This is a genomic window from Zhengella sp. (genome assembly GCF_041397485.1).
In the GTDB taxonomy this organism is placed as follows: domain Bacteria; phylum Pseudomonadota; class Alphaproteobacteria; order Rhizobiales; family Rhizobiaceae; genus Zhengella.
The window spans coordinates 169,310-615,254 of sequence record NZ_JAWKWO010000002.1 but is presented as its reverse complement, the minus strand read 5'-3'; the positions used below and the strand labels follow the sequence as shown (position 1 = coordinate 615,254).

Sequence of the window (445,945 nt, the reverse complement as noted above, 5' to 3'; positions counted from 1 at the left end):
GCGTTCCGGCCATGAGCCGGTGCCGCTGAAGGCCGGCTCGCCTGTCCGTGCGAAAGAGTAACCGTTTCCGGTGCGCAAACGCTCGATTGCAACCGATGCGATTCACGCGGAATTAAGTGCTGTCTGGCAGCATCATTTCCGGGAATGAATCCTCAGTGCGGCCGGGATGCGACCGGCACGGCATCAGCACCGGCCGGGGCAAGCGGCGGCGCCTTCCGTCCTGCCCGGCTTGCATGCACGGCCGCCAGAGCGTCGACGCGAGAGCCTGGCCACGATGCCTTACCGAATAAAAAGACGACCGACAGGGGATGTCATGGAAGGGCTCAAACATACGCTGCTCACCGAGCTGGCGCGGCAGAACTCCGTTCTCGAAGTGGTCATGGCCTGCGTCGCGCAGGGCATCGCGCTCTATGACAGGAAACTCAACCTGGTCCTGCACAACGACAAATATCTCTCACTGTATGACGTGCCGCCGGAGGCTTCGCTGGTGGGTACGAACAAGCTCGATATGCTGACCATGCGTGTCGACCGCGGCATCTACAGCGAAGAACGGTTCAAGCAATACCTGGCCAGCATTCACACGATGCTGCAGCGGCGCGAGCCGATGCGCTCGACCTGCGAACTGACGAACGGCCGCGTCATCGAGGTCAATGCAGCACCGATGGAGGACGGCGGCTGGCTGTGCACGCATCACGACATCACCACCCAGCACAAGCTGCAAAAGGCCATCGAGCATGTGGCCTGCACCGACGAGTTGACCGGTCTGTACAACCGCCGTGTGCTGGAGAAGACCTGCCAGGATGCCTTCGCCGGCTGCAAGCCCGGATGCGGAACCGCGCTCGCCCTCGTCGATCTCGACGGCTTCAAGCAGGTCAATGATGTCTACGGCCATTTCGAGGGCGATCTCATTCTCAAGCAGGTGGCCGGACGCTTGCGCGCCGGGGCACGCCGGGAAGACACGGTCATCCGCCTTGGCGGCGACGAATTCGCAGTCGTGCAGCCGCGCATCGGTTCGGCACGGGATGCCGAGGACGCCGCCTATGCGCTGATGGAGCGCTTCCAGGAGGAATTCGAGGTCGACGGCCGCCAGGTCTTCGTGGGTTGCAGCGTCGGCCTTGCCTATAGCGACACCGGCGAGGGCGATCTCAAGACGATGCTCAACGAAGCCGACAGGGCCCTCTACCGGTCGAAAGACAAGGGAGATGGCTCGATCCACCTCGTGCGCTTCGACAGGAATGGCCAGCAACTCAAGACATTGACGCGGGAAGAAGCCGCCGGCCGGCTGCTCTCGGGAGCCTTCAGCCCGATGCCCGCGGAAGCGATCGTCTGGAACGGCTACACGTAAATGGTTCCCGGCGTGGCCCGGCCGGCTGCCTGGCCATCATGCGGCTGGCTGTTGCCACCGGCCCCCGTACCGCGCCCGTCCTGACGGGCGGGGGAGCCGTCACGCCCGTCGCGGGCTTCCGGCTGGCTGCCAGCAGAGAAATCCTGCGCGGGCGCGCGCTCCTGCCCGCCGCCCTGCCCCGGAGCGGGCATGGCCTGGCTCTGGTGCGCACCGGTCACGCGCAATTCGGCAACCGTGCATCCCTGATGGCGCAGCCAATCGTTAACGCTGTCGGCGTCCAGTTCCAGCAGGCGCTGACTCTCGGCGTTCTCTGCCCTGATCTCGACCACGAGCCCCTCGCTGCCCATGCGCAATGTCAGGCCGACATGGCCCAGATGCTCGGGCTTGAGCTGAATGCGCATGGTACCGGGCGTTGCATGGCTGACGGCCGCGCCTTGCGGCAGGTCCGCGCGCGCGTTGCCGGTCGCGCCCGATACCGCAACCGCTTCACCAATCGCGCTTGCGAGGGACCGGACATCAACGCCCTGGGCCACCGGTGCTGCAACGCCTGAAACCGGTGACTGGGCCGGCCCCGCGGCATTGACCCCGGCTACGGGTTTCGACACTTGCGGCGGCGTGTCCTTGTCATTCGACGTCGAGCGACCCTTGCCTTCGAAGGATGCCGCCACCGGGCCGCGATCCCTCCTGGCGACGGGTGCGGCCTCACGGTCCGGCACAATTGCTTCCGGCATGGACGGCCCGGCATTTTCCGCCGAGCCGCGACCTGTATCCGGAGGGCCGGAGACCGTCTGGACGGCTGGCCGCAGGCTCGGTGCGGCGGAGGCGGATGATGCCGCGCGGGCATCATTCCCACCCGGCAGTGGCGGCGAGGCCCGGAAGGCGGAGGCGGCTGACGCCGCGCTCGCCTGTGGCGGCGGCTGGTCGGACGGCTGGTCAGCGTCTTGCCGCGGCGCCGCCTGTGCGGTCCGGTCAGACGCGGGGTCAGGCACGGCAGCGGCCGGGGCCGGCTGGCCCGGGTTCTCGACTGGTGTCAGGTCTGCTTGCATGGCAGGTGCCCGGCCCATGCCGGCTGCCGCCGCGCTCGCTTCCGTCGGCGGCTGGTCGGCGTCTTGCCGCGGCGCCGCCTGTGCGGTCCGGGCGGATGCCGGGTCAGGGACGGCAGGTGCCGTTGCCGGCCGGTCCGGTCTGCCAGCCAGCGGTTCATCCCCGCGCCCGGCCGGGATGCCGGCCTGCTGCTGTGGTAGAGGCGTTTCCCCGGTCGACGTCGCGGCGCGGGCCGCGTCTTGCCCGGCTGCCTGTGTCACCGTGTCCCCGGTTGACGCCGGGTGCGCCTCCACCGTGCCGGGATCTGCGCCAGGGACGCGATCCCTGGCGGGCGGGTTTTCACGATCGGTGGCAGCGGTCACCGGCGCCTTGCCATCGCCGGCCGGTCGCGGAGCACCGGCGCCGGCATCCTCATCCGCTGTCGAGCCGGGTGACAGGCCATCCGCCGTGGCTGGCGCGCGCTCCAGCCAGCCTGGATGCCAGGTGCGGGCAGGCTCGTGACCGGCCTCGCCCTTGCCGTCCGGGCCGTCCGTGACTGGGGTCAGGCCGTCGCCAGCCGGCATGCCAATTGCCGTTTCGCCGGGCAGGTTCGGCGGATTGTCCCCGCCAACCGTTACCGTTTCCACCCGGAGCATTGCGGAGAAGTGACCATTCGCCGCCATGGGCCCGGCTTGCACGGCCGCGGCGCGGCGGCTGTCCTGCCGCACGAGTGCGGCGAAGGCATCGCCCTGGTCCGGCATTGCCGGTTCCGCCCGGCTGCCTCGATCCGCCGTATCGCCGGAAAGCCTGTTTCCCTCGCCTGGCGGACGGGACGGTGGAGCGAATGGGAACCCTTTCAGGGACGACATCATTTCGGCAGGTTCCTCAAGAGTTCATCCACGGCTTCAAGTTGCCGGCTTGCCTCGTCCATCAGCGGCTGCAAATCCGTCATGGCCTCGGCTTCCATGCTGCTGGCCGATTGCGCCTTCATGCCCGCATCCCCGGTCGGTTCGTCCCGTTGCGCCGGAGCGGCACTTTCGGCCGACAACCCACGCGCGGCTGCCTCTGCCGCACCTGGACCGCCGCCATCCGTTTCGCTTTCACCTGCGGCCGCTCCATCCGGGGCACCGCCGAGCGCCGAGGTGATGATGTCTGCGGATTCCGGGTCGCCATCGGTGGCTTCCCGCACCGCGTTCAGCGCTGCGTCAAGCAGTTCCCGGTCCTCTGCCGGAACGCTTTCGCGGCGAACATGCTTGAGCATGCCCCATGCCTGGAGAAGGCGGCCCTTGGCCACCTGCGTCATGCCTGCATAAAGGTGGGCCCGCTGCACGCGATCATCGGCACTGTCGGCAAGGTCGTTCAGGAGGCTCGAAGAGACGATGTCGGCGAGATCCTCGCGGCCCGCGATGACGGCCTGGCGCGACAGGCGCATCTTCAGCGCGATGCGGGCATCTTCCGGCAGCAGGTCGAGGACGGCGCGAATGCCTTCATCGGTCGGCAATTTCACGGCGCCATCCATGAAGAATTTCAGGAACTGGCCGAAATAGGGCGACGTCGCGAAGCGGTTGGCATAGGACCCGGCCACCCGGTAGAAGGCCGCCGCATCCCCATTGCCGGCATTGAGCCAGACGAGCCTGCGCAGCGCCACCTCTTCCAGCAGGGTTCCGGGTGCCAGAAGGCGAACGAGGTTGAAGTTCAGGGCCGCCACGTCGCGCCTGGTTGCCATGGCGGAATTGGCCTTGGCCATGGCGACATAGGCGCCCAGGGGTTGCGGCAGGGCGAGCGGGTCGATGGTCTCGAAGCGAACAACCGCCGAGCGTGTGTCGCGGCGCAGATAATCGACCACCGCCTGGGTAAGGCCGGCCTCGGGATGGTCTTCCGGCACGAAGGTCAGGACCTGGACAGCCGCCACCGGATCGCCGCCGGCAAGGCCGAACAGCAGGACCGGCGCGATATCGGTCGATGGCAGGATCGGGGTGCCGCGCATGGCCAGCAATTGCTCGCGCATCATCTTCAGGATGTCGGCCTGCAGCTTCAATGCCCCCCGGTCACCCTGAACGATGCTGTCCTGCACCTGGAAAAGCCCGGACAGAAGCGCCCCGGCGCCGGGAAGCGCCGATGCCCGCGGCTCGGGCAGGGGCGGCGCGGGCGGCGCCCCTGCACCAGCCTCCTCCGCCTGATGCCCGCCATGCGGCTCCTCGGCCTCAGCGCCGGAAACGAAAGCCGCACACAGGAGAGCGGCCAGCAGCCAGATGGTCCGCGGGGTCACGGCTCGACCTCCAGCAGCAACTCGATGCGGCGGTTCGAATCGTCATAGGGGTCGGATGGCACCCGAAGCTTGCGATCGGCGAATCCAGTGATCTGGGCGATCCGCGACTCCTCCAGGCCCGCCCGCTTGAGCATGAAAAAGGCGGCGCGGGCGCGATCCATCGACAGACGCCAATTGTCGTCATTGGCCGCGCGGATCGGCCGGCCGTCGGTATGGCCGAAAATGCGGATGCGGCCCGCCTGCTCGTCGAGCACCCGGGAAACGGCGTCCATCGCCTTGACCAGCGGCTCCTTGGGAACCGCCGAACCGATCTCGAACATCGGGAAACCGAGCTGATCGGTCAGCGAGATCATCACGCCATCGTCCTGGGGCTTCACCTCAAGCTGATAGAGCTGGCTTGCGGCCGGGCCAAGCGCCTTGTCCAGCGCGTCGCGGATCGCATCGGAACGCGCTGCCAAGGCGCTTTGCGGCCCCTCGCCGGCCGCCTCATCGCCCTTGCCGCTCACATCCTCGCCGCCCGACAGGCCCGGTTGCGCGTCCTTGCCGCCAGCGGCATCGACCGCTTTCTCGCCATCCTTGCCTTCGGTCCCCGCATCCGACTTGCCGGAATCGGCCTTTTCCTTCGCCTTGCGCTCTTCCTCTTCCCAACTGCCGGAGGGCGCCCAGTATTCGGCGGCCAGAGGATCGACGAAGCCGTCGGTCATGGCACCGCTCTCGCGCGAGAAGGGTTCCGGCATTGCGACGGTGGGAAAACTGTTCATCTCCGGCGGACCGGCGATGGCTTCGAGGCTCTTGACGGGATCGGCGAAGAAGGTCTCCTCGCTCATCGATTCCGTCGGCGTGTTGCCCGCCTCCTGCGGCTCTTCCGCCTTTCCCTCGCGGCCCGCATCCTCGCCGGTTGCGGGACCGCCCTCGTTTTCCTGAAGCCCCTTCTCGCTGCGGTTCCGCTCGACCAGCTTGATCGGGTTGAAATAGGAGGCAACGGACCGCTTGGTTTCCTCGTTCGCCGCATTGATCAGCCAAAGCACGAGAAACAGCGCCATCATGGCGGTCATGAAGTCGGCAAAGGCGATTTTCCAGGCGCCGCCATGGTGGCCGTCCTCGCCATCGCTGCTGCGCTTGACGATGATGATTTCCTGGGCGTTGGCGCCATCATTCATCGCCGGCAACCCCGGATCGTGCGGCAAGTCCGCTGAAGCGCGCCGCCAGCACCTGCGTATCGAGACGCAGCGTCAGGCCGTCATCCCTGCCTGCGACGATATCGATGTTGAAGCCTCTTTCCTCCATCTGCGCGCGCAGCATCTCCACGAGCGCGTGCGGGGCTTCAAGCCGGCACGGGCTTTCGGGACGCATGGCCAGCGCCTCGGTCGCCGCCTTGAGGAACCGGTCCGTCATCCTTTCGCGCACTGCCTGTGAAACGACAGGTTCGAGAATGCGGCCCACGGATGCCGACACCTGCTCGGCCAGTTCCACCGAGATGCGTTCCAGCCCGGTGGCCAACTGGTCGGCAAGAAGGCGGGCCTGGGCCTGGCGTTCAGCCCTGCTTTCGGCCGTGCCGGCGGCGGCGCTGACGAATCCGTAGCCGTCGCTTTCCTGGCCGTCGGCCGCCTCGCCATCCGCATCCTGCGGCGCGGCATCCCCATCGCCTGCTTCAACGGCGCCATCCAGCGCTGCCGGCATTGCGGCATCGGCCGGGAACGGTTCGGCCTCCGGCCCGGTGTCCGCCCGGTCGAGGGCCAAGGGCTCCTCCGCCAGGCTTTCCTCCGCAGTAAAGGCCGAGAACGCGGCAAAATCGTCGCTGCCACCGGCCATGGCCGGAAAGCCGGCCCCGGCGAAGGCAGCACCTGCGGCGCCATCGTCCTGCGGGCACAATCCAGGGCCGGGCAGTTCTGAAGGCGGTGCGAAATCGGGAAAATCCGGGGTCCCTACGGCCATGCCGGCGAACGGATCGTCCGGTGCGGCCAAGTCCTGCGTGCCGTCGTCCGCTGAGGGGAAAAGCGGCTGCCAGTCGCCGTGCTCCTCCTCTTGCGACAAGGGAACGAACGGCGCGGTCTCGGCGGCTTCCGTATCGAAAGCCACGAAGTCGTCATGGGCGCGCGACCGGGCGGGCTGGCTCATCACGCGGCCTCATTCAGCCAGCGCCTGAGGACCTGCACAGCGCGCTCCTCGTCGTAGTCGATCATGATTTCCAGGCGCTCCTTGGCGGACATGCCCTGGTTGCGCAGAACCTGAAGATAATCGCCATTCTCCGATGCGCCGAAATCGGGCAGATCCGCCTGGAAGCCGCCCGGCGCGGCACCGCTGATGTCGGGCAGGCCGCCGCCGAGTTCGGAGGCGAAGTCGGGCTCGAAGGCGTCGGCTGCGGTGTCCGCCTCGCCTTGCGGGCCGGCTATGGCGGCGCGGGCAAGCGGGCGCAGCCCGAGGAAGATGACCAGCAGCGCGACACCGAGGAAGGCGGCCGCCTTGATCGCGGTGTTGATATAGCTCTGCACATCCTCGCCCATGCCGGCCTCGACCGGCGCCATTTCCAGATCTTCGGGCAGGAACTCGATGGCGGTCACGTTGATGCTGTCGCCGCGCTCTTCCTGCAGGCCGGCGGCGACGAAGATCATGTCGCGGATCTTCTGCAGCCGTTCGTCGACATCCGTGACGCCCTCGGGCAGCGTCTTCGCCAGCATTTCGCGGTTGACCACCACGGCCACGGAGAGGCGCTTTACGGAGAAACCGTTGCTGACCACCGCCACCCGCTTGGTGTTGATCTCGTAGTTCGTCGTTTCCTCGCGCCGTTCGCTGTTTTCCTGCGTCTTCTGGGAGGAATTGCTGTCAGTGCCGCCCTCATCGGTGGGAATGTTCTGCTCGACCGTCGTGTTCTGGATGGCTTCGGCCTGGGATGAACTGTCCTGCGTGCGCACCACCTGGACCGAGCGCTCGACGCGCGAATCGGGATCGTAGATGGTTTCCTCGACCTGCTTGCGGTCGGTATCGAGTTCGGCATTGACCGAGACGCGGAAATTCTGGTTGCCGATATAGGGGCGAAGGGCATCGGAAATCTTCTGCGCCAGTTCGTTCTCGACATTCTTCTCCAGATCGAGCGACACGCTGATCGCATCGCCGAACGTGTCCTCGCCGGCGGCGAGCAGCTTGCCCGAGGCATCCAGAACCGTCACGTCCGACCGCGACAGGCCGGGCACGGCCGCGGCGACGAGGTGGCGGATACCCATGGCCTTTGAGCTGATATCGGACCCGTTGGTACGGATGAGAACGGATGCGGTGGGCCTGCGGTCGCGATCCCTGAAACCGCCGTCGTCGGGGATGACGAGATGTACCCGTGCCGCCTTGATGCCGGTCACCGACTGGATGGTCCGCGCGATCTCGCCTTCCAGCGCCCGCACCCGCGTGACCTCCTGCATGAAGGACGTGAGGCCGAGCGTGCCGAGATTGTCGAAAAGCTCGTAGCCCGCCCCGGCGCTGCCCGGCAGGCCCTTTTCGGCCAGGATCATCCGCGCGCGGCTGGTCTGGCCCGCCTCCACCAGGAAGGTGCCCCCCTTGGTGTCGATATCGTAGGAAATGCCGGCTTCCGAAAGGACGATGCCCATCCGGTTCACGTCGTCGCGATCCAGCCCGACATAGAGGGTTTCATAGGTCGGACGGCTCATGAACCAGGAGCCACCGGCGACGAGCACGACGATGGTGACCAGGGCCGCGGCCAGGGCCACAAGCCTTGCCGTTCCCAAACCCTTGAGATTGCCGATCAATGTCTGGAGTTGATCTGCCACACGCCGCTCCGCCTTATTGGCAGATAAGCTATCGTGCGAAGCTTGCGCGGAATTGGCGCGCGGGCACCGGAGATGACACCGGGATGCAAAAAGGCCGCCCGGAGGCGGCCTTCATGGAGGTCAGTCCTTGCTTGCGCTTAGCGGAACAGCGACAGGATCGACGAAGAGGAGGCGTTGGCCATCGAAAGGGCCTGGATGCCGAGCTGCTGCTGCGTCTGCAGCGCCTGCAGCCGGGTCGATTCCTCGGTCATGTCCGCATCGACCAGTTGTCCGACGCCGCGATCGATGGAGTCCATCAGGTTCGAGACGAAGTTGGTCTGGATGTTGATGCGGCTCTTGGCAGCACCGAGGTTGGCCGCGGCGGTGGTCATCGAGGACAGGGCCGAATCGACGTTAGAGATCATGTCGTCGATGTCGGTATCGTCAATGCCGGCGGCGGTGATATCCAGGTCCGACACCGAAACGGTTGCCGCGCCGGCGCCCGTGGTGGTGAAGGTGGAGTCCAGGATACCGGACTGGTCGTTGGCATCGAACAGTTCGGTGGTCGTCGTGTCGACGTTGATCAGGCCGACCGAAACGGAGCCGTCCGAAGCACGGTTGAACGAGCCGACAATCTCCTTGGTGGCGATGTAGCCGGTGGCGCTGGAGTCGACCGAAAGCCAGTTCTCACCAGAGAACGAGGCCGATTCGGCGATGGATACCAGCTGGTTCTGCAGTTCGGTGATTTCCGACTGGATCTTCGACTTGTCGACGCCCGGTTCACGGGACGCAACCAGCTTGGACTTGATTTCGTCGACGACGTCGATGGCCGAGTTCATGCCGGTATAGGCGGTGTCGACCTTCGCCGAACCCAGGCCGAGCGCGTCCTGGACCGTCGACAGCGCCTTGTTGTCGGAGCGCATCGTCGTGGCGATGGACCAGTAGGCGGCGTTGTCGGATGCCTCGGCCACGCGATAGCCGGTCGAGATCCGGTTCTGCGTCGTTTCCATGGCGTGGTTGGTCATCTGCAACGACTTGAGCGCCGTCATAGCAGCAGAGTTGGTGATAATGCTGGACATGAATTGTCCCTCCAAACTTCCAGAAAAGGGACATACCGGGCCGTCCGGTACAGCAGTCTGGCATCATGCCACGCGCCGCGGAGACGGCACCTCTGCTGTTTCATGAGCGGGTATAGGCGGATTTCGTTTCCGATCCCTAAATGCGGACGCTCAAAAGCAAACTCCGGACGAAACTGGCATGCACAGGGTTACCAAAGCGTTGCCGGACACATCCCTCGCACAAGCTTCACAGGTTATCCGGAACGACCAAAGGAAACGGGTGCGCAATCATGCTCAGACATCTGATCGTGGCCGGTTCCGGCCTCGTTTCCGTCCTGGTCGTCTCGTTCCTGATGGCGAGGACACCGGAGCCCGAACCGGCGGAAGCAAGCGACACGGCGGACCACGTGCTGGCCGTGACGCGGAAGATGAAGCCTGCCGACCTGGTCGTTCCGGTTTTCGCAGGCGGGTCCGTCACCGGCTATATCGTGGCGAATGTCACCGGGGAACTGACGCCGGAGATCGGCGACGAGGTGGCCGGCTGGTATCTGAGCGATGCGCTGCTGCAACTGCTGCACGATGAGGCGGACGTGCCGACGGTGGAGGAAAAGGTACCCGAATCACAATGGCTGCGTGCGCGGCTGGAAGAGGCCGCGAACCGGCGTCATGGTTCGCCGATGATCAAGGACCTCGACGTGACCCGCATCAAGTATCTGAAACGCATATGACTTTTTTCGCCCGAGACGCTGTTGAATATTTATTAACCATACCGAATATTCTGATAGTGTGTTTGTAGTTGCGTAGCGAGCGAAAGACGGTGGTGGGCTTTGACGGTCCAGGCATGATGCCGAATCACCGTAACCTGACGATCAGGATGTTCCCCTTGTTCCCTACAGGATCGGGACCGTGACCAGCATCAAGACAAACCCCGCCGCAATGATTGCGCTGCGGACGCTCAACGCGACCAATACAGCGCTCCAACAGACACAGAACCGGGTTTCCACCGGCTACCGGGTTTCGGAAGCTTCCGACAACGCAGCCTACTGGTCCATTGCCACGATCATGCGATCGGACAGCAAGGCATTGTCGACGGTGCAGGACGCGCTCGGCCTCGGCACCGCGAAGATCGACGTGACCTATATGAGCCTCAACTCCTCCATCGACGTGGTCGACAAGATCAAGTCGAAGCTCGTGGCCGCGCGTGAACCCGGCGTCGACAAGGCCAGCATCCAGAGCGAGATCACCGAATTGCAGGCCCAGTTGCGGGCGATCGCGGATTCGGCCTCGTTTTCCGGTGAGAACTGGCTTTCGGTCGATTCCAGCGCCGGCAACTATGTTCAGGTCAAGGAGGTGGTGTCGTCGTTCACGCGCGCCGGCGCAGGCGTCACGGTCAACACGATCCAGATCGACACGGCCAACATCGAGCTGTTCGACGATGCCGACCAGAGCGGCCTGATGGATTCGACCTTCACGACCACGGGCGCCGGGGCGCTTGTCGTTTCAGTCCATACGCTCGACATCACGGCCGCCGGTCTCGACAATACCGATCTCGACGACATGATCTCGGCGGTGGATGCGGCCCATGTCGGCCTGACATCGGCTGCCGCCGATCTTGGCGCGACCAAGAGCCGTATCTCGATGCAGACCGACTTCGTCAACACGCTGCTCGACGCGGTCGAGCGTGGCATCGGCACCCTTGTGGACGCCGACATGACGGAGGAATCGACCCGGCTGCAGGCGCTTCAGACGCAGCAACAGCTTGGCATCCAGGCCCTGTCCATCGCCAATTCCTCGGCACAGAACATCCTGCAGCTGTTCCAGTAAGGCGATACGGCTCCGGCGACCCGTCGCCGGATGGCATGACATCTCCCGCCCGAGCGCGGCGGCCCATGCACGGGCATGAACCGGTGCGCCTTCTCCAGGCTCGTTTGCGCGGCCAATACGCGCTGCGCAACTCAACCGGCCAGGCGGCCGGCACGCCTTAGCGGCGGCTTTCGAACAGTTCGCAGATCTTGTCCCGAATCGCCTGCCAGAGCGCGCCCTCCCGGTCGAACCGGGACAGTTTTTCCAGCAGGAAATGCAGCATTTCCAGTTCTTCCTTGCGGCTTTCGGGGCGGTGCGCAAGGATTTCCTCGAAAGACATCGAGGCGATCTGGTCGCAATCCTTCAAAGTGCCGAAGTCATCGTCCTGAATGGCGGTCTCGACAGCCGCCATTGCATCATCGTAGCGACGCGCAAGCATGGCAAAAGACAGACTTTCCCTCAATTGAAGCATAGTACAACTTCTTCAAATCTTGTACAAAATCAGTATAACTATAGATACTGATATGCAAATAAGGACGCTACCGCATGCCGTGCGAATATGCAATGCAGCAGCCGGCAATCGCGAAAATTTGAATTACTTTATATTACTTATATATGTCCGAGCCTGACGGCCTTCGCGACCGCCTGGATGCGGCTGACGCAGTTCAGCTTCCGGCAGGCTGTCGTGAAATAATGATTCACGGTATGTTCGGAAAGCCCGGTGATGTAAGCCATCTCGGCGCTCGTCTTGCCCTCGCCAGCCCAGTAGAGGCATTCCTTCTCGCGCGCAGTCAGCACGTCCTCGGTTTCGCGCAAGCCGCTGCGAATGAATTGCGAGGCCGATTCGAAGGTTGCCAGCGCTTCGATGACCAGGTCCGGACTGATGCGGCGAACCGGCTCTGCGGACAGGAAATGCAGCACGATGACGCCAAGTTCATCGGTCGGGATCGGAATGAGAACGCCGCCGGCAATGCCGCCATCGGCAAAGGCGCGTTCAAGTATCTTGACCGGCTTCTCTTCCGTTTCCGGTTGCCCGGGCTTGACGGTGGACGGGTCGAGCGCGACGAGGTTCCAGAGAACCGGAGCGGTATGACCGCGCAACGGCCCCATCAGGTCGCAACCGCTGCGCTGAACGGCACTGTCGAGGATCTCGATGAAATAGGAGGACATGCTGGTCATCAGCAGGGAATCAGCCAATGTCCCGCCCTGCAGGTGTTTTGGCTTGCCGACATAGATGAGGAAATCCTCGAACCCGTGCCGCTTGCAAAGCTTGAGAAGGTGGGAGAAAGCATCGTGTGGCGATGACATCAGCCAGGACAAGCTTTCAACAACGAAACGCCGGTGCAATACCTCTTCTCCAGGACTGCCTCGACCGATCAATTCTCGTTTCACTTGCCCTGCCCTCAATCTTGAATGTTTCTCTTATATTGCGGCATAAACCCAAGAAGCTTGCGAAATATCAAGTTCAACAGCTCTTCAGTGCGTTCCGCCTGCCTTGACCCCCTTCTCTTTTCCCAATCCTATGTCCAGAGTCTGGTTCTCTTCGATCAGGTTCTTGCGCAGTTCGGCGGGGGCAAACCGGTCTGCGTGAATCACGATCACATCTTGCAGGTCACTGTCCGGGAGGGCAACAGTCAAGCGTTCACTAAGATTTTTCGCGATGACCGCGGGATTAACTGCCCGGTCTATCATCTTTTCGGTGAACTCCTGATCCAGAATCAACTCCTGGTATATTTCCTGGACCAGAACCGGCAAGACCGGCGATGAAGCGAGGGGCTTGTCCGCCCCCGATTTCAGGACGACATTCAGTGTCCGGTATTCAATCACCTTGCCGTCGCGAATCACCGGCGCGACGAGAATGCCGGAATCCCAATAGTTGGGCTGCGTCCCGGCTGGCGCCACTTCCGGCACCCCGGCCGGCGCCGGACTGTTCCCCGGGAGCGTGGAAAGGAAACCGCCCGCAACGGCGGCGGCGACAGCAAGAATGCCGAAGACAAGGCCCTTGATCATGGCCGGACGGAAAGCGACGCGCTCGAATAGGTTCCGTCGTCCTCGTTGTCACGGATTTCGCTGATCACGAGATCGGCCACCGAGCGGACCGCCATCGCCTGCGCCTGGAGGCTCCGCGCATTGGCACGCAGTTTCTCGTTCAACTCGTCCAGGCGCTCGCGCAAGCCCGCGATGCCCTTCCACCCGGGATTGCCGTTGATGGCGCGCGACAGCTCATAGAGAAGGCGGCTTTTGCGGGTGTTGTAGGCCTGCAACTCGGAAAGCCGCCTGTTCCGCAAAATCTCCGTTTCACCATCAAGGCAGACAGAAATCGCGTCCAGCACCTGAAGGATGGAACTGTGGTCCTCTTCCTCCCGCGTGCGCAGCGGTCGTGTCGCTTGAACGGCCATGTCTGTTCACTCCGATGTTGCATGCCCGGCGCGAAGGCGGGCGGCGTGGTGGGAAGGGCGAGGCATCCGGTTCATCAGTCACGCGCCCCGGTCGCCCGCGCGCCCATTTGCGCAGCGATCCGCTCCGCGATGCCAAGGCCGCCCTGGCGCGCGAATTCGCCGGCGAGCTTCTCGCTCATCATCGACTTCCACATGTCGCCCGACAGGCCGGTACCGTAAACGGAGCCGGCATCCTCGGGCAGCATCGCGGCTATGAAATTCTGCAGGACCACTGCCTCGAACCGGGCAAGAACGCTCATGTCCACGCCCTTGGCCGGCGTTCCGCTCACGGGCGCTTCGCCGAGCGATGCCTTCCACGCGGCGCTGTCCGCCCGCGTCACCGCCACATCCGGCGTGGTCAGGCCGAGCGATGCCAGGGCCGGCAGCGCGGAAACGGAACCATTCATCGCCGATCAGTCCTCCTGTTGCGTTGCCATGACCGGCCTCGATCCGGTTTCATCACCTTACGCCGTCATACTTGCCGGAAACTGGTCTTGGAGCGGTTGGCGCGGGCGGCCCAGTCGCTGCCGCTTTCCTCCTGCGAGGCGACGCTCGCCTTTCCCTCGATGGCGGTCAGGCGTTCGCCGAGGCGCTCCTTCTGGCGTTCACGGCGCTTGCGCTCGCGCTCCACCTGCTCGCGCTCGGCCGTGAGGCGGGCCTTCTCCGCTTTCAGTTCCGCCTGATGGCGCACGACTAGATCGGGAAACAGATCCATGGCGAGCGATGGCCCGGCGGCAAAGGCATCCAGCGATTTCAAGTCCTCGGTGACAGCCTGAAGCCGGCCCGCCAGATGGGTGCTGCGGGCCTGGTTCAGGTTCTCAAGCTGACCGGTCAGACGCACCAGCCGGCGGATATCCCTGCTCTTGTCACCCATCGGTTATCCTCCTGGACATTCGCGGCTAGCGGAAAAATCCCATGTCCGGCACGGCGGCGGCAAACTGGCTGAGCATGGACGGGAATGCGAAATAGGCGATCAGCAGTCCGCCAAGCAGCGTATAGGGCAAGGATATGAAATAGATGGGGATCTGGGGCGTGAGCTTGTTGAGCAGGCCGACGATCAGATTGATGAGGATCCCATAGGCCAGAAACGGGCCGCCCAGCCGCAGGACCAGCAGGAAGGCATCGTTCAGTCGCTGGCCGACGCGCATGAGAAGGCGCGCCGGCTCGATGATGCCATCGGCCGGAATGATCGCGTAGGAGCGGACAAGGCCGATTATGACGGCATGATGCGCATTGACGATGAAGAAGAGGACCAGCGCGGCCATGGACAGGAAGGCGCCGAAGGCGGCCTGGGGCTCGGCCTCGGTGACCGGTGTGCCCATCATCGTTCCAAAGCCCATCGACATGGCAGCGCCGGCGGCAATGAATTCGAGGGCAGCGAAAAGCAGGCGCACCAGGAGGCCCAGAAATGCACCGACAATCGTTTCGGTCGCGATCAGGAGATAGAAGAAGGCAGGATCACCCGGCGACAGCCGGGGCAGGCTGGACCAGACGAGCGGAGCCAGGGCGACCGACAGGGCAATCGCGGTGAACAGCCGGATGCGGACGGGCACGCGCACCGAGGAAAAGCCCGGTACCACCATCAGGCATCCGCCGATCCGGCAGAAGATGATGATGAAGGGCATCAGCAGCGTGGTGACGAGATCGGTCATGCCACCGAGCCGATGACATTGACCTCGACGCCGCGGGCGATCTCGACATGGGAGAGAACGGGAAGGGAGGGGAAGAGCCGTTCGAGGATCATGCGCACGTAGGGGCGCGCCTCGGGGCTGGTCAGCACCGCGAACTGCTTGGACTGGTCCAGCAGCTTGTTGATGGCGGCGGCCGCCTCGCGGCCGAAGGTCTCAAGCTGGCGCGGATCCATGTCGAATTCGCGCACATCGCCATTGGCGTCGCGCTTGAGGCTTTCCTGGAAGACAAGGTCCCAGCGCCCGCCCAGGCGAAGGACATTGAGAACGCCGTTCTCGGCAAGGTCGCCGCAAATCTGCTGCGCCATGCGCATGCGCACATGCTCCACCAGTTTCTCGGTGCGCCGGACATGCGGCGCCACTTCGGCAATGGCCTCGATGATGAGCGGCAGGTTCCGGATCGAGACCCGGTCCGCCAGCAGCATCTTCAGCACGGCCTGGAGGCCGGGATAGGAAATATGGGTCGAGCACAGTTCATCGGTCAGTTTCCGGTATTCCGGATCAAGCTGTTCGATGAGGCGCTTGGTGTCGCGGTAGGACAGGAGCTGGGGCAGGTTGTTGCGGATGACCTCGCTGAGGTGGGTGAGCAGGACCGACAGATTGTCCACCGTCGCTATGCCCATGCGCTTGAGGTCGGCGGCGAAATTCTGCGGCACGGAGAGCGCCGGCATGCCGAAGGCCGGCTCCTTGACGGGTTCGCCCGGAATATCCGGCAAGGGCTTGTTGCCGGTCAGGGCCAGCACTTCGCCAAGGCGCAGTTCATGCAACGAGAAGGCCGTTCCGTGTATGCGGATCTGATAGGCCTTTTGCGGCAGGGCCAGATCCTCGGAGATCTTCACCTCGGGGATGACGAAGCCGTATTGCTGGGCGAATTTCTTGCGCATGCGCGCCATGCGGAAGGCCAGTTCCTCCTGCGATCCGAGGAAGGCCGTGGCGATCTGCTTGCCAAAGGCGACCTCGATCTCGGCGGTCTTCAGCGACGCCTTCATCGAGTTTTCTTCCACCTGCGCCCTGGCGCGATCCTCCTTCTCGCGCTCGCGCTCCTGCGTCAGGTGCTGGCGGAACCGCTGGCGGTTGACCGTGAAGCCCACCGTGGCAAAACCCAGCGACAGGACGAGAAACGGGAAAAGCGGCAGGCCCGGCATGGCGGCCAGAAGCAGCATCAGCGCGGCCGCCACATAAAGCGCCCGGGGATAGTGGCCAAGCTGGGCAAAGACGGCGACATCGGCAGAGCCGCGCGTGCCGCCCTTGGAGACCAGCATGCCGGCGGCCAGCGACACGATGAGCGCCGGTATTTGCGAGACGAGACCGTCGCCGACGGACAGCTTGATGAAGACGTCACCGGCTTCCGAAAGCGACATGCCGTGACGGGCATAGCCGATGATGATGCCGCCGAAGACATTGATGGCAGTGATGATGAGGCCGGCAATGGCATCGCCGCGGACGAATTTCGAGGCACCGTCCATGGAGCCGAAGAAGGCGCTTTCCTCCTCCAGTTCCTTGCGGCGGTCCTGGGCTTCCTTCTCGTTGATGATGCCGGCGGACAGATCGGCATCGATGGACATCTGCTTGCCCGGTATCGCATCGAGCGTGAAGCGCGCCCCGACCTCGGCAATGCGGGTGGAACCCTTGGTGATGACCACGAAGTTGACGATGACGAGAATGAGAAACACCACCACGCCGATCACGAAATCCCCGCTCATGACAAACTGGGAGAAGCCGGAAATGACGTAGCCGGCCGCATTCACCCCCTCGTGCCCCTCTGAAAGGATGAGGCGCGTGGTGGAAATGTTGAGCGCCAGGCGCAGCATGGTGGCGATCAGCAGGACCGTCGGGAAGGCGGAGAAATCCAGCGGGCGCGCGATCCACAGCGACACCATGAGAATGAGGACGGAAAGCGCCAGCGAGATCGCCAGTCCAAGGTCGATCAGGAATGTGGGTACGGGCAGGAACAGGATGGACAGGATGAAGACGATGCCGCCGGCCAGGGCGATATCGGTGGGGCGTCCGGGCAAGGTGGAGACGGCAGGGGCAGCCACGTCGTTCTCTCTTTCCGCTTGATTCGGATGAGAGCCTATGCCCGCTAGCTTGTGCGAAAATCACGACGGCGGCCGGGCGGCCAACAGCCCGGACTTAACGTTAATTTAATCAGTAAAAGGCTAGTCATCCTGACAAGCGAACAGTCCGTTTTGACGGATCCTGCATGATGCATCTTCGCGGCCCGGCCTGCGCCGGATGTCCTGAACCGTCATGACGCGAGGCAAGAGCGCTGCCGCTGGCAGAATTGCCAGATTCCGTTCCCGGTTCTCCTTTGACAGCATTCACTTCCTGGTTGACATGTTCAGCCTCAAGGCGGACAGCCGGGCCATTCCCTGCCACCTTATGTCCCGGTTGCCGCCTCTTTTTTTCCGGCCTCACGCTCCGCGCCCGGCGCGTCTGCAAGACCCGGCTTTTCCCCGGTCAGGCCCCATGGTCGAGACGTCATCCGGACCACCACGGGGCGCGGGCGCAGGTCATGCCATGGCGGCCAGGCCGGGCGGCTGGCGGTGGCGCCGTTCAGGTGCGCTTGCGGTAGAGGTCCAGGACCTTTTCGCGAACCCGCATGAGATGGCCATCACGCGCGCCGATTTCGCTCAGGATGGAATCGAGAAGAAAGATGAACAACCGGCGCTCCTCGGTGTCATCGGCCGGTTCGTAAGCCAGGATTTCCTGCCAGACGAGGCGAAGCTGGCGGTCGATCCCGTTGATCGCCGCGACGTCTTGGCCATCAATGGCCTGCACGAGCCTTGCCTCATGCTGCTCGAATCGCGCCAGGAGCAGGTCCAACATGAAAATCCGAAAGTGCGTTTGCGTGGCGCGGGGACATGCCACTTGGCAGGCGCCTTCATGCACCCGACCCGTCATACATAAGGCACAACGTCTTTCAGTTCAGCCTAATCCTATACAGGTGGTTAACCGGATCGTCCCGGACTGGCGTCCATCGGCACGCGCAGGGGCCGTCCGGCAAGCCGCGCAAGGCCGTAGAGCGATCCGCTTCCGTCAAAAATCGCGCTAGAATCCGGATTCAATGCGTCCGTAGAGAACGTTTGTGAGAACAAGGAGCTTGCTGCCGACGAAACCGGCGGCCAGCGTGGAGGAAAAGAAGACGATCATGATCTTCGGCACGAAGGTCAGCGTCACTTCCTGCACCTGCGTCAGCGCCTGGAACAGCGCAATGGCGATGCCCGCCACCATGGCCGGCACGACAGCCGGGGCGGAAACGACGATCACGGTCCAGACGGAAAACTGAACGAGGTCCAGCGCGTCGGTGGCGTTCATTCGCCGATCACCGTGCCTGTCGTCACCGGCAGTTCCGCGCCGCTGTCGAGAATGGCGACGAGCCCGGTGGCGCCGATCTTGACCTGCGACACCGTGCCGGAAACCGAGCCATCGGCGCTGGTGATGGTCCGGCCAACGATGCTGTCGACCTGTGACACGACCGAGGCGGCCAGCAGGACCTCCAGCTTGTTGTTGATCTGGATGCTCTGCTCGACATTGGAGAAGCTGGCCAGTTGCGACACGTACTGGCTGGCATCCATCGGCTCCGTCGGGTCCTGGTTCTTCATCTGGGTCACGAGGATCTGCAGGAACGTGTCGTAATTGACCATGTTGGAGGCGCGGGCCTGGCTGCCCTGGCTTTCCGCCGCCGCCTGCGTGTTGCCCGTAACCGCCGTGACGGACGTCATCGCATCACCATCCTGTCCGCGCCCATCAGGCCGTCACCGGCCATCGGCATTTCGGTCGAAGGTGCGCTGGCCAGAATCTGCGCTTCGAGCGGAAACAGTGCGCGGGTGGAGCGCATGGCCTCGAAATACATCTTCTGGTGAACCATCCTGTCAATGTCCTTGAGTTCGGAAAGGATGTGTTCGTTCTCGAAAGCCGCCAGCAGGCCCGGCATCTGGTTCTTGTAGACGACCATGGCCGGCTCGGTCTCGTTCGGCGCCATCAGCATGACCTGAACGATGAAATAGAGCTGCTTGAGCGGCGTCGTCGCGTCGGAAGCCTGGAGGATGTGGTTTTCCAGCAGGAAGTTGACGTCGTTGAGGATCTCGATGGCTGTCTTGCGGTCCACCCGAAGGACAGCGCCATTGATGTAGATCTTCTCGTTCGCCTTGAGCGAAATCTTGAACGTGCTTTTCATCGAATACCGTCCCGAATGATCCTTGAAATGTCGATAAGGCCGTCAAAATTCTCGGATTTTTCCTGCCTGATCTCGTCTATCGTGCGCAGCATCCAGATGCCGATGCTCAGCAGGTTCGCGCGCACCTCCTTGGGCAACTGGTTTTCCGGATCGGCCAGGTCCGACATCAGCGCCATCCAGACGCGCGCGGAATAGTGAAGCGCGTGGATCGCCTCGATCGATCGCACGCCCGCTTCCCTTGCCGCCTCCAGCATGCCGATGGACTGGTCCAGCGCCTCGCGTTCCCTGGAGCGCGCCTCCTCCAGGTCGTCGGTCTGAATCTCTTCGTATTTCGCGATATACATGTCACAGCTCCTGCGTGGGCCGGACGCCGCGCCGTCCCGTGACGGCGCAAGCCCGCATCAGGCCCCGGCCCGGCCTGACTGTTGAGAAAGGGATATCGATCCTGGCCATGTGCGCGCCCTTCCTAGAGATACCTGACGAGTGACAATGACTGGACGCGCTGGGTCAGCATGTAGGCCGTCTCCAACTGGTTCAGCAGATTGGTCATGCGCGTTGCCGCCTCGTATGGATCGACACTGCCCATTTCGGTCGAAAGGTCGGTCATGTAGTTCTTCTGCAGCGTCATCCGCTCCGTCGCATCGGCGACCTGGGTCTCGACCAGGCCGAGCCTGCCTTGGACCAGGGTGACCTGCGCCGAAGATGCGCCAAGCCCCTCGCCGCCATCGCGTATGACCTGCCGGGTCGCATCGCCGGAAATGCCCGATCCGAGGAAGGACACGGCCACGGTGAGGGAGAAGAAGGCGCTCTTGAAGGCTTCTTCGTTGGCGGAGACGGAGGTGATGGCGGTCTGGTCCTGGGCGATGCGCGAGCGAATGCCGTCATCGCTGGCCGAGGACATGCCGGGCCAGCCGGTGGCGTCGAAGAGCGGACGCGCGACATTGTCGAGGAAATCTTCCATTTGTGCCGCGGTCAGCGACGCGGCGGCCGGATCGGACTTGGCAAAGCCGAAATGGGTGGCGAAGGCGGCATCCAGATCGGCCTGCCAGCCACTGCCCTCGAACGGGGCAACCGGCTTGGCATCGGCATTCACCCCGGCAAAGAGATATTCGCCATTGGCCGAGGTATTCATCACATTCGTCAGGTCTTCCAGCGCCGTCAGCGCGTTGTCACGCACGAGATTTGCCGAACCGGTGCCGCTGAGTGCCGTGTTGAACACCTGCATCACGTCGCCCGAAACATCGGTGAAGCGCGACATGGCCGATTGCGCAGCGGTCATGCGGGCCCCGGCCATCTCATTGGTCATCAGGATGGAGTCGAGCCTTTCGCTCTCGCGTTCAAGCGACATGCGGAAACCGTTGCGCAGGCCCAGTTCGCGGGCCGGATCAGCCTTCTCGCCCGTCACGGTTTCCTGCTGGGCAGTGACGATGGCGGCCTGCGTGGCGCGAATGGACATGCGCAGCGCGCTTGCCATGGAAAGGGTCGATGCGGCCTGAAGCTTCATGGGACTACCTCGCCGCCTCCAGCAGGGCAGCCAGCATGTTGTCCACCGTCGCGATGAGACGGCTGGTCGCCTTGTAGGAATGTTCGATCTCGACGAGCGAAGCCATCTCGTCGTCGATGTTGACACCTGTCTGCGCGATCAGCTTGCTGCCCAGGGCGGCATGCATGGCGTCCTTCGTCTCGGCCGCGCCGCCGGCATCGGCCCGGTAGGCTTCGAGCCATGCCTGCGCATTGCCCGAATAGGCGACGAGGCTGACGTCGCTGGCCAGGCCCGTGGCCGTATCGAAGGCCATGGGCGCTTCCATGGCATCGGCCAGCGCGATGATCCGGTCGGAAAAGGCGACGCCGCCAGCGGCGTTGACGACATAGGCCGCGCCGTTGGCGCCGCCGTCGCGCAGCAGCGATGGATTGCCGCCGGACTGCGGATCATAAAGCGGATTGACCGCAAGTGTCGTGGCCATTCCCGGCGAAAGAACGCCATCGGGCGGAACCGCCGGGCCGCCTGACCAGGTGAACAGGCCGGTGCGGGCGGGGCCGCCACCGCCGGTCTGATCGGTTTCGGCGAACATGGAAACAAGGCCGCGCGCGATTTCGTCCAGTTGCATTTCGGTCTGGACGGTCACCTCGTCGCGGACTTGCAGCAGGGCCGCGATGGAGCCCGAGGACGACGTGTCCGCGCCGGTTCCCGCCTTGACCGGAACGCCGTCGATGCGCACCACGTTTCCGGTGTCGCCGGCCGAATAGGCCGGACGCGGCGTGAAGGTCACGTCGCGCGGCGTGGTCTCGAACAGCATGACGCCGCCGGCCGTGGTCAGCATCACATCGCCATGATCACGTTCGGTGACCGTGACGGGCACGATTTCGGCAATCCGGCCAAGCAGTGTGTCCCGGCGGTCGAGAAGCTCGTTGGGATCGCCATCGCGCAATGTGGCCTTGATGATGGCGTTGTTGACACCCTCGAATTCGGCGAGCAGGCCGTTGAGGGTCGCGACCTCTCCGGCAATCTCGCTGTCCATGCGCGCCCGCAACGAATGGACCTCGGCGGAGGAGGCATTGAGCGCGTTGGCGATCGTGCCGGCGGCGTCTACCACGCCACGGGCGAGAAGGTCGTTGTCGGGGCTTGCGCTGTAGGTCTGCAGCGCGCCATGCAGCCGGGACAGTAGCGCGGAAGCCGAGGCCGAGCCGTCGGTTCCGTTCAGGGATAGCGAGAGCTGCTTCATGTTCTCGCTGATGGTGTTCTGCGCCACCGACAGGGAAAGCGCATCGCGCGAGGAAGCCGACAGCCGGGTGTTGGCCGCGCGGTCCACCGAAGCCACGGCGGCGCCGTTTCCGGCCGTTTCCATGACCACGGTGCGCCGGGCATAGTTCGGGTCCGAGGCGCCGGAAATGTTGCGGGCGGCCACACTTGCCTTCTGGGACAAGTTGAACAGTGAACTCTGGGCGGTGGAGAGCACCGTGGAAAGTGACATGCCCTACTGCCTCCAATCGCGGCCGCCGCCTGTAGCGCGGAAGCGGCCGCCCGTTACCTCTTGAGGTTCACCACGACGTCCATGAGATCGGACCCGGTCTGGAAAACCTTCGAATTGGCGGTAAAGCCGCGCTGTGCCTGGATCATCCGCGTCAGTTCCTCAGCGATGTCGACATTGGACTGCTCGATGGCCGAGGACATGATGGCGCCGTAGCCGCCTTGCTGGGGATTGCCGACCATGATGTCGCCGGAATCGGGCGTCTGTGCGAAGACCGTGCCGGTGACGGCATTCAGCGCTGCCGGATTGGCCACCGTTCCCAAGGGGATGCGGTAGAGATCGCGATAGGTGCCGTCGTCATACTGGCCGTAGACATAGCCGTCCTTGGAGACGTGGATACCGTCAATGGTGGAGGGCGGCCGGCCGTTGATGTTGGCGTCGGAAATGCCGAATTCGGCGGCGAGCTGGGTGAAGTTCGCCATGTCCAGATCGAAGGTTTCACCATTGGGAAGCGCGATCGAGATCGATGTCGGCGAGGCGCCATCGAGCTGGCCGGTCGTCGGATCGAAGGTCAGCGTGTCGGTCGCAAAAGCCGCGGCTGCATAGGGGAAGCCACCGGTGGTCGGGTCGGCATCCGCCTTGTTGTAGGCGGTCACTTCCCAGGTGTCGGCGGCAGTCTTGGAATAGTAGACGTCGATCGTCACTTCCGCGCCCAGGTAATCATAGGCGACAACGGAGACCTTGTTGGTAAATTCTGCGTCGGCCGCATTCGTGGACGGCAGGTTACCGGCAACGATCTCGGCCTCGGCGTCCAGATTGCCCATGACATAGCCGGCCGTGGTCGGGACCGTCGTCAGCTCGAAGCCGTCCAGCGTGACGATTTCGAGATCGGCGAGCCCGTTCGTGGCGCCGGCGGCGCCATTGGCGCTGGGATAGCCCATGAGATAGAAACCGGCCTGGTTGACGAGGCGCCCCTCGTCATCCGGAAGGAACGATCCGGCCCGCGTCAGGAAGGTCTGGCCGCCGGGATCCTGAACGACGAAATAGCCGTCGCCGGATACGGCGAGATCGGTGACCGAGGATGTGTATTCCAGCGGTCCCTGCTGGTTCATCATGCGAACGGTGTGGCTGAGCACGCTGCCGGATTCGTAGTTTCCAGCAGTACCGGGACCTGCGCCTGCCAGCGACGTTCCCGCCACCAACGTCGAAAACAGGACTTGCGAACGCTTGTAGCCGTTGGTGTCCGAATTGGCGATGTTGTCGGCCACGGAGGACAGGCGGTTGGACTGGGCGTGCATCCCGGAAACACTGGTCTGCATCATGCCGTAAATGCTCATTGGGCACCTCCGCCTTCATACGGATAAATCATGTGAGCCGACCCTATGCGGCCAGGCTTGCGCCAGGCATGCCTTAACAAGTGGTTAACGCCGGCCGGCCATGGACCGCGCCGCGCCATCACGCCGCCGTCAGTTCGCGCGAGACAGGGGCGCAGTCGCCCTCTTCGGCCTCCAGCACGAGCCGGTAGCCGAGATAGCGCTTGGAATCGATGGGATCATAGCCCAGCGCATCGCGCAGCTTGCGCCGCAGTTTCGAAATGTGGCTTTCCACGACGCATTCCTCGATGGAATCATCGAACACGCCATAGGTGGCATTGAAAATCTGCGCCCGGCTGACGCGCCGGCCCTCCGCGGAAGCAAGGAATTCGAGAATGCGGCGCTCGCGCCTGGGCAAGGGGAAGATCTCGCCATCGACCTCGGGGTCGCGACCATCGAAGAAGACCTTCAGGCGCTCGGTCGTCTCGCGGACCGGCTCGGGCGCGTTGCGCTTGCGAATGACGGCGATCCGCTTGAGCAGCTCGCGAACATGCACGGGCTTGCGCACAACATCGTCATAACCGGCATCAAACAATTCAAGCGTGCGGTCGAGGTTCTGGCGATCCAGCAGCGCGATCTTGGCGATTCGCCCGGCAGCCGGCGCCGCCTGCGGCAGGATGATCTCGTCCGAAGCGTCTCCGATCAGATAAGCGATGATCGAGTCAAAATCCGACTCGCATGCCGCGTCCATCCACTCGATAAACTCGCCTGGCGTGAATCCGGCGACGGGATACCCCTCGCGCTCGAGCATGGACTTGTAACTGTCCACAACGATCCCGCGATCATCCACGACAACGATCATGTGCCTAATCCCCTCGAATCATTAATTGATTCTGGTTAACAGGGCTAACTTGCGGGGATTCTTGGTGACAATTACAAGATTTAGCACCTTATTTTCTAATAAGGACGCTAACCCTTTGTAATAATTCGTGAAGGCGCCTGTCTAAGCTTTTACAAATCCGCAAATGCTGACGTTTCGGAGGCCTTTTCGATGGACCTGGCTTCCTTTGTCCACACGCCGAATGGGAAACCTGGAAGCGAGTCAAAAGACCTTTAGACTCTTTTTAATTGCATTTCAAGATGCAACGCGCATAAATTGAATACGCGCGGCAATTGTCCTGCCTCACGCCCAATGCCGGCCATCATGACCAAGGGAGCCGGGCCGGGCCGGCATCGTCCGCAAATGGTGAGGAGCGACGCCGGAGGTCTGGCGGTGGAAGCTTTAAGGCTCTTGTCTTGCGCGGGGCTTTTGCCGCAAGCCGGGGCAGGCGCGGTTCCCTTCCCTGAACAGGAAGGGCACACTAGCGCTTCGGCATGCCCTTGGGGCGCAGGTTCCGCTTCTGCGCGGCAATGCGGAACTGGGCGTTCGCCGCGCCATAGCCGTTGTAGCCGCCGCGCCGCTCGACGATCTCGAAGAAGAAACCCTCACCGTAGACCGGGCTGTAGATCTGGAAATACTCGCCGCCGGACTCGTCGCGGTCATACAGGATGTTGCCGGCCTTGAGCCTTTCGAGAAGATCGTCATCGAGCCCGAAACGGGCGTCAAGATCGTCGTAGTAGTTCGGCGAGATTTCCAAAGCCTTGAAGCCGTTTTTCGACAATGCCGCGCGCGTGGCGAAGATGTCCCGGCTTTCGAAGGCAATGTGCTGGACCGCAGAGCCATAGCTTTCGGCGATGAAATGGCCGGCCAGGGTGCGCCGGTTCTCCGCACCGTTCAACGTGATGCGCAGGCTGCCGTCGTCATTGGCGATGGCCTGGCTGCGCACCAGGCCGGCCGGATCCACCACGTCAACCATGGGCGTCTTTCCGGTGTCGAATATGGAGGTGTAGAACAGCAGCCAGGTGAGCATTTCCTCGTAATTCATCGTCTGGGCGATATGATCGATGCGGGTCAGGCCCGCATTGACGGGCGCGGTCTCGCCGTCCACCTTGGCGAATTCCACCTCCCAGACACGGGCCAGCCCGCTCTTGTCGTCCATGAAATGCATGACGCCGCCGCCCACGCCGCGAATGGCCGGAATCTTCATCTCGCCTGGCCCCACCGCCTGCTCGAAGGGTTCGGCGCCCAGTGCCCGGGCACGCTGCACGGTGGCGGCAGCGTCCTCGACCTTCAGGCCGATGTCGCAAACCGATGTCCCGTGGACGAGATAGGAGGAATGGGCAAAGCCTTCCTGTCCGGTGTTGACGACGATATTGATTCCGCCCTGCCGCCAGAGATCCACTTCCTTGGAGACGTGCCGCCCGCATCGTTCAAAGCCCAGCGTGCGCAGCATGGCGCCCAATTGCTCGGCCTCGCCATGATCGGCTGCAAATTCCGCGAACTCGACACCGCGCACCGCGATCCGGTCCGGCATCGGCGGCACGTCGATGGCGATGTCCGGTTCCTGCCTGCGCACCTGGTCCATCAGGTAGACGAGCGAGCGATGACCGTCGACGGAAATGGATTTCGGCGATCCGCCACGGAATTGGTCGTTGAAGATTTCAAGGCTGAGCATGCCTTCATAGCCGGTCGCCGCCACGGCGCGCATGAAGCCGGTGACGTCAAGATCGCCCTCGCCGGGCATGTTGCGGAAATGGCGCGACCAGTAGAGCAGGTCCATGTCGATCAGCGGCGCATCGGCGAGCTGGACGAAAAAGATGCGGTCGCCGGGAATGGAGCGGATCGAATTGACGTCGATCTTGCGCGCCAGCGTGTGAAAGCTGTCCAGGATCAGCCCGACATTGGCATGATCGGCGCGGCGCACGATTTCCCAGGCATCGCGGTGGTCGGAAACATGCCGCCCCCATGCCAGGGCCTCGTAGCCGACACGGATGCCCTTTGCCTTCGCACGCTCGCCCAGTTCGGCGAAGTCGTCGGCCGCCCGGTCGATGCCGCCCAGCGCCAGCGGCGAGCAGTTCGAGCACACCAGAACCAGGTCGACGCCCAGTTCGTTCATCAGGTCGAACTTGCGCTCCGCCCGGTCGAAGGCACGCGCGCGCTGCGGCTCCGGCATGCCCTCGAAATCGCGAAACGGCTGGAACAGGCAAAGCTCCAGGCCATGGTCGCGCACCATCCGCCCGACATCGGCCGGGCTGCCATCGAAGGCCAGGAAGTCGTTCTCGAAAATCTCGATTCCGTCGAACCCGGCGGCCGCGATGGCCGACAGCTTCTCGCGGAAATCGCCGGATATCGAGACGGTCGCAATCGCGGTCTTCATGGAAACGGACCTTCTGTCAGCGGCCGGCCTCGATCAGGTCAGCCATGGCATTCATCGCATGGACATAGCCTTTCGGCCCGAGACCGGCAATCACCGCTGTCGCCACCTTCGAGACAAGCGAACGGTGATAGACCTCCTCGCGGCGATGAATGTTGGAGATGTGCAGTTCGATGACCGGGCCGGGAAACATCTTCAGCGCATCGTAGACCGGCACGGAGGAAAAGCTCAGGCCGGCCGGATTGATGATCAGTCCGGCGGCCTCACCGTCGATGGCTTCATGCACCCAGGTGACGATATCGCCCTCGAAATTCGACTGCCGGAACACGACGGCGCGGTCCGTCGCGGCGCGGCACCAGCCCTCGATCTCGCCCAGCGTGACCGCGCCGTAGATCTCCGGCTCGCGGGTGCCGAGCCGGTTCAGGTTGGGACCGTTGAGGATGTGGATCGCACCGGCCATGTGTGGCTCCCGTCTATCACCGGCTGCGACCGGCTTCAGGCCGTGAAGCAGGCCGGGTCCATCGTCTTGAGATCATCGGCGACCAGCGGACGGAAGTCCATCCGCTGCAGCACGTCGCGCGCCGGATCGATGCCCGGCGCCACTTCCGTGAGCATCAGCCCGTCCGCGGTCAGCCGGAAGACGCAGCGTTCGGTGACGTAAAGCGCCTCCTGGCCATCACGGACCGATTGCGCGCCCGAAAAGGTGATCTGGTCGACCGCCATCACGAATTTGCGCACATCGCCCTGACGGGTGATCGAAAGCCTGCCGTCGCCCGATGCCATGTCGGTTCCCTTGGCGTCGAACGTGCCGCAAAACACAACCTTGCGCGCGTTCTGGGCAATGTCGATGAAGCCGCCCGGCCCCACCGGCACACCGCCCAGCTTCGAGGCGTTGACATTGCCATGCCGGTCCACCTGGCCGAAGCCGAGAAAGGCGATGTCCAGCCCGCCGCCGGAATAGAAATCGAATTGCGACGGCCCGTCGAGCATGCAGGAGGCATTGCGCGCATAGCCGAACAGGGAGCCGGTCAACAGCGTGCCGCCATAGGTGCCATGCTCGATGGTCTGGTAATAGCGGTCCTGGTCTCCGCGCGCCGCGACGATACTGGCCACCTGGTCCGGGATGCCGAAGCCGTAATTGATGACAGCGCCGTCGACGAGTTCCCGGCGCGCGCGCTCCGCCACGATGCGGCGGATGGAAAATTCCGGCATGTGCGGCGCAGCCTCAGCCACCCGCTGCTGGCCTGAAATGGCCGGATCGTAGACGATCTCGTAGCCCTGGCGCTGGTCCGGATCGACGACGATGGCATCCACCAGCGCGGCGGGAATGCGCACCTGACGCGCGCCAAGCGCACCGGCCTTCACCTTCTCGCGCACCTGCACGATGACGATGCCGCCACAATTGCGAACGGCGGCCGCCATGGCATAGCTGTCGACATTGGCCGGTTCCTCGTCGAGGCTGACATTGCCTTCCTCGTCGGCGATGGAGCCTTTCAGCAGGCAGGCATCCATGTGGAACGGCAGGTAGCGCAGATATTCGCGCCCGCCGATCTCCACCACTTCGCAGAGCGTGTCCCTGGCTGCCGCGTTCATCCGCCCGCCATCGATACGCGGGTCGATGAACGTCCCCAGTCCGACATGGGTGAACAGGCCGGGCCGCTTCGCCGCGATCTCGCGCATCAGCTGCATGGCCACGCCACCGGGCAGGACATGGGCCTCGATCTCGTCCCTTGCCGCCATCTGCTGCATGCGCGGCGACCAGGGCCAATGCCCGCCGATCACCTTGCGCACCATGCCCGGATGGGCAAAGCGGTTGACGCCGGTGTCCTTGCGATTGCCGAGGCCGAGGGCATGAACCAGCGTCATGCCCTTCGGGTGGCCGGTTTCCAGGAACCGCTTCTCGATGGCCTCGTGAAGCGCCATGGCCTCGCACAGCCCGCCGCCGCCGCCGATCAGGCCGATGGTCGCCCCGTCGGGAACCAGGGCCACGGCCTCTTCGGCCGGCATGAATTTCTGACGCCTGCCGCCTGTCATCACGACGCCCACGGATCGTAGATGGACTTGCCGCCCTTCAGCATGGACTTGGCGACCACGCCGCGATGGATTTCGGACGCGCCGTCGAAGATGCGATAGATGCGGGCATCGCGGTAATAGCGCTCGATCGGCAGATCCCTGGAAAAGCCCATGCCGCCGAAGATCTGCATCGACCGGTCCACAACACGGCCCAGCGTTTCGGACGCCTGCACCTTGAGCATGGAGATCTTGGCGCGCGGATCAAGCCCGGCATCGATCTGATCGGCGCATTCCCACAGCGCGGTGCGCGCGGCGTTGATCTCGATGGCGCTGTCGGCCAGCATCTGCTGGACCATCTGGAAGTCGCCGAGCGACTGGCCGAACTGGCGCCGGTCATTGGCATGATCGACGGTCATGTTGAGGATTTTCGTCGCCTTGCCGATGGCGCGTGCCGCCACCTGGGAGAGACGGACACGCCCCAGTACGGACAGGGCCAGCTTCAGGCCCTGCCCCTCTTCGCCCAGCAGGTGCTCGTCGCCCAGTTCCACGTCATCGAAATGCAGTTCCATGTGGCTGGTGCCGCGTATGCCCATCATCGGCTGGTCGCGCCCGATGGTGAAGCCCTTCATGCCCTTGTCGACCAGGAACATGGAAATGCCGCGATGGCCCTTGTCCGGATCGGTCACGGCCGTGACGACGAAGAAGTCGGAAAAGGCGCCGTCCGAAATGTAATGTTTCATGCCCGAAAGGATCCACTTGCCGTTCTCGCGGCGCGCCCGCGTCCGGATGCCGGCGGCATCGGAGCCGGCGCCGGGCTCGGTGAAGGCGATCGAGCAGACGCGCTCGCCTGTCACCGCCGGTTTCAGCCAGCGGTCCACCTGCGGACCTTGCGCCGCGAGCAGCACCTCGTAGACATTGCCGAAGGCACGGCGGATCAGGATGTCGGTCGTGTGGCCGAACTGTTCCTCGCACAGCATGGTATCGAGGGCAGACAGGCCGCCGCCGCCATGCTCTTGCGGAATGTTCATGCCGTAGAGGCCGAGCGCCTTCGATTTCTCGAAGACGGACCTGGCGAGTTCAGGGCGCAGCACGCCGGTCTGTTCGATCTCGTCCTCGAGCGGGGCCAGTTCGCTGGCAATGAAGCCGCGAACGGTCTCGACCAGCATCCGCTGCTCGTCGGAAAACCGGAAGTCCATCGTTTTCGTTCTCCAATGGGTGTCGTGTCAGTCGGTTTCGTCCATGTGGCCGCCGAGAAAGAGCTGGCCCACCTTGGGGTCGTTCAGAAGCGTATCGGCGCGGTCATGCATGCGCGTCTGGCCCAGTTCGAGCACCAGACCGTAATCGGACATGGCCAGCGCCGCCTTGGCGTTCTGCTCGACCATGAGGATCGTCACGCCATCGTCGCGCAGACGTTGCAGCGTGCGGAACACTTCCTGCACCAGGTTTGGCGACAGGCCGATGGACGGCTCGTCGATGAGGATCAGCTTTGGATCGAGCAGCAGGGCACGGGCGACCTCAAGCTGCTTCTGCTGGCCGCCCGACAGTTCGATCGCCTTGCGGTCGCGGAACTGGCGCAGCATGGGAAACTGATCCATGACCACCTCGATGCGCGCCTTCACCTTCTCCTGGTCATCGGCGGTGATGCCGCCCAGTTCCAGGTTGTGGTAGACGGAAAGCTGCGGCACGACGTTGCGGCCCTGAGGGACATAGGTGACGCCATGGGCGATCATGTCGCGCGGTTTCTGCCGGGTGACATCCCGCCCGTCCAGAAGCACCTGGCCGGAATGGATGTCCAGCAGGCCGAAGATCGCCTTGAACACGGTCGACTTGCCGGCGCCATTCGGCCCGATCACGGTGGTGATGGAGGCCCTGGGAATCTTGAACGAAACGCCGTTCAAAATGGTGATCTTGCCGTAGCCGCCGTAAAGATCTTTCAGTTCCAGCACGGATCAGCCCCCCAGATACGCGTCGATGACCTGGCTGTTCGACCGGATCTCTTCCGGCGTCCCTTCCGCGATCACCGCACCTTCAGCCAGCACGATGATGCGGGTGCAAAGGCTCATGACGAATTCCATGTTGTGCTCGATGACGACGAAGGTCGTGCCATGCTCCCGGTTGTAGGTTTGCAGGCGCTCCTTCAAGCTCTCCAGCATGGTCAGGTTCACGCCGCCGGCCGGCTCGTCGAGCAGGACGAGATCGGGGCCGGCCATGAAGGCCATGGCAGCATCGAGCAGTTTCTGCTGGCCATAGGACAGCGACCCGGCCTTTTCGTCGCGCAGGTGCGAAAGGCGGAAAAACTCGATCATCTGCTCGGCCTCTCCGGTCAGTCCCGCGTCGGAGCGGCCAAAGAGGCGCGACAGCATCGTCCCGTGATGCTCCTGCCCGGCCAGGATGATGTTGTCGAGCACGGTCATTTCCGGGAAGACGGAAAGCTGCTGGAAGGTGCGGCCGACGCCGAGCCGGTTGAGATCGCAGGCGCGCATGCCGGAAACGCCGGTGCCCTTCACGGTCACCTCGCCGCTGTCGGGCGAAAGCTGGCCAAGCACGCAGTTGAACAGGGTCGACTTGCCCGATCCGTTGGGACCGATCAGGCCGAGCACCTCGCCCTTCGCCACCTCGAAACTGACATCGCGAACGGCATGGATGCCGCCGAAGGACTTGGAAATGTTGCGGACGGAGAGGACGGGCTGGCTCACAGCTTCGCTCCTTCCTTCATGTCGCCGCGGACGACGCGTTTCGGTCTCAGGCGCGACAGGATGCGGTCTCCCAGACCGATCAGGCCGGAGGGCGAGTAGACCATCAGGATGATGACCGCGGTGGAATAGATGATGAGGTAGTAGCCCTCGGTGAAGCGCAGGAATTCCGGCAGCAGGATGACGACGGCGGCACCGAGCATCGGCCCGAAGAAATAGCCGGCGCCGCCGACCACGACCATGAGCAGGATCTTGAGCGAATGGATGAGGCCGAAGGAACCGGGCTCGATGAACTGCACCAGCGGCGACATGATCGCACCGGCGCCGCCGCCGAAGGCCGAGCCGATGGCAAAGGCAAGCAGAGTGATGCGCCGCGTGTTCACGCCCAGGCTTTCGGCACGCACCGAGTTCTCACGCAGGGCCTTGAAGGCGCGGCCCCAGGGCGAATGCACGATCCAGAAGAAGATGCTGGCCGAGATGACGAAGAGGATCAGGACGAAATAGTAGAATTCGAGGTTCTTCATCGTCGAGATGCCGAAGAAGGACGGGCGCGGCATGCCGACAAGGCCATGCGAGCCGCCCGTCAGCCATTCCTCGTTGCGCAGCACGAGGAAGACCAGCGTGTTGAAGGCCAGCGTCACGAAGGCGAGGAAATGGTGCTGCACGCGCAGCGCCGGGTAACCGAGCACGAGCCCGATAAGGAAGGTGGCGCCCATGGCCGCCAGCCAGCCCAGCACCCAGTGATAGCCAGCCAGCGTCACCAGCGCGGTGATATAGGCGCCGATCCCCATGAAGCTTGCCTGCGCCAGCGAGATCTGGCCGGCATAGCCCAGCGTCAGGTTCAAGCCCATGGCGGCGATGGAGAACATCAGCCAGGAGGCCAGCACATAGAGGATGTAATTGCCTTGCCCGAGCGGCGCCAGAACGAGCGCTGCCAGCGCGACGAGGACGAGAAGGACGGTCTTGAGCTTCATACCGTGCGGCCCTCCGCGGTTCCAAGCAGCCCCTGCGGGCGCACCAGGATGATGAAGATGAGCAGCAGCATGGGCAGGGCCTGCCGGTACTCGGAGGAGAAATAGGTCGCCGAGAGATTGTCGATGACACCGATCAGCAGCCCGCCGACGAGCGCACCGCGGATCTGGTTGAAGCCGCCGACGATGGCCGCAATGAAGGCGACAAGGCCCAGCGTCTCTCCGTTGGAGAACTTGGCCAGGTAGATCGGCGTGATGAGGATGGAGGCGATGGCCGCCAGCGCGCCGTTGATGAGGAAGGTGTAGAGAACCATCCGCTTGATATCGACGCCAAGGATCTGCGCGACATCGGGGTTTTGCGCTGTCGCCTGCATGGCGCGGCCGGTGCGGGTGCGGGAAAGGAAGAGTTGCAGGCCGATGATGGCCCCCATGGCGATGATGAAATTGGCAATGTCGGGTATGGAAACGGCGGCGCCGAAGACCTGCATCACATCCTGCGGAAAGAGGCTCGGGAAAGGCTGGCCGAGCGGCGAGTAGAATTCCTTGACCAGTTCCTTGAGCAACAGGCCGAGCGCAATGGTGGCAATGACAAGCGGCAGCGTGCCATGCTTCATCATGGGTTCCACGATCAGGCGCTTGAAAAGGGCGCCCAGGATGAGCACCGACAGGATGATGGCCAGCGGCATGGCGAGCCAGAGGGGGAAACCGAGTTTCACCGAGAGCGCGAGCACGAAGAAGGCTGGCAGCATCACGAATTCGCCCTGGGCGAAGTTGATCGTCTGCGACGCCTGCCAGAGCAGGGTGAAGCCGACGGCGGCAAGGGCGTAGATCGACCCTGCCGACAGGCCCGATATGAGGATCTGGATGAATTCGGACATGCGCCCGCACCTCCGCGAGAAGGGATTTCAGGTGCAAAGAGGGCGGCACCGGACTAGCGCCGCCCTGCCTTGATGACGGATCAGTTGGCCGGAAGCGTCTTGGTGATCTTCTGGGCGCCGTCGACGACTTCCACAAGGAAGCTGGCGCGGCTCATCTCACCGGTGTCATCCCAGCACGCATCCATCAGGATGCCCGGATGGGTCGCGGCGTCGAGGCACAGGCCATGCAGCGTCTCGGCGAACTTCTCGCGATCGAAAGCCCCGACCTTCTCGGTCACGTATTTCACCATGTAGGCGCCAATATAGCCCTTGATCGCGTTGTGGTCGGCACCGTAGCCATATTTCTGCTGGAACTTGCCGGCCATTTCCTGGATTGCCGGAACCGGGGCTTCGGCCGTCAGGCCCACGTGGCCGAACGCACCATCGGCGGCACCGCCGGCCAGGTCGATGACCTTCTGCGAGATGAGCACCGTATCGCCGGCCATCGGCAGGCCGAGGCTCTGCTTGGAGGCCTCGATGAGGAAGCGCGCGCTCTCCTCTTCCGTCAGGTAGACGAAGACAGCGTCGGCACCCGACGACTTCACCTTGGCGACGTCGGAGGCGAAATCAACCTGCGCCTGCTCGGTCGGCACATCGGCCACGATTTCAAGGCCCATGTCGCCGGCGATCTTCATGAAAGCGTCATAGCCGCCCTTGCCGAACTCGGTATTGGCCCAGACAACGGCGATCTTTCTGGCACCGAGTCCGTCCTTGAGATAGCTTGCCAGCTTGGGAAGGCCCTTCTGCGCGCCGAAAGCAGTGCGGAAGATATAGGGATTGCCCTTTGCGGTGATGGTGGGCGATTCCGAACCGGTGATCTGCGGAACGCCGTTCTGCTGGGCAACCAGCATGTTGACCACGGTCGAGGACGAGTAGACGGTGCCGAGCAGCACGAACGCGCCCTCGTCGATCGCTTTCTGCACGAGAGCGCGGCTCACCTGCGGATCGGTCTGGCTGTCGTACTCGGACAGGTTGATCTGCTCGCCGAGAATGCCGCCGGCGGCGTTGATTTCCTCAACAGCCATCTTGACGCCATCATGCCAGACAGCGCCGGCGGCCGCGCCCGCGCCCGACAGTTCGGCCACATCGGCCAGCTTCACCTCCGCCATGGCAGCGCTCGTGGAAAGCGCGGCAATCGCTGCGGTCGTCAGAAAAAGTTTCCGGATCATCTGTTCCTCCCTTGAATTGATCAATCCGTTTCCAGTGACAGAAGGGCTTCGACCAGAAGCCCCTCCTGCGCCTTGAACATGCCGAGTCCCGGCATCGTCCGGCATCCCTTTGCCGCCGCCGCCTCGATGAAAGGCGACCGCTCCGGCCTGGTGATCGGGCAGGCGGCGAACTGGCCGGCCTGCATCCTGCCGACATCCACCGGCAACGGATCATCGGGCCGCATTCCCAGTGGCGTCGCATTGGCAATGACATCAAATCCGGCCGGATCGGCCGAGCCGACCGAGACCCTGCCGGCAAAGGCCGTCTCAAGCCGCGCGATCAGTGCATCGCGGCGGGCGTGGTTGATCTCGTGGATCGCGAGATGGTCCGCCCCGCGCGCCAGGAATTCATAGGCGATGGCGGCACCGGCGCCGCCGGCCCCGATGAGCAGGACGCGCTTTCCCTCCACCGCTCCGCCGGCGGCCAGGATGCCGTCCACATAGCCCATGCCATCGGTGTTGTCGCCGATCCAGCCGGCCTGCGTACGCCGCATCACGTTGACGGAACCGGCGAAATGGACGCGCCGCGTGACACGGGCACAAAAGCCCATCGCGGCCTGCTTGTGCGGAACCGTGATGACGAGGCCCGCCACGTTGCGCATCGTTTCAAGGCCGGCCATGAAGCCGTCGAAATCGTCGGGGACCACGTGGGCCGGCACGACAATGGCGTTCTCGCCCATGTCCGCGAGGCGACGGGACAGCAGACCCGGCGATTTCACCTGGGCGATGGGATCGCCGACAATCGGGAAGACGCGCGTCTCGCCGTTCAATGTGAACGTCATTGCCACGCCCTCCCTGTGCCGACCGGGAACAGATTGGACATTTCGCATACCATGCCCTGTGCCTCCCGACTTGCCGGCTCCGCTTGCGCCACCATCGCAAACCGCCACCCCGTTGCCCTTTTGCCCACCATGATGGAGCCTGAACAGGCGCCGGAAGGAAATGGATGAACGCGCGCATTCATTGGACAATTCGACAAGTTCGCATTTGTCCTCATGTCGCCCTCCCAGCCGTGGCGCCACGATAGAAGTCGAGCGTTCGGGCAATGCCCTCCTCAAGGCCGGTGGCCGCAAGTCCGCCCAGGGGTTCCGGCATTTCGCTGGAGGCAAGATCGGCGGGAATGCGAAGCGGTGGCCCTTCCACCGTGATGTCCGCATGCGGGGCCTGCGCCTTCAGGGCCGAGACGAAAGCGGCCATGTCTGCCGTTTCGCCGCAAAGCGTATAGGCCTCCGCGCCCTGCATGGGCGATGAAACCGCTTCCACCATGAGGCGCGCGACATCGAAGACGTGGACGAAGCCGACACGGCCGGAAAAGCGGATCGTGGCAGGTTCGCCGCGCGCCGCCGCGCCAATGGCGATGGACGGCCCGGCGGCGATCCCGGAACTTTGCCCCGGACCATAGACGATGAAGGGGCGGAAGCCGACTGACGGCACGCCATGATCGGCATGAAAAGCCCGGGCTGATCCCTCGATGGCCAGTTTCTGGGCGCCGTAATGGGTCATCGGGCGCGGGTTCACCGCGTCGCCGGGGCCGAAGACACCGGCAGTGGAGACATAGACCAGCCGTTCGACCGCGTTTCTGCGCGCCGCCTCGAAAACATGCAGGCTGCCGACGAGATTGATCGCAGCGGCACGCAAGGGATCGGCGGCGGCATCCACTGTCATGACGCCGGCCAGATGGACAATTCCATCGCAGCCCGTCACGGCGCCGGCGACCGAACCGTCGGCAATGTCGCCGGTCACGAATGTCACGCGCCGCGACAGTCCCGGCCGGATTTCGTCCAGCGCCGCCGGATTGGGTCGGGCATCGAAGACGACCACTTCGTCACCGCGCGCAAGAAGCCCGTCGATGACCCAGCGGCCGATGAACCCCGTTCCGCCCGTGACAAGAACCCGGCTCATGCGGCGTTCTCCCGCGACGCGAGGGCCCGGGCGCTGGCATCGCGCGCGGCAATGAATCCGAAGGTCATGCCCGGTCCGATGGTGATGCCCGGCCCCGGATAGACACCGCCCATGATCGACTGCATGTCGTTGCCGCAGGCATAGAGCCCGTCAATGGGCCGGCCGTCGGCATCCAGCACTCGGGCATGGGTGTCGCAGACCAGGCCGGTCGCGGCACCGATATCGCCCGGCTCCAGCCGCACAGCATAAAAGGGCGCGGTCTTGACCGGCCCCAGGGTCGGGTTCGGCCCATGCGCCGCATCGCCATTGGCGCGTTCATAGACCGTTTCGCCGCGCCGGAAGTCCTCATCCCTGCCGGTATCGGCGAACCGGTTCATGCGTCCGGCCGTCTCCGCCAGCCCGCCGGGGTCCACCCCCAGCTTGCCGGCCAGTTCCTCCAGCGTTTCTCCCTGAACGAGATAGCCGTCGTCCAGATAGGGCTGCAGCCCCTTGCCGCCGGGCCTGACCATGCCCAGCCCGTATTTCGTCAGCGTCTGCGCGTCGGCGATCAGGAAGACCGGCATGTGGCTGCCGTCCCGGTTTGCCGCATACATGGCGAGCGTGAATTCGTGATAGGACCGGCTCTCATTGGTGAAGCGCCGGCCATCCCGGCCCACGGCGAATGTGCCGGGCTTGGAGCGGTCGAGCACGAAATGCGGGAATACGGCGGTCGTGCCATCGGCGCGCTTGCGCACCGAACAGGGCGCCCAATAGACATTGGACGCGGCATCCCTGCCGTAGACCGCGCCCTTGGCCAGCGCCAGATCGTGCAGCGCACCGGTGTGACCGGGTGCGGACGGGCTGTTGGCGGCCAGCGGGGCGGGCAGCATTTCGCCACGCCGCGAGGGATGGCGCGTGAAACCGCCACTTGCCATGACCACGCCGCCGGCGACCGCGATCATGCGCTCGACGCCATCCTGGCGTACGACAATGCCGTTGACCGCACCCTCCGGGCCAGCAAACTCGGTCACCTCGGCCTGCGTGGCGATGGTCACGCCGAGCCGGCGTGCCGCAGCCAGCAATTGCCCGATCAGCGCGTTGCCCATGACAAGGCGCGTGCCACGCCCGTGACGCATCTTCTGGACATAGTAGGAGCCGATCAGCCGCATCGAATAGGCCAGCGACTTCAGCGAACTCGTCATCTTCAGGAGGTGGGCGATGTCATCCCTGTCGATCAGCAAACCGCCGAGGATGGTGAATTCCGGGATGGTCGGCCGGATCAGCTTCAGGTCGCCGCCCAGGCCGCCGGCATCGAAGGGGAGCGGCTCCAGCGCCCGGCCGAAAGAGGTCGAACCTTCGATTTCGTGCAAATAATCGGGATGAAACGGGCGCGCACGGAAATGCACACCGGCCCGGTCCTCCAGCGCGTCGATGGCGGCCGGCCCGGCCTTCAGGAAGGCCTCGCGCATTGCCGCCGACGAGCGGTTGCCGACAGCACGATCGAGAAAGGCGCGCGCCTCGTCGACGCTGTCCTCAGCGCCGATGGCGCGAGCATGCCGGGTGTTGGGAATCCATGCCGTTGCCGCGGAATAGGCCGAGGTCCCGCCCAGATATTCCGTCCGCTCGACCAGGATAACCCGCGCCCCTTCCAGCGCCGCGAACACGGCGGCCGCCATTCCGGCCGCACCCGCGCCAAGTACCGCCACATCGAAGGCGGCATTGCGCGGCAGCCCGGCAATGACCTTGCCCGGCGCCGTCATGTCGCGGCGCTTTCAGGCGGCAGGACGAGTTTGCAAGCAACGGAACCTGTCACGAGCCCCTCCCAAGGCACATCGGAGCCGCTTCTGCGGACCCGTTCACAAAGCAACTAAAGGATTTTGGAAACTCTTTCAATAACAAAAAATCTTTTCACAAATCTGGAAAAGCCTGCTAAGCGGAAAGGGCACCGCAGCCCGACCAGGCGCGGAAGGCCGGGAGGATCATGAAGTGGCTGACAAGAAGATCGCCGTTGTCGGCGCCGGAATCATCGGGCGAACCCATCTCCAGGCCATTGCCGCGGCCGATGGATTCACCATTGCAGGCATTGTCGATCCGGGACCGGGCGCGGCGGAAGCAGCGGCCCGATACGGGGCGCCGCTTTTCCAGGACTTCAATGCCATGCTGGAGGAGAAGCCGGACGGGATCGTCATCGCCACGCCGAATGAAAGTCATGTCGATCTGGCCGTTCGCGCCGTCGAGGCGGGCATACCGGCGCTGGTCGAGAAGCCCGTGGCCACCCGTGTCAGCGAAGCCCGATCCCTGCTTGCCGCCATCGACCGGCATGGCGTCCCCGTGATGACCGGCCACCACCGCCGCTTCAATCCGATCATCCTCAAGGCCCGGGATCTGGTGGGCAGTCAGCGCTTCGGCCACCTCGTGCAGGGCTCGGTGCTGTGCTCGCTGAAGAAGGAAGACGGCTATTTCGATGTGGAATGGCGCCGCACGCCCGGCGTCGGCGGTCCGCTGCTGATCAACATGATTCACGAGATCGATCTGCTGCGCTTCCTTTTCGGCGAGATCGCCAGCGTCTCGGGGGTCGCATCCACGATGGAGCGCGGGCTGCCGGTCGAAGACACGGCCGGGGCCATCCTCACCTTTCGCGAGGGCGGAATGATCACGCTCAGCGTCTCCGACGCGGCCTGCGGCCCATGGGCCTGGGACATTGCCGCCGGCGAAAATCCGGGGCGGTTTCCCGCGCACAGGGTGCAGTCGCATTTCTTCGCGGGATCGGCTGGCGGCCTCTCCCTGCCGGACCTGGCATTCTGGTCGCATCCGGGCGAGAAGACCTGGTATGAGGAAATGCAGTCGTCGGTCGAACCGGTTGACGCCGCCGATTCCTATATCGGCCAGATCAGCCATTTCGGCGCCGTCATCGACGGCAGGGCCGAACCGCGCTGCTCGGCCCTCGACGGGGCGCGCAATCTCGCCATCATCGATGCCATCAAGGCCTCCTCGCAAGCCGGCATGCAGCTTTTCATGGCGGCGGACGGCCTGACGGCGAAAGCGATGGGGCCGGCAGCATGAGCGGTGTGCTGGAACGGTCGCTTGCCATCATCGAGATGCTGGCGCGCAATCCGGCGGGGCTGACCGTCAGCGCGCTTTCGGCAGAGCTTGACATGCCGGTCAGCGCCGCGCACCGGCTGCTCAACGAACTGGCGAAATTCGGCTACGTGCGCCAGGTGCGGGCACAAGGCGAATACATGCTGACAATCAAGCTGGCCGCGCTCGGCCTGGGCTTTCTGGGGCAGATGGGCGTGACCGACATCGCCCAGCCGATCCTCGACCGCATGGCCCGGCTCTCGGGCGAGTTGATCCGGCTCTCGGTCATCGACGGCAACAACCTGATCTGGGTCGGCGTCTCGCAGGGCGCGACGGGCGGGCTTCGCTACGATCCGAATGCGGAGCAGGGGCAGGTCGTCCATCTCGCCAGCTCGGCCGGTGGCCACGCCTGGCTTTCGGCGGTCAGCGACGACGAGGCGCTGCGCATGGTGGCCGAACAGGGGCTGCACCCGCCATTCGAGCCGGGACCGAAGGCTCCCGCCACCCTTTCCCAATTGCTGGAGCAACTGGCCGAGGACCGGGCGCGCGGCTACGCGGTGGCAGTCGATTCCTACACCGTGGGCATGGCCGCCATGGCGGTTCCCATCCGCCATCCGGACGACGGACGCGTGATCGGCTGCCTGTCCATTGCCGGTCCGGCGGTGCGCGTCACGCCGGCCTACATGGCGCGCATGGCCCCTGCCCTGCAGGAGGCCGCCGACGAGATCGCCACGGCCACCCGCGCCTCGCATTTCTTCGACAGGCCGGATACGGCCCCGGCATCCGCGCAGACGGCAGGCCGCAAACGATGACGGCAGACCCGTCCGGGCGGATCGACTGCGACGTGCTCGTCGCCGGTTCCGGCGCCGGCGGACTGGCCTGCGCCGTCGTCGCGGCCTTTCATGGCCTGTCGGTCGTCGTTGCCGAAAAGGAACCCGTCTTCGGCGGAACGACAGCCTGGTCCGGTGGCTGGCTGTGGATCCCGCGCAACCCGCTGGCGCGCCGTGCCGGCATCATCGAAGAGGCCGATGAACCGCTCGCCTATCTGCGCAGCGAGATCGGCAACCGGATCGCCGATCCGCGCATTGCCGCCTTCCTGGCCAATGGCCCGGACATGGTCGCCTTTTTCGAGGCGAACACGGCTGTCGAATGGATCGACGGCAACCGCATTCCCGATTTCCACGATACGCCCGGCAGCCGTGACGGCGGACGGTCGGTCTGCGCCAAACCCTATGACGGGCGCGCGCTCGGGGCCGACATTGCCCGGCTCAAGCCGCCGCTCGACCTTGTCAGCCTGGCCGGCATGGGGATTTCGGCCGGGGCAGACATGGCCCATTTCTTCAACGCCACGCGCTCGCCGCGCTCGGCCCTTCATGTGGCGGGACGGCTCGCCCGCCATGCCCGCGACCTGGCACTGCATGGCCGTGGGCTGCAACTGGTCAACGGCAATGCGCTGGTGGCACGGCTGATGAAAAGTGCGCTCGATCTCGGCGTCACGCTGATCGAGGGCGCACCGGTGCGGGCGTTGCACCGGGATGGCGCGCGGGTCTGCGGTGCCACGATCGAACGCGAGGGACGGCCGGTCGACGTGATCGCGCGGCGCGGGGTGGTGCTTGCCACGGGCGGCTTCCCGCATGACCGGGAGCGGATCGCCGCGTTGTTCGATCATGCGCCAGAGGGCGATGGCCACCATTCCGCTGCTCCGCGCGCCAATACGGGCGACGGGTTGCGGCTGGGCGAAGCGGCGGGCGGCCGCATCGCCGGCGACCATATCCATGCCGGTGCCTGGTGTCCGGTCTCGCTGGTGCCGCTGAAGCATGGCGGGCAGGCGCATTTCCCGCATCTGGTGGACCGCGCCAAGCCCGGATTCATCGCCGTGCTGCCGGATGGCCGCCGCTTCGTCAATGAGGCTGACAGCTACCACGATTTCATGAAGGCGCTGTTTGCCGCCACACCGGCCGGCGCGGCGGCGCAATGCTGGCTGATCGCCGACCACCGGGCGCAGCGCCGTTTCGGGCTCGGCTGGGCGAAACCCTTTCCGTTTCCGCTGCGGCGCTACGAAAGCTGCGGCTATCTGAAGAGTGCCCCGACGCTTGTTAGCCTCGCTGCGGCCTGCGGCCTGCCCGCCGATGTCCTCGCCGGGACGGTCGACCGCTTCAATGCCCATGCAAGAGCGGGCGAGGATCCCGATTTCGGACGCGGGCGCTCGCCCTATAACGGCATGCAGGGCGATGCGGCGCACGGGCCGAACCCGTCGCTGGGCGCCCTGGAAACCGGGCCGTTTCATGCCGTGCGGCTGGTGCCCGGCAGTCTCGGCACATTCGCCGGCCTGACGACCGATGAATTGGCGCGGGTGCTGGACGGCGATGGCGTGCCGGTTCAAGGCCTTTATGCGGCCGGCAATGACATGGCCTCCATTTTCGGCGGGAATTATCCGTCGGGCGGCATCACGCTCGGGCCGGCCATGACCTTCGGCTATATCGCGGCCCGCCAGATGGCCGGCCTTCCGGTTTGCGGCGCAGACAGGACACAGAACAGGGAGAGGACCGATGAAATTCTACGAACTGGCCACGCTTGACACGGTGATCTTCGGGGGAGCGAAGGCGGCGCCCGCCATCGAGGCCTTCGTCAGCGCCCCGGAAGCGAAGGGCCGCCTGCTGGGCGCATGGGGCAATGATATCGGCGCGCTGAACAAGGTCCTGCTGCTGCGCGGCTTCGACAGCCATGACGACCTGCTTGCCGAACGCGACCGGGTGCTGCGCTCGTCCAATCCGTTCGGCTGTGCGGACCTTCTGACCGGCATGAGCCTGGACAGCTACAAGCCGCTGGATTTCCTGCCACCTGTCGAGACCGGAAATTTCGGCCCCGTCTACGAGATTCGCACCTACCGGATGAAGGTGAACGGGCTCACCCCGACCATGGAGAAATGGGAAGCCGCCATTCCCGGCCGGCTCGGCTATTCGAAGATGACAATCGCCATGTACTCGCTCGATGGCGCGCCGAGGCTGACCCAGATATGGCCGTATGCGAGCCTCGAACAGCGGGCACAGGCGCGCGCGCAATCGGTCGCCGACGGCAAGTGGCCGCCGAAGGGCGGGCCCGACTGGCTGACCCCGGACATGACATCCACGGTGGCCATGCCGCTGGCCATCTCCCCGCTGAAGTGAGGCTGTCATGCAGCGCCTCTATTCGATGGCCTACCTGACCGGCAATGGCGCCGATCCCGTTTCAGCGGTCAAGCTGGCGGCATCCTGCGGTTATGACCTGGTCAGTTTCCGGCTGCTTCCGGCCGGTGACGAGCCGCTGGCCGACCTGATGGGCGACGACCGATTGCTGCGCGACGTCAAGGCCGCGATGGCCGATTCCGGTGTTTCGATGGCCGATGCGGAGATGATCCGCCTGAAGCCGGAAACCGACCTCGCGCGATTCGATCCGTTTCTCGACCGGATCGCGGAACTGGCCGCGAAACATATCCTCGTCGCGGTGGACGACCCGGACGAAGCGCGCGCCACCGACACCTATGGACGCCTGTGCCAGCGCGTGGCACCCTACGGGTTCAGCGCCGACCTGGAATTCATGCCCTGGACCGGCGTGAAGACCATCCAGGATGCGCGGCGAATGGTGGAGGCCGCAGCCAGTCCGGCGGCCGCCATCCTGTTCGACACGCTGCATTTCGACCGTTCGGCTTCGACGCTGGACGATCTGGCCGCACTGCCGCCCACGATGATGAACTATGTGCAGATTTGCGATGGCCCCGTGCCCTATGACGCCAGCGATGCGGAACTGGTCCGCGTGGCGCGTCAGGCCCGCCTCATCCCCGGCGAGGGCGGGATCGACTTCGCGCCGATCGTCGCCCGGCTGCCGGCGGGCATCACGGTGAGCGTCGAGGTGCCGAACCGGCCGCAGGCCGAGGCCATGGGGCTGGAGCGCTTCATCCGCACCGCGCTGGAAAGGACGAAAGCTGTGCTGGGCGAAGCCTGACCGGACAGACCGCGCCTGGATCACCCGGTCGCGGCCTCCATCCGTGCCCTTCAATCGTTCGAATAGCCGGGGCGGGGAATGTGGCTCATCAGCGTCTGGGAAAAACCGCCGTCGACGATGATTTCCTGTCCCGTGACATAGCCCGCCCGGTCGGATGACAGGAAAAGAGCCATGTCGGCAATGTCCCTGACATGGCCGATGCGGCCCAGCGGGACAACAGCCTCGCGGGCGATCCGGGTCGGCTCATGGGCATAAAAGGCCTCCGACAGCGGCGTGCGCACAAGGCCGGGCGCAACGACATTGGAGCGAACGCCGCGCGGCCCCCATTCATAGGCAAGCTGGCGCGAGAGCATCGAAACCGCCGCCTTGGTCGCCGAATAGGCATTGGAAAACGCCTGCTGGTGATGGCCGGAAATCGAGCCCACATGCACCACGGCGCCAGAGCCGCGTTCCAGCATGGCGGCGCCGAAGCGCTGGGCGCAGCGCAGATAGCCGGTCAGGTTCACATCCAGCATGCGCTGCCAGTCGGCGATCGCAACGGTGTCGAGACTGCCTGGTGTCACATAGGCCGCGTTATTGACCAGGATATCGGCCGTACCATAAGCGGCCTCGACCTCGGCGACCGCCCTGGCCACGCTGTCGTCGCTCGTCACGTCGCAGACGATGGCCTTGCCGCCGGTCTCCCGCGCGGCCGCCGCAACCGTCTCGCCATTGAGATCGAGCAGCGCCACCCGCGCCCCCGCCTCGCCAAAGGCCGCCGCGATCGCCTTGCCGATGCCGCCGCCTGCACCCGTGACGACCGCGACCTTGCCCTCCAGACCAAGCCAGTTCATGATTCCACTCCTGCCAGATGCCGGCCCGTGATGTAGCCGAATGTCATTGCCGGGCCGAGCGTGATGCCCGCGCCGGGATAGTTGCCGCCCATGATCGATGCCCGATCGTTGCCGACGGCATAAAGCCCGTCGATCGTGGAACCGTCGGCGCGCAGCACCTGCCCGGTCACGGTGGTGCGCAAGCCATCGAAGGTGCCGAGGTCGCCCATGATGATCTTCAGGGCATAGAACGGTCCTTTGACGATCGGGCCGACACAGGGGTTCGGCTTGTGCTCGGGATCGGCCAGATAGCGGTTGAAGCTTGTCCGTCCGCGACCGAACGCCGGATCCTCGCCCTTGCCCGCGTGGCTGTTGTATTCGGCGACCGTGGCCTCCAGGCCTGCCCGGTCAATGCCCGCTGCCTCGGCCAGTTCGGCCAGCGACCGGCCCTTCTTCACATAGCCATTGGCGATATGCGGAGCGAGCGGCACCGGGGCCGGCTTGGCGAAGCCCAGCCCGTATTTGCGGATCGTGGGATGATCGCAGATGAGCCAGGCCGCGGTTTCGGCCTGCCCTTCGCAGGCGCGCATCAGCGCCGCACCGACATCGTGATAGCTCTCGCTCTCATTGGTGAAGCGCCTGCCATTCTTCAGCACGGCGATAATGCCCGGCTTGTAGCGGTCAAGCAGGTGGGGGAAGGCCCGGAAACCGCCGCCGCGCTGGGGCACTTTCGAGACCGGCATCCATGCGGAGGTATCGTTGAACTCGATCGGTGCATGGCCGCCGACCGCCTCGGCGAGGCGGATACCGTCGCCCGTATTGGCTTCCGGCACGGGCGAGAAATGCTCGCCGCCGCGCGCCAGATGCGGATAGGCCTTTTTCAGCTTCTCGATGTCATGGGCAAAGCCGCCGGTGGCAATGACAACGCCCTTGCGCGCCGTCAGCCGCGCGCCAGGCACCCGCACGCCGCACACGCGGCCGTCCTCGACGATCAGTTCCTCGGCCGGGGTTTCCGTGTAGAGCGGGATGTCGAGGTCGAAGACCGACTTGGCAAGACGGGCCGCCAGCGCATTGCCGCTCGTCACCTGCACACCGCGCCCGTAGCGCGCCACTTCGGAGAAATGCTTGACCATGCGCCTGGCCACATAGGCGAAGCTGGCGGGATTCTTCGTGGCGTTGAAGAAGTGCTTGATGTCGGCATTGGATGAATTGAACATCATGCCCATGAAGGTAATGGTGGACAGCGGCGGGCGCAGGCGCCCGAGATTGCGGCCGAGCGCCGACGTGTCGAACGGCGCGGCCAGTATGGAGCGGCCGACATCGACCCCGCCGGGCACATCCGGGTGATAATCGGGATAGAGCGTGGGGACGAATTGCACCGCTGTCTCGCGCTCGAAGAAATCGACCATTTCCGGCCCGGCATCGATGAAGGCCTCGACGGCCTCTGCCGAATAGTAATTGCCGGTCTCCTGCTTCATGTAGGTGATGGCGTCGTCACGGCTGTCGGCAATGCCTGCATCGCGCGCGTGGCGATTGAGCGGAATCCACAAGACGCCGCCGGAAAAAGCCGTGGTGCCGCCGAAGACCGGTTCCTTCTCGACGATGGCCACCGACAGCCCGTTCTTCTTCGCGGTGATCGCCGTGGACATGCCGCCCGCGCCGGATCCGACCACGACGACATCAAATGCCTCATCCCTTTCAGGCTGCATCGTCGGCACCTCCTCCTCGCCTCTCATGCGCCAGATAACGCCCCATGCGCAGGCCCGCCGCCAATGGACAGGACCGGTTTTTTATTGGACAATTCATCACGAGGCGCGAAAGCGGGACGAAGGCGGGGGAGGACCGGGCGAAACAGTGAGCAAGCAAGCCAAAGGCCCCATTCCAAGCTTCTTCCTCTATGGCGACGAGCAACGCGACCAGGATCTCGATACGCTTCATGTCGAGCCGATTCGCGAGCGGTCCATGCGCCATGATTGGATTATTCATCCCCATGTGCATCCCGACCACGTGCAGTTCCTGTGGATTGCGGACGGGCATGGCGCCTTCACCATGGAGGGCGAAACCTACCATGCCGAGCCGCGTTCGCTGGTTGTCCAGCCAGCCGGTTCCCTGCACGAGATCCGCTTCCAGCCAGGCACGGAAGGCCGTGTCATCACTGCCGCGGTCAGCTTCGTCGAGGCGGTGGCTGGCGGCGACCAGCGCCTTGTCGACGTGACGTTGCGCCCGGGCGCCTACACCATCCCGGCGGGCAGCCCGATGGCGGACAAGCTCGGCGCCGCGTTCGAGGAAATCCAGAACGAGGCACGCTGGGAGAAGGTGGGCCGGCGCATGGCGATCCGCGGGCATATGCTGCTCGTCCTGGTGGCGCTGCTGCGCCTCAACGAAACCAGGCTATCAGGCGCAGAAGCACGCCGGGACCGGGATTTCGAGATCGTCACCCGCTATCGCGGCGCCCTGGAAGCGCATTTCCGCAATCAGAAGGGCCTTGCCTTCTATGCACGAACCCTCGGCATATCGACGCAGCGGCTCAACATGGCGTGCAAGTCGCGGGCCGGACGAACCGCTTCGGAACTGCTGCATGACCGGATCATCGTGGAAGCCAAGCGAAACCTGCTCTATACCGAAATGACCGTCGCCGAGATCGGTCACGCCATCGGCTATGACGATCCGGCCTATTTCAACCGCTTCTTCTCGCAGAGGGTCGGTGTTCCACCGGGCACCTTCCGCGCCGACGCGGCCACCACACACCGCGTCTGATCTTGCCAATCGTGCAAGAGAAAACCGCTATCGTCCATTTCCCCGCAGCTTCGCATCGGCACGATGGCGATGAAAAAGGGAGATGCGGCACGGCATGATCTTCGAACTGAGAACCTACGACCTGAAGCCGGGAAAGGCGCCGGTCTACCTGGATTTCTTTCGCACGTTCGGCGTTGGCCTGGTGACGCGGCATCTGCCCATGGGCGGGTACTGGATGGTGGAGACGGGCCGACTGAACCGGATCGAACATCTCTGGATTTACGCGGATATGGAAGAACGCGACGCCTGCCGCGCCTCGCTGGTCAAGGACCGGGCATGGATGGAGGATTTCATCCCCAGGGCCTTTGCCGACGTCACCGGCCAGTCGAACCGCTTCATGGCGCTGGAACGCTCATCGGACAGGCTCGACGCGGTGATCGGAACACGGCGCGAAGCCCGGCAAAACGAAGATGCCGCTTCGCCGCTGTTCGCCGGCGGCCTCAATTCGCTTTCCCTGTCAGGCATGCCCCTTGCCGGCGATGGCATTCTCGGGGCGTTCCGCATCGTGTCGGGGCAGGAACCGGGCAAGCATGTCACGCTTCGTTCCGGTGATTTCCGGACGCTGACCACGCAGGGCGGGGATCTCGCGTGGCACGAAATCATTCGCCCGCTGGCCTTGTCGCCATTGGCCTGACGGTGCGGGTCACGCAAAGCGGCAGCGGACCCAAGCCCCCGCACGTGCAGCCAACTGACATACCATTGAAATAAATGGCGCACCCGAAAGGATTCGAACCTCTGACCCCCAGATTCGTAGTCTGGTGCTCTATCCAGCTGAGCTACGGGTGCGCACTTGCCTGTCCGGCAAGAATGGCGGGACCGGTCTGTGCCGACCGCCGTGGGCAGGTACCTAGCGGCTGTCGGCGACAATTGCAAGCACCCCGCATGACAAAAATGCGAAAGCGGAAAGCGAAGGCTTCAGCCGGCCTGACGGCGCTGCTGGCCGCGCAGGCTTTGCAGATCGACGGGCTGATCCGGGATCGTGATGGCGAATTCCGTATGCCCGCCACGGCTTTCCACCAGTTCAAGCGTGCCGCCATGGGCGCGCACCAGTTCCAGGGCGATGGCGAGGCCAAGGCCCGTGCCACCGCTGCGCGCCGACCCCTTGAAGGCGGCGAACAGGTTGTCGCGCGCCTTCTTCGGCAGGCCGGGACCGGTATCGATGATCGAGATGACGGCGACGGAGCCTTCGCGGCAGGCGGTGACACTGAGCCGCTTGACGATCGCCGCGTCCGCGTCGCCGGCAAGCGCCTGAACGGCGTTGCGGCAGAGGTTGGCCAGCACGCGAAACATCTGCTCGGCGTCGCAATCGACCTCCAGCAGCTCGTTCACCCGGTTCTCGAAACGGATGGCCGCTCCACCCTCGATGGGCAGGATCGCGTGGACATCCTCGACCAGCTGACGCAGCAGGACCTTGCGCCGTACCGGCGGCGCTTTCCTGCGCGCGCCCATATTCCAGCACGGACTGGGAATAGTTGACCGCGCGGTCGAGCGTTCGCACCAGACGCGGGGCGAACGTCTGGATCTTGGGGTCCGTCGCCGTGGTCAGGCGATCGGACATGAGCTGGGCCGCGCCCAGAATGTTGCGCATGTCGTGGTTGATCTTGGACACCGCCAGACCGAGATCGGCCAGCCGCTTGCGTTCGCCCAGCGTCTTCTGCAATTCCGACTGCATCGCCGCCAGTTCTCGCGTCGCGATGCCCAGTTCGTCGCTGCGCGGTTCGGGGCGAATGATACGGGCCGGATTGTCGGGCTCGGCCGCGAAAGCCAGCATGGAGCGCGTCATGGAGCGAACCGGGCGGATCATGACCCGGTTGATCACGGCGAAGACGAGGACCGCCGTCAGGACGGAGATGAACAGGGAAAGCAGAACGATGTTGCGCGTGTAGACCAGCAATTCATTGCGCAGGCCGGCATCGGGAATGACGATCTCGAAGTCCTGCGCGCTCGCTCCGACGCGGCCATGAATGCGCAGCATGCGGTCACCACCTGCAACCAGTGTGGAAAGCGCAGCCACGATCGAGCCGAGCGGATCGATGGCGGCCGAGACATCGACATGCTCGTCCACCATCGGCACATGGCCGGCCGAAACGAGCATGCGCGACATGCCGTCCTCGCGAACCGCGATCTGCAGGACACCGGTGGCGGACAGAATGTCCTCGCGCAGGGCTTCGGCGGTTTCTTCGGAATGCTCTCCCATCAGGAACAGGCCGGCCACTGCGGCCGTGTTCAACTTGTCCTGCGCCCAGCGCAGCCGGAAATTCGCAGCCGAAGGCGGAAAGATGAGCGATTCCGCTATCAGCACGAACACGGCGGTGAGCACGAGAAGCTTGGACGACAAGCCGCTGACCAAAGGCACCCTGCCGACAGGATCGGCGATCCCTTCGGCTTCCTGCCGGGCCTTGTTCCCTGCGCTCATCGCGTCTCCGATTCCCGATCAGCCGAATTTTCGCAGGAAGCCGATCAGCCGGCGAACCCACGGATTGCGCGTCGAAGCAGCATAATAGGAAACCGCGGCGCGTTTTCCAATTTCGCTCATGGTCGGATAGGGCGGCACATAGCCGGCGATGTCGCGCACCGTCATGCCCTTCGATACGGCGAGGCCCCAGAGATTTATCATCTCGCCGGCATGGGCGCCGGCAATGGTGGCGCCAAGGATGCGGCCCCTGCGATCCGTCACGACCTTGATGAGACCATCGGTCCTGTGCTCGGCCTGGGCGCGGTCGTTTTCCGCGTAGGGCCAGCGCAGGACGGAAATGTTGCGGTGCTTCTGCCGTGCCGCGTCCTCGGTCAGTCCGACATGGGCCAGTTCCGGGTCGGTATAGGTCACCCACGGAATGATGGTCTCGTTGACACGGGCCGGCAGGCGGAACAGAAGCGGACGCAGCACCAGGCCGCCATGGTAGCCGGCAACATGGGTGAATTGCAGGCCGCCAGCCACATCGCCCACGGCATAGACGCGGCGGTTGGTGGTGCGCAGCTTGTCGGTGACCTTGATGCCGCGGCGGTCATGGGCAATGCCGGCCTTGTCGAGATCAAGTCCGTCCACGTTGACCGCCCTGCCCACGGCGACCAGAAGATGCGTGCCATCCACGACGATGTCTCCATCCGGCGTTGCGGCATGGACGCGGACGCCGGCCTTGCCGCGCGGCTCGACCCCAGTCACCTTTGCCTGCTCGCGGATATCCACGCCTTCGGCGCAGAGCCGGCGCAGCACCACGGCGGCCAGTTCGGGATCGTCCTTGCCGAGGGCACGGGCCGCTTCCAGCACGGTCACGTCGGAGCCGAGCCGGCGATGGGCCTGCGCCATTTCCATGCCGATGGGGCCGCCACCGATGATGACGAGATGGCCGGGCTTGCGGGTCTGTTCAAACAGGGTTTCGTTGGTCAGGTAGCCGACCGAATCAAGGCCCGGAATGGGCGGCACCAGCGGTGAGGAACCGGTGGCGATGACGAAACGCCGTGCCCGGATTTCCACATCTCCTGCCAGCAGGGTGCGCTTGCCGGTGAAACGGCCGTGGGCCTGGATGACACGGACGCCAAGCGCGGTGAACCGTTCCACGCTGTCATTGGGCGCAATCGCATCGATGACACCTTGCACATGCCGGTTGACCTGCCCGAAATTCACCTGGGGCTCGACATCGGCAATGCCGAAGCGCGATGCATGGCGCATCGCCTCGGCCTGCTTGCCGGCCGCCAGCAGTGCCTTGGACGGCACGCAGCCATAGTTCAGGCAATCGCCGCCCATACGGCCCTTTTCGACCAGAACGACCTCGACCCCGAAGGCCGCGGCGGCAGCGGCGACGGTCAAACCGCCCGATCCGCCGCCGATGACGCAGATATCCGGCGTAAGCACCTCGTTCATGGCATTTCCCTCCTGTGCCGGTCAGTCGCGGCGCATGCGTGCATGGCTACCCCGCCATTTACGGACAATGGTAGGGATGATCGCGACCACGGCCAGGGCGATGAAGGCAATGGTGATTTCCGGGGTCACGAGATCCTTCAGCGCAACGGCTCCGCCTTCGCTGTCCGCCGCCACCAGCACGGACCCGATGCCCTGCCCCAGCCAGGCATAGGCAAAGCAGCCGGGCAGGATGCCAAGGAAGGTGGCAGCGACATAGGTGCGCAGCTTCACACCGAACAGCGCGGGCGCGATGTTGATGACGAAAAAGGGGAAGAAGGGGGCAAGGCGGAGGACGAGCAGATAGCTGAAGGCATCCTCGCGAAACCCGTCGGCCAGACGCGCGGCCAGCCCGCCGACCCGCTCGCGCAGGAAATCGCCGAAGGCACTGCGCGCAGCCAGGAACAGGACGGTTGCGCCAGCCGTGGCGCCGAAGGCGACCGCGATGCCCGCCACCCACCAGCCGAACAGGAAGCCGCCGAAGATCGTCAGCACCGAGGCCGCCGGAAATGAGAAGGCGACAGCAAGCGCATAGAGCAGGACGAAACCTGCCAGCGACAGCGGATAATGGGCCGCGACGTGGGCCGTCAGCGTCTCACGCTGCTCCGCCAGGTATTCGAGGGACAGGAAGCGGTGCCAGTCCATCAGGTATCCGAATGCCAGACCGGCCGCGATGATGGCGATGGGGCCATACCTCTTCAGGAGATCAGCCCTGCCCGGTTGCGGTTCGCTCTTGGCCATTTCTTCCCCGATCGCGCGTGCTTCGTTCATGCCTGGTCCGGTCGTTCCGTTTGCCTGGTGCCACGTGCCCGCGGCGCTTCATCTGCAACACATGACCGTCCCTGGCCCGGGATGCAACCGCATGACCCGGCCTCTCACCGGCAATTGAGGCGCTCAAGCGGCCTTCTCACCACAGCGTGACCGCGGCGTGACACGCCCGAAGCGGCCTGCGGCGGCCAAGCCGGATTGACATTTGACGCCGCATGTCCCTATAAGCCGCGCGATGTCCGGCAGTCATGCGCAGGTGCGGCCAGTTCCTATCCTGCATGCCCGGTCCAATCGCTCCTGAACCCGTTCAGAACCAAGAAGGGCCGCACTCCGCGGTATTGAAAACAAATGAAGCGCACCTATCAGCCCTCCAAACTCGTCCGCAAGCGCCGTCATGGCTTCCGCGCCCGCATGGCCACCAAGGGTGGACGCAAGGTTATCGCCGCCCGCCGCGCCCGCGGCCGCGCGCGCCTCAGCGCCTGACCGGGCGCCGGGGGCCGGGCCGGTGGTTGACCGGCAAGACGATCCCAGGCCCGGGCGACTGACCAAACGGGCCGAATTCCTGGCCGTCCGCCGTGGCGAGAAGCGACGCGGGCGGTTTTTCCTGCTTGAAGTGGCCGACCGCGGCGACGGCGGTCTGCCGCGCGCCGGTTTCACGGTGACGACGAAGCAGGGCAATGCGGTCGAACGCAACCGCATCCGGCGGCGCCTCAAGGAGGCGCTGCGTCTGAAAGGCCGCATGGCAATGCAGCCTGGACATGACTATGTGATCGTCGGGCGCAGGGATTGCCTGAATGCCCCTTTCACAGACCTGAGCGACGAGCTCGTGCGGCGAATAGGCGGAAAACGTTTTCATGGAAAATAATCGCAACTTCTTCCTGACGATCGCCCTCTCGGTGGTCATCCTCACCTTGTGGCAGGTGTTCTACATGAACCCGCGCATCGAGGCCCAGCGCGAGACGGCTCGCATCCAGGCGGAAGAACAGGCCAGCCAGCAAGCCGCGCAGACGCCAGCCCCCGATATGGCGGGCGGCGGGGACGCGACCATGCCGCAGGCGGGCACGGCCGGCACCGTTCCGGGGGCTCAAGCCGCTGCGCAGGCCGAGCAGGCCGTGCGCGTGTCCATCGACACGCCGTCGCTTTCCGGCTCCATCAACACGATTGGCGCACGGCTCGACGAACTGGTCCTGAAGGACTACCGCGTATCGGTGAATCCGGACTCTGACCGGATCCAGTTGCTCTACCCGTCCTCTGCCAATCCCGGCTATTTCGCCGAGCTCGGCTATGCCGGCTCCGATGCCACCGGCGCCGTTCCCGGCCCGGACACGGTCTGGACGGTCGAGGGTGAGCCGGTGCTTTCGCCCGGCAATCCCGTCATGCTGACCTTCACCAATGACAAGGGCCTGACCTTCCAGCGAAGCTTCGCGGTGGATGAACATTACATGTTCACTGTGGAGGACACGATCACCAACGCCTCCGGTGCTGCGGTTTCCCTGCCGGCCTATGGCCGCGTCACGCGTTTCAACAAGCCCGATACCCGCTCGGTCTACGTGCTGCACGAAGGCCTGATCGGGGTGACGGGCGAGGAAGGGCTGCAGGAAATCGGTTATTCCTCCATCGAGGAAGACAAGCGTGTCGTACCGGGCAAGTCCACCAACGGGTGGCTCGGCATGACAGACAAGTACTGGGCTGTGACGATGATCCCGCAGTCGGGGCTGACCTTCCAGCCGCGTTTTGCCTATTTCGACGACGGCCGGACGCGCTACCAGGCCGACTTCCTGACCGACCCGGTGGAGATCGCCGACGGCGCGAGCGCCAATGTGAAGACACAGATTTTCGCCGGCGCCAAGGAAGTCAACGAAATCAACGCCTACAAGGACAAGTTCCAGATCCGGGAATTCGACCTGATGATCGACTGGGGCTGGTTCTACTTCATCACAAAGCCGATGTTCTGGCTGATCGACCACCTCTACAAGCTGCTCGGCAATTTCGGCCTCGCCATCCTGGCCACGACCGTCATCGTCAAGCTGATCTTCTTCCCGCTGGCCAACAAGTCCTATGTCTCGATGGCCAAGATGAAGACGGTGCAGCCGAAGATGATGGAAATCCGCGACACGTACGCGGATGACAAGATGCGCCAGCAGCAGGAGATGATGGAGCTCTACAAGCGCGAGAAGATCAATCCGATTGCCGGCTGCTGGCCCATCCTGCTGCAAATCCCTGTCTTCTTCTCGCTCTACAAGGTGCTCTATGTCACCATCGAGATGCGGCACGCCCCTTTCTACGGCTGGATCAACGACCTTTCCGCTCCCGATCCGACATCGCTGTTCAACCTGTTCGGCCTGCTGCCCTATGATGTTCCGTCCTTCCTGATGATCGGCGTCTGGCCACTCATCATGGGTGTGACCATGTTCCTGCAGATGCGGATGAACCCGACGCCGCCGGACCCGACGCAGGCAATGATCTTCACCTGGATGCCGGTGGTCTTCACCTTCATGATGGCCGCGTTCCCGGCCGGCCTGATCATCTACTGGGCCTGGAACAACACGCTCTCGATCATCCAGCAGGCGGTGATCATGAAGCGGCAGGGTGCCAAGATCGAGCTTTGGGACAATCTCAAGGGCGTCTTCACCCGGAACAAACCGGCCGAGTAGCCGGAACCGGAACAGGACGACAAACGGCCGGGCAACCCCGGCCGTTTTGCTTTCGGGACCTGGCCGGGTTAGTCTGAAGGCCTGTGCAGCACATCGCTGTTTCGAAAAAGGAGAATGCCGGCATGGCCATCTGAATCACGGGTCCCGGCGCGGCGGACCGCGCCAGCGAACCGGCTCCCGCCACCGTTCCTCCCGGCTGCCAAGGATCTCAGACATGCACGGCCCGTCCCCTGACACCCCCTACCCGCTTTCCGGGTTTTCACGCACGGTCTTCCTGAAGAACTTCATCACCCGGCCCAACATCATCGTGGGCGACTACACCTATTTCGACGATCCTTCCGGTGCCGAGCGGTTCGAGGAGCGCAACGTCCTGCATCACTACGACTTTCTCGGCGACCGCCTTGTCATCGGACGGTTCACTGCCATTGCCAGCGGCGTGCGCTTCATCATGAACGGCGCCAACCACGCCATGGGCGGGTTTTCGACCTATCCGTTCAACATCTTCGGTCATGGCTGGGAAAAGGGTTTTGACACCGCCACCTGGTCGGAGCAATCCAGGGGCGACACGGTTGTCGGCAACGATGTCTGGATCGGCATGGACTGCCTCGTCATGCCGGGCGTCTCCATCGGAGACGGCGCGATCATCGCCACGGGGTCAGTGGTCGCATCCGACGTGGCCGCCTACACCGTTGCCGGCGGCAATCCGGCCCGGCCGATCCGGGCACGGTTCGACGCGGCGACGATCGCCGCCCTGCTCGATATCGCATGGTGGGATTGGGACGCGGACAGGATCAGCCGGAACATCGACGCCATTCGCGGCGCGGACCTGGAGGCATTGCAGCAGGCAGCCCGCGCGATCGCGCGCTGATCAAGCCTGGCGCGGCGCTGCCTGTCCGTGCTTTGTTTACCCTTGCGACGGCATGATTGCCGCGTCACCATGACCCGACAGGTCACCATCCCCCGTTGATCGATGGAGAAGCCGCCTTGCCGTTTCGCCTGCCCCTTCTTTCCGCCCTCGCCTGCATGATCCTCGCCTTGCCGCCCGCAGCCCATGCCGCCAGCAGCATCGTGACGATGGGCGCCGGCGGGCAGACGCAAGCGGCCAGCGTGGAAACCGCCGGTTCCGTCACCGGCGGGGAAACAGCAGAGGCGGGCGAGGCGGACCACAGCGTGCTCGACGTCCTGGCGTCGGACCCGCGCCTCTCGCTCTTCAACACGCTGGTCGAAATGGCGGGACCGCCCGCGATCTTCACCGAAGGCGGGCCGCTCACGGTCTTCGCGCCGACGGACGACGTCCTCGGCCCGGCCTTCGAGGCCTTCATGGCGGGTGCGGAAGGCGAGGCCTACCAGGAGAGGCTGCGCAAGCTGGTGCTTGCCCATGTGCTCGATGCGCAGTTCACGCTGGACGACATGGCCGCCAACATCACCAATACGCGGCGGCGGCGCGAAAACCTTGCCACGGCCAGCCGCGACAACATCACGCTCATGATCGTGGATGAGCGGATCCATATCTATGACGAAAGCGCACAGGTGACACCGTTTTCGCTGGTGGCAACGGCCCGAGACGGGATCGTCTACGTCCTGGAGGGCGCGATGCTGCGCCCGCGCTGAGCCGCGGCGCACGGTTCGTGCTTGACTTCCCGACGGCAAACCCCGATGCGAAGGCCATGACAGAGACAATCCCAGACGAGACCCGCACCCTGTTCGCCCGACCCTGGGTTTTCATCCGGGGCGTACCGGCGATGAAGTTCCTGCCGCCGGAGGGGCCGCCGGAGATCGCCTTTGCGGGGCGCTCCAACGTGGGCAAGTCCTCGCTGATCAACGCGCTGATCGGGCAGAAGGGGCTGGCGCGCACATCCAACACGCCGGGCCGCACCCAGGAGCTGAACTATTTCGTCCCGGACGGCTTTTCTGGCGCGAAGGACGACCTGCCGCCGCTGGCGCTGGTCGACATGCCCGGCTACGGTTTCGCGCAGGCGCCCAAGGACATGGTGGACCGCTGGACCAAACTGGTCTTCGACTATCTGCGCGGGCGCGTCACCCTGAAGCGCGTCTATGTGCTGATCGATGGGCGCCACGGCATCAAGAAGATCGACGACGAGGTTCTCGACCTGCTCGACAAAGCCGCCGTCTCCTACCAGATCGTGCTGACCAAGACAGACAAGATCGGCGAGAAGGCTGTGCCGCACCTGATGGCGGACACGCTGGCGAAGATATCGAAACGGCCGGCCGCATTTCCGGTGGTGCTCGCCACGTCTTCGGAAAAGAATCGCGGCCTCGACGACCTGCGGCAGGCCATCGTCACGGCGACTGCCGGCTGACGTCAGGCGCGGCCGCGGGAAGGCGGACGGTCACTTCAAGGCCGCCGCGCGCTCCCCTGGCGAATTCCGGCTGACGGCCATAGGCCGCCATGATGTCGGAGACGATGGCAAGACCCAGGCCTGCCGCGCCGCCGCGTTCATCGTCCCGCATGCCTCGCCCGGCAAGCCCGGACAGCGCGGCGTCGTCGACGCCCGGACCATCGTCGCCGATCGTCACGGCTGCCTGCCCATCCTTGGCCGTAACGCGAACGGTCACTTCCGTGCGGGCGTGCCGGGCCGCGTTCTCCAGCAGGTTTCCCAGTATATCGTTGAGGTCGTCGGTCTCCATCGCCGCCGTCGCGGCTTCATCACCATCAAGGCGAAAACGCACCTTCCCGCCATGGGGCGTTCGCGCGAGGATCCGGACGATGGCGGCGGTGGCGGGAAGAATGGCGACGGGACGCGCCGTGCCCGGCCGGTTGCGCAGGCGTGAACGGGCGAGTTCGCGTTCGACGGTGCGGCGCATGCGCTGGGCCACATCCTCCACCGAGGCCGCGATTTCGCCCTGCCCGGCCGCGCGCAATGCGGCCACATCGGCCGCCAGCGCCGTCAGGGGCGTCTTCAGCCCATGCGCCAGGTCGGCGGCACGGTCGCGCGCGCGGCGCATGTCATCCTCCTGGCGCTCCAGCAGCGCGTTCATTTCCTCGACAAGCGGCAAGACCTCCAGCGGCACCTGGGCCTCGACCCGGCCCGCCCGGCCCTGGCGGATGTTCTGGACGGCCGCACGGACGGCTGCAAGCGGCTTCAATCCGGCGCTCACCTGGGCCCAGGCTCCGGCCAGCAGCACCAGTGCCAGCAGGCCCAGCGCCGGCAGCAGGTCGCGGTTGAAGCCCGCCGTCAGGGCCATCGCGCTGGCGCGGTCGATGGCGGCCGAGATGCGCAGCCGCCGCGCGGGGCCGTCGCCGCTTTCGATGCGATAAAGCGCCTCGCGCAGCATCAGGTCCGCGCCGTCCGGGCCGGTGATCGAATGCTGATGGGTTTCGCCCTGGACCAGATTGTCTTCCGGCAAGTCCAGCATGGTGTCCCACAGCGAGGGCGAGCGCATCACCGTCTCGCCCGTCGCGCCACTGACCTGCCAGTATAGGCCGGAGAAGATGTCGGCAAAGCGCGGGTCCTGCGGTGGCTGGCGCAGAACGACACGGCCATCGGGACTGTTGGACAGGTTGCCGGCGATTTCGGCAATGACCGCGTCCAGTTCCTGGGCATTGCCGCGCTCGACATGACGGGTGAAGAGGGCGGAAAGGCCGAGACCGGCCAGCGCCAGCGCCGCCAGAATGCCCGCAATGGCGAGGGCGAACAGCCTCAGCCGGATCGAGCGGGCAGCCCTCATGCGCTTTCCACGATATATCCGAAGCCACGCCGCGTTTCGATGAGGCCCGGACCGAGCTTGCGACGCACGCGGCCGACAAGCACCTCGACCGCGTTGGATTCGCGCTCGTAGTGTTCGGCCTGAAGATGCTCGGCCAGTTCCTGCTGACCGACGACGCGGCCGGCATGATGCATGAGATAGGAAACGAGCCGGTATTCCTGCGGCGTAAGCGATACGGGGATGCCAGCCCTCGTCACCCGCATCTGGCGGGTGTCGAGGATCACGTCACCGGCGGCGATCACCGGGTTTGCCTGCCCGGCCGACCGGCGCAGGATGGCGCGCAGGCGGGCCGACATTTCGTCCATCTCGAACGGCTTGGGCAGATAGTCGTCGGCGCCGGCATCGATTCCCTCTACCCGTTCGGTCCAGCCTCCACGGGCCGTGAGCACCAGAACCGGCATGGTACGGCCGGCGGCACGCCAGCGCTTGAGGACCGACAGCCCATCCATGGTGGGCAGGCCGAGGTCGAGAATGACGGCGGCGTAGTCTTCCGTGTCACCCAGGAACCAGGCTTCCTCGCCATCGCGTTCGACATCGACGATATAGCCCTGCGCCTCCAGCACAGCCCTGACCGCAGAAGCGATCCGCGTATCGTCCTCGGCAAGAAGAATTCGCATGTCAGTCCTTCTCTTCCCGTCCGAGGATCCGGCCCGTCCGCGCGTCCAGTTCGATCTCGATCACCCGGCCGGAGGGTTGCAGCACATAGAATTCATAGACAGGCGGGTCGTCGTCGTCGAATTCGATTTCGAGAATCTTGCCGGGAATCTCCTTGCGAAGGCGCTTGAGGAGGTCGGCCAGGGGGAGAAGTTCGCCCACCTGCCTGCGCTTAGCGGCGCGTTCGTGCTTTTCGTAGCGTTCCTCGTCGCCATTGCGGCCGTTTCTGTCGGCAAGGGCAGGCGAGGCAGCCACGACAAGCGCGCCGGTCAATATGGGCAGTATTTTCAGGAATCCACGCATGAGCCCTTCATGCAACCGGGTGAATGACAATTTGCTGAATACTCCCCTCAGCGGCTTGTCACCAGCATCCTGCGAAAACGGCATCACCGCAACAACGGTGCAACCAAACAGACGAAAGGAACTGTCCCATGCGCATTCTCCTCACCGCCCTCGCCCTTTCCGCCACCGCCGCCGCCGTGCAGCCGGCGCTTGCTTCCGACAACGACAAGAGCTGTGGCAATGCCCCGCGCAACGAATGGATGAGCGAAGATGCCGTCAAGGCCAAGGCTTCCGAGATGGGCTACGAGGTCCGCTCCGTGAAGGTCGAGGACGGCTGCTTCGAAGTCTATGCCATGAATTCCAAGGGCGAACGCGCCGAAGTCTACATGAACCCTGTAACCGGCGACGTCGTCCGCACCAAGATGGACGACTGACGCCGCAAGGGGCAGCGCGGATCTCCGCCGCGTTCCGCGCTGCCCGCTCCTGACCCGCGGCATTCCTGGCGAGAACCATGACCTCCACCCTGACAACCGACAGCATGAACAAGACGCCGCCGGCAGGCACCAGCACCGTCAAGGTCTGGGACCCGTTCGTGCGCATTTTCCACTGGTCCCTGGTCGCCGGCTTCACCGCCGCCTGGATTACCGGCGACGAATTCGGCAAGCTTCACGAGCAGATCGGTTATGCCATTATCGGCCTGATCGCTGCACGGGTCGTCTGGGGCTTCATCGGCACCCGGCACGCCCGTTTTTCAAGCTTCGCCTTCGGGCCCTCGAAGGTCCTCACCTTCCTGCGCCAGAGCATGAGCCTGAGCGCGCCGCGCCATCTCGGGCACAACCCGGCGGGCGGCGCCATGGTGTTCGCGCTGCTGGCGGCGATCGCGGCCATCTGTGCATCCGGTTATGCCATGACCACGGATGCCTATTGGGGCGTGAAATGGGTGGAAGAGGTCCATGAGACAGCCGTCTGGATCGCGACCGGCCTGGTCGTCCTGCATGTGGCCGGCGTGATCCTGGCCTCGGTCGAGCATGGCGAGAACCTCGTGCGCGCCATGATCACGGGGCGCAAGCGCGCGGAACAGTGAACCCCCATTTGCGACCGCGCGCCCGCAGCCGGCCGTCATCCGCCTCATGGCGGGTGGCGGCCGGTCTTCTTTCAGGGCAGGGAAACGAAAAAGGCCACGCGATCAGGCAGCCTTGTCATCGGGCACGAAATCGAGCGCGATACCGTTGATGCAATAGCGCAGGCCGGTCGGCTGCGGCCCGTCCTCGAAAACGTGGCCCTGGTGTCCGCCGCAGCGCCGGCAATGCACCTCGGTGCGCGGCAGGAACAGCTTGTAGTCCGTTCTGGTTCCGATGGCATCGTCCAGCGGCTGCCAGAAACTCGGCCATCCGGTGCCGCTGTCGAACTTGGTATCGGAGGAAAACAGCGGCAGGTCGCAGCCGGCGCAGGTGTAGGTGCCCTTGCGCTTTTCCCCCAGCAGATCGGAGGTGAAGGCGCGTTCGGTGGCCTCCTCACGCAGCACGGCAAATTCCTGTTCGCTCAGGCGCTCGCGCCACTCGGCCTCGGTGAGCGTGATCTCGAATTTTTCGGCCGCATTGGCGTTCTCGCGGCGGCCAAGGAGAGCCGCGCCGCCAAGGGCCGCGACGGCGGCTGCTCCGGTCAGAAGTTTGCGGCGGTTCGTCATGGTCGAATCTCCCGGTTCAGACATGCAATGCCGATAATGTAAGGCTGTTGCCCGCCCATGACCAATCAATCGGCTGCGATCAACGGTCACGGGACGGGCAACACTTCGTGATCGCGCGGTCCCTACGGGATGGGCGCAAACCGACCGCACGTCACGAGAGCCTCCTGGATCAGGAGGCGGGCAGGAGAACGGTGTCGATCACGTGGATGACACCGTTGGACTGGCGGACATCGGCCGTCGTCACGGTGGCGACATTGCCCTGGCCGTCCTTGATCATGAGCTTGCCGTCCTTCTCCATGGCCGTGAACTCGCACCCGCCAACGGTCTTGACCGGATGCATGCCGCCATCGTCGGCCACCATCTTTTCGATGGCGTCGGACATGGCATTGGCGGCGACCACGTGGCAGGTGAGGATCTTGGCCAACTGGTCCTTGTTTTCCGGCTTCAGCAGCGTGTCCACCGTGCCGTCGGGCAGCTTCTCAAAGGCCGCATTGGTGGGCGCGAAGACGGTGAAAGGGCCCTCGCCCTGCAGGGTCTCGACGAGGCCGGCCGCCTTGACCGCGGCCACCAGCGTGGTGTGATCCTTCGAATTGACCGCATTCTCCACGATGTTCTTGCTCTCGTACATCGGCGCGCCGCCCACCATGGGGTTGGCCGCCCATGCGGCCGTGGCCAGCGCGACGGTTCCGGCGAGGGCAATTGCGGTTGTCTTGATGTTCATGTCGGTTCTCCCACTGAGGTGATTGTTGATGACACCCGATCTTGCGAGGTCGAAAACAGTCACGGCAGGCAGGGGAAAGAAGTTTCAGCTGGGGGCAGAAAAAATCAGATGCCGCGCAACGCGCCCAGCGCGACCACGGCGCCGGTGGGTGCGCCGGTGGGCGATCCGCCATCGGGTTCGTCGGATATGGCCAGCGTCGCACCATCCGAGATGCGTGACGCGAGCTCCGGCGCAAGCGCGAGGCGGGCGGTCTCGCCTTCCGGCAGAAGGCCCAGCGAGCGCGGCGCATTGCCGCCCTCGATCAGCCACAGTTCGAAGTCACGGCCCGCTTCCGGTTCTCCGGCAAGGCGGGTGAGGCCTATACTGCCGGTTCCCGCCTCGTAAAGCGCCACATAGCGCACCGGCGAAGCGTCGGCCTGCATGGCGGCGACAAAGCGGGCCGGCGCAGGCGGCGGGTCCAGCGAGAACGGCAGGATGAAGATGACCGCCAGCCCGGCCAGCGCCGCGACGGCCAGGCCGCGCCAGAAAGCAAGGCTCTGCCAGAGATTGGGCTTTTGCGCAGGCGCGGTTGCGGCGGCGAACAGGCGCCGGTCGATCGCAGCCTTGGCCGTGGCCGGCGGCGGCACCTGCGCGTAGTCCGCGTTGAGCGGCGAAAGCCTTTCCTCCCATTCCTCGACCAGCGCCCGGAACCCGGCATCGGCTTCAATCCGCGCGGCAACATCCCGTCGCGTCCCGGCTGGCAGGACGCCGAGCACATATTCGGCGGCCAGCAGCGCATCGCCGCCTTCATCCATCCCGTGCTCGTTTTCGCCGTTCATCGTTCCAGGCACTCTTTCAGTTTCATCAGGCTGCGCCGCAGCCAGGTTCGCATCGTGTTGAGCGGCACGCCATGGCGTTGCGACAGCTCCTCGTAGGAATGGCCCATAACATAGGCCGACCGCACGGCATCTGCCCGGGCGCTTTCCAGTTCCTCCATGCAGGCATCGATCCGCCTTCCTTCGCTGGATGACACGGCCAGTCTCTCCGGGCCAGGTGCGTCATCGGCCAGGTCGAAGGCTTCCTCCACGGGCCGGGCCGGCGCCTTGCGGGCGCGCAGCCTGTCGATACAATGATTGCGGGCGATAGCCGCAAGCCAGGAAACGGGGCTGTGAGCGGATACGGCAAACCGGTCGGCCTTCGTCCAGATCCGGACATAGACGTCCTGCAGCGCATCCTCCGCCTCTCCCCTGTCGTGCAAGACACGCAGACAGATGCCGAAAAGTTTCGCGCTTGTCGCGGCATAAAGGCGGTCGAAGGCACTCCGGTCCTTCAGGCCGGTCCTGACGATGAGTTCGGAAATGTCATCTTCCAGACCGCCCATCGCAACAAGATAGCGCGCCACGGCAAAGGCGACAATGGCCGCCCGATTGCGGGCGCTGTGCAATCGCGCTATCAGGCTTGCGCAACCTTTCCACGCGCCGCAAGGACCACGAACGACATGGCCGACGAACTCGACCTCACACCCGCCGAAACCCAGGCCCGCCTGCTCTCCCAGGCCCTGCCCTTCATGCAGCGCTACGAGAACAAGACGGTGGTTGTGAAATATGGCGGTCATGCCATGGGCAATGCAGCGCTTGGCCAGGCGTTTGCCCGTGACATCGCGTTGCTCAAGCAGTCGGGCGTCAATCCCATCGTGGTGCATGGCGGCGGGCCGCAGATCGGTGCCATGCTGACCAGGATGGGCATCGAGTCCAAGTTCGAGGGCGGCCTGCGCGTGACCGACGAGAAGACGGTCGAGATCGTGGAAATGGTGCTGGCCGGCTCCATCAACAAGGACATCGTGCGCATGATCAATGCCGAGGGCGAATGGGCCATCGGCCTGTGCGGCAAGGACGGCAACATGGTGTTCGCCGAAAAGGCGGCCAAGACTATCCGCGATCCCGACAGCAATATCGAGCGCATTCTCGATCTCGGCTTTGTCGGCGAACCGGCCGAGGTGGACCGCACCCTGCTGGACCTGCTGGCGCGCTCGGAGATGATTCCCGTCATCGCGCCGGTTGCGCCCGGCCGCGACGGCCATACCTACAACATCAATGCCGACACATTTGCCGGGGCCATTGCCGGCGCGGTGGAAGCCACGCGCCTCCTGTTCCTGACCGATGTGCCGGGCGTCCTCGACAGATCCGGCAAGCTGATCGACGAACTGACGGTGGCGGATGCGCGCGCGCTCATCGCCGACGGCACGATTTCCGGCGGCATGATTCCCAAGGTGGAAACCTGTATCGAAGCCATCGAACGCGGTGTCCAGGGCGTCGTCATCCTCAATGGCAAGACGGCGCATGCGGTGCTGCTGGAACTGTTCACCGAACATGGAGCGGGCACGCTCATCGTACCGTGATGCCGGGCAAGGCATTCTTTCACGAAGGCCGGGGCGACCCGGCCTTTTTTCTTGCCGAACGAAAATAGTTTGCTACCATAACAATTACACGGACGCAGGGAGAGCGTCCGTTCCGCCGCAACGGCGGGGCCGATGACCGGCAGACCGGTCCGGCACATTTCGGGAGGAAACAGATGAACACCATTCGCCTGGCCGCGCTGGCGGCTGCCACTGCCTTGACCACATGGACCGCGGCGCAGGCCGCCGAGGTGGAATTGCGGCTTTCGCACTGGGTGCCCGCCACGCATCCGATCCAGACGCTGGGTATCGAGCCCTGGGCCAAGTCCATCGAGGAAGCGTCCGAAGGGCGCATCAAGATCACCATCTTCCCGGCCCAGCAGCTGGGCGCGGCGCCGGACCACTACGACATGGCCCGCGACGGCATCGTCGACCTGTCCTACACCAATCCGGGTTACCAGGCCGGGCGCTTCCCGCTCTACAGCCTTGTCGAGATCCCGTTCCACATGAACAATGCCCAGCGCGGTGCCGTGGCCATGCATGAATGGTATGCGCCCATCGCCAAGACGGAGATGTCGGACGTCTTCTTCTGCCTGGCCAATCCGCACGATCCCGGCACCATCCATTCCAAGGCGCCGATCAAGCTGCCCGGCGACATCAAGGGCCTGAACGTTCGCCCGGCCCATGCAACGATGGCGCGGTTCATTTCCACGCTGGGCGGCGCACCGGTGCAGGTGCCGGCTCCGGAAGCGCGTGAAGCCATCGCCAAGGGCGCGGCGGATGCCATCACCTTCCCGTGGAACTCGATCAACATTTTCGGCATCGATTCGGAGACCAAATACCACCTCGACATGCCGTTCTACATCTCCGCGCAGCTCATGCTGATGAACAAGGACAGCTACGCGGCGCTGAGTGAGGAGAACCGCAAGGTCATCGACGATCACTGCACGCCGGAATGGTCGGGCAAGTTCTCTCAGGGCTGGGCCGAAAACGAGGCATCAGGCCGGCAGAAGATGATCGATGCCGGTGGCCACACCATCTACGCGCCGACGGCCGAAGAGGTGCAGCAGTGGCGCGATGCCGCCGCACCGCTGATCGACACCTGGAAGGAAGAGGCCAAGGCCAAGGGCGCCGATGCTGACAAGATGTACCAGGATTACCTGGACGCGCTGAACCGCCACGACGCGAAGTTCTGAGCCTACCGTCCCGTATCGCGAGCCGCCGGAACCTTGCCGGCGGCTCATGACCCCCAGCTTTCCGGAGCCAGCGATGACCAAGCCGCCAGCCGGCCTGCTGGAACGCATGTCGCTTGCCATCGAGAACGTGGCGGGCGTCCTTCTGGCGCTCGTCACCATCCTGATCGTCGTCTCGGCCATCGGCCGCTACCTGCTGGCATGGCCGGTGCCCGATGCGTTCGATCTTTCGCGTTTCCTGATCGGCGCCGCCATCATGTGGGGCTTCGCTTCCGTCGGCTTTCGCGGCTCGCATATCAAGGTGGATATCGTCGCCGAGTTGCTGCCTGCCGGCGCCAGGCGCTGGATCGACAGTTTTGCCTGGGCCGTGCTGCTGCTGTTCTCGGTGCTGCTGACCTGGAAGATGTTCGGCCGGGTTACCAGCGCCTTCCACAGCGGCGAGGCGACATTCGACCTGCGCATGCCGGCATGGATCTTCCTCGCCTTCATCTGGCTTGGCGTGGCCTTCGCCAATGTCGCCATCCTGGCGCGGCTCATCCTGGTGGCGAGCGGGCGGGCCACGCTCGAGCATTTCGAAAGCACCGAGATCGCGGACATGGATGAAACGGAGACCCGGCCATGAGCAGCGCTGATTTCATCGCCGTCTCCGGCTTCGTCGTCCTCTTCGCGCTGATGCTGCTGCGCGTGCCGATCGGCATTGCCATGGGCCTTGTCGGCGTGGGCGGGTTCGCCGCGATCACCGGGTGGAAACCGGCGCTGAACCTGCTGGCACAGTCACCGGTGCGCACGATCACCGATTTCAACCTCAGTCTCATTCCCTTCTTCATCCTGATGGGTGTGCTGGCCACCAATTCCGGCATGTCACGCGAACTGTTCCGTACCGGGCAAGCCTGGTTCGGCTCTTTCAAGGGCGGCATGGCGCTGTCGACCGTGGGCGCCTGTGCCGGCTTTGCCGCGATCTGCGGCTCGTCGGTGGCCACAGCCGCCACCATGACCAAGATCGCCCTGCCGGAAATGCAGCGCGTGGGCTATCGCGACGATGTCGCGGCCGGCGTGATCGCCGCCGGCGGCACGCTCGGCATCCTCATTCCGCCTTCGGTGGTGCTGGCCGTCTATGCCTTCATCACCGAACAGGACGTGGGCAAGCTGTTCATCGCCGGCGTGGTGCCGGGCCTGCTGGCCATTCTCATGTACATGGCCACGGTTCGCATCGCCTATGCCCGGTCGCTGCCCGCCGGCGAGCCCTTTCGCCTCGGCGCGGCAATCCGTTCGCTCAGCGGCGTCTGGGCCGTGCTGCTGCTGTTCATCGCCATCATCGGGTCGATCTATTTCGGCGTGGTGACGGCGACGGAAGCCGCCGCCGTGGGCTCGCTGCTGACCGCGCTGATCGGCATCGCCCGCGGCCGGCTCGGGCCGCGTCTCATCCTCGAAAGCCTTGTCGAAGCATTGCGCACCTCGGTCGCCATCTACACGATCCTGATCGGCGCGATCCTGTTCGGCTATTTCCTGGCGATCACCCAGACGCCGCAAAAGATCACCGCTTTCCTCGTGGCGCTCGACCTCGGCGCCTATGGCACGCTGGCCATCATCCTTGGCTTCTTCCTGCTGATGGGCTGCATCCTGGATGCCATGGCGATGATCATCCTGCTGGTGCCGATCGTCTTCCCCGTCATCATCCAGCTCGGCTTCGATCCCATCTGGTTCGGCGTCATCATCGTCATGACGGTGGAACTGGGGCTCATCACGCCGCCGGTCGGCATGAACGTCTTCGTCATCAACACGATCGCGCGGGAAGTGAAACTGCCGACGATCTTCCGCGGCGTCCTGCCCTTCGTGGCGGTGGACGTGCTGCGGCTGATCCTGCTTGTCGTCTTCCCCGGCCTGGTGCTGTTCCTGCCGATGACGATGAATTGAGCGCGCGAGCGCCGGAATGACGAGGGAGAGAAACGATGGACGTAGCCACTCCGGAACTGAGGCACCTGTGCGACCTGAAAGTCGAACTGGCCCCGATCATGGAACTGGGGGACGCGCCGCGCGGAAAACGCCGGATCATTCCGATCACCGGCGGCACGGTGACGGGCGAACGGCTCAACGGGACGATCCTGAACCTGGGTGCGGACTGGCAGACGATCCTTGCCGACGGCACGGCGGAACTGGACACGCGCTATTCCATGGAAACGCATGACGGCGCGTTGATCGACATCCGCAATTTCGGGTTCCGGCACGGTCCGGCCGAGGTGATCGCGGCGCTGGCGCGCGGCGAGGCCGTCGATCCGTCGCGCTACTACATGCGCACGCATCCGCGTTTCGAGACGGGCGACGAGCGCTACGCCTGGCTCAACCGGATAATCTGTGTCGGCACCGGCTCAAGGCAGGCTGATCACGTTCGCATCACCTTCTTCGAAGTGCTCTGAACCGCCTGATGGTCTTTTCACGCAATTTCACGAGCGCGAAAGTCTGCAACTTTCGCTGAAATTGCCCCCTCTCACGCAATTTCACGAGCGCGAAAGTCTGCAACTTTCGCTGAAATTGCCCCCTCTCACGCAATTTCACGAGCGCGAAAGTCTGCAACTTTCGCTGAAATTGCTTGTCCTCACGCCTTCGTCTGCCTGTTCGTAACCAGCACGTGGTCCACCGGCTGGTCGGCATAGATGTTCTCGATGAGATGGGCGCGGGCGGCCATGACCGCGCGCTGGTTGATCGAGCCCTTGTCGGTCACCTCGTGATCGTCGAGCGAGGGCGGACTGTCGACGATGATCGCGCGGGCAACGAAATTGGAACTGCCGGTCGACGTGGCGCCCAGCGCATCCAGCCGCTCCTGGAAGATGCGGCGCACCTGCGGATGGGCGGCGACGGCCGCATCGTCGGCATCGGCCAGTTCGGGCGCGATCCGCCGCACGGCATCATGATCGGTGAAGAGCAGCGCGCCGATGAAATTGCGGTTGAGACCCGTCAGCACGGCATCGCGCACATAGGGGGCGAAGGTCTTGACGATCTTCGCCCGCACCCCGGCGAAATCGACCCAAGTGCCGGTGGACAGCTTGAAATCCTCGGTCACGCGGCCATCGAAGATCAGGCCCTTGTTCGGATCCTGCGGATCGACGAATTTCAGCGCATCGCCCATGAGATAGAAGCCCTCCTCGTCGAAGGCTTCCTTCGTCTTGTCGGGCTGGCGCCAGTAGCCAGGCGTGATGGACGGCCCGCGCAGGCGCACTTCCGTCTTCTCGGCGTTTTGCACCAGCTTCAGTTCGAGGCCCGGCGCCGGCAGGCCCACCTCTCCGGGCCGCTCCACCGCCCAGGTGGTGGTCAGCGCAAAGGGCGCGGTTTCGGTCGACCCGTAACCGGTCACGATGATGATCTTCTCGCCCACGGTCTGTTCGGCGAAGCTCTCCAGCGCATCCCAGACATGCTGCGCCAGACCCGCGCCGGCATATTGCATCAGCTTCAGGCGCGAATAGAAATTGCGGCGCAGCGCCTCGTTTTCCGCAAACTGGGCGGTGAGCATCTCATAGCCCTTGGGCACATTGAAATAGAGGGTCGGCGCGATCTCGGTGAGGTTGCGCACCGTTGCCGCGATGCCCCTGGGCGTCGGCGCGCCATCGTCGATGTAGAGCGAGCCGCCATTGTAGAGCACAAGCCCGAAATTGTGGTTGCCGCCAGCGGTGTGGTTCCACGGCAGCCAGTCGACCAGAACCGGCGGCTCTTCCTTCAGGAAGGCCATGGCATTGGCGATCATCTCCTGGTTGCAGGCCATCATGCCATGGGTGTTGATGACCGCCTTGGGCATGCCGGTGGAGCCGGAGGTGAAAAGGAACTTGGCCACCGTGTCCGGCGTGATCGCGGCATGGGCAGCATCGACAGCCTGGCGCGCCGGGGTTGCCGCCAGTTCCTCGAAGGAATGGGTCTCGTAGCCCTCCACGGGCTCGCGGGCGACGACCAGTGTCATGCCCGGCTTCATCACCGCTGCAAGCGCCTTTTCGAATGGCTTGCCCTCGGCGGTGAAAATCATGCCCGGCGTCAGCAGGTTACAGACATGTTTCAGCTTGGCGTGATCCTGCGAGACCAGCGAATAGGCAGTCGAGACCGGCGCGTAGGGAATGCCGGCATACATGGCGCCAAGCGCCATCAATCCGTGCTCGATACTGTTCCCCGAAAGGATGACAAGGGGTTTCTCGGCGGAAAGGCCATGGGCCAGCATGTATTCACCGATGGAACGAACCTGCGCCAGCGCCCCGGCATAGGTGACAGTGCGCCACATCCCCTCGAAACGGTCTGCCAGGAAGATGCGGTCCGGCGCTTTTTCCGCCCAGTCCTCCAACCGGTCGGTGACGGAGCGTGCCGATTGCGCCAATGGAAAGGGCGAGCGCAGGATCACCGCGCCGTCATCCCGGCGCTCCGCCTCGACCGCGAGATCGCCTAGCAGGACCGGCCGCATGCCGGGAACATTCAGAAGCGCCATCGGTTCCTCCCTCACGCATTTTGTTATCTTGTATAACAATCAAGAGGAAACCTGTCTACTGGCAAGGCGCCCGTCAGGGCAGCAGTACCAGCAGCACGATGCCGGCAACGATCATGCTGCAACCGGCGACTTCCAGCCGGTTCATGTGTTCCCTGAACACGAAGACCGTGGAGGCGAAGATGAACAGCATCTCGATCTGGCCCAGCGCCTTGACCACCGCGGCCTGTTCCAGCGTCATGGCGGCAAACCAAAGGAAGGATGCCGTCGCACCGGCCAGCCCGGTCAGGGCCGACATGCGCCAGGCAGCGCGGATGCGTCCGAGTTCGGCGCGGTCGCGCCACAGCATCCAGCCCAGCATCAGGGCGGTCTGAAGAAGAATGGCGACGACCAGGACGCAAGCGGCCTGCACGAAGAAATCCGGCACCGCCATGGTTTCACCCAGCGAAAGCGACGCCGCGCGATAGGCCACCGCCGCTATGCCGAAGATCGTGCCCGATGCCAGCCCGATGGCCGCGGTGCGGGTGAAAACGGAGGCGACAAGCGCGCGGGCATTGACCGGTCCGCGCGCCACCGAAATCAGCATCACGCCGGCCACGGATACGCAGATGGCGACCAAAGCGCCGGGCGACACCCGGTCACCCAGGAAGATCAGGCCGAAAATGGCCGCCTGGGCGGGCTCCGTGCGGGAATAGGCGCTGCCGACGGCGAAATTGCGCAGCGAGAACATTTGCACCAGCAGCGCCTGGGCCGCGATCTGGGAGACCGCGCCGACCGTAACCCAGAGCATGAATCCGCGATTGGGCGCAGGCAAGGCCAGACCGGACGCATGAAGGGAGCCCAGCAGGAACAGAAGGGCGAAGGGCGCACCGAATCCGAAACGCACGAAGGTGGCGCCCGTGGTTCCCATGGCGCCCTTCAGATGCTTCTGAAGGCTGGAACGGATGTTCTGGATGAAGGCGGCGGCGATCGTGATGACGATCCAGGCTTCCATGGGGGGACTCCGGGCGGGGGAACGGCCCGAAGCGTTTAGCCTTCAAACGGACCTGCGATCAAGCGGCCCGCGTCGGTGCGTCGTCGATCACCACCAGGTTGCGGCCGCGATGCTTGGCGGCATAGAGCGAGGTATCGGCCCGGCGCAGCGCCTCGGGCAGCGGCAGGTCCTGGGCTTCGACCACGCCGCCGATGGACACTGTCAGGGCATGGCGCTTGCCGGCTTCCGGTTCGAAGACGATCTCCTCGACGGCGATACGCACCCGTTCGGCAACGATGCGGGCCTCGTCACGGCCGGCGCCGCGCAGATAGATGCCGAACTCCTCGCCGCCGATCCTGCCAAGGATGTCCTGTTCGCGGACATTCTCACGGATGCGCCGGGTGATGACGATCAGCGCTTCGTCGCCGGTCAAATGTCCATAGCGGTCATTGATCGACTTGAAATGATCGGCATCGAGAATCAGCAAGGTGCCGCGATCGGTCTTGCGGCGCAGGGTCGAGAGTTTCGTCATGAAGTATTCGCGGTTCAGGAACCCGGTCATCGGATCGATCTCGACCCGGCGGCGCAGGTCGGCGTTCGAGCGCTCCAGGTCCTCGCGCGCGGCATCGAGTTCGGCGATGGCCTTGCGGTGCTTCTCCGACTGGTACAGAAGGTAGCCGACGAGCGGCATGGAGATGGCATAGGGCGCCAGCGAAGCCATGATCACACTGGCCGTGTCGAATCCGGCAAGGGACATCCTGTCAACAAGGACGACAAGGCCCGATGTCACCATCAGGGCGCCTGTGCAAACCAGGAAGGCTTTCCACATGATGAATTTCATGTCACGAACTCCTGCTGCGTGACGTGTACCCTAACCGCCTTCGTTTAAGATATTTCTGATGTGCTTATGAGAATTTTCGACAAATCCCGGCAAGTCCTCACCCTCGCAGAAATGGATGCAGCATGACGAAGCCGCCTTCCCCGCGTGAAACCTTCGCGCATGTGCGCAACTGGGTTTTCGACCTCGACAACACCCTCTACCCCCATCATGCCAACCTGTTCGCGCAGATCGACGTGCGCATGACGCAGTATGTTTCAGACCTGCTGCAATTGCCGCGCGAAGCGGCGCGCAAGGTGCAGAAGGATTTCTACCGCGACTACGGCACGACCCTGAAAGGTCTGATGGAGGTCCATGGGATCGACCCGGACGATTTTTTGGAAAAGGTGCATGACATCGATTATTCGTGGCTCACGCCCGACCCGGACCTGGGCGAAGCCATTGCCGCCCTGCCCGGGCGCAAGTTCATCTTCACCAATGGCGACCGGGGCCATGCCGAGCGCACCGCGCGGCAATTGGGCATTCTCGACCATTTCGACGAGATTTTCGATATCGTGGCCGCCGGCCTGGTGCCGAAGCCGGCACAGGAGACCTATGACAAGTTCACTGCGCTGCATCGCGTGGCGGGTGAACAATCGGCGATGTTCGAGGACCTGGCGCGCAATCTCACCGTGCCCAAGGCGCTGGGCATGAAGACGGTGCTGATCGTGCCACGCAATTTCGAACCGGATTTCGCCGAGGTCTGGGAACGCGACGAGGCCGAAACGGGGGTCGTCGATCATGTGACCGACGACCTCAAATCCTTTCTTGCGGCCATCCTGACCTGAGGACGGGTCAGCCGCCCTGCTTCATCATGCCGCCATGGCCGCCGCCATGCATCATGCCCTTGCCGTCGCCCTGGTTCATCTTCATGCGGCCGTGGTCGAAGGGCATGACGGTCAGTTCCGCTTCGACCGTGCCGGCCTTTTCGAAGGTCAGCGTGACGGGCACCGTGCCGCCCTCCCTGAAGGGCTCCTTCACCTCCAGAAACATCATGTGGAAGCTGCCCGGCTTGAGTTCGACCGTTTCACCGGCGGGGATCGGAAGGCCGTCGGCCAGTTCGCGCATGCGCATGACGCCGTCGACGACGGCCATCTCGTGAACCTCGCCGCGGGCCAGAGGCGTTTCCACCTTCAGGAGGCGGTCGTCCGCCGACCCTGAATTGCGGATGGTGACAAAGCCGCCGCCGGCCGGCTGGTTGGGCAGCATGGCGCGGGTCCAGAAACCGGTGAGCTCCAGGTCGCCGGCCTTGAGCGGGGCCTGCATGGCCGCCTTTTCCTCCGCCATGGCGGGATGAACGGCCGCAAGGCCCGGCAGCGCGAGCGCGGCGGCAAGCGTGATGATCTTGAGGGTGTGTTTCATGTCTTTGCTCCTGGCGGCATGGGCTATTCCGGCGCCATCCGCCGCACGGTGGTCGTCCGTGAAAAAGAAGGGATTCGTTCAGTTTAGGCGTTTCAGCGCCCGCAACCAAAGCAGGTGCGGGACATGGCGTCCTTGCTCAAACGCAAACCGGCGGGCCACGGATGGTCGGCGGCAGCGTGCGGGACGGCTCGCCGCCACGGTCCCGGCCAAGGGTCCAGCGCAAGGGTGAGGCCATGCGCGTGAGGACCGGCAGGGCGGGCGGAACGGCGGCAAGAACCGGCTGGACATGCGCGCCGGCAAGGCAGAAGGGACAATCGTCGGCGCCCGGCGGCGTTTCCGGCGTCTGGCCGGGATCGGGCTGCACGGCGCCGAAGGATGAGCAGATCATGCCGGCAAAGGGGGAGCCTGCCGCCTTCGCCTCGGCAAGCGGCTTTGCATGCACGATCAGGATCACCACCGCCGCGAGAATGGCGAATGCCAGCCCGTCGCGGCGCAGCGAAGCCAGGAATGTGCGCGGCTGCCTGCTCATGGCCTTCATCTATGCCAAACCGCGCCGGATGCAAAGAGGCGGTGGACGATCTGCCGCAGCCCCCGGCAGTCAGGTCAGGGCGTAGAATTCGGCCACCGCGGCCCAGGCCTCATCGGCGGTGTCAACAAAGGTGATGAGATCCGGGTCGTCGGGCGAGATCGTGCCCTGGGCAGCAAGGAAATCGAGGTCGATGGCGTTGTGCCAGAAATCCTTGCCAAACAGCAGGACGGGCACACGCTCCATGCGGCCGGTCTGGATGAGCGTCAGCGTCTCGAACAGTTCGTCCATGGTGCCGAAGCCGCCCGGAAAGACGGATACCGCCTTGGCGCGCATGATGAAATGCATCTTGCGAATGGCGAAATAGTGGAAATTGAAGCACAGTTCCGGCGTCACATACTCGTTCGGCGCCTGTTCGTGCGGCAGCACGATGTTCAGGCCGATGGAGGGCGCGCCGACATCCTGCGCCCCGCGATTGCCGGCCTCCATGACGCCCGGTCCGCCGCCGGTGACGACCACGAATTCGCGGTAGCGCGACTTGGCCGATTCCTCGGAGCAAAGGCGGGCGAACTTGCGGGCTTCCTCGTAATAGCGCGCATTGGCTTCCAGGTTCTGCTTCTGCACGTCGTTCTTGGCCGCCCAGGCCGCGCCGCCCGGCTCGGGAATGCGCGCCCCGCCGAAGAGAATGACGGTGGAGCGGATGCCGCGCTCGGCCAGCATCATTTCCGGCTTGAGCAATTCCAGTTGCAGGCGAACGGCGCGCAGGTCGCGCTGGGTCATGAAATCCTGGTCGGTCCAGGCGAGACGGTAAGCGGGCGCGCGCGTCTGCGGCGTGTCGGGTACCGACCGGGCACGGGCGGCATCCTCGCCGGAATGCGGCAGCGGCGTCCAGCTCGACTTGTCTTCAGGATTCATGCTCGATCGTCCCCGATTCGCAATGTTGTCGCGGGGGGCCGTGCGCAATTGACCCCGTCTGGTCCTTCGCATACTTTCCGCGCGATTTTTACCCCCCGGGAAGCCTATTTCCCAATCCCTTAACACGACGTGTAGCGGAGCCTGCCGATGTCCAAGCCCGACCTTGCCGCCCTGGAAGCCGTGATCGAGAAGGCGTTCGACGAACGCGACGGCATTTCCACTTCCACACGCGGCGACGTGCGCGATGCAGTGGAAACCGCGCTCAACCTGCTCGACCGGGGCGAGGCACGCGTCGCCAGCCGCGGCGATGACGGCAACTGGGTGGTTCACCAGTGGCTGAAAAAGGCGGTGCTGCTCTCCTTCCGGCTAAACCCGATGGAGATCATCAAGGGCGGGCCGGGTGAAGCGACCTGGTGGGACAAGGTGCCGTCCAAGTTCGACGCCTGGGGCGCGAAGGATTTCGAAAATGGCGGCTTCCGCGCCGTTCCCAATTGCGTCGTGCGCCGTTCCGCCTTCATCGGCAAGGGCGTGGTGCTGATGCCCTCCTTCGTCAATCTCGGCGCCTATGTGGACGAGGGCACGATGGTGGATACCTGGGCGACTGTCGGATCCTGCGCGCAGATCGGCAAGAACGTCCACCTGTCCGGCGGCGTCGGCATCGGCGGCGTGCTGGAGCCGCTGCAGGCCGGCCCGACCATCATCGAGGACAATTGCTTCATCGGCGCGCGTTCGGAAGTGGTGGAAGGCTGCATCGTGCGCGAAGGCGCGGTGCTCGGCATGGGCGTCTATATCGGCAAGTCGACCAAGATCGTGGACCGTGAGACCGGCGAGATCCACATGGGCGAAGTGCCGCCCTATTCCGTCGTGGTTTCCGGTTCGATGCCGGGCAAGAACCTGCCGGGCCAGAATTACGGCCCCAGCCTCTATTGCGCCGTCATCGTCAAGAAGGTGGACGAGCGCACGCGCTCCAAGACCTCGATCAACGAATTGCTGCGCGCCTGACCGGCCAATCCCTGCCCGCGCCGCCGGCTGCGGCGGCGCGGCACGCTGCATGAGGCATGGCGGCAAGCCTTTTTTCAGGCTTTGCTGATAACACCGCTCCATGCCCTATTCGAAGCTGGATGCCGACAAGATCATCGCCACGGCCGAGCGGCTGGAACGCCGCATCGCGGAGCGGTTTGCGCAATCGGGTCTGTGCAGCGTGGCGCGGGAGCTGACGGCAACCGGGCGCGGTATCAGCGCCGAAGCGGCGACCATCGAGAAGAACGACTGGTTCTGGCGCGCCCTGTCTCTGGCCGGCATCGCGGCCGGCGCCATCGTTCTCTTCCTCGCCTTTCGCTTCCTGCGCTTCGACCGGATCGAAACCGGCACGTTCGACATTCTCCAGGGTATCGACGCGCTGTTCAACACCGCCGTCCTGACAGGCGCGGGTCTCGTCGCGCTGATGGGGCTGGAAAAGCGCCAGAAGCGGCGGGCCGTGCTTGAAGGCCTGCACAAGCTTCGTTCGCTCATCCACGTCATCGACATGCACCAGTTGACCAAGGATCCGGCGGCGCTGTCGCGCGATTTCATCATGACCGAGAGCTCGCCGTTGCGCAGCATGACGGCCGCGGAGCTGAAGCGCTATCTCGACTATTGCTCCGAACCGCTGTCGCTGACGGGCAAGTTCGCCGCACTCTATGCGCAGACATTGCCGGACATGGAGGTGGTCAATGCGGTCAACGACGTGGAGGCGCTGGGAACGAACCTGTCGCGCAAGATCTGGCAGAAGATCATGCTGATCGGCGACCCTTCACGCCAGGGCGAAGGCAAAACGCAGCCCGCTGCCACCGGGATGGCGGGTGCCTGATGACAGGCGTTCGCGGTTTCGCTAATCAGGCACCATGACTCGCTCAACCGATCCTGCCGCCATCCTGGCGGACCTCATCCGCTGCCCCTCGGTCACGCCGGCCGAGGGCGGTGCCCTTTCGGTGCTGGAAAACCTGCTCAAGCCGCAGGGCTTCTCGGTGCAGCGTCCGGTCTTTTCCGAAGACGGATCGCCGGATATCGAAAACCTCTATGCGCGCATCGGCACATCCGGCCCGCATCTCATGTTCGCCGGCCATACCGATGTCGTCCCGGTGGGCGACGAGGCCGCGTGGAGCGCCGGGCCCTTTGCCGCGGAGATCCGCGACGGGATGATGTACGGGCGCGGCGCGGTGGACATGAAGGGCGGCATTGCCTGTTTCGCCGCCGCCTTCGCCCGCCACGTGGAAGACCATGGCCTGCCGCACGGATCGGTTTCCTTCCTCATCACCGGTGACGAGGAAGGGCCCGCGGTCAACGGCACGGTCAAGCTGCTGGACTGGGCGGCGCAGAAGGGCGAGGCATGGGATGCCTGCCTGGTTGGCGAGCCGACCAATCCGGGCCAGCTTGGCGACATGGTGAAGATCGGCCGGCGTGGCTCGGTGTCCGGGCGCGTTGTCGTCCACGGTGTTCAGGGGCACGCGGCCTATCCGCATCTGGCGGACAATCCCGTGCGCTCGGTCATCATGCTGGCGGAAGCGCTGATGACGCCGCCCTTCGACGAAGGCTCGCACGACTTCCAGCCGTCGAACCTCGAAGTGACCTCCATCGACGTCGGCAATACGGCGACGAACGTGATCCCGGCCAGGGCCGAAGCCCGGTTCAACATCCGCTTCAACGACCATTGGACGGCGGAAAGCGTGATGGCCGAAATCCACAACCGGCTGGACCAGGCGGCACAGGATACGCGGCTGCGGCCCGGAGGGCGGGAACCGGTGAATTTCGAGCTGATCTGGGCGGACCGGCCGAGCCATGTCTTCCTGACGCGCGACGAGGATCTCGTCGCCACGCTATCGGGCGCGGTGGAGGCGGTGACCGGCCGGGTGCCGGCGCTTTCCACCTCCGGCGGCACCTCCGATGCCCGGTTCATCAAGGACTATTGCCCGGTGGTGGAGTTTGGCCTTGTCGGCCAGACCATGCACATGGTCGACGAGCGCGTGGCCGTGGCCGACCTGGAAGGACTGACGCAGATCTACCAGCATTTCATTGCCTACTGGTTCACCGCCAAGGCGGCCGGAGCCTGAGGGCCATGCTCGATGCGGACTATGTGCAGGCCCATCTGACCGCCGCCTGGCGCATCATGGTCACCGCGAAGGGCGATGCACTGGCCCGCATGGACATCACGGCGGAAGGGTTCTGGCGTTCGTTCTGGTCGATCCTGCTTGCCCTGCCGCCGATGCTGCTGTCCTGGGTGGCGGCGGCACCGGATTTCCTAGCCGGGGATGGCAGCCTGTCGCTGACCGTCCTGCGGTTGGGCATAGCCGATCTGGCAGCATGGATCGTGCCGATCGCCGGACTTGGCGCGGTGTCTGGGGCGGTCGGCATGCGCAGATCCTTCGCGGCCTATGTGATCGCGACCAATTGGGGCAGCGCGATCCTCGTCTGGCTGGCCGTGCCGCCGGCGCTGGTCCGGCTGCTGGCTTCTGGCGAACCGGATCCTTCCGGCTTCCTGTCGCTGATGGTCTTCGTGCTTTCGCTTGTGCTCGGCTGGCGCATCACGCATGGCGCCATCGGACGTGAGGCCATGTATTCGGCCGGTGTGTTCATTGCCATGGCGGTCGCGTCGATCCTGGTGCTGGTCGCCATGCATGGCATGCTGGGCCTGTCGGCTCAGCCGTAATCCACCTTGGTGAGATAGAGCCCATGGGGCGGGGCCAGCGCGCCGCAGGCCTGATGATCGCGGGCTTCCAGAGCGCGGCGAAGGTCGTCCTTCGTCCAGCGGCCCTCGCCCACCAGCTTGAGCGACCCGACCATGGAACGGACCTGGTTGTGCAGGAAGGAGCGGGCCGAGCAGCGCACCTCGATCATGTCGCCGCCGCGCGTCACATCGATGCGCTCCATTGTCTTCACAGGGCTCCTGGCCTGGCACTGGGCGGCGCGGAATGTCGTGAAGTCATGGGTGCCGATCAGTATCTCGGCCGCGTCGGCCATCGCCGCTTCGTCGATCACCCCCTTCTTGACCCACCAGGCGCGGTCGCGCTCAAGCGCCAGCGGCGGGCGGCGATTGATGATGCGATAGAGGTAGTGGCGGCGCGTTGCGGAAAAACGGGCATGGAATCCCTCCTCCGCCCTTTCCACCGACAGCACCGAGACGGCTTCGCCGGCCTCGCGCAGCATGGCGTTGACTGCCTCGTGAAACTTGAAGGGCGCCCAGTCGCGCGCCAGATCGGCATGGCTGACCTGCCCGGTCGCATGCACGCCGGCATCGGTGCGCCCGGCCACCTGCAAGGTCACGGTCTCGCGCGCGAAGCGGGCGATCGCCGCCTCGATGGCGGCCTGCACGCTGTGGCCGTTCTTCTGGCGCTGCCAGCCCTTGTAGGGCGTGCCGTCATACTCGACCGTCATGCGATAGCGCGGCATGGCTTCAATCCAGCACGACGCCGGCGGAAACGGGATTGCCGCGCAGGAAGCCGGCCGCATCCAGCGTCTTGCCGCCCGCCTTTTGCAGCCGGGTAAGGCGGACCGCGCCGGTGCCGCAGGCAATCGTCAGCGCTTCGTCCAGCACGGATCCGGGCTTGCCGCTCCCTTCGGCAAGCGTGGAACCGAGCAGCTTGACCCGCTCAGGCTTGCCTGCGCCGAGCGTCATCTCGCACCAGGCGCCCGGAAAGGGGGCGAGACCGCGAATGCGATCATGGACCTCGCGCGCAGGGCGCGACCAGTCGATGCGGGTCTCCGCCTTGTCGATCTTGCGGGCATAGGTGACGCCGTCCTCCGGCTGCGGCGTCAGCGTCAGCTTTCCTGCCTCCAGCGCAGCCATGGCCTCCACCATCAGGGCGGCGCCGGTTTCCATCATCACGTCATGCAATTGACCGGCCGTCATGTCCGGGCCGATGGCAACGGGCGCGGCCTTGGCGACGGGGCCGGTATCCAGCCCCTCGTCCATCTTCATCACCATCATCGCCGTTTCCCTGTCGCCGGCCATGATGGCGCGCTGAATGGGCGCGGCACCGCGCCAGCGCGGCAGCGCCGAAGCGTGGCCGTTGAAGCAGCCGAGCCGCGTTCCCTCCAGGATGGGCCGGGGCAGCAGGAGGCCATAGGCGACAACGACCGCGGCATCGGCCTCCAGCGCACGAAAGGCGGCCTGTTCGGATTGACCTTTCAGGGAAACCGGCGTTCGCACGTCGATCCCCAGCGCTTCGGCGGCCTTGTGAACCGGAGACGGGGTGAGTTCGAGCCCGCGGCGGCCTGCCTTGCGCGGCGGCTGCGCGTAGACCGCCACGATGTCATGGCCGGCCGCGTGAAGTGCGCGCAGTGTCGGCACGGAGAAATCGGGCGTTCCCATGAAAATGATGCGCACGATCAGGCTCTCCCGGCGATTCGCAAGCGGCGCGGGCGCGTCAGCCCACCATGGTGCGGGTGCCGCCGCGATCCTTCGCCAGCTTCTTGAATTTCTTGATGACCATGTCGCGTTTCAGGCGCGAAATGTGATCGATGAACAGAACGCCGTTGAGGTGGTCGATCTCGTGTTGCAGGCAGGTGGCCATGAGACCGTCGGCCTCCATCGTGCGCTGCCTTCCGTCCAGATCGAGATAGTTGACCGTGACGCTGGCGGGCCGTTCCACCTCCGCATAATAGTCCGGGATGGAAAGGCAGCCCTCCTCATAGACCGAACGGTCATCGCTGGAGGCGACGATTTCCGGGTTGATGAAGATGTGCGGGGCCGGCGCCTCGCCCTCCTTGGCCAGATCAATGGTCAGCATCCGGATCGGCTCGGCCACCTGGATGGCGGCAAGGCCGATGCCCGGTGCATCATACATGGTGTCCAGCATGTCCCGCGCGAAAGCACGCAGGGCATCGTCCACGCGCTCGACAGGCCTGGAAACCTCGCGCAGGACAGGATCGGGCAAAAGGACAAGCGGCTTGATCGTCATGGCTTGCACATAAGCGCTCGCGCGCGAGGCGTCAACGCGCCAAACGGCATTTGTTCGCGTTTTGATCTCGCTTCAGGCGTGCAAACCTGCTAGCCTCGCCGGCATGGAATCGTTGATCATGCTGCTTTCGGAGCCCGCCGGCGCGTTTGGACGCACCGTCGTCATCTTCGGCCACGTCCTGCTGGCGGGAGCGGTGGCGCTGCTCGGCGCCGTCCTGCTCGCCTGGCGGCGCGGGGCGCGGCAGAGCGCGGAAGCCGCCGCGCGGGAGGCCGAGCAACAGCGCCTTCTGGCCGACCTGATGAAGGCGCAGGGCGAGATGCAGGGGCGCATGGCCACGCTGGCCGATGTGTTCGGCGCACGCCAGGCCGAACTCAACCAGTCGATCCGCGAACGTCTCGACGGCATGACCAGCCGGATCGGCCAGACCATGAGCGAACAGACGAAATCCACCCATGAGAACCTGGCGAAACTGCAAGAGCGGCTGGCTGTCATCGACACGGCGCAGAGCAATATCCAGTCGCTGGCGGGACAGGTGGTGGAGTTGCAGGCGATCCTTTCCAACAAGCAGACGCGCGGCGCCTTCGGGCAGGCCCGCATGGAAGCCATCATCGCCGATGCACTGCCGGCGGGCGCCTACGAATTCCAGGCCACGCTGGCGAACGGATCACGGCCGGATTGCCTGATCCTGATGCCGAACGGGGCGCCGCCGCTGGCCATCGATGCGAAGTTTCCGCTGGAAGGCTGGAACGCGGTGCGCGCGGCGGAGCATGCCGAAGCGGAAAAACAGGCACGGCAGCGTTTCCGCCGCGACATGGAGGTTCACATCGCAGCCGTTGCCGGGAAATATCTCGTTCCCGGCGAGACACAGGACACGGCCTTCCTTTTCGTGCCATCCGAATCGATCTTCGCCGACATCCACGAGCAATTCGAGACGCTGGTGCAGAAGGCCCACCGCGCCCGGGTGGTGATCGTGTCGCCATCGCTGCTCATGCTCTCGGTGCAGGTGGTGCAATCCGTGCTGAAGGATGCGCGCATGCGTGAGCAGGCGCATCTGATCCAGGGCGAGGTGGCGCATCTGATGAACGACCTGGGCCGGCTGAGTGACCGGGTCATGAAGCTGCAGACCCATTTCGGCCAGGCATCGCGCGACATCGAGCAGATCGTCACGTCCACACAGAAACTGTCGCAGCGCGGCGAGAAGATCGAGGCCCTGGAGTTCGGCCCGTCCGAGCCGGACCGGCGGCAGACGGACCACGGGCGGCTGGCCGGAAGCCGTCCCTCCTCTCCGCACGACGTGCCGCACGAGGACACGCCGAGGCGGCTGCGCCTGCACGTGGTGGACGAGGATTGACCCGGCGCGTCGTGTTGAGCCAAATCAAGAAAAAACCGGCAGGTGCGGTTATTGTGCCGGATAAAGGGCCGTGCAACGGTGTGCGGCATTCAGGAGGTAAGAAGATCCATGGTCGATGTCGCCTATTTCAAGAACAAGCTGCTTGCCCGCCAGGCTGAACTCCGCGAACGTCTTGAGGAAATCGAGCACGATCTGGACGAGCCGGCCAGCGCCGACACGGAAGAACGCGCGACGGAACGCGAAGGCGACGAAGTGCTTGAAAGCCTCGGCAACCAGGGCATGGAGGAACTGCGCCGGATCGAAGCCGCGCTCAATCGCGTCGACAACGGGACCTATGGCGACTGCGTGAAATGCGGCGAGGAAATCTCGCCGGACCGGCTCGAATTGCTGCCGGCCACGCCTTTCTGCCGCAATTGCGCCTGACCGGTCAGCGCCGGACGCGAATCCTGACCGGCTGCATCGCCAGCCGGTCATAGCTGCGCAGGGCGAGGGCCCGGCGCGCCAGTTCGCGCGCTTCTGCCACGAGACCGCTGTGCTTCAACAGCTTGGCCTGCTTGATCATCATGGTTGCAAGTTCATTCAGGCGGCTCGGTCTTTGCATCTTTCATCTCCCTGTGCCCCCGTCCTGTTACGGTGGGTCTTGAAGGGCGGTTTTCCAATTCACGTTCTGTTTACCGTGGTGCACCGGCGAACAGCCGCTTGCCCTGACGGCCCTTGCGCCTATAGTCCCGGTCCAGACGATCGCCAGCACGGGAGGAAAGCATGGGCGCGAACGGTCAACGGATCATCCTGACGGCTTATCCGAAAGGGATGCCCGGTCATGACGAACTGAAACTTCAAGCCCATGACTATCCATCTCCGGGCCAGGGCGAGGTTCTCGTCAAGGTCATCTATCTTTCGCTCGACCCCTACATGCGCGGGCGGATGAGCCCGGCAAAATCCTATGCCGTATCGACAGAGATCGGCGGCGTCGTGACGGCGGAGGCCGTCTGCTCTGTGCTGGAAAGCGGCGATGCCTCGCTTTCGGCCGGCGATATCGTGCTGGCGCGCACCGGCTGGCAGAGCCATGCGGTGATGCCGGCGGATGCCTGCCGCAAGCTCGATCCGTCGGCCGCGCCGATTTCCACCGCGCTCGGCTGCCTCGGCATGCCGGGCTTTACCGCCTATGCCGGGCTCATCGAGCATGGCAAGCCGAAGGCCGGCGAAACCGTTCTCGTCTCGGCGGCCAATGGCGCTGTCGGCCAGCTTGTCGGCCAGATCGCGAAGATCAAGGGCTGCCGGGCCGTCGGCATTGCCGGTTCGGACGAGAAATGCGCCCAGGTGGTGGACGAATTCGGCTTTGACGCCTGCGTGAACTACAAGGAAGCCGACTTTCCCCAGAAGCTGAAAGCCGCCTGTCCGGATGGCGTGGATGTCTATTTCGAGAACGTGGCCGGCGATGTGCTTAAGGCCGTCATCCCGCTGTTCAACCCGTTCGCGCGCATGCCGGTCTGCGGTACCATCGCCTATTACAACCTTTCCGGCCTGCCGGAAGGGGGCGACTACCTGCCCATGTTCATGCGGGCGATTCTCGTCAACCGGCTGACCGTGCGCGGCTTCATCAATTACGATCACGAGGCCGAACATCGCGGTTCCTTCGAGCGCGAGATGGCCGCGTGGGTGCGCGAAGGCCGGATCCGCTACACCGAAGACATCGTGGACGGGCTGGAAAACACCGTCGAGGCCTTCCAGGGCTTGCTGACCGGGCGCAACAAGGGCAAGCTGATCATCCGCGTATCGGAAGATCCGACAGCCTGAGCGCTCAGCGGATTGCGCGGATCAATTCCGCATCGGGAAAGCAGGTCGGCTGGCGTCCGTTCTTCGCCTGCCATGCGCCGATGGATCGCCGGGTCTTGAAACCCGGCAGGCCGTCGGCGCCGCCCACATCGTGGCCCTGGCGTTCGAGCACGCGCTGCATGGCGGCGATGTCGGAGCGCCAGAGCTTGTCGATCTTCCCCCAGCCTTGCGTAAAATCGCCGACATTCCACTCGATGCGGTCGCCGACATGGCCGACGAAAAGGGCGTAGAGGTCGCTCTCGTTGTAGTCCTTCAGGACATAGAAATTCGGCGTGACGATGAAGGCCGGGCCGAGGCGGCCAGCCGGCATCATCAGATAGCCCTCGCCCTTCAGTTCGTGGGCCGGGAAGGGTTTTCCGTTCACGCGGCGGATTCCCATCGCTTCCCATTGCGCAATCGTGCGGCCCTGATCCGGCCCTTCAAGCGTACAGGCCACGGATTGCGGAACCACCACCTCGAAACCCCAGTCGCGGCCTGTCTGCCAGCCATGGTGGCGCAGGTAGCTGGCGATGGATGCCAGCGTGTCGGCCTGCGATCCCCAGATGTCTGCGCGGCCGTCACCGTCGCCGTCGGCGGCGTGTTTCAGGTAGGAGGACGGCATGAATTGCGGCTGGCCGAGCGCGCCGGCCCAGGACGATTTCATGTTGCGCGGCGGCACGCCGTTCTGCGCCATCTGCAGGGCGGCCAGCAATTCGTTGCGGAACATCTCCTTGCGCGTGGACATGAAGGCCTTGGTACCAAGCACCTCGAACGCGTCATGGGGGATCTTCGCCCGCCCGAAGCCGCTCTCGCGCGCCCATATGGCCAGCAGGATGCGGCCGGGCACGCCATAGGCGCTCTCGACACGCTTCAAGGTGGCCGCAAGGCGGGCCTTGTGGTCACGCCCGCCGGCAGCCGCGCCCTGCACTGTCCCGGGATTGAAATATCTCGCCGGAGCGCCGAACTCCGCCTGGCGCTGTTTCCGCGGCGTTTCCGGCCTGGTGCCCGGCGGCACCAGATCGGGCAGTTTCCAGTTCAGCGTCACGCCATCGAAGGCCGCATTGAACGTCGCCGCGCTGACGCCGCGCTGGCGGGCCTGCGGCCACAGGTCATTGGCCAGCCAGTCGCGGAACTGGCGCTCGACAGCCTGCGAGCGGGCCAGCGCCGGGGCCGAAACAAGCAGGACGAGGGCGAATGCGGTGAGAAGATGGCGCATGGAGAGACGGCTCCGGCGTTCAACGGACGATTCGCAACCATCCTACCAGCCGTTGTGGCTTGCGTAAGGCGGGGCGCAAGGCGTTTTCAGAAATTGGTGCGGGCGCGCAAGGCCGCCGCCAGCGTGCCGTCGTCCAGATAGTCCAGCTCGCCGCCCACGGGCACGCCATGGGCCAGCCGCGTCACCTTCACGTCGAAACCGGCCAGGCGGTCGGTGACATAGTGGGCCGTTGTCTGGCCCTCCACCGTGGCATTCACGGCAAGGATGATTTCCGACACGCCGCCAGCCGCCACGCGGTCGACCAGGCCGGCAATGTTGAGATCGTCCGGGCCGATGCCATCGAGCGGCGAGAGCGTGCCGCCCAGCACATGGTAGCGCGCCGCGGTCATGGCACCGGCGCGTTCCAGCGCCCAGAGGTCGGCCACGTCCTCCACCACGATGATGACGGTTCCCTCGCGGCGGGGATCGGTACAGATGTTGCACGGGTCCACCGTGTCGACATTGCCGCAGACCGAGCAGGTGCCGACCTTCGCGTAGGCCTCGGCCATGGCACCGGCAAGAGGCCCCATCAACTGGTCCTTCTTCTTGATCAGATGCAGTGCGGCACGGCGGGCCGAACGCGGCCCCAGGCCCGGCACCTTGGACAGAAGCTGGATCAGTTTCTCGATTTCGGGACCGGCGATTCGCTTGGACATGGGCGAGAGATAGACCGAAAGGGGCGTCTGGACCAGTGCCGATCAGCCGCCATGGGCAGCCAGAAGCGCCTTCAGGTCGGCCAGCGTGTTGATCTCGGAAACCGGCTTGTCGGTGCGCCAGCGGGCCATGCGCGGGAAACGCAGCGCGATACCGGACTTGTGCCTGCTGGAGGCCTGGAGGCCCTCGAAGGCGATTTCAAAAACATGCACCGGTGGCACGGAACGCACGGGGCCGAAGCGCTCCAGCGTGTTGGCGCGCACCCAGCGGCTGATCTCGCGGAACTCCGCATCCGTCAGCCCGGAATAGGCCTTGGTGAAGGGCACCAGATTGCCCTCGTCGTCGGGCACGGCGAAGGTGAAATCGGTGAACAGGTTGGCGCGGCGGCCATGGCCGGCCTGGGCGTAGATCATCACGGCGTCCACGGTGAGCGGGTCGACCTTCCATTTCCACCAGTCGCCCCGCTTGCGCCCGACGTGATAGGGGCTGTCCAGCCGCTTAAGCATCAGCCCCTCGGCGCCACGTTCGCGCGATGTGGCGCGGGCATCGGCAAGCCCGGCCCAGGTGGTGGCCGGCACCGTTGGCGAAAGGCGAAGCGGCGCGGTCGGCGGCAGGTTTCCGATCAGCCGTTCAAGCCGGGCGCGGCGTTCGGCGAAGGGCGTCTGGCGCAGGTCCTGCCCGTCCTGTTCCAGGAGGTCGTAGGCGGTCATGACGACCGGCGTTTCCGCCAGCAGCTTCTTCGAGACGGTCTTGCGGCCGATGCGCGTCTGGAGCGCCTGAAACGGCAGGACCGCATCGTCGCGCCAGGCCATGATCTCGCCGTCGATCACCGTGCCGTCGGGCAGGCAATCCAGTGTGGCGGCAAGTTCGGGAAAGCGGTCTGTCACCAGTTCCTCGCCGCGTGACCAGACGAAAAGCTGTCCCTCTCGGCGCACCAGTTGCCCGCGGATGCCGTCCCATTTCCATTCTGCCAGCCAGTCGGAGACAGGGCCGAGACTGCCCGGTTCTGCCTCCAGCGGATGAGCCAGGCAGAACGGATAGGGCCGGGAGGTGGCGACCTCGTTGTCGCCGGACAGGACGAGACGGTCGAACGTGGTGGTGTCGGGCGACCAGTCGCCCATGATGCGATGGGCAAGCGCGGTCTCCTCGATGCCGGTGGCCGCGGCGAGCGCGCGGGTCATCAGCTTCTGCGAGACGCCCATGCGGAAGCCGCCGGTTATCAGCTTGTTGAACAGGAAGCGGCCGGTCCGGTCGAGCCGGTTCCAGGCCGACAGAATGGCGGCCTTGCGGGTTTCGTCATCGGCGTCGCGCAGTGCCCGCGTCTCGTTGATCCAGAAGGTCAGGCTTTCGTCGCTGGTCTCTTGCGGCTCGGGCAGGACGAGGGCGATGGTCTCGGCCAGGTCGCCGACAACCGGATAGGCCTCCTCGAACAGCCAGAGCGGGATGCCGGCGCGCCCGGCGGCCCATTCACGCAGATTGGTCGCGGTGACCGCGCGACGCGGGCGGCGGCCCGAGAGAAGGGCGATGGTCCACAGCCGGTCGTCCTCCGGTGCCTCGCGGAAGTACGCCGCCAGCGCGGCAACCCTGGCATTGGTGCCGGTGGTCTGGTCGAGCGCGGTGAAAAGGGCGGCGAAGCGGTTCATGCGCCCTCCCCCGCCTCGTCACCGCCCGGTGCGGTGTCCAGGCTCTCGCCCTCATATTCGGTGGAGACGACATGGGCATCATAGCCGCGTGATTGCAGCCATTTGCGGAACGGTCCGGTATAGCCATGGGTGACGAAGACGCGTTCGGCGCCCGTCGCGGCAACGGCTTCGTTGAGGCCGTGCCAGTCGGCATGATCGCTCATCACGAAGCCACGGTCGGCGGCCCGCCTGCGGCGCACGCCGCGCAGCGCCATCCAGCCCGACGCATAGCTGCGCGAGACAGGCCCGAAGCGGCGCATCCAGTTTCCCTCCATGGCCGAGGGTGGAGCGATGACAAGGCCACCAGCGAAGGCGGCGCGGGCAACGTCCGGTGTCACTTGCGTCGTGGGCGGCAGGTCCACGCCCTGTTCGCGCAGGACCGAATTCATGTTCTCGACCGCGCCATGGGTGAAAACCGGGCCGATGGACAGGTCGAGGCTCGTCAGCACGCGCTGCGCCTTTCCCAGCGAATAGGCGCCGATGACCGCCACCTTGCCGGCGTCCCGGCAGGCGCGCCACCAGGCGTTGAGTTCGCCGGCCAGTTCGGCCTGGCTGGTCCAGTTGAAGACGGGCAGGCCGAAGGTGCATTCGGTGATGAAGGCGTGGCAGGGCACCGGCTCGAAAGGCTCCGACAGGCCGTCCTCTTCGACCTTGTAATCGCCAGAGACGACCCAGATCTGGCCACCGACCTCGACCCGGATCTGTGCCGATCCCGGCACATGGCCTGCCGGATGGAAGCTGACTGAGGCATCGCCGATCGTCAGGGTCCTGCCATAGTCCACGGTTTGCGGCGTGACGCCGAGGCGCCGTTCAATGACGGGCGCGGCGGGCGCGGTACACAGATAGCTTTCATGGCCCCAGCGGGCATGGTCGGCATGGCCATGGGTGATGAGCGCGCGCTTCACCGGACGCCACGGGTCAATGAAGAAATCGCCGGCAGGGCAATAGATGCCCTTGTCGGTAAAGGTCAGCACATCGCGCATTCGGTCCTCGTCATCGACGATCATATAGGCAATTGGCAGAGGTTTTCATCCATTGGGAGGATGGCGAATCGCGCTTCAGCCATTAAGAAATGAGACAAGTTGGAAGCATCGGTAAGCCGGGAGACGAGACCATGAACGATATCGTGATACGGCGAGCCGGTGCCGATGACCGGGAAGCGCTCGAAGCATTGATCGCGGATTGTTATTCGGCGGTCTATCCGGGCTGGTACAGCGACGACATCCTGACCGACGCCCTGCCGGCCATGCTGCGCATCGATCCGGCGCTGCTCGCATCCGGCCATTACTTCGCGGCCCATATCGGCGGACGCGTGGCCGGTTGCGGCGGCTGGAGCAAGGCGACACCGGGAACCGGGCGGCTGGACGATGCCAGCGGCCATATCCGCCATTTCGCCACCCATCCCGATCTCATGCGCAGCGGCGTGGGCGGCGCCATCCTGTCGACATGTCTCGCGGAGGCCAGGCGCGACGGCTTGCGCAAGCTGATGTGCTTTTCCTCGCGGCCGGCGGAGAAATTCTACGCCCGCCACGGCTTTCACCGGCTGGAAGACGTGGCGGTGATGCTGGCAAGCGACACCGCCTTTCCCGCCGTTCTCATGGAAAAGCAGCTCGGCTAGCGGGCCGGAAACACGATCTACATCGCCGCGAAAGGCTCCCGGCGCGGCCGGCGCAAAAGCGTGTAGAGCCCGGAAGCGAGGATCAGCACTGCGCCCGCAAGGGTGATCCGGTCAAAGCTTTCGCCGAACACGGCGATGCCGAGCGCGATGCCGAACAGCAGGCGCGTGTAGCGGAATGGCGTGACCACCGACACCTCGCCCATGCGCATGGCGGCAGTCAGGCTCCAATATGCGGTGACACCAAACAGGGACGCGGCGGCGAGAAAGCCGATGACCGGCGGGGACGGCCGGACCGGCGCACCGGTGAACGGAAGAAGGATGAGGCCTGCCACGGTGAGGGCTGCAAAGCCATGGGCACCCAGTTGCGGATTGGACAACACCTTTGGCGCGGCGCGCGAGGCAAGGTCGCGGCCGGCAAAGCCGAACATGCCGATCACTGTCCACAATGCGGCCGGCACAAAGCCCTCCATGCCGGGACGCAGCACGATCAGCACGCCCATGAAGCCGATGCCGACGGCCAGCCAGCGGCGCAGGCCCACCTTTTCGCCAAAGAGAACAGCGGCGCCCGCCACGACGACCAGCGGCGTTGCCTGAAGAATGGCCGAGGCATTGGACAACGGCGTCAGCGCGATTCCGAGCGTATAGCCAAGACGCCCGACCACCTCGAGCACCGCCTTGAGGAGAAGCGTGCGACCCAGCATGGCCCCGTGCCACGGGCGCTGGCCGCGCATGGCGGCAATCGCGGAAAACGCGATCATGCCCGCCAGACCGAACAGGATGAGGATTTGCCCGACGGGCAAGGACTGCGCGGCGCGCTTGATGAACATGTCCTCGACGGCGAAGCACGCCATCGCGAAAACCATCAGCATCGCACCGCGCAGATTTTCCTGCGCAAGCGTCATGATCCACGCCTCCGGAAGAGGCCGGGTTCAACCGGCGAGTGATTGCAACAAGGCGCAGCCCGTGGGCCGGCCCGGATCAGAACGGCAGTTTCATGCCGGGCGGGATCGGCAGGCCGGCGGTCAGTTCCTGGGTTTTTTCGGCCATCACCTGCTCCACCTTGGCCTTGGCCTCGTTGTGGGCCGCCAGGATCAGGTCCTCAAGGATTTCCACATCGTCTTCCCTGAAAAGCGAGGGGTCGATCTTCAGACCGCGCATCTCACCCTTGCCGCTCAGCGTCACGGTGACAAGACCGCCACCGGACTGGCCGTCAGCGGTGATGCTGGCCATTTCCTCCTGCAGCGCCTGCATCCTGGCCTGCATTTCCTTGGCCTTGCTCATCAGGCCCATCAGATCTTTCATCGTCTCTCTCCCGCGTTCGGGTCCGTGTCAAAGAATGTCGTCGTCATCGTCGTCGGGCAAGGCCTCGACCGGCATGCCCTCAGCGCCGGGCACCTCTTCGGGTGCGGCCGGCAGGCGGACATCGATGACCCTGGCGCCCGGGAACTTCTGCAGGATCGCGGCCACGGCCGGATCCTTGCTTGCATCGGAAAACAGCGTTTCGCGCGTTTCCTCCTCGATCTCGGCAATGGTGCGTCCGCCCTCTTCCTGACTGAGCGAGACCATCCAGTTGCGCCCGGTCCACAGTTTCAGGCGCTGGGCCAGATCGGTGAGAATCGACCGGTCGGCATTGGGTGTCAGCGAGACGGACAGGTGGCCCGGCGCCAGCGAGACGAGACGAATGCTGTTGCGTACGCCGATCTTGATGCGCAGGTCGCGATGCTGGTCGGCCAGCGCGACGATGTCCTCCAGCGATCGCACCGGGACGGCATCGGCGGCCGCCGTCTCCGCTTCGGGCGCCGGTGCAGCGCGCATGGCCGGCGTCTCGGCCGGCCGGCTTTCCACCAGACGCATGGCAGGGCCGGAAACCGGCTGCGCGGACCGTGCGGAGCGGCCATAGGCCGTCGCGGCCTGGCCCTGGCGTGACGCAGGCGCACCCTGCCCGCCCGCGCCACCGCCTGCCGAAGGCGCGCCGGCCGGTGGGGCACCCGCGCCGGCATCGCCGCCGCTCCGCTCGCCGAGCGCGCGGATGGCCTCGTCCAGCGTGGGAAGGTCGGCGGCATGGGCGATGCGGATCAGCACCATCTCGGCGGCCGCATAGGGCCGGGCCGCGCCCTGAACCTCGTGGATACCCTTGAGCAGCATCTGCCAGGTGCGCGAGAGCACCCGCACCGAGAGATTCTGCGAAAAATCAAGCCCGCGCGTGCGTTCGTCCTGGCTGAGCGAGGCATCGTCGGCGGCTTCCGGCACGAAACGAAGCCGGGTGACCAGATGGGTGAAGGCCGCCAGATCCGTCAGCACGACGGCAGGATCGGCACCGGCGTCATACTGGTTCTTCAACTCTCCCAGCGCGCCGGGCAGGTCGCCCCTCATCAGCATCTCGAACAGGTCGATGACGCGGGCATTGTCGGCAAGGCCGAGCATGGAACGCACGGCCTGCGCGGTGACATGGCCGGAGCCATGGGCAATGGCCTGATCGAGAATGGACAGCGAATCGCGCACCGAGCCTTCCGCCGCGCGCGCCATCATGGACAGGGCGTCGGCCTCGACCGACACCTCCTCCAGCTCGGCAATGCGGGCGAGATGGCGCGTCAGCGCCTCGGCGTCGACACGGCGCAGGTCGAAGCGCTGGCAGCGCGAAAGAACGGTGACCGGCACCTTGCGGATCTCCGTGGTGGCGAAGATGAACTTCACATGCGGCGGCGGCTCTTCCAGCGTCTTCAGCAGGCCGTTGAAAGCCTGGTTCGACAGCATGTGAACCTCGTCGATGATGAAGACCTTGTAGCGGGCCACCGAGGGCATGTAGCGCACCTGCTCGATGATCTCGCGGATGTCGCCGATACCGGTATGGGAGGCTGCGTCCATCTCGATCACGTCGACATGGCGGCCTTCCATGATCGCCTGGCAATGCTCGCCGGGCACCGACAGGTCGATGGAGGGCCGGTCGACACTCTCCGTATGGTAATTCAGGGCACGGGCCAGGATGCGTGCCGTCGTCGTCTTGCCGACCCCGCGCACGCCGGTCAGCATCCATGCCTGGGCGATGCGGCCCGAATGGAACGCGTTGGTGAGCGTGCGCACCATCGGCTCCTGACCGATCAGGTCGGTGAAATCGCGCGGGCGGTATTTGCGGGCGAGCACCCGGTAGGGTGTCTGCTGTCCGCCGGACTGGTCGCTCATGGTTCGGGTCTGGTCTCCGTTCCCGGCGATACTTGCAGGGGGGCGCGGCGCGGTCAATGCGAAGACGGCACAGCGACGGGGAAAGGCGGGAGGCTGGCGCGGTGACCCGCGCCATGGCTCGTTAGGGCTGCTTCCTTCCGGACCTGACCCGGTTGGCGAGTGGCTCGTCCACCACCAGCCTCCCGCTGCCCATATCGGTTCTTTTGACCGCGAATGCAAGCGCCATGGACGTGATTTCGGACGAAGGCACAGGATGAAAGGGTAAAAATGACAAGACATCCGCGAAAACTTGAGTCAGGATTGTTCTTTCATGACAGTCGGAACGCCAGGAACGGACGGAAGAGGGATGTTGCCACGGGTGAAAGCCGGATTTGAGCTCGACAGACGACTGGAAGCCGACACGCATCCGATCCTGTGGCTGGGCCTTTGCGAATTGCGTCTGATGAATGACAGCCGCTGGCCCTGGCTGATCCTCATTCCGCAACGGCCGGACATCCACGAATTGCACGAGCTGACGCCGCTGGACCAGGCCATGCTGACCTTCGAGACCAATCTCGTGGCCGGCGCACTCAAGGACATCACCGGCTGCGACAAGATCAATGCCGGGGCGCTTGGCAATATCGTGAGGCAACTCCACTGGCATATCGTGGCCCGCAACGAGGGCGACGCGAACTGGCCCGGCCCGGTCTGGGGCCATGGCGAACGCCAGCCGTGGCGAAAGGAAGATCGCCACCAGTTCGTTTCACGGCTGAAAGAAGCCGTCTCGGCGGCCTGATCGCATCCACATGACGCACGGGCCGCTGCGCCCTTCCCGAAGGATACCCAAACATGCCCTTTCCGTTTTTCGACGCGCCAGCCGAAGAACCGTCCATGCGCGTCGGCTTCGCCGGCAACCGGCTCGACCGGCAGTCGGAGCACCGCTCCGAAGATTGCGTGGAGAAGGCGCTCGACGACCCCTCCGCCCGGCTGTTCGTCGCCCGCGCAGGACGGCTCTACATGACCGCGGAAGGGGAAGGCCTTCGCGGCCTGCACGATGTGGGCGGGGCGCAGGGCCTGGGTGCCCGGCTCGGACAGGCCATCCTGCTGGGATATGACGAGGGACACCCGGTGCTGGCCGCGCCGTCATCACTCGATCCGGACTCACTTCCCGCTTCGGTCAAGGCCATCGACTACCGCTCGCTCTACATGCAGCAATTGCTGACCCGGGAAACGGAAGCCGCGCTGGCCCAGGGCGCGGCTTTGCTGGCCTGGCACGCGGCCAACCGGTTCTGCGGACGGTGCGGCGAGAAGACCGCCATGGGCGGCGGCGGCGTCAAGCGCGTCTGCCCGGGATGCAAGGCGGAGGTGTTTCCGCGCACCGATCCGGTGGCGATCATGCTCGCCCTCGATGGCGAGCGGTGCGTTCTTGGGCGCAGCCCGCATTTCCCGCCCGGCATGTATTCATGCCTGGCCGGGTTCATCGAGCCGGGCGAGAGCATCGAGGAGGCGGTGCGCCGCGAGACGCTGGAGGAATCGGGAATTTCGATCGGCCGCGTGGCCTATCACGCCAGCCAGCCCTGGCCGTTTCCCCATTCGCTGATGATCGGCTGCTATGGCGAGGCCACGAGCTTCGAGATCGATCCCGACAGAACCGAACTGGAGGATTGCCGGTGGTTCTCGCGCGACGAGGTGCGCGAGATGCTGAAGCGGGCGCCGGGCAACCCGGACCTGCCGGCCATTCCGCCCTCACGCGCCATCGCCCACCGGCTGATTTCCGACTGGGTGGCGGCCGGCTGACAGGGCCGCTTCATGCCGACGGCATGTCGACCTCACGCCATGCGGCCTCGGCAAAGCTGTAGAGACAGAACAGGATCAGCCCGACGCCCAGGCCGGCCAGAACGGGGCCGCCCCAGGGCAGGCTGCCAGTCCACGAAAGCACGGTCTCGGTGTCGGGGATCGAGGCGGAGCCATAGTCGAGCCGGCGCGCCCAGAGCAGAAAGGCAATGGTTGCGAAGACGGCGCCGCGCGCGGTCAATCCGCCAATGGCAACCAGGTCAACCAAATTGCTGTAGCGCGGCGGCGGATGCACGTATTTCGCATGGCCCGCGGTGACCGCCTTCCAGACATGCGCGACGGCAATCCCGGCGAAGACAAGCGACAGAATGATCGTTCCGCCCCAGGAACCGGTGAGGGCGACCAACCAGGCGACGGCCGGGTTGCGGTCGCCTTCCCCCGATCCCGCTTCCGCCAGACCGGCCAGACCCAGCGCAGAGAGCGCCAGCGCACCATAGCTGAGCGCACTGGCAAACAGGCCGGCGCGAACCACGAGCCCGCGCCATGCCAGGCCCAGATCATCGGCATCGAGCACCGATTGCATCAGCCGCCAGCCGGCATGCGACATCAGCCCGGCAGCCAGGACAAGCAGAAGAAGGGGACCGGCGCTCCCGGTCATCAGCGTGAGCAAGGCGCCACGGGTTCCGGTTTCCTCGGCCGCGCCGAAGGAGGCCAGCAGCGCAAGGCCGCCGATCAGGAGATAGACCACGCCCCGGGACGCATAGCCCCAGCGGGCGAGGAGCCGCAGCCATTTGCGCGGTTTCGGCCGAGCCATCATGGCGTCACCCCACCCGTCCGCCAGCCTGCCGGCGTCGTGCCTCGCGCATGCCGGCGATGCCGAAGACAACGCACAGCCAGGCAAAGCCCAAGGCCCACCCGGCCAGGACATCGCTGGGCCAATGCACACCGAGATAGATGCGGCTGAGGCCGACAAGGGCGGCCAGCAGCAGCGACACGGCGACAAGATAGATGCGCACGGCACGGACCGGAACACGGGCAGCCAGCACCAGCGCCAGCGTGAGCCAGGTGGCAAGCGATACGGTGGCATGGGAACTGGGGAAACTCACGGCCACGATGGTGGGGTCGAGATGGGCGACAATATCGGGTCGCGGCCGCGCGAAGACCTGTTTCAGCCCCGAACTGAGAACCGATGCCCCGGAAACCGAAGCGGCCACGAGGGTGGCTGAAGTCCGGTCCTCCATGATGACGAGGACCACGATGACATTGAGGACCGCGAAGACGATGACGGGATATCCGCCCAGCACGGTCATGGAGCGGACGGTGTCCTCGAACCAGGCCGGGCCGAGCGCATCGGTCAGATCATCGGCCGAGCGCAGGCTTTCCAGGACCAGGATATCGAGGCCGGCGGTGAGATCCAGTTCGACCAGCACGGCAAGGATGCAGAACAGGGTGGCGCCGGCAACGAAACCGGTGCTCCAGAATGCCCTCCGGCCGGCAAGCCGTCCATCCATCGCGTGCTCCATGGATGATGAACGGCGCGGCCTGCGCATGGTTCCTGCCGATGCCTCAGCGTCCGTCCGCTTCTTCCGCCTGGGTGGCGCGGAAGGGATGGGCCTCATAGACACCGAGCACGCGGACATCGCGGGAGAAGAAGGCCAGTTCCTCAAGCGCCAGCTTGACGTTGGCGTCATCGGGATGGCCCTCGATGTCGGCATAGAACTGGGTGGCGAAGAACTTGCCGCCGGTCTGGTAGCTTTCCAGCTTGGTCATGTTGACGCCGTTGGTGGCGAAACCGCCCATGGCCTTGTAGAGCGCGGCGGGAATGTTGCGCACCCGGAAGACGAAGGTGGTCATCATCGCCTCGTCGCCGACGCGCGCCGGTATCACCTTGTCGCGTGACAGAACGACAAAGCGGGTGACGTTGTTCTCCTGGTCCTCGACATCGGATGCAATGATCTTCAGGCCGTAGAGATCGGCCGCCAGGCGCGGCGCGAGCGCGGCCTGCGCCTTGTCGCCCAGATCGCGCACGAGACGGGCAGCGCCTGCAGTATCGCCCGCCACGAGCGGTTTCCAGCGATGCTTGCGGATGATCTTGCGGCACTGGCCGAGCGCATGGATGTGGCTGTGCACGGCCTTGATGTCGGCGATGTCGGCATCCGGCAGCACCATGAGCTGGAAGTGGATCGGCAGGAAATACTCGCCGACGACATGCAGCCGGCTTTCAGGCAGAAGATGATGGATGTCCGCGACGCGCCCCGCGATCGTGTTCTCGATCGGGATCATGGCGAGATCGGCCTTGCCGCTTTCCACGGCCACGAAGGCATCCTCGAAGGTGGGGCACGGCATGGGCTCCATGGCGGGGAACATGTCGCGGCAGGCGGTATCCGAGTTCGCGCCGGGTTCGCCCTGGAAGGCGATGTTGTTTGTCTTGGCGGCCATGGTGTCTTCCTTCAGCCCAGCATCCGGCGGGCGCGTTCGAGATCCTCGGGCGTATCCACGCCCAAAGGCACGGTGTCAACGATTTCGGCGTCAATGCGCATGCCCGCCTCCAGCGCACGCAACTGCTCAAGCCTCTCGCGCTGTTCAAGAACCGAAGCGGCAAGCGAGACGAAGCGCGCCAAGGCCGCACGGCGGTAGGCGTAAAGACCGATATGGTGGTAGAGCGGTCCCTCGCCCCAGGGCGCGGTGGCGCGGGTGAAATAAAGCGCGCGCAATCGTGTCGGCGAGACCGGCGTGCCGACCACCTTGACCACATTGGGATTGCCGCGCTCTTCCGCCCGCGTGATTTCCGCGGTGAGCGTGGCGATGTCCACCGCCGCATCGTCCAGCGGCTTCAGCGCGGCGCGCACGGTTTGCGGATCGATCGTGGGAAGGTCGCCCTGGAGATTGACGACGACGTCATGCCCCCCTTGCGGGTCGAGCGTTTGCAGCGCCTCGAAAATGCGGTCCGAGCCGGACTGGTGATGCATGCCGGTCATCACCGCCTCGAAGCCTGCATCGCGCACGCCCTCGAAGACATCGGCACTGTCGGTCGCCACCACGACACGGCCGCAATCGGCCTCGGCGGCCCGCCTGGCGACCTGGACGATCATCGGAGCGCCAGCGATATCGGCAAGCGGTTTGCCCGGCAGGCGCGTGGAGGCCATGCGGGCGGGAATCAGGACAATGGGGTTCATGAAGGCGTCACCCGCGAAAAGTGGCAAAAAGTCTCAGTGGGAGGCTCTTTATATGTGTTGCAACGAAGGTGCAAAAGACATAGGTTCCGCGCGACCAAAAACCGGCCCGCCGGTCGAGGGATAGGTGTGCCCGCACGTCATGGTGAATTCCGCGGCAGGAGGGCAATGCGGCGGGAAAGCATGCAGGAGCCTCTGGGACATGGACTCGTTTGAACTCAACAAATTCATCGGCGCGACGCTGGGCACCGTTTTCGTGGTGTTCTCGCTGGCCATCGCCTCGGATGCGATCTTCGCGACTCACGCGCCGGAAACGCCGGGTTTCGCGATCGAGGTTGCCGAAGGCGCCGGCGGCGCAGCGCCCGAAGCCCCGGCCGATACCGGACCGGAACCGGTTGCACCGCTGCTGGCGAGCGCGGACACGGGCGCTGGCGAAAGCGTGTTCAAGAAGTGCGCAGCCTGCCACACCGTGGAACAGGGCGGCGCCAACAAGGTCGGCCCGAATCTGTGGGACATCGTCGGCCGCCCGGTGGCCAGCCATGAGGGCTTCTCCTATTCAGCCGCCATGCAGGAATATTCCCAGGGCCAGTCGGTCAACTGGGAATACAAGAACCTCAACGCCTTTCTGGCCGCGCCGAAGAAGTATATCAGCGGCACCGCAATGGGCTTTGCCGGCCTGAAGAAGGTGGAGGACCGCGCCAACCTGATCGCCTGGCTGCGCGAGCAGGCCGACAACCCGCTGCCGCTTCCCGCCGAGGGTGACGCCGCAGCGGCCGAAGGTGACGCCGCAGCAGCTCCGGCCGAAGGCGAAACCGCAGCCGCGCCGGCGGAGGGCGAAGCAGCCCAGACCGAAGGTCAGGCCCAGTAAGCCTGTCTCACGACGATTTGAAGAAAGCCGGCCTTCGCGCCGGCTTTTTTTAATGCTCCTGTCATGTTGCTGGCCGCCAGCGCCCTTTCATTCGCCACAAAAAGCCATAGGTTACAAATCGTGAGCGGCACGGCTCGCAGCGGTGCCGCCTGGCCGGTTCGTAGCGTTTGCCTGGTCGCGATCTGCACGCGCAACCGGTTTCCACTTTCGCCGGACCTGCTCTGGCCATGGCATGAAAGGACACTCTCAACGATGGCGCTTCCCGATCTCGTCCTGACCCGTCGAAGCCTTCTCCTTTCCGCGGCCCTGTCGCCATTGGTGTTCGGCCGGGCGGCAGCCGTGGAAGTTCCCATCGAAAACCCGTCACTGCCCGATGCCACGGCGCGCGAGGCCGAGGCCTGGCACCATGCAACGTCGTTGACCGGAACGCCCCGCTATCCTGCCGGCTTTGCCCATTTCGACTACGTCAACCCGGATGCACCCAAGGGCGGGCGGGCGCGGCTGGCCTCGCTCGGGTCCTTCGACAGTTTCAATCCCGTTCCGCCGAAGGGCGAGGTGGCCACAGGTCTCGGACTTGTGTTCGAGACATTGATGACGACCAGCCTGGACGAGCTGAACATCTCGGCCGAATATGGACTGCTGGCCGAAGCCATCCGCTATCCGGCCGATTTCTCCTGGGTTTCCTTCCGCATGAATCCGAAGGCGCGCTGGCATGACGGCGAGCCGGTGACGGCGGAAGACGCGATCTGGAGTTTCGAGAAACAGGTGGAATTGAACCCGCAGGTCCGCTTCTACTACCGCAACGTGGTGGGGGCGCAGAAGACCGGCGACAACGAGGTGACCTTCTTCTTCAATGTGAGCGGCAACCGCGAATTGCCGCACATCATGGGCCAGCTCATGGTGGTCGCGAAACACTGGTGGGAGGGTACAGGGCCGGACGGAACCGCCCGCGACATTTCACGCAGCACGATCGAGCCGCCGCTTGGTTCCGGTCCCTACCGGATCGGCCGGGTGGATCCGGGACGCTCGGTCACCTTCGAGCGCGTCGAGGACTATTGGGGCGCCGATATCCCCACCAATGTCGGCCAGAACAATTTCGACGCGGTGGAATACGAGTACTACCGGGACGGCGCGGTCATCGTGGAGGCGCTGAAGGCGGACGCCTATGACTTCCGGCTGGAGAATTCCGCCAAGAACTGGGTGACGGCCTATGATCCTTCGATCTTTCCCGGCCGCGCGGCCGGCCATGTGAAGCTGCTCGCCTATCCCGACAGGGCGTCGGGGTCGATGCAGGCTTTCGTGCCGAACCAGCGCCGGAAGCAGTTCCAGGACTGGCGGGTGCGGCGCGCGCTGAATTATGCCTTCGACTTCGAAACCACGAACCGGACGGTTCTTTTCGATCTCTACCTGCGCAATGACAGCTATTTCGCCGGCACCGAACTGGCCTCCAGCGGGCTTCCGGAGGGCCGGGAACTGGAAATCCTCGAAAAGTACCGCGACCTGCTGCCCGAAACCGTCTTCACCGAGCCCTATGTCAATCCGGAGGCCGGCAGCGACGCAAAGCTGCGCGCCAACCTGCGCGAAGCGGTGCGCCTGCTGCGCGAGGCCGGCTACGAATTGCGGGATCGCAAGATGGTTCATTCCGAAACCGGCGCGCCCTTCACCTTCGAAATCCTCGACATTTCCGGGCGCGATTTCGGTAAGATCGTGCTGCCTTATGTGGAAAACCTGCGCAAGATCGGCATCGAGGCCACCTATCGGGAAATCGAAACCTCGGCCTTCATCAACCGGTGGCGCAGTTTCGACTATGACATGATCATATCGAACTGGGGGCAGAGCCTTTCGCCGGGCAACGAGCAACGCAACTACTGGGGTTCTGAATCGAAGGACCGGACCGGTTCGCGCAATTATGCCGGCATTGCCGACGAGGGGATCGACCGGCTGATCGACGAGATCATCTTCTCCAGGAACCGCGACGACCTGGTGGCCGCCACGCGGGCGCTGGACCGGGCGCTGCTGCACCATCACTACGTCGTGCCGCAATGGTATTACCCGTTCGACAGGATCGTCTACTGGGACCGTTTCGGCCATCCCGATCCGCTGCCGGAATACAATCACGGCTTCCCGACCGTCTGGTGGTGGGACGAGGAAAAGGCTGCACGCACCGGCAAGCAGGGCTGACCCCATGATGCAGGACCAGACCCGCCGGCAATTCCTGACGCTTGCCGGATCCGCCGCGCTTCTGCCGCTGACCGGGCTTCCCGGCCTTGCAGCCCTGCCCGCCGAAACGCCGCTGCACGGGCTCTCGGCATTCGGCGAACTGAAATACGGCCCGGCTTTCACCCATTTCGCCTATGCAAACCTCGCGGCGCCGAAGGGCGGCACGTTCAATTTCTCGCCCCCCAACTGGGCCTTCAACCAGGGTGCCCAGACCTTCGACACGCTGAACAGCTTTACCTTTCGCGGCAATGCGCCGATGCGGATGGAATTGTGCTTCGATGCACTGATGACGCGCGCGCTGGACGAACCGGACGCAATCTACGGGCTGCTGGCCGAAAGCGTGACGATTTCCCCGGATCGCAAGACCTACCGCTTCCTTCTGCGCGAGAACGCGCGGTTCCATGACGGTTCGCCGGTCACGGCGCAGGACGTCGCCTTCTCTTACCAAACGTTCAAGACACCTCAGGCGCATCCGTCACTCAGCCAGCCGCTGCGCGAACTCAACGACGCCGTGGCGGTGGACGAGCGCACGGTCGATCTCGTCTTCTCCGGCCAGCATTCCGACCGCACCATCCTGACAGCGGCCACCTTTCCCATTCTCCAGAAAGCGTTCCTCGAGGGTTTCGCCTTCGACCAGACGAAGATGACGCCGCTGATGTCATCCGGCCCGTTCCGTGTGGCCGAGGCGCAGGCCGGACTGTTCATCGAATATAAGCGGATGGCGGACTACTGGGGCCGTGACCTGCCCGTCATGCGCGGGCAATTCCATTTCGACCGGATCCGCATCGACTACTACCGTGACCGGCAGGCCGGGTTCGAGGCCTTCAAGAAGGGAATCACCCTGTTCCGGCAGGAATTCACGTCCAAGACCTGGGCCACGGAATATGATTTCCCGGCCATCACGGAAGGCAAGGTCATCAAACGCACCTTCCCGCGCGAGAAATACGCCACGATGCAGGGCTGGGCGATCAACCGGCGGCGGCCGCACCTGGCAGACCGCCGCATGTCACAGGCCATCAACCTGTGTTTCGATTTCCAGTGGACCCGCGAAAAGCTGTTCTACGGCTCCTACGAGCGGTCGCAGTCGTTGTTTTCCGGCTCCGATTTCGTGGCCAGCGGGCCGCCCTCGCCGGAAGAACTGGAATTGCTGGAGCCATGGCGCGGCAGCCTGCCGGACACGGTGTTCGGCGAACCGGTGACCATGCCGGTTTCGGATGGCTCGGGACGCGACCGGCGGCTGTTGTCACAGGCTGCCCGCCTGCTCAACGAGATGGGATACCGCCGCGGCGGCAACGGCATGCTGGCCGATGACAAGGGCGTGGCGCTGACCCTGGAAATCCTGGTGCGTGACGCGACCTTCGTGCGCGTCCTGCAGCCTTTCATCGAAAACCTTCGCGCCGTGGGCATCGACGCGTCCTCGCGGCTGGTGGATGCCTCGCAATTCGAGACGCGGCTGCGCGACTATGAATTCGACATGGTGGGCATCGCGCTCAACCACGGCGCCACGCCGACCCGCGAAGGCCTGGCGCTGATCTTCTCTTCGGAAGCGGCGGCAGCAGCGGGCACGCGCAATCTGCCGGGAACGGCGGACCCGGCCGTCGATGCGCTGATCGACACGGTCGGCAGGGCGGAAACGCGCGAGGCCATGACGATTGCCATGCGCGCGCTCGACCGGGTCTTGCGCGCGCGGCTAGACTGGATTCCAAATTGGCATGCGGCGAATCACCGGGCAGCCTTCTGGGACATGTTCGGTTACGCCGAACCGAAGCCCGACTACGGCTTTTCGCCGGAACGGCTCTGGTGGGTGGATGAAGAAAAGGCAAGGGCGATTGGCAAGGCCTGACGATGCAAAACCGGCCGTGACGAAGCGGGGACCGGCCTGATGGGTGCCTATATCCTCAGGCGCCTGCTGCTGATGATCCCGACGCTGCTCGGGATCATGGCGGTGTCTTTCGCTGTCATCCAGTTCGCGCCCGGCGGGCCGGTGGAGCAGGTGATCGCGCAACTGACCGGCCAGGGCGGCAGCGCGACCGACCGCATTTCCGGCGGCGGCGGCGATTTCGGCGGGCAGAACCAGGGCTTCGATTCGGGCGGCGGCGACGTATCGTCCAAGTATCGCGGCGCGCAGGGGCTCGATCCGGAGTTCATCCGCCAGCTCGAACAGCAATTCGGATTCGACAAGCCATGGTATGAGCGCTTCGGCCTGATGCTGTGGGATTATGCCCGGTTCGATTTCGGCGAAAGCTATTTCCGCTCCACTTCAGTGATCGACCTGATCCTGGAGAAGATGCCGGTCTCGATCTCGCTCGGGCTGTGGCTGACGCTGATCTCCTATTCCATCTCCATACCGCTGGGCATCCGGAAGGCGGTCAAGGACGGTTCGGCCTTCGACGTCTGGACATCGGCCGTCATCATCGTGGGCTATGCCATTCCAGGCTTCCTGTTCGCGGTGCTGCTGATCGTGCTGTTTGCCGGCGGTTCCTTCTGGGATCTGTTCCCGCTGCGCGGCCTGACATCGGAAAACTGGAGCGAATTGTCCTGGCCAGAGCGCATCGTGGACTATTTCTGGCACCTGACACTGCCGCTCACGGCCATGGTGCTGTCGCAATTCGCCACGCTGACGCTGTTGACGAAGAATTCCTTTCTCGACGAGATCAAGAAGCAGTATGTGGTGACCGCTAGGGCGAAGGGACTCACCGAACGCCAGGTGCTCTACGGGCATGTCTTCCGCAATGCCATGCTCATCATCATCGCCGGTTTTCCCGGCGCCTTCATCGGCGCCTTCTTCACCGGGTCGCTGCTGATCGAACAGATCTTCTCGCTCGACGGGCTTGGCCTGCTCGGTTTCAAGTCGGTCATCGACCGTGACTATCCCGTGGTCTTCGCCACGCTCTACATCTTTTCGCTGATGGGCCTGCTGATCGGGCTGATCTCCGATCTGACCTATACGTGGATCGATCCGCGCATCGATTTCGAGCGGAGGGACGTGTGATGGACAAGACCGTCCACGACCGCACCGCCACGGCGCAAGCGCGCAGGCGCAAGCCCTTCATGTCGCCGCTCAACCAGCGGCGCTGGCAGAACTTCAAGGCCAACCGGCGCGGCTACTGGTCGCTGTGGATCTTTCTCGTCCTGTTCGTCGTGACGCTGATGGCGGAGTTCGTGGCGAACGACAAGCCGGTGCTCGTTTCCTACAAGGGCGAGATCCTGTCGCCGGTCCTCGTCGACTATCCGGAGGAAAAGTTCGGCGGCTTCCTGGCCATCACGGACTATCGAGACCCGGTGATCCAGGAGGAAATCGAGGCCAATGGCTGGATGCTGTGGCCACCGATCCGCTATAATTACCGTACGGTCAACCGCGAAATCCCGGAAGCAGCGCCCGCCAAGCCGTCCTGGATGTACACGCCGGAGGAACGGTGCAGCCAGTTCGTCGACGGGGTCGACGATCCCAATTGCAACATGGGCAACTGGAACTGGCTGGGCACAGACGACCAGGCGCGCGACGTGCTCGCCCGTGTCATCTACGGTTTCCGCATCTCGGTCCTGTTCGGCCTGACGCTGACACTGTTCTCGGCGGTCATCGGCGTCAGCGCAGGCGCAGTGCAGGGCTATTTCGGCGGCTGGGTGGATCTCATCTTCCAGCGCTTCATCGAGATCTGGTCCTCGATTCCGGTCCTGTTCCTGATCCTCATCATCGCGTCGGTGCTGCCGCCGGGGTTCTGGATCCTGCTCGGCATCATGCTGCTGTTCTCCTGGGTCTCCTTCGTCGGCGTGGTGCGGGCGGAGTTCCTGCGGGCGCGCAATTTCGAATATGTCAACGCGGCGCGGGCGCTCGGCGTGTCCAACCGCACGATCATGTTCCGCCACCTGCTGCCCAATGCCATGGTGGCCACGCTGACCTTCCTGCCCTTCATCCTGAACGGGTCGATCACCTCGCTGACCTCGCTCGACTTCCTCGGCCTCGGGCTGCCGCCCGGCTCCGCCTCGCTGGGCGAATTGCTGGCGCAGGGCAAGAAGAACCTGCAGGCGCCCTGGCTCGGCATTGCCGGCTTCGTCGTCATCTCGCTGATGCTGTCGCTGCTGATCTTCATCGGCGAGGCGACACGAGACGCCTTCGATCCGAGAAAGACGTTCCGATGAGCCAAGCCCCCCTGCTCTCAGTCCGGGATCTGTCGGTCGCCTTCAAGATGGGCGGAAACGACGTGACGGCTGTGGACCATGTGTCGTTCGACATCATGCCGGGCGAGACCGTGGCACTGGTGGGCGAGTCCGGTTCGGGCAAGTCGGTCTCGGCCCTGTCGGTGCTCAAGCTCCTGCCCTATCCGGCCGCCAGCCATCCTTCCGGCCAGATCCTGTTCGATGGCGACGACCTGCTCGACCACGACGAACGCGACCTGATGCGTGTGCGCGGCAATGCCATCTCGATGATCTTCCAGGAGCCGATGACCTCGCTCAATCCGCTTCACACGATCGAAAAGCAGATCGCGGAAGTGCTCAGGCTGCACCAGGGCATGGATGACCGAAGCGCCCGTGCGCGCGTGCTGGAACTGCTGAACCAGGTCGGCATCCGCGAACCGGAAAAGCGGCTCGGCTCCTATCCGCACCAGTTGTCAGGCGGGCAGCGGCAGCGCGTGATGATCGCCATGGCGCTGGCCAACGAGCCGCGCCTGCTGATCGCCGACGAGCCGACGACAGCGCTGGACGTGACCGTGCAGGCGCAGATCCTCGAACTGCTGGGCCGGCTGAAAACGCAACACAAGATGTCCATGCTGTTCATCACCCATGATCTCGGCATCGTGCGCAAGATAGCCGACCGGGTCTGCGTGATGACCAGGGGAAAGATCGTGGAAAGCGGGCCGACTCGCGCCATTTTCGAGAACCCGCAACACGACTATACCCGCCATCTCCTGGCCGCGGAGCCGAAGGGGCACCCGCCGGCGGCCGATCCTTCAGCGGCGACGGTCATGAAGGGGGACCAGGTCAAGGTCTGGTTCCCGGTGCGTCAGGGTTTCTTCCGCAAGGTGGTGGATCACGTGAAGGCGGTCGACGGCATCGATGTGACCGTGAAGGCCGGCCAGACGCTGGGCGTGGTGGGCGAATCCGGCTCCGGCAAGACCACGCTGGGGCTGGCACTGTCGCGCATGATCCAGTCGGAAGGCGCCATCACGTTCGAGGGCAAGCGCATCGATTCGCATTCCTTCAAGGACATGCGGCCGCTGCGCTCGCACATGCAGATCGTCTTCCAGGATCCTTTCGGCTCGCTCAGCCCGCGCATGTCGGTCTCCGAGATCATCGAGGAGGGCATGGCGATCCATTTCCCGGACCTGAGCCGGGCCGAGCGCGACGCGCGCGTGGTCGCGGTGCTGGAGGAAGTGGGGCTCGACCCCTCCAGCCGCCATCGCTATCCGCATGAATTTTCCGGTGGCCAGCGCCAGCGAATCGCCATTGCCCGGGCCATGGTGCTCAATCCGCGCTTCGTCATGCTGGACGAGCCGACGTCGGCGCTGGATATGAGCGTTCAGGCACAGGTGGTGGACCTGCTGCGCGACCTGCAGAAGCGGCACGACCTGGCCTATCTCTTCATCAGCCATGACCTGAAAGTGGTGCGGGCGCTGGCCAATGAGGTCATCGTCATGCGTGGCGGGCGCGTGGTGGAATACGGCACCGCCGACCAGATTTTCGAAAACCCGCAAACCGACTACACGCGGGCCCTGATCGCGGCGGCCTTCGACATCGAGACGGCACCGTCCGGCGTGGTAAGCCAGTGACGCGGACGGCGCTGGCAGACCGGCCGGTCGAGACCGAGATCACCGGCCGCTCGGTGCTGTCGGAGGGGTTTCGGCGGATGGTGCGCTTCATGCTGCGCCACCGCCGGCACGACGGCGGATGGAGCGGCATGATGACCCGCGACATCCATGAGGGCGCGAAGGTGGCTGCCGTGATCGCCTGGGATCCGGAGCGCGACCGGCTGGTGCTGATCCGGCAGTTCCGGCCGGCGGCGCATCTGGCGACCGGCTGCGGCTCGCTGGTCGAAATCGTCGCCGGCGGCGTGGAGGATGGCGAGACGCCGGAAACGGCGGCGCTGCGCGAATTGAAGGAAGAGACGGGACTGGTCGCGCAGGCCATCGTCCCGTGCCTCGAATTCCTGCCCTCGCCCGGCATCACCACCGAACATGCCTTCCTTTTCCTGGCGCTGGTCGACAGTTCCGCGCTTCCCGCGACGGCCGGCGAGGACGATGACGAGGACATAGAGCCGCTTGCCGTGCCTGTCCTGACAACGCTGGATGCGGCCGGGCGCGGGGTCTTCCGCAACGGGTTCGCGCTCCTGGCGCTCAACTGGTTTGCCGGCCAGGATCGCGCAGAACTGAGGCAAAGACTGACGGAGGCGATGACATGACGGGCGAGGCGATCCTTGTCGCCGTGGGCGATGACAGGCCGGAGGACTGGCTGCCGGTTTTCGCCGAGCGCCATCGCGGCCAAACCGTGTACTGGTACGAACCGGGCATGGACGAGGCGGCGCTGCGGGACTGCGCCTATGCCATCGTCTGGGCGCCGGATTCCGCATTGCTCGACAGGATCGGCCACATGAAGGCCCTGTTCTCGCTGGGTGCGGGCGTGGACCACATCACACGTTCAGGGGTGGCGCTGCCCCCCATCCCGGTGGTTCGCTATGTCGGCGACGACCTCACAAACCGCATGAGCGAATGGGTCGTGCTGCAATGCCTGCATCACCTGCGCCAGCAGGGACGCTATGCGTTGCAGCAGCGCGGCCATGTCTGGCGGGCGCTGGAGCAGCCGGGGGCGGAAGATGTGCGCGTCGGGATCATGGGTCTCGGCGTGCTGGGCCAGGATGCGGCGGCAAGGCTGAAGCCGTTCGGCTTCCGGCTTTCCGGCTGGAGCCGGAGCCGCAAGTCCATCGACGGGATGACATGCTTCGCCGGGCAGGACGAACTGGATGCCTTTCTCGGGCAGACGGATTTCCTCGTTTCCCTCCTTCCGCGCACGGCGGAGACGGAAGGTCTCGTCAACCGCGCCTTCCTGGAGAAGCTCGCACGGGACGGTGCCTTCGGCGCGCCGGTCTACATCAATGCCGGACGGGGCAAGACCCAGGTGGATGCCGATATCGTGGCAGCGCTGCATGACGGCACACTGGCCGGCGCCTCGCTCGACGTGTTCGAGACCGAACCATTGCCGGAAGGGCATCCTGCCTGGGATGCGCCGAATCTCGTCATCACGCCGCATGCGGCGGCCTGGTCGAAGCGCAGCGCCGTCGTGGAATACGTGATGGGCCAGATCGCCCGCCTGAGGCAGGGAAAGCCGCTGGAAAACGTGATCGACCCGCAGGCCGGCTACTGAACCCGCCTGAACGCGGTTGGCTGGCCGTAGAGGTAGCCGATGCGGGCAATGGCGGCATCGAGGTTTTCCAGCGCCACGGTCATCGTATGGCCATTGGCGTGAATGAGTGTGTCCGCATCGGTCATGATGCCCACATGACCGGTCCAGAAGACCAGATCGCCGCGGCGCAGGTCTTCCCGCGCGATCATGTCTCCCAGGTTCGCCGCCTGCATGTCGGTATCGCGCACCACATCGCGGCCGGCCATCCGGAAGGCAAGCTGCACCAGGCCCGAACAGTCGATCCCGAAGGCCGATGTGCCGCCCCACAGATAGGGCGTATGCAGCAGTTGCTCGGCCACGGCCGCGTGATCGGCTGTCAGCGGCTGACCGTCAAGCGGGCCGAGATGGCCCATGACAACCCAGTCGCCCGCTTCCGTCTGCCCATAGGCAAGGCCGCGCGTCTGCGCCCGCGCCTCGATGGCCACCCTGCCGCCAAGCGACAGATGCCGTGTGACCGGACGCTTCATGTCCGGTTCGGGATAGGCGAAGCTGCGCGGTACGGCCACCTGGTGAGTGGCGCCGGGGCCGCAGGGTGCAAGCGCGTCTTCGGCGACATAGCCGACATACATGTCACGCCTGCCCTGCACCCAGGCCCATCCGCCCCGGCGCTCGAATACGCCCACCTCGTCACCCAGCAGGAATTGCGTATCCATTCCCGCAGCGGCATCGGGAGCGGATTTCACATCGGCGACGGGAACAGCGATACACGCCGGCTTGGCAGACACGAAGTGTCGTGCATCGACCCGGCCTTGCAAGTGAATATCGGCCAGATCAGGACGAAAGGCATGGAGGCGGCGGTCAAGGGTGGTCATGATTTCCTGCTTCCGCAACGGATCGGGATCGAGTTTCGCTTCAGCCAAACCGCTCGCGGATCACCTTTTCCAGCGCCCGGATGGCTTGCGCCTCGCCGCCGGCGGGTCCGTGCGGGCGGGCAGCCGGGTTCCATGCGAAAATGTCGAAATGCGCCCAGCTTTTCGCGCCTGCGGCAAAGCGCTGAAGGAAAAGCGCGGCGGTGACGGAACCGGCAAAGCCGCCGCTGGTGACATTGTTGACATCGGCCACCTTGGAGGCAAGGTCAGCGTCATAGGGCGCCCAGAGCGGCATGCGCCAGAGCGGGTCGGCGCGGTCGCGCGCGGCATCGGAAAGGGCGGCGGCGAGGCTCTCGTCGGCGGTGTAGAAGGGCGGCAGGTCGGGGCCCAGCGCCACGCGGGCGGCGCCAGTCAGGGTCGCCATGTCGACGAGAAGATCCGGCGCTTCCTCTCCGGCGAACGTCAGGGCATCGGCCAGGACCAGCCGGCCCTCGGCGTCCGTGTTTCCGATCTCCACGGTCAGTCCCTGACGGCTTGCCAGGATGTCGCCGGGGCGGAAGGCATTGCCGGCAATCGCGTTTTCCACCGCCGGGATGAGCACGCGCAGCCTGATCCTTGCGCCGGCTCCCATCAGCATGTCGGCAAGCCCGAGGACATTGGCCGCGCCGCCCATGTCCTTCTTCATGTTGAGCATGGAACTGGGCGGCTTGATGTCGAGACCTCCGGTGTCGAAGCACACGCCCTTGCCGACCAGCGTCACTTTCGGCGCATCGTCAGGGCCCCATTGCAGGTCGATCAGGCGGGGCGCATCGGCGGCGGCGCGGCCGACTGCGTGGATCATCGGAAAATTGTTTTCCAGCAGGTCATCGCCGGCAATCACCTTGACCGATGCCGCGTGGCGCGCCGCCAGGTCGCGCGCGGCCGCTTCCAGCGCCGATGGCCCCATGTCGCAGGCGGGGGTGTTGACAAGATCACGGGTCAGGCCATGCGCCTGCGCCTGCCGGGTGACCGCTGCCACATCGACGCCCGCGGGCGCCTGGAATGTCAGGGCACGGCCCTGCTTCTTGCCGTAGCGCGTGAAGGCATAGCCGCCAAGCAGCAGGCCCAGGCAGGCGAGCTCGGCCTGTTGCGGTGGCGTGGCGAAGGCCCATGCCCCTTCCGGCAGCTTGCCGGCCAGGGCGCCGAAACCGAGCGCGCCGTAGCCGCCGGCCATGCCGTCACCGGTGCCGAAAAGCGCGCCGGCGATCGCGCCGCCGTCGCCCGGCAGGACCAGCACGTCGCCCGCCGCCCCCTCGAAGCGGTTCGCCCTTGCCCATTCGAGCGCAGGCGCATCCAGGCCGGCAGCCTCCAGCGCGCCCCTGGCGACACAATGCACGGGACGGGCGTCGGAAACAGGACCGGTTTCGAGCGTGACAGGCATGGCAATTCCTCAAGAACAGCAGGGATTAACGAACTGTTAGGGTTAACAGATTATTGCTCACAGGGAAGAGGACCGGCGGGTCCGCCATCATTTCCGCAGGTGAGCCGCATGAATTCCAAGCGCCGTCCATCCCGCTTCCGCCTTGCCAGCCTGGCCACGACAAGCATGCTCGTGCTGGCTCTCGGCATTTCAGGCTGCGCCAGCAAGCGCCTGACCACGGGTTCCGTCGGGCCGCGAACATCCAAGCCCATCGAACAGATGAATGAACGCGAGCTTGGCGCGGCCAGCGCCGGTTTCGGCAAGGCTTATGCGGGCGATCCGAAGAACAAGCAGACCGCCATGGCCTATGCCAAGGTGCTGATGATGACCAACCGGACCGACCAGGCGCTTGCTGTGATGCGCAAGACGGCGATCTATCATCCCAACGATCGCGACGTGCTGGCTGCCTATGGAAAATCGCTTGCGGCGGCCGGGCAACTGGAGCCGGCGCTTGACGCCGTGCGGCGCGCCCAGACACCGGAATATCCCGACTGGCGCCTCGTTTCTGCCGAAGCGGCCATTCTGGACCAACTGGGCCAGGCCGATGCGGCGCGCGCGCTTTATCAGAAGGCCCTGACCCTGCAGCCGAACGAGCCATCCATCCTGTCCAATCTCGGCATGTCGCACGTTCTCTCCGGCGATCTGACGACAGCCGAGACCTACATGCGCCAGGCCGCGACTGCCCCGGGCGCCGACAGCCGGGTCCGTCAGAACCTCGCCCTCGTTGTCGGTCTTCAGGGCCGTTTCCAGGAAGCCGAACAGATCGCTGCGCAGGAACTCGACCCGGAACAGGCGCGGGCCAATGTGGCCTATCTGCGTTCGATCCTGGCGCAGCAGAACAGCTGGGCCAAGCTTTCCGACAAGGACAAGAAGACCAACTGATCCTGCCCGCTCGCGCGTTTTCCGGTGACGCCGGATCGTACGCGGCGGGCGAACCGGCCTGGCGTGTCCGGTCCTCTCCGATGATTCTCCCTGCATGACAGGACGGCGCTTCCCTTTCGCCTGAAAGGCGCCATCCGCAATAGCGCAGTTTACCACGAAGACGCCTTGCAGCGCCGGCGCCAAGGCGGCCTGCGCTGCCCTTCGGCCAGAAGCCGCTTGCCGGAAAGTGCCCGGACTGCGCCGCGGCGTCAGTCCAGCAGGCCCTTTTGCGAGATGTTGATGCCGGCCGGGCCGAGAATGACGATGAAGAGCACCGGAATGAAGAACACGATCATGGGCACGGTCAGCTTGGGCGGCAGGGCTGCGGCCTTCTTTTCCGCCTCGTTCATGCGCTGGTCACGGCTTTCGCTGGCCAGTACACGAAGCGCATGGGCGACAGGCGTGCCGTAACGCTCAGCCTGGATCAACGCCTGCGACACGCTCTTGACGCTGTCCAGGCCCGTGCGGATGGCAAGGTTCTCATAAGCCTGACGGCGTTCCGACAGGAATGACAGTTCCGCATTGGTGAGAACGAATTCCTCGGCCAGATCGAGCGACTGTGTGCCGATCTCATCGGCAACACGGCGGAACGCGGCTTCCACCGACATGCCGGATTCCACGCAGATGAGAAGCAGGTCAAGGGCATTGGGCCATGCCTTGCGGATGGAATCCCTGCGCTTTGACGCCAGGTTCTTGACGTAGAGAACAGGCGCATAGAACCCGGCATAGGCACCCAGAACGCAGACGAAGAAGCGGATGAAAGGCGGGCGGTCCGCCAATCCGCCCGTGCCATAGACATAGAGCGCGGCAAGAGCGAAGCCGACCGGCGGCAGCACAACACGGAAAAACAGCAGCTTCGTCAGCGGATTCTGTCCGCGGAAGCCCGCCATGCGCAAGGAATCCACCGTTTTCTCGTCGGCAAGGATCTTGCGCAGGTCCAGCTTGTCGACAAAGGCCTTCATGCCGCCGACTTCCTTTTCGCGCAGGCCGCGGCGCTGGCTTTCGGCAGCCAGTTGCGCCCTCTGGCGGGCGCGCAATTCATCGCGCTCCAGCGCGACCGCCTTCATGCGGCCCTTCAGCGGATCGCCGCCGAAAGACGGGATGATCGTGAAGATCGTGGCAAACACGGCCACGCCCACGAGGAGCGCGATCAGGAATGAGGAACTGAATATCTGCGATGCGATCTGATCAGCGGCCATGACGTCAAACCTCGAAGTCCATCATCTTTTTCATCATGAAGATGCCGATCGACATCCAGACACCCGCGCCGGCCAGGAGCATGTGACCCTGCGAGGTCGTAAACAGCGGCTTGATGTAGTTCGGGCTGGTCAAATAGACGAGGAAGGCAACGATGAAGGGCAAGGCACCAATGATCATGGCCGAGGCCTTGGCCTCCATGGCCAGCGCCTGGACGCGATCCTTCATCTTCTTGCGATCACGCAGCACGCGCGAAAGGTTGCCCAGCGCTTCGGACAGGTTGCCGCCCGTCTGCTGCTGGATCTGAATGACGACACCGAAAAAGGCGGCTTCCGGGCAAGGCATGGTCTGCGGCATGCGAAGCGCGGCTTCCGGAACGGACATGCCCAGTTGCTGCGCCTCGACGATGCGGCGGAACTCCGTCTTGACCGGTTCCTGGGCTTCCGTGGCGATCAGGCGGATGCCGTCATTGAGCGGCAGGCCCGACTTCACCGCGCGGACGATGACATCGAGAGCATTGGGAAATTCGATGAGGAAAGCCTTGACGCGGCGCCCGCGACGAAAACCGACAAACCATCGCGGAAGTCCGAAGGCTGTAATCACGAAGATGCCGGGAAGCGTGAACAGCGGCGCGGGCGTCATGCCGCTCAGGAGGGCGAAGAGAACGGCCACGAAACCGGCGCCGACCGAAAACATGTAGAAACGCTGCACGGTAATATCCATGCCGGCCTGTTTGATCTGGACCTTCAGCGGCGGCCGCTTGATAATCGTCGATGCGCTTTTCTGACGGCTTTCCAGGTCCTTGATCGTGTCCTGGATGTTCTTCTTGCGCCGTGCCGCCTCCTGGTTGCGGTCGCGGGCCGCCTGCACGACCGTCCGGTCTGTCTCGGCCTTCTTGACGTTCTCCAGGCGGCGACCGCTCTGCCGTTCGGTCTCGATGCGATTGAACAGGAAGGCATAGGCAACGGCGCCCGCCGACAGGCCGGCCAGCGCGATTATCGCCAGGATGGTGGTATCAATGCCGAACATGCCCTACCCTTTTCACCTGTTGCGCCCGGCTCAGGCGCGTTGCTTGTCTTCCATGGCGGACAAGGCGTTTGCCAGGCGTGCCTCCTCGCCGAAATAGCGGGCGCGTTCCCAGAAATGCGGCCGGCCGATGCCGGTGGAGCGGTGTTCGCCGATGATCTTGCCGTTCGCATCCTCGCCCTTGATGTCGTAGAGCATGAGATCCTGGGTGGTGATCATGTCGCCCTCCATGCCGATCACCTCGGTTATGTGGGTGATCCTGCGGGAACCGTCGCGCAGACGGGCGGCCTGGATGATCACGTCGACCGATCCGACGATGATCTCGCGCACGGTGCGTTGCGGCAGCGTGAAGCCTCCCATGGCAATCATGGATTCCATGCGGTTGAGGCATTCGCGCGGCGTGTTGGCGTGGATCGTGCCCATGGACCCGTCGTGGCCCGTGTTCATGGCCTGAAGCAGGTCGAAGACTTCCGATCCGCGGACCTCGCCGACGATGATGCGTTCAGGGCGCATGCGCAGGCAGTTCTTCACCAGGTCGCGCATGGTGATTTCGCCTTCGCCCTCAAGGTTCGGTGGCCGCGTCTCCAGACGCACGACATGCGGCTGCTGAAGCTGAAGCTCGGCGGAGTCCTCGCAGGTGATGACCCGCTCGTCGCGGTCGACATAGTTCGTCAGGCAATTGAGAAGCGTCGTCTTGCCCGACCCCGTGCCGCCGGAAATGATGACGTTGCAGCGCACGCGGCCGATGATCTTGAGCACTTCCGCGCCTTCCGCCGAAATCGCGCCGAACTTGACGAGCTGATCGAGGGTCAGCTTGTCCTTCTTGAACTTGCGGATGGTCAGCGCGGTGCCGTCAATGGCCAGCGGCGGCGCGATGACGTTGACGCGCGAGCCGTCGATGAGGCGGGCGTCACAGATGGGGCTCGATTCATCGACGCGGCGGCCAACCTGGCTGACGATGCGCTGGCAGATGTTGAGAAGCTGCTGGTTGTCGCGGAACCGGACCGCTGTCTTCTCCGTCTTGCCGTTCACTTCAATAAAGACGTTCTGCGCACCATTGACCATGATGTCGGCAATGTCGTCGCGTGCCAGCAGGGGTTCCAGCGGACCGAAGCCGAGGACATCGTTGCAGATGTCCTCCAGGAGTTCCTCCTGTTCGGCGATCGACATCGCGAAATTCTTGATCGCGATGATGTCGTTGACGATATCGCGGATTTCCTCGCGCGCGGCCTCGGGATCAAGCTTGGCGAGCTGCGACAGATCGATGGTGTCGATGAGCGCGGAAAAGACCTGGCTCTTGGTGTCGTAATAGCTGTCGGAGCGTTCACGCTGCTGGCGCCGGGGAGCGGGCGGCTCAGGCGGCGGGGCAGCCTTCTGCGGCGTCCTTGCCGGGGCCGGCTGACGGCCGCCGGCCTGATCGGGCCGGGAAGGCGAAGGCGCCGTGTCGCCGGGCACCGCCGCGGATGCGGGAGCACGGAACTCCGGCACACCACGGCCTGCACTGTCATTGCCTTTTCGTCCAAACATCGTGTCCACCAATACCTGGTCAGGTCGCGTTACTTCTTCTTGCCGAGCTTGCCGAGAATGCCGGCCAGGCCCTTTGTCTCCTTCTTCCGGATCTCCATCCGGCCCGTGAGGACATGGGCGATATCGTTGACCGTCTGCGCGATCACGTGGCTGGCATCCATCTCGCCGAGCATGCGGCCATTGTTGGAAGCGGTTCCGAAAAGCTGCGGCTCGAACGGAATGATGGCGAGCGGCTCCAGCCCGAGCGGATCGGAGAAATCCGCCGGCTCGATCTCGGGGCGCTTGGGAACGGCAACCTGGTTGAGTACAAGCCTCGGCGGCGCATCGTTCGGGCGAAGCCGCTTGAGCGTGTCGACCAGATTCTTCGTGTTGCGCAGGTTGGCCAGTTCGGGCGTGGCCACCAGCACGACTTCGTCGGCATGGGCCAGCGTGTCGCGCGTCCAGGCATTCCAGGTGTGCGGCACGTCCAGGACGATGAGCGGGGCGGTGCGCTGGACGACCTCGACGACAGACGAGAAGGCATCGGCATCGAAATCGTAGACGCGGTCGAGCGTGGACGGGGCGGCGAGCAGCGACAGGTGCTCGGAGCATTTCGCCAGGAGGCGGTCGAGATAGACCTCGTCAACGCGCTCGGGCGAGAACACCGCCTCGGCGATGCCCTGGGTCGGATCCTGGTCGAAATTGATGTTGGCGGTGCCGAAAGGCAGGTCCATGTCGGCGATGACCGTCTCCGACTGGAACAGGTGCGATATCGCCCAGGCAACATTGTGGGCGATGGTTGACGAGCCGACGCCCCCCTTCGCGCCGACGAAGGCGAGTGTCCGGCCAAGCGGTTCTGCCTCGGGATTGACGAACAGGCTCGAAATCACGGTCATCAGGTCGGCCAGCGTGACCGGGGCGACCATGTATTCGGAAATGCCGTTGCGGATCAGTTCACGATAGAGGCTGACGTCATTGTAGTGACCGACAATCACCACCCGGGTGGACGGGTCGCAGACTTCGGCCAGTTGCTCCAGTTCCACCATCATGTCCGCCGGCGAGCGGCGGCTCTCGACAAGAACGAGGTTCGGTGTCGGATTGGCGGCGTAGAACTCGGCGGCAGCGGCAACGCCGCCACGCATCACCCGGACATGGGCGCGCGCCATGCGCCGGTCTTCCGCGGCCCGCTCCACGGGCTTTGCCACGCCTTCGGTTTCGCAGAAGGCGTGAATCGACACCCTTGGCACCGGCCGCAGGGCATTCAACTCCGCAACGTCGCGGGCGGTAGCGCCATAGTCGTCCGCCGGTTCATGCTCATATGCCAGATTGTCCATCGTCTTCACCCGTTCCTGGCTCAGTAGCTGATGTTGGGAGTGAACCCGGAGTTTCCGGTTTCGTATTTGTCGATCACGTCGGCCCGGCGTGGTCCGTCGATTTCCCCGACCGGACGGGGGCCGAGGAGATCGGCGGGATTGGCCACCTGCGCGGCCAGATTGTTCTGGTAGGAGCAGCCGAAATCGGCGTAGTTGCGGTTTTCCGGCGAGCTGGCCAGATCTTCCGTCCAGCGGCCGCATTTCGAGGTGGAGGCCGTCAGCCGCGTGTAGGTGATGCGCACCGGCGCCGAAGCGGCCTCGGCGCCGCCCTCGTAGGAGTAGGTCGTGATGCGGTTGGCCGGCACCCCATGGCGGGTGAGAAGGTTGACCAGATCACCGGCAACCCTGGCCGCACCGGCGGCATTCGGCGTGCCGACCGGAACGATGACCTGGACATCGGACCCGCTGGACCGCTCATAGCCGGCCATGAAGCCCCGCACCGCCTCGGTCTGGGCGCGCGACAGTCCCCTGGCATCCTGGGCGACCGGCAGGTCATAGACCGCTTCGCGCTCGGCAATGGTGATCGGGTGGTTCGTGCGGTAGTCCTGCGGAACGGAACCGACGGTGACGTGGTCACGCTTCAGGGCGCCGCAACCGCCAAGGGCGGTGGCCGCCGCGAGCGCGATAACCGGCAACAGGGCGCGAAGCGCAGGGTGGAGCCTGGCAGGCACTGGGTTCTTCATGGTTTGCTGCGACATGGCACTCGTTCCCCGATCACTTGTAGATGTAGCCGACAACGCCGTGGTAGCGGCCCTTGGGACGGTCGGTCTTCATGGTTCCGTAGACGCGGTTGACCCGGCCGAGGAACATGCCGGCGCCATCGCTCGGCGGGTTGAAATTGTCATCCGGCTTGGCCAGCGCGGTGCGCGCGGCCGGCCGTGACAGATACGGGGTCACCAGAACCACCAGTTCGGTCTCGTTGCGCTCGAAGGACCGGCTGCGGAACAGCGTTCCAAGGACGGGCAACTTCATGAGGCCCGGCATGCCGTTCACCGTCTGGCGGACATCGTCCTGGATCAGGCCGGCGATCATCATCGAACCGCCGGAGGGCAGTTCGACGGTCGTGTCGGCCAGGCGCTTGCGAATGGAGATGATGTTCGTTTCAGCCAAGGAAACCGACCCCTGGGCCGTGGGCTCGGAAACGGTTGTCCGGATCTTGAGGCTGATACGCCCGGGCGACAGGACAACAGGCAGAAACTCCAGGCCGATGCCGTATTCGACCTTCGAAATGGTATAGGTGACGCCGTTCTCGTCGGAGTTGCGGCCTGTCACGAGGTTGAACTCGCCGCCGACGCGGAACTGGGCCTGTTCGCCGGAAACCGCGGTCAGGGTCGGTTCGGCGAGCGTCTTCATGACGCCGGTCTGCTCCATGGCATTGAGGTAGGACTGGATCGACACGGCGCCTATCGAACCGGCGAGGCTGCTGCTCACGTTGGTCAGCGGCTTGCCGAGGCCGGTGAAGCTATCGGCAACCGCACTGAAGGAGATGCCGTCTGATGTCGAACCGCTGGCAAACGCCTTCACCCCGAGCTGTTTCATTACGGTCCGGCTGATCTCGGCCACCGTGACCTTCAGCGTGACCTGGTCCTCGCCGACGATCTTCAGGAGGTTCACGATCCTGGAGGAACGGCGCTCGCCGTCCGGATTGGATATGGCGACATCCGCGCCGCCGCCGCTGGCCGTCTGGCCGGTTGCCGTGGTCGCATACTGGCCGGTGGTGGCTTCACCGCCGGAGACGAAGATCGTTGCCAGCTGCTGGGCGCGCTGCGCATCCAGGGGCGAAGCAACCTCGCCGGTCAGCACCACGTTGTCGTTGATCAGTTCGACCTTGATCGAGGAGTCCGGCAGGAAACGCCGCAAGTAGTCCTCCAGCCCGGAGACGTCGCGCTCGATCTGCAGGTCGAGCGATGCGATCTGTTCTCCATTGGCGCCGAAGACGAAGATGTTGGTTTCGCCGACCTGCTTGCCGAACAGGTAGATGCGGCGCGCGGTGCGGGTCACAGCGTCGGCGACCGCGGGATTGGCGACCAGGATGTCATAGGCATCGGTCGGCAGGTCGATGACCAGCGACTTGTTGAGCCCCAGCTTGATGCGCTGGCTCGCTTTCGAGGCTGTCACGCGCGTGTTTGCCGCCTGCGCCGTCTGCTGCACCGCCACCGGCGTGAGAGCTGTCGCGGCGAGCGCGAGCGCCAGCGACGCCGCAAGGCCGGCGCCGGACGAAAAGGCGAATCGGGGAAAGCGGGTCTGGCGTGTCATTTCTTCGTAGCCTCTTCGGAAAGTTCACCGCCCTTGATCATCCGGACGACGCCGCTGCGGTCGCCATCGGACGAAACGAGATAATCCGCGCTGCCTTCGACGATCTCGTCGGCATCCTCGACGGAACGCAGCGCCAGCGTGAGCCGGTCGGCCATCTGCTGAGCCACCGTGATGATCTCCGCCTGTTGCGGGGTCAATTCGAGCGTAGCGGTCTCGCCCACCTTGACCTTGCGGCCTTCCTCGTCCTCCTGGATCGTCTGGTCGATGGCCAGGACGCGGATGTTGCGCAGGATCGTTTCGGTCTTGAAGCCTTCGCCGACGGTGCCGGAATTGGAGCGGCGGGTCATGATCACGTCGACGAAATCATTGGGGAGAATGAACCCGCCCGCCGATGTGTCAGCCGAGATTTGCGTCGCGATCGCGCGCTTTCCGGACGGCAGGATCGAGGACATGAAGCTCTTGCCGAAGCCGACAAGGCGCGTCTTGCGCAGCGGCTCGCCCGCGGACATGGAGGTGCGGACGGCAACGCCCGCCAGCTTGTCGATCGCATCGGGCTCTTCCGATCGGGTGATATATTCAGGGTTCATCGCATCGACCGGCCATTCCTGCCAGCGCAACTGCCCCTCGATCGGCGCGCCGACAGGCATGTCCTCTGTCACGACCAGGATCTCGGCCAGCGCGATGGCAGGCTCGGCGGGAACCGGCGCCATCACGGCCGGCTCCGGCGGCGGAGCGGAGACCATGTTCTTGGCGATCATGCCGGCACCGCCCGCGGCTGCCACGGCGACACCCAGAACAATGAGCTGGGAGGATTTCATTTCTCTGCACCCCTTACCCGGTGAACCTCAACTTGCAGGGAGAGTGCAGGTGCAATCGTCAAATTATGGTTAACGGGACCCTTAAAGTCATACTTAATAGTTCGTTACCGTAATTCCGGCAGGCAGGACACCGCCGTTTCATGGCACGGACCCGCGAATGAACCCGCGACCGAAGCCACCATACGGGATGGCCTCCAAGGGTCGAACCAGGCCTCATCCGCCGACAATGGCAGCCAGGGCCCAGGCACCGAGCGGACTCTCGGGGAAAACCAGCAGGCCGGCACAACCAAGCGCAATGCCATAAGGAATTCCGCTTTGCGGGTCGGCAATGCGACGCAGGAAATCGACTCGCCAGGCGAAGACGGCGACCGGCGATCCGCGCAAGGAGAGGATTGCAAGCGTCAGGAAGCCGCCCAGGATGGCCGCGATGAGAAGATAATGGAGCGTGATCGGGTTGAACCCGAACCAGAGGGCGGTCGCGGTCATCAGTTTCGCATCACCACCGCCCATCTGACCTATCGAGAAAAGGAAGAAGGTTACGGCCAATACCGTCACGGCCACCGCGAAATGGGTGCCGTAAGTGCTCCAATCCATGCCCGTGAGCGGCGCGATGACCGCAAAGCCGCCGATCAGCAGCAAGGATACCCGGTTGGCAATGGTCATCGACAGCAGATCGGAGATCGCGGCAAACACCATGCAGAACGGAAAGATCACAAGGATTGCAGCTTCAAGCATCGGTTCACCCTGCCCTGTTCCCGGACCTGCCCGCTACCGGGCCAGACCCGTCTGTATCAAACATCGTTTCTTCCGCCCGTTCTCATGCCGACATTAGCGGACCGGGCTTAAACAATGGTGAAGCGCGGTGGATCGCCCTGGAGTCCGGCGGCCGGACGCCCGGGCGATCCTTTCCGTCAGGCTGTCCTGTCAGACGCCAGTGCCGGCCAAGACGTTCGACACGCGGTTGAACTTCTCGTTCAGATTGGTGCCAAGCGTGGTGAGCGTGCCCATGATGGCAACCGAAATAAGCGCGGCAAGCAGACCGTATTCGATGGCCGTTGCGCCGGATTCATCCATGATGAAGGTTTTCAACTTTTCCATTTGCGTTTCCCTGTGTTGCCAACGCCCTGTTTTCGGGGTCGTCGTTGTCTTTTCACATCATTTCCATGCACCGGGGCGAATTCCGGCCCCGGGACACCTGGCATTCGCCGGACGGGCGGCGCCATGCCGCGGAAAAACCGGTGCAGACCGCATCCGGCAGAGCAGCGACCGGCCGCAGTCAAACGGTCGGAGCGCAACTGATTCCGGCGAGAGAGCATCAGATCTTCGTGACCGGATCGGCGACGCTATCGCCCAACCGGAACAGCGCCCCCATGATCGCGACCGAAATGAGCGCTGCGAAATGCCCATGTTCGATGGCGGTGACGCCGATCATGTTGCGGGGAAAAGGTGAAAGCCTTCGCACCATCCAGCCCTCGTGCCTGCGGATCAGCGACGCGGCCCTGAAGCACGCACACGCGGCGAAAGCGGCATTGGCATGGCCGTTCAGACCATGGGAAGGGAGGATGCAACCCTGGAAAGGAAGCCATCATTTCGCCCCTGGCCGGGTGGCACACCGGCCTTGCCATCTCTCGTCCCCGCACACGGGACATCAAGACATGCATCTGTAAAAAAAGGGCCGCCCCGGATCGAGACGGCCCCTGTCTTAGGCTACGGTCAAGACCGTCCTGCGATCAGCTGCCGAGCTTGGTGGCGACCGAAGAGAACTTCGTGGTCAGGTTGGTGCCCAGCGTGCTGAGGGTGCCCATGATGGCAACGGAAATCAGTGCAGCGAGCAGGCCGTATTCGATAGCCGTGGCGCCAGATTCGTCCTTCATGAAAGCGGTGAATTTCGACATGGTAGAGCTCCTTTTATTTGCCTTGGTTGACAGCCATTCCGTGAGTTCTTGTCTGCTCATCGGATGGGGGCACTCTACGGGGAACCTCTTGCGGTTCGGTTAGGAAACACGGTTTCCAAACGATGAACGGTTTTCGCGATCCATCTTGGTAAACAAATGCTGTGAGGAAGCTCTCCCGAACGGGAGCATGCATGCCTTTAATATGCAAATCAGCGGAGGCAGCGTTTCCGGGTCCTTATATAGCTTTGGCGCGTGCGGTCTCATGCAACCGGCCATGGTCCGCCCGGCATTGAGAGGGCTGACGGTTTGCCCAGCCTGCCCCCGGGCTTAACCGCCGGTTTACCATTCACGGGCATTTTCCTAGCGAGAGTTCACGCAATCCGACCGGAGCCTGCCTCATGATCCGCTACATCGCCTTTACCGCCGCTCTCGCCGCGGGACTTGCAGCAGGCGCTGCCGCGTCGGCCACGGAAGCCGGCATCGAAGTGGCCATGAATCAGGCTAAGATCATCAAGCTGACACGCGCCGCCGACACGGTGGTCGTGGGCGAACCGAAGATCGCGGACGTGACCGTGAAGGATTCCACGACGATCGTTCTCACGGGCAAGGGTTTTGGCGTGACCAACCTCGTCATCCTCGACCAGGAGGGCGCGCCCATCGTCGACGAGCAGGTCTATGTCCGCCGTTCGCAGCAGCAGTCGGTGCGGGTCTATCGCCGTTCGCAGGTCCAGACGCTGTCCTGCACACCCTATTGCGAAGCGGAATTCCGCAACGAGGCGGTGATGGCTTCCGACGCCGCGATGGCCGCCGCCAACTGACCTGCCCGCGCGGCGTTTTTCATGGTTTAGCCCGGGTAAATCCGGGCTCAACTTTTGTATGCAATCGCGGAACCGGATTTCAACCCATTCCAGCTAGGCTCTGTCCCATACCAAAGCGTTGTCAGTAGGTAGGGACATGGCACACAAGATCAACGGCGTGATCCCGGCGGGAGAGATCACCAATCAAGACAAGCCCCGCCGTACCCGTCTTTTCAGGCGCTTCGCAAAAAACACGAAGGGCGCAACGGCAATCGAATTCGCCATTCTCGCCTTTCCGTTCTGCCTGCTCGTCTTCGCGATCCTCGAAAGCACGATTTCCTTCGCCACACAGCAGGTCATGGCCAATGCCGGCGACAGCATCGCGCGTGAATTGCGAACCGGCCAGCTCCGGGCGGGGGATGTCAACGAGGCGAAGCTCAAGGATCTCGTCTGCGGCAAGCTCGAAGTGATCGTGGCCGACGGATGTCCGGGGCTGGAGGTCGATCTGCGCGAGTTTCCGACATTCGACGCCGCCGCCAAGGTGCGCGTGAAGCTGACATCCGACAAGGATATCGACACATCCGACTTCGCCGTGACCCCCGGCGACGCGCTGAGCATCAACATGCTGCGCGTGTTCTATCGCTGGCCGGTCATGACGGACCTGATGCGTTCGTCCATGTCGAACCTGAAGGACGGCAAGACGCTGCTCTTCTCGACAATCACCTGGCGCAACGAACCCTATAGCTGAGGCACGGGCGAGTGATGAAAGGTCCAAAGGGGAAAGACATGATGTCCGGGGCGAAAACACACACAGAAAACGCATTCGCGCGCATCCGCCGGTTTCATCGCGACCACAGGGGCATCGCAGCCGTGGAATTCGCCATGATCGCGCCGATTCTCATCGCCATGTATTTCATGACGCTGGAACTCGGCCTGGGCATCGAGGCGAGCAAGAAGGTCGGGCGCACGGCCAGCATCGTGGCGGACCTGGTCACCCAGAACCAGTCGGTGACAAAGAACGACCTCGATGCCATCATGCGCATCGGCGAAGGCACGCTTCAGCCCTACAACCGCTCGAAGCCGGAAATCCGGATCACCGCGATCCAGTTCGATGACAAGTCGCCGCCGGTCGGGCGCGTCGCCTGGTCGCGCAAGGCGGTGGGCACGGCAACGTCGGCCTATCTGGCGAAGGACATGAACGTGACAAGCCTGGTGCCGGACAAGCTGCGGCTCAAGGATACATTCCTGATCCGGGTCGAAACCCTGCTGACCTACAAGCCGGTGATGGCATGGTCGAGCGACGACAAGGAGGCACTCGGCCTCACGGCCGCCTTCGATTCGATCGAGATGGACGAGACCTATCACTTGCGCCCGCGCATGAGCGCGACGATCGGCTGCGGCGATTGCTGATTCGCCGCCCCTGACGGCACAGGACATGACAGGCCCGCCGGTCAATCGCCGGCGGGTTCTTTCGTTTCTGCGGAGAGCAGGCGGTCGAGCAGTTCGGCGGCACCGGTATAGTCGATCGGCCGCACCGGACGGAATCCGCCGGTGAACCGGGGCGAAAGGGCTTCCAGCACATCGGGCCGCCCGGCCAGTCCGGTCAGGACGTCCCGCAAGATGGACTTGGCCTCGCCGGAAAGCGTGGTCCGCACCGTGTGCGGACCGAAGCCGATGACCGGTCCGCGCCAGGCAATGGCCAGGCCAGACGGCGCAAGGCCGCGGGCTTGCAGGAGCGCCACGGTGCCCGTTGCTTCCATGTCGCCGCCGGGTCCGGTCAGAACGTGGCCGGCCATCGCCTCCACGTCGCCCTGGAGAAACGCGGAAAGCGCCTCTTCCGGCGTCTGGAATTGCACGATCCGCCCCTGCAATCCGGCTTCGCGGATATCGAAGGCCGCCAATGGCCCGAGTGACCCGCCCGCCGCCATGGCGATGCGTCCGGCTTCGCCTGAGCCGGGGGCAGCGTCGGCGCGGCTGAGGACGACAGCCCGAAGCCCGGTCGCGCCGCCTTGCGAAACCGGCGCGGCCAGCGGTTCGACACATCCACAATAACGGACCGCGGCAATGAAGGCGACCGCGCTGTAGACGGCATAATCGACATGGCCGGCCGCCTGGGCGTCGATGAGCGCAGGGAAATTGCGGGCCTGAAAGATATCGACGGGCATGCCGAGCGCCGACGAGAAGGCCTCGCGGACCAGCGCCCTGTCGCGGGCGGACATGCGGCCATCGGGCGCCACCAGCCCGATGCGGAATGTGCCCATGTCCCCGCGCCAGCCGGTTTGCGCGGCATGGGCCGGGAAAACCGCCAGGGCGCAGATGCCGGCTATGCAAAGAACGGCCAAATGTTTCATCGCTGTCTCCGGCGTCGCCTCCCATTGTGCCACGGCCCGGCAAAGGATGCACCGGCACGGTTTGCGAATTGCCAAGCGGGCGCGGCGTGCCTATCTCTGGTGAACCGACATTCCTGCAAGTGAGCGGATCAAAGCCATGGCGCGTGCCTTCCTCTTCGTCCTTGATTCAGCCGGCATAGGCGGTGCAGCCGATGCGGCCCGGTTCGGGGACGAGGGCGCCGACACCATCGGCCATATCGCCGAACAATGCGCGCGCGGCCGTGGCGACCGGGAGGGTTTGCGAACGGGACCGCTCCGGCTGCCGCACATGACGGCGCTGGGTCTTGGTGCTGCCGCTGCCATCGCCACGGGACACGTGCCGCCGGGCCTGGAAGGCAAGCCGGCCGGCTTCCACGCGGCGGCGCAGGAGGTTTCCAGCGGCAAGGACACACCGTCGGGCCATTGGGAAATGGCCGGCCTGCCGGTGACTTTCGACTGGGGCTACTTCCCCGACACCGATCCCTCCATCCCGGAATCGCTGCTGCGCGCCGCGGTCGAAGAGGCCGGGCTCGACGGCTGGCTGTGCAACCGCCACTATTCGGGCACCGCCGTCATCGACGACTACGGGCCGGAGCATATCGCCACCGGCAAGCCCATCATCTACACATCGGCAGATTCGGTCATCCAGATCGCTGCCCATGAGACCCATTTCGGTCTGGAGGCGCTCTACCGGCTGTGCACGATCATGCGCGTTCACGCCGATGCCTTCAAGGTGGGCCGCGTCATCGCCCGCCCCTTCACCGGCGAAGCGCCCGGGCAGTTCGTGCGCAATTCGGCCAACCGGCGCGACTATGCCGTGCCGCCGCACGAACCGACATTGCTCGACCGGCTGACGGATGCGGGCCGCACCGTCTTCGCGGTCGGCAAGATCGGCGACATCTTCGCCCATCGCGGCATTTCCGACCTGCGCAAGGCATCCGGCAACATGGCCATGTTCGACGCGGCCCTGACCGCCATGGACGAGGCCGGCGACGGAGACTTCATCTTCGCCAATTTCGTCGATTTCGATTCCGAATACGGCCATCGCCGCGACGTGCCCGGCTACGCGGCCGCGCTGGAGGCCTTCGATGCCCGGCTGCCGGAAGCATTCGCGAAGCTCAGACCGGGCGACATGCTCATCCTGACCGCCGACCATGGCAACGATCCGACATGGCGCGGCACGGACCACACGCGGGAGCGGATTCCCGTCATCGGAACCGGCCCCGGTTTCAGGCCGGCGGCGGCCGGGTTGCGTTCCACATTCGCCGATATCGGCGAGACGATCGCGGAACATCTGGGCATTGCGCCCGGCGCACATGGCACGTCCTTCCATTGCGCGATCCGGCCCGATGCCTGAACTACCCGAGGTTGAAACGGTGCGCCGCGGGCTTGCGCCGGTCATGGAGGGCGCCACGATCACGCGGGCCGAAATCCGCCGGCCGGATCTGCGCTTTCCCTTCCCCGACCGGTTCGCCGAGACGCTGGAAGCCCGGCGGATCACGGCGCTGGCGCGGCGGGCCAAATATCTGCTGATCCATCTCGATGACGGGGCCGTTGTCATTTCCCATCTTGGCATGTCCGGCTCCTACCGGATCGAGGGCGGGGACGGCGCGCACATGCCCGGCGAATTCCATCATGCCCGCGCCCGCGACAGCGCCCATGACCATGTGGTGTTTCACCTGACAACCGGCGATGGCACGCCGGCACGCGTGATCTACAATGACCCGCGCCGGTTCGGTTTCATGCTGCTGACGCAGGAAAGCGGCCTTGCCGACCATCCTGCCCTGCGCGGACTGGGCCTGGAGCCGACGGGCAATGCGCTGGATGGGGCCGCGCTGGCGGCGCTGTTGCGCGACAGGCGCACACCGCTCAAGGCGGCGCTTCTCGACCAGCGGCTGATCGCGGGGCTTGGCAATATCTATGTCTGCGAAGCGCTGTGGCGCGCCCGGCTTTCGCCGCTCAGGGCGGCCGGCACACTGGCCAACAGGGCTGGCGGTCCGGGCGTCAGGGCCGGCCGGCTGGCCGACGCCATCCGCGCGGTAATTGCCGAGGCCATCGCGGCGGGCGGCTCGTCGCTGCGCGACCACATGCAGACAGACGGCACACTCGGCTATTTCCAGCACTCCTTTTCCGTCTACGACCGAGAGGGCGAGCCCTGCCCCGCGCCCGGCTGCCGCCAGACGGTGCAGCGCATCGCGCAATCGGGGCGCTCCACATTCTATTGCCCGGCGTGCCAACGGTGATTAACCTGCCTCTACTCAATGCCCAGCGAGGGGAGATCCATGGCATATGAAACCATCCTGACCGATACGCGCGGGCGCGTCGGCATCATCACGCTCAACCGTCCCAAGGCGCTCAACGCACTCAACCTGACGGTCATGGCCGAGGTCTGCGAGGCGCTTTCCGCCTTCGACAAGGACGAGAAGATCGGCTGCATCGTTCTCACCGGCTCGGAGAAGGCCTTCGCCGCGGGCGCCGACATCAAGCAGATGCAGCCGCTCTCCTACCAGGACACCTATGCGCAGGACCTTTTTGCCGGCTGGGACGAGGCCACGCGGACGCGCAAGCCCATGATTGCCGCCGTGGCCGGCTACGCGCTGGGCGGGGGGTGCGAACTGGCCATGATGTGCGATTTCATCATCGCGGCCGACAATGCCCGCTTCGGCCAGCCCGAGATCACGCTCGCCGTCATTCCCGGCATGGGCGGGTCGCAACGGCTGACCCGGCTCGTCGGCAAGTCGAAGGCCATGGACATGTGCCTGACGGGCCGGATGATGGATGCAGAGGAAGCCGAGCGCTCGGGCCTGGCAGCGCGGGTGGTCCCGCTGGCCGACCTGATGGAAACGGCCATGGATGCGGCGGACAAGATCGCGTCCTATTCGCTGCCCGCCGTGATGATGGCCAAGGAGGCGGTGAACCGAGCGCTGGAGACCACCCTCGCCGAGGGCCTGCGGTTCGAGCGCCGCCTCTTCCACTCGACCTTCGCCTTCGAGGACCAGAAGGAGGGCATGTCCGCCTTTACCGAGAAGCGCAAACCCAATTTCAAGCATCGCTGAGACGATCGACACCAAAGCGCGCGATGCTCTGCGGGAAAGCGTTGACGCACGCGCAAAGCTGAACTATAAGCCCGCAACAACCGCGGCGGCCATCTGGCCGCCCGTCATGTTTTCGCGTCTGACAGGCCGCAAGGCCAGGCGCCACCAAGTTGAGACAAAGAGAGAGGCACCATGGCCAATACTCCTTCGGCCAAGAAGGCTACGCGCAAGATCGCCGCGCGCACCGCAGTGAACAAGACGCGCCGCTCGCGCGTCCGCACCTTCATCCGCAAGGTCGAGGAAGCGATCGCTTCCGGCAACAAGGACGAAGCCCGTACGGCGCTTCAGGCCGTTCAGCCGGAGCTGATGCGGGCCGCCTCCAAGGGCGTGATGCACAAGAACACCGCCTCGCGCAAGGTCTCGCGCCTGGCCTCGCGTGTGAAGGCCCTTGGCTGATTAGCCAGCGCACATTACGCTTGACGAATTCAAGGTCCGTGGCCCTGCGCCTCGGGCCTTTTCTTGTTGCACTTGCGGCAAGTCGTTAACTTTGTTTTCCTTTTGCCGGCGCAGCTTGGAAAGCGCCACCCGCGTGACCCATCACAAATCCGGCGCCATATTTTACGGGCACAAATTTTCATTGCATATCAATAACTTGTCATAGGTTATCCACACACCATCCCCAATCACGGGGCCGTGATCACGCAGGATGTGAGTCAAGCAAAATCTTTGAAAATTTTTCTTTGCCGCGTCCCCGGTCCGGGCCCTCAGGGAAAAGATATGAATCCAAACGATTTATCAGGTGAGGTCAAAACAGGGCGGCAGAGTCAAGAGGCCATCCCGGACCAGATTCGTTAAAAAACGGTAAGTGGAAGCCTTGCCCTTTCCACAGTGTTTTTTGTAATCTCCAGACATCGAGAGGGACGGGCCACGGGGGTCCGAAACACCGCAAAAGGCAACATTACCATTCCGGGCCATTCGCCCGGAAATGGGGCAGTGTGCCCTCTCGCCCGGCCAATCCGGCCGGGGCAAGGACCAGTAGCGGCAGTGCCGTTCCGGGTCCGGCCTTTTTGCCAATTGCCGGCACTGCCGGTCGGGTGGGGCGACCTGCAGGCAAGGGGGTTTCACATCATGGTCGAGGCGTACCGACTGGCGGAACACCGTTTCGCAAGGCAGGGAAGCCTTGTCTGAAAGAGGGGGGCGGCCTTCCCAAGGCCATCCCGGGAACGGTCTTCGGGGTAGCGGGCGTAGCGGCGGCGATCCGGAGAAGAAAAAGGAACGAGGACAGATGCAGGGTGCAATGCAGACTGCAATTGCCGGGCAGAACACTCTTGTCTGCGCGGATACGAGGAACCAGGGGATGTCGAAGAATGGAATGAACGCGGAAGCGTCGTTCGACCGGGTGCGGGCACAGATCAAGGCGAAACTGGGAAGCGAGGTTTACCAGAGCTGGTTCGGACGCATGAAACTGGTCGAGGCATCGCGTTCGGTCGTTCGCCTCTCGGTTCCTACCGCCTTCCTTCGCTCGTGGATCAACGGCCATTACGTGGAACTGCTGACCGAGCTCTGGCAGGCCGAGAACCCGGACATCCTGCGCATCGAACTGATCGTGCGTTCGGCCACGCGCAGCCGAAAGCAGGACATGGAGCCGGCAACGGAGGCCGCTGTCCGCCCGAACGTGAAGGCCGGGATGCAATCGACGGCGGCGATCGCGCAGTTTCCGGCCCAGGCGCAGCGCGCCCCGGCGCGGCCGCGCCATGAGGAGGGCGGCCGCAACAGCGTGCTCGGCTCGCCGCTGGATCCGCGCTACACGTTCGACACGTTCGTCGAAGGGTCGGCGAACCGGATGGCGCTTGCCGCCGCCCGGACCGTGGCCGAATTCGGCTCGGCATCGCTGCGCTTCAACCCGCTTTTCATCCATGCCTCGGTCGGCCTCGGCAAGACGCATCTGCTGCAGGCCATCGCGGCGGAAGCGCTGAAGCGCCAAAGCCAGGCTCGCGTGGTCTATCTGACGGCGGAATATTTCATGTGGCGGTTCGCCACCGCGATCCGTGACAATTCCGCCCTGACGCTCAAGGACCAGTTGCGCGACATCGACCTGCTGATCATCGACGACATGCAGTTCCTCCAGGGCAAGACCATCCAGAACGAGTTCTGCCACCTGATCAACATGCTGCTGGACAGCGCCAAGCAGGTGGTGGTGGCGGCCGACCGGCCGGCCGGCGAGCTGGAATCGCTGGAGCCGCGGGTGCGCTCCCGGCTGCTGGGCGGCGTTGCACTGGAGATGGGCCAGCCCGACTACGAGATGCGGCTCAGCATGTTGCGCAACAAGCTGAGCGAAGCGCAATCGGAGGACGAGAGCCTGGATATCGGCGAGGACATCCTCGACCACGTGGCCCGCACGGTGAGCGGTTCCGGCCGTGAACTGGAAGGCGCGTTCAACCAGCTTCTCTTCCGGCGCACCTTCGAGCCGCAGTTGACCGTGGACCGGGTCGAGGATCTGCTGTCGCACATCTACCGGTCAGGCGAGCCGAAGCGGGTGCGCATCGAGGACATCCAGCGCATCGTGGCACGCCACTACAACGTGTCGAAGTCGGAACTGCTGTCCAACCGGCGCACGCGCACCATCGTCAAGCCGCGCCAGGTGGCCATGTACCTGTCCAAGGTGATGACACCGCGCTCGCTACCGGAAATCGGCAGGCGTTTCGGCGGACGGGATCACACGACGGTCCTGCATGCGGTGCGCAAGATCGAGGACCTGACGACGGGCGACCAGACGCTTGCGCAGGAAATCGAGCTGCTCAAGCGGCTGATCAACGAACAGGCCTGACGGGCGAGCCCCGGCAGGCCCGTAACAGGACTTGCGCCGTTGACGCGGCGGACCGGACTGGCGGCAGGGGCCATTTCCGCCGGTCCAGCCTGGGTGGGGAGCGCGGACGGCGCCGTGCTCCCCGTCGCCGCCTCGCTTCCCCCGTGGGGCCCGAAGCCGGCAAATGGCGTGGATAGGCACTGCCAGCACCCCATGCGCCCTTGCCTTCGCGGCTGTTTTCCTGTTGTTTTGCACGCAACTTCCGGCCGTCCGGCCGGGCAGCCCGCTCTCGCGGCCGGGCTTGTGTTCATTTCGCTCATTCCTTTCGGGTTTCTCCCATGCGCGTCACGCTTGAACGGTCCAACCTCCTGAAGTCGCTGAACCACGTGCATCGCGTGGTGGAACGCCGCAACACGATCCCGATCCTGTCGAACGTGCTGCTGAAGGCGGACGGGCAGAGCCTCGAACTGAAGGCAACCGACCTGGATCTGGAAATCACGGAGGCCACGGGCGCGGAGGTGCAGCAGGCCGGCGCGACCACGGTGCCCGCCCATCTTCTCTACGACATCGTTCGCAAGCTGCCGGACGGCGCGGAGGTCATGCTCAAGGTGGAGGAGGACGGCGGCTCGATGAGCGTGGTGTCCGGCCGCTCCAGCTTCCGGCTGCAATGCCTGCCGCAGGCCGACTTCCCGGAACTGACCGCCGGTGCGTTCAGCCATATCTTCCGGATGGACTCCGAGGACCTCAAGGGCCTCATCGAGAAGACGCAGTTCGCCATCTCGACGGAAGAGACGCGCTATTACCTCAACGGAATCTTCTTCCACACGCTGGAAGACGCCGGCAAGCTGAAGCTCAGGGCCGTTGCGACCGACGGTCACCGCCTCGCCCGCGCCGAGATGGAAGCGCCGGCGGGTTCGGAGGGCATGCCGGGCATCATCATTCCGCGCAAGACCGTCAGCGAATTGCAGAAACTGGTCGATGTGCCCGACATGAAGGCCACCGTGGAACTGTCGGACACCAAGATCCGCTTCACGCTCGGCTCGGTGATCCTCACCTCCAAGCTGATCGACGGCACCTTCCCCGACTACCAGCGCGTCATTCCCACCGGCAATGACAAGGAACTGATGATCGAACGCCAGAGCTTCGGCCAGGCCGTCGACCGCGTCTCGACGATTTCCTCGGAACGCGGCCGCGCGGTGAAGCTGTCCATCGGCGACGGACAGGTGGTGCTGACGGTCAACAATCCCGATTCCGGCTCCGCGACGGAGGAAATCGCCGCCGGCTACGATGCCGACCCGCTGGAAATCGGCTTCAACGCCAAGTACCTGCTGGACGTCACTTCGCAGATCGGCGGGTCGCAGGCCCGCTTCCTGCTGGCCGATGCCGGATCGCCGACGCTGATTTCCGACCCGGAGGATCCGGACGCGCTCTACGTGCTCATGCCCATGCGCGTGTGACCGGAGCCCCAGCGGCCATGAACGGGACGGGCGGCACCCCGCCACGCGTCTGGCTTTCGCGCATCCGGCTGACCGATTTCCGCAACTATGCCAGCCTGTCGCTGCCGCTTGCCGAAAGCCATGTGGTGCTGACCGGTGAGAACGGCGCCGGCAAGACCAACCTGCTGGAAGCGGTGTCGCTGCTTTCGCCCGGACGGGGCATGCGGCGCGCGCCCTACGAGACCGTTGCGCGCGAAGGCGCGGGCGGCTTCGCCATTCATGCGGTCATCAACGGCCCGGAGGGCGAGGCGGAGATCGGCACCGGCACGGCCGGCCTTTCACCCGGCGAAGCGGGCCGGCGTATCCGCATCAACGGAGCGGCCGCCCGCTCTGCCGAAGATCTGCTGGATCACTTGCGCGTGGTCTGGCTGATCCCGGCCATGGACGGGCTGTTCACCGGTCCTGCCGGCGACCGGCGCCGCTTCCTGGACCGCATGGTGCTGGCCATCGACCCGGCGCACGGCCGCCGGGCACTGGATTTCGAGAAGGCCATGCGGGCGCGCAACCGGCTGCTGGCCGACGACCGGCAGGATGATCGCTGGTTCGAGGCCATCGAGGCGCAGATGGCGGAAACCGGCACGGCCATAGCCGCCGCGCGCGGCGAATTGATGAACCTGCTGAAGGCCATGAACGAGCGCCTGCCGGCGGACAGCCCGTTTCCGCGCGCAGACCTGGCACTGACCGGCGATCTGGAGGCGGCGTGCGCCCATGCAGCGGCCGTCGATGTGGAAGAGGACTATCGCGCGGCGCTGCGCCGCGGACGGGCGCGCGACCGGGCCGCGGGGCGCACGCTGGAAGGGCCGCACCGCTCCGACCTGGCGGTTCGCCATCGCCCCAAGGACATGCCCGCGGCCCTTTGCTCGACCGGCGAGCAGAAGGCGCTGCTGACCGGACTGGTGCTCTCCCATGCCCGGTTGACGGGCGAGATGTCAGGCATGGCGCCCATCCTGCTGCTGGATGAAATCGCGGCGCATCTGGATGCCGGGCGGCGCGCCGCCCTGTTCGAGATCATCGACGGGCTGAATGCCCAGGCGATCATGACCGGCACGGATGCCGAACTGTTCTCCGCCCTCGATGGCCGCGCGCAGTTCTTGCGTGTCGCGGGCGGCACGATTGCACCGGAAAGCCCGCCTGACAGCGGCACCGGAAAGGAATAGGCTCCCTTCATGGACACGAAACTGACAGACAGCGAACTGGAACGCTATGCCCGCCACATCGTGCTGCCGGAAGTGGGCGGCGCGGGCCAGCAGCGGCTGAAGGCGGCACGCGTGCTGGTGATCGGCGCTGGCGGCCTTGGCGCACCGGTGCTGGCCTATCTGGCGGCGGCGGGCGTGGGCACCCTCGGCATTGCCGACGACGACACGGTGGCGCTGTCCAACCTGCAACGCCAGGTGATCCACGGAACGGACGATGTCGGCGTCCGCAAGGTGGACAGTGCGGCACGGGCGATCGGACGACTCAACCCGCATGTGGCCATCGAGCCCCACGCATTGCGGCTGACAGCGGACAATGCCGCCGGACTCGTCGCCCGGTATGACCTGGTCATCGACGGGTCGGACAATTTCGCCACGCGCTACCTTGCCGCCGATACCTGCGCCACACTGGAAAAGCCGCTCGTGACGGGGGCTGTCGGCCGGTTCGACGGGTCGGTCACCGTGCTCACGCCGTTTGACCACCTTGCCGACGGCACGCCCTGCCCCGGATACCGCGACCTGTTTCCCGAGCCGCCGCCTGCCGGCGTGGTGCCTTCCTGCGCCGAAGCGGGCATCCTCGGCGCATTGACCGGCGTCATCGGCACGTTGCAGGCCATGGAGGCGATCAAGGTCATCACCGGGGCCGGTGAACCGCTGGTCGGGCGGCTGCTGCTCTACGATGCGCTCGCCGCGCGGTTCGAAACGATCCGCTACCGCGCGCGGCGGAGCGGCTGACATGACCGTTCACCTGAGCGACGAGGAAAAGGCGGTTGCAGCCGGACGCGACGGCGACGGCGCGGCCATGGCGATGCGGCTGGTGGCCGAGACGGCCAGACTGATGGGTGCGCCACGCCTTCTGCCGATTGCCTCGGCGCATATCGACGGCGCGCTCTATCACGGCGATTCCGGCACGCTTTTCGCCGAGAAACTGGTGGAAGGCGGTGCGCGGGTCGCCGTCCGCTCCACGCTGAATGTCGGCGCGCTGGACCTGACCGGCTGCTCGCGCCAGAGGCTCGGCGACCATGAGCGCGCCATGGCGCGGCGCATGATGCAGGCCTATCTGCAACTTGGCTGCCAGCCGACATGGACCTGCGCGCCCTACCAGGCGGGACACAGGCCGGCGGCGGGCACGGATGTCGCCTGGGGCGAATCCAATGCGGTTGCCTTCTGCAATTCCGTGCTGGGCGCGCGCACCAACCGCTATGGCGACTTCCTTGACATCGCCTGCGCGATTTCCGGGCGCGCGCCGGCCTATGGACTGCACCTGCCGGAGAACCGGCATGCACGTCTTGTCTTCGATCTTTCGGCAGCACCCGAGGCCTTTCTCGCCGATCCGTCGAACTGGCCGGTCCTGGGTTCACTCTACGGCAGCCTTGCCGGGGATGCCGTGGGCGTCCTGACCGGCACAGGCGCGCATCCGGGGGAAGACCAGCTCAAGGCGTTTGCCGCGGCGGCCGCCTCGTCGGGGGCGGTGGGCCTGTTCCACGTGGCGGGCATCACGCCGGAAGCACCCGACCTGGAAACCGCGCTGGGCGGACACGTGCCCGAAGAGACGATCCGCGTGACGGCCGCCATGGCCGCGCAGGCACGCCAGCGGCTTTCCACAGCCGCCGGGGAACGACTGGACGCGGTGGCGATTGGCAGTCCGCACCTGTCGGAGGAGGAATTCCTCGAACTCGACCGGCTGATCGGCGCGCGACGCCTTGCCCTGCCCTTCCATGCCTGCACGGGCCGGCATGTGCTGGACGCACTCATCCGGAACGGATTGAAGAACGTATTGGAAGCCCGGGGGGTAACCATCGTGGCCGATACATGCGTGGTCGTTACGCCGATCATGGAAGCCGTCACAGGAGGCGTGCTGATGACCAATTCCGGCAAGTTCGCTCACTACGCGCCGGGAAATACCGGCTATGCGACGCTGTTCGGCTCGCTTGCCGATTGCGTGGAAAGCGCGGTCGCGGGGCGGCCGGTCTTCACGGAGCGGCCGGAATGGAACTGAAGGCGGAAATCCTGTGCGCGGGCAGGCCCGGCCATGGCAGGAGCCTGGTGCTGGACGCGCCGATCAGCTTCTGGGGCGGGGTCGATCCGAAAACCGGGCGCATCGCCGATGTGCGCCATCCGCAGCACGGCGCCTCGATCGCCGGCACCATGCTGTTCCTGCCGGGGACGATCGGCTCCTCTTCCGCATCGGCGGTGATGATGGAACTGGTTCATGCCGGGCGCGCGCCGGCAGGGCTGGTCATGCACCAGCCGGATGCGATCCTGCTGCTGGGCTTCCTGACGGCGGCTGAAATGGGATGGCGTCCGCCCATGGCCGTGAAGCTGGACAAGGCGCACCATGGCCGTTTCGACGGCCACACCGTGACGCTGCACGAAGACGGAACGCTGGTCAGCGGGCCGGCCATCTGAGCGTCAGCCCGGCGCCGCGCCCCTTGTCAGGCCTGGGACGGCAGTACGCGATCGGGCGGACGATGGCCGTCCGCCATGGTGCGGATGTTGATGATGACCTTCTCGCCCATGTCGATGCGGCCCTCGATGGTGGCCGAGCCCATATGCGGCAGAACAACCACCTTGCCGGCCTCGGCAAGCTTGAGGAAACGCTTGTCGAGCGCCGGCTCATGCTCGAACACGTCCAGGCCAGCGCCGGCCAGGTGGCCGCTTTCCAGGCAATCCGCCAGCGCCGTGCCGTCGACAATCTCGCCGCGCGCGGTGTTGACCAGATAGGCGCCCGGCTTCATCAACTGGAGGCGACGGGCCGACAGGAGATGGAAGGTCGCTGGCGTGGACGGGCAATTGACCGAAATGATGTCCATGCGCGCCAGCATCTGGTCGAGGCTGTCCCACCAGGTGGCTTCCAGTTCCTCCTCGATGGCCGGCGCGACGCGGCTGCGGTTGTGATAGTGGATCGCCAGGCCGAATGCCTTGGCGCGGCGGGCCACGGCCGTGCCGATGCGGCCCATGCCGACAATGCCGAGCCGCTTGCCGTGAATGCGGTGGCCGAGCATCCAGGTCGGCGACCAGCCGGCCCATGTTCCGTCACCCTTGAGGAGATCGGCGCCCTCCACCAGCCGGCGCGGCACGGCCAGCATCAGCGCCATGGTCATGTCGGCGGTATCCTCGTTGAGGACGTTGGGCGTGTTGGTGACGTGAATGCCGCGCTTTGACGCAGCCGCGACGTCGATGTTGTCGACGCCATTGCCGTAATTGGCGATCAGCTTCAATCGCTCGCCCGCCTGCGCGATGAGGGCGGCGTCGATGCGGTCGGTGATCGTCGGCACCAGCACGTCGGCCTCCTTCATGGCAGCGACAAGCCGGGGCTGGCTCATCGGCGTGTCGTCGACGTTGAGCCGCGTATCGAAGAGCTCGCGCATGCGCGTTTCAACCTGGTCCGGCAGCTTGCGCGTGACGATGACGAGCGGCTTCTTTTTTCCCGGCATGTGCGACCTCTGATCCCGATCCGTTGAGACCTCTTTAACCAAGACCGTTCACAGTGCAACGGGTCTCGGCGGAGGACTCCAATCACGGGGCTGCGGCAGCACCCCCGGCAGTGCGAAACCTGTCTAACAAGCGCCGTGACGGATGACAAAGAAAATCAGGCCGGGCAGGCGCATGCGCGCTGACCCGGCAAGCAGGTCAGATACACGATGCGCAATACGGTTCTTTCCGCTCTCGCCCTTGCCGCCGCCCTTCTTTCGCCGATCCTGCTTTCACCTACCGCACATGGCGGCGAGGCCAGGGCCGCCACTGTGGGCCCCAGCGGGCTGCCGCTGCCGCGATTCGTTTCGTTGAAGGCAAGCCAGGCGAACCTGCGGATAGGCCCGGGCACGACCTATCCGGTGGAATGGACCTATGTGAAACGCGGCCTGCCGCTCGAGATCATCCAGGAATATGACAACTGGCGGCGCGTGCGCGATGCCGACGGAACGGAAGGCTGGGTCTCGCAAGCACTGCTGTCCGGGCGCCGGACGGCGATGGTGGCCCCATGGGATGCCGGGCAAGGCACGCTGCTGGATCTCAGGGCCGACGCATCGGATGCGGCCCCTGCCATCGCGCGGGTGGAGCCGGGCGCCATGGGCGAAGTGATCGCCTGCAGCGGACAATGGTGCCGTGTCGATTTCTCGGGCACGAAGGGCTGGATGGAACAGTCCAGGCTGTGGGGCGTCTATCCCGGAGAAAAAGTCGAGAACTGAACGCCGGTCCCCCGGCGTTCACCGGGAACCTGTACGAAAAAACCTGCTCATGTCCGCATTCGGCTTTGCCCCGGCGCGCGCTTTCCTGTAATCGCGGGACCTGAAAGGTGCTGGGCGCTCCCTGACGATGCGCGGCGGTTTCCGCCGACGCGGCGCACAGGGCAGCAGCCGCGCCGGGAACAAGGAAGACGGGACGAAGCAAGATGGCCGAACGGAAGAACGCTTACGACTATGACGATCTGCTGGCCTGCGGGCGCGGAGAGCTTTTCGGCCCCGGCAATGCGCAATTGCCCGCACCGCCCATGCTGATGTTCGACCGCATCACCGACATTTCGGAAGAGGGTGGCGCCCATGGCAAGGGCTATATCCGCGCCGAACTCGACGTGAAGCCGGACCTCTGGTTCTTTCCCTGCCATTTCATCGGCAACGAGATCATGCCGGGCTGCCTCGGCCTCGATGCCATGTGGCAGCTCACGGGCTTCTATCTCGGCTGGCTCGGCGAGCCGGGCTATGGCATGGCGCTTTCCACCGGCGAAGTGAAGTTCAAGGGCATGGTCACGCCGAAGACGAAACTCGTGGAATACGGCGTCGATTTCAAACGCGTCATGCGCGGCCGTCTCGTGCTCGGCATTGCCGACGGCTGGCTGAAGGCCGACGGCGAAACCATCTACACGGCCAGCGACCTGAAGGTTGGACTGTCCAAGGAAAAAGCCGGCGCATGATGCGCCCGGCCCTGCCATGCAAGGAGAACCCATGAGACGAGTGGTCGTAACCGGCATCGGGATCGTATCTTCCATCGGCAACAACCCGGCCGAAGTCACGGATTCCCTGCGCGAGGCCAGATCGGGGATCACCTTTTCCGACTCCTTCGCCGAACACGGTTTCCGCAGCCAGGTCTGGGGACGTCCGACCATTGACGGCACCGACATGGTGGATCGCCGGGCCATGCGCTTTCTCGGCCAGGGCGGTATCTGGAACCATATCGCCATGCAGCAGGCGATCGACGATTCGGGGCTTGAAGAGGGTGACATCACCCATGAGCGCACCGGCATCGTGATGGGGTCGGGCGGACCTTCAACCCGCACCATCGTGGAAGCGGCCCTGACGACGGAAAAGAACGGCAGCCCGAAACGGGTCGGTCCGTTCGCCGTGCCCAAGGCGATGAGTTCCACCGCCTCGGCCACGCTGGCGACCTGGTTCAAGATTCACGGCGTCAACTATTCCATCTCCTCGGCCTGCTCCACCTCGGCCCATTGCATCGGCAATGCAGCCGAACTGATCCAGATGGGCAAGCAGGACGTGATGTTCGCGGGCGGCCACGAGGATCTCGACTGGACCATGTCGAACCTGTTCGACGCGATGGGCGCCATGTCCTCCAAGTACAACGACACGCCCGCTTCCGCGTCGCGCGCCTATGATGCGGACCGCGACGGCTTCGTCATCGCGGGCGGTTCAGGCGTCGTCGTGCTGGAAGAACTGGAGCGGGCAAAGGCTCGCGGCGCGAAGATCTATGCCGAACTCGTCGGCTATGGCGCCACGTCCGACGGCTATGACATGGTGGCGCCCTCCGGCGAGGGAGCCGTTCGCTGCATGCGCCAGGCCCTGGCAACGGTGGATGCCAAGGTGGACTACATCAACACGCATGGCACCTCCACGCCCGTGGGGGACAGCCGTGAAGTCGCGGCCATCCAGGAGGTTTTCGGCGACGAGATGCCCTGGATCGGCTCCACGAAATCGCTGACCGGCCATTCGCTGGGCGGTGCCGGCGCGCAGGAAGCGATCTATTCGATCCTGATGATGCAGAACGGCTTCATGGCCGAAAGCGCGCATATCCAGACGCTCGATCCGGAATTCGAGGGTGCGCGCATTCTCACCGCGCGCCATGACGGCGCCTTCGACGTTGCCCTGTCAAATTCGTTCGGCTTCGGTGGCACGAATGCCACGCTCGTCTTCCAGCGTTACAACGGTTGAGGTTCGGACCATGACAGCGTTGATGGCGGGCAAGCGCGGCCTCATCATGGGCGTGGCCAACGATCACTCGATCGCCTGGGGCATTGCCCGGGCGGTGGCCGGACAGGGAGCGGAACTCGCTTTCACCTATCAGGGCGAGGCTTTCGGCAAGCGGGTCAAACCGCTGGCCGAGCAGGTTGGCGCGAAGCACCTGCTGCCCTGCGACGTGGAAGATCCTGACACTGTCGATGCAGTTTTCGAGACACTGGAAAAGGACTGGGGCTCGCTCGATTTCGTCGTGCATGCGATCGGCTTTTCCGACCGCAACGAACTGAAGGGGCTCTATGCGGAGACCAGCCGCGAAAATTTCGTGCGCACCATGGTCATTTCCTGCTTCTCCTTCACCGAGATCGCCCGCAAGGCGGCGGCGCTGATGCCCGATGGCGGATCGCTGGTGACGCTGACCTATGCCGGCTCCACCCGTGTCATGCCGAATTACAACGTGATGGGCGTGGCGAAGGCGGGACTGGAAGCGTCGGTGCGCTACCTGGCCAGCGATTACGGTCCGCGTGGCATCCGCGTGAACGCCATCTCGGCGGGTCCGGTGCGGACGCTGGCCGGCGCCGGCATCGCCGATGCACGCTACATGTTCGCCTACCAGCAGCGCAATTCGCCGCTGCGCAGAACCGTCACGATCGACGATGTGGGCAAGTCGGCGCTGTATCTGCTCTCGGACATGGCGTCGGGGGTCACGGGCGAAATCCACTATGTCGATTCCGGCTATAACACGGTTTCCATGCCCTCCATCGGGACGTTGAAGAAGCTGGATCAAGTTTCGGAATAGAATCAACGCGGCAGCACTTTGTTGACTCTTCTTCTTGGGTCAAGTGTTAACGGCTTGTCTGATAGCTTTCCCTTTCAAAGGGGAACATCATGCCTGCGAAGGACAACCCGAAGAGAAGCCGCCGCTTCAAACTGATCACGATCGCAGTGTCAGGGCTGGGCAGCCTTCAGCTTGGCCTCTGGGCCATGAGTTCGGGACTGCTCTCCCGGATCGAGAACATTTCGCCTTCCGTGCTGGTGGCGATCATCGCCTGCCTGTGCACGGTGTCGGCGGGCCTGGCGGCCATGTCCTTCTTTGCCGGTGTGGATGAATCCGAGCAATATGTCTTCCAGGAAACCCATGTCGACAAGCTGACGGGCTTCCATACCCGGGTGGCGATGATCGAGAAGATCGCGGAGGCCGTGACATCGGTCCTTCGGTCGGGCAAGCCCGTCTTCATGGTCGACATCGACATCGACCGGTTCAAGCAGATCAACGAAGCCATCGGCTATCAGCAGGGCGACCAGCTCATCCGCGCCTTTGGCGAACGGCTGAAGGCCCAGTTTCCGCGCGAAGTCCAGATCGGCCGCATGGGCGCGGGGGAATTCGTGATCCTGATTCCCGATGAACTGATGACGGATTCCGTCGAGGACATGGTCGAGACGCTGCTTGCGGACATGATGCTGCCGTATCAGCTCACCCACAACCCGCAGTCGGTCAACCTGTCGGCGGGGATCGTCGCCCTCCCAAAGGACGGACAGGATCCGATCGTGCTGTTGCGCCGCTCCAACCTCGCGCTTCAGCGGGCGCGGGCAAGCGGCATCGGCACCTGGTCCGTGTTCCACCCCGAAATGAGCCGCGTGGCCGACTACCGCCACTGGATCGAAAGCGAGTTGCCGCTTGCCATGCGGCGGGGCGACTTCGACCTGCACTACCAGCCGCAACTCGATCTCGCCTCCGGCCGGATCGTCGGCTACGAGGCGCTTCTGCGGTGGCGGCATCCCGAACGCGGGATGATTCCGCCCGCCGAGTTCATTCCGGTGGCCGAGGAATCGGGCATGATTCTCCCCATCGGCGAATGGGTGCTCAATCGCGGCTGTCACGATGCGCTTTCGCTGCCGGACGACACCTATGTCGCGATCAATCTCTCGGCCATGCAATTCATGGCGGGCGACCTGGTGGACATCGTGCGCTCGGCGCTGAGCCATGCAGGACTGGCGCCACACCGGCTTGAACTCGAAATCACAGAGACAGCCATGACGCGCGATCGCGAAAAGGCCGCGAAGATCCTGAAGGCGCTGGGCGAAATGGGCGTCTCGATCGCCATCGACGATTTCGGTACCGGCTATTCGAATCTCAGCTACCTGATGGATTTCCATTTCAAGAAGCTCAAGATCGACCGCTCCTTCGTGCAAAGGCTGGACAGCGAGGACAGTTCCGGGGCCGTGGTCTCGACCATCGTCGGCCTGTCGCGGGCGCTGGGTGCCCACACGCTGGCCGAAGGCGTGGAAAACGAGCGCCAGGCAGTGCTTCTGCGCGCGGCAGGATGCGATGCCGTCCAGGGCTTCTATTACGGCAAACCGGCACCGCTGAACTACAACCGCGCCCATGCCCAGGACACGGTTCCGGACGTGCCGGGCGACCTGACCATCCTGCCGGTGCGCGCGGCCACCATTCACTGAGGCCATTGCAACGGCAGGACCACAGCGGTCAGCGCCGGGCGAACAGGACCTTGAAACCGCCCTCGACGGCGCGGGTTTCCAGCTTGCCGAACGAGGCGGAAAGCACCTCCTCATAGGGAAGCTGCCGGTTGGCGACCATCAGAAGGCTGCCGCCGGGCCTGAGCGCCTCGGCGGCGCGGCGGATCATGGCGCGGCCGAGATCCGGCTCCGCCCTGCGGCCGGTGTGGAAAGGCGGGTTCATGACAACGGCATCATAGCCGCGTTCCACCTTTCCGGCGGCAAGATCATGCCAGTGAAAGGCGACCGGCACGGCCAGCCACGCGAGATTGCCGCGGGCGGCTTCAAGGGCGTCATGGTCTGCCTCATAGAGATCGAGCGCGGTGACGCGGGGGCAATGCATTGCGACTTCCGCCGCCAGATAGCCCCAGCCCGCGCAGAAATCCGCCACGCGGCCGGCAAGCGCCGCAGGCAAGTGACCGGCCAGCAGGCGTGATCCGGCATCCACCCGGTCATGGGAAAACATGCCCGGCGCGGTGCGGAACCGCCCTTCCACGAGGGGCGGTGCCGGAGGCGCAGCAAATTCGAGCGAAACGGTCGCGTCGTCCGGGCGGCGGAACCACATGGCCAGACCATGATGCTTCGAAACGCTTTCCACCGCACCCGGCAGGGCCGCCTTCAACCGTTTCGCGAAGCTCTGCGCGCCTTCCGTCTTGCCGCCGGCCACGATCACGCAAGCGCCGGGCTTCAGCCGGACCAGCGCCTGGCGCAGCCATTCCTCGTTCTGGCCACGGTGGCGGCCAAGCAGGACCAGCGCGCCGTCAAAACGTGCTCCGCCGGCCTCCGGCCAGTCCGGCTGGACCGTGAAGCCGGCCCGCGCAAGCGCATCGTGGTCGGGCCTGAAGCCCTGCAGGAGGGTCAGGTCCGCACCGAAGCCATCTGGCAGGACCAGGCCTGCCCCGATGCCGGCGGCGATCCAGCGGCCGCTGCCGGGCGTGGCGACAAGGCCCGTCGCGAAAGGATGAAACAGGATCTTCAGCCGGTCGTCATTCATCGTCCTACCCCCTCAACGGAATGAAGGCGCGGATGGAAACCACCCGCGCCTTCGTGTTCATCTCGGCAAGCCGGCGCCTCAGTCGGCGTCGTCGTCCTTGCGTTCCTTCTTCTCGCGCACGATCTCCTGACCGGTCTCCTGGTCGACAACCTTCATGGACAGGCGGACCTTGCCGCGCTCGTCGAAGCCCATCAGCTTGACGAAGACCTTGTCGCCTTCCTTGACCACGTCGGTGGTCTTGGCGACGCGCTCGGGCGCGAGCTGGGAGATGTGGACGAGGCCGTCACGCGGACCGAAGAAGTTCACGAAGGCACCGAAATCGGCGGTCTTGACGACCGTGCCCTGGTAGATCTCGCCCACTTCGGGCTCGGCCACGATGGAATGAATCCACTTCTTCGCAGCCTCGATCTCCTTGGCATTGGACGAGGCGATCTTGATCGTGCCGTCATCCTCGATGTTCACCTTGGCGCCGGTCTTCTCCACGATCTCGCGAATGACCTTGCCGCCGGTGCCGATCACGTCGCGGATCTTGTCGGTCGGGATGGTCATGACCTCGATGCGCGGTGCGAACTCGCCCACTTCGCCGCGGCTCTCGGAAATGGCCTTGGCCATCTCGTCGAGAATGTGCAGGCGGCCGTCGCGGGCCTGGTTCAGCGCGACATCCATGATCTCCTCGGTGATGCCGGCGATCTTGATGTCCATCTGCAGCGAGGTGACGCCATTGGCCGTGCCGGCCACCTTGAAATCCATGTCGCCGAGATGGTCCTCGTCACCAAGGATATCCGACAGAACCGCGAAACGGTCTTCTTCCTTGATCAGGCCCATGGCGATGCCGGCCACGGGCGCGGCCAGCGGAACGCCGGCATCCATCAGCGCCAGCGAGGTGCCGCAGACGGTGGCCATGGAGGACGAGCCATTGGACTCGGTGATCTCGGAGACCACGCGCAGCGTGTAGGGGAACTGGTCGGCGACGGGCAGCATCGGGCGGATGGCGCGCCAGGCGAGTTTGCCGTGGCCGATCTCGCGGCGACCGGGCGAGCCCATGCGGCCCGTCTCGCCCACCGAATAGGGCGGGAAGTTGTAGTGGAGCATGAAACGCTCCTTGTAGGTGCCCGTCAGGCTGTCGACATACTGCTCGTCCTCGCCGGTGCCGAGCGTGGCAACGACAATGGCCTGGGTCTCGCCACGGGTGAACAGGGCCGAACCGTGGGTGCGCGGCAGGATGCCGACTTCCGACACGATCTGGCGCACGGTCGAGAGGTCGCGGCCATCGATGCGGCTCTTGGTGTCGAGGATGTTCCAGCGCACGATCTTGGCCTGGAGCGACTTGAAGACCGTGCCGATCTGCTCGCCGGTCCACTTCGCGTCCTCGCCTTCGGCCGGAGCGAAGGCTTCCTTCACCTTGGCCTTGGCGGCGTCGACCGCCTCATAGCGCTTCTGCTTGTCGACGATCTTGTAGGCCGCGCGCAGGTCGTCCTCGGCGATCTTCAGCATCTCGCCTTCCAGTTCCGACAGATCCTCGGGCTGGAAATCGCGCGGGTCCTTGGCAGCGACCTCGGCCAGCTTGATGATCGCCTCGATGACCGGCTGGAACGCCTTGTGGCCGAACATGACGGCGCCGAGCATGACGTCCTCGGAGAGTTCCTGGGCTTCCGATTCCACCATGAGCACGGCGTCGGACGTGCCCGCGACGATGAGGTCGAGCTTGCTCTCCGGCATTTCGTCGACATGCGGGTTGAGCACGTATTCGCCGCCGATATAGCCGACGCGCGCGCCGCCGATCGGGCCCATGAAGGGCACGCCGGAAAGCGTCAGCGCGGCCGATGCGGCCACCATGGACAGCACGTCCGGATTGTTTTCCAGGTCATGCTGCACGACGGTGATGATGACCTGCGTGTCGTTCTTGTAGCCGTCGGCGAAGAGCGGACGGATCGGACGGTCGATCAGGCGGGAAACCAGCGTCTCGTTCTCGGAAGGACGGCCCTCGCGCTTGAAATAGCCGCCCGGAATCTTGCCGGCGGCGAACGCCTTTTCCTGATAGTTGACGGTCAGCGGAAAGAAGTCCTGGCCCGGCTTGGGTTCCCTGGCGGAAACGACCGTGGCAAGCACGACGGTCTCGCCATAGGTGGCGAGCACGGCGCCATCAGCCTGGCGGGCAACCTTGCCCGTTTCAAGCACGAGCGGGCGGCCGCCCCACTCGATCTCGACCTTGTGGTGGGAAAACATGTCTTGTCCTTTTCATCGGCGGAACGGGCGCGCCCCCATGTTGCCGGCGCGCCGTGCGTTCCTCATCTGTCGTATCGGACGAGCCACGGGCAAGACAGCGGGAGGCTCGATCCGATGAAGGCCCGATCCCGGCGCCTTCCAAGCATCCTGCAATCCTGCCCCATGACCTGTCCCATGGGCGGCAATCCCCTTCCGCGCGGCTTGTCTTCTGCCGCCTGCGGAACCGGGAAGCCGGCCGGGCCACCATGGCCCGAAAAGGGAAACGCAGCCGGACAAGGCCGGCTGCGTCTCCGAAGCTTAGCGGCGAATGCCCAGCTTGCCGATCAGCGTCTTGTAGCGCGCTTCGTCCTTGGCCTTCAGATAGTCCAGGAGACGGCGGCGCTGCGAGACGAGCATCAGGAGACCACGGCGGGAATGATTGTCCTTCTTGTGGCCCTTGAAATGTTCGGTCAGATTGGTGATCCGCTCGGTCAGGATGGCCACCTGCACTTCCGGCGAACCGGTGTCATTGGCAGCGGTGGCGTATTCACGAATGAGTTCCTGCTTGCGCTCAGGCGTAATCGACATCGGATTTTCCTTTCGAAAAGAGGATAAGGACGCCTAGAGCCGGGATGCCGTCCAGCACGGGCCATGAAACATCACGGCCGAAACGGCCGCGATGTGACGCTGCCTATAATGCAATTGCGGCGGAAATGAAAGCCCGCCGGTCGCGGGCGCCGCAAGGGCATGTCATTTGCCGCTTGTTCAAGCTTCACCATGGGCTAATGTCAAGCGACACAAAGGCATGATGGCAGAAAGGGATGATACCCATGACTTCGAAGACAGTGACCCGCCGCAACTTCATGGCCGCAGCCGCGGCCGTATCCATGCTCGGCCTGATGGCGGGCGGCGCCGAAGCCGCGGACAAGATCAAGGTCGGCATCCTGTCGCTCACCTCCCATGCCGGCGCCTATGTCGCCCATGAACGCGGCTATTTCGCCGACGAGGACCTCGATGCGGAACTGGTGATGTTCCAGGCGGCCGGGCCGATGGCCGTGGCGATCGCCTCCGGCGACATCGACTATGGCGTCACCGCCATGACCGGCGCCCTCATCAACCTGGCCGAAAAGGGCGCGGTGAAGGTGATCGGCGGCGCGCTGACCGAGGAGAAGGGCATTGACGGGCAGAAGATCCTTGCCTCCAACGCCGCCTACGAGGCGGGCCTCAAGTCGCCTGCCGACCTGAAGGGCAAGCGCTTCGGCATTACCGGAACAGGCTCGTCCTTCCACTACATGGCCTCCAAGATCGCCATGCAGGAAGGCTTTTCCACCGCCGACATGGAACTGGTGCCGCTGCAAAAGGTGCCGGCGGTGATCGCGGCCCTGAAATCGGGCCAGATCGACGCATGGTCCATCGTGCCGCATATCGCCAGGGGGCTCGATGGCTCCGGCGGGGCGAAGATCATCGGCGACGTGGCCGACTATATCGACGGCTACCAGGTGACCACCGTCTTCACCTCCACGGCGAACACGAGTGACAACCGCGCGGTCACCGAGCGCTTCCTGAAAGCCTATTCAAAGGGCATTGCCGATTACAACGCGGCGCTGGTGGACAAGACAGCCGGCGACGACGCCGCCAATGCCATGGTCGAACTGATCCACAAATATGTCTATACTGACCGGCCGCTGGAAAAGGCTGCCGGACCGATCAAGGCCGGCGCGATGCGGCTGCAGCCCGGCTGCAAGCTCAACATGGCCTCGGTGACAGACCAGTTCGAGTGGTTCAAGGCCGAGAAACTGGTGCCGGAGACGGCGACGCTGGAAAACCTGGTGGACACGTCCTTCGTCGAAACCTACTGACAGACGGACGCGGGGGCGGCGGACCGGCTATCGCCGCCGCCCTGCCATCTCCGGGAAGAGGATCGACGGTTGGAACTCTCGCTGCGCTCGGTCGCCAAGTCCTATGGCGGCCTGACCGTTCTGGACGGCATTTCGCTCGATATCGCATCGGGCGAAATCCTTTGCCTCGTCGGCCCGTCGGGCTGCGGCAAGTCCACCCTGCTGCGCATGATCGGCGGGCTGGAAATGCCCGACAGCGGCGCGGTGCTGCAATTGAGCGAGCCGCCGGCCAATTCGCTCAACCCGCTGACCTACATCTTCCAGGATTTCGCCCTGCTGCCCTGGCGCAGCGTGCAGGACAATGTGGCCCTTGTGCTGGAAGGCCAGCCTTCGGTTTCGCGATCCGAGCGGGCGGCGATCATTGCCGACGTGCTGGCGCGCACCAAGCTGACCGGCTTCGAGAAAGCCTGGCCGCGGCAGCTTTCCGGCGGCATGAAACAGCGCGTGGCCATTGCCCGGGCGCTGGCGGTGCGGCCTGCGGTGTTCCTGATGGACGAGCCGCTTTCGGCGCTGGACGCGCAGACGCGCGACCTGCTGATGGACGACCTCGTGCAGCTCTGGCTGCGCGAGCGTTTCACGGCGGTCTATGTCACGCACAACCTTCAGGAAGCCGTCCGGCTCGGCCACCGGGTCGCGATCCTGTCGCGCCGGCCCGGCCGGTTGCGCGACGTGGTGACCATCGACACGCCCATCGAGACGCGGCGCCACGACGATCCGGCCCTGATCGCCATCCAGCAACGGCTGTGGGATGCCATGCGCGAAGAGGCCGAAGCCGCCGACAAGGAACTGGCCGATGCCTGACAGGGACAAGGAACGCGGCCGGCCTGTGGCCTATCGCGGCGGCGGGTTCGACTACCGGCCGTCGAAACTGACCGGCGTGCTGACCTTCGTGGCGCTGGTCGCGGTCTGGGAGACGGGCAGCCGCACCGGTTTCATCTCCAATCTCGTGCTGCCGGCCCCTTCCGAGGTGCTTGCCGCCTTCGTGCAATTGTGGCGCAGCGGAGAATTGTGGGCGCATCTGGGGGCCTCGCTCTCGCGCCTCATCATGGGCTGGACGCTGGGCACGGTGCTGGGCGTGGCCTTCGGCTTCGCCATCGCGCTGTTCGCGCCGGTGCGCGCCAGCCTGACGCCGCTGGTGGCCGCGATCTTTCCCGTGCCCAAGATCGCGCTGCTTCCGCTGTTCATCATCTGGTTCGGTATCGGCGAATCCTCGAAGGTGGGACTGATCCTGTTCGGCACGTTCTTTCCCACCGTCATCGCCACCTATGGCGGGGTGGACAATGTGGACCGCTCGCTGATCCGCATGGGCCAGAGCTTCGGGCTGTCTCGGCTGGAGATTGCGCGCAAGATCCTGCTGCCGGGCGCCATGCCGGCCATCCTGTCAGGCATGCGCATCACGTCGGCCATCGCCATCATCCTGATCGTGGCGGCCGAACTGATCGCGGCGCAGAAGGGCATCGGGGCCTATATCCAGATGGCCGGATCGCTGTTCGCCACCGACCAGCTCATCGCTGGCGTGCTGGTGCTGTCTGCGCTCGGGCTCACGGTGAGCTGGCTGATCACGCTGGCGGAGCGCTGGCTCCTGCGCTGGCGGGGGTAAGGCGGCCCGTGCCGTTGTCGCTGCACCTGCGTCAAAGCGCCAGGGTCATGAAGAACGAATGCGGGTCGGGGCCGTAGTCGGCGAAGGGTCCGGTCTGGCTGAAACCGAATGAGCGGTAGAGGCGTTGCGCGGGCAGGAATTGCCCTGTCTTGCCGGTTTCCAGCGACAGGCGCGTGAGCCTGCGGCTGCGTGCCTGCGACAGGAGATGCGCCAGAAGCGCGCGTCCGACGCCTCTTCCGCGCAATTCAGCGACGGTGTGCATGGACTTGATCTCGCCCAGCCCGCCGCCATGATCCTTGAGGGCGATACATCCGGCCAGCCTTTCGCCGGCCCATGCGCTCCAGAACGTGATCGCGGGGACACGCAGCCGTTCAAGGTCGAGCGCATGGACGCTGCCTGCGGGCGTAACCGCGTGCATGTGTTCGAGATGGCGGGTCAGGAGTGCGGCGATTTCCGGCCCGCGCAAATCGTCCACGCGGATCGACAGTTCCTTCACATCAGCACCCTCGCTTCACATAGGCTCCGGGCACCATGTCCGGCCAATGGACATTCTCGCCCTGCGCCTGCGACTCAAACGGCCCGTCCACGACACAGAAGAGGCCCGGATTGAAATCAGGATAGGCGTCGGTCTCCACGACATGCGCGCCGGCACTGCCCGGCAGGACCACCCCGCGCACCGATTCCAGCGTCTTCTCGGCGCCATAGGCATCGGGCGAGCAACCGAGGATCACGTACCAGCCGCATTGCCGCTCCTGTGCGCCGGCGGGTGACACCAGCCCTGCAAGGACCGGGAAAACCGTAGCCACCGTCTTCATCCAAACCATGTTCCTGCCCCCTTTTGCGAGCCGCAAGCGGCTACAGCCATTTTTTCCAGCGAAACCAGACGAGCAAACCGGCGGCGACAACCGCCATGACGCCCAGCGCCAGCGGATAGCCCCAGGCCCAGTGCAGTTCCGGCATGTGATCGAAGTTCATGCCCCAGACACCGGCCAGGAAACTGAGCGGGATGAAAATCGTGGCGATGACGGTCAGCACCTTCATCACCTCGTTCATGCGGTTCGACATGCCGGAGAGATAGAGATCGTGCAGGCCGGTGGCGATCTCGCGGCAGGTCTCGATGATGTCGATCAGTTGCAGCACGTGGTCGTGGACGTCACGAAGATAGCGGCGCGTATCCTGCTCGATGATATCATTGCCCTCGGTACGCAACTGGCTCATCACGTCGCGGGTCGGCCAGAGCGAGCGCTTCAGCGACACCAGATCGCGCTTGAGTTCATGGAGCGCGTCGATGTCCGCGGGCTCCGGATCGAAGGTGACGACGTCCTCGATCTCCTCCAGTTGCTCGCCAAGGCTTTCGACCACCGGGAAATAGGCGTCGACGACGGCATCCATGATCGCATAGGCGAGATAGTCGCCACGGGCGGCGCGGATGCGCGGCTTGCCACGGCGCATGCGCTCGCGCACCGGATCGAGGCAGTCGTCGTCCCGCTCCTGCACCGTGATGACGAAATCGCGGCCGAAGATCAGGGATAGCTGTTCGCGTGAATTGGCCCACTGGTTGGTGACCATGTGAAGCACGACATAGGCGTAGCCGGGATAGTCTTCCGCCTTGGGGCGCTGCTGGAGGTCCACCACGTCTTCCAGGACAAGGGGATCAATGCCGAAGAGATGGCCGAGCGTCTCGAAGAACAGGGTGTCGCCGGTGCCAACGATATCCAGCCAGACGCGGCCGCCCCTGGAACGCAAGGCGGCCACATCCTCCAGGCGGATATTCTCACGCTCCTCGAATGTCTCTTCGCTCCAGGCGATGACGCGCATCACCGGTTGGGCTGCGGCCGGATCGGCTACCAGCGTGCCGGGCGGCGCACCGACGGGCGCCCGGCTGCGGGTGATGATGGATTTACGCCGGCGACGGCTCTTGCGGGCGCCGATCATCGGCCCGTCCCCGCCAAATAAAAGGGAGGGCGGGTGCGGCGTCCGGAAAAGAGATCCCTGGCCTGCACGGTTCGCCTCCCCGCTTCATCCATCGCCAGCGCTTGCCATGCCCGCATTCTCGCAGGCCGGCCGGTCTTTTGCCAGCGCCAAAAGCCGCGCAGACGCCCCGGTTCAGGCGAAGACGCGGCGCGGATGGAACTGGCCGGCCGAAACGGCGCCGATGGCGACGAGCCGGCCGCGCGCCGTCACATAGGCCTCCTCGGCTTCCACAGGCGCGTCGCGCCCGCGCAGGATGACCGGATTGCCCAGGCGCACACGGGTGGCCGCATCATCGGTCAGCGCGACATGGGGCAGATCCTCAAGCGCTGCCTGGGTGTCGATCATCAGCGCGTCAAGGGCAGCGAAACGCTCCTTGGCCGACGCCTCCTCGCCAAGCGCATCGCCTGCCGCGCGGGCTGCCTCCAGTTCCTCGACGGTGACGAGATCCTCGGCGGTGAACGGGGCGACCTCCTCGCGGCGCAGCGAGGCCACGTGACCATGGCAGCCGAGCTGGCGGCCCATGTCACGGGCGAGGCTGCGCACATAGGTGCCCTTGCCGCAGGCCACCTCGAATGTCGTGGTATTTTCGTCCATGGCCGTGATGTCGATGGAAAAGATCTCGACCTCGCGGGCGGGGATATCCACGTCCTCGCCGTCGCGGGCCATGTCATAGGCGCGCTCACCGTCGATCTTGATGGCGGAGAATTGCGGCGGCACCTGCATGATGATGCCGAGATAGCCGGGCAGGATTGCCTCCACCTCGGCGCGCGTGGGGCGGTTGTCCGACGTGGCGGTCACCGCGCCTTCCAGATCGTCGGTGGACCGTTCCTCGCCCCAGGCGACGATGAAAGTGTAGACCTTCTCGCCTTCCATGACATAGGGCACGGTCTTGGTGGCATCGCCCAGCGCGATGGGCAACATGCCCGAGGCCAGCGGATCGAGCGTGCCGGCATGGCCGGCCTTCTGGGCGTTGAACAGCCATTTCACCTTGGACACCGCCTGGGTCGAACCCATGCCCGCCGGCTTGTCGAGGATGATCCAGCCGGAAATGTCCCGGCCCTTCTTCTTGCGTTGCCGCGCCATGCCTAGTCTTCTTCGTTGTCGTTGTCGTTGTCGTCGTCGTGGCCGAGATCGCGCGCCACTTCCGGCGAGTGCAGCAATTCGTCGATCTTGCGGAAATTGTCGAAAGACGTGTCCAGCCGGAAGCGGAAATCCGGCATGTATTTCATCTGCCGTAGCGCCCCGGATACGCGGCCGCGGATGAATTTCGCGTTGGCCGCCAGCGCCTTGATGACCGGCTGACCGTCTTCCATGCCAAGCGGTGTCACATAGGCGGTGGCGATCTTCAGGTCCGGCGACATGCGCACCTCATTGACCGAGATCACCGCGGTTTCAAGCAGCGGATCGCGTACCTCGCCACGCTGCAAGACTTCGGCCAACGCGTGGCGCACCTGTTCGCCCACCCGCAGCTGGCGCTGCGACGGGCCCCTGGAACTTTCTGATCGTGCCATGGTCCTGTCCCTGATTCACGGGCGCGGAATGGAACCGCGGCCCGTGCGTCAATAGGCCGAACCGGCTCGAGACCGGTCCGGCATGCGTTTTCCGTGCTTACGCTCAGAGCGTGCGCGCCACCTGCTCCACGCGGAAGCATTCGATGACATCGCCCTGGCGGATGTCGTCGTAGTTCTCGAAGGCCATGCCGCATTCCTGGCCGCCATTGACCTCGGAAACCTCGTCCTTGAAGCGCTTGAGCGTCTTGAGCTTGCCTTCGTGGATGACGACGTTGTCGCGCAGCAGGCGCACACCGACGCCACGCTCGACCTTGCCCTCGGTCACACGGCAACCCGCGACCTTGCCGACCTTGGTGATGTTGAACACCTCCAGAATCTCGGCATAACCGAGGAAGGTTTCGCGGCGCTCCGGCGAGAGCAGGCCCGACATGGCCGCCTTCACGTCATCCACGAGATTGTAGATGATGTTGTAGTAGCGGATCTCGATGCCCGCCTGTTCGGCGGCGTCGCGTGCCTGCTTGTTGGCACGCACGTTGAAGCCGATGATGGCGGCATTGGACGCTTCGGCGAGCGAGATGTCGGATTCGGTGATCGCGCCGGCACCGGAGTGGATGATGCGGGCACGCACCTCGTCGGTGCCAAGCTTTTCCAGCGCTGCGGCAATGGCCTCGACAGAACCCTGCACGTCGCCCTTGATGAGCAGCGGGAATTCCGCCGTGTCGGAAGCCCTGGCCTGCGCCATCATCTGTTCCAGCGAACCGCGCGAACCGGCCTGGCGGGCCACGGCCATCTCGCGCGCCTTGCGCTGGCGGTATTCCGAGATCTCGCGCGCCTTTGCCTCGTTCTCGACCACATGGAAGGTGTCGCCGGCCTGCGGCGTTCCCTGGAGACCAAGGATTTCCACCGGCATGGCGGGACCTGCCTCCTTGATCTGGTCGCCACGATCATTGACCAGTGCGCGGACACGGCCCCATTCGTTGCCGGCCACGAGGATGTCGCCGGTGCGCAGCGTGCCGGCCTGCACCAGAACCGTGGCGACGGAGCCGCGGCCCTTGTCGAGCTTGGCTTCCACAACCGCGCCCTCGGCGGGCCGGTCCGGATTGGCGGTCAGTTCCAGCACCTCGGCCTGCAGCAGGATGGCCTCCAGCAGCCCGTCAAGATTGGTACCCTTGAGCGCGGAGACCTCCACGTCCATCGTCTCGCCACCCATGGTTTCGACGAACACCTCGTGCTGAAGCAGTTCGGTGCGCACCTTCTGGGCGTCGGCGGCGGGCTTGTCGATCTTGTTGATCGCCACGATGATCGGCACGCCGGCAGCCTTGGCGTGATTGATGGATTCGATCGTCTGCGGCATGACGCTGTCATCGGCCGCCACCACCAGAATGGCAATGTCGGTGATGTTGGCGCCGCGCGCGCGCATGGCGGTAAAGGCCGCGTGGCCGGGCGTATCGATGAAGGTGATCTTCTGCCCGTTCTTTTCCACCTGATAGGCGCCGATATGCTGGGTGATGCCGCCCGCCTCGCCGGAGACGACGTTGGCATTGCGGATCGCGTCGAGCAGCGAGGTCTTGCCGTGGTCGACGTGGCCCATGATGGTAACCACGGGCGGACGCGCCTTCAGATCCTCGGCCTTGTCCTCGACGTTGAGGATGGCGTCCTCGACATCGGATTCCGATACGCGCTTGACGGTATGGCCGAAGTCGTTGGCGATCAGTTCCGCCGTGTCGGCGTCGATAATGTCGCCGGGCTTTATCATCTGGCCCTGCTTCATCATGTATTTCACGACATCGACGGCGCGCTCGGCCATGCGGTTGGCCAGTTCCTGAACGGAAATCGTTTCCGGCAGGATGACCTCGCGCACGATCTTCTCGCGCGGCTCCTGCTGCATGGAGCGCTTGAACTTCTCCTGCCTGCGGCGCATGGAGGACAGCGAACGGCCACGGCCCTCGCCATCGTCATTGAGCGCGCGGTTGAGCGTCAGCTTGCCAGAGCGGCGGCCTTCATCGCCACGCGGGCGGGCCGGAGCACGCGGCGCGGCTTCGGGCTTGGCGGGGGCGCCGCGCTTGACGCCACCACGGGCCTTTTCCCCGGTCTCTTCCTCATCGGCAGGAGCCGGAGCCGGCTTGGCGGCCTTGGCGGGTTCGGCATCGCGCTTGCGCTGCTTTTCTTCCGACATGGCCTGGGCCTCGGCCTCGGCGCGCTGGCGGGCGGCCTCCTCGGCCTCCTGGCGTTCGCGCTCGGCGCGTTCGCGGGCGCGGCGCTCGTCTTCCTCGGCACGGCGGCGCGCTTCTTCCTCGGCGCGGGCGCGTTCCTCGGTTTCGCGGGCCTTCGCCTCCTCAAGGGCACGGCGGCGCGCATCCATTTCGCCGCTGGACAGACCGGAACCGCGCGAGGGCGACTGGACCGGGCGCGGCGCAGGCTTGGGCCGCGCCGGCGCCTGGGGGCGCGCAGCAGCGGGAGCCGAGGGCGCCGCGGGCGCTGCCGGTGCGGCAGGCTTGGCCGTTTCCGCAGCCGGCTTCTCGTCCGGGCGGGTGAACTTGCGCTTCTTGGTCTCGACAACGACCGCCTTGGTGCGCCCGTGGCTGAAATTCTGCCGCACCACGCCCTGCTCGTTCCCGCCACGCTTGATCGTGAGGGTCTTCTTGGAGGCTACGTGGAGGGTCTTGTCGTCGCCCGATTTGCTATCGCTCATCTATCATCCTTTGCGGCTTTGGCCGCATCCGTCTCGTTGCCGGGACCTTCCCGGTATTCCTGCAACGCAACTATGCGTCTGACCGCTGCCCGACCGGCCTGTCCGTCGAGCACGGCTGCATGTATCACATTTGCGCCCCCGATTGCCAAACCCAATTCGGCCTCGGGAAAGAGTTTGAACGCCGGTATAACCGGACCATCCATATATTCAACCGCCCGGCGCGCCTGATCGAGCTTGCGCACCCCGTCGGGTGCGGCTTCATGGGCGTGAAGAACGGCGACCGCCTGGCCGGAGCGCACCGCCGCATCGCACTTGGACGCGCCAGTGACAAACTGACCGGCCTTTCTTGCCATCAATATGGCCCCGAGCGCCGATTTTGCCAACAATTGGTCAACAAGCGAACCCAGATCGGGATCGGCGAGGACCTCCGCCTTCAAGGCACGACGGAAGAGCTTCTTGCGGACCGCCTGGTCCACATGGCTCCGGCTTGCAGTCACCCAGCAGCCCCGGCCCGGCAGGTTGCGCTTGAGATCGGGAACGACGGACAGATCCGGCCCGGCGACGAAACGGATCAGCCGATCCGGCTCGCCCACCTGACGCGTAACGATGCAAGTCCGTTCGGCCATCGTCTCCAATCAGCGCTCCTCGCCCTGCCCGACGCTGCCCGGGCCATCAGGCCCCGGCCTCCGGCTGGATTTCCTCGCCGCCGGCAGCGGCGTCCCCGGTCATTTCCTCTTCGCCCTCGTCACCGGCATCGGCGGCGAGATCCTCCTCGCTGACCCAGCCGGCCATGACGCGCGCGGCCATGACCATTTCCTCGGCTTCGGCATGTGTCGTCCCGAATGGCGTGAAGACGCCATCGTGAACGGTGGTCTCGCCATCCTTGCGCTCACGCCAGCCGACGAGATCGTCGGCGGCATAGCCGGCGAAGTCCTCGATCGTCTTGACGCCATCCTCACCGCAGGCCGCCATCATGGCGGTGGTCATGCCGGGCACCTGCCGCAACTCATCCTCGACGCCCAGCGAACGGCGCTTCTCGTCCAGCTCCGCCTCGATGGCTTCCAGGAAGTCGCGGGCACGGTTCTGGATTTCCTGGGCCGTGTCCTCGTCGAAGCCGTCGATGGACGAAATCTCGTCGAGATCGACATAGGCCACTTCCTCGACGGAGGTGAAGCCTTCCGACGCCAGCACCTGGCCGACCATCTCGTCGACGTTCAGCGCATCCATGAACAGGTTGGAGCGCTCCAGGAACTCCTTCTGGCGGCGCGAGGATTCCTCTTCCTCGGTCAGGATGTCGATGTCCCAGCCGGTGAGCTGCGACGCCAGGCGCACGTTCTGGCCGCGCCGGCCGATGGCAAGGCTCAACTGCTCGTCGGGAACCACGACCTCGATGCGCTCGGCATCCTCGTCAAGCACCACCTTGGCCACTTCGGCGGGCTGAAGCGCATTGACGATGAACGAGGCGGCATCCGGCGACCAGGGGATGATGTCGATCTTCTCGCCCTGCAATTCGCCGACGACGGCCTGCACGCGGCTGCCGCGCATGCCGACGCAAGCGCCAACGGGATCGATGGAGGAGTCGCGGCTGACAACGGCGATCTTGGCGCGCGAGCCCGGGTCACGGGCCACGGACTTGATCTCGATGATGCCGTCGTAGATTTCCGGCACTTCCATCTGGAAGAGCTTGGCCATGAATTGCGGATGGGTGCGCGACAGGAAGATCTGCGGCCCACGCGGCTCACGGCGCACATCGTGGACATAGGCGCGCACGCGGTCGCCATATTTGAAGATCTCGCGCGGGATCAGTTCATCGCGACGGATGATGGCCTCGCCGCGGCCCAGATCGACGATCACATTGCCATATTCGACGCGCTTGACGGTGCCGTTGACGATTTCGCCGACGCGGTTCTTGTATTCCTCGAACTGGCGGTCGCGCTCGGCCTCGCGCACCTTCTGCACGATCACCTGCTTGGCCGACTGCGCGGCGATGCGGCCGAAATCGAGCGGGGGAAGCTGCTCGGCGATCTGGTCGCCGATTTCGGCATCGGCATTGCGCGAGCGGGCCTCTTCGAGCGAAATCTGGGTGGAGAAATCCTCCACCGCCTCGACCACGTCCATGATGCGCTGCAGCTTCATCTCGCCGGTGTTGGGATTGATGTCGACGCGGATGTTCGTCTCCTGACCGTAGCGCGAGCGCGCGGCCTTGCCGATGGCGTCCGCCATCGCCTGGATGACAATGCTCTTGTCGATCGATTTCTCGCGCGCCACCGCATCGGCGATCTGGATGAGTTCAAGCCTGTTTGCACTGATGGCCATGTTCGGTCTCCCTTGTGGAAATCCCGCCCGGCCCTGCCTGGTCGCGGGATTTCAAGCCGTCAATCCTCGTTGTCCGTTTCGTCGGCGTCCGCCTCGTCGGCCACGCCGCCCTTCTTCTTGCGCGCCTTGCGCGCCGCCTTGTCCTTCTTCAGCGCGTCGCGGATCAGGTCATCGGTCAGGACGAGCCTGGCATCGGCGACCGTGTCGAAGGGGATTTCCACCACCGGCTCGTCGCCATAGCTCATCTGGTCGCGCTCCAGCGTGAAGCCATCCTCCGACACGGCGGCGATCCTGCCCTTGAAGCGCTTGCGCCCGTCCACCAGAACCGCCGTTTCCAGCTTCACCAGATGGCCCTGCCAGTCGGAAAAATCCGATTTGCGCACCATGGGCCGGTCGATGCCGGGCGAAGACATTTCCAGGTGATAGGCGCCGTCCACCGGGTCATCCACGTCGAGGGCCGGCGAAATGGCGCGCGACAGTTCCTCGCAGTCCTCCACGGTGATCGTTCCGTCCGGGCGCTCGGCCATGATCTGCAGCGTCAGCCCGTTCTGGCCGGACAGGCGCACACGCACCAGGCGAAAGCCCATGGACACGATCACCGGCTCCACGATGGCCGCGATCCGCGCATCGATACCCGTTTCCCTGATGATCCGATCGTCCGTGTTGTCCAATGGTTTCCCTATTCGTCTATCGCCGGCCGCCAACGACCTTCCGCCCTGCCCGGGTAATAAAAAAGAGCGGGACCGGCGGGACCCACTCTCCGTCATGCGACCAAGAATTCGCGCCTCATATAGGCCTGTTCGGCGCAAAACGCAAGCGGCCTGCGGGAACGGCCGGCTTCCGGCCCAATCATGGCCTCAACGGCGCACTTTCCGGCACGCTGCCACGCCCGCGCGCGCGCTTGCAGCGGTCGGAGCAATAGCGGACATTTTCCCAGTCGCGGGCCCATTTGCGCCGCCACGCAAAGGGCCGCCCGCAGGCCGCGCAGATCTTCTGCGGCAGCCCGTTGCGCTTGAGATGCCTCTTTGCGGGTTTGTCATCCATGACCCGGACTTGGTGCGGGGCGAACCGCCTGCAAGCGGTCAGGCGCGAAAAAACGTGAGATAGGCCGGCGTCCGGCCTTCGCGGATCGCCTTGGCTTCGTAGCGGGTGCCCGGCCAACCCTCGTAGGGCGTATGCCAATCGGCAGCGGTTTCCGCATGCCAGCGGAAGGACGGGTGGGCGCGGCAATGCTGAAGCGTCCAGTTGACATAGGTATCGATGTCGGAGGCGAAGCGGAACCGCCCGCCAGGCGCCAGGACGCGGGCAAAGCGTTCGAGATTGGTGCCGTTGACGAAGCGGCGCTTCCAGTGACGCTTCTTGGGCCAGGGATCCGGATAGAAAAGGTCTATGCCGGCGATGGATGCGTCCGGCAGCCAGTCGAGCACACGCGTGGCGTCGTCGTCATAGAGGCGCAGGTTGGCGCGCGGCTCGATGTCGAGCTGGCGGCACATCTTCGCCATGCCGTTGACGAAGGGTTCGATGCCGATGAAGCCGGTTTGCGGCCAGCGTCCGCTTTCATGATGCAGATGCTCGCCACCGCCAAAGCCGATCTCGAGGCGCACGGCCGAAACCGGTGCCTCGAAGAGCGTTTCCAGCCTTGCCGGCGCAGGCATGGTCAGGTCGACACGCAGGCGCGCGAGCGTGTCCTCCAGGGTTTCGGCCTGGAGAGGACGCAGCGTCTTGCCGTGGCGACGGCCGAAGAACGCCTCGCTCGCCCTGCTCTTGCGTCCTTCAGCGCCCATGCCTGTCGATCCCGCGTCCGCTCACACGTCCTTGACCGCGGCCTTGATCGCCTTGACGAGATCCGTCTTCTCCCAGGAAAACGAGCCGTCGCGGCCAGCCTTGCGCCCGAAATGGCCATAGGCGGCGGTGCGGGCATAAATCGGCTTGTTGAGATCGAGATGCTTGCGGATGCCGCGCGGCGTCAGGTCCATGACCCTGGCCACCGCCTTTTCCAGCACCGCATCATCCACCTCGCCGGTGTCGTGGGTGTTCACGTAGATCGACAGCGGACGAGCCACGCCGATGGCATAGGAAAGCTGGATCGTGCAGCGCTCGGCAAGACCGGCAGCGACGATGTTCTTGGCCAGGTAGCGGGCGGCATAGGCGGCCGAGCGGTCGACCTTGGTCGTGTCCTTGCCGGAGAAGGCGCCGCCGCCATGGGGCGCCGCGCCGCCATAGGTGTCAACGATGATCTTGCGGCCGGTCAGGCCGGCATCGCCATCCGGGCCGCCGATGACAAAGGCGCCGGTCGGGTTGATATACCACTTGCAGTCGTCCGCGATCGGCAGATCGCCAAGGGCTTCACGCACATAAGGTTCCACCACGGAGCGCACCCTGGCCGAGTCCCAGCTTTCGTCCATGTGCTGGGTGGAGACGACGATGGACGTCACCTCGACCGGCCTTCCGCCTTCATAGCGCACCGTCACCTGGCTCTTGGCGTCGGGGCCGAGCTGGCCGGCGTCACCTTCCCCGGCATGGCGCGCGGCAGCGAGCCGCTCCAGGATCTTGTGAGCGTAGTAGATCGGCGCAGGCATGAGCTCGGGTGTCTCGTTGCAGGCATAGCCGAACATGATGCCCTGGTCGCCGGCACCTTCCGAGCCCTGCTCGTCGGCGGCACTGTCCACGCCCTGGGCGATATGGGCCGACTGGCTGTGCAGAAGCACTTCGATCCTGGCCGTCTTCCAGTGGAAATCGTCCTGTTCGTAGCCGATGGACCGGATGGCCTTGCGCGCGGCGGACTTGAACTTGGCGGGGTTGATGACCGGCTCGCCGCGCTTGTTGATGACGATGTTGCCGTCCTTGTCCTTCTTCATGAGGGAATCGGGAACACGGACTTCGCCCGCAATGACCACACGGTTCGTCGTCGCCAGCGTCTCGCAGGCCACGCGCACCGACCAGGGATCGGTTCCGGTCTTTTTCGCCTCACGGTAAACGAGGTCCACGATCTCGTCGGAAATACGGTCGCACACCTTGTCCGGGTGGCCTTCGGAAACGGATTCGCTAGTGAAGATGTAGTCTGCACGCGCCATGGGAGGTCCCCTCAAGAAAAAAGCGGCGCACCATCGCGGTCACGCCGGGCGGACGCCTTGTGCCAACAGGGCTCATGCGCGTCAACCGTCTGCGGATTTCAAAATCCACAAACGTCCGCCCGTTGCGTCCCCGCAACATGAATCGACTGGTTATGGGCTGAGTCCGTCCGCAGACAGGAGGCCTATTCGGCCTCGACATCTCCCAATGTGCGGACGAGATCAATGACCTTGCGGCGAACCTTCGGGTCGGTGATTCGCACGAATGCGCGGTTGAGCTGGAGCCCTTCGGTCGAATTCAGGAAGTCGACCACGTAGGAGGTCGAATTGTCTTCAGCCAGACCCTCTGACGATCCGGACTGGCCCGGCGCGTCCTCGAAGAAAAAGGCGACGGGGACCTGCAGCACGTCCGAGATCGCCTGGAGCCGGCTGGCGCCGACACGGTTGGTGCCCTTTTCGTATTTCTGAATCTGCTGGAACGTGATGCCGAGGCTTTCGCCCAGCTTCTCCTGGCTCATGCCAAGCATGTTCCTGCGCAACCTGATCCGGCTTCCAACGTGGATGTCGATCGGGTTCGGTTTCTTCTTGTTTTCTGCCATTTTTTCCTCGCCGTGTGCCACGGACGTTTGTTTGCGGTTCTTGCCCAGCTCGAAAACCCTTGCGCCGCATGCCCCCACGTGCATCGATCTTGCGGTCGGCCGTCCTATGCCGGAAGTTGCACTATGTGCCTGCTCTCACCACCGTGTCAATTCGGCCGCACTCTTGCCACAAAGGTAAAAATCAAGGCGACAAGGAAGCTTATAACATTAGTGAACACGCTGTTCACTAAAATATTCCATCCGGCCGCGTCAACCGGTGCCAGCAAAACGTGCGCATCCAGCGTTGCCACGGAATCGAGCGCAAGGGCATCCACGACCCGGCCGCGCGCATCGACATGGGCGCTGATCCCGTTGTTGGCGGCCCTGACCAGCGGCAGACCCAGTTCCACCGCGCGTATCTGTGCCTGGCGGAAATGCTGCCAGGGCCCGGGCGTGTGTCCGTACCAGGCATCGTTGGTGACATTGACGATCAGGTTCGCCGGATTGCCGGCCGCCTTGCCGGCCTCAAGGGGAAAAATGATCTCGTAGCAGACGAGGGGAAGCGCGGTGACGCCGCCGGGCAAATCCAGCGTGCGGCGGGTCGCGGCAGGGGTGAACTGCCCCGGCGCGGTGGCAATCTGGCTCAGGCCCAGCGATGCCAGCAGGCCCGGCAAGGGCAGGTATTCTCCGAACGGCACCAGATGCATCTTGTCGGCGGCGTCGATGATCTCGCCCTTGTCGTTGATCGCGGTGATGGCGTTGTAGAACCGTGCCGACGGCGTGGAGACGTCGCCTTCGGCCCGGACAGCGCCGGCAAGCAGGATCTGCCCCGGCTGCAAGGCCGCGGCAATGGCCGAGAGGACTTCGGGGCGCTCGGTGAGAAGCCAGGGCACCGAGGTTTCCGGCCAGATGACGAGCTGCGGCAGCGGATCGCCTTCGGCCGGCGGACGGCGGGTCATCTCCAGATAGGTCTCGAAAATCGTGTTGCGCGTGTCCGGGTTCCATTTCATCGCCTGGTCGATGGACGGCTGGACCAGGCGAACATCGATCGAGGGCGCGCCGGCGGGATCGGGCTGTGACAGCCGCCAGTACCCGAAGCCGGCATGGGCGGCGGCGAGCGCGAAAGCGACGGCAAGTCCGGCCCTGCGCCACGCGATGCCGGCAAGCAATGCCGGCGCGGCGAAGACGTAGACGGCGGCCACGTTCATGCCCAGAACGCCGATGACGGCGGCGCTCTGCATGAGCACGGGCACCGGCATGGCCGCCTGGCCCACCGGGTTCCACGGAAAGCCGGTGAACAGGAACGAACGCGCCCATTCGGCGGCGCCGAACCCGAAGGCGAGCGCGAAGATGCGGCCGAGATCGTGGCGCCAGAGCGGACGGGCCAGCGCGCAGGCGAGGCCGAAGAAGAGTGCGAGCACGGCAGGAAGGCCGAGGACGGCAAAGGGCATGGCCCAGGCATGGGCGTCGGCTTCCACCAGCAGGGCGGCGCCGATCCACCAGAGGCCGGCCAGGAAATAGCCGAAGCCGAACCACCAGCCGGTGGCGAAGAAGGCGGTCAGGCGGGCCGGAAAGCCGCGCCCGCCATCCCCTGCCGCGCCATCGAGCAGCCAGACCAGCACGGGAAAGGAAATGAAGCAGGCGGCGAAGAAATCGAAAGGCGGCTGGGCCAGAACGGCAAGGGCACCGGCGGCAAATGCCGCGGCGCGTCGCCTCCAGCCCCACAAGAGGACAATCCTGCCTGCCAGCCGCTCCATCGCGCTCCCGCGTCGTTGAGCCGCGATGTCACGAATCACGGCCCTCCAGACTTAGAATATCCGTGTTGGTCAAGGAAGGGCCGGCAACCATCCGGAGGCGGATGGAGCCTGGAACGCCCCGCCGGCGGGCCGGCGGGGGGCACAGTCAGCCTGTCTGTGAGCGGGCTGGTGTATCGGCCATGTCCGGCAGGGCTTCGGCGCCCTGTTCCGCCGGTGCCTGCTGTTCCGTCGGCAAGGTCGCCGCGCCGGCGGTGTTGGCAGGCTTTTGCGGCGCACGGCGCCTGCCATGGCCGGCGCGCACCTGCACGATCCGGACGCGCTTGACGCGGCGCGGATCGGCATCGAGCACATGGAATTCGAAGCCCGGAATGGCCTGCACCACTTCGCCGCGCACGGGCACACGGCCGAGCGTGTTGAAGATCATGCCGCCGACCGTATCGACATCCTCCTCGTGCTCGCCCGCCGAGAAGCCGCTGCCGATCATGCGCGCCACCTGATCGATTTCGGCACGGGCATCCACCACGAAGACCCCGTCCTCGGTGCGCGTGACCATCGGCTCGTCGTCGTCATGCTCGTCCTCGATGTCGCCGACCACCATTTCGACGATGTCTTCCAGCGAGACCAGCCCGTCCGTGCCGCCATATTCGTCGATCACCAGCGCCATCTGGATACGCGCGGCGCGCATGCGCGCCATCAGGTCCGAGGCGAACATCGAAGGCGGCACGAAAAGCACAGGCCGGATGACCGAAAGGTCGGAGACTGGACGGGAGAGTTCCACGACCGACAGGTCGAGGTCCGCCGGGCGCTGCTGGCCGGCATCCTTGCGCGGGCGCCCGCGCCGCTTGCCGCGGGCCACCCGGGCAATGTGGTTCAGCACGTCGCGGATATGGATCATGCCGCGCGGGTCGTCGAGCGTCTCGTGATAGACCGGCAGGCGCGAATGGCCGGAATTTTCCAGCGCCACCAGCAATTCGCCCAGCGTGGTGGACAGGTCCACGGCGTCGATCTCGGCGCGCGGCACCATGACATCCTCCACCCGCAATTCGCGCAGGGTGAGAATGTTGTTCAGCATGGCGCGCTCCTCGGGCGAGAAGGCGTCCTTGTGATGGTTTTCCTCCGACAGCGCGTCGGTCAGATCCTCACGCAGGCTGGATGTGTTGCGCGCGCGCAAGACATCTGCAATCCGGCGGAGAAACGGCCGGTTGCGGGAGGAATCCGGTTGGGCACCCGGACTGGGGGGCTCCTGTTGAGAATCGGCTGTTTTCGGCGCGCCGGCCGCCGCTTGTGGGTCGTTCATCGTTCCTTTGCCGGTCCGCCTTCCCGGTCCGCATAGGGATCGGGAATGCCAAGACCCTCCAGAATGGCGGTCTCGAGACCTTCCATCAATTCGGCCTCTTCATCATCCAGGTGATCATATCCCAAAAGATGAAGAAAACCATGAATCACCAGATGCGTGAGATGGTGATCGAAAGGCTTGTTGTCCAGTGCTGCCTCGCGCTCCACGGTCTGGCGGGCGATCACGATATCGCCAAGCACCGGCGGAAAAGGATCGCCGGGCGCCAGGTCGAAGGCAGGAAAGGACAGCACGTTGGTCGGTTTGTCCTGGCCGCGCCACTCGCCATTGAGTGCGCGGATGCGGTCGTCTCCGGTGAAAACCAGGCTCAGTTCGCAGCCTGCCGCATCGCGGTCGAGACGGTTGAGCACGGCGGCGACAGCGCGGCGTGACAGGGACGCAAGCTGCTCTTCCGGCAGCCAGCCGTCTTCCTCGACCATGATATCCAGTTGCGGCGATGCGGCCGTCATGATTGCCCTCAGTCCGCTCCCCGGGGTGGCCGGACCGGTTGCTGCCCCGCGGTATCCGCATCATAGGCCTTGACGATTTCGGCGACGAGCGGATGACGGACCACGTCCTTGTCATTGAAACGCACCGTGACGATGCCAGGCACATCGGAAAGAACCCGCAGGGCTTCCACAAGCCCGGACTTGACGTTGGGCGGCAGGTCGATCTGGCTCGGGTCGCCTGTCACGATCATGCGCGCGCCCTCGCCGAGGCGGGTCAGGAACATCTTCATCTGCATGGAGGTTGTGTTCTGCGCCTCGTCCAGGATCACGGCGCAATGGGCCAGCGTGCGGCCGCGCATGAAGGCCAGCGGCGCGATCTCGATGACGCCGGCGGCCAGCGCCCGCTCCACCTTGTCGGCAGGCATCATGTCGTAGAGCGCGTCGTAAAGCGGGCGCAGATAGGGATCGACCTTTTCCTTCATGTCGCCGGGCAGGAAGCCCAGCCGCTCGCCGGCCTCCACGGCCGGACGCGACAGGATGACCCGTTCCACCTGGCCGCGCTCCAGCAGCATGGCCGCATGGGCCACCGCCAGATAGGTCTTGCCCGTGCCGGCGGGCCCGATGCCGAAGACGAGTTCGGCGCGGTCGAGCGCGCGCATGTAGGCGTCCTGGTTGGGCGTGCGGGCATGGATGGTGCGCTTGCGCGTGGATATCTGCGCGGCGGCCAGCTTGCCGCCGGTTTCCATCGTTGGCAGTTGCAGCTGATCATCGGCGGCGATGGCCATGCGGATGGCGCCATCGACATCGGAGGCTTCCACCTCCGCGCCCTTCTGCAAGAGGCCGTAGAGATAATCGAGCGCGCGGCGCGCCTGTTCGGAGGCGGACGGCTCGCCCTTGATGGAGACCTGGTTGCCCTTCGAGCGGATGTCGACGCCCAGCTTCTGCTCGACGCGGGCCAGGTTCTGGTCGAACGGGCCGTAGAGCGCGGAAGCCAGACGGTTGTTGTCAAAGGTCAGGACGATGTGCGCCATGTCGGAGGCGCCGGCGGGAATCTGCTTCAGTTCGCTTGAAGCGGTCAACGATGTCTCCTCGTCACCTGGCCCCGATCCTCGACCCGAAAAGGCTGTTGGATCCGGCCTTCGTGATTCGCACATTCACAATGTCGCCGATTTCGATGTCAGTTTCATCAAGAATCACAGGCTGGAGCCAAGGGCTGCGGCCGACCTTCTGGCCGTCATGCCGGCCCGGCTTCTCCACCAGCACATCCATGGCGCGGCCGACCAGCGACTGCGCGAAGGCGCCCTGCTGCTCCACCAGAAGCGCCTGCAAGGCCTGCAGCCGCGCATCCTTGACGCCCGCCGGCACCTGGTCCTCCAGCTCGGCGCCCGGCGTTCCCGGCCGCGGCGAATACTTGAAGGAAAAGGCCTGGGCGTAGGTCACATCGCGGATCAGGCGCATGGTGTCTTCGAAATCCGCGTCGGTCTCGCCCGGAAAGCCGACGATGAAATCGCCCGACAGCGCAATGTCGGGGCGGGCGGCGCGGATACGGTCGACCAGCCGGCGATAGTCGTCGGCGGTGTGCTTGCGGTTCATCGCCTTGAGGATGCGATCGGAGCCGGCCTGAACGGGCAGGTGCAGGTAGGGCATCAGCGCGGCCAGGTCGCGATGGGCGGCGATCAGCGCGTCATCCATGTCGCGCGGATGGCTGGTCGTGTAGCGCAGGCGCTCCAGACCGTCGATTTCGGCCAGCGCGAAAAGCAGTTGTCCCAGGCCCCATTCACGGCCATCCGGGCCTTCGCCATGCCAGGCATTGACGTTCTGTCCGAGCAGGGTGATCTCACGCACACCGGCTTCGGCCAATTGCCGGGCCTCGGCGACGATCTGCGAAACGGGCCGGGAAATCTCGGCGCCGCGCGTATAGGGCACAACGCAGAAGGTGCAGAACTTGTCGCAGCCTTCCTGCACGGTGAGAAATGCGGTGACGCCGCGCGCCTGAACGCGCCTGCGGTCGGCGGCGGGCAGGTGCTCGAACTTGTCCTCGGCGGGAAAATCCGTCTCGACCGAACGCTGGCCGGCCTTCGCCTGGCGCACGAATTCGGGAATGCGGTGATAGGTCTGCGGGCCCGCCACAAGGTCGACGGCGGGCTGGCGGCGCATGATCTCGGCGCCTTCGGCCTGTGCCACGCATCCGGTGACACCGATGAGAAGCTCCGCGCCGGCGGCCTTGCGCGCATCCTTCATCTGGCGCAGCCGGCCCAGTTCCGAATAGACCTTCTCAGCCGCCTTCTCGCGAATGTGGCAGGTGTTGAGCAGGACGAGATCGGCCTCCTCCGGGGAGGCGGCTTCGCCATAGCCTTCGGCGGCCAGGGCATCGGCCATGCGCTGGCTGTCGTAGACATTCATCTGGCAGCCGTAGGTCTTCACGAAGACCTTCTTCTGCGGGGCTGTGGCATCCGGCCGGTCAGCGGCGGCCGTTTCCTGCGTGTCGGTCGTCTGGATCGTCATACGGCCTCCTTAGTGCAAAAGGGCGGCGAAATACAGGCATTTCGGAAGGGCGCGGATCATGGACGCAACGGCAGTCCGGCGTCGCGGCGCCGCTCCACCATCATGGCGCGCACCCTCGCCTCCAGTTCCCGGGTCACGGCCTTGCGGTCGGATCCGGCGGTGAAGGCGATGGCTTCGCCGACGATGACCTCCGCATCGACACCGCCATCGCCGGCAATACGCATCAGGTGGGGCGCCAGATCCTCGTCGCCGATCCACGACAGGGCGGCCTGATCCTTGCGCCCCGCCGGCAGGCCGTGATGCCTGGCATAGACCAGCGCCACCGGCTGCACAAAGACCTCGTCCACACCGGTCCGGGCGATGGTGCGGCTTGCGGCCGACAGAAGCGCGCTCTTGAAGGGCAGAAGATAGTTGCCGTCGCCCGTCGTGCCCTCTGCGAACAGCGCCACAGGGTCGCCGCCAGCCAGCCGCAGGGCCATTTCACCAGCCTGTTCGGCGGATTTGTGGCGGCGCTCACGCTCCACGAAGATCGTGCGCGCCAGCCGGGCCAGATGCTTGACGACAGGCCAGTGCCGCATGTCCGCCTTGGCGACGAATGAAACAGGCACAGCCGAGCCGAGGACCAGGATGTCGGTCCATGACACGTGATTGGCGACAACCAGCAAGGGCCTTGCCTTCAGGAACGTGCCGCGCACGGAAACGCGAATGCCGAGAAATGGCAGCACCAGGCGGTACCAGAGCCGGGGGATGCGCTGGGCCACTGGCCAGCGGAAGGCCATGGCGGGCAATTGCACGGGCAGCAGGACGAGCGTCACCACCAGCGCGGCGAAGACCGCGGCCAGCAGGCGCGCGCGGGCGATCATCACCGGCGTGCCGGCCTCTTCTCCCGGAAAAACGCTCACCGGAAATCCACCCGCATGACGATGGCGCTGTTGCGGCGGCCGTTGCCGGCATCATAATAGGCCTTGCGTTCGCCCACCTTGCGGAAACCGAAGCGGCGATAGAGCGCGATGGCGGCAGCATTGGTCTCGTCGACTTCCAGGAACAGGCTTTCGGCGCGGTCGGCGTGAAGCTTTCGCATCACCGCATCCATCAACAGCCGGCCGAGGCCACGGCGGCGGCAGGCGCGCGAAACCGCTATGGTGAGGATCTCCGCCTCGCCGGCGGCAAGACGCGCCAGAACGAAGCCGGCCGGTTCGCGGCCGCCAGCGCCCTCGCGGCAGGCCAGGAAGCCGAAAACCGTGTCCTGCTTGAGCAATTGCAGGAATTCCCCGTCGGTCCAGGGCCGGATGAAATCCTCCTGGTGGAGGCGCGCCATGGCCTGCGCCGAGTCCGGTCCGGCCGCGACAACGACATAATTCCTCGTGAAGAAGGCGGGCCAGCCCCACATGGTCAGGCGGGCCTCCGGGGAAGGGCAAAACCTTCCTGCGGCCTTGCATCGGCGGCGCGCAGATAGAGCGGTTTCGGCTTCTCCTGCGTCGGCGGACGCGCGGCGGCCAGCGCCGCCACGACCGCGATATCGGGAGCGGCTGCGCGCGGGCCGAAGGCAAGCCCGGCTTCTCCCGACATCTCGGCAACCATGGCAGCGGCCGATCCGCACAGGGCCATGCCGGAACGCACCCGCGCGGCAGCGTCTGCGACCTTCATCGCCACGGGCGGCCCTTCGGCTTCGCCGGAAGTGCCGAAAACCTGCGCGTAGATCTCGCCACGGCGGGCATCGAGGGCCGCCAGAACCGGCCGGTCCGGCTGCGCCGCCCGCGTTTCGGCGGCCAGTGCCTCCAGGGTGGTGATGCCGGTCAGCGGCAGGTCCAGCGCCAGCGCAAGTCCGCGGGCGGCCGCGACACCGACGCGAATGCCGGTGAACGATCCCGGCCCGACGGTCACGGCAAGGCGCGTCAGGTCGGGCCACTGCGCCCCGGCTTCGGCCATGGCCTGCGCGATCACGTCCATCAACTGCTCCGCATGACCCTTGCCGATATCGAGAACCTCGGCGCCCAGAATCGCGCCCGTTTCGGCATCGGACAGGCAGGCGGCGCACAGGTTTGCGGCGGTATCGATGGCAAGCAGCGTCATGTGAAAGCCGGTAGCCCAAAGCGGGGCGCGCGGCAAGCACCACGCTGCACGCTTGCCAGCCGCGCGCTTTCCTGTATCGTCACATTCGTAAAAAACTATGTTTCATGGGAGGACAGAATGATGAAAAGAACAGCCATGCTCGGCCTTGCAACGGCGCTGGCGCTGGGCGCTTCGGCCGCAGCCTTTGCCGAAGCCGCGCGCAAGGTCGCCATCCAGGTCAATGCGAACGATCCGGCGGTGATGAACATCGCGTTGAACAATGCCAAGAACCTTCAGGCCTACTATGCGGGCAAGGGGGAAACGGTCGACGTGGAAATCGTCACCTACGGACCCGGGCTCCACATGTTCATGGCCGACAGCCCTGTGAAAGACCGCATTTCGGCCATGGCGATGGAAGCGGACGGGACGATGCATTTTTCCGCCTGTGCCAACACCATTGCCGGCATGGAGCGCAAGACGGGCACCAAGCCCTCGCTGCTTTCCGAGGCCACGGTGGTGCCCTCCGGCGTGGTCCGGCTGATGGAACTGCAGGAACAGGGCTACAGTTACATCAAGCCCTGATAGCGGCGGCGGACCTGAGCGAAAAGAGAGGGGCCGGGCGCCACGCGCCCGGCCTTGTCCGTCCGGAAATCGCAATCGCGTCACAAGATCGACATGGCGGCACCGTAGCCGCCGGTTCTACATTCAACCCGAATCATCAACGGAGCATTTCATGAGCGAAGTGGAAAACTGGACGCCGGAACAGGTGAAGACCGCGCTGGATGCCGGCGAGATCGTGCTGATCGATGTGCGCACGGCGCCGGAATTCATGATGGAGCATATCGAGGGCGCGCTCCTGATGCCCATGTCCTTCTTCACGCCGCAAAGCCTGCCGACGCAGGACGGCAAGCGCATCGTTCTGCATTGCGGCTCGGGCGTGCGCTCGGGCAAGATGTGCGAGAAGATGGGCGCGGCGGGGCTTTCGCCACTGGCCCATATGGAAGGCGGATTTGCCGCGTGGAAAGCCGCCAAACTGCCCTATATCGGCATCGAGATGTCCAGCGGCGCACCTGTCAGGGTGAACGGTTGACCGCCCTTGCGGCAACCCGCCCGTCGGCGTGGACGTTTCGCCCGCGCCGGCAGTTGACAATGGCCTTGTCGTCCGGTCTGCATGCAGCATGCGCCCAACCCGTGAACAAGACCTCGCCCATATCCTGACGCTTCTGCGCATCGTGCCTGCCGATCTGGCCACGGCCTACCAGAGCCTGCACGAGAGCGCGGGCGTCAACCGGTCGGAACTGACGGTTCTGGAGCGGCTGGCCGATGACGGGGCGGCGACCGTGCCGGATCTGGCGCGGGCGCAAGGGGTCAGCCGGCAGCATGTGCAGCAGGTCTGCAACGGGCTGGCGCAGAAGGGCCTCATCGCGTGGGGCCGCAATCCGGCGCACAAACGCTCCCGGCTCGCCGCCGTCACCAATGAGGGCTACAAGACGGTGGACCAGGCGCGCATGCGCGAAAGCCGGTTCATGATGACCCTTGCCGGGCAGTTTTCGGCCAGCGCGCTCGACATCACGCGCCGCACGCTGGAAAGCCTGCGCACGATGCTGTGACCCGCCCTGCCCGGCGTCATGCGGGAAGGGCGCGCAGAAAGCCCGCGCCCTGGCCCATCCCGTCGAACCCGCAGCGGATCACCCGGCCGCGCGGCTGGCCTTCAATTCCAGGCGGCGGCGGTGCAGCACCGGTTCGGTGTAGCCGTTTGGCTGGGCCAGACCTTCAAAGACCAGATCGCAGGCGGCCTTGAAGGCGATGCCGTCATAGCCCGGCGCCATCGGCACATAGGCGGGGTCGCCGGCATTCTGGCGATCGACGACGACCGCCATTTCCTTCATCACGTCCATCACCTGGTCCCTGGTCACCACGCCGTGATGCAGCCAGTTGGCGATATGCTGGGAGGAAATGCGCAGGGTGGCGCGGTCTTCCATCAGGCCGACATCGTTGATGTCGGGCACCTTGGAGCAGCCGACGCCCTGATCGACCCAGCGCACCACATAGCCGAGAATGCCCTGGGCATTGTTGCGCAGTTCGGCCAGCTTGTCCTCTTCCGACCAGTTCGGGCGCACGGCGACGGGCACGGACAGGATGTCGTCCAGCTTCGCGCGGCCGCGGCTTTTCAGCCTCTCCTGCACCACGGCCACATTGACCTTGTGGTAATGGGTGGCGTGCAGCGTGGCAGCGGTGGGGCTCGGCACCCATGCGGTGTTGGCGCCGGCTTTCGGATGGCCGATCTTCTGCTCCAGCATGGCGTGCATCAGGTCCGGCATGGCCCACATGCCCTTGCCGATCTGGGCGTGGCCGTTGAGCCCGCATTCCAGGCCCACATCGACATTCCAGTTCTCATAGGCCTGGATCCATGCGGCCGTCTTCATGTCGCCCTTGCGGATCATCGGGCCGGCTTCCATGGAGGTGTGCATCTCGTCGCCGGTGCGGTCGAGGAAGCCGGTATTGATGAAGACGACGCGTGATTTCGCGGCACGAATGCATTCCTTGAGATTGACCGTGGTACGGCGTTCCTCGTCCATGATGCCCATCTTCATGGTGTCTGGCGCCATGCCGACGGCCTTCTCGACGCGGCCGAACAGGTCCACCGCGAACGCCACTTCCTCCGGCCCGTGCATCTTCGGCTTGACGACATACATGGAGCCTTCGGCGCTGTTGGCGCGGCGCCCCTGCGGGCCGACATCGTGCAGGGCGATGAGGCCGGTCACGAAAGCATCCATGATGCCCTCGGGTATTTCCGAGCCGTCTTCCAGCAGGATGGCCGGGTTGGTCATCAGGTGGCCGACATTGCGGATGAGCATCAGCGAGCGGCCCTTGAGGGATGCAGGCGAGCCATCCGGTGCCGTGTAATCGACGTCCGGGTTCATGCGGCGCGTCATGGTCCTGCCGCCCTTCTCGAAGGTCTCCTCCAGGTTGCCCTGCATGAGGCCGAGCCAGTTGGAATAGACCAGAACCTTGTCTTCGGCATCGACGGCGGCGACCGAATCCTCGCAGTCCATGATGGTGGTCAGCGCCGATTCCAGCACCACGTCGGCGACATGGGCCGGATCGGTCCTGCCGATGGCATGGCCGGCATCGATGATCACGCGGGCGTGCATGCCGTTGCGCACGGTGATGACTTCGGACGGGTTGGCCGGATCGCCGACATGGCCGGCGAACTGGCCGGCAGCGGCAAGGCCGGTCGCGCCATTGGCCGTCTTGACCACAAGCCTGCCACCCTCGACGGCAAAGCCGGTGGCATCGGTCCAGCTCGCTCCATCCAGCGGCGCGCTCTCATCGAGGAAGGCCTTGGCCCAGGCGATGACCCGTGCGCCGCGCTCCGGATCATAACCGCCGGCCTGCGGCTTGTCGCCCAGCGCGTCCGTGCCATAGAGCGCGTCATAGAGCGAACCCCAGCGCGCATTGGCCGCATTCAGCGCGAAGCGGGCATTCATGATCGGCACGACGAGCTGCGGACCGGCGACCGAGGCGATCTCGGGATCGACATTGGCCGTCTCGACCTGGAAGGCCGAACCTTCGGGCAGCAGGTAGCCGATCTCGCGCAGGAAATCCTTGTAGGCTTCCATGTCGGAGGGCGCGCCGTTTTCGCGGTACCAGGCATCGAGCTTTTCCTGCAGGGCATCGCGCCTGGCCAGAAGCGCCCGGTTCTCCGGGGCGAGTTCCGCGACAGCCGCACCAAAGGCGGAGAAGAAGGCGTCCGCCTCCACACCGGTCCCAGGCATGGCCTGGTCGACAATGAAATCGTGCAGGCGCTTGTCGATCTGCAAGCCGTTGCGGGTGACGCGTTCGGTCATGGAGGCCTCCTTGATTGATCCGGCGGATGCGGCGCGCAGCCGTTGCCGTCCATGAACACGGCAGCGGCTTTTCCGTCAATCGGCGAAAGTCGAAAGCACTTTCTCTCAGAAGGAAAAAGTGCTTTTCACAACGCCATGGCTGGGCCGGCCTTCTGCAATTCAGCGTTTTGTCAGGCAGAGCCTGCAATTCTTCTGGAATGACGAGACCGACGACACCATCCCGAGACCAGGCCCCGAACGGCAAGACCGGCCGCATCGCCGTCTGGGACCCGTTTGTCCGCATCTTCCACTGGTCGCTGGTGACCGCGGTCGGAACAGCGGCGCTGACCGGCCTGTTCGCTTCGGCAACCTGGATCAATGTCCACGTCTGGGCCGGTGCGGTGATCACGGGCCTTGTCGCGATGCGGATCGTCTGGGGGTTCCTGGGTGGGCGCAACGCGCGATTCTCAGGCTTCGTGACCTCACCGGCAAAGGTCCTTGCGCACCTGGCGGCCCTGCGTGGCGGGGGCGGCGAACGCCATCTCGGCCACAATCCAGCCGGGGCGGTCATGATCGTGGCACTGATGACCATCCTCCTCGCCCTTGCCATGACGGGCCTGGCCGTGTTCGGCGGGGTTCTGAAACGTGGGCCCCTTGCCTCCGTCCTGCCGTTCGGCACAGCCTGGAGCCTGCGTGAACTTCATGAAGTGCTAGCCTATGGGCTGTTGATGCTGGTCGGCCTGCACCTGGCCGGCCTGCTGTACGAAAGTCTGCGGACGCGGGAAAACCTCGCCCGTGCCATGGTGTCCGGCAGCAAGGAAGCGCGCCCCGGCGATCACGTCGCCCCGCCGGCCAGGGCACGGCCGGTCATTGCCGGAGTGATTGCAATCGGGATGATCGGAGCGGCGGCTGCCGGCATGTCCGCGCTGTCCCGGCAGCCCGCTTTCAACATACCGACCGGTGGCCTCGACCCGGTCTATGCCGACGAATGCGGCGCCTGCCACATGGCTTACCATCCCAGCCTTCTGCCACGCCGTTCATGGCAATCGCTGCTGACCGGCCTCGCGGATCACTTCGGTGAAGATGCCAGCCTGCCGGACACGACGCTGGAAGGCATCCGCACCTACGTGATGGCGAATGCGGCGGAAGCCTTCGACACCAAGCCGGCGCACATGCTCGCCCGCGTCAACCCGGACATGCCGTTCACGCTGACCGAAACGCCGTTCTGGAAACGCGTTCACGGCGATCTTCCGGCCGCTGTCTTCGAGCGGGCGACGATCGGGGCCAAGGGAAACTGCCAGGCCTGCCACCGCGACGCGGACAGTGGCCTCTTCTACCCCGGCAACATCAACATACCGAAGGAGTGACCCGATGATGAAACTGCTTTCCCGGCCCATCGGCATCGCACTGGCGATCACGCTTTGCACCGGCACCGCCAGCCTGGCCGATCCGGCACGCGATGCCCTTCTCGCCGGCTACGAAAAGGCCGCGGGCCAACCACTTTCGGCAGACCGGGGGGAGGCCTTTTTCCGCGCCAGTCACCAAGGCGGAAAGGCTGCGACGCCAGCCTGCACGACCTGCCATACCACCGATCCGAAATCCGCGGGCAGGACGCGTGCCGGCAAGGTGATCGAACCGATGGCCGTCTCGGTCAATCCGAAGCGGTTCGTTGATCCGGCCTTCGTGGAGAAATGGTTCGGCCGCAATTGCAACTCGGTTCTTGGCCGCGACTGCACCGCCCTGGAGAAAGGCGACGTGATTACCTGGCTTTCCAGCCTCTGAATCCTGACGGGAGACAAAGACAATGACCAACACAACCATGCAAGCGCACGGACTGACAGTGCCGGAGCCGGTTTCAGGCCAGCGCAGCAACCGCCATGCTGCCGCGGCGGTTGCGGCGCTCGCGACGGCATTGGCCTGGAGCGCGCCGGCGGCGGCAGACAGCGATGAGTATTTCCGGCCCGTCACGGACGAGACCGTCAAGACCGAATGCTCCGCATGCCACATGGCTTACCCTGCCGGGATGCTGCCGGCCCGGTCCTGGCGCGCGCTGATGGGCGATCTGTCAAACCATTTTGGCGAGGATGCAAGCCTTCCCGAGGAGACCCGGGCGGCGATCGAGACATGGCTGACAGCCAATGCGGCTTCGGATGGTTCGCGGATCGGACGCTCCATGCGGGACGGCGATCCGGTGCTGAGGATCAGCGAGACGCCGTGGTGGGTGCGCGCCCACAGGGGCGAGGTCAGTCCCGCAGCCTTCGACAGCCCGAAGGTCGGCTCGAAGGCCAATTGCTCTGCCTGCCACAGGGGCGCGGAGCAAGGGTATTTCGAGGACGATTGACCCGGAGCGCCGGTCAGCCCGTCGCGAGGCGCGGACGGCCGGAGGCGGTGGCGGTCACCGTGGCCGCCACCAGGAAGCGCTGGCCGTCCAGATCGCTGGCCCTGATGTCACGGGTCACGACGGCATGGGCCTCGGCGGCGCCAGCCGACAGGGCAAGGTCAACCGCCATGGCCGCCGCCCGCTCGCCGGCATGGGCGAGCGCTTGCGACTCGGTGTCGAAATCGGCCACCTGGTCGCCCACCATCACCCTGAACCGGCCATTGTCCAGCGGCGCGACTTCCGCGCTGGCCGACAGGCGCACTTGCCCGGCCACCGCACCCACGGCGTTGGCGACGCCGGCATCGTCCGGCACGATCACGCCGGCGCCCGTGTGGTGCTCGAGGTCGGCATAGTGAAGGCCGGCGGAAGCACCCAGGCCGATCACCGGGCGGTCCAGCGCAAGGCTGGCGCGCACGAATCCCCCGGTGCCATCCAGCGCCCGCTGGGCCAGCGGATGCGCCATCATGGCGGGACCGTCGAGACCGTCCTCCACCAGCGCCGTTTCCAGAATGACCTCGGCCGACCGGCGGGTGACCGCCGCGAGCACGCGGTTTGCCATATCCTCGATCGAGGTGGCGAGCGGGCGCCCGCGGCCGTCCTTCCTGCGCATGAAGAGCGCCGTGGCCAGCCGTGCGGCATCCCGGTTCCAGTTTTCCTGCCGGCCCGCCGCATGGGCGGCATCGGAGGGCGTGAAACCGGCCACGTGGGCTAGTCCGCGCGCCACCAGGCGGGACAGCGCGCCGGCCATTGGCAGGGCCGTCAGCAGGCGGTCAAGCGGCTGCGGCTGTGCCGTCAGCAGGCCGAGGAGCTTCTGCTCGGACTTGCCCAGCCCCTCGGCCTTGCCGAGACCGGAGGCCCAGGCGAAGCGGCCTTCCTGGCGTGACGGGCGGTCGGCGGCGAGCTGGCGTTCAAGCACGGGCGCGATCTTGCCCGGGAACAGGGTCTCGGCCAGCGAGAGCGGGATCACCCGACGCGGACCGAGCAGCAGCGCCGCCTCCAGGGCGCCATCGGCCAGCGAAACCTCGGAATCGCCTCCAAGGCCGAAGGTGCGCATGGCCACGGCCTCGACCATGGTGCGCCAGCCGCCGACCATGGCGCCTTCGGGATCGAGGCGCGGCAGGCCCTTGTCGAGCACGGCGACGTCGGTCGTGGTGCCACCGATATCGGAAACGAAGGCGTCGCCAAGGCCGGTCAGCGCGCGTGCGCCGGCAAGGCTTGCCGCCGGGCCGGACAGGATGGTCTCGATGGGCCGCTGGCGGGCAAAGGCAGCGGACACCAACGCTCCGTCGCCGCGCACCACCATGAGGGGAGCCGTGATGCCCTCTTCGGCCAGGAACCGTTCCATGGCGTCGAGCAGTGCGCCGATCATCGGAACGAGACGGGCATTGAGCAAGGTTGTCAAGGCGCGGCGCGGGCCGCCGAGCTTCGAGGTGAGGTGATGCGAGCACGTGACCGGCAGGCCGGTGCGTTCGGCGATCAGCCGGGCAGCCGCCTCCTCATGGGCGGAATTGCGCACGGCGAAAAGGCCGGCCACCGCCACGCCCGCGCGGGTCACCGACCAGTCGTCCAGAGCGGCTTCCAGGGGCGCAAGTTCCAGCGGGCGCGGCCGGGCGTGAATGTCGTGGCCGCCGGGGCAGAAGACCACCGGATCGCCGCCCAGCGCGCGCGCAAGCCCGTCACGCTCCAGATCGCCGGGCTCGAAGCCGATCATGACAAGGGCCGCCGGCGCCCCCTGCCCTTCCACCAGCGCATTGGTGGCCAGCGTCGTCGACAGCGATGCCAGCGCGATGGCCCCGGGCGCGATGCCGCTGTCGGCGATCACCGCGCGCGCCGCCCCCGCTATGCCGATGGCAAGATCGTGGCGCGTGGTCAGCGCCTTGGCGCGGGCAATGACACCTGTGCCTTCACGCCAGAGAACCGCATCGGTATAGGTGCCGCCGGTATCGATACCCAGAAAGACCGGCTGGCCGGACGCGCTTGCTGTCATGGTTTCCCCTCTCCCGGAACCGGCAAATGGATAGGGCCGCGACGGGGAAAAGCAAGTGGGTTTCTTCACCGGTCCCGGCGCCGGGATGGCGCCGGTCCGTCCGTGTCAGGTGCCGCAATCGGCCTCACCGACCTCCAGGTCGAAGCGGCGCGGGCCCATGACATCCTCGCCGCCTTCCACATCGACAACGATCACCATCACGGCGCAATCGCCGGCATAGACGCGGTACTCGTCCTCGTCCGTACGCTCGATGGCATCGATGGGTTCGGCATCCAGCGCCTCCATGACCTGCTGATCGGTGATGATGCGCTCCAGTTCCTTCTGGCGCTGGTACCAGGGCGAAAGCGCGGCCAGCGCGGGAACGGCAAACAGGCATGCGGCGATGGCGATGGCGACACGTGAGGGCTTGGGCATGGCAGTTTCCCTTGTCTATTCGTGGTGCAGGGCCTCGATCGGGTCCAGACGGGCGGCGCGGCGGGCCGGAAAATAGCCGAAGATGATGCCGATGAAGGCGGAGAAGACGAAGGCCAGCGCGGCCACGCCCCAATCCGGCGAAAACGGAACCCGCATGAAGACCGAACCGGCATAGCCCAGGCCCAGCCCCAGCGCGATGCCGATCAGTCCGCCGATGAGCGACAGCACCACGGCCTCGACGAGGAACTGCATGAGGACCTGGCCCTCGGTGGCGCCGATGGCCAGCCGGATGCCGATCTCGCGGGTGCGCTCGGTGACGCTGACCAGCATGATGTTCATGATGCCGATGCCTCCGACCAGCAGGCTGACGGCGGCAACCGCCGAGAGCAGCCCCGTCATCACGCCGGTGATGCCGGTGAGCATGGACGACAGTTCCTTGGTGTCCATGACCATGAAATTGTCCTCGTCACCGGCGCGCACACGCCGGCGCTCACGCATGAGCACCTCGATGGCGCGCTGGACGCGGGCGGTGGAGAGGCCCTGCTCCACGCCCACGAAAATGGTGGTCACGTCCTGCTTGCCGGAGACGCGTCGCATGAAGGTGCGCACCGGCATGAGCAGGATGTCGTCCTGATCCGAGCCGAAGGCGGATGCACCCTTCGCGTTCAACACCCCTATGACACGGCAGGCGATCTGTTCGATGCGCACCTTGTCGCCGACCGGATTGCCGGCGCCGAACAGTTCCTTGCGCACGGTTTGACCCAGGATGCAGACGGCGGCGCCGGACCGGACCTCGCTTTCGAAGAATTCGCGGCCCTCCGCCAGCCCCCAGTCGCGGGTGGTGAAGAAGGCATTGTCGGTGCCGGTCACCTGGCCGGTATGGTTCTCGTTGCCGGCCACGATGGTCATGGACTGGACATTCATGGGCGCGGCGGCCTCGACTCCCGGCACCTGCTCAGCAATGGCCTCGACATCCTTCATGGTGAAGGGCGTTGCCGGCCGGCCCGTGCCGGGCGGGCCGCGGCTCAGGCCGGGACGGACCATCAGCAGGTTGGTGCCGAGCTTGGAAACGTCGGATTCGATCTGCACCGTCGACCCGCGCCCGATGGTGACCATGGCGATGACCGCCGCCACGCCGATAATGACGCCGAGTACCGTGAGGAAGGAGCGCATGGCATTGCGCATGATGGCGGCGAGCGCCTGAAGCACGGTTTCACGAAACATGGTCTGCCGCCCCCAGTCGCATGCGTTCCTGTTCGGGGCGCGTGACATCGCTTTCGATCAGGCCGTCGACGAAACGCACCACGCGGTCGGCATAGGCGGCCATGTCCGGCTCGTGGGTTACCATGACGACCGTCAGCCCCTCATCGCGGTTCAGCCGCGTGATCAGTTCCATGATCTCCACCGAACGGGCGGTATCGAGATTGCCGGTCGGCTCGTCGGCGAGCAGGATTTCCGGCCGGGTGACGATGGCGCGGGCGATGGCGACCCGCTGCTGCTCGCCGCCCGACAGCTTGGATGGCTCGCGGTCCATGCGGTGCTGCAGGCCGACCTTTTCCAGCATGGCCGCGGCGCGGGCGCGGCGCTCGGCACGCGGCATGCCCTTGTAGATGAGCGGCAGGACCACATTGTCGATGGCCCGGGTACGGGCCAGGAGATTGTAACGCTGGAACACGAAGCCGAGATAATCGCGGCGCAGGAGGGCCCTCTGATGGCGGTCGAAGCGGGCGACATCGGCGCCGGCGAACAGGTATTGCCCGGCGGTCGGCTTGTCGAGGCAGCCGAGAATGTTCATGGCGGTGGACTTGCCCGATCCCGACGGCCCCATGATGGCGACGAATTCGCCGGAGGCTATGTCGAGATCGATGCCGCACAATGCCCGAACCGCGCCCTCGCCCTCGCCATAGGTGCGGGTGATGCCGCGAAACGAGATCAGCGGCGGCGCGCTCGCCTTGCTCTTGGCCGGAGACGTGTTCATCGGGCCTGCGTGATGTCGGTGATGACGGAATCGCCGGGTTCCAGATCGCCATCCACGATTTCGGTGACGATACCGTCGGTGGCGCCGGTCCTGACACGCATCTCGGCAGCACTTCCGTCCTTCAACACCCAGAGCGGGCGCATGCCGTCCTCGCCGGCGGCGGCGGGCGGCTGGCTGCCACCGCGCGGGCGCCGCGGCATGAGCATGCCCAGAAGACCCGAGCCGCCCGTGCTTTCCTGTTCTTCGGGCGGGGCGAAGCGCAGCGCCGTGTTGGGCACAGTCAGCACACGGTTCTTCTCGGCGACCGTGATTTCGGCCGTCGCCGTCATGCCGGGGCGAAGCAACAGGCCGGAATTGTCGACATCGAGTATGGCCTCATAGGTGACGACGCCATTGACCGTCTCGGGTGCGAAGCGCAGCCCGGTAATGGCGGCGCTGAACGTGCGGTCCTGATAGGCCTCGACCGTGAATGTGGCTTCGTTGCCGATCACCACCTGGCCGATATCCGCCTCGTCTATGGCCACCGTCAGCTCCATCGCGGTCAGGTTTTCGGCCAGCGTGAACAGAACCGGCGCCTGCAGCGTGGCGGCGACGATCTGGCCTGGCTCGACGGAGCGCTTGAGCACGATGCCGTCGATGGGTGCGCAGATGCAGGCCTTGGCGAGGTTCGTTTCCTGCAATTTCAGGTCGGCCTCGGCCACGCGCACCGTTGCCTGCGCGGTCTTCAGCGCCGCCTCGGCACGCTGCCAGGCGGATTTCGCCGTCAGCAGGCTTTCTCCGGACGCGATGCCGCGCTCGTTCAGCCGCACCGCACGGTCATAGGCATCGCGCCGCTCGTCCATCGTGACGCGGGCTTCTTCCAGCGCCGCCTGACGGGCGGTGAGCTGGGCGCGGGCAGAGGCGACCGCCGCCTCAAGCTTGTCGGTATCGAGGCTGGCCAGCACATCGCCCTTCTTCACCACGTCGTTGAAATCGGCCTCCACGGTGCGCACGGTGCCCGACAGTTCCGACGAAATGTCGACCTGGCTGATCGGCTCGATGGTGCCGGTGGCGGTAACCGTGACCGTGATGTCCTTCACCGCGGCCGGAACGGTGGCATAGGCCACCGCCTCGCCGGCGCCGCGGCCCTGCCACCACCACACGGCCGCGCCGGCTGCCGCAAGGAGGATGAAAAGCGCCAGCCAGCGCGGCCAGCGGCGTCGGCCCTTGCGCCCCAGTGCTTCGATTTCCGCTGTCGTCGGCATGGTGCAATCCCGTCCTCGTTGTCGGCAGCAGTCTGGCTGCCCGCCATGCGTTTTCCTTGACGCGTATCAAGCACAGCACACAACGCTACGTGATATTGCGGCGCAAGACGAGTTACAAATCGGAAAGGCGCCTTGTCCTGCTTGGCGCTTGCGTTTCCTTGGCCTCATGATAAATGCGCGAGCATGACCGATACGCCACGCTCCCATATCCGCAACTTTTCCATCGTCGCCCATATCGACCATGGAAAGTCGACGCTTGCCGACCGGCTGATCCAGATGACCGGGTCCATCGAGGACCGGGAGATGAAGGACCAGATCCTCGACGCCATGGATATCGAGCGCGAGCGCGGCATCACCATCAAGGCGAACACGGTGCGCCTCGAATACGACGCCAAGGACGGCCAGCACTATGTGCTGAACCTGATCGACACGCCGGGGCATGTGGACTTCGCCTACGAGGTCTCGCGCTCGCTGGCGGCCTGCGAGGGATCGCTGCTGGTCGTCGATGCCAGCCAGGGCGTGGAAGCCCAGACGCTGGCCAATGTCTACCAGGCGCTCGACAACGACCACGAGATCGTCACCGTCCTCAACAAGATCGACCTGCCGGCCGCCGAGCCGGACCGCATCAAGGCGCAGATCGAGGACGTGATCGGGCTGGACGCCTCTGATGCCTGCATGATCTCGGCCAAGACCGGGGTTGGCATCGACACGGTTCTGGAAGCCATCGTCACCAAGCTGCCGCCGCCCGGGGAAGGCGAGCGCGACAAGCCGCTGAAAGCCATGCTGGTGGACAGCTGGTACGATTCCTATCTTGGCGTCATCGTGCTCGTGCGCATCATCGATGGCGTGCTGAAGAAGGGCCAGACCATCCGCATGATGGGCACGGATGCGAAATATCCGGTCGAGCGCGTGGGCGTGATGACACCCAAGATGGTGATGGTGGACAGCCTCGGCCCCGGCGAGATCGGTTTCATCACCGCCTCGATCAAGGAAGTGGCGGATACGCGCGTCGGCGACACGATCACCGAGGACAAGAAGCCGTGCGCGACCGCGCTGCCGGGCTTCAAGCCGGCGCAGCCGGTGGTGTTCTGCGGCCTTTTCCCGGTGGATGCGGCCGATTTCGAGGATCTGCGCGCGGCCATGGGCAAGCTCCGGCTCAATGACGCCTCGTTCTCGTTCGAGATGGAAACGTCCGCCGCGCTCGGCTTCGGCTTCCGCTGCGGCTTTCTCGGCCTGCTGCATCTGGAGATCATCCAGGAGCGGCTGGAGCGCGAGTTCAATCTCGACCTGATCGCCACCGCGCCGTCCGTCGTCTATCACCTGAACATGACCGACGGCTCGGTGATGGAGCTTCACAATCCGGCCGACATGCCCGACGTGGTGAAGATCGCGACCGTCGAGGAGCCGTGGATCCGCGCCACCATCCTGACGCCGGACGACTATCTCGGCTCGATCCTGAAGCTGTGCCAGGAGCGGCGCGGCGTGCAGATCGACCTCAACTATGTCGGCAAGCGGGCGATGGTCACCTATGACCTGCCGCTCAACGAGGTGGTGTTCGACTTCTACGACCGGCTGAAGTCGATCTCCAAGGGCTATGCCAGCTTCGATTACCAGCTCAAGGACTACCGCGAGGGCGACCTCGTGAAGATGTCCATCCTCGTCAATGACGAGCCGGTGGACGCGCTGTCCATGCTCGTGCACCGCTCCCAGGCGGACCGGCGCGGGCGCGCCATGTGCGAAAAGCTGAAGGAACTGATCCCCCGCCACCTGTTCAAGATCCCGGTGCAGGCGGCGATCGGCGGGAAGGTGATCGCCCGCGAGACCATCTCGGCCATGCGCAAGGACGTGACCGCCAAGTGCTATGGCGGCGACGCCACGCGCAAGCGCAAGCTGCTGGAGAAGCAGAAAGAGGGCAAGAAGAAGATGCGCCAGTTCGGCCGCGTCGAGATCCCCCAGGAAGCCTTCATCCAGGCCCTGAAGATGGGTGACAACTGAGGGCGCGCCTATTCCTCCCCTTGCGGGAGGGAAAGCGATTTCGATGGCTTGGCCGAGCGCATGCGAAGGCCAAACGTCAGAAATCGCCAGGGAGGGGTTTTCCGGATCAGCGCCTGACGCCAGCCGCATCCATGATATGGGTGCAAACCCCGTCGAGACTGGTCAGCACGTCGTCATTCCAGACCCTCAAGGTCTGAAATCCCGCTTCGGCCAGCGCAGCGTCTCTTCGCGCATCGCGTGCGGACCCGGAATGCTGTCCGCCATCGACCTCGATGATGAGCCGCGCTTCGAAACACACGAAATCGAGGATATAGCCTTCCAAAGGAATCTGGCGCCTGAATTTCAAACCGCCGAGTTTCCGTCCGCGCAGTGCCTGCCAAAGAATGTTTTCCGCCTTGGTCGCATCGGCGCGCATGTCCTTTGCAAAGCTGCGGTGCCGGTCCGGCGTCGGTCGATGCGGCATCGCTCCCTCCTTGAGCCCCTCCCTTGCAAAATCCAACATTTAGCCTGCGGCTAAGCTGTTGATTTTGCTTTCCCTCCCGCAAGGGGAGGGATAAACCGCCGCGCCCTCAACGTCCCTCCGGCTTCTCCGGCGGCACATAGCTGGCCCTGTCCGCCTGCCATTTCTTCCATTGTTTCCGATAGTCCATCTCGTGGTGACCGCCTGTCTTCCCTGGTCTCGCCATTCATGCAGGCGAGTGTTCTTTTCCATCAATGGCCAGACGCAAAAGCGGGCGTGGCAGTGGCAAGCCGTGCCCGCATTTGCGCATGATCTCGATCAATGCGCGATCGCCGCGGACGCTTTAAACGTTCATTCTGGATGAATGTTTTGCCCGGGAGGCGCGCCATGCGGCTGACGACACGAACGAATCTCGCCATGCGCACGCTCATGTTCTGCGCGGTGAATGACAGGCGCACGGTGCGCAAGGTGGAAATCGCCGAGGCCTGCAACGCTTCGGAAAACCATCTGGCGCAGGTGATCCGGCTGCTCGGCCAGCACGGGTTCATCCATGCCGTGCGCGGGCGCAATGGCGGCATGCAGCTTGCCCGGCCGGCCGGCGAGATCAATGTCGGCGCCGTGTTCCGCGTCTTCGAAAGCGAATTGCCGTTTGCCGAGTGTTTCTCGGGAGCGGAGAACCATTGCCCGCTGACCGACTATTGCTGGCTGCGCCCGGCCTTGAAAAAAGCGCTCGACGCCTTCTACACCACGCTCGACGCCATGACGCTGGCGGATCTGACCGCCGGAAACGACAGTCTTGAACGGCTGTTGCTGCTGCCAGCCCTGCCGCGCGGTTCCACCCGCTCCGTTTGCGGCATGGCCGCGCATGCCTGAACGGCGGCGGTTCAGACCGTCAGGTGGGCACGCACCTCCGCGCGGTCCAGTGACGGCGCGTCGCCCGCATGGACCACTTCGCCGCGATCCATGATGTAGACATCGTCGGCCAGTTCGCGGCAGAATTCCAGATACTGCTCCACCAGCAGCACCGCGATGCCCTGCGTGTCGCGCAGGAAGCGGATGGCGCGGCCGATATCCTTGATGATGGACGGCTGGATACCCTCGGTCGGTTCGTCAAGGACGAGCAGGCGGGGCCGGGTAACGAGCGCGCGGCCGATGGCAAGCTGCTGCTGTTGGCCGCCGGAGAGATCGCCGCCGCGCCGGTTCAGCATGTCCTTCAGCACCGGGAACAGTTCGAAGACGTAATCCGGGATGGAGCGGTCGCGGCGCTTCACGGGTGCGAAACCGGTCTCCAGGTTCTCGCGCACGGTCAGCAGCGGAAAGATCTCGCGGCCCTGCGGCACGAAGCCGATGCCGGCGCGGGCGCGGTCATAGGCCGGCGCGCGGCCGAACACCTTGCCGTCCAGCGCGATCTCGCCAGCGCTCAGGCGGTGATGGCCGACAATGGCGCGCATGAGCGAGGTCTTGCCGACGCCGTTGCGCCCCAGGACGCAGGTGATGCGCGCGGGCTTCGCCTCGATGGACACGCCGCGCAGGGCCTGGGCGGCGCCGTAGTGAAGGGAAGCATTGGTAACGGTCAGCATGATCAGCGCCCCAGATAGACTTCGATGACACGGGGATCGGCGGAGACGTGGTCGAGCGAGCCTTCCGACAGCACGGAGCCTTCATGCAGGCAGGTGACGCGGACCCCCAGATCGCGCACGAAATGCATGTCGTGTTCCACGACGATCACCGAATGGGTCCGGGCGATGTCCCTGAGCAGCCGCGCAGTCTCCTCTGTTTCGGCATCGGTCATGCCGGCAACCGGTTCATCGACAAGCAGGAGCTTGGGGTCCTGGGCCAGCAGCATGCCGATTTCCAGCCATTGCTTTTGCCCGTGCGAGAGGTTGGCGGCCAGATCGGCGCGGCGCGCAGACAGGCGCGTGATGTCCAGGATTTCGGCAATGCGCCCTTCCCCGCTGGCTGCCGGGTCCGAGAACAAGGTGCCGAAGACGGAGCGCGTGCCGGCCAGGGCGAGCGCAAGGTTGTCCTCCACCGTATGGCTTTCGAAAACCGTCGGCTTCTGGAACTTGCGGCCGATGCCCATGGTGGCGATGTCGGCCTCGTCATGCTTCGTCAGGTCGATATCGCCGCGGAAAAAGACCTGGCCGGTATCGGGCCGGGTCTTGCCGGTGATGATGTCCATCATGGTGGTCTTGCCGGCGCCATTGGGGCCGATGATGGCGCGCATCTCGCCTTCCTGGAGGACAAGGGAGAGGTTGTTGATCGCCCTGAACCCGTCGAAGGACACCGAGACGCCGTCGAGATAGAGCAGCGTCTCGCGACGGCGCGAGACCTCGGCGCTTTCCTGTTCGGCCTGCGCTGCATCCTCAATGTCGCGCGCCGCGTAGGGATGGGGCAGGATGACCGGTTCGTCCGGGTGGCGGATCAGTGTTTCAGCGCTCATCGTTCACTCTCCTGCCGCCGGCTGCGCCAGCGCGGCATCGGTTCCGGTTTCGGCCGTGGCGCTTTCGCGCCGCGCCTTCCATGCCGCCCAGCCGTGGGTGATCGTGCCGACGATGCCGCGCGGCAGGAACAGGGTGACGGCAATGAAAAGGCCGCCCAGCGCGAACAGCCAGAATTCGGGCAGCGCGCCGGTGAACCAGCTCTTGCCGGCATTGACGGTGAGCGCACCGACGATGGGGCCGACAATCGTGCCGCGCCCGCCGACAGCGGTCCACACGACGACCTCGATGGAATTGGCCGGGGCGAATTCCCCGGGATTGATGATGCCGACCTGCGGCACATAAAGCGCTCCGGCAATGCCGGCCATGATGGCGGACACGGTGAAAGCGAAGAGTTTCACGTTTTCAGGCCGGTAGCCAAGGAAGCGGGTGCGCGGCTCGGCATCGCGCACGGCGACCAGCAGCTTGCCGAAATGCGAGCCGACAATGGCAGCGGTGAACGCAACACCGGCAGCCAGAGCCAGCGCGGATGCGGCAAACAGGGCGGCTCGGGTGGTGTCGGCCTGAATGTTGAAGCCGAGGATGTCCTTGAAGTCGGTCAGGCCGTTGTTGCCGCCGAAACCCATGTCGTTGCGGAAGAAGGCGAGCAGCAGAGCATAGGTCATGGCCTGGGTGATGATCGACAGGTAGACGCCGGTAACCCGCGAGCGGAAGGCGAACCAGCCGAAGACGAAGGCCAGCAGGCCGGGCACCGCGACGACCATGAGCGCGGCGAACCAGAACTGGTCGAAGCCATGCCAGTACCAGGGCAGTTCCTTCCAGTTCAGGAAGACCATGAAATCAGGCAATTCGGGATGGCCATAGACGCCGCGCGTGCCGATCTGGCGCATCAGGTACATGCCCATGGCATAGCCGCCGAGCGCGAAGAAGGCGCCGTGGCCGAGCGACAGGATGCCGGCGAAACCCCAGACGAGATCGAGCGCCAGCGCCAGCAGCGCATAGCAGAGATACTTGCCGGTCAGTGCCACGATATAGGTGGGCACATGAATGGGGCTGGCCGGATCTGTCGCAAGGTTGAGCACCGGCACGAGAACGGCGATGGCGACAAGCAGGCACAGCGTGATGACGATGCCGGGCGTGAAGCCACGGGCAAACAGGCGGTTGGTGATCATGCCTCGACCGACCTTCCTTTCAGGGCGAACAGGCCGCGCGGGCGTTTCTGGATGAAGATGATGATGAAGACGAGGACGAGGATCTTGCCGAGAACCGCCCCGGCATAGGGTTCGAGGAACTTGTTGACGATGCCCAGCGAGAAAGCACCGACCAGCGTGCCCCAGAGATTGCCGACGCCGCCGAAGACGACCACCATGAAACTGTCGATGATGTAGCCCTGGCCGAGATTGGGCGAGACATTGTCGATCTGCGACAGGGCGACGCCGGCAAGGCCAGCCACGCCGGAGCCCAGCGCGAAGGTCATCGCGTCGACCCAGGGCGTGCGGATACCCATGGCGGCGGCCATGCGCCGGTTCTGCGTCACCGCGCGCATCTTCAGGCCGAGCGAGGTGCGGTTCATGGCCCAGAGCAGCACCGCGAAGACGACAAGCGCGAAGGCGACGATGAAGAGGCGGTTCCAGGTGATCGACATCTCCCCAAGCTGGAACGCGCCGGACATGAAGGACGGATTGGCCACCTCGCGGTTGGTCGGACCGAAAATCGTGCGCACCGCCTGTTGCAGGATGAGCGAGACGCCCCAGGTGGCCAGCAGCGTTTCCAGCGGCCGGCCGTAGAGGAAGCGGATGATGCCGCGCTCCATGGCCAGCCCGACGGCGCCGGCGGTGACGAAGGCCAGCGGCAGGGCGATGAGCAGCGACCAGTCGAGCAGCCAGGGCGCGCCATTGCGGATCACCTCCTGCACGGTGAAGGTGACATAGGCGCCGATCATGACCATTTCGCCATGGGCCATGTTGATGACGCCCATGACGCCAAAGGTGATGGCCAGACCGATGGCGGCCAGCAAGAGGACCGAACCGAGCGAGATGCCGTACCAGACGTTCTGCCCCACGCCCCACAGTGCCAGCCGGTCCTCGATACGGGTCATGGCCGCCTCGGCGGCGGCCTTCACCTCGCCATCGGCACCGGAGGCGAACTGGCTCAGCAGCCCAAGGGCATCGCGGTTGCCGACACGTTCGACAGCGGCGATGGCTTCCAGCTTGGCGGCATCGCCGCGGTCGGACAGCAGCAGCACGGCGGCGCGGGCGGTTTCCATGCGCGCGCGAACAGCGGCGTCGGTCTCGTTCCGGATGGCAGCCTCGACGGCTTCGAGGGCTTCCGGGTCCGGATTGGCAATGAGCGTTGCGGCGGCCTGCATGCGCACCGCCGGATCCCTGGCGGCAAGTGTCAAGGCGCCGACGGTATCGCGGATGTCACGGCGCAGCGAATTCTTCACGCGCACCTTCTTGAGCGCGCTGGCCGGCGCCGTGCCCATCGTTTCACCGGTCACGGGATCGAGCAGCGTTGCCGGATCGCCCGCGCCACGCACGACGAAGACCGCGCCATCGGACTGGCGCACCTGAAGCTCGCCATCCGACAGCGCATTGAGCGCAAACGCTGCACGCGGGTCGCCAAGGGCGGCAAGCGCGCCGATCACCTTTTCGGTGTCGTTGAAGCTCTTCGACAGGGCAAAGGTGGCAATGGTCCGCCGCAGGGCGGCCTCATCCTGCGCGAAAACTGGCGGAACGGCCGAAACGAGCAGGAGCAGAAGCGGAAGAAAAAGGCGGCAAAGGCGCATGGCGTTTCCGATCGCACGGGTTTCTCGATTCTGCCCGCGTCAATGACTTTGGGGAGCATGCGGGACGGACAGCAGCCCGCCCCGCATCGTTCTTCAGATTGCGTCAGTTGGCGACCGTGCCGAGGCAGGTGCCCGTTTCGGTGTTGTAGTTGCCGCATTTCAGCTCGACCCAATCGGCCTTGAGCGGCTTGGAATCGGGCAGGTAATCCGACCAGGCGTCACCCGGCACGAGGCCTTCGGTCTGCCAGACGGTCTCGAACTGGCCGTCATCCTGGATTTCACCCACCAGCACCGGCTTGGTGATGTGGTGGTTGGCGAGCATGACGGACGTCCCGCCGGTCAGATTCTCGGCTTCGGTGCCCGGCAGCGCCTCGATGACAGCATCGGCATCGGTGGTGCCGGCCTTCTCGACCGCCTTCACCCACATGTTGAAGCCGATGTAATGAGCTTCCATGGGATCGTTGGTCACGCGCTCCGGATTGCCGGTGAAGGCCTTCCATTCCTCGATGAACCTGGCATTGGCCGGGGCCTCGACGGACTGGAAATAATTCCAGGCGGCGAGATGGCCGACCAGCGGCGCGGTATCGAGACCGGCCAGTTCCTCTTCACCCACCGAGAAGGCGACGACCGGGATGTCCTCGGCCTTGACGCCCTGGTTGCCCAGTTCCTTGTAGAAGGGCACGTTGGCGTCGCCATTGATGGTCGATACAACCGCGGTCTTCTTGCCGGCCGAGCCGAAGGCCTTGATGTCGGACACGATCGTCTGCCAATCGGAATGACCGAAGGGCGTGTAGTTGATCATGATGTCCTCTTCGGCCACGCCCTTGGATTTGAGGTAGGCTTCGAGGATCTTGTTGGTCGTGCGCGGATAGACATAGTCGGTGCCGGCCAGAACCCAGCGCTCCACGCCTTCCTCGTTCATCAGGTAGTCGACGGCGGGGATGGCCTGCTGGTTCGGTGCGGCACCGGTGTAGAAGACGTTGCGCTCGCTTTCCTCCCCCTCGTACTGGACGGGATAGAACAGGATCGAATTGAGTTCCTTGAAGACCGGGAGGACCGACTTGCGCGACACGGACGTCCAGCAGCCGAAGACAGCCGCGACCTGGTCCTTCTCGATGAGTTCACGCGCCTTCTCGGCAAAAAGCGGCCAGTCGGACGCCGGATCGACGACCACGGCTTCCAGTTTCTTGCCCAGCAGGCCGCCCTTGGCATTCTGCTGTTCGATCAGCATGAGCATGGCGTCTTTCAGCGTCGTCTCCGAAATCGCCATCGTACCGGACAGCGAATGCAGGATACCGACCTTGATGGTGTCCTCGGCATGGGCGGAAAAGGCCATGCCCGACATGGCGAGCATGGCGGCGAGACCGGCGACGAGGGACTTGCGGGAACCAGTCATGTGAATACCTCCGACAGGTTTGTTTGCACCGCAACATTGACTGCAACACCCGTGCCAAGTCCGGTTTCATCCCCGCCGGACACGGAAACCACGTGGAATCAACGGGTTGATGCGCGAATGAAGAAAAGACGGCGACCGGGGCGATGTGCATATTTATTAGGCATGTATTATTTTTTGCCCAATCAATGCACATTATCCGGGGTTGGGCTGGCGCCGCGAATGCCTATATTCAACGGGCTGCATTCACTGCGGCAGGTTGTTTGCACCACAAGCGGCCTGGCCCTCCTTCCGGAGACGGGAGGAGGGCTTTCATTGTCCCCATGATGCATGTTTTTTGGCCGGCTTGAGCGAGATCAAGGAGACGGTCGCACACTATGACAAAAAGTAGCAGCGTGAAGGGGTTGGCGCAGCCTGCGGGATCGCCGATTATTGACCCTTCCAACCCTCGGGGTGCGGGGTTGCCGAATTTGTCGGCAGGCGGTATGGCCAAACTTCGCCATTTGCGATAAGACACATGCAAAAAATAGCATGTGACGATGGGAGTAGACGGCATGGATTTCGAGCAGCATTTCAAGGACCGGCTTGCCGACCTGAAGAACGAGGGCAATTACCGGGTCTTTGCCGATCTTGAACGCCAGGCCGGTTCCTTTCCACGCGCGGTGCGCCACAATGGCGGCGACGTGCGGGATGTCACCGTGTGGTGCTCGAACGATTATCTCGGCATGGGCCAGCACCCAAAGGTCGTGGCGGCGATGAAGGACGCGGTGGACCGCTGCGGCGCAGGCGCCGGCGGAACCCGCAACATTTCCGGCACCAATCATTTCCACGTTCTTCTCGAACAGGAACTGGCCGACCTGCATGGCAAGGAAGCCGCGCTGCTGTTCACCTCGGGCTATGTGTCCAACTGGGCGGCCCTTGGCACGCTGCTTTCCAAGATTCCGGGCATCATCTGTTTCTCCGACGAGATGAACCATGCCTCGATGATCGAAGGCATCCGGCACTCACGCTGCCAGAAGGTGCTGTTCAAGCACAATGACGTGGCCGATCTGCGCGCGAAGCTGGAAGCCGCCGATCCCGCCGCGCCGAAGCTGATCGCCTTTGAAAGCGTCTATTCGATGGATGGCGACATCGCGCCGATCCGGGAGATCTGCGATCTGGCCGACGAATTCGGTGCCATGACCTATCTCGACGAGGTGCATGCCGTCGGCCTTTACGGCCCGCGCGGCGGCGGCGTTGCCGAACGTGAAGGCCTCATGGACCGGCTGACAGTGATCGAGGGCACGCTGGGCAAGGCCTTCGGCGTGATGGGCGGTTTCATCACCGGCTCGGCCGCGCTCGTCGATTTCGTTCGCTCCTTCGCCTCGGGCTTCATCTTCACGACGGCCCTGCCGCCGGCTCTGGCAGCGGGTGCGCGCGCATCGATCCAGCACCTGAAGGTCAGCCAGATGGAACGTGCCCGGCACCAGGAGCGCGTGGCCAAGGTGCGCGCCGCGCTGGATGCGCGCGGTATTCCGCACCTGATGAATCCGAGCCATATCGTTCCGGTGATGGTGAAGGATCCCGTCAAGTGCAAATGGCTGTCGGACATCCTGCTCGACAGTTACGGCATCTATGTCCAGCCGATCAACTATCCGACCGTTGCGAAGGGCACCGAACGGCTGCGCATCACGCCGTCGCCCTACCATTCCGATGCGGATATCGAGCACCTGGCCGGGGCACTCAGCGACCTTTGGAGCCAATGCGCGCTGGCACGGGCTGTCGCCTGACGCCACCGCACGCCAGACCCCAACCGTGAAGATCCGAAAGCGCCTCCAGGGGCGCTTTTCTGCTTCAGGCCGCCGGTGTGTGCCGGAATGCCTCAAATTCGTTTCAAATCCTGCTCCCGGCACAAAAGATTTGGTGAGGGCCACCTGCGATCATCGGTTGGCAAAGAGGGGGTGCCTGAACCGACTGACCGGGATGGACGCCATGAAGCTTGAACCGATCGAAACACATTTCACCGATGTTCTGGACGGTGTGGCCTTTTCCATGGGCTGCGCCGGAATGCGGGTGATCGTCATCGTCACCAATGGGACCCTGGTGCGCATGGGACTGCCCGAGAAGGAAGAACTGCGCGCCGGATTCCTGGCGGAGCATCGGTCGCTCTGGCAGGAGGTGGCCAGCAGCAAGTTCGAACGCGGCGACTACGAGAACCGGGGCTCGCGGGTGCGCATCATGCCACGCGACATGGCGATCGTGCATTTCAGCCAGGCAAGCTGAGCGGAGCGGCCGGCTCAGGCCTTCACGCCCAGTTCGCTGCGCCAGGGCGGATTGGCGCCGGCGCGCGAAACCGTGACGGCGGCGGCGGCCATGCCAAGTTCGAGCGCGCGGCCAAGCAATTCCCGGCCCGGTGCGCGCAGCGCATCGAAGGTCAGGGCACCATCAGCCTGAAGGCTGGCGAGAAAGCCGGCATTGAACGTGTCGCCCGCTCCGACCGTATCGACAACCGCAACCTTCCTGGCGGGCAGCCAGATTTCACCACCAGAAAAGACCGCGCCGGCGCCCTGGCCGCCACGGGTCACAAGAACGACGGAGGGACCGCGCTGCAGAATGGCGCGGGCAAGGTCGCCTTCCTCGCCCGGTCCTTCCAGCCAATGCAGATCCTCGTCCGACAGCTTGACGATGGTTGCCGCGCCGATCATGCGGGCCATGCGGGCGCGGTAGGCTGCCTCGTCGCGAATGAAGCCGGGGCGGATGTTCGGGTCGATCATGACGGGCCGACGCGAAGCCTCGCGCAGCATCAGCGCCTCGTAAGCCGCGCCGCATGGCTCCACGGCGAGGCTGATGCCGCCGAAGAACATGGCCGCGACATCCTGATCGATGACCGGCATGTCCGCTGGCGCAAGCATGCGCCCGGCCGTGTTCTCGTCATGAAAGGCATAGGCTGCCTGACCGTCGACAAGGCGCACGAAAGCCAGGGTGGTGGGCCGGCCGGACAGGATGACGCCGCCGGTTTCGACCCGCGCGTCCTCAAGGCCGGCGAGCAGCATGCTGCCGAAAAAATCCGTCGAAATGCCCGAAACGAAACCGGTTGGCGCGCCCAGACGGCCAAGCGCGATTGCCGTGTTATAGACCGCGCCACCGCAATGGGGAGCAAACAGCACTTCGCCGTCAGCGCTCTCACGCGGCAGCATGTCGATCAGGGCTTCACCGCAACACAGGATCATGGTCTTGCCTGAAAGAACGCGAGAACTGCGGTACGAAGCATGTCAGTTGTCCTTCAGGAACGCATCCTGACCGACGAGAAAGCGCTCAAGCAGCGGCAGCGCGGCAGCGCCGAGGGCGCGGGCATTCGGGCCGACGGTTCCCTCTCCCACTCGCGGCGCCTCGATGCCGGCCAGATTGAGCCCGGCCAGCTTGTCCGCCGTGGCCGCCACGATGCGCGCCCGCACCGCTTCGGGCATGGATCCGTCTATGAGCGCCGCCTCGAAATCGATCACGCTGGCGGCGGCGAGAATGGCATGGGCCAGCCCGCGTGCCGCTTCCTCGATCCAGGGATCGAGGATCCCCGGCTCGACTTCCCAGTGGTTTGGCGAATCCCAAAGGATGGCGGAGCCGCGGCCATGCTCCTCCATGGCCCGTTCCAGCGTGGCCACGGAGGCAACGTCGATCAGCTGGCGGGTGCCGCCGCCGGGACCGGGCACGGGCATGGAGCCCAGCGCGCCGGCATTGCCGGTGCGGCCCGAATAAAGATTGCCGTTGAGCACGACGCCGCCGCCAACAAAGAAGCCGATATAGAAATAGACGAAATCGCGCGGCCGGCCTGTCTGGCCGAAGACAAGTTCGGCGCTGCATGCGGCGGTGGCGTCATTCTCCAGGAAGACCGGCAGGTCGCAGCAGGCGGCGATCTCGGCACGCATGTCCACCCGGCGCCAGGCTTCCGCCGTCTCGGCCGGCGCCCCGATCGATTCCGCCCAGTCCCACATCTTGAATGGCATGGCGATGCCGAGGCCGGCCAGACGCTGGCGGGCCGCATCGCTCAACGTGGCATCGATGCGCGCCATCGCCTCGCGGACAAAACCGACCATGCCGTCGGGCGTGGGATAGCGATAGGCATGATGGACCTGTTGCACGACATTGCCGAGGAAATCGGTCAGCACGAGGTCGGCGCTGCGCCGGCCCAGCTTGAGGCCATAGAACCAGGCGCCGTCCGGGGCGAGCGACATGGGAACCGAGGGCTGGCCGACACGGCCTCGGACCGGCTCGCCGCGCAGAAGCAGGCCATCGGCCTCCAGTTCGCGCATGATCACCGAGACGGTCTGCGCCGACAGGCCGGTCATGCGGGCGATATCGGATTTCGCCAACGCACCATGACGGCGCACCAGCGAGAGGACAAGCCGCTCGTTATAGGCCCGCATTCCGCTCTGGTTCGATCCGCGATTGAAGCGCTCCGGGGAACCCTCCCCCTCCTGCCTGCGCGTGGTGCCGCTGTCCAACTGTTCCTCCCCGCCCGTCCGGCGCGCAGATTCGCACGCCAGCCTCCATTAGCGTTTTGCCAGAGAATGCCCAAGCAGGCCATGCCTGTCAATTATTAAATCACTTTGATTTATCTATTGACAGCATGGTCGCAATGCGTTTTCATGGAAACAAGGCAGGTGCGGGAGGACCTCGGCCTGCCGGCGGGGCATCTGCCCCGGCATTCACATTTCCAAGGGAGGATGATCCTTGAAAACGTTCGCACCATTCAAGAAAGCGATGCTCGGAGCCGCGGCGCTGTGTGCCATTGCTGCAACCCCGGCCGCCGCGCAGGACATCAGCGCCTGCCTCATCACCAAGACCGATACCAATCCGTTCTTCGTCAAGATGCGCGAAGGCGCGGAAGCAAAGGCCAAGGACCTCGGCATCACGCTCAATTCCTATGCCGGCAAGGTGGATGGCGACAACGAGACGCAGGTTGCGGCCATCGAAACCTGCATTGCCAACGGCGCGAAGGGCATCCTGCTGACGCCATCCAGCACCTCGGCCATCGTGCCTTCCGTGCAGCAGGCGCGCGACGCCGGCCTGCTGGTGATCGCGCTCGACACGCCGCTCGATCCGATCGACGCGGCCGACATGACCTTCGCCACCGACAATTTCAAGGCCGGCGAACTGATCGGCCAATGGGCCCGGGCTACGCTCGGCGACGAGGCGGCGAATGCGAAGATCGGCATGCTCGATCTCGATGTATCGCAGCCCACCGTCGGCGTCTTGCGCGACCAGGGCTTCATGCAGGGCTTCGGCATCGACATCGCCGATCCGAACCAATGGGGCGACGAAAGCGACCCGCGGATCGTCGGTCACGACGTGACGGCGGGCAACGAGGAAGGTGGGCGCAAGGCGATGGAAAACCTGCTCGCCACCGACCCGTCGATCAATGTCGTCTATACGATCAACGAGCCGGCCGCAGCCGGCGCCTACCAGGCGCTGAAGGCCATCGGCCGTGAGAATGACGTGCTCATCGTTTCCGTCGATGGCGGCTGCCCGGGCGTCGCCAACGTCGAGGCCGGCGTGATCGGCGCGACATCGCAGCAATATCCGCTTCTCATGGCCTCCAAGGGCATCGAGGCGATTGCGGCCTGGGCAAACGACGGCGTCAAGCCGCAGGCCACCGAAGGCAAGGACTTCTTTGACACCGGCGTTGCGCTGGTGACCGACAAGCCGGCCGAGGGCGTGCCGTCGATTTCGGTCGAGGAAGGCAAAAACCTCTGCTGGGGCTGATCCCGGTCACCGGTCAGGCGGGTCTGCCCGCCTGACCTTTACGCCCATTTGCAAAACCCGCACACTGGCAAGACGCAGGACGCGGCGGCAGGACATGCGCCGCGCGCCCGAGCCTTGGGAGGACGTTGCCATGACCGATAGCGACCGTTTCGAGGACGTGGTCAAGACACGCCGCGAGGAGAAGTTCGCGGAATTCCAGCAGGCCGATCGCGGCTTCATGAGCCAGGTTCACCACGCGCTGCACACAACGCCGGCGCTGGTGCCGCTGATCGTTCTGCTGACAGCCATCCTCGTCTTCGGCCTCGTCCTCGGCTCGAAATTCTTTTCCCCCTTCGCGATGACACTGATCCTGCAACAGGTGCAGATCGTGGGTGTGCTGGCCGCCGCGCAGAGCCTCATCATCCTGACCGCCGGCATCGACCTCTCGGTCGGCGCGCTGGCCGTGCTGTGCTCGGTCATCATGGGACAATTCACATTCCGCTATGGCATCCCGCCCTTTCTCGCCGTCCTGGCGGGGCTGGCCTTCGGAACGACTGTCGGCGCGGTGAACGGCTGGCTGGTCAGCCGCGTCAAGCTGCCTCCCTTCATCGTGACGCTGGGCATGTGGCAGATCGTGCTGGCGGCGAACTATCTCTACTCGGCCAACGAGACGATCCGCGCACAGGATATCGAGGCGCAGGCTCCGTTCCTGCAGTTCCTCGGTGCGAAATTCCAGTTCGGCGGCGCCACGTTCACGCTGGGCGTGCTGCTGATGGTCGCGCTGGTGGTCGTGCTGGCCTATGCGCTGCGCTCCACCGCGTGGGGCCGCCACGTCTATGCGGTGGGCGACGATCCCGAGGCGGCGGGACTTTCCGGTGTCAACGTGCACAGGACACTGATGAGCGTCTACATGCTGGTCGGCTTCATCTGCGGCCTGGCGGGATGGGTGATGATCGGCCGCTACGGCTCCGTTTCGCCCTCGGCAACGACAGGCGTGATCGGCAATATCCAGTCGATCACGGCCGTGGTGATCGGCGGCATTTCGCTGTTTGGCGGGCGCGGCTCCATTCTCGGCGCCTTTTTTGGCGCGCTGATCGTGGGCGTGTTCGAACTCGGCCTGCGCATGGCGGGCGCGGACCCGCAATGGACCTACCTGCTGATCGGCACGCTCATCATCGGCGCCGTGACGGTGGACCAGTGGATCAGAAAGGTGACGGCATGACGGGCGAACCCATCCTCAAGGCACGCGGCCTTTCCAAGCGCTACGGCAAGGTGACCGCACTGGACAATTGCGACTTCGACCTGATGCCGGGCGAAATCCTGGCGGTCATCGGCGACAACGGCGCCGGCAAGTCAACGCTCATCAAGGCGCTTTCGGGTGCCGTGATTCCCGATGGTGGCGAGATCCGGCTGGACGGGAAGGCCGTCCGTTTCGAATCGCCCAATGACGCACGGGCCCATGGTATCGAAACGGTCTACCAGACGCTGGCCATGAGTCCGGCGCTTTCCATCGCCGACAACATGTTCATGGGGCGCGAATTGCGCGCGCCGGGCCTGATGGGCAAATGGTTCCGCAAGCTGGACCGCCGGGCGATGGAGGCGTTTTCCCGACAGAAGCTCGCCGATCTCGGCCTGATGACCATCCAGAACATCAACCAGCCGGTGGAAACGCTGTCGGGCGGCCAGCGGCAGGGCGTCGCGGTGGCGCGTGCGGCGGCCTTCGGCTCGAAGGTCATCATCCTGGACGAGCCCACGGCGGCGCTGGGCGTCAAGGAATCGCGGCGCGTCTTGGAACTGATCCTCGACGTGCGTGCGCGCGGCATCCCGATCATCCTGATCAGCCACAACATGCCACACGTGTTCGAGGTGGCGGACCGCATTCATGTCCACCGGCTCGGGCGGCGGCTGTGCGTGGTCGATCCGAAGCAACACACGATGGCCGACGCGGTGGCGCTGATGACGGGCGCCAAGGAACCGACGCCGGAAGAAATGGCGACGTGATGAAACGCAGCCGCATCAACGCGATCATTGCCGAGGCCGGCGCCTTCATCCGGTCGCATGGCTATGTCCTGCCGCCTTTCGCGCACTGGAGCGCCGAGGAGATGAAGGCGCGCCGGCCAGGCGGCATCGTCGATGCCCGCCTCGGCTGGGATATCACGGACTACGGCAAGGGCCGCTTCGACGATCTCGGCCTGTTCCTTTTCACCGTCCGCAACGGACGAACCGCCGACCTGACCGCCGGGCGCGGCATGCTTTATGCCGAGAAGATCATGATCTCGCGCAAGAACCAGTATTCGCCCATGCACCGGCATGTGATCAAGGCGGAGGACATCATCAACCGGGGCGGCGGGACGCTGGCGATCAAGCTGTTCATGAGCGCGCCGGACGGTTCCATCGACCATGAAGCACCGGTGCGCGTGCCCTGCGACGGCGTCGGGCGGGTGCTTGAGGCCGGCGGCATCCTGACGCTCTCGCCCGGCGAAAGCGTGACGCTGATGCCAGGCGTCTGGCATGCCTTCTGGGCCGAGGGCGCCGACGTGCTGATCGGCGAGGTATCCACGGTCAATGATGACGAGACCGACAACATCTTCGCCGAACCGATCGACCGCTTCTCCACCATCGAGGAGGATTGCGCGCCGACGCATCTGCTGGTTTCGGATTACGGAACCTGGCTGGCATGACGCCGCTCCGGATACCGGCCGACGACCTGGCCAGCCTGATCGCGGAGCGGGCGGCGGGGAAAGAACGCTTCACCGTGGCCATTGCGGGGGCGCCGGGCGCGGGGAAATCGACGCTGGCCGCCACGCTTGCCACGGCGCTCGGCAGCGTTGCCATGGTCGTTCCGATGGACGGCTTCCACTTCGACAATGCGATTCTGGAGGCGCGCGGCCAGATGGCGGTCAAGGGTGCGCCGGAAACCTTCGACGTGGCGGGGTTTTCCGCGTTGCTTGCGCGCCTTGCCACGGAAGACGCGGTCGCGATCCCGGTTTTCGACAGGGCCGCCGATCTTGCCCGCGCGGGCGCTGCCATCATTTCGGGCGATACGCCGCTGCGCATCGTCGAAGGCAATTACCTGCTCCTCAAGCGCCCGGGCTGGCGCGATCTGCGGCGGCATTTCGACCTGACGGTCTTTCTCGACGTGGCTGAGGCGGACCTGGAACGGCGGTTGGTGCAGCGCTGGCTGGACCACGGCCTCGACGGGGCGGAGGCGCGGGCACGGGCGCTCTCAAACGACATTCCCAACGCGCGGCTCGTCGTTGCCGAGTCCGCCAGCGCCGACATCGTCATCGCATAATCCGCTCGACAAATGGCATATGGCTTGCTTCGCTTGGCGGGTCAGTCAGGAGCAGGAGCCGGATGAACCAGGTCACCCCCATTGCGCCCGCCATGCAGCGCACATCCGGGCGCGGCGGCATCGCCGCCAAGGCGGCGGGCGGACGCACACGGCTCGACCGGCTGTACCAGGAGGGCGCGGCGCGAATCCGCATCCCGCGCCTGCCGGGACAGGCGGTCATGGAAGCCGTGATCATCAATACCGCTGGCGGGCTGACGGGCGGCGACCGCCTCTCGTGGGACGCCCATGCCGGTGCCGGCGCCTCTCTCACCCTCACCACGCAGGCCTGCGAAAAAGTCTACAAGGCAACGGACGGCACGGCACAGGTCGACGTTTCGCTGCGCGCGGAGACGGGTGCCAGCCTGGCCTGGCTGCCGCAGGAGACCATTCTTTTCGACAAGGCGCGGCTCGAGCGCCGGCTTGAGGCCGATCTTGCGCCGGACGCGCGGCTGCTGGCCGTCGAAGCCACGATTTTCGGGCGCCAGGCGCATGGCGAAACCGTGCGCGCGGCGCTGTTTGCAGACCGCTGGCGCATCCGTCGCGACGGCTCCCTGATCCATGCCGAAAACCTGCGGCTTTCCGGGGATGTGGCGCAGGCCCTGGACCTTCCGGCCGTGACCGGCGGCGGCATTGCCGTGGCCACGGTTCTGCTCGCCTGCGCAGAGGCAGAAGCCCTCGTCACGCCGCTGCGCCGCCTGCTGGCGGCTTGTCCGCAGGTCCATTCCGGCGCATCCTTCTGGCAGGTTGGCGGGTCTGGCAAGCTTCTTGCCAGACTGGTGGCAAACGACGGCATCAGCCTGCGCAAGGCGCTCTCCCCAGCGCTGGCGCTGCTCAATCGAGGGGCAGTCCTGCCCAAAATGTGGTCATTGTGACGGAGTGAAAAACGCATGATCCTGACACCGCGCGAAAAGGACAAGCTGCTGATTTCCATGGCGGCCATGGTGGCGCGGCGGCGGCTCGAACGGGGCGTGAAGCTGAACCATCCGGAAGCGGTGGCCCTGATCACCGATTTCGTGGTGGAGGGCGCGCGCGACGGGCGGGCGGTCGCAGACCTGATGGAAGCGGGCGCGCATGTCATCAGCCGCGAGCAGGTGATGGAGGGCGTGGCCGAAATGATCCACGATGTCCAGGTCGAAGCGACCTTTCCGGACGGCACCAAGCTCGTCACCGTGCACGAGCCGATCCGATAGGCGCGCATGACCCTCAATCCCGAACCCGGCGATGACACGAGTCGCGACACCGTCGCGGCCGCCGATGCGCGCATGATCGCGGACGCGGCCCTGTTTGCCGCGCGCGCCCATGCCGGCCAGATCCGCGAGGATTCGCGCGAACCCTATATCAACCATCTTGCCGAGGTCGCAGCCTTCCTGGCGGCGCTGGAACCGTTCGATCCGGTGCTCGTCACTGCCGGCTGGCTGCATGATGTGGTGGAGGACACGTCCTTCACGCTGGAGGATATCCGCACACTTTTCGGCGCGGACGTGGCAGAACTCGTGAACGACGTCTCCGATCCGCCCGACCTGAAGGGCAAGGTCCGGCGCGACAGGCAGGTGACGCACACGATGGAAAGCGGGCCGCGCGTCAAGCTGCTGAAGCTGGCCGACAAGACTTCCAATGTGGAGGAGCTGACCGGGCTTCCGGCGGCGCGGTTCGATCGCAAGGGCAATGAACGCTACCTGAAATGGGCCCGGCGCGTGGTTGCCGTCTGCCGCGGCCTGGCGCCGGAGCTGGAAGCCCGCTTCGACAGGGCGGCCGAACGGCTGGAGGGCGAGATCGCCGAGGCAAAGGCACGAGAAAAGCCGGGGAAGCACGGGAAATCGAAAACATCGCGCCGCAAAGGCTCACCGAAGAAGGAGAAGAAGAAGTGAAACGCATCATCCCGGCCCTGGCGGCCGTTCTCACGTCGTCCGCACCTGCCTTCGCGCATCTGAACCCGGCAGAGCACGGCTCGCTGGCCGCGGGGCTGACGCATCCGCTGTTCGGCCTGGACCATGTCTTGGCAATGCTGGCCGTCGGCCTGTTCGGAGCATCGCTTGGCGGGCGGGCGGTCTGGGCGCTTCCGGCCGCCTTCGTGAGCGCGATGGTAGCCGGGTTTTCCCTGTCGCTGAGTGGCATGGTGCTTCCTTTCGTGGAGCCAGTCATCCTTGCCTCGGTCGTTGCGCTCGGTCTCGTTGTCGCCATGGCAATGCCGGTTTCAGCCGGCTGGGGGATGGCACTTGCCGGTTTCTTCGCGCTCTTCCATGGCAATGCCCATGGCGCGGAAATCGGCATGGCAGGCATCCTGCCCTATGCGGCGGGGTTTGCCATTGCCACCGCCTTCCTGCATGCCTCGGGCGCAGCGCTTGGCCTCGGACTGCAGCGACAGGCCGGCGATCGCGCGGGACGGGTGGCGATGCGGGCGGCAGGTGGCGCAACGATGCTCGGCGGCCTCGCGCTCGCCTTCGCGGGCTGAGGGGGCGTACATGATCCCGGGCGAAATCATCACCGCCGATGGCGACATTGAACTCAATGCCGGCCAGCCGATCGTCACACTGGAGGTCGCCAATACGGGCGACCGGCCCGTGCAGGTGGGCTCGCACTACCATTTCTTCGAAACCAATCCGGCGCTCTCCTTCGACCGTGACAGGGCGCGCGGAATGCGTCTCGACATCGCGGCGGGTACCGCCGTCCGCTTCGAGCCCGGACAGGCACGCGAGGTGACGCTGGTCCCGCTTTCGGGAAAGCGCGCGGTCTACGGGTTCCGCCAAGCCGTGATGGGGGACCTGTGAAGAGCAAGCTGATCGCAATCATCACGCTGCTGGCCGCCGCGTGGCCGGCCATGGCGCAGGACGTGGACTGCGCCAATGCACAGACACAGATGGAAATGACCTATTGCGCCGAACAGGCATGGATGGCCGCCGACGAGGATCTGAACCTGGCCTATGGCATGGCTCAGGACGCCATGAAGCGGCTGGACAGCTATCTGGGCGAACAGAAAGGTGCATCGGCCATATTGCGGGACGCCCAGCGCGCCTGGATCGACTTCCGCGACAAGGCCTGCGCGGCGGAAGGCTATCAGGCGCATGGCGGCTCGATGGAACCGATGCTCATCTATTCCTGCCGCGAACGGCTGACCCGCCAGCGCACCGAAGACCTGCGCCTGATCGGCGAAGAGAACTGACCGGAGAGAGACCATGCCCGCCAGAATTCCGCGTGCCGCCTATGCCGCCATGTACGGCCCGACCACCGGCGACAAGGTGCGCCTTGCCGACACCGAACTTTTCATCGAGGTCGAGCGCGACCTCACCACCCATGGCGAGGAGGTGAAGTTCGGCGGTGGCAAGGTGATCCGCGACGGCATGGGCCAGAGCCAGGTCACCCGCGCGGGCGGCGCCGTCGACACGGTCATCACCAATGCGCTGATCGTCGATCATACCGGCATCATCAAGGCCGATGTGGGGCTGAAGGACGGGCGCATCGCCGCCATCGGCAAGGCGGGCAATCCCGACACGCAGCCCGGCGTCGACATCATTGTCGGCCCAGGTACCGAGGCGATCGCGGGCGAAGGCAAGATCCTGACGGCCGGCGGCTTCGACGCGCATATCCACTTCATCTGTCCGCAGCAGATCGAGGAGGCGCTGATGAGCGGCCTGACCTGCATGCTGGGCGGCGGCACCGGCCCTGCCCACGGCACGCTGGCCACCACCTGCACGCCGGGACCGTGGCACATTGCGCGCATGATCGAGGCGGCGGACGCTTTCCCGATGAACCTCGCCTTTGCCGGAAAGGGCAATGCCTCCCTGCCCGGCGCGCTGGAGGAAATGATTCTCGGCGGCGCGGCGGCGCTGAAACTGCACGAGGACTGGGGCACGACGCCAGCCGCCATCGACTGCTGCCTTTCGGTCGCGGACGAACACGACGTGCAGGTGATGATCCATACCGACACGCTCAACGAAAGCGGCTTCGTGGAATCGACCATCGACGCCATCAAGGGCCGCACGATTCATGCCTTCCACACGGAAGGAGCCGGTGGCGGCCATGCGCCCGACATCATCAAGGTGGTCGGCGAGACGAATGTCATTCCCTCATCGACCAATCCGACGCGCCCTTATACGGTGAACACGATTGCCGAGCATCTGGACATGCTCATGGTCTGCCACCATCTCGACGCATCGATTCCCGAGGACATTGCCTTCGCCGAGAGCCGCATCCGCAAGGAAACCATCGCGGCGGAAGACATCCTGCATGACATGGGCGCCTTCTCCATCATTTCCTCCGACAGCCAGGCCATGGGGCGGGTGGGCGAGGTCATCATCCGCACATGGCAGACGGCCGACAAGATGAAGCGCCAGCGCGGGGCATTGAAGGAGGAAACCGGCGACAACGACAATTTCCGGGTGCGCCGCTACATCGCCAAATACACGATCAATCCGGCCATCGCGCATGGCCTGTCGCGTGAGATCGGCTCGGTGGAGGTGGGCAAGCGGGCCGATCTCGTGGTCTGGAACCCGGCCTTCTTCGGCGTGAAGCCCGACATGGTGCTGATTGGCGGCTCCATCGCAGCAGCACCCATGGGAGACCCCAACGCCTCCATTCCCACGCCGCAGCCGGTCCACATGCGCCCCATGTTCGGCGCCTATGGCAAGGCGCTGACCAATTCCTCCGTCACCTTCGTCTCCAGGGCCGCGCTCGATGGCGGGCTGCGCGAACGGCTCGGCACGGCCAAGCAGATGCTGGCGGTGGAGAACACGCGTGGCGGCATCGGCAAGAAGGCCATGGTGCTGAACGACTTCACCCCGGAAATGGAGGTGGACCCGGAAACCTACGAGGTGCGGGCCAATGGCGAATTGCTGACCTGCGAACCGGCGACCGTCGTGCCCATGGCACAGCGCTATTTCCTGTTCTGAAGCCCTCGATCCGGCGGCCATGCGGGGCTATCCTCGGGCCGGTACAAGCGCATCACGGGAGGAAATGTCATGATCCATGTCATCGCAACCATCACGCTGAAACCGGGATCGTTCGATGCCTTTCGCGAGGCCGCCATGCCGTGCATCGAGGCAACGCGGGCGGAACCGGGTTGCGTCGTCTACGATCTCAATACCAGCGTGACCAATTCGAACCGCGTGGTTTTCGTGGAACAATGGAAAAGCCGTGACGACCTGGAAGCCCATTTCAACCGGCCGCACATGAAGGTGTTTCGCAACGCGACCGCCACACTCGTGCAAAGCCGCACGGTCGAGGTCATTCATCCCGAGCGCATCGAAACGCTCTGATCCACCCCAGCAACGGAAGCGGCCGTGAACGAACCTGTCTGCACCACCATCACACGCGATTTCAGCGCCCCGGCCGGGACGGTGACACTGGACGAAACGGCGCGGCACCGGCGGCGCATGCGCATGGTCTGTGACACGGGCGACATTGCTTTCCTGCTCGACCTGCCGCAGGCACGCCTGCTGCGCCATGGCGACGGGCTGGTGCTGTCGGACGGCCGCATCATCCGGGTCGTGGCCGAACCGGAGCCGTTGATGGAGGTGACGGCACGCGACGCCCGCCACCTGCTTGCGCTGGCGTGGCAAATCGGCAACCGCCATCTGGCGGCGCAAATCGAGGCGGACCGGATTCTCATTCGCCAGGACCATGTGATCCGGGGCATGCTGGAGGGGCTCGGGGCCATGGTCCGGGATGTCCTGGCACCCTTCGACCCCGAAGGCGGGGCCTATGGCGGAGACCATGCCGGGCATCACCATGATCACGGGCACGGCCATCACGACCATGGACAACATCACGACCATGGGCATGGTCACCAACATGAGAGGCAGGACCATGAACACCATCACGACTGAACAGGGCGCCGGCCCGGCCGGCGGGATGGACTGTTGAAACTCTTTGCACCTGGCAACCGCAATCTTTCGCCCCGTCACAAGGCACTTTACGCGGCCTATGAGATCGCTTTCACCACGGTGGACTTCCTTGCCGCATTCCTGTTCGTCATCGGCTCGGTGATGTTCTTCTACAAGAGCATGGAGACGCCGGCGATCTGGTGCTTTCTCGTCGGTTCGGTCTGTTTCGCGCTGAAACCGACGCTGCGGCTGGCGCGCGAGTTGCACTATCTGGCCCTGGGCGATGTCGACGACATTGCCGGACGGTTTTCCGCCGAACCATGAGCCAGTCCGCCCTCCTCCGCCTCATGTCCTGGCTTTCACCGGTTTTCCCCACAGGCGGATTTGCCTATTCGGCCGGCCTCGAACAGGCGGTCGCCGACGGTCTCGTCGCCAAAGCGGGTTCGCTGGAAGCCTGGATCGAGGCACAGCTCGTCCACGGCGCCGCGCGCAACGATGCCATCGTGATGGCGCAGGCCTGGCATTTTGAGCAAAGGGGCGAGGATCCGCGCCCGCTGGCCGATCTGGCCGTGGCGTTGGCCGGTTCCGCGGAGCGGCATCGCGAGACGCTGGACCAGGGAGAAGCCTTCCTCGCGGCCGCGGCGCACTGGTTTGCGGACATCCTGCCACGCGGCTTGCCGCTTCCCATCGCCGTGGGGCTTGCCTGCGGCAGGGGTGCCGTGCCGGTGCGGCCAGCTCTTGCCGCCTATCTCAACACGCTGGTTTCAAACCAGTTGCAATGCGCCATCCGACTGTCCGTCACCGGCCAGGATGGCGCGGCGCGCCTGCTGGCCGTGCTCGAACCGGTCATCGATTCCGTGGCCGAGGCAGCCGCCGGCGCCACGCTCGACGATCTCGGGAGCTTCGCGCTGAATGCCGAAATCGCTTCCATGAACCACGAAACCCTGCAACCGAGGCTGTTCCTGTCATGACCTCCACCCATGGACCCCTTCGCGTCGGCATTGGCGGGCCAGTCGGCTCCGGCAAGACGACATTGACCGAAAAGCTGTGCAAGGCCATGCGCGAGCGATGGTCTGTCGGTGTCGTGACCAATGACATCTACACGCGCGAGGATGCCGAGGCGCTGATGCGGATGCAGGCGCTGCCCTCAGACCGGGTGATCGGCGTGGAAACCGGCGGATGCCCGCACACCGCCATTCGCGAAGACGCGTCGATCAACCTGCGCGCCATCGCGGAACTGACAGCGCGGCATCCGGCTCTCGACATCATCTTCATCGAATCGGGCGGGGACAACCTGGCCGCCACGTTCTCGCCGGACCTCGCCGACCTGTCGATCTACGTCATATCCGTGTGCCAGGGGGAGGACATTCCGCGCAAGGGCGGGCCGGCGATCACGCGCTCGGACCTGCTGCTCATCAACAAGGCGGATCTGGCGCCGCATGTGGGCGCGGACCTCTCGCGCATGGAGGCGGATGCCGGCAAGGCGCGGGGCGCACGGCCATACCTGTTCACCGATCTGCGGCATGGTGAGGGCGTCGAGGCGATCGTCGAATGGCTGGTGGCGACCGGCGGACTGGCGCGTCAGCCGGCGGCGGAGTAGCCGGCCCGCCTTGCAGGAGGCCGCTGAGCTGTCCACAAACGGTCCCCACTGTTCGCGAGAGCCTTCCACAGCTTGTCCACTGCCTGCCCACAGGCAGACGCAACGAAGCATGCAAGGCAAGCGAGCCGATTCTTCGTTTCGACCGAAGAGAGGTATCAGCGAACGGAGGCGACGGCGGAACTGTCGCCGGTGCGCAGCGAGACCCAGCGCCCGGTATCGGTGCTCGACTGGCGCTTGAGGAAACGATAGCCGGTCTCGCTCCAGAGACGAACGTGATCCGACAGGTTGTCGAGGATGTAGTCGCCCCTGTCCGTGCGCACGGTGAGCACGGCATGTCCCTCGCCGTCCGGCTTGCGCACGACGGTGATCAGGAGATTGGAAAGCGGAATGCCGGCGCGGGCCAGTTCCCGGCGCTTTTCCAGGACGTAATCCTCGCAGTCGCCCATGGCGCCGGGATAGGTCCAGACCTCGTCCTTGCCGTAGATGTCGAAGTCATTCATCGGCTCAACCGCGCGGTTGACCGAAGCATTGACGGTGTTGATGCGTTTCCAGAGTCGCGTCGTCAGGCGCGACGGGCCGGCATCGGCGCTGCGGATGGAGCATTCGGAGGGATAGGCGCGGCAGAACTCGTAATGCCCTATGGGCTGTGAGGTCAGCCCGCCCGTGATCATGTTGGCGCCGGCGGCATTGCCCGCACCGCCCGTGCTCAAAAGCAGGCAGGCCGCCATGGCAAGCGCCGCCTGTGCGGAGATCCGTACCGTCATGAAGCGCCCACCCCGTGTCTGCCCGTCCGAACTCTTAACAAATTGTTAACGGGCGCAGCGTGGCGGAGTCAATTGCGGCTGGGGGATATGGTAAACAGCGGTCGTTCACGGACACGAAAAAAGGCCATCCCATTGCGGGATGGCCACAGTCGCGACTCGCAATACGTGCGCGATCAGGCGGATTTGCGGGTCTTCGGCGTCGCGGGAGCCTCCGCGCGCGCCATGAAGGCGGTGATTCGCGGCACGATTTCCTTGCGGAAACGGGACCCATTGAACACGCCGTAGTGGCCCACCTTCGGTTGCGTGTAGTGCAGGCGGCGATCATCCGGAATGTTGGGTGTCAGCGCATGGGCCGCTTCGGTCTGGCCGCCGCCGGTGATGTCGTCGTTCTCGCCCTCGACCGTCATCAGCGCCACCTTGCGAATGGCTTTCGGGTCCACGGCCTCCCCTCGGTGCAGCATGGTGCCGGTGGGAATGGCGTGCTCGATGAACACGGTCTCCACGGTCTGGAGGTAGAATTCCGCGGTCAGGTCCATGACGGCAAGATATTCGTCATAGAAATCACGGTGCTTCTCGGCGCTGTCGCCGTCATCCTTCACGAGGTGCAGGAAGAAATCCTTGTGCGCGATGATGTGGCGATCGAGGTTCATGCTCATGAAGCCGGAAAGCTGCAGGAATCCGGGATAGACGTCGCGGCCGAAGCCGGGATGGGGCCACGGCACGGTCATGACCGCATTGTCCCGGAACCACTGGATGCCCTTTTCCTGCGCCAGGTCGTTGACCGCCGTGGGTGAACGGGTGGTGTCGATCGGACCGCCCATCAGGATCATGGAGGCCGGCGCGAACGGATCGCCGCGCTTCTCCATCACCGATACGGCGGCAAAGACGGGGACGGAGGGCTGGCAGACCGCCATGACATGCGTGCCCTCGCCCAGGTAATGCAGCATCTCGATGACATAGTCGATGTAATCGTCGAGATCGAAACGGCCGTCCGACAGCGGCACCATGCGCGCGTCGGCCCAGTCGGTGATATAGACGTCGTTGTGCTGCATCATGGCTTCCACCGTGCCGCGCAGCAGCGTGGCATAGTGGCCGGACATGGGCGCGACGATGAGAAGCTTGGAATCCTCCTTGCGCCCCTTGGGCAGATCGCGCTTGAAATGCAGCAGGTCGCAGAAAGGTTTCGACCAGACGACTTCCTCGGTCACCCGGACCGCCTGGCCGTCCACAACCGTTTCCGGCAGGCCGAAAGGCGGCTTGGAATAACGCCGCGTCATGCGTTCGAACAGTTCCGCCGAGGCGGCCATCGACCGGCCGAAGGAGGAATGCGACAACGGATTCAACGGATTGGAGTAGAAAAGCTTGGCGGCATCCGCCACGGCACGGAACGGCTGCAAGGCAGCGTGGTTCATTTCATAGAGATGGTAGAACATGAAAAGTGCGTATCCCTTCATGAATATGAGATCCGCCGGCCGGACCCGCGCACGCCGCATCAAAGCTGAACATACTCTGCAGTATGTAAACGATCCGTACCGGCTGGCAATTGGACATTAGGCCATCAAACCCCACTCGGCTCCCGGCGAAACAAGTTGCCCGGGTCAACTGTTAGAGCACCAATCATAATGCTTGAACAGGGGTATCAAAGTTCCGTTTTCATGTTTTGCGCCGCTTTTCTGGTGGTTTCCCGCCGGCGGTGGCGCGTCTTTCCCCTAGGGAAAGCAAAAAGGGCGGCCATTCCGACCGCCCTTCCCCGATCCGTTCCTGCACAGGAATCAGCGGCGCAGGACGCCACCGGTCTGCTTGGCGACATTGGCGACGATGGCCGCCGAAAGCTTCTCGAAATCCTCGTCGGTCAGGGTCTTGTCGGTCGGCTGGATGGTGACGGCAATGGCCACCGACTTCCTGTCCTCGCCGATGGAGGCACCCTCGAACAGGTCGAAGACGGTCACGCCGGCGATCAGTTTCTTGTCGGCGGCCGCCGCGGCGCGGGTGATGTCACCGGCCGCAACTGTCCTGTCAACCACGAAGGCGAAGTCGCGGGTGACCGCCTGGAAGCTCGAAAGGTCGAGGCGCGGCTTGGTACGGGTGGCCTTGGCCTTGGGTTCGGGAATCGTGTCGAGGAAGACCTCGAAGCCGCAGACCGGACCGGAGACGTCGAGGGCTTCCAGCACCCTGGGGTGGAATTCGCCGAACCAGCCGAAGACCATTTTCGGGCCGAGGCGGATGACACCGGAGCGGCCGGGGTGGAACCAGTCCGGCGCGCCGCGGGCGATCTGGAGGTTGGCGACAGGCGCACCGGCGGCCTCGAGCGCGGCCAACGCATCGGCCTTGGCATCGGCCCAGCCGACCGGCGCGGCATTGCCGGACCAATGGCGGCCCTCATGGCTCATGTGCGCGGTGCCGCGGCGCACGCCCGAGGCGGCACGGCGCTGGCCTTCGGGCGTATCGCCCTGGTAGAGGCCCGACACTTCAAACAGGGCCACATCGGCAAAACCGCGCTGGGCATTGCGCTGCGCCGCAGTCAGCAGGCCCGGCAGCAGCGAGGGGCGCATGTCCGACATGTCGGCGGCAATCGGGTTTGCCAGCTTCAGCGCCTCGCCGCCACCGCCGAACAAGGCGGCATGTTCAGCCGGAATGAAGGACCAGTTGACGGCCTCCATCATGCCACGGGCGGCCAGCGCCCGGCGGGCGGAGCGGGTGCGCAACTGCAACGGGGTCAGGATGCGGCCGGCAACCGATTCCTCGCCCTCCAGCGGCACCGGAACGATGTTGTTGACACCATGGATGCGCATGACCTCCTCGACGAGATCCGCCTTGCCGTCCACATCGGGGCGCCAGGTCGGCACGGCCACATCCACAACCTCGGCGGTCCCGTTCGGCTCGAAACCCAAACGTTCGAGGATGCCGAGCGCCTCGGTTGCGTCCACGGCAATGCCCGTCAGGCGCTTCACTTCGGAAACCGGGAAGGTGACGGTCTTGCGCTCGGGCGCCCTGTAACCCTCGACGACCAGTTCGCTTGGCGTGCCGCCGCACAGGTCCATGACCAGATGGGTGGCCAGTTCGGCGCCCGGCACCATGAATTCAGGGTCGACACCACGCTCGAACCGGTAGCGGGCATCGGTGATGATGCCGAGGTCGCGGCCGGTGCGGGCGATGTTCATCGGTTCCCAGAGCGCCGATTCGATCAGCACGTCGGTGGTGCTTTCGTCGCAGCCGGAATGTTCGCCACCCATCACGCCGGCGATGGATTCGACGCCGTTGTCATCGGCGATGATGCAATTGTCCGGGCCCAGCTTGTACGTGCGTTCGTCCAGCGCCAGCACGGTTTCGCCATCGCGGGCGCGGCGCACGACCAGGTTGCCCTTCACCTTGGCGGCATCGAACACGTGCAGCGGGCGTCCGCGGTCGAAGGTGACGTAGTTGGTGATGTCGACCAGCGCGTTGATCGGCCGCAGGCCGATGGCCATGAGGCGCTGCTGCATCCATTTCGGCGACGGCCCGTTCTTCACGCCCCTGACCATGCGCAAGGCGAAGCCGGGGCACAGGTCCGGTGCCTCGATCGTCACCTTGACCGGGCATTCTCCCTGGCCTGCGACAGGCATGATCGCCGCCGCCTTCAGGCGGCCGAGGCCAGCGGCGGCGAGATCGCGGGCGATGCCGTGCACGCCGGTGCAATCCGGGCGGTTGGGCGTCAGGCCGATCTCGATGACCGGATCGTCAAGGCCTGCATAGGCGGCGAACGAGGTGCCGACCGGCGCATCCTCCGGCAGGTCGATGATGCCCGAGTGCTCGTCGGACAGTTCCAGCTCGCGTTCCGAACACATCATGCCGTGGGATTCGACGCCGCGGATCTTGCCGACGCCAAGTGTCACGTCGATGCCCGGCACATAGGTGCCTGGCAGGGCCAGCGCACCGACGAGCCCGGCGCGGGCATTGGGCGCGCCACAGACGACCTGGAGCGGCTTGCCGCCATTCACGTCCGGTCCGCCATCGACGGAAAGCACCTGAAGCTTGTCGGCATCGGGATGGCGCTCGGCGGTGAGGACACGGGCGATCACGAAGGGCCTGAAGGCCGCCTTGTCATCGACGCTCTCGACCTCGAGGCCAATCATGGTGAGCCTTTCGACGATCTCGTCGAGTGTGGCTTCGGTTTCAAGGTGGTCCTTGAGCCAGGACAGTGTGAATTTCATGATCCCGTTCCTCCTTATGCGCTCAGGCCGCCGAACAGGGTCGGCATGTCGAGCGGGCGGAAGCCGTAATGGTTGAGCCAGCGCACATCGGCGTCGAAAAAGGCGCGCAGATCCGGCATGCCGTATTTCAGCATGGCGATGCGGTCGATCCCCATGCCCCAGGCAAAGCCCTGGTATTCGTCGGGATCGAGGCCGCCCATGCGCAGCACGTTGGGATGGACCATGCCGCAGCCGAGAATCTCCATCCAGTCGGAGCCCTGGCCGAACAGCACCTCGCCGGGACGCGAGCGGTCGCACTGGATATCAACCTCCAGGCTCGGTTCGGTGAACGGGAAGAAGGACGGGCGGAAGCGCATGTTCAAGCTGGGCACTTCGAAGAAGGCCTTGCAGAACTCCTCAAGCACCCACTTCATGTTGGCCACGTTTGCGGTCCTGTCGATGACGAGGCCTTCGAGCTGGTGGAACATGGGCGAATGGGTGGCATCGGAATCGCAGCGATAGGTCTTGCCGGGGATGACGATGCGGATCGGCGGCTTCTGGGTTTCCATCGTTCGGATCTGGACCGGCGAGGTGTGGGTGCGCAGCAGCTTCCGCTCGCCGTCGGCGCCCGGCTGGAAGAAGAAGGTGTCGTGCATCTCGCGGGCCGGGTGGCCTTCGGGAAAGTTCAGTGCCGTGAAATTGTAATAGTCGGTCTCGATGTCCGGCCCTTCGGCGATGGAAAAGCCCAGATCGCCGAAAATGGCGGCGATCTCGTCGATGACCTGCGAAATGGGATGGATGCGGCCACGCTCCACCGGTGCGCCATGGACAGGAAGGGTGACATCCACCGTCTCGCGCGCCAGGCGCGCGTCGATGGCCGCGTCACGCAGTTCCTGCCGGCGGGAGGCCAGCGCCTCGGCGACCCGGTCGCGCAGGCCGTTGATCCTCGGTCCCATTTCCTTGCGCTCGTACGGCGTCATCCTGCCCAGCGTCTTGAGCAGTTCCGATACCGAGCCCTTCTTGCCGATCGCCCCGACGCGCACGGCCTCGATGGCCTGCTCGTCGGAAGCCGCGGCAATGTCGGCCATGATGGAGGTTTCAAGCGTGTCGAGGTCGCTCATTGCTGGTCGCCCATGTATCCGTTGTCCGGCGGCGCTTGTAGCGCCTGTTTGCTGCGGTTTGAACAAGAAAAACCCGCGCCAGCCCAGCCAGCGCGGGTTTCCCAAATTCACGATGTCAAGCTTGGGAAAGCGCTGGTCAGGAAACCGCGCTCTCAAACTCGTTCGGGGTCTTGTCCTTGAGATATTCAAGGGCGGACTTCGCCTGGCCCACCAGCGCGGCGAATGCCTGCGGCTCGTGGATGGCGAGGTCGGAGAGAACCTTGCGGTCAACCTCGATGCCGGCCTTGTTCAGACCGTCGATGAAGCGGCCGTAGGTCAGGCCATGCTCGCGGACGGCGGCGTTGATGCGCTGGATCCACAGCGCACGGAAATTGCGCTTGCGGGCCTTCCGGTCGCGCGTCGCATACTGCATCGATTTCTCGACGGCCTGCTTGGCGATGCGGATGGTATTCTTGCGACGGCCATAAAAGCCCTTGGCGGCCTTCATAACCTTCTTGTGCTTGGCGTGGGCGGTAACGCCGCGTTTTACACGTGCCATGTCATGATCTCCTGAATATCAGCTGAAGCGTTTGCCGGGGCCGGGGCTCAGAGGCCGCCGCCATTGGGCAGGTAGTTCTTGATGACCTTCCTGGCGTCCGCCTCGGGAAGGACCATCATGCCGCGTGCATCGCGGATGAACTTGTTGGAACGCTTGATCATGCCGTGGCGCTTGCCGGCGGCTGCCACTTTCACCTTGCCGGTGCCGGTGATCTTGAACCGCTTCTTGGCGGCCGATTTGGTCTTCATCTTGGGCATTTTGCTCTACTCTCCTTTTGCCGGCCCCGAAGAGCCGCTCTTTTTTCGTCTTTCCGCAGACCAGAGCGGAAAAACAGCATGAAAACCGCCACGGCATGCCCTGCCGGGCGGCTTCGAACGGCGCGTCATTACAGGATGGACCGGCAATGTGCAAGCCCCGCAGCGCCGAATCGGGTGGCTTTCGCTGCCCGCAAAACAGCCCGGCGCCAAAAACAGAACCGGCGTCCGTAGGGGCGCCGGCTCAAACCCGAAGAACCAGTGCGCGCGCTCAGCGCGGCGCCAGGACCATCATCATCTGGCGGCCTTCCAGCTTCGGCTCGGCCTCGACCTTGGCGATTTCCTCGACCTCGGCGCGCACCTTGTTCAGAAGCTGCATGCCCAGTTCCTGGTGCGCCATCTCGCGGCCGCGGAAGCGCAGCGTGACCTTGACCTTGTCGCCGTCCTCGAAAAAGCGCCGCACGGCCTTCATCTTCACCTCGTAGTCGTGGGTGTCGATGTTGGGACGCATCTTGATCTCCTTGATCTCGATGGTCTTCTGCTTCTTGCGCGCCTCGGCGGCCTTCTTCTGCTTCTCGTATTTCAGCTTGCCGAGATCGAGGATCTTGCATACGGGCGGAGAGGCGTTCGGCGAGATCTCGACAAGGTCGAGCCCGGCATCCTCGGCGCGCGAGAGCGCCTCCTGAATCGAAACATCCCCGAGATTGCTTCCGTCCTCACCGATGAGCTGGACACGGGGGACACGGATTTCCTGGTTGGCGCGCGGGCCTTCCTTGACAGGAGGCGGCGCTCTGAACGGTCTGCGAATGGTCGTGGTCTCCTCAACTGTTTCGCCAATGTAATTCGCTGCCGGGCCGCTTGTTCCCGGCATTCGTGCGGCACTTTTTCCAGCCGCGCTGCAAAGTCAATAGCACAGATTGTTGCATGAATCACCTGCTGCGTTGCAAACAGGCAGGAAACCGGGAAAAAGGTGCAGATCATGACGGAACAGGACGGCCGGATCATCGTCGATGGCAATTCCATCGCCTTTCGGCGCATCCCCGGCGCGGCACCGGGGCTTGTCTGGCTCGGCGGCTTCAGGTCAACCATGCGCGGCACGAAGGCCGATGCGCTCGCCGCCTTCGCGTGCGCGAGCGGGCTGGCCTTCCTGCGCCACGACTATTCCGGGCACGGGGAGTCCGGCGGGGCGTTCACCGACGGCACGATTTCGCGCTGGCTGAACGAATCCCTGGCGGTGTTCGAGGCGCATTCACAGGGTCCGCAAATTCTCTTCGGCTCTTCCATGGGCGCATGGATCGCGCTGCGCATGGTGCAGGAACTGGCCCGTCGCGGGGAAAAGGGGCGGATCGCCGGCCTTGTTCTGATCGCCCCGGCACCGGATTTCACCAGCGACCTGCATGCCCCGCGGCTGACCGACGAACACAAGGCCGCGCTGGACCATGACGGCTTCTTCACCGTGCCATCGGCCTATGACGATGAGCCCTATGTCTTCACCCGCGCCCTGTTCGAGGATGGCGAGGTCAACCGGGTCCTGACCGGCCCGCTCGACACCTGGTGCCCGGTCCACATCATCCAGGGCCTCGACGACCCGGATGTGCCCCATGCCCATGCCCTGAAACTGGTGGAACACCTGCCCGCCGACGACGTGACGCTGACGCTCGTCAGGGGCGGCGATCACCGCCTTTCGCGGCTGCAAGATCTGGACCTGCTGACACGCGCAGCCGCCACCATGGTCGAGCACAGCCGAAGCAACAGCACCTGAAAAGGGCGATATTCACTTTTATTTTCAATTGCTTTGACGATTCCGTTTTTTACAGAGCTTGAATCGCCGTTTTTCTCTTCCCATCTCGATTCCAGGCGGTCGCTGTTGGCCGCTTTCGACCGAGAGGAATGGCTGACCATGACCCAAACTGCATTGATCAGACCTGCCTGGACCCCGGCCACGATCGGCCTGATGGTCCTCGGCTTCGTCGTCTTCTGGCCTCTTGGCCTCGCCATGCTCGCCTACATCATCTGGGGCGACCGGCTGGACGGCTTCAAGCGCGACGTGAACCGCGCAACCGACGACATGGCGCGCCAGTTTCGTGGCTGCGGCCGCCATCGCGGCCATGCCCGTACCGGCAATGTCGCCTTCGACGACTGGCGGGAAGCAGAAATCGAGCGGCTGGCCGAGGAGCGCCGCAAGCTCGACGCCATGCGCGAGGAGTTCGAGATGTACATGCGCGAACTGCGCCGCGCCAAGGACAAGGAAGAATTCGACCGCTTCATGCGTGATCGCGAGGCTTCCAAGGCCTCCGAAGCGAAGCGCTCCGGTAGCGTTCCGGACTTCCCCGCGTCCGACGCGTAACGCATCTCCCTGCCCCTGATGCCAGTGGCCGGACCCGTTTCACCGGGCCCGGCCTTTTTCTTGCGCGAAAAGCGGATTCACCGAGGCCGGGAATCAGATAGGGTTCACGGCCATGCTGCCGGATTTCCTGACCCGAAAGACCCGACCGAAACCACCCGCCGCGTCCACCCGCGAGCGCATGCATTGCGTGGCGGGGCGTGAATTGCCGTTGCGGATCGTGGAAAGCGCGCGGGCCAAGCGGCTGACGCTGCGGATCGGCGCGGGCGGGCAAAGCCTGCGTGTCACCGTGCCGCCGGGTCACCCGCAGCGCGACATCGACCGTTTCCTGGACCGGCATCGCGGATGGCTGGAATCGCGGCTGGCGGCGCTGCCCGACCGGCCGGATCTCAGGCCCGGCGTCAAGCTGCCGGTGCTTGGCGTGCCACATCGCATCATCCACGAACCGGGCAAGCGCGGGACGGTGCGGCAGACCGTGCTCGATGGGGAACCGGTGCTGATCGTGCATGGAGACAGGGCGCATCTGAAGCGCCGGCTGGCCGATTTCATGAAGAAGCTGGCGCGCGCCGAAATCGAACCCCTGGTCGCCAGACACGCAGCCGCAGCGGGCGGGCGCAGCGTCACCGCCGTGCGCTACAAGGACACGGTGAGCCGCTGGGGCTCGTGTTCCTCCACGGGCGGACTGTCCTTCTCCTGGCGAATCGCCATGGCACCGCGCCCGGTGATCGACTACCTCGTGGCGCATGAATGCGCGCATCTGAAGCACATGGACCACAGCGCGCGCTTCTGGAAACTGTGCGGGGCATTGTGCCCGCGCATGGACGAATCCAAGGCCTGGCTGAAGCGCAACGGGCAGGCCCTGCAAGCCATCGGGTTCAAGTGATGCGTTCTTTCCCGCCCCTTCTCCCGGCGCTCCTGCCGGCACTTGCGCTGTGCCTCGGCCTGCTCGCAGCCTGCCAGACGCTCGCGCCGCCGCCCGAAGCGCCCGTGCCGGCTGAAGACGGCTATCTGCCGGGCGAAGCACCGATCCGCCCGCTTGCAGCCGATTGAGCGACGCGGTAAGCGAGTGCGCATGGACATCAAGATCTGCGGTCTGAAGACGGAAGAGGCGGTACGCGCGGCGATTGCCGGCGGGGCCAGCCATGCCGGCTTCATCTTCTTCGAAAAAAGTCCCCGCCATACGGACCCGGAAACCGCGGGCAAACTCGCCGCGCTGGCAGGGGCTGCGGGCCTCCGTTCCGTCGCCGTCACGGTCGATGCCGACGATGCCACGCTGGACAGGATCGTCTCCGTGATGAAGCCGGACATGCTGCAATTGCACGGCAAGGAAAGCCCGGAGCGGGTGACAGCGGTCAAGGCCCGTTTCGGCCTGCCCGTGATGAAGGCGCTGGCCATTTCCGAGGCCGCCGATTTCGAAAAGATCGGACCCTACAAGGGCGTGGCAGACCGTTTCCTGTTCGACGCCAAGCCGCCCAGGGGTTCGCAATTGCCTGGCGGCAATGCGGTTTCGTTCGACTGGTCGCTGCTCAACGGTCTCGACCCGGACATCGATTACCTGCTGGCCGGCGGCATCCATGCGGGCAATGTGGCCGACGCCATCGCAATCGCCCATCCGCCGGGACTCGACATCTCGTCGGGTGTGGAAAGCGCGCCGGGCATCAAGGATACGGCGCTCATCGCCAATTTCCTGCAAGCGGCGGGTAACGCCGGGGCCTGAGGGTCAGAGGGGAATCTCGCCGCGTGCTATGCCATCCAGGACTGCATTGATGAACAACGCCTTGGCGGCGCGATAATCGGCCATGGCCTGACCATCGAACAGGCGCTTGATCTCGTTGAAACCGTCGACCAGCGCCGGATGTGCCGAAAGCGCGGCGGCAAACAGGTGGAAATGGTCGAACGCGCCGCCCGTGGCTGCCAACTGGATGCCCACGGGCATGGATGTTCCGGTCATTTCGAAGGCGGCGAAATCGCCGGTGCGGATCGAGCCCGTGTTGCGCGCGAAGGCGCCCGCCAGTGCGGCTTCCGCCTCGGGGAAGCGATCCGGCGGGACACGCACCAGAATATCCAGATCGCCTCTGGTTTCCAGTCCGGGACAGGCCGTGGAGCCGACATGGGTGATTTCCGCCGATCGCGGAAGCATGGCGGCGAGACCTGGCATGACGGACCGGAAGAGCGCGGTGGCCAGGGCGCGCGCGGCCTCGGGGTCGGCGTGAAGGTGAAACCGTTCCATTGCCGTCAGGTGGGCGGTGTGCCGTTCTCGGCGAGAACGGAGCCGGCCAGATAGAGCGACCCGCAGACCAGGATGCGCGGCGGACGCTCGTCCTCGCTCCAGGTTTCGCGCATGAGGTTGATCGCATTGGCAACGGAGCTGACCGGCTCGGCTGAGAGTCCGGCCTCGCGGGCGCGTGCGGCCAGCACTTCCGGGCTTTCGCCATCATCGCTTCCGGGCACCGGCACACAGTAACAATGGCGCGCCAGCCCCTGAAAGGCGCGGAAGAAACCGGCATGGTTCTTGGTCTTCAGCATGCCGGCGATCAGAAAGAGCGGGCGGTCGTCGCGCTCGCCGCGCCCGGCCAGTTCTTCCGCGACAACCAGCGCACCGGCGGGATTGTGCCCGCCATCGAGCCACACTTCCGAACCTTCGGGCGCTTGCTCCACCAGGTCGCCGGACATGAGCCGGTGCAGGCGGGCCGGCCATTCGGCCGCCTCCATCGCCGTGTCCGCGGCACGGTGGCCGATATCGAAACCGGCCATGCGCACGGCGGCGATGGCCGTGGCCGCGTTGGCCAATTGGAAACGGCCCGGCATGGCGGGCAGCGTGAGATCGAACAGGACGTCATTGTCCTGGTAGACCAGGCGTCCGTTTTCCTCATAGGCCCAGAAATCCTGGCCGTAGGCGATATAGTCGCATTCGAGACGCAGTGCTGTTTCCTCCAGCACGGCGCGCGCCATGTCGTTTTCCTGAAAGCCGATCACGACCGGACATTCGGGCTTGATGATGCCCGCCTTTTCGGCTGCGATCAGTTCCACCTTGTCACCAAGCCAGGCCTCGTGATCGAGCGAGATGGGCGTGATGACGGATACGGCGGGTTCGCGAATGACATTGGTGGCGTCGAACCGGCCGCCCATGCCGACTTCGAGAATGCAGACATCGGCGGGATGCTCGGAAAACAGCAGGAAGGCGGCGGCCGTCGTCAGTTCGAAAACGGTGGCCGGCTCGTCGCCATTGGCATCGCCGACCCGCCTCAGGGCGTCGGCCAGAACCGCGTCTTCCACCAGTTCGCCGCCGCCGGGCTTGCCGAGGCGAAAGCGCTCGTGCCAGCGCACAAGATGCGGCGATGTATGGACATGGACGGACGCGCCGGCGGCTTCCAGCATGGCGCGGGCGAAGGCTATCACCGATCCCTTGCCGTTCGTGCCGGCGACATGGATGACCGGCGGCAGGCGGTCCTGCGGGTTGCCGAGCTTTTCCAGCAGCACGCGCACGCGCTCCAGTGACAGGTTGTATCCCTGCGGGTGAAGTGCGGACAGCCGCTCGATCTCGACTTGCGCAAGGCTTTCGGCGGGACGGATCGTCATCGGGTTTCCACATGCAGGGGGCGGCGCCTGCCGGCCGCCCGTTCGGTGATCGCATGGCTGCGGACGATCAGGCGTCCGCCTTTTCCTCTTCGGCCGGTGTTTCAGGCTCGGAGTCCTGCACGTCCGGCGGCGGGGCGGCCTCATCGACCAGCGCCGGCTGCCCGGTCAGCATGCGCAGCACCCTGGCGATGGTGCCTTTCAGTTCCTGGCGCGGCACGACCATGTCGACCATGCCATGGTCACGCAGGTATTCCGCCGTCTGGAAGCCCTCGGGCAGCTTCTCGCGAATGGTCTGCTCGATGACACGCTTGCCGGCAAAGCCGATGACCGCGCCCGGCTCGGCAATGTGGATGTCGCCGAGCATGGCATAGGACGCGGATACGCCGCCCGTCGTCGGATTGGTCAGCACGACGATATAGGGAAGGCCCGCCTCTTTCAGCATCTCCACCGCAACGGTCGTGCGGGGCAATTGCATGAGGGAAAGGATGCCCTCCTGCATGCGCGCGCCGCCGGAAGCGGCAAACAGCACCAGCGGGCGGTTCAGCTCGATCGCCTTGAGGAAGCCGTCGATGATGGCCTCGCCGGCCGCCATGCCCAGCGAGCCGCCCATGAAGGAGAAGTCATGCGCCGTGACGACGACGGGCAGCCCGTCGATCTCGCCGGTGGCGTTGACGATGGAATCGTCGAGCCCGGTCTTCGAGCGGCTTTCCTTCAGACGGTCCGTGTACCGCTTCACATCGCGGAATTTGAGCGGATCCTGCGGCACCTTCGGCGCAGGCAGAAGCTCATACTTGCCCTCGTCGAAGAAGCGCTTCAGCCGCTCCCTGACGGGCATCTTCATGTGATAGCCGGACGTGGGGATGACCCAGAGGTTTTCCTCCAGTTCCTTGTGGAAGATCATCTCGCCGGTCTCGGGACACTTGATCCAGAGATTTTCCGGCATGTCGCGCCGGCCCAGCATGGAGTTGATCTTGGGGCGGACGTAGTTGGTGATCCAGTTCATCTGTTCTCAAGGCCGCGTCTGGCGCACGGCCTTCCCTGTGATGGATTCCAATGTGGGCGCTTCAGCCAGCCTGTGCAAGCCGCGCCTCTGCGATGCCGTCGGCAAGGCCGCGCACCAGCGTGGCCACGGCCTCGGCCGGGTCGGCGACCGCGTTGCCGTCCGCATCGAGCACGTTGGCGATGGCATTGACCACGGCCGTGCCCACGACGACACCGTCGGCGGAGGCGCCGATCGCCTTGGCCTGGCTGGAGGTCTTCACACCGAAGCCGACGCAGACCGGCAGGTCCGTATGGCCCTTGATGCGGCGCACCGCATCGGCAACCTTGCTCGTGTCGGGCAGGGCGGAGCCGGTGATGCCGGTCATGGAAACGTAGTAGACGAAGCCGGACGTGTTGGCGAGGACAACCGGCAGGCGCTTGTCATCGGTGGTCGGCGTGGCAAGGCGGATGAAATTGATCCCGGCCTTCAGTGCCGGCACGCAAAGTTCGTCATCCATTTCCGGCGGCAGGTCGACCACGATCAGACCGTCGATGCCGGCTTCCTTCGCGTCGGCCAGAAAACGGTCGACGCCGTAGATGTAGATCGGGTTGTAGTAGCCCATCATGACGATCGGCGTGTCGTCATCCTCCTGCCGGAACTCGCGCGCCATCTGCAGGGTCCTGACGAGCGTCTGGCCATTGTCCAGCGCGCGGCGGCCGGCCATCTGGATCGCCGGGCCGTCGGCCATCGGATCGGAAAAGGGCATGCCCAGCTCGATGACGTCGGCGCCGGCCTTGGGCAAGGCCTTCATCACGCGCAGCGAACTGTCGTAATCCGGATCGCCGCCCATGAAATAGGTGACCAGGGCGGGGCGGTTGATCTGCTTGAGGGCAGCGAACTTGCGGTCGATACGGGTGGTCATGTCAGAGATCGTGTCCCAGCATTTTGCCGACGGTGAAGACGTCCTTGTCGCCACGGCCGCAGAGATTCATGACGATGATCTGGTCCTTGCCCATGGCGGGCGCGCGCTTGATCACCTCGGCCAGCGCATGGGACGGCTCCAGCGCAGGGATGATGCCCTCCAGCCGGGTGAGAAGCTGGAAGGCTTCCAGTGCTTCCGCGTCCATGACGGGCACATATTGGACGCGGCCGGAATCCTTAAGCCAGGAGTGCTCCGGGCCGATGCCCGGATAGTCCAGCCCGGCGGAAATGGAATGGCCTTCCTTGATCTGGCCGTCGCCATCCTGCAGCAGGTAGGTGCGGTTGCCGTGCAGGACGCCGGGCGATCCGGCAGTCAGCGAGGCGCAATGTTCCTCGCCCTGAAGACCCTTGCCGCCGGCTTCCACGCCGACGATCTGCACGCTCTCGTCATCAAGGAAGGGATGGAACAGGCCGATGGCGTTGGACCCGCCACCCACGGCAGCGACCAGCATGTCCGGCAGGCGGCCCTCGACGGCCAGCATCTGCTCGCGCGTTTCCTTGCCGATGACCGACTGGAACTCGCGCACCAGTTCCGGATAGGGGTGCGGCCCGGCGGCCGTGCCGATCAGGTAATAGGTGTCCTCGACATTGGTGACCCAGTCGCGCAGCGCCTCGTTCATGGCGTCCTTGAGCGTGCCATGGCCCGCGGTGACGGGATGAACCTTCGCGCCAAGCAGCTTCATGCGGAAGACGTTGGGCGCCTGGCGCTCCACGTCGGTCGCGCCCATGTAGACCTCGCAGGGGAAACCGAAGCGCGCCGCGACGGTGGCCGAGGCCACGCCATGCTGGCCGGCGCCCGTCTCGGCGATGATGCGGGTCTTGCCCATGCGCTTGGCCAGCAGGATCTGGCCAAGGCAATTGTTGATCTTGTGGGAACCGGTATGGTTCAGCTCGTCGCGCTTGAAGTAGATCTTCGCGCCGCCCAGATGTTCCGTCAGCCGCTCGGCGAAGTAGAGCGGCGAGGGACGCCCGGTATAATGCGTGTTGAGATGTTCCAGCTCTGCCCTGAATTCCGGGTCGTTCTTGGCCTTGTCCCACTCCTCTTCGAGGTGAAGGATCAACGGCATCAGCGTCTCGGCGACGAAACGCCCCCCGAAAATGCCGAACATGCCCTGTTCGTCGGGTCCGGTGCGGAAGGAATTGGGTTTGGCTGACTGGTTCAAGGCATACTCCCAGACTTGGATCGGCCCTCCCATAAACCATGCGGCATTGCGGGGCAATGCAGGCAGGCGACGCCCGGGGTCGCAAAAAGGCGCGGAAGCGCCCTCCCCGCCCCGGTTGCCATTCCGGCCCGCAAGCCGCGCCTCATTCGCGCGGCGGAATGTTGAGCGCGGCCTGGCTGGCCGGGCGGGCAAGGCAGCGGTCGAGCCATGCCAGCACGTTGCGGCATTCCGGCAGCTTCACCAGGTCGCCGGCCTCGTAGAAATCGCGGACGGTGCGCACCCAGGGCCAGGTGGCGATGTCGGCAATCGTATAATCCCGGCCCATGATGTAATCACGGCCGCCCAGGCGCTGGTCCAGCACCTTGAGCAGGCGTTCGGTCTCGCCGGCATAGCGCTCCAGCGGACGCTTGTCGGCGACATCCTTGCCGGCGAACTTGCAGAAGTAGCCGAGCTGGCCGAACATCGGGCCGATACCGCCCATCTGGAACATGAGCCACTGCATCGTCCGGTAGCGCGCCGCCGGATCGGCGGACATGAATTTCCCCGACTTTTCCGCCAGGTAAATCAGGATGGCGCCGGATTCGAACAGCGGCAGCGGCGCGCCGCCCGGACCGTCCGGATCGATGATGGCGGGGATCTTGTTGTTCGGGTTGAGCGACAGGAATTCCGGGGTCGTCTGGTCGTTGCGCCCGAAGGAAACCGTGTGCGCCTCATAGGGAAGGCCCGTTTCCTCCAGCATGGCCGAGGCCTTGATGCCGTTGGGCGTGGGGAAGGAATAGAGCTGGATGCGGTCCGGATGGGCTGCGGGCCAGCGGCGCGTGATCTCGAAGCCGGACAAATCGGTCATGGGAAGACGTCCTCTCGCATTGTTGCCTGCCACAGAGGTAACCCGCCCGCGCCAAACCACAAGGGCAAAACAGCCAGGCCCGTGTGCAACGGTATGTCACCGCGGGGAAACACGCGCCTTGCAAGCCGTGGGCGCAGGTGTATCGTCATCTGGCCGCGGGAAAACAGAAGAAGAGACCCGGCGGACCAACAGAGGGAGAGACGACATGTGCCATGCCTGTGTGATGGAAACCGTGAAGAGCCGGATGCTGAACCGGCGCGACTTCTTCAAGGCGGCAAGCCTGCCGGCCGCGGCCACGGGGTTTGCGCCGCCCGCCCTGGCGCAGGGCGCGACGAAGGTGGCCGACATGACCCACACGATGGGAGAGGACTTCCCCACCTTCTTCGGCGAGCAGCAGCTCTTCGTCGAGCAGAAATTCAACTATGCCGAACACAAGTTCAACCTGAAGGAATTGCGCGTCAACGAGCATACCGGCACGCATATGGATGCGCCGCTCCACTTCTCGGAAAACGGCATGTCGGTGGACGAGATCCCGGTCGAGAGCCTGGTCGTGCCGCTTGTCGTCATCGACATCAAGGCCAAGGCCGCCGAGAACGCGGATGCGCAGGTGACGCCAGACGACATCAAGGCCTGGATCAGCGCCCATGGCGACCTGCCGGCCAAATGCTGCGTGGCGATGAATTCCGGTTGGGGGGCGCATGTCGCGGGTGAAAAGTTCCGCAATGTCGGCGATGACGGCAAGACCATGCATTTCCCCGGCTTCCATGTCGAGGCAGCGAAGATGCTGGCAGAAGAGGCCGACGTGGCCGGCATCGCCGTGGACACGCTGTCGCTTGACCATGGCCCGTCGCCCGATTTCGCGGTTCACTACGCATGGCTGCCGACCGGGCGCTGGGGCATCGAATGCCTGGCCAACCTTGACGCGGTTCCGGCCAGTGGCGCCACGCTCGTGGTCGGTGCGCCCAAGCACAAGGGCGGCACGGGCGGGCCGGCGCGTATCTTCACGCTGATGTAATCGAACAGGAAAGGGAAACGGCGGCATGTCGACAGTCAGGCTTGTGAGCTATGAGGAAGCCGATGCAGCGGTGCGCGTGGTCTATGACGACATAAGGGCCACGCGCGGCTCCGACTTCATCAACAATTTCTGGCTGGCGCTTGCCGCCGATCCGGCGCTGCTGAAAAGCACCTGGGAAGAAGTGAAGGCGGTCATGACCGCGCCCGGACCGCTGGATCCGCTGACCCGCGAGATGATCTACATTGCCGTGTCGGCGGCGAACGGCTGTACCTATTGCGCCCATTCGCACACGGCTTCGGCCAAGGCAAAGGGCATGACGGACGCGCAATATGGCGACCTGCTGAAGGTGATCGCTCTGGCCGGAAAGACCAATCACCTGGCCAATGCGCTCCAGGTGCCGGTGGACGCGGCCTTCGAAAAATCGGGCGCCTGACCCGGAAACCAGCTTGGCAAGCGGGGCAGGCAATGCAAGCCTGCGCCGCCATCACATAATCCTGGAGGAACTTGATGTATACGGTGATCGGGTCGCCCGGCTCGCGCATGACGCGGGTTGTCTGGATGCTTGAGGAACTGGGCGAGGCCTACGCGATCGAGACCGCCAAGCCGCAATCGGAGACGGCGCGGGTCCACAATCCCTCCGGCCGCATTCCCGCCCTCATCGACGGGGAGATGCGGCTGACGGATTCGGCTGCGATCTGCGTCTATCTGGGCGAGAAACATGGCGACAAGGGCTTCGGCTCCCGCTCGCTGGCGGAACGGGCGCAGATCGACAGCTGGGTGCATTTCGCTCAGTCGGAGCTGGAGGCGCCACTGTGGAACAAGCTGAAGCACCGCATGCTGATCCCTGAACACCTGCGGGTGGATGTGGGGCCGTGGTGCGCGTGGGAATTCAGCCGCGACACGAAGGCGCTGGCGCGAAGGCTCGGTGACAATGAATTCGCGCTGGGCGACCGCTTTTCCGCCGTCGATGTCATCCTCGGTCATATCGGCACCTGGGCGCGCGGCGCCAGGTTCGAGATCGCGTCCGACTCCGTCAATGCCTATCTCGACCGGGTTCTGGCCCGCCCGGCGCTGGCCAGGGCAAGGGAGCGTGAAGCGGCAGCGTGATCCGCCTTGCCCGCATCAACACAGGGATGAACACGAAGAAGCCCGGGTACGCTGCACCCGGGCTTCCTGTTGTTACACATGTCTGCGCCGGTTATTCAGCGGCGTACTTGTCCAGCAGGGCGCGGGCGTCGTTGATCATTTCCGTGCCCGGACGGCCACCGGCATTCATCTCCTCGGCCCAGGCATCGACCAGCGGCGTGGCGATATCCTTCCAGCGCTGCGTCTCGGCCTCGTCCAGGGTGATGATGCGGGCGCCCGACTTTTCGGCAACCTCGCGGCCGCGCACGTCGCCGGCGTCCATGGCAGCACCGAACATGCCAGCCGTCTCGACGCCGGAATTGTCGTCGATGACCTTCTTCAGGTCGTCCGGCAGCCTGTCATAGGCATCCTTGTTCATGGCAAAGACGAAGGTGGCCGTGTAGAGGCCGTTCTTGCCGGCAAAGCCCGTGACGTTGGACACGATCTCGTCAACCTTGAAGGCGGGCGCCACCTCGAAGGGAATGGTCGTTCCGTTGATGACGCCCTTGGACAGCGCCTCGGCAACGGCGGTGACCGGCATGCCGACCGGGACGGCGCCGAGCTTTTCCAGCATCTGGTTGACCACGCGCGTGCCGCCGCGCAGCTTCATGCCGTTCATGTCCTCGACGCTCTCGACCGGCTCCTTGGAATGGATCAGGCCGGGGCCGTGCGTGTGCCAGGCGATGACGTGATAGTCCTTGAAGTCGTCCATGCAGTATTTTTCGCAATACTCATGGAAGGCCTTGGAGGTCTGCTCGCCATTCGTCATCATGAACGGCAGTTCGAAGGCCTCGGTCGAGGGAAAGCGGCCGGGCGTGTAGCCGATGACGGTCCAGGTCAGGTCGATGACGCCGTCACGGAGCTGGTCGACCAGTTCCGGCGGCTTGCCGCCGAGCTGCATGGCGGGGAAGAGGTTGATCTGGATGCGGCCGTCGGATTCCTTCATCACCTTCTCGGCCCAGGGCGCCAGCGCCTTGGCCGGAATGGTGGCCTGGGCAGGCAGCATCTGGTGCAGCTTGAGCGTGACATCCTGCGCATGGGCGGCAGCCGATGCGACGAGTCCGGCGGCAGCGGCCGCCAGCAGCGTGGTCCATTTCTTCATGCCGGGTTCCTCCCTTGGCGTGTGCCGGGCAAGGGTTCCTGCCCGGGAATGGGGACCATAGAAAGTTATATACCATATCAATGTCAAGCATGCTTACGTCGCATGATTGCCAGAACGGACATACTACCCGGTATGTTGCTGTTGACAGGCAGGCCGCACGCTCCCTACCATCCGCCGTCAGGGCCGGCCTTTCATCCGGCCGTTCTTTCCCCGGAGGAACCCGCATGCCGGCATTCGATCGCAGGACAATCGACTTCCTTGTCCACGACTGGCTCGATGCAGAAAGCCTGACAGCGCATGCGCGCCATGGCGACCATTCACGCGAAACCTTCGACGCGCTGCTCGACCTGGCGGAACGGATCGCGGAAAACGAGTTCCTGCCATCCTTCAAGCCCGGAGACCGTGACGAACCGGAGCTGAAGCAGGACGGCACGGTGACGGTGAACCCGCTGATCAAGCGCGCGGTGCAAGCCTATCTCGACGCCGGCTTCCAGCTTGCCAGCTTTCCCGCAGAACATGGCGGCATGCAGATGCCGCATCTCGTGGCGAGTGCGGCCAAGGTCTTCTTCCAGGCCGCGAACGTGGCCGCGGGCGCCTATCCCATGCTCTCTACCGGCAATACGCGTGTGTTGCTGACACGGGGATCGCAGCCGCTGATCGACCATTTCGCGATGCCGCAACTGGAAGGCCGGGCGCTGGGCACGATGTGCCTTTCGGAGCCGCAGGCCGGTTCCTCCCTGGGCGACATCACCACGCGCGCCGAGTTCGAATGCGAAGACGGGCTCGGAAAACGCTACCGGCTGACGGGGCGCAAGATGTGGATTTCGGGCGGCGATCACGACATTACCGATAATATCTGCCACCTCGTGCTGGCCAAGATTCCGGGTCCCGACGGCAAACTGCCGGCAGGCACGAAAGGCATCTCCATTTTCGCGGTGCCAAAGCGCATTCCGGCGGCGGTGGCCGGCGAGATCACGCGCAATGACGTCGTGGTGGCCGGGCTCAATCACAAGATGGGCTATCGCGGCACCACCAATTGCCTGCTCAACTTCGGCGAAGGCGCACAGTACAGGCCGATGGGGCGGGCCGGCGCCGCCGGATGGCTGATCGGCGAGGCCGGCGAAGGGCTGGCCATCATGTTCCTGATGATGAACGAGGCGCGCATCGGCGTGGGGCTTGGCGCGGCGGCGCAGGCCTGGCGCGGCTACCTGCTGTCGGCCCGATATGCCCGCGAGCGCCGGCAGGGCCGCCTGATGGAAGATCGGAACGCCGCAGAGCAGGTGCCGCTCATCGCCCATGCCGACATCCGCCGCATGCTGCTGGCACAGAAGGCCTATGCCGAGGGCGCGCTGGCGTTGTGCCTCTTTTCGGCACGGCTGGTGGACGAGATCCATTGCAACGAAGACCCGTCAGCGCGGGCGCAAGCAGAGAGCCTTCTGGCGCTGCTGACACCCGTGAACAAGACCTTCCCTTCCGAGTTCGGGCCGGTCGCCAATTCGCTGGCGATCCAATGTCATGGCGGCTACGGCTATACGCGCGATTTCGACGTGGAGCAGCTTTACCGCGACAACCGGCTGAACCCGATTCACGAGGGAACAACAGGCATCCAGGCGATGGACCTGCTCGGCCGCAAGATCATGGCCGACAAGGGCGAAGGGCTGAAGCTGCTGGCCGCGCGCATGGCTGAGACGATGGACGCGGCAGGCAAGGAAGGCGGACTGGACAGCCAGGCAAAGGCGCTTGGCGAGGCCATGGCCGCCGTGTCAAACGCCATCGGCGCGCAGGCGACGAGCCCCGAAACGGCCTTCGCCAATGCCACGCCGCTGCTGTTCGCCTTCGGCCATACGGTGATTGCATGGCTTTGGCTGGACCAGGCGGTGGCCGCAAGGCGGGCGCTTGGCGCGGGCACCGCCGACGAAGCCTTCGTGCGCGGCAAGCTGGCGGCGATGAATTACTTCATCGACTTCGAACTGCCGCAGGTGGGTGCCTGGCTGGCGCCCTTCACACGCGGAAGCCGCGCCGCGCTGGATGCGGGCGAAGACATCTTCTGATCCCGAACGGGCGGAGATTGCAGGACGAAGCGCCTGAAGATGCATTTGTAAAGGGAAACAGCCGCCAAGCAGCCTTGCGCGGCAAAATCGCCCTTCTTATATACGCCGCAACACCGGCCCCGGCGGAAGAATCATCTGTTCGCCGGAACCGGCGCACTTCAACGGGGGCCGCCACCGGAACGCCTGATGAATGGGTCCCGGCGGCCTGCTAAACGGAGAGAAGACATGGCTAAAGTTATTGGTATCGACCTGGGCACGACAAACTCCTGCGTCGCCGTCATGGACGGCAAGGACGCCAAGGTCATCGAGAATTCCGAGGGCGCGCGCACCACGCCTTCCATCGTCGCCTTTTCGGGCGAAGGCGAGCGCCTCGTCGGCCAGCCGGCCAAGCGCCAGGCGGTCACCAACCCGGAAGGCACGGTCTTTGCCGTCAAGCGCCTGATCGGCCGGCGCTATTCCGACCCGACGGTGGAGAAGGACAAGAAGCTCGTTCCCTACAAGATCGTCGAAGGCAGCAATGGCGACGCCTGGGTGGAAGTCTCCGGCGAGAAGTATTCGCCGTCGCAGATCTCCGCCATGACCCTCCAGAAGATGAAGGAAACGGCGGAGTCCTATCTCGGCGAAAAGGTCGAGCAGGCCGTCATCACCGTTCCGGCCTATTTCAATGACGCCCAGCGCCAGGCGACCAAGGATGCCGGCAAGATCGCCGGCCTGGAAGTGCTGCGCATCATCAACGAGCCGACGGCGGCCGCGCTGGCCTACGGCCTCGACAAGCGCGACGGCAAGACCATCGCCGTCTATGACCTTGGCGGCGGCACGTTCGACATTTCCATCCTGGAGATCGGCGACGGCGTGTTCGAGGTGAAGTCGACCAATGGCGACACGTTCCTGGGCGGCGAGGACTTCGACATGCGGCTGGTGGAATACCTGGCCGAGGAGTTCAGGAAGGACCAGGGCATCGACCTGAAGAACGACAAGCTGGCCCTGCAGCGCCTCAAGGAGGCCGCCGAGAAAGCCAAGATCGAGCTGTCGTCTTCGTCACAGACCGAAATCAACCTGCCCTACATCACCGCCGACGCCTCCGGGCCGAAGCATCTGGCCATCAAGCTGACGCGCGCCAAGTTCGAAAGCCTGGTCGATGACTTCGTGCAGCGCACCATCGCGCCGTGCAAGGCGGCACTCAAGGATGCCGGCATGTCGGCCGCCGAGATCGATGAAGTGGTTCTGGTCGGCGGCATGACGCGCATGCCGAAAATCCAGGAGGTGGTGAAGCAGTTCTTCGGCAAGGAGCCGCACAAGGGCGTGAACCCGGATGAGGTGGTTGCCATGGGCGCGGCCATCCAGGGCGGCGTGCTGCAGGGCGACGTGAAGGACGTGCTGCTGCTCGACGTGACCCCACTGTCGCTGGGCATCGAAACGCTGGGCGGCGTGTTCACCCGCCTCATCGAGCGCAACACCACGATCCCGACCAAGAAGGGCCAGACCTTCTCCACGGCCGAGGACAACCAGAATGCCGTGACGATCCGGGTCTTCCAGGGCGAGCGCGAAATGGCGGCCGACAACAAGCTGCTCGGCCAGTTCGACCTGGTCGGCATTCCGCCCGCACCGCGCGGCGTGCCGCAGATCGAGGTCACCTTCGACATCGACGCCAACGGCATCGTCAACGTCTCGGCCAAGGACAAGGGCACCGGCAAGGAGCACCAGATCCGCATCCAGGCATCGGGCGGCCTGTCCGACGACGACATCGAGAAGATGGTCAAGGATGCCGAAGCCAATGCCGAGGCCGACAAGAAGCGCCGCGAGAACGTGGAAGCAAAGAACCAGGGCGAAGCGCTGGTCCATTCCGCCGAGAAGTCGCTCAAGGATTATGGCGACAAGGTTTCCGAGGAGGACCGCAAGGCCATCGAGGACGCCATTGCCGACCTGAAGACCGCGCTTGAAGGCGATGATGGCGAGGCCATCAAGGCCAAGAGCCAGGCGCTGGCGGAAGCCTCCATGAAACTTGGTCAGGCCATGTACGAGGCCCAGCAGGCCGAAAGCGCCGAAGCGGACGCCAAGGCCGACGCTGCCAAGGACGAGGACGTTGTCGACGCCGATTTCGAGGAAATCGAAGAGGACAACAACAAGAAGTCCGCCTGAGGCGGCTGCAAGACACAAGGGCCGGCGGACACACCGCCGGCCTCTTGCTTCATGGCAGGACACCACCCGAGCGAACCGGGCACGCAACCGCAGGCCGGCATGGAACAGGTGGAGCCTGCATGTGACGGACCTTACCAACGGGAACGCCTGACGCATGGCCAAGGCTGATTTCTACGAAACACTGGGCGTGGCGCGCGGCGCCGACGAGAAGGAGCTGAAAAGCGCCTTCCGCAAGCTCGCCATGAAATACCATCCGGACCGCAATCCGGGCGACGCCGAGGCGGAGAAGAAGTTCAAGGAAGTCGGCGAGGCCTACGAGGTTCTCAAGGACCCGCAGAAACGCGCCGCCTATGACCGCTTCGGCCATTCGGCCTTCGAGAACGGCATGGGCGGCGGCGGTGCCGGCGGCTTCGGCGGCGGCGGGGGCGGTTTTGCCGACATCTTCGAGGACATCTTCGGCGAGATGATGGGCGGTGGACGCCGCCGCTCGGGCGGGCGCGAACGCGGCGCCGATCTTCGCTACAACATGGAAATCACGCTGGAGGAAGCCTACGAGGGCAAGACGGCGCAGATTCGCGTGCCGACCTCCATCTCCTGCGACGAGTGCTCGGGTTCCGGCGCCAAGCCCGGCACCCAGCCCGAAACCTGCGCGACCTGCGGCGGCGCGGGCCGTGTGCGCGCCAGCCAGGGCTTCTTCTCCATCGAACGCACCTGCCCGACCTGCCAGGGACGCGGCCAGACCATCAAGGAGCCTTGCCCGAAATGTTCAGGCGCGGGTCGTGTCACCGAAGACCGTTCGCTGTCGGTCAACATCCCGGCCGGCATCGAGGATGGCACGCGCATACGCCTTGCCGGCGAAGGCGAGGCGGGCATGCGTGGCGGACCGGCGGGCGACCTCTACATCTTCCTCTCCGTCAAGCCGCATGAATTCTTCCAGCGCGACGGCGCGGACCTGTTCTGCTCGGTGCCGATTTCCATGACGACGGCGGCGCTCGGCGGCCAGTTCGACGTCAACACGCTCGACGGCAGCCAGGCCCGGGTGAAAGTGACCGAGGGCACCCAGAACGGCAAGCGCTTCCGCCTGAAGGGCAAGGGCATGCCGGTGCTGCGCCAGCCGTCCCTGGGCGACCTGTATATCCAGGTGGTCGTGGAAACGCCCCAGAACCTGTCGAAACGGCAGCGCGAACTTCTTGAGGAATTCGAGAAGATTTCCTCCAAGGACAACAGCCCGCAGTCGAGCGGGTTCTTCACGCGGATGAAGGACTTCTTCGATTCGCTGGGCGATTGAACGTGTAGCGGGAACAGGCCGCACGCGGCCTGCCCCTTGGATTTCCGGCCGCACGGCGCCATAGTGCGCACAGAACAAGCAAGGGCGGAGGCGCCCGCAACCAGAGGGAAGACGGATGACGTTTCTGCCGGGATTCCGCAGGTTCCTCAGCCAGTTCGATGAAGACTTCAGGTTTTTCAGGGGCTGGATGGACAATGCGAAAGCAGTTGGCTCCGTCACGCCGACAAGCCGGTTCTGCGCCCGGTCCATGGCCTCGGTCATCAACCCGCAAAGCGGCTTGCCGGTGCTGGAACTGGGACCGGGTACGGGACCGATCACGCGCGCCATCCTGGAACGCGGAATCGCGCCCGGAAACCTTTACTCCGTCGAATATTCGGAAGATTTCTACGAGCATCTGAAAGCCGAGATTCCCGGCGTGAATTTCATCCATGGCGATGCCTTCGATCTCGACAAGACGCTGGGAGAGAACCGTTCGCTTGTCTTCGACAGTGTCGTTTCCGCCGTACCCATGCTGAATTTCGCGATGGCCACGCGCGTGGCGCTGGTGGAGGATCTGCTCAACCGCATTCCCGCCGGACGCCCGGTGGTACAGATCACCTATGGCCCGAAATCCCCGGTGCCGCCGGGCAGGGGCAATTTCTCGGTGCGCCATCACGATTTCGTGCTGCGCAACGTGCCGCCCGCCAATCTCTGGGTCTATCGCCGCGGCGACTGACCGCGGCCTTGCAGCGGGGGCGGCCCGCCCCATATTGCCGGTGCAACGACACTGACTTTCAACCTGCAGACAGGCTACCCATGATCCCGAAAATTCTCGTTTTCGCCGGCTCGATCCGTACGGGATCGTTCAACGGGCAACTGGCCGACGCAGCCATGAAGACATTTGCGGAAATGGGCGCGGAAGTGACGCGCATTTCGCTGGCCGACTATCCGCTGCCGATCATGGACGAGGACCTGGAGAAGGAGGGCGGCATCCCGGCCAATGCCATGAAACTTGGCCGCCTGATCGCCGCCCATGACGGCGTGTTCATCGCCTGTCCCGAATACAATGCCTCGATCCCGCCGCTGCTGAAAAACACGATCGACTGGGTGAGCCGCATTTCCAAGGATGGCGAGCGGGCCTTGAAGCCGTGGAAGGGCAAGCCGGTGGCGCTGGGCGCGGCATCGAACGGCATGCTTGGCGGCATAAGAGGCCTTTATCATGTGCGCGCCGTGCTGATGAATTGCGGCTGCCATATCCTGACCGAGCAGACCGCGGTGCGCCAGGCCTCGAAGGCTTTCGATGAAATGGGCATGCTGAAGGACGACATGGGCCGGCCCCTGCTTGATGCAGGCTGCAAGGCGCTCATGGAATATTGCAGCGCTTTTTCGCAACGGTGACGCAACGGCTTGCCTCGGGGCGCCGGCAATGACAAAAGGCGCCAGCGCGCAGCCAGCCGGAGCCACTATCCCATGCACTTGAGCGATACCATGCAAGACCGCCTGATCGTGGCGCTCGATGTCGCCTCGACGGATGAAGCCGAAACCATTGTCGCGGATGTCGCGGGCGTCGCAGGCGTTTTCAAGATCGGCTATCAGCTCGCCTTTGCCGGCGGGCTGGAACTGGCCCGCGACCTGTCAGACGACGGGCACAAGGTCTTTCTGGACATGAAACTGCTCGACATCGACAACACGGTGGCCAAGGGCGTGGAGAACGTGGCGCGGATGGGCGTTCACATGCTCACCCTTCACGCCTACCCGAAAGCCATGCGCGCCGCGGTGGCCGCGGCGGCCGGTTCGCCGCTCTGCCTGCTTGGCGTCACGGTGCTGACCTCGATGGACGATGGCGACCTGGCCGAGGCCGGCTTTGCGGACGGCGCGCGTTCGCTGGTGGAAAGACGCGCACGCCAGGCAGCGGACGCAGGCATGGGCGGCATCGTCTGTTCGGCACAGGAAGCGGCACTGGTGCGCCCGCTGCTTGGCGACAGCATGGCCGTGGTCACGCCCGGCATCCGGCCTTCAGGCGCCGCGCATGGCGACCAGAAGCGCGTCGTCACGCCAGCCGACGCGATCCGCGCGGGGGCGAGTCATCTGGTCGTGGGCAGGCCGATCACCGGCGCGGTTGACAGAAAGGCCGCCGCCGAGGCTATCCTTGCGGAAATGATAAACGCATAACGTTGAAAAAGGGGGAACACTCTCATGCCAAAGGGCTACTGGATCGCACGCGTCACGGTTCGTGAACCGGAGCGTTATCAGGACTATGTCGCCACCGCCCGCCCTGCTTTCGAGCAGTATGGCGCGCGCTTCCTGGCACGCGGCGGCACCTATGAGACGCTGGAGGGCGGCGAACGCCCGCGCAACGTGATCATCGAGTTTCCGAGCCTGTCGGCGGCGCGGGAGTGCTACTATTCCGAACAGTACCAGAAGGCCAAGGCCATCCGGCAGACCGTCGCGGATGCCGACATGGTGATCGTCGAGGGTTTCGAACCCTGATGACGCAGAGGGCACGGGCGCCTTTCACCTCGTGCCCGTTCATCACCACCAGACGCCACCGCGCCGGATGCGAATGCGCGGCGGATGCCCGCATTCCGGCGATTCCAGCCTTGCCGCGTCGTCGTTCCACGGCCCCGGTTCGGCCCTGTGCAGCCGGTAGCGGCCACTGTCGGCGGGAATGCTGGGAACCATCGGCCCCTTGCGCTGGCGCATGGGGGGCACCGGGATGGCAAGGCCCTCCGGCGTCTTGAGCGCGGAGAGGCGGGCGACGCGCTCTTCCGTCTTCGGGTGACTGCGCAGGATGGAGGGGGCCGGCATGCGCCCGCCGGGCAGCATCATGCCTTCCCATTGCCTGATCTGGTACCGCTCCAGCTTCCAGAGAGCCGAGGACAGGCCGTCGGGATCGCCCGTCAGCATGGCCGCGCCGAGATCGGCGTCGAACTCGCGGGTCCTGGACAGCGCAAGCTGGAGCAGCGAACCGATCGTGGGCGCGCCCAGAAGCAGAAGGATGGCGAGCCAAGGCAGGCTGCCGCCGAAAAGATTGAAGAAAAGCAGGAAGAAACCCGCGGTGGACATGGCCGACGTATAGCGCGTGACGATGTCGGCGAGGGCCATGACCTTGAGATCCTCATGGGCGATATGGCTGACCTCGTGGGCCAGCACCCCGGCCAGTTCCCGCTCGGTCAGCGCCCGTGCAAGTCCGTCGGTGATGGCCACGGCGCTGTCTTCCGGCCGACCGACGGCGAAGGCGTTCATGGTGCGCGACGGCACGACATAGAGCCTGGGCACAGCGGGCAGGCCGGCGCGGCGGGCCAGTTCCGCCATGATCCTGTTGCCGGCGGGAAACAGGCCCGGACCGGCAGGTTGCGCCTTGTACATGGTCAGGACCAGCTTCGGGCTGACCCCTTGCATGGCGGAAAGCGCCACCGCGCCGAAGACCGTTGCCATGACGACGCCGGTGACGCCGGCAAAGATCCATGCCGTGAGCCCCAGCAGGCCGAGCGAGCCGGCGACCAGCAGCCAGGTATGGAAGCGGTTGAGCGAACGGTGCCGCTCCTGTTCGAGAAGATCGAGGCGAGGTTGTGCGTTCATCATCCGCATATGGGTGCTTCTCCGGCATTTAGCGAGAAGTGCTAACTCAAGCGTAAGGAAAATATGTCAGGGTCAAGGCTGATCGGGGGACTGAACCGCCTTGTTTTTCAAGAACAGCCGACAACGCTGGATCGCGTGGTGCTCACGCCTGCCCGCGCCAGAGCCGGAAACGGCCGATATCGCCGCGCGTGCCCGCGCCGCGCAACTTGGCACGATCCTGCAATTGTCGCCCCACATGATGTCGGTCAACATCATCAATGCGTCCATGGCGGTCGTCTTTCTCTATCCGCATGTGCATCCGGTGCCCCTGCTCGGCTGGTTTGCGCTCGTCTGCGCAATGGGTGTTTTCGGCCTCTTGGAATGGTGGCGGCGGCGCAATGCCGCGCCGCGCCTGCGGGCTTCACGCAAGAGCCTGACCGTGCTGACGCGCAATGCCGGCCTTCTCGGGCTTCTGTGGGGATGCCTCGGGCTGATCGGCTGGGCCGACGCTCCCAGTGAGACGCGGATCATCATCGTCGCACTGATGGCGGGGATGGCGGGCGGCGGCTGCCTGACGCTCTACGTGACGCCATCAGCCATGACCCTGTGGGTGGGGGGCATCACGGCCGGTTCGCTTGCGGCACTCGCACTGGAAGGCAAAGCGAATGACTGGGCCCTGGCCACCCTGCTGTTCATCTACAGCCTGGCGCTGCTCAAGGCCGGGAGAACGGCCTCGGTTTCCTTCGTCGGCAAGCATATCGCTTCGGAAAAGATCCGCGAGCAATCCGAAACCATCGCCATGCTGCTGAGCGATTTTTCCGAGGGCGCCCGCGACTGGCTGTGGGAAACCGACAGGACCGGCACGCTCATTCGTGGCGGGAAACCGCTTCTCCACCATATCGGATTGACCCCTGTTACCGCGGACGGACCGGTTCCGCCACAGGCGCTCCGGGCAAGTCCGCGCGCCCTTGCCCGGCTGCGATGGCTGTTTCGCAGGCGCAAGCCCTTCCGCAACCTGATCACCAGCTTCGGGGGACCGGACGGACCGGTCTGGATCAGCATTTCAGGAAAGCCGATCCATGACGAGGAAGGCGTCTTCAAGGGCTATCGCGGTGTGGCGTCGGATGTCACCAATATCCAGAAGGCAGAGGAGCAAATCGCCTATCTGGCCTGGCACGATCCGCTGACCGGCCTTGGCAACCGGGCCAGCTTCTCGCGGCATCTGGAAGCCAGTCTGGCGGAGCGGCAGAATGCCAGCCTCTTCTATCTCGACCTCGACGGATTCAAGGCCGTCAACGACCAGTTCGGCCACGGGATGGGCGACCGCCTGCTTGCCGAGGTGGCTACGCGGCTGCGCAAATCGGTCGGCCGGGCCGATGTGGTCGCGCGGCTTGGCGGCGACGAGTTCTCAATCCTCTCGTCGGGCATGCGCACGCGGCAGCAGGCGGCACGTCTGGCGCAACGGCTGGTGGAGCGCATCAGCAAGCCCTATGCGATCGACGGTGCCGTGCTGCGCATCTCGGTTTCCATTGGCATCGCGTTCGGCGACGCCGGCAACCGCGATACCGCCGAATGGCTCAATCGGGCCGATCTCGCTCTTTACCGGGCAAAGCACGAAGGCAAGGCCGGGTTCCGCTTCTACGAGGCGGCCATGGACGAATTGCTGCGCCGGCGCCGTTTCATCGAACGGGAATTGCGCCATGCGGTGGCGCGAAACGAGATCTCCGTCGCGTTCCAGCCCTACCGGAACGCCCGGACCGGCCGGATCAGCGGTTTCGAGGCGCTGGCACGCTGGGCGCATCCGGACCTTGGCGAAATCCCGCCGGCGGAATTCATCCCCGTGGCGGAACGGATCGGCATGATCGGGCAGATCGGCAACACCGTGCTACGCCAGGCCTGCGCCTTTGCCGTCAACTGGCCGTCCGACATACAGCTTGCCGCCAACCTGTCGCCGCAGCAATTGCAGGCCGGCACGCTCGCCGGCTTCGTGTCGGACGCGCTGCGCGAGACCGGGCTTTGCGCGCAGCGGCTGGAACTGGAGATCACCGAAAGCACGTTCATCAACAATACGGCGCCTGTGCTCTCGCAACTTGGCGACCTGAAGGCGCTCGGCGTCTCCATCGCGCTGGACGATTTCGGCACCGGCTATTCCGCCCTTTCCTATCTGCTGCAATTCCCGTTCGACAAGCTGAAGATCGACCAGTCGCTGGTTGCCCCGGCGGCGACGGATCCGGCCGCGCGGGACATGCTGGACACCGTTCTCAAGCTGGCGCGCGTGCTGGGACTGAGCACGACGGCCGAGGGCGTGGAAACCGAGAAGCAGGCGCAAATCCTGATCGAGCTCGGCTGCGACTTCCTGCAGGGGTACGGCATCTCGCGCCCGCTGACCGCTGGCAAGCTGCCGCTTTTCCTGATGGAAAACGCGGGCGAGAACGGCAAGGACGACGCAGCTAGAGCATTTCCGGCGAATATTGAATCGTTTGAGCGCCGGGAGCTTGTGCGCTGACGAGACGCGTACGGCGACGCGGTGCAAGCACCGCCAGCCCGTGCGCAACGCTGTCAGCGTGCAAGAAACCAAGCTCAGATGATTGCAGTTTCTGATTTGATTTCATTTGCTTACCTCTTCGGCTTGGGAGTCTTTTCCGCTCTGGCTGCGTCGAAATCCTCGCCCGATGCTCGGCATCGTGCTGCGGTGTTCTCCTTGCCAGTTCGAAAAATCCATCCCATCAAACTGCTCCAATATCCGCCGGAAATGCTCTAGCGCCCGGCGGGCCGGGTGACCCTTCGAAGGGTCAGATTGATCCGGCCGCCATTGGCAAGCAGCGCCGAGGTATCCGGGTAGATGCGGTCGACACCGTGGAAACAGAGCCGGCCCTCGCCGCCCAGCACCACGACATCTCCGGTTTCGAGCCGGAAGGACACGGTGCGATCACCGCGCCGCGTTCCGCCAACGCGAAAAAGGCAGGCATCGCCCAGCGAAAGCGACACGACTGGGGCAGTCAGGTCCTGCTCGTCCCGGTCCTGGTGCAGGCCCATCTTCGCCTCAGGACCGTAGAAATTGACGAGGCAGGCCTGCGGCGGAAACTCGCAACCGGAAACCGCCTGCCATAGCGACAGCAGCCGTTCGGGCATGGGCGGCCAGGGCCTTCCCGTGACCGGATGCACGGCCTGGTAGCGATAGCCGCCCTCCCGGTCGGTCACCCAGCCCAATTCGCCGCAATTTGTCATGCGCACACTCATCGGCCGCCCCGAGCGGGGCATGACCGGGACGAAGAGCGGTGCGGCGCGGACGACATCGCGGACCTCCTCCAGCAGGGCACGCTGGCCCTCGCCATCAAGGTATCCGGGGATGTGGCGCACGCCTTTCGGCAAGACCAGCATGACGACATTCCTTGCGCCGGTTCGCTTCCATGACATTATGGAGCGGGGCCATGAGCAGGCAATGGAGGACATCATGCGTTTTTTCCGACCGGACATGATGCCGGCCGCCGTTCTGGCGCTGGCAACCATTTCAAGCGGGCAGGCGACGGCCCAGGTATCGGTGGCCAGCGCCCTTGCGGGCAGCGCCGATCCTGAAATCTGTGCCTTCGCGACATCGCTGGGCAAGGGTACTGACGGCGTGATCGAGCAGTTGGGCGTCATGGCGGCGCCATGGAGCGAATCGGACCGGGCCAAGCTCGGCCCGATCATGCGGCCCGAACTGGAAAAGTTCGACATGGAAGCCGGCGTTGTCTACCGCATCGCCGATCTGGCGCCCTTCGCGCAGGAATTCATGGTGGTGACGGCGGATCGCAAGGACGGCCAGACGATCTATTTCCGCATCATCTACGAGACCGGACCGGACGGCTATTACTTCAAGAACGTGAACTTCAACTCGGATTTCTACGACATTCTTCGCGACCGGGTGCTGCAGAAGCCCGAACGCGTGGCTTGTCCGTAGCGATCCGGACGCTTTGCGGATGGCGGTCCTCAGACGCGCCGCCATCCGCTTGTTGCGTTCCCTTGAGCGGCTTCAGGCCGATTGAAGTTCGGGAATGCGCAGCACCTGGCCGGGATAGATCTTGTCCGGGTCGGACAGCATGGGCTTGTTGGCCTCGAAAATGACCGTGTATTTCGCGCCCTTGCCCTTGCCATAATGCGCCTCGGCGATCTTCCAGAGGTTCTCGCCCTTCTTCACCTCATGGAAGACCGGCTGGCTGGCCGGGATGGAGGCCTTGACCAGTTCGGTCATGTCCACGTGCGGATTGAGCTTGAGGCCGGAGTCGGGTGCGACGACCTTGAGTTCGGAGGCCTCCACCTTCGAAATGCCGAGCGTATTGCCGACCGCGACGATTGCCTTCTCGAAGATCGACTGGTCCTGCACCGCACCCTTGAGAATGACCTTGTCGCCCTCGACCTCCACATCCACCTTCTCGGTGCCGAGGCCGTAGGAATCCAGTTCCTTCTTCACAGCTTCGGCCTCCGGCGCCTCTTCATCGTCGCCGATGCCCAGTTTCTTTCCCACGTTCTTGACGAAATCGAAAATACCCATGCCGCACGCTCTCCCTGACAAGGTTGATGACCGGAGAAGACCTTTGCATTCCGGCGTCACAATTGGAAGACAGCAGCGAATATTTCCGGGTCAGCAGGATTGCATGCCATCAATACTGGCGCGGCATGCCGCGGGCGCCTCAGTCGGTGCCCGGCTTTCCGCGCATCTTCTTGATGCCCGCGCGGCCGGCCTTGGCCTTCAGCCGCCGCTCGACAGCGCCCCTGGAGGGCTTGGTCTTCTTGCGCGGCGGCGGCGGCGGTTCGGCGGCCTTCGCCAGCAATGCGGCAAGACGTTCGCGCGCATCGGCCCGGTTGCGCTCCTGGGTGCGATGGCGGTTCGCCTCGATGACAATGACGCCATCCTTCGTCGCGCGGCTGCCGGCGAAGCGGATCATCCGGTCGCGTACGCGCTCCTCCAGCGCGGAGCCCCGCGCATCGAAGCGCAATTGCACGGCCGTGGACACCTTGTTGACGTTCTGCCCGCCCGGCCCCGCCGCACGGATGAAGCTTTCCTGCAGGTCATCCTCGCGAATGACATGACGCCCGCTGCGGATATCGCCGTCGCTCACGGCTCCATCCAGACGATGACCTCGTCCGGCTCCTTCTTGCCGATGTCCGGAACGGTCGCGCCGGCAGCCGGATGGCCGGCGACCAGAAGGATGACCGGCTTCTCGTTTTCCGGACGCCCGCATATCTGCGACAGGAAGCCCATCGGCGACGGCGTGTGGGTGAGTGTGGCCAGACCCGCATCGTGCAGAGCTGCAACAAGGAATCCGGTGGCAATGCCGACCGATTCCGGCACGTAATAATGCTTGATGCGCTCGCCTTGCGGCCCGATGCCGTGGCGCTGGGCAAAGATGACGATCAGCCAGGGCGCGGTCTCCAGGAACGGCTTGTCGGCATCGGTGCCGAGCGGGGCCAGCGCATCCAGCCATTCCTCCGGGGCGCGGCCATTGTAGAAGGCGCGCTCCTCCTCTTCCGCAGCCGCGCGGATGGCAGCCTTGGTGGCGGGATCGGATATGCAGACAAAGGTCCAGGGCTGCTGGTTGGCGCCCGATGGCGCGCTGGCCGCGGCCATGACGCAATCCTCGATGACCGCCCTCGGCACGGGTGTCGCGGCAAAATCGCGCACGGTGCGGCGCCTGGCGATGGCCTTGCGAAAGGCGGCGGCGGCGCGGGCCATCTCATCGGCGCTGCGGCCGGCGAATTCGAACGGGATGTGCTTTCCGGACTTCATGGCGCGACATGACCATGACCGGGGCAAAAAGAAAAGCCCGGCGCGGGGATTGCGCCGGGCCGTGATGCGGGGATTTCCGGCCGTTATTCCGCGGCCACCTGGACGCGCGGCGCAGCATCGCGCACCGAACCGTCGACATGGGCCTCGAACTTGGCGAAGTTCTCGATGAACATGCTCACCAGGCGGGCGGCCTGCACGTCATAGGCGGCCTTGTCGGCCCACGTGCCGCGCGGATCGAGGATCGCGGTGTCGACACCGGTGACGGCGACCGGCACTTCGAAGCCGAAATTCGGGTCCACGCGGAATTCCGCCTCGTTGAGCGACCCGTCCAGCGCGGCGGCCAAAAGGGCGCGTGTCGCCTTGATCGGCATGCGCGATCCCGTCCCGTAGGCGCCACCGGTCCAGCCGGTATTGACCAGCCAGCAGGTGACACCGTGCCGGGCGATCAGCTCGCGCAGCAGGTTGCCGTATTCGGACGGGTGGCGCGGCATGAAGGGCGCGCCGAAACAGGTGGAGAATGTGGCTTCCGGCTCGGTCACGCCCTTTTCCGTGCCAGCCACCTTGGCGGTGTAGCCGGACAGGAAGTGATACATGGCCTGGGCCGGCGACATGCGGGCAATGGGCGGCATGACGCCGAAGGCATCGGCGGTGAGCATGATGATGTTCTTCGGGTGGGCGGCCTGGCCGGTCTGCGATGCATTCGGGATGAAATGCAGCGGATAGGCGCAGCGGGTGTTCTCGGTCAGCGAGCCGTCGTCGAAGTCGGGCACGCGGTTTTCATCCAGCACCACGTTTTCCAGAACCGTTCCGAAACGCTGTGTGGTGGCGAAAATCTCCGGCTCTGCCTCGGCCGACAGGCGGATGGTCTTGGCGTAGCAGCCGCCCTCGAAGTTGAAGACGCCGTTCTCGCTCCAACCATGTTCGTCATCGCCAATGAGCGTGCGCGACGGATCGGCCGAGAGCGTGGTCTTGCCGGTGCCCGACAGGCCGAAGAAGACCGCCGTGTCACCCTGCGGCCCCACATTCGCCGAGCAGTGCATCGGCATGACACCGCTTTCGGGCAGCAGGTAGTTCAGCGCCGTGAAGACGGATTTCTTCATCTCGCCGGCATAGGACGTGCCGCCGATCAGCACGATCATGCGCGTCAGGTCGACGGCGATCACCGTTTCGGTGCGGCAGCGATGACGGCCAGGGTCGGCCTTGAACGACGGCAGGTCGATGATCGTCATCTTGGGCAGGAAATCTTCCAGCGCAGAGCGCTCCGGACGGATCAGCAGGTTGCGGATGAAGAGATTGTGCCAGGCATACTCGGTGATCACGCGCGTGGGCAGGGCATTGTCCTCGTCGGCGCCACCGACGAGATCCTGGACGAAGAGGTCCATGCCCTCGGCATGGGCGATGAAGTCCTGCAGCAGGCGGTCGAAGTCCTCGCCATCCATCGGCTTGTTGTTGTCCCACCAGACCTTGTCGGCCGTGCCGGCATCGCGGACCACGAACTTGTCCTTGGGCGAGCGGCCGGTGTGCTGGCCGGTCACGGCAACAAAGGCGCCCTTGTCGGTCAGGCGCCCCTCGCCGCGGCGAACGGCTTCCTCATAGAGTTCGGCCTCCCCGAGATTGTAGTAGACCGTGCCGAGATTCTTCAGTCCCGACGTTCCGATCCCGTTGTCGGGATTGCACAAACCGATCTCTTTCATGCCTGCCACCTGTTTCCTCTCGCAGATGCGTGCCTTCGCCTGAAGGCAATGACTGACCCTGCAATGCCGCTGCGGCACCACCCGAAACCGGGGAGAAACAGAAAAGAAAAGCAAATTCAAATCATTAATCGATTTAAAGATTTGAAATTCGTTTAAATCGGTTATAGCGGGGTAAACTGTGCACAGTCCTTCGGCAGCCGCACGGCGCCCGTTGCAAGCCGTTTGGGCACTTCCTACCTGAGGCTGTGGAACAGGGCGCCATGCCAACCCGTTCGACAGGGACTGGCGGATGTGCCACAATTTGTACCCAATTTGTCCGCCAGAACCGCGCCGGCAAAACGGCAAGGGACAGGTCTGATGAGGGAGAACCCCGGCATGGCAACCATCGCGCTCGTCGATGACGATCGTAATATCCTGACCTCGGTCTCGATCGCGCTGGAATCGGAAGGCTACAAGGTCGAGACCTATACCGACGGCGCATCGGCGCTGGAGGGGTTGCAGGTGCGCCCGCCCAACCTTGCGATCTTCGACATCAAGATGCCGCGCATGGACGGTATGGAACTGTTGCGCCGGCTGCGGCAGAAATCCGACCTGCCGGTGATCTTCCTGACCTCCAAGGACGACGAGATCGACGAATTGTTCGGCCTGAAGATGGGCGCGGACGATTTCATCAAGAAGCCGTTCTCGCAGCGTCTCCTGGTCGAGCGCGTCAAGGCGGTGCTGCGGCGCGCGGGCGCCCGCGAGGCCGCGGCAGGCGCCAAGCCAGGCGTTGAGAGCGCCGCCCAGCAATTGCAGCGCGGGCACCTGCTGATGGACCAGGAGCGCCATACCTGCACATGGAAGGGCGAGCCGGTGACGCTCACGGTGACGGAATTTCTCATCCTGCAGGCGCTGGCACAGCGGCCGGGCGTGGTGAAGAGCCGCGATGCGCTGATGGATGCGGCCTATGACGAGCAGGTCTATGTGGACGACCGCACCATCGACAGCCACATCAAGCGCCTGCGCAAGAAGTTCAAGGTGGTCGACACCGATTTCGACATGATCGAAACGCTGTACGGCGTGGGCTACCGTTTCCGCGAGGCATGAGGGCCCGTGCCGCGTGACACGCGGCCGGATGGCTCATCCAGAGGACAGGAATGGACGGCGCAAGCAGGAGCAAGAGCGGGGAAAAGGCAGGCAGGCGCCAGACCGGGGCGCCCGGTTCGCGCCGCCCGCTGCGCTCGTTCCGGCGCCTTGTCGGCGCCCTGGTCTTCTCCAGCCTGACGCAACGCATCCTCGTGCTCAACCTTGCCGGGCTCGGCGTGCTCGTGTCCGGCATCCTCTATGTCAACCAGTATCGCGAAGGCCTGATCGACGCGCGGGTGGAAAGCCTGCGCACGCAGGGCGAGATCATCGCCGGCGCCATCGCCGCCTCGGCCTCGGTGGAGACGGATTCGCTGCGCATCGATCCGGAGAAACTGCTCGAATTGCAGGCCGGCCAGAGCGTCGGGCCCAGCGGCGACGGGCTCGACAGCCTCGACTTCCCGATCAATCCGGAACGGGTGGCGCCGGTGCTGCGCCGGCTCATTTCCCCGACACGCACCCGCGCGCGCATCTATGACCGCGACGCCAACCTGCTGCTCGACTCCCGCCATCTCTATTCGGGGGGGCAGATCCTGCGCTATGGCCTGCCCGGGCTCGACGCGGCCGAGGACACATCGCTGCTCGACCGGATCGGCGACTGGCTCAAGCGCTTCATGCAACGCACCGACCTGCCGGTGGACCGCGAGGAGCCCGGCGGCTCCGGCGCGGCCTATCCGGAAGTCATGACAGCACTGACCGGGACGGGCGACCGCCAGGTGCGGGTATCGGAAAAAGGCGAGATGATCGTCTCGGTGGCCGTCCCGATCCAGCGTTTCCGCGCCGTGCTCGGCGTGCTGCAACTGTCGACGCAGGGCGGCGACATCGACGCCATCATCGCGTCCGAACGCAAGGCCATCCTCGCGGTTTTCGGCGTGGCCGCGGTCGTCACCATGCTCCTGTCGCTGCTGCTCGCCTCCACCATCGCCAATCCGCTGCGCCGCCTTGCCGCAGCGGCCGTCCGGGTCAAGCGGGGCGTGAAGAGCCGCGAGGAGATCCCCGATTTCTCCGAACGGCAGGACGAGATCGGCAATCTGTCCACGGCGCTGCGCGACATGACCAATGCGCTCTATGACCGGATCGACGCCATCGAGCGCTTCGCGGCCGATGTCAGCCATGAACTCAAGAACCCCCTGACCTCGCTGCGCAGCGCGGTGGAAACGCTGCCGCTGGCGCGCAACGAGGTGTCGCGCGACCGGCTGCTGGAGATCATCCAGCACGATGTGCGCCGCCTCGACCGGCTGATCACCGACATTTCGGACGCCTCGCGGCTGGACGCGGAACTGGCCCGCGCCGACAATCGCAGCGTCGACATGCAAAAGCTGCTTTCCGACCTGGTGGCGGCGAGCCGCGAGACGACGCGGGCCGGCCGCGAGGCGCGCATCGACCTGCGCATCGTGCCGGCAAGCGGCAACCGCAGGGATTTCCTCGTCCAGGGCCACGACCTGAGGCTCGGCCAGGTCATCGCCAACCTGATTTCCAATGCGCGCTCCTTCGTGCCTGCCGAAAACGGGCACATTCTCGTCACGCTGGCGCGCAGCCAGCGCCGTGTCATCGTCACGGTGGAGGACAATGGCCCCGGCATCCGGGCCGAGAACATCGAGCGCATCTTCGAACGCTTCTACACCGACAGGCCGGCAAGCGAGGCTTTCGGGCAGAATTCCGGCCTCGGCCTGTCGATCTCGCGGCAGATCGTGGAAGCCCATGGCGGCCGGCTGACGGCTGAGAACATAGCCGGCGCGAAACCGGGCGACATCCGTGGCGCGCGCTTCGTCGTGGCCCTGCCGGCGGAGAACTGATCAAAAGACGACGTCCGGCGGGATTTTCGGCGCAAGAGAATCCTTCGCAGTGCAAAAAAGGGCTTGTCAACGCGCTTCACACTGACAAGATAGCGGCCCGCGAAGAAGCGGCACCGTGACAATAAGAACGGACGGTGACATGGCAATGACGGGAGCCAGGCATTCATGATCGGACTCGTGCTCGTGACGCACGGTCAGTTGGCCGAGGAGTTTCGCCACGCGGTTGAGCATGTGGTCGGCCCGCAGGAGCATTTCGAAACGGTTTCCATCGGCGCCGAGGACGACATGGAGCAGCGGCGGCAGGATATCGTCGACGCGGTCGCCAGTGCCGATGCAGGCCATGGCGTGATCATCGTGACCGACATGTTTGGCGGAACGCCGTCCAATCTGGCCATCTCGGTGATGGATGCCGGCCGGGTGGAAGTGGTGGCCGGCATGAACCTGCCCATGCTCATCAAGCTCTCCAGCATTCGCGCCGGCAATGACATGGCGGATTCGCTGTCCGAAGCGCAGAATGCCGGGCGCAAGTATATCAACGTGGCCAGCCAGATCCTGAGCGCCAAATGAGCGAAACCATGCCGGACGCCATCACGCGCACGCTGGACATCGTCAACAAGCGCGGACTGCATGCCCGCGCCTCGGCACGGTTCGTCGAGATGGCCAACGGCTTCAATGCACGCGTAAGCGTGGAAAAGGATGGCCTGGACGTCGACGGGACCTCCATCCTGGACCTGATGATGCTGGCCGCCTCGCCCGGTTGCCGCATCACCGTCACAACCTCCGGGCCACAGGCCGAGGAGGCGATGGACGCCCTCGCCGCGCTTGTCGCCGACCGTTTCGGCGAGGAGTGCTGAGCGGCGCCTCCCCGAAACACATGGAGGCATAAAGATTTCTTTATGTCTTGTTGCCCGGCTTGCGCAACTCTGCTATGGAGGCGCCAGTTCGCGGGCCTGCCGTACTGCGCATGCCCAAGGCCTTCCCATTCAACGGAGTGACCTTTCATGGCACAAGACTATGTCGTCGCCGATATCGGCCTGGCCGAATTCGGGCGCAAGGAAATCGACATTGCCGAGACCGAAATGCCGGGCCTGATGGCCTGCCGTGAGGAATTCGGCACGGCGCAGCCGCTCAAGGGCGCGCGCATCACCGGCTCGCTGCACATGACGATCCAGACCGCCGTCCTGATCGAGACGCTGAAGGCGCTGGGCGCGGACGTGCGCTGGGCATCCTGCAACATCTTCTCGACGCAGGACCATGCCGCCGCGGCGATCGCGGCCACGGGCACGCCGGTCTATGCCGTGAAGGGCGAGACGCTGGAGGATTACTGGCGCTACACGGATGCCATCTTCCAGTGGCCGGACGGCGGCCATTCCAACATGATCCTGGACGATGGCGGCGATGCCACGATGTACATCCTTCTGGGCGCGCGCGCCGAGGAAGGCGAGGACGTGCTGTCCAATCCGGGATCGGAAGAGGAAGAGGTGCTGTTTGCACAGATCCGCAAGCGCATGGCGGCCACGCCGGGCTGGTTCGTCAAGCAGCGCCATGCCATCAAGGGCGTGACCGAGGAAACGACCACCGGTGTCAACCGGCTCTACCAATTGCAGAAGAAGGGCCTGCTGCCCTTCCCGGCGATCAACGTCAACGATTCGGTGACCAAGTCGAAATTCGACAACAAGTATGGCTGCAAGGAATCGCTGGTCGACGGCATCCGCCGGGCAACCGATGTGATGATGGCCGGCAAGGTCGCGGTGGTGTGCGGCTATGGCGACGTGGGCAAGGGCTCTGCCGCATCGCTGCGCGGCGCGGGTGCGCGCGTCAAGGTGACCGAGATCGACCCGATCTGCGCGCTGCAGGCCGCCATGGACGGCTTTGAAGTCGTGCGCCTTGAGGACGTGGTCTCGACCGGCGACATCTTCATCACGACCACCGGCAACAAGGACGTCATCCGCATCGAGCACATGCGCGAGATGAAGGACATGGCGATCGTCGGCAATATCGGCCACTTCGACAACGAGATCCAGGTCGCCGCCCTGCGCAATCTCAAGTGGACCAATATCAAGCCGCAGGTGGACATGATCGAGTTCCCGAAGGGCAACCGCATGATCCTGCTGTCGGAAGGCCGGCTGCTCAATCTCGGCAATGCCACGGGCCATCCCTCCTTCGTCATGTCGGCCTCGTTCACCAACCAGGTGCTGGCACAGATCGAACTCTACACCAAGGGCGGGACCTACAGCCACGAGGTCTATGTGCTGCCCAAGCATCTGGACGAGAAGGTGGCGCGGCTGCATCTGGCCAAGCTCGGCGCCAACCTGACCGACCTTTCGGAAGAACAGGCCGCCTATATCGGTGTCGGCACCGAAGGCCCGTTCAAGCCGGAACACTACAGATACTGATCTTCACCTGAAGAGACACAAGATATGGATGCCGGGCGAAAAGAGCTTTCGCCCGGCATTATTTTTGTCCAGCGGGCTTCTTCACGGGGATTCCCGCTTTGGGTATGGTGTGATTCGTCAAGCTTCCGGGCGGGGACACGCACACAGGCAGAGAAGCTGGCAAACAGGGCGGTCTTGGGCTTCATCGTGGAGACGACAAGGCATGCCGACATGCGGGCCGGAAACGGCAAGGGCCCCGTTTTCAGCGGCGAAAGCGGGACCATGTGACAGAAAAGCGAGGGTTCCTGTGACAGGGGACGACGGGCAACGGTGTGCGCCACGGCGAACGCCGACGGGGACATATCGGCCGATGAAGCGCAGCGGGTTCCTGCACGTCATCAGGCGCAGGCTGGCCGGGGTCACCGCCTTGGTTCCGGCATGGCTGGCCGCCGGTCCTGCCCATGGCGCGGAAGCGGCAAGCGGCTTTCTGAACTTCGGCGTCACGGATGTCATCCAGTATTCCATCTTCACCGGCATGCTCGGCGCGGCCATGGTCCTGGCGGTGTGGGTGATCCTCGAACGCGCCCGCGTCTCCGACCAGAATCGCGCGCTGCGCCAGCGTATCTCCGATCTCAATGCGGCGCTGCAGCGCAACGAGAGCCTGCTCAACCTGAAGGACCAGCGCCTGATCGTCTGGAGCGACCCGCAGGCGCAAGCCGACTTGGTGGGTAGCCTGCCCGCCGAATGCGGGGCACCGGACGACCGGGCAGCCTTCCTGGCCTTCGGACGGTGGCTCACGGCTGCCTCGGCGCAGGCACTGGAACGGGCCATCATCGCCCTGCGCGACAAGGACGAACCGTTCTCCATGGTCTGCCAGACGCGCACCGGCACCATGCTGGAAGCCGATGGCCGGATCGCGCCGCATCATACCGTCGTGCGGTTCAATTCGCTCTCGGAAGCGCGTGCGGACCACGCCCGCCTGAAGGCCGAACACCAGGCCATGCTTGCCGAATTCGCCACGATGCGCCATCTGGCCGCGGTCGCGCAGATGCCGATCTGGCTGCGGGGCAGCGACGGCCGGCTGAGCTGGGTCAACGAGGCCTATGCGAAAGCCGTGGAGGCCGCCGATCCGGCCCAGGCCATCGCCGAGCAGCGTGAATTGCTGCCCACGGCGGCGCGCGAGCAGATTGCCAGGCACCAGCAGGGCGAACCGACATTCGCCTCGCGCCTCTCCGCGGTGATCGGCAAGGAGCGCCACCAGTTTCTCGTCACCGACTGGCGCGGGGAGTCCACGTCTGCGGGCATTGCCGTCGACGTGACGGCGCAGGCCTTGCTGCGCGAGGAATACGACCATGCGCAGCGCAGCCACGCCGACACGCTGGACCAGCTCAACACGGCGGTGGCCATTTTCGATGCCGGGCAGAAGCTGCGGTTCTACAACCTGGCATTCCAGAAGCTCTGGGACCTCGATACCGGCTTCCTGTCGTCAGCGCCTTCGCATGAATTGCTGCTGGACCGGCTGCGCAGCGACGGCGTGCTGGCCGAACAGCCCGAATGGCGGCGCTGGAAGGAGCAATTGCTGGGCGCCTACCGGGCCGTGGACAGCCAGGAGCACTGGTGGCACCTGCCTGACGGGCGCACCATCCGCGTGGTCGCCAATCCGCAGCACAAGGGCGGCGTGACCTGGGTGTTCGAGAACCTGACGGAAAAGATCGATCTGGAAAGCCGCTACAAGACGGCCATTCGCGTACAGGGCGAGACCCTGGACAACCTGGCCGAGGGCGTGGCCGTGTTCGGGCCGGACGGGCGCGTGCGCCTGTGCAATCCCGCCTTTGCGGAGCTATGGGGCCTGCCGGACGAACTGGCGCAGGAAAACGTCCATATCTCCGCCATACGCGGCGCCTGCGACGTTCTCGCCAAGGACAGCCCCTGGCCTGACTTCGTTTCGCTGGCCACCGGCTTCGACGAGACGCGCGACGAGCGCCAGGGCCGCGCCGAACTTTCCGACGGCACGATCCTGTCCTGGGCGGCGATGCCGCTGCCCAACGGGCAGTTGATGACCACCTTCGTCGACATGACCGACAGCTTCAACGTGGAACGGGCGCTGAAGGACAAGAACGAGGCCTTGCAGAAGGCCGACCAGCTCAAGGACGAATTCGTCCAGCACGTTTCCTACGAATTGCGCTCGCCGCTGACCAATATCATCGGCTTCACCGAACTTCTTTCCATGCAGACGCCCGGTCCGCTGACCGAGAAGCAGCGCGACTATGTCGACCATATCGCCACATCATCGGCGGCGCTGCTGACCATCGTCAATGACATCCTGGACCTTGCCACCGTCGATGCGGGCATCATGCAGCTCGACATCGTGGACATGGACGTGGCCGAAACCGTACAGGCGGCAACGGACCTGGCGGCCGACCGGTTCGCGGAACAGGCAATCGAACTTTCCGTCATGCTCGACCGTGCGCCCGCCACCCTTGCGGCCGATGCCAACCGGGTGCGGCAGGTGCTGTTCAACCTTTTGGCCAATGCCGCCAACTATGCGCCCGAAGGCAGCACGGTCTCGCTCACGGTCGAGGCGCGGGGCGACCGCGTGGCCTTCACCGTGCATGACGACGGGCCGGGCATGAGCCGCGAAATTCTCGACACCGTCTTCCGGCGCTTCTCCTCGGCGGGGGGCGGGCGCCGGCGCGGTGCCGGCCTCGGCCTTTCCATCGTCAAGAGCTTCGTGGAACTGCATGGCGGAACGGTGGACCTGACGAGCGGGCCGGACGAGGGCACCACGGTAACATGCCTGTTTCCGATCCGCCGTGATGGCCTGCAGGCCGCGGCGGAATAGGCCGCCCGCATGGAGCCGTTCTCATTCTCCATCTTCCTTGCGGACGAGGCGGCGACCGGACGGCTGGGCGAAGACATCGCCATGGCCCTGAAACCGGGCGACATGCTGGCGCTTCATGGCGACCTCGGAGCGGGCAAGACCAGCCTTGCGCGCGCCCTCATCCGTGCCATTGGCGACGACGGGACCATGGATGTTCCCTCGCCCACCTTCACCCTCGTGCAGAGCTACGACCTGCGCCTTCCCGTGGCGCATTTCGATCTCTACCGGCTTTCAGGGCCTGACGAACTTGAGGAACTGGGGCTCGATGAAGCGCTTGCCAACGGGGCCGCGCTGGTGGAATGGCCTGAACGGGCCGGAGATCTGCTTCCCGGCGATGCCATCGCGCTGACGCTTCTGCATGAAGGCGAAGGCCGGCGCGCGGACATCCGTTGCGCCGGGAAAGCCGGCGCGCGCCTTGCCCGCAGCTTCGCCATCCGCGCCTTTCTCGATGCCCATGGCTGGGGCGCGGCGGCGCGGCGGTTCCTGACCGGCGATGCCTCGGCGCGGGCCTATGAGACGGCGACCCTTGGCGGCGAGACCCGCATCCTGATGAACGCACCGCGCATGCCCGACGGGACGCCCATCCTGGACGGATTGCCCTACAGCCGGATCGCGCATCTGGCCGAGGACGTGGCGCCCTTCGTGGCCATCGCCCGGGCCTTGCGGGAAAGGGGCTTCGCGGCGCCCGCCATCCATGCCGCCGATTACGATCACGGCTTCTTGCTCATGGAGCATCTCGGCCCTCCGGGTTTCCTGGATGCGGCGGGAAACCCGGTGCGGGAGCATTACGAGGGGGCGGCCCGCGCGCTTGCCGCCTTGCATGCGGTGGCGTGGCCGCGGGACATGCCGGTTGCCGGAGACATGGTGCATCAGGTTCCGGACTATGACCGGCGAGCCATGCTCATCGAACTCGACCTCATGCCGTCCTGGTACTGGGAGTTCGCCACCGGGCAAGCACCGGACGCAGCGGCACGGGCGGCGTTTGCGGCAGGCTGGAATGCGGTTCTTGACGAACTGGCGGACGCCGAGACCAGCCTTGTGCTGCGCGACTATCACTCGCCCAACATCATCTGGCGGGAAAGCCGCGACGGGCTCGACCGGGTCGGGCTGATCGATTTCCAGGATGCCATGATGGGGCCCGCGGCCTATGACGTGGCCTCGCTTGCCCAGGATGCGCGGGTAACCGTCGACCCGGCGCTGGAAAAGGCGGTCATCGAAGCCTATTGCACGGCGCGCGAAGCGGATGGCCCGTTCGACCGCGCCCGTTTCGACAAGGCCTATGCGGTGATGGCGGCGCAGCGAAATTCCAAGATCCTCGGCATTTTCGTGAGGCTCGACAGGCGTGACGGCAAGCCGGGCTACCTCAAGCACCTGCCGCGCATCCGGGACTATCTTTCACGCGTTCTGGGCCATGAGGCGCTGGCGCCGTTGCGTGCACACTATGCGATGCTCGGCATCACCCGGGCCGGCACCTGATGGCGGTTCATCCAGACAGCGCCTTCGTGCTGGCGGCCGGGCTTGGCACCCGCATGCGGCCCCTGACCGACACCTGCCCGAAGCCGCTGATAGAAATCGCCGGGCGCAGCCTGCTCGACCGCGGCCTCGATCTGCTGGCTGCGGCCGGCGTACGGCATGCGGTCGTCAATGTTCATTGGCTGGGCGAACAGATCATCGCCCATGCGCGCACCCGCCACGACATTGCCATCACCATATCGGACGAGCGGGAGCGCCTGCTGGACAGCGCCGGCGGCATCGTCAAGGCACTGCCGCTTCTTGGCAGCAAGCCGTTCTACATCCTGAACGCCGACACCTTCTGGCTGGACGGGGCAAGTGCGGCCTTGCCAGCCATGGCGAAGGCATGGAACGATGCAACCATGGATATGATTCTGCTGCTGGCCGACCCTGCCCATGCCACCGGCCATACCGGGGGAACCGACTTCCTGACCGATGCGGACGGCCGCCTGACGCGCGCCCGTGGCGCTGCCGGCGGCCATGTCTATGCCGGGGCCGCGATCATCCACCCGCGCGTGCTGGCGGGCGCGCCGGCGGAGCCGCATTCGCTCAACATCCATTTCGACCGGCTGATCGCCGAAGGCCGCCTGTTCGGCCATGTCATGGACGGGCACTGGATCACCGTCGGCACGCCCGATGCGATCGCACCGGCAGAGAAGGCGATCCGGCGCCACGGACAGGCGTGACGCCATGGGCGAGCGGACTGCGCGCGTCTGCACCATAGAGCCGGGGGTTCCGTTCCTTCCGGCGCTGGCGCATGCGCTGGCCGAAGGGCGGCTCATTCCCGGCTATCCCGACGGGGCCGGGCCGATGGCGCTGGCCGATGCCACCATCTATGTTCCCACCCGGCGCGCGGCACGGCGCCTGCGGGCCATTTTCACCGAACGAACGGCATCCGGCGTGGCCATCCTGCCGGCCATCCGGCCACTGGGCGAGTTCGACGAGGACGCTCCCTTCTTCATGGAGGACGCGCCGCCCCTGCCCGATCTCGACCCGCCGATCGGGGCAATGGAACGGCTGATGGCCCTGGCCCCGCTGGTGCAGGCCTGGAAGGGCAAGGTGACGGACGAGATCGCGCGCCTGCTGGATGAACCGGTGACCGTGCCGAACAGCTTCGCCGATGCGCTCTGGCTGGCCCGCGACCTGATCGCCCTCATGGACGAGATGGAAACCGAAGGTGCCGGCTGGGACAAGCTCAACCTTCTGGCCGAGGGCGACCTGGCGCAATGGTGGCAGGTGACGGTGAAATTCCTCGAAATCGTCACCACGCTGTGGCCCGAGCATCTGGCGGCCATCCGGCGGTCAAATCCCGCCGCCCATCGCAATGCGCTGATTGCGGCCGAGGCGGCGCGGCTTCAGGCCCGGCCGCCGGCCGGTCCGGTGATCGCCGCCGGTTCAACCGGCTCCATTCCCGCGACAGCCCATCTGCTGGGCGTCATCGCCCGGCTGGAAAAGGGCGCCGTCGTCCTGCCTGGCCTCGACCGCGAACTGGACGAGGAAAGCTGGGCGCTGATCGGCAACCCGGATGCCGCGCCTTCCGTCTTCGGCCATCCGCAATACGCGTTGAAGAAACTGCTTGCGCGGCTGGGCATCGACCGGCGCGACGTCGTGACACTGGCCGAGGCCTCTCCCGCGCTTGCCAGCCGCCGGCAACTGGTGTCGCAAGCACTGCGCCCGGCCGAAACCACGGATCAATGGGCCGAAAGCGCCGACCGGACAAAAGCAGCCCTGACCAACGGCGCGCTGGACGGCATCGCGCTGGCGGAGGCGCGGCACGAGCGCGAAGAGGCCATGACCATTGCCGTGGCGCTGCGCAAGGCCATCGAGGACGGGCATGAACCGGCCGCGCTGGTCACCGGGGACAGGATGCTGGCGCGGCGCGTCTCATCGGAACTGCTGCGGTTCGGCATCGCAGCCGACGATTCGGCCGGCACGCCGCTCGCCGCAACGCCACCGGCAACGTTGCTTGCCCTGCTCGTCACGGCTGCGCTCAGGCCCGGCGATCCGCTGGCGCTGCTGGCGCTGGCCAAGCATCCGCTGACGCATCTCGGCCTTGAACGCGGCCAGCTTCGCGAAACGGCGGAATTCTTCGACCTGGCGGTTTTGCGTGGCGGCGCGGCGCGGCCCGACATCGCCACCTTGCCCAGCCTTGCCAACGAGCGGCTGGCGGGGCTGGCGGACCGGCATCCGCCGCACTGGATCGAACGGCTGACGCCGGGCCGCATCGAAGCCATTGTGGACCTTTCGCGACGCATGGCGGAGGCCGCCGCGCCACTGACGGCGATGCGTGACATCGCGAATGCCGGCATCACGGAGCTCACGCGCGCGACCGTGCTGTCGCTGGAGGGAATGGGGCGCGAGGCCGATGGCGGACTGGCCGAGCTTTATCGCGGCGATGCAGGTGAAGCACTGGCCGCGCTCCTGCGCGATCTGCTGACCGCCGGCGAGGATACGATGCTGACGCCCGCCGAATGGCCCGATGCACTCGGCACGATCATTGCCGGCGAATCGGTGAAGCCGCGCGCGGGTGCCGAAAGCCGTGTTCATATCCTGGGCCAACTGGAAGCCCGGCTGCAGGATTTCGGCTTTCTGGTGCTGGGTGGCCTGAACGAGGGAAGCTGGCCTGGCAAGGCGCAGGCCGACCGCTTCATGTCCCGGCTGATGAAATCCATGATGGCGCTGGAGCCCCCGGAGCGGCGCATCGGCCAGGCGGCGCATGACTTCGAAACGGCGCTGGGGGCGCCGCGGCTGCTCATCACACGCGCTCTGCGGCAGGACAATGCGCCGGCCACGCGCTCACGCTGGCTGCAACGCCTGCTGACGCTTGCCGGCAACGCGGCCGAAGCGGACCTGCTGGCGCGCGGGCAGGCCCATATCGAATGGGCGCGCATGCTGGATCAGTCGGAGCGGGTCGATTTCGCCGCCCGGCCGGCGCCCAAACCGCCATTGGAGAAGCGCCCGAAGCATTTCTCGGTCACCGAGGTGGAGACGCTGCGCCGCGACCCCTATGCGATCTTCGCCCGCAAGATCCTGAAGCTGAAGCCGCTCGAACCGCTGGTCGGCGACCCGGGCGCGGCCGAACGCGGCACGCTGTTTCACGAAATCCTGCACCGCTTCACCAAGGCCGGCATCGATCCACAGGCTGGCGACGCCGTCGAGCGCCTCACGGCCATCGGGCGCATCTGCTTTGCCGAACTGGCGCTGCCGGCCGATATCGAAGCTGTCTGGTGGCCGCGTTTCGAAGCCATGATTCCGGAATTGCTGGATTGGGAAACAGGCCGCAAACGGCCGGGCACACATGCCCTGGCCGAGGTCGGCGCACGGGCGACGCCGGTGGACGGCACAGGTGTCACGCTTTCCGCGCGGGCCGACCGTATCGACCTGAACGCCGACGGTCATGCCGACATTCTCGACTACAAGACCGGCGCGCCACCTTCCGCCAGGCAGGTGCAGGCCTTGCTGGCGCCGCAATTGCCGCTGGAGGCGGCGCTGGTGCTGCGCGGCGCCTTCGATGGCATCGCGTCCGGCACGCAGCCCGGCGACCTGGCCTACATCCAGCTTGGCGCGCGCGGCAAGGTCGAGCACAAAAGCGTGCTGGGCAAGGGCGACAAGGCGGTCACGGGCGCAGCCCTGGCAGAGGCCGGCTGGGCAAAGCTGGCGGCGATGCTGGTTTACTACAACGACCCGCAGACCGGCTATGTCTCGCGCCTGCTGCCGCTGGCCGAAGGCGCCATGGAGGGCGATTACGACCACCTGGCGCGGGTGCTGGAATGGTCCGCCGGCAGCGATGGCGAGGGCGGAGCGGAAAGCGAATGAGCGGCGCGCTGAACATTCCCGCCGATGTTGTCGAGAGCCAGACGCGGGCGGCCAATCCGGCGATTTCGGCCTGGGTGTCGGCCAATGCCGGCTCTGGCAAGACCCATGTCCTGGCATCGCGCGTCATCCGCCTGCTGCTGGAAGGCAACGAACCGCAGCGCATTCTCTGCCTGACCTATACGAAGGCGGCCGCCGCCAACATGGCGCACCGCATCTTCAAGACGCTGGGCGGCTGGGCGATGGCAGACGATGCGGCGCTTGCTGGCGCCATCCAAGACCTGACCGGCGCGGCGCCCGGGCGCGGGCAGATGCGCGATGCCCGCACGCTGTTTGCACGGGCGCTGGAAACGCCGGGCGGCCTGAAAATCCAGACGATCCACGCATTTTGCGAGGCGATCCTGCACCAGTTCCCGCTGGAAGCGAACATTGCCGGACATTTCGAAATGCTGGACGGGCGCATGGAAGCCGCACTGGTCGGCGAGGCCAGGCGCATGCTGCTGACGGCCGCTTCCAAGGACGAGGCAGGACTGGCGGATGCCTTCGCAACCGTCCTGGCAAAGGCCGGAGAGACCGGGCTGGACGGGCTGATGCAGGATATCGTGGCCCGGCGGGACGAGTTGACCACGTGGCTGGGCGAGGAAGGCGGGGCCGAAGCGTGCCGCGCGGACCTTCTGGCGCTTTTCGGTCTGGGGGCGGCCGCAAGCGCGGACGACATCGCGCGGGCGGCATGGCCCCTGCCCGGCTGCGACCCGGACTTCCTGCGCGCCATCGATGCATGGGCGCTGAACCATGGTGCAACGCGCGCCCGCGATGCCTGCACCCATGCCGCCGTGCAGGCATGCGGCGAAAGCGGCGCCGTGGCACGCCTGCAGGCGGTGGCGGCAGCGCTGCTCAGCGGCAAGGGCGAACCGTATTCGGTGACCTGGCTCTTTCCCGCTGCCATGCGCAAGGCGATGCCCGATCTCGCCGAGCGCTACCTCGCAGGGGCGCAGGCCGCCGCAGGCGCGCTGGACCGTATCGCCACGCTCGACATGGTGGACAACACAGCGGCCGCACTGACCATTGCCGACCGGCTGATCGCCCGATACGAGGCGCTGAAACGGGCGCGCGGCTTTCTCGATTTCAACGACCTGATCCGGCGTACGGCCAATCTTCTGCAACGCCAGGATGCCGGTGCGTGGGTCCACTACAAGCTCGACAGGGGAATCGACCACATTCTCGTGGACGAGGCGCAGGATACGAGCCCGGTTCAATGGGACGTCATCAAGGGACTGGCCGCGGAATTTTTCGCCGGACAGGGCGCGCGGGACAACGTGACGCGCACCGTTTTCGCCGTGGGCGACGAGAAACAGTCGATCTATTCCTTCCAGGGCGCCGAACCCGACGCCTTCGATGCCTCGCAACACCATTTCCGCACGCTGACACGGGCGATCGACAAGCCGCTGGTCGAGGTGGAACTGAAATATTCGTTCCGTTCCACGCCCGATGTGCTGCATGCGGTCGATACCGTCTTCAAGGCCGAAGCCGTGCGCAAGGGCCTGACACGCTATGGCGAGGTGATCGAGCACAAGGCCGTGCGCGCCGACCATCCCGGCCATGTCGAGGTGTGGCCATCCATCCAGGCGCAGAAAAGCGACGAGGAAGAGGATTGGACCAAGGGCATCGACCATGCAACGGCACCGGCGGTGGAACTGGCCAACCGCATTGCGGCGACGGTGGACCACTGGCTGAAGACCGGAGAGACCCTGCCGGGCAAGGGCCGCGCGATCACGGCCGGCGACGTGCTGGTGCTGGTGCGCAAGCGCGACCGCTTCATCCACGCGCTTTCACGCGCGCTGAAGAATCTCGGCATCCCCGTGGCGGGTGCGGACCGGCTGAGCCTGCCGGCCCATATCGCCGTCAAGGACATGATCGCCATCGGCCGCTTCGTGATGCAGCCGGAGGACGACCTGTCGCTTGCCGCCGTGCTCAAGAGCCCGGTCTTCGGGCTCGACGATGACGACCTGATGCAGCTGGGGCTGGAGCGGCCGGCGGCACGCAGCCTTTGGCGCGCCTTGCGCATGACGGCGGCAACCGAACCGCGCTACCAGGCCGCAGAGACGCTGCTGCTGACATGGCGGGCAGAGGCCGGCTTCCGCCGACCGGCGGACTTCTTCGCCAGCCTGCTGGCCCGCGACGGCGTGCGCCGGCGCATGGTGGCGCGGCTTGGCGCCGAAGCGGACGAAATCCTCGATGAGTTCCTCGCCTTCGCGCTGGCGCAGGAGCGGACGGGGGTCTGCGACATGGAGAGCCTGCTCGACACGCTGGAAACAAGCGCGCCGGAGATCAAGCGCGAGATGGACCAGAACCGGTCGGAACTGCGCATCATGACGGCCCATGCGGCAAAGGGACTGGAAGCGCCGGTCGTCTTCCTCGTCGATAGCGGTTCGGCACCCGTCATCGCGCAGAACCGGCCGCTTCTCACCCCGTTCAAACCCGATGGCGAGGCGATCAGGCGCTTCATATGGCGCGCCGGGGCAGGCAGGAACACGGCGCTTGCGGCCATGGACGAGGCCAATGACGCGCGGGCTGCGGACGAGTACCGGCGGCTGCTCTATGTCGGCATGACGCGGGCCGAAGACCGGCTGGTGATCTGCGGCTATCATGGGGTGCGCGGCCAGAACGAGGGAACCTGGCAACGGCTTGCCAGAGACGGCCTGAGCACCTCCTCCTTCACGCGCGAGGAGGTGCATCCGGTGACCGGTGAGTCCGTGCTCGTTTACCGGGAGACCGAAGGGCCGGGCTTGCCGCCTTGCGCGCCACCGGCCGCTGCCGCGCAAGCGCAGGCCAGACCCTTGCCGTTCGACCCGACGGCCCGGCCCGTACCCGCCGAGCCCCTGCCGAGGCCGCTGTCTCCGTCCGGGGCGGCGCTGCTGATCGACCCGGTGGCCGGCGATGCCCCACCCGCCGGCTCGCCCGTTCTCGACACGCCCGACATGGCGCCCCTGGCGATTCGCCGGGGCATTGCCTTGCATACCCTGTTCCAGATGCTGCCGGATGTGGAGCCCGGCCGCCGGGAGGCAACGGCGCGCGCATGGCTCGCCCGCGCCGCAACCGACTGGCCGGATGGCGAGGCGGAACGCGCGCTGGAGACCGTGCTCGCGATTCTTGCCGATCCGGGCTTCGGGGAAGCTTTCGGGCCAGGATCGCGGGCCGAAGTGCCGGTTTCCGGGCATGTCGACATCGCCGGGCGGCGCCACCCTGTCTCCGGTGTCATCGACCGGCTGTGCGTGACCGGCAAGGGCGTGCTGGCGCTGGACTACAAGACCAACCGGCCGCCGCCGGCATCGCTGGCGCAGGTTCCGTCCGCCTATGTCGTACAGATGGCGCTCTACAAGGCGCTGCTCGAACAGCTCTGGCCAGACAGGCCCGTCGCTTGCGCGCTGCTGTTCACCGAAGCCGCACGTCTGATCATGCTTCCTGACGCGGCAATGGAAGAGGCCTTGACCCGATTGCGGCTGCGTCGGGCGTGACAAAGTTGTGACTTGAACAGCGACACGCGAAGGACCACATTGGCGCCAACACGAATCTCGCAAGGAGAAATGACAATGGCGACCGTCAAGATCGACAAATCCAATTTCCAGTCCGACGTGCTTGGCGCCGCCGAGCCGGTGGTGGTGGATTTCTGGGCCGAATGGTGCGGTCCGTGCAAGATGATCGCACCGGCGCTCGACGAGATCGCCGGTGAAATGGCCGGCAAGATCAAGATCGCGAAGATCAATATCGACGAAAATCCGGAACTGGCGGCGCAGTATGGCGTTCGCTCGATCCCGACGCTGATGATCTTCAAGGGCGGCGAAGTGGCCGACATGAAGGTGGGCGCTGCGCCGAAGACGGCCCTGTCGTCCTGGATTTCCGGCGCGGTGGCCTGAGTCCGGTCGTATCGGCCAACCGGCCAACCGGCAGGTGCTGCCGGTCAGGGTCAGACAACAGAACCCCGGCGCCTGGCGCCGGGGTTTTTCATGTTTTTGAGCTTGATGTTTCCCTGCCGACCATCGCCCTCCCTTGCCAGCCACCCTGACGGGCAAGCGGATGCGTACCGCTTCCGGGGGCGCGCGATCCCGCTTTGCGCGCGTGATGCAACGGGTGCCGGGCCAGTGGCCGGCATGTCTGACCGCGGTCCTTCCGCAGGCAGGGCGCGAAGCCGGCGCTCAGGCGGCCGAGGCCATCCGCTCTCCCGCCATCCGGTATGAAATGGACTCGGCCAAGTGGATGCGTCCGACCGTGTCGGCGCCATCGAGATCGGCGAGTGTGCGCGCAACCTTCAGGATTCGATGATAGGCGCGGGCCGAGAAACCGGCCTTCTCAGCGGCATCGTGAAGCAGTTGCAGTCCGGCGGAATCCGGGCTTGCCACCTGCTCGACCAGCGCCGTCGGGCAATGGGCGTTGACGGTGGATGGCGGCAGGCCAAGCGCCGCGTAACGCGCCGCCTGCATGGCGCGGGCTGCCTCGACGCGCCGCGCAACCGCCGCCGAGGTCTCGGCCGTGCCGGGGCGGATCAGGTCGGCCGCCGAAACGGCGGGCACTTCCACGCGCAAGTCGATGCGGTCCAGCAGCGGGCCGGAAATGCGCGCCTGATATTCGCTCTGGCAGCGCGGACCGCGGGCACACCGGTGGCCCGGCTCCCCCGCCATGCCGCAGCGGCAGGGATTCATGGCCGCAACCAGCTGGATGCGGGCCGGATAGGAGACACGGTGATTGGCGCGCGCGATGAAGCATTCGCCGGTTTCCAGCGGCTGCCGCAGCGAATCCAGCACGGCGGGGGCGAATTCGGGAAACTCGTCGAGAAAGAGTACGCCGTTATGCGCCATGGAGACCTCGCCCGGACGGGCGCGAAATCCGCCGCCCACCATGGCCGCCATGGACGCGGAATGATGCGGGGCACGGAAAGGCCGGCGGTCGGACAGCTTGCCTCCGGCCAGTTCGCCGGCGATCGACGCGATCATCGAGACATCCAGCAATTCGCGCGGCGTCAGGCGCGGCAGAATGGATGGCAGGCGCTGGGCAAGCATCGACTTGCCCGATCCTGGCGGTCCGACCATGAGCAGGTTGTGGCCGCCGGCGGCAGCCAGTTCGAGCGCGCGCTTGGCCGTTTCCTGGCCCTTTATGTCAGCGAGATCGGGCAGGTTGGCCGGCGCCTGCCGGATCATCGGCTCGGGCCGGGTGAGAACCTGCGTGCCGCGGAAGTGATTGGCTATGGCGATGAGGCTGCGCGGGGCGAGAATGTCGATGCCGGCGCCGGCCCAGGCGGCCTCGGCGCCGGAGCCGTGCGGACAGATCAGGCCGAGGCCCTCGGCATTGGCCCCCATGGCCGCAGGCAAGGCGCCTGCCACAGGTGCAATCGTTCCGTCCAGCGCCAGTTCGCCCAGAACCACATGGGAGGCCAGCGCATCGGGCGGAATCGCGCCCAAAGCAGCCATCAGGCCGAGCGCGATCGGCAAGTCATAGTGGCTGCCCTCCTTGGGCAGGTCCGCCGGCGCCAGGTTCACCGTCACCTTCTTGACGGGCATGGAAAGGCCGGAGGCATGCAGTGCCGCCTGCACCCGCTCACGGCTTTCCGCCACGGCCTTGTCCGGCAGGCCGACGATATGCATGTTCATCTTGCCGGGCGCGACCATGACCTGGACGTCGACAGGAACAGCCTCGATCCCCTGGAAAGCAACCGTGCGGACACGTGACACCATGTGTCATCCCCCTTGCAGGCCGCATCCCCAGAACGGCCCGCGGACGAATTGTCAGCACGCAGGACAGTGAAACCACAACTGCCGGAAGAAATCAAGAACAATTCAGGAACAATGCACCCGCGACGGTGGAAAGCGGTTGCATCGGGTTGTGCAGACGGAACAGCGCGTACCGCGCCGGGCGGTCAGCCCGCCGCGCGGCGTTCAACGGCATCCCAGAAAAGGGCGGCGATATCTGCGCCGCCGAACTTCTTCACTTCGCGCACGCCGGTCGGCGAGGTCACGTTGATCTCGGTGAGCCAGTCGCCGATCACGTCAATGCCGACGAGGATGAAGCCACGCTCGCGCAGGGCGGGACCGATGCGTGCGCAGATCTCGCGTTCCCGTTCGGTCAGGTCGGAATGTTCCGCCCGGCCGCCCACATGCATGTTGGAGCGGCTGTCATGGTCGGCCGGCACCCGGTTGATGGCGCCAACCGGTTCGCCATCGATGAGGATGATGCGCTTGTCGCCCTTGCGCACGGCAGGCAGGTATTGCTGCACGATGTAGGGCTCGCGGAAAATCTGCTCGAACATTTCCAGCAACGACGCCAGGTTGCGGTCATCCTCGCGCATGTGGAAAATGCCGGCGCCACCATTGCCATAAAGCGGCTTGATGATGACATCGCCATGCTTCTCGCGGAAAGCGGCCACGTCGGCCCGATTGCGGGTGATGAGCGTGGCCGGCATCAGGTCGGCGAACTCCGTGACGAAAATCTTCTCCGGCGAATTGCGCACCCATGCCGGATCATTGACCACCAAAGTTCCGGGGTGGATGCGTTCGAGCATGTGGGTGGTGGTGATGTAGTTCATGTCGAATGGCGGGTCCTGGCGCAGCAGCACCACATCCATGTCCGAAAGGTCGGTGCGCACCGGCGCGCCCAGCGTGAAGTGGTTGTCCCTGACATCCCGCACTTCCAGCGGTTCCAGCCAGGCATGGATGCGATCCTCTTCCTGGGACAGGCTGTCCGGCGTGTAGTGATGAAGGCGATGCCCGCGCGCCTGCGCCTCCAGGCACAGGGCGAAGGTGGTGTCGCCGGCAATCTGGATCGAGGAGACGTGGTCCATCTGGACCGCGATGTTGAGTGCCATGCCCGCTTGCTCCCTGGTATCCGGCCAAGGCCGGCTTCGCTGCATTCTGTCCTGCCCATGTATCGCCCGCGCGCGGGTTTGCCAATTCCAAACGCGCGCGGCCACCATGCCGCGGGGCCGTGGTCGCGAAGACGGACGGCAGGTCTGATCTTATAGTTCGAATATCACGAAATATTCAGACTTCCCCTTGAGACTCGTCCGGATCGAGGTGACGAAACAGGGGCGTCATGCATACGTCCGGAAAAACAGGCTTCCGACCGCAGGCCAGTAAAGAACTCGTCCTGACGGATCCGCTGACGGGGCTTGGCAACCGCCAGCGCTTTTCGGAAAAGGTTGCACGCCAGATCGCCGATACGGCGGACGATCCGGTTCCGTTCACCATCTGCATCATCGACCTCGACGGCTTCAAGCCCATCAACGACCTGTTCGGCCGCATGGCCGGCGACGACATCCTGCTGCAGGTGGCGCTGCGCCTTCGCAACGCTCTGGACGAAGGCGCCTTCGTGGCGCGGATCGGCGGCGACGAATTCGCCATCCTCTATCCCTCGGTCTTCACCGAAAAGGCGGCACGCGATCATGCCGAGATGCTGCTGGAGGTGATTTCAGCGCCTTACGACCTCGGCGACCGCACGGCACGGCTGGGCGCCTCCATTGGCGGGGCGCTCTACTACAATGCCGATGACGATGCCGATGCGCTTTTCCACAAGGCGGAGACGGCGCTTTACCACGCCAAGCGCTCGGCCCGCTCGAAGGCGAAGATCTTCAGCCGCGCGATGGAAGAGGCTGCGCGGCGGGTCACGCATATCGAGCAGGCGCTGCGGCGCGCGATCTCGGCGGGCGAGGTGGAGCCGCATTTCCAGCCGATCGTGGATCTGAAGTCGCGGGCGACCATCGGCTTCGAATGCCTCGCGCGCTGGAACGACCGCGATCTCGGCCCGGTGCCGCCATCCGCCTTCATTCCGATTGCCGAAGAACGCGGCATTATCGGCGAGCTGTCGCGATTGCTGCTGCACAAGGCCACGCAAGCGGCGCGCACATGGCCGGACCACCTGTTCCTTTCCTTCAACCTGTCGCCGTCGCAACTCGTCGATCCCAATACGGGCCTGACCATCCTGTCGATCCTCGACCGGAACGGATTCGACGCCTGGCGGCTGGAGATCGAGATCACGGAAACCGGCGTGATGAGCCATCCGGCTTCGGCCAAGTAGATCATCGACGACCTGCGCAGCGTGGGCATCCGCGTTTCGCTCGACGATTTCGGCACCGGGCAATCGTCGCTCGGCCGGTTGCGGGAGATCCCGTTCGACAAGCTGAAGATCGACCGCGCCTTCATCTCCGAAATCCTGCGCGACCGACCTTCCGAACACATTGTCAAGGCGATCCTGGCAATGTGCGACGGACTCGGCATGGACGTCGTGGCGGAGGGCATCGAGGAAGAAGCCCAGGCGGAAATGCTGGTCGACTTCGGCTGTGCCGGCGGACAGGGCTATTTCTTCGGCCGGCCCGTCGACGCGCTGTCCACGCTGGGCTATCTGCGCGACGCCTTTCCCGCAGACGCCAAACGCCGGCCAGGCTGACGCGCCGCTGTAGCGGGCAAGACCTTTCAGCCCTTTACGAAGCAGACATTGGTATGGCCGCGGGAAATGAAGCCGAGCTTGCCGGCCGCAGCCTTGGAAAGGTCAATGATCCGGCCCTTCACGAAGGGGCCGCGGTCATTGATGCGAACGATCACCGAGCGGCCATTGTGCTGGTTCGTGACCTTGACGCGCGTGCCGAAGGGCAAGGTGCGATGGGCGGCGGTCATGGCAGCCGGGTTCATCCGTTCGCCCGAAGCGGTTCTGGAGGTGAGGGCATACCAGGAGGCGCCGCCACACTGGGCCGATGCCGTTTCCAGCGCGAGAGGGGTGGCGGCCACGGCAAGCGCGGCGGCAAGAAGAGTGTGCTTTTTCATGATCTACCCGCGGTTTTTCCTTGTGTTGCCGGCGCGGGTAGGAACGAAACAGGGCGAGACCGTGGCAAGCGACCGGTCCCGCCGGTCACATGGGATGAACGGCTGTAACATCCCTGCGGCTGATCGAAGGCCTATTCGTCGAGGCTGACGGCATCGGGGCGAACGCCGGCCGCAGCCAGATGTCCCTTCACCGCTTCCATCATCGGCGGCGGGCCGCAGACATAGAATTGCCGGTCAAGGTCGCCGCCGGTCACCTCGCCCAGCAGGTCTTCATCGACCAAGCCGTGATGCATGCCGCTCCTTCTTTCCTCCGACAGGACATGAACAACCTTCAGACCGGGCATCTTGTCCAGTTCGTCGCGGCAGATGATGTCCTGTTCGGTCTTGTTGGCGAAGACAAGTGTATTGCCGGCCAGTTCGTTGCGGGATTTCAGATCGCGCAGGATTGCCAGGAAAGGCGTCAGGCCGGCGCCGCCGGCAATGAAGACGCCCCTGCCCTTGTAGCGGAAGGTCCTGAAGGGTTCGGCGATGCAGATCGCCTCGCCCACCAGCAATTCATGAATGCGGCAGGTGACGCCATCGTGGTCCGGGTAGCGCTTGATGGTGAATTCGAGCGTTTCCTGGGCGGGAAGCGACGTCATGGTGAACGGCCGGGTCTCGTCGCGCCAGCCTTCGCGGTCCAAGGCCAGTTCGGTCGCATCGCCAGGCTGATAGTCGAACCCTTGCGGGCGCGTCATGCGGAAGCGATGCACGTCGCGCGTCAGGGGTTCGATGGCCAGTATCTCGGCTTTCTGCATCCGTCATCTCCCTTCATCTGCTTGAGGAAGAACGGGATTGCAGGCGCGGGGTTCCGGGGCCGCAAAAGAGCAAAGGTGACAGAAATCTTCCACGTCCGGGAACAAGGCGCGCAATCGTTCATTGACAGTGCGTCGACAGAGCGCCGCGCAGCGCAAGCGTCTGGAAAACGTCTTCTTGCGCCACGCGGCCATATGCCACCCGGACATACAGAGGAAACGTAACATGCTCACCAAGCTTTTCGCCACCACTGCAATGGTTGCCCTGATGACATCGGGAGCCATGGCAGCCGATCATGAAGCATCCAAGGACATGACGCAGGGCGGTCAGCCCGTCTTTTCACAGGATGCCGGCCAGGACATGACGTCCGAGACCGGTTATTTCGAAGCGTCCAACAAGCAGATCCTGGCGTCGAACCTGCTTGGCGCGACGGTCTATACCGAGCGTTCGGGCGAACGCGGTGCGGCCATGAACCAGGATGACCAGTCCAGCGGCTATGGCACCAACGGCACGACGGCCGCACAGGATGGCCGTGTTGACGGCCAGGCCGCCAATGGCCAGCAGGCCGCCGGTGCGATGAACGACAACCAGGATGCCGGCATGGCCGATGGCGACCGTACGGCGGAAGCCCTTGACGGCAACGAGGCCGCGACGGACCAGGCCGCACGGCAGACCGCGATGATGGACAATTACGACAATGTCGGCGACGTCAATGACGTTGTCATGGGCCAGGATGGCCAGGCCGAAGCCGTTGTGATCGGCGTTGGCGGCTTTCTCGGCATCGGCGAGAAAAACGTCGCCGTGGATTTCGACAAGCTGAGCTGGGTCGATCGCGACGGCGAGCGCTGGCTGATGATTTCGGCCACCCGCGAGGAACTGGAAGCCGCACCGTCCTTTGACACCGCCAGCGTGGAAAACAACGGCCAGCGTCAGGACCGCATGGCCTCCGACGAGCAGATGGACCAGACCAACCGTCAGGACCGCGTGGCCTCCGACGAACAGATGGACCAGACCAACCGTCAGGACCGCATGGCCTCCGACGAGCAGATGGACCAGACCGACCGTCAGGACAACATGGCGGCCACGGACGACCGCAACGCGGTGGACCGGGAAACGACAGCGGCGGTGAACCGTGACGGCTGGACAGCCACGCAGCAGGGCGAGATGAGTGCCGAAAACCTGCTTGGCACCTCGGTCTATGGCGCCAATGACGAGGATCTTGGCGAGATCGGCGATGTCATCCTGACCGCTGACGGCCAGATCGAAGCCTATGTGGTCGATGTCGGCGGCTTCCTGGGGCTTGGCGAGAAGCCTGTCGCCCTGGACGCCAGGGAACTGCAGATCATGCGCAATGGCAACGGCGAACACCGCATCTTCACGCGGTTCACGGAGGAGCAGCTGGAACAGCAGCCCTCCTATGACGAGGCCACCTATGCCACCAACCGGGATCAGATGCTGCTTCGCTAAGCATCGCTGACCCCTGTTTTACGGAAACCGGCCGCATCACGCGGCCGGTTTCTGGCGTTCAGCGGCCCGGAGACGGAACTTCGTTTTGCCGAACACGTTCTTCAACTGATCGAACGAAAGGAGACATCGATGGCGACTGCCACGCAACGTGCTGCTTCCGAAAAGAGCAACGGAACCACGACCGCGGCCGACATCCAGGCGCAGGTCGAGGAGCTGAAGAGCGACATTTCCAGGCTGACGCGGACGATCGGCGACTTCGGCGCCTCGAAGGCCGGGGAAGCCAAATCGAACGCCACGGCCCGCGCGGACGAAGCGATGAATGCGTCCCGCGAAGTCCTCGCCAATGCGCGTGGCGAACTGGACCGGCTGGAGGTGATGCTGCGCGAGGAAGTGCGCCGCAAACCGGTGCAGACGCTCGGCATAGCGGCAGGCATCGGCTTTCTGGTCGCGCTGCTCATGCGCCGCTGACAGCAATGCTGAAACTGCTGCCCCTGGCCTTTTCGCTGATCTCCAGCGACGTGGAGGCTGCCGTTGCACGGCGCAAGCGCAACGGCCTGCTGATGGCGCTGGCCTGTTTCCTGCTGTTGAGCGCATGGGCGGTCGGCCTTGCCGCCGCTGTCGCCCTGGCGGCGCGGGCCTGGGGTGTTCCCGCAGCCGCAGGCGTCGGATCGGCCCTGCTGGCCGCGCTCGCGCTATGCATCCTGGCCGTTCTCTCGTTTCTGAAATGGCGAGACCGCAAGCGTGCCGAACAGGACGACACCGGACGCCGCATTGCCGCCTATGCCGCATTGGGCGCTGCCCCCCTTCTGCAAAGAAAGGCGGGCTTGCTCGGCCTCGGGCTCGCTGCCGTCGTGGCGCTCGCGGCCGCCCAGGCCGGCACATCGGATCCGGACAATGCATGACCATGAACGCCACCACCAGAAAGGAGACGTCATGAACCGCCCGCTGAAGCCAAAGGAAGCCCGCCAGGGAGAGCGGGGACGCCCCGTTCTCGTGATCCTCGCCGCCGGCCTGCTTGTCGCCATGATCGCCTGGGCCGGAATCGCCATCTACGGCGAAGCGATCGATACCGCCGTCGACCAGAGCGAGACGGGCCTGGGCGAAGGCTGAACCCTGTCCGCTCCCCCAACCCTGACCGAAGGAGACCGATTCCATGTCGAATGTTACCGCAGTCCTGAAACCGGAAGCCCACGCGGAAAAGATCAATATCGGCCTGTCAGCCGACTACTGCAAGGAGATGTCCGGCCTTCTGACCGGGATTCTCGAAGACACATACCGGCTGACCGTCAAGAGCCATGTCTATCACTGGAACGTGGTCGGCCCGTTGTTCAAGCCACTGCATGAACTGACAGAGGACCATTACGAGGAACTGTTCGCCGCGGCCGACACGATCGCCGAGCGCATTCGTGCGCTGGGTCATCTCGCGCCGGTGTCGTTTGCCGAAACATCCCATTTCGCGCCGGGGGAAAAATCGGTCGATCACTCCAGCGCCAAGGCGATGGTGGAGGATCTGATCGAGACCCATGAAAAGGCCGTCCGGACCATGCGCGAGGCAGCCGGCAAGGCTGGCGATGCCGGCGATGTCGTGACCGAGGACATGCTGACGCAGCGCCTGACATTCCATGAGAAAGCCTTGTGGATGATGCGCGCGATCGTCGCCGACTGAACCACGCCAGAAGCGCCGCAACCTGCTGCACGGCGCAGCGCGAAGGCCTCCGCGTCACCCGTCGCGGAGGCCTTATTTCGATGGGTTGCGAACGGGTGGCATCCGCGCCCGTCAAAGCAGGACGGGCTGGCCGGGCATTTCCTGCCGGCCCGACGCGGCGGCGCCGGTCCCTGCCGCCAGTGGGCTCAAGACGCGAAGGGCCTTGCGTTCCAGACGGATCGCGACGCGCGCCTCCAGTTCCACCAGTTCGCCGTCGACGAGGGCCATGGAACCGGGCTTGAGCCGGGGGAATTCAAGCACCACTTCGCTCGCCGTGGCCGTCTCCAGGTCCGGATTTCCATCCCAGCTTCCCAATGTCAGATCGGCGGCCAACTGCACGCTGGCACGGGGTTCGAGCGGGCGGGCCAGATACATGCCGAGGCGGCCGAGATCCCAGGTATCGGGATAGGGCAGATGCCCGTGCCCATGGGGATTGGCGGAAACCACCAGGAGGCTTAGCCGGCGCCGCGAGTGGTTGCCGTCGGCGGTTATCCGGGCGCGAAAGGAGGGTGGCCGGATCAGCGGTGAGAGCGCGGCGCGCGCGCTGGCCAGTATCTTGCCCAGCCGCGATGCGTTGTACTCCCGGCGCTCCCTTTCGATCACCATGCGCGGCTGCATGCCAACCGAGTACTGGTGGATGAAGGGGCGGTCATTGGCAATGGCAATATCGGCGTGTGCCTCGGGCGCGCCGGCCAGGGCCGCGATGGCATCGGGCATGTTCAGGGGTATGCCGAGCGTGCGCGCAAAGAAGTTCATCGTGCCGGCAGGCAGGATGCCAAGCGCCTTGCCCGATTTCCAGCATTCAGCGGCGGCGGCGGATACCGTGCCGTCGCCTCCGCCGGCGACAATGCAGTCGATGTCGTGGCGGCCTGCCTGCTCGCGCAGCGCGCCGATCAGGTTGGCGCCGTCCGTGACGTGGCACTCGAAGGCCCGTCCGGCATGGCTGAAGGCCGCACCAAGATCGGTGCAGAGGCGGTCGACATCGACGGTTCGGATCGTGCCTCCCTCCCGGTTCAGAACGGCAGCAACGCGCATGGCGGCATTCCTCAGATGAAGGGGCGTTTACGGGTATCGTCCGGCGTCCATCCCGCCGTTCGTTCGAGCGCATCGCGGTCGGCCACGACACAGCCGTGGTCGGTCCAGCGGATCATCTGGCGGCGCGCCAGCTTGCGTAACGTCTTGTTGGTGTGGACGAGCGAAAGGCCGAGCGTATCGGCCATGTGCTGCTGGGTGACGGGCAGGCGCTGCGCGCTTGCGTCGTTTGCACCGGACTGGCGGCTGCGGTGGTCCAGGAAGGCGAGGAGGTAGGCCGCGCGCTCAAGCGCCGTGCGCCGGCCGATGGACAGGAGATGTTCGTCGAGAATGCGCTCCTCCTGCGCGGCGATCCAGGTGATGTCAAAGGCCAGATCGGGATGCGCCTCGAACAGGGATGACAGGCGGTTCCGCTCGAAGACACAGAGCTGCACGTCGGTCAGCGCTTCCACCGTGTGCTGCATTTCGCCCATCAGAGTACCTTGCAGGCCGACGAGATCGCCGGGCATCGCGTAATTGAGGATCTGCCGGCGGCCATCGGGCAGAACCTTGTAGCGAAAGGCGATGCCTTCGAGGACGGTGAAGAGATGCGCGCTATGGGCGCCCTCGACCAGAATGGTCGCGCCCTTGTCCACCGCCAGTTCGCCCTTCTTGAAGCCGCTCACGAATGCCAGTTCCGGTTCGGAGAATTCACGATAGCAGTCATTGGCCCGCAGCGGACAATGCGAGCAGTGGGTCTTTCCACGTTGAACCGAGAATTTCGCCGTCATGGAACCTCCAGCCATGCCGCAACGCCTTGCGGCCCGGAAGGTTCCGCTGCGCAAGCGTCCGCCATGTCATAGTTAAATGACACGGCCGGGAAAAAGTTCATTCTAAGTTTTTCCATGAAGGGATCATCCATGTCCGGAGAATGCCTGCGGCTGCTCATCGTCGAGCCCGAACCGCTCATCGCGATCGATATCGAGCGCATCGTCGGCGACATCTACCAATGCGAGGCGATGATCGTGACGGACCTCGCCAAGGCGCCTTCGGACGCCTGGGATCTGGTGATCTGCGACTGTCCCGAACTCACCACCTGTTTCGTGACCCGGCTGACCGGCTTTCTTCCGGAAGGCGCGGGCGTTGTCCTCGTCAGCGCATCCGACGGGGTGGTGAACGCGCAAAGCCCCTGGCCGCATGTCGGCAAACCGTTTGCCAACAGCCTCCTGCTCAAGGCCGTTGAACGGGCACTGGCCACCCGTCCCATGCCGGACGAGCCGGCCTGAGCGGAGCGCTTGCGTCATCCGGGCGATCCACCGCCAGCGCGGTCTCAGCCGGCGAAAGCGCGCTTGGTGACGGTGGCGGAAATCTCGTCCGGCCCGTAGTCACCCTCGCCGGAGACCGAAAGCAGTTCGGCAAGCCGGTTTCGCGCGCGATTGACGCGGCTCTTAATCGTGCCGATGGCGCAGCCGCAAATCTCGGCGGCTTCCTCATAGGCGAAGCCGGATGCACCGACGAGAATGATCGCCTCGCGCTGGTCGGCCGGAAGCTGGTCGAGCGCGGCGCGGAAGTCCTGCAGGTCGAGCGCGCCATATTGCGCCGGGTGAACCGACATGCGCTCGGTGAACAGGCCATCGGAATCCTGTATTTCGCGCCCACGCTTGCGCATCTGGCTGTAAAACTCGTTGCGCAGAATGGTGAAGAGCCAGGCGTTCATGTTCGAGCCCGGCTGGAACAGGTGCTGCTTCGACCAGGCCTTCATGATCGTTTCCTGGACGAGGTCATCGGCTTTGTCATGCTTGCCGGTGAGCGAAACGGCAAAGGCGCGCAGGTTCGGCAAGGCCGCCAGCATCGATCGCTTGAACGCCCTGTCATCGGCGGACGGAGCGTCTGTCCGGTCGCCAGCCTCACTCACGGCCATTCTCCGCGGATGCCTTCTCACGCGGCGCGGACTGGCTGTCGACCGCGTCGAGCCGCTCCAGAAGGTCAAGAAAACGATCGGGAATGCCCTCTTCCTTGACTGAATCATAATAATCGCGCAGGCGGCGCGACACGGCGTCTCCCGTGGCTCTTGCCGATGAGGAACGGGTTGAATTCACTTTGTTTTTCACGCGATACCTTTCCATCCTGCCCGGTACGATCTGGTTCGAAAATGCACTGGCCGGAAAAAAGTTCCGGCTTTGGCGGAACTTTTTTCGCGCTCACGCGTCTCGACCTTTACCGAAACGTCCAACCGGACATGGGGAGATACTTTAGCATGTCATTATCCACCCGTATTGCCGCCCATCTGCCTTACCTGCGCCGTTACGCGCGCGCGGTGACCGGTTCGCAGACATCCGGCGACGCTTATGTTGCCGCGGCGCTGGAGGCACTGATCGCCGATCTGTCTCTTTTTCCGGCAGCAAGCTCGGACCGGGTGTCCCTGTTCAAACTCTTCTCCCACCTGTTGCGTTCCACGAATGTCGAAATTCCGGAACCGGACTCTCCCTTTGCATGGGAGCAGCGCGCGGCGGCCAACCTGGCGCGGGTGCGGCCCATCGCGCGGCAGGCTTTCCTGCTGACATCGGTGGAATCCTTCTCATCGGCCGAAGCGGCCGAGATCCTCGGAATCGACGAAGCCATGGTGGAGGCGCATCTGGAAGAGGCGGCGGAAGACATTTCACGGCAGGTGGCCACCGACATCCTCATCATCGAGGACGAGCCGCTGATCGCCATGGATATCGAGGCGCTGGTGGAAGATCTGGGCCATACCGCGACGGGCATCGCAAGAACCCATGCAGAGGCCGTTGACCTGTTCAACCGGACGAACCCGAAAATGGTGCTTGCCGACATCCAGCTCGCCGACGGCAGTTCCGGCATTGACGCGGTCAACGACATCCTCAAGACCGCACAGGTGCCGGTGATCTTCATTACCGCCTTTCCGGAGCGGCTGCTCACCGGCGAACGGCCGGAGCCGGCCTTCCTGGTCACCAAGCCGTTCAACCCGCAAATGGTGAAGGCGCTGATCAGCCAGGCGCTGTTCTTCAACGAAGCCGTGGCCGAAAACGCCGCCTGACCCGCGCGCCTGCGGGAACCAACCGGAGCGGGGCACGTTGATCGCCATATCGGAAAACAGGAGACGACCGATGCTTTACTACGCGCTGATCTTTCTTGTGGTGGCAATCATTGCCGGCGTGCTCGGCTTCGGCGGCATTGCCGGAGCATCCGCCTGGATTGCCCAGGTCCTATTCTTCATCTTCCTCGCCGCATTGGTGATTTCGCTGATCGCCGGCTTTTTCCGCCGGGCGTGACGTGGCGGACATTGTTTCCCCAAGTGACGATGACAGGCGCCCCAAGCGGGCGCCTGTTGCCGTCTGAGAGGCCCCGTGTAGATTACCGCCATGCCGCATCGCCTGACGTGGGAGAGCAAGAAAAGCAAGGACAGCGCATTCCGGGACTTCATCGTCCGGGCGCTGAACCAGTCCTATGTGGGTGCGACGCTGCAATCCCTGGACGGACGCTACATCTACATCGCGAACCTGCCGGACTGCTGGCACGTGAAGGCCGATGCGGAGCCCGACGAAATGCAGATGTTCGGCGAGAAGCTCGGCGCAGCGCTCGGCGAAATCCGCAACCGCGTGGAGACGGGCGGCGAAGTGGAACACCTGCTGACAACCGGACCGGAGGAGCGCCGGTTCGAATTCATCATCACGCGCACCGGCAACGGCGCCGATTCGCTCATCCACACGACAATCATCGAGCTGACGGAAGAGCACCGCCGCGAACAGATGCTGCGGGCGCTTCTGCGCGAGGTCAGCCACCGGTCGAAGAACCTGCTGGCCATCATCCTGAGCATCGTTTCGCAAACCGCGCGTGGCGCCTCGACCCTTTCCACCTTCCTGCCGGTGTTTCGCGGACGGATCTATTCGCTGGCCCAATCGCAGGATCTGGTGACCGATTCGAGCTGGCGCGGCGCCCAGTTTCGCGAACTGCTGCGGGCACAGGCCGCCAAATATCTTGACCATGCCGATGCCGTGATGACCGTGAACGGCGCCGATCCGTTGCTGTCGCCCAACGAGGCGCTGCATGTGGGGCTGGCCCTGCATGAATTGCTCGTCGATGCCATCGCAGCGGCCGCGGCGCTGGGCGCGCGCCCGGAAATCACGGTCACATGCGAAGTCAGCGGCACCGACCCCCGGCAGATCGAGATCACCTGGAGCCACACCACGAGCGGGCCGGACTTCCTTTCCGAAGCCGGGCAGGCCGACGCCTTCGCAAGCGTGGTTCTCGACCGGATCGCGCCGGCGGCGGTTGGCGGAACGGGAACGATCGAGCGGCAGGACAACCATTTCATCTACCGGCTCACCTTCGAACAGGCGCCGCAAGGCTGAGCCACGCCACCGGCTGCTTGCCGGCACGGAAAAAAAGCCCTGACCCTCTTCCCACCCGTTTGGGGAACCGGCCGCGGGCCTTGTGTATTGAGCTTCCGAAAGGAGGCAACATGAGCGACCATGACACCGAAAGCGCAGACAGCAGCGCCCGTACGCGGCCTCCTGTTTCAAGCGGCTGGCTGTTCGCCCTGTCCATGACGGCAGCCCTGGCAACCGGTGCCTGGCTCATCCTGAGTGAAGCGCCCGGCGACGCACATGGCTATTCCACATTCATGACAACCAGTCAGGCCGAGCACCAGCGGCCATGAAAAAAGCCCCCGGTTCATTCGCTGACCGGGGGCTTTTCCATCGTCTCTGGCATGGGAAGATCAGTGGCGAGCGAGCCAGTCATCAATCTCGCGCTCGGCTTCCTCTTCCTGCTTGCCGTAGCGCTCCTGCAACTTGCCGGAGAGCTGCTTGCGATTGCCGGCGATGACATCGAGATCGTCACCGGTCAGCTTGCCCCAGTTCTCCTGCACGTTGCCTTTCATCTTTTCCCAGTTTCCTTCGATCTGATTCCAGTTCATGTCGTTTGTCCTCTCGTCAAATGGGGGTTTGCGGCACTGCCGCGGGGGCGCATGAAAAACGGTCTTGCCCGGTCAAGAGTTCCCTCGATCATGGCCGCGTCCGGAAAATCCGGTTCGCGGAACCGTGTGGCGTGTCACGGCGTTTTCCGACTGCCAACGAGAGACCGGAGCCATGGAACATCTTGCTGCACTCATGCTTGTCATCGCCTGCGGGAACACGCCGGAAAGCTGCGCGGTGCATCCGGCGCCCGTGACGGGCTACGAAACCCTTGAAGCCTGCCAGCATGCCATCGCACCCGCTCTGGGGCGCGCCGGCACGCGGAGCGGCGTTCTGGTCGCGCGCTGCCTGCCGGTCGATCCGATGGATGAACGGGAAATGGAGATCGTGTGGGACGTCACCACGCAGGACGGACTTCAGGCTTCCGTCCGGCCCGTCGACGAGCCGGCACCCGAGACCCCTGCCAATGCACTGGTGGCCCAGGCCGCAACCGGAGAAGAAACCCGTGCCTTGCGGTGATTCCGCAAGGTGAACCGATCCAACAGCGTTTCCTGAAACTTGCCCTTCCCCGCAGCGGAAAAAGCGGCATACTGTCTTGAAAACACTTTCAAGAGTCAGGCCAGTTGCAGAGATACGGACCAGCCCTCGTCTTCTTGCTTGTCGGCCTTATCGGCCTTGGAATCACGGCAGCCGTGCATCGCACGGAGAGCCAGGCCATTCATGCGCGCTTCGAGCTTGCCGCTGACGAGGCTGTCAGCCGCGTGGAGGAACGGGTACAGCAGCACATCGCGCTGCTGGTGGCCACGGCGGCCTATTTCCGTGCCGTCGACGGACGCCTGACGCGGCCTTCCTTCGCCGCTTTCGTGGAGGGTCTCGATCTCGACAGCCGGTTCAGGGGAATCCAGGGCATCGGCTATTCGGCCATTCTCCAGCCAGGCGAAGAGGAACAGGTTCGCGCGGCGCTGCGGGAAGCCTACGGCCTCGACCGGGCCGTGTGGCCCGAAAGCACGGAGGCGGTGCGAACCGCCATCCTGCTTCTCGAACCGATGAACGAGCGCAACCGCGCCGCGCTCGGCTTCGACATGTTTTCCGGCGAGGATCGCCAGGAGGCCATGTGGCGCGCGCTGCAAACGGGCGAAGTGTCCGCCACGCCGCCGGTGACGCTGGTGCAGGAGATCACGAGCATCAAGCAGGCGGGATTTCTCGTCTACCTGCCGGTGTCCGAACCGGGCGGAAACGTCCCGGCCGGTTTCATCTACGCGCCCTTCCGGGCCGGCGACCTGCACGAGGCAGCGCTGCAAGGGCGGCCGCTGCCGGTGGAACTGATGACGCGGGACATCAACGCCCCGGCCGCGCAGCAGGCGCTCTATGCCACGCCCGCCTACCGGGAGACCGGCAATTCCGTTTCCTACCGCACCACGCGGGAATTCGACATCGCGGGCCGGCGCTGGGAGGTGCGGGTTCACGAGGGGGCCGGCTTCGCCAGCGACTTGCCCGGCATTTACACGTTGCTGACGGGCCTGATCTCCTTCCTGCTGGCAACGGCGCTGTCCGCGGCCACGCGCTGGCAGCAGCAGGCCGTTGCCAACGCGCAGGCCCTGGCGGAACTGTCGCAGAGCGCTTCGGCGGAAAAAGACCTTCTGCTCAAGGAAATGAAGCACCGCATCAAGAATTCCATCGCGCGCATCCAGGCCATGGCGCGGCAAACGGCGTCGGCCAGCAATGACCTGATGGACTTTTCCGACAGCTTCTCGGCGCGGCTGCAGTCCATGGCCAATGCGCAGGACCTGCTGACCCGGTCCACCGGCAGCGGCGCCGAGCTGGGCGAGCTGATCGACACCGAATTGCAGCAGATCTACGGCTCGCAATTCGACGGCACCGAAATCGGCGGCCCGCAGGTCTTCCTCGACGCCCGGCAGACGCAGGCCATGGCCCTGACCATTCATGAACTGGCCACCAACGCCCTCAAATATGGCGCCGGCTCGCAAACCGATGGCAAGCTCGCCATCCGCTGGACCCTCTCGGGAAACGGCAGCCGGATGCTTTCGCTGACCTGGGACGAGCGCTTTCCGGCCCGGCCCGGTGAGGGCGAACCGGAGCGCCGGGGTTTCGGCTCACGCCTTATCGACGCGAATATTCGCGGCGAGTTGCGCGGCACGATCGAGCGGACCTACCATGACCAGGGCCTGACGATCGCCATCGGCATTCCGCTCAACGCGGAAAACGGCTGAGGAACCGAAACGGCGCACGGACGTTTTTCCGTGGAACCGGAGAAAGCCGCCCATGCGCCACTTCCCTCCCGGACGCGGCGCCAGGCAGACGGCGCAGTCCGGTACAATGGACGCGTTCATTTCGCTCGCGGCGCGCTTCAGCGCCATTGCCGTGGGATTGCTCGCTGTCACGGTAATCGTCGATCACGGGCAGGTGCTGATCGCGCCGGTGACGCTGGCCATGGTTATCGGGCTGATGTTCGGCCCCCTGGCCGACCGGATCGAGAATGCCGGCATTCCGGCGCCCATTTCCGCCGCGGCCATCGTGCTGGCGTTCCTGGCGCTGATCTCGGCGGTGGTCGCGACGATCGTGATCCCGCTGACCGCGTGGACGGAGAGGCTGCCTGTCATCTGGGCGCGGGCACAGACCATCCTGGCCGACTGGAAGGACCTGCTGACGACGCTGGACAGCATGAGCGCAAGCCTGCAAACGGCGCTCGGGCAGGAGCGTGTGACGCAGGAAGTGAAGGTGGATGATGGCTCGACGGCGGAAAACGTCGCCTGGCTGGCGCCGGCGCTGGCAACGCAGATCGTGCTGTTCCTCGCCAGCCTCTACTTCTTCATGGCCACGCGCCATCAATTGCGCCATTCGGTGCTCAGCCTGTGCTTCGACAGGCGGCTTCGCTGGCGCATGGCCCATGTCTTCCGCGACGTGGAAACGCTGGTCTCGCGCTACCTGATGTCCATCACGGCGATCAATATCGCCATGGGGGCGTGTGTCAGCGTCGCGATGGCGCTCCTCGGCGTGCCGTCCCCGCTGCTGTGGGGCGTGCTGGCCGGCCTCTTGAACTATGCCATCTATATCGGGCCGGCCATCATGTCGCTGATCATGCTCGGCGTCGGCCTTGCCACCGGATCCTCGACCTCGGGCTATCTGGCACCCATGCTCGCCTATCTGGCCGTCAACATGACGGAAGCCCAGTTCGTGACCCCGCATGTGCTTGGCCGAACGCTGACGCTGAACCCGTTCATCGTGCTTCTGGCCCTGGCATTCTGGATCTGGGCATGGGGCCCGGTGGGCGGATTCATCGCCGTGCCCCTGCTGCTCGTGGCGGCCGCCGCGATCCGTCACGTCTCGCCGGCCAACCACCGCCGCCATGCGCTTCAAGCCAATGCGGAAAAAAACTGATACCGGCAGCGGAACAATATGCCACGCCCAGGCATTCTAGGGGCGTGACAGGCTCGAGATACCCCTCCCCGCACCAAAGCTGTCACTCTTGTCCGCTTCTCCTGCCCCCCGGAAGCGGGCTCCAAGAGGGAAGCGCCTTCTGCCCGCGGCGCTTCCCTCTTTTCATCGGGCCGGTGTTCCGGCCGGTCATTCTCAGGCCCACGATTCCCATTCCAGATCACCGGAATAGCGCCAGCCCGGCTTCCCGCTGTCATCAAGCGCGATCAGGTGAAGCCAGCGATTGTCAAACAGTGCGCGCACTGCCTCATGCTTGCGCAGTACCTGCGACATCGCTTCGCGCGGCGCCTCGATCATCACGGACAGGCGCAGCGGCTCATGGACGAAGCGCTCACCGTCATGCACGGATTGCCAGGGCAGGCCGCCGCGCAGCAGACCGCCATTGCCCTCCACCACGCCTATGCCCCCGACGACATTGTGCAACAGCTTGTTGCCGGCGCCGAAGACCTGCGGGGCGACCGTGGAACCGTAATATTGCAGGCTGATCCAGCTCGCGACGACCACCGGCGCGGTCATGATCAGTTCAAGCACGGCAAAGCCGTTGGCGCTGTCGCGCCGCCAGTCATAATCATGGAGGAAGGCCTGGCCTGCCAGGTCGCGTCCGGCCGTGCGTGTCCGTGGCGCCGCGATGAACGCCCGGCATCCGGCCAGACCCCATTCAGGACGCGTCTGCGACCAGTCGCGCGCGCGGGCCGGAAGACCGGCTTCGCCATCGGCGCGCGGAAGGCGCAACGCACGCTCGGCGCGGGCGATCCGCCCGGCGCGCTGAAGCCAGCCGGCCACCTTTTCCAGGTCGCCTGCATGTCTGGCCGTATCGCTGTCGCCATCGTAGAGCGTGACGGCATCGGTCGTCGTGTCATGCAGGGCTGCGACGAAAAGCGTATCGGCGGGAATGGCGATCCCCGTGTGCGCAAGCCCTTCACGTACGGCCGGATCGTTGAGCAGGCCGGCAAGCAGGCGCGCATTCACTTCGCCGGAATGGCCGCCGCAAGCGCCACATTGCAGGCCGCTCGCATGGGGATTGTTCACGACACTTGCGCCGTGGCCTGCAAGCAGGACAATGCGCGCAAAACCGCGCGTCAGGCCCATGGCCCGCAGAACGTTTCCGGCCGCCTCGATCCGCGCGGCCAGATCGGGTTCCGGGAAAAAGCGCGGCTTCGGCTCCCGCTTCCCTGCGGCGCCTTTCAGCCGCAGCGCATCGCGCAGCAGCCTTGCCACATAGGCCGGCCCCATGGCCTCGACGAAGGCGAAGGATGATACCGCAGCCAGCTTGAAGCGGCCCCATGCCCGGCTGGCGCGGGCCCGGAAGCGGGCCTGCCGGTCCGCCATCCCGTCATGATGACCTGTCGCGCAAGACCGGTGGGCGGGATTCAGAAGCACGGGCAGGCGCAGTTCCTCTGCATCGGAGGCAAAGCCGCGATGTGAGACGGCGATGCCGAAGAAGCCGGCAAAGCCGAGGGTGCGGATGGACGGATCGACGCTTTCGAGCGCCCGCCGGAAGACTTCCGAGCGAACATCGATGCAGAAGGCGGCCTGAAGCACGGGGCGCCCTTCGCGCTGGCCCGGCGCCGGCGCGGCAATCCTTTCGACAAGCTGGCGCTGGGCAGACCGCTCGAAGGCCTCCTGAAGGATTTCATCGGCGATATCGGCCCGGTTCAGGCATACAGGTTCGGCAAGCGCCTGCTTCACATTCGACCATTCGGCTGCGATGGCATCCCGGTAGCGTTCGAGCAGCGCTTCTTCCCATGCCAGCCGTATGGCCAGCAAGGCGGCCGGCGCGCTGTCCGTGGCGCCGGCCATCCCGGCCTGCCAGAGCCGCTGGCGCGCAAGCTGCGCCCAGCCGCCGAGCGAAAGCAGAAGCCGGTGGAAAAAGGTTTCAAGCGCAGCTTCATCCAGCCCAAGCCGTGCGACCGAACGGGCAATGGAGGCTTCCGGCGTCTCCGGCATGCCCGCCACGAAGGCGGCGAAGCCCGCAAGGCCCATGATCTCCGGGGTGATGTCATGCATCGCATGGGTGCGCCAGGCCAGCCAGGCGTCCGTTTCCTGCGGGGCCGCCCAGAGCGCCTGTCCCGCATCGAAATGGCTTGCCGCCCATTGGCCGAACCTGTCGGCAAGGATACCGGGCCAGTCGGTGCCGCTGTGCCTGGCAGCCAGGTCGGCAACCGTCGGCAGGACATCGGCCGCGGGCCGTTCCTCGGCGGCAAGCGCCTTCAGCCCGGCAAGGGATGCGGGCCTGGAAGCGTGGGGCGAGGCGGCCAGCGCGGCGGCAAGGTCGCCGTCGCTGATCTCGCCCCTTTCGATACGCTCCAGGTACCAGGCCCGCGTCATGGTGACCGGGCCAGCGCCCAGACGGCCCAGCCGGGCGCCGGTTTCTGCAAGCCCGAGCCGGCTCTGGCCGAGCCAGGGATTGACCGCGACATGGGCGGCCAGCGGCCACAGCGGCGGGATTTGCCGGATGGATGCATCCACCGCCCGTTCAAGGGCGTCTGCCGTGGGGGCGAAGGTCTGTGTCTGGAAGGTCATGATCCTGAATTCCCTTGCAGGTTTCATTATGGCCGCGTGACGGACCAGTTGCCCGTCAGCCTGTCGAAAAGGGCGTTGGCATAGAGGCCGTTGGCCAGATGCACGCGCAGGCCGGCGGCCGCCGGATGCGCGGACCACAGCGGGAAGGACGCCTGTGCGACCGCGACGAGGCCGAAACTGAGCAGCGCCAGCGCCAGCAGCGCCCATTCCAGCGGGCCGGGCGCCGGCGTGGCAGGCAAGGTGCCCGCCGCAAGCCATTCGGCACCGGAATGGAGCGCGAAATAGCTGATCGTTGCGGCCAGTGCTGAAAGCAGGGTGCGGCGTGTCAGGGCACGGGGCGCCGCGTCGGCCAGGCCCTGCGCAATCAGATAGGCGACCCCGAAGATGAGAATGGCGCCGAGCGCCAGCGCCTGGGGCGACTTGCCGTCAAGGCCGAAGACGAGCCCGAAGGCCAGACCGATGGCCGCATAGACAGCCAGCGCAAGCGCGAAGGCCCGGAGGACCGCCCCCGCGCCGGGCACGGCCACGGGCCCCGGGCGCCGGATGGAGGCGACCTGTTCCACCGCGCCGCCCGAGGCGAGAAAGGCATGGGCCTTGTACAGCGAATGGGCGACGATATGCAGCAAGGCCAGCGGAAACAGCGCCAGGCCGCATTGCATGATCATGAAACCCATCTGGGCGATGGTCGACCAGGCAAGCGAGGTCTTGACCGCCGGCTGTGCCAGCATGGCGAGCCCGCCGAGCAGGGCGGTAAACCCGCCGACCATGACAAGAGCAGCCAGGACACCCGGCGCCAGCAGCATGACATCGGCGAAGCGGATCAGAAGGAAACCACCGGCATTGATGACGCCGGCATGAAGCAGGGCGGAAACCGGTGTGGGAGCCTCCATGACTTCCGTCAGCCAGCCATGCATCGGAAACTGCGCGGACTTCAGCAGCGCTGCCAGAGCCAGAAGACCGGCGGCAGCGACGGTTCCGGCCGGCATCTCACCGCCAGCCGCGGCTGCTGCGATGGCGGCGATGTCCGTCGTGCCGAAGCCGATGCCCAGGACAAGCACTGCCGCGAGCAGGGACGCATCCCCCATGCGCGCCACGATGAATTTCTTTCGGGCGGCACGCCGTGCCTGGGCACGGTCGCCATAGAAGAGCAGCAGCTTGTGCAACCCGACGCCAGTGGCGATCCACGCGGCGGCAAATGTTGCAAGATCGCCGGCCTGGACGAGAAGCATGACCGCGGCCAATGTGACCGCGAGCCAGCCCATGAAGGCCCCCTGGCGCGCCTCCCCGTCCAGATAGGTGGCCGCATAGCGGATCACCACCCAACCGATGAAGGTGACGAGCAGCAGCATGGTGACGCTGAGCATGTCGAGGCGGACAAGCAGATGCAAAGCCCCTGCGCCGGGAAGCGGTGCGCTTTGCGCACCGGAAAGAACGAGGTGCAGCACGGCGGCCAGTGCGGCGGCAAGCGCCGCCAGTGCCAGGAACTGGAGTGCGGCCATGGCCCTGACCGGACGTCGACCGGGACCGGCGAAACAGAATGCCGAACCGGCCAGAAGCGCCAGGGGTGCAAGCAGGGTCAATGAAAAGGAAGGCATGGGAACCGTCTCCTGAAGGCTGTGAAATGCAGGCGGACCCTAGTCGTGCGATCTTCACAGTAAAAATAGATTGTTTCGCTTCTTTCGTTCGTTTAATTAGAACGATATGGCGGAGCTCAACTATCACCACCTGCGCTACTTCCATGTCGTCGCGCATGAGGGCCACCTCACCCGGGCGGCGGAGCGGCTCAATGTCTCGCAGTCGGCCCTGTCGTCGCAGATCCGGCAGCTCGAGGAGCGCCTCGGCCAGCCCCTGTTCGAACGCCGGGGCCGCGCCCTGCACCTGACCGAGGCCGGGCGGATCGCGCTCGACCATGCCGATGCCATCTTCGCCGCCGGCCAGGAGCTGGTTTCCGTCCTCAAGCAGGGAGCGCAAACGCGGGTTCCGCTGCGCATCGGCGCCATTGCCACGCTGTCGCGCAATTTCCAGCTCGCCTTTCTCGATCCCGTGCTGGCGCGCGATGACGTCGCGGTGATCCTGCGTTCGGGAAGCCGGACGGAACTTTTCGAGGCGCTGGCCCTGCTTCAGCTCGATCTCGTCCTCACCAACCAGCCGCCGGACACCGATGCGCTGACACCCTTCATCACCCACCGCATTGCCGAGCAGCCGGTCGGGCTGATCGGCATTCCCGCGCTGTGCCCGCCCGCGCTTTCGCTGGCGGACCGTCTCGCCGGCGTGCCACTCATCCTGCCGGCGACCTCCAGCGGCCCGCGGGCCGATTTCGACGCGCTGGCCAGCCGGCTTGGCGTTACACCGCGGATCGCCGCGGAAGTGGACGACATGGCCATGGTGCGCCTGCTTGCGCGCGAGGGGGTCGGGCTGGCGGTCATTCCCCCCATCGTGGTGAAGGACGAGCTGGCCAGCGGGGTTCTGGTCAACGCAGACCACCTGCCGGGAATAAGGGAAACCTTCTTCGCGGTCACCACGCGGCGCAAATATCCCAATCCGCTGCTTGCTTCGCTTCTGGAGCCGATGAAGCAGCCCTGACGCACAACGGGCGTTTGTCCGTGTTTTCGGCGCGGGAAAATCATGCTAGCGATCAGGAAAGAGCCCGGGCAAGGTTTGGTCATGCCCATTCAAAACAAGGAGATCGCCATGTTCCGCAGGACATTTCTGACAACCGCCTTCGCCCTGGCCGGCCTGGCCGCAGCCGGCGTGACCGGCGCCTCGGCCGAACCCAGGACGATCGCCATCGCCAATTTCGGCGAACATCCGCAGTTGAATGCGGTCGCCGAAGGCTTCAAGGCCGAGTTGCTCGCCTCCGGGCTCAAGGAAGGCAGCGACGTGGTTTTCACGCTCGACCATGTGAATTTCGACACGACGCTGCTGCCGCAGATGATCTCGAAGATCGAGGCCACCGGACCGGCGCTGATCCTGTCGATCACCACGCCCGTTTCGCAGAACATCAAGAACCAGCTCGGCGGCACGGGCGTGCCGATCGTCTTTTCGGCCGTGACCGATCCGGTTGCCGCCGGCCTCGTGCCTTCCTGGCAAGCAGGCGACCCGAACATGACCGGCGCCACCGATGCGCTCGACATCAATGCGACCTTGGCGTTCGCGCGAAAGCTGCTGCCCGATGCCAAGGTGTTCGGCGTGCCTTACAATCCGGGCGAAGCCAACGATGTGGCAACGCTCGACCTGTTCAAGAAGCACGGCCCGGACAACGGCTTCGAGATCGTCGAGATCGGCATCGACAACACGAACGACATCCAGGCCCGGATCACCGCGGTGGCCGGCAAGGTCGACGTGCTCTACGGCCCTGCATCGAACATGATCCAGCCGGCCATTTCAGCCGTCGCGGCCGCAGCCAACGAAGCGAAAATCCCGCTGATCAATTCCCATGAGGGTCCGGTCGAAGAGGGCATCATTCCGGCTGCCTTCGCCGTTTCCTTCGACAAGATCGGCCATATCGCGGGCACCATCGCCTTGCGTGCGCTCAACGGGGAAGATCTCGCCGCCATCGCGCCTGTGAGCCCGGCCTACGAGGACCACACGATCACGATTTCGCGCAAGGCCATGGAGTCGATCGGCCTGTCCATTCCGTCCAGCTTCGACGGCTGCGGCTGCATCGTCGACTGATCCCGGCCCCAGATGCCGCGGCGGCCCGCATGACGGCGCGCCGCGGTTCCGGAGAAGCAACATGCTGGAAGTCAGGAACGCCAGGTGCGTGTTCTTCCGCGGCCTGCCCGACGAGAAGGTCGCGCTTGACGGCTTGAACCTCAGCCTTGCGAGCGGCGACTTCGCCATCGTCATCGGCAGCAACGGCGCGGGCAAGAGCACGCTGCTCAATGCGATTTCCGGGGCATTGATGCTCGACGAGGGCCGCATCGAGATCAATGGCGACGATGTGACGGCCATGCCCGTCCACCGGCGCGCTTTCCATGTCGCGCGGGTGTTCCAGGATCCGATGAAGGGCACGGCATCGAGCATGACCATTGCCGAGAACATGCTCCTGGCGGAAATGCGGCAATCCCGGCCACGGTTGCGCAAGGGGCTGACGGCGGCGCGGCGCGCGCGGTATCGCGAGGAATTGTCCTATCTTGGGCTGGGACTCGAAAACCGGCTCGACACGGAAGTCTCGCTGCTTTCGGGCGGGCAGCGGCAATCGCTGTCGCTGGTCATGGCGGTGTCCGCCAGGCCGGACATCCTGCTGCTCGACGAGCATACGGCGGCACTGGATCCGCGCACGGCCGACCTTGTGCTCGATGCCACGCTGCGCGCGGTCACGGCGCTGAAGCTGACCACGCTGATGGTGACACACAACATGCAGCACGCGCTCGACTACGGCAATCGCCTCGTCATGCTCGATGGCGGCCGCGTCGTTCTGGAACTGGACAGCGAAGCCAAGGCGAGAACCACGGTGCCCGAACTTGTGGGCCATTTCTCGGTCAAGTCCGACCGCATGCTGCTGGGGGGCTGACGATGGCGGATGTGCTTTCGGCCTATATCGCGCTCATACCGGTGACATTGGCGCAAAGCCTCATTCTCAGCTTCGTCGTGCTGGCCGTGATGATTCCCTTCCGCATCCTCAGCTTTCCGGACCTGACCTCGGAAGGCGCCTATCCGCTGGGAGGCTGCGTCTGCGCCGTTGCGCTGCTGAACGGCGTGCCGCCCTTTCCGGCCCTTCTCCTGTCGGCGGCAGCGGGTTTCCTGGCCGGCTGCACCACGGCCTTCATCCATCTGCGTTTTCGCATTCACACGCTGCTGGCGGGCATTCTCGTCACCACCATGCTCTACAGCATCAACCTGCGCGTCATGGGCAAGGCCAACCAGCCGGTCTTTCGCGAAGACAAGATCTACGACATGGTCACCGCCCTCGGCCTTTCGGGCACGTATGCGAAAATGCTCATCGCGGGCGCCCTTGCGGGACTGGTTCTGCTGCTGCTGAACCTGTGGTTCGCAACGGAGCGCGGAACGGCGATGCGGGCGGTGGGTGCCAATGCGGACATGGCGGAGGCCCAGGGCATCAATGTCTGGCGCGCAACCATTGGCGGCATCGGCCTGGCCGGCGCCTTCGCCGCCTTTGGCGGTGGCCTGATGATCCAGTCGCAAGGATTTGCCGACGTCAACGTGGGGCTCGGCATCCTCATCAACGCGCTTGCCGCGCTGATGATCGGCGAGGCCGTGGTCGGCAAGCAGACGGTCGCGCGGCAGATGCTTGCGCCCTTCGCCGGTGCCGTCATCTATTACCAGCTCATTTCGATGTGCCTTGCCATCGGCCTGCCGCCGGGCGACCTCAAGATCGCCACCGGGATCTTCGTCCTGATCATGCTGGCCGGCCCGGCCCTTCGCAATCGCAAGACGGCACCAGCCCGGCGCGAGGCGACGCGGCTGTGACACCGGCGAGGGCGAGCCAGGGCCAGCTCGCCAGCCGGCCCCGGCGCAGCGGGATCAGCCCGCCGCCGCAAGGCCGGCATCGATCGCGGCAAGAATTTTCCCGGCATCCTGCGCCGTGATGACCAGCGGGGGCGAGAGGATCAGATTGGGACCCGAGATGCGGACCATGACGCCGGCCGCATAGGCTGTCTCGAACACTTTCGCCAGCGTCTCCTTGTCCGCCGGCGTCTTCCTGGCGCGATCCGAAACGAGTTCGAGCGCCAGCATCAGGCCCTTGCCGCGGACATCGCCCACCAGCTCATGCCTTTCCTTGAGCGCCTGGAGGCCGGACAGAAGCTCGGTGCCACGCTCAGCGGCATTGCGCGCCACATCCGCCTTCATGATCTCGGGAATGCAGGCCAGGGCGGCGGCGGCCCCCACCGGGTGGGCCGAATAGGTATAGCCATGCCCGATCGCGCCGAATGAGGTCTTGTCCGCCTCGAAGACGTCGGCCACCCGGCTGTGGATCATGACCGCGCCAAAGGGGAAATAGCCGTTGGTGATCGCCTTGGCGGTGCACATCAGATCGGGCTGAACGCCCCAAAGGCGTGACCCTGTCCATGCCCCGGTCCGCCCGAAGGCGGTGATGACCTCATCGGCGATCAGCAGGATTCCGTGCCGGTCGCAAATCGCGCGAACCATCGGCATGAAGCTTTCATGGGGTGGAATGACGCCGCCGGCGCCAAGCACCGGCTCCATGATGAAGGCGGCGACCGTGTCCGGCCCCTGGAAAGCGATCTCGTCTTCCAGGGCCTGCGCGCAAAGCTGCGCAAGACGTGCCGGATCGGTTTCGCCGAAGGGATTGCGGTAAACGTATGGTGCGGGAACATGGAAGCAGCCGGGCAGCAGCGGCTCGTAATTGCGGCGGAAATTGGCATTGCCGTTGACCGACGCGCCGCCGAAATGCGTGCCGTGATATCCCTTCTTGAGCGAGATGAACTTGGTGCGGTCGCGGTCGCCACGGATCTTGTGGTACTGGCGGGCGAGGCGCAGCGCGGTCTCCACGCTGTCGGAGCCGCCCGAGGTGAAGAACGAGCGCGTCAGCCCGTCCGGCGCGAACCACTCGGCCAGCATGTAGGACAATTCGATCGCCGGCCCCGTCGCGGTGCCACGAAAGGCGGAATAATAGGCGAGCTGGTCCAGTTGATCGGCAATCGCCTTCTTCACCGGCTCGCAGGAATAGCCAAGGTTCACGTTCCAGAGCCCGCCGACAGCATCCAGCGTCGTGTGACCATCCACGTCGGTCAGGGTGACGCCCGTGGCGCCGGTGATGATCCTGGGCGGATGAGCCCGCATCTCGGCAGGGTGCGCCATCGGATGCCACATGTGCCGGGCGTTGTTCTCCTTGAGGAAATTGTTGTCGTGCAGCATCATGATCCTGTCTCCATCAGGCGGTTGTTCCCAAGAGCGCAAGCGCCCGGCGATAGCTGGCTTCGGGATCGGTCACATCGAAATGGACGGCCAGCATTCCGGCCTGCCTGGCGCCAGCGACATTCCTGGCCTGGTCGTCAACGAAGACGCAGTCGCCCGCTTCAAGCCCCAGACCCCCGGTGACGAAAGCATAGGCACGCGGATCCGGCTTCAGGATCCCGGTATGGGTGGCATCGACGATCAGGTCGAAGCGATCGAGCAAAGGCAATCTGGCGCGCAAACCGGCGCCGTAGAAGAGGTCGAGTTCGTTTGAAAGGATCGCAAGCCGCCGGCCCGCGGCGGCCGCTGCCATGATGGCATTGCGCGCCTCAGGCCGGATGATCGCGGCAGGGTCGTCGCCGCGCGCGGCGGCGACAAAGTCCTCCATGCGCGTCCATTCCCGCCCGATGCGCCGGCCGGTCTCGACCGTCCGCGCCATCCAGTAGTCCCGCTCGGAAATCTCGCCCCTCTGCATCGACAGCCAAAGCGGATCGCTTGCCGGCTCGAAAGGACCGCGCCAGGTCAGGCTGCCGGGCTCAAGACCGAGCGCGGCCTCGCTCAGGTGATGGGTCTCGAACATGGTGCGCGAGATCACGCCGCCGAAATCCAGAACCAGCGCCTTCGCCGTGCTCACCGGTATTCCTCCGCAATGGCCGCGAAGCCGGCCGGAAGCGTGCTGCCAAGGCTGACGGCAAGTTCAAGGGAGGTGCGCATGAGGCATGTGCGGATCTTCTGCTGCAAGGCGGGCGTCAGCCGCATCGTCGGCGTGGCAACGGCAATGGCGCCCTGGGCCAGGCCGCTGCCGTCGAAGAAGGGGACCGCAATGCCGGTTACCTCGTCCTCGAAGGTCTGTTCGCCGGTGGCGTATCCGCTTTGCCTGACCTGCTCCAGCCGCGCCCGGACCCTGCCCGGATCCGTCTCCGTCATCGCCGCATGGCGGTGCAGCCCGCCCCCGGAAAGCACGGCCTCGCGGCGCCTTTCCGGCCCGAAGGCCAGACAGGCGAGCCCGGAGTCGGTGGCGTGGAAGGGAAGCGGCTGGGACGGATCGACGTGAACCCGCGCAGACCGCTTCGGCTCCGAGATGCCGATGGTCGTCATGGCGCGCTCCGTGGCAAGCGAGGCATGGGCCGTCTCGCCGGTTTCCAGCGCCAGCTGCCCAAGCCATTTCGACACGATGCTTGCCAGCGGAAAACTCTGTTCCCGGACCCGGGCCAGGGTCAGGAAGGCCTTGCCCAGCCGGAACCGCCTGGTTTCCGGATCCTGCTCGATCAATTCATGGCGCTGCATCGAGCGTAGCAGCCGGAGCGCGGTTGCCTTGTCGAGCGCGGCGTTACGCGCAAGATCGCTCAGCCCCCATTCCGGACGGCTCAGGGAGAAAAATCCCAAAAGGTTCAGTGCCTTGTCGACCGTTGTCATGATGCTCCGGTTCACCGGCCGCGGTTGCTGGCGGCAGCCACTGTTTTCGTTTGACACAGTCGGAAGGGCCGTGCAAACATTTTTCAACCACCGGTTCATATATTGAACCGAAAATCTGAAGCCACGGCTGCTGCCTTGAGGCACAGCGGGGCTGGCGCGGCGAGCGGAGGGGGACGGGCGTGACGGACAGGGCAAAGACGATCCTCGTTATCGGCACCTACGACACCAAGGATCCGGAACTTCGTTTCGTATGCGACTGCATCGGAAAGCTCGGCGGCCATGTCATTTCGATGGATGTCAGCGTCCTGGGCGACCCGTCGCAACCGGCCGACATTTCAAAACACGAGGTGGCAGCGGCGGCGGGAAAGACGATCCGGGATGCGATCGACGCGGGCGACGAAAACCTTGCCATGCAGATCATGGCCGATGGTGCCTCGAAACTGACCGCGCGGCTTCATGCCGATGGCAGGATCGACGGAATGATCGCGCTTGGCGGGTCGATGGGAACGGACCTTGCGCTCGATTGCGCCCGGGCACTGCCGGTCGGCGTGCCCAAATACGTGGTTTCGACAATCGCCTTTTCCGCCATCATTCCGCCCGAGCGCCTGACCGCCGATATCCAGATGATCCTCTGGGCGGGCGGGCTTTACGGGCTGAACGAAATCTGCATGGCCACGCTTTCGCAAGCCGCGGGAGCCGTTTACGGCGCTGCCCGGGCTGCCGTCATGCCCCATCCGGACCGGCCGGTCATCGGCATGATGAGCTTCGGCTCGTCGGCTTTGAAATACATGGTCCATTTGCGCGAACCGCTGCGCGAGCGCGGCTTCTCGGTTGCCGTGTTCCACGGTACCGGCATGGGCGGCATGGCGATGGAGGAATTGACCCGGCAGGGCTACTTCGCCTGCGTCCTGGAGCTGGCCGCGGCGGAAATCGGCAACCTCATGACCGGATCCGTGCTCAATGCCGGCAAGAACCGGATGACCGCCGCGGCGGAACTGGGCATTCCCATCATCGCGGCGCCCGGTTTCGGCGACATGATCGATTTCGCGACATGGGCACCCGTGCCGGAGCGTTTCCGCGACCGGCCATACCATGCCCACAACCGCCTGATCGCGTCGGCATCCCTCACCGGCGACGAACGCAAGGAACTTGCCCGCGAATTCGCCCGGCGGCTCAAGGCATCGAAAGGACCGGTGGAGTTCATCCTGCCGACCGGTGGCGTCCATGCCTGGGACACGGAGGGCATGCCCGCACATGATCCCGAAGGGCTCGCGGCCATGGTCGAGGGATACAGGCAGGCCATGACCGATCCGGTGAACCTGACCGTTCTGGATTGCCATATCAATGACGAGGCGTTCTCGCACAAGGTGCTGGAGATCATCGACCGCTGGATCGACGACGGGACGATCAGGATGGAGGGCTGACGGCGTGGCAGCGCGGGCAGCGCACGGAACCGGCTGACGGCGAAGACGTGACGTGCGGACGGCCTGAAAGCGCTGCCGGTCAAGGCACCCGCATGCACGCATTCATGCCAATCGCCGGCCTCAAGCCGTCAGTGACAAAATCGTGGAAAACGTGGTTCCCGAAGAAATTGGTGGAGCCAAGCGGGATCGAACCGCTGACCTCCTGCATGCCATGCAGGCGCTCTCCCAGCTGAGCTATGGCCCCACGGGGAACCGGCAACCGGTTCCGGGATGAAGGCGGAGCAGTGCGCTCCGCTTCGGTGACGGGCTTCTAGCCAAGCCCCGCGGCAAGATCAAGTGCCTTTCGACACCGGCGCCGCTTTTTTTCGCGAACGCAGCGGCAGGCCCGCCGCGTTCGCGGATTCTCATTCGTCGTCGTCGCTGTTCACGCCGCCGATAATGCCCGACACGTCGTCGTCATCGTCCTCTTCCTCGTCATCGCCGAGGAACGGATCGTCGTCATCGTCACCCAGGTCGATGTCGTCATCGTCGTCGTCGTCATCATCGACATCCACCTTCTCGGATGCCGGACCCTTGGCGCCACCGGTCGTATCGTCGTCATCGGCGTCCTGGAGCGAAACCATTTCGGTCTCCGCCTCGTCGTCCTCATCCAGTTCCTTCTCGTCGGCGGTCTCGTCCTCGTCATCCTTGATGGAGGAGACATTGTCCTGGAAATAGGACAGCGGATAGGAAACACCGGTATAGGGGGAGACAACCGGATCCTTGTTCAGGTCATAGAATTTGCGGCCCGTCTCGGGACAGACCCGCTTGGTGCCAAGTTCAGGTTTCGCCACGGTTCGTCCTCGTCATGTCTTGGGGCGCGCGCACATCCCGCGCCGGATGTCAGACCGGCGCTGCCGGCCCCTGCCGAAAGGGGTTCATGAAATCGCGGACCCCTTATCGTCAAGAGGCCATTCTGTCAAAAGCTATTTCGGTACTTTCCCGATAGCGGCAAGGGATGACCCGGTGGCGGCGAAGTGCTAGACAGCCCGCGTTTCGCCGGCCAATCCAGCGCCGGCGCCCCGTCATGCCTATTGAGATGGACAGAACCATGTCGCATTCCGGCGCACCACGTCCCGCCCTCGCCCGCAAGAGCAACGCGCTTTCCGGCACAGCCCGCGTACCCGGCGACAAGTCGATTTCCCATCGCTCTTTCATGTTCGGCGGCCTGGCCGCCGGCGAAACCCGCATCACCGGCCTGCTGGAGGGCGAGGATGTGCTGGCCACCGGCCGCGCGATGAGCGCCATGGGCGCGCAGATTTCCAAACTGGGTGACACCTGGATCATCCAGGGTGCGGGCAACGGCGCGCTTCTGGAGCCGCAGGGACCGCTCGATTTCGGCAATGCCGGAACCGGCTGCCGGCTGACCATGGGTCTTGCCGGCGTCTATGACATGCAGACCGTCTTCACCGGCGATGCCTCGCTGTCGCGCCGCCCGATGGGCCGCGTTCTCGATCCGCTGCGCCTGATGGGCGTCCAGGTCCAGTCCCAGGACGGCGACCGGCTGCCCGTGACGCTGCATGGCCCGAAAACCCCGGCGCCGATCACCTACCGGGTGCCGATGGCCTCGGCGCAGGTGAAATCCGCCGTGCTGCTGGCCGGACTCAACACGCCGGGCGTGACCACGGTCATCGAGCCGGTGATGACACGCGACCATACCGAAAAGATGCTGGCCGGTTTCGGCGCGCATCTGGAAGTGGAGGAAGACGGCGACGGCGTGCGCACGATCCGCCTGCAGGGACAGCCGAAGCTCACGGGCCGGGTGATCGACGTGCCGGGCGATCCGTCCTCGGCGGCCTTCCCGCTGGTCGCCGCGCTCATCGTGCCGGGATCCGACATCACCATCGAGAACGTGCTGATGAACCCGACGCGCAACGGCATCGTCACCACGTTGCAGGAAATGGGCGGGCAGATCGACATCATCAACTGGCGCGACGCCGGCGGCGAGGACGTGGCGGATCTGCGCGTGCGCTCGTCCGATCTCAAGGGCGTCACCGTGCCGGCCGAGCGCGCGCCATCGATGATCGACGAATATCCGGTGCTGGCCATGGCAGCCGCGCTTGCCGAGGGCGAGACGGTGATGGAGGGTCTGGAAGAACTGCGCGTGAAGGAAAGCGACCGGCTCGCGGCTGTCGCGGCCGGCCTGAAGGCCAATGGCGTGGACTGCACGGAAGGCGAGGCGGCGCTCTCGGTACGCGGCCGGCCGGACGGCAAGGGGCTGGGCGGCGGCACCGTGGAAACCCATCTCGACCACCGCATCGCCATGAGTTTCCTGGTGCTGGGTCTGGCAACGGAGAAGCCGGTCACCGTGGACGACGCGACCATGATCGCCACGTCCTTCCCGGAATTCTTCACGCTGATGGGCGGGCTGGGGGCCGAACTGGAGGAGACTGCAAATGACTGAAACAAAGGTCGCCCTGATCGTCGGCGGCGGTTCGGGCATGGGCGCGGCAGCGGCCCGCAAGCTCGCGGAAGACGGCTTTTACGTCGCGGTGATGTCGTCGTCGGGAAAGGGCGAGGCGCTGGGCCGGGACCTGGGCGGGCTGGGCTTCACCGGCTCCAACCTCGAACCCGATGACCTGAAACGGTTCGTGGACCTGGCCCTGGAACGGTTCGGACGCATCGACGCGGTGGTGAACTCGACCGGTCATGGACCCAAGGGGCCGGTCCTCGACATTTCCGACGCCGACTGGATGAAGGGCATGGAGTATTATCTGCTCAACGTCATCCGCATGACCCGCCTTGTCACGCCTGTCATGCAGGCGCAAGGCGCGGGCTCCATCGTCAACATTTCCACCTATGCCGTGTTCGAACCGGAAGAGATGTTCCCGACATCGGGCGTCTTCCGAGCCGGGCTCGCCGCCTTCACCAAGCTCTTTTGCGACAAGTATGCGGGCGACAACCTGCGCATGAACAACGTGTTGCCGGGCTTCATCGATTCCCTGCCGGAGAAGGAAGACCGCCGCGCGCGCATCCCGATGGGCCGCTACGGAACCGCAAAGGAAGTGGCCGAACTGATCGCCTTCCTGGCATCGGACAGGTCGTCCTACATCACCGGGCAGAACATCCGCGTGGATGGCGGGATCACGCGCAGTGTCTGACGGCATGAAAACCGGCCCCCTGACCATCGCCATCGACGGGCCGGCGGCATCCGGCAAGGGTACGCTGGCGCGCATGCTCGCGGCCCATTACGGCCTTCGCCATCTTGACACCGGCCTGACCTATCGCGCTGTCGCCAAGGCGCTGATGGACGCCGGGGCGCCGCTCACCGACGAAGCCCGCGCGGAGGCGGCGGCGCGCGCGCTCGATCTCGGGGCGATGGACCGCGCCGTGCTGTCCGACCACGCCGTCGGGGACGCGGCCTCGCGGGTTGCCGTCATGCCGGCGGTGCGCCGCGCGCTGGTGGACAAGCAGCGCGAATTCGCCGCCCGCCCGCCCGGCGCCATTCTCGACGGGCGCGACATCGGCACGGTTGTCTGCCCCGACGCGCCGGTGAAGCTCTACGTGACAGCCTCGGCGCCAGTGCGCGCAACGCGGCGCTATCACGAGATCCTGTCGAAGGGCGGCGAGGCCGACGAGGCGCGGATTCTCGCCGATATCGAGCAGCGTGACGCCCGCGACATGGGGCGCGCCGATTCGCCGCTGAAGCCGGCCGACGACGCCTACTTGCTAGATACGTCCAACATGGATATAGAGACCGCGTTCGCGCACGCCCGGGACCTCATCGACGAGGCACGGGGCAAAGCGCGGGCATAACCCGCCTGCCGGCATTCTCCGACGCGCCGGTCCGGCATTGTACGTTTCCTTGACGCGCAGTGCCATGAGGGTTCGCCAGAGGCGGCCCGGGATGCTCGATGCAGGCAAACGCAACGCAAACCCCCGGCGCATGCAGCCCGCGCTCCGTAAACCGTCATCCCGCGGGCTCCCAGGAGAAAACATGTCAGATATGAACCCGTCGCGCGACGATTTCGCGGCATTGCTCGATGAATCCCTGCACGACAGCCCGCTCGCGGAAGGCTCCGTCGTCAAGGGCAAGATCACGGCCATCGAAAAGGACATGGCCATCATCGACGTCGGCCTGAAGGTCGAGGGCCGTGTCGCGCTCAAGGAATTCGGCGCCAGGGCCAAGGACGGCGCGCTCAAGGTGGGCGACGAAGTCGAGGTCTATGTCGAGCGCGTGGAAAACGCGCTGGGCGAAGCCATGCTCAGCCGCGAAAAGGCCCGCCGCGAAGAGGCCTGGGTCAAGCTGGAAGAGAAGTTCAACAATGGCGAGAAGGTTGAAGGCGTCATCTTCAACCAGGTCAAGGGCGGCTTCACGGTCGACCTCGACGGCGCCGTGGCCTTCCTGCCGCGCAGCCAGGTGGACATCCGCCCGATCCGCGACGTCACCCCGCTGATGCACAACCCGCAGCCGTTCGAAATCCTGAAGATGGACAAGCGCCGCGGCAATATCGTCGTGTCGCGCCGCACCGTGCTGGAAGAGAGCCGCGCCGAGCAGCGCTCCGAGATCGTCCAGAACCTCGAAGAGGGCCAGGTGGTCGAAGGCGTGGTCAAGAACATCACCGATTACGGTGCGTTCGTGGATCTGGGCGGCATCGACGGCCTGCTGCACGTCACCGACATGGCATGGCGCCGTGTCAACCATCCGACCGAAATCCTCAACATCGGTCAGACGGTCAAGGTGCAGATCATCCGCATCAACCAGGAAACCCACCGCATCTCGCTGGGCATGAAGCAGCTCGAAGCCGATCCGTGGGACGGCATCGGCGGCCGCTACCCGCTTGGCAAGAAGGTCACCGGCACGGTCACCAACATCACCGACTACGGCGCCTTCGTGGAGCTGGAGCCGGGCATCGAGGGCCTCATCCACGTGTCGGAAATGTCCTGGACGAAGAAGAACGTCCATCCGGGCAAGATCCTTTCGACCACGCAGGAAGTCGATGTCGTCATCCTGGAAGTCGATCCGGTCAAGCGCCGCATCTCGCTCGGCCTCAAGCAGACGCTGGAAAATCCGTGGGAAGCCTTTGCCCGCAACCATCCCGTCGGCTCCATGGTCGAGGGCGAGGTCAAGAACAAGACCGAATTCGGCCTGTTCATCGGCCTCGACGGCGATGTGGACGGCATGGTTCACCTGTCCGACCTCGACTGGAACCGTCCGGGCGAGCAGGTCATCGAGGAATACGAGAAGGGCATGGTCGTCCAGGCCCAGGTCCTCGACGTGGACATCGAGAAGGAGCGCATTTCGCTCGGCATCAAGCAGCTTTCGCGTGATGCCATCGGCGAGGCCGCCGCTTCGGGCGAACTGCGCAAGAACGCGATCGTCACCTGCGAAGTGACCGATGTGAAGGACGGCGGCATCGAGGTTCGCCTCGTCGATCACGACATCGACGCCTTCATCCGCCGCTCGGACCTGTCGCGCGACCGCGACGAGCAGCGCCCCGAGCGCTTCCAGGCCGGCCAGAAGGTGGACGCCCGCGTCACACAGTTCGACAAGAAGACGCGCCGCATCCAGGTTTCCATCAAGGCGCTGGAAATCGCCGAGGAAAAGGAAGCCGTGGCGCAGTACGGCTCCTCGGACTCCGGCGCTTCGCTGGGCGACATCCTGGGCGCCGCCCTGAAGAAGCAGGGCGAATAAACCGCCCGGCCTTCAAGGCGATCGAAAACGAAAAGGCCCGGCGGAGACGATCCGCCGGGCCTTTTTCATGCCTCAGAAGCGCGAAGGCCTATAGCGAGATGCGGAAACGGGCGAAGCCGTTGTCGCCGTCGCCGGCCTCCTCGATGGTGACACCCTTGACGTCGGCCGCATACTGGCGGCCTTTCGGCCCGGTGTCGAAGATGACCGTCGCGCCTTCCACCGGTGCAAAGGTCCAGTTGGCATCGGCGGACGGATTGATGGTGCCCTGTTCGACGATATAGCGCACGATCACATCGCGGTTGGTATCCGGCGCGACGAGAACCACGACATCTTCCGTTATACCGGGGAAATTGCCGCCACCGCCCGCGCGGTAGTTGTTGGTCGCGACGACGAATTCCTGCGCCGGATCGACCGGCTTGCCGTCAAACATCAGATCGATGATGCGGCTGGCACCGGGATGGGCGACCTCGCCCTTGGAGGTGTATTTTGCCGGCTGGGTCAGGTCGATGCGATAGGTGACGCCGTCGATCACATCGAAATTGTAGGAAGGGAAATCCGGATTGATCAGCGGCTGGTCAGTCTTGCCGGGTTCGACCTGGTTGAAGATGCCGGCTGACATTTCCAGCCATTCCTTCACCGTCGCGCCATCGACCCGCACCGCGCGCACGGTGTTGGGATAGAGGTAGAGATCGGCGACATTCCTGATGGCAATGGAACCGGCCGGCACGTCGGTGTAATAGTCGGGACCGCCGCGGCCGCCGGCCTTGAAGGGGGCAGCGGCGGAGAGGACCGGCAGGTCCTTGTGCTCGCCTTCCTTGAGCAGGTCCTTCACGTACCAGGTCTGCGCCTTCGAAACGATCTGCACGGACGGATCGTCGGCAACGAGCGCGAAATAGGAGTAGAGTGGCGCGGAGGTTTCGCCCACCGGCGTGCGCACATAGGCGAGCGTCGCCTCGTGCTCGGTCTTCACCGATGCCTCGACATCCGCGCTGCTTTCGACCAGCGGATTGACCTTGCGCTCCACGCGCTCATAGATCGGGCGCGTCTCGACCATGGAATCGATGACTCTTCACGTGTTGCCGTCCCGTTCGATCATCAGGTCGATCAGGCCCATATGCGAGCCCCAGAACCCGGCCTGCACCGCCGGCTTGCCGAACAGGCGCCCCTTGACGGCATCGACGCCCTCCAGACCCTCGAAGCTCTTGCCCGGGAAGACGAGATGCTGGTGCCCGGTAAAGATGGCGTCGATTCCTTCGACCTGGCCCAGGAAAAGCGAGGCATTCTCCATGCCTTTGGCGCGATTGGCGTCAATGCCGGAATGCGACAGGGCGACGACGATGTCCGCGCCCTCCTCCTTCATCTGCGGCACCCAGGCGGCGGCGGCCTCGACGATGTCGCGGGTCATGACGTTGCCGGAAAGATGGCGGGAATCCCAGACCATGATCTGTGGTGGCACGAAGCCGATGAACCCGACGCGAATGGCGTACTCCCTGCCCTCGCCGTCGGTCACCATGCGGTCGAGGATCACATAGGGCCTGAGATAGAGATCATCGTCGCGCGGATTGTCCGCGAGCGCCGTGCCGCGCACGAGATTGGCGCAGACCAGCGGATATCCGGCACCGGCATTGACCTTGTCCATGAAGGACAGGCCGTAGTTGAATTCGTGATTGCCAAGCGTGCCGCAATCGTAGCCAAGCAGGTTCATCGCCTGGATGACCGGGTGCATGTCGCCTTCCTTCATGCCCCGCTCATAGGCGATCCAGTCACCCATCGGATTGCCCTGAAGATAATCGCCATTGTCGACAAGCAGGGAATTGCCGGCTTCCTTGCGGAAACCGTCGATCACGCTGGCGGTGCGCGCCAGGCCCATCGTGTCGTTCGGCTTGTCGGCGTAATAGTCGTAGGGCATGACCGCCACGTGGATGTCGGTCGTCTCCATGATCCGCAGATGCGCCTGGCCGGCGGATGCGCGCGCGGCGAAGGGATGGAGAGCGATGAAGGCAGATGACGCAGCGGCACCGGCCATGAAGGACCGGCGGCTCAGTGAGACAGATAATCCGTGCATGCGAGGGAACTCCCGGTTTCTTGCGACTTCGGCCGACATGCACCCCACCTGTCTTTTGCCGGCGTAGAAGTGTGCGTGTGAATCGGCCCGGAGTCCAGCAGCCGCATGCGACAGGGCGATGACAAAAAAAGCTGCCCGCTTTCGCGGACAGCCTTCTGCATTTCCCGCCGGATCGGTCCGGCCGCTCTTCCCTAGCGGCCTCCGACATCCCTTTCACGGACATTGGGACCGTAGTTCAACTCGGTATCCGTTCCGCTGCCCAGCATCCTGTCGTCGTCATCATCCGGAATGGACGCTGTCGGCATGGTGTCGAGCGGCATGGGCTCGTAAATCGTGCCGTAGTCATACTGGCGTTCTGCAGGACCCTTGTTGTAGCGCTCCTGAACGGCGCTCGAATAGTCGCCATAGAGCTGCGGGGGCTCCTGCGCAAAGGCGACGGGCGAAAAGGCGGCGGACGCGGCAAAGGCTGCCAGAATCAAGCGTTTCATCATTCGACTCCTGTTCTGCTGGTTATTCGATTTCTTCACCGGCCCGTTCGAGCCGGATACAGGGAAGAAACGGGGGCGCCGGGGCCAAGGTTTCAGCCGGGGACGTAAACAGTCGGTCACGAAATGTTTGACGACCCAGGTGTGAACCGGGCCGGCGTGCATGCGTAGGCGGATCATTTTCCCGGCCACGCCCTTGCCGCAACGGTGCATGGCGGCTATAACATTTCGAAATTTCTGGAATCTTCGAATAATGGACAAGTCAGACGCCCTCTCCGCGCTATCCGCCCTGTCGCAGGACATGCGTCTCGACGTGTTCCGGCTGCTGGTGAAATCCGGCAGCGACGGGCTTTCGGCGGGCGATATCGCGCGGCACCTCGATGCCCTGCCCAACACGCTTTCGACGAATCTCAAGGTTCTTGCCCAGGCCGGGCTCGTGCGCGCCGAGCGGCATGGGCGGACCATCGTCTATCGCGCCGATTTCACCGGCATGCGCGACCTGCTCGCCTTCCTGATGGAAGATTGCTGCAACGGGGCGCCGGAGCTTTGCGCGCCTGTCATCGAAGCCGTGACCTGCGGCTGCCCGGAGCAAATGACGTGACATCCAGCCCGATCAACATTCTCATCCTGTGCACGGCCAATTCCGCCCGCTCGATCCTCGGCGAAGCCCTGATCCAGCGGCTCGGAAAGGGCCGCTTCCAGGCCCATTCGGCCGGTTCGCAGCCGCGCGGGATTCCCAATCCGGCCGGTCTGAAGCTGCTGGAAAGCCTCGGCTACGACGTGTCCGGCTTCCGCTCGAAGAGCTGGGACGAATTCGCCGGGGCGGACGCGCCGCGAATGGACATCGTGATCACGGTCTGCGATTCGGCAGCCGGCGAATCCTGTCCGCTATGGCCCGGCGCACCGGTCAAGGCGCATTGGGGCATTCCCGACCCCGCCGGCAAGGGCGAGACGGAGGAAGCGCAACTGGCCGCCTTCCGTGAGGCCTACGACCTGCTGGAAGCGCGGGTTGCGGCGCTGGCCGCGCTGCCCGTCGAAACCATGACCGCAGGCGATCTTTCCGCCGCGCTGGCGCGGATCGGCGCGATGGACGGCGCGACCGCCCTGGCGCGCGCCGGCGGGGAGGGCTGACCATTCGCTCGCAATTCAACCTATTCTTCCCCACCCCGGCTGGAGAAACCAGATCATGACAGATTCAAGCCAGGCGGCACCGTCGCGCGCCATGCCCTTCTTCGAACGCAACCTGTCGCTGTGGATCGCGCTTGCCATCGGCGGCGGCATTGCCCTTGGCGAGATGGCGCCGGACCTGTTCCAGTTTCTGGTGCGGCTGGAATATGCGCATATCAACCTGCCCGTCGCGGTGCTGATCTGGGCCATGATCTACCCGATGATGATCGGCGTGGAGCCATCCAGCCTGCTGCGCGTGGCCGAACAGCCCAAGGGGCTGGTGATAACGCTCCTCGTCAACTGGCTCATCAAGCCATTCACCATGGCCTTCCTCGGCATTGCCTTCTTCAAGGGGGTGTATGCCGGGCTGATCGATGGATCTGCGGCGGACCAGTACATTGCCGGACTGATCCTGCTCGGCGCGGCGCCATGCACGGCCATGGTCTTCGTCTGGTCCAGGCTCACCAACGGCGATCCGAACTACACACTGGTCCAGGTGACGGTGAACGATATCATCATGATCTTCGCCTATGCACCGATCGTTGCCTTTCTGCTTGGCGTCACCGCGATACCGATTCCCTGGGATACGCTGGTCCTCTCCGTCGTCCTCTACGTGGTGATTCCGCTGGCAGCAGGCATCCTGACCCGGCGCCACCTGCTGCGAACCGGGCCGGAGGCGCTCGACCGCTTCGTCGGCCACCTGAAGCCCTGGTCCGTGATCGGCCTTCTGGCAACCGTGGTCCTGCTGTTCGGCTTCCAGGGTGAAACCATCATCGCCCAGCCCATGCTCATCGTGCTGATTGCAATACCGCTGGTTGTCCAGTCCTACGCGATCTTCGCCATGGCCTATGCGGGCGCCTACCTGTGGAAGGTGCCGTTCCGGATTGCCGCGCCCTGCGCACTGATCGGCACATCGAACTTCTTCGAGCTGGCCGTGGCTGTGGCGATCGCCGTGTTCGGACTGTCATCGGGGGCGGCACTGGCAACCGTCGTCGGCGTCCTCGTGGAGGTCCCTGTCATGCTGTCGCTTGTCGCGATTGCGAACCGGACGCGCCACCGGTTTCCCGAAAGCGACGGCAGCGGCACCTGACAACCTGCCGCGCCGCACAAATTGGCCGAATTGCGGCTTTGCCTGCCGGGCAAAAAGGGCTAAACAGCGGGAAAAGGACGCGGCCGCACCGGCCCCGCCCGCCCGCGTTTCGAGCCAGACGGACAGGTCATGACCCAGATCACCCCCACCCCGAAACTCGTCACCATTTTCGGCGGATCCGGTTTTGTCGGCAGGCATACCGTGCGCGCGCTGGCCAAGCGCGGCTATCGCATCCGCGTGGCCTGCCGCCGGCCGAACCTGGCCGGCCATTTGCAGCCACTGGGAAATGTCGGGCAGATCCAGGCGGTGCAGGCCAACCTGCGCAACCGTGCCTCCATCGACCGGGTGATCCAGGGCTCGGACCATGTCATCAATCTCGTCGGCATCCTGCATGAAGGCGGCAAGCAGACGTTCCAGTCGGTGCAGGCCTTCGGCGCACGCGCCGTAGCGGAAGCCGCGCGCGCCATCGGTGCGAGCCTGACGCATGTCTCGGCCATCGGCGCGGACGAGAATTCGCCCGCCGCCTATGCCCGCACCAAGGCAGCCGGCGAGAAGGCCGTGCTTGAAACGGTGCCCGATGCCGTCATCCTTCGCCCGTCCATCGTGTTCGGACCCGAGGACGATTTCTTCAACCGGTTCGCCGAAATGTCGCGCTTCTCGCCCTTCCTGCCGCTGATCGGCGGGGGCGAGACGAAGTTCCAGCCGGTCTTCGTCGGCGACGTCGCGGAAGCCATCGCGCGGACGGTGGAAGGCAAGGTCGAAGGCGGGCGCATCTACGAGCTTGGCGGACCTGAAGTGATGACGTTCCGCGAATGCATGGAGGAAATGCTCTCCGCCATCGATCGCAAGCGCGCCTTCATCTCGGTTCCGTGGTTCGCGGCCCGCCTGCAGGGCAAGCTGCTCGGCCTGCTTCCGAACCCGATGCTGACCGTCGACCAGGTGGAAATGCTCAAGGCCGACAACGTGGTTTCGGAAGCGGCCAGGTCGGAAGGCCGTACGCTGCAGGCTTTCGGCATCGAGCCGCGTGCCGCCGATGCCATCCTTCCGGGCTATCTGTGGCGTTACCGTCCGGCCGGACAGTTCACCCGCAAGGGCGCGGCATAGGGCTTGGACGGACTCGTTTCCCTCCTTCCCGAGACGCTTTCGGGCGGGGCGGCGCTGCTGCTGGTCGCCGCCAGCTTCTTCACGTCCGCCCTGACGGCTGCCTTCGGTGTCGGCGGCGGGCTGTTCATGCTGGCGCTGATGGGGGTGATGATTCCCGTCGCCGCGCTCATCCCCGTCCATGGCGCGGTACAGCTCGGCTCGAACACGGGCCGGGCCTGGCGGCAGCGCGCCCATGTCAACACTGCCATCCTCCTGCCGTTTCTTGCCGGCGCGATCCTGGGGTCGCTGGGCGGGGGCTATTTCGTGACGGAAATTCCCGATGCGGCCATGAAGCTGACGCTGGGGCTTTTCATCATCGCCGTCACCTGGGCGAAGATCCCCGGTTTCGACCGGTTGTCGGGCGCCGGGCTGGCCGCGGGCGGCGGGGTTCTGGGTTTCGTGACCATGCTGGTCGGCGCGACCGGCCCCATGATGGCGGCGTTCCTGTCGAAAATCCTGCCCTCCGACCGCAAGGCCCTTGTGGCAACGCATGCCTTGCTGATGAGCGTGCTGCATGCACTCAAGATCGCGGTGTTCGGGGCGCTCGGCTTCGTCTTCGCCGCATGGGTGCCGCTGATCGCGGCGATGATCGTCACGGGCTATGCCGGCACCCTTTGGGGCACAACGCTGCTGGAGAAAATGCCCGAGGCGCTTTTTCGCAAGGGCTTCCGCATCCTGCTGACGCTGCTGGCCATCGACATGGTCCGCCGCGGCGCCCTGGCCTGGCTGGCATGACGAAGCGGCTTGGCGCCTGGCGCGTCAGCCCCAGACCAGCAAGGCAGCCATGCCGACGCCGCCAACGATGAGGCGCCACCAGCCGAACAGCGCATAGCCGTGCTTCGACACGTAGTCGAGCAGGTAGCGGACCACGACAACGGCGACGAAAAAGGCGGAAACGAAGCCGACGGTGATGATCGGCAGGTCGGCCATGGTGAGAATGTCGCGGTTCTTGTAGAGATCATAGGCGAAGGCGCCGACCATGGTCGGCATGGCAAGGAAGAAGGAGAATTCCGCCGCCGAGCGCTTGTCCGCGCCCAGCAGCAGCGCGCCGACAATGGTCGATCCGGAGCGCGACGTACCCGGAATCATGGCCAGGCACTGGAACAGGCCGATGGCCAGGCACACATGCAGCGGGTAGTCCATCACGTCGGTGTATTTCGGCGTCAGCGCCCAGCGGTCGACCCAGAGCAGGATGACGCCACCGATGATGAGCGTGGTGCAGATCAGCATGGGCGATTCGAACAGCACTGTCTTGATGAAGTCATGCGCCAGCGCCCCGATGACAGCTGCGGGCAGGAAGGCGATCAGGATGCCGGCCACGAAATGCTGCGTGGCGCGGTCGCGCGGCAGATTTTTCAGCATCGTCCAGAGCCGGGCGAAATAGACCGACAGGATGGCCAGGATGGCGCCAAGCTGGATCAGCACCTCGAAGGCCTTGCCGGTCGATTCGAAGCCCAGGAAGTGGCCGGCCAGAAGGATATGGCCGGTCGACGAGACCGGAATGAACTCGGTCAGTCCCTCCAGCAGGCCGAGTGCGAGAGCATCGGCGATTGTCTGGTCGGCCATGGTGGAGGTCTCCGTCTTGCGATCCTTGGCGGCGGACCGGCTCGCTTGTCAGCCGCCCGTGCAGCCCCTATACCCGGAAACGGTTCACAGATCGTATCGCGAATCGTGCGGCGGAGACGAGCCTTATCGCCGAACGCAGAGCAATGCCAGAGCCTCCGGAGCCTGAATGCTGACCCTCTTCCACCATTCCATGATCGCCGGCTGCCGGTATGTCCGACTGATTCTGGGCGAATATGGCGAGGAGATTTCACTGATCGAGGAAAAGCCGTGGGTAAGGCGCAAGGAATTCCTGCAACTCGATCCCGCAGGCACGCTGCCGCTGCTGCTGGCCGAGCATGACGCGCCCATTCCCGGCGCCATGGTGATTTCGGAATATCTGGACGAAACCCGCGGGGCCCTGATGCGCGGCAGGCGACTGTTCGCGGATGACCCGTTCGAGCGGGCCGAAATCCGCCGCGTGTGCGACTGGTATCTCGTCAAGTGCGAGGCGGAGGTCACCCGCCATATGGTGCGCGAACGCGTGTTCAAGCCGATGATGCCGGCCGACCGGGGCGGCGGATCACCGGAGGCGGCGGCGCTGCGCGCGGCGCGCGCCAATGTGCGCCAGCACATGAAGTACACCAATTGGCTGGCCGGCAACCGCAACTGGCTGGCGGGACCGTCGATCACCTATGCCGACATGGCCGCCGGCGCGGCGCTGTCCATCCTCGACTATCTCGGCGAGATCGAATGGAACGACTATCCGGCGGCCCGCGACTGGTATGCGCGGCTGAAATCGCGCCCGGCCTTCCGGCCGCTGCTCGCCGAGCGGGTGCAGGGCCTGCCTCCGGTGTCGCATTACCCTGATCCGGATTTCTGATGACGCGTGACCAGCGCGACGCCGCCGTCCGGCTGACCGCCTTCATCCGCCGCGAGGCGCTGGCCGCCGGTTTCGACGCTGTCGCGATCACCGCGCCCGACAGCATTCCCCAGGCGGGAGCGCGGCTCGACGCGTGGCTGGAGGAGGGCCGCCACGGCTCGATGGCCTGGATGGCGGAGACCGCCGAACGTCGCGCCGCGCCCAGGGCGCTGTGGCCCGATGTGCGCTCGGTCATCGTGCTGGCCATGAATTACGGGCCGGAGCACGATCCGCTGGCCGTGCTATCGCAACGGGACCGCGCCGCGATCTCGGTCTATGCGCAGAACCGGGACTATCACGACATCATCAAGGGCCGTCTGAAGACGATCGCCGGCAAGCTGGCCGCGCGGGCCGGATCGGACGTCAAGGTGTTCGTCGACACCGCGCCGGTGATGGAAAAACCGCTGGCGGAGGCTGCCGGCCTTGGCTGGCAGGGTAAGCATACCAATCTCGTCAGCCGCGCCTTCGGCTCCTGGCTGTTTCTCGGCTCCATCTTCACGACGGCCGACCTGGAACATGACACGCCGGAGGCCGATCATTGCGGCTCCTGCCGGGCCTGCCTGGACATCTGCCCGACGGATGCCTTTCCCGCGCCCTACCAGCTGGATGCACGGCGCTGCATCTCCTATCTGACCATCGAGCACAAGGGCGCAATTCCGCGGGCGCTGCGCCCTGCCATGGGCAACCGCATCTACGGCTGCGACGACTGCCTGGCGGTGTGCCCGTGGAACAAGTTTGCCCGCGCCGCGCATGAGGCGAAACTGAAGGCGCGCGAAGACCTGACCGCGCCACGCCTTGCCGACCTGCTGACGCTTGACGACGCCGCCTTCCGGTCCATGTTTTCCGGGTCACCGGTCAAGCGCATCGGACGCAACCGTTTCATCCGAAACGTGCTGATTGCCGCCGGGAACAGCGGCGATGCCTCGCTCGTGCCTGCCGTGGAGAAACTGCTTCACAACGATGCGGCGCAGGTGCGCGCCATGGCGATCTGGGCACTCGCCCGGCTTGGCGGGCGGGACCGGCTTCAGGCGATGGCCGAAAGGCTGGCCGGGGACACGGATGAAGACGTGCGGGCGGAATGGGCGCTCGCGATGGAGGGCGAAGGGTAATGCGGCTTTTCCTGTTCGGCGCCGGCTATTCCGGCAAGGCGATTGCCCGTGCCTTCGCGGGCGGCGCACGCTGGATCGTCGGCACGACACGCTCTGAAGACAATTTCCCCGATCTCGAAGCAGCACATGTCGAACCCTATGTCTTTGCCGGTTCGGCAGACGATGTGGGCCTGCTGCCGCTGGAATACATGACGCATGTGGCCGTCACGATCCCCCCGGACGAGGACGGCTGCCCGGTGCTGCGGACGGCCGGCAAGCTGCTCGAAGAACACATGCCGGCGCTTTCCTGGGTGGGCTACCTGTCGACCGTCGGTGTCTATGGCGACCATGGCGGCGCGTGGATCGACGAGACGGCGCAATGCCGGCCATCAGCGGCGCGATCCCATCGGCGGCTGAAGGCGGAGGAACAATGGCGTGCCTTCGGCGCGCGCACCGGCATACCCGTCTCGATCATGCGTCTGCCCGGCATTTACGGGCCGGGGCGCAATGCTTTGGCGACCGTGGCCGAGGGCAAGGCGCGCCGGCTGGTCAAGCCCGGCCAGGTGTTCAACCGGGTGCATGTGGACGATATCGGACGGGCCGCGCTGTTCCTGGCGCGCAACAGGGCCGGCGGTATCTTCAACGTCACCGATGACATGCCGGCACCGCCGCAGGACGTGATCACCCATGCCTGCGGCCTGATGGGCGTGACGCCCCCGCCGGAACAGGATTTCGAGACAGCGCAGCTTACCCCCATGGCGCGCTCCTTCTATGGCGAGAACAAGCGCGTTTCCAATGCGAAGCTGAAAGGCATGGGCTTCGAGCTTGCCTATCCCGATTACCGCGCCGCGCTGGATGCGATGTGGGCGGACGGGAGCTGGCGCGGCTGAAGCGCGCGACTTCGTCGTGGAAGCGGATCGTGATAGGCTTGCGATCACTTTCGCGCGAATGGCAGGAACGGCAAGGAAGCGTTAACCATCGCGCCCCAAGTCTGGTATGAACGCCAAACCGGCCGGGATGCCCCATGATGACCAGAACCGTTTTCAGACTTGCCGCCTGCCTCGCGATTGCCTGCATGGCGACAACCGCCGCCAGGGCCGAGCCGCTGGCAAAAACCCTGTTCGGCAACAAGGCGCTGCCAGCGGCCACGGAGCCGGCAGCGTACGGTTTCTATTCCAAGGGCTGCTTTTCGGGCGGCGTGGCCATTGCCGCAGACGGGCCGCACTGGCAGGCCATGCGGCTTTCACGCAACCGCCGCTGGGGCCATCCCGACATGATCGCGCTCCTGGAAAAGCTGTCGCGCGAGGGCCATGCCGACGGCTGGAACGGCTTGCTGGTCGGCGACATCTCGCAGCCGCGCGGCGGGCCGATGCTGTCGGGCCACGCGTCGCACCAGATCGGGCTGGATACCGACATCTGGTTCACGCCCATGCCGGACAGGAGGCTTTCCAGGCAGGAACGCGAAAAGGTCAGCGCGGTCTCGATGCTCAAGGGTGATTCGCTCCATGTCGACGACAGCAAGTGGACCCGCGCGCATGAGGCAATCCTGCGCCGGGCCGCCAGCTATCCGGAGGTGGAGCGCATTCTGGTCCATCCCGGCATCAAGAAAAAGCTTTGCGACACGGTAACAGGCAACCGCGCGTGGCTTTCGAAGATCCGGCCGTTCTGGGGGCACCACTACCATTTCCATGTCCGGATCGGCTGCCCCGCCGGGTCGCCGGGCTGCAAGCCGCAGGCCGCGCCGCCGCGCACGGACGGTTGCGACAAATCGCTTGCCTGGTGGTTCACCGACGAGCCCTGGCGGCCGGCCAAGCCGGGCGCGAAAAAGAAGCCGAAGGCGCGCGACATCATGACCATGGCAAACCTGCCGGCAGCCTGCCGGGCGGTGCTGGCCGCACCCTCGCCGGTCTCGGAAGCAGCCGTCACGGTGACCGGCACCGGCAGCGTGGCCATGGCGGGCGCGAGCAGCGGCCTGCCGTCGCTTGCCCGCAGCCTTGCGCCCCTGCCCACCGGCCCGGCCGCACCGGTGCCCTCGCCGCGCCCGCTACGCTGAGCAGGTCTGGTCTTGACGGCCGCTTGCGGGTATGAAGGCGCGCCGGCGCGGGAGCCGGCAGCTTGAAAGGGTCGCGCGGCAGGCATGGCGAAGCAGAACTCACCGCAACAGCGGCTCAACGCCGATGACGTGATCGCGGTCATCCGCCGGGTCCTGAGCGAGAACGGGCGGGCCTATCTCGGCTCCTACATCGTCGCCGTCGCCTGCCTCGTCATGGTCGCGGGCGCAACGGCCTATCTGGCCTGGATCATCCGCGACGTGGTGGACAAGATCTTCTACCAGGACCGGAAGGACCTGATCGCGCTGCTGTCGGCCTCGATCTTCACCGCGTTCCTCATTCGCGGGCTTGCCTCCTACGGCGCCGCAGTGCTTCTGGCGCGGGTCGGCAACAACATCATCGCACGCTACCAGGACCGCATCTTCGACAAGCTGATGGCGCTTGGCATGGGCTTCTTTGCCAGCCAGCGCTCCGGCCAGCTCGTCGCACAGGTGAACCAGAACACGACCGGCGTGCGCGATCTGATGACGATCACGCTGACATCGCTGGCCCGCGACGCAATGACGCTGATCGGCCTTGTCGCCGTGATGTTCTACCAGGATCCGCTGCTCTCGTCGGTCATCTTCGTGATCGGTCCGCCCCTGGGATTCGGCGTCAACTACCTGATGAAGAAACTCCGGCGCGTGACCCGCCAGTCGGTCGAAATCAATTCGCGCCTGCTCGGCGCCATGCAGGAGGCGGTGCAGGGCATTTCCATCGTCAAGGCCTTCACGATGGAAGAGCAGTTGCGGGCCAAGCTTTCCGAGCTCATCCAGCAATCCGAGCATCGCTCCAACCGGATCGCCGAGGTTTCCGAACGCGTTTCCCCGGTTGCCGAGATCCTGGCCGGAATCCTGGTTTCGCTGGCGATCGCCTATACCGGTTTCCGCACGCTCGACACGGGCGAACTACCGGGCTCCATGGTGGCCTTCGTCACGGCCATGATGCTGGCCTACGATCCGGCGCGCCGGCTTGCGCGGGTGCAGGTGGGGCTGGAGCGCGCGCTGGTCAATGCGCGCATGATCTACGAGATCATCGACCTGGAACCGCACCAGCCCGATCGGGCGGACGCGGTGGCGCTCGCCGTCGGCAGGGGCGAAATCCGCTTCGAGAACGTGACCTTCGGCTATGGTCCGGACGTGCCGGTGATCCGGAGCATCGACCTGACCGCCAAGGCGGGGGAGACCACGGCCATTGTCGGCAGTTCGGGCGCCGGCAAGACCACGCTGATCGCGCTCGTGCAGCGGTTCTGGGACCCGGAAGAAGGCCGTGTGCTGATCGACGGGCAGGACATCGCGGCCGTCACGAAGTCCTCGCTGCGCCAGGCCATCGCCTATGTCTCGCAGCAACCCTACCTTTTCGAGGGTACGATTCGCGACAACATCCGCTACGGGCGCGCCGACGCGACGGATGGGGAGATCGAAGCGGCGGCGCGCGCGGCCCATGCGGAGGACTTCATCCTCGCCCAGCCGCAGGGCTATGACACGCCGGTGGGCGAAAGCGGCTCCACGCTTTCAGGGGGGCAGCGCCAGCGGCTCTCCATCGCCCGGGCAATCGTGCGCAATGCGCCGATCCTGCTGCTCGACGAGGCAACCTCCGCTCTGGACAACGAATCGGAAAAGAAGGTGCAACTGGCGCTGGAAGAGGTGATGAAGGGACGCACCACCATCGTCATCGCGCACCGGCTTTCCACCGTCGTCAATGCCGACCGCATCGTTGTCATGGATCAGGGCGTGGTTGTCGAAGAAGGCACCCATGACGAACTGGTTCGGCGCGAGGGCGGGCTTTACAAGCGTTTTCACGACGCGCAAATGGCCAAGCCGGTCGATCTCGACATCGACGAGGCCGGAACCGGCGAGGCGGAGGGAGGAAAGCGATGAAGGACATGAAACTGGTCGTCGCCGGCGCAGGCGGCCGCATGGGGCAGGCGCTCATCCGCGCGGTGGCCGAAACCCGGGGCGCGGTACTCCACGCGGCCATCGAGCGGGCCGATTCGCCGCATATCGGCAAGGATGCGGGCGAGCTGGCGGGCGCCGGCCATTCGGGTATCGCGATCAACGCCGATCCGCTGGCAGCCATGGCCGCAGCCGATGGCGTTCTGGATTTCACGACGCCAGCCGTCTCCGCCGAACTGGCCGGCTATGCCGCGCAGGCACGGATCGCGCATGTGATCGGAACCACCGGCTGCGGGCCGGAAGACGAGGCGAAGATCGCGGCGGCCGCGCGCCATGCCACCATCGTCAAGTCAGGCAACATGAGCCTTGGCGTCAACCTGCTCGCGGTGCTTGTGCGACAGGCGGCCAAGGCGCTCGATTCGGCGGATTTCGACATCGAGGTGCTGGAAATGCATCACCGGCACAAGGTCGATGCGCCCTCGGGCACCGCCCTGCTGCTGGGCGAGGCGGCGGCAGAGGGCCGCGACATCGCGCTCGCCGGCCACTCGGTGCGCGTGCGCGACGGCCATACGGGGCCGCGGGAGGCAGGGACGATCGGCTTTGCCACGCTGCGCGGCGGCTCGGTCGTGGGCGACCATTCGGTGATTCTCGCCGGTCCGGGCGAACGGATCACCCTGTCGCACCATGCCGAAGACCGTTCCATCTTCGCGCGCGGGGCCGTGAAGGCCGCGCTGTGGGCGCATGGGCGCAAGCCGGGGCTCTATTCCATGCTCGACGTGCTCGGCCTTTCCGACGGCTGAGCGGGGGAAACATCACACAGGAGATTTGCAGACATGGCTGGCACGCTGGTTCTCGTCCGTCACGGACAGAGCGAATGGAACCTGAAGAACCTCTTTACCGGCTGGAAGGATCCCGACCTGACCGACAAGGGCATTGAAGAGGCCAAGGCGGCCGGCAAGGCGCTGAAGGCGCGCGGCCTGACCTTCGACATCGCCTTCACCTCGCATTTGTGCCGTGCGCAGAACACGCTCAAGCTGATGCTGGCGGAACTGGGCCAGGAAGACCTGGAGACGAAGCGCGACGAGGCCTTGAACGAGCGCGACTATGGCGATCTTTCCGGCCTCAACAAGGACGATGCGCGCGCCAAATGGGGCGAGGAACAGGTTCATGTCTGGCGCCGCTCCTACGATGTACCGCCGCCCGGAGGCGAAAGCCTGAAGGACACGCTGGCCCGCACCCTGCCCTATTTCGTCACCGACATCCTGCCCGCCGTCATGCAGGGCAAGACCGTTCTGGTCGCCGCGCATGGCAATTCGCTGCGCTCCATCTGCATGGTTCTGGAACGGCTCGGCAAGGACGAAATCGTCGGTTTCGAGATCGCAACCGGCGAACCGATGATCTACGAATTGGGGTCCGATACGCTGGTCACGGAAAAAACGGTGCTGGCGAAATAATTTCCTTCAAACCGCGTTGACACCGGCGGTCAATCCGCCTACATCGGCGCGGCACCTGCCCAGGTGGCGGAATTGGTAGACGCGCACGGTTCAGGTCCGTGTGCCGCGAGGCGTGGAGGTTCGAGTCCTCTCCTGGGCACCAAATTCTCGGCACGTCCGGACACAAGCTCCGGCCCATGCCGGCTCCGGAATGCTGATAAACCCCGTCGATCCTTCGATGGGGTTTTTTGCTTTCCGAGCCGGACGACAAGCAGCCTGGCGCCATGTCCCTGGCGGCGCACGCAGCCAAATGCGCAGAGAGCCGGCCTGAAAATGCACGGGTTTCCAAAATCCGACCTGCCGAAACAAAAAACCTCCGGCGGAAGCCAGAGATCTTGTTACCAGACCTGAGCGAAAGCCTGCCGCGGACAGCCTTTCGCACGATCTTCCGGAGCATGTGGCGGATGCGCCTGACGGCCATCGCGGCAGCCGCCGGCCTGCATCGGAGAATGTCCGTTCCGGCTCAGGCGTCGCGTTCGGCCTGCGGATTGACCGGGCCGGGCTCGGCCGTCTGCTGCTGGCCCTTCGGCCCGCCGGTCGAGACGCCCACCATGGCCGGACGCAGCACCCGGTCGCCAATGACGTAGCCGGCCTGCACGACCTGCACCACCGTCTGGTGCGGAACCTCCGGGTTGGGCACCTCGAACATGGCCTGATGGTAGTTCGGGTCGAAGCGCTCGCCGTCGGGGTCAAGCTTCTTCACACCATGGCGTTCCAGCGCGCCGCCCATGTCGCGGGCGGTCATCTCGACGCCTTCGATGAGGGCGATGAAGCCCTTGTCCTCGGACCGGCGGGCATGCTCCGGCAGCGCCTCGATGGCGCGGGACAGGTTGTCGGCGACGCCGAGCATGTCGCGGGCGAAATTGGCGATGGCATAGGAGCGCGCATCGGCCACGTCCCGCTGCGAGCGCTTGCGGAGATTTTCCATTTCGGCGGCCACGCGCAGCAGCCGGTCGCGCAATTCCGCGTTTTCTGCTTCCAGCGCGGCAAACGGATCGGTTTGCACCGTCTCTTCCGCCATTGCCTGGGTTTCCATCTCCGGGTTTTCGTCGGTCATGGCGTGTTCATTGGCCATTCCGGTCTCCTTGGAGCCTTGGGTCATGTCGATTGTCCTGTTTCTTCAGGGCTTTTGTCTTGCGTTGCGCCGCATATCGAGCTTTGGCAGTGAAAAATCAAGACGCAGGCCGTCCCTGATGTCGCTCAGCGGATCATCCGGCTGATCACCTGGGCGGTATAATCGACCACGGGAACAATGCGCGCGTAGTTCAGCCGCGTCGGGCCGATCACGCCCAGCGCGCCGACGACGCGCGATTCCGCATCGCGATAGGGCGCGACCACCAGCGACGAGCCGGACAGCGAGAAAAGCTTGTTCTCCGAACCGATGAAGATGCGCACGCCGGAGCCTTCCTCCGCCATGTCGAGCAATTGCACCAGCGCTTCCTTGGTTTCAAGGTCGTCGAACAGATGGCGCAGGAGGTCGAGTTCCGCCTGGGCGGAAATGTTCTCCAGCAGGTTGGCGCGGCCGCGCACGATCAGCCGGGCCGGCATGCCCGATCCGTCGTCGGACCAAACCGCAATGCCGCGCTCGACCAGGTCGGCCGACAGCGAATCGAGCGCCTGCCGGGTCTTCTCCATCACGCGGGCGATCTCGCCGCGCGCCTCGGGCAAAGTGCGGCCGCGAATATTGGCGTTGAGGAAGTTGGAGGCCTCGACCAGCTGGCTTTGCGTCACGCCGGCAGGCAGCTCCAGGATCCGGTTTTCCACATCGCCGGATTGCGAAACCAGCACGGCCAGCGCCTTGCCCGGTTCAAGCTGGATGAACTCGATATGCTTGAGCGGCGCCTCGCTCTTGGCCGCCAGCACCAGCCCGGCGCCGCGCGTCAGGCCGGACAGCATCTGGCTGGCTTCCGTCAGCATGTGTTCCAGTGTATGCCCGGCGCCGGAGGCCGTCACCTGCGCGTCGATCATGCGCCGCTCGTCTTCCGAAAGCGCGCCAACTTCCATGAACGCATCGACGAAGAAACGCAGGCCGGCCTGCGTCGGCAGCCTGCCGGCGGAGACATGGGGCGAGTAGACCAGGCCCAAATGTTCCAGATCCGACATGACATTGCGGATGGTGGCGGGCGAAAGCGATTGTGGCAGCAGGCGCGAGAGGTTGCGCGATCCGACAGGTTCGCCGTCCTTCAGATAGCTGTCGACGATCAGCCGGAAGATGTCGCGCGCCCGCGCATCCAACATTTGCAGGGCGTTGTCCGTCACGTGCTGTGTCATGGGTCAACCTTTGCCATAACCGGAACTATATAATCGGAAGTCCGGCGAACTCAATGTTTGCCAGCGCTGCGGCGGACGGTTAGAAGGCGAGCCAGATCCGACCAAGCCATTCCCCGAGGTTTTCCATGCGTCCTTCGAAACGCCAGCTTGACGAAATGCGCCCCGTCCTGTTCGAGCGCGGAGTCTCCAAACATGCCGAGGGCTCGTGCCTGGTGAAGTTCGGCGATACCCATGTCCTGTGCACAGCCAGTCTTGAAGAGCGGGTGCCCGGCTGGATGCGCAATACCGGACGCGGCTGGGTGACGGCGGAATATGGCATGCTGCCGCGCGCCACCGGCGACCGCATGCGCCGCGAGGCCTCGGCCGGCAAGCAGGGTGGCCGCACGCTGGAGATCCAGCGCCTGATCGGCCGGTCGTTGCGTACCGTGGTCAATCTCGACGCGCTCGGCGAACGCCAGATCACGGTGGATTGCGATGTCATCCAGGCGGATGGCGGCACCCGCACCGCCTCCATCACCGGCGGTTTCGTGGCCTTGCACGATTGCCTGAGCTGGATGGAGGCTCGCTCCATGATCCGCACGGCCGACGTGCTGAAGGATCATGTCGCGGCCATTTCCTGCGGCCTATACAACGGTGCGCCGGTGCTTGACCTCGACTACATCGAGGATTCCTCGGCGCAGGCCGATGCCAATTTCGTCATGACCGGCAAGGGCGGCATCGTCGAGATCCAGGGCACGGCCGAGGGCGAGGCCTTTTCCGAAGAGGAATTCAACCAGTTGATGGGCCTTGCCAGAAAGGGCATCAACAGGCTCGTGGACCTTCAGAAAATGGCGATCGGCTGAACGATGCAGGCCAGGGGCATCCTCGAAACGGCGATCTATGCCGGCGACCTCGACGCCGCCGAGGCCTTCTGGCGCGACGTGATCGGCCTTGAGCGCATTCTCAAGGTGGATGGCCGCCACGTATTCTTCCGCTGCGGCGACGGCGTCCTTCTGGTCTTCAACCCGGATGCCACGGCATTGCCGCCCTCAGATCCCGCCATGCCCGTGCCGCCCCATGGCGCCCATGGTCCGGGCCATGTCTGCTTCCGGGCGTCCGGCGACGAGATCGAGGCCTGGCGGGCACATCTGCAAGACCACGGCATCGGCATCGAAGCGGATTTCCGCTGGCCGAACGGCGCCCGTTCCATCTACTTCCGCGATCCGGCGGGCAATTCCATCGAATTCGCCGAACCTTCCATCTGGGGTCTTGAATGAGCACCGCAACTGCCCGTCCGCTGCAAAACCGCGAGATTGTCGTCGCCACCCACAATGCCGGCAAGCTGGCCGAGATCCGCGATCTGATCGGCCCGTTCGGATTCGCGGCGAAATCGGCCGGTGAACTGGGCCTGCCCGAACCGGAGGAGACGGGCACCACGTTTGAGGAAAATGCCGCCATCAAGGCGCTGGCCGCAGCCAGGGCAACGGGCATGCCGGCCCTGTCGGACGATTCCGGCCTCTGCGTCGATGCGCTCGATGGCCAACCCGGCGTTTATACCGCCGACTGGGCGCAGAAGGCCGACGGCAGCCGCGATTTCGCCATGGCCATGCGTAATGTCGAGGAGCGCATGCAGGCCGCCGGCGCGGTGAGCGAGGACAGGCGCACCGGCCGCTTCGTTGCCGTGCTCTGCCTGGCCTGGCCGGATGGCCATACCGAGTTCTTTCGCGGCGAGGTGGAGGGCACGCTGGTCTGGCCGCCCCGCGGTGAGCAGGGTTTCGGCTACGATCCGGTTTTCCGACCGGAAGGCCACGAGAGGACGTTCGGTGAAATGCCCGCCACCGAGAAACACGGCTGGGAGGCCGGCCGTGGCGATCTCGGCCTGTCGCACCGCGCCCGTGCCTTCGCGCTCTTCGCCCGCGAGAAACTGGGCGCTGAATGAACCCCAACCGCGACGACGGTACGCCGGGTTTCGGCGTCTATGTCCATTGGCCGTTCTGCGCGGCCAAGTGCCCCTATTGCGACTTCAATTCCCACGTTCGGCACAAGCCCGTGGACCAGGCACGCTTCGCCGCCGCCTTCCGCCGCGAACTGGCGACCATGCGCAGCCGTACAGGGCCCAAAGAGGTCAGTTCCATCTTCATCGGCGGCGGCACGCCTTCGCTGATGAAGCCCGAAACGGTGGGGGCGATCCTGGAAGCCGTCGCGGAACTGTGGACCGTGCCGGACGGCATCGAGATCACCATGGAGGCCAATCCGCAAAGCGCCGATGCCGGCCGTTTTGCCGGCTACCGGGCGGCAGGGGTCAATCGCCTGTCGCTGGGCGTGCAGGCGCTGAATGATGCGGATCTGAAATTCCTCGGCCGCCTGCATGACGCAGGCGAGGCATTGCAGGCCATCGAGCTGGCGCGGCGCACCTTTCCGCGCCTGTCCTTCGACCTGATCTATGCCCGTCCGGGCCAGACGCTTGCAGGATGGAAGGCAGAACTGGAATCGGCCATCGCCCATGCCGCCGATCATCTCTCGCTCTACCAGTTGACCATCGAGGAAGGCACGCCCTTCTTCGCGCTCCATGCCGCCGGCAAGATCAATCCGCCCGACTCGGACATGGGCGCGGCACTGTACGAATTGACGCAGGACGTGACGCAGACGCATGGCCTGCCTGCCTACGAGATTTCCAATCACGCCGCGCCGGGCGCGGCGAGCCGGCACAACCTGACCTATTGGCGCTATGGCGAATATGCCGGCGCCGGCCCCGGCGCCCACGGCCGCTTTGTCGAGAATGGCCGGCGCGTCGTCACCATGGCCGCTCGCGGGCCGGAAAGCTGGCTGGCGCAAGTGGAAGCGCAAGGCCACGGCATCGCCGATGGCGAGGTTCTGACCCGCGACCAGGAAGCCGACGAAATGCTGCTGATGGGCCTGCGCCTTCGCGAAGGCCTGGATCTGGCCCGCTATGAAATGCTTGCCGGCCGTGGCCTTCAGCCTGACCGCATTGCCATGCTTCAGAATGAAGGCCTGGTCGAGCCGCTCGGCAATTCACGCCTGCGGGTCACGCCCGCCGGCATGATCGTGCTTGATGCCGTGGTGGCCGATCTGGCGCGCTGATCGGGCTGGCCGTCAGGTTCAAGCCCGCGAGGGAGGCGTGACGGCCATTGCCTCTTCCATGCCAAGCGCCGCGAGCGCCTGTGCCACGATATGCGGTGCATTGAGACCGGCCTCGTCATACATTTTCGACGGGCTGTCATGCTGGATGAAACTGTCCGGCAGAACCATGGAGCGGATGCGCAGGCCATGGTCGAGATGACCTGACTGGGCCAGGAAGTGCAGCACATGGCTGCCGAATCCGCCCACCGCGCCCTCCTCGATCGTGATCAGCACTTCATGTTCGCGCGCCAGCCGCGCGATCATGTCCTCGTCCAGCGGCTTGGCAAAGCGCGCATCGGCAACGGTGGTCGAAAGGCCGCGCGTCTCCAGATCCTCGGCAGCCCTGATGCACTCGGCCAGCCGGGCGCCGAAGGAAAGCAGTGCGATCTTCGTGCCTTCGCGCACCACGCGGCCCTTGCCCAGCGCCAGCACCTGCCCGCGTTCCGGCATGTCCACGCCGACGCCCTCGCCACGCGGAAACCGGAAGGCGGATGGCCGGTCCTCGATGGCCAGCGACGTGGCCACCATGTGCTTGAGTTCCGCCTCGTCCGCCGCGGCCATGACGACGAAGCCGGGCAGGTTCGCCAGATAGGCGATGTCGAAGGAGCCGGCATGCGTCGGGCCGTCGGCCCCCACCAACCCGGCCCGGTCAATGGCAAAACGCACCGGAAGCCCCTGAATCGCCACGTCATGGACCACCTGGTCATAGCCGCGTTGCAGGAAGGTGGAATAGATCGCGCAGACCGGCTTCATGCCCGCCCCCGCCAGTCCGGCGGCAAAGGTCACGGCATGCTGCTCGGCGATGCCCACATCGAAGGTACGGGCCGGAAAGCGCTTGCCGAACAGGTCGAGCCCGGTGCCGGATGGCATGGCCGCGGTGATCGCCACCACGCGGTCATCCTCCTCGGCCTCACGGATCAGGCTCTCGGCGAAGACCCTGGTGTAGGAAGGCGCGTTGGATTTCGCCTTCTTCTGCTCACCCGTCACCACGTCGAACCGGGCGACGCCATGATACTTGTCGGCGGCCTGTTCGGCCGGCGCATAGCCCTTGCCCTTGCGGGTCAGCGTGTGGATCAGGACCGGCCCTGTCGCGCGCGCCTTCACGGTGCGCAGCACCGACAGAAGCTGCTCCATGTCATGCCCGTCGATCGGGCCGACATAGGAAAAGCCCAGTTCCTCGAACAGCGTGCCGCCGACCACCATGCCCTTGACCAGATGCTTGGCCCGCTCCGCGCCTTCCCGGAAGGGTGGCGGCAGGAATTCCAGCGCACTCCTGGCTATGGACTTGAAATCCTGCAGCGGTTTTTCCGTGTAGAGCCGCGAGAGATAACGCGACATGGCGCCCACCGGCGGGGCAATGGACATCTCGTTGTCGTTGAGGATGACGAACAGACGCTTGCCCAGGTGCCCGGCATTGTTCAGGGCCTCGTAGGCCATGCCGGCAGACATGGCGCCATCGCCGATGACGGCGATGGCATCGCCCGTATCCATGCCGAAATCGCGCGCAGCGGCAAAGCCCAGCGCAGCGGAGATGGAGGTGGAGGAATGGGCCGTGCCGAACGGGTCGTATTCGCTTTCGGTGCGCTTGGTGAAGCCGGACAGCCCGCCGCCCTGGCGCAGGGTGCGGATCCGGTCGCGCCGGCCGGTCAGGATCTTGTGCGGATAGGCCTGGTGCCCGACATCCCACACGATCTTGTCGCGCGGGGCATCGAACACCGCATGCAGCGCCACCGTCATCTCGATGACGCCGAGCGAAGCGCCAAGGTGGCCGCCGGTGACGGAGACCGCCGAAATGGTCTCGGCGCGCAATTCCTGGGCCAGCCGCGCAAGCTCGCCATCCGACAGGCGCTTGAGGTCGGCCGGGCTCTTTACCTGGTCGAGAAGCGGCGTATGCGGCCTGTCCTGGGTCACGGGCTCGGCCCTCCGGAAGGTTCTTCGGCGCCGCGGGTCGCGGCAATGCAATTTCCTGCGGTCTCAACTAGTTCAGCCGCCCTGTCTTTGCAACGGGCGTCAAAACACACCTTTGGCCAAAGATGCGGCGGCAGGAAGGCGGAACCGGTCAGCGCTTTCATCCGCGCGGGACCGCCACCATCCGCAACCCGCCCTCCGGCTGGGTCGTCAGTTTCTGGACCGGCCAGGGTTCAGGCGCCCCCGGCGCCATGGCGAAGCGGTAGCGCCGCATCAGCACACCCAATGCGATGACGGCTTCCTGCAAGGCAAAGGCCGCACCGATGCAGATGCGCGGACCCGCGCCGAAGGGCAGGTACTGGAACCGGTCGATGGCCTCGCGGTTCCCGGGCCAGAAACGTTCGGGCATGAAGGCTTCCGGATCGTCCCAGAGGCGGCGATGGCGGTGCAGCGTCCAGGGCATGATGAGCACCTGCGTGCCGGCCCTGATCGTGTCGCCCTGCCATTGGAAGTCCTGCAACGCCTCGCGATTGATCGAGGGGGCCGGCGGATAGAGACGCAGCGCCTCCTCGAAAGCGGCGCGCGTGAACGGCATGGCAGCGAGCCAATCATAGGGATCGGCCACGCTTGCGGTCACGCGGTCCACCTCTTCCTCGATGCGCTCGCGCTGCTCCGGCGCATGCGCCAGCAGGTAGAAGGTCCAGCCAAGCGCCCGTGCCGTGGTCTCGTGGCCGGCGCCGATGAAGGTGATGATGTTGTCTTCCACCTCGTCGCGGGTCAGCCCGTACGGTCCTTCGGCCTTGAGAAGCAGGGTGAGGAAATCCTCCGGCGCGTCCTCGCCGCGCTCCAGCCGCTTGCGCCGCATGTCCATGGTCTCGCGCACGATCTGGCGGAAGAAGGCCAGCGCCTTGCGCCCCCTGAGCCGCGTGATGCGCGGCAGCCAGTCCGGCGCGGCCAGAAGGTCCAGCGGATCGACCCGCCCCATGGTCTCCAGCAAGCGTTCCACCCGGTCGCCGAATTGCTCCGGCTCGCCGGCGATCTCGTTGGAGAACAGCGTTTCTGCCAGGATTTCATAGGTCAGTTGCGTCATGTCATGGGCCATGTCGAACGGCCCGTCGCGCGTCTCGTAGAGCGCGGCGAAGCGCTCGGCCCGCGCCAGCATGGGGCCTGCGAAACCACGGATATGGCGTGGCGTGAAGACCGGCGCCATGGCCTTGCGCCCGCGCTTCCAGGTCTCGCCTTCGGCCGTCAGCAAGCCGTCGCGCAGGATGGGACGCAGGATCTTCTGGCGCACCCGCGCCATGCGGAAATCGCGTGCGTTTTCCACCAGCACGTGGCGCACCAGCGCCGGGTCGTTGACGATCAGGAGCGGCCCGCCGACGCCGCCGCGAATGTGGATGACCGGCTCGTTGTAGGAAGGCTCGCCCCACAGTTCCAGTGGATTGCGGTAGACGATGCGGACCATCTGCAGGAAGGATGGCGGCGTCGTGCGCGGCTTGGGCGCAGGCGGCAGGAAGGGCTGCGGTCGGGTATCCATGGGCGTGTCACTCCGGCTCGCCTTCAAGATAGGTCAGCCGGTGCCGATGCGCCAGTGACGGCGCCCCGAAGCGCATGCCCGGAACCGCCCCCGGCCACAGGTCGAAATCCCCAGCCGGACAGGGGTTCGGATTTGGAAAAAACCCTTGGGTCGCCTATATGTTGACCATGTGCAAATGCGTGATTCGCCTGCCGTCTGGCGCATTTCGAGACCCGAGAAGAAGAAACGGACTTCCATGAGCGAAACGCCCGAGACGACGCCCGGCGGCAACCCGGAATATGGCGCCGAATCCATCAAGGTTCTCAAGGGTCTGGATGCCGTGCGCAAGCGCCCCGGCATGTATATCGGCGACACTGACGACGGCTCGGGCCTGCACCACATGGTCTACGAGGTGGTCGACAACGCCATCGACGAGGCGCTTGCCGGCCATGCCGACCGCGTCACCGTGACGCTGAATGCCGACGGCTCTGTCACCGTCACCGACAACGGGCGCGGCATTCCCACCGACATACATGCGGGCGAAGGCGTTTCCGCCGCCGAGGTCATCATGACCCAGCTTCATGCGGGCGGAAAGTTCGACCAGAATTCCTACAAGGTTTCCGGCGGCCTGCATGGCGTCGGCGTGTCCGTGGTCAATGCCCTGTCGGTCATGCTGCGACTGAAGATCGCCCGCAAGGGCAAGTGGCACGAGATGACCTTCACCCATGGCGTGGCTGACGCGCCGCTGGCGGTGACGGGAGATGCCGGCGACCATACCGGCACCGAGGTCACCTTCCTGCCCTCGCCCGAAACCTTCACGAAGACCGAATTCGATTATGGCACGCTGGAGCACCGCCTGCGCGAGCTGGCCTTCCTGAATTCCGGCGTCCGCATCGTCCTGACCGACAACCGCCATGCCGACGTGAAGCAGGTGGAATTGCACTATGATGGCGGGTTGGAAGCGTTCGTTCGCTATCTCGACCGCGCCAAGAAGCCGCTGGTGGAAGCGCCCATCGCCATCCTCGGCGAGAAGGACGGCATCACCGTGGAAGTGGCGCTGTGGTGGAATGACAGCTACCACGAAAACGTGCTTTGCTTCACCAACAACATACCCCAGCGCGATGGCGGCACGCATCTGGCAGGCTTCCGTGGCGCGCTGACGCGCCAGATCACCGGCTATGCCGATTCCTCCGGCATGATGAAGAAGGAGAAGGTGACACTGACCGGCGACGACTGCCGCGAGGGGCTCACCGCTGTCCTTTCGGTGAAGGTGCCGGATCCGAAATTCTCCTCGCAGACCAAGGACAAGCTGGTATCCTCGGAGGTTCGTCCGGTCGTCGAAAGCCTGATGAACGAGAAGCTGTCGGAGTGGCTGGAGGAGCATCCCGCGGAGGCCAGGGCGCTGGTCGGCAAGGTCGTGGAGGCTGCCGCGGCCCGCGAGGCCGCCCGCAAGGCGCGCGAACTGACGCGCCGCAAGGGCGTGCTCGACATCACCTCGCTTCCCGGCAAGCTGGCCGATTGCCAGGAGAAGGATCCGGCCAAGTCGGAAATCTTCATCGTGGAGGGCGATTCCGCCGGCGGTTCCGCCAAGTCGGGCCGCTCGCGCCAGAACCAGGCCATCCTTCCACTGCGCGGCAAGGTGCTCAATGTCGAGCGCGCGCGCTTCGACCGGATGATCTCGTCCGACCAGATCGGCACGCTGATCACGGCGCTCGGCACAGGCATCGGCAAGGACGAGTTCAACCCGGAAAAGCTGCGCTACCACAAGATCATCATCATGACGGACGCCGACGTCGACGGCGCCCATATCCGCACCCTGCTGCTCACCTTCTTCTTCCGCCAGATGCCGGAACTGATCGAGCGCGGCCACCTCTATATCGCCCAGCCACCGCTCTACAAGGTAACGCGCGGCAAGTCTTCCGTTTACTTGAAGGACGAGGCGGCGTTCGAGAACTATCTGATTGAAAGCGGCCTGGACGAAGCGTCGCTGGAACTTGGTTCCGGCGAGGTGCGTTCGGCGCAGGATCTGCGCGCCGTCATCGACGATGCGCTGTCCGTGCGCACGCTCATCCAGGGACTGCATTCGCGCTATGACCGTTCGGCTGTCGAACAGGCCGCGATTGCCGGCGCGCTCGATCCCGCCATCCTTGCCGATCCCGCTCGCGCCGCCGACATGGCGTCCCGCGTGGCTGCGCGCCTCGACATGATCGCCGAGGAAACCGAGCGGGGCTGGGAAGGCCGTGTCAGCCCGGCCAACGATCCCGACGCGCCCGGCTCCGGCGGCTATGTGCTGGAGCGCACGGTGCGCGGCGTGAAGGAAGCCGTGCATCTCGATGGCGCCCTGATCGGCTCGGCCGATGCCCGCGCGCTGAACCGCCATGCGGCGCGCCTGGAAGAGATCTACGGCACGCTTCCCACGCTGCGCCGCAAGGACAAGGCGGAGAGCATTTCCGGCCCGTTGCAATTGCTTGAGGGTGTCTTCGCCACCGGGCGCAAGGGCATCCAGATGCAGCGCTACAAGGGCCTGGGCGAAATGAATTCCGAGCAGCTCTGGGAAACGACGCTCGATCCCGCCGCCCGTTCGCTGCTGCAGGTCAAGGTGAATGACGCGACGGACGCCGATTCGCTGTTTGCCCGCCTGATGGGTGACGAGGTGGAGCCGCGCCGTGAATTCATTCAGGACAATGCGCTCTCGGTGGCCAACCTGGACGTATGACCTTGGACGCATTGCAATCCGTGCATCCGCTCGATGCCGCCGTGGCGCTTGAGGGACTGGCGCCCGGCCGCCATGCCGGCCGCACATCGCCGGTCTATGCCAACATGACCGGGCCTTTCGGCGGGGTGACGGCGGCAACCTTCCTCAACGCGGTCATGCAGCACCCGGAAAAGGCTGGCGATCCGGTCGCCCAGACGGTGAATTTCTGCGGCGCGATCGCCGATGGCGATTTCGAGATCACCTGCCGGCTGGTGCGTGGCGGAAAATACACCCAGCACTGGTTGCTGGACCTGAGCCAGCAGGGCGAGACGCGCGGCACCGCCACCATCGTCACCGGCGCGCGCGGAGACGTGTTTTCGCATCACGACACTGCGATGCCGGATGCACCATTGCCGGAGGCCGTTGACCCGCTGCCCATGCCCGGCCCGCTCAAGTGGTTGAACGCCTATGAATTCCGCTTCATCGAGGGCAGGCCGGAAATCGTCAACCAGCCCTTCGCGCCACTGCGCGATTCGCGCTCGCTGCTGTGGATCGCCGACCGGCCGCGCCGTCCGCTCGATCACCTGTCGCTGGCGGCCATGGCCGACGCCTTCCTTCTGCGCCTTTTGAAGGTACGCGGCACCTGGGCGCCGATGGGCACGGTTTCGCTGACCACCTATTTTCACGCCACGGCTGAAGAAATCAGCCGCCACGGTGACGGTCCGGTGCTCGGCAAGGCCATCTCCAAGCGCATGCATGCGCAATTCTTCGACCAGCACATGGAACTCTGGGCCGCCGACGGCACACTTCTGGCCACCGGCGCGCAGGTCGCCTGGTACAAGGCCTGACACGCGATTTCCGGGCAAGTGACAGGGCCGGAGGCGCTGCCACCGCCGGCCCGGATTACATCACCGGCCTGCCGCTTCCATCAGGCGGCGCTTTCCAGAACCATCGTGCCAGCGCCGGTGTTGGAAATCGGGATATGGTAGTTCTCGGTGACCTTGGTCACCTTGTCGCCCAGCGCCCCGCGCATCATCATCCACATCAGGAATTCCGTGCCCTGCGCACCGGCCTTCTCGACCAGTTCGTGGCGCGTGATCTTCGTCAGCGCGACCGGGTCATCGACAATCTTTTCCATGCACATCTCGTCGAAGTCGCGGTTGATGAAGCCGGCACGCTCTCCGTCGAGCTGATGCGACAACCCGCCGGTTCCCAGCACCACCACCTTGATGTCCTCCGGCCAGGCGCGGATGGCGTCGCCCATCGCGCGGCCGAAATCATAAGCCCGTTTCAGCGTCGGGATCGGATGCTGCACGGTGTTGGCCGAGACGGGAATGACGCGCGGCATGTCCGGCCCGCGATCCGGCCAGAAAAGCTGCATCGGCACGGTGAAGCCGTGGTCGACGGGCAGTTCCTGGCAGGAGGTCACGTCGAACTCGTGCTCCACCATGTGCTCGATGATGTGCCAGGAGAGTTCGGGATAGCCCGGATAGGGGGCCATGACCGGAAGCCCCCAGCCTTCGTCGGCATTCTGGTATTCATGTGCCGCGCCGATGGCGAAGGTGGGCATCTGGTCCAGGAAGAAGGCCAGGCCATGGTCGTTGTAGATGACCACGGCCACATCCGGCTTGTGGTCGGCCAGCCATTGATGAACCGCCGGATAGCCGTCGAAGAAGGGCTTCCAGTATGGGTCGTCGTAAAGCTTCTTCGCGATCGCATTGCCGACAGCGGGAATGTGGGATGTCGTCAGTCCGCCGATGATCGTGGCCATGGTCATTTCCTCCCCGCAGCGAGCAGTTTTTCCTTGAAGGCTTCCGTGGTCATGCCGGTCTGCTGCGCGCCGACATCCTGCACGGAAAGGCCGAATATGCCGGCCAGCTTGGCGAGGTAGTAGATGTTTCCGCCCGCCTCGATCATCCGGAGGACATTGAGCGAGCGCACCGCCTCCTTCTGGGTGTCGGTGAGCTTGTATTTCGTCATGTAGGCTTCCGGGTCCGCCTTGAAGGCCGCCCGGTTTTCCGCCTCGTTGAACGAGTAGCACATCTTGTTGAGCTGGTAGCCCTTCATGGCCTGCCGGCCGTCAAAGAGCGTCGTCCCCGGGATGGAGACGTGATGGTCGAATGGCGCCTGTTCCATGGCCCTTCCTTTCTCGTCGTTTCTCCTGTCCCTCCGGGCTTTCGGCCCTTCGTTATCGACCCCAGTAAAGGCGCATCGGGTTGTCCACCAGAAGCGCTTTCCGGAGTTCTTCATTGACGGCGATCTTCGGAATGAAGTCGGTCAGCTTGCCGTCGTCGGGCATGTGCGACTTCATGTTCGGGTGCGGCCAGTCGGTGCCCCACAGCACGCGGTCGGGGAAGGTCTCCACGATCCGCTTCGCAAACGGCACCACGTCGTCATAGCCGTCCGGCCCGGTGACAGACAGGCGCTCCGGGCAGGAAACCTTGGACCAGATGTTGTCATTCTCGGCCATCAGGTCGACGAAGCGCTGGAAGCCGGGGCTGTCGACGCCGGCGGCAATATCGGGCCGGCCCATGTGATCGACGACGATGGTCGTCGGCAACTGCTTCAGGAAGGGCGTCAGCTCTTCCAGGTCCTGCGCCTCGAAATAGACGACGATGTGCCAGCCAAGCGTGGCGATCTTTTCGGCAATGCCGAGGAAAACCGCCTTCGGCGTGGCATCCACCAGCCGCTTGACGAAGTTGAAGCGCACGCCGCGCACGCCGGCCTCGTCCATGGCCTTCAATTCGTCCATGGTGATGTCAGGCCCGACGGAGGCCACGCCGCGTGCCTTGTCGCCCGCCGCCCGGCAGGCGTCGACCAGTGCCCGGTTGTCCTTGCCGTGGCAGGTGGCCTGCACGATCACGTTGCGCGAGAAGCCCAGGAAATCGCGCAGCTCGAACAGTTTCTCCTTGGGCGCATCGCAGGGTGTGTATTTGCGCTCCGGCGCGTAAGGGAACACGTCGCCCGGTCCGAAGACGTGGCAATGGGCATCCACCGCGCCCGGCGGCGGCGTGAAGGCCGGCTTCGACGGGTTGGGATGAAACGGCAGCCAGTCCGCGTCCATTGTGAATGTGCTCATCGTCTTTCCTCGTTCCTCAGGCGCCGAAGACGGTGCCGTCAAAAAGCTTGCGCGCGGTCCGCAGGATGCCGGCGCTTTCCATCGTCCCGTCCTTGTTCATGTCCGCGATCACCGTCATTTCGCCGGTCGGATGCTCGATGGCCAACGCCTTGCGGCTGCCCTCCGGGATGGACGCCATGGCTGCCGCCGGCGAGCCGGGAAGCAGGCAGGCGGTCGCCACCGACACCGCGCCCAGCACGCCGATGGAGGCATGGCAGCGGTGCGGAATGAAGGTGCGCGTCGAGATCGCGCCGCCATTGCGGGCCGGGCTGACCATGGTCATCTTCGGCACGGATTTCCTTTCCACGTCGCCGAGATTCATCATCGGCCCGCATTTCAGCCGGATCGCCTCCAGCCTGGCACGCAGGTCGCCATTGGCTTCCAGTTCCTCGCGCGTTTCCGTGCCGGAAATACCCATGTCTTCGGCCCGCAGCACGACGCATGGCATGCCATTGTCGATCATGGTCACTTCCACGCCGTCCACCACGTCGACCGCGTTGCCGGTGGGCAGAAGCGCACCGCAGGACGAGCCCGCCGTGTCACGGAAGGTCAGGGGAATGGCCGCCGCCGTGCCCGGCACGCCATCGATGCGCGCTTCGCCGCGATAGGCCACGCGCCCGCCCGGTGTCTGTACCCGGGCCACGGCGATCTGGCCGGTATTCTCCATGTAGATGGAGACCTCCGTCTCTTCATCCCGCGCCGCCACAAGGCCGCGTTCGATGGCGAAGGGCCCGATTCCGGCAAGGATGTTGCCGCAGTTCTGCGCGTCGGTGACGATGGCCTGGTCAACGAAGACCTGAAGGAAGAGGTAGTCGACGTCCACGCCGTCGCGATCCGACTTCCTGACCACCGCGACCTTGGAGGTCAGCGGATCGGCGCCGCCCATGCCGTCGATCTGGCGGCTGTCGGGCGAACCCATCATCGACAGCAGGAAGGCGTCGCGTGCGGCCGTGTCGCCCGGCAGGTCATCGGCCAGGAAGTAGCCGCCCTTGGACGTGCCGCCACGCATCCACATGCAGCGGATGCCGTCACCGGCGTCCTCAGACATATTTCAGGCCCTTTTCCTTGAGCCGGTCGCGCATGTTGTAGATGTCGAGGCCGAGTTCGCCGGCGGCCAGCCGCTTGCGCTTCTCCTCTTCGGCATCCATCCGCTTGCGCGCCTTGGCGAGCACCTCTTCGGCCTCCTCGCGGCGCACCACGCACACGCCATCGTCATCGGCCACGATCACATCGCCGGGTCGGACATATTCACCGGCGCAGACGATCGGCACGTTCACCGATCCGAGCGTTTCCTTGACCGTGCCCTGCGCGAAAACCGCCTTCGACCAGACCGGGAATTTCATCTGGGTGAGGTCGCGCGTGTCGCGCACGCCGGCATCGATGATGAGGCCGACGCCGCCGCGCGCCTGCATGGAGGTCGCCAGCAGGTCGCCGAAATAGCCGTCCTCGCAGGGGCTGGTCGGCGCCAGCACGAGAATGTCGCCGGCCTGAACCTGCTCGATGGCCACGTGGACCATCCAGTTGTCGCCGGGCGGCGCGGATATGGTGACCGCCGAGGCCGCCACCTGGGCGCCCGGATAGATCGGCCGCATGTGGGAGGCCAGCAGGCCCTTGCGGCCCTGTGCCTCGTGAACCGTGGCGACACCGGCCTCGGCCAGACCCTTGATGACCTCCGGGTCGGCGCGCTCGATGGTCTGGACGACGACGCCCGCCTGCGTGGTGGAACCGGCCATGGCCCTGCCTCCTTCGTTAAGCGATCAGAGTTCGTCGACGGTGCGCGGGAAGACCGACTGGAAGCCCTCGGCATAGCGCGCATTGCGCCCGCCCGACTGGCCGCCGGAATTTCGGCGGAAATGGTTGCCGCGATTTTCCGCGACATTGGTGTAGAAGTGCCAGAGATGCTCCTGACCCTGCATGCATTCGATGGCCGCCTTCTTCTTCTCCCACACCGGCGTGATGTCGAGGAACACGTCGGGCTTCCAGCCCATCTGCTCGGTCTGGTGCGGTTCGAAGAGATAGAGCTGCGGCGCGCCGAGCACCTTCTGACCCGGATTGTGCCCCCAGGCCTGGGCAATCATGCGGCACTCCAGCACGAACCTGGTCGTGTTCATGTGGTCGGTATTGTACGGATCCCACATCGAATGGCTCATCATGAAGGCCGGCTGGACGTCGCGGATGAGGTCGACCGTCCTTTCACGGGCTTCCGGCCCGAAGTCGAGCGGATAGTCGCCCAGATCGAAGAACCGGATGTCGTGGACGCCAAGCGCCTTGGCGGCGTTCTCGGCTTCCTTGCGGCGCGCGTCCTTGACCACGTCCAGCGTCATGCCCTCCTGCTTCCACAGCTTGGCGCTTTCGCCGCGCTCGCCATAGGACAGGCAGCAGACGGTGACATTGTAGCCGAGTTCCTGGTGCAGGGCGATGGCGCCGCCTGCCCGCCAGACGAAATCGGCGGCATGGGCGGAGATGACGAGAGCGGTCTTGCTGGACATGAACGTTTCCTTCCCGGGGCAGACGGCGGACTGCCGTGATGGCATTTGACCCAATCTAGCGCCGACAAGCCCCATGCCGCCAATCCGAAGACAAGCCATGGCATAAGCTTTTGCTATAGGCTACGATCCAGCGCAAGAAACCGGAACGCCGCGCATGAATGACGCCCTGCCGAATTTCCGCCATTTGCGGGTTTTCCGCGAAGTGGCCCGGCTCCGTTCGGTCAGCGCTGCCGCCGAACAGGTTCACCTGTCGCAGCCGGCGGTCACACAGGCCATTTGCAAGCTGGAGGGGGAACTTGGCGCGGACCTTTTCGAGCGGCGCAGCGACGGCATGTACCTGACCGGTATCGGCGCCACGTTCCTGACGCGTGTGGCGGCTGCACTGGACCATGTCGAGGCCGGCGCGCGCGAGGCCAGCCGCGTGGGCCTGCGCCAGGCCGGGCGCGGGTTCACCCGCTTCGACCGGCTGATCACCTCGGCCCAGTTGCGGGCATTGGCGGCGCTGTCGGATTCGTCGAACTTTTCCATGGCGGCGCGCGCGCTGGGGGTCTCCCAGCCCTCGGTTCATCGCGCGGCGCGCAACCTGGAAAAGGTCTCCGGGATCGAACTGTTCAAGAGCGCGCCGGAAGGCGTCTCGCTGACCCATGCCGCCCAGGCCCTGGCCCAGAGGACCAAGCTGGCCTTCGCGGAACTGAAACAGGGGTTCGAGGAGATCGGCGAGCATCTTGGCCGCGATTCCTCGGTCATTACCGTCGGATCGCTGCCGCTTGCTCGCAGTTCCATCATGCCGCGCGCCATCAATGCCATGGTCGCTGCGCGGCCCCATGTGCAAATCCGTGTGATCGACGGCGTCTACGAAACCCTTCTGGCCCGCCTTCGCTCCGGCGAGATCGATTTCCTGATCGGCGCCTTGCGCCATCCGCCGCCCGCCGACGACGTGGCACAGGAACGCCTGTTCGACGATCCGCTGACCATTGTCGCCGGCGCCCACCATCCCCTGGCCGGCCGACGCAATGTATCCATTGCCGAAACGCTGGATTGGCCATGGGTGGCGCCGCCGCGCCCGACACCGGCGGGAAGCTACCTCTTCGACACGCTGAAGATCCAGGAGCGTGAACAAACGCCCGTGCGCGTCGTTTCCTCGTCGCTGGCGCTTCTGCGCGGCCTGCTGACGAGCGGCGACTACATTACCATTATATCGGCCCATCAGGTCCGCCACGAAATGGAGCAGGGCCTCGTGGCGGCGCTCGACATCGCGCTGGAGGCCAGCAGCCGCGCCATCGGCCTGACTTTCCGAGAGGGATGGCGCCCGACTCCCGCCCAATCGCTGTTTCTCGATCTCGTGCGCGAGGCGGCAAGCGAGGCAATGCGCGAACCGGGCTGATGCGGCACCTATACGGAAAATCAATACGGCCCGTGGCGTTCCAATGTGCGCGGCAGCAGCCTTGCTGCTATGGTCACGTCAATCAGGGAAATGACCGAGGGAAACGCCATGCAGGATCAGGGCGGGCAGGAAGAGGCCCGAAAGCCGGATGCCGCGCGCCGGGGCGCCGTCGCGCTGATCGGCTTCGGCGAGGCCGCACAGGCCTTCACGGCCGGATGGCAGTCGGCGCTACCCGGGTTTGCCCCGCGCGCCTTTGACATCAAGACGGACGATCCGCTTCTGCGCGATGCCAAGCGGGCCGACTATGCGCGATGCGGGGCCGACGGCTCTGCAACCCTGGCCGAGGGGCTGGAAGGCGTGGATGCCATCTTTTCGCTGGTGACGGCCGATCAGGCCAATGCCGCTGCGCAAGCCGCCGCCGCCTGCCTGCCGGCAGGCGCGCTGTTCTTCGATTGCAATTCCTGTTCACCGGGCGCCAAGCGCCGCTCGCAAGCGGCCATCGAGGGGGCTGGCGGGCGCTATGTCGACACCGCCGTGATGGCGCCGGTCCACCCGAAGCTGCACCGCACGCCGCTGCTGGTCGCCGGTTCCCATGTCGATGAAGCGCTGGCGCTGCTGTCGGTTCTCGACATGCAGGCGAAGCCTGTCGAGGGTGGCGTCGGCGCCGCGTCGGCCATCAAGATGACGCGCTCGGTCATGATCAAGGGGCTGGAAGCCCTTGTGCTGGAATGCGTGCTAACCGGCCGTGCCAATGGCGTGGAGGATGCCGTGCTGGATTCGCTCGATGCATCCTTCCCCGGATTCGACTGGCGCAGCCGCGCCGCCTACATGATGGAGCGGGCGATGACGCATGGCATCCGCCGCGCCGCCGAGATGCGCGAGGTGGCGCTGACCGTGGACGAGGCCGGGCTTGAGGGCCGCATGGCGCGGGCCACGGCCACCTGGCAGGACGAGGTTGGCGGGATGAAGCTTGACGCCGCGGCGCTTGGCACGGATGCCGGACGCATGGCCGACGCCATTCTGGAGCGGATCGGCGCGGCGGTCGAAAAGAAGCGCGCCTGAGGGCGCCGGAAACAGGGAAGAGGCCCATGGAAAAGGAATACGAGGACATTCCGGGCACGTTCGTGTTCGATGCCGACCGGTCGCGCGAGGGCTACTGGCTCAACCAGTTCTGCATTTCGCTTCGGCTGGAGAAGAACCGGCAGCAATTGCGCGACGATCCGGAAGCCTACATGGCCAGGTTCGCCATGACGGAAGAACAGAAACAGGCCGTTCGCGACCGCGCCTGGAACCGGCTGCTCGAACTGGGCGGCAACATCTACTACACCTCCAAGCTGGCCGCCTTCGACGGCATCACCTTCCAGGATCTCGCCGCCAAGATGACCGGCATGAGCCGCGAGGACTATCGCGACATGATGCTGCATGGCGGCCGCTCCATCGAAGGCAACCGCTTCAAGAGCGAGTGGGAAGAAAAAGGGAAAGAATAATGGCCAAGATCACCGCAGGCGTGGGCTGCTCCCACGTGCCCGCCATCGGCGTGGCGATGGATACGGGCATCACCGGCCAGCCCTATTGGCAGCCGGTCTTCAAGGGTTTCGAGTTTTCACGCGACTGGATGAAGAAGAACAAGCCCGATGTCATCTTCCTCGTCTACAACGACCACTGCACGGCCTTCGACGCCTCCTGCATCCCCACCTTCGCGCTGGGTTGCGCGGCCGAATTCCAGCCCGCCGACGAGGGCTGGGGCCCGCGCCCGGTTCCAGTGGTCAAGGGACACCAGAAACTGGCCAGCCACATTGCCCAGTCGGTCATCCTCGACGAGTTCGACCTGACCATCATGAACGAGATGGAGGTGGATCACGGCCTGACCGTGCCGCTTTCCGTGATGTTCGGCGAGCACGGGCCGGAAGATGAATGGCCCTGCCAGGTCATTCCGCTGGCCGTCAACGTGGTGCAGTATCCTGCACCGCTGGGGCGGCGCTGCTATGCGCTCGGCAAGGCGATCCGCAAGGCCATCGAAAGCTATCCGGAGGACCTCAACGTCATGGTCTTCGGAACGGGCGGCATGAGCCACCAGTTGCAGGCCGGCCGCGCCGGCCTCATCAATGCGGACTTCGACAAGCGCTTCCTCGACCTGCTGACGGAGGACCCGGAGGCCGGCGCCAATATCAGCCATGTCGAATACCTGCGCGAAGCCGGCTCGGAGGGCATCGAAATGGTCATGTGGTATGTCATGCGCGGCGCGCTGAACGACGATGTGCGCGAGGTGCACCGCCACTACCACGTGCCGGCCTCCAACACCGCCGTCGGCCATATCATTCTGGAAAACGTCTAAGGGAGCAGTTTCATGCGGATCTGTGTCGCCGGCGCCTATGGCGCATTCGGCATCAAGCATCTCGACGCGCTGGCCAACATTGACGACGTGCAGGTCACGTCGGTCATGGGCCCGACAAAGGACAAGATCGAGGCGCTGGCGAAGGAGCGCGGCATCGGCCATGCCGCCACCACGCTGGAGGAATGCCTGGAGCGCGACGATGTCGACGCGGTCATCCTGTCCACGCCGACCCAGCTTCACGCCAGCCAGGCCATTGCCTGCATGGATGCCGGCAAGCATGTGCTGGTGGAGATTCCGATGGCCGACAGCCTGGCCGATTCCATCGCCGTGGTGAACAAGCAGAAGGAAACCGGGCTCGTGGCCATGGCCGGCCAGGTGCGCCGCTTCAATCCCTCCCACCAATGGATCCACAACAGGATCAAGGCGGGTGAGCTGAAGGTCCAGCAGATGGACGTGCAGACCTATTTCTTCCGCCGCTCCAACATGAACGCCAAGGGCGAACCGCGCTCCTGGACCGATCACCTGCTCTGGCATCATGCATGCCACACGGTCGACCTGTTCCAGTACCAGACGGGCGAGACCTGCTCGCAGGCCTTCGGCCTTCAGGGCCCCATCCATCCCGACCTGGGCATCGCCATGGACATGTCCATCGGCATGAAGGTGCCTTCGGGCGCCATCTGCACGCTGTCGCTGTCCTTCAACAACAACGGGCCGCTCGGCACGTTCTTCCGCTATATCTGCGACAACGGCACCTATATCGCCCGCTATGACGACCTTTATGACGGCTATGACAAGCCGGTCGACCTGTCGGGCGTGGCCGTCTCGAACAATGGCATCGAGCTGATCGACCGCGAATTCGTTTCCGCCATCAGGGAAGGCCGCGAGCCGAATGGCGCGGTCGGACAGGTGCTTGGCGCCATGGAAACGCTGGACACCATCGAGAAGTGCTTCTGACCGCTACCGGCGGCTTGCCGGTTACGGAAAGGGCGTGCGGGAAACCGCGCGCCCTTCCTGCTGTCAGGAAAGAACCGAACGCGGAAAGTGCAGGCTGACCATCATGTTCGGCGCGTTGACGATCTCGCTGATGCGCAAGTCCGCGCAGACCGAACACAGCATGTAGGCCTCCTCCGGCCGCATGGCGTGTTCGCCGGCAAGGATGTCGATCATGCGGGTCACGGCATCGCGGGCTGCCTGCATCAGGTCGGGTCCGATCCCGGTGCTGACCTCGTAGCCGTCCCGCCCGATATCGTCCGGCGCCCTGCCCGGAATGGCGAAACGCGGTGATGGCGGGGCTCCGCCCTTGATGACGTCGAATGTCACGACCGCCTCCATCGCGCTTTCGATGGCCGTGCCGCACACTTCGCCATCGCCCTGCGCGGCATGGGTGTCGCGGATGGAGAAAAGCGCGCCCTCGACTTCCACCGGCAGCCAAAGCGTCGCCCCGGCGGTCAGATGCCGCATGTCCATGTTGCCGCCCACGCGGCGCGGCGGGATGATGCCATGGACGCCGGGCTCGCGCGGTGCCACGCCCAGCGTTCCGGCGAACGGCCGCACCGGAACCCGCGCAAAAGCGGAGAACAATGCTTCCTGCCGTCCGTCCGGATCATAGTGCCACAGATGCAGGTGCGGCGCGCGAAACTGGTCCGCCAGCAGGCCGAAACCGGGGATGATGCCCGTCCAGCCAAATCCCGAAGGCCGGAAGGTTTCGATGGTCACCTTCAAGGCATCGCCCGGTTCCGCACCGTCGACATGGACCGGGCCGGTGACGGGATTGACCTTTTGCGGCGGCATGGTGGCGATGTCGGCCGCCGTGCTGCCGGCATGGTAATGGCCGCAGCCGGCATCCAGGCAATCGAAGGCGACAGTTTCGCCCGGCGCCACCGTCATCACGGGCGCATTGGCGCGGTCCCAGCCGAAATGATGGTGCGCGCTGTGAATGGTATGGCGGGGGTGCATTGCCATGGCGACCTCCTTGCCGGAAGGCTGCCATCCGGCCATGCCCGGTTCAAGACCTTACGTAACGGAAAAAAACTTCCTCACTTTAGATAAATTGTTAAGAAGCCCACGCTAAATCTTGCAAGGAAGACAGGTTGCTGGGGCATGACGCCTTTTCCTTTCCGGCAGTTGGGGCCGGATGTCCTTTTTTTCGTTAGGCGGCGCTGAGCCCGTCATCGGCCCTCTGTGCCGGTGAGCGAGGCGGGTGACGGCTGCCGGTGAAACCTCGAATGCTGCGGCGGCGCGCGACAACGGTTCTGCAAGACGGGACGATGCTGTGATGAAGGCAAATCCGATTGAACATGATGGGGACGACGTTGCGGGCCAGCCTGTGCAGGCGGGCGCGGCAAGGTCGCCGATGAACGAGTTTGACCGCATCGTTGCCATCGGCGACGAGGCCATGTCGAAGGCAAGACGCCACCTCACCGCCCCCCTGCCGCCGATCTATGATGTCTGGTACAATTATGTCGAAGGCACAAACGAGGACATCCGCCAGCGGGTCGATGGCCTTCTGGCCGGCTCCTCGACGATCAGCACCTACGACCTGCTGCAGATCCACAACGAGTTCCTTGCCACCGATCCGGCGCGCCAGGGCGAACTGGACCAGGCAAAGGAGCAGCTCGATTCCGAGATCAACGACATCCTGAACATGATCCGCCTGCATGTGCTGTCCAGCGACCGCTATTGCGATGACCTCTCGACCAAGTCGAGCCGGATCCAGGACAGCAGCACGCTGGACCTCATCCGCGAGACGATCGCCGAGCTGATCAGCGAAAACGAGAAGATGCGCGACGACACGATGGCCTTGTCGCGCGGGCTTGAGCAGTCGCGCACGCAGATCGAGAAACTGCACGATGCGCTGCAGGAATCGCAGCGCAACGAGATGACCGACCCGTTGACGGGACTGGCCAATCGCCGCGCCTTCCAGATCTGGCTCAACCGCGAAATGGAAGAGGCGGCGAAGACGAACCGTCCCTTGAGCATGGTGTTTGCCGATATCGACCACTTCAAACATATCAACGACACGTTCGGTCACGTGATCGGCGACGAGGTGCTGAAATATTTCGGCCGTCTCCTGAAGACCCAGACCGATGATTGCGACATCGCCTCGCGCTATGGCGGAGAAGAGTTCGCCATTCTCCTGCCGGGTGCCCGATCGGGCGAGGCCTGGAAGAAGGCCAACGAGATCCGCGAGCTTCTGGCCAAGACGAAACTGGTCGTCACGAAGACCAATGTGCCCATCGGCACGGTCACGGCATCCTTCGGCATTGCCGAGTTCGTGTCCAACGACGACTATGTGTCCTTCATCGAACGGGCCGACCGCCAGCTTTACCTGGCCAAGCAGAACGGACGTAACCGCGTCGAGGCCTGAGCCGCCGGCGCGCTATGGACGCATCGGCACGAGGTTGCGGGCGAACTGGCCCGTGCAGGCCGACCATGAGAAGCGCAGCGCGAAATCGCGGCAGGCCTGGCGGTCGATGGCAAGCGCATCCAGTGCCGCCTGGCGCAGGTCCTGCGAAAGCACGCCGCAGGATGCATCGCCGAGAATGTCGGCCGGCCCGTGTACGGGATAGGCAGCGACCGGCGTGCCGCAGGCAAGCGATTCAAGCACCACCATCCCGAAGGTCTCGAACCGGGACGGCATGACGAAGACATCGGCCGCCGACAGGTGCCGGGCAATGTCCTCGCCCGTGCGATAGCCCAGGAACCGGACCTGGGGCCAGGCCGACCTGTAGGCTTTCAGGCTCGGTCCGTCGCCGACCACCACCTTCGATCCGGGAAGGTCAAGCCGGAAGAAATCCTCCAGGCTCTTTTCCTTCGCCACGCGGCCCAGATACATGAAGACCGGCCTCGGCAGGTCCAGGAAGTCGGGATCGTATCCGGGCTCGCCGCGCCACGGCCGGAACAGGTCCGTATCCACGCCCCGGCCCCATTGGGTGATGTTTCGGTAGCCGCGGCCGCCCAGTTCGTCCTCCAGGCTCTTCGTCTGCACCATCAGCCGCGCGCCGGCATTGTGAAACCAGCGCTGGAACAGGTGGGCGTGATCCGGGTTCATGCCCGTGCGGTGATGCAGGTAGTCGCCATAGCGCGTATGAAAGGACGTGGTGAAGCGCCAGCCCTCCTTGCGGCAGATGCGCCGCATGGCCAGCCCGATGGGGCCTTCCACCGGAATGTGGATCGCATCGGGCCGGAACTCCTCCACGATCGCGCGCAGCCTGCCTGCCGGGCGCCATGCCAGCCGGACCTCCGGATAACCGGGTGCGGCCAGCGACCGGAACCGGTCCGGCCCGGCAACGGTCACGTCGTGCCCCTCGGCCAGAAGGTGCTGGCGCGTCGTCTCGAAAACGCGGACGATACCGTTGATCTGCGGGTGCCAGGCGTCGCTGGCGATCAGGATGCGCATCTCTCTTCTCCGGCTGTCGCACGAATTTCATGTGTCTGGGGTCTTGTGCGCCGCGAAAGGCGGCCCCGTGGCCGATTCGGCATTGGCATCGAGTGGAGAGGGATCATGAAAGTCCTCATTCTTGGCGGAGACGGATTCTGCGGATGGCCGACATCCCTGCACTTCGCGGCGCGCGACCATGAGGTCACGATTGCCGACAACCTCGTGCGCCGCGAAACGGATCGCGAACTGGGCTGTGGAAGCCTGACACCGATTGCATCCATCAATGATCGTCTTTCCGCCTGGGCTGCGACGGGGAATCGCCCGGTCAACGCTATCCGGCTGGATGTGGCACGGGACTATGACGGGCTTGTTACGCTGCTGCGGCGTCAGCAGCCCGACGTGATCGTCCATTTCGCCGAACAGCGCGCCGCGCCCTATTCGATGAAATCGCCCCGCCACAAGCGCTACACGGTGGACAACAACGTCTCCGCCACCCATGGCGTGCTTTGCGCCATGGTCGAGGCGGCGCCCGATGCACATCTCGTGCATCTGGGCACGATGGGCGTCTATGGCTATGGCAAGACCAGGGGGCTGGAAATTCCCGAGGGCTATATCGACGCGACACTGCGCTCCGGCGGCCAGAGCGCCGACGTGGACATCCTCTATCCGACCGATCCGGGCAGCGTCTATCACATGACGAAATCGCTCGACCAGATCCTCTTTCAATTCTATGCCAAGAACGACCGCCTGGCGATCACCGACCTTCACCAGGGCATTGTCTGGGGCACCAATACGCCGGAGACAGACCTCGTCGACGAACTGGTCAACCGTTTCGACTATGACGGCGATTACGGCACGGTGCTGAACCGCTTCCTGATGCAGGCGGCCATCGGCCATCCGCTGACGGTCCATGGCACCGGCGGCCAGACACGCGCCTTCATCCACGTTCGCGATACGGTGCGCTGCATCGAACTGGCCGCACACAATCCTCCGCCGCGCGGCGCGCGCGTGAGGATCATGAACCAGATGACCGAGACGCATCGCGTACGCGATCTGGCGGACATGATTTCCGGCATGACGGGCGTCCCCGTCCAGGCGATGGACAATCCGCGCAAGGAAGCCGCAGAGAACGATCTGCGGGTTGCCAATGACACGCTGGTCAATCTCGGCCTGAAGCCGACACGGCTGTCGGATGGCCTGATGCAGGAAGTCTTCGACGTCGCCATGCGCCACGCCAACCGCTGCGACCGCTCCAAGATCGTGGCCACGGCGCGCTGGTAGGTCCGGTTCAGCCGGGTGCGTCATGGGCAACGCTGAGCGTCACCCGGTCGGCGGCAAAGCGCGTGAGCGAATACTGGACCGGAAAGCCCGCACGGTCGACATTGACCGCCCGGGCGGTGAGGACGATGGCACCCGGCGCAAGCCCGAGCGCCGACCGGTCGCGCGCCGAGGCATGTTCGGCCTCGACCACTGTTTCGGCGCGCAGGTAATCGTCCACACCACAGGCTGAAAGCCCTGCCGTGACCGATCCGCTGGCCCGGACCGCATCCGGCAAGGCGGCGAACCGTTCGGCGGGGAACCAGTGCGTGGCGGCCGAGACCGGCAGGCCGTCGGCCAGCGAAACCGTCTCAAGGCGCACAAGGCGCGCACCAGGCGCAAGCCGGAGCCTGCCGGCCTGTTCGGCATTCGCGCTTTCGCTTGACGAAGCGGTGACAATGCTGCTGCGCGTGCCCGCCTGGCCGGCCAGTCCCTCGGCGAACCGGGTTCGCTGGCGGATCGGATAGGTGACGCGCTGGCGGCGCACGATGAAGGTTCCGCGCCCCTGCTCGCTGCGCAACACGCCTTCCCGGACCAGCGCCGCAATGGCCGCGCGCACCGTATGGCGGTTGACGCCGAAGCGCGTGGCCAGTTCAGTTTCCGGCGGCAGCCGGTCATCCGGTGCGCCCTGCGCAATGACGGAAGCACGCATGCGGTCGGCGATCTGGCGCCAGAGCGTGACGCCGCTGCGCCGCTCGATGGCTGGCGGGCCTGTATCGGTCATGCCGTCTGTTCCTGTCACAGGTCTGTCATTCGAAAACGCTAAACAAGGCTATCTTGTATGGTTGTCTAAAACAATAGACAAATTGGGGATCGGATGGTGGATTTCAAGGAAACGCGCGAGGACGCACCGGAAGCTGAGCGGGCGCGCCGCATGGCGGTTCTGGCACAGGCTGATGGCCGGGAACTGGCGCGGCTCATGAGCGGTCTCGGGCTGGATCCGGTGTTTTCCATGGTGCGCGGACCGGAAACCGGACTGGTGACGCTGCGCGGCCGGATCGGCGGTGGCGGATCGCCGTTCAATTTCGGAGAGGCGACGGTCACGCGGGCCACCGTCCGGCTTGAGGACGGCGCCGTGGGCCATGCCTGGATGCTGGGCCGCGACCACGCCAAGTCGCGCCTTGCCGCGGTCGTCGACGCGCTGGCCAGCGATCCGGCCAGAACGGCTGACATCGAGAAATGCATCATCGCACCGCTTCAGGAAGCGGCCCGGACCGCCGACGCCCGCAAGCGCGGCGAGACGGCCGCAACCCGCGTCGATTTCTTCACCATGGTGCGCGGAGAGGACTGATGCCCATAGCCGATCATCTTGCCGGCGGCCTTGCCGATCCGGTCTTCGACGCCCAGTCGGCCTTTCGCGCTGTCATGGCGGCCATGGCGGAACCGGGCACCGTGCAGGCCGTTGGACGGCCGGCGGCGCCCCCGGCGCCGCTGTCGCCCGTGGCCGGCGCACTGTTATGCACGCTTTGCGATGCCGATACGCCGGTCTGGCTCGACGCCGCGCTGGCCGGTCATGAGGGCGTGAAAGCCTGGATCGCCTTTCATGCCGGCGCGCCTGTCACGGCCAATCCGGTCGAGGCCCATTTCGCCTTCGTCACCGATCCGTCGGTCATGCCCGCCTGCGAGAGCTTTTCGCTCGGCACGCATGAATATCCCGACCGCTCCACCACCATCGTCCTGCAGGTCTCGGGTTTCGAGGATGGTGATCGCCTGACCCTGGCCGGCCCCGGAATCCGCGACACGCGAACCCTCGCGCCCGCGCCGATGCTTCGTAATTTCGACACGCAATGGCGCGCCAACCGCGCCCGCTTTCCGCGCGGGGTCGACCTGATTCTGGCCGGACCGCAAGCGGTGGCCTGCCTGCCGCGTTCCACCCGCCTCGCGACCCTGGAGGGCTGAGCCGATGTATGTCGCCGTGAAGGGTGGCGAAACCGCCATCGAAAACGCCCACCGCCTGCTGGATGCCCGCAGACGTGGAAACCCCGACATTCCGGCACTGACACTGGAGCAGATTGCAGGTCAGTTGGCGCTCGCCGTCGACCGCGTCATGGCGGAAGGGTCTCTCTACGACCGGGGCCTGGCCGCGCTTGCCGTCAAGCAGGCGCGCGGGGATCTCATCGAGGCCATCTTCCTGCTGCGCGCCTATCGCACCACCCTGCCGCGTTTCGGCTATGCCTTGCCGGTCGATACCGGTGCCATGCTGGTCGAGCGGCGTATCTCCGCCTGCTACAAGGATCTTCCCGGCGGCCAGGTGCTTGGCCCCACCTTCGATTACACGCATCGCCTGCTGGATCCCTCGCTGTCGGGCGATGAAGCCCCTGTTGAGCCCGCATGCCGCGACGCCGATCCGGTGCCGGCCATGCGTGTCTGCGAAATTCTCGCCGAGGAAGGCCTGATCGAGGCGGATGGCGCGGTTCCCGGCGAAAAGGGGGTCGGCGACATCACGCGTACGCCGATGGAATTCCCCATGGACCGGGACACCCGGCTTCAGGCGCTGTCGCGCGGCGACGAGGGCTTCCTGCTTGCGCTTGGCTATTCCACCCAGCGCGGCTACGCCCGGTCCCATCCCTTTGCCGGCGAAATAAGGATCGGTGAGGTCGAAGTCAGCATCGAGGTGGCCGAACTGGGCTTTGCCGTGACGCTCGGCCGGATCCAGGTCACGGAATGCCAGATGGTCAACCAGTTCAAGGGCTCGGCCAAGGCGCCGCCGCAATTCACGCGCGGTTATGGTCTCGTCTTCGGCCAGTCGGAACGCAAGGCCATGGCCATGGCATTGGTGGACCGTTCGCTTCGCGCCCGTGAACTGGGCGAGGACATCACGGCGGCCGCCCAGGATGAGGAATTCGTCATTTCCCATACCGACAACGTGCAGGCGACGGGCTTCGTCGAACATCTCAAACTGCCCCACTATGTCGACTTCCAGGCAGAGCTCGACCTAGTGCGCCGCATGCGCGCCGAGTACGACGCCGCGCACGGCTCCGACGGCGGGGACGAACTGGAGGCAGCGGAATGAGCACGCCCGCCGAGGCCATCGCGGCCTACAATTTCGCCTATCTGGACGAACAGACCAAGCGGATGATCCGCCGTGCCATTCTCAAGGGCATCGCCATTCCCGGCTATCAGGTGCCCTTCGCCTCGCGCGAAATGCCCATGCCCTATGGCTGGGGAACGGGCGGCGTGCAGGTGACGGCCTCGATCATCGGGCCGGACGACACGCTCAAGGTGATCGACCAGGGCGCCGACGACACCACCAATGCCATCTCGATCCGCAAGTTCTTCGAGAAGACGGCCGGTGTGAAAACGACAACCCGCACCGCCGCGGCGACTCTCATCCAGACCCGTCACCGCATTCCGGAGACGCCGCTTGAAAGCGGGCAGGTGCTTGTCTTCCAGGTGCCGATCCCCGAGCCGCTGCGTTTCCTGGAGCCCCGCGAGACCGAGACCCGCAAGATGCATGCGCTGGAGGAATACGGCCTCATGCATGTGAAGCTGTACGAGGACATCGCCCGCAACGGCCACATCGCCACAACCTATGCCTATCCCGTCAAGGTCGAGGGGCGATATGTCATGGACCCCTCGCCCACGCCCAAGTTCGACAATCCGAAAATGCACATGAGCCCGGCGCTCCAGCTCTTCGGTGCCGGCCGGGAAAAGCGCATCTATGCCATTCCGCCTTTCACGCAGGTGGAAAGCCTGGATTTCGAGGATCATCCCTTCACCGTCCAGGACTTCGGCAAGCCCTGCGCCCTGTGCGGCGCAGAAGGCGTCTATCTCGACGAGGTCATCCTCGATGATGCCGGCGGGCGGATGTTCATCTGTTCCGACACCGACCATTGCGAGGAACGCCGCGCGGCCGGGCATTGCGGGGAAATGCTGGCCGGGGAGGCTGCGCAATGAACGTGATCGATCAGCAACCGGTCGAGACGAGCGTGGAGCAGCCCGATGACGCCGCACTCCTGTCGGTCCGTTCGGTTTCGAAATTCTACGGCGCACGCATCGGCTGCCAGGACGTCTCCTTCGATCTCTGGCCCGGCGAAGTGCTCGCCATCGTCGGTGAATCCGGTTCCGGAAAGACGACGCTGCTCAATTGCATTTCCACGCGCCTGCCGCCTTCGGCCGGGACGGTGAACTACCGGATGCGCAGCGGCGAGATGCGCGAGCTTTACCGCATGAGCGAAGCGGAGCGCCGCCTGCTGATGCGCACAGACTGGGGCTTTGTCCACCAGAATCCGGCCGACGGCCTGCGGATGACGGTCTCGGCCGGCGCCAATGTGGGCGAGCGGCTGATGGCCGTTGGCGATCGCCACTACGGCCGCATCCGGGAGACGGCGATCGACTGGCTCGGCCGCGTCGAGATCGGGCAGGACCGGGTCGACGACCAGCCGCGCGCCTTTTCCGGGGGGATGCGCCAGCGCCTTCAGATCGCGCGCAATCTGGTCACCGGGCCGCGCCTTGTCTTCATGGACGAGCCGACCGGCGGGCTGGATGTCTCGGTTCAGGCGCGCCTGCTGGACCTTCTGCGCGGACTTGTCGCCGATCTCGGGCTGGCGGCCGTGGTGGTCACGCACGACCTGGCCGTCGCCCGCCTGCTGTCCCACCGCATGATGGTGATGAAGGAGGGCAAGGTGGTTGAAACAGGCCTGACCGACCGCGTGCTGGACGACCCCCAGGCGCCCTATACCCAGCTTCTCGTTTCCTCCATCCTGCAGGTGTGACCATGCCGACACCACTCGTCGTTTCCGATGTCGCCAAGACCTTCACCATGCATCTGCGAGACGGCATCCGCCTCAATGTGGTGGAGCATGTGTCCTTTTCGCTCAAGGCCGGTTCCTGCGCCGTGCTCGGCGGCCCGTCCGGGTCGGGCAAGAGTTCCATCCTGAAAATGCTCTACGGCAACTATGGTGCCGATGAGGGCCAGATCATCGTCAATCACAGGGGCCGCCTGATCGACATTACCCGGGCCAGCCCGCGCGGCATGCTGGCGATCCGCCGGGAAACCATCGGCTATGTCAGCCAGTTCCTGCGTGCGGTGCCGCGTGTGCCGGCCATTGATGTCGCCGCCGAACCTCTGCTGGCGCGTGGCGCCGATCCCGAGCGGGCGCGCCATCGCGCCGCGCAACTGCTGGCCCGGCTGAACCTGCCCGAACACCTGTGGCACCTGCCGCCGGCCACCTTTTCCGGTGGCGAGCAACAGCGCGTCAACATCGCCCGCGGCTTCATCACCGATCATCCGGTCCTGTTGCTGGACGAGCCGACGGCATCGCTCGATGCGGCAAACCGCGACGTTGTCATCGCCATGATCGAGGAGAAGAAGACGAAGGGCGTGGCCCTGCTCGGCATCTTTCATGACGCGGATGTGCGCGAGGCGGTTGCCGACACGGTCATCGACGTCACCGCCTTCACGCCGAAGGGAGATGCGGCATGACCCGTCTTTCCGAAGCGCCGCTGATCCACGCCACAGCGCTGGTCACCGACAGCGAGATCGGGCGCTACACCGAAATCGCCGAGCGCTGCCATGTCAGCGAAACCACGCTTGGCGACTATTCCTACATGATGCGCGAATGCGAGGCCTGGGCGGCCCGCATCGGCAAGTTCGTCAACATTGCCAGCCATGTCCGCATCAATGCCACGAACCACCCGGTCTGGCGCGCCACGCTGCACCATTTCACCTATCGCGCCGGCGACTATTTCGATGACGCGGCAAACGAAAGCGCGTTCTTCGAGTGGCGCCGGTCCAATACGGTGACCATCGGCCACGATGTCTGGATCGGCCATGGCGCCACCATCCTGCCTGGCGTGACCGTCGGCAATGGCGCGGTGATCGGCGCCGGTGCGGTCGTCTCGAAGGATGTGGCGCCCTACACGGTCGTCGGCGGCGTGCCGGCCCGACCGATCCGCCAACGCTTCGAGGACGGCCTCGGTCCCCGGATGGATCGCCTTGCCTGGTGGGACTGGGACCATGACCGCCTGCGCGCTGCGCTGGAGGATTTCCGCACGCTCGACGCTGCGGGCTTCCTCGAAAAATACGCCGCCGGCGCGTGATCCGGTGCGCCGGTGTGCACTGTCACCGAACTGTCACGGCATCGACACGTACGCTTCACATGCCCGGGGTAGCGGAAACGCGAAAGTCTTAAACAGCCGCCACCGATGAACGGAACGGACCATGCTCGAACTTGCCAATGTCACCCGCCGTTTCGGGGCCAACACCGCGGTCGATTCCGTCACGCTTTCGATCCCGCAGGGTCAGATGGTCGGCGTCATCGGCCGTTCGGGCGCCGGCAAGTCCACGCTTCTGCGCATGATCAACCGGCTCATCGGCGTGTCGGATGGCGTCATTCGCTTCGAGGGCACGGAGGTTTCGGCCCTTCGCGGAACCGCGCTGCGCAACTGGCAGCGCGACTGCGCCATGATCTTCCAGCAATTCAATCTCGTGCCGCGCCTCGATGTGCTCACCAATGTCCTGCTGGGCCGGCTCAATCACCGTTCCACGCTCCTGAACCTGCTGAACATCTTCTCGGATGAAGAGCGCGCGCAGGCGCTGATGGCGCTGGAGCGTCTTGGCATCGCACAGACCGCCCTGCAACGCGCCGGCACGCTGTCGGGCGGCCAGCAGCAGCGCGTGGCGATTGCCCGGGCGCTGCTGCAGTCGCCGAAAATGATCCTGGCCGACGAGCCGATCGCCTCGCTCGATCCGCTCAACGCGCAGGTGGTGATGGATTCGCTGGCCGACATCAACCGCCGCGAAGGCATGACCGTCATCACCAACCTGCACACGCTCGATACAGCCCGCGCCTATTGCGAGCGGGTCATCGGCATGTCGGCCGGCAAGGTCGTGTTCGACGGCCCTGCCCGCGACCTGACCCCGGAAGCCGTCAAGATGATCTACGGCGTTTCCGAAGGAGAACTGTCCGAGGAAGTCACCTCGACGGCGCTCGGTACCCCGAAAGCCGCGAGAGCGGCCAGCCAATCCACCGGGCATCCGGCTGGCGTGACCCGCCAGCACGAGGTCGCCGGGATCGCCTCGCCCGCGTAACGGGCGCCTTTCTGCTTCAAGCGGACCGGATGGCCCGGTCGAAACAAGGAGAACTCCCATGTTCAAGAAAGTCCTTCTCGCTGCGGCCTCGCTTGCCGCTCTCGTCGCTGCCGCGCCGGCCGGCGCCGAAGACCTCAAGGAATTCCGCATCGGCATTCTGGGCGGTGAAAACGAAGCCGACCGCCTGCGCAACTTCCAGTGCATGGTCGAAAAACTTCCCGAGGTTCTCGGTGTCGAAAAGGTCTCGCTCTTTCCGGCGGCCGACTATGACGGCGTCATTCAGGGCCTGCTGGGAGGAACGCTGGACTATGCCGAACTGGGCGCGTCCGGCTATGCCAAGGTCTATCTCTCCGACCCGAACGCTGTCGAGCCGATCCTGACCACGGTGCAGACCGATGGTTCCACCGGCTACTATTCCGTCATGGTCGCCCGCAAGGATTCCGGCCTGACCAGGCTGGAAGACATGAAGGGCAAGAAGCTCGGCTTCGCCGATCCGGATTCCACCTCCGGCTTCCTGGTCCCCTCCGTCACGCTGCCGGAAGCCATCGGCACTTCGATCAAGGAATACTTCTCCGAGACCGGTTTTGGCGGCGGCCATGAGAACCTCGTTCTCGAAGTCGTCAAGGGCACGTTCGATGCCGGCACGACCTGGGCGTCGGGCGTCGGTGAGTTCAAGGACGGCTACACCTCCGGCAACCTGCGCAAGATGGTCGACAAGGGCATCCTGAACATGGACGACCTCGTTCAGCTCTGGCAGTCGCCGCTGATCCCGAACGGGCCGATCGTCGTGCGCAGTTCGATGGATGCCGACATGAAGACCAGGTTCAAGGACTTCATGATGGGGCTGCCGGAAGGCGATCCGGAGTGCTTCTCCGCCATCCAGGGCGGCGATTACAAGGGCTTCACCGAGGTCAATGCCGACTTCTACAAGGCCATCATCGCGGCCCGCAAGGCCAAGATCGGCTCCTAAGCTTCATCCGACACTTCCATGTGTGCCGCGGACCGCAAGGCCCGCGGCACCATGACGCCAGGGACCAGACACGACATGGCAACCGTTGATAACGTGACACCGCTGTCCGAATCGGCACGCCTCATCGAGGGCCATTGGCGCGAACTGACCGGCCGCCGGCGTCTCTACACCTGGGGCGGACTTGTGGTGGTCCTGGTGGCCCTTTCGGGCTCGCTCTGGTTCGCCAACGAGACCAATGCCGGCAAGTTTTTCGACCGGCTGCCCTATTTCTTCGATTTCTTCATCGACCTGGCGCCGCGCGATGCATTCGAGCCGGTGCGCGCGCTCTTCGATCTTCCCTCGCCCTATGACGACGGCAGTTTCAAATACAATTACCCGGAAGGCCGTGTCGTCCTGACCGACTGGTTCTACATTCCCGAATATTTCTACAAGATGCTCGAGACGCTCAATATCGCGTTGCTCTCGACCCTGATCGGCCTGACGTTCGGTTTCCTGCTTTCCTTTCTCGCGGCGAAGAATCTCAATCCCAACCCCTGGACGCGCGGCGCGGTGCGCCGGCTGATGGAATTCCTGCGCGCCTTTCCGGAAATCGTCATCGCCGGCTTCTTCGTCGCCATCCTGTCCATCGGTCCGATCCCGGCCATCATCGCCGTCTCGATCCATACCATCGGCGCGCTCGGAAAGATGTTCTTCGAGGTGGTCGAGAATGCCGACATGCGCCCGGAAGAGGGTTTGCGCGCCGTCGGCGGCAACTGGGTCGAGCGCGTCGCCTATGGCATCGTTCCGCAGGTCATGCCGAACTTCATGAGCTATTTCCTGCTGCGCCTCGAGATCAACGTGCGCGCATCCACCATCATCGGCGCGGTCGGCGGCGGCGGCATCGGCGAGGCGCTGCGCCTCTCCATCAGCCGCGGCCATGAGGCCAAGACCATCGCCATCATCTTCCTCCTGTTCACCACGATTGTCGCGGTCGACCAGTTTTCCGCCTGGTTGCGCCGCCGCCTCGTGGGCGACCAGGCCTTCGATTTCGGACGCTGAACCCATGACCATGCTCGACGCCACCGACAGGGCGACCGTCATCCGGCGCCATCCGGACGTGTTCCGCACCCGCCCATGGAAACGCTATGGCCCGGCGCTGATGGTGCTGGCCATCGTCCTCTACAGCTTCTATTGCTGGTGGTTCTTCTCCATCGGCGATGCCTTTCGCAAGGCCAATACCGATATCGCCGGCGCCTATCTGGCCGACTGGATTTCATGGGAAGCACGCCCCGTCATCGACATCGAAACCGATGGCGCCATGACGGTGAAATTCCCCCGCTTCTCTCCACTGGGTTCCGATCCGCGGCCCGACTGGCTGGAAGCGGATCGCGAAACGCGGACGCGCACGATCACGAAACAGGCGCCGGCCGCCCGCGCCGGCGCGCTCCACAACAAGATCGCCAACAGTTTCATGGTTCCCGATGCGAAGGGCACAAGGCCTTCGGAGGAACCGGCCATCGGCTTCATGGCGCCTGGCGCCGCGACCGGCAATGCCGGGGTTGCCGAAACCGTGACGGTCACCGAAACGGTGCGCGAGGAAGTGCTCACACGCGCCGTCGTCACCTTCGATGCGGCCGACAAGGTCGAGATCCTGCCCGAGCGCGTCACGGTCAGCCGTGGCGGCAAGACCCTCGTCGTGCGGCTTGGGCCGGGGGACAAGGTATCAGCCGAAGGCCCGCTGCCGGAGTGGGCCGAGCAGAAATACGAGGGCCGCAAGGTCATCGTGCGCTTCGGATTTGCCGGGCGGGCAGAGATCGACCATGACGGGGTCAAGGTCTACAAGCGCTTCCTGGGCTGGGAAAATTTCGTGTTCGATACGCGGTCGGCCTTCTGGGGCAAGTCCTTCGGCGAGGTGATGTCCATGCTCGCATCGGGCGAGCGGGTGAACCCGGATCGCTCCAATCTGGCGCAGGCCTGGAACGACATCCTCTACAATGCCGAATGGCAGCATCTCGATGTCTGGACAAAGCTCCTGCAAACCATTGTCATGGCCTTTGTCGGAACACTGTTCGCGACGGTCCTCGCCTTCCCGCTGGCCTTCGTGGCCGCGCGGAACATCACGCCGAACCGGATCGTGAACCAGGTCATCAAGCGGTTCTTCGATTTCCAGCGCTCCGTCGACATGCTGATCTGGGCGCTCTTCTTCACGCGCGCCTTCGGCCCCGGCCCGCTGGCCGGCATTTCGGCGATCTTCTTCACCGATACCGGCACGCTGGGCAAGCTCTACGCCGAGGCCCTGGAGAACATCGACGACAAGCAGCGCGAGGGCGTGCGCTCGGTCGGCGCCGCGCCGCTGCTGGTGCAGCGCTTCGGCGTCATGCCTCAGGTTCTCCCGGTTTTCCTGTCGCAATCGCTCTACTTCTGGGAGTCGAACACACGTTCGGCGACGATCATCGGCGCCGTCGGGGCCGGCGGCATCGGTCTGAAGCTCTGGGAGGCCATGCGCACGAACCAGGATTGGGAAAACGTGGCCTATATGGTCATCCTCATTCTGGCCGTGGTCTATGTCTTCGACAGCGTCTCCAACGCCCTGCGCTCGCGCCTGATCGGGGAAAACGCGCGATGACGGTGACGCTTCGTCAAGCTGTCATGCAAATCACCTATCCGGGCGCAAACCCGGAAGGAGCATGACCATGATGCGCTATGCGATCTATTTCACGCCGCCGCACGACGACCCGCTCACCCGTGTCGCCGTCAACTGGCTGGGCCGCGACGCCTTTACCGGCCAGCCGGTCGCAGTGCCGTCTATCGGCTCGATGGAGCAGGCCGAGATCGCATTCCATACCGCTGCACCCCGCCGCTACGGCTTTCACGCCACGCTGAAAGCGCCGTTCCGGCTTGCCGCCGACACCAGCGAGGCGCAGCTTGTCGCCGCATTCGACGCCTTTTGCGCCAGCCGTGCCGCCTTCTTCGTGCCGAAGCTGGAAATCCGGCAGCTTGACGGCTTCTTCGCCCTGGTGCCGGCAGAGCCGCATGGCGACCTCAATGCCCTTGCCGCCGATTGCGTGCGTGCGTTCGACCGCTTCCGCGCGCCGCTCGGCGAGGACGAGGCGGCACGCCGGCAGACCGAGCGAATGCAACCCCGCGAGCTGCGCTATCTGCAGCAATGGGGCTACCCCTATGTGTTCGACGCCTTCCGCTTCCACATGACCCTCACCGGGCGCGTTCCGCCCGGGGAAGCCGACCGCATGCGCCGGACGCTGGCCGAATTCCTCGGCCCGATCCTCCAGGAGCCCGTCGAGGTCGCCAACCTTGCCCTTTTCGTCGAGCCGGAGCCCGGCGCGCCCTTCATCGTTCACCGCATGCGCGCGTTTGGCGCCGCGCAGGAAAGAAAGTCTGCCTGACATGGCCAGAGAATTCGTCCTCACCAATGCCCGCATCGTTCTGGAAAACGACATCCTGAGCGGCTCCGTTCTCATCCGCGACGGCCTGATTGCCGATGTCAGCGAAGGTGCCGTGGCGGGTGGCGAGGACATGGATGGCGACTATCTGTTGCCCGGCCTGGTCGAATTGCACACCGACCATCTCGAAGCGCATTATTCGCCGCGTCCGGGCGTGCGCTGGAACGTGACCTCGGCCATTCAGGCCCATGATGCGCAGGTCGCGGCCTCGGGCATTACCACCGTGTTCGATTGCCTGCGCATGGGGGCCGATGAAGACAGCGGCTTTGCCCGGGGCGAAATGCGGACCCTGGCCGATTCGCTCGCGCAGGCCACCGCGCAGGACCGTCTGCGCGCGGACCATCGCATTCATCTGCGCTGCGAGGTTTCGGCCGCCGATGTCCTCGATCACTTCGAGGATTTCCGCACCGATCCCATGGTTGGCCTGGCCTCGCTCATGGATCATGCGCCCGGGCAGCGGCAGTTCCGGACCATGGATCAATACGTGCTCTACTACAAGGAGAAGCGCGGCCTTTCCGACGCGGCCTTCGCCGATTTCGTCAAGCGCCGCCAGGAGCAGTCCGCGCGCTATTCCGGACCGCATCGCGAGGCAATCGCACAAGCCTGCCGCGAGCGGTCCATCGCGCTGGCCAGCCATGACGATGCCACGCTGGACCACGTGGCCGAGGCATGCGAGGCGGGAGCCAGGGTGGCCGAATTCCCCACCAGCCTGGAAGCCGCGCGGGCCAGTCACGAAGCCGGTCTCGGCGTGCTCATGGGCGCGCCCAATGTGGTGCGCGGCAAATCCCATTCGGGCAACATTTCCGCCCGCGATCTTGCCAGGGAAGGCGTCCTTGATATCCTGTCGTCCGATTATGTGCCGTTCAGCCTCATCCATGCACCGTTCACGCTGGCTGACGAGATGGAAGCGGTTTCGCTGCCGAGTGCCATCGCCATGGTGACGGCAAATCCGGCCCGTCAGGTCGGCCTCGAAGACCGCGGACGGATCGCGACGGGGCTGCGCGCCGATCTCGTCCGCCTGCGGCGGAACGACGAGGTACCGGTCGTGCGTACCGTGTGGCGCGAAGGCCGAAGGGTGGCGTGAGGGCGAAAGCGGAAGGCGCGGCGATGCAGGGACGTCTCGTCGTCATTGCCGGCCCGAGCGGTTCGGGCAAGGACACGCTGATCGACTGGCTGCGCGGCCATGTCGATCCGGCTTCGCGCATCCTTTTCGTTCGCCGGGCGATCACCCGCCCCGCCGATGCCGGCGGCGAGGCCCATGAAGCCATGACGCCGGAGCAGTTTTCCGTGGCCGAACGCAGCGGCGCGTTCTGCGTGACCTGGGAAGCGCATGGCCTGTCCTACGGCATACCGGCGGGCACGCTGGATCATGTGCGCAAGGGCGGAACCGCGGTCGTCAACGGGTCGCGGCAGGCATTGCCCCGCATCCGGGCCATTTTTGACAATGTACTTGTCATTCTTCTGACCGTCGATCCGGCAGAACTCCTCCGCCGGCTCGGTGAACGGGGCCGCGAAAGCGAGGCGGAAATCCGCGAACGCATGGCGCGCGCGCGCCTCGAAACCGCCGCAGACGGCGAGGCCGTGGAGATCGACAACAGCGGCCCGGTCGAGGCGGCCGGACGCCGCGTCCTGGCCCTCGTGGAACAATCTGCCGGCCTGCCCGGCTAGAAAACGCAACCCACCGCACCGTCGGCGGGCGTTTGGCCGGAACCGTCACATGGCTGCAACGCAAATCGGCTCTAAGGCTGCCAGCACAGCCAGAGACCGAGCCATGACCATGACCAAGCCGGCAAAATATCGCACCCTCTTCCTTTCGGACGTTCATCTGGGAACGCCCGACTGCCAGGCGCCGATGCTTCTGGATTTCCTTCGAGAGCATGACGCCGAAACCATCTACCTGGTCGGCGACATCGTCGATTGCTGGCGCATGAAACGCAAGGGCTTCTACTGGCCGCAAAGCCACAATGACGTTGTCCAGAAACTGTTGCGCAAGGGGCGGGCCGGCGCGCGCATCGTCTATGTGCCGGGCAATCATGACGAGGTGCTGCGGGAGTACCAGGGCGTCCATTTCGGCGGCATCGAGGTGCGCGACCGCGATATCCACGTGACGGCCGACGGAAAGCGCCTTCTCGTCATCCACGGTGACCAGTTCGACATGGTCGTCCTGAACCACAAGTGGCTGGCGCATCTGGGCGACTGGGCCTATGGCGCGGCTATGTGGGCCAACAAGTGGCTCAACCGCGGCAGGCGCCTTCTGGGCATGGAATACTGGTCGATCTCCAAATGGGCCAAGCTGAAGGTCAAGCGCGCCGTCAACTATATCGGCGACTTCGAGACGGTGCTGGCAGAGGAAGCCCGCAAGGACGGTGCCGACGGCATCGTCTGCGGCCACATCCACCATGCGGCCAGCGAGATGATCGGCGACGTCCACTACCTCAACACCGGTGACTGGGTGGAAAGCTGCACGGCCATCGTGGAGCACAATGACGGCCGGCTGGAGATCATCGACTGGGCACGCATCGCCGCCGGACGGGCAAGGGCCGCCGGTGCCGGTCAGACGCATGATGGCGAGCCCGCCACCGCCGCCACGGCCGCCCGCCGCGCGGCCTGACCAGACATTTCCGGGAAAGGGACATGCCATGACCGACGCCACCGCACTGACCGTAGGCAAGCGGCTGGGTGAAGCCGTTCACCAGAATCCTGCGCTGTCGCTGGACGGCCTGCTGGAGCGGATCTTTTCCCGCGCCTTTCGCGGGCTCGTCTACCCGCAGATCTGGGAAGACCCGGTCGTGGACATGGAAGCCCTCGACATCCGGCCGCATCACGAGATGGTCTGCATCGCCTCGGGTTCGTGCAACGTCCTGTCCTATGTGACAGCCGGTCCCCGCTCGATCACCGCCGTCGATCTGTCGCCCGCCCATGTGGCGCTCGGCCGCCTCAAGATTGCCGCCGCACTCCATCTGCCCGGTCCGGGCGATTTCATGCGCTTTTTCGGCCATGGCGACGACCCGGTGAACGTCATCGCCTATGAACGCTTCATTGCCGACAACCTGGATCGCCAGACCCGTGACTGGTGGGAACGGCGCGGGCTGGATGGCCGCCGCCGCATTTCCATGTTCGCCCGCGGCTTCCATCGGCAGGGCCTTCTTGGCCGCTTCATCTTCGCAGGGCACATGCTGGCCCGGCTGCATGGCGTCGACCCGCGCGACCTGACCGCATGCACGACGCTGGAAGAACAGGCGCGCTTCTTCGAGGAGAAGCTGTCGCCGCTCTTCGACCGCCCATTCGTGCGTTTCCTGACCTCGCGCCGCGCCTCGCTGTTCGGCCTGGGCATACCTCCGGCGCAGTACGAGGCGCTGGCCGGCCCGGATGGCGACATGGCCGAAGTGCTGCGGGAACGCACACGCAAGCTGGCCTGCGGCTTTCCGCTGTCAGACAACTACTTCGCCTGGCAGGGCTTCGCCCGTGGCTATGACCGGGGCGCCGGCGCTTCTTTGCCGCCCTATCTGGAACGTGCGAAATTCCGCGCCCTGCGCGCCAATGCCCGCTGTGTCAGGGTGCTGAACGAGAGCGTGACCGACCACCTGCGCGCCCTTCCGGCTGCCTCGCGCCACGCCTATGTGCTGCTGGACGCACAGGACTGGATGACGGATCGCCAGCTCAACGACCTCTGGAGCGAAATCACGCGGACCGCGGCGACCGGCGCGCGGGTGATCTTCCGGACTGCCGCCGAACCGACGCTGCTGCCTGGCCGCGTCGACGATGCGATCCTGTCGCAATGGACTTACCGGGAATCGCAATCGGAAGACCTGACCCGGCGCGACCGCTCGGCCATCTATGGCGGCTTTCATCTCTATGTGAAGGAGCGCTGACATGGAAAACGCGGTTGCCGGCCACGCCGCGCTCATGGATGGCGTCTATCGCTACCAGCGCCACGTCTATGACGTGACGCGCAAGTTCTATCTGCTGGGCCGCGATCACCTGATCGGCAAACTGCAACCGCCGGCCGGCGGAAGCGTGCTCGAAATCGGCTGCGGAACGGGGCGCAACCTGGCGGCGGCGGCCGCGCGCTACCCTTGCGCCCAACTCTACGGCATCGACATTTCCGCCGAAATGCTCAAGTCGGCCGGCCGCACACTGGCGCGAAGCGGCGCCATGGCGCGCACACGGCTGGCGCTTGGCGATGCCACCGCGCTCGATCCGCAACGCCATTTCGGTGTCGACCTCTTCGACCGTGTGTTCATTTCCTATTCCCTGTCCATGATACCGGATTGGGAGAGCGCGCTTGGACAGGCCGCCCTCGTTCTCAAGCCGGGTGGCAGCCTGCATGTGGTCGATTTCGGTCAGCAGGAAGAACTGCCGGCCTGGTTCAAGATGGCATTGCATGCCTGGCTGGCACGCTTCCACGTGACGCCGAGGGCCACGCTGCACCAGGAAATCCGGCGCGCGGCACGCGCGATTGGCGGAACCCAGCACTTCCAGCCGCTTTACCGGGACTATGCCCGCTACGGCATGATCCGCCGCGCGACCTGAGACAGCCGCCGTGCGCGATTGGCATGGATCTGCCAAGACGTTCCATGGCTGGCAGCGAGCATCCGCCGCCGGATGCAATGCTGTAGAAAATACCGGCGATCAAGCGACCGGTGCGAGCACGGGATGCCTCCACGCCAAGTCAAAACGGGCAAGGACGTCGGTTGAATCCACGTCCCTTCCTGATAATCAGGCAAAAACAATGATTGACCGGAAGGAATGGCGGTGAGAGAGGGATTCGAACCCTCGATACGGTTTCCCGTATACACGCGTTCCAGGCGTGCGCCTTCAACCACTCGGCCACCTCACCCTGTTGATCGTCACCCCGGCGGTTGAACCCGGGCGGGGGCTTTGTGCCGCCCCCCCTGACCGGCGCGGACTATAGCCAGAAAGTGCCGCCGTTCAACCGTTAAATGAAGGCTGGATGACGAATTTTCAACCGCCTGTCGCCACTGCACCCTTGCCGCGCCTTGCGGACCGGCATGACGGTTGCCGCGCCCCGCAATCGCACCAGTCCATCGCCTTTGCTGCCCGCATCGGCCGGGCGGACAATTGCCCCACAGGCCGCCTTGCACTATGGCTCTTGCCAAGGCGCCTCTGGCGGCGCGAACCTGCAGGGAGCTTCCATGCTTCGATTCCTGAACCGTCTTGTCGCCCTGTTGTGCCTGGCCGTGGCCTGCATCATGGGCATTCTCGACCTTGCCCGTTCGCTGGCCGCAAACCGGGCCGTTCTCACGCCGCTCATGCACAGCTGGACCGAGACGTCACCCGGCACCCTGGCAGGCTTGCGGGAAACAGTGCTGGCCCATGCACCGGCCGGGGTCTGGGATCCCGGCATCGTCACCATTTTGAACCTGCCGGGTTTCGTCGTCTTCGCCGCCCTTGCGCTCGTCTTCCATGCCCTGGGCTACCGCCCGCCGCGCCGTGTCGGCGGCCGCTTCGCCCGCGACGTCTGAGCGCGCAGCCCCTACGGAGAAGAACCGGACATGCATTTCCTGGGAAACATGCTCAACAAGCAGCTTCACATGCCCAAGCCGGAAGACGCGCTGAAGGGGCGCGCCGAACCGCAGGCAACCGCGGCATCGCATTTCGTCAACGGGCGCGACCTGCACGCACCGGCCCCGGAAGGCCTTGAAACGGTCTTCTTCGCCATGGGCGCCTATTGGGCCGTGGAGCGGCTGTTCTGGCAGCAACCCGGCGTCTGGATCACCGCGGCGGGATACATGGGCGGCTACACACCGAACCCGACCCAACAGGAAGTCGCCACCGGCATGACCGGCCATGCCGAGACGGTCAAGGTGGTCCACGACCCCGAGGCCATGCCCCTGGCCGGCCTCCTGCGGCTGTTCTGGGAGAACCACGATCCCACCCAACTCAACCGGCAGGGCCGGGATATCGGCACGCGGTACCGTTCGGCAATCTTCACGACGACCGACGCCCAGCAGGACGCGGCGCTCGCCTCACGCGAGACCTATGCACAAGCCCTGGCGCCGGTCCACTCGGGAAAAATCGTAACGGAAATCCGCCCGGCCGCGCCGTTCTATTTCGCCGGGGAGGAGCACCAGCAATATCTGGCGCGCAACCCTTCCGGCACCGCGACGCTGCGCGGGACCGGTGTGCCCTACCCTGCCGCCGTGGGGGCGTGACGCCGCTCAAGCCTTGTTCTGGCTCGATTTTTTCTACCGTCTGGTCAACATTGTAGGTGTCAAGGCGTGGTTTCCGTGCAAGGATGCTTATCCAGGCGCGGCAAGACCCGCCTTCCGGGCGTGGCCGCTTGTCCGGGCGGCCCGGCTTGAACAAGAACCAACCGACAGGGTGCGAACACATGAAGCGTATGATTATGGGCCTTCTGGCCGCCACAGCGATGACTGCCTCGGCCTATGCCGCGGAAATCGATCCGGCGATCATCTACGATCTGGGAGGAAAATTCGACAAGTCCTTCAATGAATCGGCCTATAACGGCGCCGAGAAGTTCAAGGAAGAAACCGGCATCGCCTATCGCGAATTCGAGATCCAGAACGATGCCCAGCGCGAGCAGGCCCTGCGCAAGTTCGCCGAGGATGGCAACAATCCCATCGTGATGGCCGGCTTCTCCTGGGCCGCGGCACTCGAAAAGGTGGCTGCGGAATTTCCCGATACCCAGTTCACCATCATCGACATGGTCGTGGATGCGCCGAACGTCCGCTCCGTCGTCTACAAGGAACATGAAGGCTCCTATCTGGTCGGTGTCATGGGCGCCATGAAATCGGAGACCAAGAAGGTCGGCTTCATCGGCGGCATGGATATTCCGCTGATCCGCAAGTTCGGCTGCGGCTATGTCGGCGGCGCCAAGGCGGCCGGCGCCACCGAGGTGATCCAGAACATGACAGGCGACACGCCGGCTGCCTGGAACGATCCCACCAAGGGCGGCGAGATCGCCAAGAGCCAGATTGCCCAGGGCGCGGACGTCATCTACGCCGCCGCCGGCGGCACGGGCATCGGCGTGCTTCAGGCGGCTGCCGACGAAGGCAAGTACGGCATCGGTGTCGATTCCAACCAGAACGGCCTGCAGCCCGGCCATGTGCTGACCTCCATGCTCAAGCGCGTCGATGTCGCCGTCTACAATGCCTTCATGGATTCCAAGAACGATGCCTTCTCCACCGGCGTCAATGTTCTCGGGCTGGCGGAAGGCGGCGTCGACTATGCGATGGACGAGAACAACAAGGATCTCGTTACCGAGGACATGCTCAAGGCCGTGGAAGATGCCAAGGCGAAGATCATCGCCGGCGAAATCCAGGTCCACGACTACATGTCGGATGAATCCTGCCCCTATTGATGATCGGCTCTGCTGCCGTTTCGCTTGAACGCAGACGCCCGGCTTCGAGAGCCGGGCGTTTTCCTTTCCTCAGTCGTGCCGAAAGGGCGGGGCGCGGGTCCGGGGCGACCGGCCGTCACCAGTGCGGCGGCTTGTCCACCGGAATCTCCGGCTGAACGGCCTGTTCCACGGTCAGGAAGCGGCGGATCAGTTCATCCATCTTGGCCCGCTGGCTTTCCACCACCTTCCATTGTTCGGCCAATTGCGCGGAAAGTTCCTCGTTGGCCCGCTCCAGTTCGGCCACGCGCATTTCCAGTTCGGTGATGCGGTCCTCGGGTGTGGTCATGCCGGGGTGTCCGCCAGCGCAGTTTCCAGCAGCGCGCGCAGGGGCGCGTTGAGCGGCATTGGCCGGCGGCTCGCCTTGTCCACATAGACATGCACGAAACGGCCTTCGGCAGCAGCCGCGACCTCGTCATTGCGAAACAGGCCGATCTCGTAGGTCACTGCGGATGTGCCAAGCTGTGCAATCCGGATGCCGGCGGTCACCACGTCGGGAAAGGCCATTTCGGCAAAGTAGCGGCAGCCGGTTTCCACGACGAGACCGACCTGGTCGCCGTGATGGATGTCCAGCACGCCGGCCTCGATCAGCCAGCCGTTCACCGCCGTGTCGAACAGCGCGTAGTGCACCACGTTGTTCATATGGCCGTAGACGTCATTGTCCGACCAGCGCGTGGTGATCGTGCGGAATGCCTTGTAGGCGTCGCGGGAGGAAGGCGCGGGCTTGCTCATCTCACCACGCCGCCCGGTAGATTGCCAGGGCATCGGCTTCCAGCACATCGCGCGGATTGTTGACCAGAAGGCGCGTCTGCTTCATCGCATCCGCCGCCATCTGCTCCAGGTGCTCCTCGCCGATCCCCACCTCGCGCAGTTTCGTCTGCAGGCCGAGTTTCTGCGAAAGACCCGCCAGCCGCTCGATGAAGGCGGCACAGGTCGCCTGGCTGCCTCCTTCCTGGCCAAGGTCCGGAAAGGCGCAGGGCGCCAGTTCCGCATAGAGCCGCTCCGATCCGTTCACCGTGTCGGCCGCATTGAAGCGCAGCACATGCGGCAGCACCAGGGCGTTGGACAGGCCGTGCGGGACATGGAATATGCCGCCGATGGGATAGGCCAGCGCATGCACCGCCGCCACCGGCGAATTGGCGAAGGCCTGCCCCGCGAGCATGGACCCGAGCAGCATGGCGGAACGCGCTTCCATGTTGCGCCCGTTGAAGACCGCTTCCTCGATATTGGCGCCCAGGAGTTCCAGCGCCTGGCGGGCGATCATGCGCGACAGCGGATTGTTGTTGGCGTTTCTCGAGGCATAGGCCTCGATGGCGTGAACCATGGCGTCCACCCCGGTTGCGGCGGTGATGTGGGCCGGCAGGCCCGCTGTCAGTTCCGCATCCAGAATGGCGATGTCGGGCAGGATGACAGGCGAGGAAACGCCGCGCTTCTCGTCATTCTCCACCGTGATGATGGAAACCGGCGTGACCTCCGAACCCGTTCCGGCGGTGGTGGGAACGAGGACCAGCGGCAGGCGCGGCCCCTTCGCATTGCCCACGCCCCAGGCTTCGTCGATGTCTTCGCCCGAACCGGCCAGCAGTGCGGCCAGCTTGGCAATATCGAGCGACGAACCGCCGCCGAAGCCGACAACGCCGGTGACGCCGGCTTCGCGGGCGGCCTGCGCCGCCGCCATCAGGGTGGCGCGGGAGGGATCGGCCTCGACCTTGTCGTAGACCGTCACGGCATGGCCCGACCGCTTGAGCGATTCGATGGCCGGATCGCACAGGCCGAGCGCCCGAAGCCCCGGATCGGTGACCAGCAGCACGCTGGTTCCGAGCAGCCCGCCGGCGATGTCGGCCAGATCGGCAGCGGCACCATTGCGGAAAACGATGCTCCTGGTGGTGTTGAAAGTGAACGGGTTCATGGGCCTCCTCCTTCGCGCAAGGGAAATTGACAAGGGCGCGAATAAATGTCGAGACTAAAGGGAAAGGACCGGCCCCTTGTCCCGTCGATTCACATGGGTAAAGGCCGGCGCAAGGAAGGGGATCGGGGCGAAATGTCTGCGCCAGCCATCGAACTGACCGGCATCAACAAGAGTTTCGGCCCCGTCAAGGCCAATCGCGACATCAACCTGACGGTCGAGAAGGGAACCATTCACGGCATCATCGGCGAGAACGGCGCGGGAAAATCCACGCTGATGTCGATCCTTTACGGGTTCTACCAGGCCGATTCGGGTTCCATCCGCGTCAATGGCGCGCCGGCAGCCATCAACACTCCCAACGATGCCATCGCCACCGGCATCGGCATGGTGCATCAGCATTTCATGCTGGTGCAGAATTTCACCGTTCTGGAAAACGTGATGCTCGGCGCGGAAGGCCGGCAGATGCTGACCGGCGCCATAGCCGACGCGCGTGCCGAATTGCGCCGCCTTGAAGAGACCTATGCGCTGGAAGTCGATACCGAGGCCGTCATCGAGGAATTGCCCGTCGGCCTGCAACAGCGCGTGGAAATCCTCAAGGCGCTGTATCGCGGCGCCGAGATCCTCATTCTCGACGAGCCGACAGGCGTGCTGACGCCGGCGGAGGCCGACCACCTGTTCCGGGTGCTCGCGCAATTGAAGGAGCAGGGCAAGACGATCGTGCTCATCACGCACAAGCTGCGCGAGATCATGGCCATTACCGACAATGTCTCGGTGATGCGCCAGGGCACCATGGTCGCAACCCGCAAGACCGCAGAGACGAGCGTGGAGGAACTGGCCGAGCTGATGGTGGGCCGGCGTGTCCTGCTGCGCGTGGAAAAGGGCCCGGCCAGGCCGGGCGCGGTCAAGCTGGCGGTCGAGGGACTGACCGTGCGCGACAGGCGCGGCGTCACCATGGTCGATGACGTCTCCTTCGAGGTAAGGGCCGGCGAGATCGTCGGCATTGCGGGCGTGGCCGGCAACGGCCAGTCGGAACTGATCGAGGCCATAGCCGGCATGCGCCGGGCGGTGTCGGGGCGCGTCCTTCTCGATGGCCTGCCGATCCATGTCACCGGCGCCGCCGATCCGGCGGAACTGCGCCGCCGGGGCCTCGCCCATGTGCCGGAAGACCGCCACTATACGGGCCTTGTCCTGCCCTTCGAGGAGGCGGAGAACTCGATCCTTGGCTATCACGGCCAGGCGAAATACCTGAAGGGTCCGTTTCTCGACATCGACGCCATCCGCAAGGATGCCGCCGCCAAGATCGAGGCCTATGACATCCGCCCGCCGAACTGCCGCCTGAAATCGGCGAATTTTTCCGGCGGCAACCAGCAGAAGATCGTGCTGGCGCGCGAGATGGAGCAGGATCCGGCAGTGCTCGTCGTCGCCCAGCCGACGCGCGGCGTTGATGTGGGGGCCATCGAGTTCATCCACCGGCGCATCATCGAAATGCGCGATGCGGGCAAGGCGGTGCTGCTCGTCTCCGTGGAACTGGACGAGATCCGCTCGCTTTCGGACCGTATCCTGGTCATGTTCGCCGGGCGGATTGCCGGCGAGCGCGGGCCGGACGCCACCGAAGGCGAACTCGGCCTGCTGATGGCCGGCGTGACCGAGGGGCAGGAGGCCGCCGAATGAAGGGGGCGGACGAACTGCCCGCGGACATCCTGACGAAATACGAGGTCCTCGACTGGCGCAATGCCATCGCCATCCTGTCCACCGTGCATGAAGAGGCGTTCGGGGAAGTCCTCGACGTGCTTGCGCGTTTCCAGTTGCGTTTCAGTTCGATAGCCACGGGCGGCGGCAACAAGTCGCCGGTCTCCCGCTTCATCGACAGCGAACTCTATGCCCGCGGCTGGACGGAAAAATCCTTCGACACCGCCATCGTGGTCGATGGCGAGATCGCGCCCTCGCCAACGCACAGCGTGGATTGCGTCAAGGGGCGGTGGCGCTGGAGGTGGAATGGAACAACAAGGATCCGTTCTTCGACCGCGATCTCAACAATTTCCGGTTGCTCTACGACTTGCGAATCATCGATGCCGGGCTGATCGTCACGCGGGCGACCAGTCTTGAAACGGTGCTCAAGACGGCCGGCCGCTCGGCCACGACCTATGGAAAAGCCACCACGCACACCGAAAAACTGTTTCCCAAGATCATCGGCGGCGGCGCGGGCGGATGTCCTGTGCTAGTGTTCGGCATCAAACCGGAAGCCTATATCGATGACAGATGAGACCCTTGACACAATCGTTGATTTCGCGAGCAAGCTGCGGGGTCAGAAATTCCGGACCATCCTGGCCGATCCGCCTTGGCGGTTCCTGAACCGGACCGGAAAAGTGGCGCCAGAACACCGCCGGCTGAACCGCTACGGCACGATGAGCACGCATGAGATCTGCGAATTGCCGGTGGCCGAGATCCTCGAACCGACGGCCCATCTCTACCTCTGGACGCCGAACGCGCTGCTGCCGGAGGCGCTGCAGGTCATGCAGGCATGGGGCTTCGAGTACAAGTCCAACATCGTCTGGCACAAGGTGCGCAAGGACGGCGGCTCGGACGGCCGCGGCGTCGGCTTCTATTTCCGCAACGTGACCGAGCTGATCCTGTTCGGCGTGCGCGGCAAGAACGCCCGCACACTTGCCCCCGGCCGCAGCCAGGTCAACTACATGGCATCGCGCAAGCGCGAGCATTCGCGCAAGCCGGATGAGCAATACAGCCTGATCGAAAGCTGTTCGCCCGGGCCGTATCTGGAACTGTTTGCGCGCGGGACGCGCCCCGGCTGGACCTATTGGGGCAATCAGGCGGACGAGGACTACGAGCCTTCGTGGAAAACCTACAGCTACAACTCGGCCACGGATGAGGATGAGAAAAACCATCTCTACCGGCGCCGGACAGCAGCGGAATGACCTATGGCGACACCTTACGCGAAACTGCCGGCATGGGCGGATTACGGCCTCATCCCGCTGATCAACCTGACAGTCGCCTTCCTCGTTTCGGGCCTTGTCGTGCTGCTGGCGGGCGAAAACCCGTTCAAGGCGGCGAGCATCCTGGTTTCCGGCGCCTTCGGATCGGGCTCGGGCATCGGCTATACGCTGTTCTACGCAACCAATTTCATCTTTACCGGCCTCGCCGTCGCCGTGGCGTTCCATTGCGGCCTGTTCAATATCGGCGGTGAAGGCCAGGCCTATATCGCGGGTCTCGGGGTGGCGCTGGTCTGCCTGGCTTTCGATACGGTCTTTCCCTGGTGGATCAACTTCCCGCTGGCCATCCTGGCCTCGGCGGCCATTGGCGGGCTTTGGGCCTTCATTCCAGCCGTGCTGCAGGCCCGGCGCGGCAGCCATATCGTCATCACGACGATCATGTTCAATTTCATCGCGGCCTCGGTGATGGTCTACCTTCTGGTCGGGCCGCTGAAGCCGCTGGGTTCCATGGCACCGCAGACGCGCACCTTCGAGGCGGCCGCCCACCTGCCCAAGCTCGACTGGCTGATCACCATGTTCGGCTTCAAGCTGCGTTCCACGCCGCTCAACCTGTCCTTCGTCCTGGCGCTGGTGATGAGTTTCGTGGTCTGGCTGGTGATCTGGCGCACCAGGCTGGGCTACGAGATCCGCACCCAGGGTTTCTCGCCGCGCGCCGCGCGCTATGCCGGCGTCTCCGAAACGCGCATCATCGTCATTACCATGATGATCTCCGGCGCCCTGGCGGGCATGATGGCGCTCAACCCGGTCATGGGCGACCAGCACCGCCTGCAACTGGATTTCGTCACCGGCGCCGGCTTTGTCGGCATCGCGGTGGCGCTGATGGGACGCTCGCATCCCGCAGGGATCATTCCGGCCGCCATTCTCTTCGGCATGCTCTACCAGGGCGGGGCGGAACTGGCCTTCGAGATGCCCAATATCAGCCGTGACATGATCGTCATCATCCAGGGCCTTGTGATCCTGTTTGCCGGTGCGCTGGAAAACCTGTTCCGCCCCGCGGTCCAGGCGTTTTTCGGGCGTGTGATGCAGGAGGATGTGCGCGCCGCGCCGATCGCCAGCGGGGAGAGCCACTGATGGACTGGCACCTTTATCTCGGTCTCAACGTCCTCGACTCGACCATCCGCATTTCCGCCCCGCTGCTGCTGGCCTGCCTCGCCGGCCTTTATTCCGAGCGCTCCGGCGTTTTCGACATCGGCCTGGAGGGCAAGATGCTGGCCGGCGCCTTTGCCGGCGCGGCAGCGGCCACTGCCTTCGGTTCGGCATGGATCGGCCTGCTCTTCGCCATTGTCGTGTCGGTCTGTTTCGCCCTGATCCACGGCTTTGCCTCGATCACCGCGCGCGGCAACCAGATCGTTTCCGGCGTGGCCATCAACTTCATCGCCGCCGGCGGCGCCGTCATCCTGGGCCAGGCGTGGTTCAAGCAGGGCGGACGCACGCCGTCGCTGGTCGGTGAGGAGCGCTTCGCCTCCTGGACCCTGCCCTTTGCCGACAGCCTCGCCGGCGTTCCGGTGCTCGGCCCCGTCTATCGCGAGCTCGTTTCCGGGCATTACCTGCTGGTCTATGTCGCCTTCCTGATGGTGCCGGTGACCTGGTGGGTTCTCTTCCGCACCCGATTCGGCCTGCGCCTTCGCGCCGTCGGCGAGAACCCGGCCGCCGTGGACACGGCCGGCATTTCCGTCACCTTCCTGCGCTACCGCGCCGTGATGATCACCGGCGTGCTTTGCGGGCTTTCCGGCGCCTATCTCTCGGTCGCGCAGAATGCCGGCTTCGTGAAGGACATGACGGCGGGCAAGGGCTTCATCGCGCTGGCCGCGCTGATCTTTGCCAAGTGGCGGCCGGTCAATGCCATGTTCGCCTGCCTCCTGTTCGGCTATCTCGAAGCGCTGGGCATCTCGCTTCAAGGCAAGCCGCTGCCGCTCATCGGCACCGTGCCGGTGCAGTTCATGCAGGCGCTGCCCTACATCCTGACGGTGATCCTGCTGGCCGGCTTCATCGGCAAGGCCATTCCGCCGCGCGCCGGCGGTGTGCCCTATGTCAAGGAGCGCTGACATGGCCACCGACCTCTTCGCCGCGGCGCGCAATGCGATGGCGCGGGCGCATGTGCCCTATTCGAAATTCCCCGTCGGCGCGGCCCTGCGCACCGCCGACGGCAACATTCATGCCGGCGCCAATATCGAGAATGTCTCCTTTCCGGAAGGCTGGTGCGCCGAAACCACAATGCTCGGGCATTACGTCATGGCCGGAGGCGGCGAGATCGCGGAAATCTGCGTCGTGGCGGAAAAGATGGATCGCATCACGCCCTGCGGCGGCTGCCGCCAGCGCCTGGCCGAGTTTGCCGGACCGCAGACACGGATCTACCTGTGCGACCAGTCCGGCATTGTCGAGGAAATGACCATGGCGGACATGCTTCCGCGTGCTTTCGATACCGAGGCGGTGCGATGAACCATTCCGTCGACATCCTTGTGGAACGCCTGAACGGCCTGACGCCGCGCATCGCCTTCGTGCTCGGCTCCGGCCTCGGCACGCTTGTCGAGGGCGTGGAGAATGCCATTCGCATCCCCTATGGCGACCTGCCGGGCTTTCCCAAAAGCGGGGTGACCGGCCATGCCGGGGAAGTGGTGGCGGGTCATCTGGGCGGCGTCCCGGTGCTCATGCTGTCGGGCCGCAGCCACTATTACGAACACGCCAATGCCGCGGCCATGCGGCCCGCGCTGGAAGCGCTGCAGGGCCTTGGCATCAAGCGCATCGTCCTCACAAATGCCGCCGGATCACTGGAAGAGAGCCTGCCGCCGGGCTCGGTCATGCTGATCGAGGATCACATCAACTTTTCCGGCTCCAATCCGCTTTTTCACGAGCCGACCGACCGTCGTTTCGTCGGCATGACGGAGGCCTATGACAAGACCATGCGCGCAGCCATCGAAACGGCGGCGCAGGCCGAAGGCATCGCGCTTGGCAAGGGCGTCTACATGTGGTTTTCCGGCCCGTCTTTCGAGACGCCGGCGGAAATCCGCATGGCCCGAATCCTGGGCGCCACTGCCGTCGGCATGTCCACCGTGCCGGAAGTCATCCTTGCCCGCTTCCTGGGCCTGCGTGTCGCCGCCTGTTCGGTGATCACCAATCATGCCGCCGGCATGACGGGCGCGGAACTGTCGCACCAGGAAACCAAGGACATGGCGCCGGAAGGTGGCCGCAAGCTTGCCGCGATCCTCACCCGCGCCCTGGCGCAAGGAGACCTGAATGGCTGAAGACACGGATGCGGCCCTTGCCGCCCGGCTGATATCCTGCCTCGATCTTACCGAACTCGGTGATGCCTGCACCGGCGCCGATGTCGACCGGCTGCTGGATCGCGCGGTGACGCCGGCAGGCCCGGTGGCCGCGGTCTGCGTCTGGCCGCGCTTCGTCGCCCGATGCCGCGACCGTCTGGCCGGCACCGGCATCCGCATCGCCACCGTCGTCAATTTTCCGCATGGCAGCGAGCACTTCGAAGACGCGCTGGAAGAGACCCGCCGTGCGATCGCCGATGGCGCGGACGAGATCGACATGGTGATCAGCCGGTCGAGGATCCCCGGCGAGCCGGATTTCGTGAGCCGACAGGTGGCCGCCTTCGTCGCGGCTGCTGGCGCCCACCCGGTCAAGGCGATCCTGGAGAGCGGGGAAATGAAGGACGACGGCGACGTCCGCGCCGCTGCCCGTGCGGCCATTGCCGGCGGCGCGCGATTCATCAAGACATCGACCGGCAAGACCCCGCACGGCGCCTCGCTCGATGCGGCCCGTGTCATGCTGGAGGAAATCCGCGCATCCGGCAGGCCGGTCGGCCTGAAGCCCTCGGGCGGCGTGCGGACACTGGCCGACGGCAAGGCCTATCTCGATCTGGCGGCCGGGATCATGGGGCCGGACTGGGCGACGCCGCAGACCTTCCGAATCGGCGCCTCGGGCATCCTTTCCGATCTTCTGGCCCATGCCGGGGCGGGCGGCGAGGCCGGCGCCGGCGAAGGCTACTGATGCTCACCCGCGAGATCATCCGCAAGAAACGCGATGGCGGCAGGCTCCCGGCCGACGAGATCCGCCATCTCGTTGCCGGAATGACATCCGGGGCTGTTTCCGAAGGCCAGGTGGCGGCCTTTGCCATGGCCGTGTTCTTCCGTGGCCTCGAGCCGGAGGAAGGCGTCGCGCTGACGCTGGCCATGCGCGATTCCGGCACCGTGCTCGACTGGTCGGACCTGCCCGGCCCGGTGACCGACAAGCATTCGACCGGCGGCGTCGGCGACAATGTCTCGCTCATGCTCGCGCCCATCGTGGCGGCCTGCGGTGCCTATGTGCCGATGATTTCCGGCCGGGGACTGGGCCATACCGGCGGCACGCTGGACAAGATGGATTCCATACCCGGCTATCGAAGCCAGCCGGACAACGCGCTCTTCCGCGCCTGCGTGAAGGAGACCGGCTGCGCCATCATCGGCCAGACCGGTGACCTGGCGCCGGCCGACAAGCGCTTCTACGCCATTCGCGACGTGACCGCGACGGTGGAATCGATCCCGCTCATCACGGCATCCATCCTGTCGAAAAAACTGGCCGCCGGGCTTCAGTCGCTGGTGCTCGACGTCAAATGCGGCAATGGCGCCTTCATGGAAACCGGCCGCGAGGCGGGCAAACTGGCCCGCCGCCTTGTCGAGGTTGCCAATGGCGCCGGCCTGAAGACCCATGCGCTGGTGACAGGCATGAACGAGCCGCTGGCTTCGGCGGCTGGCAATGCGCTGGAAGTGATGAATGCGGTGGATTTCCTGACCGGCAGGCACCGTGACGCGCGGCTGGAGAAGGTGGTGCTGGCCCTTGCCGCCGAAATGCTGCAATTGAGCGGAATCGCCGCATCGAACCACGAGGGTGCCCAGCGTGCCATCGAGGCGCTTGACGGCGGGCGTGCCGCGGAGGTTTTCGCGCGCATGGTGTCGCGTCTCGGCGGCCCGTCCGACTTCATGGAAAAGGCTGGCGCCCATCTCGGTTCGGCGCCGGTTCAGGTGGACGTGCCTGCACCGGCGGCAGGCTTCGTGGCCGGCATCGATACGCGCGCCATCGGAGTCGCGGTCGTTGCCCTCGGCGGCGGGCGGCAAACGGTGGATGACGCGATCGACCCGCAGGTCGGCCTGTCCGGGCTCCTTCCTGTGGGCACCCATGTCTCCAGGGGCGATCCGCTGGCCCGCGTCCATGCCCGCGACCGGGCGGCCGCCGAGCGGGCGACTGCCGACGTGGTCCGCGCTTGCCAAATCGTGCAGGACAAGCAGCGGCCCGCACCGGCTGTGCTCCGCCGTATCACTGCATGACAGGCAGGGCCGCTATCGTTCCAGAAGCAAGGTGTTGCCCCGGACCTGGAAACTGTCCAGACGCTTGAGAAAGCTCATGCCGATCAGCGTTCCCGCCAGCGCCTTGTCGTCCAGGACCACGGCCTTCACATGGTCGATTTCGATCCGCCCGACCTGGACACGGTCGATCACCGCGGCGGCCGCCTTGGTCTTGCCGTTGGCGGTATTGACCTCATAGATGAAATCGGCGTTCGAAAGCCTGATGCCGATCCGCCGCGCCGTCGACCGGTTGATGGCCACCAGCGTTGCGCCCGTATCGACCATGGCGGTCGTTCGGCGCCCGTTCAGCCGGAATTCGTCGCGGAAATGGCCAAGTTCATCGATGCGGATATGGTGCCTGCGGCCGGAGAGCGGGCCGGCGGCGGTCTTTTCCGGCGCTGTTTCGACCCTGGAGAGCTGAAGCGCGTCATCCTCATGCACCCTTTTGGCAATGGTGCGCAAAAGGTCCGGATTGGACTGGATGAGCACAGGCACAGAGGCGGAAAGGCCTACGAAAACGCTCAGCAGGATCAGATTCTTCATGGCGCGCTCCCTCGGCACGCCATGAAACCGCAAGAATGTGTGGGACCGCTTAACGCGGCCATGGCGGGCGCGGCTTTCGCGCGCTTGCGTTAATGCAGGCTTACCGGCGCGCAACCTTCCTGCCAGAGGCAAGCCGGCCTATTTCGTGCCGTACATACGGTCGCCCGCATCGCCAAGGCCGGGCACGATATAGCCCTTCTCGTTGAGATGGCTGTCGATGGCGGCAGTATAGATGGGCACGTCGGGATGGGCCCTGGAGAAATTCTCCACGCCTTCGGGGGCGGCCAGAAGGCAGACGAACCGCAGGTTGTTGGCGCCGCGTTCCTTGAGCTTGTGCACGGCGGAGATGGCCGAATTGGCGGTCGCCAGCATCGGATCGACCACGATGACAAGACGGTTGCCGAGTTCGCCCGGTGCCTTGAAATAGTATTCGACAGCCTCCAGCGTGTCATGGTCGCGGTAAAGGCCGATATGGGCGACGCGGGCTGCGGGAACGAGATCGAGCATGCCTTCCAGCAAGCCGTTTCCAGCCCGCAGAACCGAGGCAAAGACCAGCTTCTTGCCTTCCAGTGTCGGCGCATCCATGCCCATCAGCGGCGTCTCGATATGCTTGGTCGTGAGTTCCAGGTTGCGGGTGACCTCATAGCAAAGCAGATGGGAAATCTCCTTCAGCAGGCGGCGGAAGCCAGCCGTCGAGGTTTCCTTGTCGCGCATGATCGTCAGTTTGTGCTGGACGAGCGGGTGATCGACGACGGTGACGTTCGCCATGTTGGGTCTCCGATACGTTTTTCCGGCCGCAAGAGTAACGGGGCCGCACCCCATGTGCCACAGGTCACAGCCGGACTGTCACAGTTTTTGTATGAAATTTCACCGGGGGTCGTCGCACAGATCCTGTGCCGGGGACAAGTGATGGACCTGACATTCGAATCGGCCTTTTCCGCCGGCGGCATGCTTGGTCATGCCTCCTATCTTCTGCTGGTCATTTCCATGACCATGCGCCGCATGGTGCTGTTGCGCCTGTTCGTCATCGCATCGGCAATCGTCGGCATCACCTATGCCGCCGCAATCCTGCGCGACCCGGTCTCCACCTTCTGGGAAAGCCTGCTGATCACGACCAACCTGCTGCAGCTGTCGTGGACATGGTGGGTCAACCGGCGGACGGTGTTCACGGCCGAGGAAAAGGCGCTGGCCGAAAACCTCCTGCCCGGATTGCCCCCGGGCGCGGCCCTGCGGTTCATCGGCCAGGGCGCATGGGTGGATCTCATGCCCGGAACCGTTCTGGCGGCGCAGGGGCAAGCGGTGGGAAACCTCGTCTGGCTTGCCACCGGCCAGACCGCCATCATGATCGACGGAACCGATTTCGGCCATTGCGGCGCAGGCGAGATCATTGGCGAATTCTCGGCGATGAGCGGTGCGCCGGCCACGGCGACCGTTGTGGTGTCGCACCCCGTCCGCGCCTGGATGATGGATGCGGAGCGGCTGCGCTTGATCGTGGCGCACAAGGACGCGACCGCGCAGGCACTGGAAGCCGGCCTCTCGAAAGACATGCGCCGGAAACTGGAGCGCGCGAACGGCCGGGTAAAGGCGTTGTCCGGCCGGACCGGCCGGACCGCCCTCCCCGTATCGGTCAGCGATCTGCCAGCCGCGCCATGAGCGTGGCCCGCGTCTCCTCGTCCACGAACGCCGCCTCGATGGCGGTGCGGGTCAAGGCAAGGAGCGCCGTGTCGTCGAGGCCGAAATGCGTCCGCGCGATGTCATATTCATGCCCGATGGTGGAATGGAAATGCGGCGGATCGTCGGAATTGAGTGTCACCCGGCAGCCCGCCTGCATCAGCGCCGGCAGGGGATGGTCGGCGAAGGAGGCAAAGACGCCAAGCGCGATGTTGGAGCCGGGGCAGCATTCCAGCACCACGCCCTCGTCGGCAATGCGGCGCACCAGGTCGGGGTTCTCGATGGCGCGAACGCCATGGCCGATGCGCGAAGGCCGGATGTGGTCCAGCGCGCCGGCCACGCTTTCCCAGCCGCACAATTCGCCGGCATGAACCGTGATGCCAAGACCGGCCTCGCGCGCAAGATCAAAGGCCTGCACGAAATCGGCCAGTGCGCCCATGCGCTCGTCTCCGGCCATGCCGAAGCCCGACACGATGGCCCGGTCGCAACGGGTGGCGAACCGCGCCGCGTCGATGACCGAATCGACGCCGAAATGGCGAACGCCGGTCACGATCTGACGCGATTCGATGCCTGTCTTCTCCCTTGCCCGCGCCATGCCCTCGGCCAGTCCTTCCGTATAGGCCTCCGGCGAAAGCCCGGCATGGCGGGCATGATCGGGCGAGGTGAAGAACTCGGCATAGATGGCGCCTTCGGCGGCGATCGAAACGAGGTAATCCTCCGCCAGAAGCGCATAGTCCTCCGGCGTGCGGAACAGGGCGGCGGCGGCGTCATAGGCGGCGAGGAAACTGGTGAAGTCCTGCCACACATAGGCATTGTCGCGGATGAAGACGGCCATGTCGGCATGGTATTTCTCTGCCTGCCCGAGCACGAGCGCGGGGGCGGCAGCGCCTTCGATATGGCAGTGGATCTCGGCCTTCGGCAATCGGGACACGTGGAATTTCCTTCTTTTCAACGGTGCGGGCAAAGGGCACGCAGGGCCTGCGCCGCTTCATCGCGGTTTTCACGATAGCGCGCCCGGGAATTATCTTCTATGGTCCCGCGCGACTTGCGACAGGTGGATTTGATGTCAGGCAACCGGACAACCGCTTCAGGCGGCATGGAGACGAGTTACGGCTTCCGCACGGTGGAAAGCGGCGAGAAACAGGGCCTTGTCAACGACGTCTTCCACAAGGTCGCCGAGCGCTACGACATCATGAACGACCTCATGTCCGCCGGCCTGCACCGGGCGTGGAAGGATGCCATGGTGGCGTGGCTGAACCCGCCGAAGCGTGCCGGCTGGCATGTGCTCGACGTGGCTGGCGGCACGGGCGACATCGCGTTCCGCATCGTGGAGGCTTCCGGCCGCAATGCCGAGGCCACGGTGCTCGACATCAACGGTTCCATGCTGGCGGTGGGCCAGGACCGCGCCGTCAAGCGCGGCCTCGATGACCGGATCACCTTCGTCGAGGCCAATGCGGAGGAACTGCCCTTCGCCGACGATACGTTCGACGCCTATACGATCGCCTTCGGCATCCGCAACGTGCCGCGCATCGACGTTGCGCTTTCGGAGGCCTTCCGTGTGCTCAAGACCGGCGGGCGCCTGATGGTGCTGGAGTTTTCCGAGGTCGGCATGCCCTTCCTCGACCGTGTCTACGAGGCATGGTCGTTCAATGCCATTCCGCGCATCGGGCAGGCGGTGACCGGCGATGGCGAGCCTTATCGCTATCTCGTCGAATCGATTCGCAAATTTCCCAACCAGCGCGATTTCGCCACCATGATCGGCCGCGCCGGCTTCGACCGCGTGACCTGGCGCGATTATTCCGGCGGCATTTGCGCATTGCATTCCGGCTGGAAACTGTAAGGCCAAGATGAGCACGATCGGCGCATATTTCCGGCTGGCCCGCGCGGGCTGGATCATGGTTCGCGAAGGTGTGATCGCCGCCGCGCCCGGGGAGCATCTGGAAGGCCTGCCGCGCCTTGGCTGGCAGGTGGCGCGGCTTCTGGCACGCCGCCGCGTGCGCGAGCGCGACCGCTCCGAACGCATGTCGCGGGCGCTCAATCGCCTCGGCCCCTCCTATGTCAAGCTCGGCCAGTTCATGGCCACGCGGCCGGATGTGGTGGGCCGGGAGATCGCGCTCGACCTGGCCCATTTGCAGGACCGGATGGACTTCTTCTCCGGGGCAGCGGCCCGCAAGGCCGTCGAAACCTCGCTCGGACGCGCAGTGGAGGATGTATTCTCGCGCTTCGATCCGCCCATCGCGGCGGCTTCCATCGCCCAGGTTCACCCGGCCGAAATCGACGATGTGAACGGGCTGCGCAAGGTCGCCGTCAAGGTCATCCGCCCGGGCGTGCGCGAGCGCTTCGCCCACGACAACGAAGCCTTCCTGCTTCTGTCGCAGTTGCAGGAGCGCTTCATTCCGGCCACGCGGCGGCTGCGCCCGGTGGAGGTGACGCGAACGCTGGAGCGGTCCACCCGCATAGAGATGGACCTGCGCCTGGAGGCAGCCGCCCTTTCGGAAATGGCGGCGAACACGCAGGACGATCCCGGATTCCGCCTGCCGCAGGTGGACTGGGAACGCACCGGCCGCGACGTGCTGACGATGGAGTGGATCGACGGCATCAAGATGTCGAACATCGAGGCGCTGCGCGCTTCCGGCCACGACCTGGAAAAGCTGGCCGCAACCATCATCCAGTCCTTCCTTCGCCATGCCCTTCGCGACGGGTTCTTCCATGCCGACATGCATCCCGGCAACCTGTTTGTCGACGATGCCGGCCATATCGTTGCCGTGGACCTCGGCATTGCCGGCCGCATCGGCAAGAAGGAGCGCCGCTTCCTCGCCGAGATCCTCTACGGCTTCATCACCCGCGACTACCGCCGCGTGGCCGAGGTGCATTTCGAGGCCGGCTACGTGCCCGAACACCACGACGTGGCGAGCTTTGCCCAGGCGATCCGCGCCATTGGCGAGCCGATTCACGGGCAGTCGGCCGAAACCATTTCCATGGCCAAGCTGCTGACGCTGCTGTTCGAGGTGACCGAACTGTTCGACATGCAGACGCGGCCTGAATTGCTGCTGCTGCAAAAGACCATGGTGGTGGTCGAAGGGGTTGCCCGCGAACTCGATCCGGCCTTCAACATGTGGAAGACAGCCGAACCGGTGGTGGGCGAATGGATCCGCGCCAATCTCGGCCCGCGCGGCATGGCCGAGGATGCTCGCGAGGGGCTGGGGGCGCTGGTCAACCTGGCGCGCCAGGCGCCCGAATTCTCCCGCCGTGCCGAGCGGCTGTCGCGCGAGCTCGATACCATGGCCGAAAACGGCCTGCGTTTCGACGAGGAAACGGCGCGTGCCATCGGCAAGGCGGAAGCCCGCCATACCCGTTCCGGGCAGATCGCGCTCTGGGTCATTGCCGCCTGCGCGCTCTGGATCGCCATCCAGGTGACGTGACGACCGGATTGCCTTGCGCCAAACATTGTGATTGCATTGCAATCACTGGAATTGACGGAACGCAATCATGGCCTCGATCACCATTCGGAATCTGGATCCTGCCGTCAAGGACGCGCTGCGCCGCCGTGCCGCCGCCAATGGCAGGTCCATGGAGGAGGAAGCGCGCATCCATTTCGCCGAACTCGCCGCGGCCACCGATATTCCTCCGGCGATCGCCCCGGCCGATGTGGCGGTGGATCGTGCGTCGGGCATCCGCCAGACACTCGCCGGCAAGCGTATCCTGCTCGTCATCGGCGGCGGCATCGCGGCCTACAAGTGCCTTGACCTGATCCGCCGCCTGCGCGAGCGCGGGGCTTCCATACGCTGCGTGATGACGGCAGCCGCGCAGCAGTTCATCACGGAAATGGCCGTGGGCGCCCTCACGGCGGATCGCGTCTTCACCAACCTTTTCGACAGGGCGGACGAGCACGATGTCGGCCATATCCGCCTTTCCCGGGAAGCCGACCTGATCGTCGTCGCCCCGGCCACCGCCGACCTGATGGCGAAAATGGCCCATGGCCTGGCAAATGACCTGGCATCCACCGTGCTGCTGGCGACCAACCGGCCTGTCCTGATCGCGCCGGCCATGAACCCGGCCATGTGGACCCATGCCGCCACGCGGCGCAACCGCGAGACGCTGGCGCGCGACGGCATCGCCTTTGCCGGCCCCGGGCGCGGCGAAATGGCCGAGAGCGGCGAGGCTGGCGAGGGACGCATGGCCGAGCCGATGGAGATCGTGGCGCGCGTCGAAGCCGTGCTCGACACCAGACCCAAGCCGCTCAACGGCAGGCGCATCATCGTCACCTCCGGGCCGACGCACGAACCGATCGACCCGGTGCGCTACATCGCCAACCGCTCGTCGGGCAAGCAGGGCCATGCCATTGCCGCCGCGCTGGCCCGGCTGGGCGCCGATGTGCGCCTTGTCTCCGGACCCGTGGCAATCCCCGACCCCGCCGGTGTGACCGTGACGCATGTCGAGAGCGCACGCGAGATGATGCAGGCGGTGCAAGGCCTGCTGCCCGCCGATGCCGGCATATTCGTTGCCGCGGTGGCGGATTACCGGGTGGAGAACGCCGCGGCGCAGAAGATCAAGAAGGAAGGCTCCGCCGGTGCGCCGGACCTGAAGCTGACGGAGAACCCGGACATCCTGAAGACTGTTGGCCACCATGAAGACCGGCCGCGCCTCGTCATCGGCTTCGCCGCCGAGACTCACGGCGTGGTGGAGCACGCACGCGGCAAGCTGAAGCGCAAGGGCGCCGATCTGATCGTCGCCAACGATGTCTCCGCCGGCACGGGCATCGGCGAGACCGGGGTCATGGGGGCAGACCGCAACCGCGTCGTCGTCGTATCGGCGTCGGGCGAGGATGCCTGGCCGGAAATGGGTAAGGATGAGGTTGCCAACCGCCTGGCCGCGCTCGTTGCGGAGCGGCTGACACAGTCATAACAACTTATAATATATTTTTTCTTATTAAACAACCATGAGTGACTTCCGTCACTGACATTGGCCCCTCGTTGACCGATCAGTGGGTCGGGGCTGAAAAAGCGGTGTGGCGACCTGGCAGCGTTATCCGCATCGCTCGAATGATGGAGCATGCACATGGACTATAGTGGTTTTCTCGTCCTTTATTCTGGCGGTGCCGATTCCACGCTCATTCTCGCCAGGCACAAGTCGGCGCGGCACCTGTTGCACTACACGGGCATGAACGCCTTCAAGACCAAGATCGCGGTTGCAAATGCGATGGCGCTCGACCGGCCGATCAATCTGAGGACAATTGGCGAACATCCCACGCGGGATGGAGAGGTCGGACTTTTTCACAGCCTGGAGGACAGCCTCATGGTTGCCGATGCCGCGATCTACGCGGTCAAGCATGGCATGAAGGGTCTCGTCCTGGGGTTCAACAAGGACGATATCGGCGTTCCGGTGAAGGCCATCCGGGAGATCGTCGCGCCGGTGGCGCCAGATTTCCGGATCGTGGAGCCGCTTCGCGACATGCCGGCGAAAGATGTGCGGATGCACCTTGCGGAGATCGCTCCGGACATTCCGACGGTCAGTTGCATGATCGACAGGGAATGCGGCGTCTGCCCGAAATGCCGGCGTGGCTATTGATATCCAAAGCGGCCGGCGCGGGATGGACATGCCCGCGCCGCTCAATTTACCGAAGACCGGGTCCGGACCGGTGGCAGGGCGTAAAGCGCTTGGACTCCAGCAAGCCGCCGGCAGCCTGCCGCTTCAGCCTGGCATCCGTGCGCTGCACGGCAATCCGGCAGCGCTGCTGCGTGCGTTCGACCACCCGCCATTGGCTCTGCTGAAGGCTCCCGTCTGCCGCGCGGTAAACGAAAACGCGTTCTGCCATCCAGACCTGGCCTTCATCCTGGTGGCGTCGCCGGCCGTCGGCAAGGGCAGGTGTGGCGAGGAGAGCGGACAGCGCGGCGGATATGACAAGGCGGCTCAGCATGGTTTCCGGTTCCCTTCCGATTTTCGTGGCGCAACGCCGCCGGGCAGAAAGACGCGCGATCATGGCGGCAGCATGGCCCTGCCCGTTGAACCATTGCTAGAGTATTTCGCCCTGCCACAAGCCTTGCCTGCGACCGTTGAACAATCCGTTGCCTGACCGCACATTGCGCCCGCCATCCGCGTGCATATCTTTGGCGCAATCGTCACAAGGAGGACAAGGCCATGTCCATTCGCCCGATCCGTCAGTTTTCCGGCACACGTCCGACGCTTGAAGGCGCCGGCGTCCATCTCCACCGCGTCTTCGGTTTCGGCGATCCGTCGCTGACCGATCCGTTTCTCATGATGGACGATTTCCGCAACGACCGCCCGGAAGATTATGCCGCGGGCTTCCCCTGGCACCCGCATCGCGGCATCGAGACCATCACCTACGTCCTGTCGGGCACGGTGGACCATGCCGACAGCCTGGGCAATGCCGGAACGCTGGGCGCCGGCTCCGTGCAGTGGATGACCGCCGGCTCCGGCATCCTGCACCAGGAAATGCCGAGGGGCGATGCCTTCGGCCGGATGCACGGATTCCAGCTCTGGGCCAACCTGCCGTCCGACCGCAAGATGACCAGCCCGCGCTACCAGGATATCCAGGCAAGGGACATTCCGGAAATCATCGATGATGACGGGACGAAGGTGCGCGTGATCGTCGGGGAGTTCTGGGGCAAGTCCGGCCCCGTGGACGGCATTGCCGCCGACCCCCAATATCTCGATATCACCGTGCCCGCCGGCATGCGCAAGACCTTCAAGGTCGACACCTACCGCAATGCCTTCGCCTATATCTTCGAGGGCTCGGCGACCTTCCGCGATGCGTCGAACCCGTTTGGCGTTCTGGTGGAAAAGGAAGTGAATGGCGAGGAGGTGCATGTGCGCGACATGTCGGGCAACCGCACGCTGGTCATTTTCGACACCGGCGACGAGGTGACCGTGCAGGCCGGCGAGAAGGGCGTGCGCTTCCTTCTGGTCTCCGGCAAGCCGATCCGCGAGCCGGTCGCATGGCACGGGCCGATCGTCATGAACACGCAGGAAGAACTGGCGCAGGCCTTCAAGGAACTGCGCAACGGATCCTTCATCCGCGAGGGCGCCCGCTTCGAATGAAGCCCGGCGGAAGCAGCGGAGTGCACAGGCGCCGGGCACCGGTTTCCGTGGCCTGGCGCTCCCATCCTTGCCGGCAACCGGGCTCCGCGCGTCTCACAACAGGTTGAAGAAGATCGCCTTTGCGGCCGCCGCCGTCGTGTTGGGCGCGTGCATTTTCCGGCGCGCCGAATTCAGGTAGGCCTCCACCGTCTTGCGCGACAGGGCAAGACGGTGCGCCATCTGGTCGCTTGTCAGACCGCCGGCTGCCAGTGACAGGACGGCTTGCTCCCGCGGTGACAGCGGAAAGGTCAAGTGTGCCAATGCAAGGCGGTAGTCCCGGTCGAAGGCGGTCACCAGTGCGCACATGTTTTGCGAATTCCGTGTCCAGATCGCTTCGAACGCATCGGGACCGGTATCGCCGGCGCAAAGCCCGAACCCGCCACAAGGACGCTTGCCATGGGCAAACACGGGAATGCTGACACCCGTGGAGAAGCCGAGAAGGTCATCCCTTCGCCACCGTCTTCTTTCCTCGGGCCTCATCTGGTCGAACAGGGTGGCGTCCGACCACAGAACCGGTTTGCCGGTCTCGAACAGGCGGCGCACCGAGTAGTCCTCGGCCAGAAGGCCCTTGTGTGAAATGAACCCGAGATAGCTTTCGGGATAGCTTGTCTTCCACATCGCAATGCGGCTCAGACCTTCCGGGGGGTCGAACAATGACCCGACATGGACGATCCCGTAGAACATGCTGGAAATGCCGAAGGGCGACAGGTCAAAGGCCAGCCTGTCCCAGGCAGCCTCCAGTTGAGATCCGGCGTCCCCTCCGGCTCTCCTGCTTACACCGCCCCCACTTGTGATCACCAAATAACCCTGACCCTCGCACACACGTTCAATTTATACGAGAATAGACGACCCAATCAATAGCGTAAAATTCCCGTATTGAGCGACAAATGCAACTTGCAGACAAGAAGGCTCAAGTTTTCGATCTTACGGAGAGGGAAATGCAGGATTCGAAATTCATTCATGCGCTGATTGTCTGTGCGGGCGTTCTGGCTCTGCCGGCCTGTTCGACCACGTCGCCCGTCACGACCGGGTCCACCGATCCCGCGGCAGGCGACGGCGACCCGAAGCCGACCGAAACCGTGTCGACGCCAACCGGGCTTTCCACGTCAGTGGCCGACAAGCTGGGCGACAGCACGACGCTCAGTTTCGCTGCGGACGGGAAGGAGATCAAGATTCCGGTTCACGCGTCCCGCCTGGGGGGCGAAGGGGCGCCTAGCCTTGTCGTGGACGGGCAGGACGAAAACCTCGTCATTGACGGTGTCAGCTACAAGCTGACCCATGAATCGGAATCCGACTCGATCGTGCAGGGTTCGGCCTTTGCGCTGGTCATGGCCGGTGTGGGAAATGACAACCAGGGCGCCGCCTTCATTGGCACCGGCCCGGCCTATGGCGACACGAGCGAGGGTGCCGACGTCAAGCGGTTCGATATCCTGCTTCGCGGTACGCCGACCGATCCGGCCAAGCTGCCCACTGCCAAAGCTGATTACGTGGGCGAATACGCGGCCACTTTCCTGCGCCTGGACGGAGGCGGCGTGGACCAAGGGACATTCAACGCGACGGCCGACTTCGGCGCGGCGCAGAGCGTGACCGGATCGTTTGTCAGCGATGCCACCGGAAATGAAGTTGGCACGTTGAGTGCCGCCATTTCCGGAAACGGTTTCACCGGCACCGGAACCATGACCGAAGATCCCGACGGACTAGGCGACTTTGCGGCAGCCGGCATGTTTACCGGCGACGGGGCGACGGGGATCGTCGGTGCCGGTCAGCGCGGCACTGCCTCGACATATGATGTCGTGGTCTTCGAGGGCACCAAGCAGTAACGGCCTTTCGCACTTGCCCTCATGGGCCGCCGATGCGCGGCCCATGTCCTGCCGGAGACCGACACGGTGCGCAAAATCACTGGAATCCTGTGTGCAGCACTTGTCCTGGGGGCGGTCTCCGCCAAAGCCGGAGAGGCTGATGCGTCTTCGGCTGCTTCAAGCGGCTTCGGTGCCCTTCACGAGGCGCTTGCCGCCGGCCGTTGGAGCGAGGCGGACGCCCACGCCCGCGCCCTCGATGCGGCCCTTGGCAAGGGCGATGTCTTTCGCGCCTATGCCTCAGCCACGCGCTTTGCCCGCAACGGCGAGTGCGACAAGGCGGTGCCGCTGGCGCGGCTGGCCGCAGGCGCCGTTCCAGAATTTGTCCATGCCTATGAGCCATGGGCGCGCTGCCTTCTGCGCGACGGCAACCGGCAGGGCGCCATCGATCTCTATGCCGGGGCAGCGCGGCGCCTCCCGCCCGGCCCGATGAAGGACTTGGCGCTGCGCAATGCCGCGGCCCTCGAACCGGATCGCGACTGGCGTTTCTCCGTCAGCGGAACATTGACGCCATCGACGAACACGGTCCGCCAGACATCGCAGGACAGGATCGGCTTCCTGTCCATCAGCGAGGAGTCTCAGGCAAAACCGGGCGTCATGTTCGGAGGCGATGCCTTCGCGACCAAACCGCTGTTTTTTCGCGGACGTCTTTCGGCCCTGGTACGATTGAGGATCGGTTTCCGCCATGAAACGGCAGAAAACCTCTTCCACCCGGTCGCCGGCGCCGAGATGGATTTCGTCTATTCCGCCAGCGCCCGCACGAGCGTTTCGCTGACCCCGTTCTACGAGCACATGTGGACCGGAACCAGCTCCTACCGCCATGCCGCGGGAACACGCCTTGCCGTGGTCCATGCCCTCGATTCGCAACGCCTGCTTCGCCTCACCGGCAGCCTGGCCTGGCACGACTATGCCAATGATGCGCGTGACGGGCTGCAAGCCGCGCTGTCATTGACCCATGAGCGCATGATCGGCGCCGATGACCGCGTGACGCTATCGGTGTCGGCAGCCCGCAACGGCGCGCGCATCCCGGTTCTACAATCGTATCAGGCCAGTGTCAGCGCCGAATGGGAACATGCCTTTGCCAACGGCTTCGTGCCAAGCATCGGAGCCACCGCCTTGCTGCGGCGCTACGATGGCAATGCGCCACTGTCATCGCAAAAGCAGTTGGACACGTATTTGTCGGCGCAGATCGGTATCAGCCATCGCAATATCCGCCTTGGCCGGTTGCGCCCGGAAGCAGTCTTCTCGGCAACGCGCCAGTTCTCGAACAACCCGTTCTATGATTACACGGCGTTCGATGGCGGCCTTCGCCTGAAGGCGGCGTTCTGAGACCCCCGGGAAACAGGAACCCGGCGGGTGTGCCGCCGGGTTCTTCGTCAGGTTGAAGAATGGCTGCCTCAGGCCGCCGGATCCTTGATCGTGCGCAGATAGGGCAGCACGACATTCACGTCGCCGAATTTCTCCCTGGCCTGCTCGGTGGTCAGTGACAGCGCCACGATCACGTCTTCGCCCGGTGTCCAGTTGGCCGGCGTGGCGATCGGCACGCCATCGGTCGCCATAACGGCGTCCAGCGCGCGCAGCACTTCCGCGAAATTCCGGCCCACCGACATCGGGTAGGTCATCATCAGGCGCACCTTCTTGTCCGGGCCGATGATGAAGACGGAACGCACCGTGGCCGTGTCGGCCGGGGTGCGGCCATCCGGCAGATAGGCTTCCGCCGGCAGCATGTCGAAGGCCTTCGACAGTTCAAGGCCGGTATCCGCGACGATGGGGAAGAAGGCGTCGGCCTTGGCGACCTGTTCGATGTCGCCCTTCCACTTCCTGTGTTCCTCGACATTGTCGACCGAAACGCCGAGCACCTTCGTGCCGCGCTTTTCCCACTCGGCCTTGAGCTGTGCGACGGCACCGAACTCTGTGGTGCAGACCGGGGTGAAATCCTTCGGGTGGGAAAACACGATGGCGTAGCTGTCGCCGATGAAGTCATGCAGGGCAAAGGAACCCTGGTCGGTCTCGACGGTGATGTTCGGGACGGTGTCGTTGATACGAAGCGCCATGGAAGCACGTCTCCTTGTCTGGTTCGGGGAAAATGGTTCTTGAGTGATATATTGAAAATGCGCAGCGATTTTGACTGCGGCGGTGCGACGCAGCATCGACGGCACGGGTAGAAGGCCGCGAACCGGTCTTGCAAGCTCTGCGCGGCTGCGATCAGACCATCTGGAAGAAGACAGCCTTGGCCACCGCCTCCGCCGTGCTGCGCGAACGGGTCTTGCGTCTTGCGGCGGCGAGATAGGCTTCCGCCGTCTTCGGCGACAGCTTCATTTCGTAGCCGCACTGCGCCACGGTCATGCCGCTGGCGATCAGCGCAAGCACCCGGATTTCCTGGCGCGACAGACCAAAGAACGTCTTGGCGAAGGGATGCCGGAAATGCGCGTCGAAGCAGGCCAGTTGTTCAGCAAGATCGTCGCAACGCCCGTCCAGAAGCCGGTCGAAGGCTGCCGCATCCTGGGCACTGTGCCGCAAGCCGAAGCCGCCGCAGATCTGCCCGGAACCGGAAAAGAGCGGCACGGAGACCCCGACATCCATGCCGTGACGCCGGTTGATCGCGCGCCGCTCCTTCTGGACAGGCGTCGCATCCACCCAGACCTTTTCGTCATGCCAGAAGCAGATACGCCGATGATGCAGGCAGCATTGGGCCAGGCGGTCATGCGTCAACGGGTCGCCGGCCAGGACCTCCAGAAAGCTCTCGGGAAAGGTCGACTTCCAGACACACTTTTCGTGCAGGTTGGCAAGCGCCTTTATCGTGACGCCCACGGCATAGACGCCATAGAAAATGCCATCCACCTGATATTCCCGCGCCAGCCATGATTCCAGCGCCGACCATAGCCGGTCCGGGTCATGTCCATCGGCTTGAGCCAGACCGAGCCAGCCTTCAAATTGTCTTGACAGTCGCATCTGCGCCCCATCCCCGCATGCTTATTAGCAGCACGGATCAGGCGTGAGAAACCTAGGGAAATGCCTATATTGTTGATATCGCAATCATTGGGCTATTTCAGCGCAACCTGATGCGGAGAGGGGTGACCCGCCCCGCTTTCAGGGGGAAGCCACGCGCCAATTTGTCCCGGCGCGTGGCTTCTCTCTTTTTGGAAAACGCGGTTCAGGCAGCCGCGCGCACCTGGTAGTCCTTGACCGCCTTGAATGTCACGGCCTTCCAGCGTTCCGCCTCATAGTTCAGCGAAAAGGCGTTCTGCGCCAGGAAGACCGGATCGCCATCCAGATCGCGGGCGATGTCGCCGCGATGGGCATCCATGAAACGCTGCAGTTCGCCCTTCTCCGCCTCCATCCAGCGGCAGACCGAGAAGCGGGCCGGCTCGAAATCCACCGGCAACTGGTATTCCTGTTTCAGCCGTTCACGCAGCACGTCGATCTGCAGCGCGCCGACGACGCCGACGATGGAGGGCGAGCCGTCTTCGGGATTGAAAAGCTGCACCACGCCTTCCTCGGCCATCTGTTGCAGCGCCTCGTTCAGCTTCTTGCCCTTCATGGCGTCCATCAGGCGCACGCGGCGCAGGATTTCCGGCGCGAAGTTCGGCACGCCATGGAACAGCAAATCCTCGCCTTCCGTCAGCGTGTCGCCGATGCGCAACGTGCCGTGGTTGGGAATGCCGACCACGTCGCCTGCCTTTGCCTCGTCGGCCAGCTGGCGCTGCGAGGCAAAGAAGAACTGCGGTGCCGACAGCGTGATCGGCTTGCCCGTGCGCACCAGCTTGGCCTTCATGCCACGCGACAGCGTGCCGGAGCAGACGCGCGCGAAGGCGATGCGGTCGCGGTGGTTGGGGTCCATGTTGGCCTGGATCTTGAACACGAAGGCGGTCATCCTGTCTTCGGTCGCCTCTACGCGGCGGATATCGGCCTCCTGGGCGCGCGGCGCAGGGCCGTAATCCACCAGCGCGTCGATCAGGTCGCGAACGCCGAAGTTCTTCAGCGCCGAGCCGAAATAGACCGGCGTCAGATGCCCTTCCCGAAAGGCCTGCCGGTCGAAGGGCTTGCAGGCCTCGCGGGCGAGATCCACTTCCTCGATGAAGGCATCGCGCTCGTTTTCCGGCAGCTTGCCGCTGGCGGCTTCGGCCTGCGGGCCGTTCACCGGCGTGCGCTCGACCTCGTCATCGGAGCCGCGCACGGCATTGCTGGCCAGTTCATAGGTTCCGCAAAAGGTCTTGGAGCGGCCGATCGGCCAGTTCACCGGCGCCGTGTCCAGCGCCAGTTTCTGTTCCACCTCGTCGAGGATCTCGAACGGGTCGCGGCTTTCCCGGTCCATCTTGTTGACGAAAGTGACGATGGGAATATCGCGCAGCCGGCAGACCTCGAACAGTTTCAGCGTGCGCGGCTCGATGCCCTTGGCCGCGTCGATGACCATGACGGCCGAATCCACCGCCGAGAGCGTGCGGTAGGTATCGTCGGCGAAGTCCTCGTGGCCCGGCGTGTCGAGAAGGTTGAAGACGCAATCCTTGTATTCAAAGGTCATCACCGAGGTGACGACGGAAATGCCGCGCTCACGCTCGATCTTCATCCAGTCGGAGCGGCTTTGCACGCGGTTCTTCTTCGCCTTGACCTCGCCGGCAAGCTGGATGGCGCCACCGAAAAGCAGCAGCTTTTCCGTCAGCGTGGTCTTGCCCGCGTCCGGGTGGGCGATGATCGCAAAGGTGCGGCGGCGTGCCACCGCCTGTTGGTTTGTCTCGGCCATGGGTGGGGATTATCCGGTCTCTCGATTGGCCGGGCTTTTAGCAATTCGAAGGCGCCATGCCAAATGCCAAATCGGACAAGGGGCCGAACGCTCTTGACATGGATACCAAATCCCGGCGTCTGACTTGAGGTGACGGAAGCCGGCGACTGGCCATGACCGATGCCTTCATGCCGGACGCGGCCAGACGCCAGCACGAGGAGATGGGCTTTCACGCCGGCTGGAACGCCGCCACCGATCAACTTGAGACGCGGGCGAATTACCCGCCGGCCGTTATGTCATGGCGACACTTACCGGCCCGTATGACCGGCTTTACGATGCTTTCTGCATGGTGTCGGGCTGGCTGCGCGGCCGCGGGCTGAGCGTGGACGAGGTTTGCAGCTCCGGAAGCCGGTTTCCCGCTGCGCAGGCTGAAATCTACCGCATTACGGCGGTCGATTGCGATGACCCTGCTTTCTGGAAAACGGATCTCCTGCTGAAACTCACCGATTGAGCGCGCCCCCCTTGGCTTGCGCCCCGCCCTCGCCTAAGACTTCACGCTTGGCTCGGAGGAAGGGGCGCCATGACTGGTACGACGACCGATATCGCCAAACGCGTCTATGACCACACGTGGAAGCTGGACCCCATCGTTCGCTCCCTGCTGGATACGGACTTCTACAAGCTGCTGATGCTGCAGATGATCTGGAAGATGCATCGTGACGTCCAGGTGCGGTTCTCGCTCATCAACCGCAAGCAGTCCGTGCGGCTGGCCGACGAGATCGACGTCAACGAATTGCGCGAACAACTCGACCACGCCCGCTCCCTGACCCTGACGAAGAAGGAGATGATCTGGCTGGCTGGCAACACCTTCTATGGCCGCAAGCAGATCTTCGAGCCGGAATTCCTGTCGTGGTTCGAGCATTTCCGGTTGCCGCCTTACGAGCTTGCCGTGCGTGACGGCCAGTTCGAGCTGGAATTCACCGGTTCCTGGGCCGAGACGACCATGTGGGAGATCCCGGCGCTCGCGATCATCAACGAGTTGCGCTCGCGAGCTGCGATGCGCGGCATGGGGCCCTTCGCGCTGGATGTGCTCTATGCCCGCGCCAAGGCCAAGATGTGGGAAAAGACGGAGCAACTGAAGCGCCTCCCGAACCTGCGCATATCCGATTTCGGCACGCGCCGCCGTCACTCCTTCCTGTGGCAGCGCTGGTGCGTGCAGGCGCTTAAGGAAGGCATCGGCGACGCCTTCTCCGGCACCTCAAACGTGCTCCTTGCCATGGACAGCGATCTCGAAGCCGTCGGCACCAATGCCCATGAACTGCCCATGGTCTATGCCGCCCTGGCCGACACGGACGCGGAAAAACGCACCGCGCCCTATCGCGTCCTGGCAGACTGGAACAAGCTTTATGGCGGCAACCTGCTCATCGTCCTGCCCGACGCCTTCGGCACTGCCGCCTTCCTGCGGGATGCGCCAGACTGGGTGGCCGACTGGACCGGGTTTCGTCCGGACAGCGCCCCGCCGATCGAGGGCGGCGAGCGCATCGTCGAATGGTGGCGTGCGCATGGCCGTGACCCGAAGGAAAAAATCCTGATCTTTTCCGACGGGCTGGACACCGACACGATCATCAAGACCCATCGCCATTTCCATGGCCGCGTCCGCATGGCTTTCGGCTGGGGCACCAACCTGACCAATGATTTCAAGGATTGCGCGCCGCAGCGCAACGAACAGCTCAAGGCCATTTCGCTGGTCTGCAAGATCACCGAGGCGAATGGCAAGCCGGCTGTCAAACTGTCCGACAACCCGGAAAAGGCCACCGGCGACCGGCAGGTCATCAATGACTATATCCGCATTTTCGGCAGCGCCGAGCGCGTGTCCCACAAGGTCGAGGTGTGAAAGCGATGGTGCATCCCGTTGTCGGCGTGGTCCGCCTCCCGCATGGTCAAGGCATCGATTTGCCGGCTTATGAAACCGATGGCGCTGCCGGAATGGATCTGCGCGCCGCCGTGCCGGCCGATACCCCGCTGACGCTTTCGCCGGGCGCGCGCGCGCTTGTGCCCACCGGGCTGGCGCTGGAAATTCCCGCCGGCTTCGAGGCGCAGGTGCGTCCCCGCTCCGGGCTTGCATTTCGCCATGGGGTCACCTGCCTCAACACACCGGGGACGATCGACAGCGACTATCGTGGCGAGGTGAAGGTGCTGCTCGTCAATCTCGGCCAGGATCCCTTCACCATCGAGCGGAACATGCGCATCGCCCAGATGGTCGTCACACCGGTCACGCGCGCGGTGCTTGAGGAACGCACCCATCTTGGAGACACGGCGCGCGGCGCCGGGGGCTTCGGCTCCACGGGCACGAACTGACATGGCGGCCGCGCTTGCCGTTACCGACATGCATACCGGCGGCGAGCCGGTTCGCATCATCACCGGCGGCTGGCCGGATGTGCCGGGTGCAACCATCCTCGACAAGCGCGCCCATGCCATGGCGCAGCAGGATCATCTGCGCAGGCAACTGATGTGGGAGCCGCGCGGCCATTTCGACATGTATGGCGTGCTGCCCGTGAAACCCTCCGTGCCGGGCGCGGTTCTGGGCGTCCTGTTCATGCACAATGCCGGCTGGTCCACCATGTGCGGCCATGCAACGATTGCGCTGGGCCGCTGGTGCATCGATCAGGGCATGGTTGCCATCAGCGCGCCGGTCACGCGCTTCGTCATCGAGTGCCCCTGCGGCCCGGTGGCCGTCTCTGTCGCCATCGAGGACGGCCGGCCCGGCGCCGTCGCCTTCGAAAGCGTGCCGGCCTTCGCCGCAGCACTGGACCAGACCGTCGAAATCGATTGGCCCGGCGGCGAACGCTTCTCCGCACGCTATGATCTTGCCTATGGCGGGGCTTTCTACGCGGTCGCCGATGCCGCGCAGTTCGGCCTTGCATTCGGCCGCGATCCGGCCGCACGTTTCATCGATACGGCTGCCCGCGTCACGGATGCGCTGCGCGCCTCTGCCGCGATCAGCCATCCGGACGACCCGCGCCTCGGCTTTCTCTATGGCACGATCCTGACCGATGGCCACGATGCGTGGTCGCCGGAACCGACGCGCAACATCTGCGTCTTTGCCGAACGCCAGGTGGACCGCTCGCCCACGGGCTCAGGCGTCACCGCGCGTCTTGCGCTCATGCATGCCCGCGGCCTGATACGACCCGGCCAACAGCGCATCTTCGAAAGCGTGACCGGCTCCCGCTTCACCGGCGAAATAGCTGCACTGGAGCGCAATGCCGCCGGCGAAACCATCATTGCCCGCGTCTCCGGCCGCGCGCACTATACGGGCAAGGCGGAATTCATCGTGGAAGAGGATGATCCCCTGCGCGGCGGATTTCTCGTCCGGTAGAAGAGATTTCCTGAAATTCCCCATATTCGGGAATGGATTTTCCTTCACTGGACAAGCCATGCGTGCCGGGCACTCGCCTTTGCCGCGCCATGCGCCTAGGCTGGCAATGAATGCATCCGGAGGAAACCCATGTCAGACAGGACGCAAGGCCGCGGCCGCATCTACGATTCGATCACCCAGACCATCGGCAATACGCCGCTGGTCCGCCTGCCGAAATTCGCCGCCGAGACGGGCATCAAGGCCGATCTCCTGGCCAAGCTCGAATTCTTCAATCCGATCGCCTCTGTGAAGGACCGGATCGGCGTCGCCATGATCGAGGCGATGGAAGCAGACGGCCGCATCGCCCCGGGCAAGACGGTTCTGGTCGAACCGACCTCGGGCAATACCGGCATTGCGCTGGCCTTCGCCGCCGCCGCCAAGGGGTACCGGCTGATCCTGACCATGCCGGAAACGATGAGCATCGAACGGCGCAAGATGCTCGCCCTTTTCGGTGCGGAACTGGTGCTGACCGAAGGGCCGAAAGGCATGAAGGGCGCCATTGCCAAGGCAGAGGAACTGGCCGCTGCCCTGCCGGATGCGGTCATTCCGCAGCAGTTCGAAAACCCGGCCAACCCGGACATCCATCGCCGCACCACCGCCGAGGAAATCTGGAACGACACCGCCGGCGGCGTGGATATCTTCATCTCCGGCATCGGCACCGGCGGTACCATTACCGGGGCCGGCCAGGTCCTGAAGAGCCGCAAGCCGGGGCTGAAGGTTGTCGCTGTCGAACCGGTGGACTCGCCCGTCCTGTCGGGCGGCCAGCCCGGCCCGCACAAGATCCAGGGCATTGGCGCCGGTTTCGCGCCCGGCGTGCTGGACCGCGACGTCTATGATGAAGTGGTCACGGTCTCCAATGACAAGGCGTTCGAGAATGCCCGCCTCGTCGCTCGGCTGGAAGGCGTGCCGGTCGGCATTTCCTCAGGCGCCGCGCTCACCGCCGCCATCGAGGTCGGATCACGCCCGGAGAACGCAGGCAAGCAGATGGTCGTGATCATTCCATCCTTCGCCGAGCGCTACCTGTCGACCGCATTGTTCGAGGGGCTTGCCTGATCCCTGGCCGAGAGCCGGAACAAAAAACGGCCCGCTGCCTTGGCGGGGCCGTTCCCGATCCTCTTCAAGCACAGGCCTGACGGCCCGTTGGCTCAGAACTGCATCGTGCCGTGCAACTCGCCCGTCTTCTGGCGGCGCTTGGCACAGGCCGGACCGGGGCCGCGCATGTAGTGGCGTTCCGGCTGATAGCTGGGCCAGACAAATTCGAACAAGGCCGCGCTTGAGCGGCGGATGGCGCGTGGCAGGTCCATCGCCTCGTCTCCGGGATGCAAGGCGCGTGGCACCTGATGCCTCTCGCGCCGGGAAAATCGTGATTGTCAGAAGGATTGCACAAAGAAGTGAATCCTTGCTGAACGAATCCCGGTTCACGCACGAATTTTCCTAGCCCAGCACCAGCCGCGGCAACCAGAGCACGATCTGCGGGAAGGCGATGAGCACACCCACCGTCACCACGTCGGCGATGAAGAAGGGCGAGGCCCCGCGAAACACGTCCTGAACCGAGATGTCAGGCCGAACGCCGGCCACCACGAAACAATTGAGCCCGATGGGCGGCGTGATCAGGCACAATTCCGCCATCTTGACCACGATGATGCCGAACCAGACGGCGCATTCCGGCCCGCTCATGCCCAGGGCCGAAGCTGCCGCAGTGACGCTTTCACCGCCATTGAGCGCCATGACCGCCGGAAAGGTGACCGGCAGGGTGAGGATCAGCATGCCGATCGCATCCATGAACATGCCCAGGATGACATAGGCCAGCAGGATGAACATCAGCGTCAGCATGGGTGGCTGATGCAGCGATGCGATCCAGTCGGCAAAGGCTTCCGGCAGGTTGGCGAAGCCCAGATAGCGCACGTAGATAAGAACGCCCCAGATCATGGTGAAGATCATCGCCGTCAGCTTGGCGGTTTCCGCCAGCGCGCTTTTCAGGTTGCCCCAGCGCATGCCCTTGTAGAGCGCCATCACGAGCACGATGAAGGCCCCCAGCGCGCCTGCTTCGGTGGGGGTGCCCCAGCCGAAATAGATGCAGTAGATGATGATGGCCACCACGGCGAAGATGGGCAGCGCGCCCGGCACCGTCTCGAAGCGCTGCTTCCAGGTATAGCCGCGCACGGGTGGCCCCAGCGTCTTGCGCCATTTGGCAAGGCCAACGATCAGCGCGGCATAGATGATTGCCGAGACGAGGCCCGGCAGGAAGCCCGCCATCAGCAATTGCCCGACGCTGGATTCGGTGATGATGGCATAGATGACCAGGATGGCGGAGGGCGGGATCAGGGAGGCCAGCGTGCCGCCAGCCGCCACGACGCCCGCCGCGAAACGCCGGTCGTAATTCAGCTTCAGCATTTCCGGGATGGCAATGCGCGCGAACACGGCAGAGGTGGCGACCGACGCGCCGGACACGGCGGCGAAACCGGCCGTGGCGAACACCGTGGCCACGCCAAGGCCGCCCGGCAGCCAGCCTACCCAGCGCTTGGCCGCCTCGAACAGCGCCCGCGTGAGCCCCGCATAATAGGCAAGATAGCCGATCAGGATGAAGGTCGGGATGAGCGCCAGCACGTGGCTGGCCGTCTTGGAATGGGGAATCTGGCCGGAAATCTTGACCGCGGTCATGAAGCCGCGCGCAAGCCCCTGGTTCTTGTCGATGGCGAAGATGACGAACAGGCCGAGAAAGCCGATCAGGGCCGTGGCGAAAGCCACGCGCATGCCCATCAGCACGAGGATGATGAGAAGACCGGAAAGGGCGATGGCAACTTCGATGGTCGTGGTCATCGCTGCGCCTCGTCTTCCAGGCCGGAGACCGTCTCCGCCTCATGCGCGGCCTGGCTGGCCGCATCCTCGATCAGCGGCACGGCCACGGGCTCGTCCTCGCCCGTGCGCACCGCCCGCCCATAGGCCCATAACTGCAACCCGAGCCGCACCGCCAGAATGGCAAGGCAAATGGGCACGACGATCTTCACCGGCCAGGTGGGCAGACGGATGTCGCCGGTGGAATCGCCGAAATTGAGCGCCCGCATGGCATGATCCCAGGAGCCGTAGATCAGCACGAGCGTAATCAGCATGATGCCGAGAATGCCGATGAACTCGGCGATCCACAGGGCCCGGCCTTTCAGCCTGGAAACCAGCAGATCCATTCGAATATGGCCGCCGAGCCGCTGCGTGAAGGAAATGCCGAGAAACGCCATCAGCGGCACGGCCGAGATCATCCAGTCGATATAGCCCGGTACCGGCCAGTTGAAGAACTTGCGCAACAGGATATTGGCCACCGACAGCAGCATCACCGTCAGGATGACGAGACCGGCCACCAGATTGAGTCCGCTTTCCAGCTTGAACAGCGCGCGGTCAGCCCGGCTGGCCGCCGAACCATCCTCGCGCACATTGCCCGTCGACATGCGGCACCCCTCCTTGCGAGTCGAATACGAACCGCGGCGCCCGGCCAGGCGCCGCGATGGAGTGACAGGCCTTGCGGCCGTTTACATGTCCTTCGTTTCCTCGACGGTCTTCAGCGTGAAGTCGTAAAGCTCCTGCGCGGGCAGGCCGGCCCCGGCATTGGCCTTGATCCACTCGTCACGCACCGGCGCTGCCGCCTCCTTGATCGCCCCGATCACATCGTCGGAAAGGGTGATTTCCTCGATTCCCTTTTCCTTCAGCAGCGGTCCCCACTTCTCGTAGACCACGTCATAGGCGTCGTAATAGGCTTCCATCGCTTCGGGAACCGACGACATCAGCGCCTCGCGTTCCTCATCCGATAGGGCCGCCAGCGCATCGTTGTTGACGACAACCGGACAGTTCACCGAACCGGGATTGAGGTTGGTCGTCCACCATTTCGCGATATCGGTCGTGCGGAAGGACATGTGCGCGTGCGGCGCGAAGGCCACCGCGTCCACGACGCCCGATTCCAGCGCATTGTAGGCTTCTGCCGACGTAACCGAAGTGGGAACCGAGCCGATCTTCTCGAAGGCATTGCCCATGCCGCCCGTGGCACGCACGCGCAGGCCATCGAAGTCCTCCAGCGTTTTCGGCGGCTCGCCCACGCCGGCCAGATTGTATTGCGGCAGCGGCGAGGCCATCAGGATGGTTGCGTTCCAGCGCGCCAGATCCTGGACAACAGCCGGGTGCTTGTACAGCGCCTCGTCCAGCGCCCCTTCCTGGCGCAGCGTCTGGACACCGATGAACGGCAGGTCGAGGACCATCAGCGTGGGATTCTTGTCCGGATGATAGGCGGCGCAGAATTGCGCCATCTCGAAGGCGCCAATGGAAATGCCGTCGAGGTTTTCGCGGTTCTTCGACAAGCCGCCATAGGAGATGTTCATGGTGAAGCCGCCGCCGGTCTTTTCCGAAACCAGATCGGCCAGCTTGTGGATGTGTTCGGTAAAGGCGCGGCGCTTGCCCCAGACAGAGACGTTCCATTCCGTTGCCATCGCCTCGGCGGCGAAACCGAATGCCACCGTTGAAAGCAGGGCTGTCGCCAGTATCCTCTTCATGCTGATCTCCTCCCGTGTCACAGCTTCTTCTTCTGGAGGGGCAAGCGTAACCGCCTGACCCGAAAGGGCAAGTCTTTTGTCCTTCAGCGTAGCGAAAGCAACCAGAGCGCAGCCAGGCAGATCAGGAACGCCATGGCGCCGTAGCGTCCGTTCCATGCGAAGGCGAGGCGCGTGGCCGGCACATCGGTGATCCGCGAGAGGATGAGATTGGTTGCGCCGAAGGGCGAGGACGTCAGGTTCAGGCACCAGCCCATGACCAGTGTCAGCGCCAGCAGGTCAGGCTCGATGATGCCGGCCAGCGCCTGGGACAGGAAGGCGCCGAGGAAGGTGACGGTGAGCATGGGAGGCAGCGCCGCCATCGAGGCCAGCGGCACCAGCGCCAGCACGAAAGCCTGGATGAGGAGGGGCGGGAGGCCCGACAGCCCTGCCGTTTCCGCCAGCCATTGCGACGGCAGCACCCGTGCCATCACCAGCCCGACAAAGCCGGCCAGTGCCAGCGTCACCGCCTCCGGGCTGCCATCGGGCATGGCGCGCAGGAAAAGCCCGCGCACTGCCTCGCCTGGCGGGGTTCCGTCTCCGCGCCCGGTGAGTGCCTGAACGGCCAGCCAGCCGATCGTCGCCGGTACGGCGGTGAGCATGATGGCGGTGACTGCCGGCACGGCGAAAGCGAGAACCAGCATGCCGGCAAGCAGGGCAAGCGCCGCATAGACGCCGGCCAGCCGCCAGGCGTCATCTGCAGGCAGCGATGGCACGGTGGCGGCGGCAAGCGGATTGGCCAGCCGCCGGCGCGCCGCGCGGCCTGTCATCCGGTCTTCCATCCAGCCCGCGAATGCCAGAACGACAGCCGTCGCCGCGCCCCAGCCCGCCAGATGCGTTGCCGTCGCGCCCGGCACGACCGAGACGCAGACATATTGCGAGATGGCGGTCGGCGACCAGAGGATGAACAGCGAGAAACCACGCGACAGCGCCGACAATTGCCGCTGTTCACGGATCGCGACGACCGCGGGATCCATACCCCGCCCGCCGGCCCTCGCGCCGCGCTGCACCAGCGGGCCCAGCAGGCTGAGCGCGCCGAAATTCATGATCACGCCCATCAGGTGCCCGCCGGACGCGATGGCCAGAAAGCGGCGCCCGGGCGGTTGCAGCGTCAGCCACGTGCCAACCGACAAGACAGATTGCGAAACCGAGGCACCGGCCTTCAGCACCGCCAGCAGCGTGATGAAGGCGAAGAGATAGGCCGAGCGCGTCGCCGCCGTCACAAGCACCGCCCCGGCATCAGGCAGAAGGGCGAGCGCCAGGGCCGCCGCTACCGCTGCAAGAGCCGCGAGGTAACGCTCCCTGAGCCGCAGGATGCGGTGGCCGGAGACCATGAACACAAGCAGGGTGAGCGCCGAGGCCGGTCCGAACCAGTGGCCGGGGCTGACGGCTTCCATGCAGGCCAGAAGACAGGTTCCGGCAAGGGCGGCATTGGCCAGCGGATTGCTGACCGCGCTGGGCCGGAATGCCGGTTCATCCTCCTGCGCGATCACACCTGCCCTGTTCAACGCCCTGTCCTGCCGACGCCTCGCCGGTACCCAGTCTAGAGTATTTCCGGCGAATATTGAATCGTTTGAACGCCGGGAGCTTGTGCGCTGACGAGACGCGTACGGCGACGCGGTGCAAGCACCGCCAGCCCGTGCGCAACGCTGTCAGCGTGCAAGAAACCAAGCTCAGATGATTGCAGTTTCTGATTTGATTTCATTTGCTTGCCTCTTCGGCTTGGGTGTCTTTTCCGCTCTGGCTGCGCCGAAATCCTCGCCCGATGCCCGGCATCGCGACGGCGCAAGCCGCCGCCGGTTCAGGCATTGCCGATCAGCATGCCCGCCGCGAAGACCAGCGCCCCGCCGAGCACCACCTGGAAGATCGCCCGGCTCCAAGGCGTCTCCATCCAGTGATTCTGAATCCAGGCAATGACCCACAATTCAAGGAACACGATCGCCGATGCCGTGATCGTCGCCGTCCAGAATTCCGGAATGAGATAGGGCAGGGCATGGCCCAGCCCGCCAATGGCGGTCATGATGCCAGAGGCAAAGCCCCGCTTGATCGGCGAACCCCGCCCGGAAATCTTGCCGTCGTCATGGGCGGCTTCGGTAAAGCCCATGGAAATGCCCGCCCCGACCGAGGCTGAAAGGCCGACAAGAAATGTCGTCCATGTGTCCTGCGTCGCGAAAGCGGTTGCAAAGATCGGCGCCAGCGTGGAGACGGAACCGTCCATCAGGCCGGCAAGGCCCGGCTGGACATAGGTGAGGATGAACTGCCGCCGCTCGGTATCGTCCTCCTGCGCCTTCGCATCTTCGTCGAGATGCTTGAGCCCCAGCCGCTGCGCCAGGCTTTCATGCGCCTTTTCCGCCGCCGCAAGGTCACCCAGCAGTTTGCGCGTGGAGGCGTCGGATGTGCGTTTTGCCGCCTCCAGATAGAAGCGGTGGGCCTGTGCCTCCATCTGCTCGGCCATCTCGCGCACCTTCTCGATGCCCAGCGGACGCACCAGCCAGTCCGGCTTGCGCTCGTAATAGCCGCGCACATGCTCGCGCCGGATCAGCGGAATGGTTTCGCCGAAGCGCTTGCGATGGGTCTCGATGAGACGGCGGCGGTGCTCGTCCTCTTCCTCGGCCATCTCGTCAAAGACCTTCGCCGATGCCGGATAATCATCCCGCAACCCGTCCGCATAGGCGCGGTAGATGCGCCCGTCATCTTCTTCCGATGAAATGGCGAGCGCGAGGATTTCCTGTTCGCTCAAGCTGTCGAAGGAGCGCTTCGACGCCCCGAAAAAACGCGAAATCATGGATGGCTCCAGTTTGGAATCATTCTAAACTAGGCAGGTCCGCATGCCCGGTCAAGCGGCAAGGCGGCGCGCCACAATGCCGCCCCGGCGTTGCAGGCCAGGCCTTTTTCCCGCCACGGGTCTTGACGCCTGCTGCCCCTTGGCCGACCTTGGGCGCGATGCCGACCGGACGGGAAACCGGAGATGATCGAGATCGAGCGGAAGTTTCTTGTTGCTGACCAGGGTTGGCAGGCGTCGGCGGATTCGGGGACTCTTCTTCTCCAGGGCTATATCGCCATCAGCAACGGCAATTCCGTGCGTGTCCGCATCAAGGGAGACGGATCGGCGTGGCTGACCGTCAAGGCCGGGTCGGGTCTGGTGCGCGAGGAATATGAATATTCGGTTCCCGTGGCCCATGCCCGGCGCCTGCTCGACCGCTGCATTGGCAACCTGATCGAGAAGACCCGCTATCTGGTCCCCCATGAAGGCTTTGTCTGGGAGGTCGATGTCTTTCATGGTGCCCTGGAAGGCGCCATGGTCTGCGAGGTCGAGATGGAGAGCGAGGCGGACGATCCGCCCTTGCCGGCATGGTGCGGCCCGGAGGTGACGGGCGACCCGCGCTGGTCGAACACGCAGCTTGCCATGCACGGCCTGCCGGAGGATGCCGTGTGAGCTACCGGATCGATCCGGGCAAACCGCTGGGCAATGAAACCCGCCGCATCGTGGCCGCTGCCGCCGCATCGGCCAAGGCGGTGCTGGCCGTGGACACAACCAGCGCGTCTGCCGCATGGGAGGCGCGAAAGGCCGTCAAGCGGGCGCGCTCCGCATTGCGCCTGGTGCGGGCGGCGGATCGCGCGGCCTGCGGCATCTGCAACGGGGAACTGAGGGCTGTCCAGGCAGCGCTGGCGATGCCGCGCGAGGAGGAAGCGCATCGCGAAGCCGCCATCAGCATGCGCCAATGGTGCGCCGGTCAGGGCAACAGGACCGCCGCCGACCTTTTCGACAGGCTGCGCGCTGCGCTCGACCGGCCGGCCTGTGTCCGAACTGCGTCCCGTGCATGGGCTGAAAGCCCGGACAGGCTCGGGGAACGGCTGGACCAGGCTGTACGGGCGCTCGACGGCTTTGCCGATGGCCTGTCGCCCCGGCGGCAATGCCGTGTCATCGAGACGGGTCTGTCGGCGGCGATGCGCAAGGCCGCTGTCACTCTCGACATTGCCGTGGAAACGGGAACGCCGGACGCCTGGCACGAATTCCGCAAGCATGTGAAGCACCACCGCATGCACATGCGACTGTTGAAACCGGCCTGGCCGGGCATGTTGCGGCTGCGTGCCGATGTCGCCCGGCTGATCCAGGTCGACCTGGGCGAGGACCACGACATCTGGCTTCTGCAAGCCCTTGCAGAAAACGAGCCGGGCCTTGCCGAATGGCCGGACGGCATTGCCGAGTTGACGGCCTGCGTGGATGCGCGTTCGCGCCTGCTCAGGCGCAATGCCAGGCGCGGTGCGCGTTACCTGTTCCGGGACAACCCGTCCGTGCTTGCCGGCATGATTGGCGGGCTCTGGAGACGGGCGCAGAAGGATGCCTGAGCGGCCGGCGTGAGCGGGGGCGCTTCACTTTTCCGCCATCGCGCGGCTGGCTGCTTGCGCGACGGCCCCGCAGTCTGTTCCCATGGGCGCCGTGCAACGGGAGGTCCGCATGGCAAACCTGACTGACCGCATCGGCCGGCGGCTCGCGCAATTCCTGCAGACCGAATCTTCCGGCTACGAGCCCTACACCCCTTCGGACCCCGAAACCCTCAAGGCTGTCCTTCAGCCCGGCGACATCCTTCTGGTGGAGGGAAACCAACGTGTCTCCGCGGTCATAAAATATCTCACCCAGTCCACCTGGAGCCACGCGGCGGTCTATGTCGGCGATGCGCTCGATCCGCCCGGTGACGGCAGCGAGCGGCACCGCCTCGTCGAGGTGGTGCTGGGAGAAGGCTGCATCTCGGTGCCGCTGTCGAAATACCGGACCTACAATACCCGCATCTGCCGCGCCCATGCCCTGTCGCAGGCCGACCGCAACCGCGTTGTCGCCTTCATGGTCGACAGCCTCGGCCTGCAATACGACATGCGCCACATCCTGGACATGCTGCGCTATTTCTTCCCGTTTCCGCCGGTTCCTGTGCGCTGGCGACGCCGCATGATCGCCTTCGGTTCGGGCGATCCGACCCGCGCCATCTGCTCCTCGCTGATCGCCCAGGCGTTCCAGTCCGTTCCCTACCCCATCCTGCCTGAGGTGACGCGTGCGCCCGGCCGGGCGGCGGCGGCCTCCACCTATTCCCGCTCCGAGATCCTGCATATCCGCAATCACACGCTGTTCACGCCGCGCGACTTCGATCTTTCGCCCTATTTCGCCGTGGTCAAGCCGACGCTGGAAAGCGATTTCGACTATCGCAAGATCGTCTGGGGCAGCGGCGCTGATGCAAACAGTGCGGCGTCAGGCTGATGCGGCTTCTCCCGCCATCGCGCGTGCGGTGGCGATGTCAGGGGCATAGCGGACCCGCGGCGCGGCCACGCCCTGGCTTTCCAGCATATGACGCACGGGACCGGAGGCGCCGGAAATGATCATCGAGACCTGCGCGCGCTCCGCCTTGCGCAGGCTGCCCTCGATCACGTTTGCGGCGGTGGAATCGAGAAACGGCACGGCCGAGCAATCGAGGATGAAGACCCGGTGCTTGTCGGCGATCCGGTCCAGGACGGAGCCGACGGTCGAGGCCGCACCGAAGAAGAAGGCGCCCGAAATGCGATAGACGACGATGCCGGGATCGTCTCCCGCCTCGTCCTGTTCCGGTTCGCCGATCCGGTCTGCCCGGTCGGTCACGGCGAAGGGCTTGTCCGGCTCCACCGCGATGATCTTGCCCATGCGGTCGATGAACAGGATGGCGCCCAGCGCGAAACCGACCACGATGCCTTCGGTCAGATCGCGGAAGACGACGAGCAGAAATGTGACGGCCAGGACCAGGGTGTCGCCTCGCGATGCCCGCACCAGCGCGGCGATGGCGTGTTTCTCGACCATGTTCCAGGCGACGATGGCGAGTACGCCGGCCAGCGCGGCCAGCGGGATATAGGCGGCCAACGGCGCGGCCACCGCCATGAAGACCAGCAGGAAGACGGCATGCAGCATGCCGGAAACCGGGCTGCGCGCGCCAGAGCGGACATTCGTCGCCGTGCGCGCGATCGTGCCGGTCACGCAGAAACCGCCGAACAGGGCCGACCCCATATTGGCGAAGCCCTGCCCGACGAGTTCGCAATTGGAGCGGTGGCGGCGACCGGTCATGCCGTCGGCCACCACCGCCGACAGCAGGGATTCGATGGCGCCAAGGAGCGTGAAGGAGATGGCCGCCGGAAGGATGTCGACGACACGCGACAGCGACAGGTCCGGCAGGGCCGGTGCCGGCAGCGTCCTGGGAATTCCGCCGAATTTCGTGCCGATGGTTTCCACCGGCAGGGCCAGCGCCCAGGCGCCCAGCGAGGCGACTGCGATGGCCAGGATCATGCCCGGCCAGCCGGGGCGAAACCGTTTCAGGCCCAGAATCAGGGCAATCGTGCCGACGGAAAGGGCAATGGCGGCCGGGCTTGCCGTGCCGGCGGCGGCCGCCAGCGCCTGCAGTTTTTCAGGCAGGGGGCCGGGTTCCCCGCCGGGCAGTTGGAGGCCGAACAGATCGCGCAACTGGCTGGCCAGGATGATGACCCCGATGCCGGCGGTAAAGCCGACCGTCACGGGATAGGGGATGAACTTGATGTAGGAGCCCAGCCGCAGCCAGCCCGCGCCGGCCAGCATCATGCCGGAAAGGAAGGTCGCCAGAATGAGTCCGTCCACCCCATGGACGGCAACGGTGGCGGCGACCAGCACGATGAAGGCCCCGGCCGGACCGCCGATCTGGTAGCGGCTGCCGCCAAGCAGCGAGACCAGAAAACCGCCGGCGATTGCGGTGTAGAGGCCGCGTTCGGGCCCGACACCCGAAGCGATGGCAATCGCCATGGACAGCGGCAGCGCCACGATGGCAACGGTGAGGCCGGCCAGCGCATCGGCGCGCAGCCAGTCCGCCGTATAGCCTTCGCGCAGGACGGTGACGAGCTTCGGTGTGAACAGCCCGCCGGTCGTGGCTGCGTCTGGATTGGTTTTCAGCATGATGTCATGTTCGTCGAGATAGAAAGACAGGGTACGGATGTTTGCACATGGCCGCGTTTGACGTTAAGACCCGCCGCGCGGTCGGGCAAGAGGCGGGCCGGAAACAAGCTCGAACGGACGGGAAAGCAGCGCGTATGGCCATTGAATTCAGCAGGGAAAAACTCGACCGGATCCAGAGCTTGCGCCGGCTGGCGCTGTTCGTGGTCTTGCTGATCGCCTTCCTGGCCCTCGCCTTTGTCTCCTCGCCCGGCGATGGCGAAATGCACGAGTTCGTCGAGGCGACGGGAATCGGCTTCATCGTGATCGGCATCATGGGCAGGCTCTGGTCGACCCTGTATATCGGCGGACGCAAGGCGCAGGTGCTTGTGCAGTCCGGTCCCTATTCGGTGACCCGCAATCCGCTCTATGTGTTTTCCACCATCGCCGCTGCCGGTGTCGGCGCACAAACCGGCTCGATCTCCATAGCCGTCATCTTCCTGTTTGGCTGCTGGCTGGCCTTCCACATCCTCATCCTCAAGGAAGAGGCCTTCCTTTCGGGCGCCTTGGGCCAGCCTTATGCGGACTATTGTGACCGGGTGCCCCGCTTCCTGCCCAATCCGTTCCTCTATCGCGACGAGGCCGAACTGCTGATCGTTCCGCGCCGGCTTTACTCGACACTCATGGACGGCCTTGTCTTCTTTGCCGCCCTGCCGCTCTTCGAAGTGATCGAATACCTGCAGGACGCGGGTTACCTGACCGTCATGCTCCGGCTGCCCTGATGCATCAGCGGCGCTTCAGCCGCGTCACATGGCCCATCTTGCGGCCGGGCCGGGCCTCGGCCTTGCCATAGAGATGCAAGACGGCGTCCGCTTCCTGCGCGATGGCCGGCACCCGGTCGATGTCGTTTCCGATCAGGTTTTCCATCACGCAGTCGGAATGGCGGTCGCCAAGGCCAAGCGGCAGGCCGGCCACGGCACGGATGTGCTGTTCGAACTGCGAGATGGCGCAGGCGGCTTCCGTCCAGTGGCCGGAATTGTGAACCCGCGGCGCCATTTCGTTGGCAACGAGCGTGCCATCGGCCATGACGAAGAATTCCACGCCGATCACACCGACATATCCAAGCGCTTCCAGGATCGCCGAGGCAGCGGCGATGGCCGCCGTGGCCGTCTGCGCGGATATGGCGGCAGGAACGGTCGAGCTATGCAGGATCCCGTCACGATGGACATTCTCCGCCGGCGCATAGGCGCGGATCGTTCCATCCTGGCTGCGCGCCGCGATGACCGAGATCTCGCGCTCGAACGCCACGAAGCCTTCCAGGATGAGCGGCACCGCACCCATGCCCTCGAAGACGCCGGCGGCATCCTCGCCGGAGGCATTGCGGAACACGCGCTGGCCCTTGCCGTCATAGCCCAGCCTGCGGGTCTTGAGCACGCCATTGCCGCCGAACGCTTCAAGCCCGGCAGCCAGATCCGCGTCGCCGTCAACCGCGCGGAAGGGCGCGGTGGCGATACCGGCTCCGTTCAGGAACGTCTTTTCCGCAAGCCTGTCCTGTGCCGTCTCAAGGGCCGCCGGGGCGGGATGAACCGCCACGCGCGGCAGAAGCGAACGCGCAGCCATCACCGGCACGTTCTCGAATTCGTAGGTCACGACATCGCAGGCGGCCGCCAATTCCTCCAGCGCGTCGGCATCGTCATAGGCCGCCGCGATCTGTCCGTTGGCCACCTGCGACGCCGGACAGCCGGGCTGGGGTTCGAGGATCACGGTGCGGTAGCCAAGGCGCGCGGCCGCCATTGCCAGCATGCGGCCAAGCTGGCCGCCACCGATGATGCCGATCGTGGAATTGGGGGGAAGCGGGCTCATGCGTCATCCACCGGTTCTTCGCCAACGGCAGCGCTGCGGGCCGCGCGCAGGCTATCGAGCCGGCCGGCGAGCGCCTCATCGGAAAGTGCGAGCACGGCTGCGGCCAGCAGGCCCGCATTGGTTGCCCCCGCCTTGCCGATGGCCAGCGTGCCGACAGGAATGCCGCCCGGCATCTGCACGATCGAAAGCAGCGAATCCTGCCCCGAAAGGGCGGCAGACTGCACCGGAACGCCGAAAACCGGCAGGGGCGTCAGCGCCGCGACCATGCCGGGCAGATGCGCCGCGCCGCCGGCGCCGGCAATGATCACCTTGAAGCCGTTGGCCCTGGCGGAGCGGGCGAAGTCGTACATACGCTCGGGCGTACGGTGGGCCGAGACGATCCGCGCGCTGTAGGCGACGCCGAGTTCGTCGAGCACGTCCGCGGCATGTTTCATGGTCGGCCAGTCGGACTGGCTGCCCATGATGATGGCGACGTCTGCGGCTGCGGACATGGCTAAATCTCCTGCTCGGACCTGGCGCCCGCCGGGTCAGGCGATGATGTCGGGAATGATGGAATCCTCGAGCGCCTGGAGCCTGTCCTTGATGGCAAGCTTCTTCTTCTTCATGCGCTGGATGCGCAGCGGATCGCAGCCCGTGGCGATCATGGCGTCTATGGCGGCGTCGAAGTCGGCATGGTCCTGTTTCAGTCGCGCAAATTCAAGGCGGATATCCGCCTGTTCCTGTTCGGACATGCCGGTCATCGGTCTCGTTTCCATCTGGGTACCGGCCACCCTGAAAAGGGTGCAGCCGGCTGCTTCGTGGCCCGGCCCATAGCATATCTTCGACTGTAACGGAATTCTACCAGAACGCATTCGACAGCGCCTTTCATCTCTGGCAGAGTGTCATCGTAATGTCATGTCACCGGGCTTCTCGCCCGCGGCGGTGCGGGCCCGGCGACCCTGTTCAAACAGCGGAAGGAGAGCTGGCCATGTCCCTTGAATCGCATCTTGCGGAACTGCATCGCAAACACGGCGAGCTGGAGCGGAAAATCGACGAGATGACGCTTCATCCCTCCGTGGACGATCTCGAACTTGTCGAGCTCAAGCGCCGCAAGCTGAAACTCAAGGATGAAATCAGCAAGCTGGAGACAGAGACCCGCCATTGACGGCAATGTGACGGAAACGGCAAGCCTTGTCCGTTCCGCATGAAACCCGCGTCCCGACCGGCGCGGGTTTTTCATTTTTTCAGGTGTCGGCCGGATCCTCCTCGCCGCGCGGATCGAGGTTGTAGGCTTCCGGCGTGGTCGCCCGCTCCACCGGCAACGTCTGGAACGTGTCCTTTTCCGCCTGCGGCACGGCAGCACGCTGGCGCATCCGCCAGGCGGTGTAGGGCACGATGAGGCCGTGTGCCAATGCGGTGGCGAGGAAGATGCCCTCAGGGCGAAGGCCTTCCATCAGGGTCGCGCCCAGCAGCGGCCCGGCCATGGTTCCGGCGCCGTAGATCAGCAGCAGGCCACCGGACACCTTCACGAAATCCTCCGGCCCGGCATGGTCGTTGGCATGCGCCACGGCGATCGAATAGAGCGTGTAGGCCATGGCCCCATACACGGCGGCCAGCGAAATGACCGGCACCGCGCCGCGCAGCTCAAGGAAGAAGGCGCTCAACGCGACGGCACTGGCAATGCCTGCCATGGCGAGAAGGACGATGCGCCGGTCGGTCCTGTCGGACATGCGGCCTGCCGGCCACTGCATCAGCGCCCCGGCCACCACGGTCACGCTCATCATCACGGCGATGCCGGCGGTTCCCACGCCGGCCTGTGCGCCATAGACGGCGCCGAGCGTACCCCAGGCGCCATTGGCGACGCCGATCAGGAAACAGCCCGCAAAGGCCACCGGCGAGGTGCGGTAGAGCGTCTTCAGGTCCAGCGAGACACCGGTTGGCGGGCGCGGGCTGGCCACTGTCGACATGGCGATCGGGATCAGGGCCAGGCAGAACAGCGCGCCGGCAGCCATGAAGGGCGTCTGCCGCGTGACATCGCCCGCGGCCAGCCCCATCTGGCCGGCCATGATCGAGGCATAGGTCACCATCATGTAGAGACCGAAGATCGAGCCGCGCGATTCGTTGGTCGCCTTTTCGTTGAGCCAGCTTTCGATCACCATGAAGGCGCCGGCCATGATGAAGCCGGTGCAGACCCGCAGCGCGATCCACACGGCCGGTTCGATGACGATCCCGGTCATCAGCGCCAGGACGGCACCGCTGGAGGCAAAGGCGGCGAAGGCGCGCACATGGCCCACACTGCGCACCAGCCGCGGCGCATAGAGGCAGCCGGCCACGAAGCCGGCCGCCCAGCCGGTGCCAAGCAGGCCGAGCGAGAAGGCGGAAAAGCCTTCCGCCTGGCCGCGCAGCGGCAGCAGCAGCCCGTGCAGCCCGCTTCCAGCCAGCAGGAAGGCGGTTCCGAGCAGGAGGGCGGCAATGGGGGCAATGCGGGCGAACATGGATTACCTTGCGAATCGGAACGGTTCCGGGACAGCGCGCGCCTTCGGCACGGCAAACAGGGCGATTTCGCGGCCACTTCCCGGCAATGCCGGGGATGGCGGACTCAACTCTTGCGGAAGAGCGATTCCGCGGCGCTCTTCGTGGACGATTTCGCCTCCATTTCGTTCCGCAGGCGCATGATTTCGCTTTCCAGAAGGCTTATGCGGTGGCCCAGTTCGTCGACCGACAGGTCGGACAGATCCTGGCCAATGGCATGGGTGACGGGCTTGCGCACCGGATCGTCATCGAAAAGAGCCATGCCGGACCTCCCTTGCCTTGGCATTCACCGCCATGACAATACATGCATCAGTGCTGCGCAATCAATTCCGAGACAGAGACAGGCAAGCCCATGACACTGCCCGCAAACATGACCGCAATCGCCATCACGTCACCCGGCGGCCCGATGGTGCTGAAGCCGGAACGGCGCCCGGTTCCCGCTCCGAAGGAAGGCGAGGTGCTGATCCGGGTCGCCGCAGCCGGCGTCAACCGCCCCGATGTCCTGCAACGCATGGGCGCCTATCCGCCGCCGCCAGGCGCTTCCGAACTGCCCGGCCTCGAGGTGGCCGGCGAAGTCGCGGCCGTTGGCGCGGGCGTGACCCGCTGGCGCGAAGGCGATCGCATCTGCGCGCTGACGCCGGGCGGCGGCTATGCCGAATATTGCATCGCCCCGGCCTCCAATTGCCTTCCTGTTCCCTCGGGTTTCACCTTCACGGAGGCTGCGGCCATTCCCGAGACCTATTTCACCGTCTGGCACAATGTCTTCCAGCGCGGCGGCCTGCAGGACGGCGAGACCCTTCTTGTCCATGGCGGCACGTCCGGCATCGGAACGACGGCGATCCAGCTCGCGGCAAAGGCCGGCGCCTATGTCATCGTCACCGCCGGGTCGAAGGAGAAATGCGACGCCTGCCTGTCGCTCGGCGCCGACCGGGCGATCAACTATCGCGAGGAGGACTTCGTCGACGCAGTGCGCGAGGCGACCGGCGGCAAGGGCGCCAACGTCATTCTCGACATGGTCGGCGGCGATTACGTGGAGCGCAACTATCGCGCTGCCGCCGAGGAAGGGCGAATCGTCCAGATCGCGGTGCTGCACGGCGCAAAGGCCACGGCAGACGTCTCCCTGATCATGCGCAAGCGACTGGTCCATACCGGTTCGACGCTGCGTCCGCGCCCGGTCCATTTCAAGGCCACCATCGCGGCGGAACTGGAGGCGCGCGTCTGGCCGCTGCTCGCCAAGCGCGATGTCGCGCCGGTCATGGACATGATCTTCCCGCTCGCCGAGGCCTGGCGGGCCCATGAGCGCATGGAAGAGGGCAACCATATCGGCAAGATCGTGCTCGACGTGGCGTGACCGGCGCTCACGCCTGCCAGGCATTGGCCACGTGGCGCGGCCAATGCCCCGGAACCACGGCCACAATGTCAAAGCGCAGCGACAGGCGCGCCGCATCCGGCTGGCGCGACAGCCAGAGATCGGCGGCGTTTGCGATGCGCCGCTGCGATTCGCGGCCCACGGCGTCATGGGCGGCGTCTTCGCTGGACCGCGCCTTGACCTCGACAATCGCGACAACATCGCCGCGCCGGGCGATCAGGTCGATTTCGCCAAGCCGTGTGCGATAATTTCGCGCGACGATGCGGTAGCCCTTGAGCATCAGCGCCAGCGCTGCCAGCCACTCGCCGCGCTGCCCGCGTCTGAGTGCGATGTGCCGGCCGTTTCGCGCGTCAGCCATCGCCGTTGCGATCCTTCAGGGCCACGATGCGGGCGAACAGATCCTGCTTGGGCAATCCGGTCTGCCTGGCCGCCTGTGCCGCGGCCCGTGAGGCCGGCATGACGGCAGAAAGCTCGACCAGAAGCGCATCGACGTCTTCGGCCGCCGGCACGGCCGCTTCGCCGGGCGGCGCCACGCAAATCACGATTTCGCCTTTCGGCGCGCCGGTCTCTCCATAATGGGCGGCCAGCGCCGGAAGGCTGTCGCGGCGCACTTCCTCGAACGCCTTGGTCATCTCCCGCGCCACAGCGGCGGGCCGGTCGCCGAAGATCTCCGCCATGGCGGCGAGGGTGGCGGCCAGCCGGCGCGGCGATTCGTAGAAGACGAGCGTGCCGGGAACGGCATCCAGCGATTCCAGTCGGGTGCGTTTCTGCCCGGCCTTCACCGGCAGGAAGCCGGCAAAGAAAAACGCGTCGGTCGGCAGGCCCGACGCGGTGAGCGCGGCCAGCAGCGCCGAAGGACCCGGCAGCGGCGTCACGGGCAGTCCCGCGGCCAGCGTTTCTTCCACCAGCCGGTAGCCGGGATCGGACAGCAGAGGCGTGCCGGCATCGCTGACGAGGGCCACGGACCGCCCGGACGCCATCGCCTCGATCAGTTTCGGCCCGGCGACGGCGGCGTTGTGTTCGTGATAGGCGGTGGTGCGTGCGCGAATGCCATAGCGATCGAGCAGCACCCGGCTCGTGCGCGTGTCTTCGCAGGCCACGATATCCGCGCCTGCCAGCGCCTGGAGCGCACGGATCGTGATGTCGGCCAGGTTGCCGATCGGCGTCGCGACAAGATGAAGGCCGGCCGGAAGCGCACTGGCCTCGAACGCGGCCTGGCCGATCATGTAGCGTGTGTCGCGCTCCCGCGAACCTGTTGCGCCTGCTGGTGGCCTGTTCATGACCTGTTATTAACCTTGACGAATGCTTGCCAATCGCGTTTTGCGGTTGCGACAATGAAAACAAGGGACGTGAAAGCGCTTCTAACACGGCGCGGCAGACAGGTGCAGGCATGATGACAGGGTTTTTCCGCGCGGTCCGCCGCATATCCGGGCTGGCAGCGCTCGCGCTGCTGGCCGGCTGCCAGGGCGTGCAGATGGGCCTGCCCATGCCCGACGGCGGCGAGCCGGTCATGCAACAGTCCGAACCGGTGCCAGCCAACCTGCCACCCGCCACGGGCGAGGTGATCGGCAGCGGTCCGGTTCGCGTGGCGATGCTGCTGCCAATGAGCGCGCCAGGCAATGCGGGCAAGGTGGCGCAGGGCTTCCGCAATGCCGCCGCGCTGGCCGTGGAGGACTTTCCCGGCACCGTGGAACTCGTGATCAAGGATACCGCCGGCATAGCCACAACGGCCACCGACGCGGCCGCCGAAGCCTATACGGAAGGCGCGTCCATCGTTCTGGGGCCGTTGTTCTCGGGCAATGTCTCGGCTGTCAGCGGTGTGCTGGAGCCGCGCGGGCGCACCATGATCGCCTTTTCCTCCGATGCCGGCGTGGCGCGGCGCGGGGTGTATCTCAATTCCTTCCTGCCCGGAGACATCGTCCGGCGCACGCTGGATCATGCCATGGCGCAGGGTGTGCGCCGCGTGACGGCCATCGTTCCGGAGGGTGCGTTCGGCCTGCTCGTCGAGCGCGAGGCACGCCAGGCGCTGGCCGCCGGCGGCGGGGAACTCGTCGGCACGGTGCGCTATGCCTATGACGACGCTTCCGTGGCGCAAGCCGTGGCCGATGCCATGCCGCTGGTCGGCAAGTCCGACGCCATCCTTCTGCCCGATGGCGGCAACACGCCCGGTGTCTTCGCGCGGCAATTGCGCGAGACCGGCGCGGACCTTTCTGGCAAGCGCTTCCTCGGTTCGGGCCAGTGGGCCAACGCCAAACTGACCGATCCCGCCTTCAATGGCGCATGGTATGCCGATATCGACCAGACGCGCATGGGCAGTTTCAATACCCGCTATGAGCAGCGCTTTGGCGAAAAACCGGCGCCCAACATGGTGCTGGGCTACGATTCGCTTGCCCTCGTCGCGGGGCTCGTGCGCAGTGGCGGGCCGCAGGCGCTCACCGTGGCCAATCTCGAATCGGCGGGCGGTTACAATGGCTATACCGGGCTCTTCCGGCTGCGTCCCGACGGGCGCAACGAGCGCGGCTATGCGGTCTACGAGATCCGCAACGGCCAGCCGCAGGTTGTCAGCCCGGCACCGGCCAGTTTCCGGCCGGGCTTCTGACACCGGGCAGCCGGTCGGCGCAGCCGGTCAGGGTTGACGTTCAGGCCAGCATATGCGCCATGAGCGCGCGCAATTGCGCAGGCTTGACGGGCTTGCGCATGACTTCCATGTGCGCCGAACGGGCCACCTGAGCCAGATCCTCGGAAAAATCGGCGGTCGTGATCAGCGCGGGGATGGCCTTGCGGGTGACGCGGCGCGTCTCCGTGATCGCCTCGGTGCCAAGATCACCATGGTCGAGATGCTGATCGGCGATGATGATGTCGGGATCGAAGCCGTCCCGTTCGACATGGGCCAGGATTTCCTCCAGGCAGGCGCCGTCGCGCACCTCGCAGCCCCAGCGCTGCAAGAGGAGAAGCATGGCGCGGCGCACGCCGGCGTCGTTTTCCACCAGCAGCACGCGCGCCCCGTCCAGACCATAGGCACGCGGCCGCTCCGGCTCGCCGGACACAGCCTGCGCGGCCGGTTCGGCCTGCGGACGCATGCCCATGGGCGCCGTCAGCCGGAAGACCGTGCCCTTGCCCACCACGGATGTGAAATGCAGCGGATGATCGAGTGCGGCCACCATGCGCTTGACGATGGACAGGCCCAGGCCTAGGCCGCCCGTCCCGTCGTCGGAGAGGTCCGGGCCGCGGTGGAACTCCTCGAAGACCGCGTCGAACTCCTCTTCAGGAATGCCGGTGCCGGTGTCGATCACGTCCACGCGGACCTGCTGGCCGCGCGGCCGCGCGGCGACGAAGACGCCACCGGTGCGGGTGTAGCGGATGGCATTGGAAACGATGTTCTGCAGGATGCGCCGGTACATGCCCTGGTCCGACAATACGGCCAGCCGGGTCGGGCGGAAGCGCAGGCGCAAGCCCTTGCGCGCCGCCAGCGGGGCGAAATCCGATTGCAGCGACTGGAACAGCGTATCGAGCTGGACGAGCGAAACCTCCGGCCGCACCACGCCGGCATCCAGCTTGGAAATGTCGAGCAGGGTGCGCAACAGCTCTTCCATCGTCTCCAGCGAACGCTCCACCTGCCGGGCAAGCGTCTGGCCCTCGTCGCTGGTCTGGATGTCGGAAAGCGCCGAAATGGAAAGCCGCGCGGCGTTGAGCGGCTGCAAAACGTCATGGCTGGCGGCGGCCAGGAACCGCGTTTTCGACAGGTTGGCGATCTCGGCGGCCTCCTTGGCCTGCACGAGATCCTGGTTGGTCTTTTCCAGCCGCCGCAGCGTGGCGCGCAGTTCCTCGGTGCGCGCACGGATGCGCCCTTCCAGGTTGATGGCCGTCTGGAACAGCGAAAAGGCATTGCCCTGCTGATCCATCGACTGCTCGACGCGCGACATCAGCGCCTGGTTGATGCGGCGAAGCCGTTCGATATCGTCGATCTCGTCGATGTTCATTGCCGCGCCGGCCCTATCCGGCGGCTTCGCGCATCGCACCGAATGCCACACCCGTGAAGGTCTGGTTCAGGTGCATGGAGCGGAACTGCTCGCCGTAGGTGGCGAAGCCGATGACATTGTTCGTGCGGTAAAGCTCGGAGACATCGCGAATGATCTGGCGGTTCTGCGCGTCCAGGCGGCGGTGGGTGCATTCGAAGCCGAGCACGACATCAATGCCCTTGAGCTGTGCCGCGACATCGTTCAAGGCCTGGCGCGTGGTTTCCACCATGCCGGTCGGTTCCGCGACGGTCAGCACAACGCCGTCATCGATGGCGCAGAAGAAGGACAGCGAGCCGTCCTCGTTCACCTTTTGGATCGACCGGCAGTAATATTCGCCGCCGACGCGCACGACGACCGGGTGCGTGGCGAATGACAGCGGCGACAGCGATTGCGGATCCATGCCGATGGCCTGGGCATATTCCGCTGCCGCGGGCGCGGCGTTGAGTTCATGCACGATCCGGTGGTCCGGATCGGAGGCGGTGACGACAAGCTTCTTCTGTGTCGGCACGAAATTGTCGGTCTTGAAGATGTGGAAGGGCACGTCCGTGGCAACCAGGGCGATGACCGCGGCGCCGGTGTGGACATGGCCGTCGTGTATGATGGGCGTTTCGTGAAAGTTCAGGTCGTCGCCCGCCGAACCGCCGATCAGCGGAATGTCATCCAGTCCCCAGTGTATGGCCGAGGTGACCGCCTCTTCCGAATAGCACATGCCGTCGATGAGACAGACGGCGAAGGTGCGGGCCCCCTCCGGCTTGCAGGCCTGCGCCAGGGCGTGGCGCGCCATCTCCACCCGGGCGGTGATGCTCTCCATTCCGGCGTTGGTCACGTCCTCGATCAGCGTGGTGACCACGGTGAAGTGGCGGGCGGGCAGGATCATGGCGATCGCCTGGCCGTCCTGGAGGCCTTCCGGCGTGATTTCGCCGGCGGTCGTGCAGCAGGCATGGGCCACCGACGGGGCATGACGCCGCAAGGCGGCCGCCAGTTCCCCGGGCGAATAGAGCCGTGGCGAATGGAAGATGAAGGCGAAACCGCCACCCATGGCCTCGGCCTCGGTGGCGATCGCCTTGCAGAAGGCTTCCGGATGGCCGCCTGTCCCGGCAAGCGCCACCATTCCGCATGAATAGGGGCTGCGTGTCAGCGTCAGGGTCTTCTCCTCCCGCGCAGCAACCCTCCTCTGCCGGTGCCGCACTCGGCGCATATTATGATCGTGGAATTCCCACAGCGCAACAGCGCCGCTCGCGCCGTGCCCGCGATGGCAAATGCGACCGAAAGTACAATACCTTCCGGCGGACCGGGGCGGCATTGTTTTCGCGAAGGGTTTGGAGGGACCTTGCGGGGAATTGCCGTGCATGCGCGCGGGCCCGGCATCCGGTCCGGGCCATTCACCCGATCGATGGCGCGGGCTTGAAAGCCCGTCGTTTTCCGTAAATCCTAGCCATGTCCAACATGGTGCCTTTGGGAGGAGGACTTGATGTCTGAAGTAACGATGACCGTGAATGGCCGGAAGGTGTCCGGCCAGTGCGAGGACCGCACGCTGCTGGTGCATTTCCTGCGCGACAACCTGGGCCTGACGGGTACGCATGTCGGCTGCGACACGTCCCAGTGCGGCGCCTGCGTCGTCCATGTCGACGGCAAGGCCGTCAAATCCTGCACCATGCTTGCCGCCCAGGCCTCGGGTTCGGATGTGGTGACGATCGAGGGGCTGGCCGGCGCCGGCGATCTTTCACCCGTGCAGGCGGCCTTCAAGGAACATCATGGCCTGCAGTGCGGATTCTGCACGCCGGGCATGATCATGGCGGCCACCGACATGATCAACCGTTACGGTGCCGGCAATCTCGACGAGAAGACCGTGCGTGCCGAGCTGGAAGGCAATATCTGCCGCTGCACCGGCTATCACAACATCGTCAAGGCCATTCTGGCGGCCTCCGATGAAATGGCCAAGGGCGCTGCGGCGGCCTGAAGCGAGCCAATAGCGAAACATTAAGCAGCGAATAGCGGGGTACGGGCGACAGCGACCTGGTCACAGACGGCAAATCCGGTTGATTGCCCCTGGTCGCCATGTGCCAGCCCGCGTTCGCTCCCGACAGGCGGAGGAGCTTGAAAATGGGTATGGAAGGCGTTGGCGCACGCGTTGCGCGCAAGGAAGACAAGCGGTTCATCACGGGATCGGGCCGCTATACCGACGACATGAGCGTTCCGGGCATGAAGTATGCGGCTTTCGTCCGCAGCCCGCACGCCCATGCAAAGATCGCATCGATCGACACGGCGGCGGCGGAAGGCATGCCGGGCGTGATCGGCGTGCTGACCGGCAAGCAGCTCAAGGCCGATGGCATCGGAAACCTGATCTGCGGCTGGATGATCCATTCCAAGGACGGCACGCCGATGAAGATGGGCGCATGGGAGCCGATGGCCACCTCGACGGTGCGCTATGTCGGCGATGCGGTTGCCATCGTCGTGGCGGAGACGCGCGGCCAGGCCCGTGACGCGGCCGAAGCGGTCAATGTCGAATACGAGGAACTGCCTGCCGTCATCCATGCGGTCGATGCGCTCAAGCCGGGCGCCCCGCAAATCCATCCGGAAGCCGAGGGCAACCTGATCTATGACTGGGAGATCGGCGACGAGAGCGCGGCCGACAAGGCGATTGCCGAGGCCGCTCACGTCACCGAGATCGAGATCGTCAACAACCGCCTGTCGCCCAACCCGATGGAGCCGCGCGCCACGCTCGGCGTCTATGACAAGGCCGAGGATCACTACACCTGCTGGACGACCTCGCAGAACCCGCATGTCGCGCGCCTGGTGATGAGCGCCTTCTACAACGTCGCGCCGGAGAACAAGCTGCGCGTCATCGCGCCGGATGTCGGCGGCGGATTCGGCGCCAAGATCTACATCTATCCCGAGGAGATCATCTGCCTTTGGGCTTCCAAGCGCACCGGCGTCCCGGTCAAGTGGACGGCCGACCGCACGGAAGCCTTCATGACGGATGCCCATGGCCGCGACCATGTCTCCAAGGTCAAGATGGCCTTCGACAAGGACAACCGCATCACCGGCCTGAAAGTCGAGACGGTGGCCAATCTGGGCGCCTACATGTCGCTCTTCTCGTCCTCGGTTCCGACCTATCTCTATGCCACGCTGCTGTCGGGCCAGTACGCGATCCCGGCCATCCACTGCAACGTCAAGACGGCCTATACCAACACCGTGCCGGTGGATGCCTATCGCGGTGCCGGACGCCCCGAGGCGACCTACCTGCTGGAGCGCACGGTGGAGACGGCGGCGCGTGAACTGGGCGTCGATCCGGCCGAGCTTCGCCGCACCAACTTCATCCGTGAGTTCCCGTACCAGACGCCGGTCATCATGTGCTATGACACGGGCGATTTCGATGCCACGCTTGATGCCGCCATGGAAGCCATCGACTACAAGGGTTTCGAGGCCCGCAAGGCGGAAAGTGCGAAGAACGGCAAGCTGCGCGGCATCGGCATGAGCTGCTACATCGAGGCCTGCGGCATCGCGCCGTCGGCGGCGGTCGGCTCGCTCGGCGCCGGCGTCGGCCTGTGGGAATCGGCGGAAGTGCGTGTCAATGCCGTCGGCACGATCGAGGTGCTGACCGGCTCGCACAGCCACGGCCAGGGCCACGAGACGACCTTCGCCCAGCTCGTCAACGAGCGCCTCGGCGTTCCGCTCGACAGCGTTTCCATCGTCCATGGCGACACCGACAAGGTGCAGATGGGCATGGGCACCTACGGGTCGCGCTCCGGTGCCGTCGGCATGTCCGCCATCGTCAAGGCGCTCGACAAGGTCGAGAGCAAGGCCAAGAAGATCGCAGCCCACCTGCTGGAGGCGGACGAGGGCGACATCGTCATCGAGAACGGCGAATTGAAGGTCGCCGGAACGGACAAGTCCGTGCCGTGGTTCCAGATGGCGCTGGCCGCCTACACCGCGCACAACCTGCCGGAAGGGATGGAACCGGGCCTCAAGGAAACCGCCTTCTACGATCCGACCAACTTCACCTTCCCCGGCGGCTGCTACATCGCCGAGGTCGAGGTCGATCCGGAAACCGGCAAGACCGATGTCCTGCGCTTCGTCGCCGCCGACGACTTCGGCAACATCATCAATCCGATGATCGTCGAGGGGCAGGTGCATGGCGGGCTTACCCAGGGCATCGGACAGGCATTGCTGGAAGGCGTGGTCTATGACGAGAGCGGCCAGCTTCTGACCGCCTCCTACCAGGACTACTGCATGCCGCGCGCCGATGACGTGCCCTCCTTCGAGGTCTCGCACCACATCACCCCGTGCCCGGGCAATCCGCTCGGCATCAAGGGCTGTGGCGAGGCGGGCGCCATCGGTTCGCCGCCGGCCATCATGAACGCGATCACCAATGCGATCGGCAACAACAACCTGACCATGCCGGCAACGCCGCAAAAGGTCTGGGCCGCGAACAACGCCAAGTGATCGGAGCGGGAAGGAGCCTCCGCGCCGGCCTGGCCGGGCGCGGGGGCGGCCGCCCGCATGATGCAGTCAGAAGGACAAGACATCCATGTACAACACCACCTATCATCGCGCCTCATCGGCTGACGAAGCCGCAAAACTGGCCGGTTCCGCAGCCGAAGCAAAATATGTCGCCGGCGGACAGACGCTCATCCCGGCCATGAAGACGCGCCTCGCCGCGCCGGAAAACCTCATCGACCTGCGCCATGCGGGCATGGCGGGCATTTCGCAGGACGGGGACACGCTGACCATCGGCGCCACCACCACGCATGCGGAAGTGGCCGGCTCCGAGACCGTGAAAAAGGCCTGCCCCGGCCTTGCCAGCCTCGCCTCCCACATCGGCGATCCGCATGTGCGCCACATGGGCACGATCGGCGGTTCCATTGCCAACAACGATCCGGCCGCGGACTATCCCTCGGCCATGGTGGCGCTCGGCGCGACCATCGTCACCGACAAGCGCGAGATCGCCGCTGACGACTTCTTCACCGGCCTCTTCGAGACGGCGCTGGAAGAGGGCGAACTCGTCAAGGCGGTCAAGGTGCCGGCCTGTGCCGCCTCCAGCTATGCCAAGTTCCCGAACCCGGCTTCGCGCTACGCCATGACCGGCGTTTTCGTCGCACGGCATGGCGACGGCGTTCGCGTCGCGGTCACCGGCGCCGGCTCCGACGGCGTCTTCCGCTGGAGCGAGGCCGAACAGGCGCTGTCGTCGAATTTCTCGGCCGACGCCGTCTCCGGCCTCAAGGCCGATGCCGCGGGGCTGATGAGCGACATCCATGCTTCGGCCGACTATCGCGCCAATCTCGTGGCGGTCATGACGGCCCGTGCGGTGCGCGCCATCGCCTGAACCGGGACCAGGCTGACTGAAGCGGAGCGGCGGTGCCATCGGGCGCCGCCGCTTTTCTTTTGCATGAACGAATCCCCCTGCCCGGCGTTGATCCGGTGATCCCACCAACGGCAGATGGAGGTTGAAGTCATGCCGCTGTTCGACAAGGGGCCTGCGCTGGCCGAGAATGCCGCTGTCGGCGGCGATGGCGACACGCCGGGCATCGCCCAGGACATCACGCTGGACGATATCCGCGCCGTTGCCTTTTCCGACGAACCGCTCGAAACGCGCCGCGAGGAACTGAAACGGATTCGCGAAGCCCTGCAAGCGCGCGAACCCGGCGACCGCGGTCACGAGTTCGATGTGCTTCTGTCGGAGCTGGACCGGATCGCGGCCGAACTGGATCCTGGCCTGCCGGGCGTGGCCGGCGATGGCGAAACCGGCATGGACCCGCAGGAGCGCTTCGACGCGATGGCGCCTGACGAGGTGGAAGACTTTGCCCGCCGCAAGAGCGGTGAGGGGTGACAGGATGGTAAAAGATCACGGACCCGCCGTCAAGGACGACAAGGCCTATGAAGACCTTCGCGGCAAGGGCTATTCGAAATCGAAGGCCGCCGCCATCGCCAATGCCAAGGCAAACCCTTCCATGCATCCCTCGAGGAAGGGCGGCAAGGCGCCGCCCTACGAGGACTGGACGAAAGACGATCTTTACGCCCGGGCGCGGGAACTGGACATCGCGGGCCGGTCTTCCATGAGCAAGGCTCAATTGATCGACGCCCTGCGCGGATAGCGTGGTTGCGCCGGTTCTCCATGCTCTGCGTCAGGAGCAGCCTGGCGCTGCGGACATCGCCTCAGTGCGCCTCGTCCCAGTTCCTTGCCGCGCGCGCGTCGACCTGCAGCGGCACGGACAGATCGACTGCGGGGAAGGCAGCGTTTTCCATCACGTCGCGGACGATGGCGATGGTGTCACCGGCGGCCGCTTCCTCGACCTCGAAAATCAGTTCGTCATGCACCTGAAGCAGCATGCGCGCCGGTGATCCGGCCTTCTCCAGTGCCGGCTCCATGCGCACCATGGCGCGGCGGATGATGTCGGCGGCCGACCCCTGGATCGGCGCGTTGATCGCCGCGCGCTCGTTGAAGGCGCGCATGGAGGGGTTGGAAGCCTTGATGTCGGGATAATGCGCCCGCCGCCCGAAGATCGTTTCCACATAGCCGTGTTCGCGCGCAAAGGCCTTGGTCGCCTCCATGTAGTCGCGAATGCCGGGAAAGCGCGTGAAATAGGTCTTGATGTAGTCGGATGCCTCGCCGCGCTCGATGCCAAGCTGGTTGGCCAGACCGAAGGCCGAAATGCCGTAGATGATGCCGAAATTGATCGCCTTGGCACGCCGGCGTACCTCGCCCGGCATCCCTTCCACGGGCACGCCGAACATTTCGGACGCCGTCATGGCATGGATGTCCATGCCCTCGGCGAAGGCTTTCTTCAGTTGCGGAATGTCGGCAACGTGGGCCAGCACGCGCAGTTCGATCTGGCTGTAATCGGCAGAGACCAGCACATTGCCCTTTTCGGGAATGAAGGCGGTGCGAATTTTCCGTCCCTCGGCGGTGCGTACCGGGATGTTCTGCAGGTTCGGCTCCGAGGAGGACAGCCGCCCCGTCGTGGTCGATGCAAGGGCATAGGAGGTATGAACCCGCCCGGTCTCCGGATGGATGTAGCCGGGCAGGGCGTCGGTATAGGTGGATTTCAGCTTGGTGAGCTGGCGCCAGTCAACGATCTTGCGGGGCAGTTCATGGCCTTCCGCCGCCAGGTCCTCCAGCACCTGCGCCGTGGTCGACCACTGGCCGGATTTCGTCTTCTTGCCGCCGGGCAGGCCCATCTTGCCGAACAGGATGTCGCCAAGCTGTTTGGGCGAACCGGGGTTGAAATCCTCGCCAGCCAGCGCGCCGATCTCGGCTTCCAGCGCCGCGGCCGATTGCGCCAGTTCGCCGGAAAGCCGGGACAGGATCTGCCGGTCCACCGAGACGCCGCGCTGTTCCATGCGCGCCAGCACATGCACCAGTGGCCGCTCCAGCCGCTCGTAGACCGATACCAGGCCTTCGGCCGCAAGGCGCGGCTTGAGCACCTGCCACAGCCTGAGCGTGACGTCGGCATCCTCGGCCGCATAGGCCGTGGCCTTGTCGATGGCGACCAGGTCGAAGGTGACGGCGGATTTGCCCGAACCGGCAACGTCCTTGTAGGCGATGGGCGTATGGCCGAGCCAGCGTTCGGCCAGCGCATCCATGCCGTGCCCGCCCTTGCCGGCATCCAGCACATAGGAGATCAGCATCGTGTCGTCGAGGCTGACCACGTCGATGCCGAGCCGGTGCAGCACAACGAGATCGTATTTGAGATTCTGCGCGATCTTGAGGACGGAGGCGTCCTCCATCAGCCCTTTCAATGCCGCCAGCGCCTGCATTGCGTCGATCTGGCCTTCGGCAAGCCCGCCTCCCAGCAGGTCGTCATTGCCGGTGCGATGCTTCAGTGGCACATAAGCCGCCTTGCCGGGCGCCAGTGCCAGCGAGAAGCCGACAAGTTCCGCCAGCATCGGATCGAGCGCGGTTGTCTCGGTATCGACGGCCACAAGCCCCTGTTCGCGCGCAGCGGCGATCCAGGCATCGAGCGTGGCCATGTCGCGGATCGTCTCATAGGCCGTCGTGTCGATGCCGGCTGCCGCGAAGCCTTCCGCCCGCATCGCCGCGAGCGCTGCCGGCGTTGCATTGCCACCGCCCGGCCCGCTTGCGGAACCGTCTGTCCCGGCGCCGGCAGCATTCGTGGCCGGAACGCCCGGCTCCAGATCGGGGCCGTGCGCGTCGGCGCCCCATTCCGCATCCACATGGGCGGGATCCACGGCAGCGGCATCCGCGCCGGTCTCCTCCGCCACGCGCCGCGTCAGCGAGGTGAACTCCATGGCCTTGAGAAAGGCGATCAGCTTCGGTCCGTCCGGGTCATCCAATGCCAGCGTATCAAGCGGATTGAGATCCGGCACATCGTTCTTCAGCCGCACCAATTCGCGCGACAGCCGCGCCTTGTCGGCATGGGCGATGATGTTTTCACGCCGCTTGGCCTGCTTGATCTCGCCCGCACGCGCCAGCAGCGTATCGAGATCGCCATAGGTATCGAGCAATTGCGCGGCGGTCTTGGGTCCGATACCCGGCACGCCGGGGATGTTGTCAACGGAATCCCCGGTCAGCGCCTGCAGGTCGACCATCTTTTCCGGACCGACACCCCATTTCTCGATCACCTCCGGCACACCGATCTGGCGGTCCTTCATCGGGTCGTACATCGACACCCGGCCATTGACGAGCTGCATCAGGTCCTTGTCCGACGAGATGATGGTGGCGTCGCCGCCGGCTTCCGCCGCGAGCCTGGCGTAGGTGGCGATGATGTCGTCGGCCTCGTAGCCCTCCCTCTCGATGCAGGGCAGGCCGAAGGCCCGCGTCGCCTGGCGGATCAGCCCGAATTGCGGCACCAGGTCCTCCGGCGGGGCGGAGCGGTTGGCCTTGTATTCGTCGTAAAGGTCATTGCGGAAGGTCTTGGACGAATAGTCGAAGATCACCGCGAAATGCGTCGGCGTGACGCCCACATCGGTGTCGCGCGCCTGTTTCAGCAGCTTCCACAGCATGTTGCAGAAGCCGGACACCGCGCCCACCGGCAGCCCGTCGGACTTGCGGGTCAGCGGCGGCAGGGCATGATAGGCGCGGAAGATGTAGGCCGAGCCGTCGACGAGGAAGAGATGATCACCGTTTTTCATGGCTCACACGATTAAGCGCAAACGCCGCCGAGGTCCATTGGCAAGACCGGGTTCAGGGCGCGCCGGCGGGGGTATTGTCAGCCTTTTGTCATCTTGCCGGGAGCACCCTGGTCGCGATTTTCGACGCCGGTCAGGACCCGGGCCTCCCATGCCCCTGTTTTTCCGGCATCTTACCTGATTGACAAGGGGGTTCCATGCTACCGATCCAGCACATTCATCCTATCGTCGTGCATTTTCCCATCGTCTTCTTCCTCACGCTGGCGTTTGTCGACATCGTGGCCCTTGCCATGGGGTATTCGGTGACGGGCCGCTCGGCGACAGGCAATCTCGCCACCGGACTGGCCGTCGCTGCGGGAACCTTTGCGATTCTGGCCGCCATGTTCGGCGACGCGGCCCTTGAATTCGCCGAGGCGAATGGATTTTCCAGCCAGATTGCCGAGATCCACGAAGGGTTGGGCGAGACGACCGCTGCTGTCCTCGCCGTCTGGGCGCTGATCCGCCTGTTCGTCTGGTGGCGCGACAAGCGCTTGGCCGGCGGGATCGGCTGGGGATTTGCAGCCCTGGAAGTCGCCGGCTGCGCGCTTGTTGTTGCGACGGCCTATTATGGCGGGCAACTGGTCTACACGCTTGGTGTCAACGTGGCGCACGCCGCGCAATAGAACCCCTCTCTCCCGCCGGATCGGCTTGCAAGGGCCGGTCCGGAAAGCAAGCCTTGCCAGGCCCTGGTGGCGGCCTGTGCAAGGCTTTTTCTTTCGCCGGTCACCCGCCCTTTCGTCAGCGGCGATTGCCTGCGCGAGCCTTGCCTTTGCCTGCTTCATGCTCATTCTGTTCATCGTGCCGGACAAGTCGGTTTCGGACATGCAGGTTCATTTCTGATCGAGCCTGCTCATCATGGCCGCCATGCGGGGCGTGATCGATCTCGTCACGCGCGGGCGCTGGATGGAAAGGTGGCGTGTCATCGGCGTGGATGAATGGCCCGTCCCCCGCCTGATCCGGATGAACGGGTGGCAGTCCCAATCCCCCTCTCCGGGCTGCCGCTGTTTTCAAAAGGCCGCCGTGGTTCCCCCCTCCACCACGGCGGCCAGTTTGTTTCCGGTAACCTGTTTTTCCGGCGCATCTTTCCCAGCGCATTCGCAACGTCTAACCTGCATCCCTGTGCAGAATGATTTGCGAGGACCTGATGAGTGACATTGCCCCCGTGCTCGATGCGATCGACGCCCGGCTTGACGATTCCGTCGAACACCTGTTCGACCTGATCCGCATTCCCTCCATTTCCACCGACCCGGCATACAGGGACGAATGCCGCCGCGCCGCCGAATGGCTGGCCGGCGACCTGCGCTCCATCGGTTTCGACGCCTCAGTACGCGATACCAGCGGGCATCCCATGGTCGTCGCGCATCATGACGGCGCCACGCCGGATGCCCCGCATGTGCTGTTCTACGGCCACTACGATGTGCAGCCGGTCGACCCGCTCGAACTGTGGGAAAGCGGCCCCTTCGAGCCGTCCATCGCGGCACGCAACGGGCGCAGGGTCATCACCGGGCGTGGCGCCGCCGACGACAAGGGCCAGCTCATGACGTTCGTGGAAGCCTGCCGTGCCTACAAGGCCGTTCATGGCGCCCTGCCCTGCCGCGTTTCCATCCTGTTCGAGGGCGAGGAGGAATCCGGGTCGCCCTCGCTCAAACCGTTTCTCGAAGCCAATGCGGACGAGTTGAAAGCCGATTTCGCCCTCGTCTGCGACACCAACATGTGGGATCCGCAGACGCCGGCCATTTCCGCCGGGCTGCGCGGGCTGGTCGGCGAACAGATCACGGTGAAGGCGGCCAGCCGCGACCTGCATTCCGGCTACTACGGTGGCGCGGCCGCAAACCCGATCCACATCCTCACCCGTATCCTGGCGGATCTGCACGATGCGGCGGGCCGAATCACCATTCCGGGCTTCTATGACGGTGTGAACGAGACACCGCCCGACATTCTGGACATGTGGAACGGGCTGAACCGGACCCCGGAGAGCTTCCTCGGCGAGGTGGGCCTTTCTGAACCGGCCGGCGAGACCGGCCGCACCCTGCTGGAGATGATCTGGGCGCGCCCGACGGCGGAGGTCAACGGTATCTGGGGCGGCTATACGGGCGAGGGCTTCAAGACCGTGATCCCGGCCGAGGCCTCGGCCAAGGTTTCCTTCCGGCTGGTGCACGAACAGGACCCTGTTGCCATCCGCACCGCCTTCCGCGATTTCGTGCGCGCGCGCATTCCCGCCGACTGCTCGGTGGAATTCGAGGAGCATGGCGGCTCCCCGGCCATCCAGTTGCCTTACGATTCGCCGCTTCTGAACACGGCGCGCGGCGCCCTGTCGGACGAATGGGAGACAAATGCGCTGATGATCGCCATGGGTGGTTCCATTCCCATCGTCGGCGATTTCCAGCGCATGCTTGGTATGGAATCGCTGCTCGTCGGCTTCGGCCTCGGCGACGACCAGATCCACTCGCCCAACGAGAAATACGAACTGACCTCGTTCCACAAGGGCCAGCGCTCCTGGGCACGCATTCTCGACGCGCTGGCGCAAGGCAGGTGATGCAATGAGCGCGTCCGACAGGAAGGTCCATGTGCGCCTTGCCCGCGACGGGGATGCGCAAGCAGTGCTGGAATTGCAGGACGCGCTTTTCCCTGACGACCCGAACAGGCTGTCACCCGGACAGCTTGCCCGGCCTGGCGGCGACAGGCGCATTCTCGTGCTGGTCGCGGAGCTGGAGGACCGTGTGGCGGGTTTCCTGGTGTTGCGGGACCGCTCCGCCCGGCTGTGGACCAGCGTGGATTTCGTCGGGACGGCCGCCTGGGCAGCAGGCAAGGGCGTGGGCGGCGCGCTGGTGCGCGCAGCCTGCCGCTTCGCGCCCCGCCCCGTGCTCCGCCTGTTCGTGCGCCCTTCCAACGCACCCGCACGCGCCCTTTACGCGCGCCAGGGTTTCCGCCATACCGCGACACGCAAGAGAAACTATGCCGATGGCGAGGACGCGATGGTCATGATGAAATGGCTCGGGCCGCGCTTCCTGCGCCGAAAGGGCAAGTGAACGGGATAATCACGCCATGACCATCCGCGCCCACAAGGGAGACCTGCCGGACCTGTCCAATTACCAGGTGGAGGCCGTCGCCATCGACACCGAGACGCTGGGCCTGAAGCCCCATCGCGACCGGCTTTGCGTCGTCCAGCTCTCTCCCGGCGACGGCACCGCCGACGTGGTGCAGATCGCCAAAGGCCAGACATCGGCGCCGAATATCGAAAGGCTGCTGGCCGATCCGAAGGTCGAGAAGATCTTCCATTTCGGCCGTTTCGACATCGCGGTGCTCGAACATGCCTTCGGCGTGCGCGCCAATCCGGTTTTCTGCACCAAGATCGCCTCGCGCCTGACGCGCACCTATACCGACCGCCACGGGCTGAAGGACCTCTGTGCGGAACTGCTCGACGTGCCGCTTTCCAAGCAGCAGCAATCCTCCGACTGGGCCGCGGAAACCCTGTCGCAGGCCCAGCTCGACTATGCCGCCTCCGATGTCCTCTACCTGCATCGCCTGCGCGACGCGATCACCATGCGCCTTGTGCGGGAAAACCGGTTGGACATGGCCCGCCAGTGTTTCGATTTCCTGCCCATGCGCGCGCATCTCGACCTGGCCGGCTGGGAAGAAACCGACATTTTCGCCCATAGCTGAGCGGCGGAACCGGCGAATGGGCTGCGGCCGGAGCATCTTGTCCGGCCCTGGAAGGACGCGGTGAACGCAATGGACACGGGCCAGACCCGCACACAAAACGGGGTGACGGCGGGCATCATGCTGATGTGCGCCGGCGTCGCCTTTCTCAGCGTCAACGATGCCCTCGCCAAGACCCTGGCTGCCCACTACACCGCGATCCAGATCCTCTTCATCCGCAATCTCATCGCCTTTCCCGTCGCCGTGCTGATCGCGCTGCGCCTCGGCGGGCGCAAGGCGCTGCATTCGGCCCGGCCCTTTGCGCATGTGCTGCGTGGGCTCATCTGGCTTTGCGCCGCGACGCTGTTCTTCACGGGCCTGGGCTATCTTGGCCTGGCCGAGGCCACGGCGCTGATCTTCGTCGCCCCGGTCTTCGTCACCGCGCTGTCGGCACTGGTGCTGCGCGAGCAGGTGGGCTGGCGGCGCTGGTCGGCGGTGCTGGTTGGCTTTGCCGGGGTTCTCGTCGTCGTGCGCCCGGGCACGGCCGCCTTCGAACCCGTCTCGCTCTTTCCCGTCGCAACGGCCTTTTTCTACGCCCTGATGATGATCGGCGCGCGCTGGGTCGACCCGCGCGAGAGCATGTGGACGCTGATGGTCTGGCTGACCGGGGTGGGCGTCGTGCTCAGCGCGCTGCTGCAACCCCTTGTCTGGGTGACGCCGCGCATGGAGGACCTCTGGCTGTTCGCCGCCATTGCCCTGTTCGGCACGGTGGGCGTGACCATGATGACCCAGGCTTTCCGCTTCGCGCCCGCCGCCGTCGTCGCGCCCTTCGACTATACCGCGCTGCTCTGGGCGACGCTGATCGGCTGGCAGGTCTGGGGCGAAATCCCAGACGCGCTGACTTATGTGGGCGCCGCCATCATCGTCGCCTCCGGCATCTACATCGTCATCCGCGAGCGCCATGCGCAGGGTTAAAAACGCCCGGACCGGATAAAATCCCGCCTTTCGCGTTAATCGTTTTCTGACCATGGACTTAACCGCCCCTTAAATCGCCCGATTTAGGGTGTTGTCCATGACCCGCTGACAAGGACGGGACGTGCAGGGCAAGGCGGGAGATTCATGGCCAGACGCAGGACGGGCAAGCGCATAGAGCCTGAATTCGAGAAGGCAACCGGGCGCAAGCGCGCCCTGTCGGTCTCCCAGGATGATCGCGTGCTGCCGGCGCGAAGCCGCAAACCGGCTTCGGGCAAGGGCCGCAGGAAGGCAGGGGGAGCGCGCAAGTCCCGCAGCGCGGGCAAGCGGCGCGGCCTTTTCGGCCTGCTGCGCGGCGCGATCTACTGGTCGCTCATCCTGGCCATCTGGGGCGGTATCGGGCTGGCCGGCATCGTCGCCTGGTACGGCGCCAAGATGCCGTCCGCCACCACCTGGGAAGTTCCCGCACGACCGCCCAACGTCAAGATCGTCTCCGTCGACGGCCGGCTGATCGCCAATCGCGGCATGACTGGCGGCGAGGCCGTCGGCCTGCACGAGATGTCGCCCTATATTCCGCAGGCCGTCATCGCCATCGAGGACCGGCGCTTCTATTCCCATTTCGGTATCGACCCGCTGGGGCTGGCCCGCGCCATGGCTTCCAATATTGCCTCTGGCAAGCTGCGCCAGGGTGGCTCCACGCTGACCCAGCAGCTTGCCAAGAACATGTTCCTGTCGCCGGCCCGCACCATCGAGCGCAAGGTGCAGGAAGTCCTGCTGGCGCTGTGGCTGGAGCATGAGCATACCAAGGACCAGATCCTCACCATGTATCTCAACCGGGTCTATTTCGGGTCCGGCGCCTATGGTGTGGAGGCGGCATCGCGGCGCTATTTCGGCAAGCCCGCGCGCGATGTCTCCCTGGCCGAAGCGGCGCTTCTGGCCGGCCTTCTGAAGGCCCCGTCGCGCCTTTCGCCGGCCCGTGATCCGAAGGCGGCGGAAGAGCGCGCGAGACTGGTCATCGCGGCCATGCGCGAACAGGGCATGATCGGCGAGACGGAATATGCGGTGGCCATGAAAGCGCCGGCCACCCGTGCCGCCGCCTATTGGACAGGATCGGAGAACTATGTCGCCGACCGCGTGATGGAGGAATTGCCGGGGCTGATCGGCGACGTGAACCAGGACGTGGTGGTCGATACCACGCTCGACCTGACGCTGCAGAAACTGGCCGAAAACTCCATTCGCGAGCTGATCGCCAGGAACGGCAAGGCGCGCCGCGTCAGCCAGGGCGCGCTGGTCTCCATCGACGGTTCGGGCGCCGTGCGCGCCATGGTCGGCGGCTATGACTACGCCAATTCGCAGTTCGACCGCGCCACGGAAGCGCGCCGCCAGCCGGGCTCGACCTTCAAGCCCTTTGTCTATCTCGCCGCACTGGAAAACGGCCGCAGACCGGACAGCGTGCGCACCGACGCACCAGTGCGGATCGGCAAGTGGACGCCGGAAAATTACGGCGGCAAGTATTTCGGCAAGGTGACGCTGGCCACCGCGCTGAAGAAGTCGCTGAACTCGGTGGCCGCCCAGCTCGCCCAGGAGGTGGGGCCGAAGACGGTGGCGGAAGTGGCCCACCGCATGGGTATCGAATCGGACCTCGCGGCCAATGCCTCCATCGCGCTCGGCACGTCGGAAGTCACGCCGCTGGAACTGACGGCGGCCTATGTGCCCTTCGTCAATGGCGGCTACCGGCCCGACATCCATGTCATCCGCCGCGTGACCACCATGGACGGCAAGGTGATCTACGAACAGAAGGGCGCGGCGCCGCGCGTGGTCCGGCCCGAATATGTCGCGATGATGAATACCATGATGCATGGCACCGTGGAGGACGGGACAGCGCGCAGCGCCGATTTCGGCTGGCCGGCCGCCGGCAAGACCGGCACGACGCAGAACTCCCGGGATGCGTGGTTTGTCGGCTATACATCCAACCTCGTCACCGGTGTCTGGTTCGGCAATGACGATGGTACGCCGATGAAGGGTGTGACCGGCGGTTCACTGCCGGCAAAGGCGTGGAAGACCTTCATGCAGGCCGCCCATGAGGGCCTGCCGAAGGCCCCGCTGCGCGGCATGTGGACACCGGATCCCGCAGCCGGCGACGACATCCGCCCTGTGGCGCCCGTCGGGGGCCGCGAGAACCTGCCCATGGCCGGCGCGCCGAGGCCACCCGCCGCTGTGGGCGGCCGCAACGGGACCGCGGACGACCGCACCGCTTCCGTCAATCGCCCCGTGCCGAAGGTCGGCGTGGGCGAAGAACCCCGCAACGTGGGCTCGATCCTCGACGTGATCCTCGGACGGTAACGGGGGCCATGGAGGCCGGGCCGGCAGGCCGGCCCGGGCCGTGGCGGGTTCACGTTTGCCGTGCCTGTCGTGCAGCAGGCCTGCCGTCTACCAGGACAGCGTTTTCATGGCAGGATCGAACAGGTAGCCTTCGATCACAGGCCAGGAGCCCATCTGGACGCCGTCGATGTAATCGTCGCGGGTCAATCCGGCGGCTGCCGAACACGCCTGGCACATCAGCACAATGCCGCCGTCCTCCATGAAGGCGGTCAACATGTCCTGGATCGACGCATTCTGTTCCCGCATCAACCCGTGCACGTGGGAGGCACGTTTCTTGTCTGCCAGATAGACGCCTCGTACATTCAGCCAGATGACGACAGGCTTGTGATCGTTTTTCAACGCTTTCTGATGGGCAAACATGATCGCCTTGGCGGCTGCCCAGGTATCATCGGTGGTGAGATTGACGAAAAGGCCGGGCCTGGCGTCCTGCGCCTGTACGCCAACAGCGGGCATGAAGCTTGCCAACACGAAAACGGCGGCAGCAATTACGGTTTTGAGGAAGTTCATCTTATGGTCCTTGCGATGGAATCCGTCGTCGGAACGCGTCATGCACCAGCTTGGTGGCAAGCCATTCGTCCCGATGGTGATCTCGCGGGCTTGCGCTGCGAAACCGGTTCAGATCGCAATCGAAGGAGGACCTTGGCTGGGTGGCAGCAGCCTTCGGGGCAAGGAGGTGCGATGCGTTGTTTCGACCGGAAACAACGGCACGGCAACCGGAACAAGCGGAGGATTTCCGTACCGGCAGGGCAATGCGAGTGCGATTGATCCGGCGATCCGACAGAACTCGCAGGCCTCGGCCCGGCCCGCCTTTCCACCCGGGGCACCATTGCCGGTCCCGAAGCAGATGACCGGCAGCGAGCCATCCGGCAATTCATAGGCGGAGAGATCGAAAGGCTGCCAAGCCGACAGAGCGACAGGCTTGTGGGCGAAGGAGACCAGCAGGAGCGAAACAACAATTGCTGCCCGCAAAAACAACCCGAATGCAATGTCCCCAAGCCGCATGACGCCTCCCCTGCCGAGGCCTAGCAAGCACGCTTCGACATTGAAAGCGCCAAGATGCCGCATCGGGAAAGCCGGCTCCCGACGCGGGCGCTCCATCAACCGCCCGGCATGCCGCCGACATGGCTGAGAAGCTCCGCCACATTGGCCGCCTGGAACTTCTTCAGGAGCTTGGCCCGGTAGGTCTCCACCGTGCGCGGCGAGATGTCGATCAGCCGGGCGATCTCCTTGGAAGTGCGGCCCTCGCCCAGATGCATGATGATCTGCCGCTCGCGGGTTGTCAGGCGCACCACCGGGCGCTCGTGCGACAGGTCGGCGAAACTCCACACCGCCTTGGCCAGCGGGTCGCCGGCTTCCGTCAGCGTGCGCCCGCGCACCCGGCACCAGAACAGCGAACCGTCGGTGCGCGCCATGATGCGCTCGTCGGAATAGCGGTTCATTTCGCGCAACGGGCCCACGCCCACCTCGCGAATGGCCACGAATTCCTCGAAGGAGGGATAGAGTATGGCGAAGGACTGGTCGAGCAAGGTCTCGCGCCTGTGCCCGAACATCTCTGCAAAGGCCGGATTGCAAGCGCGGATGATCCGGTTTTCGGTCATCACGATGCCGATCGGTGCCATTTCATAGGCGATCCGATCCAGCTCTCTTGCGTGGTTTTGCGCCTCTGTCATGCGTGTTTCTACGGTCTTGCGCGATTGCCCTGCTCCATCTGATAGTATGCTTATACGGTGAACGGCAAAGAAGAAATGCGGGTCCAGCCCGCCAAACGCGCCGTCAGGGAGGAAATTCGGCATGAACCTGGCCCATTGGCTGGTCAGAAGCGCTTGCGTGTCGCCACGCAGCCCCGCCCTGCTGAAGGGCACGGACGTGATCGCGGACTATGCCGCCTTCGCGCGCTCGGCAGGCAGCATCGCCGCTGTTTTGGCCGCCGATCATGGCGTGCAACCCGGCGACCGCGTGGCGATCTTCGCGAAGAACTGCACCGAATATCTCGAACTCATGTGGGGCGTCTGGTTCGCCGGCGCGGCTGTCGTGCCGGTCAATGCCAAGCTGCACCCGAAGGAAGCGGCCTGGATCATGGCCGATTCCGGTGCGCGCATCGCCTTCGTCACGGCGGCCCTCGGGGCGGAGCTGGATGCCGTGCGCCCGGAAAGCCTGCAAACGCTGGTCGACATGGACACGCATGCCTTCGATGCCATGCGAACCCATGAGCCGGTGGCCGCTCCGGCGGACCGCGCGCCGGACGATCTGGCCTGGCTGTTCTACACGTCCGGCACCACCGGCAAGCCCAAGGGCGTGATGATCACCCACGCCAATATCCAGGCCATGGTGCTGGGCTATTTCGCCAATATCGACGAGGTCTATGCCGCCGATTGCGCGCTGTATGCCGCGCCCATCAGCCACGGCGCGGGGCTCTATTGCGTGCAGCACGTCCTCAAAGGCGCACGCCATTGCGTGCCGCCATCGGCCGGTTTCGAGCCGGCGGAAATCCTCGATCTCGCCCGAAGGCTGGACCATGTCCACATGTTCGCCGCACCCACCATGGTCAAGCGGCTCGTGGACCATGCCAGGCGTGCCGGAGAGACCGGCCGGGGCATCCGCACCATCGTCTATGGCGGCGGACCGATGTATCTGGCCGACATCATCGACGCCGTGGATGTGCTGGGGCCGCGCTTCGCGCAGCTCTACGGGCAGGGCGAAAGCCCCATGTGCATCACCGGGATGACGCGCGCCATGGTGGCCGATCGCGCCCATCCGCGCTGGCGCGAGCGCCTCGCCTCCACCGGCATCGCGCAGGCCTGCGTGGAAGTGCGCATTGCCGATGACGATGGCCGGACCCTGCCTGTTGGCGAGACCGGCGAAGTTCTGGTGCGCGGCGCGTCGGTGATGAAGGGATACTGGAACAATCCGGATGCCAACGCGAAGACGCTGCGCGACGGCTGGCTGTGGACCGGCGACATGGGGGCGGTGGACGAGGACGGTTTCCTGACGCTCAAGGACCGCTCCAAGGATCTCATCATCTCCGGCGGCACGAATATCTATCCGCGCGAGGTGGAAGAGGCGCTGCTCACCCATCCGGCCGTTTCGGAGGTCTCCGTTGTGGGCGCGCCGCATCCCGAATGGGGCGAGGAGGTCGTGGCCTTCGTCGTGCTGGCGGAAGGGACGGTGGCGGACGAAAAGGCGCTCGACGCCCATTGCCTCGACCAGATCGCACGGTTCAAGCGGCCCAAGTGCTACCGCTTCGTCGAGGCGCTGCCCAAGAACAACTATGGCAAGGTGCTGAAGACGGAACTGCGCACCTGGCTCACCAAGGAACATGAAGGAGCCTGAGAATGGGTCATCTTTCAGGACGCACCGCGCTCGTCACCGGCTCGGTCCAGGGCATCGGCCTCGCCATCGCGAAGGCGCTGGCCGGCGAAGGCGTGCGCATCGCGCTGCACGGGCTGGCCAGCCCGGAAGAGGCTGCCGCCGCCGAACAGGCCTGCCGTGGCGCCGGGGCGCCGGAAACACGATTCTTCGATGCCGACATGCGTGACGTGGCCGCCATCGACGCCATGATGGAAGCCGCCGCGGCCTGGGGGCCGATCGACATTCTCGTCAACAATGCCGGTATCCAGAAGACGGTGCCGATCGGTGAGGCGACCGCGGAAATCTGGGATGCCATCATCGCGGTCAACCTGTCCGGGGCCTTCCACACCATGCGCCACGCGCTGCCGGGCATGGGCGAACGCGGCTTTGGCCGGGTCGTCAACATCGCCTCGGTGCATGGCCTGGTCGCCTCGAAGGACAAGGCGCCCTACGTGGCGTCGAAGTTCGGGCTGGTCGGCATGAGCAAGGTCGCCGCGCTCGAATATGCCGCCTGCGGCAACCGTGAGACCGGCGGCGTCACGGTCAACTGCATATGCCCCGGCTGGACGGAAACCGCCATCATCGAGCCGCAGGTGGCCGCCCGCGCCGCCGAACATGGCGGCGACAGGGCTGCCGGCATTGCCAGCCTTCTGGCCGAGAAACAGCCGAGCCAGCGCACGTCCGATCCGTCCGAGATCGGCGCGCTGGCGGCCTGGCTGTGCCATGCCCAGGCACACAATATCACTGGCGCATCCTTCCCCGTGGACGGGGGCTGGACCGCCCAATGATGAGCGCGCCGGAGGTCCGGCGTGCTCCGCGCTTCTGACAGGAGGAGACATCGCATGAAGAAATGGATGACTGCAATGGCCATGGCCTCGGCGCTTGCCGCCGGCGGGCTTGGCTCCGCAACCGCGCAGGATGGCGACCCGGTGAAGATCGCCCTGGTCCACGGCCTGTCCGGCTCGCCGCTGGAGGCCTTTTCCAAGCAGACCTCGACCGGTTTCCAGCTCGGCCTGGAATACGCCACCAACGGCACGATGGAAATCAAGGGCCGCAAGATCGAGGTGATCGAGAAGGACACCCAGTTCAAGCCAGACGTGGCCCGCTCTGCCCTGGCGGAGGCCTATGGCGACGACGAGGCGCTGATCGCGGTCGGCGGCACGTCCTCCGGCGTGACCACGGCCATGCTTCCGGTGGCCGCCGAATACGAGAAGATTCTCGTCGTTGAGCCGGCCGTCGCCGATTCGCTCACCGGACCGGATTCCAACCGCTACGTCTTCAAGACCTCGCGTAATTCGTCCATGGACATGCAGGCCCAGGCCAAGGCGCTCAAGCCGGACGGCAACCTCTTCGTCGCCACGCTCGCCCAGGACTACGCCTTCGGCAAGGACGGCATCGCGGCCTTCAAGAAGGCGCTGGAAGGCACCGGCGCCACCGTGGTGGCCGAGGAATACGTGCCGCTCAAGACCACGGATTTCACCGCCACCATCGAGCGCATGTTCAACGCGCTCAAGGACAAGGACGGCCGCAAGGTCATTGTCATCTATGTCGCCGGCATTGACGCCATGACGCCCATTACGGCTGCCGATCCGGGCCGCTACGGCATCGAGATTTCCACCGGCGGCAACATCCTGCCTGCCATGGCTTCCTACAAGCAGGTGCCGGGCATGGAAGGCGCCATCTACTATTACTACGAACTGCCGAAGAACGAGATCAACGACTGGCTTGTCGCCGAACACCAGAAGCGCTTCGGCTCGCCCCCGGACTTCTTCACCGCCGGCGGCATGGCGGCTGCGCTCGCCATCACCAAGGCGCTGGAAACGGCCGATGAATGGGACACGGAGACGCTGATTTCCACCATGGAAGGCATGAGCTGGGAAACGCCCAAGGGGTCCATGACCTTCCGTCCGGAAGACCATCAGGCCCTCCAGTCCATGTACCACTTCAAGATCAGGGTCGATGACAACGTGGCCTGGGCCATCCCGGAACTGGTGCGCGAAATCACCGCTGACGAGATGGATATCCCCGTCGGCCGCAACAACCAGTAACCACGCAAACGGGACGCCGGCTGCCTGCCGGCCGGCGCCCCGCCCGCTGACAACCGCAACAGACAAGGCGGATCATTGGCGTCATGTCCAAGCCATCGCTTCAATCCCGCGACCTGACCATCCGCTTCGGCGGCCATGTCGCCGTCAATGCCGTGACCTGCGACTTCACACCCGGCGAACTGACCGTGATCGTCGGCCCGAACGGCGCCGGCAAGACGACATGGTTCAACCTCATGTCTGGCCAGTTGAAACCGTCGGCCGGCACCATCCTCAAGGATGGCCGCGACATCACCGCGCTTTCGCCCTCGGCCCGCGCCAAGGCCGGCATGGGCCGCGCGTTCCAGTTGACCAATCTCTTTCCCAAGCTTTCCGTGCTGGAAAACATCCGCCTGGCCGTGCAGGCGCGCCACGGCATCGGCCCGCGCCTGTTCCGCCCGGTCTCCGCCTTTCGCAACCTGGTCGAGACGGCCGAACGGCATCTTGCGAGCGCCCGGCTGGAGCGCGTGGCGCACATGCCCGCCGCCGCCCTGCCGCATGGCGACCAGCGCAAGCTGGAAGTGGCGCTTCTGCTGGCCATGGAGCCGGACATCTTCATGTTCGACGAACCGACCGCCGGCATGAGCGTCGACGAAGCACCCGTGATTCTCGAACTCATTGCCGACATCAAGCAGGACAAAACGAAAACCATCCTTCTGGTGGAGCACAAGATGGACGTGGTACGCGCGCTGGCCGACCGGATCGTCGTCCTGCACAATGGCGAGCTTGTCGCCGACGGCCCCCCCGACGCGGTGATCGCGCTGCCCATCGTGCGCGAAATCTACCTCGGCATTCCGGCGGAGGACGCGGCATGAGCGCGCCCGTGCTTTCGATGGAGGGCGTGCATACCGACATCGCGCAGTATCAGATCCTGCATGGCATCGATCTCGCCGTGCCCGAGGGCGGCGTCTATGTCCTGCTTGGCCGCAATGGCGCGGGCAAGACGACGACCCTGCGCACCATCATGGGCCTGTGGAAGGCGCGCGCCGGCGCTGTCCGTTTCCGCGGGCAGGACATCACAAGTCTGCATACCTCTGACATCGCCCGCCTGGGCATCGCCTTCGTTCCGGAGAACATGGGCATTTTCGGCGGCCTGACGGTGGAGGAGAACATGCGGCTTGCCGCGCGGGACGGCACGTTCGACGCCCGGCGGCTGGCATGGATCCAGGACCTGTTCCCCGCCATGCGAACATTCTGGCAAAAGCCGGCCTGGGCGCTGTCGGGCGGGCAGAAACAGATGCTCGCCATCTCGCGCGCCATCATCGAGCCGCGCGAGCTGATCCTCATCGACGAACCGACAAAGGGCCTCGCGCCGGCCATCATCCGCGCCATGGTGGATGCCTTCCGCGAAGTGGCGGCCGACACGACCATTCTCCTCGTCGAGCAGAATTTCATGTTCGCCTCGGCGCTGGGCAGCGGCGTGTCCGTCATCGACGACGGGCGCATCGTCCATTCCGGCGCCATGGCCGACCTCGTTGCCGACAAGGCGCTTCAGACGAAGCTGCTGAGCCTGTCGCTCGACGCGCACCAGTAGGGGAACCGCGACATGAACGCTTCGGATGTCATCAACCGTTTCGGCGGCGTCAACCTCCTGCCGCTGGTCCTCATGGTCCTCGCCCTGCCGCTGATCGGCTCGGTCTCGTCCTGGGTGACGCTGACGGTGGCGGGGCTGGCCATGGGCATGATGATCTTTCTCATGGCCTCGGGCCTGAGCCTCGTCTTCGGGCTGATGGACGTGTTGAACTTCGGCCACTCGGCCTTCATCTCCTTTGGCGCCTTCATCGCCGCCAGCGTCCTGGCCGGCCTGGCCGCATGGGTCGGTGCGGACTCTGCCGTGCTCAACCTGCTGGCGCTCTTTGCAGCCATTGCCGCCGCTGCCCTGTTCGGCCTTGCCGCCGGCTGGTTCTTCGAGCGCGTCATCGTCAAGCCGGTCTATCGCGACCACCTGCGCCAGATTCTCATCACCATCGGCGCGCTGATCGTGGCCGAACAACTGATTCTCGCCATCTGGGGCGGCGCGCCCATTCCGGTGCCGCGCCCGGCCATTCTCGAAGGCTCGGTCATCATCGGCGATGTCGCCATCGAGACCTATCGCATCTTCGCCTGCCTGCTCGGCCTCGTCGCCTTCGTGGCGCTCTACCTCGTTCTCAACCGGACGCGTATCGGCCTGCTCATCCGCGCCGGGGTCGAAAATCGCGAAATGGTGGAGGCGCTCGGCTTCCGCATCGACCGGATCTTCGTTGGCGTCTTCATGGCCGGTTCGGCGCTGGCCGCCATGGGCGGGGCGATGTGGGCGGGCTATCAGGGCCTCATCTCCGGCACGCTGGGCGCGGAGATGATGATCCTCGTCTTCATCGTCGTCATCATCGGCGGGCTGGGCTCCATCGAGGGCTCGCTGCTGGGCGCGCTGCTCGTCGGCCTGCTCGGCAATTACGTCGCCTTCCTGTTTCCGAAACTGTCGCTGGCGTCGAACATGCTGCTGATGATGGCTGTCCTGCTCTGGCGGCCCTGGGGCCTGCGCCCGGCCGTCAAGCCGTAAGGAGGACGCAATGACAACCGCCACCGCCGCCACCCTTTCCGCCTCCGCCGCATCCCATGCCCGCGCCGTGCGCAATGGCCGCATCATCGTCTGGTCCGCGGCGGCCCTGATCGCCTTCTGCCTCGCCTTCGCGCCCTTCCTGTTTCCGGATGTGCGGGCACAGCAGGTGGCGGCGCGCATCTGCGTCTTCATCGTTCTGGCCGCCAGCTACGACCTGCTGATCGGCTATACCGGCATCGTCTCCTTCGCCCACACCATGTTCTTCGGCCTTGGCGCCTATGGCGCGGCCATGGCGCTGAAATCCATGGGTGCGGGCTTCGACGCCATTTTCCTGGGCGGTGCGGCGGGCGTGGCGCTGGCCGCGCTGCTGGCCGTGGCCATCGGCGTGCTCAGCCTGCGCGTCAAGGCCATCTTCTTCGCCATGGTCACGCTGGCCGCAGCGTCGGTGATGATGGTGCTCGCCTCGCAACTGTCCGATTTCACCGGCGGCGAGGACGGCATCGTCTATTCCGCCCCGAAGATCTTCTCGCCCGCCACCAGGCTGCTCACCGACGACAACGGCAAGGTGCTCAAAATCGCGGGCGTCTCCATGAACGGCAAGATCGCCGCCTACTACTTCGTTTTCCTCACCTGCCTCGTGCTGTTCTACGCGCTTGTGCGCATCGTGCGTTCGCCACTCGGCACCGTTCTGGAGGCAATCCGCGAGAACGAATTGCGCGCCGAGGCCATCGGCTACCGGGTCGTGGCCTATCGCACGGCGGTCTTCGTCATCGCGGCCGTGATCGCGGCGCTGGCCGGCGTGGTCTGGGCGGTCTGGCTGAAATATACGGGGCCGGAATCCACCCTTTCCTTCGCCATCATGATCGACATCCTGCTCATGGTCGTCATCGGCGGCATGGGCACCATGGTCGGCGCGGTCATCGGCGTGGTCATCATGACGCTGGCGCAGTTCTATCTCAAGGATGTCATGGCAAGCGCCGCGGAAGCGACCGCCAGCCTGCCGCTCGTCCCCCATCTCGTCGATCCGGACCGCTGGCTGCTCTGGCTCGGCATCCTGTTCATCCTGCTCGTCTATTTCTTCCCCGCCGGAATCGCTGGCACGCTCATGAAGAAGGGAGGCCACTGATGCCGGTTTCACCCGTTCCCCGCTCGTCCTATATCCGTTGCGGCGCGCATGAACTCCATGTCACCGAATGGGGCGACCCGGCCAGTCCGCCGCTGGTCATGTGGCATGGCCTGGCGCGGACCGGCCGCGATTTCGATGAAGCCGCCGCCGCCCTCTCGGACCGCTATTTCGTCGTCTGCCCCGACACATTGGGACGCGGCCTGTCATCATGGGCGCATGACGAGGCGGTCGACTATTCCTATGCCGCCTTCGGCGACCATGCCGTCGCCATCCTGGACAATTACGGCATCGGCGAAACCCGCTGGGTCGGCACCTCGATGGGTGGCCTGATCGGCGTGACGCTGGCGGGCGGCCGCCTCAAGGGGCGGATCACGCATCTCGTTATCAACGATATCGGACCGGCCATACCGGAGGCCGCCTCGGGGCGCATTGCCGCCTATGTCGGCGCGCCGCCGGTCTTCGACACGGTGGCCGAACTGGAGGACTGGCTGCGCACCAACTACGCGCCGTTCGGGGAGAACACCGCCGCCTTCTGGCGCCGCATGGCCGACACATCCAGCCGCCGCACCGATTCCGGCAAGGTGACCGTGCATTACGATCCGCACATCGTCACGCAATTCACCCTGCACAAGGGCGACCTGGATTGCTGGCCCTCCTATGACGCGGTGTCCGCCAGGACGCTGTTGCTGCGGGGCGAAACGTCCGATGTCCTGCCGCGCGCGGTCGCCGAAGAGATGACGCGGCGCGGTCCGCAGCCGGAACTGGTGGAATTCAACAATGTCGGCCATGCGCCGACACTGGCCAGCGACAGCGAGATTTCCCTGCTGCGCGAATTCCTCGCCGATTGACCGCTCAGGGCGGCGGGATCTTGCCCACCACCTCCAGTGCATCATCGCCATCGGGCCTGGCCACCACGATCTCGCCGGAGCGCGGAATGACACCGGTCAGTGCGGTGATGTTGACCTGATGCGTCACCAGCATGGCCGGCTTGTCCAGCGCCATGGCCTTGACGGCCTCGATGGTTTCCCGTGTTTGCTGCTCGGCCCGCTTCGGTTCGGAGAAGAAGGAATTGAGCGAGGGCATGTCCTCGACCGGGCCGAGATCGAGCAATTGCGCCGTCTCGCGCGTCCGGCACCATTGCGACGTGCCGACGCGTGAAAATTCCACGCCCGCTTCACGCAAGCGCCGCCCTGTTTCGCGGGCCTGCGCGCGGCCTTCGTCGGAAAGGTTGCGCTGGGTGGAACAATCGCCAATGACAAGGCCGAACGGATCGCCGGTTCCCGGCGCCGTGGCATGACGCATCAGCGCCACCACCCCGCCCTGCCTGAGAATCGAGAGGTCTGCCGCCGCAGCCGGCATCACGCCGGCGGCCAGCAGCATGGCAAGCACTGTCAACAGTCGAAACATGACTTCTTTCCGCATTCCATCCCTGTTTGCCCCGGTCGGGTCAGTCCTGATGGTGAAAGTGCTTTTCGATCGCGTCAACCGGGTGATTGGTCAGGTCCTTGTCGATCTCGCCGGCAAGCCGGTCGCGCACCTCCTTGTGATATTCCTTGCGCATTTCCCCAAGGATCATCGGTGCCGCTATGACGAACAACCGCGTGTAGTCGCCGCGATGCGCCATCTTGTAGAGCCGGTCGGCAATGTCCTTGGCAAAGCGCTCCTTCTCCAGCCGGTGCCAGTCGGTGTCCTCGACCGCGCTGCGGTGCTGCGGGCCGGCATCGTGCAGGCGTCCGGGGCGGTTCGCGCCCTGTTCACGGGTCGGCGGGTTCTCCTGGGTTACCTCGCGCTTCACCTTGAGAAACGGAAATGCCTCATCCCCGTCATTGACGAGAAACAGGGCCTTTTCGCCATCGGCCACGACCACCAGGTCGCCATGCCCGATCTTGGGTGCAGTCATGTCTTCCTCCTGTAGCGTTCATTAATTTCAGCGGTTGCTGATTTATGCATGGCACCTGCGGCTTAGCCAGCGGTTCCGGAATGATTTTCTGTCGCACCCTGCCGCCGCGCAAAAGCGATTTGCGCGGTCTGTGCGCCGCGATGGCGCTGTTCCTTCATCTGCGCGGTCCTTTCCCCGACAATCGGGATCATTGAAAAGGATGATATCCATGACTGCCAACACAATTGCACCATCGCAGGTTCCCGAAACCGGCCATGTGGCGCTTGTCGGCGCAGGTCCGGGCGCTGCCGACCTGCTGACCCTGCGTGCCATGCGCCTGATCGCGGCCGCCGATATCGTCGTTCACGATGCGCTCGTTCCCTCAGAGGTGCTCGAACTGGTGCCACACGGCATTGCGCGCATCGCCGCCGGCAAGCGCAAGGGCTGCCACTCGAAATCGCAGGATGAGATCAACGCGCTTCTTGTCAGCCTTGCCCGTGCCGGCAAGCGGATCGTGCGCCTGAAATGCGGCGATCCGCTGATCTTCGGCCGGGCCGGTGAGGAACTTTCGGCACTGCGTGCGGCGGGCATCGCGCATGACGTCGTGCCCGGCGTCACCGCAGCCTTCGCCGCCGCGGCCGATTTCGCTTTGCCGCTCACGTTGCGCGGCGTGGCCTCCTCGCTGGTCTTCACCACCGGCCATGACCTCAAGGGCGAGGCCCTGCCCGACTGGGCGCGTCTGGCCGTCGCCGGTTCCACGGTCGCCGTCTACATGGGCCGCACGATCGCCGCCAGCGTGGCCACCAGGCTGATGCAGGCCGGTCTGCCGGCGGAAACGCCCGTTGCCGTGGTCGAAAACGCCAGCCATGCCAACGCCCGGCTTTTCCATGGCACGCTCGCCGACCTCCCGGCGCTGGAAAGGCGCACCGAACTGACCGGTCCGGTCATGACCATCATCGGCGAGGCGGTCGCCGGCGCGGATTTCTGCCGCTCACAGCCGCTCGCCAAGCACGCCCGAAATGCAATTGCCCTTTCAGAGGAAGTGTCCGCATGAAGATCCTGACCGCCAACCGCCTCTCCGACGGAATTGCCGTCTGGCTGCGGGCAGACCATTCCTGGTCGGCCGACATCGCCGACGCGGAACTCGCCCGGGACAGCCTTTGCGAAGAGAAACTGACGCGCGCAGCACATGCCGCCTTTCTCAAGAACGAGGTCGTGGACGTGAACCTGATCGATGTCGACCTCACCGATGGCTGCATCGTGCCGCGGCGCCTGCGCGAGCGTATCCGTGCTGCCGGCCCCACCATTGCCGTGAAGGCCGACACACCCCAATCGCCCACCCGCCGCGCGGCCTGACAGGCTGCCGGAAACAGGAACGGGACTTCGAGCCATGTATCGCTATGACGAGTTCGACCACGCCTTCGTGAAGGCGCGTGTCGCCGAATTCACCGATCAGGTGCGCCGCCGCCTTGATGGCGCCATCACCGAGGACCAGTTCAAGCCGCTCCGGCTGATGAACGGCGTCTACCTGCAACTGCACGCCTACATGCTGCGCGTCGCCATTCCCTATGGCACACTGTCATCGCGCCAGATGCGCAAGCTGGCCCATATCGCGCGCACCTATGATCGCGGCTTCGGCCATTTCACCACGCGCCAGAACATCCAGTTCAACTGGCCGGCACTGGCCGACACGCCGAAGATCCTGGAAGAGCTTGCCGAGGTGGAGATGCACGCCATCCAGACCTCGGGCAATTGCATTCGCAATGTCACCGCCGACCATTTCGCCGGCGCTGCCGCCGACGAGGTGGCCGACCCGCGCCCCCATGCCGAGATCCTCCGGCAATGGTCGACGGTTCACCCGGAATTTTCCTATCTGCCGCGCAAGTTCAAGATCGCTGTGACCGGCGCCGACGCCGACCGCGCGGCCATCCAGACCCACGACATCGGCCTGCACCTGAAGCGGGACGCGGAAGGCGGCCTGGGCTTTACCGTCTGGGTGGGTGGCGGCCAGGGGCGCACGCCCATGCTGGCGAAGAAGATCCGTGATTTCCTGCCCGAGGCGCATCTCCTGTCCTATGTCACCGCGATCCTGCGCGTCTACAACCTGCATGGCCGGCGCGACAACAAGTACAAGGCGCGCATCAAGATCCTCGTTCACGAGACCGGAACGGAAGCGTTCGCCGCCCAGGTGGAAGCCGAATGGGCAGCGCTGAAGGATGGCGACCTGACCTTGCCGCAGAGCGATATCGACGCCATCGCCGCCTATTTCGCGCCGCCCCCGCTGGCCGATCGCGCGGAAGGCGTGGTGGCCGAGATCGCCGCCAGGCAGGCCGACCCCGGCTTCGCCGCCTGGCTGCGCCGCAACGTGACGCCGCACCGCCATCCCGATCATGCCGTCGTGACGATTTCGCTGAAGGGCATTGGCGAGGTGCCGGGCGATGCGTCGGCCTCGCAGATGGACGCGGTCGCCGATATCGCGGAAGCCTACGCCTTCGGCGAAATTCGTGTCAGCCACGAGCAGAACCTCGTTCTGCCCCATGTGGCGCGCGCCGACCTCAAGGCGGTCTATGACCGGCTGGTGGAGGCGGAACTGGCCACGGCCAATGCCGGCCTCGTCACCGACATCATCGCCTGCCCCGGGCTCGATTACTGCGCGCTCGCCAATGCCCGTTCCATTCCGGTGGCGCAGGAAATCTCCACGCGCCTGGCCGCGCGGCAGGAGGAGATCGGCGATCTGAAGATCAAGATCTCCGGCTGCATCAACGCCTGCGGTCATCATCATGTCGGCCATATCGGCATCCTGGGCGTCGAGAAGAAGGGCGCGGAGCTTTACCAGGTCACGCTTGGCGGCTCCGGCGCCGAGGACGCCTCCATCGGCGAGATCATCGGCCGCGGCTTCGAGCCGGACCGGATCACGGGCGCCATCGAAACCATCATCGACACCTACCTGTCCCTGCGCGCCGGAAAGGAAGAGACCTTCCTCGCGGTCTACCGGCGCGTCGGACCGGCACCCTTCAAGGAGGCGCTCTATGCTGACGAAGCAAAGGCAGCCTGACGCCCATGCAGATGTGGCGGCTCGCGCCGCCGACTACGAGGCGCGCTACGCGGACTTGCCGCCGGCGCTGATTGTCGAGATCGCGGCCCGCACCCTGTTTCCGGACACGGTGACCGCGGTTTCGTCCTTCGGCGCGGATTCCGCGGTGCTGCTGCACATGATCGCAAAGGCGAAGCCGGACCTGCCCGTCGCCTTTCTCGACACCGGACATCACTTCGGCGAGACCATCGGCTACCGCGATGACCTCGCGGCCGATCTCGGACTGACCAACCTGCAGGTCATCCACCCCAATGCCAGCCAGCTTGCGCTGCGCGACCCGGCAAATGACCTGCATGGACGCGATACCGAGGCCTGCTGCGCGATCCGCAAGGTGGAACCAATGGCCCGCGCGGTGGCGCCCTACGAGGCCTGGTTCACCGGGCGCAAGCGCTTCCAGGCGCAGACGCGGGCCGCGCTTGCGGTGTTCGAGGCCGTCGGCGGGCGCATCCGCATCAATCCGCTCGCGCATATGGATGCCGATGCGATCCGCGCCTATGCCGAGCGCCACCGCCTGCGGGAGAATCCGCTCGTCGCCTTCGGATACCTGTCCATTGGTTGCTTTCCCTGCACAAGGCCCGTCCAGCCGGGCGAGGAGGCGCGCGCCGGGCGGTGGGCCGGCCAGTCGAAGACCGAGTGCGGCATTCACCTCGACGGGCTTGAACAATCCCTTTCGTCGTCCAAGTTGTGAGCGAGACCATGCCTGATACCAATGACAATGGCGGTCCGCGCCTGTGGACCCGGACAAGCGGTTTTGCCGAGGATGCCTGGATGCGCGCCGACGGCGTGGAGGATCGCACGGACAACGCGCGCCTGATCCTGCCGCTCGCAGCCTTTCTTGCGCTCGACGGCAGAGCGCGCGGCAGGCGCGCCGGCTGCCTGGCCGTGGAGCTTCAGCCGGGCGAGCACCTGGAGCCGCTGCTGCCGCATCTGGATGGGTTGGAGCTCATCGTGCTGGCCTTCCCGGCCTTCAATGACGGGCGCTCCTATTCGAAGGCAGCGCTGCTGCGCTCGCGGCACGGGTTTTCCGGCGCGCTGCGAGCGTCGGGCGATGTGCTGCCGGACCAGTTGGCCCACATGCTGCGCACGGGATTTGATGAACTGGAAGTCTCGCACCCCGTGGCGATTGCCCGCCTGGAAACGGGCAATGCGGATGCTTTCGCCGCCCATTACCAACCGGCGGCGCGCGCTGCGCGCCCGGCCGGCGGTTTCTCGTGGCGGCGGATCGCAGGCTGAGCCTGCGATCGGGAAAGCTGACGAACCGGCCTAGCCGATCTCGACCATCTCCACGGCGAAGGTCAGGTCATGGCCGGCCAGCGGATGGTTGGCATCGACCGTGATGGTATCTTCGGCGACCTCGATGACAATGAGCTGAACCGGCACGCCATTCGGCGTCTGGGCCTGGAGCTGCATGCCGACCTGCGGTTCGAGATCCGGCGGCAGGGCATTGCGAGGCACCTGCTGCACCTGCTGCGGGTCCCGCTGACCATAGGCGTCGGCGGCGGCAACCGTCACCGTCTTCTGGTCGCCCACAGCCATGCCGGCGATTTCCTTTTCCAGTCCCGGAATGATCTGCCCGGCGCCAAGCTGGAAGCTCAGCGGATCGCGGCCGTCGGAACTGTCGAATTTCGTGCCGTCGGAAAGCGTGCCGGTATAGTGGATCTTGACGGTATCGCCGTTCTTCGCCGTGGTCACGTGGGTGTCTCCTTCGTGGTCTGGCAAAACTGAAAGCCAGAACACAGGGGAACGACCAGTCAGCATTGCGCGGGTTTGGGTCAACGCCGCTTGGCGCAAGGTGTTCGTCCGAATCTTGCATGACGAGCCCGGCGATGCAACCGCACCACCCCGGCGCAAGGGCGTTTTCAGCCGTTTGGCGCCGGTTTCTTCAGGTTCAGCAGGTTGCCGGTCAGAATCAGCGCCGCCCCTGCCACGGTCCAGACATCGATCAGTTCGGCATAGACCAGCCAGCCGACCAGCGCGGTGAGGGGAACGCGCAGGAAATCCATCGGCACCACCACGGTGGCGTCGGCATGGGTCATCGCCTTTGCCATGCAGAAATGGGAAAACGTGCCGCAGAAGGCGACCAGCACGATCCATGGCCAGAGATCGGCCGGCACCGGCTGCCAGACGAGGAAGGATGGAACGAGGCCGATGGCGGCCTGGATGATGAGCATCCAGAAGATGATGGCCACCGGGCTGTCGGTGCGCGTCAGCGACTTGACCAGCACCACCGAGATGGCGAAGCCGACCGCGGCGGACAATGAAACGAACTGGCCGAGGCTGACATCGCCCGTGACGGGGCGTACGATCATGACCACGCCGACAAGCCCCAGCGCGATGGCGGCGGCCTTGAAGCGGTTCATGCTTTCGCCGAGGAAGAAATAGGCCAGGACCGCGGTCCAGATCGGCATGGTGAATTCGATGGAGATGACCTGCGCCAGCGGGATCAGCGTGACCGCCAGCAACCAGGCATATTGCGCGGCATAGTGGACCATGTTGCGCGACAGGTGGCGCAGGGGCCTTGAGGAACGCATGGCGCGCCAGCCGCCGGCCTTCATCACCAGCGGCTGCAGCAGCGCAAAGCCGATGAAGGCGCGCAGTTCCATGACCTGGAAGACGTCCAGCCGGCTTGCCGTCTCGCGTCCGGCGACGGCCATGGTCAGCATCAGCGCCAGCCAGCCGCCCATCCACAGCGCGGCCCGGAACACGGAGGCCTGCGGCGGCGATGGCTGGGTGGCGATGCGCATCGTCATGGCTGGCTCACTGCGGCTTGACGCGCGGGCCGGTCTTGTTGGCGAAGGCTTCCAGCCGTTCCTTCGACGCCGGCTGCGTGTTGACGATGCCGGCGACCACCGATTCGGCATAGGAGGCGTCGAGCGGCGACATGTTCTGCATGTGCGAGATGGCAGAGCAGATGGCGAAATTGGACAGGGGCGGATTTTCCGCAGCCCGCCGCGCGATCTCGAAGGCGCGCGCCTCGCTGTCCTCGACCAGATACTGCGCCAGGCCGACGTCCACCGCTTCCCGGTCCTTGTAGATTCGTCCGGTCAGCATCATGTCGATCATCCGGGCCTTGCCGACGAGGCCGGCGACGCGAATCGTCGCGCCCCCGCCCGTGAACAGGCCACGCTGGCCCTCCGGCAGTGCAAAATAGGTGGACGGATCCGCCACGCGGATATGCGCGGAGGAGGCCAGTTCCAGCCCGCCGCCCACAACCGCGCCCTTCAGCGCCGCAATGACCGGGATGCCGGAATACTCGATCTTGTTGAAGGCCTCATGCCAGCGCAGGCACACATGCATGAAGTCGGCGGCCGTGCGGTCCTGCCGGTGATGCTCGACCAGGTCGAGGCCGGCGGAGAAATGGTCGCCGGAGGCGCACAACACCACGGCACGCACACCCTCGCGCGGCAAGGCATTGAAGATGGAGACGAACTGCTCGATGGTCGAGAGGTCCAGCGCATTGCGCTTGTCCGGCCGGTTCAGCCGCACCGTGGCAATACCGGCGTCGTCCACATCGACCGTGATCGTTTCCAGCGTCAGATCGGCAAGCCGCTGCATTCCATGTCCTCCCGCAAATATCAGCCGGACATGGCTATGCCGGAAGAATGCGTGGCGCAAGTCCCGGTGCATGCACAAGCGCCGTGCGCGATTTGGGGTCTATCGCTGCACCAAGGCGGCGGACAAAGGCGAAGCCCGCCGTCTAGGCCGCTTTTTTCGTTGAGCGGGCGCCATGCCCATGGCAAGCCTTGCAGCATGAACGCCCTGACCCTTCTCGATCTCGCCGGCGTGGCGGTGTTTGCAGCCACGGGCGCGCTGGCGGCCTCGCGCCGGCAACTCGACATGATCGGCTTCCTGTTCTTCGCCGTCGTCACCGGCATCGGCGGCGGCACGCTGCGCGACCTGATCCTCGGCCAGGCACCGGTCTTCTGGGTGCGCGATCCGTCCTACATCCTCACATGCGCGGCCATCGCGGTCGTCGTCTATTTCACCGCCCATCTGGTGGAAAGCCGGTATCGCTGGCTGCTGTGGCTGGATGCCGTGGGCCTTGCCGCCTACGGCGTGATGGGCGCGGCCAAGGGCCTGGCGGCGACCGGATCGGCAACCATTGCCATCGTCACCGGCATGCTGACCGCCACGTTCGGCGGTGTGGCGCGCGACACTTTGGCCGGCGAACCGTCGGTTCTGATGCGCCCGGAAATCTATGTGACTGCCGCCATGGCGGGCGCGGCCGTCTTCACGGCGCTCGGCCTTTCCGGAGCGCCGGTCTGGCTGTCGGCAGGCTGCGGCTTCACCACTGCGCTGGCGGTGCGCGGCGGCGCGCTCATCTTCGGCTGGCGCATTCCCGGCTACCGCCCAAGGCCGGGCCGCTCGGAAGCGGAGTTGAAGCGCGAAGGCGTGTTGCGGGACGACAGCGGAAGCGACGAGCGCTGAACCGGCAACCGGCCACCCTTTCAGATCAACCCGTGCTGATGCGCCTTTTCCCGCAGGTTCACCTGCGGACGCGGCCCGATCTGCTGGATGACGATGCCTGCGGCCAGCGACCCCAGTTCGCCGCAAATGGAAAGCGGCAGGCCCGCCGTGTAGCCATGGAGAAAACCGGCGGCGTAGAGATCGCCTGCGCCGGTGGTATCGGTGACCTCGTCCACGCGAAGCGGCTCGACGGTCACGGTTTCTTCACCCTTGAGGATCAGCGAGCCCTTTTCCGAGCGCGTCACCGCAGCCAGGCGGCAATCGGCGCGCAGGGCGGCCACCGCGGTGTCGAAATCGGCCGTCTGGTAGAGCGACTTCACCTCATGCTCATTGGCAAAGACGATATCGACCGTGCCCGAGCGCATCAGATCCAGGAATTCCTCGCGGTAGCGGTCGACACAGAAGGGGTCCGACAGGGTCATGGACACTTCGCGGCCGGCGGAATGGGCCAGGGCCGCCGTTTGGCGAATCGCCTCCTTTGCGCGCGGGGGATCCCACAGGTAGCCTTCGAAATAGGTGACCTTCGCGCCCTTTGCCTTGTCTTCCTCCACGTCTTCCGGCCCCAGTTCCACACAGGCGCCGAGATAGGTGTTCATCGAGCGCTCGCCATCGGGCGTCACGAAGATCATCGAGCGGGCCGTGGGCGGGTTGCCGGTCAGGGGGCGGGTGTCGAAGGCGACGCCCTGGGCACGGATGTCATGGGCGAAGATACGGCCGAGGCTGTCATTGGAGACCTTGCCGAAATAGGCGGCGCTGCCGCCCAGCGACGCGATGCCTGCCGCCGTGTTGCCGGCACTGCCGCCCGACATTTCGACCGCCGGCCCCATGGCGGCATAAAGCGCCTCGGCGCGCTCCGCGTCGATCAGGTTCATGGCGCCCTTGTGGATGCCGTTGGCGACCAGGAAATCGTCCTCGCAGCGCGCAATGATGTCGACAATCGCATTGCCGATGCACAGAACGTCAAACTGGCTCATGGAACACCTTCCCCCTTTCGGCCGCTGGCAGCCGTGCCTTTGTCGGGAACTGTCTAGCGCATGGATGCTGCATTGCAAGAGAAACCGGACTTGCAGCACCCGCGGGCAATGCCCATGTGACACTCTGTCCGACATGGAGACGATGATGATACTCGACGCCGCCCGGCTCGCTGCCAGCCGCCTGTTCACACCGGAGTTCCGCTCGGTGCTGTTCAAGTCGATCGGGCTGACCGTGCTGCTGCTGATCGCCACCTGGTTCGGACTGAAAGGGGTTTTCGAATGGCTGGCCCTGCCCTGGCTCGACACGCTGATGCCGGGCCTGCCGTCCTGGGCAGGCTGGATCGGTTTCGTGGCGGCGCTGTTTGCCGGACTCGGACTGGCGCTGGGACTGGCGCTGCTGATCGCCCCGGTGACCGCCATCATCGCCGGCATTTTCCTGGACGATGTCGCCGAGGTGGTGGAGCGCGAGGACTATCCCGCCGACAGGCCCGGCGAGGCGGTGCCGGTGGTCCGCGGCATCATCCTGTCGGCCAAGTTCCTTGGCGTCGTCATCGCGGGCAATATCGTGGCGCTGCTGCTGCTGCTGGTGCCAGGCGTCAACGTGATCGCCTTTTTCCTCGTCAATGGCTATCTGCTCGGACGGGAATTCTTCGAATTCGCCGCCATGCGCTTCCGCCCGGAAGCCGAGGCAAAACTGTTCCGGCGCAAGCATTCCACGACCGTGTTCATGGCCGGTCTGGTCATCGCCGCATTCCTGGCCGTGCCGGTGCTCAACCTGATGACGCCGCTGTTTGCCGCCGCCATGATGGTACACCTGCACAAGCTGCTCTCACGCGCCGATCCGCAATTCGCCAGCCGCGAAGCAACGCGGGCGGCCTGAGCGACCACCCGGTTCATCCGATCTGCTGGGCCGGCAGTTGCACGAGCGCGGCGGGCACATCGCAGGTCTTTTCGGGCGACTTGCAAAGGTCGGCGATGACGCAGCGCTCGCATTCGGGCTTGCGCGCCTTGCAGACATAGCGGCCGTGCAGGATCAGCCAGTGATGAGCGTGGAAGAGATAGTCCTTAGGGATCACCCGCATCAGGTGCTCCTCCACCGCATCGGGCGTCTTGCCGGGCGCCAGGCCGATACGGTTGGCGATGCGGAAGATATGCGTGTCCACCGCGATGGTGGGAATGCCGAAGGCCATGGACATGACCACATTGGCCGTCTTGCGGCCGACGCCGGGCAGCGTGACCAGCGCCTCGCGGGTTTGCGGCACTTCTCCGCCGAAATCGTCGACCAGCTTGCGCGACAGGGCGATCACGTTCTTCGCCTTGTTGCGCCACAGTCCGATGGTGCGAATGTACTCGCCCACCCTTTCCTCACCCAGCGCCAGCATCTTTTGCGGGGTGTCGGCCACCCTGAACAGGTCTTTCGTGGCCTTGTTGACACCGACATCGGTGGCCTGTGCGGACAGCGCGACGGCGACCACCAGGGTGAACGGGTTCACATGGGCCAGTTCGCCTTTCGGCTCCGGCCGCTGGATGGAAAAGCGGCGGAAGATCTCGCGCACTTCATCTTTCGTGTAACGGCTGCGCCTGCGCACCGGCTTTCCTTTCCCGGCAGGCGAAACGGATGCGACTTTTTTGATCTTTGGCTTGTCCATTTTTCCCCTATAATATGGAGCCATGAACCACGCTACCGCCGTTGACAGCGAAGAGCCGGTTTTCGATGCACTCCTGACGCCCCACCGCTCGATGGGACGTACGGGGTTCTACATCGTCATGGCCATCTTCGGGATAACATGGTTTTCCACCGGGCTCCTGTTCTGGTCGATCGGGGCATGGCCGGTGCTTGGCTTTTTCGGACTCGACCTGTTCCTGCTGTGGCTGGCCTTCCGGTTGAACTACCGCGATGCGCGGGCACGCGAGGAAGTGCGCGTCTGGCGCCATGCCATGCTGATTCGCAAGATCGCGCCCTCCGGCAAGATCGCCGAGCACCGCTTCAACCCGTTCTGGGCAAAGTTCCATGTCAGCCGTCACGAGGAAATCGGCGTGACGGGCATGGCCGTGACCGAACGCGGGCTTTCAGTGCCGGTCGGCGCGTTCCTCAACCCGGACGACCGCGAGAGCTTCTCGCAGGCCTTCGCCGGCGCGCTGGCGACGGTGAAGCGCGGCTGACACGTCCGGCATCAGCAAGAATCGGGTGGCGCGCGGCCATTCCATTGGCCATTGTCACGGTCATGGAGGAACGCACATGACCGTTCAGACAGCCATCCTGACCCGGGACATCACGCCACAGGGCACGGAATACGAGACCGTGCGCCGGGTGATCGAGACGCTTTCACTGGACTATCGCGACCAGCCTTCGCTGGAGGCGCTGGCGGCGCAGGTGGGCGAGACGCCGACCGGCCTGCAGAAGCTGTTCACCCGCTGGGCAGGGCTGTCACCGAAAGCCTTCCTGCAGGCGGTCACGCTGGACCATGCGCGCCGCCTGCTGGACGAGGGCGCTCCGCTGCTCGATGCCGCGCTGGAACTGGGACTGTCCGGGCCGGGCCGCCTGCACGACCTTTTCGTTTCCCATGAAGCGCTGACGCCGGGCGATTACAAGGCGCGCGGGGCGGGGCTGACCATCCGCCACGGCTTCCACCCCTCGCCTTTCGGGCCGGCGCTGATCATGGCGACGGAACGGGGGCTGTGCGGGCTGGCCTTCGCCGATCCGGGCGGCGAGGCGGCGGCCTTTGAAGACATGGCGCGCCGCTGGCCGAATGCGCGGTTCATCGAAGACGCGGCGGCGATCGCCCCCTATGCGGCCCGCATCTTCGATCCCGCGCGCTGGCGGGCGGAGGAACCCCTGCGCGTGGTGATGATCGGGACCGACTTCCAGGTTCGGGTGTGGGAAGCGCTGCTGCGCATTCCGATGAACCGGGCGGCCTCCTATTCCGACATCGCGGCAGCCATCGGCAAACCGAAGGCCAGCCGGGCGGTGGGCGCGGCGGTCGGGGCCAACCCGGTTTCCTTCGTCATTCCCTGCCACCGGGCGCTCGGCAAGGCCGGGCAACTGACCGGCTATCACTGGGGGCTGACGCGCAAGCGCGCCATGCTCGGCTGGGAGGCGGGACAGGCCTGATTCGGGGGCCGAAAGTTCACCGGCGCGAAGGCGTATCGCATTGTGATCGACCTCCCGGCACGATAGCTTCTCCCGTCACTTCCTTTACCGGGGCTTTCCATGATCACCGTCATCGGTTCCATCAATCTCGACCTGATCGCCAGCGTGGAGCGCCTGCCCGGGCGCGGCGAAACCGTTCCGGGCGACGGCTTTTCCACCGCGCCGGGCGGCAAGGGCGCAAACCAGGCGCTGGCGGCGGCGCGCGCCGGCGCGCCGACACGCATGATCGGAGCTGTCGGCAACGATGCCTTTGCCGGCGAGGCGCTTGCGCTTCTCGACAATGGCGGCGTGGACCTTTCCGGCGTGACACGGGCGGACGGCCCGACCGGCACGGCGCTCATTCTCGTGGGTCACGACGGCGAGAACATGATCGCGGTGGTTCCGGGCGCGAACGGCACCGTCACCCCGGCCATGGCGCAGGCGGCCGCCGCAGGCGGCGGCCATGTGCTGTTGCAGCACGAAATCCCGCTGGAAGCGGTGGAGGCGGCGCTGGACTCGGTGCGCGCGGCCCGTGGAGTCAGCGTCCTCAACACCGCGCCCTACCAGGCGGCGGCGGCCAGGTTGCTGACAAAGGCAGA

The 445,945-nt window shown here is 64.9% G+C and carries 452 protein-coding genes, 4 tRNA genes, 1 other RNA gene and 5 pseudogenes (2 of these 462 cut by a window edge); 248 read left to right on the top strand and 214 right to left on the bottom strand.

Features of this window, described 5'->3' with window-relative positions; genetic code table 11:
- Both R3D65_RS09095 and R3D65_RS09090 read left to right on the top strand, forming a co-directional pair.
- Positions 1-29, top strand: partial view of a hypothetical protein gene (locus R3D65_RS09095; RefSeq protein WP_371274895.1) — the end only. The gene continues 406 nt to the left of window position 1, outside the view; the window shows 29 of its 435 coding nt (coding positions 407-435); the start codon falls outside the window, past its left edge; its stop codon occupies positions 27-29.
- Positions 30-313: 284 nt separating this feature from the next.
- Positions 314-1,345, top strand: coding sequence for a diguanylate cyclase domain-containing protein (locus R3D65_RS09090; RefSeq protein ID WP_371274894.1), 1,032 nt, complete (start codon positions 314-316; stop codon positions 1,343-1,345).
- Here the strand turns inward: R3D65_RS09090 and R3D65_RS09085 are convergent.
- The 6 genes from R3D65_RS09085 to R3D65_RS09060 all read right to left on the bottom strand — a co-directional run bounded on the left by R3D65_RS09085 (position 1,336) and on the right by R3D65_RS09060 (position 9,471).
- Positions 1,336-3,129 (bottom strand): flagellar hook-length control protein FliK, encoded by a 1,794-nt coding sequence (locus tag R3D65_RS09085; RefSeq protein WP_371274893.1) that lies wholly within the window; start codon positions 3,127-3,129, stop codon positions 1,336-1,338. The genes R3D65_RS09090 and R3D65_RS09085 overlap by 10 nt on opposite strands.
- Positions 3,130-3,236: 107 nt before the next feature.
- Positions 3,237-4,637, bottom strand: a complete 1,401-nt coding sequence (locus R3D65_RS09080; protein WP_371274892.1) for a hypothetical protein — start codon at positions 4,635-4,637, stop codon at positions 3,237-3,239.
- Positions 4,634-5,797 (bottom strand): MotB family protein, encoded by a 1,164-nt coding sequence (locus R3D65_RS09075; RefSeq protein WP_371274891.1) that lies wholly within the window; start codon positions 5,795-5,797, stop codon positions 4,634-4,636. The genes R3D65_RS09080 and R3D65_RS09075 overlap by 4 nt, the downstream gene beginning before the upstream one ends.
- Positions 5,790-6,755: a hypothetical protein gene (locus tag R3D65_RS09070; protein WP_371274890.1), complete on the bottom strand. Its 966-nt coding sequence runs from the start codon at positions 6,753-6,755 to the stop codon at positions 5,790-5,792. The genes R3D65_RS09075 and R3D65_RS09070 overlap by 8 nt, the downstream gene beginning before the upstream one ends.
- Positions 6,755-8,413: a flagellar basal-body MS-ring/collar protein FliF gene (gene fliF, locus R3D65_RS09065; RefSeq protein ID WP_371274889.1), complete on the bottom strand. Its 1,659-nt coding sequence runs from the start codon at positions 8,411-8,413 to the stop codon at positions 6,755-6,757. The genes R3D65_RS09070 and fliF overlap by 1 nt, the downstream gene beginning before the upstream one ends.
- Before the next feature lie 137 nt (positions 8,414-8,550).
- Positions 8,551-9,471, bottom strand: a complete 921-nt coding sequence (locus R3D65_RS09060) for a flagellin (protein ID WP_371274888.1) — start codon at positions 9,469-9,471, stop codon at positions 8,551-8,553.
- A 269-nt stretch (positions 9,472-9,740) separates the two neighbouring features.
- Between R3D65_RS09060 and R3D65_RS09055 the strand changes: the two genes are divergently transcribed.
- Positions 9,741-10,178 carry a hypothetical protein gene (locus tag R3D65_RS09055; protein WP_371274887.1) on the top strand — a complete coding sequence of 146 codons (438 nt, stop codon included), beginning with the start codon at positions 9,741-9,743 and terminating at the stop codon, positions 10,176-10,178.
- A 178-nt stretch (positions 10,179-10,356) separates the two neighbouring features.
- Positions 10,357-11,274 (top strand): flagellin, encoded by a 918-nt coding sequence (locus R3D65_RS09050; RefSeq protein WP_371274886.1) that lies wholly within the window; start codon positions 10,357-10,359, stop codon positions 11,272-11,274.
- A 157-nt stretch (positions 11,275-11,431) separates the two neighbouring features.
- Here the strand turns inward: R3D65_RS09050 and R3D65_RS09045 are convergent, their stop codons facing one another.
- The 29 genes from R3D65_RS09045 to R3D65_RS08905 form a co-directional block, all read right to left on the bottom strand.
- Positions 11,432-11,692 carry a hypothetical protein gene (locus tag R3D65_RS09045; RefSeq protein WP_371274885.1) on the bottom strand — a complete coding sequence of 87 codons (261 nt, stop codon included), beginning with the start codon at positions 11,690-11,692 and terminating at the stop codon, positions 11,432-11,434.
- A gap of 170 nt (positions 11,693-11,862) precedes the next feature.
- On the bottom strand, positions 11,863-12,051 hold the full coding sequence (locus R3D65_RS09040; RefSeq protein WP_371275018.1) for a response regulator transcription factor: 189 nt from the start codon (positions 12,049-12,051) through the stop codon (positions 11,863-11,865).
- Between the two features lie 678 nt (positions 12,052-12,729).
- The gene (locus tag R3D65_RS09035) at positions 12,730-13,263 is read right to left on the bottom strand and encodes a hypothetical protein (RefSeq protein ID WP_371274884.1); all 534 of its coding nucleotides are present in this window, start codon (positions 13,261-13,263) and stop codon (positions 12,730-12,732) included.
- A complete protein-coding gene (locus tag R3D65_RS09030) occupies positions 13,260-13,652 on the bottom strand; it encodes a hypothetical protein (protein ID WP_371274883.1) in 393 nt (130 codons plus the stop codon). Before R3D65_RS09030 ends, R3D65_RS09035 begins: the two co-directional genes overlap by 4 nt.
- 74 nt (positions 13,653-13,726) lie before the next feature.
- The gene (locus R3D65_RS09025) at positions 13,727-14,098 is read right to left on the bottom strand and encodes a rod-binding protein (protein WP_371274882.1); all 372 of its coding nucleotides are present in this window, start codon (positions 14,096-14,098) and stop codon (positions 13,727-13,729) included.
- A gap of 65 nt (positions 14,099-14,163) precedes the next feature.
- The gene (locus R3D65_RS09020; RefSeq protein ID WP_371274881.1) at positions 14,164-14,565 is read right to left on the bottom strand and encodes a hypothetical protein; all 402 of its coding nucleotides are present in this window, start codon (positions 14,563-14,565) and stop codon (positions 14,164-14,166) included.
- Between the two features lie 25 nt (positions 14,566-14,590).
- On the bottom strand, positions 14,591-15,343 hold the full coding sequence (gene fliR / locus R3D65_RS09015) for a flagellar biosynthetic protein FliR (RefSeq protein WP_371274880.1): 753 nt from the start codon (positions 15,341-15,343) through the stop codon (positions 14,591-14,593).
- Entirely contained in the window at positions 15,340-17,418 is a 2,079-nt protein-coding gene (flhA, locus tag R3D65_RS09010) for a flagellar biosynthesis protein FlhA (RefSeq protein WP_371274879.1), read from the bottom strand. The genes fliR and flhA overlap by 4 nt, the downstream gene beginning before the upstream one ends.
- A gap of 517 nt (positions 17,419-17,935) precedes the next feature.
- Positions 17,936-18,208 (bottom strand): hypothetical protein, encoded by a 273-nt coding sequence (locus R3D65_RS09005; protein WP_371274878.1) that lies wholly within the window; start codon positions 18,206-18,208, stop codon positions 17,936-17,938.
- Between the two features lie 222 nt (positions 18,209-18,430).
- On the bottom strand, positions 18,431-18,697 hold the full coding sequence (locus tag R3D65_RS09000) for a flagellar biosynthetic protein FliQ (RefSeq protein ID WP_371274877.1): 267 nt from the start codon (positions 18,695-18,697) through the stop codon (positions 18,431-18,433).
- Positions 18,694-19,104, bottom strand: coding sequence for a flagellar hook assembly protein FlgD (gene flgD, locus R3D65_RS08995; RefSeq protein WP_371274876.1), 411 nt, complete (start codon positions 19,102-19,104; stop codon positions 18,694-18,696). The genes R3D65_RS09000 and flgD overlap by 4 nt, the downstream gene beginning before the upstream one ends.
- The gene (gene flbT, locus R3D65_RS08990) at positions 19,101-19,559 is read right to left on the bottom strand and encodes a flagellar biosynthesis repressor FlbT (protein WP_371274875.1); all 459 of its coding nucleotides are present in this window, start codon (positions 19,557-19,559) and stop codon (positions 19,101-19,103) included. Before flbT ends, flgD begins: the two co-directional genes overlap by 4 nt.
- Complete coding sequence (flaF, locus tag R3D65_RS08985) at positions 19,556-19,903, bottom strand: flagellar biosynthesis regulator FlaF (RefSeq protein ID WP_371274874.1); 348 nt, start codon at positions 19,901-19,903, stop codon at positions 19,556-19,558. Before flaF ends, flbT begins: the two co-directional genes overlap by 4 nt.
- A 122-nt stretch (positions 19,904-20,025) precedes the next feature.
- Positions 20,026-21,063 (bottom strand): flagellar hook-associated family protein, encoded by a 1,038-nt coding sequence (locus R3D65_RS08980; protein ID WP_371274873.1) that lies wholly within the window; start codon positions 21,061-21,063, stop codon positions 20,026-20,028.
- 4 nt (positions 21,064-21,067) lie between these two features.
- The gene (gene flgK / locus R3D65_RS08975; protein ID WP_371274872.1) at positions 21,068-22,531 is read right to left on the bottom strand and encodes a flagellar hook-associated protein FlgK; all 1,464 of its coding nucleotides are present in this window, start codon (positions 22,529-22,531) and stop codon (positions 21,068-21,070) included.
- Positions 22,532-22,584: 53 nt separating this feature from the next.
- Positions 22,585-23,865, bottom strand: coding sequence for a flagellar hook protein FlgE (locus R3D65_RS08970; RefSeq protein WP_371274871.1), 1,281 nt, complete (start codon positions 23,863-23,865; stop codon positions 22,585-22,587).
- Positions 23,866-23,983: 118 nt separating this feature from the next.
- A complete protein-coding gene (locus R3D65_RS08965) occupies positions 23,984-24,703 on the bottom strand; it encodes a response regulator transcription factor (RefSeq protein WP_371274870.1) in 720 nt (239 codons plus the stop codon).
- Positions 24,704-25,202: 499 nt separating this feature from the next.
- Complete coding sequence (locus R3D65_RS08960; RefSeq protein WP_371274869.1) at positions 25,203-27,098, bottom strand: bifunctional sugar phosphate isomerase/epimerase/4-hydroxyphenylpyruvate dioxygenase family protein; 1,896 nt, start codon at positions 27,096-27,098, stop codon at positions 25,203-25,205.
- Positions 27,099-27,114: 16 nt separating this feature from the next.
- Positions 27,115-27,555, bottom strand: coding sequence for a type II 3-dehydroquinate dehydratase (locus tag R3D65_RS08955; RefSeq protein ID WP_371274868.1), 441 nt, complete (start codon positions 27,553-27,555; stop codon positions 27,115-27,117).
- 35 nt (positions 27,556-27,590) lie between these two features.
- Entirely contained in the window at positions 27,591-29,129 is a 1,539-nt protein-coding gene (locus R3D65_RS08950; RefSeq protein WP_371274867.1) for an acyl CoA:acetate/3-ketoacid CoA transferase, read from the bottom strand.
- Entirely contained in the window at positions 29,129-30,304 is a 1,176-nt protein-coding gene (locus tag R3D65_RS08945) for an acyl-CoA dehydrogenase family protein (protein WP_371274866.1), read from the bottom strand. The genes R3D65_RS08950 and R3D65_RS08945 overlap by 1 nt, the downstream gene beginning before the upstream one ends.
- 27 nt (positions 30,305-30,331) lie before the next feature.
- Complete coding sequence (locus R3D65_RS08940; RefSeq protein WP_371274865.1) at positions 30,332-31,054, bottom strand: ABC transporter ATP-binding protein; 723 nt, start codon at positions 31,052-31,054, stop codon at positions 30,332-30,334.
- A 3-nt stretch (positions 31,055-31,057) separates the two neighbouring features.
- Positions 31,058-31,804: an ABC transporter ATP-binding protein gene (locus R3D65_RS08935; RefSeq protein WP_371274864.1), complete on the bottom strand. Its 747-nt coding sequence runs from the start codon at positions 31,802-31,804 to the stop codon at positions 31,058-31,060.
- A complete protein-coding gene (locus tag R3D65_RS08930; RefSeq protein WP_371274863.1) occupies positions 31,801-32,775 on the bottom strand; it encodes a branched-chain amino acid ABC transporter permease in 975 nt (324 codons plus the stop codon). The genes R3D65_RS08935 and R3D65_RS08930 overlap by 4 nt, the downstream gene beginning before the upstream one ends.
- The gene (locus R3D65_RS08925) at positions 32,772-33,650 is read right to left on the bottom strand and encodes a branched-chain amino acid ABC transporter permease (protein WP_371274862.1); all 879 of its coding nucleotides are present in this window, start codon (positions 33,648-33,650) and stop codon (positions 32,772-32,774) included. The genes R3D65_RS08930 and R3D65_RS08925 overlap by 4 nt, the downstream gene beginning before the upstream one ends.
- An 80-nt stretch (positions 33,651-33,730) precedes the next feature.
- Positions 33,731-34,858, bottom strand: coding sequence for an ABC transporter substrate-binding protein (locus R3D65_RS08920; RefSeq protein WP_371274861.1), 1,128 nt, complete (start codon positions 34,856-34,858; stop codon positions 33,731-33,733).
- A gap of 20 nt (positions 34,859-34,878) precedes the next feature.
- The gene (locus R3D65_RS08915; RefSeq protein ID WP_371274860.1) at positions 34,879-35,679 is read right to left on the bottom strand and encodes a shikimate dehydrogenase; all 801 of its coding nucleotides are present in this window, start codon (positions 35,677-35,679) and stop codon (positions 34,879-34,881) included.
- Positions 35,680-35,890: 211 nt separating this feature from the next.
- Positions 35,891-36,799: an NAD-dependent epimerase/dehydratase family protein gene (locus R3D65_RS08910; protein ID WP_371274859.1), complete on the bottom strand. Its 909-nt coding sequence runs from the start codon at positions 36,797-36,799 to the stop codon at positions 35,891-35,893.
- On the bottom strand, positions 36,796-38,538 hold the full coding sequence (locus tag R3D65_RS08905; protein ID WP_371274858.1) for an FAD-dependent oxidoreductase: 1,743 nt from the start codon (positions 38,536-38,538) through the stop codon (positions 36,796-36,798). Before R3D65_RS08905 ends, R3D65_RS08910 begins: the two co-directional genes overlap by 4 nt.
- A gap of 226 nt (positions 38,539-38,764) precedes the next feature.
- Between R3D65_RS08905 and R3D65_RS08900 the strand changes: the two genes are divergently transcribed.
- Genes R3D65_RS08900 through R3D65_RS08880 form a run of 5 tightly spaced genes read left to right on the top strand, consistent with a single transcriptional unit; the run spans position 38,765 to position 43,837 of the window.
- Positions 38,765-39,841 carry a Gfo/Idh/MocA family protein gene (locus R3D65_RS08900; RefSeq protein ID WP_371274857.1) on the top strand — a complete coding sequence of 359 codons (1,077 nt, stop codon included), beginning with the start codon at positions 38,765-38,767 and terminating at the stop codon, positions 39,839-39,841.
- On the top strand, positions 39,838-40,668 hold the full coding sequence (locus R3D65_RS08895; RefSeq protein WP_371274856.1) for an IclR family transcriptional regulator: 831 nt from the start codon (positions 39,838-39,840) through the stop codon (positions 40,666-40,668). The genes R3D65_RS08900 and R3D65_RS08895 overlap by 4 nt, the downstream gene beginning before the upstream one ends.
- Positions 40,665-42,434 carry an FAD-dependent oxidoreductase gene (locus R3D65_RS08890; protein ID WP_371274855.1) on the top strand — a complete coding sequence of 590 codons (1,770 nt, stop codon included), beginning with the start codon at positions 40,665-40,667 and terminating at the stop codon, positions 42,432-42,434. Before R3D65_RS08895 ends, R3D65_RS08890 begins: the two co-directional genes overlap by 4 nt.
- Positions 42,406-43,023 carry an NIPSNAP family protein gene (locus R3D65_RS08885; protein ID WP_371274854.1) on the top strand — a complete coding sequence of 206 codons (618 nt, stop codon included), beginning with the start codon at positions 42,406-42,408 and terminating at the stop codon, positions 43,021-43,023. The genes R3D65_RS08890 and R3D65_RS08885 overlap by 29 nt, the downstream gene beginning before the upstream one ends.
- Positions 43,024-43,030: 7 nt before the next feature.
- Entirely contained in the window at positions 43,031-43,837 is an 807-nt protein-coding gene (locus tag R3D65_RS08880; protein WP_371274853.1) for a sugar phosphate isomerase/epimerase family protein, read from the top strand.
- A gap of 50 nt (positions 43,838-43,887) precedes the next feature.
- Here the strand turns inward: R3D65_RS08880 and R3D65_RS08875 are convergent, their stop codons facing one another.
- Positions 43,888-44,670, bottom strand: a complete 783-nt coding sequence (locus tag R3D65_RS08875; protein WP_371274852.1) for an SDR family NAD(P)-dependent oxidoreductase — start codon at positions 44,668-44,670, stop codon at positions 43,888-43,890.
- Positions 44,667-46,358 carry an FAD-dependent oxidoreductase gene (locus R3D65_RS08870; protein WP_371274851.1) on the bottom strand — a complete coding sequence of 564 codons (1,692 nt, stop codon included), beginning with the start codon at positions 46,356-46,358 and terminating at the stop codon, positions 44,667-44,669. Before R3D65_RS08870 ends, R3D65_RS08875 begins: the two co-directional genes overlap by 4 nt.
- Positions 46,359-46,503: 145 nt before the next feature.
- Between R3D65_RS08870 and R3D65_RS08865 the strand changes: the two genes are divergently transcribed.
- Both R3D65_RS08865 and R3D65_RS08860 read left to right on the top strand, forming a co-directional pair.
- Complete coding sequence (locus R3D65_RS08865) at positions 46,504-47,406, top strand: helix-turn-helix domain-containing protein (protein ID WP_371274850.1); 903 nt, start codon at positions 46,504-46,506, stop codon at positions 47,404-47,406.
- Positions 47,407-47,500: 94 nt separating this feature from the next.
- A complete protein-coding gene (locus R3D65_RS08860) occupies positions 47,501-48,079 on the top strand; it encodes an NIPSNAP family protein (protein WP_371274849.1) in 579 nt (192 codons plus the stop codon).
- A gap of 75 nt (positions 48,080-48,154) precedes the next feature.
- Here the strand turns inward: R3D65_RS08860 and R3D65_RS08855 are convergent.
- The 4 genes and pseudogenes from R3D65_RS08855 to R3D65_RS08840 all read right to left on the bottom strand — a co-directional run bounded on the left by R3D65_RS08855 (position 48,155) and on the right by R3D65_RS08840 (position 52,114).
- A tRNA-Arg gene (locus tag R3D65_RS08855) sits at positions 48,155-48,231 on the bottom strand.
- A 129-nt stretch (positions 48,232-48,360) separates the two neighbouring features.
- Positions 48,361-49,861: pseudogene (locus R3D65_RS08850) on the bottom strand (ATP-binding protein).
- Between the two features lie 18 nt (positions 49,862-49,879).
- On the bottom strand, positions 49,880-51,307 hold the full coding sequence (locus R3D65_RS08845; RefSeq protein ID WP_371274848.1) for an NAD(P)/FAD-dependent oxidoreductase: 1,428 nt from the start codon (positions 51,305-51,307) through the stop codon (positions 49,880-49,882).
- A 21-nt stretch (positions 51,308-51,328) separates the two neighbouring features.
- Complete coding sequence (locus tag R3D65_RS08840) at positions 51,329-52,114, bottom strand: TVP38/TMEM64 family protein (RefSeq protein WP_371274847.1); 786 nt, start codon at positions 52,112-52,114, stop codon at positions 51,329-51,331.
- Between the two features lie 345 nt (positions 52,115-52,459).
- On the opposite strand from R3D65_RS08840, the gene rpmH reads away from it, so the two are divergent.
- From rpmH to yihA, 6 genes are all read left to right on the top strand, one after another.
- The gene (gene rpmH / locus R3D65_RS08835; protein ID WP_208548348.1) at positions 52,460-52,594 is read left to right on the top strand and encodes a 50S ribosomal protein L34; all 135 of its coding nucleotides are present in this window, start codon (positions 52,460-52,462) and stop codon (positions 52,592-52,594) included.
- A 22-nt stretch (positions 52,595-52,616) separates the two neighbouring features.
- Positions 52,617-52,976 (top strand): ribonuclease P protein component, encoded by a 360-nt coding sequence (gene rnpA / locus R3D65_RS08830; protein ID WP_371274846.1) that lies wholly within the window; start codon positions 52,617-52,619, stop codon positions 52,974-52,976.
- On the top strand, positions 52,966-54,765 hold the full coding sequence (yidC, locus tag R3D65_RS08825; RefSeq protein ID WP_371274845.1) for a membrane protein insertase YidC: 1,800 nt from the start codon (positions 52,966-52,968) through the stop codon (positions 54,763-54,765). The genes rnpA and yidC overlap by 11 nt, the downstream gene beginning before the upstream one ends.
- Before the next feature lie 214 nt (positions 54,766-54,979).
- Entirely contained in the window at positions 54,980-55,633 is a 654-nt protein-coding gene (locus R3D65_RS08820; RefSeq protein ID WP_371274844.1) for a CatB-related O-acetyltransferase, read from the top strand.
- Between the two features lie 116 nt (positions 55,634-55,749).
- Positions 55,750-56,376 carry a fasciclin domain-containing protein gene (locus R3D65_RS08815; RefSeq protein ID WP_371274843.1) on the top strand — a complete coding sequence of 209 codons (627 nt, stop codon included), beginning with the start codon at positions 55,750-55,752 and terminating at the stop codon, positions 56,374-56,376.
- Positions 56,377-56,432: 56 nt separating this feature from the next.
- Positions 56,433-57,086, top strand: a complete 654-nt coding sequence (gene yihA, locus R3D65_RS08810) for a ribosome biogenesis GTP-binding protein YihA/YsxC (RefSeq protein ID WP_371274842.1) — start codon at positions 56,433-56,435, stop codon at positions 57,084-57,086.
- On the opposite strand, the gene R3D65_RS08805 is transcribed toward yihA, so the two are convergent.
- The 3 genes from R3D65_RS08805 to R3D65_RS08795 are packed head-to-tail and all read right to left on the bottom strand — an operon-like array spanning position 57,067 to position 59,451.
- On the bottom strand, positions 57,067-58,455 hold the full coding sequence (locus R3D65_RS08805) for a sensor histidine kinase (protein WP_371274841.1): 1,389 nt from the start codon (positions 58,453-58,455) through the stop codon (positions 57,067-57,069). The genes yihA and R3D65_RS08805 overlap by 20 nt on opposite strands.
- A complete protein-coding gene (locus R3D65_RS08800) occupies positions 58,452-59,111 on the bottom strand; it encodes a response regulator transcription factor (protein ID WP_371274840.1) in 660 nt (219 codons plus the stop codon). Before R3D65_RS08800 ends, R3D65_RS08805 begins: the two co-directional genes overlap by 4 nt.
- A 1-nt stretch (position 59,112) precedes the next feature.
- Positions 59,113-59,451: a PepSY domain-containing protein gene (locus R3D65_RS08795; RefSeq protein WP_371274839.1), complete on the bottom strand. Its 339-nt coding sequence runs from the start codon at positions 59,449-59,451 to the stop codon at positions 59,113-59,115.
- A gap of 128 nt (positions 59,452-59,579) precedes the next feature.
- On the opposite strand from R3D65_RS08795, the gene R3D65_RS08790 reads away from it, so the two are divergent.
- Positions 59,580-59,864 carry a PepSY domain-containing protein gene (locus tag R3D65_RS08790; protein ID WP_371274838.1) on the top strand — a complete coding sequence of 95 codons (285 nt, stop codon included), beginning with the start codon at positions 59,580-59,582 and terminating at the stop codon, positions 59,862-59,864.
- Positions 59,865-59,941: 77 nt separating this feature from the next.
- Positions 59,942-60,514: a cytochrome b/b6 domain-containing protein gene (locus tag R3D65_RS08785; RefSeq protein ID WP_371274837.1), complete on the top strand. Its 573-nt coding sequence runs from the start codon at positions 59,942-59,944 to the stop codon at positions 60,512-60,514.
- Between the two features lie 102 nt (positions 60,515-60,616).
- Here the strand turns inward: R3D65_RS08785 and msrB are convergent, their stop codons facing one another.
- The 4 genes from msrB to R3D65_RS08765 all read right to left on the bottom strand — a co-directional run bounded on the left by msrB (position 60,617) and on the right by R3D65_RS08765 (position 63,198).
- Positions 60,617-61,117 carry a peptide-methionine (R)-S-oxide reductase MsrB gene (msrB, locus tag R3D65_RS08780; RefSeq protein ID WP_371274836.1) on the bottom strand — a complete coding sequence of 167 codons (501 nt, stop codon included), beginning with the start codon at positions 61,115-61,117 and terminating at the stop codon, positions 60,617-60,619.
- A 169-nt stretch (positions 61,118-61,286) separates the two neighbouring features.
- On the bottom strand, positions 61,287-61,838 hold the full coding sequence (locus tag R3D65_RS08775; protein ID WP_371274835.1) for a fasciclin domain-containing protein: 552 nt from the start codon (positions 61,836-61,838) through the stop codon (positions 61,287-61,289).
- A gap of 104 nt (positions 61,839-61,942) precedes the next feature.
- Complete coding sequence (locus R3D65_RS08770; RefSeq protein ID WP_371274834.1) at positions 61,943-62,656, bottom strand: anti-sigma factor domain-containing protein; 714 nt, start codon at positions 62,654-62,656, stop codon at positions 61,943-61,945.
- Entirely contained in the window at positions 62,653-63,198 is a 546-nt protein-coding gene (locus R3D65_RS08765) for a sigma-70 family RNA polymerase sigma factor (protein ID WP_371275017.1), read from the bottom strand. Before R3D65_RS08765 ends, R3D65_RS08770 begins: the two co-directional genes overlap by 4 nt.
- 117 nt (positions 63,199-63,315) lie before the next feature.
- Here R3D65_RS08765 and argB point away from each other — a divergent pair, with 117 nt between their 5' ends.
- From argB to R3D65_RS08740, 5 genes are all read left to right on the top strand, one after another.
- Positions 63,316-64,215 carry an acetylglutamate kinase gene (argB, locus tag R3D65_RS08760; RefSeq protein ID WP_371274833.1) on the top strand — a complete coding sequence of 300 codons (900 nt, stop codon included), beginning with the start codon at positions 63,316-63,318 and terminating at the stop codon, positions 64,213-64,215.
- A gap of 173 nt (positions 64,216-64,388) precedes the next feature.
- A complete protein-coding gene (locus tag R3D65_RS08755) occupies positions 64,389-65,408 on the top strand; it encodes a TRAP transporter substrate-binding protein (protein WP_371274832.1) in 1,020 nt (339 codons plus the stop codon).
- 73 nt (positions 65,409-65,481) lie between these two features.
- Positions 65,482-66,027: a TRAP transporter small permease gene (locus R3D65_RS08750; protein ID WP_371274831.1), complete on the top strand. Its 546-nt coding sequence runs from the start codon at positions 65,482-65,484 to the stop codon at positions 66,025-66,027.
- On the top strand, positions 66,024-67,319 hold the full coding sequence (locus R3D65_RS08745; protein ID WP_371274830.1) for a TRAP transporter large permease: 1,296 nt from the start codon (positions 66,024-66,026) through the stop codon (positions 67,317-67,319). The genes R3D65_RS08750 and R3D65_RS08745 overlap by 4 nt, the downstream gene beginning before the upstream one ends.
- Positions 67,320-67,354: 35 nt before the next feature.
- Positions 67,355-67,819: a DUF3237 domain-containing protein gene (locus R3D65_RS08740; RefSeq protein ID WP_371274829.1), complete on the top strand. Its 465-nt coding sequence runs from the start codon at positions 67,355-67,357 to the stop codon at positions 67,817-67,819.
- Between the two features lie 179 nt (positions 67,820-67,998).
- Here the strand turns inward: R3D65_RS08740 and R3D65_RS08735 are convergent, their stop codons facing one another.
- The 3 genes from R3D65_RS08735 to R3D65_RS08725 form a co-directional block, all read right to left on the bottom strand.
- Positions 67,999-69,864 (bottom strand): feruloyl-CoA synthase, encoded by a 1,866-nt coding sequence (locus R3D65_RS08735; RefSeq protein WP_371274828.1) that lies wholly within the window; start codon positions 69,862-69,864, stop codon positions 67,999-68,001.
- Between the two features lie 73 nt (positions 69,865-69,937).
- The gene (locus tag R3D65_RS08730) at positions 69,938-70,855 is read right to left on the bottom strand and encodes an EamA family transporter (protein ID WP_371274827.1); all 918 of its coding nucleotides are present in this window, start codon (positions 70,853-70,855) and stop codon (positions 69,938-69,940) included.
- A gap of 58 nt (positions 70,856-70,913) precedes the next feature.
- On the bottom strand, positions 70,914-71,675 hold the full coding sequence (locus R3D65_RS08725) for a GGDEF domain-containing protein (protein ID WP_371274826.1): 762 nt from the start codon (positions 71,673-71,675) through the stop codon (positions 70,914-70,916).
- A gap of 122 nt (positions 71,676-71,797) precedes the next feature.
- On the opposite strand from R3D65_RS08725, the gene R3D65_RS08720 reads away from it, so the two are divergent.
- A complete protein-coding gene (locus tag R3D65_RS08720) occupies positions 71,798-72,499 on the top strand; it encodes a pyrimidine 5'-nucleotidase (protein ID WP_371274825.1) in 702 nt (233 codons plus the stop codon).
- A gap of 7 nt (positions 72,500-72,506) precedes the next feature.
- Here R3D65_RS08720 and R3D65_RS08715 read toward each other — a convergent pair whose 3' ends face one another.
- The 3 genes from R3D65_RS08715 to R3D65_RS08705 form a co-directional block, all read right to left on the bottom strand.
- Positions 72,507-73,073 carry a copper chaperone PCu(A)C gene (locus tag R3D65_RS08715; protein WP_371274824.1) on the bottom strand — a complete coding sequence of 189 codons (567 nt, stop codon included), beginning with the start codon at positions 73,071-73,073 and terminating at the stop codon, positions 72,507-72,509.
- Between the two features lie 136 nt (positions 73,074-73,209).
- Complete coding sequence (locus R3D65_RS08710; RefSeq protein WP_371274823.1) at positions 73,210-73,602, bottom strand: DUF2946 family protein; 393 nt, start codon at positions 73,600-73,602, stop codon at positions 73,210-73,212.
- Positions 73,603-73,671: 69 nt separating this feature from the next.
- Positions 73,672-74,514, bottom strand: a complete 843-nt coding sequence (locus R3D65_RS08705) for an LOG family protein (RefSeq protein WP_371274822.1) — start codon at positions 74,512-74,514, stop codon at positions 73,672-73,674.
- A 147-nt stretch (positions 74,515-74,661) separates the two neighbouring features.
- Here R3D65_RS08705 and dapD point away from each other — a divergent pair, with 147 nt between their 5' ends.
- From dapD to R3D65_RS08685, 4 genes are all read left to right on the top strand, one after another.
- Complete coding sequence (gene dapD, locus R3D65_RS08700) at positions 74,662-75,516, top strand: 2,3,4,5-tetrahydropyridine-2,6-dicarboxylate N-succinyltransferase (RefSeq protein WP_371274821.1); 855 nt, start codon at positions 74,662-74,664, stop codon at positions 75,514-75,516.
- A gap of 100 nt (positions 75,517-75,616) precedes the next feature.
- The gene (locus R3D65_RS08695; protein ID WP_371274820.1) at positions 75,617-76,363 is read left to right on the top strand and encodes a hypothetical protein; all 747 of its coding nucleotides are present in this window, start codon (positions 75,617-75,619) and stop codon (positions 76,361-76,363) included.
- A gap of 34 nt (positions 76,364-76,397) precedes the next feature.
- Positions 76,398-77,603, top strand: coding sequence for a succinyl-diaminopimelate desuccinylase (gene dapE, locus R3D65_RS08690; protein WP_371274819.1), 1,206 nt, complete (start codon positions 76,398-76,400; stop codon positions 77,601-77,603).
- Positions 77,604-77,608: 5 nt separating this feature from the next.
- Complete coding sequence (locus R3D65_RS08685) at positions 77,609-78,199, top strand: transporter (RefSeq protein WP_371274818.1); 591 nt, start codon at positions 77,609-77,611, stop codon at positions 78,197-78,199.
- Here the strand turns inward: R3D65_RS08685 and truA are convergent.
- Genes truA through def form a run of 3 tightly spaced genes read right to left on the bottom strand, consistent with a single transcriptional unit; the run spans position 78,190 to position 80,450 of the window.
- On the bottom strand, positions 78,190-78,939 hold the full coding sequence (gene truA / locus R3D65_RS08680; protein ID WP_371274817.1) for a tRNA pseudouridine(38-40) synthase TruA: 750 nt from the start codon (positions 78,937-78,939) through the stop codon (positions 78,190-78,192). The two genes, R3D65_RS08685 and truA, sit on opposite strands and share 10 nt — an antisense overlap.
- A 4-nt stretch (positions 78,940-78,943) precedes the next feature.
- Entirely contained in the window at positions 78,944-79,861 is a 918-nt protein-coding gene (fmt, locus tag R3D65_RS08675) for a methionyl-tRNA formyltransferase (RefSeq protein WP_371275016.1), read from the bottom strand.
- Between the two features lie 55 nt (positions 79,862-79,916).
- Positions 79,917-80,450 (bottom strand): peptide deformylase, encoded by a 534-nt coding sequence (def, locus tag R3D65_RS08670; protein WP_371274816.1) that lies wholly within the window; start codon positions 80,448-80,450, stop codon positions 79,917-79,919.
- A 103-nt stretch (positions 80,451-80,553) separates the two neighbouring features.
- Here def and R3D65_RS08665 point away from each other — a divergent pair, with 103 nt between their 5' ends.
- Positions 80,554-81,801: a DNA recombination protein RmuC gene (locus R3D65_RS08665; RefSeq protein ID WP_371274815.1), complete on the top strand. Its 1,248-nt coding sequence runs from the start codon at positions 80,554-80,556 to the stop codon at positions 81,799-81,801.
- A gap of 108 nt (positions 81,802-81,909) precedes the next feature.
- Positions 81,910-82,224 carry a TraR/DksA family transcriptional regulator gene (locus R3D65_RS08660; RefSeq protein WP_371274814.1) on the top strand — a complete coding sequence of 105 codons (315 nt, stop codon included), beginning with the start codon at positions 81,910-81,912 and terminating at the stop codon, positions 82,222-82,224.
- A gap of 4 nt (positions 82,225-82,228) precedes the next feature.
- Here the strand turns inward: R3D65_RS08660 and R3D65_RS08655 are convergent, their stop codons facing one another.
- Positions 82,229-82,402 (bottom strand): hypothetical protein, encoded by a 174-nt coding sequence (locus R3D65_RS08655; RefSeq protein ID WP_371274813.1) that lies wholly within the window; start codon positions 82,400-82,402, stop codon positions 82,229-82,231.
- A 161-nt stretch (positions 82,403-82,563) separates the two neighbouring features.
- On the opposite strand from R3D65_RS08655, the gene R3D65_RS08650 reads away from it, so the two are divergent.
- On the top strand, positions 82,564-83,598 hold the full coding sequence (locus R3D65_RS08650; protein WP_371274812.1) for an NADP-dependent oxidoreductase: 1,035 nt from the start codon (positions 82,564-82,566) through the stop codon (positions 83,596-83,598).
- Between the two features lie 4 nt (positions 83,599-83,602).
- On the opposite strand, the gene R3D65_RS08645 is transcribed toward R3D65_RS08650, so the two are convergent.
- The 4 genes from R3D65_RS08645 to R3D65_RS08630 all read right to left on the bottom strand — a co-directional run bounded on the left by R3D65_RS08645 (position 83,603) and on the right by R3D65_RS08630 (position 88,190).
- Positions 83,603-84,832 carry a lytic murein transglycosylase gene (locus tag R3D65_RS08645; protein WP_371274811.1) on the bottom strand — a complete coding sequence of 410 codons (1,230 nt, stop codon included), beginning with the start codon at positions 84,830-84,832 and terminating at the stop codon, positions 83,603-83,605.
- A gap of 86 nt (positions 84,833-84,918) precedes the next feature.
- Positions 84,919-85,527, bottom strand: a complete 609-nt coding sequence (gene recR / locus R3D65_RS08640; protein WP_371274810.1) for a recombination mediator RecR — start codon at positions 85,525-85,527, stop codon at positions 84,919-84,921.
- 42 nt (positions 85,528-85,569) lie between these two features.
- Positions 85,570-87,168: an ATP-dependent DNA ligase gene (locus tag R3D65_RS08635; protein WP_371274809.1), complete on the bottom strand. Its 1,599-nt coding sequence runs from the start codon at positions 87,166-87,168 to the stop codon at positions 85,570-85,572.
- Entirely contained in the window at positions 87,165-88,190 is a 1,026-nt protein-coding gene (locus R3D65_RS08630) for a ligase-associated DNA damage response exonuclease (RefSeq protein WP_371274808.1), read from the bottom strand. Before R3D65_RS08630 ends, R3D65_RS08635 begins: the two co-directional genes overlap by 4 nt.
- Positions 88,191-88,321: 131 nt before the next feature.
- Here R3D65_RS08630 and R3D65_RS08625 point away from each other — a divergent pair, with 131 nt between their 5' ends.
- The gene (locus R3D65_RS08625; protein WP_371274807.1) at positions 88,322-88,825 is read left to right on the top strand and encodes a GNAT family N-acetyltransferase; all 504 of its coding nucleotides are present in this window, start codon (positions 88,322-88,324) and stop codon (positions 88,823-88,825) included.
- Positions 88,826-88,842: 17 nt separating this feature from the next.
- Here the strand turns inward: R3D65_RS08625 and R3D65_RS08620 are convergent, their stop codons facing one another.
- The 4 genes from R3D65_RS08620 to ffs form a co-directional block, all read right to left on the bottom strand.
- Complete coding sequence (locus R3D65_RS08620; RefSeq protein ID WP_371274806.1) at positions 88,843-89,727, bottom strand: DMT family transporter; 885 nt, start codon at positions 89,725-89,727, stop codon at positions 88,843-88,845.
- 76 nt (positions 89,728-89,803) lie between these two features.
- Positions 89,804-90,127: a YbaB/EbfC family nucleoid-associated protein gene (locus R3D65_RS08615; RefSeq protein ID WP_371274805.1), complete on the bottom strand. Its 324-nt coding sequence runs from the start codon at positions 90,125-90,127 to the stop codon at positions 89,804-89,806.
- A 27-nt stretch (positions 90,128-90,154) separates the two neighbouring features.
- Positions 90,155-92,005, bottom strand: a complete 1,851-nt coding sequence (locus R3D65_RS08610; protein ID WP_371274804.1) for a DNA polymerase III subunit gamma/tau — start codon at positions 92,003-92,005, stop codon at positions 90,155-90,157.
- 85 nt (positions 92,006-92,090) lie between these two features.
- Positions 92,091-92,188: signal recognition particle sRNA small type (gene ffs / locus R3D65_RS08605), an RNA gene on the bottom strand.
- A 163-nt stretch (positions 92,189-92,351) separates the two neighbouring features.
- Between ffs and R3D65_RS08600 the strand changes: the two genes are divergently transcribed.
- Together R3D65_RS08600 and nudC are read left to right on the top strand one after the other, a co-directional pair.
- The gene (locus tag R3D65_RS08600) at positions 92,352-92,780 is read left to right on the top strand and encodes an HIT domain-containing protein (protein WP_371274803.1); all 429 of its coding nucleotides are present in this window, start codon (positions 92,352-92,354) and stop codon (positions 92,778-92,780) included.
- Positions 92,781-92,833: 53 nt separating this feature from the next.
- Positions 92,834-93,781 (top strand): NAD(+) diphosphatase, encoded by a 948-nt coding sequence (nudC, locus tag R3D65_RS08595; protein ID WP_371274802.1) that lies wholly within the window; start codon positions 92,834-92,836, stop codon positions 93,779-93,781.
- A 10-nt stretch (positions 93,782-93,791) separates the two neighbouring features.
- Here the strand turns inward: nudC and R3D65_RS08590 are convergent, their stop codons facing one another.
- From R3D65_RS08590 to R3D65_RS08575, 4 genes are read right to left on the bottom strand one after another with little or no spacing between them, the layout of a single operon-like run.
- The gene (locus R3D65_RS08590; RefSeq protein ID WP_371274801.1) at positions 93,792-94,592 is read right to left on the bottom strand and encodes a DUF1206 domain-containing protein; all 801 of its coding nucleotides are present in this window, start codon (positions 94,590-94,592) and stop codon (positions 93,792-93,794) included.
- A gap of 7 nt (positions 94,593-94,599) precedes the next feature.
- On the bottom strand, positions 94,600-95,289 hold the full coding sequence (locus R3D65_RS08585) for a phosphatase PAP2 family protein (protein ID WP_371274800.1): 690 nt from the start codon (positions 95,287-95,289) through the stop codon (positions 94,600-94,602).
- A gap of 55 nt (positions 95,290-95,344) precedes the next feature.
- Positions 95,345-96,217: a prephenate dehydratase gene (locus tag R3D65_RS08580; RefSeq protein WP_371274799.1), complete on the bottom strand. Its 873-nt coding sequence runs from the start codon at positions 96,215-96,217 to the stop codon at positions 95,345-95,347.
- 11 nt (positions 96,218-96,228) lie between these two features.
- Positions 96,229-96,954 (bottom strand): 3-deoxy-manno-octulosonate cytidylyltransferase, encoded by a 726-nt coding sequence (locus R3D65_RS08575; RefSeq protein WP_371274798.1) that lies wholly within the window; start codon positions 96,952-96,954, stop codon positions 96,229-96,231.
- 199 nt (positions 96,955-97,153) lie between these two features.
- Here R3D65_RS08575 and R3D65_RS08570 point away from each other — a divergent pair, with 199 nt between their 5' ends.
- Complete coding sequence (locus tag R3D65_RS08570) at positions 97,154-97,819, top strand: c-type cytochrome (protein WP_371274797.1); 666 nt, start codon at positions 97,154-97,156, stop codon at positions 97,817-97,819.
- On the opposite strand, the gene R3D65_RS08565 is transcribed toward R3D65_RS08570, so the two are convergent.
- The gene (locus tag R3D65_RS08565) at positions 97,807-98,007 is read right to left on the bottom strand and encodes a hypothetical protein (RefSeq protein ID WP_371274796.1); all 201 of its coding nucleotides are present in this window, start codon (positions 98,005-98,007) and stop codon (positions 97,807-97,809) included. The genes R3D65_RS08570 and R3D65_RS08565 overlap by 13 nt on opposite strands.
- A 64-nt stretch (positions 98,008-98,071) precedes the next feature.
- Here R3D65_RS08565 and R3D65_RS08560 point away from each other — a divergent pair, with 64 nt between their 5' ends.
- Genes R3D65_RS08560 through R3D65_RS08530 form a run of 7 tightly spaced genes read left to right on the top strand, consistent with a single transcriptional unit; the run spans position 98,072 to position 107,395 of the window.
- Positions 98,072-100,000: an extracellular solute-binding protein gene (locus tag R3D65_RS08560; protein ID WP_371274795.1), complete on the top strand. Its 1,929-nt coding sequence runs from the start codon at positions 98,072-98,074 to the stop codon at positions 99,998-100,000.
- A gap of 4 nt (positions 100,001-100,004) precedes the next feature.
- Positions 100,005-101,882: an extracellular solute-binding protein gene (locus R3D65_RS08555; protein WP_371274794.1), complete on the top strand. Its 1,878-nt coding sequence runs from the start codon at positions 100,005-100,007 to the stop codon at positions 101,880-101,882.
- A 39-nt stretch (positions 101,883-101,921) separates the two neighbouring features.
- A complete protein-coding gene (locus R3D65_RS08550; RefSeq protein WP_371274793.1) occupies positions 101,922-103,031 on the top strand; it encodes a microcin C ABC transporter permease YejB in 1,110 nt (369 codons plus the stop codon).
- Positions 103,031-104,179: an ABC transporter permease gene (locus tag R3D65_RS08545; protein WP_371274792.1), complete on the top strand. Its 1,149-nt coding sequence runs from the start codon at positions 103,031-103,033 to the stop codon at positions 104,177-104,179. The genes R3D65_RS08550 and R3D65_RS08545 overlap by 1 nt, the downstream gene beginning before the upstream one ends.
- Positions 104,176-105,807: an ABC transporter ATP-binding protein gene (locus tag R3D65_RS08540; protein WP_371274791.1), complete on the top strand. Its 1,632-nt coding sequence runs from the start codon at positions 104,176-104,178 to the stop codon at positions 105,805-105,807. The genes R3D65_RS08545 and R3D65_RS08540 overlap by 4 nt, the downstream gene beginning before the upstream one ends.
- A complete protein-coding gene (locus R3D65_RS08535) occupies positions 105,804-106,436 on the top strand; it encodes an NUDIX domain-containing protein (RefSeq protein WP_371274790.1) in 633 nt (210 codons plus the stop codon). The genes R3D65_RS08540 and R3D65_RS08535 overlap by 4 nt, the downstream gene beginning before the upstream one ends.
- Entirely contained in the window at positions 106,433-107,395 is a 963-nt protein-coding gene (locus R3D65_RS08530) for a 2-hydroxyacid dehydrogenase (protein WP_371274789.1), read from the top strand. Before R3D65_RS08535 ends, R3D65_RS08530 begins: the two co-directional genes overlap by 4 nt.
- Here the strand turns inward: R3D65_RS08530 and R3D65_RS08525 are convergent.
- Entirely contained in the window at positions 107,389-108,246 is an 858-nt protein-coding gene (locus tag R3D65_RS08525; RefSeq protein WP_371274788.1) for an NlpC/P60 family protein, read from the bottom strand. The two genes, R3D65_RS08530 and R3D65_RS08525, sit on opposite strands and share 7 nt — an antisense overlap.
- A gap of 40 nt (positions 108,247-108,286) precedes the next feature.
- The gene (locus R3D65_RS08520; RefSeq protein WP_371274787.1) at positions 108,287-109,663 is read right to left on the bottom strand and encodes a M17 family metallopeptidase; all 1,377 of its coding nucleotides are present in this window, start codon (positions 109,661-109,663) and stop codon (positions 108,287-108,289) included.
- A 108-nt stretch (positions 109,664-109,771) separates the two neighbouring features.
- On the opposite strand from R3D65_RS08520, the gene R3D65_RS08515 reads away from it, so the two are divergent.
- Positions 109,772-110,584 carry a tetratricopeptide repeat protein gene (locus R3D65_RS08515; RefSeq protein ID WP_371274786.1) on the top strand — a complete coding sequence of 271 codons (813 nt, stop codon included), beginning with the start codon at positions 109,772-109,774 and terminating at the stop codon, positions 110,582-110,584.
- Positions 110,585-110,832: 248 nt separating this feature from the next.
- Here R3D65_RS08515 and R3D65_RS08510 read toward each other — a convergent pair whose 3' ends face one another.
- The 11 genes from R3D65_RS08510 to R3D65_RS08460 all read right to left on the bottom strand — a co-directional run bounded on the left by R3D65_RS08510 (position 110,833) and on the right by R3D65_RS08460 (position 120,694).
- Complete coding sequence (locus R3D65_RS08510) at positions 110,833-111,822, bottom strand: type II secretion system F family protein (RefSeq protein ID WP_371274785.1); 990 nt, start codon at positions 111,820-111,822, stop codon at positions 110,833-110,835.
- Between the two features lie 4 nt (positions 111,823-111,826).
- Positions 111,827-112,849 carry a type II secretion system F family protein gene (locus R3D65_RS08505; RefSeq protein WP_371274784.1) on the bottom strand — a complete coding sequence of 341 codons (1,023 nt, stop codon included), beginning with the start codon at positions 112,847-112,849 and terminating at the stop codon, positions 111,827-111,829.
- Between the two features lie 30 nt (positions 112,850-112,879).
- On the bottom strand, positions 112,880-114,373 hold the full coding sequence (locus R3D65_RS08500) for a CpaF family protein (protein ID WP_371274783.1): 1,494 nt from the start codon (positions 114,371-114,373) through the stop codon (positions 112,880-112,882).
- A gap of 29 nt (positions 114,374-114,402) precedes the next feature.
- Positions 114,403-115,686: a CpaE family protein gene (locus R3D65_RS08495; protein WP_371274782.1), complete on the bottom strand. Its 1,284-nt coding sequence runs from the start codon at positions 115,684-115,686 to the stop codon at positions 114,403-114,405.
- 20 nt (positions 115,687-115,706) lie between these two features.
- Complete coding sequence (locus tag R3D65_RS08490; RefSeq protein ID WP_371274781.1) at positions 115,707-116,423, bottom strand: CpaD family pilus assembly protein; 717 nt, start codon at positions 116,421-116,423, stop codon at positions 115,707-115,709.
- 16 nt (positions 116,424-116,439) lie between these two features.
- Entirely contained in the window at positions 116,440-117,981 is a 1,542-nt protein-coding gene (locus tag R3D65_RS08485) for a type II and III secretion system protein family protein (protein ID WP_371274780.1), read from the bottom strand.
- Entirely contained in the window at positions 117,978-118,799 is an 822-nt protein-coding gene (gene cpaB, locus R3D65_RS08480; RefSeq protein WP_371274779.1) for a Flp pilus assembly protein CpaB, read from the bottom strand. The genes R3D65_RS08485 and cpaB overlap by 4 nt, the downstream gene beginning before the upstream one ends.
- Positions 118,800-119,012: 213 nt before the next feature.
- Positions 119,013-119,534: a prepilin peptidase gene (locus R3D65_RS08475; RefSeq protein ID WP_371274778.1), complete on the bottom strand. Its 522-nt coding sequence runs from the start codon at positions 119,532-119,534 to the stop codon at positions 119,013-119,015.
- Positions 119,535-119,723: 189 nt separating this feature from the next.
- The gene (locus tag R3D65_RS08470) at positions 119,724-119,897 is read right to left on the bottom strand and encodes a Flp family type IVb pilin (protein WP_371274777.1); all 174 of its coding nucleotides are present in this window, start codon (positions 119,895-119,897) and stop codon (positions 119,724-119,726) included.
- Positions 119,898-120,114: 217 nt separating this feature from the next.
- Entirely contained in the window at positions 120,115-120,264 is a 150-nt protein-coding gene (locus R3D65_RS08465) for a Flp family type IVb pilin (protein ID WP_371274776.1), read from the bottom strand.
- Between the two features lie 265 nt (positions 120,265-120,529).
- Positions 120,530-120,694 (bottom strand): Flp family type IVb pilin, encoded by a 165-nt coding sequence (locus R3D65_RS08460; protein WP_371274775.1) that lies wholly within the window; start codon positions 120,692-120,694, stop codon positions 120,530-120,532.
- 398 nt (positions 120,695-121,092) lie between these two features.
- Here R3D65_RS08460 and R3D65_RS08455 point away from each other — a divergent pair, with 398 nt between their 5' ends.
- From R3D65_RS08455 to R3D65_RS08445, 3 genes are all read left to right on the top strand, one after another.
- Positions 121,093-121,512, top strand: coding sequence for a pilus assembly protein N-terminal domain-containing protein (locus tag R3D65_RS08455; RefSeq protein ID WP_371274774.1), 420 nt, complete (start codon positions 121,093-121,095; stop codon positions 121,510-121,512).
- A gap of 136 nt (positions 121,513-121,648) precedes the next feature.
- Positions 121,649-122,239, top strand: a complete 591-nt coding sequence (locus R3D65_RS08450; protein ID WP_371274773.1) for a TadE/TadG family type IV pilus assembly protein — start codon at positions 121,649-121,651, stop codon at positions 122,237-122,239.
- Between the two features lie 41 nt (positions 122,240-122,280).
- Positions 122,281-122,901 (top strand): TadE/TadG family type IV pilus assembly protein, encoded by a 621-nt coding sequence (locus R3D65_RS08445; RefSeq protein ID WP_371274772.1) that lies wholly within the window; start codon positions 122,281-122,283, stop codon positions 122,899-122,901.
- Positions 122,902-122,942: 41 nt separating this feature from the next.
- Here R3D65_RS08445 and R3D65_RS08440 read toward each other — a convergent pair whose 3' ends face one another.
- Entirely contained in the window at positions 122,943-123,842 is a 900-nt protein-coding gene (locus tag R3D65_RS08440; RefSeq protein ID WP_371274771.1) for a phosphate/phosphite/phosphonate ABC transporter substrate-binding protein, read from the bottom strand.
- Positions 123,843-123,978: 136 nt separating this feature from the next.
- Between R3D65_RS08440 and R3D65_RS08435 the strand changes: the two genes are divergently transcribed.
- From R3D65_RS08435 to R3D65_RS08390, 10 genes are all read left to right on the top strand, one after another.
- Positions 123,979-125,217 carry a phosphopentomutase gene (locus R3D65_RS08435; RefSeq protein WP_371274770.1) on the top strand — a complete coding sequence of 413 codons (1,239 nt, stop codon included), beginning with the start codon at positions 123,979-123,981 and terminating at the stop codon, positions 125,215-125,217.
- Entirely contained in the window at positions 125,210-126,103 is an 894-nt protein-coding gene (mutM, locus tag R3D65_RS08430; RefSeq protein ID WP_371274769.1) for a bifunctional DNA-formamidopyrimidine glycosylase/DNA-(apurinic or apyrimidinic site) lyase, read from the top strand. Before R3D65_RS08435 ends, mutM begins: the two co-directional genes overlap by 8 nt.
- Before the next feature lie 39 nt (positions 126,104-126,142).
- On the top strand, positions 126,143-126,916 hold the full coding sequence (locus tag R3D65_RS08425) for an enoyl-CoA hydratase (RefSeq protein ID WP_371274768.1): 774 nt from the start codon (positions 126,143-126,145) through the stop codon (positions 126,914-126,916).
- Positions 126,917-127,087: 171 nt separating this feature from the next.
- Positions 127,088-127,351 carry a 30S ribosomal protein S20 gene (gene rpsT, locus R3D65_RS08420; protein ID WP_371274767.1) on the top strand — a complete coding sequence of 88 codons (264 nt, stop codon included), beginning with the start codon at positions 127,088-127,090 and terminating at the stop codon, positions 127,349-127,351.
- A gap of 901 nt (positions 127,352-128,252) precedes the next feature.
- Positions 128,253-129,722, top strand: coding sequence for a chromosomal replication initiator protein DnaA (gene dnaA / locus R3D65_RS08415; RefSeq protein ID WP_371274766.1), 1,470 nt, complete (start codon positions 128,253-128,255; stop codon positions 129,720-129,722).
- Positions 129,723-130,039: 317 nt separating this feature from the next.
- On the top strand, positions 130,040-131,158 hold the full coding sequence (gene dnaN, locus R3D65_RS08410; protein ID WP_371274765.1) for a DNA polymerase III subunit beta: 1,119 nt from the start codon (positions 130,040-130,042) through the stop codon (positions 131,156-131,158).
- A gap of 17 nt (positions 131,159-131,175) precedes the next feature.
- The gene (recF, locus tag R3D65_RS08405) at positions 131,176-132,354 is read left to right on the top strand and encodes a DNA replication/repair protein RecF (protein ID WP_371274764.1); all 1,179 of its coding nucleotides are present in this window, start codon (positions 131,176-131,178) and stop codon (positions 132,352-132,354) included.
- 9 nt (positions 132,355-132,363) lie between these two features.
- Entirely contained in the window at positions 132,364-133,125 is a 762-nt protein-coding gene (locus R3D65_RS08400; RefSeq protein WP_371274763.1) for a molybdopterin-synthase adenylyltransferase MoeB, read from the top strand.
- 1 nt (position 133,126) lies between these two features.
- Complete coding sequence (locus tag R3D65_RS08395; RefSeq protein WP_371274762.1) at positions 133,127-134,389, top strand: aconitase X; 1,263 nt, start codon at positions 133,127-133,129, stop codon at positions 134,387-134,389.
- Positions 134,380-134,799, top strand: coding sequence for an aconitase X swivel domain-containing protein (locus R3D65_RS08390; RefSeq protein ID WP_371274761.1), 420 nt, complete (start codon positions 134,380-134,382; stop codon positions 134,797-134,799). The genes R3D65_RS08395 and R3D65_RS08390 overlap by 10 nt, the downstream gene beginning before the upstream one ends.
- 26 nt (positions 134,800-134,825) lie before the next feature.
- Here the strand turns inward: R3D65_RS08390 and R3D65_RS08385 are convergent, their stop codons facing one another.
- Positions 134,826-135,827 carry a 2-hydroxyacid dehydrogenase gene (locus R3D65_RS08385; protein ID WP_371274760.1) on the bottom strand — a complete coding sequence of 334 codons (1,002 nt, stop codon included), beginning with the start codon at positions 135,825-135,827 and terminating at the stop codon, positions 134,826-134,828.
- Positions 135,828-136,034: 207 nt separating this feature from the next.
- Between R3D65_RS08385 and R3D65_RS08380 the strand changes: the two genes are divergently transcribed.
- The 5 genes from R3D65_RS08380 to R3D65_RS08360 all read left to right on the top strand — a co-directional run bounded on the left by R3D65_RS08380 (position 136,035) and on the right by R3D65_RS08360 (position 141,035).
- Positions 136,035-136,580 (top strand): SH3 domain-containing protein, encoded by a 546-nt coding sequence (locus tag R3D65_RS08380; RefSeq protein WP_371274759.1) that lies wholly within the window; start codon positions 136,035-136,037, stop codon positions 136,578-136,580.
- Positions 136,581-136,783: 203 nt separating this feature from the next.
- Entirely contained in the window at positions 136,784-137,302 is a 519-nt protein-coding gene (gene fabA, locus R3D65_RS08375) for a 3-hydroxyacyl-[acyl-carrier-protein] dehydratase FabA (RefSeq protein ID WP_371274758.1), read from the top strand.
- A 31-nt stretch (positions 137,303-137,333) separates the two neighbouring features.
- Positions 137,334-138,551 (top strand): beta-ketoacyl-ACP synthase I, encoded by a 1,218-nt coding sequence (gene fabB, locus R3D65_RS08370; protein ID WP_371274757.1) that lies wholly within the window; start codon positions 137,334-137,336, stop codon positions 138,549-138,551.
- 10 nt (positions 138,552-138,561) lie between these two features.
- A complete protein-coding gene (gene fabI / locus R3D65_RS08365; RefSeq protein ID WP_371274756.1) occupies positions 138,562-139,374 on the top strand; it encodes an enoyl-ACP reductase FabI in 813 nt (270 codons plus the stop codon).
- An 89-nt stretch (positions 139,375-139,463) separates the two neighbouring features.
- Positions 139,464-141,035: a putative bifunctional diguanylate cyclase/phosphodiesterase gene (locus tag R3D65_RS08360; protein WP_371274755.1), complete on the top strand. Its 1,572-nt coding sequence runs from the start codon at positions 139,464-139,466 to the stop codon at positions 141,033-141,035.
- Positions 141,036-141,063: 28 nt separating this feature from the next.
- Here the strand turns inward: R3D65_RS08360 and R3D65_RS08355 are convergent, their stop codons facing one another.
- The 3 genes from R3D65_RS08355 to rpsO all read right to left on the bottom strand — a co-directional run bounded on the left by R3D65_RS08355 (position 141,064) and on the right by rpsO (position 144,879).
- Entirely contained in the window at positions 141,064-142,086 is a 1,023-nt protein-coding gene (locus tag R3D65_RS08355; RefSeq protein ID WP_371274754.1) for a class I SAM-dependent methyltransferase, read from the bottom strand.
- A gap of 78 nt (positions 142,087-142,164) precedes the next feature.
- Positions 142,165-144,312, bottom strand: a complete 2,148-nt coding sequence (gene pnp, locus R3D65_RS08350; protein WP_371274753.1) for a polyribonucleotide nucleotidyltransferase — start codon at positions 144,310-144,312, stop codon at positions 142,165-142,167.
- A gap of 297 nt (positions 144,313-144,609) precedes the next feature.
- Positions 144,610-144,879, bottom strand: coding sequence for a 30S ribosomal protein S15 (gene rpsO / locus R3D65_RS08345; protein WP_371274752.1), 270 nt, complete (start codon positions 144,877-144,879; stop codon positions 144,610-144,612).
- A gap of 242 nt (positions 144,880-145,121) precedes the next feature.
- On the opposite strand from rpsO, the gene R3D65_RS08340 reads away from it, so the two are divergent.
- From R3D65_RS08340 to R3D65_RS08330, 3 genes are all read left to right on the top strand, one after another.
- Positions 145,122-146,150 (top strand): ABC transporter substrate-binding protein, encoded by a 1,029-nt coding sequence (locus R3D65_RS08340; RefSeq protein ID WP_371274751.1) that lies wholly within the window; start codon positions 145,122-145,124, stop codon positions 146,148-146,150.
- 69 nt (positions 146,151-146,219) lie between these two features.
- Complete coding sequence (locus tag R3D65_RS08335; protein WP_371274750.1) at positions 146,220-146,990, top strand: ABC transporter ATP-binding protein; 771 nt, start codon at positions 146,220-146,222, stop codon at positions 146,988-146,990.
- Positions 146,983-147,789: an ABC transporter permease gene (locus R3D65_RS08330; protein ID WP_371274749.1), complete on the top strand. Its 807-nt coding sequence runs from the start codon at positions 146,983-146,985 to the stop codon at positions 147,787-147,789. Before R3D65_RS08335 ends, R3D65_RS08330 begins: the two co-directional genes overlap by 8 nt.
- 31 nt (positions 147,790-147,820) lie before the next feature.
- Here the strand turns inward: R3D65_RS08330 and R3D65_RS08325 are convergent, their stop codons facing one another.
- The 21 genes from R3D65_RS08325 to tsaB all read right to left on the bottom strand — a co-directional run bounded on the left by R3D65_RS08325 (position 147,821) and on the right by tsaB (position 168,048).
- Positions 147,821-148,285 carry a GNAT family N-acetyltransferase gene (locus R3D65_RS08325; RefSeq protein ID WP_371274748.1) on the bottom strand — a complete coding sequence of 155 codons (465 nt, stop codon included), beginning with the start codon at positions 148,283-148,285 and terminating at the stop codon, positions 147,821-147,823.
- A gap of 1 nt (position 148,286) precedes the next feature.
- Positions 148,287-148,604: a hypothetical protein gene (locus R3D65_RS08320; RefSeq protein ID WP_371274747.1), complete on the bottom strand. Its 318-nt coding sequence runs from the start codon at positions 148,602-148,604 to the stop codon at positions 148,287-148,289.
- A gap of 40 nt (positions 148,605-148,644) precedes the next feature.
- Entirely contained in the window at positions 148,645-149,724 is a 1,080-nt protein-coding gene (gene corA, locus R3D65_RS08315; protein WP_371274746.1) for a magnesium/cobalt transporter CorA, read from the bottom strand.
- Positions 149,725-149,895: 171 nt separating this feature from the next.
- On the bottom strand, positions 149,896-150,846 hold the full coding sequence (gene truB / locus R3D65_RS08310; RefSeq protein WP_371274745.1) for a tRNA pseudouridine(55) synthase TruB: 951 nt from the start codon (positions 150,844-150,846) through the stop codon (positions 149,896-149,898).
- A gap of 2 nt (positions 150,847-150,848) precedes the next feature.
- The gene (gene rbfA, locus R3D65_RS08305; protein ID WP_371274744.1) at positions 150,849-151,274 is read right to left on the bottom strand and encodes a 30S ribosome-binding factor RbfA; all 426 of its coding nucleotides are present in this window, start codon (positions 151,272-151,274) and stop codon (positions 150,849-150,851) included.
- Between the two features lie 103 nt (positions 151,275-151,377).
- Entirely contained in the window at positions 151,378-153,966 is a 2,589-nt protein-coding gene (gene infB, locus R3D65_RS08300) for a translation initiation factor IF-2 (RefSeq protein ID WP_371274743.1), read from the bottom strand.
- Complete coding sequence (locus R3D65_RS08295) at positions 153,963-154,592, bottom strand: RNA-binding protein (RefSeq protein WP_371275015.1); 630 nt, start codon at positions 154,590-154,592, stop codon at positions 153,963-153,965. Before R3D65_RS08295 ends, infB begins: the two co-directional genes overlap by 4 nt.
- 46 nt (positions 154,593-154,638) lie before the next feature.
- Positions 154,639-156,282: a transcription termination factor NusA gene (nusA, locus tag R3D65_RS08290; RefSeq protein WP_371274742.1), complete on the bottom strand. Its 1,644-nt coding sequence runs from the start codon at positions 156,280-156,282 to the stop codon at positions 154,639-154,641.
- A 59-nt stretch (positions 156,283-156,341) separates the two neighbouring features.
- Positions 156,342-156,953 carry a ribosome maturation factor RimP gene (rimP, locus tag R3D65_RS08285; protein WP_371274741.1) on the bottom strand — a complete coding sequence of 204 codons (612 nt, stop codon included), beginning with the start codon at positions 156,951-156,953 and terminating at the stop codon, positions 156,342-156,344.
- Between the two features lie 178 nt (positions 156,954-157,131).
- Entirely contained in the window at positions 157,132-157,326 is a 195-nt protein-coding gene (locus R3D65_RS08280; protein WP_371274740.1) for a DUF2256 domain-containing protein, read from the bottom strand.
- 38 nt (positions 157,327-157,364) lie between these two features.
- Entirely contained in the window at positions 157,365-158,066 is a 702-nt protein-coding gene (locus R3D65_RS08275; protein ID WP_371274739.1) for a tRNA (guanosine(46)-N(7))-methyltransferase TrmB, read from the bottom strand.
- 21 nt (positions 158,067-158,087) lie between these two features.
- On the bottom strand, positions 158,088-159,356 hold the full coding sequence (gene metK, locus R3D65_RS08270) for a methionine adenosyltransferase (protein ID WP_371274738.1): 1,269 nt from the start codon (positions 159,354-159,356) through the stop codon (positions 158,088-158,090).
- A gap of 182 nt (positions 159,357-159,538) precedes the next feature.
- On the bottom strand, positions 159,539-159,952 hold the full coding sequence (locus tag R3D65_RS08265; RefSeq protein ID WP_371274737.1) for a helix-turn-helix domain-containing protein: 414 nt from the start codon (positions 159,950-159,952) through the stop codon (positions 159,539-159,541).
- 146 nt (positions 159,953-160,098) lie between these two features.
- Positions 160,099-161,688 carry an apolipoprotein N-acyltransferase gene (gene lnt / locus R3D65_RS08260; RefSeq protein ID WP_371274736.1) on the bottom strand — a complete coding sequence of 530 codons (1,590 nt, stop codon included), beginning with the start codon at positions 161,686-161,688 and terminating at the stop codon, positions 160,099-160,101.
- Between the two features lie 145 nt (positions 161,689-161,833).
- Positions 161,834-162,985 (bottom strand): hemolysin family protein, encoded by a 1,152-nt coding sequence (locus R3D65_RS08255; protein ID WP_371274735.1) that lies wholly within the window; start codon positions 162,983-162,985, stop codon positions 161,834-161,836.
- Positions 162,982-163,491: an rRNA maturation RNase YbeY gene (gene ybeY / locus R3D65_RS08250; protein ID WP_371274734.1), complete on the bottom strand. Its 510-nt coding sequence runs from the start codon at positions 163,489-163,491 to the stop codon at positions 162,982-162,984. Before ybeY ends, R3D65_RS08255 begins: the two co-directional genes overlap by 4 nt.
- An 8-nt stretch (positions 163,492-163,499) precedes the next feature.
- A complete protein-coding gene (locus tag R3D65_RS08245) occupies positions 163,500-164,501 on the bottom strand; it encodes a PhoH family protein (protein ID WP_371275014.1) in 1,002 nt (333 codons plus the stop codon).
- Positions 164,502-164,562: 61 nt separating this feature from the next.
- Positions 164,563-165,975: a tRNA (N6-isopentenyl adenosine(37)-C2)-methylthiotransferase MiaB gene (miaB, locus tag R3D65_RS08240; RefSeq protein ID WP_371274733.1), complete on the bottom strand. Its 1,413-nt coding sequence runs from the start codon at positions 165,973-165,975 to the stop codon at positions 164,563-164,565.
- 56 nt (positions 165,976-166,031) lie between these two features.
- Positions 166,032-166,877, bottom strand: a complete 846-nt coding sequence (locus tag R3D65_RS08235; RefSeq protein ID WP_371274732.1) for a lysophospholipid acyltransferase family protein — start codon at positions 166,875-166,877, stop codon at positions 166,032-166,034.
- Positions 166,874-167,365: a ribosomal protein S18-alanine N-acetyltransferase gene (gene rimI, locus R3D65_RS08230; RefSeq protein ID WP_371274731.1), complete on the bottom strand. Its 492-nt coding sequence runs from the start codon at positions 167,363-167,365 to the stop codon at positions 166,874-166,876. The genes R3D65_RS08235 and rimI overlap by 4 nt, the downstream gene beginning before the upstream one ends.
- 2 nt (positions 167,366-167,367) lie before the next feature.
- Positions 167,368-168,048, bottom strand: coding sequence for a tRNA (adenosine(37)-N6)-threonylcarbamoyltransferase complex dimerization subunit type 1 TsaB (gene tsaB, locus R3D65_RS08225; protein WP_371274730.1), 681 nt, complete (start codon positions 168,046-168,048; stop codon positions 167,368-167,370).
- A 117-nt stretch (positions 168,049-168,165) separates the two neighbouring features.
- Here tsaB and R3D65_RS08220 point away from each other — a divergent pair, with 117 nt between their 5' ends.
- The 3 genes from R3D65_RS08220 to R3D65_RS08210 all read left to right on the top strand — a co-directional run bounded on the left by R3D65_RS08220 (position 168,166) and on the right by R3D65_RS08210 (position 169,637).
- Positions 168,166-168,609 (top strand): hypothetical protein, encoded by a 444-nt coding sequence (locus R3D65_RS08220; protein ID WP_371274729.1) that lies wholly within the window; start codon positions 168,166-168,168, stop codon positions 168,607-168,609.
- A 151-nt stretch (positions 168,610-168,760) separates the two neighbouring features.
- On the top strand, positions 168,761-169,117 hold the full coding sequence (locus R3D65_RS08215; RefSeq protein ID WP_371274728.1) for a rhodanese-like domain-containing protein: 357 nt from the start codon (positions 168,761-168,763) through the stop codon (positions 169,115-169,117).
- An 88-nt stretch (positions 169,118-169,205) separates the two neighbouring features.
- The gene (locus R3D65_RS08210) at positions 169,206-169,637 is read left to right on the top strand and encodes a MarR family winged helix-turn-helix transcriptional regulator (protein WP_371274727.1); all 432 of its coding nucleotides are present in this window, start codon (positions 169,206-169,208) and stop codon (positions 169,635-169,637) included.
- A 78-nt stretch (positions 169,638-169,715) separates the two neighbouring features.
- On the opposite strand, the gene R3D65_RS08205 is transcribed toward R3D65_RS08210, so the two are convergent.
- A complete protein-coding gene (locus R3D65_RS08205; protein ID WP_371274726.1) occupies positions 169,716-171,878 on the bottom strand; it encodes a malate synthase G in 2,163 nt (720 codons plus the stop codon).
- A gap of 197 nt (positions 171,879-172,075) precedes the next feature.
- On the opposite strand from R3D65_RS08205, the gene R3D65_RS08200 reads away from it, so the two are divergent.
- From R3D65_RS08200 to R3D65_RS08190, 3 genes are read left to right on the top strand one after another with little or no spacing between them, the layout of a single operon-like run.
- Complete coding sequence (locus R3D65_RS08200; protein ID WP_371274725.1) at positions 172,076-173,224, top strand: cytochrome b/b6 domain-containing protein; 1,149 nt, start codon at positions 172,076-172,078, stop codon at positions 173,222-173,224.
- A gap of 4 nt (positions 173,225-173,228) precedes the next feature.
- The gene (locus R3D65_RS08195; RefSeq protein ID WP_371274724.1) at positions 173,229-173,639 is read left to right on the top strand and encodes a DUF1924 domain-containing protein; all 411 of its coding nucleotides are present in this window, start codon (positions 173,229-173,231) and stop codon (positions 173,637-173,639) included.
- Positions 173,640-173,661: 22 nt separating this feature from the next.
- The gene (locus R3D65_RS08190; RefSeq protein ID WP_371274723.1) at positions 173,662-174,198 is read left to right on the top strand and encodes a diheme cytochrome c; all 537 of its coding nucleotides are present in this window, start codon (positions 173,662-173,664) and stop codon (positions 174,196-174,198) included.
- A gap of 13 nt (positions 174,199-174,211) precedes the next feature.
- Here the strand turns inward: R3D65_RS08190 and R3D65_RS08185 are convergent, their stop codons facing one another.
- From R3D65_RS08185 to R3D65_RS08165, 5 genes are all read right to left on the bottom strand, one after another.
- The gene (locus R3D65_RS08185) at positions 174,212-176,224 is read right to left on the bottom strand and encodes a hydantoinase/oxoprolinase N-terminal domain-containing protein (RefSeq protein WP_371274722.1); all 2,013 of its coding nucleotides are present in this window, start codon (positions 176,222-176,224) and stop codon (positions 174,212-174,214) included.
- A gap of 105 nt (positions 176,225-176,329) precedes the next feature.
- On the bottom strand, positions 176,330-176,638 hold the full coding sequence (locus R3D65_RS08180) for a hypothetical protein (RefSeq protein ID WP_371274721.1): 309 nt from the start codon (positions 176,636-176,638) through the stop codon (positions 176,330-176,332).
- Between the two features lie 15 nt (positions 176,639-176,653).
- Positions 176,654-177,862: an ABC transporter permease gene (locus R3D65_RS08175; RefSeq protein ID WP_371274720.1), complete on the bottom strand. Its 1,209-nt coding sequence runs from the start codon at positions 177,860-177,862 to the stop codon at positions 176,654-176,656.
- Complete coding sequence (locus R3D65_RS08170; RefSeq protein ID WP_371274719.1) at positions 177,852-178,616, bottom strand: ABC transporter ATP-binding protein; 765 nt, start codon at positions 178,614-178,616, stop codon at positions 177,852-177,854. Before R3D65_RS08170 ends, R3D65_RS08175 begins: the two co-directional genes overlap by 11 nt.
- A complete protein-coding gene (locus R3D65_RS08165; protein WP_371274718.1) occupies positions 178,613-179,860 on the bottom strand; it encodes an efflux RND transporter periplasmic adaptor subunit in 1,248 nt (415 codons plus the stop codon). Before R3D65_RS08165 ends, R3D65_RS08170 begins: the two co-directional genes overlap by 4 nt.
- Positions 179,861-180,043: 183 nt before the next feature.
- On the opposite strand from R3D65_RS08165, the gene lepA reads away from it, so the two are divergent.
- Positions 180,044-181,855 (top strand): translation elongation factor 4, encoded by a 1,812-nt coding sequence (gene lepA / locus R3D65_RS08160; RefSeq protein WP_371274717.1) that lies wholly within the window; start codon positions 180,044-180,046, stop codon positions 181,853-181,855.
- Positions 181,856-181,961: 106 nt separating this feature from the next.
- Here the strand turns inward: lepA and R3D65_RS08155 are convergent, their stop codons facing one another.
- Positions 181,962-182,318, bottom strand: coding sequence for an endonuclease domain-containing protein (locus R3D65_RS08155; protein ID WP_371274716.1), 357 nt, complete (start codon positions 182,316-182,318; stop codon positions 181,962-181,964).
- Between the two features lie 384 nt (positions 182,319-182,702).
- On the opposite strand from R3D65_RS08155, the gene R3D65_RS08150 reads away from it, so the two are divergent.
- Complete coding sequence (locus tag R3D65_RS08150) at positions 182,703-183,188, top strand: Rrf2 family transcriptional regulator (protein ID WP_371274715.1); 486 nt, start codon at positions 182,703-182,705, stop codon at positions 183,186-183,188.
- Positions 183,189-183,199: 11 nt separating this feature from the next.
- Here R3D65_RS08150 and urtE read toward each other — a convergent pair whose 3' ends face one another.
- The 5 genes from urtE to urtA form a co-directional block, all read right to left on the bottom strand.
- Complete coding sequence (gene urtE / locus R3D65_RS08145) at positions 183,200-183,895, bottom strand: urea ABC transporter ATP-binding subunit UrtE (protein ID WP_371274714.1); 696 nt, start codon at positions 183,893-183,895, stop codon at positions 183,200-183,202.
- Positions 183,896-183,897: 2 nt separating this feature from the next.
- Positions 183,898-184,758 (bottom strand): urea ABC transporter ATP-binding protein UrtD, encoded by an 861-nt coding sequence (gene urtD, locus R3D65_RS08140; RefSeq protein WP_371274713.1) that lies wholly within the window; start codon positions 184,756-184,758, stop codon positions 183,898-183,900.
- 3 nt (positions 184,759-184,761) lie between these two features.
- Positions 184,762-185,928: an urea ABC transporter permease subunit UrtC gene (gene urtC, locus R3D65_RS08135; RefSeq protein WP_371274712.1), complete on the bottom strand. Its 1,167-nt coding sequence runs from the start codon at positions 185,926-185,928 to the stop codon at positions 184,762-184,764.
- The gene (gene urtB, locus R3D65_RS08130; RefSeq protein WP_371274711.1) at positions 185,925-187,544 is read right to left on the bottom strand and encodes an urea ABC transporter permease subunit UrtB; all 1,620 of its coding nucleotides are present in this window, start codon (positions 187,542-187,544) and stop codon (positions 185,925-185,927) included. Before urtB ends, urtC begins: the two co-directional genes overlap by 4 nt.
- A gap of 103 nt (positions 187,545-187,647) precedes the next feature.
- Complete coding sequence (urtA, locus tag R3D65_RS08125; protein WP_371274710.1) at positions 187,648-188,940, bottom strand: urea ABC transporter substrate-binding protein; 1,293 nt, start codon at positions 188,938-188,940, stop codon at positions 187,648-187,650.
- 551 nt (positions 188,941-189,491) lie between these two features.
- Between urtA and hemA the strand changes: the two genes are divergently transcribed.
- Positions 189,492-190,706 (top strand): 5-aminolevulinate synthase, encoded by a 1,215-nt coding sequence (gene hemA / locus R3D65_RS08120; protein WP_371274709.1) that lies wholly within the window; start codon positions 189,492-189,494, stop codon positions 190,704-190,706.
- 202 nt (positions 190,707-190,908) lie between these two features.
- Positions 190,909-191,199 (top strand): hypothetical protein, encoded by a 291-nt coding sequence (locus R3D65_RS08115; protein WP_371274708.1) that lies wholly within the window; start codon positions 190,909-190,911, stop codon positions 191,197-191,199.
- Between the two features lie 14 nt (positions 191,200-191,213).
- On the opposite strand, the gene R3D65_RS08110 is transcribed toward R3D65_RS08115, so the two are convergent.
- Both R3D65_RS08110 and R3D65_RS08105 read right to left on the bottom strand, forming a co-directional pair.
- The gene (locus R3D65_RS08110) at positions 191,214-192,146 is read right to left on the bottom strand and encodes a carbohydrate kinase (RefSeq protein ID WP_371274707.1); all 933 of its coding nucleotides are present in this window, start codon (positions 192,144-192,146) and stop codon (positions 191,214-191,216) included.
- Between the two features lie 42 nt (positions 192,147-192,188).
- On the bottom strand, positions 192,189-193,415 hold the full coding sequence (locus R3D65_RS08105; protein ID WP_371274706.1) for an ROK family protein: 1,227 nt from the start codon (positions 193,413-193,415) through the stop codon (positions 192,189-192,191).
- Positions 193,416-193,674: 259 nt separating this feature from the next.
- Between R3D65_RS08105 and R3D65_RS08100 the strand changes: the two genes are divergently transcribed.
- The 17 genes from R3D65_RS08100 (at position 193,675) to ureG (ending at position 205,408) form a co-directional block, all read left to right on the top strand.
- Entirely contained in the window at positions 193,675-194,676 is a 1,002-nt protein-coding gene (locus R3D65_RS08100) for a sugar ABC transporter substrate-binding protein (RefSeq protein ID WP_371275013.1), read from the top strand.
- A 130-nt stretch (positions 194,677-194,806) separates the two neighbouring features.
- A complete protein-coding gene (locus R3D65_RS08095; protein ID WP_371274705.1) occupies positions 194,807-195,877 on the top strand; it encodes an ABC transporter permease in 1,071 nt (356 codons plus the stop codon).
- Positions 195,874-196,656, top strand: coding sequence for an ATP-binding cassette domain-containing protein (locus tag R3D65_RS08090; RefSeq protein WP_371274704.1), 783 nt, complete (start codon positions 195,874-195,876; stop codon positions 196,654-196,656). The genes R3D65_RS08095 and R3D65_RS08090 overlap by 4 nt, the downstream gene beginning before the upstream one ends.
- Entirely contained in the window at positions 196,656-197,336 is a 681-nt protein-coding gene (locus R3D65_RS08085) for a D-lyxose/D-mannose family sugar isomerase (protein ID WP_371275012.1), read from the top strand. The genes R3D65_RS08090 and R3D65_RS08085 overlap by 1 nt, the downstream gene beginning before the upstream one ends.
- Positions 197,333-197,950, top strand: a complete 618-nt coding sequence (locus tag R3D65_RS08080; protein ID WP_371274703.1) for a nucleoside/nucleotide kinase family protein — start codon at positions 197,333-197,335, stop codon at positions 197,948-197,950. The genes R3D65_RS08085 and R3D65_RS08080 overlap by 4 nt, the downstream gene beginning before the upstream one ends.
- 62 nt (positions 197,951-198,012) lie before the next feature.
- Positions 198,013-198,861, top strand: a complete 849-nt coding sequence (locus tag R3D65_RS08075; RefSeq protein ID WP_371274702.1) for an urease accessory protein UreD — start codon at positions 198,013-198,015, stop codon at positions 198,859-198,861.
- A 15-nt stretch (positions 198,862-198,876) separates the two neighbouring features.
- A complete protein-coding gene (locus R3D65_RS08070) occupies positions 198,877-199,179 on the top strand; it encodes an urease subunit gamma (protein WP_371274701.1) in 303 nt (100 codons plus the stop codon).
- Between the two features lie 6 nt (positions 199,180-199,185).
- Positions 199,186-199,857 (top strand): HD domain-containing protein, encoded by a 672-nt coding sequence (locus R3D65_RS08065; RefSeq protein ID WP_371274700.1) that lies wholly within the window; start codon positions 199,186-199,188, stop codon positions 199,855-199,857.
- Positions 199,854-200,441, top strand: coding sequence for a HupE/UreJ family protein (locus tag R3D65_RS08060; RefSeq protein ID WP_371274699.1), 588 nt, complete (start codon positions 199,854-199,856; stop codon positions 200,439-200,441). Before R3D65_RS08065 ends, R3D65_RS08060 begins: the two co-directional genes overlap by 4 nt.
- Before the next feature lie 10 nt (positions 200,442-200,451).
- A complete protein-coding gene (locus tag R3D65_RS08055) occupies positions 200,452-200,757 on the top strand; it encodes an urease subunit beta (protein WP_371274698.1) in 306 nt (101 codons plus the stop codon).
- Entirely contained in the window at positions 200,754-201,149 is a 396-nt protein-coding gene (locus tag R3D65_RS08050; protein ID WP_371274697.1) for a lysozyme inhibitor LprI family protein, read from the top strand. The genes R3D65_RS08055 and R3D65_RS08050 overlap by 4 nt, the downstream gene beginning before the upstream one ends.
- Positions 201,150-201,162: 13 nt before the next feature.
- Positions 201,163-202,875 (top strand): urease subunit alpha, encoded by a 1,713-nt coding sequence (gene ureC / locus R3D65_RS08045; RefSeq protein ID WP_371274696.1) that lies wholly within the window; start codon positions 201,163-201,165, stop codon positions 202,873-202,875.
- A 69-nt stretch (positions 202,876-202,944) separates the two neighbouring features.
- Entirely contained in the window at positions 202,945-203,241 is a 297-nt protein-coding gene (locus R3D65_RS08040) for a putative quinol monooxygenase (protein WP_371274695.1), read from the top strand.
- A gap of 24 nt (positions 203,242-203,265) precedes the next feature.
- A complete protein-coding gene (locus R3D65_RS08035) occupies positions 203,266-203,811 on the top strand; it encodes an urease accessory protein UreE (protein WP_371274694.1) in 546 nt (181 codons plus the stop codon).
- A gap of 33 nt (positions 203,812-203,844) precedes the next feature.
- Positions 203,845-204,132: a YrhK family protein gene (locus R3D65_RS08030; protein ID WP_371274693.1), complete on the top strand. Its 288-nt coding sequence runs from the start codon at positions 203,845-203,847 to the stop codon at positions 204,130-204,132.
- The gene (locus R3D65_RS08025; protein WP_371274692.1) at positions 204,129-204,779 is read left to right on the top strand and encodes an urease accessory protein UreF; all 651 of its coding nucleotides are present in this window, start codon (positions 204,129-204,131) and stop codon (positions 204,777-204,779) included. Before R3D65_RS08030 ends, R3D65_RS08025 begins: the two co-directional genes overlap by 4 nt.
- Entirely contained in the window at positions 204,776-205,408 is a 633-nt protein-coding gene (gene ureG, locus R3D65_RS08020; protein ID WP_371274691.1) for an urease accessory protein UreG, read from the top strand. The genes R3D65_RS08025 and ureG overlap by 4 nt, the downstream gene beginning before the upstream one ends.
- Before the next feature lie 155 nt (positions 205,409-205,563).
- On the opposite strand, the gene R3D65_RS08015 is transcribed toward ureG, so the two are convergent.
- From R3D65_RS08015 to infC, 7 genes are all read right to left on the bottom strand, one after another.
- Positions 205,564-206,172 (bottom strand): transglutaminase-like cysteine peptidase, encoded by a 609-nt coding sequence (locus R3D65_RS08015; RefSeq protein WP_371274690.1) that lies wholly within the window; start codon positions 206,170-206,172, stop codon positions 205,564-205,566.
- Between the two features lie 173 nt (positions 206,173-206,345).
- Positions 206,346-207,605, bottom strand: a complete 1,260-nt coding sequence (locus R3D65_RS08010; protein WP_371275011.1) for a polyhydroxyalkanoate depolymerase — start codon at positions 207,603-207,605, stop codon at positions 206,346-206,348.
- Between the two features lie 339 nt (positions 207,606-207,944).
- Positions 207,945-210,362 (bottom strand): phenylalanine--tRNA ligase subunit beta, encoded by a 2,418-nt coding sequence (gene pheT, locus R3D65_RS08005; protein ID WP_371274689.1) that lies wholly within the window; start codon positions 210,360-210,362, stop codon positions 207,945-207,947.
- 14 nt (positions 210,363-210,376) lie between these two features.
- Positions 210,377-211,462 carry a phenylalanine--tRNA ligase subunit alpha gene (pheS, locus tag R3D65_RS08000; protein WP_371274688.1) on the bottom strand — a complete coding sequence of 362 codons (1,086 nt, stop codon included), beginning with the start codon at positions 211,460-211,462 and terminating at the stop codon, positions 210,377-210,379.
- 136 nt (positions 211,463-211,598) lie between these two features.
- Complete coding sequence (rplT, locus tag R3D65_RS07995) at positions 211,599-212,000, bottom strand: 50S ribosomal protein L20 (RefSeq protein WP_371274687.1); 402 nt, start codon at positions 211,998-212,000, stop codon at positions 211,599-211,601.
- A 47-nt stretch (positions 212,001-212,047) separates the two neighbouring features.
- A complete protein-coding gene (gene rpmI / locus R3D65_RS07990) occupies positions 212,048-212,257 on the bottom strand; it encodes a 50S ribosomal protein L35 (protein ID WP_371274686.1) in 210 nt (69 codons plus the stop codon).
- 268 nt (positions 212,258-212,525) lie between these two features.
- Complete coding sequence (infC, locus tag R3D65_RS07985) at positions 212,526-213,062, bottom strand: translation initiation factor IF-3 (protein WP_371275010.1); 537 nt, start codon at positions 213,060-213,062, stop codon at positions 212,526-212,528.
- A 171-nt stretch (positions 213,063-213,233) separates the two neighbouring features.
- Here infC and R3D65_RS07980 point away from each other — a divergent pair, with 171 nt between their 5' ends.
- From R3D65_RS07980 to R3D65_RS07960, 5 genes are all read left to right on the top strand, one after another.
- Positions 213,234-214,016, top strand: coding sequence for an alpha/beta hydrolase (locus R3D65_RS07980; protein ID WP_371274685.1), 783 nt, complete (start codon positions 213,234-213,236; stop codon positions 214,014-214,016).
- Between the two features lie 138 nt (positions 214,017-214,154).
- Positions 214,155-214,601, top strand: coding sequence for a DUF2852 domain-containing protein (locus tag R3D65_RS07975; RefSeq protein ID WP_371274684.1), 447 nt, complete (start codon positions 214,155-214,157; stop codon positions 214,599-214,601).
- Positions 214,602-214,713: 112 nt separating this feature from the next.
- Positions 214,714-215,481 (top strand): M48 family metallopeptidase, encoded by a 768-nt coding sequence (locus R3D65_RS07970; RefSeq protein WP_371274683.1) that lies wholly within the window; start codon positions 214,714-214,716, stop codon positions 215,479-215,481.
- The gene (locus R3D65_RS07965; RefSeq protein ID WP_371274682.1) at positions 215,481-215,648 is read left to right on the top strand and encodes a hypothetical protein; all 168 of its coding nucleotides are present in this window, start codon (positions 215,481-215,483) and stop codon (positions 215,646-215,648) included. Before R3D65_RS07970 ends, R3D65_RS07965 begins: the two co-directional genes overlap by 1 nt.
- Positions 215,649-215,664: 16 nt before the next feature.
- The gene (locus R3D65_RS07960; RefSeq protein WP_371274681.1) at positions 215,665-216,315 is read left to right on the top strand and encodes a phosphoribosylanthranilate isomerase; all 651 of its coding nucleotides are present in this window, start codon (positions 215,665-215,667) and stop codon (positions 216,313-216,315) included.
- A 3-nt stretch (positions 216,316-216,318) separates the two neighbouring features.
- On the opposite strand, the gene R3D65_RS07955 is transcribed toward R3D65_RS07960, so the two are convergent.
- The 6 genes from R3D65_RS07955 to R3D65_RS07930 form a co-directional block, all read right to left on the bottom strand.
- Positions 216,319-216,828 carry a GrpB family protein gene (locus R3D65_RS07955; protein ID WP_371274680.1) on the bottom strand — a complete coding sequence of 170 codons (510 nt, stop codon included), beginning with the start codon at positions 216,826-216,828 and terminating at the stop codon, positions 216,319-216,321.
- 5 nt (positions 216,829-216,833) lie between these two features.
- Positions 216,834-218,177 (bottom strand): folylpolyglutamate synthase/dihydrofolate synthase family protein, encoded by a 1,344-nt coding sequence (locus R3D65_RS07950; protein ID WP_371274679.1) that lies wholly within the window; start codon positions 218,175-218,177, stop codon positions 216,834-216,836.
- A gap of 67 nt (positions 218,178-218,244) precedes the next feature.
- A complete protein-coding gene (gene accD, locus R3D65_RS07945; protein WP_371274678.1) occupies positions 218,245-219,180 on the bottom strand; it encodes an acetyl-CoA carboxylase, carboxyltransferase subunit beta in 936 nt (311 codons plus the stop codon).
- Positions 219,181-219,241: 61 nt separating this feature from the next.
- Complete coding sequence (trpA, locus tag R3D65_RS07940; protein ID WP_371274677.1) at positions 219,242-220,081, bottom strand: tryptophan synthase subunit alpha; 840 nt, start codon at positions 220,079-220,081, stop codon at positions 219,242-219,244.
- Position 220,082: 1 nt separating this feature from the next.
- A complete protein-coding gene (trpB, locus tag R3D65_RS07935) occupies positions 220,083-221,303 on the bottom strand; it encodes a tryptophan synthase subunit beta (protein WP_371274676.1) in 1,221 nt (406 codons plus the stop codon).
- Positions 221,304-221,445: 142 nt separating this feature from the next.
- The gene (locus R3D65_RS07930; RefSeq protein ID WP_371274675.1) at positions 221,446-222,150 is read right to left on the bottom strand and encodes a glutathione S-transferase N-terminal domain-containing protein; all 705 of its coding nucleotides are present in this window, start codon (positions 222,148-222,150) and stop codon (positions 221,446-221,448) included.
- A 205-nt stretch (positions 222,151-222,355) separates the two neighbouring features.
- Here R3D65_RS07930 and R3D65_RS07925 point away from each other — a divergent pair, with 205 nt between their 5' ends.
- From R3D65_RS07925 to R3D65_RS07915, 3 genes are all read left to right on the top strand, one after another.
- Positions 222,356-223,165 (top strand): cyclase family protein, encoded by an 810-nt coding sequence (locus tag R3D65_RS07925; protein WP_371274674.1) that lies wholly within the window; start codon positions 222,356-222,358, stop codon positions 223,163-223,165.
- A 25-nt stretch (positions 223,166-223,190) separates the two neighbouring features.
- Entirely contained in the window at positions 223,191-223,598 is a 408-nt protein-coding gene (locus tag R3D65_RS07920; RefSeq protein ID WP_371274673.1) for a carboxymuconolactone decarboxylase family protein, read from the top strand.
- 74 nt (positions 223,599-223,672) lie between these two features.
- The gene (locus R3D65_RS07915; protein WP_371274672.1) at positions 223,673-224,272 is read left to right on the top strand and encodes a glutathione S-transferase family protein; all 600 of its coding nucleotides are present in this window, start codon (positions 223,673-223,675) and stop codon (positions 224,270-224,272) included.
- Between the two features lie 91 nt (positions 224,273-224,363).
- Here R3D65_RS07915 and R3D65_RS07910 read toward each other — a convergent pair whose 3' ends face one another.
- The gene (locus tag R3D65_RS07910; protein ID WP_371274671.1) at positions 224,364-225,392 is read right to left on the bottom strand and encodes a TRAP transporter substrate-binding protein; all 1,029 of its coding nucleotides are present in this window, start codon (positions 225,390-225,392) and stop codon (positions 224,364-224,366) included.
- A gap of 224 nt (positions 225,393-225,616) precedes the next feature.
- On the opposite strand from R3D65_RS07910, the gene R3D65_RS07905 reads away from it, so the two are divergent.
- The 7 genes from R3D65_RS07905 to R3D65_RS07875 all read left to right on the top strand — a co-directional run bounded on the left by R3D65_RS07905 (position 225,617) and on the right by R3D65_RS07875 (position 233,339).
- Positions 225,617-227,443: an acyl-CoA dehydrogenase gene (locus tag R3D65_RS07905; RefSeq protein ID WP_371274670.1), complete on the top strand. Its 1,827-nt coding sequence runs from the start codon at positions 225,617-225,619 to the stop codon at positions 227,441-227,443.
- Between the two features lie 225 nt (positions 227,444-227,668).
- Entirely contained in the window at positions 227,669-229,582 is a 1,914-nt protein-coding gene (gene dnaK / locus R3D65_RS07900; RefSeq protein ID WP_371274669.1) for a molecular chaperone DnaK, read from the top strand.
- Between the two features lie 154 nt (positions 229,583-229,736).
- Positions 229,737-230,870 (top strand): molecular chaperone DnaJ, encoded by a 1,134-nt coding sequence (gene dnaJ, locus R3D65_RS07895; protein ID WP_371274668.1) that lies wholly within the window; start codon positions 229,737-229,739, stop codon positions 230,868-230,870.
- 115 nt (positions 230,871-230,985) lie between these two features.
- Positions 230,986-231,585 (top strand): phospholipid N-methyltransferase PmtA, encoded by a 600-nt coding sequence (gene pmtA, locus R3D65_RS07890; protein WP_371274667.1) that lies wholly within the window; start codon positions 230,986-230,988, stop codon positions 231,583-231,585.
- A gap of 80 nt (positions 231,586-231,665) precedes the next feature.
- Entirely contained in the window at positions 231,666-232,247 is a 582-nt protein-coding gene (locus tag R3D65_RS07885) for an NADPH-dependent FMN reductase (protein WP_371274666.1), read from the top strand.
- A gap of 72 nt (positions 232,248-232,319) precedes the next feature.
- Positions 232,320-233,021, top strand: coding sequence for an orotidine-5'-phosphate decarboxylase (gene pyrF / locus R3D65_RS07880; protein WP_371274665.1), 702 nt, complete (start codon positions 232,320-232,322; stop codon positions 233,019-233,021).
- Positions 233,022-233,045: 24 nt separating this feature from the next.
- Positions 233,046-233,339 carry a DUF1330 domain-containing protein gene (locus tag R3D65_RS07875; protein ID WP_371274664.1) on the top strand — a complete coding sequence of 98 codons (294 nt, stop codon included), beginning with the start codon at positions 233,046-233,048 and terminating at the stop codon, positions 233,337-233,339.
- Positions 233,340-233,381: 42 nt separating this feature from the next.
- On the opposite strand, the gene R3D65_RS07870 is transcribed toward R3D65_RS07875, so the two are convergent.
- On the bottom strand, positions 233,382-234,440 hold the full coding sequence (locus R3D65_RS07870) for a zinc metalloprotease HtpX (protein WP_371274663.1): 1,059 nt from the start codon (positions 234,438-234,440) through the stop codon (positions 233,382-233,384).
- Positions 234,441-234,531: 91 nt separating this feature from the next.
- On the opposite strand from R3D65_RS07870, the gene R3D65_RS07865 reads away from it, so the two are divergent.
- Positions 234,532-236,916, top strand: coding sequence for a putative bifunctional diguanylate cyclase/phosphodiesterase (locus R3D65_RS07865; protein ID WP_371274662.1), 2,385 nt, complete (start codon positions 234,532-234,534; stop codon positions 236,914-236,916).
- Between the two features lie 251 nt (positions 236,917-237,167).
- Here the strand turns inward: R3D65_RS07865 and R3D65_RS07860 are convergent, their stop codons facing one another.
- The gene (locus R3D65_RS07860) at positions 237,168-237,791 is read right to left on the bottom strand and encodes an alpha-ketoglutarate-dependent dioxygenase AlkB (protein WP_371274661.1); all 624 of its coding nucleotides are present in this window, start codon (positions 237,789-237,791) and stop codon (positions 237,168-237,170) included.
- On the opposite strand from R3D65_RS07860, the gene R3D65_RS07855 reads away from it, so the two are divergent.
- The gene (locus R3D65_RS07855; protein WP_371274660.1) at positions 237,790-238,350 is read left to right on the top strand and encodes a hypothetical protein; all 561 of its coding nucleotides are present in this window, start codon (positions 237,790-237,792) and stop codon (positions 238,348-238,350) included. The genes R3D65_RS07860 and R3D65_RS07855 overlap by 2 nt on opposite strands.
- A 72-nt stretch (positions 238,351-238,422) precedes the next feature.
- Here the strand turns inward: R3D65_RS07855 and lysM are convergent, their stop codons facing one another.
- The 4 genes from lysM to R3D65_RS07835 all read right to left on the bottom strand — a co-directional run bounded on the left by lysM (position 238,423) and on the right by R3D65_RS07835 (position 241,871).
- Positions 238,423-238,941, bottom strand: coding sequence for a peptidoglycan-binding protein LysM (lysM, locus tag R3D65_RS07850; protein ID WP_371274659.1), 519 nt, complete (start codon positions 238,939-238,941; stop codon positions 238,423-238,425).
- Between the two features lie 139 nt (positions 238,942-239,080).
- Positions 239,081-239,509: an alternative ribosome rescue aminoacyl-tRNA hydrolase ArfB gene (gene arfB, locus R3D65_RS07845; protein WP_371274658.1), complete on the bottom strand. Its 429-nt coding sequence runs from the start codon at positions 239,507-239,509 to the stop codon at positions 239,081-239,083.
- Positions 239,506-240,177, bottom strand: coding sequence for a nitroreductase family protein (locus tag R3D65_RS07840; RefSeq protein WP_371274657.1), 672 nt, complete (start codon positions 240,175-240,177; stop codon positions 239,506-239,508). The genes arfB and R3D65_RS07840 overlap by 4 nt, the downstream gene beginning before the upstream one ends.
- An 83-nt stretch (positions 240,178-240,260) precedes the next feature.
- The gene (locus R3D65_RS07835) at positions 240,261-241,871 is read right to left on the bottom strand and encodes a phosphoenolpyruvate carboxykinase (protein WP_371274656.1); all 1,611 of its coding nucleotides are present in this window, start codon (positions 241,869-241,871) and stop codon (positions 240,261-240,263) included.
- 375 nt (positions 241,872-242,246) lie between these two features.
- Between R3D65_RS07835 and R3D65_RS07830 the strand changes: the two genes are divergently transcribed.
- The 11 genes from R3D65_RS07830 (at position 242,247) to trxA (ending at position 259,284) form a co-directional block, all read left to right on the top strand.
- The gene (locus tag R3D65_RS07830) at positions 242,247-242,957 is read left to right on the top strand and encodes a response regulator transcription factor (RefSeq protein WP_371275009.1); all 711 of its coding nucleotides are present in this window, start codon (positions 242,247-242,249) and stop codon (positions 242,955-242,957) included.
- A 50-nt stretch (positions 242,958-243,007) separates the two neighbouring features.
- Positions 243,008-244,789 carry a stimulus-sensing domain-containing protein gene (locus tag R3D65_RS07825; RefSeq protein WP_371274655.1) on the top strand — a complete coding sequence of 594 codons (1,782 nt, stop codon included), beginning with the start codon at positions 243,008-243,010 and terminating at the stop codon, positions 244,787-244,789.
- A 165-nt stretch (positions 244,790-244,954) separates the two neighbouring features.
- Positions 244,955-245,356, top strand: coding sequence for a PTS sugar transporter subunit IIA (locus R3D65_RS07820; protein ID WP_371274654.1), 402 nt, complete (start codon positions 244,955-244,957; stop codon positions 245,354-245,356).
- Positions 245,353-245,643 carry an HPr family phosphocarrier protein gene (locus R3D65_RS07815; protein ID WP_371274653.1) on the top strand — a complete coding sequence of 97 codons (291 nt, stop codon included), beginning with the start codon at positions 245,353-245,355 and terminating at the stop codon, positions 245,641-245,643. The genes R3D65_RS07820 and R3D65_RS07815 overlap by 4 nt, the downstream gene beginning before the upstream one ends.
- Positions 245,644-245,790: 147 nt before the next feature.
- Positions 245,791-247,185, top strand: coding sequence for an adenosylhomocysteinase (gene ahcY, locus R3D65_RS07810; RefSeq protein WP_371274652.1), 1,395 nt, complete (start codon positions 245,791-245,793; stop codon positions 247,183-247,185).
- A gap of 349 nt (positions 247,186-247,534) precedes the next feature.
- Positions 247,535-250,006, top strand: coding sequence for an ATP-binding protein (locus R3D65_RS07805; protein WP_371274651.1), 2,472 nt, complete (start codon positions 247,535-247,537; stop codon positions 250,004-250,006).
- 9 nt (positions 250,007-250,015) lie between these two features.
- Complete coding sequence (gene tsaE / locus R3D65_RS07800; RefSeq protein ID WP_371274650.1) at positions 250,016-251,521, top strand: tRNA (adenosine(37)-N6)-threonylcarbamoyltransferase complex ATPase subunit type 1 TsaE; 1,506 nt, start codon at positions 250,016-250,018, stop codon at positions 251,519-251,521.
- The gene (locus tag R3D65_RS07795) at positions 251,521-252,243 is read left to right on the top strand and encodes a nucleotidyltransferase family protein (RefSeq protein WP_371274649.1); all 723 of its coding nucleotides are present in this window, start codon (positions 251,521-251,523) and stop codon (positions 252,241-252,243) included. The genes tsaE and R3D65_RS07795 overlap by 1 nt, the downstream gene beginning before the upstream one ends.
- Before the next feature lie 4 nt (positions 252,244-252,247).
- Positions 252,248-255,373: a double-strand break repair protein AddB gene (gene addB, locus R3D65_RS07790; RefSeq protein ID WP_371274648.1), complete on the top strand. Its 3,126-nt coding sequence runs from the start codon at positions 252,248-252,250 to the stop codon at positions 255,371-255,373.
- A complete protein-coding gene (addA, locus tag R3D65_RS07785) occupies positions 255,370-258,885 on the top strand; it encodes a double-strand break repair helicase AddA (RefSeq protein ID WP_371274647.1) in 3,516 nt (1,171 codons plus the stop codon). The genes addB and addA overlap by 4 nt, the downstream gene beginning before the upstream one ends.
- Before the next feature lie 75 nt (positions 258,886-258,960).
- Entirely contained in the window at positions 258,961-259,284 is a 324-nt protein-coding gene (gene trxA / locus R3D65_RS07780; RefSeq protein WP_371274646.1) for a thioredoxin, read from the top strand.
- Between the two features lie 279 nt (positions 259,285-259,563).
- Here the strand turns inward: trxA and R3D65_RS07775 are convergent, their stop codons facing one another.
- Entirely contained in the window at positions 259,564-261,096 is a 1,533-nt protein-coding gene (locus tag R3D65_RS07775) for a YifB family Mg chelatase-like AAA ATPase (RefSeq protein ID WP_371274645.1), read from the bottom strand.
- A gap of 182 nt (positions 261,097-261,278) precedes the next feature.
- Positions 261,279-262,223 (bottom strand): glutathione synthase, encoded by a 945-nt coding sequence (gene gshB, locus R3D65_RS07770; RefSeq protein ID WP_371274644.1) that lies wholly within the window; start codon positions 262,221-262,223, stop codon positions 261,279-261,281.
- A 227-nt stretch (positions 262,224-262,450) separates the two neighbouring features.
- Here gshB and R3D65_RS07765 point away from each other — a divergent pair.
- Positions 262,451-263,800: pseudogene (locus R3D65_RS07765) on the top strand (putative bifunctional diguanylate cyclase/phosphodiesterase).
- Positions 263,801-263,826: 26 nt separating this feature from the next.
- Here R3D65_RS07765 and R3D65_RS07760 read toward each other — a convergent pair.
- Together R3D65_RS07760 and R3D65_RS07755 are read right to left on the bottom strand one after the other, a co-directional pair.
- A complete protein-coding gene (locus R3D65_RS07760; RefSeq protein ID WP_371274643.1) occupies positions 263,827-264,174 on the bottom strand; it encodes a septal ring lytic transglycosylase RlpA family protein in 348 nt (115 codons plus the stop codon).
- A gap of 131 nt (positions 264,175-264,305) precedes the next feature.
- On the bottom strand, positions 264,306-264,971 hold the full coding sequence (locus R3D65_RS07755) for a flavodoxin reductase (protein ID WP_371274642.1): 666 nt from the start codon (positions 264,969-264,971) through the stop codon (positions 264,306-264,308).
- Between the two features lie 223 nt (positions 264,972-265,194).
- Here R3D65_RS07755 and R3D65_RS07750 point away from each other — a divergent pair, with 223 nt between their 5' ends.
- The 5 genes from R3D65_RS07750 (at position 265,195) to R3D65_RS07730 (ending at position 268,102) form a co-directional block, all read left to right on the top strand.
- On the top strand, positions 265,195-266,436 hold the full coding sequence (locus R3D65_RS07750) for a PRC-barrel domain-containing protein (protein ID WP_371274641.1): 1,242 nt from the start codon (positions 265,195-265,197) through the stop codon (positions 266,434-266,436).
- Positions 266,437-266,565: 129 nt separating this feature from the next.
- Positions 266,566-266,904 (top strand): YqjD family protein, encoded by a 339-nt coding sequence (locus tag R3D65_RS07745; RefSeq protein WP_371274640.1) that lies wholly within the window; start codon positions 266,566-266,568, stop codon positions 266,902-266,904.
- 5 nt (positions 266,905-266,909) lie between these two features.
- Positions 266,910-267,338, top strand: coding sequence for a hypothetical protein (locus R3D65_RS07740; RefSeq protein WP_371274639.1), 429 nt, complete (start codon positions 266,910-266,912; stop codon positions 267,336-267,338).
- A gap of 31 nt (positions 267,339-267,369) precedes the next feature.
- Positions 267,370-267,546 (top strand): hypothetical protein, encoded by a 177-nt coding sequence (locus R3D65_RS07735; RefSeq protein WP_371274638.1) that lies wholly within the window; start codon positions 267,370-267,372, stop codon positions 267,544-267,546.
- Between the two features lie 43 nt (positions 267,547-267,589).
- Positions 267,590-268,102, top strand: a complete 513-nt coding sequence (locus R3D65_RS07730) for a Dps family protein (RefSeq protein ID WP_371274637.1) — start codon at positions 267,590-267,592, stop codon at positions 268,100-268,102.
- 111 nt (positions 268,103-268,213) lie between these two features.
- Here the strand turns inward: R3D65_RS07730 and R3D65_RS07725 are convergent, their stop codons facing one another.
- Positions 268,214-269,176 carry a diacylglycerol kinase family protein gene (locus R3D65_RS07725; RefSeq protein ID WP_371274636.1) on the bottom strand — a complete coding sequence of 321 codons (963 nt, stop codon included), beginning with the start codon at positions 269,174-269,176 and terminating at the stop codon, positions 268,214-268,216.
- 11 nt (positions 269,177-269,187) lie between these two features.
- Complete coding sequence (locus R3D65_RS07720) at positions 269,188-269,943, bottom strand: Crp/Fnr family transcriptional regulator (RefSeq protein WP_371274635.1); 756 nt, start codon at positions 269,941-269,943, stop codon at positions 269,188-269,190.
- 129 nt (positions 269,944-270,072) lie between these two features.
- Between R3D65_RS07720 and R3D65_RS07715 the strand changes: the two genes are divergently transcribed.
- Entirely contained in the window at positions 270,073-270,438 is a 366-nt protein-coding gene (locus R3D65_RS07715) for a hypothetical protein (RefSeq protein WP_371274634.1), read from the top strand.
- Between the two features lie 44 nt (positions 270,439-270,482).
- On the opposite strand, the gene R3D65_RS07710 is transcribed toward R3D65_RS07715, so the two are convergent.
- Together R3D65_RS07710 and R3D65_RS07705 are read right to left on the bottom strand one after the other, a co-directional pair.
- Positions 270,483-271,067, bottom strand: coding sequence for an RNA polymerase sigma factor (locus tag R3D65_RS07710; RefSeq protein ID WP_371274633.1), 585 nt, complete (start codon positions 271,065-271,067; stop codon positions 270,483-270,485).
- The gene (locus R3D65_RS07705) at positions 271,060-271,206 is read right to left on the bottom strand and encodes a NepR family anti-sigma factor (RefSeq protein WP_371274632.1); all 147 of its coding nucleotides are present in this window, start codon (positions 271,204-271,206) and stop codon (positions 271,060-271,062) included. Before R3D65_RS07705 ends, R3D65_RS07710 begins: the two co-directional genes overlap by 8 nt.
- Positions 271,207-271,409: 203 nt before the next feature.
- Between R3D65_RS07705 and R3D65_RS07700 the strand changes: the two genes are divergently transcribed.
- From R3D65_RS07700 to R3D65_RS07685, 4 genes are all read left to right on the top strand, one after another.
- Positions 271,410-272,207, top strand: coding sequence for a response regulator (locus tag R3D65_RS07700; RefSeq protein ID WP_371274631.1), 798 nt, complete (start codon positions 271,410-271,412; stop codon positions 272,205-272,207).
- A 70-nt stretch (positions 272,208-272,277) separates the two neighbouring features.
- Entirely contained in the window at positions 272,278-272,442 is a 165-nt protein-coding gene (locus R3D65_RS07695; protein ID WP_371274630.1) for a DUF1328 domain-containing protein, read from the top strand.
- Between the two features lie 90 nt (positions 272,443-272,532).
- Positions 272,533-273,522 carry a sensor histidine kinase gene (locus tag R3D65_RS07690; RefSeq protein ID WP_371274629.1) on the top strand — a complete coding sequence of 330 codons (990 nt, stop codon included), beginning with the start codon at positions 272,533-272,535 and terminating at the stop codon, positions 273,520-273,522.
- Positions 273,523-273,632: 110 nt separating this feature from the next.
- Positions 273,633-273,830, top strand: coding sequence for a hypothetical protein (locus tag R3D65_RS07685; protein ID WP_371274628.1), 198 nt, complete (start codon positions 273,633-273,635; stop codon positions 273,828-273,830).
- Between the two features lie 60 nt (positions 273,831-273,890).
- Here R3D65_RS07685 and R3D65_RS07680 read toward each other — a convergent pair whose 3' ends face one another.
- Positions 273,891-274,088 carry a CsbD family protein gene (locus R3D65_RS07680; RefSeq protein WP_371274627.1) on the bottom strand — a complete coding sequence of 66 codons (198 nt, stop codon included), beginning with the start codon at positions 274,086-274,088 and terminating at the stop codon, positions 273,891-273,893.
- A 172-nt stretch (positions 274,089-274,260) separates the two neighbouring features.
- Here R3D65_RS07680 and R3D65_RS07675 point away from each other — a divergent pair, with 172 nt between their 5' ends.
- From R3D65_RS07675 to R3D65_RS07665, 3 genes are all read left to right on the top strand, one after another.
- Entirely contained in the window at positions 274,261-274,605 is a 345-nt protein-coding gene (locus R3D65_RS07675; RefSeq protein ID WP_371274626.1) for a hypothetical protein, read from the top strand.
- A gap of 104 nt (positions 274,606-274,709) precedes the next feature.
- Positions 274,710-276,317: a CHASE domain-containing protein gene (locus tag R3D65_RS07670; protein ID WP_371274625.1), complete on the top strand. Its 1,608-nt coding sequence runs from the start codon at positions 274,710-274,712 to the stop codon at positions 276,315-276,317.
- A gap of 52 nt (positions 276,318-276,369) precedes the next feature.
- On the top strand, positions 276,370-277,485 hold the full coding sequence (locus tag R3D65_RS07665; protein WP_371274624.1) for an AI-2E family transporter: 1,116 nt from the start codon (positions 276,370-276,372) through the stop codon (positions 277,483-277,485).
- A gap of 192 nt (positions 277,486-277,677) precedes the next feature.
- On the opposite strand, the gene R3D65_RS07660 is transcribed toward R3D65_RS07665, so the two are convergent.
- Both R3D65_RS07660 and R3D65_RS07655 read right to left on the bottom strand, forming a co-directional pair.
- Positions 277,678-280,065, bottom strand: coding sequence for a YbcC family protein (locus R3D65_RS07660; RefSeq protein WP_371274623.1), 2,388 nt, complete (start codon positions 280,063-280,065; stop codon positions 277,678-277,680).
- Between the two features lie 26 nt (positions 280,066-280,091).
- Positions 280,092-281,660: a proton-conducting transporter membrane subunit gene (locus R3D65_RS07655; RefSeq protein ID WP_371274622.1), complete on the bottom strand. Its 1,569-nt coding sequence runs from the start codon at positions 281,658-281,660 to the stop codon at positions 280,092-280,094.
- 106 nt (positions 281,661-281,766) lie between these two features.
- Between R3D65_RS07655 and R3D65_RS07650 the strand changes: the two genes are divergently transcribed.
- The 4 genes from R3D65_RS07650 to R3D65_RS07635 all read left to right on the top strand — a co-directional run bounded on the left by R3D65_RS07650 (position 281,767) and on the right by R3D65_RS07635 (position 285,498).
- A complete protein-coding gene (locus R3D65_RS07650; protein ID WP_371274621.1) occupies positions 281,767-282,648 on the top strand; it encodes a LysR family transcriptional regulator in 882 nt (293 codons plus the stop codon).
- An 81-nt stretch (positions 282,649-282,729) separates the two neighbouring features.
- Positions 282,730-283,740 (top strand): ABC transporter substrate-binding protein, encoded by a 1,011-nt coding sequence (locus tag R3D65_RS07645; protein ID WP_371274620.1) that lies wholly within the window; start codon positions 282,730-282,732, stop codon positions 283,738-283,740.
- Between the two features lie 61 nt (positions 283,741-283,801).
- Positions 283,802-284,581 carry an ABC transporter ATP-binding protein gene (locus R3D65_RS07640; RefSeq protein ID WP_371274619.1) on the top strand — a complete coding sequence of 260 codons (780 nt, stop codon included), beginning with the start codon at positions 283,802-283,804 and terminating at the stop codon, positions 284,579-284,581.
- A gap of 2 nt (positions 284,582-284,583) precedes the next feature.
- On the top strand, positions 284,584-285,498 hold the full coding sequence (locus tag R3D65_RS07635; RefSeq protein WP_371274618.1) for an ABC transporter permease: 915 nt from the start codon (positions 284,584-284,586) through the stop codon (positions 285,496-285,498).
- A 54-nt stretch (positions 285,499-285,552) separates the two neighbouring features.
- On the opposite strand, the gene R3D65_RS07630 is transcribed toward R3D65_RS07635, so the two are convergent.
- From R3D65_RS07630 to R3D65_RS07620, 3 genes are read right to left on the bottom strand one after another with little or no spacing between them, the layout of a single operon-like run.
- On the bottom strand, positions 285,553-286,905 hold the full coding sequence (locus R3D65_RS07630) for an aspartate aminotransferase family protein (RefSeq protein WP_371275008.1): 1,353 nt from the start codon (positions 286,903-286,905) through the stop codon (positions 285,553-285,555).
- A gap of 19 nt (positions 286,906-286,924) precedes the next feature.
- On the bottom strand, positions 286,925-287,527 hold the full coding sequence (locus R3D65_RS07625; RefSeq protein ID WP_371275007.1) for an HAD-IA family hydrolase: 603 nt from the start codon (positions 287,525-287,527) through the stop codon (positions 286,925-286,927).
- 50 nt (positions 287,528-287,577) lie between these two features.
- Positions 287,578-288,363, bottom strand: a complete 786-nt coding sequence (locus R3D65_RS07620; RefSeq protein ID WP_371274617.1) for an IclR family transcriptional regulator — start codon at positions 288,361-288,363, stop codon at positions 287,578-287,580.
- A 179-nt stretch (positions 288,364-288,542) separates the two neighbouring features.
- Here R3D65_RS07620 and R3D65_RS07615 point away from each other — a divergent pair, with 179 nt between their 5' ends.
- A complete protein-coding gene (locus R3D65_RS07615) occupies positions 288,543-289,787 on the top strand; it encodes a Tm-1-like ATP-binding domain-containing protein (protein ID WP_371274616.1) in 1,245 nt (414 codons plus the stop codon).
- Positions 289,788-289,955: 168 nt separating this feature from the next.
- Here the strand turns inward: R3D65_RS07615 and R3D65_RS07610 are convergent.
- Together R3D65_RS07610 and R3D65_RS07605 are read right to left on the bottom strand one after the other, a co-directional pair.
- A tRNA-Ala gene (locus R3D65_RS07610) sits at positions 289,956-290,031 on the bottom strand.
- A gap of 160 nt (positions 290,032-290,191) precedes the next feature.
- The gene (locus tag R3D65_RS07605) at positions 290,192-290,620 is read right to left on the bottom strand and encodes a TIGR02300 family protein (RefSeq protein WP_371274615.1); all 429 of its coding nucleotides are present in this window, start codon (positions 290,618-290,620) and stop codon (positions 290,192-290,194) included.
- Positions 290,621-290,877: 257 nt separating this feature from the next.
- On the opposite strand from R3D65_RS07605, the gene aroA reads away from it, so the two are divergent.
- The 4 genes from aroA (at position 290,878) to rpsA (ending at position 295,461) form a co-directional block, all read left to right on the top strand.
- A complete protein-coding gene (gene aroA, locus R3D65_RS07600) occupies positions 290,878-292,230 on the top strand; it encodes a 3-phosphoshikimate 1-carboxyvinyltransferase (RefSeq protein WP_371274614.1) in 1,353 nt (450 codons plus the stop codon).
- Positions 292,223-292,927 carry an SDR family oxidoreductase gene (locus tag R3D65_RS07595; RefSeq protein ID WP_371274613.1) on the top strand — a complete coding sequence of 235 codons (705 nt, stop codon included), beginning with the start codon at positions 292,223-292,225 and terminating at the stop codon, positions 292,925-292,927. Before aroA ends, R3D65_RS07595 begins: the two co-directional genes overlap by 8 nt.
- A 4-nt stretch (positions 292,928-292,931) precedes the next feature.
- Positions 292,932-293,582 (top strand): (d)CMP kinase, encoded by a 651-nt coding sequence (gene cmk / locus R3D65_RS07590; RefSeq protein ID WP_371274612.1) that lies wholly within the window; start codon positions 292,932-292,934, stop codon positions 293,580-293,582.
- 181 nt (positions 293,583-293,763) lie between these two features.
- Positions 293,764-295,461 carry a 30S ribosomal protein S1 gene (gene rpsA, locus R3D65_RS07585; protein WP_371274611.1) on the top strand — a complete coding sequence of 566 codons (1,698 nt, stop codon included), beginning with the start codon at positions 293,764-293,766 and terminating at the stop codon, positions 295,459-295,461.
- A gap of 88 nt (positions 295,462-295,549) precedes the next feature.
- Here rpsA and R3D65_RS07580 read toward each other — a convergent pair.
- Positions 295,550-297,526 (bottom strand): annotated as a pseudogene (locus R3D65_RS07580) (bifunctional 2',3'-cyclic-nucleotide 2'-phosphodiesterase/3'-nucleotidase).
- Positions 297,527-297,717: 191 nt separating this feature from the next.
- The gene (locus tag R3D65_RS07575; protein WP_371274610.1) at positions 297,718-298,014 is read right to left on the bottom strand and encodes a hypothetical protein; all 297 of its coding nucleotides are present in this window, start codon (positions 298,012-298,014) and stop codon (positions 297,718-297,720) included.
- A 250-nt stretch (positions 298,015-298,264) separates the two neighbouring features.
- On the opposite strand from R3D65_RS07575, the gene R3D65_RS07570 reads away from it, so the two are divergent.
- The 5 genes from R3D65_RS07570 (at position 298,265) to R3D65_RS07550 (ending at position 302,146) form a co-directional block, all read left to right on the top strand.
- Positions 298,265-298,612 carry an ArsR/SmtB family transcription factor gene (locus R3D65_RS07570; RefSeq protein ID WP_371274609.1) on the top strand — a complete coding sequence of 116 codons (348 nt, stop codon included), beginning with the start codon at positions 298,265-298,267 and terminating at the stop codon, positions 298,610-298,612.
- A complete protein-coding gene (locus R3D65_RS07565; protein ID WP_371274608.1) occupies positions 298,609-299,142 on the top strand; it encodes an arsenate reductase ArsC in 534 nt (177 codons plus the stop codon). The genes R3D65_RS07570 and R3D65_RS07565 overlap by 4 nt, the downstream gene beginning before the upstream one ends.
- A gap of 55 nt (positions 299,143-299,197) precedes the next feature.
- Complete coding sequence (gene arsB, locus R3D65_RS07560) at positions 299,198-300,268, top strand: ACR3 family arsenite efflux transporter (protein WP_371274607.1); 1,071 nt, start codon at positions 299,198-299,200, stop codon at positions 300,266-300,268.
- Positions 300,269-300,397: 129 nt separating this feature from the next.
- The gene (locus R3D65_RS07555; protein ID WP_371274606.1) at positions 300,398-301,372 is read left to right on the top strand and encodes a complex I NDUFA9 subunit family protein; all 975 of its coding nucleotides are present in this window, start codon (positions 300,398-300,400) and stop codon (positions 301,370-301,372) included.
- Between the two features lie 3 nt (positions 301,373-301,375).
- Entirely contained in the window at positions 301,376-302,146 is a 771-nt protein-coding gene (locus tag R3D65_RS07550; protein ID WP_371274605.1) for a sulfite exporter TauE/SafE family protein, read from the top strand.
- Positions 302,147-302,170: 24 nt separating this feature from the next.
- Here the strand turns inward: R3D65_RS07550 and R3D65_RS07545 are convergent, their stop codons facing one another.
- A complete protein-coding gene (locus R3D65_RS07545; protein WP_371274604.1) occupies positions 302,171-302,977 on the bottom strand; it encodes an undecaprenyl-diphosphate phosphatase in 807 nt (268 codons plus the stop codon).
- Positions 302,978-303,143: 166 nt separating this feature from the next.
- On the opposite strand from R3D65_RS07545, the gene R3D65_RS07540 reads away from it, so the two are divergent.
- From R3D65_RS07540 to R3D65_RS07505, 8 genes are all read left to right on the top strand, one after another.
- Entirely contained in the window at positions 303,144-303,836 is a 693-nt protein-coding gene (locus tag R3D65_RS07540) for a glutathione S-transferase family protein (protein ID WP_371274603.1), read from the top strand.
- Entirely contained in the window at positions 303,836-304,984 is a 1,149-nt protein-coding gene (gene queG, locus R3D65_RS07535) for a tRNA epoxyqueuosine(34) reductase QueG (protein ID WP_371274602.1), read from the top strand. Before R3D65_RS07540 ends, queG begins: the two co-directional genes overlap by 1 nt.
- Positions 304,984-305,853 (top strand): SDR family oxidoreductase, encoded by an 870-nt coding sequence (locus R3D65_RS07530; protein ID WP_371274601.1) that lies wholly within the window; start codon positions 304,984-304,986, stop codon positions 305,851-305,853. Before queG ends, R3D65_RS07530 begins: the two co-directional genes overlap by 1 nt.
- Positions 305,854-305,990: 137 nt before the next feature.
- Complete coding sequence (mepA, locus tag R3D65_RS07525) at positions 305,991-307,016, top strand: penicillin-insensitive murein endopeptidase (protein WP_371275006.1); 1,026 nt, start codon at positions 305,991-305,993, stop codon at positions 307,014-307,016.
- 84 nt (positions 307,017-307,100) lie between these two features.
- Positions 307,101-308,933 carry an ABC transporter ATP-binding protein gene (locus R3D65_RS07520; RefSeq protein ID WP_371274600.1) on the top strand — a complete coding sequence of 611 codons (1,833 nt, stop codon included), beginning with the start codon at positions 307,101-307,103 and terminating at the stop codon, positions 308,931-308,933.
- The gene (dapB, locus tag R3D65_RS07515) at positions 308,930-309,748 is read left to right on the top strand and encodes a 4-hydroxy-tetrahydrodipicolinate reductase (RefSeq protein ID WP_371274599.1); all 819 of its coding nucleotides are present in this window, start codon (positions 308,930-308,932) and stop codon (positions 309,746-309,748) included. The genes R3D65_RS07520 and dapB overlap by 4 nt, the downstream gene beginning before the upstream one ends.
- Before the next feature lie 33 nt (positions 309,749-309,781).
- Positions 309,782-310,402, top strand: coding sequence for a 2,3-bisphosphoglycerate-dependent phosphoglycerate mutase (locus R3D65_RS07510; RefSeq protein ID WP_371274598.1), 621 nt, complete (start codon positions 309,782-309,784; stop codon positions 310,400-310,402).
- 57 nt (positions 310,403-310,459) lie between these two features.
- Positions 310,460-310,544: transfer RNA gene (locus tag R3D65_RS07505), tRNA-Leu, on the top strand.
- 360 nt (positions 310,545-310,904) lie between these two features.
- Here R3D65_RS07505 and grpE read toward each other — a convergent pair.
- Entirely contained in the window at positions 310,905-311,543 is a 639-nt protein-coding gene (grpE, locus tag R3D65_RS07500; RefSeq protein ID WP_371274597.1) for a nucleotide exchange factor GrpE, read from the bottom strand.
- A gap of 98 nt (positions 311,544-311,641) precedes the next feature.
- A complete protein-coding gene (hrcA, locus tag R3D65_RS07495; protein ID WP_371274596.1) occupies positions 311,642-312,712 on the bottom strand; it encodes a heat-inducible transcriptional repressor HrcA in 1,071 nt (356 codons plus the stop codon).
- 125 nt (positions 312,713-312,837) lie between these two features.
- Here hrcA and rph point away from each other — a divergent pair, with 125 nt between their 5' ends.
- The 4 genes from rph to hemW are packed head-to-tail and all read left to right on the top strand — an operon-like array spanning position 312,838 to position 315,793.
- Complete coding sequence (gene rph, locus R3D65_RS07490; protein WP_371274595.1) at positions 312,838-313,554, top strand: ribonuclease PH; 717 nt, start codon at positions 312,838-312,840, stop codon at positions 313,552-313,554.
- A gap of 3 nt (positions 313,555-313,557) precedes the next feature.
- The gene (locus tag R3D65_RS07485) at positions 313,558-313,968 is read left to right on the top strand and encodes a VOC family protein (RefSeq protein WP_371274594.1); all 411 of its coding nucleotides are present in this window, start codon (positions 313,558-313,560) and stop codon (positions 313,966-313,968) included.
- Positions 313,965-314,630: an RdgB/HAM1 family non-canonical purine NTP pyrophosphatase gene (gene rdgB / locus R3D65_RS07480; RefSeq protein WP_371274593.1), complete on the top strand. Its 666-nt coding sequence runs from the start codon at positions 313,965-313,967 to the stop codon at positions 314,628-314,630. Before R3D65_RS07485 ends, rdgB begins: the two co-directional genes overlap by 4 nt.
- On the top strand, positions 314,627-315,793 hold the full coding sequence (hemW, locus tag R3D65_RS07475; RefSeq protein WP_371274592.1) for a radical SAM family heme chaperone HemW: 1,167 nt from the start codon (positions 314,627-314,629) through the stop codon (positions 315,791-315,793). Before rdgB ends, hemW begins: the two co-directional genes overlap by 4 nt.
- An 18-nt stretch (positions 315,794-315,811) precedes the next feature.
- On the opposite strand, the gene dxs is transcribed toward hemW, so the two are convergent.
- Both dxs and R3D65_RS07465 read right to left on the bottom strand, forming a co-directional pair.
- The gene (gene dxs / locus R3D65_RS07470) at positions 315,812-317,743 is read right to left on the bottom strand and encodes a 1-deoxy-D-xylulose-5-phosphate synthase (RefSeq protein WP_371274591.1); all 1,932 of its coding nucleotides are present in this window, start codon (positions 317,741-317,743) and stop codon (positions 315,812-315,814) included.
- A gap of 157 nt (positions 317,744-317,900) precedes the next feature.
- Entirely contained in the window at positions 317,901-319,277 is a 1,377-nt protein-coding gene (locus tag R3D65_RS07465) for a cytochrome P450 (RefSeq protein ID WP_371274590.1), read from the bottom strand.
- A gap of 235 nt (positions 319,278-319,512) precedes the next feature.
- Here R3D65_RS07465 and gyrB point away from each other — a divergent pair, with 235 nt between their 5' ends.
- Positions 319,513-321,972 (top strand): DNA topoisomerase (ATP-hydrolyzing) subunit B, encoded by a 2,460-nt coding sequence (gyrB, locus tag R3D65_RS07460; protein WP_371274589.1) that lies wholly within the window; start codon positions 319,513-319,515, stop codon positions 321,970-321,972.
- Between the two features lie 2 nt (positions 321,973-321,974).
- Positions 321,975-322,799, top strand: a complete 825-nt coding sequence (locus R3D65_RS07455) for an acyl-CoA thioesterase (RefSeq protein ID WP_371274588.1) — start codon at positions 321,975-321,977, stop codon at positions 322,797-322,799.
- Between the two features lie 80 nt (positions 322,800-322,879).
- On the opposite strand, the gene R3D65_RS07450 is transcribed toward R3D65_RS07455, so the two are convergent.
- Genes R3D65_RS07450 through R3D65_RS07425 form a run of 6 tightly spaced genes read right to left on the bottom strand, consistent with a single transcriptional unit; the run spans position 322,880 to position 327,558 of the window.
- The gene (locus tag R3D65_RS07450; RefSeq protein WP_371274587.1) at positions 322,880-323,722 is read right to left on the bottom strand and encodes a class III extradiol dioxygenase family protein; all 843 of its coding nucleotides are present in this window, start codon (positions 323,720-323,722) and stop codon (positions 322,880-322,882) included.
- 2 nt (positions 323,723-323,724) lie between these two features.
- Positions 323,725-324,087 carry a protocatechuate 4,5-dioxygenase subunit alpha gene (locus tag R3D65_RS07445; RefSeq protein ID WP_371274586.1) on the bottom strand — a complete coding sequence of 121 codons (363 nt, stop codon included), beginning with the start codon at positions 324,085-324,087 and terminating at the stop codon, positions 323,725-323,727.
- 52 nt (positions 324,088-324,139) lie between these two features.
- Complete coding sequence (locus tag R3D65_RS07440) at positions 324,140-325,030, bottom strand: amidohydrolase family protein (protein ID WP_371274585.1); 891 nt, start codon at positions 325,028-325,030, stop codon at positions 324,140-324,142.
- A gap of 16 nt (positions 325,031-325,046) precedes the next feature.
- Complete coding sequence (locus R3D65_RS07435) at positions 325,047-326,117, bottom strand: 4-oxalomesaconate tautomerase (RefSeq protein WP_371274584.1); 1,071 nt, start codon at positions 326,115-326,117, stop codon at positions 325,047-325,049.
- Positions 326,110-326,802 carry a 4-carboxy-4-hydroxy-2-oxoadipate aldolase/oxaloacetate decarboxylase gene (locus R3D65_RS07430; RefSeq protein WP_371274583.1) on the bottom strand — a complete coding sequence of 231 codons (693 nt, stop codon included), beginning with the start codon at positions 326,800-326,802 and terminating at the stop codon, positions 326,110-326,112. The genes R3D65_RS07435 and R3D65_RS07430 overlap by 8 nt, the downstream gene beginning before the upstream one ends.
- A 24-nt stretch (positions 326,803-326,826) precedes the next feature.
- A complete protein-coding gene (locus R3D65_RS07425; protein ID WP_371274582.1) occupies positions 326,827-327,558 on the bottom strand; it encodes a PIG-L deacetylase family protein in 732 nt (243 codons plus the stop codon).
- 154 nt (positions 327,559-327,712) lie between these two features.
- Between R3D65_RS07425 and R3D65_RS07420 the strand changes: the two genes are divergently transcribed.
- From R3D65_RS07420 to R3D65_RS07400, 5 genes are all read left to right on the top strand, one after another.
- A complete protein-coding gene (locus R3D65_RS07420) occupies positions 327,713-328,942 on the top strand; it encodes a LysR family transcriptional regulator (RefSeq protein WP_371274581.1) in 1,230 nt (409 codons plus the stop codon).
- 108 nt (positions 328,943-329,050) lie between these two features.
- On the top strand, positions 329,051-330,004 hold the full coding sequence (locus tag R3D65_RS07415; protein WP_371274580.1) for a DUF1932 domain-containing protein: 954 nt from the start codon (positions 329,051-329,053) through the stop codon (positions 330,002-330,004).
- A 26-nt stretch (positions 330,005-330,030) separates the two neighbouring features.
- Positions 330,031-330,429, top strand: coding sequence for a protocatechuate 4,5-dioxygenase subunit alpha (ligA, locus tag R3D65_RS07410; protein ID WP_371274579.1), 399 nt, complete (start codon positions 330,031-330,033; stop codon positions 330,427-330,429).
- The gene (locus tag R3D65_RS07405) at positions 330,429-331,277 is read left to right on the top strand and encodes a class III extradiol dioxygenase subunit beta (RefSeq protein WP_371274578.1); all 849 of its coding nucleotides are present in this window, start codon (positions 330,429-330,431) and stop codon (positions 331,275-331,277) included. Before ligA ends, R3D65_RS07405 begins: the two co-directional genes overlap by 1 nt.
- Positions 331,278-331,289: 12 nt before the next feature.
- Positions 331,290-332,231, top strand: a complete 942-nt coding sequence (locus tag R3D65_RS07400; RefSeq protein WP_371274577.1) for a Gfo/Idh/MocA family oxidoreductase — start codon at positions 331,290-331,292, stop codon at positions 332,229-332,231.
- Between the two features lie 63 nt (positions 332,232-332,294).
- Here the strand turns inward: R3D65_RS07400 and R3D65_RS07395 are convergent, their stop codons facing one another.
- A complete protein-coding gene (locus tag R3D65_RS07395) occupies positions 332,295-333,239 on the bottom strand; it encodes an acetamidase/formamidase family protein (RefSeq protein ID WP_371274576.1) in 945 nt (314 codons plus the stop codon).
- 391 nt (positions 333,240-333,630) lie between these two features.
- Between R3D65_RS07395 and R3D65_RS07390 the strand changes: the two genes are divergently transcribed.
- On the top strand, positions 333,631-334,644 hold the full coding sequence (locus R3D65_RS07390) for a GGDEF domain-containing protein (protein ID WP_371274575.1): 1,014 nt from the start codon (positions 333,631-333,633) through the stop codon (positions 334,642-334,644).
- A 12-nt stretch (positions 334,645-334,656) separates the two neighbouring features.
- Here R3D65_RS07390 and R3D65_RS07385 read toward each other — a convergent pair whose 3' ends face one another.
- Complete coding sequence (locus R3D65_RS07385; RefSeq protein ID WP_371274574.1) at positions 334,657-335,676, bottom strand: glycosyltransferase family 4 protein; 1,020 nt, start codon at positions 335,674-335,676, stop codon at positions 334,657-334,659.
- A gap of 105 nt (positions 335,677-335,781) precedes the next feature.
- Here R3D65_RS07385 and R3D65_RS07380 point away from each other — a divergent pair, with 105 nt between their 5' ends.
- Positions 335,782-336,939, top strand: coding sequence for an NAD-dependent epimerase/dehydratase family protein (locus tag R3D65_RS07380; RefSeq protein WP_371274573.1), 1,158 nt, complete (start codon positions 335,782-335,784; stop codon positions 336,937-336,939).
- Between the two features lie 7 nt (positions 336,940-336,946).
- Here R3D65_RS07380 and phnF read toward each other — a convergent pair whose 3' ends face one another.
- Positions 336,947-337,699 carry a phosphonate metabolism transcriptional regulator PhnF gene (phnF, locus tag R3D65_RS07375; RefSeq protein ID WP_371274572.1) on the bottom strand — a complete coding sequence of 251 codons (753 nt, stop codon included), beginning with the start codon at positions 337,697-337,699 and terminating at the stop codon, positions 336,947-336,949.
- 93 nt (positions 337,700-337,792) lie between these two features.
- On the opposite strand from phnF, the gene phnG reads away from it, so the two are divergent.
- The 17 genes from phnG (at position 337,793) to R3D65_RS07290 (ending at position 352,951) form a co-directional block, all read left to right on the top strand.
- Positions 337,793-338,266 (top strand): phosphonate C-P lyase system protein PhnG, encoded by a 474-nt coding sequence (gene phnG / locus R3D65_RS07370; RefSeq protein ID WP_371274571.1) that lies wholly within the window; start codon positions 337,793-337,795, stop codon positions 338,264-338,266.
- Positions 338,266-338,874, top strand: a complete 609-nt coding sequence (gene phnH, locus R3D65_RS07365) for a phosphonate C-P lyase system protein PhnH (protein ID WP_371274570.1) — start codon at positions 338,266-338,268, stop codon at positions 338,872-338,874. Before phnG ends, phnH begins: the two co-directional genes overlap by 1 nt.
- 4 nt (positions 338,875-338,878) lie before the next feature.
- On the top strand, positions 338,879-339,988 hold the full coding sequence (locus R3D65_RS07360) for a carbon-phosphorus lyase complex subunit PhnI (protein ID WP_371274569.1): 1,110 nt from the start codon (positions 338,879-338,881) through the stop codon (positions 339,986-339,988).
- The gene (locus R3D65_RS07355; RefSeq protein WP_371274568.1) at positions 339,985-340,872 is read left to right on the top strand and encodes an alpha-D-ribose 1-methylphosphonate 5-phosphate C-P-lyase PhnJ; all 888 of its coding nucleotides are present in this window, start codon (positions 339,985-339,987) and stop codon (positions 340,870-340,872) included. The genes R3D65_RS07360 and R3D65_RS07355 overlap by 4 nt, the downstream gene beginning before the upstream one ends.
- Positions 340,869-341,690: a phosphonate C-P lyase system protein PhnK gene (gene phnK, locus R3D65_RS07350; RefSeq protein ID WP_371274567.1), complete on the top strand. Its 822-nt coding sequence runs from the start codon at positions 340,869-340,871 to the stop codon at positions 341,688-341,690. The genes R3D65_RS07355 and phnK overlap by 4 nt, the downstream gene beginning before the upstream one ends.
- 2 nt (positions 341,691-341,692) lie before the next feature.
- Positions 341,693-342,400, top strand: coding sequence for a phosphonate C-P lyase system protein PhnL (gene phnL / locus R3D65_RS07345; protein ID WP_371274566.1), 708 nt, complete (start codon positions 341,693-341,695; stop codon positions 342,398-342,400).
- Positions 342,397-343,017, top strand: coding sequence for a DapH/DapD/GlmU-related protein (locus R3D65_RS07340; protein ID WP_371274565.1), 621 nt, complete (start codon positions 342,397-342,399; stop codon positions 343,015-343,017). The genes phnL and R3D65_RS07340 overlap by 4 nt, the downstream gene beginning before the upstream one ends.
- Before the next feature lie 121 nt (positions 343,018-343,138).
- On the top strand, positions 343,139-344,008 hold the full coding sequence (phnC, locus tag R3D65_RS07335) for a phosphonate ABC transporter ATP-binding protein (protein ID WP_371274564.1): 870 nt from the start codon (positions 343,139-343,141) through the stop codon (positions 344,006-344,008).
- A 58-nt stretch (positions 344,009-344,066) separates the two neighbouring features.
- A complete protein-coding gene (phnD, locus tag R3D65_RS07330) occupies positions 344,067-344,978 on the top strand; it encodes a phosphonate ABC transporter substrate-binding protein (RefSeq protein WP_371274563.1) in 912 nt (303 codons plus the stop codon).
- Between the two features lie 75 nt (positions 344,979-345,053).
- Complete coding sequence (phnE, locus tag R3D65_RS07325) at positions 345,054-346,016, top strand: phosphonate ABC transporter, permease protein PhnE (RefSeq protein WP_371274562.1); 963 nt, start codon at positions 345,054-345,056, stop codon at positions 346,014-346,016.
- Positions 346,017-346,020: 4 nt separating this feature from the next.
- Positions 346,021-347,583, top strand: coding sequence for a phosphonate ABC transporter, permease protein PhnE (gene phnE, locus R3D65_RS07320; protein WP_371274561.1), 1,563 nt, complete (start codon positions 346,021-346,023; stop codon positions 347,581-347,583).
- 70 nt (positions 347,584-347,653) lie between these two features.
- Positions 347,654-348,361 carry a DUF1045 domain-containing protein gene (locus R3D65_RS07315; protein ID WP_371275005.1) on the top strand — a complete coding sequence of 236 codons (708 nt, stop codon included), beginning with the start codon at positions 347,654-347,656 and terminating at the stop codon, positions 348,359-348,361.
- Position 348,362: 1 nt separating this feature from the next.
- Positions 348,363-349,502: an alpha-D-ribose 1-methylphosphonate 5-triphosphate diphosphatase gene (locus tag R3D65_RS07310; RefSeq protein WP_371274560.1), complete on the top strand. Its 1,140-nt coding sequence runs from the start codon at positions 348,363-348,365 to the stop codon at positions 349,500-349,502.
- Positions 349,499-350,086, top strand: coding sequence for a phosphonate metabolism protein/1,5-bisphosphokinase (PRPP-forming) PhnN (phnN, locus tag R3D65_RS07305; protein WP_371274559.1), 588 nt, complete (start codon positions 349,499-349,501; stop codon positions 350,084-350,086). The genes R3D65_RS07310 and phnN overlap by 4 nt, the downstream gene beginning before the upstream one ends.
- 103 nt (positions 350,087-350,189) lie before the next feature.
- Positions 350,190-351,029: a UDP-2,3-diacylglucosamine diphosphatase gene (locus tag R3D65_RS07300; protein ID WP_371274558.1), complete on the top strand. Its 840-nt coding sequence runs from the start codon at positions 350,190-350,192 to the stop codon at positions 351,027-351,029.
- A gap of 28 nt (positions 351,030-351,057) precedes the next feature.
- Entirely contained in the window at positions 351,058-352,290 is a 1,233-nt protein-coding gene (locus tag R3D65_RS07295) for a DUF3419 family protein (protein WP_371274557.1), read from the top strand.
- A 1-nt stretch (position 352,291) separates the two neighbouring features.
- A complete protein-coding gene (locus tag R3D65_RS07290) occupies positions 352,292-352,951 on the top strand; it encodes a class I SAM-dependent methyltransferase (protein WP_371274556.1) in 660 nt (219 codons plus the stop codon).
- Positions 352,952-353,168: 217 nt separating this feature from the next.
- Here R3D65_RS07290 and R3D65_RS07285 read toward each other — a convergent pair.
- A tRNA-Ser gene (locus tag R3D65_RS07285) sits at positions 353,169-353,258 on the bottom strand.
- Between the two features lie 316 nt (positions 353,259-353,574).
- On the opposite strand from R3D65_RS07285, the gene R3D65_RS07280 reads away from it, so the two are divergent.
- The 3 genes from R3D65_RS07280 to R3D65_RS07270 all read left to right on the top strand — a co-directional run bounded on the left by R3D65_RS07280 (position 353,575) and on the right by R3D65_RS07270 (position 355,763).
- On the top strand, positions 353,575-353,904 hold the full coding sequence (locus R3D65_RS07280; RefSeq protein WP_371274555.1) for a hypothetical protein: 330 nt from the start codon (positions 353,575-353,577) through the stop codon (positions 353,902-353,904).
- A gap of 30 nt (positions 353,905-353,934) precedes the next feature.
- A complete protein-coding gene (gene msrA, locus R3D65_RS07275) occupies positions 353,935-354,594 on the top strand; it encodes a peptide-methionine (S)-S-oxide reductase MsrA (protein WP_371274554.1) in 660 nt (219 codons plus the stop codon).
- 179 nt (positions 354,595-354,773) lie between these two features.
- Positions 354,774-355,763, top strand: coding sequence for a BMP family protein (locus tag R3D65_RS07270; RefSeq protein ID WP_371274553.1), 990 nt, complete (start codon positions 354,774-354,776; stop codon positions 355,761-355,763).
- A 115-nt stretch (positions 355,764-355,878) separates the two neighbouring features.
- Here R3D65_RS07270 and R3D65_RS07265 read toward each other — a convergent pair whose 3' ends face one another.
- The 3 genes from R3D65_RS07265 to R3D65_RS07255 are packed head-to-tail and all read right to left on the bottom strand — an operon-like array spanning position 355,879 to position 357,705.
- Positions 355,879-356,088 carry a SlyX family protein gene (locus tag R3D65_RS07265; protein ID WP_371274552.1) on the bottom strand — a complete coding sequence of 70 codons (210 nt, stop codon included), beginning with the start codon at positions 356,086-356,088 and terminating at the stop codon, positions 355,879-355,881.
- Entirely contained in the window at positions 356,085-356,531 is a 447-nt protein-coding gene (locus R3D65_RS07260; RefSeq protein ID WP_371274551.1) for an acyl-CoA thioesterase, read from the bottom strand. Before R3D65_RS07260 ends, R3D65_RS07265 begins: the two co-directional genes overlap by 4 nt.
- 1 nt (position 356,532) lies before the next feature.
- Positions 356,533-357,705 (bottom strand): iron-containing alcohol dehydrogenase, encoded by a 1,173-nt coding sequence (locus R3D65_RS07255; protein WP_371274550.1) that lies wholly within the window; start codon positions 357,703-357,705, stop codon positions 356,533-356,535.
- A 132-nt stretch (positions 357,706-357,837) separates the two neighbouring features.
- On the opposite strand from R3D65_RS07255, the gene R3D65_RS07250 reads away from it, so the two are divergent.
- The 9 genes and pseudogenes from R3D65_RS07250 to deoA all read left to right on the top strand — a co-directional run bounded on the left by R3D65_RS07250 (position 357,838) and on the right by deoA (position 366,022).
- Positions 357,838-359,373: an ABC transporter ATP-binding protein gene (locus R3D65_RS07250; protein WP_371274549.1), complete on the top strand. Its 1,536-nt coding sequence runs from the start codon at positions 357,838-357,840 to the stop codon at positions 359,371-359,373.
- Positions 359,370-359,965: pseudogene (locus tag R3D65_RS07245) on the top strand (BglII/BstYI family type II restriction endonuclease). Before R3D65_RS07250 ends, R3D65_RS07245 begins: the two are co-directional and overlap by 4 nt.
- The gene (locus tag R3D65_RS07240) at positions 359,955-360,635 is read left to right on the top strand and encodes an MT-A70 family methyltransferase (RefSeq protein ID WP_371274548.1); all 681 of its coding nucleotides are present in this window, start codon (positions 359,955-359,957) and stop codon (positions 360,633-360,635) included. The pseudogene R3D65_RS07245 and the gene R3D65_RS07240 overlap by 11 nt, the downstream one beginning before the upstream one ends.
- A gap of 3 nt (positions 360,636-360,638) precedes the next feature.
- The gene (locus R3D65_RS07235; RefSeq protein WP_371274547.1) at positions 360,639-361,781 is read left to right on the top strand and encodes an ABC transporter permease; all 1,143 of its coding nucleotides are present in this window, start codon (positions 360,639-360,641) and stop codon (positions 361,779-361,781) included.
- Positions 361,781-362,755, top strand: coding sequence for an ABC transporter permease (locus tag R3D65_RS07230; RefSeq protein ID WP_371274546.1), 975 nt, complete (start codon positions 361,781-361,783; stop codon positions 362,753-362,755). The genes R3D65_RS07235 and R3D65_RS07230 overlap by 1 nt, the downstream gene beginning before the upstream one ends.
- 1 nt (position 362,756) lies before the next feature.
- Positions 362,757-363,149 (top strand): cytidine deaminase, encoded by a 393-nt coding sequence (locus R3D65_RS07225; RefSeq protein WP_371274545.1) that lies wholly within the window; start codon positions 362,757-362,759, stop codon positions 363,147-363,149.
- Positions 363,146-363,952: a purine-nucleoside phosphorylase gene (locus R3D65_RS07220; protein ID WP_371274544.1), complete on the top strand. Its 807-nt coding sequence runs from the start codon at positions 363,146-363,148 to the stop codon at positions 363,950-363,952. The genes R3D65_RS07225 and R3D65_RS07220 overlap by 4 nt, the downstream gene beginning before the upstream one ends.
- Positions 363,945-364,709, top strand: a complete 765-nt coding sequence (deoC, locus tag R3D65_RS07215; protein ID WP_371274543.1) for a deoxyribose-phosphate aldolase — start codon at positions 363,945-363,947, stop codon at positions 364,707-364,709. The genes R3D65_RS07220 and deoC overlap by 8 nt, the downstream gene beginning before the upstream one ends.
- Positions 364,709-366,022, top strand: coding sequence for a thymidine phosphorylase (gene deoA, locus R3D65_RS07210; RefSeq protein ID WP_371274542.1), 1,314 nt, complete (start codon positions 364,709-364,711; stop codon positions 366,020-366,022). Before deoC ends, deoA begins: the two co-directional genes overlap by 1 nt.
- 12 nt (positions 366,023-366,034) lie before the next feature.
- Here the strand turns inward: deoA and R3D65_RS07205 are convergent, their stop codons facing one another.
- Together R3D65_RS07205 and upp are read right to left on the bottom strand one after the other, a co-directional pair.
- The gene (locus R3D65_RS07205; protein WP_371274541.1) at positions 366,035-366,583 is read right to left on the bottom strand and encodes a TIGR02281 family clan AA aspartic protease; all 549 of its coding nucleotides are present in this window, start codon (positions 366,581-366,583) and stop codon (positions 366,035-366,037) included.
- Positions 366,584-366,721: 138 nt separating this feature from the next.
- Complete coding sequence (gene upp / locus R3D65_RS07200; protein ID WP_371274540.1) at positions 366,722-367,351, bottom strand: uracil phosphoribosyltransferase; 630 nt, start codon at positions 367,349-367,351, stop codon at positions 366,722-366,724.
- A gap of 141 nt (positions 367,352-367,492) precedes the next feature.
- Here upp and R3D65_RS07195 point away from each other — a divergent pair, with 141 nt between their 5' ends.
- Positions 367,493-368,236, top strand: coding sequence for a cyclic nucleotide-binding domain-containing protein (locus tag R3D65_RS07195; protein ID WP_371274539.1), 744 nt, complete (start codon positions 367,493-367,495; stop codon positions 368,234-368,236).
- On the opposite strand, the gene R3D65_RS07190 is transcribed toward R3D65_RS07195, so the two are convergent.
- A complete protein-coding gene (locus tag R3D65_RS07190; RefSeq protein ID WP_371275004.1) occupies positions 368,211-369,176 on the bottom strand; it encodes an adenosine deaminase in 966 nt (321 codons plus the stop codon). The two genes, R3D65_RS07195 and R3D65_RS07190, sit on opposite strands and share 26 nt — an antisense overlap.
- Positions 369,177-369,317: 141 nt before the next feature.
- On the opposite strand from R3D65_RS07190, the gene ubiE reads away from it, so the two are divergent.
- From ubiE to R3D65_RS07160, 6 genes are all read left to right on the top strand, one after another.
- The gene (gene ubiE / locus R3D65_RS07185; RefSeq protein ID WP_371274538.1) at positions 369,318-370,094 is read left to right on the top strand and encodes a bifunctional demethylmenaquinone methyltransferase/2-methoxy-6-polyprenyl-1,4-benzoquinol methylase UbiE; all 777 of its coding nucleotides are present in this window, start codon (positions 369,318-369,320) and stop codon (positions 370,092-370,094) included.
- A gap of 7 nt (positions 370,095-370,101) precedes the next feature.
- Positions 370,102-371,676, top strand: a complete 1,575-nt coding sequence (ubiB, locus tag R3D65_RS07180; RefSeq protein ID WP_371274537.1) for a 2-polyprenylphenol 6-hydroxylase — start codon at positions 370,102-370,104, stop codon at positions 371,674-371,676.
- 67 nt (positions 371,677-371,743) lie between these two features.
- On the top strand, positions 371,744-373,159 hold the full coding sequence (gene coaBC / locus R3D65_RS07175) for a bifunctional phosphopantothenoylcysteine decarboxylase/phosphopantothenate--cysteine ligase CoaBC (RefSeq protein WP_371274536.1): 1,416 nt from the start codon (positions 371,744-371,746) through the stop codon (positions 373,157-373,159).
- Between the two features lie 153 nt (positions 373,160-373,312).
- Entirely contained in the window at positions 373,313-373,822 is a 510-nt protein-coding gene (locus tag R3D65_RS07170) for a hypothetical protein (protein WP_371274535.1), read from the top strand.
- A complete protein-coding gene (locus R3D65_RS07165; protein WP_371274534.1) occupies positions 373,812-374,327 on the top strand; it encodes a hypothetical protein in 516 nt (171 codons plus the stop codon). Before R3D65_RS07170 ends, R3D65_RS07165 begins: the two co-directional genes overlap by 11 nt.
- 65 nt (positions 374,328-374,392) lie before the next feature.
- Positions 374,393-375,313, top strand: coding sequence for a pirin family protein (locus R3D65_RS07160; protein ID WP_371274533.1), 921 nt, complete (start codon positions 374,393-374,395; stop codon positions 375,311-375,313).
- Between the two features lie 93 nt (positions 375,314-375,406).
- Here R3D65_RS07160 and R3D65_RS07155 read toward each other — a convergent pair whose 3' ends face one another.
- On the bottom strand, positions 375,407-376,150 hold the full coding sequence (locus R3D65_RS07155) for a LuxR C-terminal-related transcriptional regulator (protein WP_371274532.1): 744 nt from the start codon (positions 376,148-376,150) through the stop codon (positions 375,407-375,409).
- Positions 376,151-376,290: 140 nt separating this feature from the next.
- Here R3D65_RS07155 and R3D65_RS07150 point away from each other — a divergent pair, with 140 nt between their 5' ends.
- Together R3D65_RS07150 and R3D65_RS07145 are read left to right on the top strand one after the other, a co-directional pair.
- Positions 376,291-377,172, top strand: a complete 882-nt coding sequence (locus tag R3D65_RS07150; RefSeq protein WP_371274531.1) for a hypothetical protein — start codon at positions 376,291-376,293, stop codon at positions 377,170-377,172.
- A gap of 66 nt (positions 377,173-377,238) precedes the next feature.
- On the top strand, positions 377,239-378,537 hold the full coding sequence (locus tag R3D65_RS07145) for a surface lipoprotein assembly modifier (protein ID WP_371274530.1): 1,299 nt from the start codon (positions 377,239-377,241) through the stop codon (positions 378,535-378,537).
- A gap of 68 nt (positions 378,538-378,605) precedes the next feature.
- Here R3D65_RS07145 and R3D65_RS07140 read toward each other — a convergent pair whose 3' ends face one another.
- The 3 genes from R3D65_RS07140 to R3D65_RS07130 form a co-directional block, all read right to left on the bottom strand.
- Positions 378,606-379,262: a peroxiredoxin gene (locus R3D65_RS07140; RefSeq protein WP_371274529.1), complete on the bottom strand. Its 657-nt coding sequence runs from the start codon at positions 379,260-379,262 to the stop codon at positions 378,606-378,608.
- Positions 379,263-379,413: 151 nt separating this feature from the next.
- Entirely contained in the window at positions 379,414-380,160 is a 747-nt protein-coding gene (locus R3D65_RS07135; RefSeq protein ID WP_371274528.1) for a LuxR C-terminal-related transcriptional regulator, read from the bottom strand.
- A 202-nt stretch (positions 380,161-380,362) separates the two neighbouring features.
- On the bottom strand, positions 380,363-381,949 hold the full coding sequence (locus R3D65_RS07130) for a peptide chain release factor 3 (RefSeq protein WP_371274527.1): 1,587 nt from the start codon (positions 381,947-381,949) through the stop codon (positions 380,363-380,365).
- Positions 381,950-382,226: 277 nt separating this feature from the next.
- Between R3D65_RS07130 and R3D65_RS07125 the strand changes: the two genes are divergently transcribed.
- From R3D65_RS07125 to cysK, 5 genes are all read left to right on the top strand, one after another.
- Positions 382,227-382,439, top strand: coding sequence for a hypothetical protein (locus tag R3D65_RS07125; protein WP_371274526.1), 213 nt, complete (start codon positions 382,227-382,229; stop codon positions 382,437-382,439).
- A gap of 69 nt (positions 382,440-382,508) precedes the next feature.
- Entirely contained in the window at positions 382,509-383,819 is a 1,311-nt protein-coding gene (gene pncB / locus R3D65_RS07120; protein WP_371274525.1) for a nicotinate phosphoribosyltransferase, read from the top strand.
- Between the two features lie 5 nt (positions 383,820-383,824).
- A complete protein-coding gene (gene dut / locus R3D65_RS07115; protein WP_371274524.1) occupies positions 383,825-384,283 on the top strand; it encodes a dUTP diphosphatase in 459 nt (152 codons plus the stop codon).
- Between the two features lies 1 nt (position 384,284).
- Positions 384,285-385,301, top strand: coding sequence for a proline racemase family protein (locus R3D65_RS07110; RefSeq protein ID WP_371274523.1), 1,017 nt, complete (start codon positions 384,285-384,287; stop codon positions 385,299-385,301).
- A gap of 129 nt (positions 385,302-385,430) precedes the next feature.
- A complete protein-coding gene (gene cysK, locus R3D65_RS07105; RefSeq protein ID WP_371274522.1) occupies positions 385,431-386,393 on the top strand; it encodes a cysteine synthase A in 963 nt (320 codons plus the stop codon).
- A 92-nt stretch (positions 386,394-386,485) separates the two neighbouring features.
- Here cysK and R3D65_RS07100 read toward each other — a convergent pair whose 3' ends face one another.
- The 6 genes from R3D65_RS07100 to mbfA form a co-directional block, all read right to left on the bottom strand.
- Positions 386,486-386,644: a hypothetical protein gene (locus tag R3D65_RS07100; protein WP_371274521.1), complete on the bottom strand. Its 159-nt coding sequence runs from the start codon at positions 386,642-386,644 to the stop codon at positions 386,486-386,488.
- Between the two features lie 130 nt (positions 386,645-386,774).
- Positions 386,775-388,160: a TRAP transporter large permease gene (locus R3D65_RS07095; protein WP_371274520.1), complete on the bottom strand. Its 1,386-nt coding sequence runs from the start codon at positions 388,158-388,160 to the stop codon at positions 386,775-386,777.
- Positions 388,157-388,780: a TRAP transporter small permease subunit gene (locus R3D65_RS07090; RefSeq protein WP_371274519.1), complete on the bottom strand. Its 624-nt coding sequence runs from the start codon at positions 388,778-388,780 to the stop codon at positions 388,157-388,159. Before R3D65_RS07090 ends, R3D65_RS07095 begins: the two co-directional genes overlap by 4 nt.
- Before the next feature lie 81 nt (positions 388,781-388,861).
- Complete coding sequence (locus R3D65_RS07085) at positions 388,862-389,872, bottom strand: C4-dicarboxylate TRAP transporter substrate-binding protein (RefSeq protein WP_371274518.1); 1,011 nt, start codon at positions 389,870-389,872, stop codon at positions 388,862-388,864.
- A gap of 83 nt (positions 389,873-389,955) precedes the next feature.
- Positions 389,956-391,416: a hypothetical protein gene (locus R3D65_RS07080; RefSeq protein WP_371274517.1), complete on the bottom strand. Its 1,461-nt coding sequence runs from the start codon at positions 391,414-391,416 to the stop codon at positions 389,956-389,958.
- Between the two features lie 293 nt (positions 391,417-391,709).
- Positions 391,710-392,693, bottom strand: a complete 984-nt coding sequence (gene mbfA, locus R3D65_RS07075) for an iron exporter MbfA (protein ID WP_371274516.1) — start codon at positions 392,691-392,693, stop codon at positions 391,710-391,712.
- Between the two features lie 183 nt (positions 392,694-392,876).
- Between mbfA and R3D65_RS07070 the strand changes: the two genes are divergently transcribed.
- From R3D65_RS07070 to R3D65_RS07060, 3 genes are all read left to right on the top strand, one after another.
- Positions 392,877-393,344 carry a CYTH domain-containing protein gene (locus R3D65_RS07070; protein ID WP_371274515.1) on the top strand — a complete coding sequence of 156 codons (468 nt, stop codon included), beginning with the start codon at positions 392,877-392,879 and terminating at the stop codon, positions 393,342-393,344.
- Positions 393,341-394,258, top strand: coding sequence for a CHAD domain-containing protein (locus R3D65_RS07065; protein ID WP_371274514.1), 918 nt, complete (start codon positions 393,341-393,343; stop codon positions 394,256-394,258). The genes R3D65_RS07070 and R3D65_RS07065 overlap by 4 nt, the downstream gene beginning before the upstream one ends.
- Positions 394,259-394,367: 109 nt before the next feature.
- On the top strand, positions 394,368-395,159 hold the full coding sequence (locus tag R3D65_RS07060; protein ID WP_371274513.1) for a YiiX/YebB-like N1pC/P60 family cysteine hydrolase: 792 nt from the start codon (positions 394,368-394,370) through the stop codon (positions 395,157-395,159).
- Here the strand turns inward: R3D65_RS07060 and R3D65_RS07055 are convergent.
- Positions 395,151-396,845, bottom strand: coding sequence for a SulP family inorganic anion transporter (locus R3D65_RS07055; protein ID WP_371274512.1), 1,695 nt, complete (start codon positions 396,843-396,845; stop codon positions 395,151-395,153). The genes R3D65_RS07060 and R3D65_RS07055 overlap by 9 nt on opposite strands.
- A gap of 134 nt (positions 396,846-396,979) precedes the next feature.
- Here R3D65_RS07055 and R3D65_RS07050 point away from each other — a divergent pair, with 134 nt between their 5' ends.
- Positions 396,980-397,603, top strand: a complete 624-nt coding sequence (locus tag R3D65_RS07050; RefSeq protein ID WP_371274511.1) for an isoprenylcysteine carboxylmethyltransferase family protein — start codon at positions 396,980-396,982, stop codon at positions 397,601-397,603.
- A 4-nt stretch (positions 397,604-397,607) separates the two neighbouring features.
- On the opposite strand, the gene R3D65_RS07045 is transcribed toward R3D65_RS07050, so the two are convergent.
- The 3 genes from R3D65_RS07045 to R3D65_RS07035 are packed head-to-tail and all read right to left on the bottom strand — an operon-like array spanning position 397,608 to position 399,415.
- Positions 397,608-398,684 carry a 5-(carboxyamino)imidazole ribonucleotide synthase gene (locus R3D65_RS07045; protein ID WP_371274510.1) on the bottom strand — a complete coding sequence of 359 codons (1,077 nt, stop codon included), beginning with the start codon at positions 398,682-398,684 and terminating at the stop codon, positions 397,608-397,610.
- A complete protein-coding gene (purE, locus tag R3D65_RS07040) occupies positions 398,681-399,175 on the bottom strand; it encodes a 5-(carboxyamino)imidazole ribonucleotide mutase (RefSeq protein WP_371274509.1) in 495 nt (164 codons plus the stop codon). The genes R3D65_RS07045 and purE overlap by 4 nt, the downstream gene beginning before the upstream one ends.
- A gap of 36 nt (positions 399,176-399,211) precedes the next feature.
- Positions 399,212-399,415, bottom strand: coding sequence for a YdcH family protein (locus tag R3D65_RS07035; protein ID WP_371275003.1), 204 nt, complete (start codon positions 399,413-399,415; stop codon positions 399,212-399,214).
- Positions 399,416-399,651: 236 nt separating this feature from the next.
- Between R3D65_RS07035 and R3D65_RS07030 the strand changes: the two genes are divergently transcribed.
- Positions 399,652-399,828, top strand: a complete 177-nt coding sequence (locus R3D65_RS07030; RefSeq protein WP_371274508.1) for a YdcH family protein — start codon at positions 399,652-399,654, stop codon at positions 399,826-399,828.
- Positions 399,829-399,907: 79 nt separating this feature from the next.
- Here the strand turns inward: R3D65_RS07030 and R3D65_RS07025 are convergent, their stop codons facing one another.
- Positions 399,908-401,158: an MFS transporter gene (locus R3D65_RS07025; protein ID WP_371274507.1), complete on the bottom strand. Its 1,251-nt coding sequence runs from the start codon at positions 401,156-401,158 to the stop codon at positions 399,908-399,910.
- A 104-nt stretch (positions 401,159-401,262) separates the two neighbouring features.
- Positions 401,263-401,457 carry a DUF1192 domain-containing protein gene (locus R3D65_RS07020; RefSeq protein ID WP_371274506.1) on the bottom strand — a complete coding sequence of 65 codons (195 nt, stop codon included), beginning with the start codon at positions 401,455-401,457 and terminating at the stop codon, positions 401,263-401,265.
- Positions 401,458-401,547: 90 nt separating this feature from the next.
- Here R3D65_RS07020 and R3D65_RS07015 point away from each other — a divergent pair, with 90 nt between their 5' ends.
- The gene (locus R3D65_RS07015) at positions 401,548-402,546 is read left to right on the top strand and encodes an NAD(P)H-quinone oxidoreductase (protein WP_371274505.1); all 999 of its coding nucleotides are present in this window, start codon (positions 401,548-401,550) and stop codon (positions 402,544-402,546) included.
- Between the two features lie 7 nt (positions 402,547-402,553).
- On the opposite strand, the gene R3D65_RS07010 is transcribed toward R3D65_RS07015, so the two are convergent.
- A complete protein-coding gene (locus tag R3D65_RS07010; protein ID WP_371274504.1) occupies positions 402,554-402,922 on the bottom strand; it encodes a YraN family protein in 369 nt (122 codons plus the stop codon).
- The gene (gene rsmI / locus R3D65_RS07005; RefSeq protein ID WP_371274503.1) at positions 402,915-403,844 is read right to left on the bottom strand and encodes a 16S rRNA (cytidine(1402)-2'-O)-methyltransferase; all 930 of its coding nucleotides are present in this window, start codon (positions 403,842-403,844) and stop codon (positions 402,915-402,917) included. Before rsmI ends, R3D65_RS07010 begins: the two co-directional genes overlap by 8 nt.
- A gap of 110 nt (positions 403,845-403,954) precedes the next feature.
- On the opposite strand from rsmI, the gene R3D65_RS07000 reads away from it, so the two are divergent.
- Positions 403,955-405,163, top strand: a complete 1,209-nt coding sequence (locus R3D65_RS07000; RefSeq protein ID WP_371274502.1) for a penicillin-binding protein activator — start codon at positions 403,955-403,957, stop codon at positions 405,161-405,163.
- Positions 405,164-405,203: 40 nt separating this feature from the next.
- Here R3D65_RS07000 and R3D65_RS06995 read toward each other — a convergent pair whose 3' ends face one another.
- Both R3D65_RS06995 and R3D65_RS06990 read right to left on the bottom strand, forming a co-directional pair.
- The gene (locus R3D65_RS06995) at positions 405,204-406,544 is read right to left on the bottom strand and encodes a hybrid sensor histidine kinase/response regulator (protein WP_371274501.1); all 1,341 of its coding nucleotides are present in this window, start codon (positions 406,542-406,544) and stop codon (positions 405,204-405,206) included.
- Between the two features lie 13 nt (positions 406,545-406,557).
- Positions 406,558-407,694 (bottom strand): FIST N-terminal domain-containing protein, encoded by a 1,137-nt coding sequence (locus tag R3D65_RS06990; protein WP_371274500.1) that lies wholly within the window; start codon positions 407,692-407,694, stop codon positions 406,558-406,560.
- A 360-nt stretch (positions 407,695-408,054) separates the two neighbouring features.
- Between R3D65_RS06990 and R3D65_RS06985 the strand changes: the two genes are divergently transcribed.
- The 5 genes from R3D65_RS06985 (at position 408,055) to R3D65_RS06965 (ending at position 412,678) form a co-directional block, all read left to right on the top strand.
- Positions 408,055-408,543 (top strand): (2Fe-2S)-binding protein, encoded by a 489-nt coding sequence (locus R3D65_RS06985; RefSeq protein ID WP_371274499.1) that lies wholly within the window; start codon positions 408,055-408,057, stop codon positions 408,541-408,543.
- A gap of 143 nt (positions 408,544-408,686) precedes the next feature.
- Positions 408,687-411,029, top strand: a complete 2,343-nt coding sequence (locus tag R3D65_RS06980; protein WP_371274498.1) for a xanthine dehydrogenase family protein molybdopterin-binding subunit — start codon at positions 408,687-408,689, stop codon at positions 411,027-411,029.
- Between the two features lie 85 nt (positions 411,030-411,114).
- Positions 411,115-411,909 carry a xanthine dehydrogenase family protein subunit M gene (locus R3D65_RS06975; RefSeq protein ID WP_371274497.1) on the top strand — a complete coding sequence of 265 codons (795 nt, stop codon included), beginning with the start codon at positions 411,115-411,117 and terminating at the stop codon, positions 411,907-411,909.
- Positions 411,910-412,038: 129 nt separating this feature from the next.
- Positions 412,039-412,413 (top strand): hypothetical protein, encoded by a 375-nt coding sequence (locus R3D65_RS06970; protein WP_371274496.1) that lies wholly within the window; start codon positions 412,039-412,041, stop codon positions 412,411-412,413.
- Between the two features lie 4 nt (positions 412,414-412,417).
- On the top strand, positions 412,418-412,678 hold the full coding sequence (locus tag R3D65_RS06965) for a Rho termination factor (RefSeq protein WP_371274495.1): 261 nt from the start codon (positions 412,418-412,420) through the stop codon (positions 412,676-412,678).
- Between the two features lie 61 nt (positions 412,679-412,739).
- Here the strand turns inward: R3D65_RS06965 and polA are convergent, their stop codons facing one another.
- Positions 412,740-415,676 carry a DNA polymerase I gene (gene polA / locus R3D65_RS06960; RefSeq protein ID WP_371274494.1) on the bottom strand — a complete coding sequence of 979 codons (2,937 nt, stop codon included), beginning with the start codon at positions 415,674-415,676 and terminating at the stop codon, positions 412,740-412,742.
- A gap of 194 nt (positions 415,677-415,870) precedes the next feature.
- On the opposite strand from polA, the gene R3D65_RS06955 reads away from it, so the two are divergent.
- From R3D65_RS06955 to R3D65_RS06930, 6 genes are all read left to right on the top strand, one after another.
- Positions 415,871-416,335, top strand: coding sequence for a DUF2231 domain-containing protein (locus tag R3D65_RS06955; RefSeq protein WP_371274493.1), 465 nt, complete (start codon positions 415,871-415,873; stop codon positions 416,333-416,335).
- Between the two features lie 521 nt (positions 416,336-416,856).
- Positions 416,857-418,248 (top strand): dipeptidase, encoded by a 1,392-nt coding sequence (locus tag R3D65_RS06950; RefSeq protein ID WP_371274492.1) that lies wholly within the window; start codon positions 416,857-416,859, stop codon positions 418,246-418,248.
- Positions 418,249-418,252: 4 nt separating this feature from the next.
- Complete coding sequence (locus R3D65_RS06945; protein ID WP_371274491.1) at positions 418,253-418,741, top strand: N-acetyltransferase family protein; 489 nt, start codon at positions 418,253-418,255, stop codon at positions 418,739-418,741.
- 16 nt (positions 418,742-418,757) lie between these two features.
- Positions 418,758-419,375, top strand: a complete 618-nt coding sequence (locus tag R3D65_RS06940; RefSeq protein WP_371274490.1) for a ribonuclease D — start codon at positions 418,758-418,760, stop codon at positions 419,373-419,375.
- 69 nt (positions 419,376-419,444) lie between these two features.
- Positions 419,445-420,326: a DMT family transporter gene (locus R3D65_RS06935; RefSeq protein ID WP_371275002.1), complete on the top strand. Its 882-nt coding sequence runs from the start codon at positions 419,445-419,447 to the stop codon at positions 420,324-420,326.
- 144 nt (positions 420,327-420,470) lie between these two features.
- Complete coding sequence (locus R3D65_RS06930; RefSeq protein WP_371274489.1) at positions 420,471-422,666, top strand: transglycosylase domain-containing protein; 2,196 nt, start codon at positions 420,471-420,473, stop codon at positions 422,664-422,666.
- Between the two features lie 87 nt (positions 422,667-422,753).
- On the opposite strand, the gene R3D65_RS06925 is transcribed toward R3D65_RS06930, so the two are convergent.
- The 3 genes from R3D65_RS06925 to R3D65_RS06915 all read right to left on the bottom strand — a co-directional run bounded on the left by R3D65_RS06925 (position 422,754) and on the right by R3D65_RS06915 (position 424,375).
- Positions 422,754-423,212, bottom strand: a complete 459-nt coding sequence (locus tag R3D65_RS06925; protein ID WP_371274488.1) for a DsrE family protein — start codon at positions 423,210-423,212, stop codon at positions 422,754-422,756.
- Between the two features lie 108 nt (positions 423,213-423,320).
- Positions 423,321-423,707 carry a hypothetical protein gene (locus R3D65_RS06920; protein WP_371274487.1) on the bottom strand — a complete coding sequence of 129 codons (387 nt, stop codon included), beginning with the start codon at positions 423,705-423,707 and terminating at the stop codon, positions 423,321-423,323.
- A gap of 95 nt (positions 423,708-423,802) precedes the next feature.
- Positions 423,803-424,375, bottom strand: a complete 573-nt coding sequence (locus tag R3D65_RS06915) for a LuxR C-terminal-related transcriptional regulator (protein WP_371274486.1) — start codon at positions 424,373-424,375, stop codon at positions 423,803-423,805.
- A 121-nt stretch (positions 424,376-424,496) separates the two neighbouring features.
- Here R3D65_RS06915 and R3D65_RS06910 point away from each other — a divergent pair, with 121 nt between their 5' ends.
- The 8 genes from R3D65_RS06910 to R3D65_RS06875 all read left to right on the top strand — a co-directional run bounded on the left by R3D65_RS06910 (position 424,497) and on the right by R3D65_RS06875 (position 432,650).
- Positions 424,497-426,035 (top strand): class I adenylate-forming enzyme family protein, encoded by a 1,539-nt coding sequence (locus R3D65_RS06910; RefSeq protein WP_371274485.1) that lies wholly within the window; start codon positions 424,497-424,499, stop codon positions 426,033-426,035.
- 2 nt (positions 426,036-426,037) lie between these two features.
- Complete coding sequence (locus R3D65_RS06905) at positions 426,038-426,841, top strand: 3-hydroxybutyrate dehydrogenase (protein ID WP_371274484.1); 804 nt, start codon at positions 426,038-426,040, stop codon at positions 426,839-426,841.
- 54 nt (positions 426,842-426,895) lie between these two features.
- Positions 426,896-428,101 carry a substrate-binding domain-containing protein gene (locus R3D65_RS06900; RefSeq protein WP_371274483.1) on the top strand — a complete coding sequence of 402 codons (1,206 nt, stop codon included), beginning with the start codon at positions 426,896-426,898 and terminating at the stop codon, positions 428,099-428,101.
- An 83-nt stretch (positions 428,102-428,184) separates the two neighbouring features.
- Entirely contained in the window at positions 428,185-428,952 is a 768-nt protein-coding gene (locus tag R3D65_RS06895) for an ABC transporter ATP-binding protein (protein ID WP_371274482.1), read from the top strand.
- On the top strand, positions 428,949-429,671 hold the full coding sequence (locus R3D65_RS06890) for an ABC transporter ATP-binding protein (RefSeq protein ID WP_371274481.1): 723 nt from the start codon (positions 428,949-428,951) through the stop codon (positions 429,669-429,671). The genes R3D65_RS06895 and R3D65_RS06890 overlap by 4 nt, the downstream gene beginning before the upstream one ends.
- Positions 429,672-429,683: 12 nt before the next feature.
- On the top strand, positions 429,684-430,676 hold the full coding sequence (locus R3D65_RS06885) for a branched-chain amino acid ABC transporter permease (RefSeq protein ID WP_371274480.1): 993 nt from the start codon (positions 429,684-429,686) through the stop codon (positions 430,674-430,676).
- 10 nt (positions 430,677-430,686) lie between these two features.
- Positions 430,687-431,802, top strand: coding sequence for a branched-chain amino acid ABC transporter permease (locus tag R3D65_RS06880; RefSeq protein ID WP_371274479.1), 1,116 nt, complete (start codon positions 430,687-430,689; stop codon positions 431,800-431,802).
- The gene (locus tag R3D65_RS06875) at positions 431,802-432,650 is read left to right on the top strand and encodes an alpha/beta fold hydrolase (protein WP_371274478.1); all 849 of its coding nucleotides are present in this window, start codon (positions 431,802-431,804) and stop codon (positions 432,648-432,650) included. The genes R3D65_RS06880 and R3D65_RS06875 overlap by 1 nt, the downstream gene beginning before the upstream one ends.
- Before the next feature lie 4 nt (positions 432,651-432,654).
- On the opposite strand, the gene R3D65_RS06870 is transcribed toward R3D65_RS06875, so the two are convergent.
- Entirely contained in the window at positions 432,655-433,209 is a 555-nt protein-coding gene (locus R3D65_RS06870; protein ID WP_371274477.1) for a histidine phosphatase family protein, read from the bottom strand.
- A gap of 40 nt (positions 433,210-433,249) precedes the next feature.
- Positions 433,250-433,702 (bottom strand): host attachment family protein, encoded by a 453-nt coding sequence (locus tag R3D65_RS06865; protein ID WP_371274476.1) that lies wholly within the window; start codon positions 433,700-433,702, stop codon positions 433,250-433,252.
- Positions 433,703-433,934: 232 nt separating this feature from the next.
- Here R3D65_RS06865 and cobA point away from each other — a divergent pair.
- The 5 genes and pseudogenes from cobA to R3D65_RS06840 all read left to right on the top strand — a co-directional run.
- A pseudogene (gene cobA / locus R3D65_RS06860) lies at positions 433,935-434,735 on the top strand (uroporphyrinogen-III C-methyltransferase); the annotation flags it as partial.
- Positions 434,732-435,037 (top strand): DUF2849 domain-containing protein, encoded by a 306-nt coding sequence (locus tag R3D65_RS06855; RefSeq protein ID WP_371274475.1) that lies wholly within the window; start codon positions 434,732-434,734, stop codon positions 435,035-435,037. The pseudogene cobA and the gene R3D65_RS06855, both read left to right, overlap by 4 nt.
- 34 nt (positions 435,038-435,071) lie before the next feature.
- Positions 435,072-436,736 carry a nitrite/sulfite reductase gene (locus R3D65_RS06850; RefSeq protein WP_371274474.1) on the top strand — a complete coding sequence of 555 codons (1,665 nt, stop codon included), beginning with the start codon at positions 435,072-435,074 and terminating at the stop codon, positions 436,734-436,736.
- On the top strand, positions 436,711-437,463 hold the full coding sequence (locus R3D65_RS06845; RefSeq protein WP_371274473.1) for a phosphoadenylyl-sulfate reductase: 753 nt from the start codon (positions 436,711-436,713) through the stop codon (positions 437,461-437,463). The genes R3D65_RS06850 and R3D65_RS06845 overlap by 26 nt, the downstream gene beginning before the upstream one ends.
- A gap of 8 nt (positions 437,464-437,471) precedes the next feature.
- Positions 437,472-438,008 (top strand): DUF934 domain-containing protein, encoded by a 537-nt coding sequence (locus R3D65_RS06840; protein WP_371274472.1) that lies wholly within the window; start codon positions 437,472-437,474, stop codon positions 438,006-438,008.
- A 30-nt stretch (positions 438,009-438,038) separates the two neighbouring features.
- Here the strand turns inward: R3D65_RS06840 and R3D65_RS06835 are convergent, their stop codons facing one another.
- The 3 genes from R3D65_RS06835 to R3D65_RS06825 all read right to left on the bottom strand — a co-directional run bounded on the left by R3D65_RS06835 (position 438,039) and on the right by R3D65_RS06825 (position 440,330).
- A complete protein-coding gene (locus R3D65_RS06835; protein ID WP_371274471.1) occupies positions 438,039-438,467 on the bottom strand; it encodes a peptidylprolyl isomerase in 429 nt (142 codons plus the stop codon).
- A 167-nt stretch (positions 438,468-438,634) separates the two neighbouring features.
- Complete coding sequence (locus R3D65_RS06830) at positions 438,635-439,525, bottom strand: DMT family transporter (RefSeq protein ID WP_371274470.1); 891 nt, start codon at positions 439,523-439,525, stop codon at positions 438,635-438,637.
- A gap of 7 nt (positions 439,526-439,532) precedes the next feature.
- A complete protein-coding gene (locus tag R3D65_RS06825) occupies positions 439,533-440,330 on the bottom strand; it encodes a crotonase/enoyl-CoA hydratase family protein (RefSeq protein WP_371274469.1) in 798 nt (265 codons plus the stop codon).
- Positions 440,331-440,525: 195 nt separating this feature from the next.
- Here R3D65_RS06825 and R3D65_RS06820 point away from each other — a divergent pair, with 195 nt between their 5' ends.
- Positions 440,526-441,203 (top strand): trimeric intracellular cation channel family protein, encoded by a 678-nt coding sequence (locus R3D65_RS06820; RefSeq protein ID WP_371274468.1) that lies wholly within the window; start codon positions 440,526-440,528, stop codon positions 441,201-441,203.
- Positions 441,204-441,223: 20 nt separating this feature from the next.
- Here R3D65_RS06820 and R3D65_RS06815 read toward each other — a convergent pair whose 3' ends face one another.
- The gene (locus R3D65_RS06815; protein WP_371274467.1) at positions 441,224-442,216 is read right to left on the bottom strand and encodes an adenosine kinase; all 993 of its coding nucleotides are present in this window, start codon (positions 442,214-442,216) and stop codon (positions 441,224-441,226) included.
- Between the two features lie 145 nt (positions 442,217-442,361).
- Here R3D65_RS06815 and R3D65_RS06810 point away from each other — a divergent pair, with 145 nt between their 5' ends.
- Positions 442,362-443,096 carry a sulfate transporter family protein gene (locus tag R3D65_RS06810; protein ID WP_371274466.1) on the top strand — a complete coding sequence of 245 codons (735 nt, stop codon included), beginning with the start codon at positions 442,362-442,364 and terminating at the stop codon, positions 443,094-443,096.
- Positions 443,097-443,109: 13 nt separating this feature from the next.
- On the opposite strand, the gene nth is transcribed toward R3D65_RS06810, so the two are convergent.
- Positions 443,110-443,865, bottom strand: coding sequence for an endonuclease III (nth, locus tag R3D65_RS06805; RefSeq protein WP_371274465.1), 756 nt, complete (start codon positions 443,863-443,865; stop codon positions 443,110-443,112).
- A gap of 22 nt (positions 443,866-443,887) precedes the next feature.
- On the opposite strand from nth, the gene R3D65_RS06800 reads away from it, so the two are divergent.
- From R3D65_RS06800 to R3D65_RS06790, 3 genes are all read left to right on the top strand, one after another.
- Positions 443,888-444,379 carry a DUF2244 domain-containing protein gene (locus R3D65_RS06800; protein ID WP_371274464.1) on the top strand — a complete coding sequence of 164 codons (492 nt, stop codon included), beginning with the start codon at positions 443,888-443,890 and terminating at the stop codon, positions 444,377-444,379.
- 76 nt (positions 444,380-444,455) lie between these two features.
- A complete protein-coding gene (locus R3D65_RS06795; protein ID WP_371274463.1) occupies positions 444,456-445,328 on the top strand; it encodes a methylated-DNA--[protein]-cysteine S-methyltransferase in 873 nt (290 codons plus the stop codon).
- 99 nt (positions 445,329-445,427) lie between these two features.
- A protein-coding gene (locus tag R3D65_RS06790) for a ribokinase (protein ID WP_371274462.1) crosses the window boundary here: on the top strand, positions 445,428-445,945 show its 5' portion. Its footprint extends 379 nt past the window's final position; only the first 518 of its 897 coding nucleotides appear in the window; the start codon lies at positions 445,428-445,430; its stop codon lies beyond the right edge, outside the window.

Excerpts from the sequence above, each read along its gene's own strand:
- R3D65_RS08070 (WP_371274701.1), top strand. The coding sequence starts at position 198,877 with ATGATCCTGACACCGCGCGAAAAGGACAAGCTGCTGATTTCCATGGCG.
- R3D65_RS08775 (WP_371274835.1), bottom strand. The coding sequence starts at position 61,838 with ATGAACATCAAGACAACCGCAATTGCCCTCGCCGGAACCGTCGCGCTG.
- dapE (WP_371274819.1), top strand. The coding sequence starts at position 76,398 with ATGACTCGCTCAACCGATCCTGCCGCCATCCTGGCGGACCTCATCCGC.
- R3D65_RS06995 (WP_371274501.1), bottom strand. The coding sequence starts at position 406,544 with ATGAACATCGACGAGATCGACGATATCGAACGGCTTCGCCGCATCAAC.
- R3D65_RS08150 (WP_371274715.1), top strand. The coding sequence starts at position 182,703 with ATGCGGCTGACGACACGAACGAATCTCGCCATGCGCACGCTCATGTTC.
- R3D65_RS06870 (WP_371274477.1), bottom strand. The coding sequence starts at position 433,209 with ATGTTTCGACTGTTGACAGTGCTTGCCATGCTGCTGGCCGCCGGCGTG.
- R3D65_RS07010 (WP_371274504.1), bottom strand. The coding sequence starts at position 402,922 with ATGGCTGACGCGCGAAACGGCCGGCACATCGCACTCAGACGCGGGCAG.
- R3D65_RS07265 (WP_371274552.1), bottom strand. The coding sequence starts at position 356,088 with ATGACCACACCCGAGGACCGCATCACCGAACTGGAAATGCGCGTGGCC.
- R3D65_RS07255 (WP_371274550.1), bottom strand. The coding sequence starts at position 357,705 with ATGAACCCGTTCACTTTCAACACCACCAGGAGCATCGTTTTCCGCAAT.
- ubiB (WP_371274537.1), top strand. The coding sequence starts at position 370,102 with ATGAGCACGATCGGCGCATATTTCCGGCTGGCCCGCGCGGGCTGGATC.
- R3D65_RS06915 (WP_371274486.1), bottom strand. The coding sequence starts at position 424,375 with ATGACAGAGGCGCAAAACCACGCAAGAGAGCTGGATCGGATCGCCTAT.
- R3D65_RS06905 (WP_371274484.1), top strand. The coding sequence starts at position 426,038 with ATGGGTCATCTTTCAGGACGCACCGCGCTCGTCACCGGCTCGGTCCAG.
- msrB (WP_371274836.1), bottom strand. The coding sequence starts at position 61,117 with ATGACGAACCGCCGCAAACTTCTGACCGGAGCAGCCGCCGTCGCGGCC.
- rpmI (WP_371274686.1), bottom strand. The coding sequence starts at position 212,257 with ATGCCCAAGATGAAGACCAAATCGGCCGCCAAGAAGCGGTTCAAGATC.
- R3D65_RS08840 (WP_371274847.1), bottom strand. The coding sequence starts at position 52,114 with ATGAACGAAGCACGCGCGATCGGGGAAGAAATGGCCAAGAGCGAACCG.
- R3D65_RS08740 (WP_371274829.1), top strand. The coding sequence starts at position 67,355 with ATGGACGTAGCCACTCCGGAACTGAGGCACCTGTGCGACCTGAAAGTC.
- R3D65_RS07685 (WP_371274628.1), top strand. The coding sequence starts at position 273,633 with ATGAGCGACCATGACACCGAAAGCGCAGACAGCAGCGCCCGTACGCGG.
- flbT (WP_371274875.1), bottom strand. The coding sequence starts at position 19,559 with ATGAAAAGCACGTTCAAGATTTCGCTCAAGGCGAACGAGAAGATCTAC.
- R3D65_RS07745 (WP_371274640.1), top strand. The coding sequence starts at position 266,566 with ATGGCGACTGCCACGCAACGTGCTGCTTCCGAAAAGAGCAACGGAACC.
- R3D65_RS06820 (WP_371274468.1), top strand. The coding sequence starts at position 440,526 with ATGAACGCCCTGACCCTTCTCGATCTCGCCGGCGTGGCGGTGTTTGCA.
- R3D65_RS07125 (WP_371274526.1), top strand. The coding sequence starts at position 382,227 with ATGGCGACACTTACCGGCCCGTATGACCGGCTTTACGATGCTTTCTGC.
- R3D65_RS08960 (WP_371274869.1), bottom strand. The coding sequence starts at position 27,098 with ATGAAGACCGCGATTGCGACCGTCTCGATATCCGGCGATTTCCGCGAG.
- R3D65_RS06965 (WP_371274495.1), top strand. The coding sequence starts at position 412,418 with ATGGTAAAAGATCACGGACCCGCCGTCAAGGACGACAAGGCCTATGAA.
- R3D65_RS07975 (WP_371274684.1), top strand. The coding sequence starts at position 214,155 with ATGACCCAAACTGCATTGATCAGACCTGCCTGGACCCCGGCCACGATC.
- nth (WP_371274465.1), bottom strand. The coding sequence starts at position 443,865 with ATGGACAAGCCAAAGATCAAAAAAGTCGCATCCGTTTCGCCTGCCGGG.
- R3D65_RS08645 (WP_371274811.1), bottom strand. The coding sequence starts at position 84,832 with ATGCGCCATCTTCTCACCGCATTCGCCCTCGTCCTGCTTGTTTCGGCC.
- R3D65_RS08485 (WP_371274780.1), bottom strand. The coding sequence starts at position 117,981 with ATGACACGCCAGACCCGCTTTCCCCGATTCGCCTTTTCGTCCGGCGCC.
- rpsT (WP_371274767.1), top strand. The coding sequence starts at position 127,088 with ATGGCCAATACTCCTTCGGCCAAGAAGGCTACGCGCAAGATCGCCGCG.
- R3D65_RS07855 (WP_371274660.1), top strand. The coding sequence starts at position 237,790 with ATGACGACATTCCTTGCGCCGGTTCGCTTCCATGACATTATGGAGCGG.
- R3D65_RS08905 (WP_371274858.1), bottom strand. The coding sequence starts at position 38,538 with ATGACGGCGCCGGGCAAGGTCATTGCCGGGCTGCCGCGCAATGCCGCC.
- R3D65_RS08710 (WP_371274823.1), bottom strand. The coding sequence starts at position 73,602 with ATGAGCAGGCAGCCGCGCACATTCCTGGCTTCGCTGCGCCGCGACGGG.
- R3D65_RS07925 (WP_371274674.1), top strand. The coding sequence starts at position 222,356 with ATGTGCCATGCCTGTGTGATGGAAACCGTGAAGAGCCGGATGCTGAAC.
- R3D65_RS07595 (WP_371274613.1), top strand. The coding sequence starts at position 292,223 with ATGACTGAAACAAAGGTCGCCCTGATCGTCGGCGGCGGTTCGGGCATG.
- R3D65_RS09090 (WP_371274894.1), top strand. The coding sequence starts at position 314 with ATGGAAGGGCTCAAACATACGCTGCTCACCGAGCTGGCGCGGCAGAAC.
- urtE (WP_371274714.1), bottom strand. The coding sequence starts at position 183,895 with ATGCTGACCGTTACCAATGCTTCCCTTCACTACGGCGCCGCCCAGGCC.
- R3D65_RS08735 (WP_371274828.1), bottom strand. The coding sequence starts at position 69,864 with ATGGCGCTTCTGAATGTTCCCGGCATGCGGCCGGTCCTGCTAGGCGAT.
- rph (WP_371274595.1), top strand. The coding sequence starts at position 312,838 with ATGCGTCCTTCGAAACGCCAGCTTGACGAAATGCGCCCCGTCCTGTTC.
- R3D65_RS08080 (WP_371274703.1), top strand. The coding sequence starts at position 197,333 with ATGACGCCGCTCCGGATACCGGCCGACGACCTGGCCAGCCTGATCGCG.
- R3D65_RS07055 (WP_371274512.1), bottom strand. The coding sequence starts at position 396,845 with ATGCTGAAAACCAATCCAGACGCAGCCACGACCGGCGGGCTGTTCACA.
- R3D65_RS07220 (WP_371274544.1), top strand. The coding sequence starts at position 363,146 with ATGAACCATTCCGTCGACATCCTTGTGGAACGCCTGAACGGCCTGACG.
- R3D65_RS07675 (WP_371274626.1), top strand. The coding sequence starts at position 274,261 with ATGGAACATCTTGCTGCACTCATGCTTGTCATCGCCTGCGGGAACACG.
- R3D65_RS08040 (WP_371274695.1), top strand. The coding sequence starts at position 202,945 with ATGATCCATGTCATCGCAACCATCACGCTGAAACCGGGATCGTTCGAT.
- mbfA (WP_371274516.1), bottom strand. The coding sequence starts at position 392,693 with ATGATTTCGCGTTTTTTCGGGGCGTCGAAGCGCTCCTTCGACAGCTTG.
- R3D65_RS07920 (WP_371274673.1), top strand. The coding sequence starts at position 223,191 with ATGTCGACAGTCAGGCTTGTGAGCTATGAGGAAGCCGATGCAGCGGTG.
- R3D65_RS08155 (WP_371274716.1), bottom strand. The coding sequence starts at position 182,318 with ATGCCGCATCGACCGACGCCGGACCGGCACCGCAGCTTTGCAAAGGAC.
- R3D65_RS08455 (WP_371274774.1), top strand. The coding sequence starts at position 121,093 with ATGATCCGCTACATCGCCTTTACCGCCGCTCTCGCCGCGGGACTTGCA.
- R3D65_RS08980 (WP_371274873.1), bottom strand. The coding sequence starts at position 21,063 with ATGAAGCTTCAGGCCGCATCGACCCTTTCCATGGCAAGCGCGCTGCGC.
- R3D65_RS07230 (WP_371274546.1), top strand. The coding sequence starts at position 361,781 with ATGGACTGGCACCTTTATCTCGGTCTCAACGTCCTCGACTCGACCATC.
- dnaK (WP_371274669.1), top strand. The coding sequence starts at position 227,669 with ATGGCTAAAGTTATTGGTATCGACCTGGGCACGACAAACTCCTGCGTC.
- R3D65_RS08555 (WP_371274794.1), top strand. The coding sequence starts at position 100,005 with ATGATGCAGGACCAGACCCGCCGGCAATTCCTGACGCTTGCCGGATCC.
- urtA (WP_371274710.1), bottom strand. The coding sequence starts at position 188,940 with ATGACTGGTTCCCGCAAGTCCCTCGTCGCCGGTCTCGCCGCCATGCTC.
- R3D65_RS06900 (WP_371274483.1), top strand. The coding sequence starts at position 426,896 with ATGAAGAAATGGATGACTGCAATGGCCATGGCCTCGGCGCTTGCCGCC.
- phnD (WP_371274563.1), top strand. The coding sequence starts at position 344,067 with ATGTTCAAGAAAGTCCTTCTCGCTGCGGCCTCGCTTGCCGCTCTCGTC.
- R3D65_RS07150 (WP_371274531.1), top strand. The coding sequence starts at position 376,291 with ATGCAGGATTCGAAATTCATTCATGCGCTGATTGTCTGTGCGGGCGTT.
- R3D65_RS07830 (WP_371275009.1), top strand. The coding sequence starts at position 242,247 with ATGGCAACCATCGCGCTCGTCGATGACGATCGTAATATCCTGACCTCG.
- R3D65_RS07385 (WP_371274574.1), bottom strand. The coding sequence starts at position 335,676 with ATGCGCATCCTGATCGCCAGCGACGCCTGGCACCCGCAGATCAACGGT.
- R3D65_RS07030 (WP_371274508.1), top strand. The coding sequence starts at position 399,652 with ATGTCCCTTGAATCGCATCTTGCGGAACTGCATCGCAAACACGGCGAG.
- R3D65_RS08795 (WP_371274839.1), bottom strand. The coding sequence starts at position 59,451 with ATGCGTGGATTCCTGAAAATACTGCCCATATTGACCGGCGCGCTTGTC.
- R3D65_RS07655 (WP_371274622.1), bottom strand. The coding sequence starts at position 281,660 with ATGCCTTCCTTTTCATTGACCCTGCTTGCACCCCTGGCGCTTCTGGCC.
- R3D65_RS07750 (WP_371274641.1), top strand. The coding sequence starts at position 265,195 with ATGCTCACCAAGCTTTTCGCCACCACTGCAATGGTTGCCCTGATGACA.
- addA (WP_371274647.1), top strand. The coding sequence starts at position 255,370 with ATGAGCGGCGCGCTGAACATTCCCGCCGATGTTGTCGAGAGCCAGACG.
- addB (WP_371274648.1), top strand. The coding sequence starts at position 252,248 with ATGGGCGAGCGGACTGCGCGCGTCTGCACCATAGAGCCGGGGGTTCCG.
- R3D65_RS08745 (WP_371274830.1), top strand. The coding sequence starts at position 66,024 with ATGAGCAGCGCTGATTTCATCGCCGTCTCCGGCTTCGTCGTCCTCTTC.
- lnt (WP_371274736.1), bottom strand. The coding sequence starts at position 161,688 with ATGGAGCGGCTGGCAGGCAGGATTGTCCTCTTGTGGGGCTGGAGGCGA.
- R3D65_RS07340 (WP_371274565.1), top strand. The coding sequence starts at position 342,397 with ATGACCCGTCTTTCCGAAGCGCCGCTGATCCACGCCACAGCGCTGGTC.
- R3D65_RS07170 (WP_371274535.1), top strand. The coding sequence starts at position 373,313 with ATGGACTATAGTGGTTTTCTCGTCCTTTATTCTGGCGGTGCCGATTCC.
- R3D65_RS08955 (WP_371274868.1), bottom strand. The coding sequence starts at position 27,555 with ATGGCCGGTGCGATCCACATCCTCAACGGTCCCAACCTGAACCGGCTC.
- pheS (WP_371274688.1), bottom strand. The coding sequence starts at position 211,462 with ATGAGCGACCTCGACACGCTTGAAACCTCCATCATGGCCGACATTGCC.
- R3D65_RS08220 (WP_371274729.1), top strand. The coding sequence starts at position 168,166 with ATGATGAAAAGAACAGCCATGCTCGGCCTTGCAACGGCGCTGGCGCTG.
- R3D65_RS07060 (WP_371274513.1), top strand. The coding sequence starts at position 394,368 with ATGGCAAACCTGACTGACCGCATCGGCCGGCGGCTCGCGCAATTCCTG.
- R3D65_RS07635 (WP_371274618.1), top strand. The coding sequence starts at position 284,584 with ATGGCGGATGTGCTTTCGGCCTATATCGCGCTCATACCGGTGACATTG.
- argB (WP_371274833.1), top strand. The coding sequence starts at position 63,316 with ATGGCCGACGAACTCGACCTCACACCCGCCGAAACCCAGGCCCGCCTG.
- R3D65_RS07390 (WP_371274575.1), top strand. The coding sequence starts at position 333,631 with ATGAACGAGTTTGACCGCATCGTTGCCATCGGCGACGAGGCCATGTCG.
- R3D65_RS07130 (WP_371274527.1), bottom strand. The coding sequence starts at position 381,949 with ATGGCCGAGACAAACCAACAGGCGGTGGCACGCCGCCGCACCTTTGCG.
- cmk (WP_371274612.1), top strand. The coding sequence starts at position 292,932 with ATGAAAACCGGCCCCCTGACCATCGCCATCGACGGGCCGGCGGCATCC.
- ubiE (WP_371274538.1), top strand. The coding sequence starts at position 369,318 with ATGTCAGGCAACCGGACAACCGCTTCAGGCGGCATGGAGACGAGTTAC.
- pncB (WP_371274525.1), top strand. The coding sequence starts at position 382,509 with ATGACTGGTACGACGACCGATATCGCCAAACGCGTCTATGACCACACG.
- R3D65_RS08320 (WP_371274747.1), bottom strand. The coding sequence starts at position 148,604 with ATGAAGACGGTGGCTACGGTTTTCCCGGTCCTTGCAGGGCTGGTGTCA.
- R3D65_RS07835 (WP_371274656.1), bottom strand. The coding sequence starts at position 241,871 with ATGAAAGAGATCGGTTTGTGCAATCCCGACAACGGGATCGGAACGTCG.
- R3D65_RS08545 (WP_371274792.1), top strand. The coding sequence starts at position 103,031 with ATGGACAAGACCGTCCACGACCGCACCGCCACGGCGCAAGCGCGCAGG.
- R3D65_RS06800 (WP_371274464.1), top strand. The coding sequence starts at position 443,888 with ATGAACCACGCTACCGCCGTTGACAGCGAAGAGCCGGTTTTCGATGCA.
- R3D65_RS09000 (WP_371274877.1), bottom strand. The coding sequence starts at position 18,697 with ATGAACGCCACCGACGCGCTGGACCTCGTTCAGTTTTCCGTCTGGACC.
- R3D65_RS08725 (WP_371274826.1), bottom strand. The coding sequence starts at position 71,675 with ATGAAATTCATCATGTGGAAAGCCTTCCTGGTTTGCACAGGCGCCCTG.
- R3D65_RS07735 (WP_371274638.1), top strand. The coding sequence starts at position 267,370 with ATGAACCGCCCGCTGAAGCCAAAGGAAGCCCGCCAGGGAGAGCGGGGA.
- rpmH (WP_208548348.1), top strand. The coding sequence starts at position 52,460 with ATGAAGCGCACCTATCAGCCCTCCAAACTCGTCCGCAAGCGCCGTCAT.
- R3D65_RS07520 (WP_371274600.1), top strand. The coding sequence starts at position 307,101 with ATGGCGAAGCAGAACTCACCGCAACAGCGGCTCAACGCCGATGACGTG.
- R3D65_RS08755 (WP_371274832.1), top strand. The coding sequence starts at position 64,389 with ATGAACACCATTCGCCTGGCCGCGCTGGCGGCTGCCACTGCCTTGACC.
- R3D65_RS08875 (WP_371274852.1), bottom strand. The coding sequence starts at position 44,670 with ATGAACTGGCTTGGTCTGGAGGGCAAGGTCGCGGTCGTCACGGGTGCA.
- rbfA (WP_371274744.1), bottom strand. The coding sequence starts at position 151,274 with ATGGCACGATCAGAAAGTTCCAGGGGCCCGTCGCAGCGCCAGCTGCGG.
- R3D65_RS08550 (WP_371274793.1), top strand. The coding sequence starts at position 101,922 with ATGGGTGCCTATATCCTCAGGCGCCTGCTGCTGATGATCCCGACGCTG.
- yihA (WP_371274842.1), top strand. The coding sequence starts at position 56,433 with ATGACAGAGACAATCCCAGACGAGACCCGCACCCTGTTCGCCCGACCC.
- R3D65_RS07860 (WP_371274661.1), bottom strand. The coding sequence starts at position 237,791 with ATGCTGGTCTTGCCGAAAGGCGTGCGCCACATCCCCGGATACCTTGAT.
- accD (WP_371274678.1), bottom strand. The coding sequence starts at position 219,180 with ATGAACTGGATCACCAACTACGTCCGCCCCAAGATCAACTCCATGCTG.
- R3D65_RS08215 (WP_371274728.1), top strand. The coding sequence starts at position 168,761 with ATGAGCGAAGTGGAAAACTGGACGCCGGAACAGGTGAAGACCGCGCTG.
- pnp (WP_371274753.1), bottom strand. The coding sequence starts at position 144,312 with ATGTTTTCCCACCACAAGGTCGAGATCGAGTGGGGCGGCCGCCCGCTC.
- lysM (WP_371274659.1), bottom strand. The coding sequence starts at position 238,941 with ATGGGTATTTTCGATTTCGTCAAGAACGTGGGAAAGAAACTGGGCATC.
- R3D65_RS08440 (WP_371274771.1), bottom strand. The coding sequence starts at position 123,842 with ATGAAACATTTGGCCGTTCTTTGCATAGCCGGCATCTGCGCCCTGGCG.
- R3D65_RS08435 (WP_371274770.1), top strand. The coding sequence starts at position 123,979 with ATGGCGCGTGCCTTCCTCTTCGTCCTTGATTCAGCCGGCATAGGCGGT.
- nudC (WP_371274802.1), top strand. The coding sequence starts at position 92,834 with ATGCCCTTTCCGTTTTTCGACGCGCCAGCCGAAGAACCGTCCATGCGC.
- R3D65_RS06975 (WP_371274497.1), top strand. The coding sequence starts at position 411,115 with ATGTACAACACCACCTATCATCGCGCCTCATCGGCTGACGAAGCCGCA.
- R3D65_RS08515 (WP_371274786.1), top strand. The coding sequence starts at position 109,772 with ATGAATTCCAAGCGCCGTCCATCCCGCTTCCGCCTTGCCAGCCTGGCC.
- R3D65_RS08520 (WP_371274787.1), bottom strand. The coding sequence starts at position 109,663 with ATGCCTGTCACGCTCGAAACCGGTCCTGTTTCCGACGCCCGTCCCGTG.
- phnG (WP_371274571.1), top strand. The coding sequence starts at position 337,793 with ATGGTGGATTTCAAGGAAACGCGCGAGGACGCACCGGAAGCTGAGCGG.
- R3D65_RS07240 (WP_371274548.1), top strand. The coding sequence starts at position 359,955 with ATGACAGATGAGACCCTTGACACAATCGTTGATTTCGCGAGCAAGCTG.
- corA (WP_371274746.1), bottom strand. The coding sequence starts at position 149,724 with ATGATCGGCGCCCGCAAGAGCCGTCGCCGGCGTAAATCCATCATCACC.
- R3D65_RS07310 (WP_371274560.1), top strand. The coding sequence starts at position 348,363 with ATGGCCAGAGAATTCGTCCTCACCAATGCCCGCATCGTTCTGGAAAAC.
- R3D65_RS08200 (WP_371274725.1), top strand. The coding sequence starts at position 172,076 with ATGACGAGACCGACGACACCATCCCGAGACCAGGCCCCGAACGGCAAG.
- R3D65_RS07530 (WP_371274601.1), top strand. The coding sequence starts at position 304,984 with ATGCGGCTTTTCCTGTTCGGCGCCGGCTATTCCGGCAAGGCGATTGCC.
- R3D65_RS07110 (WP_371274523.1), top strand. The coding sequence starts at position 384,285 with ATGGCGGCCGCGCTTGCCGTTACCGACATGCATACCGGCGGCGAGCCG.
- R3D65_RS08495 (WP_371274782.1), bottom strand. The coding sequence starts at position 115,686 with ATGGACAATCTGGCATATGAGCATGAACCGGCGGACGACTATGGCGCT.
- dapD (WP_371274821.1), top strand. The coding sequence starts at position 74,662 with ATGTCCAAGCCCGACCTTGCCGCCCTGGAAGCCGTGATCGAGAAGGCG.
- R3D65_RS07280 (WP_371274555.1), top strand. The coding sequence starts at position 353,575 with ATGCTTCGATTCCTGAACCGTCTTGTCGCCCTGTTGTGCCTGGCCGTG.
- urtB (WP_371274711.1), bottom strand. The coding sequence starts at position 187,544 with ATGCGCCTTTGCCGCCTTTTTCTTCCGCTTCTGCTCCTGCTCGTTTCG.
- R3D65_RS08730 (WP_371274827.1), bottom strand. The coding sequence starts at position 70,855 with ATGGAAGCCTGGATCGTCATCACGATCGCCGCCGCCTTCATCCAGAAC.
- R3D65_RS07395 (WP_371274576.1), bottom strand. The coding sequence starts at position 333,239 with ATGGCAATGCACCCCCGCCATACCATTCACAGCGCGCACCATCATTTC.
- R3D65_RS06935 (WP_371275002.1), top strand. The coding sequence starts at position 419,445 with ATGGACACGGGCCAGACCCGCACACAAAACGGGGTGACGGCGGGCATC.
- R3D65_RS08355 (WP_371274754.1), bottom strand. The coding sequence starts at position 142,086 with ATGAATGACGACCGGCTGAAGATCCTGTTTCATCCTTTCGCGACGGGC.
- R3D65_RS07020 (WP_371274506.1), bottom strand. The coding sequence starts at position 401,457 with ATGGCTCTTTTCGATGACGATCCGGTGCGCAAGCCCGTCACCCATGCC.
- R3D65_RS07090 (WP_371274519.1), bottom strand. The coding sequence starts at position 388,780 with ATGTCGACGGGCAATGTGCGCGAGGATGGTTCGGCGGCCAGCCGGGCT.
- R3D65_RS07360 (WP_371274569.1), top strand. The coding sequence starts at position 338,879 with ATGTATGTCGCCGTGAAGGGTGGCGAAACCGCCATCGAAAACGCCCAC.
- R3D65_RS07035 (WP_371275003.1), bottom strand. The coding sequence starts at position 399,415 with ATGTCCGAACAGGAACAGGCGGATATCCGCCTTGAATTTGCGCGACTG.
- R3D65_RS08705 (WP_371274822.1), bottom strand. The coding sequence starts at position 74,514 with ATGAATCCTGAAGACAAGTCGAGCTGGACGCCGCTGCCGCATTCCGGC.
- R3D65_RS07950 (WP_371274679.1), bottom strand. The coding sequence starts at position 218,177 with ATGACGATCCGTCCCGCCGAAAGCCTTGCGCAAGTCGAGATCGAGCGG.
- R3D65_RS07485 (WP_371274594.1), top strand. The coding sequence starts at position 313,558 with ATGCAGGCCAGGGGCATCCTCGAAACGGCGATCTATGCCGGCGACCTC.
- R3D65_RS08920 (WP_371274861.1), bottom strand. The coding sequence starts at position 34,858 with ATGATCCGGAAACTTTTTCTGACGACCGCAGCGATTGCCGCGCTTTCC.
- R3D65_RS06795 (WP_371274463.1), top strand. The coding sequence starts at position 444,456 with ATGACCGTTCAGACAGCCATCCTGACCCGGGACATCACGCCACAGGGC.
- R3D65_RS07000 (WP_371274502.1), top strand. The coding sequence starts at position 403,955 with ATGATGACAGGGTTTTTCCGCGCGGTCCGCCGCATATCCGGGCTGGCA.
- R3D65_RS07650 (WP_371274621.1), top strand. The coding sequence starts at position 281,767 with ATGGCGGAGCTCAACTATCACCACCTGCGCTACTTCCATGTCGTCGCG.
- R3D65_RS07825 (WP_371274655.1), top strand. The coding sequence starts at position 243,008 with ATGGACGGCGCAAGCAGGAGCAAGAGCGGGGAAAAGGCAGGCAGGCGC.
- R3D65_RS08390 (WP_371274761.1), top strand. The coding sequence starts at position 134,380 with ATGGAACTGAAGGCGGAAATCCTGTGCGCGGGCAGGCCCGGCCATGGC.
- R3D65_RS07700 (WP_371274631.1), top strand. The coding sequence starts at position 271,410 with ATGTCATTATCCACCCGTATTGCCGCCCATCTGCCTTACCTGCGCCGT.
- R3D65_RS08425 (WP_371274768.1), top strand. The coding sequence starts at position 126,143 with ATGGCATATGAAACCATCCTGACCGATACGCGCGGGCGCGTCGGCATC.
- R3D65_RS08075 (WP_371274702.1), top strand. The coding sequence starts at position 198,013 with ATGAACCAGGTCACCCCCATTGCGCCCGCCATGCAGCGCACATCCGGG.
- R3D65_RS08400 (WP_371274763.1), top strand. The coding sequence starts at position 132,364 with ATGGACACGAAACTGACAGACAGCGAACTGGAACGCTATGCCCGCCAC.
- rsmI (WP_371274503.1), bottom strand. The coding sequence starts at position 403,844 with ATGAACAGGCCACCAGCAGGCGCAACAGGTTCGCGGGAGCGCGACACA.
- R3D65_RS07380 (WP_371274573.1), top strand. The coding sequence starts at position 335,782 with ATGAAAGTCCTCATTCTTGGCGGAGACGGATTCTGCGGATGGCCGACA.
- R3D65_RS07905 (WP_371274670.1), top strand. The coding sequence starts at position 225,617 with ATGCCGGCATTCGATCGCAGGACAATCGACTTCCTTGTCCACGACTGG.
- R3D65_RS07820 (WP_371274654.1), top strand. The coding sequence starts at position 244,955 with ATGATCGGACTCGTGCTCGTGACGCACGGTCAGTTGGCCGAGGAGTTT.
- ligA (WP_371274579.1), top strand. The coding sequence starts at position 330,031 with ATGGAAAAGGAATACGAGGACATTCCGGGCACGTTCGTGTTCGATGCC.
- R3D65_RS08505 (WP_371274784.1), bottom strand. The coding sequence starts at position 112,849 with ATGTTCGGCATTGATACCACCATCCTGGCGATAATCGCGCTGGCCGGC.
- R3D65_RS07295 (WP_371274557.1), top strand. The coding sequence starts at position 351,058 with ATGACCGACGCCACCGCACTGACCGTAGGCAAGCGGCTGGGTGAAGCC.
- pmtA (WP_371274667.1), top strand. The coding sequence starts at position 230,986 with ATGACGTTTCTGCCGGGATTCCGCAGGTTCCTCAGCCAGTTCGATGAA.
- R3D65_RS07715 (WP_371274634.1), top strand. The coding sequence starts at position 270,073 with ATGTCCGGAGAATGCCTGCGGCTGCTCATCGTCGAGCCCGAACCGCTC.
- R3D65_RS07665 (WP_371274624.1), top strand. The coding sequence starts at position 276,370 with ATGCGCCACTTCCCTCCCGGACGCGGCGCCAGGCAGACGGCGCAGTCC.
- fabI (WP_371274756.1), top strand. The coding sequence starts at position 138,562 with ATGACAGCGTTGATGGCGGGCAAGCGCGGCCTCATCATGGGCGTGGCC.
- R3D65_RS07225 (WP_371274545.1), top strand. The coding sequence starts at position 362,757 with ATGGCCACCGACCTCTTCGCCGCGGCGCGCAATGCGATGGCGCGGGCG.
- R3D65_RS08380 (WP_371274759.1), top strand. The coding sequence starts at position 136,035 with ATGCGCAATACGGTTCTTTCCGCTCTCGCCCTTGCCGCCGCCCTTCTT.
- R3D65_RS08715 (WP_371274824.1), bottom strand. The coding sequence starts at position 73,073 with ATGAAACACACCCTCAAGATCATCACGCTTGCCGCCGCGCTCGCGCTG.
- R3D65_RS08895 (WP_371274856.1), top strand. The coding sequence starts at position 39,838 with ATGAGCGGTGTGCTGGAACGGTCGCTTGCCATCATCGAGATGCTGGCG.
- R3D65_RS08295 (WP_371275015.1), bottom strand. The coding sequence starts at position 154,592 with ATGGCCGAACGGACTTGCATCGTTACGCGTCAGGTGGGCGAGCCGGAT.
- R3D65_RS06850 (WP_371274474.1), top strand. The coding sequence starts at position 435,072 with ATGTATCGCTATGACGAGTTCGACCACGCCTTCGTGAAGGCGCGTGTC.
- R3D65_RS07290 (WP_371274556.1), top strand. The coding sequence starts at position 352,292 with ATGGAAAACGCGGTTGCCGGCCACGCCGCGCTCATGGATGGCGTCTAT.
- infB (WP_371274743.1), bottom strand. The coding sequence starts at position 153,966 with ATGAGCGATAGCAAATCGGGCGACGACAAGACCCTCCACGTAGCCTCC.
- R3D65_RS06930 (WP_371274489.1), top strand. The coding sequence starts at position 420,471 with ATGGCCAGACGCAGGACGGGCAAGCGCATAGAGCCTGAATTCGAGAAG.
- coaBC (WP_371274536.1), top strand. The coding sequence starts at position 371,744 with ATGGCCTCGATCACCATTCGGAATCTGGATCCTGCCGTCAAGGACGCG.
- R3D65_RS07045 (WP_371274510.1), bottom strand. The coding sequence starts at position 398,684 with ATGAGCCCGCTTCCCCCCAATTCCACGATCGGCATCATCGGTGGCGGC.
- R3D65_RS07570 (WP_371274609.1), top strand. The coding sequence starts at position 298,265 with ATGGACAAGTCAGACGCCCTCTCCGCGCTATCCGCCCTGTCGCAGGAC.
- rpsO (WP_371274752.1), bottom strand. The coding sequence starts at position 144,879 with ATGTCGATTACGCCTGAGCGCAAGCAGGAACTCATTCGTGAATACGCC.
- miaB (WP_371274733.1), bottom strand. The coding sequence starts at position 165,975 with ATGACGATCCAGACGACCGACACGCAGGAAACGGCCGCCGCTGACCGG.
- R3D65_RS07805 (WP_371274651.1), top strand. The coding sequence starts at position 247,535 with ATGAAGCGCAGCGGGTTCCTGCACGTCATCAGGCGCAGGCTGGCCGGG.
- pyrF (WP_371274665.1), top strand. The coding sequence starts at position 232,320 with ATGCACTTGAGCGATACCATGCAAGACCGCCTGATCGTGGCGCTCGAT.
- R3D65_RS08820 (WP_371274844.1), top strand. The coding sequence starts at position 54,980 with ATGCACGGCCCGTCCCCTGACACCCCCTACCCGCTTTCCGGGTTTTCA.
- trpA (WP_371274677.1), bottom strand. The coding sequence starts at position 220,081 with ATGACCACCCGTATCGACCGCAAGTTCGCTGCCCTCAAGCAGATCAAC.
- phnE (WP_371274561.1), top strand. The coding sequence starts at position 346,021 with ATGACCATGCTCGACGCCACCGACAGGGCGACCGTCATCCGGCGCCAT.
- R3D65_RS07140 (WP_371274529.1), bottom strand. The coding sequence starts at position 379,262 with ATGGCGCTTCGTATCAACGACACCGTCCCGAACATCACCGTCGAGACC.
- R3D65_RS06815 (WP_371274467.1), bottom strand. The coding sequence starts at position 442,216 with ATGAGCCAGTTTGACGTTCTGTGCATCGGCAATGCGATTGTCGACATC.
- R3D65_RS07980 (WP_371274685.1), top strand. The coding sequence starts at position 213,234 with ATGACGGAACAGGACGGCCGGATCATCGTCGATGGCAATTCCATCGCC.
- R3D65_RS07740 (WP_371274639.1), top strand. The coding sequence starts at position 266,910 with ATGCTGAAACTGCTGCCCCTGGCCTTTTCGCTGATCTCCAGCGACGTG.
- tsaE (WP_371274650.1), top strand. The coding sequence starts at position 250,016 with ATGGAGCCGTTCTCATTCTCCATCTTCCTTGCGGACGAGGCGGCGACC.
- R3D65_RS06895 (WP_371274482.1), top strand. The coding sequence starts at position 428,185 with ATGTCCAAGCCATCGCTTCAATCCCGCGACCTGACCATCCGCTTCGGC.
- R3D65_RS08660 (WP_371274814.1), top strand. The coding sequence starts at position 81,910 with ATGGTCGATGTCGCCTATTTCAAGAACAAGCTGCTTGCCCGCCAGGCT.
- R3D65_RS08750 (WP_371274831.1), top strand. The coding sequence starts at position 65,482 with ATGACCAAGCCGCCAGCCGGCCTGCTGGAACGCATGTCGCTTGCCATC.
- tsaB (WP_371274730.1), bottom strand. The coding sequence starts at position 168,048 with ATGACGCTGCTTGCCATCGATACCGCCGCAAACCTGTGCGCCGCCTGC.
- R3D65_RS08805 (WP_371274841.1), bottom strand. The coding sequence starts at position 58,455 with ATGAGGGCTGCCCGCTCGATCCGGCTGAGGCTGTTCGCCCTCGCCATT.
- R3D65_RS07195 (WP_371274539.1), top strand. The coding sequence starts at position 367,493 with ATGGACCTGACATTCGAATCGGCCTTTTCCGCCGGCGGCATGCTTGGT.
- dnaN (WP_371274765.1), top strand. The coding sequence starts at position 130,040 with ATGCGCGTCACGCTTGAACGGTCCAACCTCCTGAAGTCGCTGAACCAC.
- R3D65_RS07640 (WP_371274619.1), top strand. The coding sequence starts at position 283,802 with ATGCTGGAAGTCAGGAACGCCAGGTGCGTGTTCTTCCGCGGCCTGCCC.
- R3D65_RS07875 (WP_371274664.1), top strand. The coding sequence starts at position 233,046 with ATGCCAAAGGGCTACTGGATCGCACGCGTCACGGTTCGTGAACCGGAG.
- yidC (WP_371274845.1), top strand. The coding sequence starts at position 52,966 with ATGGAAAATAATCGCAACTTCTTCCTGACGATCGCCCTCTCGGTGGTC.
- R3D65_RS07660 (WP_371274623.1), bottom strand. The coding sequence starts at position 280,065 with ATGACCTTCCAGACACAGACCTTCGCCCCCACGGCAGACGCCCTTGAA.
- queG (WP_371274602.1), top strand. The coding sequence starts at position 303,836 with ATGACGCGTGACCAGCGCGACGCCGCCGTCCGGCTGACCGCCTTCATC.
- R3D65_RS08110 (WP_371274707.1), bottom strand. The coding sequence starts at position 192,146 with ATGATCCTGTGTTGCGGTGAAGCCCTGATCGACATGCTGCCGCGTGAG.
- R3D65_RS08530 (WP_371274789.1), top strand. The coding sequence starts at position 106,433 with ATGACGGGCGAGGCGATCCTTGTCGCCGTGGGCGATGACAGGCCGGAG.
- R3D65_RS08090 (WP_371274704.1), top strand. The coding sequence starts at position 195,874 with ATGACGGGCGAACCCATCCTCAAGGCACGCGGCCTTTCCAAGCGCTAC.
- R3D65_RS06885 (WP_371274480.1), top strand. The coding sequence starts at position 429,684 with ATGAACGCTTCGGATGTCATCAACCGTTTCGGCGGCGTCAACCTCCTG.
- R3D65_RS08950 (WP_371274867.1), bottom strand. The coding sequence starts at position 29,129 with ATGACAGGCGGCAGGCGTCAGAAATTCATGCCGGCCGAAGAGGCCGTG.
- R3D65_RS08665 (WP_371274815.1), top strand. The coding sequence starts at position 80,554 with ATGGAATCGTTGATCATGCTGCTTTCGGAGCCCGCCGGCGCGTTTGGA.
- R3D65_RS08625 (WP_371274807.1), top strand. The coding sequence starts at position 88,322 with ATGAACGATATCGTGATACGGCGAGCCGGTGCCGATGACCGGGAAGCG.
- R3D65_RS07840 (WP_371274657.1), bottom strand. The coding sequence starts at position 240,177 with ATGAAGTCCGGAAAGCACATCCCGTTCGAATTCGCCGGCCGCAGCGCC.
- R3D65_RS08280 (WP_371274740.1), bottom strand. The coding sequence starts at position 157,326 with ATGGATGACAAACCCGCAAAGAGGCATCTCAAGCGCAACGGGCTGCCG.
- R3D65_RS07510 (WP_371274598.1), top strand. The coding sequence starts at position 309,782 with ATGGCTGGCACGCTGGTTCTCGTCCGTCACGGACAGAGCGAATGGAAC.
- R3D65_RS08800 (WP_371274840.1), bottom strand. The coding sequence starts at position 59,111 with ATGCGAATTCTTCTTGCCGAGGACGATACGCGGATCGCTTCTGCGGTC.
- rimI (WP_371274731.1), bottom strand. The coding sequence starts at position 167,365 with ATGTGGGGCTGGCCCGCCTTCTTCACGAGGAATTATGTCGTTGTCGCG.
- R3D65_RS08165 (WP_371274718.1), bottom strand. The coding sequence starts at position 179,860 with ATGCCGACGACAGCGGAAATCGAAGCACTGGGGCGCAAGGGCCGACGC.
- R3D65_RS07205 (WP_371274541.1), bottom strand. The coding sequence starts at position 366,583 with ATGAAGAATCTGATCCTGCTGAGCGTTTTCGTAGGCCTTTCCGCCTCT.
- fabB (WP_371274757.1), top strand. The coding sequence starts at position 137,334 with ATGAGACGAGTGGTCGTAACCGGCATCGGGATCGTATCTTCCATCGGC.
- R3D65_RS07445 (WP_371274586.1), bottom strand. The coding sequence starts at position 324,087 with ATGGAACAGGCGCCATTCGACCATCACGTCTCCATCCCGGGGACGACG.
- R3D65_RS08195 (WP_371274724.1), top strand. The coding sequence starts at position 173,229 with ATGATGAAACTGCTTTCCCGGCCCATCGGCATCGCACTGGCGATCACG.
- R3D65_RS07575 (WP_371274610.1), bottom strand. The coding sequence starts at position 298,014 with ATGAAACGCTTGATTCTGGCAGCCTTTGCCGCGTCCGCCGCCTTTTCG.
- R3D65_RS08870 (WP_371274851.1), bottom strand. The coding sequence starts at position 46,358 with ATGCAGCCTGAAAGGGATGAGGCATTTGATGTCGTCGTGGTCGGATCC.
- phnL (WP_371274566.1), top strand. The coding sequence starts at position 341,693 with ATGCCGACACCACTCGTCGTTTCCGATGTCGCCAAGACCTTCACCATG.
- urtC (WP_371274712.1), bottom strand. The coding sequence starts at position 185,928 with ATGATCACCAACCGCCTGTTTGCCCGTGGCTTCACGCCCGGCATCGTC.
- R3D65_RS08490 (WP_371274781.1), bottom strand. The coding sequence starts at position 116,423 with ATGTCGCAGCAAACCATGAAGAACCCAGTGCCTGCCAGGCTCCACCCT.
- R3D65_RS07910 (WP_371274671.1), bottom strand. The coding sequence starts at position 225,392 with ATGAAGAAATGGACCACGCTGCTGGCGGCCGCTGCCGCCGGACTCGTC.
- R3D65_RS08620 (WP_371274806.1), bottom strand. The coding sequence starts at position 89,727 with ATGACGCTTGCGCAGGAAAATCTGCGCGGTGCGATGCTGATGGTTTTC.
- R3D65_RS07440 (WP_371274585.1), bottom strand. The coding sequence starts at position 325,030 with ATGAGCACATTCACAATGGACGCGGACTGGCTGCCGTTTCATCCCAAC.
- deoA (WP_371274542.1), top strand. The coding sequence starts at position 364,709 with ATGCTCACCCGCGAGATCATCCGCAAGAAACGCGATGGCGGCAGGCTC.
- R3D65_RS07160 (WP_371274533.1), top strand. The coding sequence starts at position 374,393 with ATGTCCATTCGCCCGATCCGTCAGTTTTCCGGCACACGTCCGACGCTT.
- truB (WP_371274745.1), bottom strand. The coding sequence starts at position 150,846 with ATGGCGCGGCAACGCAAGAAGAAGGGCCGGGACATTTCCGGCTGGATC.
- R3D65_RS07680 (WP_371274627.1), bottom strand. The coding sequence starts at position 274,088 with ATGAACTGGAATCAGATCGAAGGAAACTGGGAAAAGATGAAAGGCAAC.
- R3D65_RS06920 (WP_371274487.1), bottom strand. The coding sequence starts at position 423,707 with ATGCGGCTTGGGGACATTGCATTCGGGTTGTTTTTGCGGGCAGCAATT.
- ureG (WP_371274691.1), top strand. The coding sequence starts at position 204,776 with ATGACCTCCACCCATGGACCCCTTCGCGTCGGCATTGGCGGGCCAGTC.
- R3D65_RS07315 (WP_371275005.1), top strand. The coding sequence starts at position 347,654 with ATGCGCTATGCGATCTATTTCACGCCGCCGCACGACGACCCGCTCACC.
- R3D65_RS06925 (WP_371274488.1), bottom strand. The coding sequence starts at position 423,212 with ATGAACTTCCTCAAAACCGTAATTGCTGCCGCCGTTTTCGTGTTGGCA.
- metK (WP_371274738.1), bottom strand. The coding sequence starts at position 159,356 with ATGGCGCGTGCAGACTACATCTTCACTAGCGAATCCGTTTCCGAAGGC.
- R3D65_RS07555 (WP_371274606.1), top strand. The coding sequence starts at position 300,398 with ATGACCCAGATCACCCCCACCCCGAAACTCGTCACCATTTTCGGCGGA.
- rdgB (WP_371274593.1), top strand. The coding sequence starts at position 313,965 with ATGAGCACCGCAACTGCCCGTCCGCTGCAAAACCGCGAGATTGTCGTC.
- R3D65_RS08475 (WP_371274778.1), bottom strand. The coding sequence starts at position 119,534 with ATGCTTGAAGCTGCAATCCTTGTGATCTTTCCGTTCTGCATGGTGTTT.
- R3D65_RS07400 (WP_371274577.1), top strand. The coding sequence starts at position 331,290 with ATGCGGATCTGTGTCGCCGGCGCCTATGGCGCATTCGGCATCAAGCAT.
- R3D65_RS08055 (WP_371274698.1), top strand. The coding sequence starts at position 200,452 with ATGATCCCGGGCGAAATCATCACCGCCGATGGCGACATTGAACTCAAT.
- grpE (WP_371274597.1), bottom strand. The coding sequence starts at position 311,543 with ATGACCCAAGGCTCCAAGGAGACCGGAATGGCCAATGAACACGCCATG.
- ybeY (WP_371274734.1), bottom strand. The coding sequence starts at position 163,491 with ATGACGGCCGCATCGCCGCAACTGGATATCATGGTCGAGGAAGACGGC.
- R3D65_RS08970 (WP_371274871.1), bottom strand. The coding sequence starts at position 23,865 with ATGAGCATTTACGGCATGATGCAGACCAGTGTTTCCGGGATGCACGCC.
- R3D65_RS08010 (WP_371275011.1), bottom strand. The coding sequence starts at position 207,605 with ATGTTCTACCATCTCTATGAAATGAACCACGCTGCCTTGCAGCCGTTC.
- ureC (WP_371274696.1), top strand. The coding sequence starts at position 201,163 with ATGCCCGCCAGAATTCCGCGTGCCGCCTATGCCGCCATGTACGGCCCG.
- R3D65_RS08770 (WP_371274834.1), bottom strand. The coding sequence starts at position 62,656 with ATGAACGGCGAAAACGAGCACGGGATGGATGAAGGCGGCGATGCGCTG.
- cpaB (WP_371274779.1), bottom strand. The coding sequence starts at position 118,799 with ATGAAATCCTCCCAGCTCATTGTTCTGGGTGTCGCCGTGGCAGCCGCG.
- R3D65_RS07730 (WP_371274637.1), top strand. The coding sequence starts at position 267,590 with ATGTCGAATGTTACCGCAGTCCTGAAACCGGAAGCCCACGCGGAAAAG.
- R3D65_RS08385 (WP_371274760.1), bottom strand. The coding sequence starts at position 135,827 with ATGCCGGGAAAAAAGAAGCCGCTCGTCATCGTCACGCGCAAGCTGCCG.
- R3D65_RS08650 (WP_371274812.1), top strand. The coding sequence starts at position 82,564 with ATGGGCGCGAACGGTCAACGGATCATCCTGACGGCTTATCCGAAAGGG.
- R3D65_RS08915 (WP_371274860.1), bottom strand. The coding sequence starts at position 35,679 with ATGACGTTCACATTGAACGGCGAGACGCGCGTCTTCCCGATTGTCGGC.
- R3D65_RS08395 (WP_371274762.1), top strand. The coding sequence starts at position 133,127 with ATGACCGTTCACCTGAGCGACGAGGAAAAGGCGGTTGCAGCCGGACGC.
- rplT (WP_371274687.1), bottom strand. The coding sequence starts at position 212,000 with ATGGCACGTGTAAAACGCGGCGTTACCGCCCACGCCAAGCACAAGAAG.
- pheT (WP_371274689.1), bottom strand. The coding sequence starts at position 210,362 with ATGAAATTCACACTGTCCTGGCTCAAGGACCACCTTGAAACCGAAGCC.
- R3D65_RS07465 (WP_371274590.1), bottom strand. The coding sequence starts at position 319,277 with ATGGATACCCGACCGCAGCCCTTCCTGCCGCCTGCGCCCAAGCCGCGC.
- R3D65_RS08945 (WP_371274866.1), bottom strand. The coding sequence starts at position 30,304 with ATGGACTTCCGGTTTTCCGACGAGCAGCGGATGCTGGTCGAGACCGTT.
- R3D65_RS08275 (WP_371274739.1), bottom strand. The coding sequence starts at position 158,066 with ATGGGCGCTGAAGGACGCAAGAGCAGGGCGAGCGAGGCGTTCTTCGGC.
- truA (WP_371274817.1), bottom strand. The coding sequence starts at position 78,939 with ATGCCGCGCTATCGCATGACGGTCGAGTATGACGGCACGCCCTACAAG.
- R3D65_RS08925 (WP_371274862.1), bottom strand. The coding sequence starts at position 33,650 with ATGTCCGAATTCATCCAGATCCTCATATCGGGCCTGTCGGCAGGGTCG.
- R3D65_RS07620 (WP_371274617.1), bottom strand. The coding sequence starts at position 288,363 with ATGACAACGGTCGACAAGGCACTGAACCTTTTGGGATTTTTCTCCCTG.
- R3D65_RS07355 (WP_371274568.1), top strand. The coding sequence starts at position 339,985 with ATGAGCACGCCCGCCGAGGCCATCGCGGCCTACAATTTCGCCTATCTG.
- R3D65_RS08560 (WP_371274795.1), top strand. The coding sequence starts at position 98,072 with ATGGCGCTTCCCGATCTCGTCCTGACCCGTCGAAGCCTTCTCCTTTCC.
- R3D65_RS07100 (WP_371274521.1), bottom strand. The coding sequence starts at position 386,644 with ATGGACCTGCCACGCGCCATCCGCCGCTCAAGCGCGGCCTTGTTCGAA.
- dut (WP_371274524.1), top strand. The coding sequence starts at position 383,825 with ATGGTGCATCCCGTTGTCGGCGTGGTCCGCCTCCCGCATGGTCAAGGC.
- R3D65_RS08360 (WP_371274755.1), top strand. The coding sequence starts at position 139,464 with ATGCCTGCGAAGGACAACCCGAAGAGAAGCCGCCGCTTCAAACTGATC.
- R3D65_RS07450 (WP_371274587.1), bottom strand. The coding sequence starts at position 323,722 with ATGGCCACGATCATCGGCGGACTGACGACATCCCACATTCCCGCTGTC.
- R3D65_RS08910 (WP_371274859.1), bottom strand. The coding sequence starts at position 36,799 with ATGAGCCGGGTTCTTGTCACGGGCGGAACGGGGTTCATCGGCCGCTGG.
- R3D65_RS07915 (WP_371274672.1), top strand. The coding sequence starts at position 223,673 with ATGTATACGGTGATCGGGTCGCCCGGCTCGCGCATGACGCGGGTTGTC.
- R3D65_RS08525 (WP_371274788.1), bottom strand. The coding sequence starts at position 108,246 with ATGACCACCCTTGACCGCCGCCTCCATGCCTTTCGTCCTGATCTGGCC.
- R3D65_RS07415 (WP_371274580.1), top strand. The coding sequence starts at position 329,051 with ATGCAGGATCAGGGCGGGCAGGAAGAGGCCCGAAAGCCGGATGCCGCG.
- R3D65_RS07885 (WP_371274666.1), top strand. The coding sequence starts at position 231,666 with ATGATCCCGAAAATTCTCGTTTTCGCCGGCTCGATCCGTACGGGATCG.
- R3D65_RS08880 (WP_371274853.1), top strand. The coding sequence starts at position 43,031 with ATGCAGCGCCTCTATTCGATGGCCTACCTGACCGGCAATGGCGCCGAT.
- R3D65_RS08170 (WP_371274719.1), bottom strand. The coding sequence starts at position 178,616 with ATGAACACGTCTCCGGCCAAGAGCAAGGCGAGCGCGCCGCCGCTGATC.
- R3D65_RS08685 (WP_371274818.1), top strand. The coding sequence starts at position 77,609 with ATGCTCGATGCGGACTATGTGCAGGCCCATCTGACCGCCGCCTGGCGC.
- R3D65_RS08890 (WP_371274855.1), top strand. The coding sequence starts at position 40,665 with ATGACGGCAGACCCGTCCGGGCGGATCGACTGCGACGTGCTCGTCGCC.
- mepA (WP_371275006.1), top strand. The coding sequence starts at position 305,991 with ATGACCAGAACCGTTTTCAGACTTGCCGCCTGCCTCGCGATTGCCTGC.
- phnC (WP_371274564.1), top strand. The coding sequence starts at position 343,139 with ATGCTCGAACTTGCCAATGTCACCCGCCGTTTCGGGGCCAACACCGCG.
- R3D65_RS09085 (WP_371274893.1), bottom strand. The coding sequence starts at position 3,129 with ATGCCGGACCAGGGCGATGCCTTCGCCGCACTCGTGCGGCAGGACAGC.
- dnaA (WP_371274766.1), top strand. The coding sequence starts at position 128,253 with ATGTCGAAGAATGGAATGAACGCGGAAGCGTCGTTCGACCGGGTGCGG.
- R3D65_RS08100 (WP_371275013.1), top strand. The coding sequence starts at position 193,675 with ATGCTCGGAGCCGCGGCGCTGTGTGCCATTGCTGCAACCCCGGCCGCC.
- R3D65_RS06950 (WP_371274492.1), top strand. The coding sequence starts at position 416,857 with ATGAGTGACATTGCCCCCGTGCTCGATGCGATCGACGCCCGGCTTGAC.
- R3D65_RS08470 (WP_371274777.1), bottom strand. The coding sequence starts at position 119,897 with ATGGAAAAGTTGAAAACCTTCATCATGGATGAATCCGGCGCAACGGCC.
- fliR (WP_371274880.1), bottom strand. The coding sequence starts at position 15,343 with ATGACCGATCTCGTCACCACGCTGCTGATGCCCTTCATCATCATCTTC.
- R3D65_RS06990 (WP_371274500.1), bottom strand. The coding sequence starts at position 407,694 with ATGGTGGCGCTTGCCGGGACAGGCGGCCATCCGGAAGCCTTCTGCAAG.
- R3D65_RS07775 (WP_371274645.1), bottom strand. The coding sequence starts at position 261,096 with ATGGTGTCACGTGTCCGCACGGTTGCTTTCCAGGGGATCGAGGCTGTT.
- R3D65_RS07545 (WP_371274604.1), bottom strand. The coding sequence starts at position 302,977 with ATGGCCGACCAGACAATCGCCGATGCTCTCGCACTCGGCCTGCTGGAG.
- R3D65_RS07970 (WP_371274683.1), top strand. The coding sequence starts at position 214,714 with ATGCTGCCGGATTTCCTGACCCGAAAGACCCGACCGAAACCACCCGCC.
- R3D65_RS08965 (WP_371274870.1), bottom strand. The coding sequence starts at position 24,703 with ATGATCGTTGTCGTGGATGATCGCGGGATCGTTGTGGACAGTTACAAG.
- R3D65_RS09045 (WP_371274885.1), bottom strand. The coding sequence starts at position 11,692 with ATGCTTGCGCGTCGCTACGATGATGCAATGGCGGCTGTCGAGACCGCC.
- R3D65_RS07720 (WP_371274635.1), bottom strand. The coding sequence starts at position 269,943 with ATGACGGCGAAATTCTCGGTTCAACGTGGAAAGACCCACTGCTCGCAT.
- purE (WP_371274509.1), bottom strand. The coding sequence starts at position 399,175 with ATGTCCGCAGCCGCAGACGTCGCCATCATCATGGGCAGCCAGTCCGAC.
- R3D65_RS08930 (WP_371274863.1), bottom strand. The coding sequence starts at position 32,775 with ATGAAGCTCAAGACCGTCCTTCTCGTCCTCGTCGCGCTGGCAGCGCTC.
- hemA (WP_371274709.1), top strand. The coding sequence starts at position 189,492 with ATGGATTTCGAGCAGCATTTCAAGGACCGGCTTGCCGACCTGAAGAAC.
- recR (WP_371274810.1), bottom strand. The coding sequence starts at position 85,527 with ATGTCCAAGCGAATCGCCGGTCCCGAAATCGAGAAACTGATCCAGCTT.
- R3D65_RS08860 (WP_371274849.1), top strand. The coding sequence starts at position 47,501 with ATGATCTTCGAACTGAGAACCTACGACCTGAAGCCGGGAAAGGCGCCG.
- R3D65_RS08500 (WP_371274783.1), bottom strand. The coding sequence starts at position 114,373 with ATGTTTGGACGAAAAGGCAATGACAGTGCAGGCCGTGGTGTGCCGGAG.
- aroA (WP_371274614.1), top strand. The coding sequence starts at position 290,878 with ATGTCGCATTCCGGCGCACCACGTCCCGCCCTCGCCCGCAAGAGCAAC.
- R3D65_RS08540 (WP_371274791.1), top strand. The coding sequence starts at position 104,176 with ATGAGCCAAGCCCCCCTGCTCTCAGTCCGGGATCTGTCGGTCGCCTTC.
- R3D65_RS07235 (WP_371274547.1), top strand. The coding sequence starts at position 360,639 with ATGGCGACACCTTACGCGAAACTGCCGGCATGGGCGGATTACGGCCTC.
- upp (WP_371274540.1), bottom strand. The coding sequence starts at position 367,351 with ATGGCGAACGTCACCGTCGTCGATCACCCGCTCGTCCAGCACAAACTG.
- R3D65_RS08175 (WP_371274720.1), bottom strand. The coding sequence starts at position 177,862 with ATGTTTCGTGAAACCGTGCTTCAGGCGCTCGCCGCCATCATGCGCAAT.
- R3D65_RS09030 (WP_371274883.1), bottom strand. The coding sequence starts at position 13,652 with ATGGCCGTTCAAGCGACACGACCGCTGCGCACGCGGGAGGAAGAGGAC.
- R3D65_RS07250 (WP_371274549.1), top strand. The coding sequence starts at position 357,838 with ATGTCTGCGCCAGCCATCGAACTGACCGGCATCAACAAGAGTTTCGGC.
- R3D65_RS06910 (WP_371274485.1), top strand. The coding sequence starts at position 424,497 with ATGAACCTGGCCCATTGGCTGGTCAGAAGCGCTTGCGTGTCGCCACGC.
- R3D65_RS09025 (WP_371274882.1), bottom strand. The coding sequence starts at position 14,098 with ATGAATGGTTCCGTTTCCGCGCTGCCGGCCCTGGCATCGCTCGGCCTG.
- msrA (WP_371274554.1), top strand. The coding sequence starts at position 353,935 with ATGCATTTCCTGGGAAACATGCTCAACAAGCAGCTTCACATGCCCAAG.
- R3D65_RS08185 (WP_371274722.1), bottom strand. The coding sequence starts at position 176,224 with ATGACAGCAAGCGCGTCCGGCCAGCCGGTCTTTCTGGGTATCGATACC.
- R3D65_RS07955 (WP_371274680.1), bottom strand. The coding sequence starts at position 216,828 with ATGGAACGGTTTCACCTTCACGCCGACCCCGAGGCCGCGCGCGCCCTG.
- phnH (WP_371274570.1), top strand. The coding sequence starts at position 338,266 with ATGCCCATAGCCGATCATCTTGCCGGCGGCCTTGCCGATCCGGTCTTC.
- R3D65_RS06810 (WP_371274466.1), top strand. The coding sequence starts at position 442,362 with ATGATACTCGACGCCGCCCGGCTCGCTGCCAGCCGCCTGTTCACACCG.
- gshB (WP_371274644.1), bottom strand. The coding sequence starts at position 262,223 with ATGGCACTCAACATCGCGGTCCAGATGGACCACGTCTCCTCGATCCAG.
- R3D65_RS08585 (WP_371274800.1), bottom strand. The coding sequence starts at position 95,289 with ATGGATGGACGGCTTGCCGGCCGGAGGGCATTCTGGAGCACCGGTTTC.
- R3D65_RS08590 (WP_371274801.1), bottom strand. The coding sequence starts at position 94,592 with ATGGCTCGGCCGAAACCGCGCAAATGGCTGCGGCTCCTCGCCCGCTGG.
- R3D65_RS08580 (WP_371274799.1), bottom strand. The coding sequence starts at position 96,217 with ATGGCCGCCAAGACAAACAACATCGCCTTCCAGGGCGAACCCGGCGCG.
- R3D65_RS08570 (WP_371274797.1), top strand. The coding sequence starts at position 97,154 with ATGGACTCGTTTGAACTCAACAAATTCATCGGCGCGACGCTGGGCACC.
- R3D65_RS08190 (WP_371274723.1), top strand. The coding sequence starts at position 173,662 with ATGACCAACACAACCATGCAAGCGCACGGACTGACAGTGCCGGAGCCG.
- R3D65_RS06855 (WP_371274475.1), top strand. The coding sequence starts at position 434,732 with ATGAAGATCCTGACCGCCAACCGCCTCTCCGACGGAATTGCCGTCTGG.
- R3D65_RS08630 (WP_371274808.1), bottom strand. The coding sequence starts at position 88,190 with ATGCGCGATGTGCTGACCTTTACCGACAAGGGCATCTATTGCCCTGCC.
- hemW (WP_371274592.1), top strand. The coding sequence starts at position 314,627 with ATGAACCCCAACCGCGACGACGGTACGCCGGGTTTCGGCGTCTATGTC.
- R3D65_RS08450 (WP_371274773.1), top strand. The coding sequence starts at position 121,649 with ATGGCACACAAGATCAACGGCGTGATCCCGGCGGGAGAGATCACCAAT.
- arsB (WP_371274607.1), top strand. The coding sequence starts at position 299,198 with ATGACAGATTCAAGCCAGGCGGCACCGTCGCGCGCCATGCCCTTCTTC.
- phnE (WP_371274562.1), top strand. The coding sequence starts at position 345,054 with ATGGCAACCGTTGATAACGTGACACCGCTGTCCGAATCGGCACGCCTC.
- R3D65_RS09020 (WP_371274881.1), bottom strand. The coding sequence starts at position 14,565 with ATGGGTGACAAGAGCAGGGATATCCGCCGGCTGGTGCGTCTGACCGGT.
- R3D65_RS07270 (WP_371274553.1), top strand. The coding sequence starts at position 354,774 with ATGAAGCGTATGATTATGGGCCTTCTGGCCGCCACAGCGATGACTGCC.
- R3D65_RS08465 (WP_371274776.1), bottom strand. The coding sequence starts at position 120,264 with ATGGTGCGAAGGCTTTCACCTTTTCCCCGCAACATGATCGGCGTCACC.
- R3D65_RS08460 (WP_371274775.1), bottom strand. The coding sequence starts at position 120,694 with ATGTCGAAATTCACCGCTTTCATGAAGGACGAATCTGGCGCCACGGCT.
- trxA (WP_371274646.1), top strand. The coding sequence starts at position 258,961 with ATGGCGACCGTCAAGATCGACAAATCCAATTTCCAGTCCGACGTGCTT.
- R3D65_RS07930 (WP_371274675.1), bottom strand. The coding sequence starts at position 222,150 with ATGACCGATTTGTCCGGCTTCGAGATCACGCGCCGCTGGCCCGCAGCC.
- R3D65_RS08510 (WP_371274785.1), bottom strand. The coding sequence starts at position 111,822 with ATGGCCGCTGATCAGATCGCATCGCAGATATTCAGTTCCTCATTCCTG.
- flgK (WP_371274872.1), bottom strand. The coding sequence starts at position 22,531 with ATGTCACTTTCCACGGTGCTCTCCACCGCCCAGAGTTCACTGTTCAAC.
- R3D65_RS06940 (WP_371274490.1), top strand. The coding sequence starts at position 418,758 with ATGACCATCCGCGCCCACAAGGGAGACCTGCCGGACCTGTCCAATTAC.
- R3D65_RS07420 (WP_371274581.1), top strand. The coding sequence starts at position 327,713 with ATGAATGACGCCCTGCCGAATTTCCGCCATTTGCGGGTTTTCCGCGAA.
- R3D65_RS07870 (WP_371274663.1), bottom strand. The coding sequence starts at position 234,440 with ATGCGGATGATGAACGCACAACCTCGCCTCGATCTTCTCGAACAGGAG.
- R3D65_RS06945 (WP_371274491.1), top strand. The coding sequence starts at position 418,253 with ATGAGCGCGTCCGACAGGAAGGTCCATGTGCGCCTTGCCCGCGACGGG.
- fmt (WP_371275016.1), bottom strand. The coding sequence starts at position 79,861 with ATGGGAACGCCCGATTTCTCCGTGCCGACACTGCGCGCACTTCACGCG.
- R3D65_RS09060 (WP_371274888.1), bottom strand. The coding sequence starts at position 9,471 with ATGTCCAGCATTATCACCAACTCTGCTGCTATGACGGCGCTCAAGTCG.
- hrcA (WP_371274596.1), bottom strand. The coding sequence starts at position 312,712 with ATGACACAGCACGTGACGGACAACGCCCTGCAAATGTTGGATGCGCGG.
- nusA (WP_371274742.1), bottom strand. The coding sequence starts at position 156,282 with ATGGCCATCAGTGCAAACAGGCTTGAACTCATCCAGATCGCCGATGCG.
- R3D65_RS08205 (WP_371274726.1), bottom strand. The coding sequence starts at position 171,878 with ATGACCGAACGCGTCACCCGCAACGGCTTGCAGATCGACAAGCGCCTG.
- R3D65_RS08015 (WP_371274690.1), bottom strand. The coding sequence starts at position 206,172 with ATGACGGTACGGATCTCCGCACAGGCGGCGCTTGCCATGGCGGCCTGC.
- R3D65_RS08600 (WP_371274803.1), top strand. The coding sequence starts at position 92,352 with ATGTTGCCACGGGTGAAAGCCGGATTTGAGCTCGACAGACGACTGGAA.
- R3D65_RS07300 (WP_371274558.1), top strand. The coding sequence starts at position 350,190 with ATGACCATGACCAAGCCGGCAAAATATCGCACCCTCTTCCTTTCGGAC.
- R3D65_RS08065 (WP_371274700.1), top strand. The coding sequence starts at position 199,186 with ATGACCCTCAATCCCGAACCCGGCGATGACACGAGTCGCGACACCGTC.
- R3D65_RS07645 (WP_371274620.1), top strand. The coding sequence starts at position 282,730 with ATGCCCATTCAAAACAAGGAGATCGCCATGTTCCGCAGGACATTTCTG.
- R3D65_RS08885 (WP_371274854.1), top strand. The coding sequence starts at position 42,406 with ATGAAATTCTACGAACTGGCCACGCTTGACACGGTGATCTTCGGGGGA.
- R3D65_RS06875 (WP_371274478.1), top strand. The coding sequence starts at position 431,802 with ATGCCGGTTTCACCCGTTCCCCGCTCGTCCTATATCCGTTGCGGCGCG.
- phnF (WP_371274572.1), bottom strand. The coding sequence starts at position 337,699 with ATGACCGATACAGGCCCGCCAGCCATCGAGCGGCGCAGCGGCGTCACG.
- flaF (WP_371274874.1), bottom strand. The coding sequence starts at position 19,903 with ATGTATATCGCGAAATACGAAGAGATTCAGACCGACGACCTGGAGGAG.
- R3D65_RS07760 (WP_371274643.1), bottom strand. The coding sequence starts at position 264,174 with ATGAAAAAGCACACTCTTCTTGCCGCCGCGCTTGCCGTGGCCGCCACC.
- R3D65_RS08265 (WP_371274737.1), bottom strand. The coding sequence starts at position 159,952 with ATGGCAGAAAACAAGAAGAAACCGAACCCGATCGACATCCACGTTGGA.
- R3D65_RS08255 (WP_371274735.1), bottom strand. The coding sequence starts at position 162,985 with ATGAACGACCCACAAGCGGCGGCCGGCGCGCCGAAAACAGCCGATTCT.
- R3D65_RS06985 (WP_371274499.1), top strand. The coding sequence starts at position 408,055 with ATGTCTGAAGTAACGATGACCGTGAATGGCCGGAAGGTGTCCGGCCAG.
- R3D65_RS09070 (WP_371274890.1), bottom strand. The coding sequence starts at position 6,755 with ATGAGCCAGCCCGCCCGGTCGCGCGCCCATGACGACTTCGTGGCTTTC.
- R3D65_RS07725 (WP_371274636.1), bottom strand. The coding sequence starts at position 269,176 with ATGCGCGTTGCTGCCGTTCTGAACCGGGAGGGAGGCACGATCCGAACC.
- R3D65_RS07070 (WP_371274515.1), top strand. The coding sequence starts at position 392,877 with ATGATCGAGATCGAGCGGAAGTTTCTTGTTGCTGACCAGGGTTGGCAG.
- R3D65_RS08655 (WP_371274813.1), bottom strand. The coding sequence starts at position 82,402 with ATGCAAAGACCGAGCCGCCTGAATGAACTTGCAACCATGATGATCAAG.
- lepA (WP_371274717.1), top strand. The coding sequence starts at position 180,044 with ATGACCGATACGCCACGCTCCCATATCCGCAACTTTTCCATCGTCGCC.
- dnaJ (WP_371274668.1), top strand. The coding sequence starts at position 229,737 with ATGGCCAAGGCTGATTTCTACGAAACACTGGGCGTGGCGCGCGGCGCC.
- R3D65_RS07085 (WP_371274518.1), bottom strand. The coding sequence starts at position 389,872 with ATGAAGAGGATACTGGCGACAGCCCTGCTTTCAACGGTGGCATTCGGT.
- R3D65_RS08615 (WP_371274805.1), bottom strand. The coding sequence starts at position 90,127 with ATGAAAGATCTGATGGGCCTGATGAGCAAGGCCAAGGAAATGCAGGCC.
- R3D65_RS08210 (WP_371274727.1), top strand. The coding sequence starts at position 169,206 with ATGCGCCCAACCCGTGAACAAGACCTCGCCCATATCCTGACGCTTCTG.
- R3D65_RS06865 (WP_371274476.1), bottom strand. The coding sequence starts at position 433,702 with ATGACTGCACCCAAGATCGGGCATGGCGACCTGGTGGTCGTGGCCGAT.
- R3D65_RS08445 (WP_371274772.1), top strand. The coding sequence starts at position 122,281 with ATGTCCGGGGCGAAAACACACACAGAAAACGCATTCGCGCGCATCCGC.
- ahcY (WP_371274652.1), top strand. The coding sequence starts at position 245,791 with ATGGCACAAGACTATGTCGTCGCCGATATCGGCCTGGCCGAATTCGGG.
- R3D65_RS08635 (WP_371274809.1), bottom strand. The coding sequence starts at position 87,168 with ATGAACCGCTTCGCCGCCCTTTTCACCGCGCTCGACCAGACCACCGGC.
- R3D65_RS08245 (WP_371275014.1), bottom strand. The coding sequence starts at position 164,501 with ATGGCGCACATCGTCCTGACCTTTGACAACAACCGTCTGGCTTCCGCG.
- R3D65_RS08115 (WP_371274708.1), top strand. The coding sequence starts at position 190,909 with ATGAAGCTTGAACCGATCGAAACACATTTCACCGATGTTCTGGACGGT.
- R3D65_RS07050 (WP_371274511.1), top strand. The coding sequence starts at position 396,980 with ATGGCCATTGAATTCAGCAGGGAAAAACTCGACCGGATCCAGAGCTTG.
- R3D65_RS08720 (WP_371274825.1), top strand. The coding sequence starts at position 71,798 with ATGACGAAGCCGCCTTCCCCGCGTGAAACCTTCGCGCATGTGCGCAAC.
- cysK (WP_371274522.1), top strand. The coding sequence starts at position 385,431 with ATGTCAGACAGGACGCAAGGCCGCGGCCGCATCTACGATTCGATCACC.
- R3D65_RS08085 (WP_371275012.1), top strand. The coding sequence starts at position 196,656 with ATGAAACGCAGCCGCATCAACGCGATCATTGCCGAGGCCGGCGCCTTC.
- R3D65_RS06980 (WP_371274498.1), top strand. The coding sequence starts at position 408,687 with ATGGGTATGGAAGGCGTTGGCGCACGCGTTGCGCGCAAGGAAGACAAG.
- R3D65_RS07815 (WP_371274653.1), top strand. The coding sequence starts at position 245,353 with ATGAGCGAAACCATGCCGGACGCCATCACGCGCACGCTGGACATCGTC.
- R3D65_RS08340 (WP_371274751.1), top strand. The coding sequence starts at position 145,122 with ATGACTTCGAAGACAGTGACCCGCCGCAACTTCATGGCCGCAGCCGCG.
- R3D65_RS06955 (WP_371274493.1), top strand. The coding sequence starts at position 415,871 with ATGCTACCGATCCAGCACATTCATCCTATCGTCGTGCATTTTCCCATC.
- R3D65_RS07625 (WP_371275007.1), bottom strand. The coding sequence starts at position 287,527 with ATGTTCGAGACCCATCACCTGAGCGAGGCCGCGCTCGGTCTTGAGCCC.
- def (WP_371274816.1), bottom strand. The coding sequence starts at position 80,450 with ATGACGATCAAGCCGCTTGTCCTTTTGCCCGATCCTGTCCTGCGCGAG.
- R3D65_RS08610 (WP_371274804.1), bottom strand. The coding sequence starts at position 92,005 with ATGAGCGACCAGTCCGGCGGACAGCAGACACCCTACCGGGTGCTCGCC.
- R3D65_RS06890 (WP_371274481.1), top strand. The coding sequence starts at position 428,949 with ATGAGCGCGCCCGTGCTTTCGATGGAGGGCGTGCATACCGACATCGCG.
- R3D65_RS06970 (WP_371274496.1), top strand. The coding sequence starts at position 412,039 with ATGCCGCTGTTCGACAAGGGGCCTGCGCTGGCCGAGAATGCCGCTGTC.
- flgD (WP_371274876.1), bottom strand. The coding sequence starts at position 19,104 with ATGACGTCCGTCACGGCGGTTACGGGCAACACGCAGGCGGCGGCGGAA.
- phnK (WP_371274567.1), top strand. The coding sequence starts at position 340,869 with ATGAACGTGATCGATCAGCAACCGGTCGAGACGAGCGTGGAGCAGCCC.
- R3D65_RS09005 (WP_371274878.1), bottom strand. The coding sequence starts at position 18,208 with ATGTTGGACCTGCTCCTGGCGCGATTCGAGCAGCATGAGGCAAGGCTC.
- R3D65_RS08575 (WP_371274798.1), bottom strand. The coding sequence starts at position 96,954 with ATGAACCCCATTGTCCTGATTCCCGCCCGCATGGCCTCCACGCGCCTG.
- R3D65_RS08330 (WP_371274749.1), top strand. The coding sequence starts at position 146,983 with ATGCCTGACAGGGACAAGGAACGCGGCCGGCCTGTGGCCTATCGCGGC.
- R3D65_RS07690 (WP_371274629.1), top strand. The coding sequence starts at position 272,533 with ATGCCGCATCGCCTGACGTGGGAGAGCAAGAAAAGCAAGGACAGCGCA.
- gyrB (WP_371274589.1), top strand. The coding sequence starts at position 319,513 with ATGAGCGAAACGCCCGAGACGACGCCCGGCGGCAACCCGGAATATGGC.
- polA (WP_371274494.1), bottom strand. The coding sequence starts at position 415,676 with ATGAAAAACGGTGATCATCTCTTCCTCGTCGACGGCTCGGCCTACATC.
- R3D65_RS07540 (WP_371274603.1), top strand. The coding sequence starts at position 303,144 with ATGCTGACCCTCTTCCACCATTCCATGATCGCCGGCTGCCGGTATGTC.
- rpsA (WP_371274611.1), top strand. The coding sequence starts at position 293,764 with ATGTCAGATATGAACCCGTCGCGCGACGATTTCGCGGCATTGCTCGAT.
- R3D65_RS07135 (WP_371274528.1), bottom strand. The coding sequence starts at position 380,160 with ATGCGACTGTCAAGACAATTTGAAGGCTGGCTCGGTCTGGCTCAAGCC.
- R3D65_RS09055 (WP_371274887.1), top strand. The coding sequence starts at position 9,741 with ATGCTCAGACATCTGATCGTGGCCGGTTCCGGCCTCGTTTCCGTCCTG.
- R3D65_RS07430 (WP_371274583.1), bottom strand. The coding sequence starts at position 326,802 with ATGGCCGGTTCCACCACGCAGGCGGGCGTCGTCGTCCAGACCATCGAG.
- R3D65_RS09035 (WP_371274884.1), bottom strand. The coding sequence starts at position 13,263 with ATGATCAAGGGCCTTGTCTTCGGCATTCTTGCTGTCGCCGCCGCCGTT.
- mutM (WP_371274769.1), top strand. The coding sequence starts at position 125,210 with ATGCCTGAACTACCCGAGGTTGAAACGGTGCGCCGCGGGCTTGCGCCG.
- R3D65_RS06880 (WP_371274479.1), top strand. The coding sequence starts at position 430,687 with ATGACAACCGCCACCGCCGCCACCCTTTCCGCCTCCGCCGCATCCCAT.
- R3D65_RS07965 (WP_371274682.1), top strand. The coding sequence starts at position 215,481 with ATGCGTTCTTTCCCGCCCCTTCTCCCGGCGCTCCTGCCGGCACTTGCG.
- R3D65_RS08025 (WP_371274692.1), top strand. The coding sequence starts at position 204,129 with ATGAGCCAGTCCGCCCTCCTCCGCCTCATGTCCTGGCTTTCACCGGTT.
- R3D65_RS09075 (WP_371274891.1), bottom strand. The coding sequence starts at position 5,797 with ATGAATGATGGCGCCAACGCCCAGGAAATCATCATCGTCAAGCGCAGC.
- urtD (WP_371274713.1), bottom strand. The coding sequence starts at position 184,758 with ATGAGCGCTGAAACACTGATCCGCCACCCGGACGAACCGGTCATCCTG.
- R3D65_RS07435 (WP_371274584.1), bottom strand. The coding sequence starts at position 326,117 with ATGTCTGAGGACGCCGGTGACGGCATCCGCTGCATGTGGATGCGTGGC.
- R3D65_RS06830 (WP_371274470.1), bottom strand. The coding sequence starts at position 439,525 with ATGACGATGCGCATCGCCACCCAGCCATCGCCGCCGCAGGCCTCCGTG.
- R3D65_RS06845 (WP_371274473.1), top strand. The coding sequence starts at position 436,711 with ATGCTGACGAAGCAAAGGCAGCCTGACGCCCATGCAGATGTGGCGGCT.
- R3D65_RS07260 (WP_371274551.1), bottom strand. The coding sequence starts at position 356,531 with ATGAGCAAGCCCGCGCCTTCCTCCCGCGACGCCTACAAGGCATTCCGC.
- R3D65_RS07425 (WP_371274582.1), bottom strand. The coding sequence starts at position 327,558 with ATGTCCAGCAAGACCGCTCTCGTCATCTCCGCCCATGCCGCCGATTTC.
- R3D65_RS07015 (WP_371274505.1), top strand. The coding sequence starts at position 401,548 with ATGACACTGCCCGCAAACATGACCGCAATCGCCATCACGTCACCCGGC.
- R3D65_RS07095 (WP_371274520.1), bottom strand. The coding sequence starts at position 388,160 with ATGACCACGACCATCGAAGTTGCCATCGCCCTTTCCGGTCTTCTCATC.
- R3D65_RS07695 (WP_371274630.1), top strand. The coding sequence starts at position 272,278 with ATGCTTTACTACGCGCTGATCTTTCTTGTGGTGGCAATCATTGCCGGC.
- R3D65_RS08845 (WP_371274848.1), bottom strand. The coding sequence starts at position 51,307 with ATGAACGAGGTGCTTACGCCGGATATCTGCGTCATCGGCGGCGGATCG.
- R3D65_RS06825 (WP_371274469.1), bottom strand. The coding sequence starts at position 440,330 with ATGCAGCGGCTTGCCGATCTGACGCTGGAAACGATCACGGTCGATGTG.
- R3D65_RS08180 (WP_371274721.1), bottom strand. The coding sequence starts at position 176,638 with ATGCCCAAGCCCTCACGTGTCGCCATCGCCATCGCCGCATGCCTGTTT.
- R3D65_RS08095 (WP_371274705.1), top strand. The coding sequence starts at position 194,807 with ATGACCGATAGCGACCGTTTCGAGGACGTGGTCAAGACACGCCGCGAG.
- R3D65_RS08695 (WP_371274820.1), top strand. The coding sequence starts at position 75,617 with ATGCCCTATTCGAAGCTGGATGCCGACAAGATCATCGCCACGGCCGAG.
- R3D65_RS07795 (WP_371274649.1), top strand. The coding sequence starts at position 251,521 with ATGGCGGTTCATCCAGACAGCGCCTTCGTGCTGGCGGCCGGGCTTGGC.
- recF (WP_371274764.1), top strand. The coding sequence starts at position 131,176 with ATGAACGGGACGGGCGGCACCCCGCCACGCGTCTGGCTTTCGCGCATC.
- R3D65_RS08765 (WP_371275017.1), bottom strand. The coding sequence starts at position 63,198 with ATGGGCGGTCTGGAAGATGACATTTCCGAACTCATCGTCAGGACCGGC.
- R3D65_RS08790 (WP_371274838.1), top strand. The coding sequence starts at position 59,580 with ATGCGCATTCTCCTCACCGCCCTCGCCCTTTCCGCCACCGCCGCCGCC.
- R3D65_RS07405 (WP_371274578.1), top strand. The coding sequence starts at position 330,429 with ATGGCCAAGATCACCGCAGGCGTGGGCTGCTCCCACGTGCCCGCCATC.
- R3D65_RS06840 (WP_371274472.1), top strand. The coding sequence starts at position 437,472 with ATGCCTGATACCAATGACAATGGCGGTCCGCGCCTGTGGACCCGGACA.
- R3D65_RS07025 (WP_371274507.1), bottom strand. The coding sequence starts at position 401,158 with ATGTTCGCCCGCATTGCCCCCATTGCCGCCCTCCTGCTCGGAACCGCC.
- fabA (WP_371274758.1), top strand. The coding sequence starts at position 136,784 with ATGGCCGAACGGAAGAACGCTTACGACTATGACGATCTGCTGGCCTGC.
- deoC (WP_371274543.1), top strand. The coding sequence starts at position 363,945 with ATGGCTGAAGACACGGATGCGGCCCTTGCCGCCCGGCTGATATCCTGC.
- R3D65_RS08785 (WP_371274837.1), top strand. The coding sequence starts at position 59,942 with ATGACCTCCACCCTGACAACCGACAGCATGAACAAGACGCCGCCGGCA.
- R3D65_RS07755 (WP_371274642.1), bottom strand. The coding sequence starts at position 264,971 with ATGCAGAAAGCCGAGATACTGGCCATCGAACCCCTGACGCGCGACGTG.
- dapB (WP_371274599.1), top strand. The coding sequence starts at position 308,930 with ATGAAGGACATGAAACTGGTCGTCGCCGGCGCAGGCGGCCGCATGGGG.